The organism is Paraburkholderia sp. D1E (genome assembly GCF_052682275.1).
On sequence record NZ_JBQYMB010000001.1, the window covers coordinates 5,215,914 to 5,668,668 of the forward strand.

Annotated in this window: 415 protein-coding genes, 11 tRNA genes, 1 other RNA gene, 2 pseudogenes and 1 riboswitch (1 of these 430 running past the window's edge); of the genes and pseudogenes, 237 read left to right on the forward strand and 192 right to left on the reverse strand. The window is 61.6% G+C overall.

Annotated elements, in window-relative coordinates; all coding sequences use genetic code 11:
* Positions 1–1,040, reverse strand: partial view of a D-alanyl-D-alanine carboxypeptidase/D-alanyl-D-alanine endopeptidase gene (gene dacB, locus ACUN0E_RS23425; protein ID WP_445568082.1) — the 5' portion only. 622 nt of this gene lie to the left of the window's left edge; the window shows 1,040 of its 1,662 coding nt (coding positions 1–1,040); the start codon lies at positions 1,038–1,040; the stop codon falls past the left edge of the window.
* A gap of 215 nt (positions 1,041–1,255) precedes the next feature.
* On the opposite strand from dacB, the gene ACUN0E_RS23430 reads away from it, so the two are divergent.
* From ACUN0E_RS23430 to ACUN0E_RS23455, 6 genes are all read left to right on the forward strand, one after another.
* A complete protein-coding gene (locus ACUN0E_RS23430; protein WP_408234892.1) occupies positions 1,256–1,918 on the forward strand; it encodes a response regulator in 663 nt (220 codons plus the stop codon).
* Between the two features lie 4 nt (positions 1,919–1,922).
* Positions 1,923–3,224, forward strand: coding sequence for an ATP-binding protein (locus tag ACUN0E_RS23435; protein WP_408234895.1), 1,302 nt, complete (start codon positions 1,923–1,925; stop codon positions 3,222–3,224).
* Positions 3,225–3,394: 170 nt separating this feature from the next.
* Complete coding sequence (locus ACUN0E_RS23440) at positions 3,395–4,912, forward strand: DegQ family serine endoprotease (protein WP_445568083.1); 1,518 nt, start codon at positions 3,395–3,397, stop codon at positions 4,910–4,912.
* A gap of 320 nt (positions 4,913–5,232) precedes the next feature.
* Entirely contained in the window at positions 5,233–5,727 is a 495-nt protein-coding gene (locus tag ACUN0E_RS23445) for a carboxypeptidase regulatory-like domain-containing protein (protein ID WP_408234900.1), read from the forward strand.
* A 152-nt stretch (positions 5,728–5,879) separates the two neighbouring features.
* Positions 5,880–6,278 (forward strand): DUF427 domain-containing protein, encoded by a 399-nt coding sequence (locus ACUN0E_RS23450; RefSeq protein WP_408234903.1) that lies wholly within the window; start codon positions 5,880–5,882, stop codon positions 6,276–6,278.
* A 33-nt stretch (positions 6,279–6,311) separates the two neighbouring features.
* The gene (locus tag ACUN0E_RS23455) at positions 6,312–7,073 is read left to right on the forward strand and encodes a CoxG family protein (RefSeq protein WP_408337393.1); all 762 of its coding nucleotides are present in this window, start codon (positions 6,312–6,314) and stop codon (positions 7,071–7,073) included.
* 140 nt (positions 7,074–7,213) lie between these two features.
* Here the strand turns inward: ACUN0E_RS23455 and ACUN0E_RS23460 are convergent, their stop codons facing one another.
* Positions 7,214–8,209: a helix-turn-helix domain-containing protein gene (locus ACUN0E_RS23460; RefSeq protein ID WP_445568084.1), complete on the reverse strand. Its 996-nt coding sequence runs from the start codon at positions 8,207–8,209 to the stop codon at positions 7,214–7,216.
* A 181-nt stretch (positions 8,210–8,390) separates the two neighbouring features.
* Between ACUN0E_RS23460 and ACUN0E_RS23465 the strand changes: the two genes are divergently transcribed.
* Positions 8,391–9,023, forward strand: a complete 633-nt coding sequence (locus ACUN0E_RS23465; RefSeq protein WP_445568085.1) for a cysteine hydrolase family protein — start codon at positions 8,391–8,393, stop codon at positions 9,021–9,023.
* Positions 9,024–9,027: 4 nt separating this feature from the next.
* Here ACUN0E_RS23465 and ACUN0E_RS23470 read toward each other — a convergent pair whose 3' ends face one another.
* The gene (locus ACUN0E_RS23470) at positions 9,028–9,705 is read right to left on the reverse strand and encodes a TetR family transcriptional regulator (protein ID WP_445568086.1); all 678 of its coding nucleotides are present in this window, start codon (positions 9,703–9,705) and stop codon (positions 9,028–9,030) included.
* A 429-nt stretch (positions 9,706–10,134) separates the two neighbouring features.
* Between ACUN0E_RS23470 and ACUN0E_RS23475 the strand changes: the two genes are divergently transcribed.
* Genes ACUN0E_RS23475 through ACUN0E_RS23485 form a run of 3 tightly spaced genes read left to right on the forward strand, consistent with a single transcriptional unit; the run spans position 10,135 to position 16,144 of the window.
* The gene (locus ACUN0E_RS23475; RefSeq protein ID WP_408234916.1) at positions 10,135–11,367 is read left to right on the forward strand and encodes an efflux RND transporter periplasmic adaptor subunit; all 1,233 of its coding nucleotides are present in this window, start codon (positions 10,135–10,137) and stop codon (positions 11,365–11,367) included.
* Positions 11,368–11,385: 18 nt separating this feature from the next.
* Positions 11,386–14,595 carry an efflux RND transporter permease subunit gene (locus ACUN0E_RS23480; protein WP_408234919.1) on the forward strand — a complete coding sequence of 1,070 codons (3,210 nt, stop codon included), beginning with the start codon at positions 11,386–11,388 and terminating at the stop codon, positions 14,593–14,595.
* Position 14,596: 1 nt separating this feature from the next.
* A complete protein-coding gene (locus ACUN0E_RS23485; RefSeq protein ID WP_445568087.1) occupies positions 14,597–16,144 on the forward strand; it encodes an efflux transporter outer membrane subunit in 1,548 nt (515 codons plus the stop codon).
* A 282-nt stretch (positions 16,145–16,426) separates the two neighbouring features.
* On the opposite strand, the gene ACUN0E_RS23490 is transcribed toward ACUN0E_RS23485, so the two are convergent.
* The gene (locus tag ACUN0E_RS23490) at positions 16,427–17,836 is read right to left on the reverse strand and encodes a nucleobase:cation symporter-2 family protein (protein WP_445568088.1); all 1,410 of its coding nucleotides are present in this window, start codon (positions 17,834–17,836) and stop codon (positions 16,427–16,429) included.
* A 1-nt stretch (position 17,837) separates the two neighbouring features.
* Here ACUN0E_RS23490 and ACUN0E_RS23495 point away from each other — a divergent pair, with 1 nt between their 5' ends.
* The 4 genes from ACUN0E_RS23495 (at position 17,838) to fghA (ending at position 22,038) form a co-directional block, all read left to right on the forward strand.
* Entirely contained in the window at positions 17,838–18,047 is a 210-nt protein-coding gene (locus ACUN0E_RS23495; RefSeq protein ID WP_445568089.1) for a prephenate dehydrogenase, read from the forward strand.
* 214 nt (positions 18,048–18,261) lie between these two features.
* A complete protein-coding gene (locus tag ACUN0E_RS23500; protein WP_445568090.1) occupies positions 18,262–19,794 on the forward strand; it encodes a xylulokinase in 1,533 nt (510 codons plus the stop codon).
* A 227-nt stretch (positions 19,795–20,021) separates the two neighbouring features.
* Positions 20,022–21,128, forward strand: coding sequence for an S-(hydroxymethyl)glutathione dehydrogenase/class III alcohol dehydrogenase (locus ACUN0E_RS23505; RefSeq protein WP_054034374.1), 1,107 nt, complete (start codon positions 20,022–20,024; stop codon positions 21,126–21,128).
* Positions 21,129–21,186: 58 nt separating this feature from the next.
* Entirely contained in the window at positions 21,187–22,038 is an 852-nt protein-coding gene (fghA, locus tag ACUN0E_RS23510; RefSeq protein ID WP_445568091.1) for an S-formylglutathione hydrolase, read from the forward strand.
* 44 nt (positions 22,039–22,082) lie between these two features.
* On the opposite strand, the gene ACUN0E_RS23515 is transcribed toward fghA, so the two are convergent.
* The 4 genes from ACUN0E_RS23515 to ACUN0E_RS23530 all read right to left on the reverse strand — a co-directional run bounded on the left by ACUN0E_RS23515 (position 22,083) and on the right by ACUN0E_RS23530 (position 25,362).
* The gene (locus ACUN0E_RS23515) at positions 22,083–22,865 is read right to left on the reverse strand and encodes a metal ABC transporter permease (protein ID WP_408206710.1); all 783 of its coding nucleotides are present in this window, start codon (positions 22,863–22,865) and stop codon (positions 22,083–22,085) included.
* On the reverse strand, positions 22,858–23,835 hold the full coding sequence (locus ACUN0E_RS23520) for an ABC transporter ATP-binding protein (RefSeq protein ID WP_445568092.1): 978 nt from the start codon (positions 23,833–23,835) through the stop codon (positions 22,858–22,860). The genes ACUN0E_RS23515 and ACUN0E_RS23520 overlap by 8 nt, the downstream gene beginning before the upstream one ends.
* Positions 23,832–24,806 (reverse strand): metal ABC transporter solute-binding protein, encoded by a 975-nt coding sequence (locus ACUN0E_RS23525; RefSeq protein ID WP_445568093.1) that lies wholly within the window; start codon positions 24,804–24,806, stop codon positions 23,832–23,834. The genes ACUN0E_RS23520 and ACUN0E_RS23525 overlap by 4 nt, the downstream gene beginning before the upstream one ends.
* Positions 24,807–24,882: 76 nt before the next feature.
* Complete coding sequence (locus ACUN0E_RS23530; protein WP_408520762.1) at positions 24,883–25,362, reverse strand: Fur family transcriptional regulator; 480 nt, start codon at positions 25,360–25,362, stop codon at positions 24,883–24,885.
* Between the two features lie 333 nt (positions 25,363–25,695).
* Here ACUN0E_RS23530 and ACUN0E_RS23535 point away from each other — a divergent pair, with 333 nt between their 5' ends.
* From ACUN0E_RS23535 to ACUN0E_RS23560, 6 genes are all read left to right on the forward strand, one after another.
* Positions 25,696–26,478 carry an L-iditol 2-dehydrogenase gene (locus tag ACUN0E_RS23535; RefSeq protein ID WP_445568094.1) on the forward strand — a complete coding sequence of 261 codons (783 nt, stop codon included), beginning with the start codon at positions 25,696–25,698 and terminating at the stop codon, positions 26,476–26,478.
* A 97-nt stretch (positions 26,479–26,575) separates the two neighbouring features.
* The gene (locus ACUN0E_RS23540; protein ID WP_445568095.1) at positions 26,576–27,898 is read left to right on the forward strand and encodes an ABC transporter substrate-binding protein; all 1,323 of its coding nucleotides are present in this window, start codon (positions 26,576–26,578) and stop codon (positions 27,896–27,898) included.
* A 197-nt stretch (positions 27,899–28,095) separates the two neighbouring features.
* On the forward strand, positions 28,096–29,031 hold the full coding sequence (locus ACUN0E_RS23545; RefSeq protein WP_408392123.1) for a carbohydrate ABC transporter permease: 936 nt from the start codon (positions 28,096–28,098) through the stop codon (positions 29,029–29,031).
* Positions 29,032–29,069: 38 nt separating this feature from the next.
* Positions 29,070–29,903: a carbohydrate ABC transporter permease gene (locus ACUN0E_RS23550; protein WP_408235188.1), complete on the forward strand. Its 834-nt coding sequence runs from the start codon at positions 29,070–29,072 to the stop codon at positions 29,901–29,903.
* Positions 29,900–30,601, forward strand: coding sequence for an HAD family hydrolase (locus ACUN0E_RS23555; protein ID WP_445568096.1), 702 nt, complete (start codon positions 29,900–29,902; stop codon positions 30,599–30,601). Before ACUN0E_RS23550 ends, ACUN0E_RS23555 begins: the two co-directional genes overlap by 4 nt.
* A gap of 165 nt (positions 30,602–30,766) precedes the next feature.
* A complete protein-coding gene (locus ACUN0E_RS23560; protein ID WP_408234957.1) occupies positions 30,767–31,876 on the forward strand; it encodes an ABC transporter ATP-binding protein in 1,110 nt (369 codons plus the stop codon).
* 38 nt (positions 31,877–31,914) lie between these two features.
* Here the strand turns inward: ACUN0E_RS23560 and ACUN0E_RS23565 are convergent, their stop codons facing one another.
* The 3 genes from ACUN0E_RS23565 to dalD form a co-directional block, all read right to left on the reverse strand.
* A complete protein-coding gene (locus ACUN0E_RS23565) occupies positions 31,915–32,862 on the reverse strand; it encodes a sugar-binding transcriptional regulator (RefSeq protein ID WP_408234960.1) in 948 nt (315 codons plus the stop codon).
* Between the two features lie 78 nt (positions 32,863–32,940).
* Positions 32,941–34,422 carry a xylulokinase gene (gene xylB / locus ACUN0E_RS23570; protein ID WP_445568097.1) on the reverse strand — a complete coding sequence of 494 codons (1,482 nt, stop codon included), beginning with the start codon at positions 34,420–34,422 and terminating at the stop codon, positions 32,941–32,943.
* 196 nt (positions 34,423–34,618) lie between these two features.
* Positions 34,619–36,031 (reverse strand): D-arabinitol 4-dehydrogenase, encoded by a 1,413-nt coding sequence (dalD, locus tag ACUN0E_RS23575; protein WP_408392121.1) that lies wholly within the window; start codon positions 36,029–36,031, stop codon positions 34,619–34,621.
* A 387-nt stretch (positions 36,032–36,418) separates the two neighbouring features.
* Here dalD and ACUN0E_RS23580 point away from each other — a divergent pair, with 387 nt between their 5' ends.
* The 7 genes from ACUN0E_RS23580 (at position 36,419) to ACUN0E_RS23610 (ending at position 44,523) form a co-directional block, all read left to right on the forward strand.
* Positions 36,419–37,399: an AraC family transcriptional regulator gene (locus tag ACUN0E_RS23580; RefSeq protein ID WP_445568098.1), complete on the forward strand. Its 981-nt coding sequence runs from the start codon at positions 36,419–36,421 to the stop codon at positions 37,397–37,399.
* Between the two features lie 123 nt (positions 37,400–37,522).
* Positions 37,523–38,476: an ABC transporter substrate-binding protein gene (locus ACUN0E_RS23585; RefSeq protein ID WP_408234972.1), complete on the forward strand. Its 954-nt coding sequence runs from the start codon at positions 37,523–37,525 to the stop codon at positions 38,474–38,476.
* Between the two features lie 64 nt (positions 38,477–38,540).
* On the forward strand, positions 38,541–40,061 hold the full coding sequence (locus ACUN0E_RS23590; protein ID WP_445568099.1) for a sugar ABC transporter ATP-binding protein: 1,521 nt from the start codon (positions 38,541–38,543) through the stop codon (positions 40,059–40,061).
* Positions 40,048–41,055: an ABC transporter permease gene (locus ACUN0E_RS23595; RefSeq protein WP_408234977.1), complete on the forward strand. Its 1,008-nt coding sequence runs from the start codon at positions 40,048–40,050 to the stop codon at positions 41,053–41,055. The genes ACUN0E_RS23590 and ACUN0E_RS23595 overlap by 14 nt, the downstream gene beginning before the upstream one ends.
* Positions 41,056–41,089: 34 nt before the next feature.
* Complete coding sequence (locus tag ACUN0E_RS23600) at positions 41,090–42,193, forward strand: alcohol dehydrogenase catalytic domain-containing protein (RefSeq protein ID WP_445568100.1); 1,104 nt, start codon at positions 41,090–41,092, stop codon at positions 42,191–42,193.
* A gap of 51 nt (positions 42,194–42,244) precedes the next feature.
* On the forward strand, positions 42,245–43,789 hold the full coding sequence (locus ACUN0E_RS23605; protein WP_445568101.1) for an FGGY-family carbohydrate kinase: 1,545 nt from the start codon (positions 42,245–42,247) through the stop codon (positions 43,787–43,789).
* Positions 43,786–44,523 (forward strand): SDR family oxidoreductase, encoded by a 738-nt coding sequence (locus ACUN0E_RS23610; protein ID WP_445570508.1) that lies wholly within the window; start codon positions 43,786–43,788, stop codon positions 44,521–44,523. Before ACUN0E_RS23605 ends, ACUN0E_RS23610 begins: the two co-directional genes overlap by 4 nt.
* Before the next feature lie 159 nt (positions 44,524–44,682).
* Here ACUN0E_RS23610 and ACUN0E_RS23615 read toward each other — a convergent pair whose 3' ends face one another.
* The 4 genes from ACUN0E_RS23615 to kynB form a co-directional block, all read right to left on the reverse strand.
* Positions 44,683–45,162, reverse strand: coding sequence for a hypothetical protein (locus tag ACUN0E_RS23615; RefSeq protein ID WP_445568102.1), 480 nt, complete (start codon positions 45,160–45,162; stop codon positions 44,683–44,685).
* Positions 45,163–45,556: 394 nt separating this feature from the next.
* Positions 45,557–46,507, reverse strand: a complete 951-nt coding sequence (gene kynA, locus ACUN0E_RS23620) for a tryptophan 2,3-dioxygenase (protein WP_445568103.1) — start codon at positions 46,505–46,507, stop codon at positions 45,557–45,559.
* 10 nt (positions 46,508–46,517) lie between these two features.
* Positions 46,518–47,768: a kynureninase gene (kynU, locus tag ACUN0E_RS23625; RefSeq protein ID WP_445568104.1), complete on the reverse strand. Its 1,251-nt coding sequence runs from the start codon at positions 47,766–47,768 to the stop codon at positions 46,518–46,520.
* 77 nt (positions 47,769–47,845) lie between these two features.
* Entirely contained in the window at positions 47,846–48,484 is a 639-nt protein-coding gene (gene kynB, locus ACUN0E_RS23630; RefSeq protein ID WP_445568105.1) for an arylformamidase, read from the reverse strand.
* A gap of 130 nt (positions 48,485–48,614) precedes the next feature.
* On the opposite strand from kynB, the gene ACUN0E_RS23635 reads away from it, so the two are divergent.
* On the forward strand, positions 48,615–49,124 hold the full coding sequence (locus tag ACUN0E_RS23635) for an Lrp/AsnC family transcriptional regulator (protein WP_408206662.1): 510 nt from the start codon (positions 48,615–48,617) through the stop codon (positions 49,122–49,124).
* 76 nt (positions 49,125–49,200) lie between these two features.
* Here the strand turns inward: ACUN0E_RS23635 and ACUN0E_RS23640 are convergent, their stop codons facing one another.
* Positions 49,201–49,710, reverse strand: coding sequence for a flavin reductase family protein (locus ACUN0E_RS23640; RefSeq protein WP_445568106.1), 510 nt, complete (start codon positions 49,708–49,710; stop codon positions 49,201–49,203).
* A gap of 256 nt (positions 49,711–49,966) precedes the next feature.
* Here ACUN0E_RS23640 and msrA point away from each other — a divergent pair, with 256 nt between their 5' ends.
* Complete coding sequence (gene msrA / locus ACUN0E_RS23645) at positions 49,967–50,515, forward strand: peptide-methionine (S)-S-oxide reductase MsrA (RefSeq protein ID WP_445568107.1); 549 nt, start codon at positions 49,967–49,969, stop codon at positions 50,513–50,515.
* Here the strand turns inward: msrA and ACUN0E_RS23650 are convergent.
* The 3 genes from ACUN0E_RS23650 to pdxH all read right to left on the reverse strand — a co-directional run bounded on the left by ACUN0E_RS23650 (position 50,502) and on the right by pdxH (position 53,988).
* A complete protein-coding gene (locus tag ACUN0E_RS23650; RefSeq protein WP_445568108.1) occupies positions 50,502–51,881 on the reverse strand; it encodes a DUF72 domain-containing protein in 1,380 nt (459 codons plus the stop codon). The two genes, msrA and ACUN0E_RS23650, sit on opposite strands and share 14 nt — an antisense overlap.
* A gap of 103 nt (positions 51,882–51,984) precedes the next feature.
* Positions 51,985–53,199 (reverse strand): class I SAM-dependent methyltransferase, encoded by a 1,215-nt coding sequence (locus ACUN0E_RS23655; RefSeq protein WP_445568109.1) that lies wholly within the window; start codon positions 53,197–53,199, stop codon positions 51,985–51,987.
* A gap of 144 nt (positions 53,200–53,343) precedes the next feature.
* Positions 53,344–53,988 carry a pyridoxamine 5'-phosphate oxidase gene (gene pdxH / locus ACUN0E_RS23660; protein WP_408235013.1) on the reverse strand — a complete coding sequence of 215 codons (645 nt, stop codon included), beginning with the start codon at positions 53,986–53,988 and terminating at the stop codon, positions 53,344–53,346.
* A 232-nt stretch (positions 53,989–54,220) separates the two neighbouring features.
* On the opposite strand from pdxH, the gene tcdA reads away from it, so the two are divergent.
* The gene (gene tcdA, locus ACUN0E_RS23665) at positions 54,221–55,078 is read left to right on the forward strand and encodes a tRNA cyclic N6-threonylcarbamoyladenosine(37) synthase TcdA (protein WP_445568110.1); all 858 of its coding nucleotides are present in this window, start codon (positions 54,221–54,223) and stop codon (positions 55,076–55,078) included.
* Positions 55,079–55,205: 127 nt separating this feature from the next.
* Here the strand turns inward: tcdA and trxA are convergent, their stop codons facing one another.
* Complete coding sequence (gene trxA / locus ACUN0E_RS23670; protein WP_408235019.1) at positions 55,206–56,054, reverse strand: thioredoxin; 849 nt, start codon at positions 56,052–56,054, stop codon at positions 55,206–55,208.
* Positions 56,055–56,151: 97 nt separating this feature from the next.
* On the reverse strand, positions 56,152–57,027 hold the full coding sequence (locus ACUN0E_RS23675; protein WP_408337445.1) for a pirin family protein: 876 nt from the start codon (positions 57,025–57,027) through the stop codon (positions 56,152–56,154).
* A gap of 177 nt (positions 57,028–57,204) precedes the next feature.
* Between ACUN0E_RS23675 and ACUN0E_RS23680 the strand changes: the two genes are divergently transcribed.
* Complete coding sequence (locus ACUN0E_RS23680; RefSeq protein WP_445568111.1) at positions 57,205–58,086, forward strand: EamA family transporter; 882 nt, start codon at positions 57,205–57,207, stop codon at positions 58,084–58,086.
* A gap of 162 nt (positions 58,087–58,248) precedes the next feature.
* Here ACUN0E_RS23680 and ACUN0E_RS23685 read toward each other — a convergent pair whose 3' ends face one another.
* Positions 58,249–59,826, reverse strand: coding sequence for an N-acetylmuramoyl-L-alanine amidase (locus tag ACUN0E_RS23685; protein ID WP_408235028.1), 1,578 nt, complete (start codon positions 59,824–59,826; stop codon positions 58,249–58,251).
* Complete coding sequence (gene tsaE, locus ACUN0E_RS23690) at positions 59,808–60,404, reverse strand: tRNA (adenosine(37)-N6)-threonylcarbamoyltransferase complex ATPase subunit type 1 TsaE (RefSeq protein WP_445568112.1); 597 nt, start codon at positions 60,402–60,404, stop codon at positions 59,808–59,810. The genes ACUN0E_RS23685 and tsaE overlap by 19 nt, the downstream gene beginning before the upstream one ends.
* 17 nt (positions 60,405–60,421) lie before the next feature.
* Between tsaE and queG the strand changes: the two genes are divergently transcribed.
* The 3 genes from queG (at position 60,422) to xerD (ending at position 63,209) form a co-directional block, all read left to right on the forward strand.
* The gene (gene queG / locus ACUN0E_RS23695) at positions 60,422–61,663 is read left to right on the forward strand and encodes a tRNA epoxyqueuosine(34) reductase QueG (protein WP_445568113.1); all 1,242 of its coding nucleotides are present in this window, start codon (positions 60,422–60,424) and stop codon (positions 61,661–61,663) included.
* A 143-nt stretch (positions 61,664–61,806) separates the two neighbouring features.
* Positions 61,807–62,277, forward strand: a complete 471-nt coding sequence (locus ACUN0E_RS23700) for a methylated-DNA--[protein]-cysteine S-methyltransferase (RefSeq protein ID WP_445568114.1) — start codon at positions 61,807–61,809, stop codon at positions 62,275–62,277.
* Positions 62,274–63,209 (forward strand): site-specific tyrosine recombinase XerD, encoded by a 936-nt coding sequence (xerD, locus tag ACUN0E_RS23705; protein ID WP_445568115.1) that lies wholly within the window; start codon positions 62,274–62,276, stop codon positions 63,207–63,209. The genes ACUN0E_RS23700 and xerD overlap by 4 nt, the downstream gene beginning before the upstream one ends.
* A 97-nt stretch (positions 63,210–63,306) precedes the next feature.
* Here xerD and ACUN0E_RS23710 read toward each other — a convergent pair whose 3' ends face one another.
* The gene (locus ACUN0E_RS23710; RefSeq protein WP_445568116.1) at positions 63,307–64,869 is read right to left on the reverse strand and encodes a class I adenylate-forming enzyme family protein; all 1,563 of its coding nucleotides are present in this window, start codon (positions 64,867–64,869) and stop codon (positions 63,307–63,309) included.
* A 344-nt stretch (positions 64,870–65,213) separates the two neighbouring features.
* Here ACUN0E_RS23710 and ybaK point away from each other — a divergent pair, with 344 nt between their 5' ends.
* Both ybaK and plsY read left to right on the forward strand, forming a co-directional pair.
* Entirely contained in the window at positions 65,214–65,705 is a 492-nt protein-coding gene (ybaK, locus tag ACUN0E_RS23715; RefSeq protein ID WP_408520751.1) for a Cys-tRNA(Pro) deacylase, read from the forward strand.
* A gap of 125 nt (positions 65,706–65,830) precedes the next feature.
* The gene (gene plsY, locus ACUN0E_RS23720) at positions 65,831–66,475 is read left to right on the forward strand and encodes a glycerol-3-phosphate 1-O-acyltransferase PlsY (protein ID WP_445568117.1); all 645 of its coding nucleotides are present in this window, start codon (positions 65,831–65,833) and stop codon (positions 66,473–66,475) included.
* Positions 66,476–66,735: 260 nt separating this feature from the next.
* On the opposite strand, the gene ACUN0E_RS23725 is transcribed toward plsY, so the two are convergent.
* Complete coding sequence (locus ACUN0E_RS23725; protein ID WP_054034313.1) at positions 66,736–67,221, reverse strand: YajQ family cyclic di-GMP-binding protein; 486 nt, start codon at positions 67,219–67,221, stop codon at positions 66,736–66,738.
* A 185-nt stretch (positions 67,222–67,406) separates the two neighbouring features.
* Between ACUN0E_RS23725 and murB the strand changes: the two genes are divergently transcribed.
* Positions 67,407–68,447 carry a UDP-N-acetylmuramate dehydrogenase gene (gene murB, locus ACUN0E_RS23730; protein WP_445568118.1) on the forward strand — a complete coding sequence of 347 codons (1,041 nt, stop codon included), beginning with the start codon at positions 67,407–67,409 and terminating at the stop codon, positions 68,445–68,447.
* A gap of 243 nt (positions 68,448–68,690) precedes the next feature.
* Here murB and ACUN0E_RS23735 read toward each other — a convergent pair whose 3' ends face one another.
* Together ACUN0E_RS23735 and argF are read right to left on the reverse strand one after the other, a co-directional pair.
* Positions 68,691–69,917, reverse strand: a complete 1,227-nt coding sequence (locus tag ACUN0E_RS23735) for an argininosuccinate synthase (RefSeq protein WP_408235055.1) — start codon at positions 69,915–69,917, stop codon at positions 68,691–68,693.
* 236 nt (positions 69,918–70,153) lie between these two features.
* The gene (argF, locus tag ACUN0E_RS23740) at positions 70,154–71,083 is read right to left on the reverse strand and encodes an ornithine carbamoyltransferase (RefSeq protein WP_325045554.1); all 930 of its coding nucleotides are present in this window, start codon (positions 71,081–71,083) and stop codon (positions 70,154–70,156) included.
* Positions 71,084–71,530: 447 nt separating this feature from the next.
* Here argF and ACUN0E_RS23745 point away from each other — a divergent pair, with 447 nt between their 5' ends.
* On the forward strand, positions 71,531–71,878 hold the full coding sequence (locus ACUN0E_RS23745; protein WP_408235057.1) for a DUF3579 domain-containing protein: 348 nt from the start codon (positions 71,531–71,533) through the stop codon (positions 71,876–71,878).
* Between the two features lie 238 nt (positions 71,879–72,116).
* On the opposite strand, the gene rpsT is transcribed toward ACUN0E_RS23745, so the two are convergent.
* Positions 72,117–72,395, reverse strand: coding sequence for a 30S ribosomal protein S20 (rpsT, locus tag ACUN0E_RS23750; protein ID WP_074282377.1), 279 nt, complete (start codon positions 72,393–72,395; stop codon positions 72,117–72,119).
* A 521-nt stretch (positions 72,396–72,916) separates the two neighbouring features.
* On the opposite strand from rpsT, the gene murJ reads away from it, so the two are divergent.
* Positions 72,917–74,467: a murein biosynthesis integral membrane protein MurJ gene (gene murJ, locus ACUN0E_RS23755; RefSeq protein ID WP_445568119.1), complete on the forward strand. Its 1,551-nt coding sequence runs from the start codon at positions 72,917–72,919 to the stop codon at positions 74,465–74,467.
* 5 nt (positions 74,468–74,472) lie between these two features.
* Positions 74,473–75,315 carry a SirB1 family protein gene (locus ACUN0E_RS23760; protein WP_445568120.1) on the forward strand — a complete coding sequence of 281 codons (843 nt, stop codon included), beginning with the start codon at positions 74,473–74,475 and terminating at the stop codon, positions 75,313–75,315.
* Between the two features lie 180 nt (positions 75,316–75,495).
* Here the strand turns inward: ACUN0E_RS23760 and ACUN0E_RS23765 are convergent, their stop codons facing one another.
* The 5 genes from ACUN0E_RS23765 to lpxK all read right to left on the reverse strand — a co-directional run bounded on the left by ACUN0E_RS23765 (position 75,496) and on the right by lpxK (position 79,577).
* On the reverse strand, positions 75,496–76,254 hold the full coding sequence (locus ACUN0E_RS23765; protein ID WP_445568121.1) for a 3-hydroxyacyl-CoA dehydrogenase: 759 nt from the start codon (positions 76,252–76,254) through the stop codon (positions 75,496–75,498).
* A 281-nt stretch (positions 76,255–76,535) separates the two neighbouring features.
* Entirely contained in the window at positions 76,536–77,201 is a 666-nt protein-coding gene (gene adk / locus ACUN0E_RS23770) for an adenylate kinase (RefSeq protein ID WP_408235069.1), read from the reverse strand.
* A 214-nt stretch (positions 77,202–77,415) separates the two neighbouring features.
* Positions 77,416–78,216 (reverse strand): 3-deoxy-manno-octulosonate cytidylyltransferase, encoded by an 801-nt coding sequence (gene kdsB / locus ACUN0E_RS23775; RefSeq protein ID WP_445568122.1) that lies wholly within the window; start codon positions 78,214–78,216, stop codon positions 77,416–77,418.
* A 160-nt stretch (positions 78,217–78,376) separates the two neighbouring features.
* Positions 78,377–78,580, reverse strand: a complete 204-nt coding sequence (locus ACUN0E_RS23780) for a Trm112 family protein (protein WP_006050060.1) — start codon at positions 78,578–78,580, stop codon at positions 78,377–78,379.
* Positions 78,561–79,577 carry a tetraacyldisaccharide 4'-kinase gene (lpxK, locus tag ACUN0E_RS23785; protein WP_445568123.1) on the reverse strand — a complete coding sequence of 339 codons (1,017 nt, stop codon included), beginning with the start codon at positions 79,575–79,577 and terminating at the stop codon, positions 78,561–78,563. Before lpxK ends, ACUN0E_RS23780 begins: the two co-directional genes overlap by 20 nt.
* Positions 79,578–80,144: 567 nt before the next feature.
* Here lpxK and xseA point away from each other — a divergent pair.
* Both xseA and sodB read left to right on the forward strand, forming a co-directional pair.
* A complete protein-coding gene (xseA, locus tag ACUN0E_RS23790; protein ID WP_445568124.1) occupies positions 80,145–81,524 on the forward strand; it encodes an exodeoxyribonuclease VII large subunit in 1,380 nt (459 codons plus the stop codon).
* 219 nt (positions 81,525–81,743) lie between these two features.
* The gene (sodB, locus tag ACUN0E_RS23795) at positions 81,744–82,322 is read left to right on the forward strand and encodes a superoxide dismutase [Fe] (RefSeq protein WP_445568125.1); all 579 of its coding nucleotides are present in this window, start codon (positions 81,744–81,746) and stop codon (positions 82,320–82,322) included.
* Between the two features lie 519 nt (positions 82,323–82,841).
* On the opposite strand, the gene ACUN0E_RS23800 is transcribed toward sodB, so the two are convergent.
* Together ACUN0E_RS23800 and ACUN0E_RS23805 are read right to left on the reverse strand one after the other, a co-directional pair.
* Positions 82,842–83,285 (reverse strand): DUF3761 domain-containing protein, encoded by a 444-nt coding sequence (locus tag ACUN0E_RS23800; RefSeq protein WP_445568126.1) that lies wholly within the window; start codon positions 83,283–83,285, stop codon positions 82,842–82,844.
* A 102-nt stretch (positions 83,286–83,387) separates the two neighbouring features.
* The gene (locus tag ACUN0E_RS23805; protein ID WP_445568127.1) at positions 83,388–83,510 is read right to left on the reverse strand and encodes a hypothetical protein; all 123 of its coding nucleotides are present in this window, start codon (positions 83,508–83,510) and stop codon (positions 83,388–83,390) included.
* A gap of 162 nt (positions 83,511–83,672) precedes the next feature.
* Between ACUN0E_RS23805 and tetH the strand changes: the two genes are divergently transcribed.
* The 7 genes from tetH to ACUN0E_RS23840 all read left to right on the forward strand — a co-directional run bounded on the left by tetH (position 83,673) and on the right by ACUN0E_RS23840 (position 93,754).
* Positions 83,673–84,464: a thiosulfate dehydrogenase gene (tetH, locus tag ACUN0E_RS23810; protein ID WP_445568128.1), complete on the forward strand. Its 792-nt coding sequence runs from the start codon at positions 83,673–83,675 to the stop codon at positions 84,462–84,464.
* 9 nt (positions 84,465–84,473) lie between these two features.
* Positions 84,474–85,514 carry a substrate-binding domain-containing protein gene (locus tag ACUN0E_RS23815; protein WP_445568129.1) on the forward strand — a complete coding sequence of 347 codons (1,041 nt, stop codon included), beginning with the start codon at positions 84,474–84,476 and terminating at the stop codon, positions 85,512–85,514.
* A gap of 92 nt (positions 85,515–85,606) precedes the next feature.
* The gene (locus ACUN0E_RS23820) at positions 85,607–86,317 is read left to right on the forward strand and encodes a c-type cytochrome (RefSeq protein WP_445568130.1); all 711 of its coding nucleotides are present in this window, start codon (positions 85,607–85,609) and stop codon (positions 86,315–86,317) included.
* Positions 86,314–87,249 (forward strand): c-type cytochrome, encoded by a 936-nt coding sequence (locus ACUN0E_RS23825; RefSeq protein WP_445568131.1) that lies wholly within the window; start codon positions 86,314–86,316, stop codon positions 87,247–87,249. The genes ACUN0E_RS23820 and ACUN0E_RS23825 overlap by 4 nt, the downstream gene beginning before the upstream one ends.
* Positions 87,250–87,878: 629 nt before the next feature.
* Complete coding sequence (locus tag ACUN0E_RS23830; protein ID WP_445568132.1) at positions 87,879–90,338, forward strand: tetratricopeptide repeat protein; 2,460 nt, start codon at positions 87,879–87,881, stop codon at positions 90,336–90,338.
* A 796-nt stretch (positions 90,339–91,134) separates the two neighbouring features.
* Positions 91,135–91,713, forward strand: a complete 579-nt coding sequence (locus ACUN0E_RS23835) for a glycine zipper family protein (RefSeq protein ID WP_445568133.1) — start codon at positions 91,135–91,137, stop codon at positions 91,711–91,713.
* 292 nt (positions 91,714–92,005) lie between these two features.
* Complete coding sequence (locus ACUN0E_RS23840; protein WP_445568134.1) at positions 92,006–93,754, forward strand: pyrrolo-quinoline quinone; 1,749 nt, start codon at positions 92,006–92,008, stop codon at positions 93,752–93,754.
* Between the two features lie 260 nt (positions 93,755–94,014).
* Here the strand turns inward: ACUN0E_RS23840 and ACUN0E_RS23845 are convergent, their stop codons facing one another.
* On the reverse strand, positions 94,015–95,445 hold the full coding sequence (locus ACUN0E_RS23845; protein WP_445568135.1) for an NYN domain-containing protein: 1,431 nt from the start codon (positions 95,443–95,445) through the stop codon (positions 94,015–94,017).
* 149 nt (positions 95,446–95,594) lie between these two features.
* Positions 95,595–96,242: an ATP-dependent Clp endopeptidase proteolytic subunit ClpP gene (gene clpP / locus ACUN0E_RS23850; protein WP_408235104.1), complete on the reverse strand. Its 648-nt coding sequence runs from the start codon at positions 96,240–96,242 to the stop codon at positions 95,595–95,597.
* Positions 96,243–96,421: 179 nt separating this feature from the next.
* On the opposite strand from clpP, the gene ACUN0E_RS23855 reads away from it, so the two are divergent.
* Both ACUN0E_RS23855 and ACUN0E_RS23860 read left to right on the forward strand, forming a co-directional pair.
* The gene (locus ACUN0E_RS23855; protein WP_445568136.1) at positions 96,422–96,643 is read left to right on the forward strand and encodes a hypothetical protein; all 222 of its coding nucleotides are present in this window, start codon (positions 96,422–96,424) and stop codon (positions 96,641–96,643) included.
* On the forward strand, positions 96,640–97,626 hold the full coding sequence (locus ACUN0E_RS23860) for a sigma-70 family RNA polymerase sigma factor (protein WP_445568137.1): 987 nt from the start codon (positions 96,640–96,642) through the stop codon (positions 97,624–97,626). Before ACUN0E_RS23855 ends, ACUN0E_RS23860 begins: the two co-directional genes overlap by 4 nt.
* Here ACUN0E_RS23860 and ACUN0E_RS23865 read toward each other — a convergent pair.
* From ACUN0E_RS23865 to ACUN0E_RS23875, 3 genes are all read right to left on the reverse strand, one after another.
* Positions 97,582–98,856 (reverse strand): EAL domain-containing protein, encoded by a 1,275-nt coding sequence (locus ACUN0E_RS23865; RefSeq protein WP_408337561.1) that lies wholly within the window; start codon positions 98,854–98,856, stop codon positions 97,582–97,584. The two genes, ACUN0E_RS23860 and ACUN0E_RS23865, sit on opposite strands and share 45 nt — an antisense overlap.
* Positions 98,857–99,087: 231 nt before the next feature.
* Positions 99,088–100,551, reverse strand: coding sequence for a multidrug transporter subunit MdtD (mdtD, locus tag ACUN0E_RS23870; RefSeq protein ID WP_408235113.1), 1,464 nt, complete (start codon positions 100,549–100,551; stop codon positions 99,088–99,090).
* 95 nt (positions 100,552–100,646) lie between these two features.
* Positions 100,647–102,074 (reverse strand): aminotransferase-like domain-containing protein, encoded by a 1,428-nt coding sequence (locus ACUN0E_RS23875; protein ID WP_445568138.1) that lies wholly within the window; start codon positions 102,072–102,074, stop codon positions 100,647–100,649.
* A gap of 204 nt (positions 102,075–102,278) precedes the next feature.
* On the opposite strand from ACUN0E_RS23875, the gene ACUN0E_RS23880 reads away from it, so the two are divergent.
* Positions 102,279–102,584, forward strand: coding sequence for a DUF2917 domain-containing protein (locus tag ACUN0E_RS23880; protein WP_408484041.1), 306 nt, complete (start codon positions 102,279–102,281; stop codon positions 102,582–102,584).
* A 14-nt stretch (positions 102,585–102,598) separates the two neighbouring features.
* Here ACUN0E_RS23880 and ACUN0E_RS23885 read toward each other — a convergent pair whose 3' ends face one another.
* Complete coding sequence (locus tag ACUN0E_RS23885) at positions 102,599–103,837, reverse strand: citrate/2-methylcitrate synthase (RefSeq protein ID WP_445568139.1); 1,239 nt, start codon at positions 103,835–103,837, stop codon at positions 102,599–102,601.
* Positions 103,838–103,962: 125 nt separating this feature from the next.
* Here ACUN0E_RS23885 and ACUN0E_RS23890 point away from each other — a divergent pair, with 125 nt between their 5' ends.
* Positions 103,963–105,354 carry a CoA transferase gene (locus tag ACUN0E_RS23890; RefSeq protein WP_445570509.1) on the forward strand — a complete coding sequence of 464 codons (1,392 nt, stop codon included), beginning with the start codon at positions 103,963–103,965 and terminating at the stop codon, positions 105,352–105,354.
* A gap of 97 nt (positions 105,355–105,451) precedes the next feature.
* Here ACUN0E_RS23890 and ACUN0E_RS23895 read toward each other — a convergent pair whose 3' ends face one another.
* On the reverse strand, positions 105,452–106,198 hold the full coding sequence (locus ACUN0E_RS23895) for a GntR family transcriptional regulator (protein WP_445568140.1): 747 nt from the start codon (positions 106,196–106,198) through the stop codon (positions 105,452–105,454).
* Between the two features lie 200 nt (positions 106,199–106,398).
* Between ACUN0E_RS23895 and ACUN0E_RS23900 the strand changes: the two genes are divergently transcribed.
* Positions 106,399–107,244 carry an aldo/keto reductase gene (locus tag ACUN0E_RS23900; protein ID WP_445568141.1) on the forward strand — a complete coding sequence of 282 codons (846 nt, stop codon included), beginning with the start codon at positions 106,399–106,401 and terminating at the stop codon, positions 107,242–107,244.
* Between the two features lie 82 nt (positions 107,245–107,326).
* Here ACUN0E_RS23900 and ACUN0E_RS23905 read toward each other — a convergent pair whose 3' ends face one another.
* From ACUN0E_RS23905 to ACUN0E_RS23960, 12 genes are all read right to left on the reverse strand, one after another.
* On the reverse strand, positions 107,327–107,809 hold the full coding sequence (locus ACUN0E_RS23905) for a hypothetical protein (RefSeq protein WP_408235129.1): 483 nt from the start codon (positions 107,807–107,809) through the stop codon (positions 107,327–107,329).
* A 295-nt stretch (positions 107,810–108,104) separates the two neighbouring features.
* A complete protein-coding gene (locus tag ACUN0E_RS23910) occupies positions 108,105–108,899 on the reverse strand; it encodes a hypothetical protein (RefSeq protein ID WP_445568142.1) in 795 nt (264 codons plus the stop codon).
* Between the two features lie 605 nt (positions 108,900–109,504).
* Positions 109,505–111,676, reverse strand: a complete 2,172-nt coding sequence (locus ACUN0E_RS23915; RefSeq protein ID WP_445568143.1) for an ABC transporter ATP-binding protein — start codon at positions 111,674–111,676, stop codon at positions 109,505–109,507.
* Complete coding sequence (locus ACUN0E_RS23920) at positions 111,673–112,551, reverse strand: ABC transporter permease (protein WP_408235138.1); 879 nt, start codon at positions 112,549–112,551, stop codon at positions 111,673–111,675. The genes ACUN0E_RS23915 and ACUN0E_RS23920 overlap by 4 nt, the downstream gene beginning before the upstream one ends.
* Positions 112,548–113,558 carry an ABC transporter permease gene (locus ACUN0E_RS23925; RefSeq protein ID WP_325043472.1) on the reverse strand — a complete coding sequence of 337 codons (1,011 nt, stop codon included), beginning with the start codon at positions 113,556–113,558 and terminating at the stop codon, positions 112,548–112,550. Before ACUN0E_RS23925 ends, ACUN0E_RS23920 begins: the two co-directional genes overlap by 4 nt.
* 90 nt (positions 113,559–113,648) lie before the next feature.
* Positions 113,649–115,319, reverse strand: a complete 1,671-nt coding sequence (locus ACUN0E_RS23930) for an ABC transporter substrate-binding protein (RefSeq protein ID WP_445568144.1) — start codon at positions 115,317–115,319, stop codon at positions 113,649–113,651.
* 327 nt (positions 115,320–115,646) lie between these two features.
* Positions 115,647–116,666, reverse strand: coding sequence for a HoxN/HupN/NixA family nickel/cobalt transporter (locus tag ACUN0E_RS23935; protein ID WP_445568145.1), 1,020 nt, complete (start codon positions 116,664–116,666; stop codon positions 115,647–115,649).
* Between the two features lie 18 nt (positions 116,667–116,684).
* A complete protein-coding gene (locus tag ACUN0E_RS23940; protein ID WP_408235147.1) occupies positions 116,685–117,200 on the reverse strand; it encodes a cupin domain-containing protein in 516 nt (171 codons plus the stop codon).
* Between the two features lie 207 nt (positions 117,201–117,407).
* Positions 117,408–119,513 (reverse strand): elongation factor G, encoded by a 2,106-nt coding sequence (gene fusA / locus ACUN0E_RS23945; RefSeq protein WP_445568146.1) that lies wholly within the window; start codon positions 119,511–119,513, stop codon positions 117,408–117,410.
* Positions 119,514–119,816: 303 nt separating this feature from the next.
* Positions 119,817–120,323 carry a DUF192 domain-containing protein gene (locus ACUN0E_RS23950; RefSeq protein ID WP_408337504.1) on the reverse strand — a complete coding sequence of 169 codons (507 nt, stop codon included), beginning with the start codon at positions 120,321–120,323 and terminating at the stop codon, positions 119,817–119,819.
* Positions 120,324–120,468: 145 nt separating this feature from the next.
* A complete protein-coding gene (locus ACUN0E_RS23955; protein WP_445568147.1) occupies positions 120,469–120,663 on the reverse strand; it encodes a hypothetical protein in 195 nt (64 codons plus the stop codon).
* 451 nt (positions 120,664–121,114) lie between these two features.
* Complete coding sequence (locus ACUN0E_RS23960; RefSeq protein WP_445568148.1) at positions 121,115–121,684, reverse strand: pseudouridine synthase; 570 nt, start codon at positions 121,682–121,684, stop codon at positions 121,115–121,117.
* A gap of 337 nt (positions 121,685–122,021) precedes the next feature.
* On the opposite strand from ACUN0E_RS23960, the gene icd reads away from it, so the two are divergent.
* Positions 122,022–123,278: an NADP-dependent isocitrate dehydrogenase gene (gene icd, locus ACUN0E_RS23965; RefSeq protein ID WP_408235161.1), complete on the forward strand. Its 1,257-nt coding sequence runs from the start codon at positions 122,022–122,024 to the stop codon at positions 123,276–123,278.
* 280 nt (positions 123,279–123,558) lie between these two features.
* Here icd and ACUN0E_RS23970 read toward each other — a convergent pair whose 3' ends face one another.
* Positions 123,559–123,765 (reverse strand): cold-shock protein, encoded by a 207-nt coding sequence (locus tag ACUN0E_RS23970; RefSeq protein ID WP_007180614.1) that lies wholly within the window; start codon positions 123,763–123,765, stop codon positions 123,559–123,561.
* Between the two features lie 553 nt (positions 123,766–124,318).
* Between ACUN0E_RS23970 and clpS the strand changes: the two genes are divergently transcribed.
* Both clpS and clpA read left to right on the forward strand, forming a co-directional pair.
* A complete protein-coding gene (gene clpS / locus ACUN0E_RS23975) occupies positions 124,319–124,633 on the forward strand; it encodes an ATP-dependent Clp protease adapter ClpS (protein WP_006050100.1) in 315 nt (104 codons plus the stop codon).
* Positions 124,630–126,927 (forward strand): ATP-dependent Clp protease ATP-binding subunit ClpA, encoded by a 2,298-nt coding sequence (gene clpA / locus ACUN0E_RS23980; protein WP_120289911.1) that lies wholly within the window; start codon positions 124,630–124,632, stop codon positions 126,925–126,927. The genes clpS and clpA overlap by 4 nt, the downstream gene beginning before the upstream one ends.
* A gap of 128 nt (positions 126,928–127,055) precedes the next feature.
* Here the strand turns inward: clpA and dut are convergent, their stop codons facing one another.
* The 6 genes from dut to ACUN0E_RS24010 form a co-directional block, all read right to left on the reverse strand.
* Positions 127,056–127,502, reverse strand: a complete 447-nt coding sequence (gene dut / locus ACUN0E_RS23985) for a dUTP diphosphatase (RefSeq protein ID WP_445568149.1) — start codon at positions 127,500–127,502, stop codon at positions 127,056–127,058.
* A 14-nt stretch (positions 127,503–127,516) separates the two neighbouring features.
* Positions 127,517–128,536, reverse strand: coding sequence for an LLM class flavin-dependent oxidoreductase (locus ACUN0E_RS23990; RefSeq protein ID WP_445568150.1), 1,020 nt, complete (start codon positions 128,534–128,536; stop codon positions 127,517–127,519).
* Positions 128,537–128,617: 81 nt separating this feature from the next.
* On the reverse strand, positions 128,618–129,832 hold the full coding sequence (coaBC, locus tag ACUN0E_RS23995) for a bifunctional phosphopantothenoylcysteine decarboxylase/phosphopantothenate--cysteine ligase CoaBC (protein WP_445568151.1): 1,215 nt from the start codon (positions 129,830–129,832) through the stop codon (positions 128,618–128,620).
* Between the two features lie 158 nt (positions 129,833–129,990).
* Positions 129,991–130,497: a signal peptidase II gene (gene lspA / locus ACUN0E_RS24000; RefSeq protein ID WP_408235173.1), complete on the reverse strand. Its 507-nt coding sequence runs from the start codon at positions 130,495–130,497 to the stop codon at positions 129,991–129,993.
* Positions 130,497–133,334 carry an isoleucine--tRNA ligase gene (gene ileS, locus ACUN0E_RS24005; protein ID WP_445568152.1) on the reverse strand — a complete coding sequence of 946 codons (2,838 nt, stop codon included), beginning with the start codon at positions 133,332–133,334 and terminating at the stop codon, positions 130,497–130,499. Before ileS ends, lspA begins: the two co-directional genes overlap by 1 nt.
* 169 nt (positions 133,335–133,503) lie before the next feature.
* Positions 133,504–134,499, reverse strand: a complete 996-nt coding sequence (locus ACUN0E_RS24010) for a bifunctional riboflavin kinase/FAD synthetase (RefSeq protein WP_445568153.1) — start codon at positions 134,497–134,499, stop codon at positions 133,504–133,506.
* A 118-nt stretch (positions 134,500–134,617) separates the two neighbouring features.
* Between ACUN0E_RS24010 and purN the strand changes: the two genes are divergently transcribed.
* The 6 genes from purN to nadC all read left to right on the forward strand — a co-directional run bounded on the left by purN (position 134,618) and on the right by nadC (position 141,536).
* Positions 134,618–135,271 carry a phosphoribosylglycinamide formyltransferase gene (gene purN / locus ACUN0E_RS24015; protein ID WP_408337514.1) on the forward strand — a complete coding sequence of 218 codons (654 nt, stop codon included), beginning with the start codon at positions 134,618–134,620 and terminating at the stop codon, positions 135,269–135,271.
* A complete protein-coding gene (locus ACUN0E_RS24020) occupies positions 135,268–136,527 on the forward strand; it encodes an RsmB/NOP family class I SAM-dependent RNA methyltransferase (RefSeq protein ID WP_408337516.1) in 1,260 nt (419 codons plus the stop codon). Before purN ends, ACUN0E_RS24020 begins: the two co-directional genes overlap by 4 nt.
* Before the next feature lie 71 nt (positions 136,528–136,598).
* Entirely contained in the window at positions 136,599–137,954 is a 1,356-nt protein-coding gene (locus tag ACUN0E_RS24025) for a mechanosensitive ion channel family protein (RefSeq protein ID WP_445568154.1), read from the forward strand.
* A 203-nt stretch (positions 137,955–138,157) separates the two neighbouring features.
* On the forward strand, positions 138,158–139,354 hold the full coding sequence (locus tag ACUN0E_RS24030) for a DesA family fatty acid desaturase (protein WP_445568155.1): 1,197 nt from the start codon (positions 138,158–138,160) through the stop codon (positions 139,352–139,354).
* 143 nt (positions 139,355–139,497) lie between these two features.
* The gene (nadA, locus tag ACUN0E_RS24035) at positions 139,498–140,637 is read left to right on the forward strand and encodes a quinolinate synthase NadA (RefSeq protein WP_445568156.1); all 1,140 of its coding nucleotides are present in this window, start codon (positions 139,498–139,500) and stop codon (positions 140,635–140,637) included.
* Positions 140,637–141,536 carry a carboxylating nicotinate-nucleotide diphosphorylase gene (gene nadC, locus ACUN0E_RS24040; RefSeq protein ID WP_408520467.1) on the forward strand — a complete coding sequence of 300 codons (900 nt, stop codon included), beginning with the start codon at positions 140,637–140,639 and terminating at the stop codon, positions 141,534–141,536. Before nadA ends, nadC begins: the two co-directional genes overlap by 1 nt.
* A gap of 91 nt (positions 141,537–141,627) precedes the next feature.
* On the opposite strand, the gene nadB is transcribed toward nadC, so the two are convergent.
* The 4 genes from nadB to radC all read right to left on the reverse strand — a co-directional run bounded on the left by nadB (position 141,628) and on the right by radC (position 144,980).
* On the reverse strand, positions 141,628–143,226 hold the full coding sequence (gene nadB / locus ACUN0E_RS24045; RefSeq protein ID WP_408222632.1) for an L-aspartate oxidase: 1,599 nt from the start codon (positions 143,224–143,226) through the stop codon (positions 141,628–141,630).
* A gap of 236 nt (positions 143,227–143,462) precedes the next feature.
* On the reverse strand, positions 143,463–143,630 hold the full coding sequence (gene rpmG, locus ACUN0E_RS24050) for a 50S ribosomal protein L33 (RefSeq protein ID WP_006050116.1): 168 nt from the start codon (positions 143,628–143,630) through the stop codon (positions 143,463–143,465).
* A gap of 10 nt (positions 143,631–143,640) precedes the next feature.
* Complete coding sequence (gene rpmB / locus ACUN0E_RS24055; protein WP_007180631.1) at positions 143,641–143,874, reverse strand: 50S ribosomal protein L28; 234 nt, start codon at positions 143,872–143,874, stop codon at positions 143,641–143,643.
* A 239-nt stretch (positions 143,875–144,113) separates the two neighbouring features.
* Positions 144,114–144,980: a RadC family protein gene (gene radC / locus ACUN0E_RS24060; RefSeq protein WP_445568157.1), complete on the reverse strand. Its 867-nt coding sequence runs from the start codon at positions 144,978–144,980 to the stop codon at positions 144,114–144,116.
* Positions 144,981–145,181: 201 nt separating this feature from the next.
* Here radC and ACUN0E_RS24065 point away from each other — a divergent pair, with 201 nt between their 5' ends.
* From ACUN0E_RS24065 to ACUN0E_RS24095, 7 genes are all read left to right on the forward strand, one after another.
* Positions 145,182–145,637 (forward strand): FKBP-type peptidyl-prolyl cis-trans isomerase, encoded by a 456-nt coding sequence (locus tag ACUN0E_RS24065; RefSeq protein WP_445568158.1) that lies wholly within the window; start codon positions 145,182–145,184, stop codon positions 145,635–145,637.
* A 2-nt stretch (positions 145,638–145,639) separates the two neighbouring features.
* A complete protein-coding gene (gene ispH, locus ACUN0E_RS24070; RefSeq protein WP_408222626.1) occupies positions 145,640–146,599 on the forward strand; it encodes a 4-hydroxy-3-methylbut-2-enyl diphosphate reductase in 960 nt (319 codons plus the stop codon).
* A gap of 541 nt (positions 146,600–147,140) precedes the next feature.
* Positions 147,141–148,340: a branched-chain amino acid ABC transporter substrate-binding protein gene (locus tag ACUN0E_RS24075; protein WP_445568159.1), complete on the forward strand. Its 1,200-nt coding sequence runs from the start codon at positions 147,141–147,143 to the stop codon at positions 148,338–148,340.
* A gap of 230 nt (positions 148,341–148,570) precedes the next feature.
* On the forward strand, positions 148,571–149,521 hold the full coding sequence (locus ACUN0E_RS24080; protein ID WP_074282431.1) for a branched-chain amino acid ABC transporter permease: 951 nt from the start codon (positions 148,571–148,573) through the stop codon (positions 149,519–149,521).
* 19 nt (positions 149,522–149,540) lie between these two features.
* Complete coding sequence (locus ACUN0E_RS24085; RefSeq protein WP_445568160.1) at positions 149,541–150,710, forward strand: ABC transporter permease subunit; 1,170 nt, start codon at positions 149,541–149,543, stop codon at positions 150,708–150,710.
* 20 nt (positions 150,711–150,730) lie between these two features.
* Positions 150,731–151,531 (forward strand): ABC transporter ATP-binding protein, encoded by an 801-nt coding sequence (locus ACUN0E_RS24090; protein WP_408192355.1) that lies wholly within the window; start codon positions 150,731–150,733, stop codon positions 151,529–151,531.
* Positions 151,531–152,247 carry an ABC transporter ATP-binding protein gene (locus tag ACUN0E_RS24095; RefSeq protein WP_408511062.1) on the forward strand — a complete coding sequence of 239 codons (717 nt, stop codon included), beginning with the start codon at positions 151,531–151,533 and terminating at the stop codon, positions 152,245–152,247. The genes ACUN0E_RS24090 and ACUN0E_RS24095 overlap by 1 nt, the downstream gene beginning before the upstream one ends.
* A gap of 138 nt (positions 152,248–152,385) precedes the next feature.
* Here ACUN0E_RS24095 and ACUN0E_RS24100 read toward each other — a convergent pair whose 3' ends face one another.
* From ACUN0E_RS24100 to ACUN0E_RS24110, 3 genes are all read right to left on the reverse strand, one after another.
* On the reverse strand, positions 152,386–152,853 hold the full coding sequence (locus ACUN0E_RS24100) for a GNAT family acetyltransferase (protein WP_445568161.1): 468 nt from the start codon (positions 152,851–152,853) through the stop codon (positions 152,386–152,388).
* An 18-nt stretch (positions 152,854–152,871) separates the two neighbouring features.
* Positions 152,872–154,056 (reverse strand): acetylornithine transaminase, encoded by a 1,185-nt coding sequence (locus ACUN0E_RS24105; RefSeq protein ID WP_408222615.1) that lies wholly within the window; start codon positions 154,054–154,056, stop codon positions 152,872–152,874.
* A 352-nt stretch (positions 154,057–154,408) separates the two neighbouring features.
* On the reverse strand, positions 154,409–155,440 hold the full coding sequence (locus ACUN0E_RS24110) for a CDP-6-deoxy-delta-3,4-glucoseen reductase (RefSeq protein WP_408394332.1): 1,032 nt from the start codon (positions 155,438–155,440) through the stop codon (positions 154,409–154,411).
* Between the two features lie 94 nt (positions 155,441–155,534).
* Between ACUN0E_RS24110 and ACUN0E_RS24115 the strand changes: the two genes are divergently transcribed.
* Positions 155,535–156,572 carry an SDR family NAD(P)-dependent oxidoreductase gene (locus ACUN0E_RS24115; protein WP_445568162.1) on the forward strand — a complete coding sequence of 346 codons (1,038 nt, stop codon included), beginning with the start codon at positions 155,535–155,537 and terminating at the stop codon, positions 156,570–156,572.
* Here the strand turns inward: ACUN0E_RS24115 and ACUN0E_RS24120 are convergent.
* Together ACUN0E_RS24120 and ACUN0E_RS24125 are read right to left on the reverse strand one after the other, a co-directional pair.
* A complete protein-coding gene (locus ACUN0E_RS24120; RefSeq protein WP_408206516.1) occupies positions 156,569–156,757 on the reverse strand; it encodes a hypothetical protein in 189 nt (62 codons plus the stop codon). The two genes, ACUN0E_RS24115 and ACUN0E_RS24120, sit on opposite strands and share 4 nt — an antisense overlap.
* A gap of 168 nt (positions 156,758–156,925) precedes the next feature.
* Positions 156,926–157,636 (reverse strand): pseudouridine synthase, encoded by a 711-nt coding sequence (locus ACUN0E_RS24125; protein ID WP_445568163.1) that lies wholly within the window; start codon positions 157,634–157,636, stop codon positions 156,926–156,928.
* Between the two features lie 94 nt (positions 157,637–157,730).
* Here ACUN0E_RS24125 and ACUN0E_RS24130 point away from each other — a divergent pair, with 94 nt between their 5' ends.
* From ACUN0E_RS24130 to poxB, 10 genes are all read left to right on the forward strand, one after another.
* Complete coding sequence (locus tag ACUN0E_RS24130) at positions 157,731–158,990, forward strand: MFS transporter (protein ID WP_445568164.1); 1,260 nt, start codon at positions 157,731–157,733, stop codon at positions 158,988–158,990.
* Between the two features lie 163 nt (positions 158,991–159,153).
* Complete coding sequence (locus ACUN0E_RS24135) at positions 159,154–160,131, forward strand: MurR/RpiR family transcriptional regulator (RefSeq protein ID WP_408394329.1); 978 nt, start codon at positions 159,154–159,156, stop codon at positions 160,129–160,131.
* A complete protein-coding gene (locus ACUN0E_RS24140) occupies positions 160,128–161,108 on the forward strand; it encodes an isoaspartyl peptidase/L-asparaginase family protein (protein ID WP_445568165.1) in 981 nt (326 codons plus the stop codon). The genes ACUN0E_RS24135 and ACUN0E_RS24140 overlap by 4 nt, the downstream gene beginning before the upstream one ends.
* 87 nt (positions 161,109–161,195) lie before the next feature.
* Positions 161,196–163,118 carry a dipeptide ABC transporter ATP-binding protein gene (locus tag ACUN0E_RS24145; RefSeq protein WP_445568166.1) on the forward strand — a complete coding sequence of 641 codons (1,923 nt, stop codon included), beginning with the start codon at positions 161,196–161,198 and terminating at the stop codon, positions 163,116–163,118.
* Positions 163,119–163,234: 116 nt separating this feature from the next.
* Entirely contained in the window at positions 163,235–164,797 is a 1,563-nt protein-coding gene (gsiB, locus tag ACUN0E_RS24150) for a glutathione ABC transporter substrate-binding protein GsiB (protein WP_445568167.1), read from the forward strand.
* Positions 164,798–164,898: 101 nt separating this feature from the next.
* Positions 164,899–165,819 carry a glutathione ABC transporter permease GsiC gene (gene gsiC / locus ACUN0E_RS24155; protein WP_445568168.1) on the forward strand — a complete coding sequence of 307 codons (921 nt, stop codon included), beginning with the start codon at positions 164,899–164,901 and terminating at the stop codon, positions 165,817–165,819.
* 7 nt (positions 165,820–165,826) lie between these two features.
* Positions 165,827–166,732 carry a glutathione ABC transporter permease GsiD gene (gsiD, locus tag ACUN0E_RS24160; RefSeq protein WP_445568169.1) on the forward strand — a complete coding sequence of 302 codons (906 nt, stop codon included), beginning with the start codon at positions 165,827–165,829 and terminating at the stop codon, positions 166,730–166,732.
* Complete coding sequence (locus ACUN0E_RS24165; protein WP_445568170.1) at positions 166,729–167,790, forward strand: DmpA family aminopeptidase; 1,062 nt, start codon at positions 166,729–166,731, stop codon at positions 167,788–167,790. The genes gsiD and ACUN0E_RS24165 overlap by 4 nt, the downstream gene beginning before the upstream one ends.
* A 9-nt stretch (positions 167,791–167,799) precedes the next feature.
* Positions 167,800–168,633, forward strand: coding sequence for a M55 family metallopeptidase (locus ACUN0E_RS24170; RefSeq protein ID WP_445568171.1), 834 nt, complete (start codon positions 167,800–167,802; stop codon positions 168,631–168,633).
* Positions 168,634–168,786: 153 nt separating this feature from the next.
* On the forward strand, positions 168,787–170,511 hold the full coding sequence (gene poxB, locus ACUN0E_RS24175; RefSeq protein WP_408222589.1) for a ubiquinone-dependent pyruvate dehydrogenase: 1,725 nt from the start codon (positions 168,787–168,789) through the stop codon (positions 170,509–170,511).
* A 156-nt stretch (positions 170,512–170,667) separates the two neighbouring features.
* Here the strand turns inward: poxB and ACUN0E_RS24180 are convergent, their stop codons facing one another.
* Positions 170,668–171,615, reverse strand: a complete 948-nt coding sequence (locus ACUN0E_RS24180) for an alpha/beta fold hydrolase (protein ID WP_445568172.1) — start codon at positions 171,613–171,615, stop codon at positions 170,668–170,670.
* Positions 171,616–171,829: 214 nt separating this feature from the next.
* On the opposite strand from ACUN0E_RS24180, the gene ACUN0E_RS24185 reads away from it, so the two are divergent.
* Positions 171,830–173,215 (forward strand): amino acid permease, encoded by a 1,386-nt coding sequence (locus ACUN0E_RS24185; RefSeq protein WP_408222585.1) that lies wholly within the window; start codon positions 171,830–171,832, stop codon positions 173,213–173,215.
* A 144-nt stretch (positions 173,216–173,359) separates the two neighbouring features.
* On the opposite strand, the gene ACUN0E_RS24190 is transcribed toward ACUN0E_RS24185, so the two are convergent.
* Positions 173,360–173,444, reverse strand: a tRNA-Leu gene (locus ACUN0E_RS24190).
* A 106-nt stretch (positions 173,445–173,550) separates the two neighbouring features.
* Entirely contained in the window at positions 173,551–174,936 is a 1,386-nt protein-coding gene (gene hemN / locus ACUN0E_RS24195; RefSeq protein ID WP_445568173.1) for an oxygen-independent coproporphyrinogen III oxidase, read from the reverse strand.
* Positions 174,937–175,122: 186 nt separating this feature from the next.
* Here hemN and ACUN0E_RS24200 point away from each other — a divergent pair, with 186 nt between their 5' ends.
* The 3 genes from ACUN0E_RS24200 to ACUN0E_RS24210 all read left to right on the forward strand — a co-directional run bounded on the left by ACUN0E_RS24200 (position 175,123) and on the right by ACUN0E_RS24210 (position 177,094).
* A complete protein-coding gene (locus ACUN0E_RS24200; protein ID WP_408394146.1) occupies positions 175,123–175,488 on the forward strand; it encodes a YkgJ family cysteine cluster protein in 366 nt (121 codons plus the stop codon).
* Between the two features lie 94 nt (positions 175,489–175,582).
* Positions 175,583–176,176 (forward strand): DUF1439 domain-containing protein, encoded by a 594-nt coding sequence (locus tag ACUN0E_RS24205; protein ID WP_445568174.1) that lies wholly within the window; start codon positions 175,583–175,585, stop codon positions 176,174–176,176.
* Between the two features lie 81 nt (positions 176,177–176,257).
* Positions 176,258–177,094 carry an undecaprenyl-diphosphate phosphatase gene (locus tag ACUN0E_RS24210; protein WP_445568175.1) on the forward strand — a complete coding sequence of 279 codons (837 nt, stop codon included), beginning with the start codon at positions 176,258–176,260 and terminating at the stop codon, positions 177,092–177,094.
* Positions 177,095–177,179: 85 nt separating this feature from the next.
* Here the strand turns inward: ACUN0E_RS24210 and trmB are convergent, their stop codons facing one another.
* Entirely contained in the window at positions 177,180–177,968 is a 789-nt protein-coding gene (gene trmB, locus ACUN0E_RS24215) for a tRNA (guanosine(46)-N7)-methyltransferase TrmB (RefSeq protein ID WP_408394148.1), read from the reverse strand.
* A 384-nt stretch (positions 177,969–178,352) separates the two neighbouring features.
* Here trmB and ACUN0E_RS24220 point away from each other — a divergent pair, with 384 nt between their 5' ends.
* Complete coding sequence (locus ACUN0E_RS24220) at positions 178,353–178,736, forward strand: hypothetical protein (protein WP_408394150.1); 384 nt, start codon at positions 178,353–178,355, stop codon at positions 178,734–178,736.
* 320 nt (positions 178,737–179,056) lie between these two features.
* On the opposite strand, the gene ACUN0E_RS24225 is transcribed toward ACUN0E_RS24220, so the two are convergent.
* Positions 179,057–179,130: transfer RNA gene (locus ACUN0E_RS24225), tRNA-Gly, on the reverse strand.
* Positions 179,131–179,599: 469 nt separating this feature from the next.
* Between ACUN0E_RS24225 and ACUN0E_RS24230 the strand changes: the two genes are divergently transcribed.
* The 5 genes from ACUN0E_RS24230 to ACUN0E_RS24250 all read left to right on the forward strand — a co-directional run bounded on the left by ACUN0E_RS24230 (position 179,600) and on the right by ACUN0E_RS24250 (position 182,989).
* The gene (locus tag ACUN0E_RS24230; RefSeq protein WP_445568176.1) at positions 179,600–180,400 is read left to right on the forward strand and encodes a hypothetical protein; all 801 of its coding nucleotides are present in this window, start codon (positions 179,600–179,602) and stop codon (positions 180,398–180,400) included.
* A gap of 28 nt (positions 180,401–180,428) precedes the next feature.
* Positions 180,429–181,196, forward strand: coding sequence for a hypothetical protein (locus ACUN0E_RS24235; RefSeq protein ID WP_445568177.1), 768 nt, complete (start codon positions 180,429–180,431; stop codon positions 181,194–181,196).
* 238 nt (positions 181,197–181,434) lie between these two features.
* Positions 181,435–182,241 carry a DUF3800 domain-containing protein gene (locus tag ACUN0E_RS24240; protein ID WP_445568178.1) on the forward strand — a complete coding sequence of 269 codons (807 nt, stop codon included), beginning with the start codon at positions 181,435–181,437 and terminating at the stop codon, positions 182,239–182,241.
* A 251-nt stretch (positions 182,242–182,492) separates the two neighbouring features.
* Positions 182,493–182,717, forward strand: a complete 225-nt coding sequence (locus tag ACUN0E_RS24245) for a hypothetical protein (RefSeq protein ID WP_445568179.1) — start codon at positions 182,493–182,495, stop codon at positions 182,715–182,717.
* Positions 182,714–182,989: a hypothetical protein gene (locus tag ACUN0E_RS24250; RefSeq protein ID WP_445568180.1), complete on the forward strand. Its 276-nt coding sequence runs from the start codon at positions 182,714–182,716 to the stop codon at positions 182,987–182,989. Before ACUN0E_RS24245 ends, ACUN0E_RS24250 begins: the two co-directional genes overlap by 4 nt.
* A gap of 32 nt (positions 182,990–183,021) precedes the next feature.
* On the opposite strand, the gene ACUN0E_RS24255 is transcribed toward ACUN0E_RS24250, so the two are convergent.
* Positions 183,022–183,360 carry a helix-turn-helix domain-containing protein gene (locus ACUN0E_RS24255; RefSeq protein ID WP_445568181.1) on the reverse strand — a complete coding sequence of 113 codons (339 nt, stop codon included), beginning with the start codon at positions 183,358–183,360 and terminating at the stop codon, positions 183,022–183,024.
* A 305-nt stretch (positions 183,361–183,665) separates the two neighbouring features.
* Here ACUN0E_RS24255 and ACUN0E_RS24260 point away from each other — a divergent pair, with 305 nt between their 5' ends.
* The 6 genes from ACUN0E_RS24260 to ACUN0E_RS24285 all read left to right on the forward strand — a co-directional run bounded on the left by ACUN0E_RS24260 (position 183,666) and on the right by ACUN0E_RS24285 (position 186,430).
* On the forward strand, positions 183,666–184,145 hold the full coding sequence (locus ACUN0E_RS24260) for a hypothetical protein (RefSeq protein WP_445568182.1): 480 nt from the start codon (positions 183,666–183,668) through the stop codon (positions 184,143–184,145).
* A 28-nt stretch (positions 184,146–184,173) separates the two neighbouring features.
* Positions 184,174–184,698, forward strand: a complete 525-nt coding sequence (locus tag ACUN0E_RS24265) for a hypothetical protein (RefSeq protein WP_445568183.1) — start codon at positions 184,174–184,176, stop codon at positions 184,696–184,698.
* A 54-nt stretch (positions 184,699–184,752) separates the two neighbouring features.
* A complete protein-coding gene (locus ACUN0E_RS24270; RefSeq protein WP_445568184.1) occupies positions 184,753–185,118 on the forward strand; it encodes a hypothetical protein in 366 nt (121 codons plus the stop codon).
* 73 nt (positions 185,119–185,191) lie between these two features.
* On the forward strand, positions 185,192–185,449 hold the full coding sequence (locus tag ACUN0E_RS24275) for a hypothetical protein (RefSeq protein ID WP_445568185.1): 258 nt from the start codon (positions 185,192–185,194) through the stop codon (positions 185,447–185,449).
* A gap of 89 nt (positions 185,450–185,538) precedes the next feature.
* Positions 185,539–186,039, forward strand: coding sequence for a hypothetical protein (locus ACUN0E_RS24280; protein WP_445568186.1), 501 nt, complete (start codon positions 185,539–185,541; stop codon positions 186,037–186,039).
* A gap of 64 nt (positions 186,040–186,103) precedes the next feature.
* Positions 186,104–186,430: a hypothetical protein gene (locus ACUN0E_RS24285; RefSeq protein WP_445568187.1), complete on the forward strand. Its 327-nt coding sequence runs from the start codon at positions 186,104–186,106 to the stop codon at positions 186,428–186,430.
* 150 nt (positions 186,431–186,580) lie between these two features.
* On the opposite strand, the gene ACUN0E_RS24290 is transcribed toward ACUN0E_RS24285, so the two are convergent.
* From ACUN0E_RS24290 to ACUN0E_RS24310, 5 genes are all read right to left on the reverse strand, one after another.
* Positions 186,581–187,729, reverse strand: a complete 1,149-nt coding sequence (locus ACUN0E_RS24290; RefSeq protein WP_445568188.1) for a tyrosine-type recombinase/integrase — start codon at positions 187,727–187,729, stop codon at positions 186,581–186,583.
* Positions 187,730–188,769: 1,040 nt separating this feature from the next.
* Positions 188,770–190,284, reverse strand: coding sequence for a plasmid replication protein, CyRepA1 family (locus ACUN0E_RS24295; RefSeq protein WP_445568189.1), 1,515 nt, complete (start codon positions 190,282–190,284; stop codon positions 188,770–188,772).
* A gap of 82 nt (positions 190,285–190,366) precedes the next feature.
* Complete coding sequence (locus ACUN0E_RS24300) at positions 190,367–191,890, reverse strand: signal recognition particle (RefSeq protein WP_445568190.1); 1,524 nt, start codon at positions 191,888–191,890, stop codon at positions 190,367–190,369.
* Between the two features lie 92 nt (positions 191,891–191,982).
* On the reverse strand, positions 191,983–192,459 hold the full coding sequence (locus tag ACUN0E_RS24305; RefSeq protein ID WP_445568191.1) for a hypothetical protein: 477 nt from the start codon (positions 192,457–192,459) through the stop codon (positions 191,983–191,985).
* A gap of 49 nt (positions 192,460–192,508) precedes the next feature.
* Positions 192,509–192,766 (reverse strand): hypothetical protein, encoded by a 258-nt coding sequence (locus tag ACUN0E_RS24310; protein WP_445568192.1) that lies wholly within the window; start codon positions 192,764–192,766, stop codon positions 192,509–192,511.
* 412 nt (positions 192,767–193,178) lie between these two features.
* On the opposite strand from ACUN0E_RS24310, the gene ACUN0E_RS24315 reads away from it, so the two are divergent.
* On the forward strand, positions 193,179–193,481 hold the full coding sequence (locus tag ACUN0E_RS24315; protein WP_445570510.1) for a hypothetical protein: 303 nt from the start codon (positions 193,179–193,181) through the stop codon (positions 193,479–193,481).
* Positions 193,482–193,918: 437 nt separating this feature from the next.
* Here the strand turns inward: ACUN0E_RS24315 and ACUN0E_RS24320 are convergent, their stop codons facing one another.
* Positions 193,919–194,638: a DUF5343 domain-containing protein gene (locus tag ACUN0E_RS24320; RefSeq protein ID WP_445568193.1), complete on the reverse strand. Its 720-nt coding sequence runs from the start codon at positions 194,636–194,638 to the stop codon at positions 193,919–193,921.
* Positions 194,639–194,732: 94 nt separating this feature from the next.
* Here ACUN0E_RS24320 and ACUN0E_RS24325 point away from each other — a divergent pair, with 94 nt between their 5' ends.
* Positions 194,733–194,924, forward strand: a complete 192-nt coding sequence (locus tag ACUN0E_RS24325) for a hypothetical protein (protein WP_445568194.1) — start codon at positions 194,733–194,735, stop codon at positions 194,922–194,924.
* 502 nt (positions 194,925–195,426) lie between these two features.
* On the opposite strand, the gene ACUN0E_RS24330 is transcribed toward ACUN0E_RS24325, so the two are convergent.
* From ACUN0E_RS24330 to ACUN0E_RS24345, 4 genes are all read right to left on the reverse strand, one after another.
* Positions 195,427–195,933, reverse strand: a complete 507-nt coding sequence (locus ACUN0E_RS24330; protein WP_445568195.1) for a hypothetical protein — start codon at positions 195,931–195,933, stop codon at positions 195,427–195,429.
* Between the two features lie 133 nt (positions 195,934–196,066).
* The gene (locus tag ACUN0E_RS24335) at positions 196,067–196,630 is read right to left on the reverse strand and encodes a YggT family protein (protein ID WP_408222555.1); all 564 of its coding nucleotides are present in this window, start codon (positions 196,628–196,630) and stop codon (positions 196,067–196,069) included.
* 218 nt (positions 196,631–196,848) lie between these two features.
* Complete coding sequence (locus ACUN0E_RS24340; RefSeq protein ID WP_408333726.1) at positions 196,849–197,169, reverse strand: EthD family reductase; 321 nt, start codon at positions 197,167–197,169, stop codon at positions 196,849–196,851.
* Between the two features lie 77 nt (positions 197,170–197,246).
* Positions 197,247–198,185: a Rossmann-like and DUF2520 domain-containing protein gene (locus ACUN0E_RS24345; RefSeq protein WP_445568196.1), complete on the reverse strand. Its 939-nt coding sequence runs from the start codon at positions 198,183–198,185 to the stop codon at positions 197,247–197,249.
* A 765-nt stretch (positions 198,186–198,950) separates the two neighbouring features.
* On the opposite strand from ACUN0E_RS24345, the gene ACUN0E_RS24350 reads away from it, so the two are divergent.
* Both ACUN0E_RS24350 and ACUN0E_RS24355 read left to right on the forward strand, forming a co-directional pair.
* Positions 198,951–199,265: a hypothetical protein gene (locus tag ACUN0E_RS24350; protein ID WP_408222549.1), complete on the forward strand. Its 315-nt coding sequence runs from the start codon at positions 198,951–198,953 to the stop codon at positions 199,263–199,265.
* Between the two features lie 147 nt (positions 199,266–199,412).
* A complete protein-coding gene (locus tag ACUN0E_RS24355; RefSeq protein ID WP_445568197.1) occupies positions 199,413–200,378 on the forward strand; it encodes a threo-3-hydroxy-L-aspartate ammonia-lyase in 966 nt (321 codons plus the stop codon).
* A 78-nt stretch (positions 200,379–200,456) separates the two neighbouring features.
* On the opposite strand, the gene ACUN0E_RS24360 is transcribed toward ACUN0E_RS24355, so the two are convergent.
* Positions 200,457–201,137: a LysE family translocator gene (locus ACUN0E_RS24360; RefSeq protein WP_408222545.1), complete on the reverse strand. Its 681-nt coding sequence runs from the start codon at positions 201,135–201,137 to the stop codon at positions 200,457–200,459.
* A 126-nt stretch (positions 201,138–201,263) separates the two neighbouring features.
* Positions 201,264–202,832: a UbiD family decarboxylase gene (locus ACUN0E_RS24365; RefSeq protein ID WP_408333735.1), complete on the reverse strand. Its 1,569-nt coding sequence runs from the start codon at positions 202,830–202,832 to the stop codon at positions 201,264–201,266.
* A 606-nt stretch (positions 202,833–203,438) separates the two neighbouring features.
* Here ACUN0E_RS24365 and ACUN0E_RS24370 point away from each other — a divergent pair.
* Positions 203,439–204,623 (forward strand): transglycosylase SLT domain-containing protein, encoded by a 1,185-nt coding sequence (locus tag ACUN0E_RS24370; RefSeq protein ID WP_445568198.1) that lies wholly within the window; start codon positions 203,439–203,441, stop codon positions 204,621–204,623.
* A gap of 208 nt (positions 204,624–204,831) precedes the next feature.
* On the opposite strand, the gene ACUN0E_RS24375 is transcribed toward ACUN0E_RS24370, so the two are convergent.
* The 4 genes from ACUN0E_RS24375 to ribBA all read right to left on the reverse strand — a co-directional run bounded on the left by ACUN0E_RS24375 (position 204,832) and on the right by ribBA (position 208,280).
* Positions 204,832–206,028, reverse strand: coding sequence for a pyridoxal phosphate-dependent aminotransferase (locus ACUN0E_RS24375; RefSeq protein ID WP_445568199.1), 1,197 nt, complete (start codon positions 206,026–206,028; stop codon positions 204,832–204,834).
* A gap of 127 nt (positions 206,029–206,155) precedes the next feature.
* Positions 206,156–206,590 carry a transcription antitermination factor NusB gene (nusB, locus tag ACUN0E_RS24380; protein ID WP_408333744.1) on the reverse strand — a complete coding sequence of 145 codons (435 nt, stop codon included), beginning with the start codon at positions 206,588–206,590 and terminating at the stop codon, positions 206,156–206,158.
* Positions 206,587–207,093 carry a 6,7-dimethyl-8-ribityllumazine synthase gene (gene ribH / locus ACUN0E_RS24385; protein ID WP_006050161.1) on the reverse strand — a complete coding sequence of 169 codons (507 nt, stop codon included), beginning with the start codon at positions 207,091–207,093 and terminating at the stop codon, positions 206,587–206,589. The genes nusB and ribH overlap by 4 nt, the downstream gene beginning before the upstream one ends.
* A gap of 50 nt (positions 207,094–207,143) precedes the next feature.
* Complete coding sequence (ribBA, locus tag ACUN0E_RS24390; RefSeq protein ID WP_408333747.1) at positions 207,144–208,280, reverse strand: bifunctional 3,4-dihydroxy-2-butanone-4-phosphate synthase/GTP cyclohydrolase II; 1,137 nt, start codon at positions 208,278–208,280, stop codon at positions 207,144–207,146.
* 207 nt (positions 208,281–208,487) lie between these two features.
* Between ribBA and ilvD the strand changes: the two genes are divergently transcribed.
* On the forward strand, positions 208,488–210,350 hold the full coding sequence (gene ilvD / locus ACUN0E_RS24395; RefSeq protein ID WP_445568200.1) for a dihydroxy-acid dehydratase: 1,863 nt from the start codon (positions 208,488–208,490) through the stop codon (positions 210,348–210,350).
* Positions 210,351–210,594: 244 nt separating this feature from the next.
* On the opposite strand, the gene ACUN0E_RS24400 is transcribed toward ilvD, so the two are convergent.
* From ACUN0E_RS24400 to ACUN0E_RS24425, 6 genes are all read right to left on the reverse strand, one after another.
* The gene (locus ACUN0E_RS24400) at positions 210,595–211,230 is read right to left on the reverse strand and encodes a riboflavin synthase (protein ID WP_445568201.1); all 636 of its coding nucleotides are present in this window, start codon (positions 211,228–211,230) and stop codon (positions 210,595–210,597) included.
* Between the two features lie 15 nt (positions 211,231–211,245).
* Positions 211,246–212,415 carry a bifunctional diaminohydroxyphosphoribosylaminopyrimidine deaminase/5-amino-6-(5-phosphoribosylamino)uracil reductase RibD gene (gene ribD, locus ACUN0E_RS24405; protein ID WP_445568202.1) on the reverse strand — a complete coding sequence of 390 codons (1,170 nt, stop codon included), beginning with the start codon at positions 212,413–212,415 and terminating at the stop codon, positions 211,246–211,248.
* 60 nt (positions 212,416–212,475) lie between these two features.
* Positions 212,476–213,759 (reverse strand): glutamate-1-semialdehyde 2,1-aminomutase, encoded by a 1,284-nt coding sequence (hemL, locus tag ACUN0E_RS24410; protein WP_445568203.1) that lies wholly within the window; start codon positions 213,757–213,759, stop codon positions 212,476–212,478.
* A 227-nt stretch (positions 213,760–213,986) separates the two neighbouring features.
* Positions 213,987–215,159 (reverse strand): transposase, encoded by a 1,173-nt coding sequence (locus ACUN0E_RS24415; RefSeq protein ID WP_445568204.1) that lies wholly within the window; start codon positions 215,157–215,159, stop codon positions 213,987–213,989.
* Between the two features lie 209 nt (positions 215,160–215,368).
* Positions 215,369–216,787, reverse strand: a complete 1,419-nt coding sequence (tnpC, locus tag ACUN0E_RS24420) for an IS66 family transposase (protein WP_445565280.1) — start codon at positions 216,785–216,787, stop codon at positions 215,369–215,371.
* A gap of 244 nt (positions 216,788–217,031) precedes the next feature.
* Entirely contained in the window at positions 217,032–217,628 is a 597-nt protein-coding gene (locus ACUN0E_RS24425) for a hypothetical protein (RefSeq protein WP_445568205.1), read from the reverse strand.
* 248 nt (positions 217,629–217,876) lie between these two features.
* Between ACUN0E_RS24425 and ACUN0E_RS24430 the strand changes: the two genes are divergently transcribed.
* The 3 genes from ACUN0E_RS24430 to ACUN0E_RS24440 all read left to right on the forward strand — a co-directional run bounded on the left by ACUN0E_RS24430 (position 217,877) and on the right by ACUN0E_RS24440 (position 220,007).
* Positions 217,877–219,097 carry a Bcr/CflA family multidrug efflux MFS transporter gene (locus tag ACUN0E_RS24430; protein WP_408333765.1) on the forward strand — a complete coding sequence of 407 codons (1,221 nt, stop codon included), beginning with the start codon at positions 217,877–217,879 and terminating at the stop codon, positions 219,095–219,097.
* A 201-nt stretch (positions 219,098–219,298) separates the two neighbouring features.
* The gene (locus ACUN0E_RS24435; protein ID WP_054037416.1) at positions 219,299–219,529 is read left to right on the forward strand and encodes a hypothetical protein; all 231 of its coding nucleotides are present in this window, start codon (positions 219,299–219,301) and stop codon (positions 219,527–219,529) included.
* A gap of 73 nt (positions 219,530–219,602) precedes the next feature.
* Positions 219,603–220,007, forward strand: coding sequence for a RidA family protein (locus tag ACUN0E_RS24440; protein ID WP_445568206.1), 405 nt, complete (start codon positions 219,603–219,605; stop codon positions 220,005–220,007).
* Between the two features lie 27 nt (positions 220,008–220,034).
* Here ACUN0E_RS24440 and ACUN0E_RS24445 read toward each other — a convergent pair whose 3' ends face one another.
* From ACUN0E_RS24445 to rph, 6 genes are all read right to left on the reverse strand, one after another.
* Positions 220,035–220,493, reverse strand: a complete 459-nt coding sequence (locus tag ACUN0E_RS24445; RefSeq protein ID WP_445568207.1) for a hypothetical protein — start codon at positions 220,491–220,493, stop codon at positions 220,035–220,037.
* 145 nt (positions 220,494–220,638) lie between these two features.
* Positions 220,639–220,812: a hypothetical protein gene (locus tag ACUN0E_RS24450; RefSeq protein ID WP_445568208.1), complete on the reverse strand. Its 174-nt coding sequence runs from the start codon at positions 220,810–220,812 to the stop codon at positions 220,639–220,641.
* 204 nt (positions 220,813–221,016) lie between these two features.
* Positions 221,017–221,106: transfer RNA gene (locus tag ACUN0E_RS24455), tRNA-Ser, on the reverse strand.
* A 55-nt stretch (positions 221,107–221,161) separates the two neighbouring features.
* A complete protein-coding gene (gene hemW / locus ACUN0E_RS24460) occupies positions 221,162–222,391 on the reverse strand; it encodes a radical SAM family heme chaperone HemW (RefSeq protein ID WP_445568209.1) in 1,230 nt (409 codons plus the stop codon).
* Positions 222,388–223,035, reverse strand: coding sequence for an RdgB/HAM1 family non-canonical purine NTP pyrophosphatase (rdgB, locus tag ACUN0E_RS24465; RefSeq protein WP_445568210.1), 648 nt, complete (start codon positions 223,033–223,035; stop codon positions 222,388–222,390). The genes hemW and rdgB overlap by 4 nt, the downstream gene beginning before the upstream one ends.
* Entirely contained in the window at positions 223,028–223,768 is a 741-nt protein-coding gene (gene rph, locus ACUN0E_RS24470) for a ribonuclease PH (RefSeq protein ID WP_408508570.1), read from the reverse strand. The genes rdgB and rph overlap by 8 nt, the downstream gene beginning before the upstream one ends.
* 269 nt (positions 223,769–224,037) lie before the next feature.
* Between rph and ACUN0E_RS24475 the strand changes: the two genes are divergently transcribed.
* The 5 genes from ACUN0E_RS24475 to ACUN0E_RS24495 all read left to right on the forward strand — a co-directional run bounded on the left by ACUN0E_RS24475 (position 224,038) and on the right by ACUN0E_RS24495 (position 229,006).
* Positions 224,038–224,961, forward strand: coding sequence for a YicC/YloC family endoribonuclease (locus tag ACUN0E_RS24475; protein WP_445568211.1), 924 nt, complete (start codon positions 224,038–224,040; stop codon positions 224,959–224,961).
* 18 nt (positions 224,962–224,979) lie between these two features.
* A complete protein-coding gene (gene gmk, locus ACUN0E_RS24480; RefSeq protein ID WP_408206404.1) occupies positions 224,980–225,660 on the forward strand; it encodes a guanylate kinase in 681 nt (226 codons plus the stop codon).
* Positions 225,661–225,720: 60 nt separating this feature from the next.
* Positions 225,721–225,924, forward strand: coding sequence for a DNA-directed RNA polymerase subunit omega (gene rpoZ, locus ACUN0E_RS24485; protein WP_073427086.1), 204 nt, complete (start codon positions 225,721–225,723; stop codon positions 225,922–225,924).
* A gap of 107 nt (positions 225,925–226,031) precedes the next feature.
* On the forward strand, positions 226,032–228,386 hold the full coding sequence (locus ACUN0E_RS24490; RefSeq protein ID WP_445568212.1) for a RelA/SpoT family protein: 2,355 nt from the start codon (positions 226,032–226,034) through the stop codon (positions 228,384–228,386).
* A gap of 131 nt (positions 228,387–228,517) precedes the next feature.
* Positions 228,518–229,006 carry a phage protein NinX family protein gene (locus ACUN0E_RS24495; RefSeq protein ID WP_445568213.1) on the forward strand — a complete coding sequence of 163 codons (489 nt, stop codon included), beginning with the start codon at positions 228,518–228,520 and terminating at the stop codon, positions 229,004–229,006.
* 110 nt (positions 229,007–229,116) lie between these two features.
* On the opposite strand, the gene ACUN0E_RS24500 is transcribed toward ACUN0E_RS24495, so the two are convergent.
* Together ACUN0E_RS24500 and ACUN0E_RS24505 are read right to left on the reverse strand one after the other, a co-directional pair.
* A tRNA-Arg gene (locus tag ACUN0E_RS24500) sits at positions 229,117–229,193 on the reverse strand.
* Between the two features lie 79 nt (positions 229,194–229,272).
* Positions 229,273–229,349 (reverse strand) — tRNA-Arg (locus tag ACUN0E_RS24505).
* A gap of 120 nt (positions 229,350–229,469) precedes the next feature.
* Here ACUN0E_RS24505 and greB point away from each other — a divergent pair.
* Positions 229,470–230,039: a transcription elongation factor GreB gene (gene greB / locus ACUN0E_RS24510; RefSeq protein WP_445568214.1), complete on the forward strand. Its 570-nt coding sequence runs from the start codon at positions 229,470–229,472 to the stop codon at positions 230,037–230,039.
* Between the two features lie 163 nt (positions 230,040–230,202).
* Here the strand turns inward: greB and ACUN0E_RS24515 are convergent, their stop codons facing one another.
* Complete coding sequence (locus ACUN0E_RS24515) at positions 230,203–231,348, reverse strand: porin (protein WP_408222496.1); 1,146 nt, start codon at positions 231,346–231,348, stop codon at positions 230,203–230,205.
* A gap of 532 nt (positions 231,349–231,880) precedes the next feature.
* Complete coding sequence (locus ACUN0E_RS24520; RefSeq protein ID WP_445568215.1) at positions 231,881–232,132, reverse strand: hypothetical protein; 252 nt, start codon at positions 232,130–232,132, stop codon at positions 231,881–231,883.
* Positions 232,133–232,570: 438 nt separating this feature from the next.
* Here ACUN0E_RS24520 and ACUN0E_RS24525 point away from each other — a divergent pair, with 438 nt between their 5' ends.
* Both ACUN0E_RS24525 and ACUN0E_RS24530 read left to right on the forward strand, forming a co-directional pair.
* Positions 232,571–232,774 (forward strand): cold-shock protein, encoded by a 204-nt coding sequence (locus tag ACUN0E_RS24525; RefSeq protein WP_054037310.1) that lies wholly within the window; start codon positions 232,571–232,573, stop codon positions 232,772–232,774.
* A 351-nt stretch (positions 232,775–233,125) separates the two neighbouring features.
* Positions 233,126–234,280 (forward strand): exonuclease domain-containing protein, encoded by a 1,155-nt coding sequence (locus tag ACUN0E_RS24530; RefSeq protein ID WP_408222492.1) that lies wholly within the window; start codon positions 233,126–233,128, stop codon positions 234,278–234,280.
* Positions 234,281–234,391: 111 nt separating this feature from the next.
* Here ACUN0E_RS24530 and ACUN0E_RS24535 read toward each other — a convergent pair whose 3' ends face one another.
* The 3 genes from ACUN0E_RS24535 to ACUN0E_RS24545 form a co-directional block, all read right to left on the reverse strand.
* On the reverse strand, positions 234,392–234,988 hold the full coding sequence (locus ACUN0E_RS24535; RefSeq protein WP_445568216.1) for a chorismate mutase: 597 nt from the start codon (positions 234,986–234,988) through the stop codon (positions 234,392–234,394).
* A 288-nt stretch (positions 234,989–235,276) separates the two neighbouring features.
* A complete protein-coding gene (locus tag ACUN0E_RS24540) occupies positions 235,277–235,426 on the reverse strand; it encodes a hypothetical protein (RefSeq protein WP_028200145.1) in 150 nt (49 codons plus the stop codon).
* Between the two features lie 506 nt (positions 235,427–235,932).
* The gene (locus tag ACUN0E_RS24545; protein WP_445568217.1) at positions 235,933–237,048 is read right to left on the reverse strand and encodes an aldo/keto reductase; all 1,116 of its coding nucleotides are present in this window, start codon (positions 237,046–237,048) and stop codon (positions 235,933–235,935) included.
* 212 nt (positions 237,049–237,260) lie between these two features.
* Between ACUN0E_RS24545 and ACUN0E_RS24550 the strand changes: the two genes are divergently transcribed.
* Positions 237,261–238,085, forward strand: a complete 825-nt coding sequence (locus tag ACUN0E_RS24550) for a LysR substrate-binding domain-containing protein (protein ID WP_445568218.1) — start codon at positions 237,261–237,263, stop codon at positions 238,083–238,085.
* Positions 238,086–238,395: 310 nt separating this feature from the next.
* Positions 238,396–238,596 (forward strand): hypothetical protein, encoded by a 201-nt coding sequence (locus ACUN0E_RS24555; RefSeq protein WP_408222482.1) that lies wholly within the window; start codon positions 238,396–238,398, stop codon positions 238,594–238,596.
* Between the two features lie 187 nt (positions 238,597–238,783).
* On the opposite strand, the gene ACUN0E_RS24560 is transcribed toward ACUN0E_RS24555, so the two are convergent.
* The 5 genes from ACUN0E_RS24560 to pepN all read right to left on the reverse strand — a co-directional run bounded on the left by ACUN0E_RS24560 (position 238,784) and on the right by pepN (position 243,710).
* Positions 238,784–238,859: transfer RNA gene (locus tag ACUN0E_RS24560), tRNA-Thr, on the reverse strand.
* A gap of 55 nt (positions 238,860–238,914) precedes the next feature.
* Positions 238,915–239,931, reverse strand: coding sequence for a class 1 fructose-bisphosphatase (locus tag ACUN0E_RS24565; RefSeq protein ID WP_445568219.1), 1,017 nt, complete (start codon positions 239,929–239,931; stop codon positions 238,915–238,917).
* 120 nt (positions 239,932–240,051) lie between these two features.
* On the reverse strand, positions 240,052–240,507 hold the full coding sequence (locus ACUN0E_RS24570; protein WP_445570511.1) for a HigA family addiction module antitoxin: 456 nt from the start codon (positions 240,505–240,507) through the stop codon (positions 240,052–240,054).
* A gap of 16 nt (positions 240,508–240,523) precedes the next feature.
* Positions 240,524–240,805 carry a type II toxin-antitoxin system RelE/ParE family toxin gene (locus ACUN0E_RS24575; RefSeq protein WP_445568220.1) on the reverse strand — a complete coding sequence of 94 codons (282 nt, stop codon included), beginning with the start codon at positions 240,803–240,805 and terminating at the stop codon, positions 240,524–240,526.
* Positions 240,806–241,013: 208 nt separating this feature from the next.
* Positions 241,014–243,710 (reverse strand): aminopeptidase N, encoded by a 2,697-nt coding sequence (pepN, locus tag ACUN0E_RS24580; protein WP_445568221.1) that lies wholly within the window; start codon positions 243,708–243,710, stop codon positions 241,014–241,016.
* A 216-nt stretch (positions 243,711–243,926) separates the two neighbouring features.
* Between pepN and ACUN0E_RS24585 the strand changes: the two genes are divergently transcribed.
* Positions 243,927–244,634 carry a DUF4136 domain-containing protein gene (locus tag ACUN0E_RS24585; protein WP_408508575.1) on the forward strand — a complete coding sequence of 236 codons (708 nt, stop codon included), beginning with the start codon at positions 243,927–243,929 and terminating at the stop codon, positions 244,632–244,634.
* A gap of 125 nt (positions 244,635–244,759) precedes the next feature.
* On the opposite strand, the gene ACUN0E_RS24590 is transcribed toward ACUN0E_RS24585, so the two are convergent.
* The gene (locus tag ACUN0E_RS24590; RefSeq protein ID WP_445568222.1) at positions 244,760–245,332 is read right to left on the reverse strand and encodes a TMEM165/GDT1 family protein; all 573 of its coding nucleotides are present in this window, start codon (positions 245,330–245,332) and stop codon (positions 244,760–244,762) included.
* Positions 245,333–245,343: 11 nt separating this feature from the next.
* Positions 245,344–245,561, reverse strand: a riboswitch (yybP-ykoY riboswitch).
* A gap of 593 nt (positions 245,562–246,154) precedes the next feature.
* Here ACUN0E_RS24590 and ACUN0E_RS24595 point away from each other — a divergent pair.
* Genes ACUN0E_RS24595 through ACUN0E_RS24680 form a run of 18 tightly spaced genes read left to right on the forward strand, consistent with a single transcriptional unit; the run spans position 246,155 to position 263,293 of the window.
* Positions 246,155–246,898: a beta-ketoacyl synthase chain length factor gene (locus ACUN0E_RS24595; RefSeq protein WP_445568223.1), complete on the forward strand. Its 744-nt coding sequence runs from the start codon at positions 246,155–246,157 to the stop codon at positions 246,896–246,898.
* Positions 246,882–247,676, forward strand: a complete 795-nt coding sequence (locus ACUN0E_RS24600; protein WP_445568224.1) for a lysophospholipid acyltransferase family protein — start codon at positions 246,882–246,884, stop codon at positions 247,674–247,676. The genes ACUN0E_RS24595 and ACUN0E_RS24600 overlap by 17 nt, the downstream gene beginning before the upstream one ends.
* Positions 247,651–247,950, forward strand: a complete 300-nt coding sequence (locus tag ACUN0E_RS24605) for a phosphopantetheine-binding protein (protein ID WP_408222468.1) — start codon at positions 247,651–247,653, stop codon at positions 247,948–247,950. Before ACUN0E_RS24600 ends, ACUN0E_RS24605 begins: the two co-directional genes overlap by 26 nt.
* Positions 247,951–247,952: 2 nt before the next feature.
* A complete protein-coding gene (locus tag ACUN0E_RS24610; RefSeq protein ID WP_020069032.1) occupies positions 247,953–248,204 on the forward strand; it encodes an acyl carrier protein in 252 nt (83 codons plus the stop codon).
* On the forward strand, positions 248,204–248,866 hold the full coding sequence (locus ACUN0E_RS24615) for a hypothetical protein (RefSeq protein ID WP_445568225.1): 663 nt from the start codon (positions 248,204–248,206) through the stop codon (positions 248,864–248,866). Before ACUN0E_RS24610 ends, ACUN0E_RS24615 begins: the two co-directional genes overlap by 1 nt.
* A complete protein-coding gene (locus ACUN0E_RS24620) occupies positions 248,863–250,569 on the forward strand; it encodes an AMP-binding protein (protein ID WP_445568226.1) in 1,707 nt (568 codons plus the stop codon). The genes ACUN0E_RS24615 and ACUN0E_RS24620 overlap by 4 nt, the downstream gene beginning before the upstream one ends.
* Positions 250,569–252,338, forward strand: coding sequence for a glycosyltransferase family 2 protein (locus ACUN0E_RS24625; RefSeq protein ID WP_445570512.1), 1,770 nt, complete (start codon positions 250,569–250,571; stop codon positions 252,336–252,338). Before ACUN0E_RS24620 ends, ACUN0E_RS24625 begins: the two co-directional genes overlap by 1 nt.
* Positions 252,325–253,932, forward strand: a complete 1,608-nt coding sequence (locus tag ACUN0E_RS24630; protein WP_445568227.1) for an HAL/PAL/TAL family ammonia-lyase — start codon at positions 252,325–252,327, stop codon at positions 253,930–253,932. Before ACUN0E_RS24625 ends, ACUN0E_RS24630 begins: the two co-directional genes overlap by 14 nt.
* The gene (locus ACUN0E_RS24635) at positions 253,929–254,360 is read left to right on the forward strand and encodes an acyl-CoA thioesterase (RefSeq protein ID WP_445568228.1); all 432 of its coding nucleotides are present in this window, start codon (positions 253,929–253,931) and stop codon (positions 254,358–254,360) included. The genes ACUN0E_RS24630 and ACUN0E_RS24635 overlap by 4 nt, the downstream gene beginning before the upstream one ends.
* Positions 254,348–255,034 carry a LolA family protein gene (locus ACUN0E_RS24640; protein ID WP_445568229.1) on the forward strand — a complete coding sequence of 229 codons (687 nt, stop codon included), beginning with the start codon at positions 254,348–254,350 and terminating at the stop codon, positions 255,032–255,034. The genes ACUN0E_RS24635 and ACUN0E_RS24640 overlap by 13 nt, the downstream gene beginning before the upstream one ends.
* Entirely contained in the window at positions 255,034–257,487 is a 2,454-nt protein-coding gene (locus ACUN0E_RS24645; protein WP_445568230.1) for an MMPL family transporter, read from the forward strand. The genes ACUN0E_RS24640 and ACUN0E_RS24645 overlap by 1 nt, the downstream gene beginning before the upstream one ends.
* Positions 257,484–258,668: a beta-ketoacyl-[acyl-carrier-protein] synthase family protein gene (locus tag ACUN0E_RS24650; protein ID WP_445568231.1), complete on the forward strand. Its 1,185-nt coding sequence runs from the start codon at positions 257,484–257,486 to the stop codon at positions 258,666–258,668. Before ACUN0E_RS24645 ends, ACUN0E_RS24650 begins: the two co-directional genes overlap by 4 nt.
* A gap of 8 nt (positions 258,669–258,676) precedes the next feature.
* Positions 258,677–259,162 carry a hotdog family protein gene (locus tag ACUN0E_RS24655; protein ID WP_445568232.1) on the forward strand — a complete coding sequence of 162 codons (486 nt, stop codon included), beginning with the start codon at positions 258,677–258,679 and terminating at the stop codon, positions 259,160–259,162.
* Positions 259,159–259,884: a 3-ketoacyl-ACP reductase FabG2 gene (locus ACUN0E_RS24660; protein WP_408222452.1), complete on the forward strand. Its 726-nt coding sequence runs from the start codon at positions 259,159–259,161 to the stop codon at positions 259,882–259,884. Before ACUN0E_RS24655 ends, ACUN0E_RS24660 begins: the two co-directional genes overlap by 4 nt.
* Positions 259,884–261,110: a beta-ketoacyl-ACP synthase gene (locus tag ACUN0E_RS24665; protein ID WP_445568233.1), complete on the forward strand. Its 1,227-nt coding sequence runs from the start codon at positions 259,884–259,886 to the stop codon at positions 261,108–261,110. Before ACUN0E_RS24660 ends, ACUN0E_RS24665 begins: the two co-directional genes overlap by 1 nt.
* Positions 261,107–262,336: a beta-ketoacyl-[acyl-carrier-protein] synthase family protein gene (locus ACUN0E_RS24670; protein WP_445568234.1), complete on the forward strand. Its 1,230-nt coding sequence runs from the start codon at positions 261,107–261,109 to the stop codon at positions 262,334–262,336. The genes ACUN0E_RS24665 and ACUN0E_RS24670 overlap by 4 nt, the downstream gene beginning before the upstream one ends.
* 37 nt (positions 262,337–262,373) lie before the next feature.
* Positions 262,374–262,796 (forward strand): signal peptidase, encoded by a 423-nt coding sequence (locus tag ACUN0E_RS24675; protein WP_445568235.1) that lies wholly within the window; start codon positions 262,374–262,376, stop codon positions 262,794–262,796.
* Between the two features lie 53 nt (positions 262,797–262,849).
* A complete protein-coding gene (locus ACUN0E_RS24680) occupies positions 262,850–263,293 on the forward strand; it encodes an excinuclease ABC subunit A (RefSeq protein ID WP_445568236.1) in 444 nt (147 codons plus the stop codon).
* 63 nt (positions 263,294–263,356) lie between these two features.
* On the opposite strand, the gene ACUN0E_RS24685 is transcribed toward ACUN0E_RS24680, so the two are convergent.
* Positions 263,357–264,085, reverse strand: coding sequence for a class I SAM-dependent methyltransferase (locus ACUN0E_RS24685; protein WP_408222442.1), 729 nt, complete (start codon positions 264,083–264,085; stop codon positions 263,357–263,359).
* Between the two features lie 106 nt (positions 264,086–264,191).
* Here ACUN0E_RS24685 and ACUN0E_RS24690 point away from each other — a divergent pair, with 106 nt between their 5' ends.
* Positions 264,192–265,445: an NAD(P)/FAD-dependent oxidoreductase gene (locus ACUN0E_RS24690; protein WP_445568237.1), complete on the forward strand. Its 1,254-nt coding sequence runs from the start codon at positions 264,192–264,194 to the stop codon at positions 265,443–265,445.
* 105 nt (positions 265,446–265,550) lie between these two features.
* Here the strand turns inward: ACUN0E_RS24690 and guaD are convergent, their stop codons facing one another.
* The 10 genes from guaD to ACUN0E_RS24740 all read right to left on the reverse strand — a co-directional run bounded on the left by guaD (position 265,551) and on the right by ACUN0E_RS24740 (position 278,767).
* Entirely contained in the window at positions 265,551–266,915 is a 1,365-nt protein-coding gene (gene guaD / locus ACUN0E_RS24695) for a guanine deaminase (RefSeq protein ID WP_408222438.1), read from the reverse strand.
* 105 nt (positions 266,916–267,020) lie between these two features.
* Positions 267,021–268,073, reverse strand: coding sequence for an adenosine deaminase (locus ACUN0E_RS24700; RefSeq protein ID WP_445568238.1), 1,053 nt, complete (start codon positions 268,071–268,073; stop codon positions 267,021–267,023).
* Positions 268,074–268,169: 96 nt separating this feature from the next.
* A complete protein-coding gene (gene xdhC / locus ACUN0E_RS24705; protein ID WP_445568239.1) occupies positions 268,170–269,183 on the reverse strand; it encodes a xanthine dehydrogenase accessory protein XdhC in 1,014 nt (337 codons plus the stop codon).
* A 97-nt stretch (positions 269,184–269,280) separates the two neighbouring features.
* Positions 269,281–271,716: a xanthine dehydrogenase molybdopterin binding subunit gene (gene xdhB, locus ACUN0E_RS24710; protein WP_445568240.1), complete on the reverse strand. Its 2,436-nt coding sequence runs from the start codon at positions 271,714–271,716 to the stop codon at positions 269,281–269,283.
* On the reverse strand, positions 271,716–273,263 hold the full coding sequence (gene xdhA / locus ACUN0E_RS24715) for a xanthine dehydrogenase small subunit (RefSeq protein WP_445568241.1): 1,548 nt from the start codon (positions 273,261–273,263) through the stop codon (positions 271,716–271,718). The genes xdhB and xdhA overlap by 1 nt, the downstream gene beginning before the upstream one ends.
* A gap of 495 nt (positions 273,264–273,758) precedes the next feature.
* On the reverse strand, positions 273,759–274,268 hold the full coding sequence (locus tag ACUN0E_RS24720) for a disulfide bond formation protein B (protein WP_153134790.1): 510 nt from the start codon (positions 274,266–274,268) through the stop codon (positions 273,759–273,761).
* Positions 274,269–274,389: 121 nt separating this feature from the next.
* The gene (locus ACUN0E_RS24725) at positions 274,390–275,769 is read right to left on the reverse strand and encodes an amidase (protein WP_445570513.1); all 1,380 of its coding nucleotides are present in this window, start codon (positions 275,767–275,769) and stop codon (positions 274,390–274,392) included.
* Positions 275,770–275,894: 125 nt separating this feature from the next.
* Entirely contained in the window at positions 275,895–276,575 is a 681-nt protein-coding gene (locus ACUN0E_RS24730) for a GntR family transcriptional regulator (RefSeq protein WP_445568242.1), read from the reverse strand.
* Between the two features lie 142 nt (positions 276,576–276,717).
* Positions 276,718–278,070, reverse strand: a complete 1,353-nt coding sequence (locus ACUN0E_RS24735) for an MFS transporter (protein WP_445568243.1) — start codon at positions 278,068–278,070, stop codon at positions 276,718–276,720.
* A gap of 7 nt (positions 278,071–278,077) precedes the next feature.
* On the reverse strand, positions 278,078–278,767 hold the full coding sequence (locus ACUN0E_RS24740) for a DUF2848 domain-containing protein (protein WP_408222424.1): 690 nt from the start codon (positions 278,765–278,767) through the stop codon (positions 278,078–278,080).
* Positions 278,768–278,976: 209 nt separating this feature from the next.
* Here ACUN0E_RS24740 and ACUN0E_RS24745 point away from each other — a divergent pair, with 209 nt between their 5' ends.
* The 3 genes from ACUN0E_RS24745 to ACUN0E_RS24755 all read left to right on the forward strand — a co-directional run bounded on the left by ACUN0E_RS24745 (position 278,977) and on the right by ACUN0E_RS24755 (position 283,514).
* On the forward strand, positions 278,977–280,734 hold the full coding sequence (locus ACUN0E_RS24745) for a cation:proton antiporter (protein WP_408388542.1): 1,758 nt from the start codon (positions 278,977–278,979) through the stop codon (positions 280,732–280,734).
* Positions 280,735–280,862: 128 nt separating this feature from the next.
* Positions 280,863–282,386 (forward strand): gamma-glutamyl-gamma-aminobutyrate hydrolase family protein, encoded by a 1,524-nt coding sequence (locus tag ACUN0E_RS24750; RefSeq protein WP_445568244.1) that lies wholly within the window; start codon positions 280,863–280,865, stop codon positions 282,384–282,386.
* Positions 282,387–282,797: 411 nt separating this feature from the next.
* Positions 282,798–283,514, forward strand: coding sequence for a DUF2968 domain-containing protein (locus tag ACUN0E_RS24755; RefSeq protein ID WP_408333857.1), 717 nt, complete (start codon positions 282,798–282,800; stop codon positions 283,512–283,514).
* Positions 283,515–283,587: 73 nt separating this feature from the next.
* On the opposite strand, the gene ACUN0E_RS24760 is transcribed toward ACUN0E_RS24755, so the two are convergent.
* Positions 283,588–284,769 (reverse strand): hypothetical protein, encoded by a 1,182-nt coding sequence (locus ACUN0E_RS24760; RefSeq protein ID WP_445568245.1) that lies wholly within the window; start codon positions 284,767–284,769, stop codon positions 283,588–283,590.
* A 279-nt stretch (positions 284,770–285,048) separates the two neighbouring features.
* On the reverse strand, positions 285,049–285,573 hold the full coding sequence (locus tag ACUN0E_RS24765; RefSeq protein WP_408222414.1) for a GNAT family N-acetyltransferase: 525 nt from the start codon (positions 285,571–285,573) through the stop codon (positions 285,049–285,051).
* 307 nt (positions 285,574–285,880) lie between these two features.
* Between ACUN0E_RS24765 and ACUN0E_RS24770 the strand changes: the two genes are divergently transcribed.
* The gene (locus ACUN0E_RS24770; protein ID WP_445568246.1) at positions 285,881–287,182 is read left to right on the forward strand and encodes an MFS transporter; all 1,302 of its coding nucleotides are present in this window, start codon (positions 285,881–285,883) and stop codon (positions 287,180–287,182) included.
* Between the two features lie 123 nt (positions 287,183–287,305).
* Here the strand turns inward: ACUN0E_RS24770 and ACUN0E_RS24775 are convergent, their stop codons facing one another.
* Positions 287,306–289,153 carry a tetratricopeptide repeat protein gene (locus tag ACUN0E_RS24775; protein WP_445568247.1) on the reverse strand — a complete coding sequence of 616 codons (1,848 nt, stop codon included), beginning with the start codon at positions 289,151–289,153 and terminating at the stop codon, positions 287,306–287,308.
* Between the two features lie 139 nt (positions 289,154–289,292).
* On the opposite strand from ACUN0E_RS24775, the gene ACUN0E_RS24780 reads away from it, so the two are divergent.
* The 3 genes from ACUN0E_RS24780 (at position 289,293) to ACUN0E_RS24790 (ending at position 292,731) form a co-directional block, all read left to right on the forward strand.
* The gene (locus ACUN0E_RS24780) at positions 289,293–289,640 is read left to right on the forward strand and encodes an ArsR/SmtB family transcription factor (RefSeq protein ID WP_445568248.1); all 348 of its coding nucleotides are present in this window, start codon (positions 289,293–289,295) and stop codon (positions 289,638–289,640) included.
* Positions 289,637–290,938 (forward strand): cation diffusion facilitator family transporter, encoded by a 1,302-nt coding sequence (locus ACUN0E_RS24785; protein ID WP_445568249.1) that lies wholly within the window; start codon positions 289,637–289,639, stop codon positions 290,936–290,938. The genes ACUN0E_RS24780 and ACUN0E_RS24785 overlap by 4 nt, the downstream gene beginning before the upstream one ends.
* A gap of 68 nt (positions 290,939–291,006) precedes the next feature.
* On the forward strand, positions 291,007–292,731 hold the full coding sequence (locus ACUN0E_RS24790; protein WP_445568250.1) for an FAD-dependent monooxygenase: 1,725 nt from the start codon (positions 291,007–291,009) through the stop codon (positions 292,729–292,731).
* A gap of 109 nt (positions 292,732–292,840) precedes the next feature.
* On the opposite strand, the gene ACUN0E_RS24795 is transcribed toward ACUN0E_RS24790, so the two are convergent.
* Genes ACUN0E_RS24795 through ACUN0E_RS24810 form a run of 4 tightly spaced genes read right to left on the reverse strand, consistent with a single transcriptional unit; the run spans position 292,841 to position 298,120 of the window.
* Positions 292,841–293,092, reverse strand: a complete 252-nt coding sequence (locus tag ACUN0E_RS24795; protein ID WP_408222403.1) for a formate dehydrogenase subunit delta — start codon at positions 293,090–293,092, stop codon at positions 292,841–292,843.
* 8 nt (positions 293,093–293,100) lie between these two features.
* The gene (fdhF, locus tag ACUN0E_RS24800; protein WP_445568251.1) at positions 293,101–296,052 is read right to left on the reverse strand and encodes a formate dehydrogenase subunit alpha; all 2,952 of its coding nucleotides are present in this window, start codon (positions 296,050–296,052) and stop codon (positions 293,101–293,103) included.
* A gap of 14 nt (positions 296,053–296,066) precedes the next feature.
* Positions 296,067–297,638 (reverse strand): formate dehydrogenase beta subunit, encoded by a 1,572-nt coding sequence (locus ACUN0E_RS24805; protein ID WP_445568252.1) that lies wholly within the window; start codon positions 297,636–297,638, stop codon positions 296,067–296,069.
* Entirely contained in the window at positions 297,635–298,120 is a 486-nt protein-coding gene (locus ACUN0E_RS24810) for an NAD(P)H-dependent oxidoreductase subunit E (protein ID WP_445568253.1), read from the reverse strand. Before ACUN0E_RS24810 ends, ACUN0E_RS24805 begins: the two co-directional genes overlap by 4 nt.
* 133 nt (positions 298,121–298,253) lie before the next feature.
* Here ACUN0E_RS24810 and ACUN0E_RS24815 point away from each other — a divergent pair, with 133 nt between their 5' ends.
* Both ACUN0E_RS24815 and ACUN0E_RS24820 read left to right on the forward strand, forming a co-directional pair.
* Complete coding sequence (locus ACUN0E_RS24815; protein ID WP_408222395.1) at positions 298,254–299,333, forward strand: substrate-binding domain-containing protein; 1,080 nt, start codon at positions 298,254–298,256, stop codon at positions 299,331–299,333.
* A 109-nt stretch (positions 299,334–299,442) separates the two neighbouring features.
* A complete protein-coding gene (locus ACUN0E_RS24820) occupies positions 299,443–299,709 on the forward strand; it encodes a hypothetical protein (RefSeq protein ID WP_408222393.1) in 267 nt (88 codons plus the stop codon).
* Between the two features lie 128 nt (positions 299,710–299,837).
* Here the strand turns inward: ACUN0E_RS24820 and ACUN0E_RS24825 are convergent, their stop codons facing one another.
* The 5 genes from ACUN0E_RS24825 to ompA form a co-directional block, all read right to left on the reverse strand.
* Positions 299,838–300,206, reverse strand: a complete 369-nt coding sequence (locus ACUN0E_RS24825) for a COG4315 family predicted lipoprotein (protein WP_445568254.1) — start codon at positions 300,204–300,206, stop codon at positions 299,838–299,840.
* A gap of 246 nt (positions 300,207–300,452) precedes the next feature.
* Positions 300,453–300,822, reverse strand: a transfer-messenger RNA (tmRNA) gene (ssrA, locus tag ACUN0E_RS24830).
* A 174-nt stretch (positions 300,823–300,996) separates the two neighbouring features.
* Positions 300,997–301,710, reverse strand: coding sequence for a phosphoglycolate phosphatase (gene gph / locus ACUN0E_RS24835; protein WP_445568255.1), 714 nt, complete (start codon positions 301,708–301,710; stop codon positions 300,997–300,999).
* A 32-nt stretch (positions 301,711–301,742) separates the two neighbouring features.
* Positions 301,743–302,441, reverse strand: coding sequence for a bifunctional 2-polyprenyl-6-hydroxyphenol methylase/3-demethylubiquinol 3-O-methyltransferase UbiG (gene ubiG, locus ACUN0E_RS24840; protein WP_408222375.1), 699 nt, complete (start codon positions 302,439–302,441; stop codon positions 301,743–301,745).
* 221 nt (positions 302,442–302,662) lie between these two features.
* The gene (gene ompA / locus ACUN0E_RS24845; RefSeq protein ID WP_028200089.1) at positions 302,663–303,310 is read right to left on the reverse strand and encodes an outer membrane protein OmpA; all 648 of its coding nucleotides are present in this window, start codon (positions 303,308–303,310) and stop codon (positions 302,663–302,665) included.
* 487 nt (positions 303,311–303,797) lie between these two features.
* Between ompA and gyrA the strand changes: the two genes are divergently transcribed.
* From gyrA to cysM, 17 genes are all read left to right on the forward strand, one after another.
* Positions 303,798–306,434, forward strand: a complete 2,637-nt coding sequence (gyrA, locus tag ACUN0E_RS24850) for a DNA gyrase subunit A (protein WP_445568256.1) — start codon at positions 303,798–303,800, stop codon at positions 306,432–306,434.
* 121 nt (positions 306,435–306,555) lie between these two features.
* Complete coding sequence (locus ACUN0E_RS24855; protein WP_054037403.1) at positions 306,556–307,158, forward strand: DUF2059 domain-containing protein; 603 nt, start codon at positions 306,556–306,558, stop codon at positions 307,156–307,158.
* Between the two features lie 324 nt (positions 307,159–307,482).
* Positions 307,483–308,565 (forward strand): 3-phosphoserine/phosphohydroxythreonine transaminase, encoded by a 1,083-nt coding sequence (serC, locus tag ACUN0E_RS24860; protein ID WP_445568257.1) that lies wholly within the window; start codon positions 307,483–307,485, stop codon positions 308,563–308,565.
* A 78-nt stretch (positions 308,566–308,643) separates the two neighbouring features.
* On the forward strand, positions 308,644–309,726 hold the full coding sequence (pheA, locus tag ACUN0E_RS24865; protein WP_408222371.1) for a prephenate dehydratase: 1,083 nt from the start codon (positions 308,644–308,646) through the stop codon (positions 309,724–309,726).
* Between the two features lie 81 nt (positions 309,727–309,807).
* Positions 309,808–310,920: a histidinol-phosphate transaminase gene (gene hisC / locus ACUN0E_RS24870; protein WP_445568258.1), complete on the forward strand. Its 1,113-nt coding sequence runs from the start codon at positions 309,808–309,810 to the stop codon at positions 310,918–310,920.
* Positions 310,921–310,971: 51 nt separating this feature from the next.
* Positions 310,972–311,913 (forward strand): prephenate dehydrogenase, encoded by a 942-nt coding sequence (locus tag ACUN0E_RS24875; protein WP_445568259.1) that lies wholly within the window; start codon positions 310,972–310,974, stop codon positions 311,911–311,913.
* Positions 311,914–311,931: 18 nt separating this feature from the next.
* Complete coding sequence (aroA, locus tag ACUN0E_RS24880; protein WP_445568260.1) at positions 311,932–313,236, forward strand: 3-phosphoshikimate 1-carboxyvinyltransferase; 1,305 nt, start codon at positions 311,932–311,934, stop codon at positions 313,234–313,236.
* Positions 313,237–313,271: 35 nt separating this feature from the next.
* Positions 313,272–313,958 carry a (d)CMP kinase gene (cmk, locus tag ACUN0E_RS24885; protein WP_445568261.1) on the forward strand — a complete coding sequence of 229 codons (687 nt, stop codon included), beginning with the start codon at positions 313,272–313,274 and terminating at the stop codon, positions 313,956–313,958.
* A gap of 166 nt (positions 313,959–314,124) precedes the next feature.
* The gene (gene rpsA, locus ACUN0E_RS24890) at positions 314,125–315,858 is read left to right on the forward strand and encodes a 30S ribosomal protein S1 (RefSeq protein WP_408222361.1); all 1,734 of its coding nucleotides are present in this window, start codon (positions 314,125–314,127) and stop codon (positions 315,856–315,858) included.
* A gap of 128 nt (positions 315,859–315,986) precedes the next feature.
* The gene (locus ACUN0E_RS24895) at positions 315,987–316,313 is read left to right on the forward strand and encodes an integration host factor subunit beta (protein WP_028200079.1); all 327 of its coding nucleotides are present in this window, start codon (positions 315,987–315,989) and stop codon (positions 316,311–316,313) included.
* A gap of 378 nt (positions 316,314–316,691) precedes the next feature.
* The gene (locus tag ACUN0E_RS24900) at positions 316,692–316,985 is read left to right on the forward strand and encodes a LapA family protein (RefSeq protein ID WP_074282569.1); all 294 of its coding nucleotides are present in this window, start codon (positions 316,692–316,694) and stop codon (positions 316,983–316,985) included.
* Positions 316,986–317,054: 69 nt separating this feature from the next.
* Positions 317,055–318,230, forward strand: coding sequence for a lipopolysaccharide assembly protein LapB (gene lapB / locus ACUN0E_RS24905; RefSeq protein WP_445568262.1), 1,176 nt, complete (start codon positions 317,055–317,057; stop codon positions 318,228–318,230).
* A gap of 126 nt (positions 318,231–318,356) precedes the next feature.
* Positions 318,357–319,772, forward strand: a complete 1,416-nt coding sequence (locus tag ACUN0E_RS24910; protein WP_445568263.1) for a UDP-glucose dehydrogenase family protein — start codon at positions 318,357–318,359, stop codon at positions 319,770–319,772.
* Entirely contained in the window at positions 319,726–320,733 is a 1,008-nt protein-coding gene (gene rfaE1, locus ACUN0E_RS24915) for a D-glycero-beta-D-manno-heptose-7-phosphate kinase (protein WP_445568264.1), read from the forward strand. Before ACUN0E_RS24910 ends, rfaE1 begins: the two co-directional genes overlap by 47 nt.
* A gap of 98 nt (positions 320,734–320,831) precedes the next feature.
* On the forward strand, positions 320,832–321,824 hold the full coding sequence (gene rfaD / locus ACUN0E_RS24920) for an ADP-glyceromanno-heptose 6-epimerase (protein WP_445568265.1): 993 nt from the start codon (positions 320,832–320,834) through the stop codon (positions 321,822–321,824).
* Between the two features lie 77 nt (positions 321,825–321,901).
* Positions 321,902–322,282 (forward strand): ComEA family DNA-binding protein, encoded by a 381-nt coding sequence (locus tag ACUN0E_RS24925; RefSeq protein WP_445568266.1) that lies wholly within the window; start codon positions 321,902–321,904, stop codon positions 322,280–322,282.
* Between the two features lie 285 nt (positions 322,283–322,567).
* On the forward strand, positions 322,568–323,470 hold the full coding sequence (gene cysM, locus ACUN0E_RS24930) for a cysteine synthase CysM (RefSeq protein ID WP_074282574.1): 903 nt from the start codon (positions 322,568–322,570) through the stop codon (positions 323,468–323,470).
* Between the two features lie 131 nt (positions 323,471–323,601).
* On the opposite strand, the gene mltB is transcribed toward cysM, so the two are convergent.
* On the reverse strand, positions 323,602–324,789 hold the full coding sequence (gene mltB / locus ACUN0E_RS24935; RefSeq protein ID WP_408222347.1) for a lytic murein transglycosylase B: 1,188 nt from the start codon (positions 324,787–324,789) through the stop codon (positions 323,602–323,604).
* Between the two features lie 244 nt (positions 324,790–325,033).
* Here mltB and ACUN0E_RS24940 point away from each other — a divergent pair, with 244 nt between their 5' ends.
* Together ACUN0E_RS24940 and ACUN0E_RS24945 are read left to right on the forward strand one after the other, a co-directional pair.
* The gene (locus ACUN0E_RS24940) at positions 325,034–325,957 is read left to right on the forward strand and encodes a histone deacetylase family protein (RefSeq protein WP_408222345.1); all 924 of its coding nucleotides are present in this window, start codon (positions 325,034–325,036) and stop codon (positions 325,955–325,957) included.
* Positions 325,958–326,020: 63 nt separating this feature from the next.
* Positions 326,021–326,821: an enoyl-CoA hydratase gene (locus tag ACUN0E_RS24945; RefSeq protein WP_445568267.1), complete on the forward strand. Its 801-nt coding sequence runs from the start codon at positions 326,021–326,023 to the stop codon at positions 326,819–326,821.
* 148 nt (positions 326,822–326,969) lie between these two features.
* On the opposite strand, the gene ACUN0E_RS24950 is transcribed toward ACUN0E_RS24945, so the two are convergent.
* Entirely contained in the window at positions 326,970–327,896 is a 927-nt protein-coding gene (locus ACUN0E_RS24950; RefSeq protein ID WP_445568268.1) for an alpha/beta hydrolase, read from the reverse strand.
* A gap of 251 nt (positions 327,897–328,147) precedes the next feature.
* Here ACUN0E_RS24950 and ACUN0E_RS24955 point away from each other — a divergent pair, with 251 nt between their 5' ends.
* The 6 genes from ACUN0E_RS24955 to ACUN0E_RS24980 all read left to right on the forward strand — a co-directional run bounded on the left by ACUN0E_RS24955 (position 328,148) and on the right by ACUN0E_RS24980 (position 334,506).
* Positions 328,148–329,182 carry a methionine ABC transporter ATP-binding protein gene (locus tag ACUN0E_RS24955; protein ID WP_408520573.1) on the forward strand — a complete coding sequence of 345 codons (1,035 nt, stop codon included), beginning with the start codon at positions 328,148–328,150 and terminating at the stop codon, positions 329,180–329,182.
* Positions 329,172–329,825, forward strand: coding sequence for a methionine ABC transporter permease (locus ACUN0E_RS24960; RefSeq protein WP_054037200.1), 654 nt, complete (start codon positions 329,172–329,174; stop codon positions 329,823–329,825). The genes ACUN0E_RS24955 and ACUN0E_RS24960 overlap by 11 nt, the downstream gene beginning before the upstream one ends.
* A 26-nt stretch (positions 329,826–329,851) precedes the next feature.
* A complete protein-coding gene (locus ACUN0E_RS24965; protein ID WP_445568269.1) occupies positions 329,852–330,652 on the forward strand; it encodes a MetQ/NlpA family ABC transporter substrate-binding protein in 801 nt (266 codons plus the stop codon).
* 261 nt (positions 330,653–330,913) lie between these two features.
* On the forward strand, positions 330,914–331,663 hold the full coding sequence (locus ACUN0E_RS24970) for an electron transfer flavoprotein subunit beta/FixA family protein (RefSeq protein WP_445568270.1): 750 nt from the start codon (positions 330,914–330,916) through the stop codon (positions 331,661–331,663).
* Positions 331,664–331,676: 13 nt separating this feature from the next.
* On the forward strand, positions 331,677–332,612 hold the full coding sequence (locus ACUN0E_RS24975; protein WP_408333906.1) for an electron transfer flavoprotein subunit alpha/FixB family protein: 936 nt from the start codon (positions 331,677–331,679) through the stop codon (positions 332,610–332,612).
* A 103-nt stretch (positions 332,613–332,715) separates the two neighbouring features.
* The gene (locus ACUN0E_RS24980) at positions 332,716–334,506 is read left to right on the forward strand and encodes an acyl-CoA dehydrogenase (protein ID WP_445568271.1); all 1,791 of its coding nucleotides are present in this window, start codon (positions 332,716–332,718) and stop codon (positions 334,504–334,506) included.
* Between the two features lie 169 nt (positions 334,507–334,675).
* Here the strand turns inward: ACUN0E_RS24980 and ACUN0E_RS24985 are convergent, their stop codons facing one another.
* Complete coding sequence (locus ACUN0E_RS24985; protein WP_445568272.1) at positions 334,676–335,962, reverse strand: D-amino acid dehydrogenase; 1,287 nt, start codon at positions 335,960–335,962, stop codon at positions 334,676–334,678.
* 169 nt (positions 335,963–336,131) lie between these two features.
* Between ACUN0E_RS24985 and ACUN0E_RS24990 the strand changes: the two genes are divergently transcribed.
* A complete protein-coding gene (locus ACUN0E_RS24990) occupies positions 336,132–336,620 on the forward strand; it encodes an Lrp/AsnC ligand binding domain-containing protein (RefSeq protein WP_035547518.1) in 489 nt (162 codons plus the stop codon).
* A 98-nt stretch (positions 336,621–336,718) separates the two neighbouring features.
* Positions 336,719–337,864 (forward strand): PA0069 family radical SAM protein, encoded by a 1,146-nt coding sequence (locus tag ACUN0E_RS24995; protein ID WP_445568273.1) that lies wholly within the window; start codon positions 336,719–336,721, stop codon positions 337,862–337,864.
* Between the two features lie 16 nt (positions 337,865–337,880).
* On the opposite strand, the gene ACUN0E_RS25000 is transcribed toward ACUN0E_RS24995, so the two are convergent.
* Both ACUN0E_RS25000 and ACUN0E_RS25005 read right to left on the reverse strand, forming a co-directional pair.
* Positions 337,881–338,348: an NINE protein gene (locus tag ACUN0E_RS25000; RefSeq protein WP_408195319.1), complete on the reverse strand. Its 468-nt coding sequence runs from the start codon at positions 338,346–338,348 to the stop codon at positions 337,881–337,883.
* 192 nt (positions 338,349–338,540) lie between these two features.
* Complete coding sequence (locus ACUN0E_RS25005) at positions 338,541–339,671, reverse strand: PQQ-dependent sugar dehydrogenase (protein ID WP_445570514.1); 1,131 nt, start codon at positions 339,669–339,671, stop codon at positions 338,541–338,543.
* Between the two features lie 244 nt (positions 339,672–339,915).
* On the opposite strand from ACUN0E_RS25005, the gene rpsP reads away from it, so the two are divergent.
* The 6 genes from rpsP to ACUN0E_RS25035 all read left to right on the forward strand — a co-directional run bounded on the left by rpsP (position 339,916) and on the right by ACUN0E_RS25035 (position 344,223).
* On the forward strand, positions 339,916–340,170 hold the full coding sequence (rpsP, locus tag ACUN0E_RS25010; protein ID WP_006050280.1) for a 30S ribosomal protein S16: 255 nt from the start codon (positions 339,916–339,918) through the stop codon (positions 340,168–340,170).
* A gap of 117 nt (positions 340,171–340,287) precedes the next feature.
* Complete coding sequence (gene rimM / locus ACUN0E_RS25015) at positions 340,288–341,022, forward strand: ribosome maturation factor RimM (RefSeq protein ID WP_445568274.1); 735 nt, start codon at positions 340,288–340,290, stop codon at positions 341,020–341,022.
* A gap of 24 nt (positions 341,023–341,046) precedes the next feature.
* Entirely contained in the window at positions 341,047–341,814 is a 768-nt protein-coding gene (gene trmD, locus ACUN0E_RS25020; protein WP_408222323.1) for a tRNA (guanosine(37)-N1)-methyltransferase TrmD, read from the forward strand.
* A 155-nt stretch (positions 341,815–341,969) separates the two neighbouring features.
* A complete protein-coding gene (gene rplS, locus ACUN0E_RS25025) occupies positions 341,970–342,359 on the forward strand; it encodes a 50S ribosomal protein L19 (protein WP_012433948.1) in 390 nt (129 codons plus the stop codon).
* A gap of 93 nt (positions 342,360–342,452) precedes the next feature.
* Complete coding sequence (locus ACUN0E_RS25030) at positions 342,453–343,169, forward strand: CoA pyrophosphatase (RefSeq protein WP_445568275.1); 717 nt, start codon at positions 342,453–342,455, stop codon at positions 343,167–343,169.
* Positions 343,170–343,284: 115 nt separating this feature from the next.
* On the forward strand, positions 343,285–344,223 hold the full coding sequence (locus ACUN0E_RS25035) for a CobD/CbiB family protein (protein WP_325045466.1): 939 nt from the start codon (positions 343,285–343,287) through the stop codon (positions 344,221–344,223).
* A gap of 163 nt (positions 344,224–344,386) precedes the next feature.
* Here the strand turns inward: ACUN0E_RS25035 and ACUN0E_RS25040 are convergent, their stop codons facing one another.
* From ACUN0E_RS25040 to ACUN0E_RS25050, 3 genes are read right to left on the reverse strand one after another with little or no spacing between them, the layout of a single operon-like run.
* The gene (locus ACUN0E_RS25040) at positions 344,387–344,707 is read right to left on the reverse strand and encodes a putative signal transducing protein (RefSeq protein ID WP_408222318.1); all 321 of its coding nucleotides are present in this window, start codon (positions 344,705–344,707) and stop codon (positions 344,387–344,389) included.
* A gap of 30 nt (positions 344,708–344,737) precedes the next feature.
* Positions 344,738–345,679, reverse strand: coding sequence for a ribosome small subunit-dependent GTPase A (gene rsgA / locus ACUN0E_RS25045; protein WP_445568276.1), 942 nt, complete (start codon positions 345,677–345,679; stop codon positions 344,738–344,740).
* On the reverse strand, positions 345,676–346,935 hold the full coding sequence (locus tag ACUN0E_RS25050; RefSeq protein WP_408222314.1) for a M48 family metallopeptidase: 1,260 nt from the start codon (positions 346,933–346,935) through the stop codon (positions 345,676–345,678). The genes rsgA and ACUN0E_RS25050 overlap by 4 nt, the downstream gene beginning before the upstream one ends.
* A 167-nt stretch (positions 346,936–347,102) precedes the next feature.
* Between ACUN0E_RS25050 and orn the strand changes: the two genes are divergently transcribed.
* A complete protein-coding gene (orn, locus tag ACUN0E_RS25055) occupies positions 347,103–347,720 on the forward strand; it encodes an oligoribonuclease (protein ID WP_445568277.1) in 618 nt (205 codons plus the stop codon).
* Between the two features lie 22 nt (positions 347,721–347,742).
* Here orn and mog read toward each other — a convergent pair whose 3' ends face one another.
* Both mog and yjgA read right to left on the reverse strand, forming a co-directional pair.
* Entirely contained in the window at positions 347,743–348,387 is a 645-nt protein-coding gene (gene mog / locus ACUN0E_RS25060) for a molybdopterin adenylyltransferase (RefSeq protein WP_445568278.1), read from the reverse strand.
* Positions 348,368–348,979 (reverse strand): ribosome biogenesis factor YjgA, encoded by a 612-nt coding sequence (gene yjgA / locus ACUN0E_RS25065; RefSeq protein ID WP_445568279.1) that lies wholly within the window; start codon positions 348,977–348,979, stop codon positions 348,368–348,370. The genes mog and yjgA overlap by 20 nt, the downstream gene beginning before the upstream one ends.
* A gap of 303 nt (positions 348,980–349,282) precedes the next feature.
* On the opposite strand from yjgA, the gene pmbA reads away from it, so the two are divergent.
* The gene (gene pmbA, locus ACUN0E_RS25070; protein WP_445568280.1) at positions 349,283–350,653 is read left to right on the forward strand and encodes a metalloprotease PmbA; all 1,371 of its coding nucleotides are present in this window, start codon (positions 349,283–349,285) and stop codon (positions 350,651–350,653) included.
* A 166-nt stretch (positions 350,654–350,819) separates the two neighbouring features.
* Here the strand turns inward: pmbA and ACUN0E_RS25075 are convergent, their stop codons facing one another.
* From ACUN0E_RS25075 to ACUN0E_RS25115, 9 genes are all read right to left on the reverse strand, one after another.
* Positions 350,820–351,320 carry a dihydrofolate reductase gene (locus ACUN0E_RS25075; RefSeq protein ID WP_325044882.1) on the reverse strand — a complete coding sequence of 167 codons (501 nt, stop codon included), beginning with the start codon at positions 351,318–351,320 and terminating at the stop codon, positions 350,820–350,822.
* A gap of 303 nt (positions 351,321–351,623) precedes the next feature.
* Positions 351,624–353,180, reverse strand: a complete 1,557-nt coding sequence (locus ACUN0E_RS25080) for a sigma 54-interacting transcriptional regulator (RefSeq protein ID WP_445568281.1) — start codon at positions 353,178–353,180, stop codon at positions 351,624–351,626.
* 24 nt (positions 353,181–353,204) lie between these two features.
* On the reverse strand, positions 353,205–354,641 hold the full coding sequence (locus ACUN0E_RS25085; RefSeq protein WP_445568282.1) for a hypothetical protein: 1,437 nt from the start codon (positions 354,639–354,641) through the stop codon (positions 353,205–353,207).
* Between the two features lie 104 nt (positions 354,642–354,745).
* A complete protein-coding gene (locus ACUN0E_RS25090; protein ID WP_445568283.1) occupies positions 354,746–355,546 on the reverse strand; it encodes a peptidase C39 in 801 nt (266 codons plus the stop codon).
* 7 nt (positions 355,547–355,553) lie between these two features.
* Entirely contained in the window at positions 355,554–356,264 is a 711-nt protein-coding gene (locus ACUN0E_RS25095; protein ID WP_408388610.1) for a C39 family peptidase, read from the reverse strand.
* Positions 356,265–356,354: 90 nt separating this feature from the next.
* The gene (locus ACUN0E_RS25100; RefSeq protein WP_408222295.1) at positions 356,355–357,746 is read right to left on the reverse strand and encodes a hypothetical protein; all 1,392 of its coding nucleotides are present in this window, start codon (positions 357,744–357,746) and stop codon (positions 356,355–356,357) included.
* A gap of 26 nt (positions 357,747–357,772) precedes the next feature.
* Complete coding sequence (locus ACUN0E_RS25105) at positions 357,773–358,399, reverse strand: hypothetical protein (RefSeq protein ID WP_445568284.1); 627 nt, start codon at positions 358,397–358,399, stop codon at positions 357,773–357,775.
* A complete protein-coding gene (locus ACUN0E_RS25110; RefSeq protein WP_408388612.1) occupies positions 358,396–358,923 on the reverse strand; it encodes a hypothetical protein in 528 nt (175 codons plus the stop codon). The genes ACUN0E_RS25105 and ACUN0E_RS25110 overlap by 4 nt, the downstream gene beginning before the upstream one ends.
* 84 nt (positions 358,924–359,007) lie before the next feature.
* Complete coding sequence (locus ACUN0E_RS25115; RefSeq protein ID WP_445568285.1) at positions 359,008–359,493, reverse strand: hypothetical protein; 486 nt, start codon at positions 359,491–359,493, stop codon at positions 359,008–359,010.
* A 536-nt stretch (positions 359,494–360,029) separates the two neighbouring features.
* On the opposite strand from ACUN0E_RS25115, the gene ACUN0E_RS25120 reads away from it, so the two are divergent.
* Together ACUN0E_RS25120 and ACUN0E_RS25125 are read left to right on the forward strand one after the other, a co-directional pair.
* Positions 360,030–361,424, forward strand: coding sequence for a sigma-54 dependent transcriptional regulator (locus ACUN0E_RS25120; protein ID WP_408206190.1), 1,395 nt, complete (start codon positions 360,030–360,032; stop codon positions 361,422–361,424).
* A gap of 139 nt (positions 361,425–361,563) precedes the next feature.
* Complete coding sequence (locus ACUN0E_RS25125; RefSeq protein ID WP_408222290.1) at positions 361,564–362,535, forward strand: thymidylate synthase; 972 nt, start codon at positions 361,564–361,566, stop codon at positions 362,533–362,535.
* 114 nt (positions 362,536–362,649) lie between these two features.
* Here ACUN0E_RS25125 and ACUN0E_RS25130 read toward each other — a convergent pair whose 3' ends face one another.
* Together ACUN0E_RS25130 and ACUN0E_RS25135 are read right to left on the reverse strand one after the other, a co-directional pair.
* Positions 362,650–365,121: a DUF6600 domain-containing protein gene (locus ACUN0E_RS25130; protein ID WP_445568286.1), complete on the reverse strand. Its 2,472-nt coding sequence runs from the start codon at positions 365,119–365,121 to the stop codon at positions 362,650–362,652.
* Between the two features lie 183 nt (positions 365,122–365,304).
* Positions 365,305–366,018, reverse strand: coding sequence for an ArsR/SmtB family transcription factor (locus tag ACUN0E_RS25135; protein ID WP_408222286.1), 714 nt, complete (start codon positions 366,016–366,018; stop codon positions 365,305–365,307).
* A 316-nt stretch (positions 366,019–366,334) separates the two neighbouring features.
* On the opposite strand from ACUN0E_RS25135, the gene ACUN0E_RS25140 reads away from it, so the two are divergent.
* The 4 genes from ACUN0E_RS25140 (at position 366,335) to ACUN0E_RS25155 (ending at position 369,733) form a co-directional block, all read left to right on the forward strand.
* Positions 366,335–366,478: a hypothetical protein gene (locus ACUN0E_RS25140; protein WP_408222284.1), complete on the forward strand. Its 144-nt coding sequence runs from the start codon at positions 366,335–366,337 to the stop codon at positions 366,476–366,478.
* A gap of 137 nt (positions 366,479–366,615) precedes the next feature.
* A complete protein-coding gene (locus ACUN0E_RS25145; RefSeq protein WP_445568287.1) occupies positions 366,616–367,926 on the forward strand; it encodes an MFS transporter in 1,311 nt (436 codons plus the stop codon).
* The gene (locus tag ACUN0E_RS25150) at positions 367,926–369,092 is read left to right on the forward strand and encodes a GlxA family transcriptional regulator (protein ID WP_445568288.1); all 1,167 of its coding nucleotides are present in this window, start codon (positions 367,926–367,928) and stop codon (positions 369,090–369,092) included. The genes ACUN0E_RS25145 and ACUN0E_RS25150 overlap by 1 nt, the downstream gene beginning before the upstream one ends.
* A 134-nt stretch (positions 369,093–369,226) precedes the next feature.
* Entirely contained in the window at positions 369,227–369,733 is a 507-nt protein-coding gene (locus tag ACUN0E_RS25155) for an acyl-CoA thioesterase (RefSeq protein WP_408222278.1), read from the forward strand.
* A 33-nt stretch (positions 369,734–369,766) separates the two neighbouring features.
* On the opposite strand, the gene fumC is transcribed toward ACUN0E_RS25155, so the two are convergent.
* The 5 genes from fumC to ACUN0E_RS25180 all read right to left on the reverse strand — a co-directional run bounded on the left by fumC (position 369,767) and on the right by ACUN0E_RS25180 (position 376,402).
* The gene (gene fumC / locus ACUN0E_RS25160; protein ID WP_445568289.1) at positions 369,767–371,167 is read right to left on the reverse strand and encodes a class II fumarate hydratase; all 1,401 of its coding nucleotides are present in this window, start codon (positions 371,165–371,167) and stop codon (positions 369,767–369,769) included.
* Positions 371,168–371,183: 16 nt separating this feature from the next.
* On the reverse strand, positions 371,184–372,791 hold the full coding sequence (locus tag ACUN0E_RS25165; RefSeq protein ID WP_445568290.1) for a phospholipase D family protein: 1,608 nt from the start codon (positions 372,789–372,791) through the stop codon (positions 371,184–371,186).
* Between the two features lie 423 nt (positions 372,792–373,214).
* On the reverse strand, positions 373,215–374,174 hold the full coding sequence (panS, locus tag ACUN0E_RS25170) for a ketopantoate/pantoate/pantothenate transporter PanS (protein WP_445568291.1): 960 nt from the start codon (positions 374,172–374,174) through the stop codon (positions 373,215–373,217).
* A 281-nt stretch (positions 374,175–374,455) separates the two neighbouring features.
* A complete protein-coding gene (locus ACUN0E_RS25175) occupies positions 374,456–375,868 on the reverse strand; it encodes an MATE family efflux transporter (RefSeq protein ID WP_445568292.1) in 1,413 nt (470 codons plus the stop codon).
* A 315-nt stretch (positions 375,869–376,183) separates the two neighbouring features.
* Complete coding sequence (locus ACUN0E_RS25180; protein WP_011489423.1) at positions 376,184–376,402, reverse strand: RNA-binding S4 domain-containing protein; 219 nt, start codon at positions 376,400–376,402, stop codon at positions 376,184–376,186.
* 295 nt (positions 376,403–376,697) lie between these two features.
* On the opposite strand from ACUN0E_RS25180, the gene ACUN0E_RS25185 reads away from it, so the two are divergent.
* From ACUN0E_RS25185 to ACUN0E_RS25195, 3 genes are all read left to right on the forward strand, one after another.
* Complete coding sequence (locus ACUN0E_RS25185) at positions 376,698–377,144, forward strand: hypothetical protein (RefSeq protein WP_445568293.1); 447 nt, start codon at positions 376,698–376,700, stop codon at positions 377,142–377,144.
* A 197-nt stretch (positions 377,145–377,341) separates the two neighbouring features.
* Positions 377,342–377,605 carry a hypothetical protein gene (locus ACUN0E_RS25190; RefSeq protein ID WP_445568294.1) on the forward strand — a complete coding sequence of 88 codons (264 nt, stop codon included), beginning with the start codon at positions 377,342–377,344 and terminating at the stop codon, positions 377,603–377,605.
* Between the two features lie 264 nt (positions 377,606–377,869).
* Complete coding sequence (locus tag ACUN0E_RS25195) at positions 377,870–380,071, forward strand: ATP-dependent helicase (RefSeq protein WP_445568295.1); 2,202 nt, start codon at positions 377,870–377,872, stop codon at positions 380,069–380,071.
* A gap of 110 nt (positions 380,072–380,181) precedes the next feature.
* Here ACUN0E_RS25195 and ACUN0E_RS25200 read toward each other — a convergent pair whose 3' ends face one another.
* The 5 genes and pseudogenes from ACUN0E_RS25200 to ACUN0E_RS25220 all read right to left on the reverse strand — a co-directional run bounded on the left by ACUN0E_RS25200 (position 380,182) and on the right by ACUN0E_RS25220 (position 384,055).
* Positions 380,182–380,961, reverse strand: coding sequence for a DUF4088 family protein (locus ACUN0E_RS25200; RefSeq protein WP_408222262.1), 780 nt, complete (start codon positions 380,959–380,961; stop codon positions 380,182–380,184).
* 364 nt (positions 380,962–381,325) lie between these two features.
* A complete protein-coding gene (locus tag ACUN0E_RS25205; protein ID WP_445568296.1) occupies positions 381,326–381,649 on the reverse strand; it encodes an AzlD domain-containing protein in 324 nt (107 codons plus the stop codon).
* Between the two features lie 80 nt (positions 381,650–381,729).
* Positions 381,730–382,485: pseudogene (locus tag ACUN0E_RS25210) on the reverse strand (AzlC family ABC transporter permease); the annotation flags it as partial.
* A 234-nt stretch (positions 382,486–382,719) separates the two neighbouring features.
* Positions 382,720–383,547, reverse strand: coding sequence for an AraC family transcriptional regulator (locus tag ACUN0E_RS25215; RefSeq protein ID WP_445568297.1), 828 nt, complete (start codon positions 383,545–383,547; stop codon positions 382,720–382,722).
* A 127-nt stretch (positions 383,548–383,674) separates the two neighbouring features.
* Positions 383,675–384,055 (reverse strand): CreA family protein, encoded by a 381-nt coding sequence (locus ACUN0E_RS25220; RefSeq protein WP_445568298.1) that lies wholly within the window; start codon positions 384,053–384,055, stop codon positions 383,675–383,677.
* A 23-nt stretch (positions 384,056–384,078) separates the two neighbouring features.
* Between ACUN0E_RS25220 and ACUN0E_RS25225 the strand changes: the two genes are divergently transcribed.
* From ACUN0E_RS25225 to ACUN0E_RS25240, 4 genes are read left to right on the forward strand one after another with little or no spacing between them, the layout of a single operon-like run.
* Positions 384,079–385,530: a site-specific integrase gene (locus ACUN0E_RS25225; protein ID WP_445568299.1), complete on the forward strand. Its 1,452-nt coding sequence runs from the start codon at positions 384,079–384,081 to the stop codon at positions 385,528–385,530.
* Positions 385,527–387,392, forward strand: coding sequence for a hypothetical protein (locus tag ACUN0E_RS25230; RefSeq protein WP_445568300.1), 1,866 nt, complete (start codon positions 385,527–385,529; stop codon positions 387,390–387,392). The genes ACUN0E_RS25225 and ACUN0E_RS25230 overlap by 4 nt, the downstream gene beginning before the upstream one ends.
* On the forward strand, positions 387,389–389,281 hold the full coding sequence (locus ACUN0E_RS25235) for a hypothetical protein (RefSeq protein WP_445568301.1): 1,893 nt from the start codon (positions 387,389–387,391) through the stop codon (positions 389,279–389,281). Before ACUN0E_RS25230 ends, ACUN0E_RS25235 begins: the two co-directional genes overlap by 4 nt.
* 1 nt (position 389,282) lies before the next feature.
* Positions 389,283–389,657 (forward strand): hypothetical protein, encoded by a 375-nt coding sequence (locus ACUN0E_RS25240; RefSeq protein WP_445568302.1) that lies wholly within the window; start codon positions 389,283–389,285, stop codon positions 389,655–389,657.
* 309 nt (positions 389,658–389,966) lie between these two features.
* Here ACUN0E_RS25240 and ACUN0E_RS25245 read toward each other — a convergent pair.
* The 4 genes and pseudogenes from ACUN0E_RS25245 to fdxA form a co-directional block, all read right to left on the reverse strand.
* Positions 389,967–390,119: pseudogene (locus ACUN0E_RS25245) on the reverse strand (CreA family protein); the annotation flags it as partial.
* Between the two features lie 256 nt (positions 390,120–390,375).
* Positions 390,376–390,451: transfer RNA gene (locus ACUN0E_RS25250), tRNA-Asn, on the reverse strand.
* Positions 390,452–390,513: 62 nt separating this feature from the next.
* Positions 390,514–390,589: transfer RNA gene (locus ACUN0E_RS25255), tRNA-Asn, on the reverse strand.
* A gap of 117 nt (positions 390,590–390,706) precedes the next feature.
* Entirely contained in the window at positions 390,707–391,030 is a 324-nt protein-coding gene (gene fdxA, locus ACUN0E_RS25260) for a ferredoxin FdxA (RefSeq protein WP_325047648.1), read from the reverse strand.
* Positions 391,031–391,311: 281 nt separating this feature from the next.
* Between fdxA and pncB the strand changes: the two genes are divergently transcribed.
* From pncB to ACUN0E_RS25285, 5 genes are all read left to right on the forward strand, one after another.
* Positions 391,312–392,508: a nicotinate phosphoribosyltransferase gene (gene pncB, locus ACUN0E_RS25265; RefSeq protein WP_408222252.1), complete on the forward strand. Its 1,197-nt coding sequence runs from the start codon at positions 391,312–391,314 to the stop codon at positions 392,506–392,508.
* 170 nt (positions 392,509–392,678) lie between these two features.
* A complete protein-coding gene (locus ACUN0E_RS25270) occupies positions 392,679–393,341 on the forward strand; it encodes a LutC/YkgG family protein (protein ID WP_445568303.1) in 663 nt (220 codons plus the stop codon).
* Positions 393,342–393,408: 67 nt separating this feature from the next.
* Positions 393,409–394,836: a sodium:proton antiporter gene (locus tag ACUN0E_RS25275; RefSeq protein ID WP_408222248.1), complete on the forward strand. Its 1,428-nt coding sequence runs from the start codon at positions 393,409–393,411 to the stop codon at positions 394,834–394,836.
* Between the two features lie 65 nt (positions 394,837–394,901).
* A complete protein-coding gene (locus ACUN0E_RS25280; protein WP_445568304.1) occupies positions 394,902–395,891 on the forward strand; it encodes a 2-hydroxyacid dehydrogenase in 990 nt (329 codons plus the stop codon).
* Entirely contained in the window at positions 395,888–397,336 is a 1,449-nt protein-coding gene (locus ACUN0E_RS25285; protein ID WP_445568305.1) for a DNA recombination protein RmuC, read from the forward strand. Before ACUN0E_RS25280 ends, ACUN0E_RS25285 begins: the two co-directional genes overlap by 4 nt.
* Before the next feature lie 27 nt (positions 397,337–397,363).
* On the opposite strand, the gene ACUN0E_RS25290 is transcribed toward ACUN0E_RS25285, so the two are convergent.
* The 6 genes from ACUN0E_RS25290 to ACUN0E_RS25315 form a co-directional block, all read right to left on the reverse strand.
* The gene (locus ACUN0E_RS25290) at positions 397,364–397,852 is read right to left on the reverse strand and encodes a GNAT family N-acetyltransferase (RefSeq protein WP_445568306.1); all 489 of its coding nucleotides are present in this window, start codon (positions 397,850–397,852) and stop codon (positions 397,364–397,366) included.
* Complete coding sequence (locus ACUN0E_RS25295; RefSeq protein WP_064268466.1) at positions 397,852–398,127, reverse strand: hypothetical protein; 276 nt, start codon at positions 398,125–398,127, stop codon at positions 397,852–397,854. The genes ACUN0E_RS25290 and ACUN0E_RS25295 overlap by 1 nt, the downstream gene beginning before the upstream one ends.
* A 65-nt stretch (positions 398,128–398,192) precedes the next feature.
* Positions 398,193–399,494: a molybdopterin molybdotransferase MoeA gene (moeA, locus tag ACUN0E_RS25300; protein WP_445568307.1), complete on the reverse strand. Its 1,302-nt coding sequence runs from the start codon at positions 399,492–399,494 to the stop codon at positions 398,193–398,195.
* A 74-nt stretch (positions 399,495–399,568) separates the two neighbouring features.
* Positions 399,569–400,183 carry a molybdenum cofactor guanylyltransferase MobA gene (gene mobA / locus ACUN0E_RS25305; protein WP_445568308.1) on the reverse strand — a complete coding sequence of 205 codons (615 nt, stop codon included), beginning with the start codon at positions 400,181–400,183 and terminating at the stop codon, positions 399,569–399,571.
* A 13-nt stretch (positions 400,184–400,196) separates the two neighbouring features.
* Positions 400,197–401,306, reverse strand: a complete 1,110-nt coding sequence (moaA, locus tag ACUN0E_RS25310; protein WP_408222236.1) for a GTP 3',8-cyclase MoaA — start codon at positions 401,304–401,306, stop codon at positions 400,197–400,199.
* Positions 401,307–401,536: 230 nt separating this feature from the next.
* Complete coding sequence (locus ACUN0E_RS25315; protein ID WP_445568309.1) at positions 401,537–404,785, reverse strand: Rne/Rng family ribonuclease; 3,249 nt, start codon at positions 404,783–404,785, stop codon at positions 401,537–401,539.
* Between the two features lie 731 nt (positions 404,786–405,516).
* On the opposite strand from ACUN0E_RS25315, the gene ACUN0E_RS25320 reads away from it, so the two are divergent.
* Genes ACUN0E_RS25320 through ACUN0E_RS25335 form a run of 4 tightly spaced genes read left to right on the forward strand, consistent with a single transcriptional unit; the run spans position 405,517 to position 408,642 of the window.
* The gene (locus tag ACUN0E_RS25320) at positions 405,517–406,551 is read left to right on the forward strand and encodes an RluA family pseudouridine synthase (protein WP_445570515.1); all 1,035 of its coding nucleotides are present in this window, start codon (positions 405,517–405,519) and stop codon (positions 406,549–406,551) included.
* Positions 406,544–407,203 carry an HAD-IIIA family hydrolase gene (locus ACUN0E_RS25325; protein ID WP_408333976.1) on the forward strand — a complete coding sequence of 220 codons (660 nt, stop codon included), beginning with the start codon at positions 406,544–406,546 and terminating at the stop codon, positions 407,201–407,203. Before ACUN0E_RS25320 ends, ACUN0E_RS25325 begins: the two co-directional genes overlap by 8 nt.
* Positions 407,200–407,604: a Rieske (2Fe-2S) protein gene (locus tag ACUN0E_RS25330; RefSeq protein ID WP_408222230.1), complete on the forward strand. Its 405-nt coding sequence runs from the start codon at positions 407,200–407,202 to the stop codon at positions 407,602–407,604. Before ACUN0E_RS25325 ends, ACUN0E_RS25330 begins: the two co-directional genes overlap by 4 nt.
* Before the next feature lie 33 nt (positions 407,605–407,637).
* Positions 407,638–408,642 carry a S49 family peptidase gene (locus ACUN0E_RS25335; RefSeq protein WP_408222228.1) on the forward strand — a complete coding sequence of 335 codons (1,005 nt, stop codon included), beginning with the start codon at positions 407,638–407,640 and terminating at the stop codon, positions 408,640–408,642.
* Between the two features lie 118 nt (positions 408,643–408,760).
* Here ACUN0E_RS25335 and ACUN0E_RS25340 read toward each other — a convergent pair whose 3' ends face one another.
* Positions 408,761–409,480 (reverse strand): SAM-dependent methyltransferase, encoded by a 720-nt coding sequence (locus ACUN0E_RS25340; protein WP_445568310.1) that lies wholly within the window; start codon positions 409,478–409,480, stop codon positions 408,761–408,763.
* Positions 409,477–410,094, reverse strand: a complete 618-nt coding sequence (locus tag ACUN0E_RS25345; protein WP_445568311.1) for a Maf-like protein — start codon at positions 410,092–410,094, stop codon at positions 409,477–409,479. The genes ACUN0E_RS25340 and ACUN0E_RS25345 overlap by 4 nt, the downstream gene beginning before the upstream one ends.
* A 211-nt stretch (positions 410,095–410,305) precedes the next feature.
* Here ACUN0E_RS25345 and ACUN0E_RS25350 point away from each other — a divergent pair, with 211 nt between their 5' ends.
* The 22 genes from ACUN0E_RS25350 to nagZ all read left to right on the forward strand — a co-directional run bounded on the left by ACUN0E_RS25350 (position 410,306) and on the right by nagZ (position 430,639).
* The gene (locus tag ACUN0E_RS25350; protein ID WP_445568312.1) at positions 410,306–410,950 is read left to right on the forward strand and encodes a DUF177 domain-containing protein; all 645 of its coding nucleotides are present in this window, start codon (positions 410,306–410,308) and stop codon (positions 410,948–410,950) included.
* Positions 410,951–411,051: 101 nt separating this feature from the next.
* Complete coding sequence (gene rpmF / locus ACUN0E_RS25355; RefSeq protein WP_006051932.1) at positions 411,052–411,231, forward strand: 50S ribosomal protein L32; 180 nt, start codon at positions 411,052–411,054, stop codon at positions 411,229–411,231.
* Between the two features lie 172 nt (positions 411,232–411,403).
* The gene (plsX, locus tag ACUN0E_RS25360) at positions 411,404–412,510 is read left to right on the forward strand and encodes a phosphate acyltransferase PlsX (RefSeq protein ID WP_445568313.1); all 1,107 of its coding nucleotides are present in this window, start codon (positions 411,404–411,406) and stop codon (positions 412,508–412,510) included.
* Positions 412,510–413,499 carry a beta-ketoacyl-ACP synthase III gene (locus ACUN0E_RS25365; protein WP_445568314.1) on the forward strand — a complete coding sequence of 330 codons (990 nt, stop codon included), beginning with the start codon at positions 412,510–412,512 and terminating at the stop codon, positions 413,497–413,499. Before plsX ends, ACUN0E_RS25365 begins: the two co-directional genes overlap by 1 nt.
* Before the next feature lie 115 nt (positions 413,500–413,614).
* Entirely contained in the window at positions 413,615–414,550 is a 936-nt protein-coding gene (gene fabD / locus ACUN0E_RS25370; protein WP_408508621.1) for an ACP S-malonyltransferase, read from the forward strand.
* A gap of 72 nt (positions 414,551–414,622) precedes the next feature.
* Positions 414,623–415,372 (forward strand): 3-oxoacyl-ACP reductase FabG, encoded by a 750-nt coding sequence (gene fabG / locus ACUN0E_RS25375; RefSeq protein ID WP_408222214.1) that lies wholly within the window; start codon positions 414,623–414,625, stop codon positions 415,370–415,372.
* Between the two features lie 151 nt (positions 415,373–415,523).
* Positions 415,524–415,763: an acyl carrier protein gene (gene acpP / locus ACUN0E_RS25380; RefSeq protein ID WP_004197638.1), complete on the forward strand. Its 240-nt coding sequence runs from the start codon at positions 415,524–415,526 to the stop codon at positions 415,761–415,763.
* 327 nt (positions 415,764–416,090) lie between these two features.
* Positions 416,091–417,329, forward strand: a complete 1,239-nt coding sequence (fabF, locus tag ACUN0E_RS25385) for a beta-ketoacyl-ACP synthase II (protein ID WP_408222212.1) — start codon at positions 416,091–416,093, stop codon at positions 417,327–417,329.
* A gap of 69 nt (positions 417,330–417,398) precedes the next feature.
* Entirely contained in the window at positions 417,399–417,830 is a 432-nt protein-coding gene (locus ACUN0E_RS25390) for a protein YgfX (RefSeq protein WP_445568315.1), read from the forward strand.
* 101 nt (positions 417,831–417,931) lie between these two features.
* The gene (gene rpoE, locus ACUN0E_RS25395; protein WP_408205998.1) at positions 417,932–418,531 is read left to right on the forward strand and encodes an RNA polymerase sigma factor RpoE; all 600 of its coding nucleotides are present in this window, start codon (positions 417,932–417,934) and stop codon (positions 418,529–418,531) included.
* 82 nt (positions 418,532–418,613) lie between these two features.
* A complete protein-coding gene (locus ACUN0E_RS25400; RefSeq protein ID WP_408333988.1) occupies positions 418,614–419,240 on the forward strand; it encodes a sigma-E factor negative regulatory protein in 627 nt (208 codons plus the stop codon).
* Between the two features lie 4 nt (positions 419,241–419,244).
* Complete coding sequence (locus ACUN0E_RS25405; protein ID WP_408222206.1) at positions 419,245–420,288, forward strand: MucB/RseB C-terminal domain-containing protein; 1,044 nt, start codon at positions 419,245–419,247, stop codon at positions 420,286–420,288.
* Positions 420,289–420,325: 37 nt separating this feature from the next.
* On the forward strand, positions 420,326–421,849 hold the full coding sequence (locus ACUN0E_RS25410) for a DegQ family serine endoprotease (RefSeq protein ID WP_445568316.1): 1,524 nt from the start codon (positions 420,326–420,328) through the stop codon (positions 421,847–421,849).
* Positions 421,846–422,136, forward strand: coding sequence for a glutaredoxin family protein (locus tag ACUN0E_RS25415; protein ID WP_445568317.1), 291 nt, complete (start codon positions 421,846–421,848; stop codon positions 422,134–422,136). The genes ACUN0E_RS25410 and ACUN0E_RS25415 overlap by 4 nt, the downstream gene beginning before the upstream one ends.
* Positions 422,137–422,328: 192 nt before the next feature.
* The gene (lepA, locus tag ACUN0E_RS25420) at positions 422,329–424,122 is read left to right on the forward strand and encodes a translation elongation factor 4 (protein ID WP_408222202.1); all 1,794 of its coding nucleotides are present in this window, start codon (positions 422,329–422,331) and stop codon (positions 424,120–424,122) included.
* An 18-nt stretch (positions 424,123–424,140) separates the two neighbouring features.
* Positions 424,141–425,034: a signal peptidase I gene (gene lepB, locus ACUN0E_RS25425; RefSeq protein ID WP_408222200.1), complete on the forward strand. Its 894-nt coding sequence runs from the start codon at positions 424,141–424,143 to the stop codon at positions 425,032–425,034.
* A gap of 174 nt (positions 425,035–425,208) precedes the next feature.
* The gene (rnc, locus tag ACUN0E_RS25430; RefSeq protein ID WP_445568318.1) at positions 425,209–426,459 is read left to right on the forward strand and encodes a ribonuclease III; all 1,251 of its coding nucleotides are present in this window, start codon (positions 425,209–425,211) and stop codon (positions 426,457–426,459) included.
* Positions 426,460–426,514: 55 nt separating this feature from the next.
* Positions 426,515–427,414 carry a GTPase Era gene (gene era, locus ACUN0E_RS25435; RefSeq protein WP_408334003.1) on the forward strand — a complete coding sequence of 300 codons (900 nt, stop codon included), beginning with the start codon at positions 426,515–426,517 and terminating at the stop codon, positions 427,412–427,414.
* A complete protein-coding gene (gene recO / locus ACUN0E_RS25440) occupies positions 427,401–428,321 on the forward strand; it encodes a DNA repair protein RecO (protein ID WP_445568319.1) in 921 nt (306 codons plus the stop codon). The genes era and recO overlap by 14 nt, the downstream gene beginning before the upstream one ends.
* Positions 428,318–429,082, forward strand: a complete 765-nt coding sequence (gene pdxJ, locus ACUN0E_RS25445) for a pyridoxine 5'-phosphate synthase (RefSeq protein WP_445568320.1) — start codon at positions 428,318–428,320, stop codon at positions 429,080–429,082. The genes recO and pdxJ overlap by 4 nt, the downstream gene beginning before the upstream one ends.
* 15 nt (positions 429,083–429,097) lie before the next feature.
* Positions 429,098–429,541, forward strand: a complete 444-nt coding sequence (gene acpS / locus ACUN0E_RS25450) for a holo-ACP synthase (RefSeq protein WP_445568321.1) — start codon at positions 429,098–429,100, stop codon at positions 429,539–429,541.
* Between the two features lie 69 nt (positions 429,542–429,610).
* On the forward strand, positions 429,611–430,639 hold the full coding sequence (gene nagZ, locus ACUN0E_RS25455) for a beta-N-acetylhexosaminidase (RefSeq protein ID WP_408334009.1): 1,029 nt from the start codon (positions 429,611–429,613) through the stop codon (positions 430,637–430,639).
* A gap of 118 nt (positions 430,640–430,757) precedes the next feature.
* On the opposite strand, the gene ACUN0E_RS25460 is transcribed toward nagZ, so the two are convergent.
* From ACUN0E_RS25460 to earP, 4 genes are all read right to left on the reverse strand, one after another.
* Positions 430,758–432,140 carry a sigma-54-dependent transcriptional regulator gene (locus ACUN0E_RS25460; RefSeq protein ID WP_445568322.1) on the reverse strand — a complete coding sequence of 461 codons (1,383 nt, stop codon included), beginning with the start codon at positions 432,138–432,140 and terminating at the stop codon, positions 430,758–430,760.
* A 279-nt stretch (positions 432,141–432,419) separates the two neighbouring features.
* Complete coding sequence (locus tag ACUN0E_RS25465) at positions 432,420–432,626, reverse strand: CsbD family protein (RefSeq protein ID WP_408222184.1); 207 nt, start codon at positions 432,624–432,626, stop codon at positions 432,420–432,422.
* A gap of 283 nt (positions 432,627–432,909) precedes the next feature.
* A complete protein-coding gene (gene efp / locus ACUN0E_RS25470) occupies positions 432,910–433,467 on the reverse strand; it encodes an elongation factor P (protein ID WP_408222182.1) in 558 nt (185 codons plus the stop codon).
* Between the two features lie 477 nt (positions 433,468–433,944).
* Positions 433,945–435,138 carry an elongation factor P maturation arginine rhamnosyltransferase EarP gene (gene earP, locus ACUN0E_RS25475; protein ID WP_408388645.1) on the reverse strand — a complete coding sequence of 398 codons (1,194 nt, stop codon included), beginning with the start codon at positions 435,136–435,138 and terminating at the stop codon, positions 433,945–433,947.
* 258 nt (positions 435,139–435,396) lie between these two features.
* On the opposite strand from earP, the gene uvrC reads away from it, so the two are divergent.
* The 5 genes from uvrC to ACUN0E_RS25500 all read left to right on the forward strand — a co-directional run bounded on the left by uvrC (position 435,397) and on the right by ACUN0E_RS25500 (position 438,993).
* Positions 435,397–437,595, forward strand: coding sequence for an excinuclease ABC subunit UvrC (uvrC, locus tag ACUN0E_RS25480; protein ID WP_445568323.1), 2,199 nt, complete (start codon positions 435,397–435,399; stop codon positions 437,593–437,595).
* Positions 437,596–437,783: 188 nt separating this feature from the next.
* Positions 437,784–438,377, forward strand: a complete 594-nt coding sequence (pgsA, locus tag ACUN0E_RS25485) for a CDP-diacylglycerol--glycerol-3-phosphate 3-phosphatidyltransferase (protein ID WP_325046140.1) — start codon at positions 437,784–437,786, stop codon at positions 438,375–438,377.
* Between the two features lie 224 nt (positions 438,378–438,601).
* Positions 438,602–438,677, forward strand: a tRNA-Gly gene (locus ACUN0E_RS25490).
* Between the two features lie 62 nt (positions 438,678–438,739).
* Positions 438,740–438,815, forward strand: a tRNA-Gly gene (locus ACUN0E_RS25495).
* Positions 438,816–438,919: 104 nt separating this feature from the next.
* Positions 438,920–438,993 (forward strand) — tRNA-Cys (locus tag ACUN0E_RS25500).
* Positions 438,994–439,167: 174 nt separating this feature from the next.
* On the opposite strand, the gene ACUN0E_RS25505 is transcribed toward ACUN0E_RS25500, so the two are convergent.
* Positions 439,168–440,043, reverse strand: coding sequence for a hypothetical protein (locus ACUN0E_RS25505; RefSeq protein WP_445568324.1), 876 nt, complete (start codon positions 440,041–440,043; stop codon positions 439,168–439,170).
* 320 nt (positions 440,044–440,363) lie between these two features.
* On the opposite strand from ACUN0E_RS25505, the gene ACUN0E_RS25510 reads away from it, so the two are divergent.
* The 4 genes from ACUN0E_RS25510 to ACUN0E_RS25525 all read left to right on the forward strand — a co-directional run bounded on the left by ACUN0E_RS25510 (position 440,364) and on the right by ACUN0E_RS25525 (position 443,072).
* On the forward strand, positions 440,364–441,176 hold the full coding sequence (locus ACUN0E_RS25510) for a hypothetical protein (RefSeq protein WP_445568325.1): 813 nt from the start codon (positions 440,364–440,366) through the stop codon (positions 441,174–441,176).
* Between the two features lie 103 nt (positions 441,177–441,279).
* A complete protein-coding gene (locus tag ACUN0E_RS25515; RefSeq protein ID WP_445568326.1) occupies positions 441,280–441,684 on the forward strand; it encodes a hypothetical protein in 405 nt (134 codons plus the stop codon).
* Between the two features lie 48 nt (positions 441,685–441,732).
* Positions 441,733–442,491: a TraB/GumN family protein gene (locus ACUN0E_RS25520; RefSeq protein WP_408391085.1), complete on the forward strand. Its 759-nt coding sequence runs from the start codon at positions 441,733–441,735 to the stop codon at positions 442,489–442,491.
* A 74-nt stretch (positions 442,492–442,565) separates the two neighbouring features.
* Positions 442,566–443,072, forward strand: coding sequence for a GNAT family N-acetyltransferase (locus ACUN0E_RS25525; RefSeq protein WP_445568327.1), 507 nt, complete (start codon positions 442,566–442,568; stop codon positions 443,070–443,072).
* Between the two features lie 75 nt (positions 443,073–443,147).
* On the opposite strand, the gene ACUN0E_RS25530 is transcribed toward ACUN0E_RS25525, so the two are convergent.
* From ACUN0E_RS25530 to ACUN0E_RS25540, 3 genes are read right to left on the reverse strand one after another with little or no spacing between them, the layout of a single operon-like run.
* Positions 443,148–444,032: a cytochrome c oxidase assembly protein gene (locus tag ACUN0E_RS25530; protein ID WP_408391091.1), complete on the reverse strand. Its 885-nt coding sequence runs from the start codon at positions 444,030–444,032 to the stop codon at positions 443,148–443,150.
* Positions 444,033–444,041: 9 nt separating this feature from the next.
* Positions 444,042–444,503 carry a copper chaperone PCu(A)C gene (locus ACUN0E_RS25535; RefSeq protein WP_445568328.1) on the reverse strand — a complete coding sequence of 154 codons (462 nt, stop codon included), beginning with the start codon at positions 444,501–444,503 and terminating at the stop codon, positions 444,042–444,044.
* 18 nt (positions 444,504–444,521) lie between these two features.
* A complete protein-coding gene (locus ACUN0E_RS25540) occupies positions 444,522–445,091 on the reverse strand; it encodes an SCO family protein (RefSeq protein WP_445570516.1) in 570 nt (189 codons plus the stop codon).
* Between the two features lie 480 nt (positions 445,092–445,571).
* Here ACUN0E_RS25540 and otsB point away from each other — a divergent pair, with 480 nt between their 5' ends.
* A complete protein-coding gene (gene otsB / locus ACUN0E_RS25545; RefSeq protein WP_445568329.1) occupies positions 445,572–446,321 on the forward strand; it encodes a trehalose-phosphatase in 750 nt (249 codons plus the stop codon).
* A gap of 55 nt (positions 446,322–446,376) precedes the next feature.
* Entirely contained in the window at positions 446,377–447,837 is a 1,461-nt protein-coding gene (gene otsA / locus ACUN0E_RS25550) for an alpha,alpha-trehalose-phosphate synthase (UDP-forming) (RefSeq protein WP_445568330.1), read from the forward strand.
* 100 nt (positions 447,838–447,937) lie between these two features.
* On the opposite strand, the gene ACUN0E_RS25555 is transcribed toward otsA, so the two are convergent.
* The gene (locus ACUN0E_RS25555) at positions 447,938–449,773 is read right to left on the reverse strand and encodes an ABC transporter ATP-binding protein (protein WP_445568331.1); all 1,836 of its coding nucleotides are present in this window, start codon (positions 449,771–449,773) and stop codon (positions 447,938–447,940) included.
* Positions 449,774–450,465: 692 nt separating this feature from the next.
* On the opposite strand from ACUN0E_RS25555, the gene ACUN0E_RS25560 reads away from it, so the two are divergent.
* Together ACUN0E_RS25560 and ACUN0E_RS25565 are read left to right on the forward strand one after the other, a co-directional pair.
* On the forward strand, positions 450,466–451,530 hold the full coding sequence (locus ACUN0E_RS25560) for a glycosyltransferase family 4 protein (RefSeq protein ID WP_408205950.1): 1,065 nt from the start codon (positions 450,466–450,468) through the stop codon (positions 451,528–451,530).
* Between the two features lie 273 nt (positions 451,531–451,803).
* Positions 451,804–452,661, forward strand: coding sequence for a hypothetical protein (locus ACUN0E_RS25565; RefSeq protein WP_408334027.1), 858 nt, complete (start codon positions 451,804–451,806; stop codon positions 452,659–452,661).
* The last annotated feature ends 94 nt before the right edge of the window (positions 452,662–452,755 follow it).

A 452,755-nucleotide genomic window follows, 5' to 3' on the forward strand; every position in this document is an offset into this window, starting at 1 on the left:
GCGACGAGGCGCGCGCCGACCGGCACCGCGCCTTCGCGGGTTGTACCGCTGAAGGTGCCTCCGGTTTGCTGCCACAGCGCGAGGAAACCGCCCGCGAAGAACGCGGAGTGATCGAGCACCGCCACGTTGATCGTGCGCGGGCCGCAGCGCACGGAGTAGTCGCCAGTGAACGACGCTACCACGGTGCCATTGGGTTGCTGCGTCACGGTAGGCGAGACGGAGGCTGCGTCGCCGCGGCAGGGGCCATTGACCGCGCGCATCTGATTGTCGATCTGCAACTGCGAGAGCGCGGGCAGCACGTCGATTGCGACGCTGCCGTCCGGTGAAGGCGTCAGCGTGAATGACAGCGATTTGAAGGCGTACAGCAGCGGATCGGGGCCGACGTTGTAAGGCGCGGTGGCGTCGTCGTCGAACGGCGGCAGATCGCGCGTGGAGGCGTCGAAATAGCGCTTGTCGAGCACCAGTGCGCCGTCGACGCCGTTGATGCCCGCCTTGTGGATCTTCTGCACGAGGTCGATCAGTTCCTCGGGCACGAGTTTCGGATCGCCCGTGCCTTGAATGTAGAGATTGCCGTGCAGCACGCCGTTAGCGTCGAGCGTGCCGTCCGCGTAGGCGCTCGTACGCCAGCGATAGTCCGGGCCGAGGATCGAGAGGCCGGAGTATGTGGTGACGAGCTTCATCGTCGAGGCGGGCATCATCGGTTTGCCGGCGTTCAGTGCGACGATTGGCGTGCGATCGCCGACTTTTTCGACTACCACGCTGATCGACGACAAGGGTACGTGTGCGCGCTGCAGGCCGACCATCACCGGTTGCGGCAACACGGTGGTGACGTTGACGCTCGGATGTTTGGCCTTGACGCGAGCCTGCGCGGTGAGCGGCAGCGATACGCCGCAGCCGAGCGCGGCGCAGGCAAGCAGCAACGCCGCCGCGCGCGGCGCGAACCGGCGCGGCATGGAGTCGGCGGAAGCAGAGGAGAGTGGACGCAACGCCACACGGCGTGCGGGAGATAACAGAAAAGCGGGCAAAAAAGCGTGCGTCATGGACAGGCGAAGAAGCAGGATTTCGGGGCGCAGTGGCGCGCGGCAATCCAAAGTGTGTCGGAGCATCGCTTGATGCGCGGAAAACCGCTGCGCGACGCAAAGCGCTCATTGTAGAGACATGCCGCCAGGCTGCGGTGAAAAAGCGTCGTGCGGCGCGCATGTCGGGCCGGGCGCTAGAATGCGGCATCATCAAATGTTTCGGGACCGTACCAACCATGCGCATATTGCTAGTCGAAGACGACCGGATGATCGCCGAAGGCGTGCGCAAGGCACTACGCGGCGAGGGCTTCGCGGTCGACTGGGTGGAAGACGGCGAAGCGGCGCTCAGCGCGGCGACCAGCCAACCTTACGATCTGGTGTTGCTCGATCTCGGCCTGCCCAAACGCGACGGGCTCGAGGTGCTGCGCACGCTGCGCGCCAAAGGCCAGGCCACGCCGGTGCTGATCCTCACCGCGCGCGATGCGGTCGCCGATCGCGTCAAAGGTCTCGACGCCGGCGCTGACGATTACCTCGTCAAACCTTTCGATCTCGACGAACTCGGCGCCCGCATGCGCGCGCTGATTCGCCGCCAATCCGGCCGCAGCGATTCGACGATTCGCCACGGCAACCTGACGCTCGATCCGGCCTCGCACCAGGTCACGCTCGACGGTGCACCGGTCGCGTTGTCGGCGCGTGAATTTGCCCTGCTCGAAGCGTTGATCGCACGGCCCGGCGCGGTGCTGTCGAAGAGCCAGCTCGAAGAAAAAATGTACGGCTGGGGCGAGGAGATCGGCAGCAATACCGTCGAGGTCTACATTCACGCGCTGCGCAAGAAGCTCGGCGCGGACCTGATCCGCAACGTGCGCGGTCTTGGCTACATGATCGCCAAGGACGCCTGAGCCGATGCGTTCGATTCGCCGTCAATTGTTGTTCTGGCTGCTGGCGCTGGTGTTGCTCGGTGTCGGCATTGCGGGTTGGCTGATCTACCGGCAAGCGCTTGCCGAAGCCAACGAACTGTTCGATTACCAGCTGGAGCAGATCGCCGCGGCGCTGCCGGCGGAACCGTTCTCGCAAGTGCTTGGCTCGCGCGACACCGGCGACGAAGGCATCGTGCTGCAGATCTGGAATCGCAACGGCGTGTTGATGTACTACTCGCGTCCGCGTGCGCCGCTCGCGCCGCGCGCCGAACTTGGCTTTTCGACCGAGCATACGGATCGCGGCGATTGGCGTGTGTACGGCGCGATCGTCGGCGATAACGTCGTGCAGCTGGCGCAGCCGGTTTCGGTGCGCAACCGGCTCGCGGCGAACGTTGCCTTGCGAACCCTGTGGCCGCTGATCGTGCTGCTGCCACTACTGGGCGTGGCGGTATGGGTGGTTGTCGGGCGCGGACTGCGGCCGTTGCGGCGCGTGACCAGCGCCCTCGACGCGCGTCATCCCGAGGCGCTCGACCCATTGCCCGATCAGCGTCTGCCGCTCGAAGTCCAGCCGCTCGTGCGCGCGTTGAACGGGCTGCTTGAACGGCTCGCCACGGCGCTGGATATTCAGAAAGCATTTGTCGCCGATGCCGCACACGAATTGCGCACGCCGCTCGCCGCCGTGCAGATTCAATCGCAACTCGTGGCCCGCGCGAAAGACGACGCCGCGCGCAGCGAAGCGCTTGCCGATCTGCAAGCGGGCGTCACGCGCGCCACACGTCTCGCTGAACAATTGCTGGCGCTTGCGCGTTCGGAGCCGGACGGTCTCGCTGCCACCAACGCGATCGATCTGCATGCGTTGCTGCAGGACTGTGTCGTGGCATACGCGCCGCTTGCGCAGAATCGCGGCGTCGATCTCGGTATCGAGACGAGCGAACCCGCTACGGTGACTGGCGACGCCGACGCGCTGCGCGTCATGTTCAACAACCTCGTTGATAACGCAACCAAATACACGCCGCGAGGCGGCCGCGTCGACGTTAGTCTGCATGTCGACGAAGGGCATCCGGTGGTGCGGATTGCCGACAGCGGACCGGGCATCGAACCGGCCGAACGCGACCGTGTGTTCGATCGCTTCTACCGGGCCGGCGCCAGCGCGAACCGCGCTCGTACTGACGTGGCGGGCAGCGGTCTCGGGCTCGCGATCGTGCGCCGCATCGCTACGCAACACCATGCGGCGGTGAGACTCGACGAATCTCCAACGGGTGGTTTGCAGGTCGAAGTGCGCTTCTGAGAATGTGAGGCTTTCTGTTCGTAAAGTGGCTCGAACGTGGCTTAAGCGAGGCTGAAACAAGCCTCAAAAGCCGGCTGGAAGCGATCTGACGCTGCTTAAGACTCTTTTAAGCGATGCCACGTACGCTTCATCTCATTCCAAAGCCTCTTTCTCCCAGTCAGGAGTACACGATGAACGCGAAAACCTTGTCCCGCAGCGCTGTAGCAGTGGCTGTCGCCGTTGCGCTCTCCGCCGGCTATGTGGCGGGGCATCGCGACGTGCCCGCGCCGCAGGTAATCACGCCGGCGCAGGCCGCGATGATGCCTGCCGAAGCCGCGGCGAAAACCGGCATCCCCGATTTCTCGGGTCTGGTCGAGACCTATGGCCCGGCTGTCGTCAACATCAGCGCGAAGCATGTGGTCAAGCAGACGGCATTGCGTAGCAACGGCGGTAATGGCGGCAACGGTGGCAACCAGTTGCCGATCGATCCGAGCGATCCCTTCTATCAGTTCTACAAGCACTTCTTCGGCGGCATGCCGGGCATGCAAGGCGGCGACGGCGGCGATGCCCCCGATCAGCCGAGCGCGAGTCTGGGTTCGGGATTTATCGTCAGCAGTGACGGCTATATTCTGACGAATGCCCATGTGGTGGATGGCGCGAACGTCGTCACCGTGAAGCTCACCGACAAACGTGAATTCAAGGCGAAAGTGATCGGCGCCGACAAGCAATCCGACGTCGCCGTGCTGAAGATCGACGCGAGCAATCTGCCGATCGTGAAGATCGGCGATCCGCGTCAGAGCAAGGTCGGCCAGTGGGTGGTCGCGATCGGCTCGCCTTACGGCTTCGACAACACGGTGACCTCGGGCATCATCAGCGCGAAATCGCGTTCGCTGCCGAACGAAAACTACACGCCGTTCATCCAGACCGACGTACCAGTGAACCCGGGTAACTCGGGCGGCCCGCTGTTCAATCTGCAGGGCGAAGTGATCGGCATCAACTCGATGATCTATTCGCAGACCGGCGGCTTCCAGGGTCTTTCGTTCGCTATCCCGATCAATGAAGCGATCAAGGTCAAGGACGACATCGTCAAGACCGGCCACGTGAGCCGCGGACGTCTCGGCGTCGCGGTGCAGGGCATGAACCAGACGCTTGCTGATTCGTTCGGTATGCAGAAGCCGCAAGGCGCGCTCGTCAGCTCGGTCGATCCGGGCGGTCCGGCCGCCAAGGGCGGCCTGCAACCGGGCGACGTGATTCTGTCGGTGAATGGTGAGCCAGTCAGCGATTCATCGGATCTGCCGTCGCAAGTCGCAGGTCTGGCGCCGGGCAGTTCGGCCACCGTGCAGGTGTGGCGCGATAAGGCCACCAAGGACCTGAAGGTAACGATCGGCTCGTTGTCGGACGCGAAGGTGGCTTCGGATATGGCCGATCAGCCGACCCAGTTGCAAGGCCGTCTCGGTGTGGCGGTGCGGCCGCTGACGCCGGAAGAAAAGAGCGGCGCGTCGGTGTCGCACGGTCTGCTGGTGCAGCAATCGGGCGGTGCGGCTGAAAACGCCGGCATCCAGCCGGGTGACGTGATTCTGGCGGTCAACGGCCGGCCGGTCACGAGCGTCGATCAGTTGAAGCAGATGATCGCCGGAGCGGGCAACAGCATCGCGTTGCTGATCCAGCGCGACAACGCGCAGATCTTCGTGCCGGTCGATCTCGGCTGAAGTTAGGCATTAGGCGGATCGGTTAGCAGGTCGGCTGATTGATGGCGTAGATGATCGTTTGGCCGGCACTTTGACTGATACGCTGGCCGATCCGCCCGGAAATTGATGTAACGCTTGCCGGTCCTTGCACTTACTGCCGAAGGACCGGTATTCGTCACCCGCATCAAACTCGTGAAGAAGGGCGCTCTGCGCCGCATGGCGTGGCGCAGCAGCGGTTTCCAGACGACGCGAACTGACGCTTGGCACGCAGGTTGCGTCTGCCTTGATCCGGACCCTCTGAGGGACGCCGGACGACAAGGACCTTAAGAAGGAGCGAACCGATGAAAACCCAACGCAATCAGCGAAGGATCGTAGCCGCCGCCGTATGTGCAGCGCTCACGCTCGGTCTGGCGGGCGGCGCTTATGCGCAGGCGAGTGACGTAACGGGTGGCACCACCACCGACGAAAGCAGCGCGGGCAACGCCAACGGTGGCGGCCTGCCGCAAATTCAGCATCAGGGCGACGTCTCGTTCGTGTCGGGCGGCGTCGGTCTCGACGAATCGAAAGCACTGCAGCACGCACAAAGCCAGTGGCCGTTGTCGCTGCGCTTCACCGGTCCCGGCTCTGATTTTCTCGCCGACGTCCACGTGCGAGTGGTCGACGCGCACAACGGCGAGGTGCTGAGCGCCACGTCACGCGGACCGTATATGCTGGCCAGGCTGCGCCCGGGCCGCTACACCGTGCATGCGCGATATAAGGATAACGACCAGACCAAGTCGGTGACGATTCCGGCCAAGGGCACCGCCAAGGCGGCGTTCTACTGGAATACGCAATAAGCGGCTCACCTCCCTGAACGGCGCCGGGCGAGACGCCTGGGCGGCATTCAGGAAGGTCGCGCAATTGGCTGAAGTTTGGCCGATAATGAAGCCACGGGCGCCCCCCGTGGCTTTTTTGTTTGCACGACCGCACACCAATACGGAGCCGAGACATGAGCGATGCCTTGACACCCCACGGAAGCCCCGGCGCCGGCGCGAGCACGGGCGGGCACACCATCGTCATTAGCGGCAATAACCACCGGGTGCGGGTGATTCACGGCGGCGTGACAATGGCCGACACCCAGGCCGGCTTGACGCTCACCGAAACCGGCCTGCCGGACGTGTTTTATTTCCCGCGCGGCGATGTGAACATGGCGCGCCTTGAACGCTCAACACACACTTCGCACTGCCCGTTCAAGGGCGATGCTTCGTATTACCATCTGCGCACCGAAGGCGGCCTGATCGAAAACGCCGTGTGGAGCTACGAGACGCCGCTCGAGGCGGCGATAAGAATAAAAGGATATCTCGCGTTTTACGCATCGCGCGTCGACCGTATCGATCAGACGTCCTGACCGGCTGTCGCGCGTTCATCGGGGGAGGCTGCCATGGAAGTGAACGACGCGTTACGGATTCCGCTTACGCCGTCCGACGTTTGGGACGCGTTGCAGGACCTCGCCTTGTTGCGTGCCAGCCTCGACAACTGCGAATCGTTCACGCGGCTTGGCCACGGCGAATATGCGCTCACCATGACCGTGCCGCTCGGGCCGTTGCGCGCGCGTTACGAAGCGCGGGCCCACGTAGCCGGTCAGGATTCCGGACCGGCGGACGCGCAGCGCCGCACCATCAACTTCAAGGCGCGAGCCGAGGGTATCGGCGCGTTACGCGGACAGATCGAAGTGCGGTTGCGCGCGGACGATGGCGCGCATGGCATCGGCAGGGAGCGGGGCACGCGGATCGATTACACGATCTGGGCGACCTCGTCCGGGCCGCTCGCCGAACTGCCCACGCGCCAGCTAGAAAACGCGCTGCATCAACTGGCCGACGATTTTTTCGACGAGTTCGGTGCGGTCGTTCGCGCCAAACATGGGCAAGGGCCGAACCGGGCACGTGGATCAGGGGCGCGTCGGCAGCACGTGTTTCTGCGCCCGATCACGCTAAGTGGCATCGCTCGACGCAACCGTACCGAACATGCCAATGCGCTGACCGGGCGGGCGGCGAGCGCGGCGCATGGGGCATCCCACGGTGTGTCGCATGAGGTCTCGCATCGCGACTCGGGTCCGCATGCGGTCCCGAATTGGGCGTGGGCAGTGATGATTTTTCTGGTGGCGTTGCTGTTGTATGTGGCGCGCTGGATTAGCGAACAGTGACGGCCTGGCTTGGCCCACCGCTGTCGCGCCGGCGCGACTACGAAATCCTGGTGGGTGGCTACGAAACGCCGTCGGCCATACGGCGTTTGCGGCCCCTGAACGCTTTAGCCGCTTTTGCCGGTCCTACCCACCGACCGCGCTCACACGCCGCGAAACTCCCGTCTCCATGCAGACGGCGAGGTGCGGAACGCCTCCGCGAAATGTTGCCGTAGCGAGGCGGTCGAGCCGAAGCCCGCAATCCCCGCGATCGCTTCCACGGACTCATCCGTGCTTTCCAGCAACTGCTGCGCGCGGGCGAGCCGCTGTGCCAGCAGCCATGCGCCGACGGTTGCGCCAGTGGCCAGCCGGAAACGCCGGGTAAAAGTGCGGCGGCTCATCAAGGCGCGTTCGGCAAGGGTGTCGAGCGTATGCGGCGCATCCAGATTTCCCCTGACCCAATCGAGCAGGCAGGACAGGCGGTCGCCGCGCACGTTCGGCGCCACCGGCTGCTGAATGAATTGCGCCTGGCCGCCTTGCCGATGCGGCGGCACGACCAGCCGGCGCGCGACATAGTTCGCGGCCTGCGCGCCGCACATTTTGCGCAGCACGTGCAGGCAGCAGTCGAGGCCGGCGGCGGTGCCGGCTGAAGTCACCACGTTGCCGTCGTCGACATAGAGCACGTCGGGATCGAGCCGCACGCACGGATAGCGGCGTGCGAAGTCGTCCGCCCACGCCCAATGGGTGGAGGCCGGCCGGTCGTCGAGGATGCCGGCGGCCGCCAGCACGAACGCGCCCAGACACAGCCCGACCAGTTGCGCGCCGCGTGCGTGGGCGGCGCGCAATGCCTCGAGCAGTGCGGCGGGTGGTGTTTCGTTCGGATCACGCCAGCTCGGCACAATGATCGTATCCGCGTCGGCGAGCGCTTCGAGCCCATGCGTGACGGCGATCGAGAAACCGGCCGTGGTGGTCAGCACGCCAGCTTCAGCCGCACAGACGCGAAAGTCGAAATCAGGCAGGCCATTGCCGCTGCGCTCTTCGCCGAATACCACGCACGGCACCGAAAGATGGAACGGGCTGATGCGATCGAAAGCGACTACCGCGACGACGTGACGGGGTGCATCGTCGCGCGCCGCACTGGGGGAGGTGGGTGTAGCCATCAGTCGCAGCCGCCCTATGAAATTCAACGATGATCCAACGATGGCCCGATTCTAGCGAATCTTGTCATTCGGGTCACTATCGGGGAAGCGGCGGGTGACGAACAATGCAGTCATCGCCGCTGCCTGTGCAGCGCCCGCCCCGGGCCACGCAGCGCGAGCCTTATCTGACAGGAGTCTTGCCATGACCGCACCCCGCCGCGCGCTGATCGTCATCGATGTGCAGAACGAATACGTCACCGGCGATCTGCCGATCGAATACCCGGATGTGCAAACCTCGCTGGCGAACGTCGGCCGCGCGATGGACGCGGCGCGCGCTGCCGGCGTGCCGGTGGTGGTGGTGCAACATTTCTCGTCGGCCGGCTCGCCGGTGTTCGCGCGCGGCAGCGAAGGCGCCGAACTGCATCCGGTGGTGGGTGAGCGGGCACGCGATCACTATATTGAGAAGTCGCTGGCGAGCGCCTTTTCCGGCACTGATCTCGCCGACTGGCTGGCCGCGCAGCAGGTCGACACGCTGACGGTCGTCGGTTACATGACGCACAATTGCGACGCGTCGACGATCAACCACGCATGGCATGCAGGGTTTGCCGTCGAATTTCTGCACGACGCAACCGGTTCGCTGCCCTATGAGAACAGCGCGGGCTTTGCGAGTGCGCAGGAGATTCACCGGGTCTTCAGTGTGGTCTTACAGTCGAACTTCGCGGCGGTGGCGAGTACGGAGCAGTGGATTGCCACAGTGCAGGGTGGGGCGCCGCTCGAACGCGGCAATATCTACACGTCGAATCAGACGGCGCGGGCGCGCCGGGTCGCGGCGTAAGTATCTAGCTAGTCTGACCGGGTAACCGGGCGGCTGGCGCCGTCCGATTCCCGGTGCGCAACGCCGGACTCAGCAGCAGCGCATCGAACATCCCGGCGACCATCTGCTCCCCGTGCTTGCCGAAATCGGTCGCATCCGGCAGGAACAGCATGTCGCGCAGCGAGCCACTGACGAACGCGTGCACCATCGCGGCTGCCGTCTTCGTGTCGAGATCGGCGGGCAGTTGGCCTTTGGAGATCGCGTTGCGCAGACCGCCTTCGATCTTCTTCAGCCCTTCGCGCATATTGGTCTGATAGCGGATCATCACCGGTCCCATCTCTTCGACCAGTTCGCACTTCAGAAACAGGATGTCGAACACCCGCCGGCGGCGCGGGTCGTTGGCGGTGTCGCGCAGGCAGACCGTGCAGATTTCCGTCAAACGACCGAGCGGGTCGGGTTCATTGGGGTCTTGCGAAGCGGCCTTGAGTTCGTCCAGCGGAAGCAGCACGCGGTCGAACATTTCGGTAAACAGATCGCTTTTGTGCGCGAAGTGCCAATAGATCGCGCCACGTGTGACACCGGCTGCCTGCGCGATGTCGGCGAGCGACGTGCGCGATACACCCTTCTCGAAGAAAACCCGTTCGGCCGCGTCGAGAATACTATTGCGCGTCTCCTGCGCTTCTTCTTTGGTTCTTCTGACCATATCGGTGTGACCTGCCTGATTGTGGGGTTTTCCCGGGCGTTTTTCAGGACGCTCGATGACAATCTGTCTACTGTTAAGCAATTTGCGAAGCGATCTTTGCAGGCCCCCTGCCTGCAAAGATGTAAACGCACTTTTACATGCATTCGTGGATGTATATATAATAGCATCCCACGATCGGATAGCCCAAGCCGTGACGACCGGTTAATATCCGTCACTGTTGCCTTTCAAAACGCTCTTGCGCCGTGCCCGGATGGGCGGCGCCGTGCGGCATTTCCCCGGTATGGCGCATTTCACTCAGGATGCCCCTGCAGGTGCGGTTTGCATCCACGGGCTTCCGGTCAGGCGTCGCAAGACGCATGTGTGCGCTGTCGTCCCCGGGGTAGGGATGCGCGCACTTTTTCATTCTCAGTCTTTGACAGAGGTCGCTCCATGCGCGTCGAACGGGTTCCATTCCGCTTAATCAGTGCCGCGACGGCTGCCGTATTGCTGGCAGCGTGCGGACCAAAACAATCTGCCCCGCCGCAACAAACGCCCGAAGTTGGCGTCGTCACCGTCCAGCCGACGGCGGTGCCCGTCGTCACCGAATTGCCGGGCCGCACCAGTGCCTTCCTCGTCGCGCAAGTGCGTGCACGGGTCGACGGTATCGTGCTGCGCCGCGAATTCACGGAAGGTGGAGAGGTCAAGGCAGGTCAGCGTCTGTACAAGATCGATCCGGCGCCCTATATCGCGACGTTGAACAACGCGAAGGCAACGCTGGCGAAGGCTCAGGCCAATCTCGTGTCGACCACCGCGCAGGCCAACCGCTACAAGGTGCTGGTTGCCGCCAACGCGGTCAGCAAGCAGGACTACGACAACGCGGTCGCCGCAGAAGGCCAGGCCGCGGCTGACGTGGCCGCCGGCAAGGCAGCGGTCGACACGGCGCAGATCAACCTCGGCTACACAGACGTAACCTCACCGGTAACCGGCCAGGTCGGCGTGTCGCAAGTCACGCCGGGCGCGTATGTGCAGGCGAGCGCGGCCACGCTGCTGGCAACGGTCCAGCAACTCGATCCGGTCTACGTGGATCTGACGCAGTCCAGCCTCGACGGTCTGAAGTTGCGCCGCGAAGTGCAGGAGGGGCGCCTGAAGACGAGCGGCCCGGACGCCGCCAAGGTCTCGCTGATTCTCGAAGACGGCCGTACCTATTCGGAAAAGGGCAAGCTGCAGTTCACCGACGTGACGGTCGACCAGAGCACCGGTTCGGTTACGGTTCGCGCGATCTTCAAGAACGCGGACAAGGTGTTGCTGCCGGGTATGTTCGTGCGCGCCAGGATCGAAGAAGGTGTCAACGACAATGCGATCGTCGTGCCGCAAGTCGGTATCACGCATGACCAGAAGGGTCAGCCGACCGCGCTTGTCGTCGACGACAAGAACAAGGTCGAATTGCGTCAGCTCGTCACTTTGGGCACGTACGGTTCGAACTGGGTGGTGGAAAGCGGCCTGAAGGCCGGCGACCGCGTGATTGTCCAGGGCACCGACAAGGCGCATCCGGGGCAGGAGGTCAAGGCCGTTGCCGCGCAACTTCCCACCACACCCGCTTCCGACGCATCCGCTCAGGGTGCGCCGGCCGCCAGCGGTGCTACGCAGACGGCGCAACCCGCTTCTGCTGCATCGGGCGCGTAATAACAGGGAGCCCGCCTCATGGCAAAGTTCTTTATTGATCGCCCGATTTTTGCATGGGTGATCGCCATTATTCTGATGCTCGCGGGTATCGCGTCGGTCTTTACATTGCCGATCGCGCAATACCCGACCATCGCACCGCCGGCTGTGCAGATCAGTGCAACGTACCCGGGTGCATCGGCGAAGACGGTGGAAAACACCGTCACGCAGGTGATCGAGCAGCAGATGAGTGGTCTCGACCACTTGCTGTATCTGTCGTCCACTTCGGACGACTCGGGTACGGCAACGATCACGCTGACGTTCGCAGCCGGCACCAATCCTGACATCGCGCAGGTGCAGGTGCAGAACAAGCTGCAGCTCGCCACGCCGCTGTTGCCGCAAGCTGTGCAGCAGTTGGGTACCAAGGTCACGAAGTCGAGCAGCAGCTTCTTGCTGGTGATGGCATTCGTGTCCGAAGACGGCAGCATGAACAAGTACGACCTCGCGAACTACGTCGCGTCGAACATTGAAGATCCGGTCAGCCGGATCGACGGTGTGGGTACGGTGACGCTGTTCGGCTCGCAGTACGCAATGCGGATCTGGCTGGATGCGAACAAGCTGACCAACTTCGGCCTCACGCCGGTGGATGTGCAGACCGCGCTGACCAACCAGAACGTGCAGGTCGCGGGCGGTTCGCTCGGCGGTACGCCGTCGGTGCCGGGGCAGGTGCTGCAGGCAACCATTACGGAAGCCACGCTGCTGAATACGCCTGAACAGTTCGGCAACGTGCTGCTGAAGGTCAATCCGGACGGCTCGCAAGTCCGCATCAAGGACGTGGCGCGCATCGAGCTCGGTGGCGAAAACTACAACTTCGACACCAAGTACAACGGTCAGCCGACAGCGGGCTTCGGTATTCAGCTCGCTACCGGCGCGAACGCGCTGGCTACGGCCAAGGCAGTGCGTGCGAAGGTCGCCGAACTGTCGAAGTACTTCCCGCACGGTCTGGTCGTGCAATATCCGTACGACACCACGCCGTTCGTGCGCCTGTCGATCGAAGAAGTGGTCAAGACGCTGCTCGAAGGTATCGTGCTGGTGTTCCTGGTCATGTACCTGTTCCTGCAGAACCTGCGCGCCACGCTGATCCCGACGATCGCCGTGCCGGTGGTGCTGTTGGGCACGTTCGCCGTGATGGGGCTGGTGGGCTTCTCGATCAATACGCTGTCCATGTTCGGGCTCGTGCTGGCGATCGGCTTGCTGGTGGACGATGCGATCGTGGTGGTTGAAAACGTCGAGCGGGTGATGCAGGAGGAGGGCTTGTCACCTCGCGACGCCACCGTCAAGGCGATGGAGCAGGTTACCGGCGCGCTGGTCGGCGTGGCGCTCGTGCTGTCGGCGGTGTTCGTGCCGGTGGCGTTCTCGGGCGGCTCGGTCGGGGCCATTTACCGGCAGTTCTCGCTGACGATCGTGGCGGCGATGGTGCTGTCCGTGCTGGTCGCATTGATTCTGACGCCGGCGCTGTGCGCGACGATCCTCAAGCCGATCGAAAAGGGTCACGCGGAAAAAACCACCGGTTTCTTCGGCTGGTTCAACCGTACGTTCAACAAGAGCCGCGACAAATATCACACGGGCGTTCACCACGTGATCAAGCGCTCGGGCCGTTGGCTGATCATCTACATGGTGGTGATCTTCGCGGTCGGCCTGCTGTTCGTGAAGTTGCCGAAGTCGTTCCTGCCTGACGAAGACCAGGGCACGATGTTCGTGCTGGTGCAAACGCCGTCCGGCTCGACGCAGGAAACCACGGCGCGCGCGCTGAAGGACGTCTCCGACTATCTGCTCAACGGCGAGAAGAGCATCGTCGAATCGACCTTCACCGTGAACGGCTTCAGCTTCGCCGGCCGCGGTCAGAACGCGGGTCTCGTGTTCGTGCGGATGAAGGACTATTCGGTGCGTCAGCATTCGGATCAGAAGGTGCAGGCGCTGGTTGGCCGTCTCTTCATGCATTTCTCGAGCTACAAGAATGCGCTGGTGTATCCGGTGAATCCGCCGTCGATTCCTGAACTCGGCACGGCTGCCGGCTTCGACTTCGAACTGCAGGATCGTGCCGGTATCGGCCACGAGAAGCTGATGCAAGCTCGTAACATGCTGCTGGGCATGGCCTCGAAAGATCCGACGCTGGCTCAGGTGCGTCCGAACGGCCTGAACGATACGCCGCAGTTCAAGGTGGATATCGACCACGAGAAGGCTTCCGCGCTCGGCGTGTCGCTGTCGGCGATCGACCAGACGTTCTCGATCGCATGGGCGTCGCAGTACGTGAACAACTTCCTCGATACCGATGGCCGGATCAAGAAGGTGTATCTGCAAGGCGACGCACCGTTCCGGATGAACCCGGAAGACCTGAACGCCTGGTACGTGCGCAATTCGGCTGGCACCATGGTGCCGTTCTCATCGTTCGCAAACGGCACGTGGACCTACGGTTCGCCGAAGCTCGAGCGCTACAACGGTATCTCGGCGGTGGAAATCCAGGGCGCGGCGGCACCGGGCAAGTCGACCGGTCAGGCCATGACGGCCATGGAAGCACTCGTGGCGAAGCTGCCTCCGGGTATCGGCTACGAATGGACAGGCTTGTCGTTGCAGGAACGCCAGTCCGGTTCACAGGCGCCGATTCTGTACGGCATCTCGATCCTCGTTGTGTTCCTCTGTCTCGCGGCGCTGTATGAAAGCTGGTCGATTCCGTTCTCGGTGATCATGGTGGTGCCGCTCGGCGTGGTCGGTGCACTGCTGGCCGCTACGCTGCGCGGACTCGAGAACGACGTGTTCTTCCAGGTGGGGCTGTTGACCACGGTGGGGCTGTCGGCGAAGAACGCGATTCTGATCGTGGAATTCGCCCGCGACCTGCAGGTGGGTCAAGGAATGGGGCCGGTCGAGGCCGCGCTTGAAGCAGCGCGTCTGCGATTGCGTCCGATTCTGATGACCTCGCTCGCGTTCATTCTCGGCGTGATGCCGCTTGCGATCAGTAACGGCGCGGGTTCGGCCAGCCAGCACGCAATCGGTACCGGCGTGATCGGCGGGATGTTGACGGCGACCTTCCTCGCGATTTTCATGATCCCGATGTTCTTCGTCGTGATTCGCGCGAAGTTCGGCGGCGAGAAGGAAGATCCGGATGAGGCGCTCGCACACTACAACCAGCACCATCCGCATGACGGCCAAGGTGGCGGGTCGACTGATGAAGGCTCGGGCAAGGACGGACATTGAGATGCAAAAACACTCTTTGATTGCAGTGGCGGTTGCGCTGTTCGCCGCCGGTTGCACGATGGCGCCGAAGTACCACCGCCCGGCTGAACCCGTGACGGGCACTTTCCCGGCCGGCGGCGTGTATGACACGCAGCCGGGGGCGACCCAGCCGGGCGTGGGGCAAACGGGCACGTCGATTTCGGCGCGCAGTGCCAGCGGCCAGGCTGCGGCCGATATCGGCTGGCGTGACTTCTTCGTCGATCCGCGCATGCAGCGGTTGATCGAGATCGCGCTGAAGAACAACCGCGATCTGCGCGTGTCGGTGCTGAACATGCAGGCGTCGGCGGCGCAGTACCGCATCGTTCGTGCGGGGCTGTTCCCGACGCTCGACGCCGCGGCTTCGCAAAGCAAATCGCGTACACCGAAAGAACTGGTTATCAACAACCAGACAATCTCGAACACGTACTCGGTCGGTCTGAACGCTTCCTGGGAAATCGACTTCTTCGGGCGGATTCAAAGCCTGAAGGATCAGGCGTTGGCGCAGTACCTGGCCACCGCTCAGGCACGCAAGGCGGCGGAAATCTCGCTGGTCTCGCAAGTCGCGGATCAGTACCTGACGGTGCTCGAGCTCGACGATCTGCTGACGGTGACGCAGAACACGCTGAAGACGTCACAGGAGTCGTATCGGATCGCCAAGCTGCAATTCGATAACGGGACGGGTTCGGAACTCGATTTGCGGCAATCGCAAACCGTGGTCGAGCAGGCCAACGCGAACCTGCAGGCGCAGGCACGTCTGCGCGCCCAGGGTGAGAATGCGCTGGTGCTGTTGCTCGGCGAGCCCTTGCCTGCCGATTTGCCGCCGGGTCTGACGTTGAACGACCAGAATCTCCTCACGGATATTCCGGCCGGTTTGCCGTCCGATCTGCTGACGCGTCGCCCGGACATCATGGAGGCCGAAGAGAACTTGCTGGCGGCCAACGCGAACATCGGTGCGGCACGTGCGGCGTTCTTCCCGAAGGTCTCGCTGACCGGCAGCTTTGGCACGTTGAGCCCGTCGCTCGGTGGCCTGTTCAAGCCAGGTTCGGCGGCGTGGAGCTTTGCGCCGTCGATCACGCTGCCAATCTTCGAAGGCGGGCAGAACCTTGCCAACCTCGATCTCGCCAATATCCAGAAGAAAGTCCAGATCGCGACGTATGAAAAGGCGATCCAGACGGCCTTCCGCGAAGTGGCGGACGGACTCGCAGCACGCGGCACGTACGATCAGCAGATCCAGGCGCTGGAGCGCAATACGTTTGCAGAACAGCGTCGACTGGATCTGTCGAACTTGCGTTATACGAACGGCGTCGACAGCTATCTGTCGGTGTTGACTGCGCAGACCGATCTGTACTCGTCGCAGCAGTCGTTGATTACCGCGCGCATGCAGCGTCTCCAGAACCTGGTCGATTTGTACCAGGCACTGGGCGGCGGCTGGATCCAACGGGCTGGCGAGCAGCCGCGTCCGGCGGATGCGCCGGTCGACTACGGCGCGGCAAGTGCGCCGGTGGCGGCTTCGGCAGCGACGGCGGGCTAAGCCTGGAGCAGGCGCGCGGCGGGTCTCGGTTTTAGGCCAGCCGCGCTGCTTGACTGGGTTGACTGGGTTGACTGGGTTGACTGGGTTGACTGGGTTGACTGGGTTGACTGGGTTGACTGGGAATAAAAAACGCCACGGCAAGCCGTGGCGTTTTTTTGTGCAGAGAGTGCGTGACTTCAGGTGCCTCACTCACTTCAGGCACCCCCCCCAGCATCTGAGCAGGCACCTCAAGCACCTCCAGCACCGCAGTCGCGCGGCACTGGTTCTCCTCAAGTCAGACGTTCAGTGCAGATCCACCGCACGCAGCATCTCGTCGCGCGGCGGTTCATTCCCGCCGCGTCCGTCGAAATCATGTCCGGCTTTGCGAATTTCGCACTGCGCCTTTTTCTCGCTCTTCACACCGTTGAAGATCAGGTTCAGCACGACCGCCGATACCGACGCCAGCAAGATCCCGCTATGCAGCAGCGGCGAGAGCGCCGGCGGCAGCTTCGAGAAAAATTGCGGCGACACCACCGGCACCAAACCCATGCCGATACTCACCGCGACGATGAACAGGTTGTGGTGGTTCTTCACGAAGTCGACCTTGGCCAGCACTTTGATGCCGTTTGCCGCAACCATGCCGAACATCACGATGCCCGCACCGCCGAGCACGAAAGCCGGCACCGAGGCAACCACTTGTGCCATCTTCGGGAACAGGCCCAGCAGCACCAGGATCACGCCGCCCATCGCGCAGACAAAGCGGCTCTTCACACCCGTCACGCCGATCAGGCCGACGTTCTGCGAGAACGAGGTATGCGGAAACGAGTTGAAGATGCCACCGATCAGCGTGCCCAGACCGTCGACGCGCAAGCCGCGCACCAGCGTTTTCTGATCCACCGGACGATCCACCATGTCACCGACCGCGAGGAACATGCCGGTCGATTCGATGAAGGTGACGAACATCACGGTGACCATTGTCGCGATCGCGAGCGGATCGAAATGCGGCAGGCCGAAGTGGAACGGCATCACGATGCCGACCCACGGTGCGTGCGTGACGCCGTCCATGTTCACGCGGCCGAGTGCCAGCGCGATGATGAAGCCCGCAACGATGCCGAGCAGCACCGAGATATTGGCGAGGAAGCCCTTGGCGAATTTGTTGATCAGCAGGATCAGCATCAACACAAGGAGCGACAGGCCGAGATAGACCGGATTGCCGTAATCAGGATTGCCCACGCCGCCGGCCGCCCAGTTGATACCCACTTCCATCAGTGAGAGGCCGATCACCGAGATCACCACGCCGATCACCACCGGTGGGAAAAAGCGCAGCAGCTTTCCGACCGCCGGCGCGAGAAGGATGCCGATGACACCGGCCGCGATCGTCGAGCCGAAGATGTCGAGAATGCCGAGCGAAGGATTCGTGCCGATCGCGACCATCGGACCGACAGCCGCGAACGTGCAGCCCATGATGACCGGCAGACGGATGCCGAAGATCCACAGACCGAGAGTCTGAATCAGCGTGGCGATGCCGCAGGAAAACAGATCGGCGCTGATCAGGAACGCGATCTGGTCTTTCGGCAACTTCAGCGCCGCACCGATGATCAGCGGCACCGCAACTGCGCCTGCGTACATCACCAAAACGTGCTGAATGCCGAGCGTAAGCAACTGGCCCGCGGGCAGTCGCTCGTCGCACGGGTGAACCGTGTTCGATTGCATTTTGTCTCTCTCCACCATCTCGTTTTGGGATGGCTCCAAGGTATGCGGAACGAAAAGCTGCAACAAGACCACTGGGGCCTATTCCGGCATTCCCGGTGACGATATGCATGAAGCCCATTTGAAAGCCAAAAGAAATGCGCGTACGGCGCAAAACGGCCGTAAGCCCCATGCAGCAGCGATGGCAGCGCTGATGCCGCTCGCGCCCGTCTGAACGAGATATGTGTGAGAATCAATGAGGTGTATCTCGCTCGACGCATAGTGCTGTTTTGATGTGGCTCGCGGCGGGGCGGGGTTAACCCGCGATTCCGGGTTTTCCGCGTACATTCGGGCGCGTTTCAGAAGCCGCGTAGCGGTGACGGAAAATACGTCGTTCCAGGCACCTTTCGCGTGCTTGTCCCCAAGCTCAAATTGACGTTCTATCGCCCATGAGTTTTCTTGGCATCGACCTCGGCACCGGTTCCCTCAAAGTAGCAATCGTCGACGAAAGCGGCCGTGAGCAGGCAGCGGCGAGTGTCGCGTATGCACTCGAAACGCCGCATCCGGGATGGGCGGAAATCTCGGTGCAAACCTGGTGGCGCGCGCTATACGAAGCGGCGGCGCGTTTGCCTGAAGATTTGCGCCTTGAGGTGCGGGCAATCGGCTTCTCCGGACAGATGCACGGTGTCGTGCTGATCGACGCCAATGGCGAAGCTGTGCGCCCCGCAATGCTCTGGCCCGACACGCGCGCGTTGGGCCTGCTCGATCAGTGGCCCGAGCCGCAGCCGAATCCTGTTGCACCCGGCATGGCGGGTCCTTTGCTGCGTTGGATCGTGCAGAACGAACCGCAGTCCGCGCGCAAGACGCGTTGGGCGCTGCAACCGAAAGATTGGCTGCGTGTCGCGCTGGGCGGTGCGGTCGCAACCGATCCTTCCGACGCTTGCGCGACGGCGCTCGCCGATCCGGCTGGTGTGTGGGATCGGGAACTGCTTGAACGGCTCGAATTGCGGCATGAGTGGTTTGCGCCGCTTGCACCTTCCTATGCGGCGGGCGGTGCGTTGTCGCAGAAAGCTGCGCAGGAGCTGGGTCTGCGAGCCGGCATCGTGCTCGCGATTGGCGGCGCCGATACGCCATGTGCCGCGCTCGGCAGTGGTCTCGCCAGCGACGGCGACGCGTTGCTTACCACCGGCACCGGTGGGCAAATCGTCGTACTCGCCGAACACGCACCGCAAGCCGTGAAAGGCTTGCATCGCTATCGAGCTGCGAGTGACCACTGGTATCGGATGGCGGCGATGCAAAACGTCGGCGTCGCGCTCGAACGCGTGCGCGGCTGGCTCTCGTATGAATGGGCCGATGCCTATCGTGAAGCGTTCGGTGATGCGTCCGGCGGTGCGTCGAGCAGCGTTGCGTTCGGCAATACATCCGGCGGTGCCTCAGGCAACGCATCGGGTGAGGCCCTTGGTGACGCAACAGACGCTACCCCAATCGCCGCGCCAGGCCTCACCTTCCTGCCATACCTCACCGGCGAGCGCACGCCGTGGCTTAACCCATCCGCACGCGGCGGCTGGCTTGGCCTTGCATTCGACCACACGCGTGGCACGATGATGCGCGCCGCATTTGAAGGCGTCGCGTTCTCGCTGCGCGCCGGGCTCGACGCGATCCGTGCGAGTGGCGCCACGGTAACGACATTGAAACTCGCAGGCGGTGGTTCAGTCGATGCACGCTGGCGGCAGTTGCTTGCCGATGCGCTGAACGTCGAGCTCCATGCCGTGGATTGTCCGAACGCGGCGCCGCGTGGCGCGGCCATTCTCGGCGGATTGGCGAGCGGGCATTGGCACGCGAGCGATCTCGCCGCGCTTGCGCCGGGCGCGACACGTGTTGCCGGGCCACAAGGCGATGCGGCGCTTGCCGAACGTTACGCGCGCTTTCTCGATCTGTATGGCCGCGTCGAATCATGGTTCGGCGAACCCCCACAACGGTAACCGAAGCGATGTCAGCTACAGACAATGCTGCGACGTACTTTGCAATACCATTACGGCTTTCGCGCGCTAAGTTATGGGCCGGCACGCGATGTCGGACGAGAGCAACATCGTCCGTTCACAGCCTGGCAAACGAATTAACTGCAGTAACCGAACCGCGACACCGGCACGCCGCGCGATATCTCACTGCGACGCGCCAGAGCATTCATAGACTCACAGGAGCATTCACGATGAAAACCAAAGCAGCAATCGCCTGGAAAGCCGGCGCCCCGTTGACGATCGAAGAAGTGGATCTGGAAGGCCCGCGCGCCGGTGAAGTCCTGATCGAAGTGAAGGCGACGGGCATTTGCCACACCGATTACTACACGCTCTCGGGCGCCGATCCGGAAGGCATCTTCCCGGCGATTCTCGGCCACGAAGGCGCGGGCGTGATCGTCGATGTGGGTCCGGGCGTGGGCACGCTAAAGAAGGGCGACCACGTCATTCCGCTCTACACGCCGGAATGCCGCCAGTGCAAATTCTGTCTGTCGCGCAAGACCAATCTTTGTCAGGCGATTCGTTCGACGCAAGGCCGCGGCCTGATGCCCGATGCAACGTCGCGCTTCTCGCTGGACGGCAAGCCGCTGTTTCACTACATGGGCACGTCCACGTTTTCGAACTACATCGTCGTGCCGGAAATCGCGGTCGCGAAGGTGCGTGAAGACGCACCGTTCGACAAGATCTGCTACATCGGTTGCGGCGTGACGACGGGCGTGGGCGCTGTCGTGTATTCGGCGAAGGTCGAAGCGGGTGCGAACGTGGTGGTGTTCGGTCTCGGCGGCATTGGTCTGAACGTGATCCAGGGCGCGAAGATGGTCGGCGCGGACAAGATTATCGGCGTCGATATCAACCCGGGCCGCGTGGAGCTGGCGAAGAAGTTCGGCATGACCCACTTCATCAACCCGAACGAAGTCGAGAACGTGGTCGATCACATCGTGCAACTCACCGATGGCGGCGCGGACTACTCGTTCGAATGTATCGGCAACACCAAGGTGATGCGTCAGGCACTGGAGTGTACGCATAAGGGCTGGGGCCAGTCGTTCATCATCGGTGTGGCGGCAGCGGGCGAGGAGATCAGCACGCGGCCGTTCCAGCTGGTGACGGGCCGAGAGTGGAAGGGCTCGGCATTCGGCGGCGCGCGCGGTCGCACGGACGTGCCGAAGATCGTCGACTGGTACATGGAAGGCAAGATCAATATCGACGACCTGATCACGCACCGTCTGCCGCTCGAACGCATCAACGAAGGCTTCGATCTGATGAAGAAGGGCGAGTCGATCCGCTCGGTCGTGCTGTACTAACGCGGCACCGATACGTCACCGATACGTCAGTGGCCCAGCACAGAAAGGAGCATTGCGAATGCTTGAACTATTGTCGTCGCATGCCTGCCATGGCGGCGAGCAGCGGATCTACCGGCACGACTCGCAGACTGTCGGTCTGCCGATGCGCTTCTCAGTGTATCTGCCGCCGCAGGCCTTGCAGGCCAGTGCGAATGTGCCCGCGCTGTTCTACCTCGCGGGTCTGACTTGCACGGAAGAAACCTTTCCGGTCAAGGCGGGCGCGCAGCGCTTTGCGGCACAGCACGGCATCGCGCTGATCGCGCCGGATACCAGTCCGCGCGGCGCGGGCGTGCCGGGTGAAAGCGCGGCGTGGGATTTCGGCGTGGGTGCGGGCTTTTACGTCGACGCGACACAGCAGCCGTGGGCGAAGCAGTATCGGATGTACTCGTACGTGCGCGACGAACTGCGCGAAACGGTACTCGCGAATCTGCCAGTGGACGGCGCGCGTCTTGGCATCTTCGGGCATTCGATGGGTGGTCACGGCGCGTTGATGCTGGCGCTGCGCAACCCGGAGATCTATCGGTCGGTGTCGGCGTTCGCGCCGATCGCCGCGCCTTCACAGTGCCCGTGGGGCGTGAAGGCGTTCAGCGGCTATCTGGGCGAAGACCGCGAAGCGTGGAAGCAGTATGACTCGAGCGAACTGGTCGCTCACGTGTCGCGCAAGTTCACGCAAGGGATTCTGGTCGATCAGGGGCTGGCGGATCAGTTCCTCGCCGAGCAACTGAACCCGGATGTGTTCGAAGCTGCCTGCAAGGCTGCGGGGCAGCCGCTAACGCTGCGCCGTCACGCGGGCTACGACCACGGCTATTACTTCATCTCGACTTTCATCGAGGACCATCTCGCGCATCACGCGAAGGTGCTGTTTGGTTGAAGTCTTGCAGGAGGAGGGCGGCGGCATGCAACTGTGTTGCCGCCTCAATGCCGCCTCAACAAACTCCCGCCATACACAACAGCCGACAGCACGGTGATCCAGAAGCTCGTTGGCCAGTCGGTATAGAACGCCAGGGTCAATCCCAGCCACGCCTGCACCAGCGCGAACACGGCGGCGAGTACGAGACCGGTGGAAAGCCGCGTCGTCACGTTTTGCGCGGCGGCAGCCGGTCCGACCATGAGCGTGAACACCAGCAGTACGCCGACGATCTGTGTGCATGCCGCCACGGCCAGTGCGGCGATCGCCAGAAACAGTACCGACACCAGACGCAGCGACACGCCCTTGGCTTCAGCTAATTCCGGCTGTAGCGAAGCAAACAGCAACGGCCGCATGATCGCCGCGAGCGCCAGCAAACTGACGACACCCAACGCCGCCAGCACGCCGAGCGTCGACGCATTCACGCCGAGCACGTTGCCGAACAGCAGCGCGGTGACCTGGGTCGCGTACGCCGTGAAGAAGTGCAGGAACAGCAAGCCGAAGCCGAGCGACAGCGACAGGATCACGCCGATCGCTACATCGCGTCCGGCGAGCCGCTCGCCCAGCGCGCCCATGCCGACCCCTGCCGCGAGCGTGAAGCCGATCATCCCCCAGATCGGCGAGATGCCGATCAGGACCGCGCCGGTCGCACCGGTGAAGCCCACGTGCGAGAGCGCGTGGCCCGCGAAGGTCTGCCCACGCATCACCAGAAAATATCCCACTATCCCTGCCAGCACCGCGACGATCCCCGACGCCGCGAACGCGTTCACCATGAAATCGTATTCAAACATCGTGCGTGTGTCCGTCGCGTGAGTCGTGCTGGTGTGAGTGGCCGTGTGCACCATCGTGGTCGTGCGAATGCCCGTGAGAGTGCGAGTGGCTATGGCCGCCGTTCTCGTCGTGCTCGTGCTCGTGATCGTGTTTTTCGACTTCGACGTCGCCCGACATCACGAAGATGCGGCCGTTCACGCGCATCACGTCGATCGGCGAACCATAGAGACGCGACAGCACCGGCCTTGTAATGACTTCATCGACGGTGCCGAGCGCGGCGACGCCGCTGCCGAGATACAGCACGCGGTCGAGCGAGTTCAAAAGCGGGTTCAGTTCATGCGCCGAGAACAGCACAGCAATGCCGAGTTCCTGCTGCACGCGCCGCACCAGTTCGACGACGCTCTTCTGATGATGTGGATCGAGGCTGATCAGCGGTTCATCAAGTAGCAGTAGCTTGGGATTGCCGAGCAGGCATTGCGCGAGCAGCAGGCGCTGACGCTCGCCGCCCGACAGTTCCGATAACGGCCGCTCGGCCAGCTTGCGGCCGCCCACCAGATCCAGCACCCGCTCGACATCCGCGCGGGTCTTGCTGTCCGCATGGGGCAGGCCCCAGCGGTGTCCGTCGGCAGCCATGGCGACGAAGTCGCGGCCGCGCACGCGGCGTCCTGCCAGCGCACTGCGCGTCTGCGGCATATAGCCGATCGACGCGTTGCCGCGCTCGACCGGCTGCCCCAGCACGCGAATCGCGCCGCTCGCCGCCGGCACGAGACCGAGCACGGCGCGCATCAACGTCGTCTTGCCCGCGCCGTTCGGCCCGAGCACGCCGATGAATTCGCCCTGGTTCACCACAAACCCGGTGTCGCGCAGAATCGAGCGGCCGCCGAGTTCGAGCGTCACGTGCTCGAGTTCGAGCACGGGCGTGTTGGCGCGTGCGCTGGTTAATGCGCTTGTAGATGCATTAGCTGGCGTGCTGCGGCCAGTCTCGGTCATTGGGGTTTTCCTTTGGCGGTTGAAGCCGCCGCATCCGCTGCGCTAGTATCGCCCGCAGCCAGCGCCGTGCCCAGCGCGTCGAGCTGCGTCAGCATCCACGTCTGATAGGTCTTGCCGGCCGGTTCGGTTTCGGTGACGCTCATGGTCGGCACCTTCGATTGCTGCGCGAGCTTCAACATGCGTTTGGTCAGGGCCTCGGTTGCCTGGCTGTTATAAATCAGAACGCGCACGCGCTTTTCGCGCAGATCGCGTTCGAACGCGGCGATATCGGCCGCGCTTGCTTCAGTGTCGTTCATCGTCGCCAGCTGGAAGCGCAGATTGCGCATCGAGAGGCCTACTGCGTCCGACATATAGCCGAACACCGGCTCGGTCGCCGTCACGGGCACGCCGGCGTAGCGGCTATGCAGACCGGCGACTTTGGCGTCGATGGGTTTCAGCGAATCGAGAAACTTCGCGAGGTTCGCATCGTACGCCGACTTGTGCGCCGGGTCAGCCGCGACGAGCGCCGCGCTCACCGCGCGCGCCACTTTCGGCATGGTCGCGGGGTCGTACCACAGGTGCGGATTATCGCCGCCCTTCTTGCCGACGAGATCCGCGGCGACGATCGTGGTGCGCTTCGCACTCTTGGAGGCGCCCAGCAATTTTGCCATCCACGGATCGTAGTCGGCGCCGTTGTAGACCACAAGGCTCGCATGCTGCAAGGCGCGCGCCGTCTTCGGGCTGGCTTCGAACAGATGCGGATCCTGATCCGGATTGCTGAGGATGCTTGTTACGTCGACGCGGTCGCCGCCTAGTTGCTGCACGACGTCGCCGTAAAAGTTTTCCGCTGCCACCACCGGGATTTTCGCATCCGCGGCGAAGGCGCTATGACTGAGCGAGAAAGCAGCAGCGGCAACCGCGCCCATGGCCAGGTATTTCGACAGCTTCAGCGCATGGCGCGCCCCGTTCAACATCGAGCCGAATTTCTTCATCGTTGTTTCCTGCTGCGTGAGAGTTGAAAGAAACACAAACGTCAGGCATGCCCGGTTTTCGCGGTCACGCCGGTTTTCATGCCGATGCACCTGTGGACCGCGCCGCGCGGGCGCAGCGGGCGCACAGTCCGCTTAATTCGACTACCTGGCGGTGCACCTCGAAGCCGTGCGCCGGCGCGCTATGCGACAACTGCTGGGCAAGATCGCCGCCGGGAATCTCGACGGTCGCCCCGCACCCGTCGCACATCAGAAACTGGCCGCTGTGCGGCAGGCCGACTTCGCAGCAGGCCACGAACGCGTTCTTCGATTCGATCCGATGGACGAAGCCGTGCGCGAGCAGAAAGTCCAGCGCGCGGTAGACGGTCGTGGGCGGCACGCGGCCACGCTGCGGCTCAAGTGCGTCCAGTAGTTCATAGGCGCCAATCGGCCGGTCGCTGGCGACGATCGCCGCATACACCTGACGCCGTAGCGGCGTGAGCGCAAGCCCATGCAGGGCGGCGTGCGCTTCGGCATGGGCGACGCGTACGGCATGGTGTTCTGCAATCGATGTAGCCATCAGCGGACCCCTCTGACGAACCTGTAAAGCTTCGAAGTGAAGCGAGGTCGCAATGATATAACGTATCTCTAATTCTTGTCAGCGACTTGAGCAGAAAGCTGATTGGCGGCTTTCGATTTCCCGGAATAGTGTCGATCGGGACGAGGAAAGCGTGTAGGCCGGGTACGCGCCGGGCGCGCCCTTGTCCTGCCGCGCTGCACCATCGAAATCTGTTCGAGCGCCTTGACATGACCCGGTCCGTATCCGATCATTCGATCACTAACAGAGCAATTGTTCGCGCAACGAGCGTTCGCTCACTGCGCCACAAGAAGCGAAACGAACCGGAGACAGGCAGTGGCGGCACGATTGCAAGACAAGGTGGCCATTCTGACGGGTGCGGCAAGCGGAATCGGTGAAGCCGTGGCTCGGCGCTATCTGGACGAAGGCGCGCGTTGCGTGCTGGTCGATGTGAAGCCGGCGGACAGTTTCGGCGACGCGCTGCGCGCTGCTCACGGCGACCGCGTGCTGACCGTCAGTGCCGACGTGACGCGCCGCGAGGACATCGAACGCATCCTCGCGCGCACGCTGGCGCGCTTCGGCCAGGTCGATATCCTGTTCAACAACGCGGCGCTCTTCGATATGCGCCCGATCCTCGATGAATCCTGGGACGTGTTCGACCGCCTCTTCGCGGTCAACGTGAAGGGCATGTTCTTCCTGATGCAGACCGTCGCCCAGAAAATGGTCGAGCAGGGCCGCGGCGGCAAGATCATCAATATGTCGTCGCAAGCAGGGCGGCGCGGCGAGGCGCTGGTGTCGCACTACTGCGCGACCAAAGCCGCCGTACTCAGCTATACGCAGTCCGCGGCACTCGCTCTCGCGCCGCACAAGATCAATGTGAACGGTATTGCGCCGGGTGTCGTCGATACGCCGATGTGGAACGAGGTCGACGCGCTCTTCGCCCGCTATGAAAACCGGCCGCTCGGCGAGAAGAAACGCCTGGTCGGTGAAGCGGTGCCGCTCGGCCGTATGGGTGTGCCGGACGATCTGACCGGCGCCGCCCTGTTTCTCGCGTCGGCGGATGCCGACTACATCACCGCGCAAACGCTGAACGTCGACGGCGGCAACTGGATGAGCTGAGCGAATCGCAGAGTGGATGAGTCGGACCCGTTTCACCCAGCGTCATTTTCGTAGAACAAACGCAGCATCACATAACGTACGAGAAAGGAGACAACACATGAAACCAGCTACAAAATCCGCGCTGAAGGCGGTCAGTGCCGGCGCTATCGCATGCTTCGCGTTGCACGCTCAGGCGGCCACGGTGACCATCGCGACGTTGAACAATCCGGACATGATCGAGTTGAAGAAACTCTCGCCCGCTTTCGAGCAGGCGAATCCGGATATCAAGCTCAACTGGGTGATTCTCGAAGAAAACGTGCTGCGTCAGCGCGCCACCACCGACATCACGACCGGCAGCGGCCAGTTCGACGTGATGACGATCGGCGCGTACGAAACGCCACAATGGGGCAAGCGCGGCTGGCTTACGCCGCTCACCGGCCTGCCTGCTGATTACGATCTGAACGACGTCGTGAAGACGGCCCGCGACGGCCTCTCGAGCGGCGGCCAGTTGTACGCGCTGCCGTTCTACGTCGAAAGCTCCATGACGTATTACCGCAAGGATCTGTTCGCGGCCAAGGGCCTGAAGATGCCCGATCAACCGACCTACGATCAGATCGCGCAATTCGCCGACAAGCTCACGGACAAAGCCAACGGCATGTACGGCATCTGCCTGCGCGGCAAGGCCGGCTGGGGTGAAAACATGGCATACGCGACGACGGTGGTGAACACCTTCGGCGGCCGCTGGTTCGACGAAAAGTGGCAAGCGCAACTGACCTCGCCGGAATGGAAGAAGGCCATCACGTTCTATGTCGATCTGTTGAAGAAAGACGGCCCACCGGGAGCGAGCTCGAACGGCTTCAACGAAAACCTGACGCTGATGTCTTCGGGCAAGTGCGCGATGTGGATCGATGCAACGGTGGCCGCCGGCATGCTCTACAACAAGCAGCAGTCGCAGATCGCCGACAAGGTGGGTTTTGCGGCGGCGCCGATCGCCGTCACGCCGAAGGGTTCGCATTGGCTGTGGGCGTGGGCGCTGGCCATTCCGAAGTCGTCAAAGCAGGCTGACTCGGCGAAGAAGTTCATCGCGTGGGCCACGTCGAAGCAATACATCGAACTGGTCGCGAAGGACGAGGGCTGGGCCTCGGTGCCGCCGGGAACGCGTCATTCGACTTACGCGCGCCCTGAGTACAAGCAGGCCGCACCGTTCGGCGACTTCGTGCTGAAAGCAATCGAAACGGCGGATCCGGATCACCCGACGCTCAAGCCGGTGCCGTACACCGGTGTGCAGTTCGTTGGCATCCCTGAGTTCCAGTCGTTCGGCACCGTGGTCGGTCAGAGCATCTCCGGCGCGGTTGCCGGTCAGATGACGGTCGATCAGGCGCTGGCAGCCGGGCAGGCAACGGCGAACCGCGCCGTGCAACAGGCCGGTTACCAGAAATAAGCTGGCTTGCAAGCACCGTAACGTAACGTGAAACGCGCCGGCTGACGCCCGTCAGCCGGCTCACGCAGCACAGCGGGCCGTCCTCGTCATTCATTTGGCACTTACGCGCCGCGACATCGCAGGCGTCGCGGTGAGTGATGCGGCTAAGGCGGTGTCTTCGCCGGACAGCCCGCGCATTACCGAACAGGTGGTCAACCATGCGTCCTCTGCGCCTACCTCTCATGCATGCCCATCCCCAGACAGAAAAAGAACGCGAAGTCCGCAAAGCCAATTCCGCCCGCTGGCTGGTATCGCCCTCGGTCGCGGTACTCGTACTGTGGATGGCTATTCCGCTGGCGATGACGATCTGGTTTTCGTTCTCGCGCTACAACCTGCTGAATCCGGATCTCAAAGGCTTCGCCGGATTCGACAACTACAAATATCTCGCTACCGACCCGTCGTTCGGACCGTCGATCGGGCACACGCTCGAACTGATCGTCTCGGTGCTGGTGATCACGGTGGTCGGCGGCGTGCTGATGGCGATTCTGTTCGATCGTAAGTTCTACGGTCAGGGCATCGCGCGGCTGCTGGCGATCGCGCCGTTCTTCGTGATGCCGACGGTCAGCGCGCTGATCTGGAAGAACATGATCCTGCACCCGGTGTATGGCCTGATCGCACAGGGCATGCGCGCAATCGGCATGCAGCCGATCGACTGGTTCGCCGACTATCCGCTGACGGCGGTGATCATGATCGTCGCGTGGCAGTGGTTGCCGTTCGCGTTCCTGATTCTGTTCACCGCGATCCAGTCGCTCGATCAGGAGCAGAAGGAAGCGGCGCGCATCGACGGTGCGGGTCCGTTCTCGATGTTCTTCTACATCACGCTGCCTCACCTGAAACGGGCAATTGCAGTGGTGGTGATGATGGAGACGATTTTCCTGCTGTCGATCTTCGCCGAAATCTATACGACCACGGGCGGCGGTCCGGGAACCGCGACCACCAATCTGTCGTACCTGATCTATTCGCTGGGTCTGCAACAGTTCGACGTCGGTCTCGCTTCGGCAGGCGGCATTCTGGCTGTGGTGCTGGCCAACATCGTGTCGTTCTTCCTGGTGCGGATGCTCGCGAAGAACCTGAAAGGGGAGTACGAAAAATGAGCCACGTTGCCTCTACACCGGCGTCGAGCACGACGCCCATGACTGTGCCGGCCAAGTCGCCGTTCGCCGCAATTCGCCGCGGCATTCCCGGCGTGATTGCCTGGCTGGTCGCGCTGCTGCTGTTCTTCCCGATCTTCTGGATGACGATCACCGCGTTCAAGACGGAGCAGCAGGCGTATTCGTCGTCGCTGTTCTTCATCCCGACTCTCGATAGTTTTCGCGAGGTATTCGCGCGCAGCAATTACTTTTCGTTCGCGTTGAATTCGGTGCTGATTTCGGTCGGCGTCACGGTGCTGTGTCTGATTCTCGCCGTGCCCGCCGCCTACGCGATGGCATTCTTTCCGACGCACCGCACGCAGAAGGTGCTGCTGTGGATGCTGTCGACCAAGATGATGCCGTCGGTCGGCGTGCTGGTGCCGATCTATCTGTTGTGGAAAAACACCGGCTTGCTCGATACGGTGTCGGGTCTGGTGATCGTCTACACGCTGATCAATTTACCGATTGCCGTGTGGATGTCGTTCACGTACTTCGCTGAAATTCCGCGCGACATTCTCGAAGCAGGACGGATCGACGGCGCTGCGACGTGGCAGGAAATCGTCTACCTGCTGATGCCGATGTCGTTGCCGGGGCTTGCCTCCACCTCGCTGCTGCTAGTGATCCTGTCCTGGAACGAAGCGTTCTGGAGCATCAACCTGTCGAGTTCGAACGCCGCACCGCTGACCGTGTTCATCGCGTCGTATTCGAGTCCTGAAGGTCTGTTCTGGGCGAAGCTCTCCGCTGCATCGCTGCTTGCGGTCGCACCGATCCTGATCGTCGGCTGGTTGTCGCAGAAGCAACTGGTGCGCGGCCTTACCTTCGGGGCGGTCAAATGACGGCAGGCACGGCGATAGGCAGCTTCGCGCTGATCTGTGATTGCGACGGCGTGCTGATCGACAGCGAAGCCGTGGCGGCGCGCATGCTGGTGCACGAACTCGAAGCGCGCTGGCCCGATACCGATGTCGAACCGGTGGTGCTGCCGCTGCTCGGCCTGCGCATCGAAAAAGTGTTGCAAGGCACGGCGACGCAACTCGGCAAGCGCCTCAGCGTCGCGGATATCGAGGCGATCCGCCAAGCGGTGGAAGCGGCGGCGATGCAGGCGCCGGCAGTCGTTGGAATCGAGGCCGCGCTCGCGCAGGTGCCGCTCACCAAAGCATGCGCGAGCAACAGTTTTCGGCCGTATGTGGAGAGCGTGCTGGCGCGCACGGGCCTCGTGAAGTTCTTCGGCGACCGGCTCTTTTGCGCCGATGCGGTGCCGAATCCGAAGCCCGCGCCCGATGTCTATCTTGCTGCCGCGCAAGGTCTTGGCCTCGCGCCGTCCGCCTGCCTCGTCGTGGAAGACAGCGTGACGGGCGTGACGGCGGCAACCGCGGCGGGCATGACGGTGCTGGGCTTTATCGGCGGCGGTCATGCGAGTGACGCGCAGATCGACGCATTGCATGCAGCGGGCGCACGTCATGTTTTCGACGACATGCTGCAGTTGCCGGAACTGGTCGCGCAATGGACGCTGAGCGCGACGGCAGCGGCGCCGTAAGCGCCGTAGGTCAAATCAATGAACAACGAATGAGCTGGATCGGAATCGCACATAGAGAAGCGAATCAACGCAGCTGCTGAAGAAACGGAAGCAACGGATCGAACCTGAGCAACCGGCGCAGCTGAAGCACCGTTAGCAACGCACAGCAATACACGGAGACACATCATGGCAAGCGTAACTCTGCGCAACATCAGAAAAGCCTACGACGACAACGAAGTGATGCGCGACATCAACCTCGACATCCTGGACGGCGAATTCGTCGTGTTCGTGGGCCCGAGCGGTTGCGGTAAATCGACGCTGATGCGGATGATCGCCGGCCTCGAAGACATCAGCGGCGGCGACCTCACCATCGACGGCACGCGTGTGAACGACGTGCCGCCCGCCAAGCGCGGCATCGCGATGGTGTTTCAGTCGTACGCGCTGTATCCGCACATGACGCTATACGACAACATGGCGTTCGGCCTGAAACTCGCCGGCACCAAGAAGCCGGAGATCGACGCCGCCGTGCGTAATGCGGCGAAGATTCTGCACATCGACCATCTGCTCGATCGCAAGCCGAAGCAGCTTTCGGGCGGTCAGCGCCAGCGCGTTGCAATCGGCCGCGCGATCACGCGCAAACCGAAAGTGTTCCTGTTCGACGAACCGTTGTCGAATCTCGACGCCGCGCTGCGTGTCAAGATGCGCCTCGAATTCGCGCGTCTGCATGACGAATTGAAGACCACCATGATCTACGTGACGCACGATCAGGTCGAAGCCATGACGCTGGCCGACAAGATCGTCGTGCTGTCGGCGGGCAATGTGGAGCAGGTCGGCAGCCCGACCATGCTGTATCACGCGCCGGCCAATCGCTTCGTCGCCGGCTTCATTGGTTCGCCGAAAATGAATTTCATGGAAGGGATCGTGCAATCGGTGACGCACGACGGCGTCACGGTGCGCTACGAAACCGGCGAGACGCAGCGTGTCGCAGTCGAGCCGGGCACGGTGAAGCAGGGTGATAAGGTCACCGTCGGTATTCGTCCGGAGCATCTGCATGTAGGCACGACAGACGACGGCATCTCGGCGCGCACCATGGCGCTCGAATCGCTCGGCGATGCAGCGTATCTGTATGCAGAATCCGGCGTTTCACCGGATGGCCTGATCGCGCGAATTCCACCGCTCGAACGGCACGCCAAGGGCGAGATGCAAAAACTTGGCGCCACACCGGATCACTGCCATTTGTTCGACAGCGAAGGGAAAGCGTTCCAGCGTAAGATCGTCGAAGTGCTGGCCGCGTGAGTCAGTGATGGGGAAGGCGGCGGGCGCGCCGCTTTCCTTCAGGCTTCCAGCGCCGCCCGCGCACACAACTCGTCAGTCACCAGTCCCGACAGCCAGCCGCCTTTGAGCACCGCGATCAGCGCTTCGCGCTTGCGCGCGCCGCCGGCAAACCCGATGGTGGGCCGCTGCGGCGGGGCGTCGAGTGCGATGCTGGTGACACGCCGGCCAGTCGGCGATTCAACGTGCGCGCCGGCTGAATCGATCGGCAGGCCGAGCATTTCCGCCACCGCACCGTTCTGCACCAACTCCTTCACTTCCGCGGAGGTGATAAAGCCGTCTTCATGCAGCGGACAGTGCGGCCCGATATTGCCGATGCCGACGAACGCGACATCCGCCTTGGCCGACAGCGATTCGACGATTCGGTACAGCCGGTGATTGCACCACTGCGCGCGCTCGGCCTCGCTATCGGCGAGCAGCGGCGCAGGCAGCAGAAAATACTTGCCGCCGGTCTTCTCGGAAATGTGCAGCGCGACGTCATAGCGGTTCGAGGAGCCGTCCTGGGCGATCGCCCCGACCATCGATACCAATCGGTGCTGCGGACGCTCCAGCTGGGCGATCTGATCGACCGCGGCCTTCAGCGTACGGCCGCTGCTCACGGCGACCACCATCGGTTTTTCTTCGCTGAGATAGCGTTCCATGACCTGCGCGCCGGCCACCGCCAGCTTGCGGTCGACTTCCTCCGGCGTATCGCTGTCGATCGGTACGACTTCGCACATGCTCAGGCCGTAGCGCTTCGAGAGTTGATCGGCGAGGGCAAGACAATCGGCCAGTTTGTGATCGACGCGCACGCGGATCAGATTCTTCTCGACAGCGAAGGCGACCAGGCGCTGCGCGACCGGGCGTGACACCTGCAGTTTCTCGGCGATTTCGTTCTGGGTATTGCCGGCGACGTAATAAAGCCACGCGGCGCGGGTAGCAAGATCTAATTTTTCTGTGGACTTGGGCACGGTGACGGTTCGCTTGAGGTGCGCCGATGATAGCAGCCGGTCTCCGCCTCTCAGCGGGAACCGGCTGCGGCTTGCCGGTTAGGCGAGCGGTTGCCGCGCGGGGTCAAACAGCGGCCGCACGTGGCGGTAGAGCGCGCGATAGGCTTCGAGCCGGTTGCGCAGTTCGGCGTGTCGTTGCGGGTTCGGCGTGAACTCCTTTTCGATCGGCGGCTTGGTCAGCACCTTGGCCGGTTCGCCGCCCGCGGCCAGCCAGCCGAGGCGTGCCGCGCCGAGCGCCGCGCCGGTTTCTCCGCCGCCGTGCTTGCGGGTCGCGGTGTCGAGCGCATCGGCAAGCAGTTGTGCCCAGTAGTCGCTGCGAGCGCCGCCGCCGAGCAGGGAAAGCGCCTTCGCTTCGGTGCCGGCCGCGCGCAATGCGTCGAGGCCGTCAGTGAGTGCGAGCGTCACGCCTTCGAGTACCGAGTAGCCGAGCAACGCGCGATCGGTTGCGTGATTCATGCCGAAGAACACGCCTTGCGCATACGGATCGTTGTGCGGCGTGCGCTCACCCGACAGATAGGGCAGAAAGAGCGGGGCGGTGTTCAACGCGTCCGCTGGCAGCGCCTCGATTTCGGCGAGCAGGGTTGGTTCGTCGGTTGAGGTGAGTTTGCAGACCCAGCGCAAGCAACTTGCCGCCGAGAGCACCACGCTCATCTGATGCCAGCGATCTGGAATCGCGTGACAGAACGCGTGCACCGCAGAAGCCGGATTCGGCCGGAAGCTGTCGCCGACCACGCACAACACACCGGACGTGCCGAGCGAGACGAAGCCGTCGCCCGGTTGCGTCGCGCCGATGCCGATCGCACTCGTGGCGTTGTCGCCGCCACCGGCCGCGACGATCACGGCGTCGCTCAAACCGAACTCGCGCGCCACCTCGGGAAGCAGGGTGCCGGATGGCTCGCTGCCTTCGCACAAGGCTGGCATCTGCGCGCGCGTCATGTTGCAGGCGGCGAGCAGCGAATCGGACCAGTCGCGTTTGGCGACGTCGAGCCACAGCGTGCCCGCTGCATCCGACGGATCGGATACCTTGCCGCCGGTCAGTTGCAGGCGTAGATAGTCCTTCGGCAGCAGCACGCAGGCAGTCCGCGCGAAGATGTCCGGTTCGTGACGCGCGACCCACAGCAGCTTCGGCGCGGTGAAACCGGGCATCGCGAGATTACCGGCCACGGTGTGCAACTCCGGCGCGCGCTCGGTCAGCTCCGCGCATTCCTTGTCGCTGCGCATGTCGTTCCACAGGATCGCAGGACGCAATACGCGGTCCTGCGCATCCAGCAGCACGGCGCCGTGCATCTGCCCCGAGAGGCCGATGCCGCGAATCTGCGCGAACTCGTCGGGATGTCTGGTGCGCAACGCGGCCAACGCCGTGCGCGTGCCGGCCCACCAGTCTTCGGGATTCTGTTCGGCCCAGCGCTGATGCGGGCGCGAAACGGTAAAGGGCGAGCCTGCGGTGCCGATCACGCGTCCATCGGACGCAAGCAGCAGGACTTTCACTTCGGACGTGCCGAGGTCGATGCCGAGATACATGGGCGCGAAACCTTCGTCGGTAGGGATGCGCTACTTTAGCCGCATAGGGCAAGCGGTGCCATGCGCATTAAGCCTGGCACCGGCGTGCTTCGATGCCGCGCGGTGCCAGGCGCTGAGCGACGCGATGCGCGTTGCTGCCGGCGTGCGCGTGCACCACATTGCGGCGACGCTGGGCGCCGTCGCAAGGGTTCGCGGATCAAGCCGCGCCGCGTTTGGCCAGCCACACGTCGACGCGCGCCAACGCGCCTGCCAACGCCGATTCCAACTCCGGTGTCTGCGCCATGCTGCCCCACAGCAGCCGGTCAGCGGCGAACGCCTTCAACGGATCGGGCGCGCTAAAGAAACCGCGCGCGACGCGCTCGTCCATCACGCCATCCTGATACGCATACGGCAGCTTGCCCGCGTTCCAGCGTTCGAGGAAGCGAAAGAACAGCGCCGGCAACATCGCCGTCGCCGCTGGCGTGGCGCCGCGCTCGAAGCATTCGGCGAGCGTCGGCGCGATAAAACCGGGCAGCTTCGAAAAACCATCGGCGGCAACGCGCTGGTTGGTGTCCTGGATATAAGGATTGCCGAAGCGGTCGAGCACGACATCGCGATAGCGTTCGAGATCGAGCGGGCTCGGCGTAAGGCAGGGGATCACGTCTTCGGTCACGTAATCGAAGGCGAATTTATGGATGTCCGGGTCGAGCGTGCCTTCGTGGATGTAGTTCAGTCCGACCAGCGTGCCCGCCCACGCAATGCAGCTATGCGGTGCGTTGAGAATGCGGATCTTCGCTTCCTCGTAAGGCAGCACCGAGTCGACCAGTTCAGCGCCGACCTTTTCCCACGCCGGGCGTCCCGCGATGAAACGGTCTTCGATCACCCATTGAATGAAGGCTTCGCCCATCACCGGGCAGGCATCGTCGACGCCGGTGGCGGCTTTCACGCGTTCGCGCACATCGGGCGTGGGACGTGGCGTGATGCGGTCAACCATTGAACTTGGACACGCGGTGTTGTCGTCGAACCATTGCGCCAGTTCGTCCGCGCCGCGTCGTTCGAGAAACTCGCTCATACCCGCATGAAAACGCTCGCCGTTGCTGCGCAGGTTATCGCAAGTCTGGAGCGTGACCGGGCCGGCGCCGCGCTTCATGCGCGCGTCGAGAATCGCCGCGAGCGCGCCGTAAATGGTGGTGTGGCCGCCTTTCAGGTCAATCGCGAGATCGGCATTTTCGGTATCGAGTTCGTCCTGTTCGTCGAGGTAATAGCCACCTTCGGTGACGGTAAACGCAATGATCTTGCAGGCCGGATCGGCGCCCGCTTCGATCAGCGTATCGAGACTCTCGGTCCACGGCACCACGCGCTCGATCGAACGGATCGTCTCGTACGCGCGCTCGCCCTGCGGCGTGACGGTTTCGAGTGTATAGACGCCGTTTTGCGCGGCGAGCGCTTCGAGCACCGCATTCATGTCGCTGCGAATATTGCCGACCGTCAGCGACCAGTGCGGCTCGCCCGCCACTTTCGCCTCGTTCAACCGATGGAGATACCAGGCCTGATGCGCGCGATGAAACGATCCTGCGCCGATGTGCAGGATCACGTGTGCGGCCGCGCCGCTGCCTTGCCCGCTGTTCATGTGCGTCTCCTGAATGTCTTCGATCGCACGGCTTGAAGCGTGCGTTTTTTCTCGAGGGTGGAGCATTTGCTCTGTCTGTGAGCGAATGATCGTACCCGGCGAATCGAATGTCAAGGCGACGTAAGCGGCTTTTCGTGGCGCAGCGCGGCGTGGCGGGACTTTCGGCGCGACTCGCGAGGCGTCCGCGCGTTATGGGACGTGTCTCGCGGTGCGTATTGCATTGCATCAAATTTGACTTTCACCGCGCCAGGACTAACCCGAATGCAAAAAAGTATCGGTCCACGGTTTCATTTCGAGTGGTGGATAAGGCTTTTGAGGGCTACTTTTCGCTATACAAGATGAAGCTCAGCGGCACTTGCGACACGCCGCTTCATGGAGGCAGACGCGATGCAACCCGATCTGGAACTCGTCGCCGTACGGCGCGACGAATCGTTCAAAGTGTGGTCGCACGGCTATCCGTATCGCACGGTGCGCTGGCATTTTCATCCGGAATACGAAATCCATCTGATCGTGGCGACGACCGGCAAGATGTTCGTCGGCGACCATATCAGCGGTTTTGTGCCCGGCAACCTCGTGTTGATGGGGCCGAATCTGCCGCATAACTGGGTCAGCGACGTGCCGGAAGGCGAGACGATTGCGCAGCGCAATCTGGTTGTTCAGTTCGGGCAGGAGTTCGTGTCGAGTTGCATGGGCAGCTTCCCGGAGTGGCGTCAGGTCGAAGCGCTGCTCGCCGACTCGCGCCGCGGCGTGTCGTTCGGCGCGCAGACAAGTGCGGCGATCCAGCCGCTGTTCCTCGAATTGCTGGCCGCGCGCGGACTGCGCCGACTCGTGCTGTTCATGTCGATGCTCGAAATCCTGATGGATGCCGAGGATCGCGAGACGCTTGCGAGTCCCGCCTATCAGGCAGACCCGACCGGGTTTGCGTCGACTCGCATCAATCACGCGCTGTCGTATATCGGCAAGAACCTGTCCAACGATCTGCGCGAATCGGATCTGGCGCAACTCGCCGGGCAAAGCGTCAGTGCGTTCTCGCGCTACTTCCGCCGCCATACGGGGCTGCCATTCGTGCAGTACGTGAACCGTATGCGCATCAACCTCGCGTGCCAGTTGCTCACGGACGAGGAACTGAGTGTCACCGATATCTGCTTCAAGGCGGGCTTTAACAACCTGTCGAATTTCAACCGGCAGTTCCTTGCGGTGAAGGGGATGGCGCCTTCGAAATTTCGCCACTACCAGCAACTGAACGACGCGAGCCGCGACGCCTCTGAAGAAGCGGCCGCGCGCGGCGCAGGCATCGACGATGCACCCGCTATCGTGCTTGCGCCAGGTTTGCCACGCACCGCCGCCGCTGCCTATCCACCGACGTAGTCCTCGTCAAGCTTTAAGCCGAAGCGTTTCACTTCACCCGCGTTTCAACACCTATCGCGCTGTCCCCGGACAGCGTGAGGGACGTGCTCATCTCATCGAATAGTTTTAATAACGGAGACAACCATGACGCAATCCACTTCAAAGCAGACATCGTTGAAGACCTTCGCGCGCAGTACGGCAGCGCTCGCGATGTTCGCGTTCGGCCTGTCGTTCGTCACGGCGCCGGCTGCACAAGCCGCACCGCTGAAGATCGGCATGACGTTTCAGGAACTGAATAACCCGTACTTCGTGACGATGCAAAAAGCGCTGAACGATGCGGCGGCGTCGATCGGTGCCACCGTGGTCGTCACCGACGCGCATCACGACGTCAGCAAGCAGGTCAGTGACGTCGAGGACATGCTGCAAAAGAAGATCGACATCCTGCTCGTGAATCCGACCGATTCGACCGGCATTCAATCGGCGGTGACGTCGGCTAAAAAGGCGGGCGTCGTGGTGGTTGCGGTCGATGCGAATGCGAATGGTCCGGTCGATTCGTTCGTCGGCTCGAAGAATTTCGATGCGGGACAGATGGCGTGTGAGTATCTGGCGAAGTCGCTTGGCGGCAGTGGAGAAGTGGCGATTCTCGACGGCATTCCGGTCGTGCCGATTCTCGAACGTGTGCGCGGCTGCAAGGCAGCGCTTGCGAAAGTACCGGGCATCAAACTCGTGGATACACAGAACGGTAAGCAGGAACGCGCGACTGCGTTGTCCGTCACCGAAAACATGATTCAGGCGCATCCTAATCTCAAAGGTGTGTTCAGCGTGAACGACGGCGGTTCGATGGGTGCGCTCTCGGCGATCGAATCATCGGGTAAGGACATCAAGCTGACCAGCGTCGACGGTGCGCCGGAAGCGATTGCCGCGATCCAGAAACCGAATTCGAAGTTCATCGAAACATCCGCGCAATTCCCGGCCGACCAGGTGCGTATCGCGCTCGGCATTGCACTCGCGAAGAAGTGGGGCGCCAATGTGCCGAAAACGATTCCGGTCGACGTGAAGATGATCGACAAGAGCAATGCCAAGGGTTTCAGCTGGTAAGTCGAATGCTCGCCGCCGTCGCTGGGTTCGATAAGCGCGGCGGCGAGCAGCAGAGGAGGACCCGATGGACACGATACTCAAGCTCGACAACATCACCAAAAGCTTTCCAGGCGTAAAGGCGCTGCAAGGCATTCACCTGGAAATTTCGCGTGGCGAGATTCACGCGTTGCTCGGCGAAAATGGTGCCGGCAAATCGACATTGATGAAAATCCTGTGCGGCATCTATCAGCCCGACGAAGGCACGATCACGATCGCGGGCGAAGCGCGCCACTTCACGAACTATCACGACGCGGTTGCCGCGGGCGTCGGCATTGTGTTTCAGGAGTTCAGCCTGATTCCGTATCTGAACGCGGTGGAGAACATGTTTCTCGGCCGCGAGTTGAAGAACGGTTTCGGTCTGCTCGAACGCGGCAAGATGCGGCGCGCGGCAGCCGCGATTTTTCAGCGCCTGGGCGTGACGATCGACTTATCGGTGCCGATTCGTGAACTGTCGATCGCGCAGCAGCAGTTTGTTGAAATTGGCAAGACGTTGTCGTTGGAGGCACGCATTCTGATTCTGGATGAACCGACCGCGACGCTAACCCCGGCCGAAGCTGAACATCTGTTCGCGATCATGCGTGATCTGAAGACGCAGGGCGTGGCGATGATCTTCATCTCGCACCACCTCGAAGAGATTTTCGAAGTGTGTGATCGCATTACCGTGTTGCGCGACGGTCAGTACGTCGGCATGACCGAGGTTGCGGAATCCGATGTGAGCCATCTCGTGGAAATGATGGTGGGGCGCCGCATCGAGAACAGCTTTCCGCCAAAGCCGCCGCTGCGCGCCGATGCGAAGATCGTGCTCGCGGTCGACAAACTGCAGTTGCTCAAAGACAGCCCGATGCTGAGGTTCACGCTGCGCGAGGGCGAGATTCTCGGCTTTGCGGGACTGGTCGGTTCGGGGCGCACGGAAACCGCGCTGGCCGTGATCGGCGCGGACCCAGCTTACGTGAAGGAAATCCGCATCAACGGCACAGCCGCAAAACTATCCGATCCTGCCGATGCGTTGCGCGCCGGTGTCGGTATTCTGCCGGAGAGCCGCAAGACCGAAGGTCTGATTACCGATTTCTCGATCAAACAGAATATCTCGATCAACAACCTCGGCAAATACCGCTCACTGCGTTTCTTCATCGATCAGCGCAGCGAAGCGCGTGCCACCGCCGACATCATGAAGCGCGTCGGCGTTAAAGCGCCGACGATGCATACCGAAGTCGCGACACTCTCAGGTGGCAATCAGCAAAAAGTGGTGATCGCCCGCTGGCTGAATCACCACACCAACATTCTCATCTTCGACGAACCGACGCGCGGCATCGACGTCGGCGCCAAAGCCGAAATCTATCTGCTGATGCGCGAACTCACCGCGCGCGGCTACTCGATCATCATGATTTCGTCCGAACTCCCGGAGATTGTCGGCATGTGTGACCGCGTCGCCGTGTTCAGGCAGGGCCGCATCGAAGCGATGCTCGAAGGCGACGGGATCGACTCGAACGCCGTGATGACCTATGCAACAGCCGGCACCCGTGGAGCACCCCATGAACACGCCTAATCCTTCTTCATCGCCGAAAACCTCGACCGTCAGTAGTGATACGCCCGGTGCACCGGTGCGCTATACGTGGGCCGCGTTGAAACGCTCGACGCTCTTCTATCCGTTCATCGGCTTGCTGGTGGTGTGCATCGTGATGGTGTTCGCGAGCGACAGTTTTCTCTCCGCTGCGAACATCGAAAACGTGCTGCGCCAGGTGTCGATCAACGCGATCATCGCCGTGGGGATGACGTGCGTGATTCTGACCGGTGGCATTGATCTGTCGGTGGGCTCCGTGATGGCTTTGGCGGGTACGCTCGCCGCGGGCTTGATGGTGGCCGGGATGAACGCAGTCGCTGCATTGGCGGTCGGCATCGCAGTCGGATTGGGCTTTGGCGCCGCGAACGGGTTCTTCGTTGCATTCGCCGGTATGCCGCCGATCATCGTCACGCTCGCCACCATGGGTATCGCGCGCGGCCTCGCGCTGATCTACACCGGCGGCTATCCGATCGACGGCCTGCCTGACTGGGTCAGCTTCTTCGGCAGCGGCAAGATATTTGGCATCCAGGCGCCGGTTGTGATCATGGTGGTGATCTATGCGCTTGCCTGGGTGTTGCTTGAACGCATGCCATTCGGCCGCTACGTGTATGCGATTGGCGGCAACGAGCAGGCGACGCGCTTATCCGGCGTACGTGTGGCTCGCGTGAAGCTGATCGTCTACTCGATTGCCGGTTTGACCTCCGCTTTCGCCGCCATTGTGTTGACCGCGCGTTTGATGAGTGGCCAGCCGAATGCGGGTGTTGGCTTTGAACTCGACGCCATCGCCGCCGTGGTGATGGGTGGCACCTCGATCTCCGGCGGACGCGGCTCGATCATCGGCACTCTGATCGGCGCGTTGCTACTCGGCGTACTGAACAACGGCCTGAACATGGTCGGCGTGAATCCGTATGTGCAGAACGTGATCAAGGGCGGAATTATTTTGCTGGCGATCTACATCAGCCGCGACCGTAGAAAGTAACTTTTAACCGACCTCTTTTAAGCAGGACCATGTAATGACTCAGTCCACTGAATCCACCCAATCCGGTAAGCAGGAAATGACGGCGATTGTTTGCCACGCACCGAAAGACTATCGCGTCGAACAGGTGTCGAAGCCGAAGGCGCGTGCGCATGAACTGGTGATCCGCATCGCCGCGTGTGGCATCTGCGCGAGCGACTGCAAGTGTCATTCGGGCGCGAAGATGTTCTGGGGCGGCCCAAGCCCCTGGGTCAAAGCGCCGGTGATTCCGGGCCACGAGTTTTTTGGTTTCGTCGAAGAAATCGGTGAGGGCGCCGCCGATCACTTCGACGTGAAGATGGGCGACCGCGTGATCGCCGAACAGATCGTGCCGTGCGGTAAGTGCCGTTACTGCAAATCCGGCCAGTACTGGATGTGCGAAGTGCACAATATCTTTGGCTTCCAGCGCGAAGTCGCCGACGGCGGCATGGCCGAGTACATGCGCATTCCGCCGACGGCGATCGTCCACAAGATTCCCGACGGCATCTCACTCGAAGATGCGGCTATCATCGAACCGCTGGCGTGTGCGATCCACACGGTGAATCGCGGCGAGTTGCAACTCGATGACGTGGTGGTGATCGCAGGTGCGGGTCCGCTTGGTTTGATGATGACGCAAATCGCCCATCTCAAGACGCCAAAGAAGTTGGTCGTGATCGATCTGGTTGAAGAGCGCCTGACACTCGCACGTGAATACGGCGCGGACGTGACGATCAATCCGAAGCAGGAGGATGCGCTGGCGATCATTCATTCGCTGACCGACGGCTATGGTTGCGACGTCTACATCGAAACGACCGGCGCGCCGATCGGCGTTAATCAGGGCATGGACCTGATTCGCAAGCTTGGGCGTTTCGTCGAGTTTTCGGTGTTCGGTGCGGATACGACGCTGGACTGGTCGGTGATCGGCGATCGCAAGGAGCTCGATGTACGCGGCGCGCATCTCGGCCCATACTGTTATCCGATTGCGATCGACTTGCTGGCGCGTGGACTCGTTACGTCGAGGGGCATTGTCACGCACGGCTTTTCGTTGGAAGAATGGGACGAGGCGATCAAGGTCGCTAACTCGCTCGATTCGATCAAGGTGTTATTGAAGCCGCGCGCCTGAGGATCTAGCGCAGCGCGTGTCAAGGACGAGCGGCACACAAACGGAGACTGTATGGATTACGTCATCGGCGTCGATATCGGTACGCAGAGCACCAAGGCGCTGCTGGTCGATCAGCACGGCGCGATCGTCGCGCAGCATGCGTCGAGCTATCAGCCGGATACGCCTAAGCCGCTATGGGCAGAACAATGGCCTGCGGTGTGGTTGAAGGCCGTGGTGGAATGCATCGCGGCGTGCGTCGGCAAGGCGAAGGAGGCGGGCGTCGCAGCGAAGTCGATCAAGGCGTTGTGCGTGAGCAGTCTGTATGGCGGTTCGGGGATTCCCGTCGATAGCGATATGCGGCCGCTCTATCCGTGTCTGATCTGGATGGACCGGCGCGCGACCGGCCAGGTCGAGTGGGTGCGTGAAAACATCGACCTCGAGCGACTGTATGCCATCACGGGCAATGGCGTGGACAGCTACTACGGTTACACGAAGATGCTGTGGCTGCGTGACCATGAGCCGGATGTGTGGGCGCATACGCGTTACTTTCTGCCGCCGAATGCCTATGTGATTTATATGCTGACTGGCGAGGTCGCCGTCGATCATAGTTCGGCGGGCAATATCGGCGGTATTTACGACATCGCCAAACGCGACTGGTCGGATGAAGCACTCGACATGCTGGGCATTCCCGCGACGATGATGCCGGAGCGGTTAGTGGAGTCGTCCGAAGTGGTGGGCGGGTTGTTATCGCAGTGGACCGAACAGCTTGGATTGGAGGCGGGCACGGCAATCGTCGCGGGTGGCGTGGATGCGGCGGTGGCGACGTTTGCCGCAGGCGTCACGCGCGCCGGGCAACATGTTGCGATGATCGGCACGAGTATGTGCTGGGGGTATATCAACCAGACTGTCGACGCGCGGCATGGGTTGATCAGCATGCCGCATGTGTTCAACGGTCAGCGCGATATTTACGTATTTGGCGGTGCGATTACGGCGGGTGCTTCGGTGACGTGGTATCGCGAGCAATTTTGTCATGCGGAGACTGAGGCCGCACGCGCGATGCCGAATGGGGATCCGCATCGGTTGCTGGAAGAGAGCGCTTCACAGATTCCGGCGGGTTCGGACGGTGTGATGTTCTTGCCGTATTTGATGGGCGAACGCAGCCCTGTGTGGGATGCCAAGGCGAGTGGTGCGTTTGTTGGTTTGAGCCTGTTTCACACGCGGGCGCACTTGTATCGGGCGGTGTTGGAGGGTGTGTCGTTCGCGTTGAAACACAACATCGAAGCGGGACGTAAAGGCGCGCAATCGTTGGATGACAAGCTGATTGTGGTGGGCGGGGCGGCGCATTCGGATTTGTGGATGCAGATCATCGCGGACATTACCGGCTATCCGGTCTATACGATCGAGCAGGAAGTGGAGGCCGCGATGGGGGCCGCCCTGTTGGCCGGTGTTGGCGTCGGTCTCGTATCGCGCGAAGAAGCGCAGGGCGGATGGGTGACGTTGATCGAACGAGCGGAGCCGAACGCGCAACGAATGGCGTTGTACGAACAGCGATTTGGTATTTATACGGATTTGTATCCGGCGTTGAAGCCGGTCATGCATCGATTGCAGACATCATGAATGTTACTTTTGATTTTTCTGGTAAGTCGATTCTGGTTACGGGAGCGTCGAGCGGAATTGGACGGGCTACGGTTGAAGCGTTGTGCGCGTCCGGTGCGAATGTGGTCGCGGCGGCGCGCAATGTGAATGAGCTCGCGCGATTGGCTGAGGAAACGGGATGCGAACCGTTGACGCTCGACGTAAGCGACGAAGCCGGTATCGATGATGCATTGGGTTCACTCGATGCGTTCGATGGGCTCGTGAACTGCGCAGGGATTGCTTTGCTTGAGCGGGCGGTGGATACGACGGGTGCCAGCTTCGATCGCGTGATGGGGGTGAATGCGCGTGGGGCGGTGCTGGTTGCCAAGCACGTGGCTCGCGGGATGATCGATACTAAGCGTGCCGGCAGTATCGTGAATGTTTCCAGTCAGGCTGCGCTTGTGGCGCTGGATGACCATTTGAGCTATTCGGCTTCCAAAGCGGCGCTTGATGCTATTACGCGTGCTTTGTGTATCGAACTGGGACCCTACGGCATTCGGGTGAATAGCGTGAATCCGACGGTGACTTTGACGCCGATGGCCGTGCAGGCGTGGAGTGATCCTGCGAAACGCGATCCCGCTTTGAAGGCGATTCCTTTGCGGCGGTTCGCGGAGTCCGCGGAGATCGCCGCGCCGATTATGTTTTTGTTAAGCGATGCGGCTTCGATGATTAGTGGGGTTTGTTTGCCGATTGATGGGGGTTATACGGCGAGGTAACTGGTTTGTCTGCTACGGATTCGTATCGGCACGCCCACGGTGTAACGGGAATCCTACCTGGGACGTCACTCGCACGACCGTCAGGCCGCGAATGAAGTTCTACGGCCCGCACGATCGCGCCTTTTCTTCTTGCGGCGACGTGGTGGTCGCTACTTCACTTTAGTGCTTCACTGTTGCCTGCCGCGCATCAACCCGCGCATGCGTGGCAGTCTTTACGCGCTCCTGCTTACGCGTCACAGTTTCGTCCGGCGCAGCTTCGGCTGCCGTTTCCCCTGCATCGCGTCCCACCGCCGCGGCATCTGAAAGAAGTTTCGTCGCAAGCTTGGCGGTGATGCGACTGTGAGCAACCCCCTTCGCATCGAGCGCGATCACCTGGTACAGGTCACGGTCGCATTCAACTTCCTGCTGATATTGCTCGACGGTATAGAGCAAGTGTTCCAGCAGGTTGCGCTCACGGCGTCTTTCCTCGACCGTCGTAGCAGGGCATCGCATGATGCTCGCCGCGAGATCAATCAGTGTTCGAAGCTGCCGGATTTGCCGATCGCATGCTCCAAACGCCGACAGTGCAAGTTTTTCATACTGGAGCGCATCAACAGGCGGGCGTGATGCAGGTTGAGTTTTCTTCGTGGTTTTGGCCATGTGCGATTTCCGGTGCGTTCGTGAATCGCCCGACACTCGCGAACTAATCGTTGGGGTGAGCGGGCACGTAGCGAGTTTGAGAGACCGGCGGTAGTTCAAACCGGTGGACCTTTCGGTCCCCTCACTGCGACCCGCCCATTGAATAGACGTGCAGAAGCAAGTGCACGACCTACGAATGTAGGTTATGCGAACTACCGTTCGGGCTCTCACACCCGGCCGTCTTTCCAACGGCACATAGAAATCTACCCCAACCGTTTTTTAAGACGATCAACGACACAGGCTAAACGCGCGAGTTATGACCAATCTTTACATTCGAACCGACGCGTCTCCGGATCGCCGCGTGTTTTGTGAACGTTGCCAATACATTGCGAATTGGCAAACACGCAAACACGCTTTAAAGCATCGTCCTCACATGCCAAAGCTCCGGAAACAGAACCACATCCAGCATCTTTCGCAGATAAGGCGCGCCACTCGTGCCGCCCGTGCCTTGCTTAAAGCCGATGATCCGCTCAACCGTCGTCACATGCCTGAACCGCCACTGTCGAAACGCATCCTCGAGGTCGACAAGTTCCTCCGCCATCTCATACAACTCCCAATGCTGCGACGGATTCCGATAGACCTCCAGCCAGGCCGCCTCAACAGAAGCATCATGCGTAGTCGGCTGCGTCCAGTCCCGATCCAACCTCGACGGTGAAATCTCAAACCCACGCCGCGACAGCAGCCGAACCACCTCGTCGTAAAACGAAGGCGCTTCCAGCGAAGCCGTCACCTCAGCAAGAACATCCGGCCGATGCGCATGCGGTTTCAGCATCTGTTCATTTTTATTCCCAAGCAGAAACTCAATCTGCCGATACTGATAAGACTGGAACCCGGAAGAGCTACCCAGATAAGGCCGCATCGCCGTGTACTCCGACGGCGTCATCGTCGCGAGAACGCTCCATGCCTGCACAAGCTGCTCCATGATCCGCGACACGCGAGCAAGCATCTTGAACGCCGGCGGCAACTCATCGCGATGTACCGCCTTCAACGCCGCGCGCAACTCATACAGCGCGAGCTTCATCCACAACTCGCTCGTCTGATGCTGGATGATGAACAGCATCTCGTTGTGATCCGGCGATAACGGATGCTGCGCATCCAGTACCGTCCCCAACGACAGATAATCGCCGTAACTCATCGACTCCGAAAAATCGAGTTGTGCGTCATGCCAGCCATCGCCGGAATCGGAAGGTACTGAGGCAGCGGAGGCAACGAGCGCCGCCTGAGCAACCCCACTACCATGCCCAAACGGACATCCTTGCGCCGGTTTCTCTTCCGGCAATCCCGGCGTTTGCATGTGATCGGTCATCGCGCGCTCCTTAGGTCACAGCGCCGCGAGCGGCAAATTCAGGTGCTCGCCAGGTCTCTTGCGCAAGCACATCACGCAGCGTCTCCACCGCATCCCACACATCGACAAAGCGCGTGTACAGCGGCGTAAAACCAAACCGCAGCACATGAGGCTCGCGATAATCTCCGATCACGCCACGCGCGATCAACGCCTGCATCACTTCATAGCCGTGCGGATGCTCGAAGCTCGCATGCGAACCTCGCTGCGCATGCTCACGCGGCGTCACGAGCTTCAAAGGAAATTCGCCGCAACGCGCTTCGACCAGTTCGATAAACAGATCGGTCAGCGCGAGCGACTTCGCGCGAATCGTCTGCATATCTGTTTGCAGGAACACATCGAGCCCGCATTCGACCAGCGACATCGACACCATCGGCTGGGTGCCGCACAGGAAGCGCCCGATACCGTCATCGGGTTGATATGCCGGGTCCATCTTGAACGGCGCGCGATGTCCCCACCAACCGGACAGCGGCTGCGCGAAATCGTTTTGATGACGCTTGGGCACCCACACGAATGCCGGCGAGCCCGGGCCGCCGTTCAGATACTTATACGTGCACCCTACTGCATAGTCCGCGCCGACGCCATTCAGGTCGACCGGCACCGCGCCTGCCGAATGTGCGAGGTCCCACAGCGCAAGAGCGCCCTTGTCGTGGATCAGTTTGGTCAGCGCGGCCATGTCGTGCATGTAGCCGGTGCGATAGTTCACGTGCGTGATCATGGCGATCGCGGTGTCGTCGCCGATCGCGGCAGGCAGCTCGGACGGATCGTCGACGAGGCGCAATTCATACCCGCGGTCGAGTTGTTCGATCAGCCCTTGTGCGATGTACAGATCGGTCGGGAAATTCGAGCGCTCAGAAACGATCACGCGACGCTTCGGATCGCGTGCGTTCGCCAAGCGCACGGCAGCCGACAAAAGCTTGAACAGGTTGATCGAAATCGTATCGGTGACGACGACTTCGTTTTCGGCCGCACCGATTAGCGGCGCGAGCTTGTTGCCAAGGCGGCGCGGTAATTCGAACCAGCCAGCGGTGTTCCAGCTGCGAATCAGGCCTTCACCCCACTCGGCGCCGATCACGGTCTGCGCGCGCTGCGCGGCGGCGGCCGGCGGCACGCCGAGCGAGTTGCCGTCGAGATAGATGGTCGTCGACGATAGCGCGAACTGGTCGCGCAGCGTTGCGAGCGGGTCGGCGCTATCGAGCGCCAGGGCTTCGTCACGAGTGTTCATGGTGGTCCAGTCAGTCAGATCAAGGAGTTCGGTGAATACGATGAATGCGGTTGTTCAGCCTTGCAGGGCATCGGTAATCAGCGAGATTCGGGCAACGCACGCAACACGGCGCGCACAGGGCTCGCATCGAGCGTAGTCAGCTTGAGCGGCAGCGCGATCAGTTCGTAGTCGCCGGGTGCGACGGCGTCCAGCACGATGCCTTCGAGAATCGCCATGCGGTGCGCGCGAATCCGATGGTGCGCGTCCATCGTCTTCGATTCCTGCGGATCGAGCGACGGCGTATCGATCCCGATCAGCTTCACACCTTTCGCCGCCAGCAGATCGATTGTTTCGGGCGCGACCGCGCAGAATGCGCTGTCCCAAGCCGTCGTCGGCGCGATTTTGTAAGTGCGTAGTAAGACTCGCGGCGGCAGGTCGTCGAGTGAGCCGCTCAGGTGTTGTGGCGTGACAACAGGCGAAGCGCCGATGCAATGAATCACACGGCAGCGTCCAAGGTACGCATCGAGCGGAACTTGCCCGATCGCCGCGCCTTCTGCGTCGTAGTGAAGCGGGGCGTCGGTGTGGGCGCCGGTGTGCGGCGACAAGGTCAGTCGCGCGACGTTGACGGGCGAGCCCGCCTCCATGCGCCATACGCGTTCGATGCCGACCGGCGTATCGCCGGGCCAGACGGGCGTCGCGGTATCGACGGCGGGGGTGATGTCCCAGAGTGTGTCCATGTCTCCATCGGCGGATTGTGTCTATCCAGGAATGATAGGTGGCTTGCCGCGAAATGTGATTGCGAAAAAATCTCCTTCTACGCCCTGTCTTGGAACATAATTTGAGACAAATGGGAAAGGGAGACCGAATATGAACGCGATCTCGCTCGACGCCACCGATTGCCGTATCTTGACGGTGCTTCAGCAAGAAGGACGGATCAGCAATCTTGACCTCGCGGAGCGTATTTCGCTCTCGCCATCGGCCTGTCTACGACGCCTGCGCCTGCTCGAAGAGCAGGGCGTCATCGAACATTACCGCGCGTGTCTGAATCGCGAAGTGCTGGGTTTCGAACTGGAAGCGTTTGTGCAGGTGTCGATGCGCAACGACCAGGAGAACTGGCACGAGCGTTTTGCAGAGGCGGTGCGGGATTGGCCGGAAGTGGTCGGCGCGTTTGTCGTGACCGGCGAGACCCACTATCTGTTGCGGGTGCTCGCGCACAATCTCAAACACTATTCGGATTTCGTGCTGCAACGTCTTTATAAAGCGCCGGGCGTGATGGATATTCGTTCGAATATCGTGCTTCAGACGCTGAAGGAAGATTCGGGCGTGCCGGTGTCGCTCGTGCCGAAAACCAGCGGACACAGCGCGTCGCATAGCTGAGTGCGAGCGGCCGGTCAGCTTGCGTCAGCATGTACCGCTTGTTTGCGGCCGCTGTTAATACGCAGCGGCGCCGCGTTCAGAGCGGCTTGAGTCCGTGAAACTGGCCGTTCTGGAAGACCAGCGGCGCAATTTTCGCAGCATTCTCGTGGACGCCGCAGCGCTCCACTTCGCCGACGAAAATCACGTGATCGCCTTCTTCGTAACGGCTGCGGTTATGGCATTCGAACCAGGCGAGCGCGCCGTCGAGCACCGGCATGCCGGTGTCGCCTTCGGCATGCGAAACACCTTCGAAACGATCACCCTTCACCGTGGCGAAGCGTTTGCACAGATCGAGCTGCGACGCAGCCAGCACATTGACCACGTAGTGACTGTTCGCCCGGAACACCGGCATCGACGCCGAGCGCGTCGCGAGGCTCCATAGCACCAGCGGCGGATTGAGCGAAACCGAATTGAACGAGCTGGCCGTGATGCCGATCAATTGGCCGGACGCTGCGCGCGTTGTAATGACGGTGACGCCGGTGGCGAATTGGCTGAGCGCCTGTTTAAAGGCGGGCTGGTCGAAATTGGGTGGGCTGGCGCGCTTCATTGGGCGGAAGCCCTGGTGCCAGGCCGGGTGAAGCCCGGGCTGAACCCATCGCGCGTGCGGCCGGAAACAAATGATTCAAAAGTCATAGTGAAAATCGTCGATTTGTCCCAATTTTAACTGTAATCGCGGTGGACTGGCCGCGCCGCCTGCCGGTAAATGGAAAAACCGCTAAGCTGGAACGTCTCGACGCGGGCATGAGCGTTGCGGTTAAGCGAGGCAGGCATCAGCCGACTATGGGAATCAAGGAGCAAGCAGCATGAGTCAGACAGGCGAAGTCGCTACCCTCGGTGGCGGGTGTTTCTGGTGTCTCGAAGCGGTGTATCTGGGCGTCGAAGGCGTGAACGCGGTGGAGTCGGGTTATGCGGGCGGCCAGACCCAGCGGCCGACCTATGAACAGGTGTGCGACGGGGTGACGGGCCACGCGGAAGTCGTGAACGTCGACTTCGATCCGGCGAAGATCAGCTATCGCGAGATTCTCGATATTTTTTTCGCGATCCACGATCCGACCCAGTTGAACCGGCAGGGCAACGACGTCGGCACGCAATACCGCTCGGTGATCTTTACCCATTCCGACGCGCAGCGCGAAACGGCACAGCAGGCGATCAGTGAGATCGGCGAACAGGCTATCTACGACGGCCAGATCGTCACCCAGGTGCTGCCGCTCGACGGCAACTACTGGCCGGCCGAAGCGTATCACCAGAACTATTTCGCGCAGCACCCGAATCAGGGGTACTGCTCGTTCGTGGTGGCGCCGAAGGTCGCGAAGTTTCGTCAGAAGTTCGCTCATCGGATCAAGGCGAGCTGAGTGGTTCCTCCGGCTTTTCGGGCTCGTCCGCGTCTGGATGCTCGGGCTCGTGAGCGAGGCGCGCATACGCTTCGATGATCGCCCGCGCCAGTTCCACGCAGCTTAACGGTGCCGACCCTTCCGCCTTGTTGTTGATCGCGATCACCACCGGCTGGCCGGCCAGCGCATAGCGTGCGGCCAGCTCGGCGAGCGAGGCGCGGGTCGCCGGATCCCGATCGACCAATTGGTTGAACGGTTCGTACTTGGCCTTCGCCTGCTCGTATTTGAAGCCGCCGTGCAAGCTCCAGCGCACGATCAGCGGGCCGGCTGGCTCGCCGTCCAGCAGCGCGAGCGCCGCCGCCTGACGCAGCGGATCCGGCATCCGTGCATGAATCCCCACGCAATACCGCACCCCCGCTGCTTTTAGCGTGCGGATGAACCGCGGCGTGAGCAAACTGGCGTCGCGGATTTCAATCGCGTAGCACGTGCCTTCAGGTAGCTTCGGCAATGCTGTCAGGAACTCGGCGAGGCGCTCGATGAATGCCGCCGGTTGCGCGAGCATCTGGTCGGGCAACGGCGAGAGCTGGAACACCAGTGCACCGGCCTTGGTGCCGAGGCCTTCGAGACACGGCGTGACAAACTCGTCGATCGCCATTTGCGCGTTCAGAAAGCAGGGGTTCAGCGAGACCGGTTCGCCGCGTTCGGCGCGCACGGTGGCGTCGGTGATCGTCATCGGCGCTTTCACGATGAAGCGGAAGTGCTCCGGCACCTGCTGCGCGTAGCGCAAGTATTCGGTGACGGTGAGCGCCTGGTAAAACGACCGGTCGATGCTGACTGTCTTTAACAGCGGATGCGCGCCATAAGCCGTCAGACCTTCGCGCGAGAGTTTGCTGTTGCTGTAGTCGTCGCCGTAGACGATGCCGTTCCAGCCCGGGAACGACCATGTCGACGTACCGAGATGGACCTGCGACGGCAGTTCGGCGGCGAGCGCCAGGAGTTCAGGAGAGGATGGAGCGGCGAGCACGTCGCGGGTACGGCGTTTCTTCGGCGAATGAGGGGCAGCCACCGGCGCGGCGTCGGAGTCAGGATCGGCTGCGCCTGAAGGCACCTCTTCCTCGTCCTGCCAAAGTGAGGTGGCGCTGCTTGCCTGCGCGCGCGGCTGACGTCGCAGCTCAGGCTGCGCCGTGGCGGCTACTGCTGCCGCAGCTGCGGCAGCAGGTAAGAAGTCGGCTTCGGCAGGCGCGGGGCGCGGCTTGCCGCCAGCATCGGGCCTGGCCTGCGTCTGCTCCACCGGCATCCCGAACAGATCGAACTGCTCGGTGTCAGCCTGTGCGTCTTGCTCGCCGCTCACCGGCTGTTCAACTTCGCTTGTCCCGCTTTGGTCCATCGATCTTCGACCTGCTGTTTAAGGTTTGCGCCGCGTCGGGCCGCCCGTGCAATGCACGCAGCCCCGGAACGCAGCGACGGCACGTCGCCGCGGCGCAACCGTATCACAACGATTTGTCGTACATATAGCGGCGCGACCACGGCAGGGTCTTCGCGCTGCGACCGGCCTTGCGGCAGACCACCTGGAAGATCGAGACGTCGTCGGTTTCGAACGCGTACGCGCAGCCGGCAAGATACACCCGCCAGATGCGGAATTTCTCGTCGTCGACCAGCATGCGGGCTTCGTCCGCATGCGTCTCGAAGTTTTCCGCCCAGATGTCCAGCGTGTGCGCATAGTGACGGCGCAGGCTTTCGACGTCAACCGCTTCGAGCCCGCCGCGCTGCATTGCTTCGAGCGCGAGGCTGATGTGCGGCAGTTCGCCGTCGGGAAATACATAGCGGTCGATGAATTCGCCACCGCCCAGCGCGGTTTCGCCGCTATCCGAATCGCTCGAGGTGATGCCATGATTCATGGCGACGCCGTCGTCGACGAGCAGATCGTGGATCTTCTGGAAGTAACCCGGCAGATTCTTGCGGCCGACGTGCTCGAACATGCCGACGCTGGTGATGCGGTCGAACTGTCCGTCGATGTCGCGATAATCCTGCAGACGAATCTCGATCTGGTTTTCCAGGCCTGCGGCTTTCACGCGTGCGGTAGCGAGATCGAACTGGTTCTGCGAGAGCGTCACGCCGACGCACTGGGCGCCGAATTTCTGCGCTGCACGCAGGACGAGCGCACCCCAGCCACAGCCGATATCGAGCAGGCGTTGCCCCGGTTCCAACTGGATCTTGGTGAGGATGTGGTCGATCTTCTTGATCTGCGCGGTGGCGAGATCTTCATCGCCATTCTCGAAGTACGCACACGAGTACACCATGTTCTCGTCGAGCCACAGCTTGTAGAACTCGTTCGAGACGTCGTAGTGGTACTGAATGGCTTTTTTGTCCGACGACTTCGAGTGATGGAAGTAGCGGCGGACGCGCGCCAGCTTGCTCGCGCTCGTGACGGTATTGCGCGCCAGCTGATAGCCAATGTTGATGATGTCCGACAGCTTGCCTTCGATGTCGATCTTGCCCTTCACATACGCCTCGCCCAGATTGTCGAGGCTCGGTTCGAGCAGGTACGGCAGCGCGGTGGCGCTTTTGACGTGTAGCGTGACCCGAGGCGCGGCGAACTGCCCGAAGTCATGTTGCTGGCCGTCCCACAGCACAAGGCGTGCTGGCAGGTTAGCCTTGGTTTTTACTTCTTCCACCCACTGCGCCAGCTTCTTCTCCCAGAACATGTGATTTCTCCGTGTCCGTTGAATTAAAGCAAAGCCTGTGCGGATCGCTGCTCACTGCGGCGCAACTCCTATGCCATGGAGCGCAATCCGGCCGCCGCGCGCTGCTGCGTTGGCAACGCGCGTACGTGTTGTATTCCAATTCATTCAAGGCGATAGGCGGGAGATTTGCCAGTCGCTGCGTTCGCTTGAACGCGTGTAGAGCAGACGGTCGTGCAAGCGCGACGGCCGGCCCTGCCAGAATTCGATTGCTTCGGGTACCAAACGATATCCGCCCCAGTGCGGTGGGCGCGGCGGTTGGTCGCCATATTGCAGGCTGATCTCGCGTTCGCGTGTTTCGAGCTGCGAACGGCTTTCAATTACCTGACTTTGATTGGATGCCCACGCACCGATGCGCGAACCGAGCGGCCGCGAGGCGAAATACGTATCGCTTTCTGCCGCGCTGGTTTTGACAATGCTGCCCTCGACGCGCACCTGGCGTTCGAGTTCGATCCAGTAGAACAGCAGGCTCGCGTAGGGATTGGCGGTAAGTTCGCGGCCCTTGCGGCTTTCGTAATTGGTGAAGAACACAAAGCCACGCTCGTCGACGCCTTTGATCAGCACGATGCGCGCCGATGGCCGGCCGCGCGAGTCGACTGTGGCCAGCGTCATGGTATTCGGCTCGGGCAGTTGGGCGTCTACCGCTTGTTGAAACCACGAATCGAATTGACGAAACGGGTTGCGGTTGACATCGGCAACGTCCAAAGAACCCAGCGAATAGTTTTTTCGAAGTTCGGCGAGTGAGGAGGTCATGTTCTTATGCGAACGCTACAGTACAACCAGTATAGCCAGGGCGTGAATTTTTTGCGCGCAACCAGGTCAAGGCCCACCGCGCTGTGTGGACATCCACGCCCCCCGTTTGCGGCCATTCGCGCCTGAATGGGCGCGTCCATGTGGATCGTCGTGATCAGGCAAAATACGGGCTGCGAACGCCTGAGCGTTTTTATCACTTTCTGTTTTGCCTGTTTTGAACGAGCCTTCCACCATGTCCAGCACCACCGCGCATTCCGATCTTACTACCAGCCTCGACGGGCGGGAAACCGCCGACCGCGCGCGGCGCTTCGGCGGCGTTGCCCGCCTGTACGGCGCGCCGGCGCTTGCTGCGTTCGAAGGGGCCCACGTTGCCGTGATCGGCATCGGCGGGGTCGGCTCATGGGTGGCGGAGGCGTTGGCGCGCAGCGCCGTCGGCACGCTGACCTTGATCGATCTGGACAATGTCGCCGAGAGCAACACTAACCGCCAGATCCACGCGCTGGACGGTAACTACGGGAAACCGAAGGTCGAGGCGATGGCCGAACGCATCGCGGCAATCAATCCGTTCTGCGACGTGCGGCTGATTGAAGACTTCGTCGAGCCGGACAATTTCGCGGCGACGCTCGGCGGCGGTTTCGACTACGTGATCGATGCGATCGACAGCGTACGCACCAAGACCGCGTTGATCGCATGGTGCGTCGAGAAGAAGCAGCCGTTGATAACGGTGGGAGGCGCGGGCGGCCAACTGGACCCGACGCGCATTCGGATCGACGATCTCGCGTTGACGATTCAAGACCCGTTGCTGTCGAAAGTGCGCGGACAGTTGCGCAAACAGCACGGCTTTCCGCGTGGCCCGAAGGCGAAGTTCAAGGTGAGCGCGGTGTATTCAGACGAGCCGTTGATCTACCCTGAGGCCGCCGTGTGCGATATCGACGAGGAAGCGGAGCATGTCACGACGTCCCCGGGTCATACGGGACCGGTGGGTTTGAACTGTGCGGGATTTGGATCGAGCGTGTGTGTGACCGCGAGTTTCGGTTTTGCTGCGGCCGCGCATGTATTGCGGGCGTTGGCGAAGCAGGCGGCGAATTGAGGCGGTAGGGTGTTACAGCCTCGCCGCGCTCGAACGGCAGGATGTTGATTCAGTCAGGCGCCCGATGCAGTTTATGCCGCACGGTGTTCAGGCGCGGCTCCCTCGCCGCACCCGAACACAGTACAGATCAGAACAACAACGCGCTCAGCTTGCGTCGCCATTTCGACACCAGCTCTGGCTGATGCGCCGCGAGATCGAACACCGACAGCATGGTTTTACGGCCTATGTCGTCGCGGAACGCGCGGTCGCGTTGCACGATAGCCAGCAGGTGCTCGAGCGCACCCTCGTATTTGAGGCGGGCAATCAGCGCGCTAGCCAGGTCGAAGCGCGCTTCGAGATCGTCCGGGTTAGCGGCGACTTTGGCGTCAAGTGCGTCCGTGGGCGGCAGATCCGCGGCCGCCTCCACAGCGTCGAGTCGCGTCTTGAGCGCATTAAAGCGGGCGTCGATCCCTTGCGTGGTTTTCGGCGACAACAGGTCGACTTCATTGCGCGCTTCGTCGATACGGTTATCCTCGAGCAGCATCTCGATGAGATCCATGCGCGCTTCGTCGAAGCCAGGATCGTGGGCGAGCGCGGCTTGCAGTGCGTTGTAAGCATCTTCGCGACGGCCTTCGGTCAACGCGGTTTGCGCTTCAAGACGTGCCGCCTCCGCGCCTTGCGGCACGAGGCGCTCAATAAACTCGCGCAACTGGCCTTCCGGCAGCACGCCGACGAATTGATCGACCGGCTGGCCTTCGGCAAACGCCATGACGTGCGGAATGCTGCGCACCTGGAAGTGCGCGGCCAGTTCCTGGTTCTCGTCGACGTTCACCTTCACCAGTTTCCATTTGCCGGCGGCTTCGGCTTCGAGCTTTTCCAGCATCGGGCCGAGCGTCTTGCAGGGACCGCACCACGGCGCCCAGAAATCGACCAGCACAGGGGCCAGTGTCGACGCCGCGATGACGTCCTGTTCGAAAGTGGCCAGCGTGGTGTCCATTGCATCCTCTTCGATAAATCGGTTTGTTGGCTAAGTGGGGCCGAGCGCGGCGAATTCAATGCGTCGCGCGCTCACTTCTGCTTGCACTGATTCGCGCTTAATTTCTTGTCGGCAGCGGAATCCATTCGGTTTCTCCCGGTACTTTGCCCATCTCCTGATGGGTCCACGCCTGCTTCGCGGTTTCGATCTTCTCGCGCGAGCTGGCGACGAAGTTCCATTCGATAAAGCGCTCGCCATCCAGCTTTTCACCGCCGAGCAGCATGACGCGCGCGCCGTGGGTGCTGGCCAGCGTGACGGTTTCATCGAGCGCGAGCACGGCCATCTGACCCACTTCGAGCGGTGCGCCGTCGATCTCCAGATCGCCGTCCACCAGATAGACGCCGCGTTCCTCGTGCTCCGGTTCGAGCGCGAATGCGCCGCCCGGGGCGAACTCCGCAGCTACGTACAGCGTGCCGGAAAAGGTTGCGACCGGCGAGGTTTCGCCGAACGCCGTGCCGGCAATCACGCGCAGCGTGACGCCGTTGCGCTCGACCACTGGCAGCGTGTCGGCCGCGTGATGCGAGAAGGACGGTTCGATGTCTTCGTCTTCGAGCGGTAGCGCGACCCAGGTCTGGATGCCGTGCATGGTCAGGCCACTCGCACGATCTTCGGCCGGCGTGCGCTCGGAATGGACGATGCCGCGGCCCGCCGTCATCCAGTTGACGTCGCCCGGGACGATCTTCTGCTCGGAGCCGAGGCTGTCGCGATGCATGATCGAGCCTTCGAACAGATACGTGACGGTGGCAAGGCCGATATGCGGGTGCGGACGCACGTCGAGCCCGACGCCGGGTTCGAGCGTGGCGGGGCCCATGTGGTCGAAGAAGATGAATGGGCCGATCAGGCGTGCCGCCATGGCCGGCAGTACACGCCGCACGGTGAGACTGCCGACATCGCGCAGATGCGGTTTGAGAACTGCTTTGATCGAGGAGGACATGGGCAGGCTCGGCTGGAAGGGGGAGTCGGATTTTGCTTAATGGACGATTCTACTGCGGGGGGCGGAATCACGACGGTTTGCGCCGTCTTGCCGCTCCGGGATTCCGTAATGCGCGCCATCCCCTGGCGCTGCAAGCTCCGCTAAACTGCCGGATCGAACAATCAAATGGAGACTGGGATGTCGCCCAGGGACTTACTGCTCGCGCTGGTCGTCGTGGTTGCGTGGGGCGTCAATTTCGTCGTGATCAAGGTGGGCCTGCATGGCGTGCCGCCCATGCTGCTCGGCGCGCTGCGTTTCACCCTCGCTGCGGTGCCGGCAGTGTTTTTCGTCAAGCGGCCGAAAATGCCGTGGCGCTGGCTATTCGCTTACGGCGCGACGATTTCGTTCGGGCAGTTCGCTTTCCTGTTCTCGGCGATGTATGTGGGCATGCCGGCGGGGCTTGCTTCGCTCGTATTGCAGGCGCAGGCGTTCTTCACGCTGATTTTCGCGGCGCTGTTTCTGCATGAGCGCTTTCGCGTGCCGAATGTCGTCGGTTTGCTGATCGCGGCGGGCGGTCTCGCGGTAATCGGCATGCAAGGCGGCCACGCCATGACGCTCGCCGGTTTCGTCCTCACGCTGTGCGCCGCGTGTTCGTGGGCGCTCGGCAACATCGTCACGAAGAAGGTCGGCAAGGTCGATCTGGTCGGGCTGGTGGTATGGGGCAGCCTGATTCCACCGGTGCCGTTTTTCGCGCTGTCGTATGCGTTTGAGGGGCCGCAGCGAATCGTCGCGGCGCTGTCCGGGATCAGCGCGATGTCGATTTTTGCCATCGTCTATCTCGCGTTTATCGCGACGCTGATTGGCTATGGTCTGTGGAGCCGGCTCCTGTCGCGCTATCCGGCGAGCCAGGTGGCACCGTTCTCGCTGCTGGTGCCGATCGTCGGGCTGGCCTCGGCGTCCCTGTTTCTCGACGAGCAGTTGTCGGCGGCGCAGATCGCGGGCGCCTTGCTGGTGATGGCGGGGCTGACGGTGAATGTGTTCGGCGGTTGGGTCATGCAGCGGTTTTCACCGGCGCGTTGAATGCCGCCGCCTGGGCGTGAAGCAGAAAAACCGCAGAAAAAACGGCCACGTTGAACTGCACCCAAAGCTTAGATCGGTGTCCAACTTTTGAAGTGCAGTTCAACGTGGCCGTTTTTGCATCGCCTGCATGACAGAGCGTGACGTGGGCCATGCAGGCCGGCCTCAGGTCATGCGGTTTTTCGCCAACGGCGGATTCGCCGCGAAATAGCGCTTGATCCCGCTCATGATCGCGTCGGCCATCTTCTCCCGATACGCGTCGTCGTTCAGTTGGCGCTCCTCGTCCGGGTTACTGATGAAGGCGGTCTCCACGAGGATCGACGGAATGTCCGGCGCCTTCAGCACAGCAAATCCGGCCTGTTCGACCGAGCCCTTATGCAGCTTGTTGATGCCGCCGATCTCCTTCAGCACGAAATTGCCGTAGCGCATCGAATCGCGGATCTGCGCGGTGGTTGACATATCGAACAGCGCGCGGTTGACGGTGGCATCGGCGGACTTGATGTTGATCCCGCCAATCTGATCTGATGAGTTTTCTTTGTTTGCCATCCAGCGCGCCGCTGCGCTCGACGCGCCGTGCTCCGACAAGGCAAACACTGACGAGCCCTTCGCCTCGGGCGTGGTGAACGCGTCCGCATGGATCGAGACGAACAGGTCCGCGCCCACGCGCCGCGCCTTCTGCACGCGCACGTTAAGCGGCACGAAAAAGTCGGCGTCGCGCGTCATCATGGCGCGCATGTTCGGCTGCGCGTCGATCTTCACGCGCAGCTTCTTCGCGATGTCGAGTGCGACGTGCTTCTCATACGTGCCCCCGCCGCCGATCGCGCCTGGGTCTTCGCCGCCGTGACCCGGATCGATCGCGACGGTCAACAGACGTACCGTGTTGCTCCTGCCGGTTTTCGGGTTGGTGAACGCGTAGCTATCGTCGCTGTCATCGCCACCGAGGTTGCTGTTGCTGCTTCCTTTGTTGCGGGCGATTGCGGTGGGCGGCGTGGTCGGCGCAAGCGGTACCGCCGGTGTTGCGGGCTTGCCGAGGATGGGCGGCGCAGGTGTCGGCGTGGTATGCACCGGCGGACGCGGCACGCTCGGCGCGGTCCCGCCGCTGCCGTTCTGCGCATAGCGCTCGAAGAAGGCTTCGCTGTTGTCGGCGGTGGGCGGCGTGGTGCCCGGGCCGCTTAGCGTGGCGGGCGGTGCGCTGTTTTCCTCCAGCGTTTGCTGTTTGCGCTCGGTCTGCGCGAGCAGATCCATCAGTGGGTCGGGCGCGACAGCGGGGTACAGGTCGAACACCAGCCGGTACTTGTACGCGCCGACCGGTGGCAGCGTGAACACCTGCGGCTTCACTGAGCCCTTCAGATCGAACACCATTCGCACGACGTGCGGCTGATATTGCCCGACGCGCACCGACTGAATCTGCGGGTCGTTCGGCGTAATCTTCGACACCAGATCCTTCAGCGCCTGGTCCAGATCGAGGCCGCTCAGATCGACCACCAGCCGGTCGGGACCCTGCAGCAACTGCTGCGTGTTCTGCAAAGGCTGATCCGACTCGATCGTCACGCGCGTGTAATCGCGCGCCGGCCAGACCCGCACGCCCAACACCGAGCTCGCCCACGCGAGACGCGGAGCGACAAGGCCGAGCACCAGCGTGGATGCGCCCGCGCGCAGAATCTGCCGGCGCCGCCAGTTATGCGTTGCGGTAGCCGCCGATTCGATCGAGCGGAACGGTTTGATCAACATCTTTCGAGACATGCCTTTCCTGATTCGCTGTATGCCCGTGCAACGAGTACCCGGCCGTCACCCGTGCTGTCCAGATCGAGCGAGAAGACAAGATCCGGCACGCCAAGGAGACGCCCCGCGCGCTGCGGCCATTCGACGAGGCAGATGGCGCCGCTGTCGAAGTACTCGCGAAAGCCCGCGTCGGCCCATTCGGCCGGGTCGGTGAATCTATACAGATCGAAGTGATAGAGCGCGAGTTCCCCAGCGGGCCGCTCGAGCACGTAGGGTTCGACGAGTGTGTAAGTGGGACTGCGCACGCGGCCAGTGTGGCCGAGGCCGCGCAAGGTCGCGCGCACGAGCGTGGTTTTGCCGGCGCCGAGGTCGCCGACGAGTTGTACTTGCAGTCCGTGGAATACCTGGTCACCCGTGGCGCCCGGCGCGCGTTGCTGCGCTTTTTGCAGCGGGTTTTGCGGCAACTCGCGCACGCTTTCGATCGCCCGCGCGAAGCGCTCCCCGAATGCATGGGTGGCGGCCTCGTCCGCGAGCGCAAAGGAGCGTTCGAGCAGGATATCGGCGGGCGGTTGGATCGCGAGATCGGGGTTGACAGGCATTCTCGTAAAATGGCGTGATGAACCGAAGTCCGGAGTCCCCTGTTTCCTGCCCGCCTGCGTCTGACGACGATGTGCGTGCCGAGCGTCATTTCGATGAAGCGGCGCTGAATGCGCTCGCGCTCAACATCAAAACGTGGGGCCATGAACTGGGTTTCGGGGCGATCGGTATCAGCGACACCGATCTCTCCGCTGCCGAAGCGCCGCTTGCTGCATGGCTGGACGCGGGTTGCCACGGCGAGATGGATTATATGGCGAAACACGGCATGAAACGCGCGCGTCCCGCCGAGCTTGTGGCCGGCACGCGACGTGTGATTACCGCGCGCATCGCCTATTTGCCCACTCAGACATTGAGTGGAAAGGCGCACGAAAGCGCTTTGCAGGGCGCGTCGCTCGAACCGCAAGACTGGCGAGCAGCCGAGCATGCACGGCTCGCGGACCCGTCGGCGGCGGTGGTGTCGATCTATGCGCGGGGCCGCGATTATCACAAGGTGATGCGTAACCGTCTGCAACATCTGGCCGAGAAAATCGAGGCGGAGATCGGCGCGTTTGGCTACCGCGTATTTACCGATTCGGCGCCGGTGCTTGAAGTAGAACTTGCCCAGAAGGCCGGGATCGGCTGGCGTGGCAAGCACACGTTGTTGCTGCAGCGCGATGCCGGTTCGCTGTTTTTCCTCGGCGAAATTTACGTTGATGTGCCCTTGCCCACCGATGCCGAGACGTCGCCCGACAACGCGCCCGAAACGCCGGGCTCGCATTGCGGCAGTTGCACGCGTTGCATCGGCGCATGTCCGACGGGTGCGATCGTGGCGCCCTATAAGGTCGATGCACGCCTCTGTATTTCATATCTGACAATCGAGTTGAAGGGCAATATTCCCCTGGAAATGCGGCCGCTGATCGGTAATCGTGTGTATGGCTGCGACGATTGCCAGCTCGTTTGCCCCTGGAACAAGTTCGCGCAGGCCGCGCCGGTCGCCGATTTCGATGTGCGGCACGGGCTCGATCGCGCGACGCTGGTCGAACTGTTTGCATGGTCCGCCGACGAGTTCGATACGCGCATGCAGGGGAGTGCGATTCGCCGCATCGGCTATGAGAGCTGGCTGCGCAATCTGGCGGTCGGGATGGGTAATGCGCTGCGTGCGTCTTCGGAAAGTTTGAGCGCTGATGCGCGCGAGGCGATTGTTCGCGCGCTGAAATTACGGACCGAAGACCCTTCGGCGGTGGTGCGCGAGCATGTGGAATGGGCGTTGGAAGCGGCGTAAAGTAGCGGCAATCGGGCGGGATCGTTGCCAGGAGTCAGTCACGGGTGATGGTGAGTAGTGCGTTTGCAAGCTGTCTGCGCGCCTGTTCAAATGCGCCGCCGTGCAATCTGCAAGATACGCTGCCAATCACGGAGCAAACAACCATGTTCAACGCAGTGATCGATGCACCGTTCGGCAAGGTCGGCATTCGCCTCGAAGGCGAGGCCGTGCGCGAGATTGTCTATCTTCCAGCGTCGACGCAGAACATCGCACCGGACACGCACCTGGCAAAGCAGGCCGTGGAGCAGATCGAGCGTTATTTCGAGCGGGCCTCCGCAAAGTTCGAATTGCCGCTGGCAGCGGTTGGCACCACGTTTCAGCAGCGCGTCTGGCAAGCGATCAGCGATATTCCGCCCGGCGTCGTGCTGACTTATGGACAATTGGCAAGGCAACTTGGCAGCGCTCCGCATGCGGTCGGTCAGGCATGCGGCGCCAATTACTTTCCGATCGTGATTCCGTGTCATCGGGTGGTGAGTTCGAGCGGCATCGGCGGATTTGCGCATCACGCCGGAGACGGTTTCTTTCGCAACGTCAAGCGCTGGCTTCTGGCGCATGAAGGCATTCCCTACGCATGAGCGACACCGTGACTGAAGACGCACCGGCCGCGTCACCTTTGTTTGTGGCGAGCTCGGCCTCGATCGATGCGTTCTGCGACGCGTTGTGGCTCGAGCACGGTTTATCGCGCAACACGCTCGATGCGTACCGGCGCGATCTGCGGCTGTTCTGCGAATGGCTCGCGCAAAGCCGCAACACGTCGCTCGACATCGCCAGCGAGGCCGATCTCAACGCCTATAGCGCGGCGCGTCAGAAAGACAAATCCACCTCAGCGAACCGGCGGCTCTCGGTGTTTCGCCGCTACTATGGCTGGGCGGTGCGCGAACATCGCGCGAAGGTCGATCCGACGGTGCGCATCCGTTCTGCGAAGCAACCGCCGCGTTTTCCGTCGACACTTACCGAAGCGCAAGTCGAAGCATTGCTCGGTGCGCCGGATATCGACACGCCCTTGGGCCTGCGCGACCGCACCATGCTGGAGTTGATGTACGCGAGCGGTTTGCGTGTCACCGAACTCGTCACGCTGAAGACGGTGGAAGTGAGTCTGAACGACGGCGTAGTGCGGGTGATGGGCAAGGGCTCGAAAGAGCGCCTGATTCCGTTCGGCGAAGAGGCGCATGGCTGGATCGAACGCTATCTGCGCGAAGCGCGTCCGGCTTTACTCGGGGCGCGGGCGACGGATGCGCTGTTCGTCACGAGCCGCGCGGAGGGCATGACCCGCCAGCAGTTCTGGAACATCATCAAGCGTCACGCGGCAGCGGCCAATGTGCACGCGCCACTCTCGCCGCACACGCTACGGCACGCGTTCGCGACGCACCTGCTGAACCATGGCGCCGATTTGCGCGTCGTGCAATTGCTGCTCGGTCATACGGATATCTCGACCACGCAGATCTATACACACGTGGCCCGCGAGCGGTTGAAGTCGTTGCATGCGCAGCATCATCCGCGGGGGTGAGGGGCGTCTGCACGGGCCGTCAGGCGTGTGGTTGTGCTTGCGCTTGTCGTAGCTCGTGTACGGCCTGACCGGAGCCGAAGCCATTGCGGCCGCTGCTTTACATGAACTCGCGTAACCGGTGCTTCAGAATCTTGCCAGTCGACGCAGCCGGCAGAGCGGCGAGCACTTTCACTTCGGCAGGGCGCTTGTATGGCGCGAGACGCTCGCCGCACCACGCGATCAGTTCTGCCGGCGACACCTTCGCGCCCGCGATCAATTCGACGAACGCGACCACTTCCTCGTTACCCTCCACTGCGCGCCCAATCACCGCGGATTGCACCACCTGCGGATGCGCGTTCAACACATGCTCGACTTCCGCCGGATACACGTTGAAGCCCGAGCGGATGATCAACTCCTTGCTGCGCCCGACGATATGCAACGCACCGTCTGCGTCCTGCCGTGCGAGATCGCCGGTCTTGAGCCAGCCGTCTTCGGTAACGACGGCGCGGGTCTGCTCCGGGTTGCGGTAGTAACCGAGCATCACGTTCGGGCCACGTACCCATAGTTCGCCGATTTCGCCCGGCGCGGCGTCCACGCCATCGAGTCCGACGAAGCGCACGTCGACGCCAGGAATGACCTCGCCAACCGAGCAATCGCTGCGCGGCGCATCGAGCATGGTGTGGGAGACGGTTGGGCTGCTCTCGGTCATGCCGTAGCCGTTGTGCAGCGGGAGGCCGTAGACGCTTTCGACGCGCGCCTTGAGCGCGGCGTCGAGTGGTGAGCCGCCCGAATAGGCAAAGCGCAGGTGCGGCGCGGACCACGTGTGACCGTGCGTTTGCACATGTTCGAGCAATTTGGCATGCATGGCCGGAACGCCCTGGAAGATCGACACGCGCTCGTCGGCGAGCGCGCGCCGCACCGCTTCGGGCACGAAGCGTGGCGCTAGGCGCAAGGTCGCGCCGGCGTGCAGGCTGCCGAGACAAACCGATGCAAAGCCGTACACGTGCGAGATCGGCAGAACGGCGTACACGACATCGTCCGGACCGACTTTGCGCAAGTGGCTCGACACGGCCGCGATGAAGAGCAGGTTGCGGTGCGACAGCATCACGCCCTTCGGCGCACCTGTAGTTCCCGTGGTATAGATCAGCGCGGCGCATTGACGATGATTATCGGCTTCGACCGGTTCGGCTTTTGCGCCGGTGTCGATCGTATACGACCAGGCGCCGATATCCGGCGTGATGGCGGGCGCTGTGACAGCTTGATGGCGCTGCGCATGCTGTTGGGCATCCGCGGAGCTTTCGGCCGCATGGGCGACCACGCGAGGCTGCGCGTGTGCTCGGATCGCGTCGAGTTCGGCGGCTGACAGACGCGCGTTCGACACCAGCGCCCACGCGTCGAGTTTCGCGGTCGCGAACAGCAGCACGATCTGCACGATGCTGTTCTCGGCCACGATCATGACGCGATCGCCGCCACGTACGCCCCATTCGCGCAACAGCGCGGCGGTGGCATCGACGGCTTCCAGAAGTTGCGCATTGGTGAGGCGGCGCGCATCCTCGATCAAGGCGACGTGCCGCGGGTCGCGCGCGGCCGCGAGCACCGGAATGTCGGCAATACGCGCGGGCAGGGCGGCCAGCAGCGCGGGAATGTCGATCGTGGAACGGGTGGATGAATCGAGGCTCAACGCTGTCTCCTGTGTCGACCAGAGTTGACGCTTTAGCGTCTTACTCGGGTCCCATGCAAGGCGGTCGACCAGAGTTGACGCTTTAGCGTCTTACTCGGGTCCCATGCAAGGCGGTCGACCAGAGTTGACGCTTTAGCGTCTTACTCGGGTCCCATGCAAGGCGGTCGACCAGAGTTGGTGCTTTAGCGTCTTCTGGTCCCATGCCACATGGTTGCTAAACGTATTTAGTGCCCGGCATACTATGCGCCGGAAGATTTACGAACGATCGTGCCACAATCGCCGGGCCCGCACAATTGGCCGTTCGGCAAATAGCCGTTGTGCAAACTCGCCATTACAATGCGCCGATGAGCAAATCCAGACACGTCTCCGAAACGCCCGCGACGCAGTTTCTGCGCCGTCACGGTGTCACTTTCGGCGAACATCCCTACGATTATGTCGAGCACGGCGGCACTGAAGAATCGGCGCGCCAGCTCGGTGTGGACGAACATCATGTCGTGAAGACTTTGGTGATGGAAGACGAGCACGCCAAGCCGCTGATCGTGCTGATGCACGGAGACCGCACCGTCAGCACCAAGAATCTGGCGCGGCAGATCGGTGCGAAACGTGTGGAGCCGTGCAAGCCCGAGGTGGCGAACCGGCATTCGGGCTATCTGATCGGTGGTACGTCGCCGTTCGGTACGCGCAAGCAGATGCCGGTGTACGTCGAGTCGAGCATCCTCGAGATGGACAAGATCTGGCTGAACGGCGGCCGGCGCGGTTTTCTGGTTAGCATCGAGCCCGCGGCATTGACCCGCTTGCTGGCGGCGAAGCCGGTTCAGTGCGCGAGCGTCGATTGACGTCTGCCTGAATGTTTTTCGTGCCGGTGGGTTCGGTAGAATGTGCGCCGCCTGGTTGCCTGTTGCGTTCCCTGTTGCGGTTGGGGTGTCGAGTTTCAGACCGCGGATCCTTATAAGAGTCCCAGATGCAAAACCTGATCGTTGCTGTCGTTGCCTACCTGATCGGCTCGGTGTCGTTTGCCGTGATCGTGAGCGCCGCGATGGGGCTGGACGACCCGCGCTCCTATGGCTCGGGCAACCCGGGCGCGACCAACGTGCTGCGCAGCGGCAGCAAGAAGGCCGCGATACTGACCCTGATCGGCGACGCCCTCAAAGGATGGTTGCCGGTGTGGTTCGTGGTGCACTTCGGCGCGCGTTACGGCCTCGACGATGCGTCGGTGGCGATTGCGTCCGTCGCCGTCTTTCTCGGCCACCTTTATCCGGTTTTCTTCCGCTTCAAGGGCGGCAAGGGCGTGGCGACCGCGGCGGGCGTGCTGATTGCGATCAACCCGATCCTCGGCATCGCCACCTTGCTGACGTGGCTGATCGTGGCGTTCTTCACGCGCTATTCTTCGCTGGCGGCGTTGGCTGCGGCGGTGTTCGCACCGATCTTCGACGGCTTTCTTTTCGGGCCGCACATCATCGCGCTGGCAATTGTCGTGATGAGTTCGCTGCTGGTATGGCGCCACCGCGCCAACATCGCGAAACTGATGCGCGGCCAGGAAAGCCGCATTGGCGACAAGAAGAAGACCGACGCAGCGGCCGGTGCGGCGGGCGGTAACGAACCTTGAGCGCGGGAGAAGGGCGCCCGGCTGGGTGTTAACCGGCTTGCTTCAGGGCGTTCACGGAGTGTGCGCGGAAGGCGCACGGCTTGTGTGCTAGTCGTTCGACACACGCCGGGCGTTGGGTCTCAACGCAGGGAATTGGCGGGTGTCGAGCCTCCAAGTGACCCGTTGTCGAACGTTCAGCATGGGTCCAGCGCCGAAACAGCCGCAACGTACGCCCCGTCGCCGAGCGTCAACAGGCCTCCGGCGCCGAGTGTAGTGCGCGTTCAGTCGCGGAAGTTGTTGAAGTCGAGCGGGGTATCGGTCACGTCCTTGCGCAGCATTGCGATCACACTTTGCAGATCGTCGCGCTTACCGCCGGTGATGCGCACCGCGTCGCCCTGAATGCTTGCCTGGACCTTGATCTTGCTGTCCTTCACGAGGCGCACGATTTTCTTCGACAGATCGCCGGACACGCCTTTCTTGATTTTGATGATCTGCTTGACCTTGTCGCCGCCGATCTTCTCGATCTTGCCGTAGTCGAGAAAGCGCACGTCCACATTGCGCTTGGCCATTTTCGACAGCAACACGTCTTTTACCTGGCCGAGCTTGAAATCGTCGTCGGCGTAGGCCGTGATTTCGCTTTCTTTGTGCTCGACGCGCGCGTCCGACCCTTTGAAGTCGAAGCGGGTTGAAATTTCCTTGTTGGACTGCTCGATCGCGTTCTTGACTTCGATCATGTCCGCTTCGCAGACGACGTCAAACGATGGCATTGTTTTCTCCCAATAGTGCTGCGGTGCGTGGCGCGGCCGGTCGGCTGCTCACGAGGCACTCGCTATAATCACGAACCGGTTGTCATTTTACCGACGCCACTCCCTTTTGCCTAAGGCCGTCGCGCATTGTCGCGCGGCCGGAGGCCAGATGTCGTTTCGTTCGTCGTTCCATTCTTCTCATTCTGATGTCCCAATCCGACTCCGCCGCGTTCATTGCCGGCTATCCGCTAAAAGCGCATAACACCTTCGGTTTCGATGTTCGTGCGCAGTTTGCGTGCCGGATCGAGCACGAAGCGCAATTGATGGCTGCCGTGCGCGATCCGCGTGCCGCCGGCTTGCCGCGGCTGGTGCTGGGCGGCGGCAGCAATGTCGTGCTCACGGGAGATTTCGCCGGACTGGTGCTGCTGGTGGTTCTGCGAGGCCGCCGCGTTGTGCGCGAGGACGACGACGCATGGTACGTCGAGGTGGCAGCCGGTGAGCCGTGGCATGACTTTGTCGCATGGACCTTGTCGCAAGGGTTGCCTGGCTTGGAGAACCTCGCGCTGATTCCGGGCACGGTGGGGGCGGCGCCGATTCAGAATATCGGCGCGTACGGGCTGGAAATGTGCGAGCGGTTTGCGTCGCTGCGGGCGGTTGAGCTGGAAACGGGGGCCGTCGTCGAACTCGATGCCGACGCTTGCCGATTCGGCTACCGCGACAGTTTTTTCAAGCGGGAAGGGCGTGACCGTTTTGTGATTACCTCGGTCACTTTCCGTTTGCCGAAGGTCTGGCAGCCGCGGGCCGCGTATGCGGATCTTGCACGTGAGTTGGCCGCGGGTGGGCACGCCGATGCGCCGCCGAGCGCTCAGGCGATTTTCGACGCTGTAGTGGCGGTGCGCCGCGCCAAGCTGCCTGATCCGCTGCAGATCGGTAACGCCGGGAGTTTCTTCAAGAATCCGGTTGTGGAGGCAACGCAGTTTGAGGCGTTGAAGGTTAAGGAGCCTGAGCTTGTGTCTTACCTTCAACCGGACGGCAGGGTGAAGCTCGCGGCGGGCTGGCTGATCGATCGATGCGGCTGGAAGGGCCGTGCAATGGGCGCAGCGGCCGTGCATGAACGGCAGGCGCTGGTGCTGGTCAATCTCGGTGGGGCGAGCGGTGCCGAGGTGTTGGCGCTCGCGAAAGCCGTCCAGCGGGATGTGCTGGCGCGATTTGGTGTGGAGCTGGAAGCGGAGCCGGTTTGCCTGTGATTGCGGCAGGGAGTGGAGCGAGTCGCGTTTAGGTTGTCGGCTGTCGTAGTAGCGGTTAAGCGCAAGAGGTGACGCGGCTTGGAGCCGGTTCGCCGTCAATCTGTGCACAAAGACGCTGCAATGAAAAAGGCGCCGGGAGTTTCCTCCCGGCGCCTTTTTCGCATCTGCGTTTCAGTTCTGGCTGCACCTCTCAGCGCTTAACTTCGCTTACGCGAAGGTTAGCCTTCACCGAAACGCGCGTCCTCAGCTACGCTGACGACGCGCGTTTTCAGCAATCCGCATACGCAGCGCGTTCAGCTTGATGAACCCGCCGGCGTCGGCCTGATTGTAGGCGCCGCCGTCGTCGTCGAATGTGGCGATCGTCTTGTCGAACAACGTTTCCTTCGAATCGCGTGCAACAACCGACACACCGCCCTTGTACAGCTTCACGCGCACCCAGCCGTTGACCTTCTCTTGCGTATGGTCGATCAACACCTGGATTGCGCGGCGCTCCGGGCTCCACCAGTAGCCGTTATAAATCAGCGACGCGTAACGAGCCATCAGGTCGTCTTTCAGGTGGGCCACTTCGCGGTCGAGCGTAATTGACTCGATGCCGCGGTGTGCCTTCAGCATGATCGTGCCGCCCGGCGTTTCATAGCAGCCGCGCGACTTCATGCCGACGTAACGGTTTTCGACCAGATCCAGACGGCCGATGCCGTGCTTGCCGCCCAAACGGTTCAACTCGGTCAGCATTTCAGCCGCCGACAGACGCTTGCCATTGATCGCGACCGGATCGCCGTGTTCGTACTCGATGTCGAGGTATTCGGCCTGGTCCGGCGCCTGTTCCGGCGACACCGTCCAACGCCACATATCGGCTTCGGCTTCGGCTTTCGGGTCTTCCAGGTGACGGCCTTCGAACGAGATGTGCAGCAGGTTCGCGTCCATCGAATATGGCGCGCCGCCTTGCTTGTGCTTCATTTCGATCGGGATGCCGGCCTTTTCAGCGTACGTGAGCAGCTTTTCGCGCGACAGCAGATCCCATTCACGCCACGGCGCGATCACCTTGATGCCCGGTTCAAGCGCGTAGTAACCGAGTTCGAAACGAACCTGGTCGTTGCCCTTGCCGGTTGCTCCGTGCGAGACCGCTTGCGCGCCAGTTGCGCGGGCGATTTCGATCTGACGCTTGGCGATCAGCGGACGCGCGATCGACGTGCCCAGCAGGTATTCGCCCTCATAGACCGTGTTGGCGCGGAACATCGGGAACACGTAGTCGCGCACAAATTCTTCGCGCAGATCTTCGATGAAGATGTTGTCCTGCTTGATGCCGAGTTGCAGGGCTTTCTTGCGCGCCGGTTCCAGCTCTTCGCCCTGGCCGATGTCGGCCGTAAACGTGACGACTTCGGCGTCGTAGTTGTCCTGCAACCACTTCAGGATGACGGAGGTGTCGAGGCCGCCCGAATAGGCGAGCACGACTTTCTTGATATCGCTCATGGTGAACTCGTAGCTGGAAAAAGCTGGAAAACAAGGCGCACCGGCGGTTCCGGAGCGCGGAAAACCACTATTTTGACACTAAACCACCGCTAGCCCGCGTTTTTGGGGCAGTGCGATGGGTGAGCCGGGCCCCTTGCAACCGTGGACACCGGCTCGATGCGTGGCGCTAAACGTGGATGCCTTGCCTCGTATTCAAGGCCCCGTCGCGCTTCACGCAGGTGCTGCGTGCGGCTCGCCTAGTGATTCAGCTTGCCGAGCAGCAGATATTCCATCAACGCCTTTTGCACGTGGAGGCGATTTTCCGCTTCGTCCCACACGACGCTTTGCGGGCCGTCGATCACTTCCGCGCTGACTTCCTCGCCGCGATGGGCAGGCAGGCAGTGCATGAACAATGCATCAGAATTGGCGCGCGCCATCATGTCGGTGTCTACGCACCAGTCTGCGAAAGCTTTCTTGCGTGCTTCGTTTTCAGCTTCGAAGCCCATGCTGGTCCACACGTCCGTGGTGACCAGATCGGCGCCTGTGCAGGCTTCGTTCGGATCGTCGAATTCCTGATAGAACGGTGCGCTTTCAGCCGCGACCATGGCGCGGTCGAGCTTGTAGCCCGGCGGCGTGGACAGGCGCAGTTTGAAGCCGAGAATCTGGGCGGCTTCGATCCACGTGTACAGCATGTTGTTCGCGTCACCGACCCACGCGACCGTCTTGTCGCGAATCGGACCGCGATGCTCGAAGTAGGTGAAGATATCCGCCAGCACCTGGCACGGGTGATATTCGTTGGTCAGCCCGTTGATCACCGGCACGCGCGAATTCTCGGCGAAGCGCTGGAGTATGTCCTGGCCGAACGTGCGGATCATGATGATGTCGACCATGCGCGAGATCACTTGCGCTGCGTCTTCGATCGGTTCGCCGCGGCCGAGTTGCGTGTCGCGCGTGCTCATGAAAACGGCATGACCACCCAACTGGAAGATGCCGGCTTCGAACGACAGGCGCGTGCGCGTCGAGTTTTTCTCGAAGATCATGGCCAGCGTGCGGTCGTGCAGCGGGTGGTAGGTCTCGTAGTTCTTGAATTTGCGCTTCAGAATGCGCGCGCGTTCCAGCACGTACTCGTAGTCTTCCAGCGAGAAATCCTTGAACTGCAGGTAGTGGCGAATTTTCTTGGCGGTCATGAAACATCATGAAACAAATACGGCGGTCTCACCCGGCAGGATTGCCGGACGGCGCCGCCGTCGTTTGTGGTAACTCTATGCAGCATAAAGGATTTCGCCCCGTTTGACGAGTCGCCCAAAAGGTTGGGCAGGCTGTCTGAAAGGCTCGCGCAGCCTTTGGAGGGAGTTTGTGTGCGCTGCGGAAAAAGGTCCGCTGCGCTATAATCTAGCGGTTATCCCTAAGCCCAGCAGGCCGGTATTGAGCTTGCGGGACACGGCTCGCGCGGTTCGGAAAAGTTTCCTCGCGGTGCGCCGTCATGACGAGCGCCGAAGCGGCTTGTCCGGCCCTTCGTGGTTTCTGGCGGCGCAGTTCGCCATTCAGCGTGTACAACGTGTTCAGGCATCCCAAAACCGCTTTGCGGTCAGCTTTGCCGTCCTCCCGCTGGGCAGTCACACAGGTATTCCTACATGGCCGAAGCAGCTCCAACCGAATATTTCATTCAGGGCATCACGTCGACCGGGAAAAAATTTCGGCCGAGCGATTGGTCGGAGCGGCTCGCGGGTGTGATGTCATGTTTCGGTCCCAGTCCGGGTGGCAGGGGGCCGAATGCTTACCTGCAATACTCGTTGTACGTCCGGCCCACCATGATCGGCGACCTCAAATGCGTGATTCTCGATTCGCGCTTGCGCGATATCGAGCCGATGGCGTTCGATTTCGTCCTGAACTTCGCGAAAGACAATGATCTCGTCGTGACAGAGGCGTGCGAGTTGCAACTTGAGCACGCCGCGCCGCAAGAGAAAAGACACGTGATCTAGCGCGAGCCTGCCCGATCGGCAAAAGCAAAAACCCGCTTTAGCGGGTTTTTTTGTGCCTGAAGCAGCGGCTTCAAGGCGAGTGGCTTCCGTGCGGTGGCTTCATGTGCAGCCAACTGACCCTCGAATAGGCGTGGATCAGCGTCCGGTTCGGTCGATGCAAAGCAAAAAAGCCCGCCGAAGCGAGCCTTTCTGTTGCAGCGGAAACAGGAGGTAGCCCACCGAAGCGGGCTGACCGAATTTACTGCGCTGCGGGCGCTTGCAGACCCTTGAGGGCTGCAGCGAGACGGCTCTTGTTGCGAGCTGCCTTGTTCTTGTGAACGATTTTCTTGTCGGCGATGATGTCGATGGTCTTCGACGATGCCTGGAAGATTTCAACGGCCTTAGCCTTGTCGCCGGCTTCGATTGCCTTGCGAACAGCCTTGATAGCCGTGCGGAACTTCGAGCGCAGTGCCGAGTTATGCGAGTTTGCCTTGGCGGCCTGGCGGGCGCGCTTGCGTGCTTGTGCGGTGTTAGCCATGACGGTTCCTTATCCTGTTCCTGTTTCCAGTACCTGACCTTCAAGTGGTAGGTGCTGCTTTTAGATCGAACTCCTGGAAGCGATTGCCCAAGAGTGCAAAAAGTGTCGAAATAATCGATCGAGCTACGCGAAGGCGGGCTGCGTTCCGGTGTATTTCGAGGTCCGCTGGCGCCTCAATACAGCTTGAGTGCCGGATGAGATTGCGTGCCTGAACCCCGTCCGAAAATTGAGCGAGCTTCGAAACCGGCGATTATAGCAACAAAATCAGGCACGTGGCAACGGGGAATCGCCAATTCCGGTGTGCCGGGCTGCCGCGCATGGCCCCGATTCTGTAAGCCTGAACGCACGGGCATTGGGCGGGCAACCGGCGAGCGGGCGGTGAGCCCGGCGCGCAACGCCTACGGCAAGCAACAAAAAACGGCCCGATCAGCTTATCCAAACGAACGTCTGCGTCACAAATCGGTCCGATTCGCGTTCCGGCTCGTCGTCCGCACCTGCGGCACCCGTATAATAAACGCCCCATGAATCTATTCCGAGCCCTGCTGACGGTCAGCGGCTTCACGCTGCTGTCGCGCGTGACCGGACTGGCCCGCGAAACGCTGATCGCCCGAGCGTTCGGTGCCAGTCAATATACTGACGCGTTTTACGTCGCCTTCCGCATTCCGAACCTGCTACGCCGCATTTCCGCCGAGGGTGCGTTCTCGCAGGCCTTCGTGCCGATTCTCGCCGAGTTCAAGAACCAGCAAGGACATGACGCCACCAAGGCGCTCGTCGACGCGACGTCGACCGTGCTTGCCTGGGCGCTCGCGATTCTCTCGCTGATCGGCGTGGTGGGGGCGTCGGGCGTGGTGTTCATCGTCGCGTCAGGGCTTGCGCATGAAGGCCAGGCGTATGCGCTTGCGGTCACGATGACGCGCATCATGTTCCCGTACATCATTTTCATCTCGCTGACGTCGCTGGCGTCGGGCGTGCTGAATACGTATAAGAACTTTTCGCTGCCTGCGTTCGCCCCGGTTCTTCTGAACGTCGCGTTCATCTTCGCGGCGGTGTTCGTCGCGCCGCGCCTGCAAACGCCGGTTTATGCGCTTGCGTGGGCGGTAATCGCCGGCGGCGTGCTGCAATTCATCGTGCAATTGCCCGGTCTGAAGAAGATCGACATGCTGCCGCGCATCGGCCTGAATCCGCTGAAGGCGCTCGCGCACCGCGGCGTGAAGCGGGTGCTGTCGAAGATGGTGCCGGCCATGTTCGCCGTCTCGGTTGCGCAGATCAGCCTGATCATCAACACCAATATTGCGTCGCGCATTGGTCCGGGTGCTGTCTCCTGGATCAACTACGCCGACCGGCTGATGGAGTTCCCGACCGCGCTGCTCGGCGTCGCGCTCGGCACGATTTTGCTGCCGAGTCTGTCGAAGGCGCACGTGGACGCCGATCCGCACGAGTATTCGTCGCTGCTCGACTGGGGGCTGCGCGTCACCTTCCTGCTGGCCGCGCCGAGCGCCGTTGCGCTGTTTTTCTTCGCCCAGCCGCTCACCGCGACGCTGTTCCACTACGGCAAGTTCGACGGCAACTCGGTGGTGATGGTCGCCCGCGCGCTGTCGGCTTACGGCATCGGCCTGATCGGCCTGATTCTCATCAAGATTCTTGCGCCCGGTTTTTACGCCAAGCAGGACATCAAGACGCCGGTGAAGATCGGCGTAGGCGTGCTGATCGTCACACAGTTGAGCAACTATCTGTTCGTGCCGATTTTCGCGCATGCGGGCCTCACGCTGAGCGTCGGGCTCGGCGCTTGCGTCAACGCACTGTTCCTGTTCCTCGGTTTGCGCAAGCGCGGCATCTATACGCCGTCGAACGGTTGGCTCAAATTCTTCGTGCAGTTGCTTGGCGCCTGTCTGGTGCTGGCCGGCACGATGCATTGGCTCGCGATCAGCTTCGACTGGATCGGCATGCATAGTCGGCCGGTGGACCGCATCATGTTGCTGGGGGCGTGCCTCGTTCTGTTCGCCGCGCTATATTTCGGTATGCTTTGGCTGATGGGCTTCAAGTACGCGTATTTCAAAAGGCGAGTGAAGTGATCACGATGACGCGAGTTCTCGACTATTTCAGCACGCTGGTTGCCGAAGATGACAGCCTGCCGCTGACCGAGGCGGCGCTCTCGCTCGCGCAGGACGCTTATCCCGATCTCGATCTGCAAGGCACACTGGCCGAGATTGACGAGTTGGTCGTGCGTTTGCAGCGCCGCATGCCGGACGATGCCGACATCAGGCAGAAGGTCGGCATTCTGAATCGGTTCTTCTTCCGCGAGCTGGGTTTCGCCGGCAACCTCAACGATTATTACGATCCCGACAACAGCCATCTGAATGCGGTGCTTAAGCGCCGCCGCGGCATTCCGATTTCGCTGGCGGTGCTGTATCTGGAGATGGCTGAGCAGATCGGCATTCCGGCGCGCGGCGTGTCGTTTCCGGGCCACTTCCTGTTGCGCGTGACAACGCCGGATGGCGACGTGATGCTCGATCCGACCAGCGGGCATTCGCTGTCCGAATCGCAGATGGTGGACATGCTGGAGCCTTATGTGGCGTCGGCGGGCGAGTCGGTGAGCAGGGCGCTGCGCATGTTGCTGCAACCGGCCACGCGCCGCGAAATCATCGCTCGTATGTTGCGCAATCTGAAGTCCACTTATCTTCAGACGGAACGCTGGCAGCGTCTGTTGGCGGTGCAGCAGCGTCTTGTGATCCTGTTGCCGGAAAGTATCGAGGAAGTGCGCGATCGCGGTTTCGCCTATGCGCGGCTCGACTATCTGCGCCCGGCGCTCGAGGATCTCGAACGATATCTCGGAGACCGGCCGGATGCGGAAGACGCAACGGTGGTGGAATCGCAGTTGCATGAACTGCGTCAACGGACCCAGTACGACGACCGCGACTAAAAGCGCTTTGTCTGCCAGCGTATCGGGCCCCTAGCGCCAGCAGCGACGGCAAGCAATTAACGGCTGCGTCCAGCTGCGGTTGATGAGCAAAAACCGGTCAAAACAGAACGCCTGCACGTGACTCACGCGCAGGCGTTTTTCATTGGCGCAGCCGCATAGAGCGGCACGCCGGATACCTCGTTACTTCGGCTGCATCCGGATTGCGCCGTCCAGACGAATCACTTCGCCGTTAAGCATCGGATTGTCGAAGATCTGCTTGGCCAGCATCGCGTACTCCGCTGGTTTGCCGAGACGCGGCGGGAACGGCACCATCGCGCCGAGCGCGTCCTGCACTTCCTGCGGCATGCCCAGCAGCATCGGCGTTTCGAAGATGCCCGGTGCAATCGTCATGACCCGGATCGCATTGCGCGACAGATCGCGTGCGATCGGCAGCGTCATGCCGACCACGCCGCTCTTGGACGCCGCGTAGGCTGCCTGACCGATTTGCCCGTCAAACGCAGCCACGGATGCCGTGTTGATGATCACGCCACGCTCGCCATTCGCATTCGGTTCGTTCTTCGACATGGCTGCGGCGGCGAGCCGGATCATGTTGAAGGTGCCGATCAGATTGATGGAGATGGTGCGCGCAAACGACTCGAGCGGATGCGGCCCGTCTTTGCCGACTGTCTTGATGGCGGGCGCCACGCCGGCACAATTGACGAGGCCGCGCAGCGTGCCGAGCTTCGTGGCGGCTTCGACTGCGTGCGTGGCGTCGTCTTCACGGCTCACGTCGCACTTGACGAATATGCCGCCGAGTTCCTTCGCGAGCGCCTCACCGGCATCCTGATTCAGATCGGCGAGCACCACCTTGCCGCCGTTCTCGACGAAAAGGCGCGCTGTGGCCGCGCCGAGGCCCGATGCACCGCCGGTGATCAGGAATACGTTGTCGCGAATTTCCATGTCATCTCCTTTGCTTCAGTTCAGTAATGTCTCGATCGAATATCTTTTCGATGATCGATTGTAACGGCTATGCTGCAATGCGGAAAGCGCAGTGAGGCATCGGTCACCCGGGGCCTCTGCCGAAGCCCTATAACCTCTAGCGCCCCAAATTGCTACGGATGGCTAATTAATGCCGGCGTGGCGGACAACGGGGATCGTGAGAGAGCGCCCGCCACGCGGCGCGCAATAAAAAAACCCGCCGGCATGGGCGGGTTTTTCAAACGACAACCGGAGATGCGAGATTACTTCAACGCATCAAACGCGCGGTTGCGAATTTCGTCGACCGTGCCGAGGCCCGAAATGCGGCGATATTGCGGCGCATTCAGCGGGGTCGACGGGTCGCCGTTTTGCGCCCAGTTGTTGTAGTACTCGATCAGCGGCTTGGTTTGCGCAACGTACACGTCGAGGCGCTTCTTGACCGTTTCTTCCTTGTCGTCGTCGCGCTGGATCAGCGGTTCGCCCGTCACGTCGTCCACACCTTCAACCTTCGGCGGGTTGAACTTGACGTGGTACGTACGGCCCGACGCGGCGTGCGAGCGGCGGCCGCTCATGCGCACGATGATCTCGTCGAACGGCACGTCGATTTCCAGCACGTAATCGATCGCGACGCCCGCCTGCTTCATGGCTTCAGCTTGCGGAATGGTGCGCGGAAAACCGTCGAACAGATAACCGTTCGCGCAATCCGGCTGCTGCAGGCGTTCCTTCACCAGGTTGATGATCAGCTCGTCCGTGACCAGTTCACCGGCGTCCATGAAGCGCTTGGCTTCAAGGCCGAGCGGCGTGCCTGCCTTAACGGCCGCGCGCAGCATGTCACCGGTGGAAATTTGCGGAATGCCGAACTTTTCCTTGATGAAGGTGGCTTGAGTGCCCTTACCCGCGCCGGGCGCACCCAAAAGGATCAAACGCATGTGATATCTCCAGATCTATGTGAATTCTTTGGTGACGCTGCAGCCATCCCACGATTCGTCGAGGGACCCGCGTCGGCTGCCGTTTCGGGCCTCGCGCTGCACGTCGAAAACGACGGCGCTGCAAGGCCAGCAACGGCGCGACCGGGCAATCCCTGACTCTCGCGTTTAACGGGAGGCGCGCACAACCGTCCGATTATGCCATGGGTTTTTACGCTCAAGCCCCGAATAAAGCCTGTACGCGCGCGAGATCAGCGGGTGTGTCGACGCCGGGTAGCGGCGCATTCTGAGTGACGAGCACCGCGATCCGCTCGCCGTGCCACATCGCGCGCAGTTGTTCGAGCGCTTCGACCTGCTCGATCGGCGAGATCGCGAGGCTCGGGTACGTGCGCAGGAATTGGGCGCGATACGCGTACAGGCCGATATGCCGATGGACGACTGCGGGAGCCGGCGGCGCCGGCATCGACGCCACGTCCGGCCAATGCGGCTGATAGGCGTCGCGTGCCCACGGGATCGGCGCGCGCGAGAAGTACAGCGCGACGCCGCGCGCGTCGAGCACGACCTTGACGACGTTCGGATTGAAAATTTCCGCGGGGTCGGTGATCGGATGGGCAGCGGTGGCGATCGCGCAACCGTTATTCGCCGCCAGGTGCGACGCCACGCCGCATACGAGCGCCGGGTCGATCAGCGGCTCGTCGCCCTGAACGTTCACCACGATCGTCTCGTCGCTCCAGCCGAACTGCGCCGCCACTTCCGCGAGACGGTCGGTGCCCGACGGATGATCGGCGCGCGTCAGCACGGCTTCGAAGCCGTGCTCGCGGGCCACATCCAGCACGGCTTGCGCGTCGGAGGCGATGAGCACCTGTTGCGCGCCTGATTCGCGTGCGCGTTCGGCGACCCGCACCACCATCGGCTTGCCGCCGATGTCGGCGAGCGGTTTGTTGGGCAGACGCGTCGAAGCAAGCCGGGCCGGCACGACTGCGATGAACGGGAGAGGGGTGGCGTTAGCGTTGGTCATCGGGAGGACGAGCGGCGATGAAACCGGAAGAAAGCGCTCGCAAGTACACCGCGGGCGCTGACGGGAAAGACGGCCAATGCGGATGGCAAGGGCGGATCAGATACGCGGGGCGCGCCGGATGGTCCTGACCTGCACTCGCCCTGCGTCGGGCAAATCAGACTCAGGCAACGGAGCCCGGATTCAGATCGACCGGGGTGCCTTCCACGGTCTGCCGTGCTTCGTCGACCAGCATCACGGGAATGCCGTCGCGGATCGGATAGGCAAGCTTGTCAGCGTTGCAGATCAGTTCCTGCGCAGAACGGTCGTAGCTGAGCGGGCCCTTGCAGATCGGGCAGACGAGAATTTCAAGCAGGCGAGCGTCCACGGACTTTCTCCACAACTAATGCAATGAGGCGATGATCGAGCGCGGCTTCGACAGGGACAACCCAGATGCGCGCGTCGCGCCAGGACCCCAATTTTACCGCATCCTTTTCGGTTATCAGGATGGCGTCCGCGTCGACGTCCGTAAAAGGATTGCGCTCGAACGCGTAGTGATCCGGCAAGGCTCGGGTGGCGGGCGTGAGACCGGCCGCGCGCAACGTCGCGAAAAAGCGTTCCGGCGCGCCGATGCCGGCCGCGGCCAGCACGCGATCGCCGCTGAATTGCGCGAGCGGCCGGCGCAGACCAGGGTTGTCGAGATGCCAGGCGTCGGCGGGCGCGAGTTGCAGCGCGAACGTGTTCGGCCACGCGGGCAGGCTGCGGGAATAGGGATCGTTGATCAGCGTCGCGTCGCGATGGCGCGACAGCGGTTCGCGCAGCGGACCGGCCGGCAGCAGAAAACCATTGCCGCCGAGCCGGTGATCGAAGACCACCAGTTCGGCGTCGCGGGCGAGGCGGTAGTGCTGCAAGCCGTCGTCGCTGACGATCACGTCGACTTCGCGATGCGCGGCGCACAGCGCCTGCGCCGCCGCGACGCGATCCGGGCAGACCCACACCGGTGCGCCGGTGCGGCGCGCGATCAGCAGTGGTTCGTCGCCGCCGACACCTGCTGCCGACGTCGCGAGGACCGGTGTCGGTCCCTTGACGCGCGCGCCATAACCACGCGACACCACGCCGGGCTTAAAGCCGGCGGCGCGCAAGGCTTCGACCAGTGCGATGACGGTCGGCGTTTTGCCAGTGCCGCCGACGGTCACGTTGCCGACCACCACAACCGGCACGCCGACGCGTACGGATTTCAGCCAGCCGAACGAAAAAGCGGCGCGACGCGCGGCGGCGATCGCGCCGAACACGCACGCGAAGGGCGTTAGCGCCCACGCAAACGGGCCACGCTGTTGCCACTCCCGTGCAAGGCGCGCTTCGATACGGTTGTTCAGGTTGCTCATCGGCAGGCCGCAAAGACGAGCGAAAGGGGCCGGGACGGCGGCATGGAAGCGCCAGGTGCAATACGCGGGGCAAACGTCAACGCGGTTCTCCGGGCAATCGAAAAGTGAAGCGAAAAGGTAAAGCGACGGCTGCATCCGATGCGTTCGCGCAGTGTGCCGTCAGTGTGCCGCAATGGCGAGCGCTGCGGGGCATTCGGCATGCCGTCGAACCCGCCACTCTAGCCTGCGCGCGTCCCGCCCGGCAAGTCGCGCGCCTCGCCCGGCACCGCGAGACGGCGCTTCGAGCGGGTCCGTCAGCCTGTGGATAACTTTGTGGAGAACCTGCCAGTCGATGGGCTGAGAGGGCCGCGCTGAGCGCTCCGTATCGGCAATCGTTCTCTTTAACGAGATATAAACGCTATATAAATCAAACACATGATTCGAATTCGTGCGGCCTGGCGGGGTGGTCTGGCGGTATTTGTCCAGCCGGTCCCGACATGTGGACACTTTTAACAATTCATCTGCGCCGCTGGACGCCGATGGCCACTCGGTCTATCGTCTGTCCGGCCAGTCACCGATATTCCTCGCATGAATTCCGAAAGCCCTTTTTCCTCGTCGGCTACGCCCGGCGGTGAAGTTGTCGTCCCCGTTTCCGCGCTCAACCGTGCAATTGGCACGATGCTTGAGCGCTCGTTTCCGCTCGTCTGGGTGTCCGGGGAAGTGTCGAACTTCACGCGTGCCGCGAGCGGCCATTGGTATTTCTCGATCAAGGACGCTCAGGCGCAGATGCGCTGCGTGATGTTCCGCGGTCGCGCGCAGTACGCCGAGTTCACGCCGCGCGAAGGCGATCGTATCGAAGTGCGCGCGCTGGTGACAATGTACGAGCCGCGCGGCGAGCTCCAATTGAATGTAGAAGCGGTGCGCCGCACGGGGCAGGGGCGTCTTTACGAAGCCTTTCTCCGGCTGAAGGCGCAACTCGAGGCCGAGGGCCTCTTTGCTGCCGAACGCAAGCGTGCTTTGCCTGCACACCCGCGCGCGATCGGCATCGTGACATCGCTACAGGCCGCCGCATTGCGCGACGTCCTGACCACCCTGTCGCGTCGCGCGCCGCATATTCCGGTGATCGTCTATCCGGCACCGGTGCAGGGCGTGGGCGTCAGCGCGAAGCTGGCCGCGATGGTCGATGCAGCCAACGCGCGGCGCGAAGTCGATGTACTGATCGTATGCCGCGGCGGCGGCTCGATTGAGGACCTGTGGGCGTTCAACGAAGAAGTGCTGGCGCGCGCGATTGCCGAAAGCGCCATACCGGTGGTGAGCGGCGTGGGTCACGAAACCGATTTCACGATCGCCGATTTTGCCGCCGACGTGCGCGCACCGACGCCCACCGGCGCCGCCGAACTCGTGAGCCCGCAGCGCGTGCTGTTGCTGCGTGAGCTCGATCATCGGCATGCGACGCTCGCACGCGGTTTCGGCCGCATGATGGAGCGGCGCGCCCAACAACTCGACTGGCTTGCGCGCCGGCTGGTGTCGCCGGCTGAGCGGCTCGCGCGGCAGCGCACGCATCTGCAGCAATTGAGCGTGCGGCTGGCGTCGGCGGGTGCGCGACCCGTGCGTGATGCCCGAGCGCGGTTTTCTCTGCTGGAGATGCGCTGGCAGCGCTGGCGCCCTGATCTCGCCGCGCATCAGACGAAGCTCGGCAATCTTTCGCAGCGTCTGGACGCTGCATTGTTACGCCAGCATGAACGTCAGTCCGCGCGTATCGGCACGCTCGCCGCTCGGCTCGAGGTGTTGAGTCCACAGCGCACCCTGGAACGTGGTTATGCTGCCGTGCTCGATGCACAGAGCGGCCGCGCGGTGCGTGCGCCGTCGTCGCTGAAACCGGGGCGGCGCCTCACGGTGCATCTCGCCGAAGGGGCGGCGGACATTGCCCTCGCCGACGTGCAACCGCGCCTGACCGACGGTTTCTGACACTTCGCCGACAGCACGCAAAGGCGTATTTTTGACCTTCGCAGGGGGCAGGCACAGCGCATGCGGATGCACTAAATGCGCTATGTGTGCGGCATGTTTGCCGATGCCGGACATAAAGTCCGTTGGTTTGCGGGGTTATTCCAACTCGCCTACAATCGAGTGCTCAAAAGCGTTATCCGCAGACTCCCCCACAACAGATACAGACACAAGGAAAGCACCATGGAACATACGCTCCCGCCGCTGCCGTTCGCGAAAAACGCGCTCGCGCCGAACATGTCGGAAGAGACGCTTGAGTATCACTACGGCAAGCACCATCAGACCTATGTGACCAACCTGAACAATCTGATCAAGGGCACGGAGTTCGAGAATCTGTCGCTCGAAGAGATCGTCAAGAAGGCATCGGGCGGTGTTTTCAATAACGCTGCTCAAGTGTGGAACCACACGTTCTTCTGGAACAGCCTGTCGCCGCAAGGTGGCGGTGCACCGACCGGAGCACTGGCTGACGCGATCAACGCCAAGTGGGGTTCGTTCGACAAGTTCAAGGAAGAATTCGCCAAGACCGCAATCGGCACGTTCGGCTCGGGTTGGGCATGGCTGGTGAAGAAGGCCGACGGTTCGCTCGACCTGGTCTCGACGAGCAACGCTGCTACGCCGCTGACCACGGACGCGAAGGCGTTGCTGACGATCGACGTGTGGGAACACGCGTACTACATCGACTACCGTAATGCGCGTCCGAAGTTCGTTGAAGCGTACTGGAACATCGCCAACTGGGATTTCGCGTCGAAGAACTTCGCGTGAGATTGCAGGTCCAGCGACAATAAAGTTTGGAAACGGCAAAGAGGTTTGGAAGGCGGGCAGGGTGCCGCACAATAAATTTTTGAAACCGTAGCCGATAAGAAAGCCCTCCATGTGAGGGCTTTTTTGTGCCCGCCTTTCGTTTCAGCGCAACTGTTTCTCGCGGACATGATCGGTTCAAGCCAGACGTTTAGCTCTGGCGCCGAGCGACCTTAGCCTCTTAGCCTTATTGTGAGCGCCGACGCTATCCCGTTGCGCGCACCACATGCGGCTATTAGCGTTTCGGCGAGTTAGCGACGGCATCGGTGGCCATTCCTTTCGGTCGCCAGGCATGAAGCGCGACTTCAAAGGGGCATACGCCACTTTCTACAAGTCGTCCTGAGGATCCGTCAAGCCAATGTTATCAACCAGCAGTGCGATGAAAAGGACGATCGTGGACGGCAGGAAGGAGAATGCGTGTATGGGTGTAAACGCGCACGTCCGCGTGCAAACCCCGGACGTGCGCCCTTGCCTTGACGATATTTACTGGCAGGCTTTCCCGTGATCGGCGTGGAAACCCTTTGCCTTTGCATCTGCCTCAGTCATGTATGTACCGTTCTTCGTCTTGCCGTAGTACTTGTCTGTCGGGCAATGGTAGACCTTGGTGCTCGTGTTAACCCAGACTTGCCCGGGTCCGCCGCCGGCTGCCGCCGGTTTTGCGCTGCTCGCGGCGGCCGGAGCGACGGCAGGTGCCGCAGCAGGGGCCGCGGCGGGAGCGCTGGCGCTAGCGGCCCCCGCTGCGCCGTACCAGGTCTTGACACCCTTATGACCCGCGCAGGCGCCCTTTTTTGAAGCGCCCGAATAGGACGTACCGTCCTTGCAGAGGGCTGTTGATCCGGCCGGCGCGCTGGCCGGGACCTGCGCATAGCCAGCAGTCGCAACGAGCAATCCGGTCGCCACTGCCATGGAAAGAAACGGTATTTTCATCGCTGATCCTGTAGGTGTGAGACGAGGAGGTGTCAATCAGTGTCGCGCGCCCGCACGGCACTAATTGATATAACGCAACGTCCGCGCGTTCCGCTGACAGGGTTAGGTGCGCAGTATTGTCAATCTTCGCAAAATCAAACCGGCAGTCGAGATGGCCTTGCTGGTCGCACGCGGCAATTCGATCTGCGGCAAGTCGGCGATCGCCGCCGTCGTCGCCTGAATCATCGGCCACGCCAATACATCAGATCTGAATTCGCGATTTCTGTTATCGAACGGTTGTCCTTAGACTGGGCAAACGTTAATAAGACATGCCGCGTCGATTGAATCAATCGTGCGCTCGCATTTTCACGACCTTGGCAGTTCGAATAACAACAAGGAGATACAGGCATGACTAACCAGAATGCGCGCCGCAGTGCATTAAAGACGTTTGGCCTCGCTGCGGGTACGGCGCTTCTGAGCGCCACCGGGCAGTCGCAAGCGATGGCGGCCGACGCGGCATCATTACTGCCCGGAGGGGCAAGCAATCTGGCCGAATTGACCCAACGATTGGCCGCCGCCCCAAGGCGGCGTGACTTCAAAACGGTACCCATGATTCTCGAGCGCCCTGACCAATGGGATCATGAAGCGCTGTCTACCGTGATCGGGTATCGAGGCAGTCCGAAACAGGTTTGGGACAACACCGAACTTGGCGGACCGTGGCTGAACTTGATGCGCAATGCTTTGAATGCGCAGATCTGGTCGTTCAAACATCCGGATTTCCTCGTGGTGTCGGCAACGCATGGATCGGCCCATTTGTCCTTGTTCGACCAGGTCGCTTGGGACAAGTACGGTCTCGCGAAAATGAGCGGCAACAAGTTGGCGGCCAATACGTTGCTCGACAGCAAACCGGCAGAGGCGATGGGTAACGGCGATCATGAAAGCGCCGAAGGCGCTTTTTCGTCGCACGACAACAGCATTCCGGCGTTGCTGAAAAGAGGCGTCGTTTTTCTGTCGTGTCACAACGCCATTTGGGAACTGGCGGAGAAACTGATCGCCGCCAACGCAAATCCGGACAAGTTGCCGCTGGATGCGCTTGCTGCCGATCTGACGAACCATGTCATTCCGAGTGCGATTGTCACGCCCGGTGTGGTTGCCACGTTGGTCGAACTTCAACAGGCCGGCTTTCACTACGCCAGTTAAGGATCAATCATGGCACTCACTCGCGCTCTTAACCCATTGCATGAGCCTCGACGACTCTTGCGGTTAGCACTTGCCGTCTCACTGTGTTGTGCTGCTGGAATCGCGTGTGCGTCGCCCGCATCGACGGAGGCCGGCGTTTTTCCGCCGTGGCAGCATGGAGAAAATAACGACGCGCCTGATCGGGGACTCGCATTCACCGTCCCGCAGGTCGACGTGCTGGCCGATTTTCACGGCAACCTGTCTTCGCCCAGGCTTGTGCTGTTCGTAGGGGGTAACTATTTCTTCGCGATGGCGCCGCTTGTTGCGCAGTTCGAGAAAGACAACCCCGAGTATTGCGGGCGGATTTTTTGGGAGACTATTCCACCAGGTTTGCTGGTCAAGCAGATGAAGGCCGGCGGCACGATCACGGTCGGCAATATGACCTGGACGGTCAAACCTGATGCCTATTTCGCCGGCCTGGCGAAGGTCAAGGAGCTTATCGCGGACGGCACGCTAACAGGTCCCGCCGTGCCCTACGTGACGAATCAATTGACAATCATGGTTCGTCGCGACAACCCCCAGCACGTCATGTCGCTCAAAGATCTCGCGAGACCCGAGTTGCGGCTCGCGATGCCCAATCCGGCATTTGAAGGTGTGACACGACAGATCAAGACATCGCTGGTGAAAGCGGGTGGCGACGCACTCGCCAAGGCCGTCTACGAGGATAAGGTGCAAGCCGGATCGACAGAGCTGACCCAGATACATCACCGGCAAACCGCGCTTTTTCTGATGCAGAATCGCGCCGATGCCGGCGTGGTCTGGAAATCCGAAGCCTTGTTCCAGGAGCAGATCGGGCATCCTCTTGCTCACGTCGACATTCCCGCCGATGAAAACACGACCGCGATCTACGCCGGCGCGCTGGTCAACGGCGCGGCGCATCCGCAAGCGGCTCGCAAATGGCTCGCTTTCATTCGTTCGTCCGCCGCGTTTCAGATATTCCAGCGATACGGCTTTGGCAAGTACGAATCGGCGCCGGCTTCGACTTCGACTTCGACTTCGATCATTCAGTGATGAGCCGTTGCGATTCGACGGGAACAGGCGAACGCTAGCTGGATACCAATACGAGGTGGGCTACCACTCGCGATAATTTTGAAGGAGACGATGTGGACTATTCGGTCATGACAGTGCGGCGCAGATACCTGACCATGTATCTGGCCATAGCGAGCACGTTGCTGGCGATGTCCGGTGCTCGCGCGGATGATCTGTCCGCTGGACAAACCATCGCGATGCAGGGCACGGCGAAGGGTGCCGCCGCGTGCATCAGCTGTCATGGCGCGAAGGGCGAAGGCAACGCTGCGGCCGGCTTTCCGCGTCTTGCCGGCGTTAGCGCACCCTATCTGTCGGCCCAATTGATGGCGTTCGCGGACGGGACGCGCCAGAACCCGATCATGCAACCGTTGGCGAAACTGTTGTCGGCGAGCGAGCGCCATGACGTTGCGCAGTACTTTGCCGGGCTGCAGTCGCCTACCGGCATAAACGCGAGTGACAACGAGTCCGTCAAGCCGTCGGACGTCGGTGCATGGATCGCTACGCGCGGACGCTGGAACGAGGGGCTGCCTGCCTGTGTGCAATGCCACGGGCCGGGCGGAATCGGAGTGGGCGCGACGTTTCCACCATTGGCCGGCCAGCCGGCGTCATACATTGCGAGCCAGTTGCACAACTGGAAGAGCGGCACCCGGCCGCCCGGACCTATGGCGTTGATGCCGGCCGTCGCGAGCAAGCTTTCCGACACGGAGATCACGGCCGTTGCTGCCTATTACGGTGGTGGTGGAGCGCCGGCCGAAGGGACCTCTGTGAATGGGAGCAAGCAATGATCGATCGAACCTGGTTGTCTCGCGGTGTGCTCGTCAGCGTGTTGAATGTGGTTGCCGGTTCGTGCCTGGCTGCTAACGGCGACTTGCCAGCGTTGCCCGCTTCTTCTGCACAAGCCCCTGCGTCGTCGCCGGTAAAGCCATTTGCGCCACCAGCAGAATTGAGCATGCCGACGGACGGTTTCGGCAAATCGGTCAAGCTGGGTGAGCAAATCTTTACGCATACCAAAACGTTCGCCGGGAAGTACGTGGGTAACACCCTGAACTGTGCCAGTTGCCATCTCGATGCAGGTCGCAAGGCGGATTCGAGTCCGCTGTGGGGTGCGTATCCTTTGTATCCGGCCTATCGGAGCAAGAACGGACATGTGAACTCATTCGCCGAGCGGCTCCAGGGATGCTTCATGTACAGCATGAACGGCAAGGCGCCGCCGCTTGGCGACCCGGTGCTCGTGGCATTGGAGTCCTACGCTTACTGGCTCGCGAAAGGGGCGCCGATCGGCGAAAAGCTGCCGGGACAAGGCTATCCGAAACTTCCGGCGCCCGCGCAAAAGGCGGACTACGCGAGGGGGAGCGCCGTCTACACACAGCATTGTGCTTTATGTCACGGAGCCGATGGGCAGGGACAGTCGAGTGGGGGGCAAGCCGTCTTCCCGCCGCTGTGGGGGGCTCATTCGTTCAATTGGGGCGCCGGAATGGGCGACATTCAGAACGCAGCCGGCTTCATCAAGGCGAATATGCCGCTGGGCGTGGCAGGAACGTTGACGGACCAGCAAGCGTGGGACGTCGCGACGTTTATGGACAGCCATGAGCGTCCGCAGGATCCTCGCTTTCTGGGTTCAGTTGACGCTACGCGAGCGAAGTTCCATGACTCGCCGCACTCGATGTACGGTCAAACCGTGAATGGACAGGTTTTGGGCGCGCCCGTATCCCAATGAGGTAGTGCGTTTCCACAAGCATTACCTCGTGTGTGCGCACCTGTGAGTAACGCGTCCCGCAAAGCAAAGCGTCAATTGAGGAGGCTACGACGTCACGCTGACGAAAGCTGAAGAGGGAGTGCGCTCCGCTCCTGCCGGAGGGAGCGACGCGGCGTCTCATTTGCGCGTCAAATATTTTGGCATCCACGTCTGTTATTACTTACGGGTTACTAAATATTTCTTTCAAATAGAAGGCTTCGTCGGCGTTCCGCATTCCGGGTGCCGCCTTGTCGAAAGCTGGCAGGTTGGTCATCGAAAGACTCATCATCCCCACCCCCATCATCTGAGCGCGGCGCACACCCTACTGGCTATGCGCAGGGCGCTTGCCATGCTCGCTTACAGCCTCGCACCTGCAAAGTCTCCACGATGTTCGCTGCCTGACCGGAAGCGGCGTAACCTCATTGCTACAAGTTTCACCCGGTGAGAACTGGTAAACATCGGTAAGTACTGGCTCGCTATTGTTCAATAGTGTCCGTTCCTCTTCGCGCAGTCGACGGCACGCCTTGCGAATGACATCGCATTGACGTGACGCGGACCGCGGTCCGGGTGGAAGCGACATCGATGAAATAGCAGGCCACCGGCGGGGCACGATGGAAACCATCCAGATTCTGGAGCGCGCGACGGCACATCACCTCGCGGGCGAGTTCGGCCATGCGCGCGAGTTGTACGAACGTGCGCTCGCGATCGCCCCCGACGACGCCAACGTGATGTTTCGTCTCGGCGTGCTCGACATGCAAAGTGGTGCGTTCAATGCCGCACTCGACTGGCTCGATCGTGCACTGGCTCGCGCTCCCGATTGCGCGCGATATCACTTCGTTCGCGGACAGGTGCTTGCCGCTGCTCAGCGTTTCACCGATGCGATTGACGCCTACCGGCGTGCTCTGGCACTCGAAGCCGGGTCTGCCGACGTGCTGTTTGCACTGGCGTCAGCGTTGCAATCGGCCGCCGAATACCCTGCGGCAATCGACGCCTATACCTCAGTGCTGGCGCTCGAACCGGCCCATGCCGACGCGCTCAACAACCTGGGCAACTGTCACCGTCAGCAGGGCGGCATGGATGCCGCTGAAGCCACCTATCGGCGCGCGATCGCGGTGCGACCCAACGACGCCAACGCACTCACGAATCTCGGCACGCTCCTCGAGACAGCCGGCCGTCTGGACGAAGCCATAGTGCTGCTCGAGGCGGCGGTGCGCGTGGCGCCCAATTCGCCCTGTGGCCTGGTGAATCTCGGCGTTGCGCTAAATCAGCGCGGCGAGTTCGCCCAAGCCGCCGCGTTGCTGACGCGCGCCCTTGAGTTCGATCCCGTGTTTCCCGAAGCAGCGTATAACCTCGCCAACGCGCTGCATGCGCTCGGCAGGCGGCGCGAAGCGGTGAGCCACTATCAGCGGGCGATCGAACAGGCGCCGGCACACGCCGACGCTTACAACAACCTGGGTATCGTCTATCAGGAATCGGGATCGCGCGAGGACGCTGCGCAGGCGTTTAGCGCTGCGATCCGTCTGCGCCCCGGTTTCGTTGCCGCGCTCAACAATGCGGCCACGCTGTTGCGCACGCTCGGCCGCCTGGCCGACGCTGAATCCCGTTTGCGCGAAGCGCTTGCCGCCGATCCACATCACTCGGTCACGCACAACAATCTCGGCAACGTGCTGAAGGACCAGGGGTGCCTCGAAGACGGCATCGATTGCTATCGCCGGGCGCTCACGTGCGATCCCTACAACGTCGTCGCGCACAGCAACCTGGTATACGCATTGAGCTTCCAGGCAGAGCATCCGCAGCCGCAACTGGACGAATGCCGTCGATGGTCGGTGCGGCACGAGGCGCCATATCGCGGCACGCATCGGCCGCATCCGAACGATGCGACACCATCGCGCCGCTTGCGCATTGGATACGTGTCGCCGGACTTCCGCGAACATTGTCAGACGCTGTTCACGCTTCCGCTGCTGTCGCACCATGACCACGAACAGTTCGAAGTCTTCTGCTATGCGAGCGTCGTCCGGCCGGACGGCCTGACGCAGCGCGTGGCCACTCATGCCGACGTATGGCGCGATGTGCGCGAACTCACGGACGAGCGGCTCGCACAGATGATCCGTAACGACCGGATCGACATTCTGATCGACCTGACCATGCACATGGCGGATGGCCGTCCGTTGCTGTTTGCGCGCAAACCCGCGCCGGTGCAGATTGCATGGCTTGCCTATCCGGGGACGACCGGCATTGATGCGATCGACTACCGGCTGACTGACCCATGGCTCGACCCGACCGGCAGCGATGCCTGGTATAGCGAAAGTTCCGTCCGTCTGCCTGACTCTTTCTGGTGCTATGACCCGTTGAGCGATACGCCGGCGGTCAACGCGTTGCCTGCGCTATCGAACGGATATCCGACCTTCGGCTGTCTGAACAACCCGTGCAAGCTGAGCGACGCTACGTTCAGAATGTGGGGCGGCGTGATGCGCGAGGTGAAGGATGCCCGCCTGCTGCTGATGGCGCCGGACGGTCCGGCCCGCGCGCGCCTGCTCGATCGCCTCGGACAACAGGGTATTAGTGCCGGGCGGGTCTCGTTCGCGTCGTTCCGGCCACGCTCGGAATACCTGCGCACGTATCACCAGATCGACGTTGGACTCGACACGTTTCCGTACAACGGCCATACGACGAGTCTCGATTCGAATTGGATGGGGGTGCCGGTCGTCACGCGCGTTGGCGACACAGTGGTGGGACGAGCGGGGCTGAGCCAGTCGGCAAACCTGGGTCTGCGTGAACTGGTGGCCGATAGCGACGCGCAGTTTGTCGAGACCGCTGTCCAACTGGCACGCGATCTGCCGCGCCTCAATGAGATGCGCGGGGGCCTGCGCGCACGCCTCGCGGCCTCACCGCTGATGGACGGCGCGCGCTTCGCGCGTCATGTCGAAGCCGCCTACCGCGACGTCTGGCTGCAGTGGTGCGAGCGGGCGCAACATGGCGCGCCTGCCGGATGCGACAGCGCGGCGGCGGCCGGGTCCGGCTATGAGCCACGACCGATGGCGCGCACCGTGGTGCCGACCCTCCGTCATTGAGCGCGGCGGATTCAACCGGTCAATGCAACACCCAACGTTTCTGCCAGTTTTTCAGCAGGGTTCATAAATTGCAAGGTCTGTCGGGGCCGGTCGTGAGTGCAAGCTTTGTCACAGTTGGTAACTGCGGCGAGGTCAGCGGACCGTTGCGCCGCGCCGGCTCGGACCTTGCGCGCGTTCGATCAAGGCTGCGCTGAAGTGGCCCCCGTCGTATCGGAGTCCCCCGACGTCTGTCGATGCCGATGGCCGCGCCCACCGCCCGCGGGCGCAACCGAACTCGCCGGTGCGGGTGGTGGCGGGTGATTGATGTATTGGAAATTTTGCGCAATCGAGGCGCTCGGAAATGTCGTTGTCGAGGGCTCGATCACGGTGCTCGGGAATGCCGTATTCGATTGCGCGAAAACGGGCGATATGCAGCCGACAGAAGCCGCCACTGCGAAAACAAATCGATTCATCGAGTGATCCTCTGTTGCATTAATGAGTGCCCCATGAGCCATGGGTGAGCGCACGTCCAGCGGAGCCGCGGTATGACGGGGGCGCTTCAGCAACCCGTTCGCGTGGCTCTGGAGGCAGTCAGTTTAGGCCGCGAGGCGTGAAATCAGATTGCCGCTTCGCTTACAAGCGTTACCCCGTATAACGCGTGGAGCGGCTGATCAGGTCTCCATTTCTGTACAACGCGGGACAGCGCGCAAGCCATTGCGCAGATGTAAGCGAAAAACTTTCTGTAACGATCCTGTAACCAGGGACGGTGCCGTTTGGCCTAACGTTTGAATTCCAATGTCTCTAGAAACGTACCAACATGATCTCCAGCACCAAGTCGATAAGCCTCGCCATACCGACCGCCGTTGTCGCGCTTGCGCTTGGCGGTTGTGCGGTGATGCCGCCGAGCGGTCCGAGTGTGGTTGCGCTGCCGCGCAGTGGCGAACCGCTTGGGCAGTTCCAGCAGGACGACTACGCATGCCGCGACTACGCTAACCGCTCGACGGATCCGAATGGGGCCGCGCAGGCTGCGACCACAAACAGCGTGAACAGCGCGGCGTTGGGCACGCTCGGCGGCGCTGCTGTCGGCGCACTGATCGGTGCGGCGGCGGGTAATGCCGGCGCGGGCGCGGCGATCGGCGCGGGCAGCGGGCTGTTGATCGGCGGCGCGAACGGCGCGAATGGCGCGCAGTATTCCGCCGCAGGTCTGCAAGCGCGTTACGACGCCTCTTACGCGCAGTGCATGACTTCGAAAGGCAATACGATTTCGCAGCCGCCGCAGCCCACCTACTATGCGCCACAGCCGGCTTACTACGCACCGCAGCCGTACTACTATGCGCCGCCGCCACGGTATGTCGCGCCGCCCCCGGTGATGTACGCGCCTTACCCGTATTACTGAGCTTGATCGGCCGCCTCGCTTGGCTGAAACGAAGCGTTTGCGCCTGGCGCCAGGCAAGCTTGTTGCTGTAAAGCTTTTGTCATATCTGGCGGAAAGGTACGACACGATGGCGGCAAGCTGCCCGCCAAAGGGCGTACGTTCGGATCGAGGGCCAGAGACGCCGCTTGTCTGGCGGTTCAGCACAGCCCACCAAGTCCACTCCGTTCCTGCCGGCACGCGCCGTTTCTGACTCCGCCGTGCGACGTAGCCCGATGTACGGAGTTGGGTCCGACATCGTGCGAACGAGGCGACTATGCAGCGACCGCAAACCGGTACGTTCAATCCGAGCGTGTGGTCCCGTGTGTGCGCGTGGCTGGCGATTACATTCGTCGTCGCCAGTTTTCTTTCTTGCGGCGGCGGCTCGGGTGGTGGATCGGGTACCGCCTCGGGTTCAGCGGCCGGCGGCGGCACTACCAGCGGTGGTGGCAGCGGCACGAGTGGTACCGGCTCGACCGGCGGCTCAGTGGGTGCAGGCAGCACGTCTACGGGAACTACAGCCTTCGCCACCGACGTGCTGATGCATCACAACGATCTCGCCCGCACGGGCCAGATGCTTGCCGAGACGACGCTGACGCTCGCGAACGTTAATTCGGCCAGCTTCGGCAAAGTTGCGTTTCTCGCCGCGGACGGCAAGGTGGATGCGCAGCCTCTGTTCGTGACCAGTCTGCCAATCGGCGGCACGTCGCATGATGTGGTCTACGTCGCGACTGAACACGACAGCGTGTACGCCTATGACGCCACGACCTTCGCCCAGTTGTGGAAGGTCTCGTTGATCGGCAGCGGCGAAACATCCAGCGACGACTTTAGTTGTCCGGACTTCACGCCGGAAATCGGCATTACGTCGACGCCGGTCATTGACCGCAATCGTGGCACGAACGGCGTCCTGTACGCCGTGGCGATGACCAAAGACAGTAGCGGCACCTATCATCACCGTCTGCATGCGCTCGATCTGACTACCGGCGCGGAAGTGCTGGGCGGTCCGACCGAGATCGCGGCGACCTACCCGGGCAACGGTGCCGGCAGCGTCAACGGCGTGATTACCTTTAATCCTTCGTTGCATACGGAGCGCGCGGCGCTCACGCTGGTCGGCGGCAACATCTATATGGGCTGGACCGCGCATTGCATGGCGGGCGCGTACACCGGCTGGCTGATGGCCTATAGCGCCGACACGCTCAAGCAGACCAGCGCGCTCAACATCACGCCAAACGGCAGCCAGGGTTCGATCTGGATGGCGGGCTCGGGAATGGCGTCGGACGGCACCTCGATTTACGTCGTGGACGGCAATGGCACGTTTGGCACCACGCTGAATGCGCAGGGCTTTCCGGTTGACGGTGACTTCGGCAATTCGTTGATGAAACTGTCGTCAGGAACCCTGCAGGTCACCGATTACTTTGCCATGGATAACGTCGTAGCCGAGGCAAACGCCGACAACGATTTCGGCTCGGGCGGCGTGATGCTGTTGCCGGATCAGACGACCACGGGCGGCGTCGTCAAACATCTGGCGGTAGCGGCGGGCAAGGACAACAACATCTATGTCGTTGATCGCGACTCGATGGGCAAATTCAGTCCGACAGCAAACAACATCTGGCAGGAGCTGAGCGGTACGCTCGCGGGTGGCATCTGGGGTTCACCGGCTTACTACAACGGTGTGGTGTATTACGGTGGCTGGAACGATAACCTGAAGGCGCTGCCGGTCTCGGGTGCGTTTCTCGCGACCACCGCTTCGTCGAAGAGTCCAACCATGTTTGCCTATCCCGGTGCGACGCCGGCCGTGTCGGCGAACGGCACGGGCAATGGCATCGTCTGGGTGGCGGAAAACGGCACAACGGGTGCCCTGCATGCGTATGACGCAAGCAATCTTGCGAGCGAGCTGTACAACAGCAATCAGGCCGGGACGCGCGATCAATGGGGCGCGGGCAACAAGTTCATCACGCCGATGATCGCGCGCGGCAAAGTGTATGTGGGTGCGACTAATGGGGTGGCGGTGTTTGGCTTGCTGTGAGTGCGGCAGTGGCAGTTTTAGACGCAGCCCATAGACAACCGTCATGGGATGAAGTGAGTTGATATTGCGCGGTCGTGGAGCCGGCGCTGTTGAACTGTGGGACGGGCTGTTGCCGTTGCGGTTTCAGTTCGATCGAAGCGCCGCGAATTGCAAATGGAAAAGCCCCTGTTCATGACGAGCAGGGGCTTTTTGTTTGCAGCGGCGGAGCTTGTGTTGCGGCACCCACATTGCTTCAGTCCGCGTCACGCAATATGGGACGCTTACTCCGCGTCGCTCGTAGCGGCTGTCTTTCGCGGGCGGCGACTGCGAGGGGCCGTTTTGCGCGCTGCCTTTTTGGCGGCCACGGGCGCTTTTTCTTCGGCGGCGGACGCTGCCGATGCTTCAGCAGGTGCCGGGATCTCCGGTACCTCATCGGTCTTTCGCGGCGTTGCCTTCTTCGTTTTCTTCGCAGCTGTCTTGCGCGGTGCGCGCTCCTTGCGGCGCTTAGGTTGAGCGCCGCTCGCTTCCTGGGCTTCTTCGCCGGCTGCCGCGACAGGTTCGTCCGCAAAGGCCGCCGGTTCTGCCCAAGCCGCTTCGGGCGGTTCGAAAACGAATTCGCGGGCCGATGACGGATGCGTGTGCACGGCCTCTGCTTGAGCCTGCGCGAGGCCGCCGTGTTCGACTGCCGCGCGTTCCTCGTGCGCGGCTTCCTGCTGGCCACGACCGGGCTTGCGATTGCCACGGCCTCGGCGTCGCGACTCCTGCTTGCCACCCGACCCGGCGACCACTGTTTCGGTCACCTGTGCCTCAACTATCTGTTCTGCCGACTCGCCAGATTCGGCTGGCTCATTCACGTTTTCGGCACCCACATTCGCGGTTGTCCCCCGATAGACGTATGCGCCTGACTTCTCGTCGCGGCCGAATTCAAGCAGCCCACGCGCCTGGGCTTCTTCCAGCAGATTGCCGAATGCGCGAAAGCCGTAGTACGTTTCGTTGAAATCCGGCTTGCGGCGCTTGATTGCGTTCTTCAGCACCGACGCCCAGATCTTGCCGCTGTCGCCACGTTCGGACGCGAGTGCGTCGAACGTTTGCACCGCGATTTCGACCGCTTTGGTACGGCGTTTTTCTAGGTCTTCCTTATTGCGCGACTTTTCTTCGTCGGGCGCACGTTTGGCCGTCTGCTGCGTAGCCTGTTGCGGGCGCGACGACTCGCGTTTGGCTACCGTGCGCTGACTTTCGCGCACGAGGTCGTCGTAAAAGAAGAATTCGTCGCAGTTTGCGATCAGCAGATCGGAGGTGGATTGCTGCACGCCGACGCCAATCACCTGCTTGTTGTTCTCGCGCAGCTTCGACACCAGCGGCGAAAAGTCGGAGTCTCCACTGATGATGACGAAGGTATTGACATGCGATTTCGTGTAGCAGAGGTCGAGCGCGTCGACCACGAGCCGGATGTCGGCCGAATTCTTGCCTGATTGACGCACGTGGGGAATCTCGATCAACTCGAAATTCGCCTCGTGCATCGGGCCTTTGAAACTCTTGTAGCGGTCCCAGTCGCAATACGCCTTCTTCACGACAATGCTGCCCTTGAGCAGCAGACGTTCGAGCACCAGCTTGATGTCGAACTTGTCGTACTTCGCGTCGCGCACACCGAGCGCAACGTTTTCGAAGTCGCAGAATAGCGCCATGCTGACGGTTTCGTTGGATGACGCCATGAATATCTCCATTGAAGCGATCGTCAAATTCGACGAATCGCGACCATGATAGCGATTCCTACGGAGGCGATCAGCTTTTGTGTTCCTGGCGCACCGATACGGCGGGTAAAAAGCCGCCCGGCATGTGTGAGCAGGGCGGCCTTTCCGCGCTACATGTCATGGTGACGAGCCGGGTCGCCTAGCGCCGCGCGTGTTTCCAGCACCTCGTCGATGAGGCCGTACGCCTTTGCGCCGTGGGCCGACATGAAGTTGTCGCGGTCGGTGTCGCGTACGACCTCCTCGATACTGCGCCCGGTGCGCTCGGCCATCATCGCGTTGAGGCGTTCGCGCAGGTAGAGCACCTCTCGTGCCTGGATTTCGACGTCGGCCGCCGTGCCCTGGCTGCCGCCCGACGGCTGGTGAATCATGATGCGCGCGTTCGGCAGCGCGTACCGTTTGCCGCGCTGGCCGGCGGTCAGCAAGAATGTCCCCATGCTGGCGGCAAAGCCGGTGCACAAGGTCGATACCTCGGGCTTGATGAACTGCATCGTGTCGTAGATGGCGAGACCGTCGTACACCGAGCCGCCCGGCGAATTGATGTAAAAAGAAATATCCTTGTCGGGATTCTCGGATTCCAGAAACAGCAATTGGGCGACGATCAGACTGGCTGACTGTTCGTTTACCGGGCCGACCAGGAAAACGATCCGCTCGCGTAGCAGGCGTGAATAAATGTCGTAAGCGCGCTCGCCGCGGCCTGACTGTTCGATCACGGTGGGTACAAGGCCCAGGCCGACGACGGAGGGATAGCTGGAATGCATGGTTGCCTCGTTTTATGCGGTGCATTGCCGGTAGCCGGTAGCGGTGACCGATTCGAACAACCGCGCACCTGTTGCGCGGGCTGTTGTCCGTATGACGGAAGGGCGGGCGGTGGTGTGACAGGAATATTTCTTCGTCGGGCTGTCACATCGGCGGGGACCTGGACGTCAAGCTGAAAAGGATGCAGATTGCAGCGCGCGCCCGGACAATGTCGCAGGCAGCAGGCAGCAGGCAGCAGGCAGCAGGCAGCAGGCAGCAGGCAGCAGGCAGCAGGCAGCAGGCAGCAGGCAGCAGGCAGCAGGCAGCAGGCAGCAGGCAGCAGGCAGCAGGCAGCAAACCACGCATCAGGCCCGCAAGGCGCCGCGCGCATTTCATTACGCACGATCTGGAGGTCTACGCATGACGGAACAAGGAATCGACAAGGCAGCCAGTTTCGAGGCCGTGCGTGCCCGCCTGTTCGCGCTGGCGTACCGGATGCTCGGCAGCCGCGCCGAAGCGGAAGACGTGGTGCAGGACGTCTGGCTTAAATGGCATCTCGCCGATACACAAGAAGTGCAGACGCCGGCGGCCTGGCTCACCACGATCACCACGCGCGCGGCGATCGACCGGCTGCGTCACGTGCAGCGCGAGCGCGCGTCACAGGCCGCCGGCTGGTTGCCGGAGCCCTGGCTAGACGAGGTGGCGCCATCGGCGGAAGAACTGGCCTTGCGCGCGGCGGAGATGTCCTACGGTGTGATGCTCCTGCTCGAGCGTCTGAAGCCGGATGAGCGGGCGGCATTCGTGCTGCATGAAGCTTTCGATTGCGACTATGCGGAGATTGCGAAAATCCTCGACCGTACGCCGGCCAGTTGCCGGCAGATCGTCCATCGGGCCAAGGCGCGTTTGCAGCGCGCGGGTGCGCCGCTGGAACGGCCCGATCCCGCCGCCCATGCACGGATCGTCGAGCGGTTGCGCACAGCGCTGGAGGCGCAGGACCGGCTTGGTTTGTTGCGTCTCTTTAGCGACGCGCCCGAAGTTGTCAGCGACGTCGTCAGCGACGCGCCGGTGTGCACGCAGGAACTGGCGCCAGTGGCCTGGATGGAGACGGTGACCGCGCTCGCGCATCAGGCGAGCCATGCAGAGGTGGTGTCGGTCGAAGGCGCAATGTGCATTGCGTTGCTGTTCGACGGCGAGGTTGTGGGGGTAATCGACGTGTCCACGCACAGTCTTGCGGGCGGTTCGATGAAGATCGTCGCGTTGCGCGCCGTCACCAGCGCGGCGCGTTTGCAGGCAGCCAACCGCTTGCTGGGTCGCGCGGCCGTCATGAAGCTGCTCGCGCGGATCCAGCAGAACACCATTGCCTCAATTACGATGCGCAGCGACTTCCCAGTTGATGTCGACGCATAGCACCTGCGTGCCGTGCGGCGTATGCGCGGCGATCGAGGCGGTCACGCACAGGTGCGCTTCGTTGATCGACAGGTAGGGTGGCGTGAGGTGCACCTGGCCGGGCACGCGCATTGCCTGAATGAAGTACGGCCGGCGTTCCCAGCTCGCACCTTCGGAATGCAGCAGCGGCCGGAAGCGCTTGGCGCGTTGCGAAGCACGCCCCGCCGGCAGTACGTTGTCGCCGATTTGCCGGCCCGAACCGTCGAGCACGAAGCAGCGGGCCGTTTCGCCGAGCATGAGCAGCGACGCAGTCGCCTGGGTCACCGATTCCCCGGCCACGAGTTGGGCAGCCGCCGTTTCCAGTGCTGTGACATAAGGGGCGAGCCGCGCGGACTGTGCGCGTTCGCGCGTAGCAACCCGTTCGCGTAGCGCGGCGGAGAGCGAGTCCATCAAGCCGGCCGCCGCTTGCGGTTTCACCGGCTCGACGCTCGGGCCCGCGAAGAACGCGCCCTGCACGAAGTCGACGTTACATTCGAGCGCGATCAGCGCATCTCGCTCGGTGCTCAGGCCGCCCATCAGCACCAGTTGGCCGGATTCGTGCAGCAGCGAGACGAGGCCCGGCAACACGCGTTCGATATGCGAGTGTTCGCTCGCTTGCGCGAGGATGCAGCGGTCGAGCGTGACGATGTCCGGGCGCAGATTCCACACGCGGTCGATGTTCGAATGCTTCGCGCCGAAACCGTCCAGCGCGATCAGGAAACCGGATTTGCGCAACGCGTCGATGATATCGGCGAAGCGCGTGGTTTCACCGCCTGCCTGTTCGGACACTTCCAGCACCACCCGTTGCGGCGGCAGGCCCAGCGCCTTGAGGCCGGCGAGCAGTGCGTCGCCGTAACTGGTGTCCATCAGCGCTGCCGGGTGCAGGCTCAGGAAAAGCCATTCGTCGTGGCTGTCGAACGCATTGAAATTGCCCAGATGCAGCGATTCGGCGAGCCGCCCGAGTTCCAGCAGGTCGCCGCGCCGCGCCGCCTGCGTAAAAACCTCGTGCGACGGCACTTGCAGCGCATGTTCGTCGTGTGCGCGCAATGAAGCGTGATAACCGATCGCGCGCCGGTGCGACACCGAGAAAACCGGCTGGAACACGCTGAAAACGGTGTAGCCGCCGTACAGAACGGTGCGCCGGGACCCTTCGTCGCCGGCCATTGGGCGCGGCGGCTGGAAGCCGGGAGGATCGAGTTCGATCATGCTCATCATGTCAGTCGTGTGGAAGTGGCGGCGCGCCTGCATGCTCGGCACGAGTTCGCACGCGCAAATTGCGAGTTTACAGGATAGTCGAGCAAGAACTATGCGCGCGCGGAAACACACTGTACGCGCACAGTTACCACGGTCAGTACGGCGATTGTGCGCCAGCGCGGTCGCGAAAGCGATGGTTCGCACTTCTGTGGTGCGGCCCGCGCCCCGTTGCGGGTCGGAGCCGGAAACTCAGGTCCGCTCCGAAGGGTCGGTCTTTTTTGAGGGTGTGCGGATGTCCGGCGACAGTTGCGCGAAAATCCACGACGAGCCTGCGGTGATGATGCCGACACACAGGAACGTCGCATGGAACGCGGGCAGCGAGTTGGCGGCCGTCACGCGCGGCAGGAGGCCGGTAAAAGTCGCGAGCAATGCACCGGCCACCGTCACGCCGAGACTCATCGACAGCATCTGCACGAGCGAGAACAGGCTGTTGCCGCTGCTCGCGCCGCCGGTGCCGAGGTCCTTGAGCGTTAGCGTGTTCATCGCGGTGAACTGCACCGAGTTGACGCCGCCGAAGAACGCCAGTTGCACGAGCCTCAGCCACAGTGGCTGGCCGGCGGTGGTGAGCGCGAAGCTCGCCATGGTTAGCCCCACCAGCACTGTGTTGACGATCAGCACTTGCCGGTAGCTGTACTTGACGATCAGCGTCGTGACGAGGCGCTTGGCGGCCATGCCCGCGGCCGCTACCGGCAGCATCATCATGCCGGCTTCGAAGGCGCTATAGCCGAGACTCACCTGCAATAGCAGAGGGATCAGATACGGCATCGCGCCGCTGCCGATCCGCGCGAACAGATTGCCGAGCAGACCGACGCTGAAAGTGTGGATCTTGAACAGGTCGAGCGGGAAGATCGGCGCAGGCTCGCGTACGGCATGCAGGCCATAGGCAACGAAGCAGGCGAGACTCAGGATCAGCAGCACCAGCACCGTGGCGTGCTGAATACCAAACTCGGTGCGGCCGTCGAGCGCGAATGAAATCGCCACCATGCCGAAAATCAGCAGCAGATAGCCTTTCAGATCGAACTTGCCGGTGTGCTCGTTGCGGCTATCCGGCATGAAGATGAACGTGGCGATGCAACCCACAATCCCCACCGGCACATTGATCAGAAAGATCCAGTGCCACGATGCGATTTTCACGAGCCAGCCGCCGAGCGTCGGGCCGATCAGCGGCCCGATCAGCCCCGGGATCGCCACGAACGACAAGGCGGCCAAATAGCGTTCCGCCGGGAAGGTGCGCAGCACCGCGAGCCGTCCGACTGGCAGTAGCATCGCCCCGCCAATACCTTGCACGATGCGGTAGATCACCAGCTGATTCAGGGTATGCGCGTTGGCGCACAACAGCGAGCCGACCGCGAACACGAGGATTGCGCTGAAAAACACGCGCCGTGTGCCGAGTTTGTCGGCGAGCCAGCCGGATACCGGGATCATCACCGCCATCGTTAGCGAGTACGCGATCACCACCGACTGCATGCGCAACGGCAACTCGCCAAGGCTCGTTGCCATCGCGGGGAGCGCGGTGTTGACGATGGTCGAGTCGAGCGTCTGCATGAAGAAGCCGGTGGCGACGAGCCACAGCATCACGGTGAGTGAACGGGGCGAACGGGGCGAGGGGGCCGAAATGGCGGCGGAGGCGGGCAGGGGCGGGGGCGTGGACATAAGGGCGGCTGGGCGCGCAGGGACGGGCTGGGACTCGCTATTCTAGGGAAAAGCGTGGCCCGGCGCAGTAGATAAGCGCCAGGCGCGACGACAAGTCAAGCCGCTTTGGCCGAAGCAGGCAACGCCACGGCAGCGTGAAAAAATGCCTGCGCGCGCGGCTCGTTGCCGAACGCCGCGTGAATCCTGATCCACGGGCTGACTGCCGTGTTCGGCCGGAAATAGCTGCCGGGAACGACCGTCACGCCGAGCTGTGCGGCGCATGCTACGAACCGTTCGGAGTTGTCGACATGCGGTACACGTGCCCAGACGAACTTGCCGCCGACGGGTTTTTCGAACAGCTCCCAGCCGGCGTCTTCGAGTGTCTGGATGGTCGAGCCGAGTGCGTCGCGCATGCGGCGGCGCAGCCGCTCGAGGTATTTGCGGTACGCACCGCGTTCCAGCAGCGACACGGCGACCGCCTCGGCAAAACGCGAACCGCCGATGCTCGTCAGCATCTTGATGTCGACCAGATCCTTGATGATCGCGTGGCTGGCCACCACGCAGCCGATGCGCAGCGACGACGACAGCGTCTTCGACAGGCCGCCCACGTAGATCACGTGTTCGAGCTGGTCGAGGGTCGCGAGCCGGTCGGTGACGTCACTCTGGAAGTCGGCGTAGATGTCGTCTTCGATGATCTTGAAGCCGTGTTCGCGCGCCAGTTGCAGCAGCCGGAACGCTACCGGCGGTGCGACCGTGGTGCCGGTCGGATTGTGGAACACCGTGTTGATGAACATCAGTTTCGGCCGGTGCAGTTGCAACTGCGCCTGCAACACATCGAGATCGGGACCGTTGCGGGTGCGCGGAATGCCGATCAGCTTCACGCCGTGCAGCTTCAGCAGACCGTACAGGTTGTAGTAGCCGGGGTCCTCGACGAACATCGTGTCGCCGGCTTTGAGCATGTAACGCATCAACAGATCGAGCGCCTGGCTTGCGCCGTTGGTGATCAGAATCTGTGAGGCGTCCGCCTGAATGCCCAACTGGCCGATACGGCTTTGCAGATGTTCGCGCAAGGTCAGATTGCCGAGCGGGGTCGCGTAATCGACCATGCTTGCGGTGTCGGTGCGCGACACGTGGCGGATCGCCTGCGCGAGACTATCCATGTCGCGCCACGCGTCGGGAATGAAGCCGCTGCAGAGCTTGAGCGTCTCGCCCGGGTGGTTGAACTGCTGCAGAAGGTGTCCCGATTCGTCCTCGGCGCGGCGCGGGTCCGAGGTGCCCTGGCACTGCGTGCTGGCCGGCTGACGGTCGGCGACATAGAAGCCCGAGCCGTGGCGCGAGTCGACATAGCCGAGCGACACCAGGCGGTCGTAAGCCTCGATCACGGGGAAACGGCTTACGTCATAGTCGGCAGCGAATTGACGGATCGACGGCAGCTTTGCGCCGGGGTGAACCGTGCGTGACCGAATCCAGGCGGTGACGCTTGTGACGATCTGCTCGGTAAGCGGTACGCCGCTATCCCGATCGAGTTGAATTTCGAGTTTCATGCGTTTCTTTCCTCCAACGGAGACCCGGCGCGCAGAACCGCCTCGACGGTGCGCACTGCACGCTCTCCTGAAGCGTGTTTACCCCAACTGTCCGTTTTTTCGACTGAACAGTTCCGATGGAAGTGTTCGGAACTGTGCATGGGTATTCGATCATCACACGTCAATAATCGATACAACAGGAAAGTTCTTCGAAGGAGAGAAGCGATGCGTGAAGTCCGTATTTTCGAAATGGAACATGACGAGCCCGCGGCGGCCTGGCGTGTCGCGCGTCCGTCGGTCTTCAAGGTGATTTCGGGCGAGATCTGGCTGACCGTTGAAGGCGACAACGCGGATCACTGGCTGGCAACGGGGCAATCGACCGAGTTGCCACGCGGTACGGTGGCGTGGGTCAGTGCAGGGAAGGCCGGTGCGCGTTTCGCGCTGGCTAGCGGGTCAGAACGCGCGGCAACCCGGCCACTGCGCAGCTTGCCAATGTTGAACTGGCTGCCGCGCTGGTTGGGCGTGGCGTAACCCGCGCCTCAACCTCAACCTGGCGCCTCGTACTCCCCGATATAGCGCGCGCGTGGCCGTATCAACCGGCCGTCGCGCGTCTGTTCCATTGCATGGGCGATCCAGCCGGCCACCCGGCCGACCGCGAACAGCGTGAATGCGGCGCCGGCCGGTAGCCCGAGTACCCGTTCGATCGCAGCGAGCGCAAAATCGACGGTCGGTTCCGCGCCGGTCGTGTCGCGCACCGTGCGCGCGAGCGCTTGCACTTCGCCTAGCGGCGAGCGGGCCGGCGCGCAGTCGTCGAGCATCTCAAGCAACAGACGTGCGCGCGGGTCGCCTTCCGGATAGAGCTGATGGCCGAAGCCCGACAGCACGGGCCCATGTGCGCCGTGTTCATGACGCGCGAGCCGGTTCGCCAGATAGCGATCGAGATCGGCGGCGCGCGACGCTTCATCAAGGAGCGCGGTGATCCGCACCGTCTCGCCACCGTGTCGCGGCCCGGCCAACGCGGCCAAACCACCCGCCACTGCGCCGAACAGATGCGTCCCCGTTGACGTGATACAGCGAACCGTGAAGGTCGACGCATTCAGTTCATGATCCGCGCATGCCACCAGCGCCGCGCGCAGCAGCCCTGCCTGCTGACGGCTACGCACATTCCACGCTGAAGCCAACTGCTTGTGCAGTGGTTCGTTCGACGGCGCCGCCGAGATCATTGCGGCGGCCAACAGCCGCATGACCGCGCAGGCGGTATCGAGTTGCGCATCGCGGCCGAGCGCCCAGACCCGCGGCATTTGCGCCGCGGCGGCCGGCAGCAGCACGAGCGCACGGTCGAGCGGCGTGCTGTCGCTCCAGAGCTTGAGCCAGGCTGCCCATTGAGCGGTGGCGAACGGGACCGCCGGTGCATCGGCGATACGCCTCGCGCTGCATTCCCACAACAACGCCGCGACATCTTCCAGTGATGCTGTGCGCGCCAGTTCCATGGCGTCATGCCCGCGATATAGCAAGCGGCCATCGGCCACCAGCGTGATCGACGATTCGAGCACCGGCACGCCCCAGTCCAGCACCTTCTGCGCGACCTTGCCGGCGCGCTTGCCGTCTTCCTTGCGCCGCGCGAGCCGCCGCACTTCGCCGGCGTCGTAGAGGCGATGCTTGCCTTGCGCGTCCGGCGACGAGGTCAGCATGCCGCGGCTGACATATGCATACAGTGTGGGGAGGCTGATGCCGAGCGCGGCAGCAGCTTCGGCAGCGGTCAGGGAATGGGAGGAGGGCGGCATGGAAACGCGTGGAAACCGAAGAAATCAATATATATTGATTATCATAATCAAGATTGATTCCGGCAGGGCGAAATTTTAGACTCGGTTCACTTTCTTCCCGTTCCGAGATGAACGACATGAACCCCATGACGCCTGAACTCGCTCTCAAACATATCTGGATAATCGCGGAATGCGACCCGACTGCGCTGAGGTCCGTTTCGCTTGCGGGCACCGATCCGGGCTTGCCGTCGGTCTACCGGGTCGGCGCGTTGGCCTCGGCGACCATCGCCGCGACCGGCCTCGCGGCTGCCGAATATCATCGCTTGCGCACGGGGCGTCGACAACACGTCACGGTGGAGATGCGGCGTGCGCTGGCCTCATTTCGCAGCGAGCGCTATCTGCGTATCGACGAGGGTCCGCCGCCCGCCTTGCGCGATCCGGTGATGGGTTTCTACGCCACGCGCGATGACCGCTGGATTCAACTGCACACGAACTTTCCGCATCATCTCGAAGGCGTGCTGAAGGTGCTCGGCTGCGCGAACGATCGCGCGGCGGTGGCTGAAGCGATTCGCGGCTGGGATGGCGGCACGCTGGACCAGACGCTCGCCGACGCCGGCTTGTGCGCTGCCTTGATTCGTACGCCCGACGAGTGGGCCGCGCTCGATCAGGCGAAAGCGATTGCGGGGCTGCCGTTGTTCGAGATCGAGCGCATCGGCGACGCGCCGGTCGAGCCACCACGGCGTGGCGGCGCGGAGCGGCCGCTGGCGGGCGTGCGGGTGCTGGATTTGTCGCGCATCATTGCCGGGCCGGTGGCGGGCCGCGCGCTCGCACAGCATGGCGCCGAAGTGTTGATGGTCAACGGTCCGCATTTGCCGAATATTCCACCGCTGGTGATCGACAACGGGCGCGGCAAGCGTTCGGCGGTTGTTGATCTGCGCGATGCCGCTGGGCGGGAAACCTTACGCGGTCTCGCCGGTGGCGCAGATGTGTTTTTGCAGGCGTATCGGCCGGGGGCTCTGACGGCGCGTGGGTTTGGTCCCCAGGAACTGGCGCAGGTGCGGCCGGGGATCGTCTATGTCTCGGTTTGCGCTTATGGGCACACGGGACCTTGGGCCGGGCGGCGCGGCTTCGATAGTCTGGTGCAGTCTGCGAGTGGGATCGCTTTTACCGAGCGCGAGGCAGCGGGATGGGACGAGCCGAAGCATTTACCCTGTCAGGCGTTGGATCATGCTACGGGGTATCTGGCCGCTTTCGGCGCGATGGCCGCATTGGCGCGGCGAGCCACCGAAGGTGGCAGCTGGCACGTGAGGGTGTCGCTTGCGCAGACCGGACGGTGGTTGCAGTCGTTTGGATTGCTTCCCGACGGCTGGAAGGCAGCCGATGTTTCCATCGACGACGTGCGGGACTGTCTTACGACCGTTCAATCCGAGTTCGGGCGTGTTCTGGGGGTTCTGCCGGCCGAGCGTCTGGATGAGACGCCTGCCTGTTTTGAGTTGCCGCCGGCCCGGATCGGGGCGCACGAGGCGAAATGGGAGTGAAGACTGTTTGCCCGTCCTGTGCCTGGTTGCTTGCGTACGGCGCCGGGTCGCGGGTACAGATGCCGGCGCGGCGAAAAAGCGCCGCGCGGGTAGAAAACTATTTCCTCAACTCCGCCACAAAATCATAGTAATCGTTCCGGCAGTAGGTATCGGTCAGCTCGATCGCCCGCTGATCCGCTGTATAGCCGACGCGAGTGATCAGCAACAGCGCGTCGTTCGGGGCAATGCTCATCTGCTGCGCAATCTCTTCATTCGCGTTCACTGCGCGAAAATGCTGCAGCGCGCGGACAATCGTCAGCCCGCGATTTTCCAGGTACGTGTACAACGAATCGCCAATTGCCTGGGGATCGGGAATCACCGCAGCCGGGAAGGTGGAATTCTCCACGGCCATCACGATGCCGTCGGCGAGACGCAAGCGGCGCAGCCGGGTCACGGCCGCCGCAGGCGACAAGCCCAGTTGAATCACCTCATCGCGGTTAGCCGGCGAAATTTCCCGCGACAGCCACTTCGAACTCGGCGTAAAACCGCGCCGCCGCAGCATTTCGCTGAAGCTCGACAGACGCGACAGCGGATCTTCATAGCGCGGCGTGATGAAGCTGCCCGCGCCTTGGGTGCGGCGGATTAATCCCTGTTCGACCAGTAGGGCAATGGCTTTGCGCGAGGTGATCCGCGATACGCCGAGCGCTTCGGACAGCACGCGCTCGGAGGGCAGCGCCTCGCCCGCGTTCCAACGGTTTTCGTGAATCGCAGTGCCGAGCTTGCGAGCGAGTTGCAGGTATAGCGGCGTGTCGTTTTCCGGGTCCGGGCGCAGGTCGCGCCAGCGGTCTTCCGAGGCAGAGGTCATGGGGCTCACGCAAGAAGGGCAAGCGGCAATTCTAAGACATCGGCGCGCTCCGTTATAGCGGGCTTTTGCCTGGTGGCCGATCCGATGCCCGTGCAACCGCTAAACTCGTCCCTATGATTTCCGTAGCCTGCGCCGCCGCATCGACCTATACGCATGGTCAGACGCGCATTTCAATCTGTTAGCCACTTCGAGGACCAAGCATGACGACCGATATCGCAAGCGTGAGCCTGCCCGACGGCGAGCGCATTCCGAAACTGGGGCAGGGCACCTGGGAGATGGGAGAACAGCCCGCGCGCCGCGCCTCGGAAATCGCCGCACTGCGTTGCGGCATCGAACTGGGCATGACGCTGATCGATACGGCGGAAATGTACGGCGACGGTGCTACCGAATCGCTCGTGGGTGAAGCGCTGGCGGGGCTGCGCGATCAGGTCTTTCTCGTCAGCAAGGTCTATCCGCATAACGCCAGCCGGCGCGGTGTGATCGCGGCCTGCGAACAGAGCCTGAAGCGCCTGAAGACGGATCGGCTCGATCTGTATCTGCTGCACTGGCGCGGTTCGGTGCCGCTCGCGGAAACCGTCGAGGCGTTCGAGGTGTTGCGCAGCGCGGGCAAAGTTCGCCACTGGGGTGTCAGCAACTTCGATACCGACGATATGGACGAGCTCGTCGCCACGCCGGGTGGCGAGGCATGCGCAACCAATCAGATTCTCTACAACGTCGCACGCCGTGGAGCGGAATTCGACCTGCTGCCATGGCTCGCCGCGCGCAAAATGCCGGCGATGGCATATAGCCCGGTCGATCACGCGCGCCTGCCGAAGCGCTCACCGCTCGATGACATCGCCGACACACGTGGTGTTTCGGTGTTTCAGGTGGCGTTAGCGTGGGTGTTGCAAAAGCCCGGTGTGTTCGCGATTCCGAAAGCGGGCCGCGTCGAGCATGCGCGCGACAACCATCGGGCGTTGCAACTGGAACTCGGCGCTCATGAACTCGCTGCCATCGACACTTATTTCAAACCGCCGCGCAGCAAGCGGCCACTCGAAATGCTGTAAACGGAGTGGTGGCCGCCTGCGAATGGCAGCCGGCCTTGCAGTCGGTGCGCTTACGCCGCTGTGGCTCGCTGCGCCGGCGTTATTAATTGCAACTGTGGTGCATGTGCACGGAACCCAGAACGGCGACTTCAGCGGGCGTGTGCTTGAGCGAATCTTCGTTGACCTGAGCCGCGTCGGCGACGAACTCGTCGACGATCGACGACACCTGCGTATTGCGCAAACACAGCGAGACCCGCTGCGTTTCGTTGGGCGGCAGCGACGCGCGCTGACCGAGGAACAGTACACCGTACTGATAGCCGTGGATGATGCCGCGGATCGCGCCGACGCATTGACCCTGCGCGACGTTGTCATTTTTCTGTTTGCAGGTTTGCGCGAGTGAATAGGCAGAGAAGGTGGGATCGACCGGCGGAGCGGCTTGCGACAGGGTCTGTTGCTCCTGCTGGGCCGATGTAGCCGGCGTTTGCGCCGGGGTTTGCGCATGAGCGAGCGATGCGAGGCCCAGAGCGGTGACCATGAGCAGACCAGCGGCCGTGCGCGCCATGGCGTGGGGGACGTTTCGTTGCATGTTGTGATGCCCTCATATCGAACGTTGATATCTGATATGAGGCGATCGCTTCGGTTTGGTTCCGGTCACGCGCGACGCATTCGATTGTTCTGGTTTTAAACGTGTGCAAGAGCCGCTTGTCAGCGGTTCGCGGCGGTGCCTGCCGTTTTGCCGGACCGCCTGCGGTGCTGACTACACCGGCCGGCTTCGGGCGGTGACGCTCGACCGGGGGATCGAGACATCACCGCCGATGCCGGCGGACTGCGAACGGGATACAGAAGTATGTCGTTAGCGACGGGTAGGGCGCGGGGGCCCCCTACCCGAGAAGCAGGCGACTGCTAGTGCCCATTCCCTCCGCCATTGCCACTACCGTTACCGCCGCTACCCTTGCCTCCGTGACCGCCGCCGAAGCCTCCGCCAAAGCCGCCGCCGAACCCGCCACCGAAGCCTCCGCCAAAACCACCACCAAAACCACCGCCGCTACCAGGACCGCCTCCTTTTCCACCGCCGGGGCCGCCGCTGGAGCCACCACCGCAACCGCAGCCGCTGCTACCGCTGCTACCGCTGCTACCGCTGCTACCGCTGCTACCGCTGCTGCCGCTGCTGCCGCTGCTGCCGCTACTACCGCTGCTGCCGCTGCTACCACTGCTACCGCTACTACCGCTACTACCGCTACTACCGCTACTACCGCTACTACCGCTACTACCGCTACTACCGCTACTACCGCTACTACCGCTACTACCACTGCTCCCACTGCTCCCACTGCTCCCACTGCTCCCACTGCTCCCACTGCTCCCACTGCTCCCGCTACTACCACTGCTTCCACCGCCGCTGCTACCGCCACCATTGCCGTTACCGCCGCCGTTGCCGTTGCCCGAGCCGGCAGCTCCGCCGGCACCATTGCCGCTCGAACCTCCGCCACTGCTGCCCGCGCCGGAGGCACCGCTGCCACCGCCATGCCGTGCGCACCCCCCGACAGTGCTGGTGGTGCAATCGTGCGGCTGGAACACCAGGGCTGCGTCGTCGGCAATGGACGGTTCGCCCGGCGCCGTGCCTGTGGCCGCCGCACCTGCCGCCGAACCGTCGTCCTGCGCGACTTGCGTCGCGCCATGCGTGCCGCTCGCGGGCAATGGCGCATCGGCAAGCACGATCCACCTGGGGATTACATCGGTTGAAGCCGGGTACGCGACCTGGGTCACCAGCAAAATCACGCCTGCCACGACTGCCGTATTCCGTATAACCCCGAAGTAGTACTGATTGAATCTTCTGGTTTTCATCACGTCTCTCCCGAGGGAACGCCGACACCTCGCCGTTGCCATCTCTCACGCTGATTCGCTAGCGGCGGGCCTGTCTGAACGCGGGCCTCGTCGCCCCCCCGAGTCTGTTTTGCGGATGCAAGTCAACCACCATCCCTGTCTTCCCGGTTCCGAGCCGGTGCGCTGACAAACGCTACGTGCGCTTCAGCAGATACCGTCCGGCGCGCGTCGTCACGTATCGCTTCTTGCTACGGCGATGCGCACAAGCGGCGCTTCCGATTCTCTTTCCCGATCTCGTTGGCTCGGAGTGTCTGGACAGTACTTAGCGATATCCATGCCATTGCCCGCAAAGCCTTGCGGCGACAGGTGTCGAATCGGGGTGTGCGATGCCCGGGAGGCAAAAATGCACAAAAACGTTTCGGCGATGAAACGCGTGGCCGGAGCGCCGCGTTATTGCGCGTTATTCGTTACGCGCGGCGTTTTCTGGCGCGTTTTCCGAGCCGCTGCCGGAGGCCTGGCCGCCGTTGTCGTGCGAGGCGGCTTGCAGCACGCGCAGTTCGTCGACGGGAATATGGCAGCGGATGCGATGCGCGGACAGTTGGGCAGGATCGCCGCCGCCGGCTTCGAGGAAGGGCGGGTCCTGCTGCTCGCAGATCGCGCCGACCTTGCGCGGGCAGCGCGTATGGAACACGCAACCGGACGGCGGCGATGCCGCGCTCGGCAGATCGCCGGATAGCCGTATGCGGGTTTTGCTGTCGTGGGCATCGAGCGTCGGCACCGCAGACAGAAGTGCTTCGGTGTAAGGATGGTGCGGTCCGCCGAAGACGGCGGCTGCCGGCCCGATCTCCAGCAGGCGGCCGAGGTACAGCACGGCGATGCGGTCCGACAGATAGCGCACTACGTGCAGATCGTGCGAGATAAACACGTAGCTCACGCCGCGCTCGCGTTGCAGATCCGCGAGCAGGTTGAGAATCGCCGCCTGCACGGAAACGTCGAGCGCGGACGTGGGCTCGTCGCAGACCACCACGCGTGGCTCACCGGCAAACGCGCGCGCGATCGCCACGCGCTGCTTGAGTCCACCGGACAACTGACGCGTGCGCGATCCGAGATAGCGTTCGGGCAGGCGCACCGCCGCCGTCAAGGCGGCGAGCCGTTCGTCGATCGCGGCGCCACGCAGCGCGGTGAGGCGCGACAACGCACGGCCGATCAGCCGCTTCACCGAATGCGCACGATTGAGCGCTGAGTCCGGATTCTGGAACACGATCTGCAGTGACTTGACCTGTTCGTCGTTGCGTCGCGTGACGCGTGCGGCGAGTGGTGTGCCGTCGAGTTCGAGCACACTGCCCGCGTCCGGTGTGAGCAGGCCGAGCATCAGTTTCGCGAGCGTCGTCTTGCCGCTGCCGGATTCGCCGACAAGGCCGAGCGTTTCGCCGCTCGCGAGATCGATCGAGACGTTGTCGACTGCGCGAAGCGAGGCGCCGGATACGTGGAATGTCTTCGAGAGTTTTTCCGCGCGCAGCACGAGAGCAGCGCGCTCGCCGTCACGCGGCACATCGCCATGCCGGGGCAATATTTCTGCGGCCGCATGCGGCAGTTCGATGGCGCGTTCGTGATAATGGCAGCGCGACATCTGATCGCCATGCGCGGCGCTCACGCGATACGGCGGCGGTGCTTCACGGTGGCAGCGGTCGTCGGCGAGGCGGCAACGGTCCGCGTAAATACAGCCTTGTGTGACCGAACCGGGCAAAGGCAGATGGCCCGCAATGGTATCGAGCCGCTCGGTGTCCTTGCTGCGCCCCGCGCTCGGCAGGCAGCGCAGCAGTCCAACCGTATAGGGATGACGCGGCCGCGCGAACACGTCCTGGGTTGCGCCTTCCTCGACCAGCTTGCCTGCATACAGCACGCCAACGCGCTCGCACATGCGCCCGATCACCGCGAGGTTGTGGCTGATGAACAGCACGGCCGTGCCGAGTTCTTCGCGTAGTTGCGCCACCAGATCGAGCACTTCGGCTTCGACGGTGGCGTCGAGCCCGGTGGTCGGTTCGTCGAGAATCAGCAAGGCCGGATTCGAGGCGAGGGCCATCGCGATCACAACTCGCTGCTGCATGCCGCCCGACAACTGATGTGGATAGCTGTCCATCACGCGTTCGGGTGCGGCGATGCGTACACGCTGCAGCATCTCGACCGTGCGCTGCGCCGCTTCGTCACGCGAGACGCCGGCCGCTTCGAATGCTTCCGTGACTTGCCGCGCGATCGTCAGCGATGGATTCAACGCTCGCCCGGGGTCCTGATAGACCATCGAAATCGCGTTCGCGCGCATCGTGCGCAACGCGTCGGCGTCGAGCTTCTGCACGTCCTGGCCGGCGATGATGATCTTGCCCGCCTTCACCTTGCCGTTGCGCGGCAGATAGCGCAACGCCGCCATCGCGACCGTCGATTTACCGCAGCCCGATTCACCGACGAGGCCATATGCTTCGCCACGCCGCACGCGAAACGATACGTCCTGCAGCACTTCGCGATCGCGTCCGCGCATCCGGTACGTGACCGTCAGGCCCACGACAGTCAGCGCATCCGTGCGGTCGCTCTTCGACACGTCGAAGGCGGGGAACGAGGCGGGCGGCGGGCCGTTCATCGGTCGAGCACTCCTTGCACGCTGTCGGCGATCAGATTCACACCGACCACGAGCGAGGCGATGGCGCCGGCTGCGAACACGACAGTCCACCATGCACCGCCCGCCATCAGCGTGTACGACTCGGAGAGCGCGAGCCCCCAGTCGGCGGAAGGTGGCTGAATGCCGAAGCCGAGAAACGACAGCGTCGCAACCGCGAAAATCGCATACCCGAGCCGCACGGTCGCCTCGACGATGATTGGCGGCAGCACGTTTGGCAAAATCTCCGCGAACATGATGTACGGTGCGCGTTCGCCGCGCAGTTGCGCCGCGGCGACGTAGTCCAGATGCCGTTCGGCGAACACGGCGGCCCGTACCGTACGTGCAGTGATCGGCGTGAAGGTGATGCCGATCACGAGGATCACGGTGAAGTTCGATGCACCGACCGCGGCCAGTGCGAGCAACGCGACGATCACGAGCGGCAGCGCGAGCACGGCATCGATCGCGCGGCCCACTACGTTGTCGACCCAGCCTTCGAAGTAGCCGACGATCAGTCCCAGCGCCGTGCCCGCGAGCGTGCCGAGCAGGGTCGCCAATGGCGCGATGGTCAGAATGTCGCGCGCGCCGACGATTACCCGCGAAAACACGTCACGGCCGAGCTGATCGGTGCCGAACCAGTGGGTGCTGTCGGGCGGCATGAGCGAGTTGAGCGGGTCGGATGCGTACGGGTCGATCCGCACGATCCATTGCCCGGCGATCGCGCAGACAATCCACCATCCAACGATCAGCACGCCCACCACAAACGTGGGCGAGCGCAGCAGCACGCGCAACTGATCGAAGCGCGGTTCAGTCGCCGGGCGTGGCGCAGGCGGCGCGGCCGGCGGAACGATGGTGCTCATTCGGCGCTCCTCACCCGCAGCCGCGGATTGAGCAGGACATGCAGCGCATCGGCGACGAGATTGGCGACGGTGTAGACCACGCCGATCGTTAGCACGCCCGCTTCGAGCATCGGAAAATCCTTGGCCTTGGCGGCGTTGTAGATCAACGAGCCGATACCTTGATAGTGGAACAGTGTCTCGACCACCACGAGACCGCCGATCATATAGCCGAGCTGCGTCGCGGCGACGGTGATAGTTGGCAGCAGCGCATTGCGCAATACGTGCCGCCAGATCACGGTACGGCGCGGCAAGCCTTTGAGGATCGCAGTGCGGGTGTAGTCCGCATCGAGCGCTTCGACGGTGCCCGCGCGCGCCATCCGCGCGATGTAGCCGAAAAACACCAGCACCAGCGGTAGCACCGGCAGAATCAGATGGCGTAATTGTTCGAGTGCGCTTGCTTCGGGTGGATACGACGCTTCGATCGGCAGCCACCTGAGCCACACGCCGAACACCAGAATCAGCACGATCGACGAGACGAACTCCGGCACCACGGTCGCCGACAAACCGGCGATGCTGATAGTGCGATCGAGCCAGCGTCCCGCGTGCATGGCCGACCACACGCCACCCGCAATGCCGAGCGGCACGACGACGATAAATGCGAGCAGGCCGAGCTTGGCCGAATGCGCCAGAGCGTCGGCGATAAACGGCCCGACCGGTTCGCGGTACGCATAGGAGAGCCCCATATCGCCGCGCACGAAATGCGAAATCCACTCGACGTATTGCGTCATGAGCGGCCGGTCCGCGCCGAGTTGATGATTAAGCGCTGCGACCGCACGCGCATCGGCGAGCGGCCCGAGTACCGCGCGGCCGATATCGCCAGGTAGCAACTGGCCGCCCGCGAACACGATCACCGACAGTAGCCACAGCGTAATCAACGACAAACCGACCCGCGTCGCCAGAAAACGCACGACGCGGCCCGCGTTGCCGCTTGAGACCGGCGAAGCGGAAGGGGTCACCGTAGTCGACATCGTGATCTCCTGCCGAAGAAGCGCCGCGCGCTCATACGTTCAACGGCTTTCGCGTTCACAGCTTTTGTGTTCACGGCCTTTGCGTTCAAATTACGCGCTCAACACCGCGCGGTCGAAATAGAGTTGTGCGAGCGCGGTGAAGCGCACGCCGTTCACACCCTTGCGCATGGCGATCAGTTGATCGTAAAAGAACGGGATGATCACCGGTGTCTCGTCGAGCAGTAACGTCTGGATTTGCCCGGAGATTTTCCGCTGCGTGCCCAGATCGATCGCCGCGACGAACTGCGCGACCAGTTGATCGTATTGCGGGTTCCTGAAGTGGGCGGCATTCCATGTGCCGGTGCTGGTGAGCGGCGCGTTCAGAAACACGTTCGGTACGCCGCGATGGCCGTAATCGGTGATGCCGAGCGGCGAGTCGAGCCAATCCGACTTGCCCGGCGTGCCCGCACCGTAGTACAGCGATTGGCTTTCCACTTTCAGATTGATGCGCACGCCGATCGCCTTCGCCGCGTTCTGAACGACCACCGCGAGATCGGGAATCTCCATGTACTTCTCGGTGGTCAGCGTGACGTCGAAACCGTTCGGCACGCCTGCTTGCGCAAGCAGTTGCTTCGCTTTCGCGACGTCGATCTTTCGTTGCGCGACGCCTGCATCGGAGGACGGAAACACGGGGGCGAACGGACTGTCGTTACCGAGCTGCGCGCGGCCTTTGAACAGGCCACGCACGAGTATGTCGCGATCGAGCGACAACGCCAGCGCCTGACGCACGCGCTTGTCCTTGAACAGCGGGTTGTCATTGCGCATATGAATCTGGCGATGCGCGCTCGACTTCACGCCGACTGCCTTGTAGTCCGGATTGTTCAGAATACCGGCGCCGCCCTGCACAGTGAAGGTCCCCATCACGTCAGCCTGATGGCCCTGCAGCGCGAGCAATTGCGCCTGTTCATCGGCGTAGAACGAGAATTGTACGCGTTGCGGTAACGCTTTGTCGCCCCAGTAATCGGGATTACGCACGAACGATGCGCCGACCTTCGCCTGATACTTTTCGAGCTTGAACGGACCGGTACCGATAAAGCTCTTTTCATAACCACCCGCATAGTTCGCGGGCAGGATCACGGCGTTGTAATTGTCCGAGGAAACGTAGTACGGGAAGTTGCCGTTCGGTGCATCGAGATGGAAGGCGACCGTGTGCTCGTCGACCACCTTCGCAGCGCCTTTCGACAGGACGCCCTTGAGCACCGAGAGCGCTGCCGAACCGCTTGCCGGATCGGCGAGACGATCGAAGGTGGCGACGACGTCTTTGGCGGTGAACGCCTGGCCGTCGTGGAACTTGACGTTCGGGCGCAGCTTGAAGGTCCACACGTCGCCCTTGTCGTTCGGCTTCCACGACAAGGCGAGCGCCGGCTTCAATACGAGCTTTTCGCCGTCGTCGTCGATCAGGAATTCGCCGGTCTGGTTCAGCAGCGCGAGACTTGCGGCATCGGTCACGGTGAGCGGGTCGACTGCGCCGGCCGGCGTCAGATGGGCCACGCGGATCGTCTGGTTAGACGGACTCGGCGCGCCTTGCGCACGTGCCTGCGGCGTATTCAGAACGCCGCCGCCAGCCAGCGACAAACCGATTACGCTCGCGTAGCGCAGCAGATCGCGGCGCGTGATGCGGCCGGCGATGAATTCGTCGATAGCGTGGTTGCCGTAGGCGTCGGCGGTGCGGCGGGCTAGGTCGAGTTCGAGTTCGAGAAATCGGTCCGCGGGAGTCTTCATCTATGGAGTGTCCAGTCCGTTCTGCTGTCGGTTCTGAAGGGCCGCGCCGGATGCTCGCGACAGGGCGACTTATGGCAATGACGACAAGCTGCAGGGCGCTGCAGTGACGAAAAGCGGTTTCAGTGTAAGCGATTGCCCGCCGGTTCGGAGCGCCTGGTGCGCGCTCCGGTTCCCGTTTCGCGGATAAAAGGACCGGGGTGTGTCGTCACGACAACGCCCGCTGGGGCTGTCTCGCATGGCCACGCGAAAGCGCAGGATGCGGCAGCGCGGAAACCGCCGCTGCCGCTGTGGAAGCCTTACCGATCCTCCGTAAAAGGCAAGGCGGATTTACCGCGCAATGGTGCCCGGACGGCGCCAGCGATGGAACAACACCGAGCCGATCCAGCACGCCATGAACATTGCGACGATGCCGTAACCCAGTACGCCGAAGCGCTCGTTGAGGCTCGCCACGGCGTCCCATATGCCGCCGTTCAGACCGAGTTTGTCCGATAGCAGTCCCAACGCTTCGATGCCGCCAATCACGATCGCGACCATCGCCGAGACGAACGTGATGCTCGCGTTGTAGTAGAGCTTGCGCTTCGGATCGTCCATGGCCCAGCCGTAGGCGTGGACCATCAGCACGTTGTCGGTGGAGTCGACCAGCGTCATGCCGGCGGTGAAAAGCGCGGGGAACACGAGGATCGAAAACAGCGGCAGACCTTTGCCGGCTTCGGACGCGGCAATTGCCAGCAGGCCGATCTCGGTCGCGGTGTCGAAGCCGAGGCCGAACAGCACGCCGACCGGGTACATGTGCCAGCTTTTCGTCACGAGCCGGAACATCGGCCGTAGTGCGCGCGACAGCAGGCCGCCGGGCGCAATGCTCGCCGCCGCTTCAGCAGCGAGTTCGCCGCCACGTTGAACGTGGCGATAGCGGCGCCAGACGTCGCGCAGAATCACGAGATTCACGCACGCCAGCACTAGCAGAAACACCGCCGACACGACCGTGCCGATCGTGCCGCCTACCGCCTTGAAGGTTTCGAAGCGGCCGTGCAGCGAATGCGCAGTCCACGCAATGCCGATGGTTGCCAGGATTACGATCGTCGAATGGCCCAGCGAAAACGACAGGCCCACGCCGAGCGGCCGCTTGCCCGTCTGCATCAGCTTGCGCGTGACGGCGTCGATCGCGGCGATGTGGTCCGCATCCACTGCGTGGCGCAGGCCGAAGCCATACGCGAGCAGCGCGGTGCCGAGCAGCAGCGGATAGTGGCGAAACGCGACCAGCGCCCACGCCCATGTGCCGAGATTTGCGGCGATCAGTACGGCATACAGCGTGATGAGGCGAGGGCGTAGCGAAGCGGTCGGCGTCATGAGTTGGGTGAAAGAGATTTAGTGATCGTGCGGATGCTTGTGAATCGGATCGACCCAGAAAACAGTTTCCGGTGCTTCCACCGCGTCGATGTTCAGATTCACCACCACCGCTTCATTGTCGCTGCGCACCAGTACGCATTCGAGCGGATCATCGGTACTCGCATTGATTTCCTGATGTGGCACATAGGGCGGCACGAAGATGAAGTCGCCCGGCCCGGCCTCGGCAGTGAACTCGAGATGCTCGCCCCAACGCATGCGCGCCTGGCCGCGCACCACGTAGATCACGCTCTCGAGCGCGCCGTGATGATGCGCGCCGGTCTTTGCATTCGGATGGATCGTCACGGTGCCGGCCCAGATCTTCTGTGCGCCGACGCGCGCCGCGTTGATCGCCGCCGCGCGATTCATGCCGGGCGTTTGCGCGGTATTGCTGTCGAGCTGGTCGCCCTTGATGACCTTGACGCCGTGCTCGCGCCAGTCGACCGGCGCGGACGGCTGTTCATCCTTGTAGTGCGGGTGTTCGTGATCGTGGCTCATGGTGTGTCTCCTCGGGGGCGACCGTCCGGTTGCTGGACGCAGCGCCATCTGGCATTTTTGCACGTTCAAAAACGTGCGTGTTGCCTGCCGGCGCGGGCGGCGTCGCGAACGAAAAAAAGCCCGTCCACAGGGACGGGCTTGTTACTGTTTGCCTTCATTGCAGCCTGGGTTGCAGCGCAGCGCATGGCGTGTTGCAACCCTTGGCGCTTACTTCTGCTTCGCGTTGATCACGGCTTCCGCGACGTTGTTCGGCGTTTCAGCGTAGTGCTTGAACTCCATCGTGTACGTCGCGCGGCCTTGCGTGGCTGAGCGCAGCGATGTCGAGTAACCGAACATCTCGGCGAGCGGCACTTCGGCGCGCACCAGCTTGCCGCCGCCGCCGGCGATGTCTTCCATGCCTTGCACCATCCCGCGCCGGCTTGACAGGTCGCCCATCACGTTGCCCATGAAGTCTTCCGGCGTTTCCACTTCGACGGCCATCATCGGTTCGAGCAGCACAGGTTTCGCTTTGCGCATCGCGTCCTTGAACGCCATCGAACCGGCCATGCGGAACGCGTTTTCGTTCGAGTCGACGTCGTGGTACGAACCGAAGGTCAGCGTGACTTTCACGTCGACCACCGGATAACCCGCCAGCACACCGGCCTTCAGCGTTTCCTGAATGCCCTTGTCGACCGCCGGAATGTACTCACGTGGAATCACGCCGCCCTTGATCGCGTCGACGAATTCGTAGCCCTTGCCTTGCGCCGACGGTTCGAGCGTGATCACCGCATGGCCGTACTGGCCGCGGCCGCCCGACTGCTTGACGAACTTGCCTTCGACGTCTTCGACCTTGTTGCGCACCGTTTCGCGGTAAGCCACCTGCGGCTTGCCGACGGTCGCCTCGACGCCGAACTCGCGCCTCATCCGGTCGACCAGAATTTCCAGGTGCAACTCGCCCATGCCGGAGATGATGGTCTGGCCGGATTCTTCATCCGTCTGCACGCGGAACGACGGGTCTTCCTGCGCCAGACGATTGAGCGCAATGCCCATCTTTTCCTGGTCGACCTTGGTCTTCGGTTCGACGGCCTGCGAAATCACCGGCTCCGGGAAGATCATCTTTTCAAGAATGATCACATGCTGCGGATCGCACAGCGTGTCGCCCGTGGTCGCTTCTTTCAGGCCGACTGCCGCGGCAATGTCGCCACAGTAGACTTCCTTGATTTCCTTGCGCTCGTTCGCATGCATCTGCAGGATCCGGCCAAGGCGTTCCTTCTTTTCCTTGGTGGCGTTGTAGACGGTGTCGCCCGAATTCACCACGCCTGAATACACGCGGAAGAAGATCAGCTGGCCGACAAACGGGTCGGTCATGATCTTGAAGGCGAGGGCGGAGAACGGATCGTCGTCTTTCGGATGACGCTCGATTTCGCGGTCGTACTCGTCGTGACCGCTGATCGCGGGAATGTCGAGCGGCGACGGCAGATAGTCGATGACGGCGTCGAGCATGGCCTGCACGCCCTTGTTCTTGAACGCGCTGCCGCACAGCATGGGCACGATCTCGTTCTTGATCGTGCGCACGCGGATGCCGTGCTTGATTTCCTCTTCGGTCAGCGTCTCGCCGCCCAGGTACTTGTCGAGCAGTTCCTCGCTCGCTTCAGCGGCGGCTTCGACCATCTTGTCGTGCCATTCCTTCGCGGTAGCCACGAGCTCGGCCGGGATATCCCTGTATTCGAATTTGATCCCCTGGTTTTCTTCGTCCCAATAGATCGCCTTCATCTTGACGAGATCGACCACGCCCTGGAAATGATCTTCCGCACCGACGGGAATCTGGATCGGTACGGCGACACCCTTCAGGCGATCGGCAATCTGCCGCTGCACGCGGAAGAAATCCGCGCCCACACGGTCCATCTTGTTGACGAACGCAATGCGGGGCACCTTGTACTTGTTTGCCTGACGCCACACGGTTTCGGACTGCGGCTGCACGCCGCCGACCGAGTCGTACACCATGCACGCGCCGTCGAGCACGCGCATCGAGCGCTCCACTTCAATCGTGAAGTCGACGTGACCCGGGGTGTCGATGATGTTGATCCGGTGTTCCGGATAGTTGCCGGCCATGCCCTTCCAGAAGGCGGTGGTGGCCGCCGACGTGATGGTGATGCCGCGCTCCTGCTCCTGTTCCATCCAGTCCATCGTCGCAGCACCGTCGTGAACCTCGCCGATCTTGTGGGTCACGCCTGTGTAGAACAGAATGCGTTCAGTGGTGGTGGTTTTGCCGGCGTCGATGTGAGCGCTAATGCCGATATTCCGGTAGCGCTCGATGGGAGTCTTGCGGGGCACGTGAACCTCCTTGGAATGGCGCGCCTGAAACGCTCGCCGGGCGGCAGTCTGTACTACCCGGGGAGCCTTTTTGCTGCTTTGCTAAGAATACTAGGATAGCGCGTCGGCCCGTCTTTTGCAGGAATCTTGCCAGCCGCGCGTGAAGGCCTGCTGATATGGGCTCACGGGGTGGCGTGGGCCTGCGCCACGCAGTGCCGGCCTTGCTCTGAACGCAAAAAAGCCGGTGCTTCGTGGAAGGTACCGGCTTTTTTTGAAAAGCGGCCGCTGATGAAGCGGCAGGGTATCGCCGTGGTCGGCGCGCTGTTATTGCGCGGCCGGCAGGCCCTGGATTTTCATCCCCGGTTTGATGCCTTTCGACGAGAACCAGCCCTTACTCATTTCCAACGCATACACGCCGTTGTTTTTCGGGCAGTGATTGTTGGTTGTCTCGGCCTGCATTTCGTCGATGTCGGTGACCGTGCCGTCGGCGCGCATGAAAGCGATCGACAGCGGGATCAACGTGTTCTTCATCCAGAAGCAATGCACTGCGGTTTCATTGAAGACGAACAGCATGCCTTCATTCGGCGCGAGGGTTGTACGATACATCAAACCTTGTTCACGGTCCGCGTCGTTGGCGGCGACGGCCGCGTCGATCACGAACATGCCCGCGGTCAGCTTCGCGCGCGGAAAGTCGCCAGGCTGCTTCGCGCCGGCCGGCATGTCTTGCGCATGAGCGGGGGCAGCGGTACTCGCGACGAACGACATCGCGGCGAGCGGCAGTGCAACGGCAACAGCGAAACGCGCAATCAACGAGCGCATGGGAAATCGCACGGCATGACTCCTTGCTGGAAATTAACCCGCGAATGTTACGCGAGCGCGTCAAAAACAAAAAGGCAGATCGCCTTTCGGTGATCTGCCTTTCAACGCCGTAAGAACGGCAATGAAGCGTGTTCTTGACTGCGTTTTTACAACGAACTTACTCCGAAGCTGCCGAAGCTGCAGCAGCAGTTGCTGCCTTCTTGTGCGACTTCTTGTGAGCCTTCTTCGTGACTTTCTTTGCCGACGAAGCAGCTGCTGCCGGAGCTGCCGATGCTGCCACCGGTGCCGAAGCTTGTGCGAATGCTGCCGTTGCGAAGAGGCCAGCGACCAGAGCGGCGATCAGTTTGTTCATTTTGAAATCCTCAGCTTGAGTTGATTAACCAAATGACCCGGTTATATGTAGAGTCATGTCGGTAAACGTGCCATCCACCTTTCGGTTGACAGCGCATCGAACAAATTTTTCGACGCGTCTGCTTAGCGCTCAGACTCCCTGTACTCACCGCGAACGGCTTGTGCAAAGGCCCTTAAGGCTGAATGCCGGATAGCTTCGGGCGGCATCTGCGTCGAATAACGCGTGAGCTCGCGCACCGGTTGACGTGTTTTTTGTGGAAAATTTATATGCCGACGTGCTGAAGCAAATGAATGACTGCGCAGCGAATACGAATGCAATTGTTTCACGCGTTTTTCATGTTGGTTTCACGCGCTATTTTGTTTGCGGATACAACGAGTTAGCTTTTTCGCTGCGGGTCGAAATACCGATTCGATGCGAGACCGGTGCAGACGTGGTGCGCGTGTAAACGCGTTCAGACGATGCCTTCCCATGGCGCCTTCAGTGGCAATTCAATGCTCTCTCCCGGTTGAAGTCCGAGCGAAAAAATATCAAGGGCGCCGACCCCGGCGCGCACGAGGCGCAACGTCGGAAAACCGACCGCAGCGGTCATGCGCCGTACCTGACGGTTCTTGCCCTCGGTGATCGACAATTCGATCCATGTGGTCGGAATCGCGGCGCGATAGCGGATCGGCGGCGTGCGGGCCCATAGCGAGTCGGCCGGCTCGACGTATTCAGCGCGGCAGGGCCGCGTCACGTAGTCGCCGAGATCGACGCCGCGCGCGAGCCTCTTCAAAGTGGCATCATCGACCGTGCCTTCCACTTGCGCCCAATACCGTTTGACCAGTTTGTGACGCGGCTCGGCGATGCGCGCTTGCAGCGCACCGTCGTCGGTGAGAAGCAGCAGCCCCTCGCTATCGGAATCGAGCCGGCCCGCCGGATAGACGCCGGGTACTTTTACCCAGTCGGCCAGCGATGCCCGCGTTTCGTGCGGCGAAAACTGGCAGATAGTGCCAAACGGCTTATTCAGGGCGAGGAGTCGCATAGGAGGATCAATGATGGTCGGGCAACGCCGGCGCGCGGGGGCATGCCACGCAGGCCGGGAGAGGCGCTGGCCCGATAGTAAATGGCGGAATAATAATGCATAATAAGTCGCTACTAGTCTTGTGTCTTATATAAGACATAAGACTAAGCAGATTGCCGGTTCTGATTTTCGACGATGTTGGAAAACCCCGAGCCACTATGGGCTCGTTGCTGCGTCGGCGTGGGCTAGAATAGGCGACCAGGCCGCTCGCGGGCGTCCGGCATTGCGCGTAGCGAGGAGCACCCAGTTTCCGCAGTCTCCCATCAGCTTTCAGCACAGCCTTCACTGGAGTCCGATCATGCCGTATCAGCACATCAAGGTCCCGACCGGCGGTGACAAGATCACTGTCAACGCAGATTTCTCGCTCAATATTTCCGACCAGCCCATCATTCCGTATATCGAAGGCGACGGAACGGGCCTCGACATCACGCCGGTGATGTTGAAAGTGGTGGATGCCGCAGTAGAAAAAGCCTATGCAGGCAAGAAGAAAATCCACTGGATGGAAATCTACGCCGGCGAGAAGTCGACCAAGGTGTACGGCCCGGACGTGTGGCTGCCGGAAGAAACGCTGCAGGTGCTGAAGGAATACGTCGTCTCGATCAAAGGTCCGCTCACCACGCCGGTCGGCGGCGGTATCCGTTCGCTGAACGTCGCGCTGCGTCAGGAACTCGATCTGTATGTTTGCCTGCGCCCGGTGCAGTACTTCAAAGGCGTGCCTTCGCCGGTGCGCGAACCTGAGAAGACCAATATGGTGATCTTCCGTGAGAACTCGGAAGACATCTATGCCGGTATCGAATGGCCCGCCGAGTCGGAACAGGCCAGGAAGGTCATCAAGTTCCTGCGGGAAGAAATGGGTGTGAAGAAGATCCGCTTTCCGGAAACCTCGGGGATCGGTATCAAGCCGGTGTCGCGCGAAGGTACGGAGCGTCTGGTGCGCAAGGCGATCCAGTATGCGCTCGACAACGATCGCCGCTCGGTCACACTCGTGCACAAGGGCAACATCATGAAGTTCACGGAAGGCGCATTCCGTGACTACGGTTATGCACTGGCGCAAAAGGAATTCGCCGCGGAGCTGATCGACGGCGGTCCGTGGATGAAGATCAAGAACCCGAAAACGGGTGGCGACATCGTGCTGAAAGACGTGATTGCTGATGCATTTCTCCAGCAGATCCTGCTGCGTCCGGCGGAATACGATGTGATCGCCACGCTGAATCTGAACGGCGACTATGTATCGGACGCGCTGGCCGCACAAGTCGGCGGTATCGGGATCGCGCCGGGCGCGAACATGTCGGATTCGGTCGCCATGTTCGAAGCCACGCACGGCACTGCGCCGAAGTACGCCGGCAAAGACTACGTGAATCCGGGTTCGGAAATTCTCTCGGCCGAGATGATGCTGCGTCACATGGGTTGGACTGAAGCGGCCGATCTGATCATCAAGTCGATGGAAAAGTCGATTTTGCAAAAACGGGTCACGTATGATTTCGCGCGCTTGATGGAAGGCGCGACGCAGGTGTCGTGTTCGGGCTTTGGCCAGGTGTTGATTGAGAATATGTAAGCGATTCGCGCTGGGTTCTCCAGCTCGAATTCAGAACCCCGGCACCGTGAGGTGGCCGGGGTTTTTTGTTCTGGAGCATCCAGGCCGCATACGCGCCGGCAAAGGGGAAGCCGGAAGCTTACGGAAAACCGGTGGAATTTCCGATAATTGGGACAAGGTCCGCCTGCCGATCGAGATCGAGATCGAGATCGCGGCCGCGGTCACCTGACACTAGAAGGAGACGCCCAAAAAAAGAAACCCGGCACGAAGCCGGGTTTCAAAGGACGGGTAACGAACAGTTTCAGGCAGGTGCCTGGATGTTCGATGCCTGTTTGCCTTTCGGGCCTTGCACGACCTCGAAGGTTACTTTTTGACCTTCCTTGAGGGTTTTGAACCCATTCATCTGGATGGCCGAGAAGTGTGCAAACAGATCCTCACCCCCTTCGTCAGGCGTGATGAATCCGAAACCTTTTGCGTCATTGAACCATTTGACCGTACCAGTTGCCATTCCAACTTCCCCTGTAACTCATGTCACTACCACGAGCCCTCGAAAAGCTCGACGACCGCGATGCAGTCGCCCCCTCCTCACAAGCTCACCATCGGCATTTTTTCGAATTATGGCTCAGTGAAAAAAGTGCCAGCTTGATTGTTGAGGCTCTTTATTCGAGTGTCAAGAAAATTTTGAGACGCCGTTGTCGCGTTGCAAACAGGCGTTTTCCAGGGTTTTTCCCGCTTTTATTTTGTTATGTGCGGTTGCGCAAGCGTGCTGTCTTGAAAAGTCGCATAATCGACTCACATGCTGTTCTGCGGGTTGCGCACCGTCCGCTGGCCGGGGCGGGTGCCTTCAGCCAGCACTGGCAGGTTGTGCGATACTCGATCCGACTGCGGCGCAGCACGGCTGCGACGCATCACAGGATAGGGGCCGGCTCCGCAATCGGCTCGTCGAATGACGCAACGCCGTTGGGGGTAATTACCCATCAGGCGTAGCGAACGGGCTCACCGGCCGGTTGGCCGGGTTTTGACAGGATTGCGGGCCTGTCCTAGTTGTTTAGAATGGGTGTATGGCGATTATCCCGGACAAGCAGGACGGCACCGTACTGGAGCGGCAGGAAAAGAAGCTGAAGCCGCCTTCCATGTACAAGGTGGTGCTGCTGAATGACGACTTCACGCCAATGGAATTTGTCGTGATGATCGTGCAGGAATATTTCAATAAAGATCGTGAAACCGCAACACAGGTCATGTTGAAGGTGCATCGCGAGGGCAGGGGAGTTTGTGGGGTCTATACGCGGGACATCGCGTCGACCAAAGTCGAGCAAGTTGTTACCCACGCACGGCAGGCCGGGCATCCGCTGCAGTGTGTGATGGAGGAAGCATGATTGCCCAGGAACTGGAAGTCAGCCTGCACATGGCGTTCATGGAAGCGCGCCAGGCGCGGCACGAGTTCATAACGGTCGAACATCTTTTGCTGGCACTGTTGGACAATCCAACGGCGGCGGAAGTGTTGCGTGCATGCGCGGCCAATATCGAGGATCTGCGCCAGAACCTGCGCAACTTCATTCATGACAATACGCCTACCGTGCCTGGCACGGACGACGTCGACACGCAGCCCACGCTGGGTTTTCAGCGTGTGATCCAGCGTGCGATCATGCATGTGCAGTCCACCTCGAATGGCAAGAAGGAAGTGACCGGCGCGAATGTGCTGGTTGCGATCTTCGGCGAGAAGGATTCGCACGCGGTGTACTACCTGCAGCAGCAGGGCGTGACGCGTCTGGATGTGGTGAATTTCATCTCGCATGGCATCGCCAAGACCAGCAGTACCGACGCCGCGAAAGCGAGCGACGCGAATGCCGAGTCCGACGAAGCCGCCGCGCAGAAAGAAACGCCGCTCGCCCAGTTCACGCAGAACCTGAACCAGATGGCGAAAGACGGCCGCATCGATCCGCTGATCGGGCGCGAGTCGGAAGTCGAGCGCGTGGTGCAGGTGCTGTGCCGTCGGCGCAAAAACAATCCGCTACTGGTCGGTGAGGCCGGTGTCGGCAAGACGGCCATCGCCGAAGGGCTCGCCTGGCGCATTACGCGCGGCGAAGTGCCGGATATTCTGGCCGATGCGCAGGTGTATTCGCTCGACATGGGCGCGCTGCTCGCCGGCACCAAATATCGCGGCGACTTTGAACAACGCCTGAAGACGGTCCTCAAGGAATTGAAGGAACGTCCGCACGCAATCCTGTTCATCGACGAAATTCATACGCTGATCGGTGCGGGTGCTGCGTCGGGCGGCACGCTCGATGCCTCGAATCTGCTGAAGCCGGCGTTGTCGTCGGGCACGCTCAAGTGCATCGGCGCGACCACGTTCACCGAATATCGCGGCATCTTCGAAAAAGACGCGGCTTTGTCGCGCCGTTTCCAGAAGGTCGACGTGACCGAGCCGACCGTCGAACAGACGGTGGCGATTCTGCGTGGTCTGAAGTCGCGCTTCGAAGAGCATCACGGCGTGAAGTATTCGTCGGGTGCGCTGTCGGCCGCGGCTGAACTGTCGGCACGCTTTATCACGGATCGTCATTTGCCGGACAAGGCGATCGACGTAATCGACGAAGCAGGCGCGGCGCAACGTATCCTGCCGAAGTCGAAGCAGAAGAAGACCATCGGCAAGAACGAGATCGAAGAAATTATCTCGAAGATTGCCCGTGTCCCGCCGCAAAGCGTGTCGCAAGACGATCGCAGCAAGCTGCAAACGCTGGATCGCGATCTGAAGAGCGTGGTGTTCGGGCAAGATCCGGCCATCGACGCGCTGTCAGCCGCGATCAAGATGGCGCGCGCGGGCCTCGGCAAGCTGGACAAGCCGATCGGCGCGTTCCTGTTCTCCGGCCCGACTGGTGTCGGCAAGACGGAAGTGGCGAAGCAACTGGCGTTCACGCTGGGGATCGAGTTGATCCGCTTCGACATGTCGGAGTACATGGAGCGTCATGCGGTCAGCCGTTTAATCGGCGCGCCGCCGGGCTATGTCGGTTTCGATCAGGGCGGTCTGTTGACCGAAGCCGTCACGAAGAAGCCGCATTGCGTGCTGCTGCTCGACGAAATCGAGAAGGCGCATCCGGACATCTACAACGTGCTGCTGCAGGTAATGGATCACGGCACGCTGACGGACAACAACGGCCGCAAGGCGGATTTCCGCAACGTCATCATCATCATGACGACGAACGCGGGCGCCGAAGCAATGGGCAAGTCGGTGATCGGCTTCACGAATCGTCGGGAAACCGGCGACGAAATGGTCGACATCAAGCGTATGTTCACGCCGGAGTTCCGTAACCGTCTGGACGCGACGATCAGCTTCCGCTCGCTCGATGAAGAAATCATCATGCGTGTGGTCGACAAGTTCCTGATGCAACTGGAAGATCAGTTGCACGAGAAGAAGGTCGATGCGCTCTTTACCGACGCGCTGCGTGCTCACCTCGCCAAGCACGGTTTCGATCCGTTGATGGGCGCGCGGCCGATGCAACGTCTGATTCAGGACACGATTCGTCGTGCACTGGCTGACGAGTTGCTGTTCGGCAAGTTGATGAATGGCGGTCGCGTGACGGTCGACGTGGATGCAGAAGACAAGGTGCAGCTGACCTTCGACGAGCATCCGGCGCCGCGTAATCCGAATCCGGAAGCGGTTGAGGTGGAGTAAGTCAGTCGAGTAAGTCTTGGTCGTACCTCTGAAAGCAGAACGGCGCGGGTTGAACCCCGCGCCGTTCTGCTTTTTGCGTTTTCGATTGCGTTACTTTGCGGTCCATGCCGCAGAGTGATACGGCATCCTTAGTGCTTGCCCGTACTGCCGAAACCGCCGGCGCCACGCTCGCTTTCCGCGAAATCATCCACGATATTGAACTCGGCCTGCACCACCGGCACGATCACCAACTGCGCAAGGCGTTCCATGGGATTCAGGACGAATGTGGTCTCGCCACGATTCCACGTCGAGATCATCAGCTGACCTTGATAATCCGAATCGATCAGGCCGACCAGGTTGCCCAGCACGATGCCGTGCTTATGGCCCAGACCCGAACGCGGCAGAATCAATGCCGCGTAACCCGGATCGCCGACGTGAATCGCGAGGCCCGTCGGCACCAGTGCCGTCTCACCGGGTTTCAGCGTCAACGGTTCGTCGAGGCAGGCGCGCAGGTCAAGGCCCGCGCTGCCGGTGGTTGCGTAGGCCGGGAGTTGGTCGCGCATGCGCGTATCGAGAATCTTCAGTTCGAGTTTCATGCAGGTTCGAAGGTTTAAGGAGTGGAGGTTGGGCGTCCGAGTTGGAACGCGTTGGCGAGAAGTTCGTAGGAGCGTAGCCGGGCGCGGTAGCTGCCCGCGACGGTGAGCACGATCAGTTCGTCGGCCTGGAACTGCGCCTGCAAGTCTTGCATGCGTTCGGTGACGGTTTCCGGCGTGCCGATGATGCTGCGCGGTTTCTCGCGGTCGATCACCAGGCGCTCGCGCTCGCCATATTCCTGCGCGATGCCCTGTTCAATTGTCGGAATCGGTTCATTCAGGCCATAAGCCATTTGCACGCGGCGCAAATCGACGGCTTTCTCCAGGTCGGCTGCTTCCTGCTCGGTGTCCGCGCAGATTACGAATACTGCGGCGGCCAGATAAGGCTGCTGGGCTTCCTGACTGGCTTTGAAGCGCTCGCGGTAAGCGAGCGCCACTTGCTGCCCGAAATGTGCGTTGATGAAGTGCGCGAATGCGAAGCGGATACCGAGTTGAGCCGCCAGCAAGCCGCCGAATTCGCTCGAACCGAGCATCCAGAGTTGTGGGCGCGTGCCGACCTGCGGTTGTAGAAGCACGCCACGCGCGAGATGACCTTCGGGCAGCGTGCCGTGCATCAGGCCGACCAGATCCGCGACCTGCTGCGGGAAAATGTCGCCGCGATTGTAGGCGCCGGCGGCCACCGCTTGGGCCGTTTGCATGTCGCCGCCCGGCGCGCGTCCCACGCCGAGATCGATGCGATTCGGGAACAGCGCCTCGAGCATCATGAATTGCTCGGCGACTTTGAACGGGCTGTAGTATGGCAACATCACGCCGCCGGAGCCGAGGCGAATACGTTTGGTTACGCTGCCGAGGCGCGCCAGCATCACCTCAGGGCAGGGATTCGACACGCCGCGCAAGCCGTGATGCTCGGCGCACCAATAGCGCGTGTAGCCGAGATCGTCGGCAAGCTGCGCGAGTTCGACGGTGGCCGCGATTGCGTCCGCCACTGAGTGCCCGCCGATCACGGGCGTTTGATCGAGCACGGAAAGTAGCGTCATGTCAGTACTGCTCCAGATACAGATAATTCGGTGCGCTAGAGGCGCTTGCGGCGAGCGCAGCACGCGCCGCCGGGCGCGGCTTTAGCGGATCAGACTTGTGTCGGGCAGACGCCTGGCAATCTCAACGATCAAGGCGCGCGCGAGCGTCTGCTTGTCTGCGCGCGGCAGTTTTGTCACACCGCCTGCTTCGAACAGGATCACCTCGTTGTCGTCGAGACCGAAAGTGAGTGGGCCGAGATTGCCGATCAGCAGCGGCACCTTTTTGCGCACGCGTTTTTCTTCGCCGTGCACTTCAAGGTCGCCGCTTTCCGCTGCAAAGCCGACCGCAAAAGGCGGATGCGGCAGCTTGGCGACGGATGCGAGGATGTCCGGATTCTCGACGAATGTGAAGGTGGGCAGTGCGTGGTCGGCGGCCTTCTTGATTTTGTGATCACTGGCGTGATCGACGCGCCAGTCGGCCACCGCAGCCACGCCGATGAAGATGTCGGCGTCGGCGACCGAGCGCATCACCGCGTCGTGCATCTGCTGCGCGGTTTGCACATCTTCGCGGAACACGCCCCACGGCGTTTCCAGTGCGACCGGGCCAGCCACCAGATGCACCTCGGCCCCCGCTTGTTGCGCGGCGCGTGCCAACGCAAAGCCCATCTTGCCACTCGAACGATTGGTGATGCCGCGCACCGGATCGAGCGGCTCGAAGGTCGGGCCGGCGGTCAGCAACACGCGACGACCGGACAGGATCTTGGGTGAGAAGAATGACGCAATCGCCTCAAACGTGGCGGCTGCTTCCAACATGCGCCCGTCGCCGGTTTCGCCGCACGCCTGCGGACCCGAATCGGGGCCGAGCACTTCAATGCCGTCCGCGCGCAGTTGCGTGACGTTGCGTTGGGTGGCCGGGTTTTGCCACATCTGCCGGTTCATCGCCGGCACGACGAGCAGAGGACAGTCGCGCGCGACACATAGGGTCGAGAGCAGATCGTCGGCCATGCCGTGCGCGAGTTTAGCGAGGAAGTCGGTGGAGGCGGGCGCAATAACGATCGCGTCGGCTTCACGCGACAAATCGATGTGCGCCATGTTGTTCGGCACGCGACCGTCCCACTGGCTCGTGTAGACGGGGCGGCCGGATAACGCCTGCATCGTGATGGGGGTGATGAACTGCGTGGCCGCTTCGGTCATCACGACCTGCACGCTCGCGCCGGCCTTGGTCAGCAGACGCGTGAGTTCGGCGATCTTGTAGCAGGCAATGCCGCCCGTCATGCCGAGGACGAGGTGTTTTCCTGCGAGTTCTGCGGTTGCCAACGAAAGCCTCCGACAAAGCGTGGTGGCGGCCCGCAGTGCGGGTGTCGCACCGTTAGCCGCCTACGAATCGGCCGTAAGCGCGGACCTGAGCGCAAACATCAAACATCAGCCCGGACGCAACGCGTACATAAAGCGCGGCGCCAGCAGCCTGAGTGGCGTTAGCGCGAGCCACGCACGCGCCGCAACTCGTCGAGCACGAGCAGGATCGCGCCGATCGTGATCGCGCTGTCGGCGAGATTGAACGCCGGCCAGTGCCACGTGCGCACGTGAAAATCGAGAAAGTCGATCACATGGCCGTACGCGAGCCGGTCGATCACATTGCCGAGCGCGCCGCCGAGAATCAGCGAGAGCGCCGTGCAGAACATCTTCTGTCCGCCGTGACGCTTGAGCAGGTAGCAGATCACGAGCGCTGCGACCACGCCGAGCGCGGTGAACGCCCAGCGCTGCCAGCCGCCCGCCATCGCGAGGAAGCTGAAGGCGGCGCCACGGTTGTACACGAGGATCAGGTTAAAAAACGGCGTGACCTCATGCGGAACACCGTAGGCGAACACCTTCTGCACCGCGATCTTCGTCAACTGATCGAACAGGATCACGATCAGCGCGACGCCAAGCCAGGGTGCCAGCGAACTGTTTCCGGACGACGTTTTCGACATGGTTCTTGCCATTATGCCGCGCTCCTCGTTTCGCCGTTGCCGAACAGGTTACTGAAGCAGCGGCCGCACAGGTTGGGGTGCTCGGCGTTTGCGCCGACGTCCGCGCGGTAGTGCCAGCAGCGTTCGCACTTCAGATATTTCGAGGCGATCACTTCGACGCCTTCTTCCGCTTCGCTCTCGACCTTCACAACGCTTGCCGCCGACGTGATCAGCACGAACTTCAGGTCGTCGGCAAGGCTGGCGAGCGCGTCGTAACGCGCACCGCTCGCGCGGACTTCGACTTCGGCCTGCAGCGACGAACCGATCAGGTTCGCCACACGTGCTTCTTCCAGCGCCTTGGTCACGTCGCTACGCGCGGCGCGCAGCAGCGTCCATTTGTCGAGCAGGGCACCGGCTTGCGGCACTGCCGGGAACGCGTGATAGGTCTCGGTGAAGATCGTTTCGCTGTTCGGCGAGAAGATCTTCCACGCTTCTTCGGCCGTGAACGACAGGAAAGGCGCGATCAGGCGCAGCAGACCGTGGGCGATGTGATACAGCGCGGTCTGGGCCGAACGGCGTGCGACGGAGTCAACGGCCGTGGTGTACAGACGGTCTTTCAGCACGTCCAGATAGAAGCCGCCCAGGTCTTCCGAGCAGAACGTCTGCAGTTTCGCGACCACCGGGTGGAACTCGTACTTGTCGTAGTGCGAGAGGATGTCGTTTTGCAGATTCGCCGACAGCGCCACCGCGTAACGATCGATCTCGAGCCAGTCTTCGACCGGACGCGCGTGTTGCGCGAAGTCGAAGTCCGACAGGTTCGCGAGCAGGAAGCGCAGCGTGTTGCGGATGCGGCGATAGCCTTCCGTCACGCGCTTCAGGATTTCCTCCGAGATCGCCAGTTCGCCCGAGTAATCGGTCGACGCGATCCACAGACGGATGATTTCCGCGCCGAGCCGGTTCGCCACTTCATGCGGGTCGATACCGTTGCCGAGCGACTTGCTCATCTTGCGGCCTTCGCCGTCGACGGTGAAGCCGTGCGTGAGCAACGCGTTGTAGGGCGGGCGGCCGTCTAGCATCGAAGCCGTCAGCAGCGACGAGTGGAACCAGCCGCGGTGCTGGTCCGAGCCTTCCAGATACAGGTCGGCCGGGAACTGCAGTTCGTCTTTATGCGAGCCGCGCAGCACGTGCCAATGCGTCGTGCCCGAATCGAACCAGACGTCGAGCGTGTCGCGGTTCTTCTCGTACATGTTGGCGTCGTCGCCGAGCAGTTCGCGCGGGTCGAGCGTTTGCCACGCTTCGATGCCGGCCTTCTCGACGCGTTGCGCGACTTCTTCGAGCAGTTCTAGTGTGCGCGGGTGCAGTTCGCCGGTTTCCTTATGCACGAAGAACGCCATCGGCACGCCCCATTGACGTTGACGCGACAGCGTCCAGTCCGGGCGATTCGCGATCATGCTGAACAGACGCTGCTTGCCCCACGACGGATAGAAAGCGGTGTTCTCGATGCCTTCGAGCGCGGTTTCGCGCAGGGTCTTGTCGGTGTCGTTCGGCTTCACGTCCATGCCGGCGAACCACTGCGAGGTTGCACGGTAGATGATCGGCGTCTTGTGGCGCCAGCAGTGCATGTAGCTGTGCTTGTACTTCTCGGTGCGTAACAGTGAGCCCGCTGCTTGCAGGGCCTCGATGATCTGCGGATTGGCCGCCCAGATCGACAGGCCGCCGAACAGCGCGAGCGATTCGATGTAACGGCCGTCGCCCATCACCGGGTTGATGATGTCCGAATCCGACATGCCGTGCGCCTTGCACGACACGAAGTCTTCCACGCCGTAGGCCGGCGACGAGTGGACCACACCCGTACCCGATTCGGTTGTCACATAGTCGCCGAGATAAACCGGCGCCGTGCGCTTGTAGCTCGGATGAGCAGAGGCGAGCGGATGGTTAAAGCGCAGGTTGACGAGCTTCGCGCCCGGCGCGGTCGCGACGATCGTCCCTTCCAGTTCGTACTGTTTCAGGCATGCTTCAACGCGTTCTTCAGCGAGGATCAGCAAGCCGCGCGGCGTGTCGACCAATGCGTAGACGATTTCCGGGTGGAGGTTCAGCGCCTGGTTGGCGGGGATGGTCCACGGCGTGGTGGTCCAGATGACAATGCCGCCTTCATTGCGCGGCAGTGCGTTCAAGCCGAAGGCCTGCGCGGTCTTTTCCGGCTCGGCGAAGCTGAACAGCACGTCGATGGTCGGATCGGTCTTGTCCGCGTATTCGACTTCCGCTTCGGCCAAGGCCGAACCGCAGTCGAAACACCAGTTGACCGGCTTCAGGCCGCGGAATACGTAGCCCTTTTCCATGATCTTCGCGAGCGCACGGATTTCGCCGGCCTCGTTCGTGAAGTTCATCGTCTTGTACGGATTGTCCCAGTCGCCGAGCACGCCGAGACGCCGGAAGCCGACCTTCTGCTTCTCGATCTGTTCGGTCGCGTAAGCACGCGCCTTCTGCATCACTTCAGCGGCCGGCAGCGACTTGCCGAACTGCTTTTCGATCTGGATTTCGATCGGCATGCCGTGGCAATCCCAGCCCGGCACGTAGACCGCGTCGAAGCCCGCCAGATTGCGCGCCTTGACGATCATGTCCTTGAGGATCTTGTTCACCGCGTGGCCGAGGTGGATGTCGCCGTTCGCATACGGCGGGCCGTCGTGCAGGATGAACTTTTTACGGCCTTTGCTGGCGGCGCGGATCGTTTCGTAGACCTTCCGTTCCTGCCATTCCTTGACCCATTGCGGCTCGCGCTTGGGCAGGTCGCCACGCATCGGGAACGGCGTGTCGAGCAGGTTGACGGGGTAGCGTGACTGCGGTTTCGAATCGGCTTTCTTGTTGCTCATGATGAGGTCGCGGTGAATTCTTTCTAAGCGCAGCGAGGCTGCGGTATGCGCATGAAGCGCAGGGCGTTGGGCGCGCCCGGCAGGCATGTCGCGTGATCCACGGACGCCCTTCGATGCGCGCAGCAGTGGATACATGCAGCGCTTGGCGCGCTCGCATGTACCGCGGCGGCTATCTAATTCGGTCGGTGGCCGAGGTGGCGAAACCGGTGGAGCGGCTGCCCGGCGTGCCGGCGCCGACGGCCGCGAACCACGCGCGGGCATTGGCGACGTCGCGCGCGATGGCGGCGGTCAGCGTTTCGAGGTCGACGTATTTTTCCTCGTCGCGCAGCTTTTTCAGGAATTCGACGCGCACGAGTTTGCCATACGCATCGCCGTGCCAGTCGAGCAGATGCACCTCGAGCAGCACGCGGCCAGAATCGTCGACGGTGGGACGCAGGCCGAGGCTGGCGACGCCCGGCAACGGTTCGTCCGCCACGCCATGCACGCGCACCACGAAAATACCGGCGAGCGCCGGGCGCTTGTGCGCGATCGTCAAATTGAGCGTGGGGAAACCGAGATCGCGGCCGAGCTTCATGCCATGCACGACATGGCCGCTAATCAGGTAGTCGCGGCCCAGCGCGGCGCGCGCCGAATCGAGATCGCCCGCCACTAGCGCCGCGCGTACGCCTGAACTGGAAATGCGCGCGCCGGACGGATCGGCCACGGTTGCCATCTGCTCCACTTCGAAACCGTGCTGCTGCCCCGCGGTCTTGAGCGACGCGAAATCGCCCGCGCGCTTCGCGCCGTACCGGAAGTCGTCGCCGATCATCACCCAGCGAGCATGCAGCCCGTTGACGATGATCCGTTCGACAAACGTATCCGGCGACTGGCTGGCGAAGGTGTGATTGAAATGCTCGACCACGACCCGGTCGACACCGTTGGTGCGCAGCGCCTCGAGCTTGTCGCGCAACATTGCGATTCGCGGCGGCGCGCCAGCCGGGTTGAAGAACTCGCGCGGGTGCGGTTCGAAGGTCATCACGCAAACGGGCAGGCCGCGTGCATCGGCCGCGGCCCGGACGTGGGCGAGCAAAGCCTGATGGCCGCGGTGGACACCGTCGAAGTTGCCGATGGTCAGTGCGCAGGGCGCACGGCTTTCAGCATTGGGAAGACCGCGGAAGACTCTCACGATAACGGGTTTGAGGTAGGGCGGGCGAGATGCCGCAAAGCAAACGATTATAAACGCTCAGCGCATGAGACGGCGGCGCGTCGCCGTTTCAGTGTCCCCCGAATGATAAAATCCGCGGATGAAAAAACTCGTCATCCTGATTTCCGGACGGGGAAGCAACATGGAAGCTATCATTCGCGCCTGCGCGGACGAAGGCTGGGCGGCGCAAGTCGCCGCTGTGATTGCCAACCGTCCTGACGCCGCGGGCCTCGCGTTCGCAGCGTCGCACGGCATTGCCACGGCGGTGGTCGACCACCGCCAGTTTCCGGATCGCGACAGCTTTGACGCCGCGCTGGCGAAGGAAATCGACGGCTTCGCGCCCGATCTGGTCGCGCTTGCCGGCTTCATGCGGGTGCTCACGGCTGGTTTCGTCGATCACTACGCCGGGCGCATGCTGAACGTGCATCCGTCGCTGCTGCCGAGCTTTCCGGGCCTGAAAACCCATCAACAGGCACTTGACGCAGGCGTGCGGCTGCACGGCGCGTCGGTGCATTTTGTCACGTCGCAGCTGGATCACGGGCCGATCGTCGCGCAGGCGGCCGTCCCCGTTGAGGCTGGCGACACCCCCGCCACGCTCGCCGAACGCGTGCTGGCAACCGAACACATTATTTATCCACGCGCGGTGCGCTGGTTCGTCGAAGGGCGTCTTGCCCTCGACGGCTTGCGTGTCACGCTTACGCCGCCGGAGCCGCAATGGCTCTTTGCCGGTCACACCGCCGGAGAGGGCGCATGAGATTACATGGTTTTTTGATTGGACAAACTGAGACTTTGCTGGCTGAAGTCCTGAAACTGAGCGGCCCGGCCGACGCCACGACGAGCCGCTTTTTCCGCGCGCATCCGAAGCTCGGGCATGGCGAGCGCGGCGTGATCGCCGAGGCGGTCTTCGCGGTGCTGCGCCGCCGGATGGAATTCGCCCATCTGGCCGAAGGCGGCGCGGGCAGTCCGGCCCGTCGCATGGCCTTGCTGGGACTGATGCAGACGGCGGGGCGTACGGCGCTCAAGCCGTTCGTGTCGGACACCGAGTCGCACTGGCTGGAACACGTCGCGAAGATCGACCCGGAAAGCCTGCCGCTGCGGATTCGCCTGAATCTGCCCGACTGGATCTATCAGGCGCTTTCCAAGCGCTTTGAACCCGCAGAACTGGCGCAACTGGCCGCCGCGCTGAACTACCCGGCGCCGCTGGACCTGCGCGCGAACCCGATCAAGGCAAGCCGCGACGAGGTACTGAACGCGCTGTCGAAGGCCGGTATCGAAGGGGGCGCGACGCCGTTCGCACCGTTCGGCGTGCGGGTGGTCGGCAAGCCGCCGCTCACCAAGCTGGACGCGTTCCAGCACGGCTGGGTCGAAGTTCAGGACGAAGGCAGCCAGTTGCTGTGCTCGCTGGTCGCGCCCAAGCGTGGCGAAATGATCGTGGACTTCTGCGCGGGCGCGGGCGGCAAAACGCTGGCGCTTGGTGCGGCGATGCGCTCCACCGGGCGTCTGTACGCATTCGACGTCTCCGAGCGCCGTCTGGCCAAGCTCAAGCCGCGCCTTGCGCGCAGCGGCCTGTCGAACGTGAATCCGGTGCTGATCGACAGCGAGCACGATGCGAAGATCAAGCGTCTGGCCGGCAAAATCGACCGCGTGCTGGTCGATGCGCCGTGCAGCGGCTTGGGTACGCTGCGCCGTAACCCGGACCTGAAGTGGCGCCAGTCGCCGGAATCGGTCGCTGAACTGGCGCCGAAGCAGGCGTCGATTCTGGCCAGCGCCTCGCGTCTGGTGAAGAAGGGTGGCCGTCTCATCTACGCAACCTGCTCGATTCTCGAAGAGGAAAACGAAACCGTCGTGCAGCAGTTCCTCGCCGACCATCCGGACTTCGCCCTGGTGCCGGCGCGCGACGTGCTCGCCGAGCAGCGTATCGATCTGGAAATGGGCGATTACCTGTCGCTGTGGCCGCACCTTCACGCTACTGACGGTTTCTTCGCAGCGGTGCTGGAACGCCAGAGCTAAACGCAACAGGCTATCTGCCGGCGCGTCGGGTTCTTTCCTGAACCCGACGCGCCGGCGATTTCGGCGACATCATGCAAAACCGCATTTTTCCTCACATGTTCGGCGACCTCGGGCGCGACTTCGGCCAGCCGGTCATGCTGTGGCAGGTCGGCGTGCTGCTTGGGACGCTCGCCGTCGCGTGGCTGCTCGCGCGTCTCTTGCGCCGGACGCTTGATCTGCGGCGCCAGACGCGTTATCAGACCCTGCGCTTCGGCGCGGAAAGCCTGAACCGCGCGTTCTTTCCCCTGATCGGCGCGGCGCTCGTCTGGCTGGCACAGGCTATCACTGGTCAGTTCATGCACACCGCGCTGCTCAATCTGGCGCTGGTGCCGCTGTTCGGTATTGGCCTGATTTACATCGTGTTTTTCTTCGCGCGGCGGGTCTTCAGTCAAGACGGCGCGAACCATCCGTGGCTGTTCCTGGTCGAGAAAATCGTCTCACTGATCGTCTGGATCGGCATGGTGCTCACCGTGATGGGCATTCAGGACGATGTCATCGACTGGATGGGCAGCGTGCGCTTCAGGGTCGCAAACGCGCACATGACGCTGCTCTCACTCACCACGGGCCTCCTATGGGTGTGCGTAACGATGATCGTCGCGATGTGGCTCGGCGCGACATTCGAAGACCGCCTGATGCGCTCGAAGACGCTCGACGCCAACCTCAAAGTGGTGGTGGCGCGTGTCGGCCGTGCGGCGTTCGTGCTGGCGGCGGTGCTGATCAGCCTGTCGCTGGTCGGCATCGACATCACGGTGCTGGGCGTGTTCGGCGGCGCGTTGGGTGTGGGGCTCGGGTTCGGCTTGCAGAAGATCGCCAGCAACTACGTCTCGGGTTTCATCATCCTGATCGACCGCTCGCTGCGCATCGGCGACACGATCAACGTCAGCGGCTTACAGGGCATGGTCACGCAGATCCGTACGCGTTATACGGTGGTGCGCGGACTGGACGGCATCGAAACGCTGATTCCGAACGAAAAGCTGATTACGGACGTGGTGCAGAACCAGTCCTCGTATCTGACGCGCGGCTACGCCAAAGTGGCCGTGCAGGTCGCCTATACCTCGGACGTCGAGCAGGCGATGGCGCTGCTCGCCCAAGCCGCGCAAGATGTCGCGCGAGTACTGCAGGAACCAGCTCCCACGCCCTATCTCGCGAGCTTCGGTGCCGATGGCATCAATCTCGAACTGGGCTTCTGGATCGAAGACGCAGCGACAGGTACCTCAAGTGTGCGATCGGCCGTCAATCGCAACATCTGGCGTCTGTTCTCCGAGCACGGCATCTCGATTCCTTTCGCGCAACGCGAAGTGCGGATCGTCGGCAATGTGGGCGACGCGATGCCGCAGGCGGTAACAATGACCGCTTCCGCGGCAAATCAGGCCGACAGCGCCCGCTGACAGGCACTTCGAACCCGCCGGCCGGTCTAAAAATCACCGCCGGTGCGTTCCATCCTGTTGATGTCACACAAAAAATCCCTATTTGTTACAAACACTTGGAACGCTTCAAGTAGAATGTCGTCCAATCCCGCTGTATGCTTTCACTTTCTTGACACGCGCATTTTGCGTGTGTCTGGCGTCTCTTGTTCCACAGGTAAATTGCCTTGTTGAATTCCTTGCTTGATTTCCTTGCCCACGGCTTGCTCCACTTCTCGTGGTGGCAACTTGTGCTGTACACCCTGGTCGCGACGCACATCACGATCATTGGCGTGACGGTCTATCTGCATCGCTGCCAGGCGCACCGCGCACTGGAGCTGCATCCGGTCGTCAGTCATTTTTTCCGCTTCTGGCTGTGGATGACCACCGGCATGCTGACCGGCCAATGGGCCGCGATTCACCGTAAGCACCACGCCAAGTGCGAGACCGAAGAAGATCCGCACAGCCCGCAAACGCGCGGCATCTGGAAGGTGGTGCTCGAAGGCGCGGAACTGTACCGTTCCGAAGCCAAGAACGAAGAAACGATGCGCAAGTTCAGTCACGGCACGCCGAATGACTGGATGGAACGCAACGTCTACACCAAGTACCCGATCCTCGGCGTGAGCCTGATGATGGTGCTGAACGTCGCGCTGTTCGGCGTCGTCGGTCTGACCATCTGGGCCGTGCAGATGGTGTGGATTCCGTTCTGGGCGGCCGGCGTGGTGAACGGTCTCGCGCACTGGTGGGGCTACCGCAACTTCAACTCGTCGGATGCCAGCACCAATATCTTCCCGTGGGGCATCATCATCGGCGGTGAAGAGCTGCATAACAATCACCACACGTATGCGACGTCGGCCAAGCTGTCGAACAAGTGGTACGAGTTCGACATTGGCTGGATGTACATCCGCATCATGTCGGCGTTCCGTCTGGCCAAGGTGAAGAAGATCGCGCCTACGCCGCGTTTGACCTCCGGCAAGCTGGTCCTCGATCAGGACACGCTGCAAGCCGTGCTGGCGAACCGCTACGAAGTGATGGCGCGTTACGGCAAGGCACTCAAGCGCGCTTACCGCCAGGAGCTTGCGCATCTGAAGGAAGTCGGCGCGCGCGAGAAGTATCAGGTGATGCGCGGTGCGCGTAGCTGGTTCCACAAGGAAGAAGCGGGTCTCGACGAGCCGCAGAAGCGCCAGTTGCCGCAGATCTTCGCGAATAGCCAGAAGCTCAAGACTTACATCGACATGCGCAATGAACTGGCGGCGATGTGGGAGCGCTCGAATGCGTCGCGCGATCAATTGTTGATTCAGCTGCAAGACTGGTGTCATCGCGCTGAGCAGAGTGGTATTAAAGCACTGCAAGAATTCGCGTTGCGTCTGCGTCGTTATGCTTGACCGTATGCCTGAGCGCGAAATCCTTTAAAATTTCGTTACGTCACAAAACCCCGCGTTGGCGGGGTTTTGCTTTTTGGGCGGCGGATATGTCAACGACACGCGATTGACGCTCCGCGGCGGGCAGAGCGAAGGCAGAGGAGATCATGGATCAGCAGGCGATCAGGACCGTCGAATACGACCGGCCACAGGCGCAGGGCACGACCTGCGGGATCGGGCAGGCGTGGGCGAAGGTGCCCGACATGCCGTCGGCGGAACAGAAGGTGGCGCTGAAGGAGCGCATCCGCGCATTGCTTAAGCGCGAGAAAGCGGTGCTCGTCGCGCATTACTACGTCGACGCGGAATTGCAGGAGCTCGCCGACGAAACCGGCGGCTGCGTGGCCGACTCGCTGGAGATGGCGCGGTTTGGCCGCGATCACGAGGCACAAACGCTGGTGGTGGCGGGCGTGCGCTTCATGGGCGAGACCGCGAAGATACTCAGCCCGGACAAGCGCATTCTGATGCCCGATCTCGACGCGACCTGTTCGCTCGACCTGGGCTGTCCTGTCAATGAATTCTCGGCTTTCTGTGACGCACACCCGGATCGCACGGTGGTTGTGTACGCGAACACCAGCGCGGCCGTCAAGGCTCGTGCGGACTGGATGGTGACGTCGTCGATCGGGCTGGAAATCGTTGCCGATCTGCACTCACGCGGCGAAAAGATCATCTGGGCGCCGGATCGGCACCTCGGCAGCTACATCCAGAGCAAGACCGGCGCGGACATGCTGCTGTGGCAGGGCTCGTGTCTCGTGCACGACGAATTCAAGGGCATTGAACTCGATCTGCTGCGCGCTGAATATCCGGGCGCGAAAGTGCTGGTGCATCCGGAGTCGCCGGCTAACGTAGTCGCGCAAGCGGACGTGGTGGGTTCGACAACCCAGTTGATCGACGCTGCGCAAAAGCTCGACGCGACGCATTTCATCGTGGCGACCGATCTCGGCATTCTGCACAAGATGCAGCTCGCCGCGCCCGGCAAGACGCTGATCGCCGCGCCGACGGCTGGCAACAGCGCGACCTGCAAGAGCTGCGCGCATTGCCCGTGGATGGCGATGAACGGCCTCGCCAATCTGGCCGAGGTGCTCGACCGCGGCCACAACGAAATCTTCGTCGACCGAGCGATCGGCGAGCGGGCGCGTTTGCCGATCGACCGGATGCTCGACTTCGCGGCGCGGCACAAGAAGCGGGTGCAAGCCAGCGGTGATCTCGCGCGCGACGCGCAACTGTATTCGAACGTGGGAGCAGCGTAATGGGAGCGGTGGAACGCAATCAAATCGAGGCGGTCTCGCCGCTGTTCGCGGAGATTCATGCGCAGTACGGCGCCGCATTCGATGCTGCGTTGGCGCGTAACGTGGCCGACGCGCTGGCCGAAGATATTGGCGCAGGCGACCAGACTGGCCGCCTTGTCCCCGCAGACGACATGCGCGATGCACGCATCATCGTGCGCGAAGATGCCGTGCTGTGCGGCGTGCCCTGGTTCAACGCGGTGATGCGCCAGGTCGATCCACGTATCGACGTGCAGTGGCGTTATCGCGAGGGCGATCGGATGACAGCGGATACGCCGGTCTGCGAGCTGCGCGGTCCTGTGCGTGCGCTGTTGACTGCTGAACGCAATGCGCTGAATTTCCTGCAACTGCTCTCGGGCGTGGCAAGCGCAACGCGCCGCTATGTCGACGCAATTGCCCACACGCAAACGCGTATCCTCGATACGCGTAAGACCTTGCCGGGTTTGCGGCTCGCGCAGAAATACGCAGTGCGCGTCGGCGGCGGGGCGAATCAGCGACTCGCTTTGTACGACGGCATTCTGATCAAGGAAAACCACATCGCTGCAGCGGGCGGCGTTGGCGCGGCAATGGACGCGGCGCTCGGGCTGAACGCGGGCGTGTCGATCCAGATCGAAGTCGAAACGCTGGCGCAATTGGAAACCGCATTGGCACACCGCGCGCAGTCCATTCTGCTGGATAACTTTTCGTTTGATGCGATGCGCGAGGCCGTGCGTATCACGGCAGGGCGGGCAGTGCTGGAGGTGTCCGGCGGCGTGAACTTCGAGACGGTGCGGACTATCGCGGAAACGGGCGTCGATCGGGTGTCGATCGGTGCGCTGACCAAAGATGTTCGGGCAGCGGATTACTCGATGCGGATCGTCTGAGTCGCGCGCGTCTAGGCTTAAGCTTTCGCAATCAGTGAAAAGGCCATCGCCGGATAACCGGCGATGGCCTTTTCATTTCAGTTTCTGGAAATCACACGTTGCGGTTACGCACATGCTCCGGCGACAGCACCGAGGGCAGTGCTTTAGGCAACGTGGCCGGCCAATCGCGGCTGAAGTGCAGGCCCCGGCTTTCACGCCGTGAGCGAGCGCCTTCGACGATCAGCGACGCCACGTCGACCAGATTGCGCAGCTCGAGCAAATCGCGGCTCACCTTGAAATTCGCGTAATACTCGTGAATCTCGTCGCGGAGCAGGGCAAGCCGATGCTTGGCTCGTGCGAGCCGCTTGTCCGTACGCACGATGCCGACGTAGTTCCACATCAAGCGGCGCAGTTCATCCCAGTTGTGCGCGACCACCACTTCTTCGTCCGGATCGGACACACGGCTTTCGTCCCAGTCCGGCAGTGGTGCATGGACAACGGCGCTGAAGCCTTCTTGCTCGATGGCCTGCGCAGCGGAGCGTCCGATCACGAGACACTCGAGCAAGGAGTTGCTGGCAAGCCGGTTCGCGCCGTGCAGGCCTGTGCATGAGGTCTCACCAACCGCATAGAGACCAGCGAGATCGGTCCGGCCGGCCAGATCGGTTACGACGCCGCCGCACGTGTAGTGCGCGGCAGGCACAACCGGGATCGGCTCTTTGGTGATGTCAATGCCGAATTCGAGGCAGCGGGCCAGAATTGTCGGGAAGTGTTCGCGAAGGAATTCAGGCGGCTGATGGCTGATGTCGAGATATACACAATCGATGCCGCGTTTCTTGATCTCGAAGTCGATGGCGCGCGCGACGATGTCGCGTGGCGCGAGTTCGGCGCGTTCGTCATGGTTCGGCATGAAGCGCGTGCCGTCCGGCAGCTTCAGGATGCCGCCTTCGCCGCGTACTGCTTCTGAGATCAGGAACGACTTCGCATACGGATGGAACAGACAGGTCGGATGGAACTGGATGAATTCCATGTTCGAGACGCGACAGCCCGCGCGCCAGGCCATGGCGATGCCGTCACCGGTCGCGGTGTCGGGATTGGTGGTGTACAGGTAGACCTTGCCGGCGCCGCCGGTGGCGAGCACGGTATGCGGCGCTTCGATTGTCACAGTGCGGCCGCTTTGCAGATCGAGTGCATATAAACCGTGGCAGCGACGGCCTGGCAGACCGAGACGGTCGGACGTGATCAGATCGATCGCGTAGTGGTCTTCGAGCAGGGTGATGTTCGGGTGACGGCGTACGCGTTCGCTGAGCGTGGCGACCACTGCATGGCCCGTGGCATCCGCAGCATGAATGATCCTTCGATGGCTATGGCCGCCTTCGCGTGTCAGATGAAAGCCGAGTTCGGCAGCGTCGTCTTTGGTGAACGGCACGCCTTGCTCAATCAGCCATTCGATCGCGGCGCGCCCATGCTCGACGATAAAGCGTGTCGCTGCCTCATCGCACAGGCCGCCGCCGGCGATCAAGGTGTCGCGCACGTGGTTTTCGATGCTGTCCGCTGAATCCAGTACGGCCGCGATCCCGCCTTGCGCCCAATCGCTCGCGCCCTCGGTCATCGATCGCTTGGCGACCACCGCAACCCGCCGGGTCTCCGCGAGATTGAGCGCGACGCTCAAACCTGCCAGACCGCTACCGACAATCGCCACATCGAATTCCATCGCCTGCATCTCCGTCTTTCGTTTTGCCGTGACGGCATGCTGTGTGCATGCCGCTAAAACGAGAAAGGATACGCGTCGCGACGAATGAGGGAAAGCTGGCCGAATGGGATAAGACTGATCTGATGGGCAAAGGACAGCCAGCCAGCGCGAAATGGCTCGCAGAAAACAAAAAAGCCCCACATGAATGCGGGGCTTTTTTGCAAATCGTTTTGCCTTGGTCAGGCAGGAGCCAAGATTTACTTAATCTTGGTTTCCTTGTAGTCAACGTGCTTGCGGACGACCGGATCAAATTTCTTGATCAGCATCTTTTCCGGCATGTTGCGTTTGTTCTTCGTCGTCGTGTAGAAGTGACCCGTACCTGCGGTCGATTCCAACTTGATCTTGTCGCGTGCGCCTTTCGCCATGATTTACTCCTTAGGCTTCACCGCGTGCGCGCAAATCTGCGAGCACCGCGTCGATACCGTTCTTGTCGATCAGGCGCAGGCCGGCGTTCGAAACGCGCAGACGCACCCAACGGTTTTCGCTTTCCACCCAAATACGGCGGTTTTGCAGGTTCGGCAGGAACCGGCGCTTGGTTTTGTTGTTCGCGTGGGAAACGTTGTTGCCGCTCATCGGCGCTTTCCCAGTTACTTGGCATACGCGTGCCATGAGAGCACTCCTAATACGCTAATTCTGAGTTCGAACGCCGTGAAAGTTTCCCGAAAAGAGCCGCGCTTAAGTTTCTGGAACTTCAGGCGCTTTTCCTTTCCGGAACGCCTTGGTGGCTTCGGAACAGGGGGTTGGAAATAGGCAAACCGGAATTATAGCGGAAAAAAAGCCGCAAAATCAAACCTTATTTGCGATGCCGAAGACGGCGCAACGTTGCCGCGACCCTGGTTCATGCCCTGTCACGGCCAGCCGGCACGGGCAAACGAGTACGTGTGATCTGCGCCAATCACCAAGTGATCGATCAGTTGCACGTCGATCAGCGCCAGGGCGTCGCGCAGCGTATGTGTTAGCCGGCAGTCGCTTGCGCTTGGCTGAACGGCGCCGGAAGGGTGATTATGCGCGACGATCAGGCTGGCGGCATTCAGACTCAGCGCCCGCCGCACGATCTCGCGAGGATACACCGCCATGCGTGTTAGCGTGCCGCGTGCGCTTTCCTCAACGCGGATCAACCGATGCCGGGCGTCGAGAAAGAGCGACACAAAAACCTCTTGCGTCTTACCGCCTATGCGCAGGCGCAGATAGTCTTGCACGGCTTCAGGCGAATTCATCAGCGAACGGCCCCGCATTCTATCGACCAGCGAGCGCCGCGCCATCTCCATGATGGCGAGCAGCTGCGCCTTTTTAGCGGGGCCGATGCCGCGCAGGCCGTCGAAGTCCGAATAGGTTGCGTCGAGCATCGCCCGCATCGAGCCGAACCGCTCGAGCAGAGTGCGCGCGACATTGAACACATCGTGACCGGGCAGGCCCGAGCCGAGTACCAGCACGATCATTTCGGTATCCGACAGCACGCCGGGTCCTTCCTCGATCAGGCGTTCGCGCGGCATGTCGTTTTTATGCCATTTGCCTCGTACGAGCGGTCGAGTTGCAGATGCGCCGGCGTTCGCGGTGGCGTCGACGGTGCTGACGCTATTACCGGCCAGGGGATCGCCAGCTACGACGCCAGCGTGCGGCAACGTCAGGGCGGGTGCTGGAGCGGCGGGTGCCGCAGGCCCTGGCAAGGCCGTTTCGAGTGTTGCTTTGTCTACTGTGCAGGCATAGTCGGCCATGTGGATATGGGTCCTCCAGTTCGGGTTTGGGGCAGCGCGCGGTGCGTGGCCGTGCCGCGATGCGCGCGACGGACCCAAGCCGCCGCCCGCTATGTGGCTTACAATAGACACTTTGCGCACGGCACCCCGACGGGTTTGCCACACGCGTCGACTGCGCCCGCGGCGCACGCGTGCAGCGCGCTTCGACTGAGCGAGCATTGCATGAGCATCATCGACATTTCCGAAGTGAAGCCCGGTTCACACGTCACGCTTCATTACCGGCTTTCCCTTGCCGATGGCGCTGAAGTCATCAACACGTTTACCGACAGGCCGGCCACGCTGCTGCTCGGCGCGGGCCAACTGGCGCCGCCGCTGGAAGACATTCTGCTGGGTTTGAAGGTGGGCCACCATTCGACCTTTCAGCTAACGCCGGGTCAGGCGTTCGGTCCGCGCAATCCGGAGTTGATCCAGCGGGTCTCGCTGGCCACGCTGCTCGAAAACAGCATGATTGGCGAGGACTTTTCGCCGGGTGACCTGGTCGAATTCAACGCGCCGGGTGGTGGCCGCTACGCTGGCGTCCTGAAGGAGGTCGGCGAAACGTCGGCATTGTTCGATTTCAACCATCCGCTTGCCGGCCAGGCGCTGGCGTTTGAAGTGAAAATCATCGGGATTCTGTAAACATGAGCATCACGGATACGACTCTTGCCGAAGCCGAGATCCTGCTGGCGCAGCCGCGTGGGTTCTGTGCCGGCGTCGATCGGGCCATCGAAATCGTGGAGCGGGCCATCAAGCTGCACGGCTCGCCGATCTATGTGCGCCACGAAATCGTCCATAACGCCTATGTCGTCGAGGATTTGCGCAAAAAAGGCGCAATTTTCATCGAACAGCTGGAAGAAGTGCCGGCCGGCAATACGGTCATTTTCAGCGCGCATGGCGTGTCGAAAGCGGTGCGCTCGGAAGCCGAGTCGCGTGGCCTGCGGGTGTACGACGCCACCTGTCCGCTCGTCACCAAGGTCCATATCGAAGTCGCGAAGATGCGCCAGGATGGCTTCGACATCGTGATGATCGGGCACAAGGGGCACCCTGAAGTCGAGGGTACGATGGGGCAGGCGGGCGAAGGCATGCATCTGGTGGAAGACATCAAAGACGTGCAGGCCCTGCAGCTGGCCGATCCCGACCGGATCGCGTTCGTTACGCAAACCACCCTGTCGGTCGACGACGCAGCCGAGATCATCGGCGCCCTGAAGGCGAAATATCCAGCGATCCGCGAGCCGAAGAAGCAGGACATCTGCTACGCCACGCAAAATCGCCAGGACGCGGTCAAGTTCATGACGCCCCAATGCGACGTCGTGATTGTGGTCGGCAGCCCGAATAGCTCGAACTCGAACCGGCTGCGCGAGCTGGCCGAAAAGCTCGGTGTGCCTTCCTATATGGTGGACTCGCCGGATCAGATCGATCCGGTCTGGGTCGAAGGCAAGCGCCGGATCGGTGTGACGGCTGGCGCCTCGGCACCGGAAGCGCTCGCGCAAGCGGTGATCGGACGGTTGCGTGAGCTCGGTGTGCGCAATGTGCGTGCGCTTGAAGGCATCGAGGAAAACATCGCGTTTCCGCTGCCGCGCGGGTTGGGTCTGCCTGCCTGACAATCCGCCGACGTTTTGAAAGAAAAGCGCGCCTAAGGGCGCGCTTTTTTTGTGTCCGCAGATCCGTGAGTGCTTCACTAATAAAGTGCCAGATCACTGGGAAAGATGCTTTTTAGTGCTCTCCCATACAAATTCATTTGAATTGTGATTGGTCTTTTAATCAAATTTCTGATGATATGTCCCCGTTTAAAACATGACAAACGCGTTGCGTCGATTTTTGACGCACTAAAATAGTGCGCGCTCTCTGATATCAATAGAAACGTAATACTTAACGCGAAGCACGGTGCAATCAGGGATCGGGCCATATCGCTGCAACACTTGATGCCATTGGGTGCGGCGCTGGTGCAACTGATGCACGAAAAATAGTCGCAACCGGGTTGCGCCTCTTGTCGAATTTCTCTCTCAAAATAAGGTTGCAATGCAGGAAAACCCCAGCGTTTCAACAATATTGCGCGTCGCATAATTGGAGTTACAATGCGCGCGTTCTCAAGGCCTCCGGGTCCCGAACAATGGATTTTGCAAGGCGCAGGAGACCTACTTAATGCGAGTCAAATTTGCTTACGCCGTGTCCATCGTGGCCGCGGTTGCGATGTTGACCGCGTGCGGCAAAAAACCGGAAGGCGAGGCGGGAGCAGGTGCATCGGCTGCCGCAGCGGTGGCAGCACCGGCAAGCGAGGCGACTATCGTGAAGATCGGCCATGCGGCCCCTTTGACGGGCAGCATTGCGCATCTTGGTAAAGACAATGAAAACGGCGCACGTCTGGCGGTCGAGGAGATCAACGCACAGGGTTTGACGATCGACGGCCACAAGATCCAGTTGGAGCTCGACGCGCAGGATGATGCCGCGGACCCGAAAACGGGAACGGCGGTCGCAGAGAAATTCGTCGACGATCATGTCGTTGCCGTAATCGGGCACCTGAATTCGGGCGTCTCGATTCCGGCCTCGAAGATCTATAGCGATGCCGGGATCGTGGAGATCTCACCGTCGTCGACGAATCCGGGGTACACACAGCAAGGTTTCAAGACGACTTATCGGGTGGTCGCGACCGATGCCGAGCAGGGCCCGGCGCTTGCCAATTACGCGACAAAGGTGCTTGGCGCGAAACGCATCGCAATCGTTGACGACTCGACCGTCTACGGCAAGGGACTCGCCGACGAGTTTGCGAAAGCAGCACAGGCGAGCGGGGCGAAGATCGTCGCGCGCGAAGCCACGAATGACAGGGCTACGGAGTTTCAGGCCGTCCTTAGAAAGATCAAAAGTGTTCAACCGGACGTCATCATGTTCGGCGGAATGGACGCGACGGGCGGGCCGTTTACCAAACAGGCGGCGGCGCTCGGTATCAGGGCAAAAATCCTTGGCGGCGACGGTGTGTGTACCGACAAGGTGGGTGAGCTGGCGGGAACCGCCGTGCAAAACCTGGTCTGTTCGGAGGCGGGACTCGCGCTTTCGAAAATGGACAAGGGAGCGGACTTCGAAAAGAAGTACGTCGACCGCTTCCACACACCGGTGCAGATTTACGCACCGTTCACGTATGACGCTGTGTACGTGATTGTCGATGCAATGAAGCGCGCTAATTCGATCGAGGCGCCCAAGGTGCTGGCTGCGATGCCGTCCACCGATTACAACGGGGTAATCGGCCACATCGCGTTCGACGACAAGGGTGATTTGAAAGAGGGCGCCATTACGCTTTACGACTTCAAGGACGGCAAAAAAGCGGTCCTCGACGTCGTGAAGATGTGATGACGGGACGTTTAGCCTGACGGCACCGAAACCACCCAACGGTGCCGTTTTTGCATCCGCCATCGGTAAGTTCGCGGCTGCATCACAGTCGTAAGACGAACCGGGCAGCGGATAACCCTTACCGGTCTTTTACATCAGTACCCGCAGTGCCGTTGAGATTGGCGTACCGCATCACCGCCCACCGGCTGATGAAGAACGCGAATCCAGTCGCACGGGCTAAGGAGCATTAAATGGATATCTTCATCCAGCAGGTCCTCAACGGGCTGGTGCTTGGCAGCGTTTACGCCATCATCGCACTGGGCTATACGATGGTTTACGGCATTCTGGGCATCATCAACTTCGCGCACGGCGATGTGTTGATGGTGGGCGCGATGGTTGCGCTCTCAGCCATAGGCGTGCTTCAGAACCACTTCCCCGGCCTCGGCAATGTGCCGACGCTCATCATCGCGTTGATCATCGCGGCAGTGGTTTGCTCGCTGGTCGGCTACACGATCGAGCGCGTGGCCTACCGGCCGTTGCGTAAAGCGCCGCGTCTCGCTCCGCTGATCACCGCGATCGGCGTGTCGATCCTGCTGCAAACCCTCGCGATGATGATCTGGTCGCGCAATCCGCTGCCGTTCCCGCAGCTGTTGCCCACTGACCCGATCAACGTGATCAAGGCCACCGACACGACGCCCGGCGCCGTGATCTCGATGACCGAAATCGTGATCATCGTGGTGGCGTTCCTCGTGATGGGCGGTCTGCTGCTGCTGGTTCACAAGACCAAGCTGGGCCGTGCGATGCGTGCGATTGCCGAAAACCCGGGCGTCGCGAGCCTGATGGGCGTGAACCCGAATTTCGTGATTTCGGCGACCTTCATGATCGGCTCGGCGCTTGCCGCTCTGGCCGGCGTGATGATCGCGTCCGAATACGGCAACGCACACTTCTATATGGGCTTCATCCCAGGTCTGAAGGCCTTTACCGCGGCGGTGCTAGGTGGGATCGGCAATCTCGGCGGGGCGATGGTGGGCGGCGTGCTGCTCGGTCTGATCGAACAGTTGGGGGCGGGCTATATCGGCAACCTCACGGGCGGTGTGTTCGGCAGTAACTATCAGGACGTGTTCGCGTTCATCGTGCTGATCATCGTGCTGGTGTTCCGTCCGTCGGGTCTGCTCGGCGAACGTGTTGCGGATCGCGCCTGATCCCTGGGAGAAAGCAAACATGACCTCAATTCAACCGATCGAGCCGTCCACGACGCTCATCCCTGAAAAGAACCTGACGAAGACGCTGACGGTCGGCATCATCACCGCGATCTTCGTGATTGCGGCGCCAATGATCATCGGCGCGGCCGGCGGCAACTACTGGGTCCGCGTGCTCGACTTCGCGATGCTGTACGTGATGCTCGCGCTGGGCCTGAACGTGGTGGTCGGCTTCGCCGGCCTGCTGGACCTGGGCTACATCGCGTTCTATGCAATCGGCGCTTACGTCGCGGCTCTCCTGAGTTCGCCGCACCTGACCTCGCAGTTCGAGTGGATTGCACATCTGTTCCCGGGCGGCCTGCATGCGCCGATCTGGATCATCGTGCCGATCGCGATGGCGCTCGCCGCGACCTTCGGGATCCTGCTCGGTGCGCCGACCCTGCGTCTGCGTGGCGACTACCTCGCGATCGTGACCCTGGGCTTCGGGGAAATCGTGCGGATCTTCATGAATAACCTCGACCGTCCGGTGAATATCACCAACGGGCCGAAGGGGATCACGGGGATCGATCCAGTGTCGGTGGGTGGCTTCAGCCTCGCGCAGACGCATTCGCTGTTCGGCATGCAGTTCCCGTCGGTGTACTTGTACTACTACCTGTTCGTGCTGTGTTCGCTGCTGGTGATCTGGGTCTGTACGCGTTTGCAGCACTCGCGTATCGGCCGTGCATGGGCCGCGATCCGCGAAGACGAAATCGCCGCCAAGGCGATGGGCATCAACACCCGTAACGTGAAGCTGCTGGCCTTCGCGATGGGTGCGTCGTTCGGCGGGTTGTCGGGTGCGATGTTCGGCTCGTTCCAGGGCTTCGTGTCGCCGGAGTCGTTCACGTTCTGGGAGTCGGTCGTGGTGCTGGCGTGCGTGGTGCTCGGCGGCATGGGCCACATCCCGGGTGTGATTCTCGGTGCGGTGCTGCTTTCGGTGTTCCCGGAATTCCTGCGTTCGACGATGGGTCCGCTGCAGAACGCGATCTTCGGCCACGAAATCGTCGATACGGAAGTGATCCGTCAGTTGCTGTACGGCCTCGCGATGGTCGTGATCATGCTGTACCGCTCGGAAGGCCTATGGCCGGCGCCGAAGCACGAAGACAAGATTGCGAAACTGGCGAAGCGCGCTGGCAAGAAGCCGGTGCGCGCCTGAGGCCCGCAGGGAGAAATCATATGAGCGATAACGTAAACAACAGCGTGGGCAGCGACCAGATCCGCCTGTCGGTGAAAGGCGTGAACAAGCGCTTCGGCGGCCTGCAGGCATTGTCCGACGTCGGTCTGCAGATCAAGTCGGGCCAGATTTATGGCCTGATCGGTCCGAACGGCGCCGGCAAAACGACCTTCTTCAACGTGATCACGGGTCTGTACACGCCGGATTCGGGCGAGTTCAAGCTCGACAACGTGGAATACACGCCTACGGCCGTCTACCAGGTGGCGAAGGCGGGGATTGCGCGTACGTTCCAGAACATCCGTCTGTTCGGTGGCATGACCGCGTTGGAAAACGTGATGGTCGGCCGGCACGTGCGCACGAAGCACGGTCTGATCGGCGCAGTGTTCCAGACGCCGGCTGAGCGAAAGGAAGAGCGCGAGATCAAGGAGCGTGCAATCGAACTGCTGGAGTACGTCGGCATTGCGCAGTACGCGGACTACACGTCGCGCAATCTGTCGTACGGTCACCAGCGTCGTCTGGAAATCGCCCGCGCACTGGCAACGGATCCGAAGCTGCTCGCACTGGATGAACCGGCTGCCGGCATGAACGCAACGGAAAAGGTCGAGCTGACCAAGCTGCTCGACAAGATCCGCAGCGACGGCAAGACGATCCTGCTGATCGAGCACGACGTGAAACTGGTGATGGGCCTGTGCAACCAGATGACAGTGCTCGATTACGGCAAGGTGATTGCCCAGGGGCTGCCGCATGACGTGCAGAGGGACCCGAAGGTGATCGAAGCTTATCTGGGTGCGGGGGTCCACTAATGGCTACGGCAATGTTGAAAATCAAGGGCCTGCAGGTCAATTACGGCGGCATCCAGGCAGTCAAGGGCATCGACCTCGAAGTTGCGCAGGGCGAGCTGGTCACGCTGATCGGCGCGAACGGTGCGGGCAAGACCACGACGATGAAGGCGATCACGGGGCTGAAGCCGTATTCGGCGGGTGACATCGAGTACATGGGCCAGTCGATCAAGGGCATCCCGGCGCACGAACTGCTCAAGCGCGGTCTGGCGATGGTGCCGGAAGGCCGGGGCATTTTCTCGCGCATGTCGATCGTCGAGAACATGCAGATGGGCGCTTATCTGCGTACCGACACGGACGGCATCAAGGCGGACGTCGATCGCATGTTCGGCTTCTTCCCGCGCCTGAAGGAACGGGCTACGCAGTATGCGGGCACGCTCTCGGGCGGCGAACAGCAGATGCTGGCTATGGCGCGCGCGATCATCAGCAAGCCGAAGCTGTTGTTGCTCGACGAGCCGTCGATGGGTCTGTCGCCGATCATGGTCGAGAAGATCTTCGAAGTGGTGCGGGCGATCTCGGCTGAAGGCATGACCGTGCTGCTGGTCGAGCAGAACGCGCGTCTCGCGTTGCAGGCGGCGAACCGCGGCTATGTGATGGACTCGGGTCTGGTGACGATGTCCGGCGACGCGAAGCAGATGCTGGATGATCCGAAGGTGCGCGCGGCTTATCTGGGTGAATGAGTTGGGTGAATAAGCTGGGTAAATAAGCAGGGCGAATGAATGATGGGTGAATAACCCGGACCAGGTTTGCCTTAGCCGTAAAAAAGGCCGCATGCTTTCAGACATGCGGCCTTTTTCTATTCAAGCGCTTGCCTGCCCCTAAGCCGCCGGTGCTTCCGCGAGCTCTCCCAGGCGCTTGCCGAGACTGATCACCGCATCCGCGCGATAACCGAGCGCCTCATAGAACGCGCGCACGTCGGCCTTCGCGGACAGCACCTGCAAATTCAGCTTCGGGCAGCCGCGTTCGGTCAACGCGTTTTCGACGTGCGCGACCAGACGCGCGCCGATGCCGTGACGACGCAACGATTCAGCCACCGCGAGCGAATACAGCCAGCCTCGGTGCCCGTCGTAGCCACCCATCACCGTGCCGACGATACGTTCGTCGAGCACTGCGACAAAGAACAGTTCCGGTTGTGTCGCCAGCTTGTTCGCGATCGACAGATGCGGGTTGCGCTGCGGCCTTGTCACGTCCCGGTACTCCGGAAACGCTTCCTGCCATAGCGCGACCACGGCATCGGTGTCACGCGTGTCGAAGCAGCGGATCGATAGCGTTGTGGTCGTCGTCATACGCGCTTTCCTGGGTGATTACAGCGTGTCGAGAATCGAACGCAGCATCGCCATCATCTGGTCGATTTCTTCGTTCGTGACGTTCAGCGCCGGCATGAAGCGCAGCAGATTCGGACGCGCTGCGTTCAGCAGCAGGCCGTCGGGCTGCATCACGCGCGCCTTCTCGACGATCTGGTTGCCGATGTCCTTACCGAGCAGCAGGGCGCGCAGCAGACCTTCACCGCGTTCGCCTTCGAAGCCGCGCTCTTCCGACAGTTCGAGCAGCTTGGCGCGCAGATATTCGCCACGCGCGCGCACACCTTCGAGGAAGCCCGGCGCGGTCAGTTGCGAAATCACCGAGTAGCCGACCGCGGTCATCAGCGGATTGCCGTTGTACGTCCCACCCTGGTCGCCCGGTTCGAAGATGGCGATTTCAGCTTTTGCGAGCAGCGCCGCGAGCGGCACGCCGCCGCCGATGCCCTTGCCGAGCGTCATGATGTCTGGCTCGATGCCCGACAGTTCGTACGCGAACAGGGTGCCGGCACGGCCGCAGCCGCTTTGCACTTCGTCGACGATCAGGAGCAGGTTGTGCTGTTTGGTTAGCGCGCGCAGTTGCTGCATGAACTCGCGTGTGGCGGGAATCACGCCGCCTTCGCCCTGAATCGGCTCCAGCATCACTGCAACGGTCTTCGCGTTGATCAGTTTTTCAACCGACGCGATGTCGTTCAGATCCGCTTTCGGGAAGCCCGGCACTTGCGGAGCGTAGATCGTGTCCCAGCCCGGCTTGCCGCTTGCGGACATGGTCGCGAGTGTGCGGCCGTGGAAGCTGTGATCGAACGTGATGATTTCGAACGCGCCGTCCTTGAACTTCTTGCCCCACTTGCGCGCGAGCTTGATCGCGCCTTCGTTGGCTTCGGCACCGCTGTTCGCGAAGAACACCTTGTCGAAACAGCTGTGTTGCGTCAGCAGCCCGGCGAGTTGTGCCATCGGGCCGTTGTAGAAGGCCGGCGACGGATTGAGCAGCAGTTGCGCCTGCTTGTTCAGTGCTTCGATCATGCCGTCGTTGCAATGGCCGAGGCTGTTGACTGCCCAGCCCTGAATGAAGTCCAGATATCGCTTGCCGTTATTGTCGTAGAGCCACGAGCCCTTGCCGTGCGTGAAAACGATTTCGGGCCGGTTCGTGATGTACATCAGCGACTCGATCGGGTACTCATTGAAATTCATAACGGCAGACTCCAGACAGCGGGTGAGGGGTTAATGAGCGGTTGGGGGAACGCAAAAAAAGCAAACAAAAAAGCCACGGCATGCCGTGGCTTTCATGATTCGAACTGCTTGCGCCTTTGTGCGGCGCGAATCCGTGACGAAGCCAGCGGCGTCCCTAGGGGAGCGGCGAGCGGCGACGTCGAAGTTCGGACTGGATGCGGTTCATGCGCCAAAGAATACGACAAGGAAAGCGCTGGTGTAAACCATGAATTTGCACAAATTGGCGTCAAGCAGGATTTTTGCGCATCGGCCTCAATGCTGACATGTTGTTCACGAACGGCCCGGTCGCGTTTCGATCAGGCCGTTCACTCATTCAAACCGCGTTCGCCAGATCCGCCGCGCTCGTGAAGGAATCCGCGTAGAACTCGTCTTCCGGCAGACTGTGGTGCTGGGTGAAATCGCGCTGCGCCGACTCGACCATCACCGGCGCGCCGCACGCGTACACCTGGTACGGCGACAGATCCGGCAGATCCTCGATCACCGCGCGATGCACGAAGCCGACGCGGCCCGTCCATGCATCGCTCGCGTCCGGTTCCGACAGCACCGGCACGAACTTGAAGTTCGGGATCTCGCGAGCCCATTGCTCGGCGAGATCGAGCAGGTACAGGTCCTTCTTGCGGCGTGCGCCCCAGTAAAGCGTCATGGGCCGGTTGAGATTCTTGAACACCGCGTGCTCGACGATCGCCTTCAGCGGCGCGAAGCCGGTGCCCGAGGCCAGCAGCACGATCGGCTTGTCCGAATCTTCGCGCAGGAAGAACGTGCCGAGCGGCGCTTCGAAGCGCAGGATGTCGCGCTCTTTAATAGTGTTGAAGACGTGATCGGTGAAAGCGCCACCGGGCATGTGACGGATATGCAATTCGATCGGACCTTCCGCGTGCGGCGCGTTCGCCATCGAATAGCTGCGGCGCTTGCCATCCTTCAGAATGAATTCGAGGTATTGGCCGGCCAGATATTGCAGACGTTCATTTGCGGGGAGTTGCAATTTCAGCACGACGACGTCGTCGGCCTTGCGCTCGATTGCGTTCACGCGGCACGGCAGCTTCTTGACCTGCACGTCGCCCACGCCGGCCACTTCGCGGATATCCACTTCGAGATCGGAGCATGCCGTCGCGCAGCAGAAGAGCGCCATGCCGCGCGTCTTTTCGTCGTTCGACAAGGCCGATGACGAGTGCTGACGCTGTTCGATCTGACCGCTGACCACGGTGCCCTTGCAGGAGCCGCAGGCGCCGTTCTTGCAGCCATACGGCAGGCCGATGCCTTGCCGCAGGGCCGCGATCAGGACCGGTTCGTCCTGTTCTACCTGAAACTGCCGGCCGCTTTGCCGGAGCGTGACGTTAAATGCCATAGAGTGTTCGAAATCGAAGAGTCGGTAATCGTTATCGGACCCGCTGTACAACTGTGCGGTACCTGCCGCGCTTGACGGCTACAATGCGTCCACCATGAAAGCGACACGAAATTTACGCCGGCCGCGCGTGTTAATCGTAGGCTGCGGCGATGTCGGCATGCGCTGCGTGCCCTTGTTGCGGCCGCGCGCGCATGTCTTCGCGCTCACCAGCCACGCCGGGCGCAGCGCCGAATTGCGCGCCGCTGGCGTCACGCCGCTGGTCGGCGACCTCGACGCGCGCCGCAGCCTGAAACGGCTTGCGGGTCTCGCGCCGACGGTACTGCATCTCGCGCCGCCGCAAAAGACCGGCGATGACGACCGCCGCACCCGTGCCTTGCTTGCTACGCTGAGCGCGCGCCGCGATCGCGCGCTGCGTGCCGCGCGCGGCGCGGTGGCGCCGGTCGGGCGGCTGCGCCGCGGGTTGCGCAACATGAGTGCCTCGTGGGCGGAATCTGAAGCAGCCAATATTGTACCCGACAGGGTGCGTTGGACCGCCGCTCCGCACGCGCCTGTGAGGCTTGTGTATGCGAGCACGACAGGCGTCTACGGCGATTGCGGCGGCGCGTGGATCGACGAAACGCGCGCGTCGCAGCCGGCCAATGCGCGTGCCAAACGCCGCGTGTCGGCCGAGCGGCAATTGCGGCGCGCCACTGCGAGAGGCGTGATCGCCGCGAGCATCGCGCGGATTCCGGGCATCTACGCGCGCAACCGTCTGCCGCTCGCGCGACTGGAAAAGCGCACTCCGGCCTTGATCGACGCTGACGACGTCTACACCAACCATATTCACGCCGACGACCTCGCCGCGATCCTGGTGCGTCTCGCCACGCGCGGGCGCCCGGGGCGCGCGATTCACGCGTCCGACGATACGTCGCTGAAAATGGGCGAGTACTTCGATGTGGTGGCCGATGCGTTCGGCCTCGAGCGCGCGCCGCGCATCACGCGCGCGGCGGCGGAGCAGCAGATCGAGCCGACCCTGCTGTCCTTCATGCGTGAATCGAGGCGGCTCGTCAATCGACGCCTCAAGGAAGAGTTGCGCGTGAGCTTGCGGTATCCGAGCGTTGAGGATTTCCTGCGCGCAGCTTCACAGCCTTAGGTTAGTGCCGGCAACGCCTCCAGCAACAGGAAGCACAGCATTGCGCCAATCAGTGCACCGATCAGGTTCGGATGATATTTGTGCCGCAGCCGCATTGTGACCAGCAGTCCGCCGACCAGAACCAGCCCGAGACACGTGAAAGCAATCATCGTGGACGAGATTTCAATAGTGTCGTGGATGACCATGGCGCCCCTCCTTGAACCCTTTGTAGTCTTTGTTTAAACGAGTATAGGGCGAGTTGTAAGGAAGAGCATGCTGCGATGCAGCGTGTAATCGGGCGTCCCGCAGCGCCTATGTGAGGCCGCGCACACGATTCTCCTGACGCATCAAGGCTTTAAAAGGGACCTACCGGTTTACCCGCTCAGTAAAGATCCGAGGTCGGTTTCGCCGAGCCATTGCCACGCACCTTCTGCGAGCGTCGCGGGCAATGCGAGCCCGCCAATGCGCTCGCGATGCAGCGCTTCGCAACGGTTGCCAGCCGCCGCGATCATTCGCTTGACCTGGTGATACTTGCCCTCCATCACGGTGAGGGCAAGCGAGTGCTCGCCGCGCGCCCGGGCGTCGACGGCGGCGATCGGTTTGGGCTCGCCGTGCAGCAAGACACCGTCGCGTAAGGCACTCAATTGGACGTCGTCGATGGGATGGCGCGTGGTCGCGACGTAAAGCTTCGGTACTTTGCGTTTCGGCGACGTGAACATGTGAACGAACTTGCCGTCGTCGGAGAGCAGCAGGAGGCCGGTCGTGTCCTGATCGAGACGGCCCACACATTGCACGCCACGTTCGGCGAACTGCGGCGGCAGCAGGCTGAACACGCTCAGATGATGCTGCGGGTCGCGCGAACATTCGTAGCCGGCGGGCTTGTTCAGGAGCAGATAGGCGTGCTCGCGATACGGCCAGACGACCTCGTCCACGCTGAAGCAGAACGTGCTGTCATCGGTTGGGAAATCGGCGTCGGCATTGGCGCAGACCGAGCCGCCGATGCTCACGCGGCCGTCGCGAATCAGCGACCGGCATTGGCGGCGCGAGCCGAAACCTTGAGTGAAGAGGATGCTTTCGAGATTCATGGCGAGCGAAGAATAACACCGCAAGAAGCGGAGCGCCGCGCGGCGTCATAGCGACCACGATGGTCTTCCCACATCCCGTCGCAGGAGTTGATCGATGCACGCCACGTCCTCTTCCCTGTCTTCATCCGCGATCCGTCTGCCGCCCGCGTTCCAGCGGCTCGCATGGTCGAATCTGGTCGCACAATCCGCTGAGCAGGCCAGCCTGGCCGCTGCGCCGCTCGTCGCCGTGTTCGCGCTCGGCGCCGGCGCGCGCGAGACGGGCCTGCTGCAAACCGCGCAGACGCTGCCGTTTCTCCTGCTGTCGATTCCACTCGGTGTATGGGCTGACCGCCGCTCGCGCCGCACGTTGATGACGCTTGCCGAAAGCGTGCGCGTGGTCGCGATGCTATGCGTGCTGCTGCTGGTGATGACGCATTCGCTGAGCTTGTCGCTGCTCGCCGCACTCGGCTTCATTGCCGCAACCGGCACGGTGGCTTACAACGTTGCCGCGCCTTCGCTGGTGCCGTCGATCGTGCCGCGCGAGGCGTACGCCCAGGCCAACGGCCGGCTCGAACTGGCGCGCAGCGTCGCGTATTCGGCGGGGCCGGCGCTCGGTGGCGTGCTGGTCGGCTGGATCGGCGCGGGATGGGCGTATGGCTGCGCGGCCGGGCTATCCGCACTGGCCGTCGCGTTGCTGGCGGGGCTGCGCGAACCGCCGCGAGCGGCCGCTTCCCAGCGGCACTTCCTGCTGGAACTGCGTGACGGTGCGCGCTTCGTGCTGCGCGACGCGCTGCTGCGTCCGATGCTCGCCACCGCGATCTTCTTCAACCTCGGTTTCTTCGTGCTGCAAGCGGTGTATGTGCCGTACGCCGTCCATCGTTTGGGACTGAGCGCGTCGATGGTCGGCGTGACGCTCGGCGCTTATGGCGTCGGCATGGTGTGCGGCGCGCTCGCCGCACCGGCTATCGCGCGGCGCCTCGCGTTCGGACGCGTGCTGATCATCGGGCCGACATGCGGTCTGCTTGCCTCGCTCGTGATGGTCGCGACGATCCTCGTGCCGTCGTTCTGGCTGGCGATGCTCAGCTTCTTTCTGCTCGGCGCCGGACCGATTTTGTGGGTGGTGGGTTCGACCACGCTGCGCCAGGCGATTACGCCCGAACGGATGATGGGCCGCGTCTCGGCGCTCAACAGCACGACGACCTATGGGGCGCGGCCGCTGGGCGCGTTGCTCGGTGCGGCGATCAGCGCGCGCTGGGGGATGGACGCGTGTCTGGTCGCGGCTGCCGCGGCTTTTCTTGTGCAGGCGCTGATCATTGTCACGTCGCCGGCGGCACGGCTTGCGCACATTCCCGCGGGGGCCGCGATCGCGCAATGAAAACTGGTTTTCATCGGATGGCTATGGGGCGCGCCGCCGCACCGCCGGTCATCCGTGAAAACCCTCGAAAATGAAAATGAATTTTTTTTGATGGGATTTCTATGTAAATATACTTTCATTCATTTTGATTACAGTCGCCGCGCCACCGCGCCGGCTCGCTCGCATGATCCATCACTCGTCCGTTGCTTCGAACCCCGCCGAGCAGGCTATCGCCGCGCGCATCGCCGTAGCAATGCCAACCCTCACGCCGATCCATCGGCGCATGGGTGAATACGTGCTGGCGAATCTGTTCCGCGCGGCGACCATGCGGATCGACGAGCTGGCGAGCGTGGTTGGGGCGTCGGTGGCGACAGCGAATCGCTTTGCCCGCGCGCTTGGCTTCGACGGTTATCCGCAGTTTCGTGAAGCGCTCGTGCGCGGCTTCGAAGCGACGCTCGCGCCGGTTGAGCGGCTGCGAAGCGCGCAGGAGTCGCTCGCCTCCGGTGACGCGCTGCTCGATGCGCTGCTCGAACAGGCGGCGGCCAATCTCCATTCCACACGCACCGCGATCGACAGCGCTGCAGCCGAAGCAGCCGTTGAAGCGATCATCGCTGCGCGCCGCGTGTTCGTGCTCGGCTATGGGGCCAGCGCGTTTCTCGCCGGTTTGATGGAACACGGCTTGATGCCGTATCACGACAACGTGCAGTCGCTCGCGCTGATCGGCGGACCTTCGCATGCCGCGCGGCGTCTGTTCACCGCGGACGACGGCGATCTGGTGATCGGCATCGCGTTTCCGCGTTATGTCGAAGACACCATCGAACTCTCCCGGCGTGCGGCAGGACGCGGCGCGCGCGTGCTTGCGCTAACCGACAGTCCGCGCTCGCCGCTCGCACAATTCGCCGATCTCGCGCTCTATATCCGCTCGGAACGGCGGCTTGCGGCCAATGCCGATTCCGCCGTGCTGGCCGTGATCGAAGCCCTCTGCGACGCGGTCGCGTATCGCGCCCAACGCTCGGTCAAGGCCGCCGCCGGCGTCAGCGAATTTGTCTTGCCCTGGCTTACCGACCCACAAGCCGACCCACAAGCCGCACCGTCCAGCACTGCTGAGCAGTCCGCGCGCGCTTCTACTCGCACCACCCGCACTACGAAAGCCAAAAAATGAACACCAACGCAGTCATTGCCATTCACGGCGGGGCAGGTACGATCCTGCGCGCGTCGATGTCGGCCAGCGCCGAAGCCGACTATCACGCAGCCTTGCACGCCGTGCTGAGCGCGGGCCAGCGCGTCCTCACCGACGGCGGCAGCGCCCTCGATGCTGTCAGCGAAGCCGTGCGTCTGCTCGAAGACTGCCCCCTCTTCAACGCGGGCCGTGGCGCGGTCTACACCGCGGCCGGCACGCATGAACTCGACGCGGCCATTATGGACGGCAGTTCGCTCGACGCCGGTGCGATCTGCTGCGTGACGCGCATACGCAATCCGATTCTGGCGGCGCGCCGCGTACTCGAACGTAGCGAACACGTGCTGTTTACGGGCGAAGGCGCGGAAGCCTTCGCGGCCGCACAGGGACTCGAATTCGTCGAGCCGGAGTATTTCCATACCGAAGCGCGTCATCGCCAATGGCAACTCGCGCGTGGTCAGCAGCGCGCGATGCTCGATCACGATGGCGCGACGCTGGCCTCAGAAAATGATGACCCCACCCCGCATGAGCCGATCGATCCGAATCGTAAGTTCGGCACCGTGGGCGCGGTCGCGCTCGATCAGCATGGCCACGTGGCCGCTGCGACTTCGACGGGCGGCGTCACCAACAAGCAGGTCGGCCGGGTTGGCGATACGCCGCTGATAGGCGCCGGCTGCTATGCAGACGATGCAACTTGCGCGGTCTCGACCACGGGCTCCGGCGAGATGTTCATGCGCATGGTCGCTGCGTACGACGTCGCGGCGCAGATGGCCTACCGCAACGTCTCACTCGAGGAAGCGGCGCACGACGTGGTGATGAACCGTTTGCCGAAGATCGATGGACGCGGCGGACTGATCGCCGTCGATGCGCGTGGCAACGTCACGCTGCCGTTCAACACCGAGGGCATGTATCGCGGATTTGCGCGGGTCGGCGAGGCGCCGGTGACGGCGATTTATCGCTAATGCTTTCTCGCTGCGCTGTCGCTTGAACTGCCGCTTGAATTTTCGTTTGAATCACCGTTAGCTGCGTCCGAATCCAAAGGAACCATCGTGCCGACTTCATCGCACACCGCTCGCCCGCTTACCGAAACTTTGCCGCCGCAACGCGTGCTTGCGGTCGACGATCTGTCGGTTGCATTTCGCAGTGGCGACAAGACTTTCAACGCAGTGCGCAATCTCTCGTTGACGGTCGAGCGTGGCGAGACGCTGGCGATCGTCGGTGAATCGGGTTCGGGCAAATCGGTGACATCGCTTGCCTTGATGCGGCTGATCGAGCATGGCGGTGGGCGCCTTGCCGGTGGCAGCATCGCATTCCGGCGCCGCGACGGCAGCGTGATCGACCTCGCGAAAGCGTCGTCCGGCACGATGCGTTCGATTCGTGGCGCCGACATCGCGATGATTTTCCAGGAGCCGATGACTTCGCTCAATCCGGTGTTCACGGTTGGCGACCAGATCAGCGAGGCGATTGCCTTGCATCAGGGAAAGAGTCGTTCGGCCGCGCACGCCGAAACGCTGCGTCTGCTCGAACTCGTGCGCATTCCGGAAGCGCGCCGGGTGGCGGCTCGTTTTCCGCATCAGCTATCGGGCGGCATGCGTCAGCGCGTGATGATCGCAATGGCGCTGTCGTGCAAGCCCGCGCTGTTGATCGCCGACGAACCGACCACCGCGCTCGACGTAACGATTCAGGCGCAGATCCTGCAATTGATTCGCGGCCTGCAGGACGAGATGAACATGGGCGTGATCTTCATCACGCACGACATGGGGGTGGTGGCCGAAGTGGCCGATCGCGTGCTGGTGATGTATCGCGGCGAGAAAGTGGAAGAGGGTCCGTCGGATACGCTGTTTGCCGCGCCTTCGCATCCCTATACGAAGGCCTTGCTCGCTGCGGTTCCGCGCCTCGGCGCAATGCAGGGCACCGATCAGCCCGCCAAGTTTCCGATTCTGACCGTCGAGCAGGCAGCGCTCACCGGCGTCGACGAACCCGTTCGTCCCGCAGCCGCTGTCGCGCACGAAAGCCAACCCGTGATCCATGACAGCACGCCGCCGATTCTGCGCGTGCGTGATCTGATCACGCGCTTTCCGGTCAAGAGCGGTGTGTTCGGACGCTTGACCGGTCGCGTGCATGCGGTCGAGAAAGTCAGCTTTGATTTGCGGCCGGGTGAAACGCTGGCGCTGGTCGGCGAGTCGGGTTGCGGTAAATCGACAACGGGTCGTTCGTTGCTGCGTCTGGTGGAAAGCCAGAGCGGTTCGATCGAATTCGACGGCAAGGAAATCAGCGCGCTCACCGGCCCGGCGTTGCAAGCGCTGCGCCGCGATATCCAGTTCATTTTCCAGGACCCGTTCGCTTCGCTGAATCCACGCTTGACGGTCGGCTTCTCGATTATGGAGCCGCTGCTCGTGCATGGCGTCGCTCAAGGCGCGGAGGCCCAGGCACGGGTTGCGTGGCTGCTCGAAAAAGTCGGCTTGCCGCCCGAAGCCGCGCGCCGCTATCCGCACGAATTTTCGGGCGGCCAACGGCAACGCATCGCGATCGCGCGCGCGCTCGCACTGAATCCGAAAGTCGTGATCGCGGACGAATCCGTCTCCGCGCTGGACGTCTCCGTGCAGGCGCAAATCGTTAACCTGATGCTCGATCTGCAACGCGAACTGGGTGTCGCGTATCTGTTCATTTCGCACGATATGGCGGTGGTGGAGCGCGTCAGCCATCGCGTGGCGGTGATGTATCTCGGTCAGATCGTCGAGATCGGTCCGCGCCGCGCGGTGTTCGAAGCGCCGCAGCATCCGTATACGAAGAAACTCATGGGCGCGGTGCCGGTTGCCGATCCGGCGCGCCGTCACGCGAAACGCATGCTCGCCGCCGATGAGATTCCGAGCCCGATCCGCGCGCTGAACGACGAACCGGTCGTGGCGCCGCTGGTTGCAGTTGGACCGGACCATTTCGTGGCCCAGCATCGAGTCGGCGGGGCTTACTAGAACCAGACGTGAACACAAGCCCGAACGTAGAACTGAACAAAGCACCGAACCTGAATTAAAGAACTTTCTCTCGCAGCACATAACCCTGTTTCAATTCGCAGCCTGGAGCCAACCTCATGAACCTGCTGGTCCCGTCTTCTCCGTTTCGTTTGCGCGCGCTGGTCAGCGGCGGCGCGATGGTGTTCGCGATGCTCGCGGGCAATGTGGCGCACGCTGATACGACGGCCGTGATGGCCGTTGCATCAACCTTCACGACGCTCGATCCGTACGATGCTAACGACACGCTGTCGCAAGCCGTTGCCAAGTCGTTCTATCAAGGCCTGTTCGGTTTCGACAAGGACATGAAGCTGGTCAATGTGCTGGCCGATAGCTACGAAGCGAGTCCGGATGCGAAGGTTTACACGTTCAAGCTGCGTCACGGCGTGAAGTTTCAGGACGGCACTGATTTCAACGCCGCTGCGGTCAAAGCGAACTTCGACCGCGTGACCGATCCGGCGAACAAGCTCAAGCGCTACAACATGTTCAACCGTATCGAGAAGACCGAAGTGGTCGATCCGTACACTGTGAAGATCACCCTGAAGACGCCGTTTTCGGCGTTCGTCAACGTGTTGGCGCATCCGTCGGCGGTCATGATTTCTCCCGATGCGCTGAAGAAGTACGGTAAGGACATCGCGTTTCATCCGGTCGGCACAGGCCCGTTCGAACTGGTGAAGTGGGACCCGGCAGGCGACCTGACGGTGAAGAAGTTCGCTGGCTACTGGAAGAAAGGCTATCCGAAGGTCGATGCAATCGACTGGAAGCCGGTGGTCGACAACAACACGCGCGCTGCGTTGATGCGCACCGGGGAAGCGGACTTCGCGTTCCAGGTGCCGTTCGAACAGGCGGCGCAATTGCAGTCGAGCCCGAAGGTCGATCTGATCGCATCGCCGTCGATCATCCAGCGCTATATCAGCCTGAACGTCAACCAGAAGCCGTTCGACAACCCGAAGGTGCGTGAAGCGCTGAACTATGCGGTCAACAAGGACGCGCTGACGAAGGTCGCGTTCGCCGGTTACGCGACGCCGGCTGATGGTGTGGTGCCGCAAGGTGTCGACTACGCCGTGAAGCTCGGCCCCTGGCCGTACGATCCAGCCAAGGCGCGCGAGCTGCTGAAGGAAGCCGGTTATCCGAACGGTTTCGAAACGACACTGTGGTCCGGGTATAACTACTCGACCGCACAGAAGGTGATTCAGTTCGTGCAGCAGCAACTGGCGCAAGTCGGCATCAAGGCGCAGGTCGAAGCACTCGAAGCGGGTCAACGCGTCGCAAAGGTGGAAAGCGCGCAGGACCCGGCGACCGCACCGGTGCGGATGTACTACATCGGCTGGTCGTCGTCGACGGGTGAAGCGGACTGGGCGATTTCGCCGCTGCTCGCGTCGTCCTCGTTCCCGCCGAAGATGGTCAACACCGCGTATTACAAGAACGATACCGTTGACAGCGATCTGAAGCAGGCGCTCGAAACCACCGACCGCACGAAGAAGGCCGCGCTCTACACTGACGCGCAAAAACGCATCTGGGCCGACGCACCGTGGATCTTCCTCGTCAAGGAAAAGGTTGTGTACGCGCGCAGCAAGCGTTTGTCGGGCGCGTATGTGGCGCCGGACGGCTCGTTCAATTTCGACGAGATCGCGATCAAGTGATGAGCTGACCGTTCGGCGCGGCGTGTCCCCAACGAGCACGCCGGCCGGGTGGCTGCTTTCTAACGATTCTTCGTTGCCCGCATTATTGCCGGATTGGTTTCATGCTGAACTTCCTCGTCAAACGTATCTTTGGCCTGCTGCCGACGCTCTTCATCGTCGCCGTGCTGGTTTTTCTGTTCGTGCATCTGTTGCCCGGTGATCCGGCGCGCCTCGCTGCCGGTCCCGAAGCGGATGAAGCGACGGTTGCGCTGGTGCGTGCCGACCTCGGTCTTGATAAGCCGATGCCGCAGCAATTCGTCAACTTTTTCGTGAAGATCGCACATGGCGACTTCGGCACGTCCACGCGCAGCAAGCGACCGGTCAGCCAGGAGATCGGTGAGCGCTTCATGCCGACCCTGCTGCTCACGCTCACCAGCATGGTGTGGGCGGTGGTGCTTGGCATGGGCATCGGCATCGTCTCGGCAGTGTGGCGAAATCGTTGGCCGGACCGGCTCGGCATGACGCTGGCGGTGTCGGGCATTTCGTTTCCTGCCTTCGCCCTCGGCATGCTGCTGATGGAAGTCTTTTCGGTGAAACTCGGCTGGCTGCCAATCGTCGGCGACGGTTCATGGAAGAGCTACGTGCTGCCCTCGCTCACACTCGGCGCGGCAGTGGCGGCGGTCATGGCGCGCTTCACGCGTGCTTCGTTCGTCGAAGTGATGAACGAAGACTTCGTGCGAACTGCCCGCGCGAAAGGTGTGCCCGAGTGGCTCGTGATCGTCAAACACTGCCTGCGCAATGCGATGATTCCCGTCATCACGATGATGGGGCTGCAATTCGGTTTTCTGTTGGGCGGTTCGATTGTGGTCGAAGTGGTGTTCAACTGGCCGGGCCTCGGACGCCTGCTGGTGGACTCCGTTACGATGCGTGACTATCCGGTGATTCAGGCGGAAGTGCTGTTGTTCTCGCTGGAATTCATCATCATCAATCTGGTTGTGGACGTGCTGTACGCCGTCATCAATCCGACCATCCGTTTCAAGTGAGGCCCGCATGAGCATCTCAGCCACCGAGGCGAATGCGGCCAAGGCCGCCCTCGTAGAAAACACGATCCGCACACCGTGGAGCGAATTCTGGCGCAAATTCCGTAAGCAGCATGTGGCGCTTGCCGCCGGCATTTTCGTGCTGCTGTTGATCCTGGTTGCGATTCTCGCACCGCATATCGTGCCGTACGACCCGGAGAATTTCTTCGACTACGACGCGTTGAACGCTGGGCCCTCGGTCGCGCACTGGTTTGGTGTCGATTCGCTGGGCCGTGATATTTTCAGCCGCATTCTGGCGGGTTCGCGTATTTCGCTCGAGGCCGGTTTTCTGTCGGTGGCGATCGGCGCGGTAATCGGCACGTTCTTCGGTTTGCTGGCCGGTTACTACGAAGGCTGGTGGGATCGCATTACGATGCGCGTCGCCGATGTGCTGTTCGCGTTTCCGGGCATTCTGCTGGCGATCGGGGTGGTTGCGATTCTCGGCAACGGCATGATCAATGTGATCTGCGCGGTGGCGATTTTCAGCATTCCGGCGTTTGCACGGCTCGTGCGCGGGAATACGCTGATGCTCAAGCAACTCACCTATATCGAAGCGGCGCGCAGCATCGGCGCATCGGACTGGACCATCATCGTGCGGCATATTCTGCCGGGGACGATTTCGTCGATCGTCGTGTACTTCACGATGCGAATCGGTACCTCGATCATCACGGCGGCGAGCCTGTCGTTTCTCGGACTCGGCGCGCAACCGCCGACGCCTGAGTGGGGCGCGATGCTCAACGAAGCGCGTGCCGATATGGTCACCGCGCCGCATATTGCGCTGTTTCCGAGTCTGGCGATTTTCCTCACCGTGCTGGCATTCAATCTGCTCGGCGACGGTTTGCGCGATGCGCTCGATCCGAAGCTCGACCGGTCATGAGTTTTGCTGAAACCGCAGTTGAAAGCACACCGCATATCGGTGTGTTGCCGAGCGGCCCGCGTGGGACGATTGCCGACGTAGAAGGCGTGACGGTGGGACATTGCACACTGGATGAAGGTGCCGTGCAAACCGGCGTGACCGTGATTCATCCGCACCGTGGCGATCCGTTTCTGAACAAGGTGCCTGCGGCTGCTTCGGTGATCAACGGGTTTGGTAAAAGCATCGGACTCGTCCAGGTCGAAGAACTCGGCGTGCTGGAGACGCCGATTGCGTTGACCAATACGTTTGGCGTCGCCGCCGTTGCACAAGCGCAGATTCGCGCAGCAATTCACGCCAATCCGCAAATCGGGCGCGAATGGTCGACGGTCAATCCGCTGGTGTTCGAATGTAACGACGGATACCTGAACGATATTCAGGCGTTGGCGGTAAGCGAACAGCATTTCACTGTTGCATGTGAAGCAGCAGGCGTTGACGTCGCAAGCGGTTCGGTTGGTGCAGGCCGTGGCATGTCGTGCTTCGATCTGAAAGGCGGCATTGGCAATGCTTCACGCGTGGTCGACGTAGCAGGGCAGCGCTATACGGTTGGCGCGCTTGTGTTGGCGAACTTCGGCCGCCTGCCGATGCTGACGATCGACGGCACGCCGCTTGGCCGCGTGTTGGCCGAACGCGCAGCCAAATCTGCCGCACAACCCGAGCAAGGCTCGATCATCATGATCGTCGCCACCGACGCGCCGCTCGATGCACGCCAGCTCAAGCGGCTGTCATTGCGCGCCGCGGCCGGTCTCGCACGAACCGGTTCGGTGTACGGCCACGGCAGCGGCGACATCGCGTTGGCGTTTTCCACGGCCTACACCGTGCCTCAGGAATCCGATTTTGTCGCGCTACCGCCAGTGCTCGCCGACGCACGCCTCGATCCGCTGTTCCGTGCCTGCGCGGACAGTGTCGAGCAGGCAATCCTCGATGCACTATGGCGCGCGACTTCCGTCACAGGCCGCGACAGCCATCAACGTCTATCGCTGCGCGACACCGCACCCGACCTGGCTCAACTTCTCAAGTAACCATCCCTGATGAAAGTCCTGATTTCTGCCGACATCGAAGGCGTCGCCGGCGTGTTTCATTCCGAGCAAACACGCGCGGGCAACGGTGAATACGAAGCCGCACGCCGCTGGATGACACTCGAAGCCAATGCCGCAATTGAAGGCGCGTTCGCAGGCGGCGCGACGCATGTGTGGATCAATGATTCGCATGGCGGCTTCCGCAATCTCCTGCCCGATCTGCTCGACGCACGCGCCCAGGTGATACTCGGCAAACCGCGTACGCTCGGCATGATGGCCGGCCTCGAATACGGCGCGGCACTGGTCTTCATGATCGGCTATCACGCGAGGTCGCAAACGCGCGGCATTCTCTCGCATACGATCAACAGCTTCGCGTTTGCGCGCGTCTCGCTGAATGGCGTCGAAGTGGGCGAGGCAGGATTGTATGGAGCGCTGGCTGAAGAATATGGCGCACAGGTAGCGCTTTTATCCGGCGACGATGTATTCGCGGAAGAAACCGCACCGCGTTTTCCCGGCGCACGTTTTGTCGTCACCAAGAGCGCGACAGGGCATGCGAGCGGTGTCACGCAAACGCCGGCAAGCGCTCGTGATGCAATTGAAAGTGCCGCGCGCGAAGTGGTGCGGCACTACATCGACAAGGGTCACGCACCGCAAGCCACGCGCGCGGCCGCGAAACCCGTCGACTGCGAGTTGCGTGTGCAAACTACCGCGCTTGCCGATCTGTTCTGCCAATGGCCGACGCTCACACGCATCGATGCCGTCACGTTGCGTTTTAGTGCCGAATCGGCGGAACATGCGGTGCGCATGCTGAACTGTCTCTCGGCGATGTCGTTCATGCTGCGCTGAGCTGGGTGACGAGGCACGAGTGCCCTGCAAACGCGGCGGTTCCCCATGCTTACGTTTCGATAAAAAGCTGCCCGCGCGGTGACACGTTTTGCGAGGAAGCGGTACTCTCTGGCATTCCAGAGGTGCCGTCTTTCTCACTTAGCGGAGTACAGCATGGGTAAGCAGACTATCGCGGATTATCTGGCCAGAACACTGGCGGCAGCAGACGTCGAACGGATTTGGGGCGTGACGGGCGACAGCCTGAACGGCCTGTCGGATAGCTTGCAACGGCTCGGTTCGATTCGCTGGATGCATACGCGCCATGAAGAGGTCGCGGCCTTTGCCGCCGGCGCCGATGCGGCGGCCACCGGCAAGCTCGCCGTCTGCGCGGGCAGTTGCGGTCCCGGCAACCTGCATCTGATCAACGGCCTGTACGACTGTCATCGTAATCATCAACCCGTGCTCGCGATCGCCGCGCACATTCCGTCATCGGAAATCGGCCTCGGTTATTTCCAGGAAACCCATCCCCAGGAGTTGTTCAAGGAGTGCAGCCACTACGTCGAGCTGGTGACGAACCCGTCGCAGTTTCCGCGCGTGCTGGCTCGCGCCATGCGCACGGCGATCGAAGAGCGCGGCGTCGCGGTAATCGTGCTGCCGGGCGACGTCGCGCTCGGCGAGGCACCCGACGAAACGCCGGCGTGGGCAGGTACGCTTGAACGCTCGACGGTGGTGCCCTCCGGCGCGGATCTCGACCGGCTCGCCGATATGCTGAATCAGGCCGGCGGCGTGACGCTGCTGTGCGGCAGCGGCTGCGCGGACGCGCACGACGAAGTGGTGGCCTTCGCCGATCAACTCGGCGCGCCCACCGTGCATGCATTGCGCGGCAAGCAATACGTGGAGTGGGACAATCCGTTCGACGTCGGCATGACCGGCCTGATCGGTTTCAGCTCCGGCTATCACGCGATGATGTCATGCGACACGCTCGTGATGCTCGGTACCGATTTCCCGTATCGCAACTTTTATCCGACGCACGGGAATGTGGTGCAGATCGATCGCCGCGGCTCCGCGCTCGGCAAGCGGGCGCCGTTGAAACTGGGCCTCGTCGGCGATGTCAAGGCGACCTTGCAGGCGCTGTTGCCGTTGATCAAACGCAAGACCGATCGGCGCTTCCTCGAAAACGCGCGCAAGCACTATGCGGACACGCGCAAAGACCTCGACGATCTCGCCCGGCCATCCGATCCGGGCCGGGCGATTCATCCGCAATATCTGACCAGCATCATCGACAAGGTGGCGAACGAAGACGCCGTATTCTCTGCCGATGTCGGCACGCCGACCCTCTGGGCCGCGCGTTATCTGACGATGAACGGCAAGCGCAGTTTGCATGGCTCGTTCAATCACGGCTCGATGGCTAATGCAATGCCGCAGGCGCTGGGCGCGCAAGCGGCGGAGCCGGGCCGCCAGGTGATTTCACTATCGGGCGACGGCGGGCTGTCGATGCTGCTCGGTGATCTGCTCACCGCACGCCAACTGAATCTGCCGATCAAGGTGGTCGTGTTCAACAACAGCACGCTCGGCTTCGTCGCGATGGAGATGAAGGCGGGCGGCTACCTCGAAAGCGGCACCGATCTCGCCGCGACCGACTTCGCGGCGATTGCGCGCGGCGCGGGGATCTATGGCGCGAGGGTCGAATTGTCGGAGAACATCGAGCCCGTGTTGCGCGAGGCATTCGCACATCCTGGACCCGCGGTGATCGATGTGGTGACGGCGAAGCACGAACTCGCGTTGCCGCCGAAGATTCAGTGGGCCCAGGCGAAGGGGTTCAGTTTGTATATGCTGCGGGCGGTGTTGAATGGCCGCGGTGATGAGGTGGTCGAATTGGCGAATACGAATCTGCGCTGAGGAGGGGGCGAGTCGCAGCGCGTTAGTGCTTTAAATCCGCCTTGGTGTTTGAGGGTGCTTGCGTGAACCTGATTGCGCTTAAGCGCCAAAGCGTTTGCTTGCAGCAGCGTATGCGCGAGTCGTCTCGTCGCGCATACGTATCAAGCCCGCTGCTGCTTACTGTTGCCGGCTCAACTCCCGCGCTGCACGATCGATCACATCCGCAACAGCACCCGCGTGCGACACCGGCACGAGATGGCTCGATGCGATCGGCACGATCTTTGCCCCCATCCGCTCGGCCATGAATTTTTCGACGGCGGGCGACACCGCGCGATCCCTGGTGGTCAGCACGTACCACGATGGTTTTTCTTTCCACGCCACCTGACTGACCGTTTCGCTGAATGCCTTTGCGGCGATCGGCTGTTGCGCGGCGGAGAGCACGCGCGTCAGATTCTCTGGCACGTCGGCGGCGAAATCGGCGTGATACTTGCTGCGGTCGAGCCACAGGAAACCCGTCGAGTCCGCAGTGATGCCTTCACCCGCGGGCATCGGCGCCGCGCGTTTCATCAGGTCCATCGTCGACTCATGCAGGTCCGGCGCGATTGCCGCCACGTAGACGAGGCCCGCGACGTTCGGCGCGTTCGCGCCGGCTTCGGTGATCACGACACCACCCCATGAATGCCCCACCAAAATGGTCGGCCCATCCTGGCGTGCGAGAACGCGACGGGTGGCGGCGACATCGTCGGCAAGCGACGTGAGCGGATTCTGCACCGAACTCACGTGATAGCCCTTCTGCTGCAACTTCGCGACGACACCGTTCCAGCTCGACCCGTCGACGAAAGCGCCATGAACCAGCACGACGTTGCGTACGGGGCCGGTCATCGGCGCTGCGGATGGTGTGGCGGCACTCGCTCCTGGGGCTGCGGACGTGGGGGCTGTGGCGGCAGGAGTCGCGGGTGCTGCGGGCGGCGGCGCTGGCGCTTCGGGCGCGCTCGATTCCATGCCCGGCATGTCGGCTGGTTCGGCGGCGGGTTCTGCCGTGGGCGCCGCGGTTTGCGCGAGGGCACCCGCGCCAGCGAAGCAGAGACACAAAGCAGCGGCGCAAAGCAGACGTTTGAGCGACATGTTGAATCTCCGAAGGCTGAAACCTCGACTAGGGCAACATACAGAAGCCCCACGCCAGTGACAATCACTATCCTCGCTATTAAGTGCGGCGCAGAACCAAGCGCGGGTTGCTCCCAGTATTTAGGTAATATCGGCCGCGGTAAAATTTCAGGTTCTGCCGGGGCGGACCATAAGTCTGATCGGGTGATCGATATCCATACACTGGGGCGCAATTTTGAATAGTGCACAGCAGCAAGACGGCCTGAAGCGCGGGCTTAAGAATCGCCACATCCAGCTGATCGCGTTGGGCGGGGCGATCGGCACCGGCTTGTTTCTCGGCTCCGCCAGCGTGTTAAAGGCAGCCGGGCCGTCGATGATTCTCGGCTACGCGATCGGCGGCATCATCGCCTTCATGATCATGCGGCAGCTTGGCGAAATGGTCGCGCAGGAACCGGTCGCCGGTTCGTTCAGCCACTTCGCGTACAAATATTGGGGCGACTTTCCCGGCTTTCTGTCCGGCTGGAACTACTGGGTGCTGTATGTGCTCGTGAGCATGGCCGAGTTGACCGCGGTCGGCACCTACGTGCATTACTGGTGGCCTGGGGTGCCCACGTGGGTATCGGCGCTGGTGTGCTTCGCCGTCATCAATGCGATCAATCTCGCCAACGTCAAGGCGTATGGCGAAACCGAATTCTGGTTTGCGATCATCAAGGTCGTGGCGGTGATCGGCATGATCCTGTTCGGGGGTTATCTGCTGATCAGCGGCCATGGTGGGCCGCAAGCCTCGATCACCAATCTCTGGGCCGACGGCGGGTTTTTCCCGCACGGTTTTCATGGTTTGTTCATGATGCTCGCGGTCATCATGTTTTCGTTCGGCGGCCTCGAACTGATCGGCATTACGGCTGCTGAAGCGGACGACCCGCAGAAGAGCATTCCGAAGGCCGTGAATCAGGTGATCTACCGGATTCTGATTTTCTACATCTGCTCACTGGCGGTGCTGCTCTCGTTGTATCCGTGGAATCAGGTCGCGGCCGGCGGCAGTCCGTTCGTGATGATCTTCTCGCAGATCGGCTCGACGCTGACCGCGAACATCCTCAACGTGGTGGTGCTGACCGCGGCGCTGTCGGTCTACAACAGCGGCGTATATGCGAATAGCCGCATGCTCTACGGTCTCGCGGAGCAAGGCAACGCACCGCGCGCACTGATGAAGGTGGACCGGCGTGGCGTGCCGTATATGGCGATCGGTTTGTCGGCGCTCGCCACGTTCACCTGCGTGATCGTCAACTATCTGATTCCGGCCGAAGCGCTTGGTTTGCTGATGGCGCTGGTGGTGGCCGCGCTGGTGTTGAACTGGGCACTGATCAGCCTGACGCATCTGAAGTCGCGCAAGGCGATGGTGGCGGCGGGCGAAACGCTCGTGTTCAAGTCGTTCTGGTTCCCGGTCAGCAACTGGATCTGCCTCGCCTTCATGGCGCTGATTCTCGTGATTCTGGCGATGACGCCGGGCTTGTCGGTGTCGGTGTGGCTCGTGCCGGCGTGGCTGGTCGTGATGTGGGCCGGCTACGTGTTCAAACGCCGGCGGGCAGCGATGCATGGCGGCGCGCGCGTGGCAGGGCAATAAGGCAGAGATTGGGCGCCGGCGCCATGAGCGTCGGATCGCCTAATTTCGAGAAGAGCTTCAATCTGCGGCGGAACGCAAAAAGCCCCGCTCAGCTTTGCTGGGCGGGGCTTTTTGATTTTATACGGTACTGCCTGAATCTTTTTTTGGTGCCCAGGGCCGGAATCGAACCGGCACGCCTTGCGGCGGGGGATTTTGAGTCCCCTGCGTCTACCAATTTCACCACCTGGGCAGGTCTTCTAGCGCACGCGCCAGAGGAGGCCGCGCGGCGAAGACGCAGATTATGGCGGAAAATTCGACGGCGGGCAAGCCGGTTGCCTTCTTCGTATGCTCAACCATCAAACCGTGCGTGAAAACCGTTCAAGCGTCTGCTGGCCGAGATAGCGGTCGAACACCATCGCGATATTACGCACGAGCATGCGCCCGGCCATCTGCACTTCGAGCTTGCTGCCGCTCACCGACACCAGCCCGTCCTGCTCGAAGCCGCGCAAACGCTCCAATTCCGGCTCGAACGTATCGGCGAAGCGGATGCCATATGCGGCTTCAAATTCATCGAAGCGCAGTTCCAGATTGCACATTAGCTGCGTGATCACATCGCGACGCAGACGGTCGTCCGCGGTGAGGCGCACGCCGCGCGTGATCGCGAGCTTGTTCGCATCGATTGCCGTGGCATAACCGGGCAGATCCTTGACGTTCTGCGCGTACACGTCGCCGACTTTGCCGATCGACGACGCGCCGAAGCCGATCAGATCGCATTCCGCACGCGTGCTATACCCCTGAAAATTGCGATGCAACGTGCGCTGCGCTTGCGCGCGCGCGAGTTCGTCGGTGGGCAGCGCGAAGTGATCCATGCCGATGTAAACATAGCCCGCGCCTGTGAGCCGCTCGACTACCCGTTGCAGGATCGCGAGGCGTACGGCGGGCGAAGGCAGCGCGGCCTCGTCCATCTGCCGTTGCATCTTGAAGAGCTGCGGCATATGCGCATACGCGAACACCGAAAGGCGATCGGGCGCGAGTTCGATCATCGTGTCGAGCGTGCGGCTGAAGCTGTCGACTGTTTGATGCGGCAGCCCGTAAATCAGATCGACGCCGATCGAGTGGAACCCCGTGTCACGCGCGGCCTGCATCATCGACGCGGTCATTTCGAGCGGCTGAATGCGATTGATAGCCTGCTGCACCACCGGATCGAAATCCTGCACGCCGAGACTAAGCCGGTTGAAGCCGAGCGTACGTAAATGCGCAATGATCTCGGGCGACGCTTCGCGTGGATCGACTTCGATCGAATATTCGCCTTCGGTATCGGGCAGCAACGTGAAGTGCTCGCGCGCCGAGGCCATCAGTTCCGCCATTTCATCGTGCGACAGGAACGTGGGTGTGCCGCCGCCCCAATGCAATTGGGACACAGGGCGTCGCGTGTCGAAACATGCTGCCTGCAAAGCCATTTCGTGCTTCAGGAGCTCGACATAGGGACGCGCGTGAGCGCGGTTTTTCGTGGCGACCTTATTGCAACCGCAGTAGAAGCACACGGTGTCGCAAAATGGGATGTGGAAGTACAGCGAGAGATCGGTGGCGGAAGCGCCTGGATCTGCGGCGGCGCGCAAATAGTCGGCGGGATCGAACTCGTCGTGGAACTGCAGGGCGGTCGGATAGGACGTATACCGTGGACCGTTCGCGTTGTATTTCGCGAGAAGGTCAGGGCGGAATAGCGTGTTGGCGGTGGTCATGAGGGGCTCAAGTTTGACGGCCGCCGCGGAAGAGGCAAGAGCTGGCGGCGGTTCGCACCACCGGATCGAACAGCGCAGACGCCTCTTGAGCGTGGCCTTTCGTATCTATCAAGTTTATGTGAGCGGCCCTCTTCCGGATTGTGTAAAAAGGTCGCACGGGATGCGGTGGCACAATGCGGGTCTGGTATGGCGTTGTGTGTTGTCGAGTTCAGGAAAAATGTCGTGAGTGATGTGCCGAATAGCGTTGTGAAGCGCGAGTCCCCGTTCCATGTAGCCGGTCACGCGTGCCGCCCCGATTGCGGCGCGTGCTGTATTGCGCCGTCGATTTCGAGCCCGATCCCAGGCATGCCGAATGGCAAGCCCGCGGGCGTGCGCTGCGTGCAACTCGGCGACGATTTGCGCTGCGCGATCTTCGGTCAGCCGGAGCGGCCGGCGTGCTGTTCCGGACTGCAACCGCAGATGGAAATGTGCGGCACGAGCCGCAGCGAAGCGCTCGCGTGGCTCATGCAGCTTGAAACGCAGACTCAACCACAGCCGACGGTGCGCCGATAGCGCGCGTGAGCGAACCGCCACGTCATCCATTGATCCGAATCAGAGCGACCAAACGCAACCGCATGCTCGAGAAGGCTTCCACAGGAGATTTCGCATGACTCGACCCGCTGCGCCGACCCGGCGCCGCTTCCTGCTTGCAGCGCTGGCAAGCTGCACCGCGCTTGGCATCACCGTGTCGCTGGTGGCCTGCGCGACGCCGACCTTTCCATTCATCCCCTCGCACTACACGTTCTCGCAGCAGCAGGTGCAGGACGCGGTGCAGCGCAAATTCCCGTATCAGCGGACGGTTTCGCAAGTGTTCGACGTCGCGCTGACCAATCCGGTGATCGGCTTTCTCCCGGACGCGAACCGCGTCTCGGTGAAGCTCGACGCGCGGCTCGTGAGCCCGTTCATGCCGCAACCGGTCGACGGTGTATTCACCCTGTCGAGCGAACTGGCCTACGACGCCGCCAGCAAGTCGGTCGTGCTGAAGTCGCCGAACGTCGACAACGTCAGCGTGAGCGGGCAGGCTCAGGCCTACACGCAGCAGATCAATGCCGCGGCGGCCGTGCTCGCCACGCAGTTGCTGACCAACTATCCGATCTACACCTTCAAGCCCGAACAGCTGCAATTTGCCGGCGTGAATTACGAACCCGGTACAATCACCATCCTTACAAACGGCATACGCGTGCAAATCGTCGAGAAATGACGCTGCGCGCGGCCGGCAGGGCCGTGCGCATATCGTGCTGACCCTGTTCGTTCCGACTATCTACAGCGATGAGGGTCACGGATGGACTGGCTATTGGCTTGCAAGGCGCTGATTCTGGGCGTCGTCGAAGGGTTGACGGAATTTTTGCCGGTGTCGAGCACCGGCCATCTGATCGTTGTGGGCAGCCTGCTCAATTTCACGGATGAACACGCGAAAACCTTCGATGTCGTGATCCAGCTCGGCGCGATTCTGGCCGTGTGCTGGGAGTTTCGCCGCCGCATCGGCAGCGTGGTGGTCGGCTTGCCCAGCCGGCCCGACGCAAGGCGTTTCACGCTGAATGTGATCATCGCGACGATTCCGGCGGTCGTGTTCGGCTTGCTGTTCGAGAAGGCCATCAAGGCGGCGCTGTTTTCACCGGTGCCGGTCGCGTTCGCGCTGGTGGCGGGCGGGGTGGTAATCCTGTGGGCGGAAGCGCGTCAGCGCGCGCGAGGCGACGTGGCGGCGCGCGTTCAGAACGTCGATGATCTGAGCCCGCTGGATGCGTTGAAAGTTGGCCTCGCTCAATGTTTCGCGCTGATCCCTGGCATGTCGCGCTCCGGTTCGACGATTATCGGCGGCATGCTGTTCGGCCTCGAACGGCGCGTCGCCACGGAGTTCTCTTTTTTCCTCGCGATTCCGATCATCTTCGGCGCGACGGCTTACGAGCTCTATAAAGACTGGCACCTGCTGTCCGCCGACGCGCTTGGCAGTTTCGCGCTCGGTTTTGTGGCGGCCTTCATCAGCGCTTTCGCCTGCGTGCGCTGGCTGCTGCGCTATATCGCGGCGCACGATTTCACCGTGTTCGCGTGGTACCGGATCGGCTTCGGTCTGTTGATCCTGCTGGTCGGCTACAGCGGCGCGTTGAGCTGGGCGGATTGAGTCTCCGCTTATCTGTCGAGTCATGAAAAAAGGTCCGCGTTTGCGGACCTTTTTGCTTGCTGCGAGTGAGTTGTGGCGCGCGGTCTTACGTTGCGACGCGCTTCCTGAACACCAGGTCCCACACGCCATGCCCAAGCTTTAGGCCGCGGCGTTCGAACTTCGTCACTGGACGATATTCCGGACGCGGGGCGTAACCGTCGGCGGTATTCTCCAGCGCGGGATCGGCGCCGAGCACTTCGAGCATCTGCTCGGCGTAGTTCTGCCAGTCGGTCGCGCAGTGCAGATACGCGCCCGGCTTCAGACGCGAAACCAGCAACGCGACGAACTTCGGCTGGATCAGCCGGCGCTTGTGGTGGCGCGCCTTGTGCCACGGGTCCGGAAAGAAGATATGAACGCCGTCGAGGCTGTCCGGCGCGATCATCTGTTCGAGTACTTCGACCGCGTCGTGCTGAATGATGCGGATGTTCGACAACTCCTGCTCGCCCATCAGCTTCAGTAGCGCGCCGACGCCAGGCTCGTGAACTTCGACGCCGAGGAAGTCGTCCTCGGGGCGGTGCGAGGCGATCTCCGCGGTGGTCGCGCCCATCCCGAAGCCGATTTCCAGCACACGCGGCGCTGTGCGGCCGAACACGCTATTCCAGTCGGGTTGCTGCGGCGCAAACGGCACGACGAAACGCGGACCGAGATCGTCCATCGCGCGGCGCTGGCCGGTCGACACGCGGCCCGCACGCGTGACAAAACTGCGGATGCGGCGTCGATGCAAAGCTTCTTCTTGCGGGGCGTCGGAGCCGGTGTCGGCTGGTTGGCCTTCGGTTTCGATGGAAGCCGGCGGGAGTTCGTCCGGCAGGCCGGCGTCGTTTGGATCGTGGATCATTGTCGATACTGCTACAAGGGTGAGGGCCTGGCGGCTTGCATGGGGTGTTGCGAGGCGCCGTTTGTGCTTGCGTGGCATGAGCCGCTGCTCGCCGGCGCGGTTCGCTCGAATCGCTATGCCCGGCCGTTGCCACTACAAAAAAGCCGCCTTCAAGGGAGGCGGCTCGTGCTGGATTCTGCTGACGGTTCAGCAGGAAGGTGGAGCGGGCATTGCAAGTGCGCGTAAGGTAGCACACCCGAAAAGGGTGCGTCCAGACGATGGTCGGCGTACAGAGGGCCTGACATTGGCCAAAGATTACGTTTTCATAACCGTGACAGCCATTCGTATGATTTAATCGCGTTGTAAGCCATCCCGTTGCAACGATTATCTAAACGAAAATCCATTATGGGCAAACACGCACACAATCATCGTCAGGCTAAACCTGCCAAAACCGCTTGGGTCGCTGTCGATCCAACTGCGGTTCCGATTACTTCTCAGAATGCACTTCGTAAAGCCATGGCTATTGAAGGCGTGGCGCTCACGCAATTCAACGATTTACTGTGGTTAATGGCGCAGGAGTCTGGTGGCATGGTGGACACGCGCAACGGGAAGTTGTGCGCACGCGGGATGTACCAACTGTTACGACCTCAGTATGACTTGAATCCGAATGGCGAAAAGTCGTTCGGTAATGCAGTCGAGGAATGTCAGGGCGGGATTCGCTATATTCTCGGGCGGTATCACACCGCTGCATCAGCGCGCCTGGTGTGGGAAGCAAACCACTGGTGTTGAGAATTGAACAAGCTTCTATTGATGGGCTTCGTTTCGGCCATGTGCTGGACGGGTGCAGCGCAAGCCGCCGATGCTGGATGAAGACGACTTCGAGCTGGTCAAGGCGGTCGAGAAGGCTGTGAAGAACTAGCGGCAATCAGCGCAATGGTGTGTTGAACACCGCGCGGGCTTATCACGCCTTTGTGCGACTTTCTGGATCTTCCTGGATGACAGGCGGGAGAGTATGTAGCTGGGGGGATGCGTGCAAAACGCGGCAGACTCAGATCCTTTCGCAAACCCGCCTGACGCCCGGTCAATCGCCAGGCTGGCTAAAAAGAATCTGGAGCGGGCGATGGGAATCGAACCCACGGCTCTAGCTTGGGAAGCTAGGGTATTACCATTATACGACGCCCGCAGAGCCCGCAATTTTACAGGGGTTTGAGGGATTTGGGGAGGCGGGATCGTGTGAAGTGGGGTGAAAAGTGTATCCACTTCGGAAATTCTTGCTGGCATCGCTGAGCGGAACCGATGACAGAGCTTTTGATTGGCCCGCTAAGGGGAGATTCTATCTGTGCGCTTGGACCGTCCCGGCGCGGTTGCACACTCGCGCCTGATTAGGAGGGCTGGGTGCGCGGCAGTCTGCTCCAGGCCTCGTAGCAAACTCCGCAAGGCCTGGAGCCTTTGGCGGAATCTTTCTTGATGAACATTTGCACTGGGAGCAAGCTGCTATACTGAGTTCAAAATATCCGGCTTTTGCCGAGTGAACTAGAAGAAACAAGACCACCGGGATTATGGCTAAAAATAGAATATCGGTCCATTTCGACGGGCCAATCACCAAGAACCACTCCGTTCAATTGCGCGCCTTCAGCAAGACGCTTAGTCACATGCAGACCGCAATCGATAGGGCATATCTTGACGTGAAGTACGGAAACATCTGGAAGAATGCTCGGCTACGTGACGAGGATTACGCACCGACAGAATTCATGATGGACCAGACTCGCGAAGGCGGATTTATCGCCGACTTATTGAGCAGTGACGCCGGAAGCGACGAGATTGTTAAGCGAATTCAAACCGCCGTCGAGCCTGCCTACGAGCGAGCAAAAACTAGTGCTCCCGTCGAAGGTGAAAAGCTAGTAGATCAAGCCGAACATCGACGGAAGCTCTATGTGGCGGGAGCGCAGGAAGCTACACCGTATGCGCAATTTGTCGATAATCCTGACTCAAGGCAGACCCGAGCCTACGGCGATAGGTCAATTGTTAAGGAGTTTGATCAAATTGCTTCCGCTATCCGGGCGCGCGACAACGACGGAAGCTACGTCGAGATTGACTTGCATGCTAATCACAAGTCAGCCAGCTTCGTTTTTGATGATCATATTTCCACGGCGTTTCACGGCGTAGTGTCTACCCGGACGCTTGGAGATCCTGTTGAAATCCCCGTCACTCTACGCGGACTAGACTCAGGTAATGGCGGAGTATCAAAAGCAGTAGCGTTCAATTTGATATCAAGAAAAGAGTTCAATCTTCATATACATACCGACAGGGGTTTCTCGAGCCTGAGGGCGTATTTAAGAAAGCGCAGTCCTCCCCAATTTTCTATTATTGCATGCCCCGTTTTGGAATATGGGGCATTCGATCCACACGCCGGCGACATGTACTTCATTTCTATTTTGAAGGATGGTTCGTAAAAGATACTTCTTCGTTTGAGGTGCCGCAATGCAGTTACCTGACGCCGCGATAGGTTCAATTATTGCAGCAGCTATCGCCGGGCTGGTGGTTTTTATTTCGACTGTACTCACGAAAGAGCAAAAGACGTCCGAATTTCGTCAATCCTGGATCGATGAATTGCGGAAGGATATCTCGCAGTACATTTCCGGCGCGACGGAGATTGTGGCGTTGTACACGGCGAAAACCAATGATAAAGCTGCACAAGCGAAGTTCTTGGATGAAAATTTCAAACTTGTTCACGAGCTTCAGGCAATTGAACATCGAATCGTTCTCAGGCTGAATCCGAAGGAGCATGCAACGCTGATTGCTCAAATTACCGGATTCAGGCAAAGCATGCTTGATGCGTACTCGGTTGCGAGTGCGAGTGCCAGCGTGGATGCGAACTTAACTCGACAAACTGAGGAGCAACGTCTCACAAAGGAGCTGTTGGATTCCGCAAAGTTCGTCCTAAAAAGTGAATGGAAGAGAGTCAAAAGAGGCGAACCTGCTTTTCGGATCGTTAAGTGGACTGCGTTGGCAGCCATCATAATTCTGGCTTATTTATTCCTTCGGTCGGACCGAAGTCCTCTAAAACAACCGCAAACGACAGAGCAAAGGACCGGATCGGAAAACGACCGAACTTCGCAGATCGTCATAGAGAACCAGTTGGAGTGTCCTTCCTTTAGCACGGCCACCAATGTGGGCAGAGTTGCCAGTGCTGTCAAATCGCGCAAACGTCTTTCTGCAGCCCCACCTAATTGTCAGCCGGGAAAGTGATTCTGAAGGATTATGTCTCAAGTTGTCTCAAACGCCGCTGTGAGCAGGCGCGTTTTGCTCGCAGTAGTGCCTCGGCTGATCAAGGGTCACTACGGCTGGCTGCATCGTGTCGAATTCGTCGAGCAAGCCGGAAGAATCAGGATGCAAGGTCGGCCTGCGGAAATCAACAGAGTGCGCCAATTCCGTGCTATAAGCGTGCGGAAAGTCGACAAAAGTATAAGAGACGAAGGGCCGAGCTATGTATCTATTGTATTGCGATGAGACTAACTTTCAGAAGCTTTCAGGCGACTTCTTCGTCTATGGTGGGATCGTTATCGATGGCGCGAAGGCAGGGTTGCTTGCTGACGCACTTTCGAAGATTCGACAGTCCTATGGCGTGCCGAACGAATTCTTGGTCAAGTTCAACCCGGGACCTCAGCATTTGTCCCATGCGGATTTTATCGGTTTGAAACAGGCTTATATCGCTGCCGCTGTCGAGCACAACGTCTTGTTGCTCGTAAATCTTTTGCTTCACGACATCGCAACATCATCTGACCATGCGCGACGATTCGGGATCAATACGCTCTGCTATCACTTCGATTGCTACCTGCACCGGCCAAAAGCTCCCGGACTTGTGTTGATTGATCGCTTCAACGACAAGAACCTAGACGATCAATTAAAGGAGAAGGCGGCCATTGGTTTAACCGGACCCATCGCCTATTCGGGCGAAAAAAAACTCAAGTACATAGTGGGCTATCACCTCTCGGCCATCGGACAGTCGCACTTCTGTAGCCTAGTAGATGTCGTAATTGGATCGCTTCGGTTCGCCATTAACGCCTTCACGCAGGGCAAGGCAGAGCAAATGAACTCGGCCGGCGTGATTTTGAATCAGCTATCTCCCTTATTTTTCCGCGAAGGCGAACCGCCTGGCAATACGAACGCAGTCGACCTGATCAGCTTCTGGTTCAGTCCGGCGAAGGTGAGTGCGGGCAAGTACCGTGAAAAATACTTAGCCTTGCAGGAATTCTTGCAGGCTCAAGGCATCGAGATTGAGCAGAACTTGTAGGTTAAATAAAGGCGTCCCCCACGCTTTGTAATCTAGGCGCCATGGCCTTGTGACTCACAGCTTTCTCCCAAGGAACATCACGCCGTGGCAAGGCGGCAGCAACATTGCGTAAGGCCAAGGATGTTCGACGTTGAATGTCTGCAATGGGGCGGATCAAACATCGCTTGCGGGTGGGCGCGACGACTAGTCCGCCGAAGCGAATAGCTACCCACTCGTTGCCCAAAGCGCGGTATCGCCTGGATAGTCGTTGGATGAACGATACTCCATGCCAAGGCGATTTCCTGCCCCTTACTACCGGTCAGATTCACGATCTGGCCGCTGCCCTTCGCGACGTTTTCGGAAGCAACCTTTCTCGCGAACAGTTTAACGACAAGCTGCTGATGTTTCTTGAAGATGTTCCAGGATATGAATCTGGCGGGGCATCGTCGGCGCTGATCGAGTCGGCATGGGCCGTGTATGGCGGGGCCGAAGAATGACGCCACCACTATTCCATATCGGCGAAGTTGTTGCGACGCGCGGCGTCTTCGCGCATCTTGAACATCACCACATCACGGCCTTTTCATATCTGAGGCGTCACGCCTGCGGAGACTGGGGAATGGTGCCGCCCGAGGATGCAGCGGCGAACCGGTTTGCGGTCGAGCATGGTGCGCGCATCCTGTCGAGCTACGACATTGCGGGCAAACGTGTCTGGATCATCACCGAAGCAGATCGCAGCACGACGACACTGCTGTTTCCGGGCGAGTATTGATCGGCAGGATGGCGTCGGGCAAGCGTTGAAGGCTATTTGCGCCGATGACCCTTGCCCGCGTGCTTCGCCTTGAGCATATCGGTGAACTGCTGCACGAAATCTACGACGAGCGCGCGTTCGTCCGCATCCAAGCCGCTCAGTGCGTTTGCCACATTAGCCAGTTGATCGTTAGGCCGCTTTGACCCGCGCTGCAATAGCTGATCTACCGAGCATTCCAATGCGTCGCTCAGTTGCTGGAGGCGGAGCAGCGTTGGGACCCGGGTTCCGCGTTCCCAGCGGCTGACTGCTTCCTGTTCAAGGTCAATCATTTCTGCCAGCTGTGCTTGGGTCAAACCCTTTGCCCGCCGCAGATCGGCAATGGACTCGCCCACTCGGACCGCAAGTTGTGCGTTCTGGGTGTCTTTGGTGGGCTGATTTGAGCGGATAGGCATAGGACAGAATGGTGGTCTCTATGCCAAACTTGATGAACACCCCAAATGGAATGTATATTCCTAATGGGGCGAATTTTTGTGCTTTAACAGCAGATACTTGCATTCGGCGGTGCAGTTCGGCGGCGTCGGGGTGCCGAGCTGGGTCCGTCAAACGGACCAGCGCAATCAAAAGCAGCAACGAACTCAAAAACACGAATATTCACCGGCTTAATGCCGTTGACGGAAGAACGAACGGGGCCAAACAGATGACCAAGCTGGGTATCAGTCTCACGAGAGCAGGGCGAGTTGCCGCAGCTGCCATTGCAGCAATCACATTGACAGCAGGCTCCTGCCGGGCCGACGAACTGGGCCCGAGCTGCAAGCAGTTTCTTCATCTGAAGATGCAGTGTCTTGGCGCGAAAGCGAACACGATCGAATCGAACGGAAACGCGCAGAAAGCTCGTGAAATTCGACGCAGCATTCCGTTCGAAATGCATCAAGCAATCTATCTCCTGGCGAAGAATCTGGGGTTCATGGATGCCAGTCGTGTTGAGCAATACTGTGCTGAAGACGCCTGGTATATCCAGAACGCTGACAGTCCAAAAAATAATCGTCCGGAAACGAGCGTGCGACTATGCAGCGTTACAACGAGTTGGCCGGAAAATTACAAAATCACACCGGATAGCGACTCGAAGGTCGAGGCACGCATTCAAGAGATAGAAGCCGAGATCGGCATTTCAAAATAACAGGCCAAAGCATTTTGTCGGGGTTTCAATGAATAAAACAGGAATGGCCTTCTGTAAGCTCGGCTTGGGAATTCTCGTCATGACCGTTTCTTGTGTCGGCTTGGCAAAAACTCCTATCGACCAGACGCTCGATTTTCTGGTCGGGCCGAAGATGGGCGGGTCGCGAACCTTCAAGTGTAGGGAAGCGGTCAAGGAGAAAGTCACTGACGAGCATGCCTATTACGAATTTGGCGACGACGGATCGTACTCCAGGTTGAGTTCACATCCAGACCCTCGAACTAAATTTCTACAGCCACTGGATGTGAGGGGCATATTCAGGTTGAAAATTTCGAATGGGTTGTTGATAGTCACCTTCACAGATGAGTTTGTGGGTGAGGTGTATCTGAAGGATCAGAAACCTTACGATGCCGTCCTGATTGGAACCGACAACAACGACACGATGGCAATGATGATGGATCGACCCGTGCCAGAGAGACCCGACATCCGGGAGCGTCTGCGTCTTGTGTGCATTGGAGATAAACCAACGGGCCGTGGACCTCAGAGAAGCTATTAGAAATCGATCAGCAGGTCAGCAACATCAATCGGGGCATCGCCAATGAAACACGTCATGTTTTCTGCCATCGCCGTAGGAGTTTGCGCGATCACTGCCGCCAATGCGACGACGATCCCTACGTCGTTTCAGGGCAACTGGGCATCCAACTGCAAGGCAACAAAAAATCCGCAAGACACTGAGGCCGCCATGTCCCTCGTGCGTATCGACGCGGTCAGCGTTTCTTACGGCGAAGCGCAATGCACGCTGGTCAAGACATCGTCTAACAACGCGTCGCAAATTGAAGGGACCTTCGATTGTATCGGAGACGGTGTGGGCGGAAAGGAAGTGTTGATCCTACAGCAGGAAGGCGGGAAGCTGCGGCTGATCGACAGGGCCGGGAACGTGTGGCAAAGCACAGACATGCTCGCTCGCTGCAAATGACACGTTGCGCCCGAACCGTGCACTGGACAAGCAGTTAGAGCCTGTATACCCGACATCTGGAATCAATCAAAATATGTTCGATATCGTATCGTTTCTGGCAGCGTTGGCGTTTGCTGCTTACGCGAAGAATAAGGGCCGAACCTACATGTGGGGCGTCCTTCCTTTCCTGATCGTGCTGGTCATGCAAATATATTCGGCGGTCAGCGGCGGCGGTCCAGTTGAACCGATGAGGACTATCTATGCCTTCGCGATCACCGGTTTCCTGTATTTCATTGCCGGACAGGCGACGATAGCAGCAGATCGGGAAGAAAAGAGCAAGAACGTCAAATAACGGCACGGCGAGAAGTGGACACCGGTATCTGTCGATCACGTTGTTGACACTTTTCCAAAACCAAAAAAACATTCAGGAAAACGTTTTAAATGCTGACCGATTGCCCACACTGCTACAAGAAAATGCATGATGAGGCGGATTACTGCCCTCATTGCAGGCAGTATGTCCCGAACGCCTCCGAAATGTCGAGCAGCAGCATGGATGTGGAGGGCATTCTCAAATATCTGCTAATCGCAGCAGCGATTTTCTTTGGGTTGGGGACGGCGCTAGACTACCTGTCGTGGTGGAGTGAGTGGGAGTTTGTCCCCTGCATAGCGGTTTCGCTTGGGCTTGCATTTGGAGTGATGTGGATATTGAACGCGCCGGAACGAGCATCGGCTCGAAGACAGGCCAAATTCGATCGCGAAGATGCCCCTTTGCGGCCACTCAGGAAACAACACTTTCAGCACAAATGCAATCACCCGATGAATGATCCGGAGTGGGATGAGCTATGTGAGGAGCGGAGAGAGAAATTGATCGCACAGTGGAAAATGGAGTTGGAAGAAATTGAGAGGAAAATTGATCAGTACCCTCGACCTTCCTTGTACTAGTCGAAACAGGCGTGCTCGGGCCGAATGAAAGAATCGCTGTGGTCAGACCTTGACGAAAAATACTATGAGATTCGAGACATGTTTTGAAGGCAAATCGTGGCCGAAAGTGAAGGAGCAGATCGGCGTCATGTCGGTCGATACGCTCAATCGTAACTGGCAGCTTGTTCACGAAGAGGATGGTTATCTAATTGCCATGGCGGAGAACGGCAGGGACGCATTGCTCGGGCGCATGGGCAAGCGTGACGATGGCAAGTTCTGTATCGAAATCGCTGTGCGTGTGTCCATCAAAAATAATATGCTTGGCCGTTACGAGTTCTGGCACGTCGATTTGAGTGATCGGCAACGTTATGCTCAGAGACTCAACGATGCGATCAGGCAGCATCTCGCTTGATTTCGGATAGAGGGTAGTCCCCCCATCCGAAACAATACCTGAATGCTCGCAGGCTCGATCGCACTGCGCCGTCCCGGTTATGTACGCCTTATATAAGACATGGAAAGTGGACTATTTTCTGATCGGTCGAAGCAGCCAAGACCCCTGCGTTTATGCGGGGTCCAGCAGCAACGAGTCGATGACTTTTACGGCCTTGCGACTCGCATCATTCGGGCTCAAGTGAGCATATCGTTGGGTCATCTTCGGGTCGCTATGGCCGAGCAACACCGACACTTCATACAGGCTGACGCCCGCCTTGACCAGCTTGCTCGCGAACGTATGTCGAAATGTGTGCAGAGTAACGCGTCCACCGCGCTCCTTGACCGCCGAAGGATCATTTAGCCCAGCGCGCTCGATCGCTTTCTTGATTGACTTCGTGCTGTAGCCGCGTTCGTTACCTGTGCGGTCCTCAAACACGTACCGTTGACCCGGCCTGCGTTCATCCCACCGGCGACGAAGAATTGCTTCGAGTCGGGAGGTCATGTACAGCACGTCCTCGTTTCTTACCTTGCTCCGGTACAGGTTGATTGTGCTGGCTTCGAGGCTGATCGCCGACCACGGAATGTTTGCGACCTCGGAATAGCGACACCCCGTGTCTAGCAGGAAAACGGTGATGTCATAATTGTCCTGCACATTCCGCGTCATTTCGGGTGTTCGCGTCTCTAACGGCTTTAAACCGTTTCTAAGCCGCTCCGGATCGAGTTCGAGCAATAACGCCGACTCTTCGCTGGAATCCAGATATCGAAGCCTATAAGAAGTCTTAAGCGCGGGAAACACGATTTCGCGATTCACTTTGAAGCCGAGCTTCGTCATCTCGTTGATGGTCGCGCGCAGCAAACCAATCTCGTGTTTGATCGTCGCAGGCTTGTCGCCTTCGGCCTTGCGTTTCGCAAGGAGGACTTCGAAATCGCGCGTTGTCAGTTCATGCAGCAGCATATCGGGCGAAAATCCATAGCAGGGCAGCTTTGCCTTCGTCTTCGAATGAAGCTTGTACCCCATCGCTTTCCGGATACCCGACCACATGCCGCTGTAGTAAGCGGTGCCCTTGCGGGATTCAACGTACTGCTCAAGCGCATCCTTGATTGTGATTTCGGGCGAGTCGCCCAGATACCGCTCGCTGTGCGCGCGGTTGCGGAATTCGCGTTCGACCTGAGCGGCCTTCGTCTTGTTCGGCGTGCCTGTCGAACCGAAGAATTTCTTGCCCTGAATCTGGAACTGGTAGTACCAGTTTTTGCTGTTGTTTCGACGGATTAGTGTCATGGGCGTTGCTCCTTACGGAATGTAATTGATGAGCAACACCATCCAGGCTGACACGGAGTATGACAACAGCTTTCGCCCATGCCAGAGCGAAAGAAGTTCGCCAAGGAACGGGGCGGGGGCGCGGGTTAGGAAATGCAGTCGCCCGTTACAGCGTGATATCTGTAACCGAGAAATCCAATCCGGAAACAGTGTCTCGACCGGAGTCGCAGTTCTGGCATAGTCCATGAGAAATTGCATCCCAGCGAGATATGGGTACACCACAGCCTGCGCATGGTGCTTCCTGCTGTGAAATAAGCCAAGAGACAGTGTTACAGGTATGGCACCGGAAACCGAGGGTGCAACTGAATTCTTCAAAAACATATCCGGTTCCCGGCTGGTCCGGATGCAGTGGACAGAGAACGCGATTGTCCTCACAATAGAATTTGCCCAGATCTTTTTGATTTCCTTCGTCGTCCGTGAATAAAGTGCCATCGGGGACGTATCTCACGCCGGGAAGGTCGGGTGGGAATTGAAATTCCGGCAGTAAGCAGGCAAAGAGCCGACGATTGATTGGAGCGCGTTTTTCGGATGTGTGCGTGTTGTTAGGCATCGTTGATTTCCTAAAAGAATCGACGGCTTCACATACAGATGTGGGGGAACCGTCGATCATTACGTTAAAAGGACGTATCTGATCGAGGGGACCCCATCGCACTTTAAGATCAAGTTGGCATCACAGCAAGCGTGATTGCCAGGTCAGTCGCACTACCGCTGACCGCATGTAGAATGGAGTAGGGCACGGATTGAATCAGTGCTCTTGGGTGTTCATTCCTCGTTAATGAAGAAATATTAAGGATTGTTGATCAAATATTCAAGTAGAAATTGAATCTATAGTAAACGCATGGCTACATAGAATTCGTGTGGATAGAAGCAAAAACCACGAATACGACAAGTAACCGTATATCTGTTTTTTTAAAATTGAAAAGATGCGCACTTGTCGGATCGTGTCGTTCAGACTGCACGGGAGAATGATCCCGTGCAGTCCAGTCGCTACTTTTGTCCCATCATTCCTCGAAAGCGGGTTCGGTCAGATAGACCATTTTTCCATCCGCGTTCAGGACGTATGGCGTTCCAATATATGAGTAAATATGCGGGCGATTCCGCGTCTTGAGCCGATACTTCGCGAAGCCCATCGTGCGATCGAGGAGCGCCGGGTCGAGGCGATAGAAGTTGGTACGCTTGCCGCCAGCATCACTCTTGCCGTCTGTCACGGTGTCGAGGCCGACCAGATCGAGAAAGTCTTTGAACTGGGCGAGCGGTTTGTCCTCAACGTCCCTGCGCAAAGCCATGTCGAACAGGTGGGCGATTTGAGCCCTGTAGTTCAGGCAGCAATCAACGAAGCTCCGCATGTTGTCCTTATGCAGGCGGTGGGAAGTATCGAACACCCGTTTCCCATCGTAGATGCCCGACGCCATCAGTACCTCCTTCAAGGTCAATTGACGCTTGGCCGCCATGTCCTTATCGAGTGCGTGGACCTTCGTGGTCCCGTATGTCCGGACGAGCGCGACAGTCTCGGGTTCCAGCAATTCACACATGGCTGTGACTTGGGCGCGATAGCGTCCGCGGTTGTCAATCAATACGAGTTCTGGCGTGATGTCCTGACCATAAAATTTCTCGATCGCGTAACGGTCGCGGCGCAGTTGTTCGTCGGAAGTCAACATCATCGCGTCGTTCAGCGTCTTGTATTCTTCCTCGGTGAGCGGCTCGGCATTGCAAACTTCCGTAGCATGCATTTCTTCGAGCCGCTTCCGCGCTTCCGCCGCTTGCATGCCAACATTTGAGCATGATTCACCGGACGAGCCGCGACCGGGTTTCGGTGGAGCAACATGCTTGATCTCCCACCCGTTACGTTCCTTGAGCTTGATGAAGTTGCCGCGCAGATCGTTCTTCGACGCATTTTGCATGGAGACGGCGTGGGCGTAGACGTGCAGGAGGGGATCGTCGTCGTCGATAACCGGCATTCCATGAGGACCGTATCCCCGGATGGCCGCTGGCAGTTCATCGAGATCAACGATGACCCGTTTGATGGCCGATGGTTCGGTTTCATATTGCAGGCTTGATTCGGCGACCCACGCTTTAACGTGCTTGGGATGCCGCACGCGACAGAGCTGCTGATCCATATCGAAATGCGTGTTGATTTTGTCAGAAAAAAACCCCCACACGCAATCAATCCATTGCTCTTCATCATCAAAGGTGATGTCGATACCCGTACCGAGCGAAGGCGATGCAACGAGAACATCGTAATCGCGGATGCGCTCGACGATATTGTTAATGAAATCCTTGATTTCAGGGTCTTGGGAGTTGGCCGATGTGATGCACATAACGCGCAATCCAGTCCCCACGCGAATCATCTCTGCGAAGTTTTCGGCATCCTTCTTCGAGTTGCAAACCACAGAATGCCTTCCGCCCTCTTGCATCGTATCCAGCATATCCTTCGCCAGATGGTTCTTGGACTGATAGAGATCAATGCTGCGACCGGATTCGGAATAATTGTTGACGAAAAAAAAGTAGTTATCCATATTAAGATAAATTGTTTGCGTGTTGATCTGGGCGCATGTTCGCGCCCATGAATGGAAATGATTAGTCGTGAAGCTCGGCTTCTTACCGCTGGTAACCCTTGATACCTACTCCGTCACGGCAGCACCTGATCGCCTCGAATGACAGCCGGCCGAGATCGGCGTCGCACACAATGACGGTCGTAGCCTCACGTACGTAAAAGCTCAGCGTGTGAAATACCGACTCACGTTTGCCGTCCAACGTCGAGGACAAAAAGTGCGAGAAAAGCTGTTCCGACTCGTCAATGATGACGTGATCGAACGAGTGAACGCCCGGTTTCAGCCGCCTGCGCAAGCTGTCGAGGCAAACGGCATAGGCCAGGTACCGATCGCCTCCGATTTCCCGGTCATACTTGTCCAGATAGCAGAACATACCGAGACGGTTTGCGCTGGCAGACGCAAGTGCGATCCGGTGAGAAACAAGCAGAACCGATTCGCCGGTATCAATACAATGCTGGACGAACGGCTGCAGGAGTTTGGTTTTCCCACTGCCTTTTGGGCTTTTGATGAAGTTCACGCCGGGGCGGAAGGGAATCAGCGCCGGCGAAAGGTACCGAGCATTCAGTTCTTCGACGACGACGTTATGTGTCGCATCCGACAGCTTGCCTGCAAAGAGTGCCTGGTCGAATTGCTCGAAGTCATGCTCCTTCAGGTCGTTACGCCGCATGGTCTCCGGCCAGAATGTTTGCTGGCATTTGCTGCAATGGACACCCCGGATACCCTGAGCTGACATCGTAACGAAAGCGCTTGGATTGCGGTCGGAGTGGTGCGGGCAGTGCACAGGCGTTCCGCTTGCGAGGATAGAGAGGGCCGCCTGTTTCCCGTCGCGGGTGCGCAGCAAATGGTCTTCGGCAACGTGCAAGGACGAACGTACGTAGTTGTTCGCATTGTGGTTGCCGCCGTCCTTCCCGTCATCGCCGCCTTGAGTCGCCCCGAGCTTCTTGAAATACTCGATTTGCTCGATGGTCAACGTCTTGTCGATGATATGGGGCTCGCATCCCTCATTGCCGTAGTATGCGCGGCATGGATCGACGCAGGACTCATCCGCACCGAACACGCGGACAAGACCGCGAAGAATCTTCCGCATCTCGTCGGCGTCGGTGATCGTGTATGGCGTGCGGAACATAAGCCGCCAGCGTTGGTGCTCTGGCGAGGAACTATAGGTTTGGTAGATCATGAGCCCGTGATTTGACACGAGATCATGATTCAGCAACGAGTCGAATGTCCAGCCCTCATCCAGATCGGCACCGATAACATCGGTGCAGTTGAAGTTTGCTGCATTCCGACGATTGATGTGTTGTGCGCACCAGCTGAAGCCCTGAGAAACGGCGGACGCGATTTCACTGAGCGTGAGAGTGACGTTCTCGAATTCTGTAGCGAGGAGTTTGAAATCATCCGTGTCCGGACGAGCCTTGTTCTTGACTTTCCGGTTGACGGCGATTTTCATTGCCTTCGATGACGGAGACGAGGGGAGCGAAACAAGCGATTCGCTGGCGTCATTCGTGAGCGAAGTCTGGCTTGCAGTTTCCGAAGAATAGCCCGAATGTTTTTCAATGGAGTCGATATTCATAATTTAGGAATACATATTAATTCACCGAGAGCGCCCAGTAGACGACTGCTATCTCCCGGCTCAGTTCAGATGACTATCTCGTGGTGGCTAAATCACAGGCCCAGATGTTTGCGAATGTCCTCGTAATATTCGCCGATGTTTGAGAACCTCGGATTGTTGGATGGGGCCAACGACATGAGGTAATAGATGTGTTTGCACATAGGGCAAAGGATGCCCTCTGCAAAGCCGCCTTCGCGACCCACTGTATAGCCTACGCGGTGACGAGCGCGCTTATGGATGATGGGGCAGAGCGTCAGAACTCCCGCAGGCAGCGTGTTGACACGACGATGGCCGAGCTTCGCTCCGTCCCGCGTTGCGGTGTGAATATACGCGTCGGGATGGAGCGTGAAAGATGCGCTATAGCCGGGGGGAATTTCCGGAAGTTTGGCTTTCCTGCGCTTGGGATGCGATGCGCGTTCAAGATGAACGGCATCCATAGCGAAGATGTATTCGGGGGATTCTGGGCGAGTCGCCGGATAGAGACGGCTGCCCTGATTTTGGGTAGCCGTTGCTGAGGTGCTTTGATGCATCGTGATCTCCTGTAAACGCAAAAGTTAAAAAACTTGCTATACAGGACGATCAGAGTTTGGTTCTGGCCTGTATAGCTTTGAACCAAACTTTTATAAGGACTCGATAGCGCGAGTTCTTATAAAAGCCTAGTCCAAGGTTATACAGGCCAAGCAATCGATCGAAATCGACGACCGTAGTGGTTGCTACTACGATCCAACTACCCGGCTCGAATTCTTTCAGGTAGTTGTACTTCGCCTCAATCTCCGCTTTCGCGAAATCTGAGCTTGCTTCCTTGATTGAGTCTGCTGCCTCAACGAGACGAATCATTTCATAAGTCAGGGTCGAGTGTCAAACCGCGGTCAGGCGTGGCCCTGAGTTTGCGATGCGCCTAAACAACAACACAAACTGTTTGTGTTCGACTTTTCGCTGCTTCATTCGTGGCGACAAGCGACAACTGTTGAGATTGTTTTTTTGAAGATTGAAAAAGAGCGGACTTGTCGGATCGAACAACGAGTCGGTCCCACGGCAGAATCTAGTTAAGCTGATGATCTGGGTCGAAAATTCCTCGTAGATCAATGGGGTAGAGAGTAGGTGCGTGAGGGTGACGTGAAAACTGTCACTGTTGCTCGCTGAATTTCGAAGTGGTCGCCGTCGTGCTGGTCGTGGTCGCTCGCTTGCTGTTGCCTTGAAGGTCGATCTGCTGGACCCTGGACGCACTTTCAACGAATGGAGTGCGATCATGGTCGATCAGAAGCAAGGTGTGGCGAGCAAAGACGAGAAAGCAGGTAAGCCTGTTGTCACGGATGTGAAGGCAAATTCCGCTACTGCGACGGCGAACGATACCGCAGCGAAGGCGGCCCCAGCTACGCCGACCAAGATGGAACTGGCAACTGAAATTTACAAGCGGATGCGGACTGTGAAGGATGTTACGCGGAAAGACATCATCGAGAAGTTCATCGCCGAGGTGAAGCTGACGAAGGCTGGCGCGAGCACGTACTATCAGATGATCAAGGACAAGCACGAACCGATGGGCAAGAAGTGACATACGGCTGTTGGAAATGAAAAAACGGCCGGGCTAGTGAAACCCCGGACCGTTTCTTTTCGATCAGTCGAAGTTAAAACTCAACTGACCAGGCGCAGACCGCCAGTGCGAGCACACACTTTCTAGGTTGCCGAAGCGAACCCGAGTGTAGTTACGCACAAAAACAGTCTTTGCCCGCGCAATGATTCGACGCGGCATGCTGCCTCCTACGAGATAGGAGGTTAAAAGCGATTCTTGCCCGCAGCACTCCCGTGACGTACACTACCGGGGTTATCTGACCGATAACTGTGGGTGACAGAGGCACGCCTTAACGCGCTGTCTTCTAGCTCACCTCCGCCTCCAACGTTTGAATCTCCTGGCCGAGATTCGGATTGTTGGGGGCGTTGTTTTTTTCGGCCCTGTTACAGTGAGTTAGGTAACGGGGCCGAATCATCTTCTCACGATGCGTTCCCCTTGAATCCCTTCCAGCGCTTGATGTAGACGGAAATCATGTTTTGCAGCATCTCCCAGTCGTCTGCATCAAGGCTGTTGGGCACGATGACTTTGACACTGCGCTTGCCGGGCAGAGGTATCTCGAATCGTTCGACGTCTGCGCCATCATCTTCATCGCCGGTTTTGCTGTCTGACTCCCGACTCGTCTCCTCGACACCCTTCGCTGTCTTCTTGGCCGTGCCGCCATTCTTGGGCGGCGGCGGGGGCGGAGCTTTGACGTGTGGCGAAACAGGAATTCCATATTCCTTCGCCGCAGCCAAGAAAAAAGCGATGGTCTTCGTCAATGTGCTTCCGCTGTTGCCCAGATTACGGAATTTCTGAGTCATCTCCCCCGAACTGGCGTGGTGCAAGTCAAACTCGGGATCGTTGAAAAGAAATGCGTAAGACTCTCGAACGATCGCTTCCAAAAGCGGCTTCCGCGCGTCGTCCGTAGCTAGTACTAGCGGCTTGAATTGCTCTTTTGGTTTTCCAACCTCATCAATAAGACCGAGGAAGCGGAGGGCGGCGAGCATCCCTGATTGCTGGGAGCCCGAGGCCTTGGGCATCAGAGTCTTGTCAATACGAGTCGGAACGGTCCCTGCATCGCGCAGCGAGTTCAGAAAGACCGTGAAGGACAGGTGGGAGATGACTGGTGGCGTTAGAACTTTTTCGCTGGTACTAGCCATGGTGCGTCCGTAGACTTTGGGTAATGTCTGGAATGTACGCTCAATTTGTCCTGATCGGTAGTCCTTTCGGATGAAATTTTATAAGTAGCCATAGATGGCTACTTATATTCATGCACGCGTAGCGGATGGAATCAGAGGTCGCCAAGAGAAAATCAGAGATCTTGTTACTGATTTGTTGTGTAAGTTATTGAATATAAACAAGAAAATTATTGAAAATTTCATCTGGATGATTTTCGGATTGTTCTCTGATATCGGGTTGGACGGCTGGCGTGGTCGAGATGCGTGAATTTTCTAGGTTCGTGTTACTGCTAGGACGAAGCTATTCGGAGGATGAGGGTGTGGAGTTGTGCCACCTGCGCGTGGGACGCAAGGCTATTCCGGCTCGTTCACTTGGCAACCGGGAGAAAGGACGCGGCGACGGTTCTGACAGCCGGCACGGCGGGGTCCGTGGTAGAAAACGGGCGGGTGCGTCCAATCCGTTGCCGCGTCTGCTGTTAGAGGCCTCGCGGACCGTGACTTCGCGCTTGAGCTTGAGCGGGATTAGTAGCCCGAGCCGCGTAGCCGTACTTCGACTTTAATCTGCGCGGCGGTCAAGAAGCTGAGGTTTAACTCGAAGCATCTCGACGTGGCATCGTGAGGACAAGCTAAGCGTCCTTGATTCGGACAAGCATGAGCTGCGGGACCAAAAGTTACGTAAGGCTTTCGCCGGAGGCTCCTTTCGGAAGCCTCCAAGTTCCGTGGTCCGCAATGGGATGGACTGTTCGTCGGCGGTCCATGCACTACCGACTTTATGCGGAATCGTCCTTCCTTTGCTGAAGAACCTTGATTGCTCTCTTGGACAGCTTTTCGATTTCCTTTACGGCCTCTGTTCTGGTTGCTTCGTCGCCGGCTCGGGCTACATCCTTGGAGCGATGGGTGATCGTCTTCAGCATGCCTTGGAGAGTTTTATTCTCGTCAAGGTAGTCTCGGACATCACGTGCGTTTGCGCCATGCTTACCAACTAGTTCGCCGATGATGTCGATGGCTTTCCAATTTTTAAAGATAAGGCCATCAATCACCTGCTGTTGTTCTTTTGTAAGGGCCATGCCTGTTCCTTTTCCTTTTTTGACGAAATTGATCGCCTTATTGTACTCAGAATCGTTATGTTTTTCTGGGCAATGGCATGTCAGCAGTTTCTTGAAATCGGAGCCGGGATGAAAACTGGCATCGCTGTGAACAGCGCGTGAACCGTGGTTGTTCGTAGATTCGGGGGAAACCCTAGCGTGAGAACGCGCGTAGATAGCGGGTTTGCTCAAGCCGTTGCAGCTTGGGAAGCTAGGGTATTACCATTATACGACGCCCGCAGAGCGCACGATTCTACTCGGGAAGGGGCGGTTAGCGCAAATCGCACTGCCGCCACCCTCACTCACAAGGTGCACGGAGCGTCGTTCAGATCACGAAGTAGGTCAATTGAACGGCCGCACGTGTCACCACCATCAGCAGCACCTGCACGATCACGAACAGCAGAATCGGCGAGAGGTCGATGCCGCCGAGTTGCGGTACTACGCGGCGCAGTGGATTCAGGAACGGCGCAGTCAGCTGATACAGGATCGGCATGGCCGCCGAGCGCGGATTGAGCCATGACAGCAATGCCATCAGGATCGTCATCCAGATGATCAGATTCAGCGCCCACTTGATGAGCGTCAGCACCGCGACGATCAGCAGGGTCGGCGCGAGCGTGAGCGGATCGGCGCCCGTGAGCACCACCATCAGCACCACATAAATGATTGCCGCAAGCAGCGCCGCGACCAGGCTTGCCCAATCGATGTTGCGCGTGCTGTGCAGGATGTGCCGCAACGGCAGCACGATCCAGTTAGTGGCTTGCAGCACGGCGTTCGTGACGGGGTTGTACGGCGGCATGCGCACGACCTGCAGCCATGCGCGCAGCAGCAACGCGGCGCCGAACAGCGTAAAAACGGTATTGAGCAGAAAACGGGCGATATCGCCAAACATCTCGTGTCCTTATCCTTCGGATGACGGCCGTCGATCGGCCGCGGGGTGCCGGCGCTGATCGATCGGTGCACCGGCGGGTTCATTTGGATTGCCCGCGCCATTTCCGCAGGAGGCGCGTTACGCGTCACAAATGGGGACGCAGTGGATCAATTTCCAGATGTTCGAGTCAGGCTAATTGGCGAACTGCATGCTGCCAAGCAGCACCCGGCCACGGGACGTCACACAGAAATCTTGATTTCGCTGATCAGAATCGTACCGTTGCCGCCGTCGGTGTAATTCGGAATGTCCGCAAGCAGGCGCTCCGAGGCCGACTTGAAGACCTTATAGAAGTCGTCTGCGCTATCGAACAGGAAGTGCCCCGCGGCGACGTACGGCGGCGGCGTTCCCGGAGGCCCGGCGTTGATGCCGACGTCGACCGACCAGCCTTTCAGCGACGGCCCGAACAGCTTCGCCGCAAGCGGCATGTGCGTGACGCAGTAGTAGTCCACGTCAAAGTGGCCGTTTTCCCGGTACGGATAGAGGATGCTGACCTTGATCATTGTGCGTTCTCGTCTGTTGGTCCCTAAGCGCGGCGCTGGCGGATTGCGCGCGGCGCCGGACGTCACATTATCACGGCTTACTTGACGCTTGCACCTGCTGCGGCCTGATTCAGCGACCGGTTGAGCGATTCTTCCACCGCCTCGGCAATCGCCTCGATCGCGGCGGGCGGTTTGGCGCGGCGTTCGGCCAGCCCAACCGCGCGCCGCGACAGCAAACCGTACAGCGCGGCATGATCGCCGCCGAGGCCTTCCAGCAACGCCAACTGCTTCTCCACGACGCCCGTATCGCCACGCGACACCGGGCCGGCGAGTGCGTTGGGCAGGCCCTTGTCGCGGGCGGTTTCGATGGTGCCGGAGAGCATCGGCAGCAGCGCGCGCAGCGCATCGTCCTCAGCAAAGCCCAAAGTGCGCCACAAGGCTACGCATTCGGCGAGGCTGCACAGTGCGAAGCTGGCGGCGTAATGCGCGGCGGCGTGATACAGCATGCGGCCGCCCGCTGGAATCGACAGCGGGTGGCAGCGCAAGGCAACAGCCAGCGCCGTCAACACGTCCTTGAGCGCGCCATCCGCCTCGATCGTCACCGAGCAACCGGCGATCCGTTCGACGTCGGCGAGATCGCCGCTAAAGAGGTAAAGTGGGTGAAAGCCGCCGATCGAGGCGCCCTGGTCGCGCGCCGGGGCCAGCAGATCGACCGGCGAGGCGCCGCTGCAATGCACGAGTGCTTTGCCTTGTGGGCCGCTCGCTGAGCCCGCCGTGTATCGCAGTGTGTGCGCTGTCGTACCGATGCTGTCATCAGGAACGGCTAAAAAGACCATATCGGCGGCGTCGACGACCTGTTGTGGGTCGTTGAATGCCGCGCAATGCTCGATTTGACTGGCGAGCCGGCTGGCCGAGGCCGCCGTGCGGCTCGCCACCGCCGTGACCGGATAGCCGGCGCGTGAAAAGCTCAGCGCGAGACACCGCGCGAGCCGCCCCGCACCGATGAAGCCGAGGCGCGGCAGGGAGGGCTGGGACATGGTTGCGTGCTCCAGACGGGACACTTGAACAGGAAACAGAAGTATCGCATCCGCCCGGCAGTGGCGCGTCTCGGCACCGGCATTCCTCTGATCAGTTCGCGCACGATATGGCGCGTCCAGTCGGTTATCCGGTCGCGCGCGCCCCGCGGGTCCGAAAACTGCTCACAATTTCTCTAGGGGTCGGTTTGGCAGTTGCTGTTCTGGGTTTTTCGTCTCGCAGTCAGATTCGGGAGGTAACGATGAATATTTTTTCTTACCGAAAGCACTTGCGGTTCTTGACTCATTCACAGCGCCGTCGCTGGTGGGAGCAGAAGAAGCGTTTGAAGCCACGCGTGCGCATCAGCGGCGCGTATGTCCCGCCCAACGTCTCCAGAGAATTCGCCTACGTGAAGGTAGGCTGAAAATACCGTCTGCTCGCGAGTAAGAGATGCCCGGCGTGATTGCGCCGGGCATTTTTCTTTTAGGCCGTCAGGATTGAAGCTAATTTGTAATCAAAGATTACTGACAAGTGAGTGCCTGAAGCCGCAAGACCTGCAAAGCAGTGGATTCGCTTCCCCTTGATCGCTGGCAAACCCTTAGTTCTCAGCCCGTCGCGCGGTATATCCGGCTGGCGTCGCGTGGACATAAATTCGGACCTATTGCCGCCAATTGCAATTTGCAACAAATGCGAACATCTATGCACAGGCTTTTTCGATACATTGATTTCATAGCATGCAAGGCATGCCAAAGTCGGCGACCTTAGTGGGCCGCGCCAGGAGAATAAAAGTGAAAAAGATCGTTCCGTTTGTCGTTGCCGCCGCACTCGGCGTGGGGTTCGCTACTGCTGCACAGGCGCACGTTTCCGTCGGTATCGGAATTGGCATTCCAATCGCGCCGGCGTATCCGGTTTATGCTCCACCGCCGCCGGTCTATTACGCACCGCCGCCTCCGCCAGTGGTGTACGCGCCGGGCTATTACGCGCCGCCGGCAGTCGTGGTGGGTGGGTATTACGGTGGCTATGGCCGTCCTTATTATCATCACGGCTACTACCGCGGTGGTTATTACGGCCACGGCTATGGCCACGGTTACTACCGCCGCTAATCGCGAGAAAAGCGCGGACAGTTGTTGACGGCGTAACGCCGGCTTGATCGCCGGGTTACGCCGTTTGTATTTGTGCTGCGACGTACCAAAGCACTGGCGAAGCTGGGAGAATGGCTGTTTCGCCACCGCTTTTGGAGAGTTTCGCCGATGCAAGCGCTTCCCGCTCCCACTTTCAACGACGTACTCGACGCCGCTGCACGTCTTGAAGGCGTCGCCCACCGTACCCCCGTTCTAACCTCGAGCACGTTCAACGAGCGCACGGGTGCGTCGGTGTTCTTCAAGTGCGAAAATTTTCAGCGCATGGGCGCATTCAAGTTTCGCGGCGCCTATAACGCGATTGCGCATTTCGACGCGGAGCAACGCAAAGCGGGTGTGCTGACGTACTCGTCGGGTAACCATGCGCAAGCGATTGCACTGTCGGCGCGCCTTGCAGGCATTCACGCGACGATCATCATGCCGCATGACGCGCCCGCCGCCAAAGTTGCGGCGACCAAGGGCTATGGCGGCGAAGTGATCAGCTATGACCGCTATACCGAGAATCGCGAAGAGATCGGCCGGCGGCTCGCTGAAGAGCGCGGCATGACGCTGATTCCGCCGTACGACCATCCGCACGTGATCGCGGGGCAGGGCACAGCGGTCAAGGAATTGATAGAAGAAACCGGGCCGCTCGACATGCTGTTCGTTTGCCTTGGCGGCGGTGGACTGATCGGTGGCAGTGCATTGTCGGCGGCGGCATTGAGTCCGGCGTGTATCGTGATCGGCATCGAACCTGAAGCGGGCAACGATGGCCAGCAATCGCTCGCGCGCGGCGAGATCGTGCATATCGACGCGCCGCGAACGATTGCCGATGGCGCCGCATCCACGCATCTCGGCGATTACACGTTCGCGATCATTCAGAAGCTGGTCGCGCGGATCGAAACGGTGAGCGACGAGCAGTTGGTCGAGACCATGCGTTTCTTCGCGCAGCGCATGAAAATCGTGGTCGAACCGACGGGTTGCCTCGCCGCGGCTGCCGTGCTCAACGGCATCGTGCCGGTGAAGGGCAAGCGTGTGGGCGTGGTGGTGAGTGGCGGCAACGTCGATCTGGCGAAGCTGGCGCAGTATCTCGCCTGATTGGCTCAGGTTGCACCGCGTGCGCTGCGCACGTTGAAATCGATGGAAAACGGCTCGCCAAGGCGAGCCGTTTCTTTTTTAGCTAGCAACCTGTTGTGCGGTCTGCACGATCAGATCGCGATACCCGTTCACGATCACGCTATACGAGAAGTATGCGAACAGCAGTGCCGATAACACATGGCACGCGCGCAGCAAACCGGTGCCGGCGCGTTTGCGCCCGTGGCTGCCGAGTCCGCAGATAAAGATTGTCCAGCACAAGCCACCCAGGAAGAAGCCGCCGAGGAATACCGGCGCAGTCGTCACACTGGTCGCACCCGCTTTCGCGATTAGCGCGCCGCCCACGGCGGCGAACCACAGAATCGCCGAAGGCGATGACATCGCCAGCAACGCGCCGCGCAAGAAACCGCGCCACGGGGAAAGATGTGGCGCTTTGGCATCGGCTTCTCCGGCAACGGCAGGTGCCGACGCCGGGAACATCGCTTCACGCGCCATCTTCCACGTGAGAAACAGCAGGATCGCCGCGCCGCCGATCCACACCACCCAGCGCACCGATTCGAACTGCAGCAGTGCAGCCATTCCCGCGAGCGCGAGCGCCGCGTAAACCAGATCGCCGAAGCAGGAACCCAGACCCAACCAGAAGCCTGGTTTGAAGCCGTGCGACAGCGTCAGCGAAATCATCGCGACGTTGACAAGGCCGATGTCCAGACACAACGACAACGATAGAAAAAATCCATCCGACATCATTGAAAAGGCATGCATCCGCGCAACTGCTCCATCAGTTTTGTTATTCAGACTTGTTCGAGCGCGCGCGATCCGGCGAGTGACTGGATCGCTTCGATACCGACAGAATCCTAAATATTCAACAGGGTGATTCGAGGGCTGTTTTTACAGTCCCAAGTCATTCCACAAGGCGTCGATCCGCTGTTTGACCGCTTTGTCCATCTCGATCGGGCGGCCCCATTCGCGATCGGTTTCGCCTGGCCATTTGTTGGTCGCGTCGAGTCCCATCTTCGATCCGAGACCCGCCACCGGCGAAGCGAAATCCAGGTAGTCGATCGGCGTGCGATCGACCAGCACCGTGTCGCGCGCAGGGTCGATACGCGTGGTAATGGCCCAGATCACTTCCTTCCAGTCGCGGATATTCACGTCCTCGTCGACCACGACGATGAACTTCGTATACATGAATTGCCGCAGGAAACTCCACACGCCGAACATCACGCGCTTGGCGTGACCCGGGTAGCTCTTCTTCATCTGCACGATCGCCATCCGGTAGCTGCATCCTTCAGGCGGCAGATAGAAGTCGGTGATCTCGGTGAACTGCTTCTGCAACAGCGGCACGAACACTTCGTTGAGCGCGACGCCGAGCACGGCGGGTTCATCGGGCGGTTTGCCGGTGTAGGTGGAGTGATAGATCGCGTCGCGCCGCATCGTGATGCGTTCGACCGTGAAGACGGGAAACCACTCCTGCTCGTTGTAGTAACCAGTGTGGTCGCCATAGGGGCCTTCGAGCGCGTGTTCATAACCAGCGGACGCGCCTTTCGTCGGACGCGGCGGTGCGCCCGCGGGAGCAGGCGAGGGCGCGCCTTCCTGCGGATAGATGAAGCCTTCCAGCACGATCTCCGCACGCGCGGGCACCTGCAAGCCGTCGACGCCCGGCGTGATGCACTTCGCAAGTTCAGTGCGACCGCCGCGCAGCAGCCCGGCGAACTGGTATTCGGAGAGCGTGTCGGGCACCGGCGTGACCGCACCGAGGATGGTTGCCGGATCGGCGCCCAGCACGACAGCCACGGGATACGGTTTGCCAGGATTCTGCAGTGCGAACTCGCGGAAATCGAGTGCGCCACCGCGATGCGCGAGCCATCGCATGATCAGTTTGTTACGTCCGATCAGTTGCTGGCGATATATGCCTAAATTTTGTCGGCTCTTATTCGGACCTTTTGTGACGGTCAGGCCCCATGTAATCAGTGGTCCTGCATCGCCCGGCCAGCAGGTCTGAATCGGCAGCTTTCCGAGGTCGACATCGTTGCCTTCCCAGACGATTTCCTGGCAGGGTGGCGCGCTCACCGTTTTGGGCGCCATGTCCCACACCGCCTTCGCGAGCGAGAACAGTTTGCCCGCGTCCTTGAGCCCCTTGGGCGGTTCTGGTTCCTTCAATGCGGAGAGCAGACGGCCGACGTCACGCAGCGACTCCAGCGCTGCGCCATCGCCTTCACCGGCCTGCGCGTCGATACCCATGCCGAGTGCAACACGGCGCGGTGTGCCGAACAGGTTGCCGAGGACCGGAAACGCGTGCTGCTGCTGGCTCTCAAACAATAACGCCGGCCCGCCGGCGCGCAGCACGCGGTCACACAGTTCGGTCATTTCCAGGATTGGCGAGACGTTTTGCGAGATACGGCGCAGTTCACCGATCGATTCGAGACGGCCGACGAAATCGCGCAGGTCTTTGTATTTCATCTGGTGCGGTAGAGTGCCGCGCAAGCGGCAAAAAAGGGAGGGCGCCGCAGGTTTCGCGGTGCCAAAACGATTGTCGATTTTACCTGTGTTGGCAGGCGGACGTAGATTGGCCGGACGGCCTGCATCCGAAGGAGTATTTGAGATAGCTCAAGAGGCGCGCACCGCGCGGTTTTGAACGGACTGAACACTGTTCATTATTACAATTAGTTATACATTTGCCTGTCTATAGTGTTGACGATCTATAAAACCCTGCATAGAATCCGTCCACATTGGTTGCAGGGCGTGAACCTTTTTACCACTGCCCCCGGTCCCATCTGACGCAACGCGTCACCGTTTACCGCCCCCCTGCACGGTATTTGACGGTCTTACAGAAGTCCTCGCCAGCGCCAACTGACGCTGGTTTTTCGCGTGGGAGCCTCCGCCCGCATGTTTTTTGGCATGCCGCGGGCCGCTTTCGAGATGGCTCCCCACAAACGGTATTTGCCGTTTTCCCGACGTCGCTGCTGCCCTTACCAGACAGAGCGCGCGATGTCTTGACTCTGCGAACGTGTGTTACCGCCTGTTCAACTGGCGGAGTTCGCGGATCATGCAACATGGGAGATCTGAATGAACGCCTGGTTAACGTGGCGTCCCGATGAGCGTATCGCGCAAGTTGTGCGTGGTGCGTTGCGTCGCGGGACGCGAATGAGTCATCACCTGTTCAGCATCGTCGGCGGAATCGCTGTCGTGCTGGCAATCACGCTGTGGCTGATGCCGGCCTTGCGCGGCACCCTTGCCGCCAAGCTCATGCCGGTCATTTCGGCCGCTGTGCAAGCCGGCCCTGCCCGTCTGCTGCAGGGCAACCCGCTGCCGGCTTTCGGACCGCCTGGCGCGTCCTCTGACGACTCGCTATCCGCGAATTCGACCAGTAGCGACGCCGCTAGCGGCACGAACAACGGCAACAATGAGGTCACCGTCAGCAACACCAGCTACGACGGCGCTTTCGACGGCACCGGCACGTCCGGTATGGGTGTGGCGGCGCTGAACGGCCTCGACCCGCGCACTATGCAAAGCGTTTCCGCGCTTGCGCGACTTATCCCGGCGCAGCGCGTCTCGGCCGACGCACGCGACGATCGTGTGCTGGTCTCGACCCGCGAGCAGGATCTGGTCGCGTCGTACCTGGCGCGGCGCTATCGCGTCGCTCAGGAGCCCGTTGGCGAGCTCGTAAAGGCAGCGTTCGACACCGGCCGCGAAGTCGGTCTCGACCCGTTGCTTCTGTTGTCCGTAATGGCAATCGAATCGGGCTTCAACCCGTACGCCGAGAGTGGTGTGGGCGCGCAGGGCCTGATGCAGGTGATGTCCAAGGTTCACTCGGACAAATTCCAGTATTTCGGCGGTCAGAGCGCGGCGCTCGAGCCGGTTGCGAACATCAAGGTGGGTGCGCTGGTGCTGAAGGATTGCATCGCGCGCGGTGGTTCGCTGCCAGGCGGTTTGCGTCTTTATGTCGGCTCGACCTCGCCGGACGACGGCGGCTACGGCGCCAAGGTAATGGCCGAGCGCGGCCGCCTGCGCGATGTGGCGCGTGGCCGCAAGGTGCCGATCAATGCACCGCAGGCTCCGGTTCTGACGGCGTCGAACACGGCTACGGCTACCGCGGCATCGGCTAACGGCAAGCGCGTGCAGATGACGCTCGATGCCGGTCATCCGCTGAGCGCGGCAACGCCGGTGAAGACGCCGGTGTCCTCCGAGCAGGACGACGCCAGTTCCAACGCGCCCAAGCATGTGGCATCGGCTTCGGAGTTGGGCGCCTGAGATTATTGGCTGCGTAACCCCGTTGGCGTGACGCGAGAGCGGCCGCAACAAAAAAGGACACCCGAGGGGTGTCCTTTTTTATATGGCTGGCGCTTGCGATGGTGGCGCGCGAGGCTGCGGGGCGTGTGTCTGGGGATTGCACCCCGCCGGGCCAAGTTAGGCCCCCTTTGGAGGCAACTCAAGCCGCAAGCGCTTAAGGTCTGTTCGGTCAGTGCCGGCCGAAGAACTTCGCCAGCCGCTCGACCGCTTCTTCCAGCTTCGGCAGGGCGGTTGCATACGACAGCCTGATGTAATCCTTCGGTGCGTGCGTGCCGAAGTCCATGCCCGGTACCAACACCACGCCCGCGTCGTGCAGCATCGCTTTGGTGAGCGCCGCGCTGTCTCCGGCTGCCCGATGCGCGACCGTCCGGCAATCGGCGTACACATAGAACGCGCCGTCAGGCATTACCGGCACCGAGAAGCCCAGCGATTCGAGCGCCGGCGCAATGAAGTCGCGGCGGCGCTTGAATTCGAGGCGGCGCGCTTCATAGATCGCAATCGTGTCCGGTTCGAAACAGGCTAGCGCCGCATGCTGCGCGAGCGCCGACGCGCAGATGAACAGGTTCTGGGCGAGTTTTTCGAACGCGCCGACCATGCCGGGCGGCACCACCAGCCAGCCCAAACGCCAGCCGGTCATGTTGAAGTACTTCGAGAAGCTGTTGACGGTGATGACGTCGTCGCCGAACGATAACGCCGAGACAGGCTTGGCGTCGTAGCTCAGCCCCTGGTAGATCTCGTCGACGATCGTAAAGCCGCCACGCGCCCGCACGGTCTTGACGATGCGTTCGAGCTCAGCCGGTTCGATCGACGTGCCGGTCGGGTTCGACGGCGACGCCAGTAGCACGCCGCGCGTGCGTTCGTTCCACAGGCGCTCGACGTCGTCGGCGGTCAGTTGAAAGCGCTCGGCCGGCCCGCTTGGCACCAGCACCGGCTTGCCTTCCGCCGCGATCACGAAGTGGCGGTTGCACGGATAGCACGGGTCGGGCATCAGCACTTCATCGTCGCGATCGACCAGCGCGGCGCAAGCCAGCAGCAACGCGGCAGAAGCGCCAGCGGTGACGACGATCCGCGCCGGATCGACGCTGACGCCGTAGGCTTCGGCGTAATGCGCCGAGATCGCCTCGCGCAGTGCGTGCAGGCCAAGCGCATTGGTGTATTGCGTGACGCCGCGGCGCAGGGCGCTCGCGGCCGCTTCGATGACCGGCTCGGGCGCGGTGAAATCGGGTTCGCCGATTCCCATGTGGATGATGTCGCGCCCATCGCGCTCAAGCAGCGCGGCTTCCTTGGCCAGTTCCATCACATAAAAAGGCTGGATGGCGTCGACGCGGGCAGCAAGCCGCACCAAGGGTTCGGTCACGGAGTTCATACGATCAAATTCAGTTCATAAGCAAAAGCGGGACGGCGCCTCGCGCGTGAGTTCCGCGCGTGAGTTCATGTGCGAGGCGGGTCAACCTCTAGCGTAAGGCGCATGACGTATGTCACGCGCCTTACGCTCAATGCTTGCGAGCCGCCTGCGTTTCGGCAGCGCGCAGTTGCGCCGACAGCTTGTCCAGCACGCCGTTCACGTACTTGTAGCCGTCTGCACCGCCAAAGGTCTTGGCGAGTTCGACTGCTTCGTTGATGACCACGCGATAGGGGATATCGACGTGGTTCTTCAGTTCGAACGCGGCGACCAGCAGAACAGCGCGTTCGACCGGCGAAAGCTGGTCGATCGGGCGATCGAGGCACGGTGCGATATCCGCGGAGAGTGCTTCCGAATCGCGGATCACGCCGTTCAGAATGGCGTCCAGGTGTTCGTGGTCAGCCTTGTCGAAGCCCTGTGCGCCGCGCAGCTGCGCGTCGATTTCACCGCTGGGCGAGCCCGACAGTAGCCACTGGTAAAGCCCCTGCGTGGCCAGTTCGCGGGAGCGTCGGCGTGCGCTCTTCATGCTTCTTCCTCTTCTTCGTCTTCTTCTTCGTCGTCACCGCCGAGTTGTTCAAGCGCGACGGCGAGATTTGCCATTTCGACGGCCACGCGCGCCGCGTCACGTCCCTTCTCGGTCATGCGCGCGACAGCTTGCTCGTCGTTTTCGGTGGTCAGCACGGCATTCGCGACCGGAATGCCGAAGTCGAGGCCGATACGCGTGATGCCCGCGCCGCTTTCGTTCGATACCAGTTCGAAATGGTACGTTTCGCCGCGAATCACCGCGCCCAGCGCAATCAGTGCGTCGAATTGGGCGCTTTCGGCGAGCTTTTGCAGTGCCAGCGGGATTTCCAGCGCGCCTGGCACGGTGACCAGCAGCACGTCTTCGCCGGTGACGCCGAGGCGTTCGAGTTCTTCGATGCACGAATCCGCGAGACCGTTGCAGACGGGTTCGTTAAAACGCGCCTGGACGATGCCGATACGCAGTCCGTCGCCGTCGAGATTCGGTTGGTATTGTCCGATTTCCATGTGAATTCCGTAGTGTTTTGAGTTGGCGCTTAAGCGCGTGAATGGTCGGATCAGCCTTGTTGCGGAGCCTGTGCGGTGCTGCCCGGCATGGGTACGAAGCCGGTGACTTCGAGGCCGTAGCCCGACATGCTACCCAGCTTGCGCGGATTCGACAGCACCTGCATCTTCCCGACACCGAGCTCGCGAAGAATCTGCGCGCCGATACCGTAGGTCTTGAAGTCGACCGGCCGGCGTTTGAGCGCTTCAGCCTTTTCTTTCGAGTCGAACGCCTTGAAAACGTCGACCAGATGCTCCTTCGAATCGCCGCAGTTCAGCATCACGATCACACCGACGTCGCGCTGGGCGATCTCTTTCATGGCTGCATCTAGCGTCCATGAGTGAGTCGACTTGCCGACTTCGAGCAGATCCAGCATCGACAGCGGCTCGTGCACGCGTACCAGCGTCTCGTGCTCCGGGTTCGGTGTGCCGCGCACCAGCGCGATATGCGGCTGGCCGCTCGGCTGGTCGAGATACATCACCGCGCGAAACGCGCCGTGCGCGGTTTGCATGGTGCGCTCGCAAATACGCTCGACGATCGATTCGGTGCGGCTGCGATAGTGAATCAGATCCGCGATCGTGCCGATTTTCAGATCGTGCTCTTTGGCGAACTCCATCAGGTCCGGCAGGCGCGCCATTGTGCCGTCGTCTTTGATGACTTCGCAGATCACCGCAGCCGGCGTAAGGCCTGCCAGCGCCGTGAAATCGCAGCCGGCCTCGGTGTGGCCGGCGCGCACCAGCACGCCGCCGGGTTGCGCCATGATCGGGAACACGTGGCCCGGCTGCACGATGTGCTCGGCCTTCGCGTCTGGCGCGACCGCCGCGGCGATCGTGCGGGCGCGGTCGGCCGCCGAGATACCCGTGGTCACGCCTTCAGCCGCTTCGATGCTGACCGTGAACGCCGTGCCGTACTGTGTGCCGTTGCGGTAGGTCATCAGCGGCAGGTTCAGCAGCTTGCAGCGTTCCTGTGTGAGCGTCAGGCAGATCAGGCCGCGGCCGTAGCGCGCCATGAAGTTGATCGCTTCCGGCGTGACGAATTCGGCGGCGATCACGAGGTCGCCCTCGTTTTCGCGGTCTTCTTCGTCGACGAGGATCACCATCCGGCCTGATTTCAGTTCGGCGATGATCTCTTGAGTGGAGGCGAGCGTCATGTTGGCGGAGTTTTTCGAAGAAAGCGCGTATTTTACGCCACGCGGGCCCCCAAGTCGCCTGGACCGGGTGGCATAGGCCGTTTGGCCAGGCCGTTGGGCTGTCTGGCGGCGCTTTGACAGGGCGGCGTTGCTATAATTCGTCGCGCCCGCGAAGGCCGCTTCCAGAATCCAGAAAACCAATCCCCGCTAATCCGTTCGAGAAAGATCATGCCGCACTATCGCTCACGCACATCGACTCATGGCCGCAATATGGCCGGCGCCCGCGCCTTGTGGCGCGCCACCGGAATGAAAGATGACGATTTCGGCAAGCCGATTATCGCCGTGGTGAATTCGTTCACCCAGTTCGTGCCGGGTCATGTGCATTTGCGCGATCTGGGCGCGCTGGTCGCGAAGGAAATCGAAGCGGCCGGCGGTGTGGCCAAGGAATTCAACACTATCGCCGTGGACGACGGCATCGCCATGGGTCACGGCGGCATGCTGTATTCGCTGCCTTCGCGTGAGCTGATCGCCGACTCGGTGGAATACATGGTCAACGCGCACTGCGCAGATGCCATGGTCTGCATCTCCAATTGCGACAAGATCACCCCGGGCATGCTGATGGCCGCCATGCGCCTGAACATCCCCGTCGTGTTCGTTTCCGGCGGTCCGATGGAAGCGGGCAAGGTCAAGTCGCCGACAGACGGCCAGGTGATCGCCAAGATCGACCTGATCGACGCGATGATCAAGGCGGGCGACTCCCGGGTCAGCGATGCGGAAGTGGCGGAAATCGAGCGCAGCGCCTGCCCGACATGCGGTTCCTGCTCGGGCATGTTCACCGCGAACTCGATGAATTGCCTGACCGAGGCAATCGGTCTGGCGTTGCCCGGCAACGGCACGATTGTCGCCACGCATGCATGGCGCAAGGGCCTGTTCGAACAGGCCGGCCGTCTGGTGGTGGACCTGTGCCGCCGCTACTATCAGGAAGAAGACGCCTCGGTTCTGCCGCGGAATATCGCCAGCAAACAGGCATTCGAGAACGCCATGGCGCTCGACGTGGCCATGGGCGGTTCGACCAATACCGTGTTGCACCTGCTGGCAGCCGCGCAGGAAGGCGGCGTCGATTTCACGATGTCCGACATCGATCGCATCTCGCGCAAAGTGCCGTGCCTGTGCAAAGTGGCGCCCGCAACCGACAAATACCATATCGAAGACGTGCACCGTGCCGGCGGCATCCCCGGCATTCTCGGTGAACTCGCGCGTGCGGAACTGCTGGATCTGTCGTGCGGCAACGTGCATAGCGGCACGCTGGGCAATGCGATCGCCAGGTGGGACGTCGCTGGCGGTGCGGGCGAAGACGCGCAGAAACTCTTCCGTGCGGCTCCGGGCGGCATTCCGACCACCGTCGCATTCAGCCAGGAAGCCACCTTCACGTCGCTGGATACCGACCGCAAGACCGGCTGTATCCGCAGCAGGCAGAACGCGTATTCGAAAGACGGCGGCCTCGCCGTGCTTTACGGCAACCTCGCGGAGAAGGGCTGCATCGTCAAGACCGCGGGTGTCGACGAATCGCAGTGGGTCTTCTCCGGGCGCGCGCGCGTGTTCGAGAGCCAGGACGATGCTGTCGACGCCATTCTGGGCGACAAAGTCGTGGCGGGCGATGTGGTCGTGATCCGTTACGAAGGGCCGAAGGGCGGCCCCGGCATGCAGGAAATGCTTTACCCCACGTCGTATCTGAAATCCAAGGGCCTGGGTAAGAACTGCGCGCTGTTTACCGATGGCCGCTTCTCGGGCGGGTCGTCGGGCCTCGTGATCGGACATGCTTCGCCGGAAGCGGCCGAAGGCGGCACGATTGGTCTGGTGGAAGAAGGCGATGTAATCGAGATCGACATTCCTAATCGCAAGATGCACCTGGCGGTGTCGGACGAGGAGCTGGCGCGCCGTCGCGAAGCCATGGAAGCACGCGGCGACAAGGCATGGATGCCGGTGAATCGCGAGCGCGTGGTGTCGCAGGCGTTGCAGGCCTATGCGGCGCTGGCGACCTCCGCTGACCGTGGCGCCGTGCGGGATCTCTCGCAATTGAAACGCAAGTGAGAGGTAGTTGAAGCGTAACCGACCGGCTCGTTGACGCAGGGGCCGTGAGGCGCCGGGCGGCGTCCGCAATGGACGCCGCCGGTACGTTACTCAACAGTCGGGATGTTCGCCAGCGGATCGGCCTCGGCGTTCAAGCTGTGACGGCGACGAGTTAGCGGCTGCGTCCAGCTACGGTTGATGAGCAAAAAACCGCTTCCGGCCAATCCCGCTGGACTGCGATGCCGGGCACGGCCCGTCAAATCGATTACTTCAACGGCTGCTGGCCGTCATGCGATGCCGAGAGCATCCGCTCCACATACCGCGCAATCAGATCGATCTCCAGATTTACCTGCGAGCCCTCGCGCAAATTCTTCAGCGACGTCACCTGCACCGTGTGCGGAATCAGGTTGATCGAAAACTCACAGCCGTCGTCGCGATCTTTAACCGAGTTGACGGTCAAGCTCACGCCGTTGACCGTGATCGAGCCTTTGTAAGCCAGATAGCGGCCAATTTCGCGCGGCGCCAGCACGCGCAGTTCGTGTGACTCGCCGACCGGCGCGAAATGCGTGACGGTGCCGAGTCCGTCCACGTGGCCCGAAACGATATGGCCGCCAAGCCGGTCATGCGCGCGCAGCGCTTTCTCCAGGTTGACTTCGCCCGGTTCGCCGAGACCGACTGTGCAGTTCAGACTTTCGCGCGACACATCCACTTCGAACGAATGCGCGGCTTTTTCCACCACCGTCATGCAGGCGCCCTGGATCGTGATGCTGTCGCCGAGCTGGACGTCTTCGAGATCGAGGCCGCCAGCTTCGACGTTCAGACGCACGCCCGCGTCGCCGTCCGTGCCGAGGGGCTTGACTGATTCGATGCGGCCCACCGCCGCGACGATTCCTGTAAACATCGTGCTAATCCTTGATCAATTCGAAGTTGGTTGGGGAGCGGGCTCGGTTCCGGCTTCGGGTGCCGGATGCGGCACGGAGCGGGGCACAAAGCGCGCGAGAATTCGCAGATCGTCGCCGATCCGGTCGACTGTATGGAAATTCAGTTGCGTGCGGCCGTCGAGCGTTTCCGGCGCGCTCAGATTGAACATGCTCATCGAGTCCATGCCGAGCAGGCTAGGCGCGAGATAGATCAGCAGTTCGTCGACGCAGCCTTCGCGCAGCAGCGAGCCGTTCAGCTTGTAGCCCGCCTCGACGTGCAGTTCGTTGACGTTACGCTCGCCGAGTATTTTCAGCATGGCGGGCAGGTCGACCTTGCCCGCCGCGTTCGCCAGTTGCACGATCTCCGCGCCGCGATCACGCAGTACGCTGGCTCGCTCGGCATGACGCTCATCGAGATTGCCGCAGAAAATCAGTGTGGGTGCGCCGGCCAGAATCTGCGCTTCGGGCGGCACGTCGAGCTGGCTGTCGATCAGCACACGTTGCGGCTGGCGCGGTGTGTCGACAGCACGCACGGTCATGCGCGGATCGTCTTCCCTGACGGTGCCGATGCCCGTCAGAATCGCTGATGCGCGGGCACGCCACGCATGACCATCGGCGCGCGCCGCTTCGCCGGTAATCCATTGACTGACGCCCGACGGCAAGCCGGTGCGGCCGTCCAGCGAGGCCGCCACTTTCATGCGGACCCACGGGCGGCCGCGTGTCATGCGCGACACGAAGCCGATGTTCAGTTCGTGTGCTTCGTTGGCGAGTAGCCCGCAACGCACTTCAATGCCGGCGTCGCGCAACATCGTGAGGCCGCGCCCGGAGACTTGTGGATTGGGGTCTTCCATCGCCGCGACCACGCGATCGACCTGTGCTTCGATCAGCGCATTCGCGCACGGCGGCGTGCGGCCGAAATGGCTGCACGGTTCGAGCGTCACGTAGGCGGTGGCGCCGCGCAGATCATGGCCGCGTGACCGCGCGTCCTTCAACGCCCGGACTTCGGCATGATCCTGGCCGGCCGGTTGAGTGAAGCCTTCGCCGATCACCTCGCCGTTCTTGACGAGCACGCAACCGACGCGCGGATTCGGGTCGGTCGTGTACATGCCGCGTTTGGCCAACGCGAGCGCGCGCTCCATATGGACGAAGTCGGTTTGCGAAAACATCGGGATCCGGTCGGGTACGGTGGCTAGGCTGGTGTCGGCGGGGTCGGTGTCTCGCCGGTTTCAGGCCGCGAGCGAGGCAAACGCGCCGCGCGCTGCGTCGATCGTCGCGTCGATGATCGCGTCGTCGTGCACGATCGAAACGAAGCCCGCTTCATACGCCGACGGCGCGAAGTACACGCCCGCGTCGAGCATCTTGTGGAAGAACGCATTGAAGCGCGGCACGTCGTTCTTCGTGACTTCGGCGAAACTGGTCGGAACTGACTCGGTGAAGTACAGGCCGAACATGCCGCCGAGCGAATCGGCCGCGAACGGCACCTTCGCTTCACGCGCGACATTCGCGAGACCTTGCGCGAGACGCGTGGTGCGAGCGGTGAGTGTGTCGTAGAAGCCCGGCGCCTGGATCAGTTGCAGCGTCTTCAGGCCCGCGGCGACCGCGATCGGATTGCCCGACAGCGTGCCAGCCTGGTAGACGCCGCCAAGCGGCGCGAGGTGAGCCATGATGTCGCGCCGGCCGCCGAACGCTGCCGCCGGCATGCCGCCGCCGATCACCTTGCCCAGACACGTCAGATCCGGCGTGATGCCGTAGACCTCTTGCGCGCCACCCAGCGCGACGCGGAAACCGCACATCACTTCGTCGAAAATCAGGACCGAGCCGTACTCTGTGCACAGGCGCCGCAAGGCTTGCAAGAATTCGGGCGTGGCGCGCACGAGGTTCATGTTGCCCGCCACCGGCTCGACGATCACCGAGGCGATCTCGTTGCCGAACGCCTTGAACGCTTCTTCGAGTTCCGCGACGTTGTTGTACTCGAGCACCGTGGTGTGCTTGGCGATATCGACCGGCACACCCGCCGAAGTCGGATTGCCGAACGTGAGCAGGCCCGAGCCCGCTTTGACCAGCAGGCTGTCCGCGTGGCCGTGATAGCAGCCTTCGAACTTGACGATGCGGCTGCGGTTCGTGAAGCCGCGCGCGAGACGCAGCGCGCTCATGGTCGCTTCGGTGCCGCTCGATACCATGCGGACCTGTTCGATCGACGGCACCAGTTTGCAGATTTCTTCGGCGATTTCCACTTCCGCTTCGGTCGGCGCGCCGAACGAGAAGCCGTTGGCCAGCACGCGCTGGACCGCTTCCAGCACTTCCGGGTGGACGTGGCCGAGGATCATCGGGCCCCACGAGCCGATGTAGTCGGTATAGCGCTGACCGTCTGCGTCCCAGAAGTAGGGGCCTTGCGCGCGCTCGATGAAGCGCGGCGTGCCGCCTACCGAACGGAATGCGCGGACCGGCGAGTTCACGCCGCCGGGGATGGTGCGCTGCGCGCGCTCGAAGAGAGTCTGGTTTTTAGACATGGTGATGGCTGGAATTTGGGTTGCGCAGCGGCGCGGGTGCTGGTTTTTGCGCTCGGCGCGGCGCTGAGGGTTTGATGGGGAAATTGTACCGGAGTCAGCGGGAAGAGGTTTCGGGCTTGCCCATGCTGGGGCGGGGTGCTGTTTTCTGTGCCTTTTCTTGATTTCTTTGTGGTCTATTAGCGTTCGCCCCTGTGCGGGGCAATGCTCTCAACTTAAGCCCCATTTCATCAAGCAAGCTTGTACGCGAGATGGTGATGGGGCTTGGCTTTTCGGGGCGGTCGAGGGTAAGAGCGGGCGGGCTGGATCCGACACCGGGCCTGGTGGATGGCCGGCATGACTTTGGGCAGCAGGTTCAGGCAGTGTTCAATCCGTAGCAGGCACGCGCCGAGGATCGGCTTGAGGGCACCCAGCGCATAAACACGATCAGGACGGCTGGCAGGCTCATCATCATGATGCGCATCGTCCAGATCGCTGAGCAGTGTGCACAGGTTGTCGGCGACGGTTTTTGCGCCGAAGTCCTGCTGCAGCGCCAGGTAGTCCAGCCCCGTGACGGCCTCCAGCCGCAGCCGGTGCTTGAGCCGTTTGAACGCTTCCCCGATGCGCCAGCGCTGATGATAGAGCGCCCCGAAGGTGGCAGCCGGATAGCGCTGGCGATCAAGCAGCGAGGTCATCAGCACACGCACACGTCCGCCAGGGGTGACATCACGGATCAGGCGCACCGTGGTGGGCGTGCGCACCAGTTCATAGTCAAGGGCGTCCTGTTCATTGGGCGCGGCCAGTGTCACGATGCGCTCAGCCTCGCCACTGCGCGCAAAGGCGGTGACGCACGTCCAGGCGCATGCATCCACGCGCAGACAGAACGGGATCTCGCGCTGCGCCAGCGCGGCCACCATCATGTTGCCGAGATAGCCGCGATCAAGCAGTAGCAGATCGGTGTGCGGCTGCAGCACATCCAGCGCTTCGAACAGCATCTGCCGCTCGGAGCCGTCGGCCGGATGAAGCGCGGCGTGCAGGGTCAGTTCGGGCCCCGGCAGGAACAGTGCAAATGCGTAGTGGTCGGCGCGCAGATCATGGCCTTCGCGCGTGCCTACCCGCAGACGGCTACCGTCGGCGGCGAGCAGCCTCAGGCCATTCCAGCGCATCGAATCAATGTAGGGTTGGGCCAGTTCAACCAGGCGCGCGCGGGCCAGTTCGAACAGCTCGGCCGACAGGCCGCGGCGCGCCTTGCTGAAGGCCTGTGCACTCACCGCGCGGGCGCGCACCGCCTGCCCGTGCAGCGCGCCAAACAGCCCGTCGAGCTCGGCCTGCACGCTCGTGCGCATGCCCGACATCAGCAACGCGGCCATGCGTGGCAGCGTCAGGATGCGATTGCGGGTAAAGGCAGTGGGAGAAAGACGCACGCGCTCAGCGAGTGCCGGATCGAACAGGAAATCGGAGAACTCAGCCAGGAGTTGGGAGGACGCTGGTATTTGAGTTCATATCGTTTATTTATCAATCAGTTATGCGATGAAGTTTACAGGGCAAACGCCCCGTATACAAGCCATTTTGGGCTTAAGTTGAGAGCATTGCTGTGCGGGGCGGCACCTACTTTTCTTTGCATGCCGCGTAACTATTCAGCGGCCGGCAGGGGCGAAACGACCAAACCGGCAAAGCTCAAGGCCAGCGCATCGATCAGCGAGCGGTTCTGCTTACGCAAAGTGGCGAGATAGGAGCGGATTGTGCAGAACGCCTCCATGCCGCAGACAGAGCGGAAACACCCTGATATTTTCTGCTTGAGTTTGGGCATGCGGATATCGCGCTCGGCCAGATTGTTGTCGAACGGCACACGGTGATCTGCAATAAAACGCCATACCTGGCGCGTCTGTGTGTGCAGGCGGCGCAGCAGATTGTAGGCAAAGCTCTGCCTGATCTTGCCGCGCCGCTCCTTGCGCCTGGACTCGCGCGCCTGCTGGGGATTAAGCCTGTCTCCCAGAGCAATCAGCGCCCGACTTCGCCTGGCGTAATAGCGCTGGCGCGATCGACTCAGTGCCGTGTTGCCGCAGGCCAGACTGAGCTCACTCTCGCGTTTGGCCTGACACAGCAGATCAATCATCTGCTGGGCCCACGCCTGCCCGGTGGACTCCAGCACAAACACCAACTCGCGCAGATGGTGGGCATTGCATAGCGCATGGTCGCAGTCATAGTAGGCATACGGTCGCCAGCCGTCATGTACCGCGATGCCCGTGAAGCCAGGCAGAATGCCGAAACTGTCGAGTGCCTCGCGACCGCGCTTGTGGTGCGCACCGTACCAGCTCAGCGTGCGCGTTGACGCGGTATGCAGCCAGTGGGGCGTACGTCCCACGCGCATGCTGCTCTCATCGAAATGCACGACCGGCTGCTTATGCAGTGCCTGGCTGATCTGTTCAACTGCGGGCGCCAGCAGATGTGCTGCCTGATCAATGCTGTGCTGCACGGTGCCGGTACTCACACGCAGACCGAACAGATCCGTCAGCGCCTGAGCGGTGCGTCCCACTGGCAGTTGCTGGTACTGCGTCAGATAGACTGCCGCGGCGCGCACCTGGGCACCGTACTGCACCGCCTGGCTTACGCCTTCGGGAAACACGCCCGAATGACGTTTGCCGCAGCGACACTGTGCGATCTGCACGCGATGTTCGGTCACCTCAAAACGCGTGGGCGGCAAATCGATCACCTGACGTCCTTCAGTCACCACGGTGATCCGTGTGGAATCAAGCCGTGCCCCGCATGCATCGCACACCCGCGCCACCGGGTGAATCTCAATGTGATCGGGTTGCGCCACGCGTTTTAGCGTCTTGCCTTTATGACCGGGCTGCGCTCCCGGGCGTGCACCGCTTACGCCGCGCAACGACTTCGGTTTGCGCTTCGGGCCGTCGCTTGATGGTGGCTTGCTGGAGTTATGACTGTCCTTCTCAAGCTTCGCCTCAAGCTCGTTCAGACGCCTCACAAGATCGACGATCAGTGCGTCCTTCTGTTCAGGCGTCAGATCCTTGATGTCGGGCATCTTCGTCATGTCCTTCACTATGCATGGCCTGGTTCCAGTTTACAACCGCTGAATAGTTACCATGCCGCAAAGAAAAGATAGGCAAAAGAAAGCGGCTCAAACCGCTAACTCTTAAGCGGGTCCCCCGCGCAGCCACGGTAGTGGTGCATCTGGAATCTGTGTTTTCGCACACTCCGCCCTGGTGACAAGGGCGTCATACTTCCAGCGGCGCTACGCGCGCTGCGGCGGTATTTCATCAACCCCCGGCCGGCGCTTAGACCTTGTGCGCGTCTTTTGCTGCTGGTTTCTTCGTCGCAGGCTTCGTCCTCGTCCTCGTGTGACCTTCTGCCGCGGTTTTTTCCGCTGCCGCCTTGTGGGCCGTTACCTTGCTGGAGCGAATGGGGCCTCTGGGGGCGTCAAGCTTCGGTGGCTTGCGCTTGCCGGTGAGCTCTGCCCAGCGCTTTTCGAGCGCGCCTTCGGCGATTGGCTTGATCACGGTGCCCGAGCTCTGGGCGTCCCATGTCTGCACCGAAAACGGATGCGTGCGCAACGCTTCGCGCGGAATCACGACGCTCTCGTGCGCGTCGACCACCCAGTCGTACACGAAGTCGATGCACAACCGGTAACCGCGTTTCGTCGCGGGATCCGGGACCTCGTACGGCGCGCGCGTCACGTAGCCGGAGCCGAAAATGCCCTTCGGCTCCTGTGCCACACGGTGCAGAAAGACGCGGTCGCCCGGCAGGATGCTGCGGGAAAATCCGCAACCCCAGACGTCAGCCACCGCTACGCTTGCGGCGACCCGCTTCGCTACGTCCGGCAACTCGGGCCACGGCCATTTCTTGGGGCTCCAGATCAACAGGAAGGCAGTCATGGCAGGGTCGGGCAGGGCAGTGTGGAAGGGCGCAGCGGACAGGTTGGTGTCACGCCAGGAAGCGTTCTCGCGGCAGCTTAACCGATCGGCGGCGCGCTTGTCGCGGCGCCTCAGTGATCCGCGGCTACGCATGCCTGGACGCAACCGATGGTTTAACCGTCGCGTACAATTGGGGCCGTCATTTGCTGCTTTCCCCGTTTCACCGCGTTTCGCTGCCGATGACGGCGCGGCGCTTCATCTGGATTCCCATGTCTCACGTCACCAGAAGCCGGCCCGATGGCCGGCTGATTCTGTTGCTCGGTGCGCTTGCCGCATGCGGGCCGATTTCCATCGATATGTATCTGCCGAGCCTGCCGACGATCGCGCAGGCATTCGCCATCAGCACCGGCGCCGCGCAAACCACGCTTACGAGCTTCATGTTCGGCTTTTCGATCGGCATGCTGCTCTATGGTCCGCTGTCGGATACCTATGGCCGCCGCCCTGTGTTGCTCGGCGGCATCATCATGTACGCGCTGGCCAGCGTGGCATGTGCGCTGTCGTTTTCGATCGGCTCGCTGGTGACGTTTCGTTTCGTGCAGGCGCTCGGTGCGGGCGCGGCCTCGGTGCTGGCGCGCGCGATTGCCCGCGACGCGCACGGGCCGACCGATGCCGCGCGCGTGCTGTCGATGCTCGCCATCGTCACGTCGATCGGGCCGTTGCTCGCGCCGCTAATCGGCGGCCAGTTGCTGTTGCTTGGCGGCTGGCGCGTCGTTTTTATTGTGCTGACGCTATTCGGTACAGTGTGCGCGGTGACCGCGTTCCTCAAGGTGCCGGAAACGTGGCCGCGTGAAAAACGTGCGCATTCGGCGCTGCTGAAATCGTTCGGTGCCTATGGCAAGTTGTTGCGCGATCCGGTCGCGTGGGGGCACATGCTGTGCGGCGGCATGGCGTTCGCGTCGATGTTCGCGTACATCACCGCGACGCCGTTCGTGTACATCGAATATTTCCATGTATCGGCACAGCATTACGGCTTTCTGTTCGCGCTGAATATCGTCGGCATCATGTTCGGTAACTTCATGAATACCCGGCTCGTCGGACGGCTCGGTTCGCTGCCGATCATTTCGTTTGCCGCGACCGTGAGTTGCATCGCGTCCTTGTTCGTCTGTCTCGTTTCGCTTACGGGGTGGGGCGGGTTGTGGTCGATCGTCTTCGGATTGTTCTTCGTGGTCGGAGTCGTGGGGTTGTTGTCCGCTAACTGCACGACCGATCTGATGCATCGCTATCCGATGAATGCCGGCGCTGCGGCTGCCGTGTTCGGCGCTGTGCAGCTTGCGCTCGGCGCGCTGTCGAGTCTCGCGGTTGGGCTCTGGCAGGATGGCTCGCCCAAGGGCATGGGCGTCGTCGTGGGTGTCGCGGGCATGCTGTGCTATGTCGGCCGGATTCTGGTTGTCAAATGGCATGGAATGAAGGTGCCCGTCGCGGCCGCTTGAAGCTGCGCGAGGCGTATTTGCCGCTGAATGGTGCATACAGTGCGGTTGGTTGCCAGGCGTGGAGCGCGCGGCACACCCGCTTGCATGCTTCGCGCTAACTAACTCACGCGACTACGGAAAACACCAGGTGTTGCGTGCGCGCGACCGTGCGTTTCAATTTGCATTGCTATGATGGAGTCACTGTTCCTCGGAGCGGCAATCATGGCGATCAGAGATTTGATGAACGGCGAGCGGCAACATGCAGCTTTCGCCGAAGCGCAGAAGCTGGCAGACAGCGGCGCCTATCACGATTACACAGACATTGAATACGTCTTGCGCTTTGATTACGGTTTGTCTGATGTATCGGCGCTGCTCGACAGCCAGTTGATGCATCGCGACCTGAATCGCCGTTGCGCCGACGCGCGCGAGAAGCTGGACGCGCTTAGCGTGTGATGCGTCTCACGCGTACGGCACCATGCGCGTCATTACCCGCCGCGTAGGCGCCATCCCCTTTGGAGTTTCACTCATGGCTGTTAGTCAGCACGACCCGCGTCTGCCGCACATGGACAATCCAGCTGCATTGGCAAAGCCGGGCGGCCACTACAGTCACGTCGCGATTGCGAATGGTTTTGTTTTCGTCTCGGGACAGTTGCCGATCAACGCGCAGGGCGAGAAGCTCGCTGAAGCCTCGTTCGAGGTCCAGGCAGAACAGGTGCTGGCCAACCTGCAGGCTGCGCTCGAAGGCGTTGGCAGCAGCATTGCGCAACTGGTGCAGGTGCGCGTCTATATCGCCGATGTCGAACATTGGGCGAGCTTCAACCAGATCTACGCGGGTTGGGCAGGCGAAGCGCGGCCGGCGCGGGCCGTCGTGCCGGTTCCACATCTGCATTACGGCTTGAAGGTCGAGGTCGAGGCGACCGCGCTGATTTAAGTCGTGGCGGTGTCGAGGCGTTTCGACTCAGTGAATGATGAGCCCGTTGAACTGGGCATTGCCCACCCCGGACGCGATATTCACACCGACGTTGCCGCTCGCCGCCGTCAGCGAGCCGGCACCGAGTTTGGCGGAGGCGCTGCCCGTCACTTGCGCGGCGGTATGCACATTCTGTTGCGAGACGATCGCGGCTTGCGATGTGGTGACGAGGGCGATCTGGTTGGCCTGCGCATTCAGGGCACCGGCTGAGAGATTCACGCCGATGTTGCCGCTTGCGCCGCTGAGCGCATTTGCTCCTACGATAGCGGCGGACGCACCAGCTTTTGCGCTGCCGCCGACGTCCTGCAGATTGGACAACCGGGCTGAGCCGAACACTGCCGCGCTGTCGTCGTCGGACAGCGCCGTTGCCGTGCCTGCAAGAGCGGACGACACGCCCGTGCTCGCGGCAACCCAAATCAGTGCAACGGCTAAAGTGCGGAATTTCATGAGCAACTCCCTGGCGTGCTGAAGGCACAGATAGTCTTGATATCGACCATGGGAGCGAGATGTTGAGGGAGGGGTTCCCCTTAATGCGGGTGGTGCCGAGATATTGACTGATACAAACTTGGCCAAGGGCGAGCTTGGCCCGAAATTACCACCTGCCGCGGCCGCCGTAATAACCGCCCACGCCAACACCCACGCTGACGCTCGGGGCGGCGTAGTAGCCGGGGGCATATCCGTATGCCGGTGCGTAGCCATAGGGCGGCGCGACGATACATCCGGAAAGACCCGCTGCGAAACCTATCGTTAACAGTAATTTGAGCATGGTTCCTCCCTCTTCACGAGTTGGAGGAGCCGGAAGCCGTATTCGTTCGGCCTGCCTTGTGACGGCAAATTACGAAGCCTCGGTTTAATCGGGCTTTATTTACAGTTGCTTACCCGTTCGACACTTTGGGCATTCGCCGATTGGCGGGTTCTTTGATGGCCAGAAATGAAAAACGGGCCGAGAGGCCCGTTTTCATTGATTGTCTGGCGGAGGCGGTGAGATTCGAACTCACGGAAGGATCACTCCTTCGCCGGTTTTCAAGACCGGTGCCTTAAACCGCTCGGCCACACCTCCAAGCCCTAAATTGTAACCTGAAAAATCCTTGTTGCGGCGCTCAGCGGGTCTGTAATCACTGCGGATCTTTCAGAAACAGCGCCTGCAGATCATTCAGGAAGGCCTGGCCAAGTGGCGTCGGCGCGATCTTTTCGTGGTCGCGCGTAATCAGCTTGCGCCGTTCCGCCTCCTGCAAAGCCGGCTCGATGGAGGTCATCGACATCCCCGTGCGCTCGATGAATCGGTGCACTGGAAACCCTTCCACCAGCCGCAGTGCGTTCAGCATGAACTCGAACGGCAGATCGCGCGTCCCGACCTCATTCTCTTCCTGCACTGCCGTGCCGGCCAATGCCTGCTCGATGAAGGTGGTCGGGTGCTTGTAGCGCACCTGACGCAGCACGCGGTTCGGAAACGACAGTTTGGTATGCGCGCCCGCGCCGATGCCGAGATAGTCGCCGAAGCGCCAGTAGTTCAGATTGTGCTTGCTCTGCCGATGCGGCTGCGCATACGCGGACACCTCGTAGCGTTCATAGCCGGCGGCCGTGGTGCGTTCGTGAATCCAGTCCTGCATGTCGGCCGAAGCATCGTCGTCGGGGAGCGCAGGCGGGAATTTCGCAAACAGCGTGTTCGGTTCGAGTGTGAGGTGGTATAGCGACAAATGCGGCGGCGCGAACGACAACGCCGTTTCCACGTCAGCCTGACATTGCGCGAGCGTCTGCTGAGGCAGCGCGAACATCAGATCGAGGTTGAAGTTGTCGAAGGTGGTCGCGGCCACTTCGACCGCGTGGCGTGCTTGTGCCGAGTCGTGAATCCGGCCGAGCGCCTTCAGATGCGCTTCATTGAAACTCTGGATACCCACCGACAGGCGATTCACGCCGCTTGCACGAAACTGCGCGAACTTGTCGGCTTCGAAGGTGCCCGGGTTGGCTTCGAGCGTGATTTCCGCGTCGGCGTCGAGCGGCAGCAGCGCGCGCACGTCGGACAACATGCGGTCTAGCCCCGCCGCCGACAGCAAGCTGGGTGTGCCACCGCCGATGAACACCGTGTGCACCTGGCGGCCCCACACGAGCGGCAGCGCTAATTCGAGGTCAGCGCGCAGCGCGTCGAGATATTCGGTCTCCGGGAACGTATCGCCTTTCCATTCATGCGAGTTGAAGTCGCAGTACGGGCACTTGCGCACGCACCACGGAAAGTGCACATACAACGCCAACGGCGGCAACGACGTCAGGCGAATGCTGCCTGGCGACGTAAATGCCTTGATGACGCCGTTGCCGATATCGGCGGGCGCCGGTTTGATCGGAATCACGCTTCCTCCGTCAAGCGCGCGAGCAGTTGGCGCAAAGCAATCGCGCGGTGGCTGCTGGCGTTCTTCACCGCCGGTTCGAGTTCCGCGGCACTTGCATTCAGCGAGGGCAGGAAGAAGTACGGGTCATAGCCGAAGCCGTGCTCGCCGCGTGGTGCATCCAGCATTTCGCCGTGCCAGCGACCTTCAGCGATCAGCGGTTCGGGATCGTCCGCATGACGCACGAGCGCCAGCACGCAGTAGTAATACGCGTGACGATCGGTTTCACCCTGCAAGGCTGAAACGAGCTGTGCATTGTTCGCCGCGTCGCTCCTTTCACCCCCTGCACGCTGCGCGTAGCGCGCCGAATAAACGCCCGGCGCGCCGCGCAGAACACGCACGCACAGACCGGAATCGTCGGCGAGCACGGGCAGGCCAGTGAGCTTCGCCGCGTGACGTGCCTTGGTCAGCGCGTTTTCGACGAAGGTGGGATACGGCTCTTCCGCCTCCGGCACGTTGAGCTCGCCCTGCGGAATCAGGTCGATGCCGGCCGCGCCGAGCAGTGCGGCGAACTCGCGCAGTTTGCCCGCGTTGTTCGACGCCAGCACGACTTTCTTCAACGGCGAACCGGACGCCGCAGCGCCGTTGCCCTGGCGAATCTCACTCACTCTTTTGCTCCAACGCTTCTTTCTGCTTCGCGATCAGCGTGTTGATGCCGTCGCTCGCCAGATCGAGCAGCGAATTCATTTCATCGCGCGAGAAAGGCACGCCTTCGGCCGTGCCCTGAATTTCGACGAAACCGCCCGCGCCCGTCATCACCACGTTCATGTCGGTGTCGCATTGCGAATCTTCGTCGTAGTCGAGATCCAGCACCGGAAGGCCGTTGTACACGCCGACCGAAATCGCCGCTACGTAGTCGCTGATCGGCGAGGTTTCGATGCGGCCCGTAGCCAGCAGTTTGGCTACCGCGTCATGGGCGGCCACGAACGCGCCGGTGATGCTGGCCGTGCGCGTACCGCCGTCGGCCTGGATCACGTCGCAATCGATATGCAGCGTGCGCGCGCCGAGTTTCTCGAGATCGAACACCGAGCGCAGTGCGCGGCCGATCAGACGCTGGATTTCCTGAGTGCGGCCGGTTTGCTTGCCGCGCGCGGCTTCGCGGTCGCTGCGGGTATGCGTGGCGCGCGGCAGCATGCCGTATTCGGCGGTCAGCCAGCCCTGGCCGCGGTCGCGCAGGAACGACGGCACGCTTTCGGCGATGCTCGCCGTGCAGATGACCTTGGTGTCGCCGAATTCGACCAGCACCGAGCCCTCCGCATGCTTGGTGTAGTGGCGCGTGATGCGCACGTCGCGCAGCTGATTGGCCTGGCGGCCGCTGGGGCGTTGGGTGTTGTTGGTCATGTTGGGATCGGTCTGGAAGAAAAGCAGGAGGGAAAGCGCAATTTTACCGCCGATCGCGTTGGGCGCGGGACAGCCTGTCCGTCGGACGGCTGCCCGCATGTGGCGGGGCTCTGCGCGGGATAGCACTTCGCGGGTGGCGGCGCCCGTGCAAAGCGGTCCCGTCGGTAAAAATGGGATAATGCGGATTCTCCGCCCCGCGTCTCGTACACGCCGGGCGATTCAACTCTCCGGCCATCGTCAAACGCATGGCCACAATCGCGAGAAATACGATGATCTACAGCATGACTGGCTATGCGAGCGCCACGCGCGAACTCGTCGCGGCCTCGGGCACAGGTGGCGTCAGCGTATCGGTCGAACTGCGCACGGTGAACTCGCGCTTTCTCGATCTGAATTTCCGGATGCCGGAAGACGTGCGCGTTTGCGAGCCGACCCTGCGCGAAATGCTGATGAACAAGCTCTCGCGCGGCAAGGTCGACATTCGTATCAATCTGCAACGCAGTGAGCAGTCGGCTAACGCGGGCTCGGTCAATCGTGATGCGCTTGCGCAACTGGCCCTGCTCGAACGCACCGTACTCTCGACGTTCCCGGAAGCCGGGCGCCTGCGTACCGGCGAAATTCTGCGCTGGCCGGGCGTGCTGGCCGAAACCGGCGTGGCGCCGGACGTGCTGCGCGACGCGGTGCTCGCGTGCGGCAAGCAGGCGATTGTCGATCTGATCGACGTGCGCGCCCGCGAAGGTGCGCAACTGGCAACGATGCTGCTCGCCAACGTCACCGAGATGGAAGCGATTGTCACGAAGATCACGCCGCTCGTGCCGGAACTGATCGCGAAGCATCAGCAGAAGATCGTCGAACGTTTGCAGGAAGCGCTCGGCATCGCAGCGCCGGATACGGCAGCGACGATCGTCTCGCGCGAAGAAATCAACGAACGGATTCGCCAGGAAGTGACGATGTACGGCATCCGCATCGACATCGCCGAAGAACTGACGCGCCTCACGGCTCACCTGAACGAAACGCGTCATGTGATCGAGAAGGGCGGCAAGGTCGGCAAGCGGCTCGACTTCATGATGCAGGAACTGAATCGCGAAGCGAACACGCTCGGCTCGAAGGCCGCCGCAAAGGAACTGGCCGATTCGTCGATGACCCTGAAGCTGCTCATCGAGCAGATGCGCGAGCAAGTACAGAATCTGGAGTAAGGCAGGAGCCTCGATAACATGACCGACCACACACGCGAAACCAGCGCACCGCGCAACCCCTACGCCGGTGCTTATCCCGGCAACCTGTTCATGGTGGTCGCGCCTTCGGGCGCGGGCAAGTCGACGCTCGTGAATGCGCTGCTCGCCGGCGACGACGCGATCCGCCTGTCGATTTCGTACACGACGCGCCCGCCGCGTCCGAAGGAGCAGGACGGCGAGCACTATCACTTCACGACGGTCGACGATTTCCTGACGCGTCACGCGGCTGGCGAGTTTCTGGAAAGCGCGGAAGTGCACGGCAACTATTATTCGACTTCGCGCGTGTGGATCGAGGAGCAGATGAAGAGCGGGCACGACGTGCTGCTTGAAATCGACTGGCAGGGCGCGCAACAGGTGAAGAAACAGTTTCATAACGCGGTTGAGATTTTCATCTTGCCGCCGTCTCTGGATGCGCTCGAAGAGCGTTTGAAAAAGCGCGGCCAGGACGAACCGAACGTGATTACACGCCGTCTGCTGGCCGCCGGCAGCGAGATGGCGCACGCGGCCGAAGCGGAGTACGTCGTGATTAACGACAACTTCGAACGCGCGCTCGGTGAACTGCGGTGCCTCGTGGCCGCGACGCGTTCGCGCTTCGCCTCGCAATACGCGCGCCACACGCAGCTTTTCGTGCAGCTCGGCATTCACCTGCCACACGCGTGAGCGCGGCGGTGTGTCGAGCACATAAGGTAGAATAAGCAACATACTGAGAAGGAATCCAACATGGCCCGCATTACCGTCGAAGACTGTCTCAAACAGATCCCGAACCGTTTCGAACTCGCGCTTGCCGCAACCTATCGCGCGCGTCAGCTCGCGCAAGGCCACACGCCGAAGATCGAAAGCCGCGACAAGCCCACGGTTGTCGCGTTGCGTGAAATCGCAGCTGGCATGGTTGGCGTCGAAATGTTGAAGAAGGTGCCTGTTTAAGGCCAGTGCTCGGTTTTCGATTGCCCGCATTTGCCACACGTATTTGCCACATGTAATTGCATCAACGTGCAGACCGGTGTCCAACCCTAACCGCTACGGAGGCGAAATTGAGTGCTACCCCGCCCACCGCCACGGAAGTGGAACACGACACTGACTCGCCCTCGTCTGCACGGAAGTACATCGACGCGGTCCTCGAACAGTCGTTTCGCCATCTCTTCGGGCCGACCGTCACGCCGGAGCAACCGCGCCGGCATGACGTCGTTTCGATCGCCAAGCTGACATCCGTTCTGGCCGGCTATTTGCAGCCGGAAGAGATCAAGGACATCAAGGCGGCGTTCCATTTCAGCGACGAAGCCCACCTCGGCCAGTATCGCCAGAGCGGCGAGCCCTACATCACGCATCCTGTCGCCGTCGCCGAAATCTGCGCCGGCTGGAATCTCGACGCCCAGGCGATGATGGCGGCGCTGCTGCATGACGTGATGGAAGACCAGGGGGTGACCAAGGCCGAACTCGCCGAGCGATTCGGCGCCAAGGTCGCGGAACTGGTCGACGGGTTGTCGAAGCTGGACAAGATGGAGTTTCGCAATCGCGAAGAGGCGCAAGCGGAAAACTTCCGCAAGATGCTGCTCGCCATGGCGCGCGACGTCCGTGTGATTCTGGTGAAGCTCGCCGACCGGCTGCACAACATGCGCACGCTGGGTGCGGTGCCGCATGAGAAGCGCCGTCGCGTGGCGCGCGAAACGCTGGACATCTACGCACCGATCGCGCACCGGCTCGGCCTGAACAATACCTATCGCGAACTGCAGGACCTGAGCTTCGCGAACTTCAACCCGCATCGCTACGCCACGCTCGAAAAAGCCGTCAAGGCCGCGCGCGGCAACCGGCGTGAAGTGGTCGGCAAGATTCTGGAGTCGGTGCAGCGCGCGATTGTCGACGCGAAGCTCGACGCCGAAGTCACCGGCCGTGAGAAAACCATCTTCAGTATCTACAAGAAGATGCGCGACAAGCAGTTGTCGTTCTCGCAGGTGCTGGATGTGTACGGGTTCCGCGTGGTGGTCGAGAGCGCGCTGGAGTGCTACACCTGCATCGGCGCGCTGCACGCGCTCTACAAGCCGGTGCCGGGCAAGTTCAAGGATTACATCGCGATCCCGAAGGTCAACGGCTATCAGTCGCTGCACACCACGCTGGTCGGCCCGTTCGGCGCGCCGATCGAGTTCCAGGTGCGCACGCGCAAGATGCACGAGATCGCTGAGGCGGGCGTGGCCGCGCACTGGCTGTACAAGAACGGCGGCGCCGATCTGAACGACGTGCAGAAGCGTGCGCATCAGTGGCTGAAGTCGCTGCTCGACATTCAGAGCGAAGCGGGCGATTCGAGCGAATTCCTGGAACACGTCAAGATCGATCTGTTCCCGGATGCGGTCTACGTGTTCACGCCGAAGTCGAGGATCATGGCGTTGCCGCGCGGCGCCACTGCACTCGACTTCGCCTATTCGATCCACAGCGACCTGGGCAACCAGTGTGTCGCGGTGAAGATCAACAACGAACTGCTGCCGCTGCGCACCGAGTTGAAGAGCGGCGATATCGTCGAAGTGATCACGGCGCCGTATTCGAAGCCGAATCCGGCCTGGCTCGGTTTCGTGCGTACCGGCAAGGCACGTTCGGCGATCCGCCATTATCTGAAGACGATGCGTTTGAACGAGTCCGTTCAGCTCGGCGAGCGCCTGGTCGACCAGGCGCTGAAGGGCTACGGGCTGGCGCTGTCGGACGTGACGCCGGAAGCCTGGGAAAAGCTCGTGCAGTGGACCGGCAACAAGAGCGGTCAGGAAATCTTCGCGGATATCGGGCTGGGCCGGCGCGTCGCGGCGGTCATGGCCAAGCGTATCGAAGTGCTGATGAGCGGGCGCGATGCCGACGACGATGGCTCGCGTGACGGCACAACGTCGCATGCGCCGCCAGTCGTCATCACTGGCACCGAAGGGATGTCGGTTCAGTTGTCCGCCTGCTGCCGTCCGATTCCTGGCGACGACATCATGGGCTACATCGGTATCGGCCTCGGCATGGCAATCCACACCACGGATTGCCGCGTCGCACAGCGTATCCACCGGCGCGATCCGGGGCGCTGGATCGATGTGGCGTGGGCGCCGCAGCCGGGACGTCTGTTCGACGTCGCAGTGAAGGTGCTGGTCAAGAACACCAAGGGTGTATTCGCCCGCGTGGCTGCCGACATTACATCGGCGGATGCGAACATCGTCCACATTGCGATGGACGAAGATCTCTCGCAGGAATCCACGGTGCTGCGCTTCGTGATCCAGGTGAGCGATCGTGTTCATCTCGCCAATGTCATGCGCCGCGTGCGTACGAATCCGGACGTGATGCGTATTGCGCGCGAGCGGCCGAGCGAGGAAGGGCATCACCGTCACGACGGCGGGATGCGGATCGACCGCGAGCGGGCGGACTACTGATCTGACGGCTGGCTGAAGTCTGTTCGACCGAGGGCGTCTGGTCGCCTTTGGCGGTCTTCGGGCGGCACTCGTTGGAATCTGAACGCACCCGCCTGCCAGCGAGTCTCACCTGAACTTCAGGGAGAACGCTTATGAACGTAGCTGATCTCACCGGCGTGGCGCTCGACTATTGGGTAGCCCGCAGCCTGCACGACTTCGTGCGCGAAATCCACTTTACCGACAGCGGCGAAACCGTCTCGATCCGCGGCAGTGACCGTGGTCGCCCGTGGGACGGCCGTTTTACGCCGTCCACGTCATGGGAAGCGGCCGCCGCGGTGCTGGAGCGTGCGCAACGCTTGGAGGTGCGTGAGCGGACCGATCGTGGTGCGGCACATTGCATCGCAGAATTCGAAGGCGGCCATCGAACCGTGGAAGGGCGAGGAGACTCGTTGCGAACCGCACTGCTGCGGGCGTTCGTCGAAAGTCGCTTCGGCGATAACGTGGGCGATGTGCTACGCGAGGCGCAGGCGGTGACTGGCGAGCGAGCGGAGCCGATCGGCGAAGAGTCGGTGGAAGGTTCGTTCGAGGATGTACCGAGTCCCGACGGGCAAATCGGTGATATTCAGTCGGCGCCGCGATAGTTGCGGTGATGCCTTCGGGCTGAGGGCTTGGCTTGGAGGGGTAGTCGCCGTGAAGCAAAACGGCGACGTAAAAAACAAAGGGCCTTCCGATCGGAAGGCCCCTTTATAGATGGTGCGGCTGGCAGGATTCGAACCCACGACCCCTTGGTTCGTAGCCAAGTACTCTATCCATCTGAGCTACAGCCGCACGCTAAACTTGTGACGCTAAATTCAATGAAACCGGGGTAAAACATAAGGCCTCCCCGGAGGGAGGCCACTTGAATAAGTGGTGCGGCTGGCAGGATTTGAACCCACGACCCCTTGGTTCGTAGCCAAGTACTCTATCCAACTGAGCTACAGCCGCACGCAGAAACGAGATTATAGCAAAGGTTTCAAAAAAGGGAAGCGTGTAACTGCGATTTGTCCCATTGCTCCGATCGTGTACCCTTGATAGGCAGTCGCTTGCTGCAGTTACCGGACCATCATGAACAAGGCCTTTGTCAAAGAGTCGAGTGAAGAGAATGACGACGATCTCGACGTCGCCCAACCCGAAATCCCACCGGGTACAAAAAACTACATCACGCCCGCCGGTTACCGGCGTATGCGCGATGAACTGCTGCGTCTGATCGATGTCGATCGGCCGGAGGTTGTCAGACTGGTGTCGTGGGCGGCCTCGAACGGCGACCGCTCGGAAAACGGTGATTACATCTATGGCAAACGCCGTCTGCGAGAAATCGACCGGCGGATCCGCTTTCTGACCAAGCGCCTCGACATCGCCGAAGTGGTCGACAGCAGCAAACAGGAAAACGTCGACCAGGTTTTCTTCGGCGCGGCCGTCGAATACGCAACGGAGGACGGCGAGGTGCATATCGTGACGATTGTCGGTGTCGATGAGGTCGATCTGGATGTCGGCCACGTGAGCTGGATCTCGCCGATTGCGCGGGCGCTGCTCAAAGCGAAAATCGGCGATACGGTGACGTTGCACACACCGGCCGGTCCACAGTCGATCGATCTACTGGACGTCAAGTATCCGCTGCCTGACACCGGCGGCTAGGCCAATGCATTGGCGTGTCGGGTGAGGCGGGCGAGGGCGCTCGTTCAGGCCGTTTCGACACAATCGCCGGCGCCTGCATTGCAACAGGCACGCGTGCTTTCGGTGAGGCATAAAAAAGGCGCCGCGAACGGCGCCTTCGATACTGCAGGTATTGCCAGCTGCTTTAGAAGCGGTGACGCAGACCTGCGGTCACAGCGATTTGCTTGTTGTTGTTCGAAGCGCCCAGACCGTTGATGTCGGCATCGACGATGGCGTTTTCGTTGACTTGCTGGTATTCGCCTTGCAGGTACACATCCGTACGCTTGGACAGCGCGTACGCCGTTTGCAAGTTGAACTGGTTCCAATGCGGACGCGTCCCGGCCAGGCTTGCGCGAGTGTACGTGTACGAACCGGCGATGCTCACTGCCGGCGTCAGAGCGTAGCGAGCGTTAGCTTCGATGTTCTGGAAGTGAGCGCTGCCGCCGCCGAATGCGATACCGCCCGTTTGACCCGACGCGCCCGCGCCGATGCCGGCCAGACCCGAGAGATTTGTTTGGGTGTACACGAGGCCGACGGTAGCCGGGCCGAACGCATAATTAGCACCTGCGCCCCACGTTTGCTGACGAGCAGCAAAGAATGTGTTGTCGCTCGACACGGCACCGCCCGAATTGAACGCCGCAGCCGCGCCTGTTGCGCCGTTGCTGTTCAGTTGCAGGTAGGCAGCGCCGAGGTTCAGGCCGCCCCAGTTGTACGATGCGCCCGCGCTGTAAGCACGATTGTTGGCGAAGCCGTCAGCCTGGTTTGAGAAGCCGTACATGCCGCCGAACTTGAAGCCACCGTAGTTCACGCTCTGGTACTTGACCGAGTTATTGACGCGGAACGAGTTGTTCAGGTTGTCGTTATCGAACGGGTGCGCGAACTGCGTGCCGCCGTATTGCGTGCCGGTTAGTGCCAGCGGACCCACGTAGTCGACCACGCTGTCGTATTGACGGCCGAGGGTCACGGCGCCGAACTGGTCGCTCGTCAGACCGACGAACGCTTGGCGGCCGAATTCACGGCCACCTTGCTTCAGCGTGCCGTCGTTGATGCCGAAGCCGTTTTCCAACGTGAAGATAGCCTTGAGGCCGCCACCGAGGTCCTCAGAACCACGCAAGCCCCAACGGCTGCCGTTCACCGAACCGCTCGTTTCTTGCCAGTTGCTGTGGCCATGCTGGTTATTCGTATAGGTGATGCCGGCGTCGATCAAGCCATACAGCGTGACGCTGCTCTGGGCATGTGCTGCCGTTGCAAAAACGCCCGTGAGGGCCGCGACCATGAGTGTCTTTTTCATCTTGTAACTCCGAGAGCGAGAATGGGCATTGAACCCAGGCTTAAGGAGACCTTCACGCGGGCGCTGCGAGAGGCGAAATCCGCATGAGAAGCGTGCTGTACTCCAGGCACGCCGGTTTCCGATTACGTCGAGTGTAGAGAGACGCTCGCAAAGTGGATGTTCCGAATTGCGCAATAAAGTATTACTGGATTTGAAACGATAGGCGAATGCCGTTTAAGCCTTGCTGATAAAGGCTCGTGGCGTTATTGCGAGGGAGTGGGAGAGGCGAGTCAATCGAATCGCGTTGTTCATTTGCTACAGTAATCGAGGCAAAAAAACAACACGATAAATCGTAACAAAGGATTGTTGTTGTAATGGAAATAGATGATTGTTGATTGTGCGAATAATCGATATCGTCTCAGCAGTTATACTGAAATCTCTGCTTTCCGAAGCAGACTTTTTCGTTGACGAAAAAGATCTCCAAACCTTTGTCGGCGCGACTTTCCAGTCGCGCTTTTTTTTTGCCTGACGATTGCGGATTCGCGAACGTCAGTTAGTGCGCCGGCGCAACGTCGTCCACTTCGCCCCAATCGGTCGCCACCGAGACGCTCCAGTCTTCCATCACGTAGCGGCGCGCGTCCATGGGGGACGAGAGCAGATTTTGCCAGTGATCCCCGTGCCACATAGGATCGAATTCGAAGACCGAAGGTGACGCGTCGGCTGGCGTGGATTGAACGGGAGCCGTCTTTTTTGCGTGCGACTGGGTGAGCCAGACGATGACGCGGCGGAATTCATTGAACAGCATTGCAATCTCCTGACGCTATTACTTCTTGCTACCGATTTCCATCATGCTGCGATAGATGCGGCGCAACAACTCGGACAAACACTTACTAAAAACATTTCTTGTTACATATTCTGGCCGCGTGCTGAAATTTTTGCCGATACCGATCAAGTTTTAGATTTCTAACGAGTAATTTTGACTTGAAATTATATTCAGTTTTCACTGAATATGGCGTCACGATTTCGATTCGTTTGGCATCGACTTATCGCGCTGCATACTAAGCGAATATGAAAAATTCGCTTGACGTCGATTCTTCGTTCCCCGTATAACGGCAAGGCTGAATTTCAAATGCCGGATCTGATGCGTAGGGCATTTAAAAATGCTCGATCGCGGCTAAAATGGCCATGAAACACAGCTTGAGGGCAATGCCCGATTTTGATAAATCATCGAGGAAACTGGAATATGGAAACTGGTATCGTCAAATGGTTCAACGATGCTAAGGGCTTTGGCTTCATTACATCCGATTCGGGTGGCGAAGACCTGTTCGCGCACTTTTCGGAGATCCGCACCGAAGGGTTCAAGTCGCTGAAGGAAAGCCAGCGCGTCTCGTTCGAGGTCAAGGCCGGCCCGAAGGGCAAGCAGGCGGCGAACATCCAGCCGTTGTAAGTCGCACGGCGCTGCGCTGCGTGTGCCGCTGGGCAATCTGATCGTCACAAAGCCTTCGCCAGATGCGAAGGCTTTTTTATTGCCATTCGTTATTGACGCTGTGCCTGACGTTATTAACTACCTGGTTCGGATTAGTTAAGGGAAAGGGTGGAAGACAAAACAGTGAAGTTGGAATTTCAAATCGGTGTCGTAAAAACATAATAATTCGCGGTTTTACGGGCGGCTCATGGGGCGTGCGGGGATTCACTTTTCGTGTCGCCTGGCGACAAAGGCAAAGCAATGCTGGCTGGGTGCGCAGCGGCTAACTGGTGCATACTTGCCGCAAAGCCACGCGTCCAAAGTATCCCTTTCATGTCTGAACAGTTTTTGCCGGAACCGGCCCTAGATGTGCCGATCGTCTTCGTCGACCTTGAAACCACCGGCGGCTCGACCAGTGAGCATCGCATCACCGAAGTCGGTGTGGTTGAAATAGGACCTGCCGGCGTGTCGCGCTGGAGTAGCCTGGTCGACCCTCAGCAATCGATTCCTTCATTCATTCAGCAACTCACCGGTATTACGAACGCGATGGTGCGGGGCGCACCAACGTTCGATGCCATCGCGCCTGCGTTATTCGAACGTCTGAAGGGCAAGCTGTTCGTCGCGCACAACGCCAGTTTCGACCGCGGCTTTCTGCGCGGGGAGTTTCGCCGGGCCGGAATCGCGTTCGATCCAGATGTGCTGTGCACCGTGCGCCTGTCGCGTGCATTGTTTCCCGCGGAGAAGCGCCACGGGCTCGACGCGTTGGTCGAACGTCATGGTCTTGTCCCGTCCGATCGTCACCGCGCGCTCGCCGATGCCGATCTGATCTGGCAGTTCTGGCAACGTCTGCATGGCGGTCTCGTGCCGCCGGACGTGTTGCAGGCGCAAATTGAGCGCACCACCCGGCGCTACCGGCTTGCGGGCGACATCACCGAAGATCTGCTCGATACCGCGCCGGCCGGATGCGGCGTCTATGCGTTCTACGGAGAAGGCGATTTGCCGTTGTATGTCGGGCGAAGCGTACGTGTGCGGCAGCGCTTGCGTTCCCATTTGACTGGTGAGCGGCGTTCGTCGAAGGATATGCGGCTCGCGCAGCAAGTGCGGCGTGTCGAGTGGCGCGCGACTGGCGGCGAGCTGGGCGCCATGCTCGCGGAGGCGCAGTGGATCGCGACGCTGCGCCCCGGCCATAACCGGGTGCCGCGCGTCACGAAGAGCGATCCCGTGGATGCACCCTGGCCGTTCGAAGGTCCGATCGTATTTGAGGAGCGCGAAGAAGCGTCGCACGCGCGCGCTTTTCATGTTGTCGACCGGTGGCGTTACCTCGGGCTCGCGCCTTCGCTCGCGCAGGCAGCGGCGCTGCATGCTTCGAGTGTGGCCGGGCCATTCGAGCTGTCGACGTATCGTCTTCTGCAGAGCCATCTTGCGCGCGGCTTGCGTGTGATGCCACTCAGCGTCTCGAACGGCACGCCTGCGCCAAGCCTGGCTTAATTAAGGGGTTTTACCCGGCCAGCGGCCGGCTGCTTGGGACGGGTTCAATCCGGGCCTGAGCACGGCAGACTGATGGGTGTTCCAAGCCGTCGATTCGATCGCACAGACCGATCAACCCGTTGCGCCGACTCCACCCGCTTCGCAAACGTGACCGAGAGCGCGTGTCAAGGCGCCCGAGCGGGTCGAGTCGTAGCGCGTCAGCGATTTCCAGTTAGCCAGCGATTGCGCCACGCGCGACGGACAATCCTGCGCCGTGCGCAGCGGTTGTACGCGCGCGAGTCCGGCGACAAGCGACTGCGTCAGCCTGTCCAACTGCGGCCTCGTGCTGGTGGCCAGGTCGGGCGCAGGGCCTTCGGGCGGCCGCGTGCTGCGCCAAGTGGCAAATAGCGCGTTTTGCACGTCCTTGCTGGCGTCGATCTGATCCTGGAAGAAGGCGTGCGCAAACGCCGGATCGACGTTCGCGGCGACTGCGCGCTTTTCGACATCGGCGAGCAACGCGTTCTCGCGCGGCGTATCCGTGATCGCCTGATGGTTTGCCCACTTCCAGCGTGCAACGGGCTCCGCGAGGGCGAGGCGCTGCGAGGCCAGTGCTATCAGACTGGTCAGCGCGGTGTCGTCGCCGTCCGCGACGGCCGGGGCGGGCGCGAGCGCAAGTGCGGTGAACAACGCGAGCGCGCACAACGTTCCAAAGCGATACGAGCGATTCATGGAAGGCGGGAGTGGCCGGTAGGCCGCGGAAGAAAAACCAGAAGAATAGACGATGCGTGGCTCAAGCGGGCGCGTTGAGCGATCGGAAAACAAACTACCAGGGGATATTTAAAGACGCCCGTCGGAGACGCGCGCTATCAATGCGCCGGGCTGCGTAAGCCAGGCGCCGCGATCAGGCCGGCGTAACCCGCGCCGCGAAATCGGCAAAAGACAATCGTAGGGGCGCGTGAGAACATGCGCCGCGCGCCGGACGCGCGGACGCTGATGCTGCATCGCGCCACTGCACAATTACTTCGAGTCGCACGACTTGCGTTGTTCGTCGAAAAATGCGCGAACATGCTCAGGCAGTTCGGCACCCAGAAACTCGACGCCAGCGGGTTCCGGATCCGGACTAAAAACTTTATCCGGGGTCGGAATCTTCGGTGGTTTGGCATCCATGATCTCTCTCCTTTACAAACCGATTATCTGCCTCGGTCCCCGTTTTACACCAGTGTCTGATGCGGCTCACATGTTGTTTGTTGCTTTAACGGTACAGGCCGACATGGGAACAGAATGTTTGAATAGAATTTACCGGTTGACTGTGCACAACTGAATTCGCCGTAGCCAATCGAAACAGTCCCATATCCCCGCCGTTCCCTTCTCAGCCTTACCCCGCATACCTCAGCGGATTATCTCCGTTGCATCACGGTACCGCCTGTTCATTGGTGTTGATATGAACAAATCACTGCGATTTTTTGTGCACTGCCGCATCGGCAGGATTTTCTCTGCGTTAGGCCGAACGTTCGTTAATTACCGATTGGTTTAGCACGTTCATTCAGCCCCCTAATTATTTGTAAACGAACGATTGCGCCACTTCGTTGACGAACGAGAATACTTTTCGACATATTTTTCGCAAGTAAAACGCGCCGCGCTCTGGACGAAGCGCGGCGCTCGCGGGGGGATTTTTACGCGTTTGGCGCCGGAATTCTCACGGGTAGGGAGTAGGCCGCGGGTTTGTTGGCGACTTCGACTTGTCCGTGAATCCGCGCCTGATGGCCGTCAGCAAACATGTAATACGGGAACGGGCGGGCAGGTTCCGAGGCGGCGTCGAGCCGTGCGATCAACTCCGGCGCGGGCGTGAAATCGAGCGAGCCGAGTGACTCCTGCAACTGCGCTGGCCGGGTTGCGCCGACAATGATGCTCGACACGCCGCGCTTCTGATGCAACCAGTTCAGTGCGACTTGCGCCATCGGCCGCCCTGCCAGATTTGCAACGGCCTCCAGTTCCGCGACGATGCGAAAATTGCGCTCGGTCAGCTTGTCGAATCCCGGCGGCGGCGCACTGGCCATGCTCGCGAGGCGCCCGTCGCCGGAGGCATGGCTTGCCGCCGCGCCTTGCGAAGGACGGTATTTGCCCGACAGCATCCCCATACCCAGCGGACTCCAGGGTACGAGCCCCATGCCCAGATTGGCGGCGAGATCGGCGAACTCGTTTTCGGCGTTGCGCTCGATCATCGAGTATTCGAGCTGCATCGCCGCGACCGGTTCGAAGCCGCGCCAGTCGGCAAGTGTCTGCGCGCGCCCGGCGAACCACGCGGGCGTATCCGACAGGCCGACGTAGCGGATCTTGCCCGCGCGTACCGCGTCGTCCATCGCGCGCATCACTTCGTCTACGGGCGTGACGCGATCCCACGTGTGCAGGTAATAGAGGTCGATGTAGTCGGTGCCCAGACGCTTGAGCGAGCCGTCGAGCGCACGCAGCAAATTCTTGCGATGGTTGCCGCCCGCGTTCGGATTGCCGGTCTCGGCGTTGTAGCCGTATTTGGTGGCGATCACGACCCGGTCGCGTAGACCGCGCGCCGCAACGAATTTGCCGAGCCATTTTTCGCTGGTGCCTTCGGTGTACAGGTCGGCGGTATCGATGAAGTTGCCGCCGGTCTCCACATACAAGTCGAACAGACGTTGCGCTGATTGTTCGTCGGCACCCCAGCCCCATTCGGTACCGAAGGTCATCGTGCCGAGTGCGATCGGGCTCACGCGAAGGCCTGAGCGGCCGAGCAGGTTGTAGCGGTCCATCGTCATATCAGTCTCCTGGCGTGTCAGGCGGGAAGAATTGAATCGATGGAGCTATCGTGCGCCGATTTTTTACTTGGGAAAATGCCGTCCGTCTGCAAGGATTGTGAAGTGTGACTTAATAATGGAGGTCGCGATGGACCCAGCCCAGTTGCCGGCGTTGATGGCGTTCGCGTGCGTGGCGCGCCACGGCAGCTTCACACACGCGGCCGCTGAAAACGGTGTGTCGGCAGGCACTCTCGCAAAGCATCCGTTTGCTCGAGACGCAACTGAACGTGCGCCTGTTCAACCGGACCACCCGGCGTGTCGCTCTAACAGAGGCTGGCGCGCAGTTTCTCGCGCGCGTGCTGCCTGCGCTGGGTGATCTGGAGGCGGCCTTCGAGGCACTCGATGAAACCCGCGATCAGCCCGCCGGCACGCTGCGCATCAATTTGCCGAGGGTCGCGAGCGAGTTGCTGGTGCTGCCGCATCTAGTCGAGTTCACGCGCCGCTATCCGCAGATCCGTCTCGACCTGACACTCGACGATGGTTTCGCCGATATGGTCGGCGAAGGTTTCGACGCGGGTATCCGGCTCGGCGAACGGGTAGCGCAAGACATGGTGGCGGTACCGCTGGGTGGAGATATCCGCATTGTCGTAGCCGGCTCGCCAGCATACTTCGAACGCTATCCAGCGCCGGTGACGCCTGCCGATCTCGCAGCTCACGATTGCCTGCATTACCGCTTCTCAACGAGCGGTGGCATCTATCGATGGGAGTTCGCACCGCCCGACGATCCGTCGCGCGTGTTTGAAGTCGAGACACGTGGGAGTCTCGTCACCAACGATCTGCACACGATGGTGCGGGCGGCGGAGCAGGGCGTGGGTCTCCTGCATGTGATCGACGATTACGTCGACGAACAACTCGAAGACGGCCGGTTGGTGCGTGTGCTGGACACGTGGTGCCCGAGCTTTCCTGGTTTTTATCTGTACACGACGAGCCGTGCGCAGATGCCGTTCAAGTTGCGCGCGCTGATCGATTTCCTGAAGGAAAAGCGTGAAGTCCGGTAGACCTCGCGCGTTGCTTCGGCTTCATGCTGCGAGCCGTTGCCTCAGATAGGTCGTTGAGCGGCTCTCGTTGGTGCGCGCATCTTCAGTCGGCGGACCGCTCGCCACAGCAGAGCGATTGCGGATGGCGTCCATGTTGACGAACCGTATGCTCATCCTCACGCCAAAACATCGTCACCTGATGCCAGGTCGGTCAACGCGCGAGCCGCCGCCTATCATTGAAGAAGCTATCTGCGGCGCACGGTGCGGTGGATAACGGACGCGCCAGGTCTGCCGCGGAAGATGGCTGTCTTAGCCCTTCTGAGAGTTCGCCATGGAAAACGCTGTCTATTGGAAAGGACGCCAGGTCGGAATCGAGTGTGCCGGCAGGATATTGTGGTTTGCGTCAGCACCGCAGGAAGCGATGTTGGCGTATGGCATGAAGCCGCCTGAGAACGTGATCGCTGAAGACGCTGTGGTTGTGCGCAATCTAGGCGTGACCGCGCGATCCGATCGATTGGATTTTGGCGATTGAGAGGGGGCAGCCGTGGTGGGTTAGTGCGGGCAGAGTTGGCGTTGAAGTAACGGCAGTCGGCGTTGACCGGGACGGAGGTAGTTGCGCCTCCGAGGATTTCAGAAAACAGGCGCAAGGATTAGCAGAAGGCAGGTAACAGAAAGCAAAAAGCCCAGTCGCGATGACTGGGCTAAGTGCTTGAATCTTGTGGTGCCGGAAAGAGGAATCGAACCCCCGACCTTCGCATTACGAATGCGCTGCTCTACCGTCTGAGCTATTCCGGCATCAGGAGAAACGAGATTATAGGGACTTTTTTAGGAACTTGGCAAGCCCTGGCGATTACTTTTTTGTTTCGAGATGGTAGCGGGTGACGCGGTCGACTTCGTTCTTCGAACCGAGGAATACCGCCACGCGCTCGTGCAGGCTCTTCGGCTGGATGTCCAGAATACGCTTCTCGCCGTTGGTCGCGGCGCCGCCCGCCTGCTCGACGATGAACGCCATCGGGTTCGCCTCGTACATCAGGCGGAGCTTGCCTGGCTTATCCGGCGTGCGCTTGTCCGCCGGATACATGAAGATGCCGCCGCGGTTCAAAATGCGGTGCACGTCGGCCACCATTGACGCGATCCAGCGCATGTTGAAGTCGCTCTGGCGCGAACCGTCGTTGCCGGCCTTCAACTCGCCGATGTATTTCTCGACCGGCGGATACCAGTGCCGCTCGTTCGAAGCGTTGATCGCGTATTCACGCGTTTCAACCGGAATGCGCATATCACTTTGCGTGAGCACCCACGAACCCAGTTCGCGGTCGAGCGTGAAGCAATTCACGCCGTTGCCGGTGGTCAGCACCAGTACGGTTTGCGGGCCGTACACCGCATAACCTGCCGCAACCTGCTGCGTGCCGGATTGCAGGAACGACTGTTCGGTGGGCTGCTGGCCGTCCGGGCAGCGCAGCACCGAGAAGATCGTGCCGATCGACACATTGACGTCGATGTTCGAGGAGCCGTCGAGCGGATCGAACACCAGCAGGTATTCGCCCTTCGGGTAATTGGCCGGGATCGGGAAGAACTGTTCCATTTCCTCGGACGCCATGCCCGCCAGGTTGCCACCCCATTCATTTGCTTCGAGGAGGATTTCGTTCGACAGGATGTCGAGCTTCTTCTGCACTTCACCCTGGACATTCTCGCTGCCCGCCGTGCCGAGCGCGTCGCCCAGCGCGCCCTTGCTGACGTGGTAGCTGATCGCCTTGCACGCGCGCGCGACAACTTCGATCAAAAGGCGCAGGTCGGCCGGCAGGTTGTTGGTTTCGCGCTGCTGCTCGATCAGGTACTTCGTGAGAGTGGTACGACGTTGCAAAGCCATTGCTGTACTCCGGGGGCTTGAGGAATATCTCGATTTTAACCGCTCGCTGTGTCGGTTCCGTGCTTTTGAGGTGCAAGGGCGTGCGTTCGTCTTGCTGAACGCTGTAAAGACCCATGAAATTCAGGCTTTGCGGCGAGCCTTAATAGCAGTGACGGTGCCGGCGAGGCGGGCGGCAAGCGCTGCGGCACGGGCGTGTTCGGCTGAGACTTTCGGCATTTTTCGCCGGTTCGCCTTGGGCATCGGCTCAATTTCGCGTTCGATCTGCTCGCCGGCTGCCGCGGTGGCGACGCGTAGGTCGTAGGCGATCTGCAAATTCAGCCAGAACGGCGCGCTCGCGCCAAAGTAGCGTGCGAGCCGCAGCGCGGTGTCGGCCGAGATGGCGCGCTTGCCACGCACGATGTCGTTGATGCGCGGCGCCGGCACGCGCAGCGCAAGTGCGAGCGCATTGACGGACATGCCGAGCGGTTCGAGGAACTCGGAACGCAGAATCTCGCCCGGATGGATATCCGGAATGCTTTCGCCCGTGCCGATGTCCGCGAAATCGATGCTGTCCAGATCGGAGCGTTTGATGACCATGCCGGTCTCCCAATAATCAGTGATAGTCGACAATTTCGACATTCAGCGCTTCTCCGTCGACAAAATGAAAACAGATGCGCCACTGGGCGTTGATTCGAATGCTCCACTGCCCGCTGCGCTGACCTTGCAAGGCTTCGAGCCGGTTACCAGGCGGCGCATGCAGGTTGCGGATAGATCCGGCGGCATCGATCATTAACAGCTTGCGGCGTGCGAGCGCCTGCATGTGAAGCGGTAGCGAATGCACGAACTTGCCCTGAAAGATTGCCGCTGTAGCCTTGTCGCCGAATGTCGTGATCATGGGATCATATAACGCGTTGCGTTAAACGTAAACCGTTAAATGAGTACGTTTACTTTCACCCTGTCGAGCCGATACGAACAGTCGTCCAGTCGGCTAACGTTGACGTCCGCGCGTCGCCTCATGACGAAATTGATGGCGAAATTCGGGACGAAAAAAAGCCGGCAACACGTGCCGGCTTTTCGATGCGCGAAGCGCTTTCAGATGAGCATCACGCCAACGCTTTTTCCACGATCTCGCGCACGTCGCGCGATTTCACCTGCGACGCCACTTTCTCCAGCGCCGCGCGCATGCCGTCACGCAGCGTCGGCGTAAAGCGGCGCCACAGTTCCAGCGAGCGGGCGAGGCGAGCGGCCACTTGCGGATTGATGGCGTCGAGCGCGATGACCTGATCAGCCCAGAACGCGTAGCCCGAGCCGTCTTCGGCGTGGAACTGCGCAGGGTTCGCCGCACAGAAACTGAAAATCAGCGAGCGCGCGCGGTTCGGGTTTTTCAGGTTGAATGCCGGATGCGCCATCAGCCTGCGCACGATTTCAATCACCGGACGCTGTGCGCTGCCGCGTTGCGTGGCTTGTAAGGCAAACCATTTGTCGATCACGAGCGGTTCCTTTTCGAAGCGCCGGTAGAAGTCGTCCAGCGCCTGCTGCGCCTCCACGCTGCCGCCCTTCGCCGCCGATGCATTGAGCAAGGCCGAGAGCGCCGCCGAGCGGTCGGTCATGTTGTTGGCGGAGTCGTATTGCGCGGACGCGAGGCGCACGGTTTCAGCCGGATCGTCCAGTTCCGCGAGATACGACAACGCCAGGTTTTTCAACGCACGATGACCGGATGCCTCCGGCGTCGCCTCATAGGCACCTGGCGTGCGGTGCTTTTCGTACACGGCGAGCCAGTCTTTTCTGAGCGCATTCGCGAGGCGTTTGCGCACGAACTGCCGCGCGGCGTGTACGGCAGCCGGATTCGATTCGGCCATCTGTTCAGCCAGATAAGCTTCTGACGGCAGCATCAACGCCAGCTCGCGGAAAGCGGGCGAGAGCGTTTCGTCGGTCAGCACGCGGGCGAACGCCGCGACCACCGAGTCGTCGAGTTGTAGCGGCACGCCCGTGGCGGCGCGCCCGGCGAGTGTCAGCAGCTCGCGCGTGGCGAGCCGCTGACCGGCTTCCCAGCGGTTGAACGGGTCGCTGTCGTGCGCGAGCAGGAACGCGAGCTGGTCGACCGGGTAGTCGTATTCGACGATCACCGGTGCGGAGAAATTGCGCAGCAGTGAGGGCAGCGGTTCCTGCGCGACGTTGACGAACGTGAAGGTCTGTTCGGCCTGCGTGAATTCCAGCACGCGCGTGGTGGAGTCCGCAGCCTTGGTTTCGCCTTCCAGTTGCAGCGGCAGATCGCCGCCATCCTTGCCGATCAGACCGATCGCGAACGGAATCAGCAGCGGGCCCTTTTGCGTTTCGCGCGCGGCGGATACGCCTTCACCATAACCTTGCGTGAGCGTCACGCTGTAGCGTTGCTGCGCGGCGTCGTACTTCGTGCGTACCGAGACGCGCGGCGTGCCGGCCTGGCTATACCAGCGCTCGAATTGCGCGAGATCGCGGCCGTTCGCATCAGCGAGCGCATGACGGAAGTCGTCGCAGGTCACGGCTTGACCGTCGTGCCGCTTGAAGTACAGGTCCATGCCCTTGCGGAAGCCGTCACGGCCGAACAGCGTCTGATACATCCGCACGACTTCAGAGCCTTTCTCGTAGACCGTCATCGTGTAGAAGTTGTTGATCTCGACATAGCTTTCCGGGCGCACCGGGTGTGCCATCGGACCCACGTCTTCGGCGAACTGCATCTGGCGCAGCACGCGCACGTCTTCGATACGTTTGGTGGCGCGTGCGGCTTCGTCCGTCGCGCCGCCGGCCATGTCGGCCGAGAACTCCTGATCGCGGAACACCGTCAGGCCTTCCTTCAGGCTCAGCTGGAACCAGTCGCGGCACGTTACGCGATTGCCGGTCCAGTTGTGGAAGTACTCGTGGCCGACCACCGCCTCGATGTTCGCGAAGTCGGTGTCCGTTGCCGTTTCGGGGTTCGCCAGCACGTACTTCGTGTTGAAGATGTTGAGCCCCTTGTTCTCCATTGCGCCCATGTTGAAGTCGCTCACGGCGACGATCATGAAACGGTCCAGATCCAGTTCCAGCCCGAAGCGTTCCTCGTCCCAGCGGATCGAATGCTTCAGCGAATCCATCGCATGCTGCGTCTTGTCGAGATCGTGCGGTTCGACCCACACCTGCAGCAGCTTTTCCTTGCCCGAGCCGCTTTTTACGCGTTCTTCGAGTGCGACCAGCTTGCCCGCGACCAGCGCGAACAGATAGCTCGGCTTCCTGAACGGATCTTCCCAACGGGCGAAATGGCGGCCGTCCGGCAGATCGCCTTCTTCGAGCAGATTGCCGTTCGACAGCAGCACCGGGTAGTCGGCCTTGCTGGCGCGCAACGTGACCGTGAAGGTCGCCATTACGTCGGGACGGTCGAGGAAATAGGTGATGCGGCGAAAGCCTTCCGCCTCGCACTGCGTGAAGAAGTTGCCGCCCGACACATACAGGCCCGACAGCGTGGTATTTTCCGCCGGATTGCAGATACTGGTAAGCGTGAGCTCGAAGTTATCCGGCACGTTGTCGAGCGTGAGGCCGTGCTCGTGCGCATGCGCGTTGGCGAATGGGGCGCCGTCGATCGTGGCGCCGACGAACTCGAGTTGTTCGCCCATCAGTTCGAAATTCGAAGCTCGGGATGCGTCCGGGTTGCGGCGCACACGCATCGTGTTCCTGACGACGGTGCGTTCGGGGATCAGATCGAACTCCAGTGCGACGGTGTCGATCAGGAAGGCGGGCGGCGCGTAATCGGCGCGGCGGATCACATTGGGCGTTGCGGTATCGGCCATGGCGTTCTGTAGTGATGGGACTCGAGCCGTCACACGTGCTTATGGCGCGCGAGCCGGGCTTGTCGAGCCATTGTACAAAGGCTCGGCGGATCGTGCGGAGCGAACTTTTTACCGAGTCGCCAGGTCAGCGTATTATCGGGCGCGCCACGCGCAGCAAAGCATGCGCGCAAACCAACCCGGTCAAGACTGGCGATAACAGGCAACCCGAGGTAGACCATGAAATTCGATCGATGGACCCGCCGCGCCACACTGCTGCTGGCCACGCTGACGGTGCTGCTGTCCGGCTGCACGACCTACGTGACCACTCAGGTCACGGCGTTTTCCGACTGGAGCGGCAATGACGCCACCCGTACGTATGCCTTTACGCGGGCAGCGGATCAGCAGAACAATCTCGAACTCACCACGTACGAGCGCCTGGTCGGCAACGAACTTGCCACGCACGCGTTCCGTCAGGTCGACACTTCCCAGGCGCGTTATCTGGTCGGACTGTCTTACGGGATTCGCTCGGACATGGTGACAGTCGCGCAGCCGGTGTATTACAACCCCTGGCCGGCGCCGTACTGGGGCCGGTCGTTCGATCCGTGGGGGCCGTGGGGTGCATGGGGTCCGTATCCGACTGCGTACGTGAATCAGAGCTACCCGATTTTCACGCACCTGCTCGGCGTGCGAATCACCGAGCGTGCTAGCGGCAAAGAGGTCTATAACGTGACGGCGCGCAACTCGGGTGGCGAGTCGTCGCTGGTGAGGGCTATGCCGTATCTGGCGCGCAGCGCGCTGGCCGATTTTCCGCTCGGCAACGGCGTGGTCCATACGGTGAAGATCCCTGTCGACAAGAACGGCGGAGCGTCGAACGAAGTCGCTACGACGGGCGCCGCGCCCGCGGCCGCACCGGCGGCAGCGTCGAGTGCGAAGGCCGTGCAGTAAACGCGAGCGGCGCGATCAACGTCATCCGCTGCGACGCAACAAAAAACGGCCCGGCAGGTCATCCCTGCCGGGCCGTTTTCATTCGCGCACAACGTGTGACGTGAGCGCTGCGTGAGTGATCTCGCTTAAACCCCGACGCCGAACAACGCCATCGTCCCCAGAATCACGAACATCACCGCGGCGATGGCGTGCACAGTTTGGGTCGGAAGCCGATGGGCGAAGCGGTCGCCGAGCAGGATCGCGGGCACGTTGGCGATCATCATGCCGAGCGTCGTGCCGGCCACCACGCCGAAGAAATCGTGAAAGCGCGCGGCGAGCGCCACGGTCGCAATCTGCGTCTTGTCGCCCATTTCGGCCAGGAAGAACGTCACGACGGTCGCGCCGAATACGCCGAAATGTGTGCGGCTGGTGTTAGCTTCTTCATCGTCGAGTTTGTCCGGTACGAGAATCCACAAGCCCATCGCAATGAACGACGCGGCGAGGGCCCACCGCATGATGGTCGGCGTGAGCAGCGTGCCGAGCCACGCGCCGAGTGCGCCGGCGCAGGCGTGATTGACGAGCGTAGCGGTCAGCACGCCCAGAATGATCGGCATCGGTTTGCGATAGCGGGCCGCGAGGACGAGCGAGAGCAGTTGCGTCTTGTCGCCGATCTCGGCGAGCGTGACCGCTCCGGTCGAAATGAGAAAAGCGTGATCCACGGTGTGTTGGTTCCCCGGGCCGAGATAAGAACGAGCGACGACCCACGACACCGCCGGGCCCTATTTCGGCGTGTGTGGATCATCAGTCTCGCCAGGCCAAAGGCTGCGGCTGCCATGGCCGTAAAGGCCAAGTTTGTTGACAGGCGCCCCCGCGAACCGCACGTTCGACGCACCCGTATGACAGCGGTGCGGACATGCCGCGGGGCGGCTACTCCCCAATGAGGGACGGAGTATAGCAGGCGTGGCCGCGCGCCACCGCTACCCGTCAAAAATCGCGTTGCGGTAAGCGACCGTAAGTTGCGCGTGAGATTTGAACGACGCGCGGCGAATCACTCAGCAGATAGCGCCCGGCATATTGAAGTGTTCCGAAACGAAACACTTATTTCGAAAGTTAAATGAAAGTATTGGTGCGTGTTGGGGGAAGTCATTAACGTCCAGTCGGGCTGCGAAGCTCGCCGCAAGTGGCTTTGCGGGTCGATCACGCGCTGCGCAAGGGCCGCTGGGCCTGCATTTCGGTGTTGTCCAGTCAGCCGTCGTACGAGCGATACGGATACAGATGGATACGTCTTTTGTGGCTGATTTAATCCACAATCTTCAGTATGATTCCGGCGACCATAGGGAGCCTGAGACAATCCATCAGACCAATTGGCAAAGGCGCCTAAATAATCGGGGCCAAGTGCCGTTAAATCGCTGAACCCTATAAGAAGATTGGATTGACCCCCCGGCTGGAGACTGCTGTTCCGCGCGGCGCGTATGCTCTGACGGGTAGGTATTCCGTCAGGCGCTCTCAGCCTCTCCTCGCTTCTACGCGCGAACACCGATATGCCCGATCTGCACTGGACCATTCCGGTCGCTCGCTGGTCTAGCTGGCCTGCTGCCGCAACTGCTGCACCCGATATCGGCTTCATCGAGCCGATCGTACGGCGTCGCCTGAGCACTTTGTCCAGAGTCGCCCTGAAGGTCGCGCATGATTGCGTGGCGCAAGACGAGGTGCGGGTCGTGTTTGCTTCACGCCACGGCGAATTGCGGCGCACTACGGACATTTTGCGCACCATCAGCGCGGGTGAACCGGTCTCGCCGACCGCCTTCAGCCTGTCGGTACTGAACGCAATGACGGGTGTGTTCGGCATCGCGCGCGGCGACCGTTCCGCTGCCAGCGCGATCTCGGCCGGCGCTGAGACGCTTGGCTATGCGCTGCTGGAAGCGTATGCGCAATACGGCACACAGCCCGGCTCGCCAGTGCTGCTGGTGTACGCTGATGAACCGGCCGATGCGGCGTATGGCACGATTGAAGACGAAGTGCAGGGTGGCGCGATCGCGATCCTGCTGAACGGTGAGGCGACTGCGGGGCAACTGGTTTGCACGTTGTCCGGCGCAGGTGAGCCGGAGGCCGCAGAGGCCGCGCAGGGAGCAAGCCACACGGGCGAGGAAAGCGAGTCAGGCACGGAGGAAAGTTTCGCGAGCCAGAGCCAGGCACTGCTGCATTGTCTGGAAACGGGCCAGCCCGCCGTCTGGCAAAGCGCCGGCGCCGCATGGCATTGGAGGTTGCATGAACGCGCGATTTAATTACCTCTGGCGATTCTGCGCGACGGGCATGGCCTTCGTGGTGTTCGGCATCTGCGGTGTGCTGTTTTCGGTGCTGGTGTTCCCGTTTGCCTGGCTGTGGCCGCATCCGGCGTCGCGTCAGCGTGTGGTGACGACCGTGATTCACTGGTTCTTCCGCGCGCTGGTCGCAGTGTTGCGGCGCATCGGCGTAATGGAACTCGAAGTGTCGGGCGCGCAGGTATTGCGCGCCGGTGGCCCGGCGATCGTGGTTGCCAATCACCCGACGTACCTGGACGTGATGGTGCTGTTGTCGCTCACGCCGCGTGCCTGTTGCGTGGTGAAAAACGCGCACTGGGGCAACCCGTGTTTCTGGGGAATCGTGCGCTCGGCGGAATACGTGAGTAATGCCGATCCCTCGGAGCTCGTCGAAGCCGGCGCGCGGCAGCTCGCAGCAGGCTACACAATGATTATTTTCCCCGAAGGTACGCGCAGCCCGGCACCGAACCGCTTGCACGCCTTTTCACGCGGTTTCGCGCATATGGCGTTGAAGGTCGGCGCGCCGATCGTGCCGGTGTTGATGGATTGCGATCCGCCGGCGTTCACCAAGCAGATGCGCTGGTACGACGTGCCGACGCGCGCTTTCCGGATACGCGTGAACGTGCTCGAGCCGCTTGGCGTCGAGCAACTCGCGGACCACGCCGTTACACCGTCTCTCGCGGCGCGCAGCGTGACTAGCGCCATCGAAGCACACATTACTCAGCACCTGTTCGATTATGGATTCTTTAAAACTGGAAATTAAACAGCTTCTGATCGAAGCCCTCGATCTGGAAGACCTGAGTCCGGCCGATATCGACGACGACGCACCGTTGTTCGATACCGACGGCATCGGCCTCGACTCGATCGATGCGCTCGAGATCGGCATCGTGCTGCGCAAACAATACCAACTGACCATTGCAGCGAACGACGAACGCACCCGCGAACATTTCCGCTCAATCAGCACGCTGGCCGCACTGGTCGCGAGTCAACGCGAAACGGCGCATGCTGTGAACGAAACCACAAAAAAAGGGGATTAATCGTGTCCGAGGCAGAGATTCTTGAGCGCATACGCGCCATCTTCAAAGAGAACTTCGCGATCGAGCCGGAGCGCGTGACACCCGACGCGCATCTCTTCGAAGACCTCGATCTCGACAGCATCGACGCCGTCGACCTCGCGATCAAGCTGCAGGAAATGACCGGCCGCCGCATCAAGCCGGAAGAATTCAAGTCGGTGCGCACGGTCGGTGACGTGATCGGTGCGGTCGAATCCCTGCTGGCGGCACAAGGCTGATGCCATTCGTGCGCTCGCGAATGCAAGCGGCGGCGAGCCCACCCGCCGGGGCATCGTCCGGCAGTGAGCGCCATTGGGCCAAAACGGTGGTGCAGGTCCTGCTAAAACTCGCGTATCCCGCGTTGATTCTGTGTGCCTGGCGCTGGGACACACCGCGCTACGTCGGCTGCATGCTGTTTGCGATTCTGTGGTTGCAGCGCTGGGCCGGCAGCGGTCCGGTCGCGACCTCGCTGCGCCGGCTCTCCTCGCTCGACTGGACCGTGGTCGGCTTGCTGAGCTGCGCCTCGGCGGCGATCGTGTTCACCAACAGCGAACTGCTGTTGCGCCTCTATCCGTCACTCGTCAATCTGGGCCTGTTGATTGCATTCGGCGCGACGCTCGTGCGCGGGCCGTCGATGATCGAAAAATTCGCCCGGCTGGGCAATCCGAATCTGCCGCCGGGCGCCGTGCGCCATACGTGGCGCGTGACCCAGGTGTGGTGCGTATTCTTCGCGCTGAACGGCGCGTTCTCCGCGTATACGGCGCTGTACTGGAGCCGTGCAAGCTGGTCGCTCTATAACGGCGCGATCGCCTACGGATTGATCGGCGTGCTGCTGGTCGCCGAGGTGATCTGGCGTTATCTGGTGGTGTTGCCGCGAGCCGCGCGTTCGGAGGCGGCATGATCGCGCTGCATGATCTGCTGTCGGCGGACCATGAGGCTTCCGTCGTGAATGCGCCGGTATGTCGTGATGGCGCGACGGTGCTCGATCACACTGCATTTCGCGCGCGTGTCTCGACGCTGGTCTCACTGGTGCAAACGCAAGCCGCGCGACGCTACGCGTTGTGTATCGACGATCCGTTCGATTTCGCCTGCGCGCTGTTTGCGTTGTTCGCGTGCGGCAAGGAGCCGGTGATTCCGGCCAATGCGACACCGGGTTATCTCGCCGATCTTGCCGACGCGTACGACGCCGTGCTGACCGACGCCGACCTGCAGCCTGTTGCGCGAGACGCCGACGCCGATTTCACACACGCGCGAGACACCTCATACACGATCGATCCGCAAGCCCCGTTGACGCTCTACACGTCGGGCAGCAGCGGCACCCCCAAGCCGATCCGCAAAACCCTCGCGCAATTCAACGCCGAAGTGCACACGCTCGAAAGGCAGTGGGGCGCGCTGGTCGGCGATGCGACGATGCTCGCGAGCGTGCCGCATCATCACATCTACGGTCTGCTGTTTCGCGTGTTGTGGCCGCTCGCCGCGGGCCGCGCATTCGACCGGGCGATCAGCATCGAGCCTTTGCATTTGCAAACGCAGATCGAGCAATGCGGCGCGACGGTGGTCGTCTCGACGCCCGCGCAATTGTCGCGTTGGCCCGCGTTGCCGGGTTTCGCCGCGTTGACGCCGGCGCCGCGCGCATTCTTTTCTTCAGGCGGCCCGCTCGCCCTGGAAGCCGCGCGGGAATATGCCGCCGCTTATGGTGCCGCGCCGCTCGAAATCTACGGCAGTACGGAAACCGGCGGCATCGCGTGGCGTCGCCAGGACCAGACCGATGCGTGGCAACCGGTGGGCGGTATCGAAGTACGCCGCGACGAAGCGGGCGCACTGAACGTTCGCTCGCCGCATCTCGATCACACCGGCTGGCATCGAACCGACGACAAAATCACTTTCGACGCCGATGGCCGCTTTCGCCTGCAAGGCCGCCTTGATCGCGTGCTCAAGCTGGACGGCAAGCGCGTGTCGCTGCCGGAGCTCGAAGCGCGTCTTGCGTTGCATCCGTATGTCGCGCAAGCGGCGATCGTGCCGCTGGAAGGCGCGTCGCGTGAGCGCGTCGGCGCCGTGGTGGCGCTGACCGAAGCAGGCAGTGAGGCATTGCGTGAGGCAGGCCGCGTGCATCTCGCGCAAACCCTGCGCCGCCATCTCGCTGCGTATTTCGATGCAGTGGTGCTACCGCGTCATTGGCGTTTTCGCCTCACATTGCCGTTCGACGCGCGCGGCAAACTGCCGGTGGCTGCCGTGGCGGCGGCTTTCGAGCCGCGCGCGGACGGCGTGGAAGTGCTCGCCGAAACGCGCAATGCCGACACGCTGCACTACGAACTGCGCGTGCCGCCGACGCTCGCGCATTTCGCCGGCCATTTTCCCGGTCTGCCGATTCTGCCGGGCGTCATCCAGGTGCACTGGGCAATGCGTCTGGCCGCCGAACACGTGCCGGCCGTGCGCGCGCTGGCATCGATCGACCGGCTCAAGTTCATGGCGCCGGTGTCGCCCGGCGCAGTGCTGAATCTCACGCTCGCCCACGACGCCTCGCGTAGGCGAGTGCAGTTCGCGTACCGGCTGAACGGGCGTGAATGCGCATCCGGCGTGATCGTGTATCGGGAGCCTGCATGATGAGCGTCGTCCCGTGCATCGTCATTCCGATATACAACCACAAGGACGCGATCGGCGCGACCGTCGCCCATCTCGTGGTGCACGGCTTGCCGATCTTTATCGTCGACGACGGCAGCGATGAGGCGACCCAGCAGGTGCTCGCTGCGCTGGCGCAACGGTACGTGGGTCAGCTCGAACTGCTGCATTTGCCGGTCAACGGCGGCAAGGGCGCGGCCGTGATGGCGGGCCTGCGCGCCGCACGCGCTGCGGGGTACACGCACGCAGTGCAGATCGATGCGGATGGCCAGCACGACGCGGCGGACGTGCCGCGTTTCATCGAGGCCGCGCAAGCCGAACCGGGCGCGGTGATCCTCGGCCGCCCGGTCTACGACGAGAGCGTGCCGAAATCGCGCCTCTATGGCCGTTACCTGACGCACGTGTGGGTATGGATCGAAACGCTTTCGCTGACGATTCGCGATTCGATGTGCGGCTTCCGTCTCTATCCGCTTGCGCTGGCTTGCGAGCTGATCGACAGCGTGCAACTGCCGACACGCATGGACTTCGACATCGAAATTCTCGTGCGTCTCTACTGGCGTCGCGCCGCGTTCCGCTCGATTCCGACGCGCGTGACCTATGCAAGCGATGGCGTGTCGCATTTCGACGTGCTGTGGGACAACGTGCGCATCAGCCGCAGCCATACGCGGCTCGTGTTCGGCATGCTGTGGCGTCTGCCGATGCTGCTCGCGCATAAAGTGATGCCACGCCGCCCGGCCGCCGCAAGTCAGCCAGGGAAGCAGGGCGCACAGGATGAACCGGGCAGGCAGGCGGAACAAAGCGTACAGCGCCCGCAGGACTGGTGGCGGATCGCCGAACGCGGCAGCCATCTGGGCATGTCGTTGCTCGCGCTCAGTTGCAAGCTGTTCGGCCGCCGTTTCACCGCGCTCTGGCTGCATCCGATCGTCGCGTATTTTCTGCTGACGGGCCGCGCTGCGCGCGAGGCGTCGAGCAACTACTTCACGCATCTCGGGGAAGCCGCACCGCACGGCGATACGCCGCGTCCGGGTTGGCTATCCGCCTATCGTCACATGCTGGCGTTCGCGCAATCGGGCTTCGACAAGCTCGCGGCATGGTCGGGCCGCGTCAATAATGCCGACGTCAAATTCGAAGATCCTTCGGCATTCGAAGCGTTGGTGGCGAGCGGCAAAGGTGCGCTCGTGATCGGCGCGCATCTCGGCAATCTGGAAATGACCCGCGCGCTCGCCGCGCAAGGCGGCTACGCGAAAGTCACCGCGGTGGTCTACACCGATCACGCCAGGCGCTTCAATAACGTGCTGGCTTCGGCCAATAGCCAGTTCGCGCGGCATCTGCTCGAAGTCAGCGACTTCGGACCTGAGACCGCGATGATGATGCAGGAGCGTGTCGATGCGGGCGAACTGCTGGTGATCGTCGGCGACCGCGTACCGGCACACGAAGCGGGCCGTACGACGGAAGCCCAATTTCTCGGTTCGACTGCGCCGTTCGCACAAGGCCCTTACGTGCTCGCTCATGCGTTGGGCTGCCCGGTCTATCTGTTCTTCTGCCTGAAAGAGCACGACGGTTATCGTCTCTATTTCGAGCCCTTTGCCGATCGCATCGAATTGCCGCGCCGTGAGCGCGCGCAGCATCTTGCCGCCTGGGCGCAGCGTTATGCGGCGCGGCTCGAACACTATTGCCGCAAGGCACCTTATCAATGGTTCAATTTCTTCGATTTCTGGGCCAGCCCCAAGCGAGGCGCAAATGGCCGAACATGATCTGATCGAAACGCCGAACCTCAGTGCAAAAGAGAACACCGGCGCAAACGCCGCGGCGGTGACGGTTGGCGGCCGCAGGCTGACGATCGAAGAGGTCGTCGCGATCGCGCATCACCGCGCGCCGGTTGCGTTGAGCGCCGATCCGGCGTGGCGCGCGCGCATCCAGCGCGGCGCGGATTTTCTGCGCCGGCATCTGGCGGCGGGTGCGACTGTGTACGGTGTCAACACCGGCTATGGAGACGCGTGCGTGGTCGACGTGCCTCCGGAACTCGTCGAAGCCTTGCCATTGCAACTGACGCGTTACCACGGCTGCGGCATGGGCCAGCATCTCGACGACGCACAAACACTCGCGGTGATCGCCGCGCGACTCAACTCGCTGGCCTATGGTTTTTCCGGCGTGCGCCCCGTGTTGCTCGAACGTCTTGCCGACCTGATCAATCATCGCGTGTTGCCGCGCATTCCGTCGGAAGGCTCGGTCGGTGCAAGCGGCGATCTAACGCCGCTCTCGTACGTGGCCGCCGCGCTTGCCGGCGAACGCGATGTGATGTTCGGTGGCGCCCTGCGCAACGTACGCGAGGTCTGGACGGAACTCGGTCATGCGCCATTGACACTCGCACCCAAAGAAGGCCTCGCGTTGATGAACGGTACCGCGGTGATGACCGGCCTCGCCTGTCTCGCGTTTGCGCGTGCCGATCATCTCACGCGCCTCACCGCGCGTCTCACGGCGCTCTCTACCGTGGCACTCGACGGCCGCGCTGCGCACTTCGACGCAATGCTATTCGAAGTGAAACCGCACGCAGGCCAGGCAGAAGCGGCAGCGTGGATTCGCGACGACCTGACCGGGCGCGAGGATACGCCGGGGCATCGTCTGCAAGACCGCTATTCGATTCGTTGTGCGCCGCATGTAATCGGCGTTGCGCGCGATGCCTTGTCGTGGGTGCGCCGCGATGTCGAGAACGAACTGAACAGCGCGAACGACAACCCGTTGATCGATCCCGACAACGAGCGCGTGCTGCACGGCGGCAACTTCTACGGCGGCCATATTGCGTTCGCGATGGACTCGCTGAAGGTCGCGGTCGCCAATCTTGCGGATCTGATGGACCGGCAGCTCGCGCTTCTAGTCGACGTGAATTTCAACAATGGCCTGCCGCGCAATCTGTCGGGCGCCGCGCCCGCGCGTGCCGCGATCAATCACGGTTTCAAGGCCGTGCAGATTTCATCATCCGCATGGACGGCCGAAGCGTTGAAGAACACGATGCCCGCGAGCGTCTTCTCACGTTCGACCGAGGCGCACAATCAGGACAAAGTCAGCATGGGCACGATTGCCGCGCGCGACTGTTTGCGCGTGCTGGAGTTGACCGAACAGGTCGCCGCCGCGCATACGCTGGCGACGGTGCAGGCCGCGCATTTGCGCCTGAAGATCGACAGCGCCACGCCGGTCCCCGCGCCGCTGCAAGCCTTCATCGACAGCGTGAGCGCACAGTCGCCGTTCGTCGACGAAGACCGTGCTCTGGAAAGCGACCTGCGTGCGCTGACCGCGCGCATCGCCGCGTGCAATTTGCTGGACGACTATCGCGGAGGCTCGAACGCATGACCGGCTCCCCTAAAGTGCTGACGGCCAGCGCGACGGTCGAAGTGCCGTTTCACGACGTCGACGCGATGAACGTGTGCTGGCATGGCAACTATCTGAAGTACTTCGAGATCGGCCGCGCGGCGCTCTTGCGCACCTTCGATTACGACTACCGCGAGATGCAGGCTTCGGGTTACCTGTGGCCGATCGTCGAGGCGCATCTGAAGTATGTGCGTCCGGCTACCTACGGTCAGGCGCTCGAAGTGCGCGCGCAACTGCTCGAACACGAAAATCGCCTGAAAATAGGCTATGAAATTGTCGATTGCGCAACTGGCACGCGGTTGACGAAGGGCTACACGATCCAGGTCGCCGTCGATGCCGCGACCCAGGAATTGCAGTTCGTGTCTCCGCCGGTCGTATTCGAAAAGCTGGAGCGCGTATGGGGACGATGAACTTGCGCGGTGTGGCAGCGAGCGCGTTGCTCGCACTAGGTACGGTAAGCGTTATAAGCGCATTGAGCCTATCAGGTGTGGCAGCGTCTGCGGCAGAAGCCGCGCAGTCCACCGATAACCCGGCACTCGTCTCGCAGATCGCCTCGCACCTCGCACAAGCCAAGGGCGTCCGCGCGCAATTCACGCAAACGCAAACGCTCGCCGCGATGAAGCAGCCGCTCGTCAGCACGGGTTCGCTGTTGTTCTTCCGCGATCGTGGCGTGATCTGGCAGATCGACACGCCGTATAAAGCCACCTACGTCATCACGGATGCGGGCGTCACCGAAGTCAACGCAAACGGCCAGCGCGTGACAGCTCACAGTGCCCAGGGCACACGCGGCGTCGCGCAGGTCTCGAAGATGATGCGCGCGATGCTCGGCGGCGATCTGTCGGCGCTGTACTCGCAATTCGACGTCGCGGCCGAAGGCAGTGTCGCGCAGTGGCGTATGCAACTCACGCCGAACCAGCCACAGATCGCCCAGTCGATCAAAGGTTTGCAGATGAATGGCGGCGACTACCTGCAAAGCTTGCGCATCACGCTCGCGAACGGCGACGTCACGAAGCTCGACTTTGCGAAAAGCGCGGCCGTGACCGAACCGACGCCGGCTGAACGCAGCTTGCTCGGAGCGCCGTAATGCAGGTGCTGCAACAGCGGTCCGCGAAGCAGGCGTGGGGTATGCGCGTCGCGTGGCTGCTGCTCGCGCTCGCCGCGGCGCTGTATTGCGGCTGGCGTTTCGCGGGACCGTCGCCGCTGCAAACCAATCTGCTGGCTTTGCTCCCCGCCACCGAAGCGGATCCGGTCGCCGAAAAGGCGGTCGATACGCTGGCGAGCGCGCTTGGCGACCGCACCGTTTTTCTGGTCACGAGCAACGATGATGCGCACGCCAGGGCGGCAGCGAAACAACTCGGCGCGTCATTGCAGAAGAGTGGGGCGTTCGGCTCAGTGACGGCGGAATTGCCGCCGTTCGATCTGTCGCAGATTGCGGCGCTGTACATGCCGTATCGCTTCGGTTTGCTGGCGCCTGCTGACCGCGCGACTCTCTCGCAGAGCACTGCTTCAAGCGCGGTGTTGCACGACGCCCCCGGCCCCGAAGGAAATGCCCTTGGGGGACTGCATGATGCGCTCGCGCAGCGCATCTACAGCCCGTTACGCGGCGGCCTGACCACGCCACTCGCCGACGATCCGTTCGGCTGGCTCGAACACTGGCTTGGTGGCCTGCCGCTCGCCACGTCGAATCTCGAACTCAAAGACAACATGCTGGTGTCGCATCGTGGTACTGCGACTAGCGTGCTGATCGTCGCCACGCTGCCGGGCTCGGCCTACGAATCGAAAACCCAGCACGCCGTGCTTGCCGCGCTCGCACAAGGCGAAAGCGCGTTGAAGCAGGCGTTCCCCGATGTGTCGGTGGCGAGAACCGGCGCGGTGTTCTACGCGGAATCGGCTCGCAGTGCGTCGGAGCATGAGGTGCACCTGATCGGCGTCGCGTCGCTGTGCGGGATTGCGTTGCTGATGATGTGGGTGTTCCGCTCGCCGCGTCTGTTGCTGCTCGGTTTCGTTTCGACGGCGCTGGGCATCGTCTGCGCGCTCGCGGTGACCATGCTGGTGTTCGGCCAATTGCATCTGTTGACGCTGGTGTTCGGCGCGAGCCTGATCGGCGAAGCGGTCGATTATTCGATCCAGTATTTCGTGGTGTATCTCGGCGCGGGCAGCGATTGGGATTCGCGCCGTGGAGCGCGTGCGGTACGTCCTGCCTTGACGGTTGCGCTTGCCACCAGCCTGCTCGGCTACGCGATCCTCACCTGGGTACCGTTCCCCGCACTCAAGCAGATTGCGTGTTTCGCGATAGCCGGCATTACGACGGCGTTTGCCTCCGTGCTCTGGTTGTTGCCGGCATTGCTCACGCGCGCGCCGAAGCGCAGCCCACAGCGCGTATTCGCCGGGGCGGCGCGTGTGCTGACCGTCTGGCATCGCACGATCGGCGGCAAGCGCGCATGGTTCGTCGCGGCGCTGTTACTGATCGTGGCGATTCCCGGTTGGCTGCGTCTGACGAGCGACGACGATATCCATCTGCTGATCCAGCGTGATCCTTCACTGGTCGCGCAGGAAGACAAGGTGCGCGCGGCCGTTGGCGTGGATAACAGCGCGCAGTTTTTTGTGGTGCGCGGCGAGGCGCCGGAGATCGTTTTGCAGCGCGCGGAAGCATTGGGCGCGAAACTGGATGGCGTGAACGGCACGGCGAACAAGGTCGGCAGCTATCAATCGGTGGCGCAATTCGTGCCGTCCGCGAAACAGCAGAACGAAGATCGTGCATTGCTTGCACAGCACGTGTTCAGCGATCCCGCGGCCTTGCGCGCCACGCTGCTGCAGGCGGGCTTTAAGGACGAAGTCGCCGATGCCTGGCTTGCTGCGTACGCGAAACCGCAGCCGCCGATCACGGTCGACACGTGGCTCGCCGCTCCGTGGTCGCAACCATACAAACATCTGTGGCTGGGTGTTGTCGATTCGGCGACCCAAGCCTATGCCGCGGTCGTCATCCCGCAGGGCGTCACGCCACAGAACGAGCCCACGCTGATCGCCACCGCGCAGGCGGTGTCCGGCGTCGTCTTTGTCGACAAGGCGGCGAGCGTCTCGAAGCTGTTCGGTGCGTATCGCGTGGATAGCGGCTGGTGGCTCGGCGGTGCGCTGGCGCTCGTGTTCGTCCTGCTGATGCTGCGGTACGGTGTGCGTGGCGGCATCGCCGTGACGCTGCCGGTGCTGCTCGCGGTCGGCGTCACGCTTGCTGTGTTCGGCTACGTTCACGTGCCGCTCAATCTTTTCAACTGGCTCGCGCTAATGCTGGTGCTCGGCGTTGGCGCAAACTATGCGGTATTTCTGCGCGAAGGCTGCTTGCGTGCGGACGCCGATCTCGGCGCGGTATGGACCGGTGTGCTGCTGTCGGCGGCGACCACGCTGCTGTCGTTCGGCATGCTTGGCACGAGCGCAATGCCTGCGCTAAAGAGTTTCGGCGCCACGCTCGCGCTCGGCATTGCCGTGTCGGTGCTGCTCGCGCCGATCGGCATGCCATCGGAATCAAGGAGGGCCGCATGAAGGCGCCATCAGTTTATTTGCACGCGCTCGGCATGATCAATGCGCTCGGCGGCGACCTCGATGCCATCGTCCCGGCGCTTGCCGCCGGTCACGCCCCCGGTATGGCGAACGCGCACACGGGTATTGGCGAGGCGTTTGTGGGCAGTGTGCTCGCGCCGCTGGATCTGGCGCCGGCCGCCGCGCTTGCGCGTTACGACTGCCGGAATAACCGCTTGCTGCTGGCCGCGCTGGCGCAGATCGCACCCGTGGTCGAAGCGGCGCGCGAGCGTTACGGCGCGCATCGGATTGGCGTGGTGCTCGGCACCAGTACGTCGGGAATCGAAGCGGCCGAAGCCGCGTTCGTCTATCAGGCGCAAGCGGGCGACCTGCCCGCCAACTTTAACTATCGGCAAATGGAGATCGGCACCGTCGCGCCGTTTGCCGCCGCCGCGCTCGGCCTGCAGGGCCCGGCGTTCACGATCTCGACTGCTTGCACCTCGAGCGCGAAGGCTTTTGCGTCGGCCCGCCGGTTGCTGCAATTGCGACTGTGCGATGCGGTGGTGGTGGGTGGCGTCGATTCGCTGTGCGAGTTGACGGTGCAGGGTTTCGCATCGCTCGAATCGACCAGCGGCGTGCGGTCCAATCCAATGAGCCGCAATCGTTGCGGGATCAATGTCGGTGAAGGTGCGGCCGTGTTCCTGATGAGCCGCGATGAAGCGGCGGTGAGACTCGCGGGTGTCGGCGAATCGAGCGACGCGCATCATATTTCCTCGCCTGATCCGCTCGGTGTGGGCGGCGAACTTGCGCTGGACGCGGCCTTGGCCGATGCGGGGATCGGGTCTGAGGCGATCGGCTACGTGAATCTGCACGCCACCGCCACGCGCAAGAACGACGAGATGGAAGCGAAGCTGATGGCGCGCGTATTCCCCGAAGGCGTGGCGACGAGCGGCACCAAGCCGCTGACCGGGCACCAGCTTGGCGCTGCGGGCGCCACCGAACTTTCCTTCGCCTGGCTGACACTGGCGCGCGAAAACGTGCCGCTGCCGCGTCATCTGTGGGACGGCGAGGCCGATCCCGCGTTGCCGGTACTCGACCTGGTCGAAAGCGAACGCTTTCTGCCACGCGGCGCCGGGCCGCAGTACGTGATGAGCAACTCGTTTGCGTTCGGCGGCAGCAATGTCAGCCTGATCCTCGGACGGTGACGCGCGTGATGACCCAGACGCTCTCCACTCAGGCCCTCGCCCTGCAACCGATCGAAGCGATCATCCCGCATCGTGGCACGATGCTGCTGATCGATGCCGTGAACACCTTTAGCGAAGACGCACTGAGCGCGCGAGCAACCGTACACGCCGACGCATGGTATGCCGATGCCGACGGCGCGATGCCCGCATGGATCGGCATCGAGTTGATGGCACAGGCCATCGCCGCGCATGTCGCGCTACTGGCCATGCGCGGTGGCGGTAGGGCGCGCCCCGGTGTGCTGCTCGGCTCGCGCAGCTACAAAGCTTTGCAACCGTCGTTCGCAAGCGGCGCCCAGTTGCTGATCCACGCAACGGAATTACTGCGCAGCGAAGAAGGCCACGGCGCCTACGAATGCACGATTCATCACGGCGATGTGTGCTGCGCCGAGGCGGTCATCAAGGTCTTTCAGCCGCGTGATTTTCAGTCATTCATTGAAGGGAGTTTCAGTTCATGAGCCGGCGTGTTCTCGTTACCGGCGCAAGCCGCGGCATCGGCCGCGCGATTGCGTACAAGTTGGCTGCCGATGGCTTCGCGGTGTCCGTGCATTGCCGCACGGGCCGCACCGAAGCCGAAGCAGTCGCAACGGGCATCGCCGCGCAAGGTGGCATGGCGCGCGTGCTGCAGTTCGACGTGCGTGAGCGCGCCGTGTGCCGCCAGGTGCTCGAGGCGGATGTCGCCGCGAACGGTCCGTACTACGGCATTGTGTGCAGTGCGGGCGTGACCCGCGACGCCGCGTTCCCCGCCCTTACCGAAGAAGACTGGGACATCGTGATCGAAACCGGTCTGGACTCGTTCTACAACGTCGTCCATCCGTTGACCATGCCGATGGTGCGTGCGCGCAAAGGCGGGCGCATCGTCACGATCGCGTCGGTCTCCGGCGTGATCGGCAATCGTGGCCAGGTCAACTACAGCGCGGCGAAGGCCGGCCTGATCGGCGCGACCAAGGCGCTCGCCGTGGAACTGGCGACGCGCAACATCACCGTCAATTGCGTGGCGCCGGGTTTGATCGAAACCGGCATGCTCGACGACATGCCGCTCGAGCAGGTATTGAAGACGGTGCCGATGAACCGCGTCGGCCAGCCTGCCGAAGTGGCGTCCGTGGTCAGCTTCCTGATGTCGGATGCGGCTTCGTACGTCACACGTCAGGTGATTGGCGTCAATGGTGGGATGGTGTGATGAAACGCGTTGTCATTACCGGCATGGGGGGCGTCACGGCGTTCGGCGATAGCTGGGACGTGATCGAAACGCGCCTGAAGAGCGGCGTGAACGCGGTGCGCCGGATGCCCGAGTGGGATTACTTCGAGTCGCTGCATACGCGGCTCGCATGTCCGTTGCCAGGCTTCACGATGCCCGCGCATTATCCGCGCAAGAAAACCCGTTCGATGGGGCCGGTGTCGATGTATTCGGTACGCGCAAGCGAACTGGCGCTCGCCGACGCGGGCCTCGCCGACGACTTGACCATCAAGGACGGCCGCATGGGCGTCGCCTATGGTTCCTCGTCGGGCTCGGTACAACCGATTCGCGCGTTCGGCACGATGCTCGAAACCGGCTCGATGAGCGACGTCACGTCGAACAGCTACGTGCAGATGATGCCGCACACCACGGCCGTCAATGTCAGCCTGTTCTGGGACCTGAAAGGACGGATTATCCCGACCTCGTGTGCGTGTGCATCGGGCAGTCAGGCGATCGGCTACGCGTATGAAGCGATCCAGGCCGGCAAGCAGACGCTGATGCTGGCAGGCGGCGCGGAAGAAATGTCGGGTCCCGCGGTCGCCGTGTTCGACACGCTGTACGCGACCAGCACGCGCAACGACGAGCCGCATCTGACGCCCCGTCCTTTCGATGCCGCGCGCGACGGCCTTGTGGTCGGCGAAGGCGCGGCCACACTGGTGCTCGAAGAATATGAACATGCCGTGGCGCGCGGTGCGCGGATCCATGCGGAGATCGTCGGTTTCGGCTGTAACTCGGACGGCGCGCACATGACGCAGCCGACCGCCGAAACGATGGCGTTTGCCATGCGGCTCGCGCTGAAGGATGCGCAACTGCAGCCTGAAACGATCGCCTATGTTAACGCGCACGGCACTTCCACGGACCGTGGCGACATTGCCGAAAGCCATGCGACTGCGCAGACCTTCGGCGCGCGCATGCCGATCAGTTCGCTCAAGAGCTATGTCGGCCATACGCTCGGCGCGTGCGGTGCGCTGGAAGCGTGGTGGACCATCGAGATGATGAAGCGCAACTGGTACGCGCCGACCTTGAATCTGGAGAACGTCGATCCGGCCTGCGCGCCGCTCGATTACATCGTCGGCACGGGCCGTGAGATCGACGCCGAATATGTGATGAGCAACAACTTTGCATTCGGCGGCATCAACACGTCGCTGATTTTCAGGCGCGTTCGATGAGCTTCGCGCTGCAGCGCGTGGTCGTCACCGGCATGGGGCTCGTGTCGTGCCTCGGCAATACGCTCGACGAAGTGTCCGCCGCGCTGCGCGCGGGCCGCTCGCGCATCGAGCGGATCGACGCGTGGCGTGAGCGTGGTTTCGGTTCGCAGGTGGCCGGCGTGGCGTCGGTTGCGCAGGAGCCGCCGTTCGAGCGCAAGCTCGAGCGCTTCATGGGCGATACCGCGCGCTTTGCGTGCCACGCCGCGCGTAAAGCAATCGACGATGCCGGGCTCAATCCCACCGCGTTGCGCTCGCCGCGCGCTGGCACGGTGATCGGCTCGGGCGTCGGCACGCTGTCGAGTTACGACGCGGCCGTGGCGGTTGCAAATGCCAGGGGCGTCGACAAAGTGCCGCCATATACGGTTCCGCAAGCAATGAGCAGTACCGCGTCCGCCAATGTCGCGCAGGTGTTCGGACTTGAAGGCGTGAGCTACTCGCCGTCGTCGGCATGTACGACGTCGGCGCTTGCCATCGGGCAGGCGATGCAACTGATTCAGACCGGCCGCCAGCAGGTCGTGCTCGCCGGTGGCAGCGAGTCGCTACACGACAACGTGACACTGATGTTCGACTCGATGGGCGCGCTGTCGCGCAACTTTAACGACACGCCACAGCACGCTTCGCGTCCCTACGATATGGCGCGCGACGGCTTCGTGATTGCCTCGGGCGGCGGTGTGCTGGTGCTCGAATCGCTCGATCACGCGTTGGCGCGCGGCGCCCGCATTTACGCGGAACTGACCGGCTTCGGCGACTGCACGGACAGTGCGGGTATGGTCACGCCGAGCGCGGCCGGCATCGCGCGAGCGATGCGCGGCGCGCTGGGCGACGCGGGCAGGCGTCCGGACTACATCAACACGCACGCACCGTCGACGCCGCTTGGCGATGTCGAGGAGTTGCGCGCATTGAGCGACGTATTCGGCGGTAAAGTACCCGCGTTCTCGTCGACTAAAGGCATGACCGGGCATCCGCTCGGGGCATGCGGCGCGCATGAGGCGATCTACATGTTGCTGATGATGCGCGACGGTTTCATCGCGGGTACGGCGGGCATCGAGACGCCGGAGCCGGGCGTCGACAAAATGCCGCTCGTGCGCACGACGCGTGACGCAAGCATCCGCACGGCAATGTCGATTTCATTCGGGTTCGGCGGCAGTTGCGCCAGCCTGATATTCGAAGGGTGGCAGGGCGGTTGAGCCGGCCGCGATTGTTAACGAAACGAGGGCGATAAAAATGAAAAAATGTTTTGTACTGGGCGCGCTGGCAGTGGTCGTGCTGACGCAGGCTGGGTGCGCCACGGACGTGAAGTCGCTGCCGCTCGCCGCCGCCGGCGGCCAGTCGCGTGGGGGCGTGCCGGTGTATTTCGGCCAGCAGAGCCACCCTGCGGTGAAGAGTCAATTGGGCGGCGTCTCCTATTCCGTGCGGATCGCGCGCAAGGTGCTGAGCCCCGACGACGCATGTCATGAGGCTCTCGCCGAAGCGGTGGAGAAGTTGCGCGCGGCAGCCCGCGAACGCAATGCCAACGCCGTGATCGATGTATCGACGCGCTTTCATAGCACCGAGACCAACTCGTCGACAGACTTCACGTGCGGTGTGAGTCCCAGTGCTGCCGCAATTGCGGTGAGCGGGCAACTCGTTGTGCTGGACGCGAACTAGGTTGAATTGAACATAGAACTCACTAGAGCAACAAAAACCACCAAGGAGTCTCAATGAAACGCAATGTGCTGTTTGCCGCGCTGCTCGCTTCGCTCGCCATGCTGAGCGCTACGCAGGCTTTTGCCCGCGACACGGTTGCCAACTATCCGGTCACGCCGGCGCTGCAGAGCGAACCGGGCAAGGTTGGTGACGACATCGCGCTGTATTTCGCGGGTCAACCGCATCCGTCTGTCACGAAGACGATGGGTGAATTCGCGACCAACAAGAAGACCAACGCTTTCGGCAAGAGCGATCTGGACGCGTGCCAGCACGTGTTCCTTTCGGCCGTGATCGAATTGCAGGAGCGCGCGCGCAAGGAAGGCGGCAATGCGGTGATCAACATCAAGAGCAACTACAAGAACGAAGTGCGCGAGAGCGCGACGGAGTTCACGTGTGGTGCGGGTGCGGTGATCGCGGGCGTGGCGTTAAAGGGTGATGTCGTGACGCTGCGCAAGTAGTCACACAGATAAGCGCGCTGTGATGCGTGTCAGGGCGGTAGCATGCCACTACCCTGACGAGTTTCAATCTGCCTTGAGCGCCGCGACATTGACCAGCGTTTCACGACGCTTGCCAGGTTGCGGACGGTACAGGCCGAGACGTTCGAGCAGGCCGAAGTCTTTCGCGCGGCTCCACCAGAGGTACGGCAGCGAAACGTTGCGCTGCTCGAAGCGGAAACCGCCGCGGCGGATCATGTCGAGGTAGCCGTCGGCGCTTTTCTGCACGTGCATTGGATGGCGGAACAGCAAGCGGATCACCCACGATTTGATGTACGCGTCGGTGGATTCGGCGAACAGCAGGATGCCGCCTGGTTTGAGCACGCGGCGGAATTCGGCAAGCGCGCGGTCCTGCTCGACGAGATGGTGGAAGGTTTGATGGCAGAACACGATGTCGGCGCTGGCATCGGGCAACGGTAATTTCGCGCAGTCGCCGTGCAGCAGTTCGATATCGGCGAGCTTGTCGCGGCAGGCGTTGGCGGCATTGGCCGCGAGCGCCAGCGACGGTTCGTGAAAATCGATACCGACAATGCGGCGCGGCTTGAACGCGTCGGCGAGCAGGCGAAACGAAATGCCTTGCCCACAGCCGACGTCGACGATCACCGGCGCAGCGGGCAAGGGCGCGTCGATCAGGCGTTTGAGGTCGTTGATCGCGACCCTCAGAACATGATGTTCCCACGTATAGGTACGCAGGAACCAGATCCCGAAGGCCGTTTCCGGCACGAAAGGCACACTGGACGTTTCGGATGACAACACGCTGGGCTCCCAGACGAAATATTGTTCTTGCCGTGACGCGTAATTGTAACGAAAAGTAAGGATGCAGCGTAACGCTGTTAAGAGCAAGCAAACGATTGAGGCAACCTTGAGTACACATTCGTCAAAGCGCGTAAACGTCGACGTGGCGATCATCGGTGCGGGTCCGGCGGGCGCGGTTGCGGCGGCGCTGTTGCGTCGGGCGGGCCGCTCGGTGCTGGTGCTGGAGCGCCAGCATTTTCCGCGCTTCTCGATCGGCGAAAGTCTGCTGCCGCAAAGCATGGCGTACCTCGAAGAGGCCGGCATGCTGCAGGCGGTGGTCGAAGCGGGTTTCCAGTACAAGAACGGCGCGCATTTCGTTTACCGTGGCCAGTCGTCGGCGTTCGACTTTCGCGACAAACATTCACCGGGTTGGGGCACCACGTACCAGGTTGAGCGTGCGGTATTCGACGATATTCTGATTCGCTGCGCGGCAGAGCAGGGCGCCGACGTGCGTTTCGGCCACACAGTCCGCGCAATGCAAACCGGTGAAAACGGCAACAAGCCGGTGCTCGACGTAATCGACGATGCGGACAACGGGTATGAAGTCGAAGCGCGCTTCGTGTTCGACGCGAGCGGCTTTGGCCGCGTGCTGCCGCGCTTGCTGAACCTGGAAGCGCCCACGCGCATGCCGACCCGTGCCGCGATCTTCACGCATGTGCAGGACGGCATTCCGGCCGGTGCGACCGACCGCAACAAGATCTGCGTGGCGACGCACCCGGAGCGCCGCGACGTGTGGTTCTGGATGATTCCGCTGGCGGGCGGCCGCTCGTCGGTGGGTTGCGTCGCCGAGGCCAGTTTTCTCGATGTGCCGGAAGCCGGGCGCGACGCGAAACTCCGTGCGTTGATCCAGCAGGAGCCGACACTCGGGCCGTTGATCGGTAACGCGCCGTTCCTGATGCCGGCGCGTCATATCGGCGGCTACGCGGCGAACGTCGAGCGTTTGCACGGACCGGGCTACGCGTTGCTCGGCAATGCGGGCGAATTTCTCGATCCGGTGTTCTCGTCCGGCGTGACGATTGCGCTGCGTTCCGCGCATCTCGCGGTGCACACGTTGAACCGGCAACTGGATGGCGAGCCGATCGACTGGTCGGCCGATTACGACGTGCCGTTGCGTAAGGGGATCGATACGTTCCGTGCTTTCGTCGAGCGCTGGTACACGGGCGAGCTGCAGGACATCATTTTCTACCCGGACCAGACGCCGTTGATTCGCCGCATGATCAGCGCGGTGCTGGCGGGTTACGCGTGGGATGAATCGAATCCCTATGTCGCCGATCCGGTGCGGCGGCTGAATGCGCTGCACGACGTGTGCACTTACCTTTGATCGGGCTGCACGGCATGAGCAAATGAAAACGGCGCTTCTTGAAAGAAGCGCCGTTTTCTATTCAACCGCCTGAATCACCAATCAGGAGTCGGATCGGAAATCCAGTCAAGCCGCGATCTTCGCGACGCGCGACGCATGTTGACGCACGTCGTCGCGACGATGCACGCGCTTGCCCGCCGCATACGTTTCGTAGATCGCGCGGTCGTCGCCGAGCAGCGCGAACGCGAACAGCAGTTCTTCGAGCGATTCGGTGCGCGCGGTACGGCGCGCGAGAAGCGGTGTGGCTTGCGGATCGAGCACGACGAAGTCGGCTTCCGACTTCGGCTTCAACGTGCCCACCTTGTCGGCCAGATCGAGTGCTTCGGCTGCGCCTGCGGTGGCCAGATAGAACATCCGCGTGGCCGTCAGATGATGGCCGGTCAGACGCGCGACCTTGTGCGCTTCGTTCATGGTTTGCAGCATTGAGAATGACGTGCCGCCGCCGACGTCCGTTGCCAGCGCGATCGGCATGCCTGCTTCGTCGGCCTTGTCGAAGTCGAACAGGCCGCTCCCGAGGAACAGGTTCGAAGTCGGGCAGTGCGAGGCGACCGTGCCGGTTTGCGCCATGCGCTTGCGGTCTTCCTCGTCGAGGTAGATGCAATGGCCGTACACCGCACGGCGGCGCAGCAGACCGTAGTGATCGTAGATGTCCAGATAGCTGCGGTGGCCCGGGAACAGATCGGCGACCCATTTCACTTCGTCGGTATTCTCGGCGACGTGGCTCTGGATGAAGATGTCCGGATGCTTGCCCGCCAGCACGCCGCACGCTTCGAGTTGCGCTTCGGTCGAAGTCGGTGCGAAACGCGGCGTGAGCGCGTACATCTGGCGGCCACGGTTGTGCCAGCGGCCGATCAGCTCGGCGCTGTCGTCATAGCCCGATTGCGCGGTGTCGCGCAGGAACTCGGGGCAATTGCGGTCCATCAGCACCTTGCCGGCCACCATGCGCAGATTGCGTGCTTCGCTTTCGGTGAAGAGCGCGTCGGCCGATTCCTTGTGGACCGTGCAATACACGAGCGCCGTGGTCGTACCGCAAGCCAGCAGTTCCTCGACGAAGAAGCTCGCCGTATCGCGCGCATACGCCGGATCGGTGAAGCGGCGCTCGGTCGGGAACGTGTACGTGTCGAGCCACGGCAAGAGCCCCGGCGCCGGCGACGCGATCATGTCGGTTTGCGGATAGTGAATGTGCGTATCGATGAAACCCGGCACGATCAGCTTGTCGCGCATCTCCTGCACCTGGGTGCCCGGCGCGAGTTGCGACGCGAGCGCGGCATAGGCGCCCGCTGCGACGACATGGCCGTCTTCGACGATCAGCAAACCGTCCTCGTTAAAGACAGCCGCGTTGGGCGATTGCGCAGGATCGCCGTTGAAGGTCAGCAGTTGTGCGCGGAATGCTGATTGGGCGGGTTTGGCTGATTGTGCCGAGTGAGTCATGAAAAACCGTCTCCGTATTTGTGAGGAGCTAAACAGCGCGGACGGCGACTTGATTCTGGCTCTGAAACAAACCCATGCCGCCGTCGGCTGTCATTCGTTGGCCCGTCAATGCGGGCCGCTTGGGTGCCAGTACGCGTCGAGCTTTGCGATCAGTTCGCTGCGTTGCCCGGGCGTGACGAACGACGCTTCGAAGCTGTTGCGGATGATCGTGTAGACCTCGGCATCGTTGAGCTTCAACGCGTCGATGGTGGCGAAATAGTTGGCGTTCACGTAGCCGCCGAAATAAGCCGGATCGTCGGAATTTACCGTGACGGCGACGCCGCGATCGAGCAGGTCCTTCAGTGTGTGCTTGGTCAGGTCGTCGAACACGCAGAGCTTGAGATTCGACAGCGGGCACACGGTCAGCGCGACGCGCGAATCGGCGAGTCGCGTGACAAGCGCCGGATCTTCGATGCTGCGCACGCCGTGGTCGACGCGGTCCACTTTCAGCAGATCGAGCGCTTCGTAGATATACGACGGCGGGCCTTCTTCACCCGCATGCGCGACCAGTTTCAGACCGAGCGCGCGTGCCTGGGCGAATACGCGTTCGAACTTCGAAGGCGGATGGCCACGTTCCGACGAATCGAGACCCACGCCGATCAGGCGATGCTTGTACTGCTCGAACAGCGGCCGTGCTTCTTCGAACGTGGCGAGCGCGTCTTCTTCCGATAGATGGCGCAGGAAACACAGAATCAGCTTGCTCGTCATGCCGCGCTGTTCCGCATCGGCCAACGCGCGATCAATGCCGGCAACGACAGTTGCGATCGGCACGCCACGTTCAGTGTGCGTCTGCGGATCGAAGAAGATTTCGCTGTGGATCACGTTGTCGGCGAGGCAGCGTTCGACGTACGCCGTCGTCATATCGTAGAAGTCCTGCTCGTGCAGCAGCACACTTGCGCCGGCGTAGTAGATGTCGAGGAACGATTGCAGGTCGGTGAATGCGTACGCGGCGCGCAAGGCTTCGATCGAGTCGTAGGCAAGTTTCACGCCGTTGCGCTCGGCGAGCGCGAAGATCAACTCGGGTTCGAGCGAACCTTCAATATGGATGTGCAACTCGGCCTTCGGTGCACGAGCGGCTTTCTCAATGAGTGCCGTGGGGGTAGCGGTCGTTGTATTCATGGTCGGTCAGAAGTTCGTTGGAGTCGTTTCGCGCCGGATGCCGGCTGCAGGACAGGACGCAATCGCTGTGGGGCGGCAGGTCGATTGTGCGGCAAATCAGACCGTCTGCGCCGCATGCGCGCCCGCATTCGCCTCCACTGCCTGCAACACCTGGGCGGCCGCCGAGATCGCAATGATCTCCGGCGACTTGTCGACGATACCGTCGACACCAAGCGGACACTTCATCCGCGCAATCTGCGACGGATCGATGCCATGCGCGGCCAGCCGATGTTCGAACTGCTTGCGCTTGCTATGCGAGCCGATCATGCCGAAGAACGCGAAATCGCCGCGCCGCAGAATGCGCTCGGCCAACTCGAGATCGAGCGCGTGGTTATGCGTCATCACGATGAAGTACGTGTGCGGCGCGGCCTGGTCGATGGCTTCATCAGGCGCGTCGTTCGGATCGATCTTCACGTTCGGTGCATGCAAGGTTTCCGCGGGTGGAAACTGCGCGTCGCGCTCGTCGACCCAGCGCACGGTGCAAGGCAGCGTGGCGAGCACGCGAACCAGCGCGGCGCCCACGTGACCGGCGCCGAACAGCACGACCTGGAAATCGCCTGGCGCGATGGTTTCGGTGAGCAGCGCGCCGCTGTCGTCGAAACCGGCGCCGTCCCACAGCAGGCAGTCGGAGGCATCCACACCCGGTTCAGGGTCGGACAGCATCACCGCATCCGGTGCGGGGCCGAATGATACGCTACGTACCGTCGAAAGACCCGCGGCCACGCGTTTCGCGAGCGACGTGATCCAGCCGAGGTCGCCGATGTCGAGGCGCTCAAAGGCGAGAATCACGGCGCCGCCGCAGCATTGACCGAGACTGGGGCCAAGCGCGAAGCGTTCGAGGCGGCGCATATGCGGTGAGCGCATGCCGTCGCGCAGCACCTGGCGTGCGGTCTCGATGGCTTTCCATTCGAGGTGTCCGCCACCGATCGTGTGCTTGGCCGAATCGCGTGTGACGATCATCTTGGTGCCGGCTTCACGGGGCGCCGAACCTTCGACGCGCGCGACCGTCACCAGCACGGCGGCGTCGCCGTGCGCGAGCAGTTGTTGCAGGTCAGGTAGCCAGGCTTGCATCCGGCGTTTCTCCATACGTGGCCGCGCGGGGTATCCGTGCGGCCGGTTGAGCGTGGCGCGGCGCGTTCGTGTCGCGCCGGGCCTTGCGTGAAGTTGCTTAAATGATAGGGGTTGCGGTTGTGATCGTTATGGCCGCTTCCGTCGATTGTCCGGCTGAGTGTTCCGTTGTCGTCACGGGCGATTGCAGCGCGTCCAGCGCATCGAGAATCGCCTCGGGCGTCGCCGGCGCGCGCAACTGTGGCGCATTTTCCGCGTCCGGCACCGCAGCCGCGATCGCATCGCGAATCGCGAGGAACACCGAGAACGGCAGCAGCAGCGGAGGCTCGCCCACGGCCTTCGAATGAAACACGGTCGGCTCGGCGTTCTGATTCTGATATAGCTGCACGTTGAACGCCGCGGGGGTATCGCTGACGGCGGGAATCTTGTACGTCGACGGCGCGTGCGTCATCAGGCGGCCATCGCGGTTCCACCACAATTCTTCCGTGGTGAGCCAACCCATGCCCTGGATAAAGCCGCCTTCCACCTGGCCGATATCGATCGCCGGATTGATCGACTGGCCGGCGTCGTGCAACACGTCCGCGCGCACCAGTTTCCATTCGCCCGTCAGCGTGTCGATCACCACTTCCGACACCGCCGCGCCGTACGCAAAGTAGTAAAACGGATGACCGGTCAGCGTTTTCGCATCCCAGTGCACTTTCGGCGTCGTATAGAAACCGTCCGACCACAACTGCACGCGCGCCAGATACGCTGCGGCGACCAATTGCTCGAACGGCATTGCACCGCCGTTCACCGACACTTCACTGTTGGCGAATTCCACCGCGTCGGCGGTACCGCCAAGTTGCTTCGCGGCGAGTTTGGCGAGCCTTGCGCGAATGGTCCTGGCAGCGGCTTCGGCGGCTTTGCCGTTCAGGTCGCTGCCGGTGGAGGCGGCGGTCGCCGAGGTGTTGGCGATCTTCGACGTATCGGTTGCTGTCACGCGCACGCGCGATAGCGGTAAGCCGAGCTGGTTCGCGACGACTTGCGCGACCTTCGTATTGAGCCCCTGGCCCATTTCGGTGCCGCCGTGATTGACGAGTACCGAACCGTCTTTGTACACGTGCACCAGTGCGCCAGCCTGATTCAGAAACGGCACGTTGAACGAGATGCCGAACTTCACCGGCGAGAACGCGAGGCCGCGTTTGAGCACCGGACTTTTCGCATTGAAGGCGGCGATTGCTTCGCGGCGCGCGCGGTACTCGCTGGTTTCAAGCAATTCGTCGGTGAGCGGCGCGATGATGTTGTCTTCGACGCGTTGTCCGTACGGCGTCGTGTCGCGCTCGCCGATACCGTAGTAGTTGGCGAGCCGCACATCGAGCGGATCGCACTTCAATTGACGGGCGATGCTGTCGAGCATCACTTCCATCACCAGCGCGCCTTGCGGGCCGCCGAAGCCGCGGAATGCGGTGTTCGATTGCGTATTCGTCTTGCAGCACAGCGCGACGATGTCGACGTCGGACAGGTAGTACGCGTTGTCGAAGTGACAGACGGCACGGGTCGCGACCGCACCGGACAAGTCAGCGGAATAGCCGGCCCTCAAGGCGATTTCAACGCGCGCGCCGAGGATTCGGCCGCTATCGTCAAAGCCCGCTTCGTACTCGTAGACCGCGTCGTGCCGCTTGCCAGTGATCATGAAATCGTCGTCACGGTCGGCACGCAGTTTGACCGGGCGGCGCAGCAGCTTCGCCGCCAACGATGCCACGCACGCGAACACCGCCGATTGCGATTCCTTGCCGCCGAAGCCGCCACCCATGCGCCGGCATTCGCACACGACGTTGTGCGCCGGCCAGCCGAGCATATGCGCGACGACCTGCTGCATTTCGCTCGGATGCTGTGTCGAACTGTAGACGAGCATGCCGTCCATTTCCTTCGGCACGGCGTACGCGATCTGGCCTTCGAGATAAAACTGTTCCTGGCCGCCCACTTCGAACGTGCCGCTGATTTTGTGCGGTGCGGCTGCGATCTTCGCGTCGGGCTCGCCACGTTTCAGATGCAGCGGCGGCAGGACGAACTGCTTATTGGCTTTCGCTTCAGCGGGTGTGAGGATGACCTCGAGCGGTTCATATCGCACAACGTCATCGCTTTTCGCCAGCGCAGCGGCGCGGCGGGCGAGCTCATGACTTTCGGCGATTACCGCGAAAACCGGTTGGCCGAGATACAGCACTTCGTCTATGGCGAGAATCGGATCGTCGTGCAGCACCGGGCCGCAATTGTTCTCACCCGGGATGTCTTCAGCGGTCAATACGGCGATCACGCCAGGTGCTTTCCTTACCGCGTCCAGGTCGAGCGACACGATCCGCGCGTGTGCGTGCCGCGAGAGTCCAAGCGCTGCGTGCAGCGTGCCTTGCAATTCGGGGATGTCGTCGGTGTAGGTGGCTTCACCGCTCACATGCAGCGCGGCCGATTCGTGCGGCAAGGAGACGCCGATCGCCGTCTCGCTCTCCTGAGCGGCGGCGTGCTTTGCAGCATGTTCGACGAAAGCATCGGTCCGGTTCATCACGACGACTCCTTCGCAACGACCACGTCCGGCGCGTCGGCTTCGTACGCGAACGCATTCACGTCGAAAAGGGCGAGCGGCGCGTCATCGCGCGTTTCGAGATGGAAGCGCCACAGCAGATTGCGCGCCACCTTCAGTCGATAGGCGCTCGAGGCGCGCATGTCGGTGAGCGGCTGGTAATCGGCGACGAGTGCGTTCATGGCCTGCCGCGCGGTGCTTTCGTCCCATATTGCGCCGTTTAGCGCAGCTTCGGTTTGGGCGGCGCGTTTAGGCGTCGCGGCCATACCGCCGAACGCGATGCGGGCCTCCCTGATCGCGCCGTTTTCGCCGATGTGCAGCGCGAACGCGGCGCAAACCGCGGAGATGTCCTGATCGTAGCGCTTCGATACTTTGTACGTGCGGAAACGCAGATCGCGCGCCGGACGTGGCACGCGCAGCGCCGCGACGAATTCACCGGTCGCGAGCGCGGTCTTCTGGTAGCCGAGATAGAAGGCGTCGAGCGCAAGCGCGCGGGTTTTGGTGTCGTGGCGCAGCACGACTTCAGCGCCAAGTGCGAGCAGCGCCGGCATCGAATCGCCAATCGGCGAGCCGTTCGCGACGTTGCCGCCGAGCGTGCCGGCGTTGCGGATCGGCAGCGACGCGAAGCGCGTCCACAGTTCGGCCAGTTCGGGATAGTCGGCGGCGAGTGTCGCGTAGGCATCTTCGAGCGTGACGGCGGCGCCGATCGTCAGCGTTTGCGCATCGCGTTCGATCGTCTTCAATTCGGCGACGTTGCCGATGTACAGGATGTCGCCGAGGTCGCGGAACTGCTTGGTGACCCATAGCCCGACGTCGGTGCTGCCGGCCAGCAGGCGCGCTTGAGGATGCTCCGCGCGCAGTTTGGCGAACGCAGCGAGCGTGACCGGCGCATGGAAGGTGGGCGAGCCGAATTCGGCTCCGCGCGTATCGGGCGCGCTGTATTCGAAGGTGTCGCGGCGCTGGATCTCGCGCAGCTTGCCGGCGACCGCCTTGCGGTCCAGCGTCACACGCGGGTATTGCGGGTAGTCGAACATCTTCTGCGATGCGTCGACGATTGGCCGGTAGCCGGTGCAGCGGCATAGGTTACCGGACAGCGCGGCATTGATTTCATCGCGGGTGGGCAGGCCGGCGGCGGCCGGCTGGTTTTCGTACAACGCCCACATCGACATCACAAAGCCGGGCGTGCAGAAACCGCACTGCGAGCCGTGGCAATCGACCATGGCCTGTTGTACGGGGTGCAGGGCGCCGTCGGCGGCGCGCAGGTCTTCGACGGTGAAGAGGGCTTTGCCGTCCAGCGTCGGCAGGAACTGAATACAGGCGTTGACCGCTTTCAACGCGACGCCGCCTTGCGCATCCAGTTCGCCGATGACCACGGTGCAGGCGCCGCAGTCGCCTTCCGCGCAGCCTTCCTTGGTGCCCGTGCAATGCAAATCTTCGCGCAGGTGCTGAAGCACGGTGCGCGACGCCGGGATGCCCGCGACCTCACGGACGGACCCCTGGTGATAAAAGCGGATGGTTTGCGTTGTCATGGCGAATTCGAAAGACAGTGCGGACCGGGCGCGCGTTACGCATGGGGTCGCGCCAAAGCCGGCCTCGCGCACGTAGATCGCCATCCAGGTCCGAGGTTAGCACTCCCTCGTCTCGAAAATATTTCCCAACTCGCATGAAGCTTATTCGGAAGCGGTCATGAGATAAGTACGATTCGCGCCAAGGCGGGAAGTTGCGTGAGGCGGGGCGGATTGGGGAAAACGAGGCGGGGCGGGGGACTTGGCGGGCCCGTGGGCGCTACTTGCGGTGCACAAGGCGTCGCAAGAGGGGCGCGCCTATGACTCGGTATTGACGCACGCCATTAGCGTGTTCCTGTCGCAAAAACGATGCGCAGCGCTTGCTGGCAGGCCACCTGAGGGTTGGCACAGTCGAATCCGTGGGGCCGGCGCCGATGCGAAAACGCCGGCCTTCGAGCCGCCGTGACAGACGGTGCAAAGGCCGGCGCGAGACCAGTTACCTTAATTGGAACAGTTCGATCAGGCGAACCGGCGGCGATTCTTAGCCAGGCTCAGCGCCAGCGGCACGAAAGCCACCACGAAAGCGACCAGCGACCAGGTGGGCAGCGAGAGGCCCAGAATCGGCGGATAGGCCGTTTCGCAGAGGCCGGCGACCTTGAAGACACCGGGCAGCCAGTGCGCGGGCGGCAAGCTGTCGACCACCGGCTGCAACGCGTCGAAACCGCAACTGAAGCCCGGATTCGCCTGGACATACACGTGCCGTGCGGCCGTTACGATGCCGCCCAGTGCCGACAGGGCCGCCAGCACTTCCAGCAGACGCACGCCGCGCCAACTGTTGAAGCGCGCGCCGAGGAACGCAAAAATCGCGATCAGCAGGAAGAAATAGCGCTGGATGATGCACAGCGGACACGGGTCTTCGTGTAGCCCGTATTGCAGATACAGCGCGCCGGCGACGAGGCCGACGCAGATCAGGCCAAGCAGAACCAGCAGGGAGCGCTCGCGGCGCAGCATCGCATTGTCGTTATTCATGGATCGTGTGGCTGTCTGGAAACGGAAGGGGCGGGTGCCCGCGATTCTAGCGCGAACCCCCGCCCTGGCGCTTATCGCGCTTTTAAGTCGCAATCCCGCTCAGTGTCTGCTCGGGTCCCGATCAGCGAATTGCTTTGAGCACCGCTTCGGCGCCGCGGCCGATTGCCAGCAGGGCGTCGTCGGCGTGGGGGGCGCCTGCCAGCATCAGGCCGACCGGCGCGTCGCCACGTAGATGGCAGGGCAGCGACAGTGCGCAGGTGTCGAGGAAGTTGAACGCGCTCGGATTGCGCAGGATCAACGCGTTGGTGCGGCCAAATGCGTCGTCGTCGTGGATCAGATCGGCCACGCGCGGCGGCACCACCGGCACGGTGGGCGCGATAACCGCGTCGAAACGCTGCCACAGCGTGCGCGCGGCTTCGTCGAGCATGGCCTGGCGTTCGGCAAGCAGGTCTAGATAGTCGGCGGCGCTGGCGGGTTGGCCCTTCAGGATGCGTACCAGCACGCGCGGATCGTACTGCTCGCGGTGCTTCTCCAGCAGCGGACGGTGCCATGCATACGCTTCGATCGGCGAAAAGCCGAAGCGGTTGATCTCGTGCAGACGGTCGAGCGGCGCGAAGCGCACTTCGGTGACGATCGCGCCGGCCGCTTCCAGATGCTTGAGCGCCGTGTCGATCGCGGCGGCGACTGCCGGTTCGACGCCGTCGGTAACGAAATTAGTCAATACGCCCAGGCGCACGCCTTCGAGCGGCCGGGCCGCCGGGATGCGCGGCTCGAGCCCGGCCAGCATCCGGTCGACCAGCGCGCAGCACGCCACCGAGACGCCGATTGGTCCGAACGAGTCGAGCGTCGGCGAGAGCGGCACGCCGCCTTGCTTCGGGATGCGGTCGGCGGTCGGCTTGAAGCCGGTCAGGCCGCACAGCGCCGCCGGGATGCGGATCGAGCCGCCGGTGTCGGTGCCGAGCGCGATGGCCGCCATGCCGTCCGCGACCGACGCCGCCGCGCCCGACGACGAACCGCCCGAAATCCGCTCGTCGCCCTTCACGCCGCGCTGATACGGCGATAGCGGATGCCCGAAGTGCGGGTTCAGGCCGAGCCCGGAAAACGCGAACTCGCTCATATTGGTGCGCCCGACGATGACCGCGCCCGCCCGTTTCAGACGCGCGACCGCGACCGCGTCCGCTTTGGCGGCGGGCGCGTCGGCCAGCACCACGGAGCCGGCACGCGTCGTCTGACCTTCGATATCGAACAGATCTTTGACCGACACCGGAATCCCGGCGAGCGGCGAGAGGACGGTGCCGGCGGCGCGCAGGCGGTCGTGCGCATCGGCGGCGGCGCGGGCGCTGTCGGCGTCGACGTGCATGAAGGCGACCGCGCCCTGACCGGCCGGATCGGCGATCCGTTCGAGCGCGGTTTCAACGAGCGCGCGACTCGTGGTGCGGCCGGCGGCGAGGTCGGCGGCAAGCTGGGCTAGCGGCGGGAAGGGCGTGAATTCAGTGGCCATGGTGTCGGGAAGCATCCGGTTGAACTGCGTGAAGCCGGTTGGGGTCGCGGTTGGGGTCGCCGCGGTTGATGTCGATTAATTCGTTCAATTAATGCGTTCAATTAGCGGCATCCGATCAGCTTCGATCAGATGCGATTGAAGAGCGTCGCGCGGAACGCTTCGATATGCTTTTGCACCGATTGCCGGGCGCCTTCGGCATCGCGTTCGCGCAGCAGGCGAAACAGTTCCAGATGTTCTTCGTGGACGTCTTCGAGATGATGCGGCTCAGACAGCGAAATGAACCAGAAACGCAGCGAGCGTTCATGCAATCCGCGCAGGATGTCGGCCAGCACCGGGTTGCGTGACGCGGCCGAAATCGCCAGATGAAATTCGCGGTCGATATCCATCATGCCTTCGATATCGTGCGCGGCGACGCAAATTTCCGAGCGGTCGAGCAAGGCCTGCATCGCATCGAAATCGTGTTGCTGCGCGTGGCGCGCAGCCAGTTCGACGCAGTAGCTTTCATTGACGACCCGCACGTCGATGATCGCGAGCACATCGTCGAGCGAAACCGGACGGACCATGATGCCCTTTCTCGGCATGATGGTGAGCATGCCTTCGTGCACCAGCCGGTGCAGCGCCTGATGAACCGGGGTTCTGCCGATGCCGGTCAGCACCATCAACTCCGCTTCGTTGAGCACCTCGCTCGGCCGCAAGCGCATCGTGATGATTTCGCGCTTGACGAAGGCATAGGCCTGCTCGGCGAGACTTGCCGTGGCGGTCTCGCGGGGGGCACTGGAACGGCGGGCAGTCTGCAAAAGCGTCATGTGAAGAGGGCGGCGGGCGATGTCGTCCGCATTGTAGAGCAAGGTTTTACGAGGACGGCGCCTGGTGAGCGCTTGCTCACCGGTGCCGTCTGCGCATGACGCGCCGTCCTCGTGTCACAGCCATCGCGGCAATCATCGCGTATCAGGCGCTGCTCGGCGTCACCGCCGCGGCATGCTGCACCTTGACGCGCGGCATCATCAGCGTGACCAGGCCGCCGACGATCAACGCTCCCGCGATCAGCACCAACCCGAAGGTCACGCTATGCGTCGCATCCTTGACGATGCCGAGCACATACGGGCTCACATAGCCGGCCAGATTCGCAATCGAGTTGATCACGGCGATGCCGGCAACCGCCGCGGTGCCTTGCAGGAACGTGGTGGACATCGACCAGAAGATGCCGAAGCCCGCCAGAATGCCGATATACGCAATCGACAGACCGGTGACGGCGAGCGGAATCGAATTGGTCACCGAGGCGCTGCCGAGCAGGCCCGCCGCGCCGATGAAGCAGCACACGGCGTAGTGCCAGCGCCGTTCGCCCGTAATATCCGACGAGCGGCCGATCAGGATCATGCCGATGCCCGCTGCGAGATAAGGAATCGCGGTGACGAAGCCGTTCGTGACGAGATTCGTGACGCCGAGGTCCTTGACGATCTGCGGCAACCAGAACGAGAAGCCCGCATTGCCGGTGACGAGGCAGAAGTAGATCAGCGTCAGCAGCCAGAAGCGGCTCGAGCGCAACGCCACTCCCAGGCTATGCTCGGCGCCGGCCGCCGCAGCGGCAGTGTTTTCGCGCGAGAGGCGGCTGAGGATCACACGCTTTTCGTCGTCGGTGAGCCAGGCGGCTTCGGCGGGCGTGTTGCGCAACACGGCGAGCGCCCAGAAGCCGGCGAGGATCGACGGAATGCCTTCGATCAGGAACATCCACTGCCAGCCGCGCAAGCCGTGCGCTTCATGCAGCGCCGACATCAGAAAACCCGACAACGGCGCGCCGATAATGCCTGCCACCGGAATCGCCGCCATGAACACGGCGACCATCCGCGCGCGCCGGTCGGACGGAAACCAGAAGGTCAGATACAACACCACGCCCGGCACCAGACCGGCCTCGGCGACGCCGAGGAAAAAGCGCAGCACGTAGAACATCGTTTCCGAGTGCACGAACATCATGAGACACGACAGCAGGCCCCACAGCATCGTGATGCGGGCGATAGTGGCGCGCGCGCCGAACTTCTTCAGCAGCAGATTGCTCGGCACTTCGAACACGAAATAGCCGAAGAAAAAGATTCCCGCGCCGAGTCCGTACGCCGCATTCGAAAGGCCGAGGTCGCCGGTGAACTGCAGCTTCGCGTAACCGATGTTGACGCGGTCCAGGTACGACAACACGTAGACGAGAAACAGGAACGGCATGATGCGCCAGGTGATCTTGCGCAGGGCAGCGGCTTCGAGCCACGCGTCGGAAGACGCGTCAGCGTTGGCGGATAGCGGAGGGGAACTCATGGGTGCCTCATTCGACGATAGGTAACGCGTGCACGCGGTAGGCATGGCGCAGCGTGCGGTTCAGGATGGGGTCGTGCAGTTCGAGTTCCAGCGCGTCGCCGTCGGCCATTCCGACGATACCGCCTTGTACGGCCAGCGTGCCGCAGAACATCGCGGCGCCTTCTGCCACGGGCGCGCGTTCCAGCAGATCGGCGGCCGGCAGCAGTGAAGCGACGCTGCCTTGCTGATAGACGCGCCGCTCGCCGTTGTTTGTCACAGCGAATGCGCGCAGTTCAAGCTGGTCCCAGTGGCCGGCCACGTCGTCGAAACGCCAGGCGTCGCGTGCGACCGGCTTCGGGCAGACCTGTTTCGATACGGTGACGCCGTAGGCCTCGACTTCGCGGTCAGTATGGTCGGAGCCGACGGTGACGAGCAGCCCCGTCTTCGAGCGCACCAGCACGCATTCGGCTTCACCGCTGGACTTCACGCCGACTACGTCGATCTGCCCGGCCTGCGTCAGCAGCTCGGCACCGAGGCGGTAGAAGCAGGGCGTGGTGGACGGCCGCTTCACGCCTAGTTCGGCCAGTTCGGCGATGTGATGCTCGATCGCCGCCTGGTCACGCCCGGCCCAGCCGGCGATCGTCAGACGATTCACTTCGACGATATCGGCGTGGCTGTTGCCGGAACGATCTACAACATTGAAGGACACCTGCTGCATCACTCGACTCCCAAGAAAATATGCGACAAATATTATTGTGATATTTCACAGATGTCCAGCGCGTCAAAAAAGTTTCGGATGGAGCGGCCTGCTGTGCGCCTTGTGACCCGGCCAATCCCAAGCCCTTTCGACGTTTGCGCGATTCGGTGCGTCGCGCGGGTGCGTTACACTGCGTTTTTGAGACATTACTTTTTGTAAGGGACGCATCCATGCATCATGGCATCGGCTTCATTCAGGATCTGGCGGTCGTGATGGCGCTCGCCGGCGTCGTCACCGTGCTGTTCCATCGCCTGAAGCAGCCGGTGGTGCTGGGTTATATCGCCGCGGGCGTGATCATTGGGCCGTACACGCCGCCGTTCCAGTTGATTCACGACGAGCAGACCATCCAGACGCTCGGTGAACTCGGTGTGGTGTTCCTGATGTTTTCGCTCGGGCTCGAATTCAGCTTGCGCAAGCTTTTCAAGGTCGGCGCGACGGCGATCGTCGCGGCGCTTTCCGAAATCGTGCTGATGCTGTGGATCGGTTACGAGATTGGCAGCGCGTTCGGTTGGAGTTCGATGGACTCGTTGTTCCTCGGCGCGATTCTGGCGATCTCGTCGACCACCATCATCGTCAAGGCGCTCTCCGAGTTGGGTCTGAAGCGCGAGAGCTTCGCGCAACTGGTGTTCGGGATTCTGATCGTCGAGGACATTCTCGCCATTGCGATGCTGGTGCTGCTCTCAGGCATTGCGCAGACGGGGCAGTTGAGCGCGGGTGTCGCCGTTGTGACGCTCGGCAAGCTGCTGCTCTTCATGACGGTGTCGCTGGTGGTCGGCATTCTGGTTGTGCCGCGCGCGTTGAACTACGTGGCACGCGCGAAAAGCGACGAAATGCTGCTAGTGTCGGTGCTTGGCTTCTGTTTCGGCTTCTGTCTGCTGGTGGTGAAGCTCGATTACAGCATTGCGCTCGGCGCGTTCCTGATCGGCGCGATCATGGCCGAGTCACGCCATCTGCATCGGATCGAGCACCTGATCGCGCCGTTGCGCGACGCCTTTTCCGCGATCTTCTTCGTGACAATTGGCCTGATGCTGAACCCGGCCGTGCTTGTCGACTACGCATGGCCGATCGCGGTGATTACGGTGGCCGTGATTGTGGGCAAGATCGTTTCCTGCGGGCTGGGTACGTTTCTCGCCGGCAAGGACGGTCGTACGGCGATGCGGGTCGGCATGACCGTCTCGCAGATTGGTGAGTTCTCGTTCATCATCGCCTCGCTCGGTCTGACCTTGAAGGTCACGAGCGCGTTTCTGTATCCGATCGCGGTGGCCGTCTCCGCCTTGACCACGCTTTTCACGCCTTACCTGATTCGCGCCGCCGATCCATTGACGCAGCGCCTCGGCCAGGCGATGCCGCGCACGCTGGCTAACGGGTTCAGCATGTACGGGCAATGGCTGCGCAGTTTGAGCACGGGAACCGGTGAGCCGACGCTGTTCAGCATGACGCGGCGGATCGTTTTGCAGATCGCCATCAATCTTGCTTTGGTCGCGGCGATCTTCCTGACCGTGTCGTATAGCGCGCCTTACACCAGCACCTTGCTCGCACACTGGATGAATTCCGAGCCGATGCAGCGCGTAGTGCTGTGGAGTATCGCGCTGGTGCTGTCGATGCCGTTCCTGGTGGCGGTTTATCGCAAGACCAAGTCGCTCGCGCTGTTGCTCGCCGAGGTGAGCGTGCAGCCGGCGACGGCGGGGCGCTTAACCAGCGCGATCCGTTACGCGATCTCCGACCTGGTGCCGGTGGTTTCGATGGTCGGCGTGTTCTTGCTGGTCGCCGCGCTCTCCGGCGGCATCTTGCCGCCTACGGGCCTCCTGACCGTGGTGCTGGTTTGCGCCGCGTTGCTGCTGGCGCTGGTCTGGCGCTGGTGCGTGAAAATCCACGCGGCGATGCAGATCGCCCTGCGCGAAACTTTCGAGGAACAGCCGGATCCGTAAGTCAGACGGGCCTGCGCCCTAACCCGCAACAATGTGAGCAATTGTGTGCGGGTTTGCGGGGCTTGCCGCGCTAGCGGATAATCAGGGCATATTCATTCGTTCGCGTGGAAGGCGCCTGTCTGACTGTCATGAGCGAAAATAAACCTGAAAACGCCGGCAAGCCCGGCAGCCCGTCGTCGCCTTCGGCGACGCCAACGCCCTCAACGTCCTCAACGACGTCCGGCGCAGCCCCTGGCGCGTCGAAGTCCGACGCCACGCCACCTGAGCCGACGGCTTCGCTACCGCACTCTCACGAAGACTCCGTCCAGTCCCCGATCAGGGAGACGGTGACGCCGCCTGCGGCTTCGACTGCCTCGCCGGCTGCCGAGGAGGCCGCCGTGAGGTCGTCGACCGACAACCCCGGGAGTGCGTCTACCGTCACCCCCGCCGATCCGCAAACGGCGCGTCAACGCGACGCAGCCGAAGCACGCAGTTCGGCGGCTGCGTCAACCGCGCAGCAGGAGGCCGCAGTCCGCGAGCACGCGGCACGCAAGGCGGGATCTGCCGTCAGGAGTCCAGCTTCACGTCCGGCTACGCTCGAAAGCAGCGAACCGCTCGCTGACGAATTGAGCACAGCGGCTGACGAAGCGGCGCTAACGGAAAAGGCGGAAAAAGCGGAACAGCCGGAAGCCGCCGCCGGCCGCCCGGCCGGTTCACCGCCGCCGGGTTTCGGCGCCGCGCCTGATTTCAGTGCATCGAACCCGCCGCCGCCGAACGCGCTGCCGCCGTCGCCGCCACGTTATCTGAAACAAAGCGATTCGGCATGGACCGTGTTCGGCCGCATCATCGCGGCGCGCGCGCGTCAGTTGTTCGATCGCGCCGGTCAGCGGATCACGCAGCGTACGTTGCGCATCGGCGTGTCGGCGCGCATCTTCCACCCGGAGCCGGGCGCGAAGGGCCTACGGGGCAAGACACTGCAATACCTCGAGGAATCGATCGCGCACTGGGTGATGTCGCGCGACGTGCTGGTGTTCATGATTCCGACGGTTGGCCATCAGGGCATGCTGCATCCGAGCAATATCCGTTTGCGCGACTATGCGAAGCATCTCGACGGTCTGCTGCTGCAAGGCGGCGCGGACGTCTCGCCGCAGTCGTACGCGGAACAGGCGACGAGCCCCGAGTGGCCGGGCGACCGCGTGCGTGACATGTACGAACTCGAACTGCTGCATGAGTTCATCGAGTCGGGCAAACCGGTGCTCGGCGTGTGCCGCGGCTGCCAGTTGATCAACGTGGCGTTCGGCGGCACCCTGTACCAGGACATCGCCACCGATGTGCCGACTGCCGGTGCGCACGTCAACGAGAACTACGATCAGCATCGGCACAGCATTCATTTCCCGGACGGCTCGACGCTGGCCAATATGTTTCCGGGCCGCCGCGAAGCGATCGTCAACTCGATTCACCATCAGGCGGTCAAGACGATCGGCCGCGATTTGAATATCGAGGCGGTGTCGGCGTCGGACGGCATCATTGAGGCTGTCCGCTACCGGCGTGCGCCGTTCGTGATGGGCGTGCAGTGGCATCCGGAGTTTCATCGCGCGGGCGGTCCGGAGTTGCTCGATTGCACGCCGTTGCTCGATACGTTCCTGCGGGTGGCGCGCGAAACGCGGTTCTGAGGCCGCGTCTTTAAGCCGGGCTTTCGAGTCCGATTTTTTACGGGTGCATGCTGTTGTGCATGGGTTCGCGCAACGCTCAAGCCGGCGCGCTTTGGGGGGATGTTTTCTCTCGCGCCGGTTTTCCACTTGTGTTCGCTCCGCTATGGTCCTATCTCCATATCTCCGCTCTGCTTGATGTTGGATTCATGTGAATGCCATGCAGATTGGGAAACGTCCGCATGAGTCAAATTGTTGCGTTTTTGTCTTATCTGAAATCTTTTATTTCTCGACTGGCGCGTCCATCCAGCCAAATCGTTCGTTATCGATTTATCTCAATTTAAAGTCCGTCTGTGCGACATCTGAATGCTTCGCTTAACGGCTAATCCGCGCGATAATCTGCGGCTGTTTTGGATTTGCATGGAGCATGCACGTATGAAGTACCCCTTAATTGTACGGCGCGCCATGCTGCTCGCGGCCTCGTGTGCGCTGTTGCAGCATGGTGGCTTCGTGCTGGCAGCGCAAGGCGACGAGGCCGCACCGCTGGTCGGCACACGGCCGGCCATGAACACGCTAACGCCGCAACCGGTCGCCGCCGCACTGCGCAGCGCGGCATCAAACACGCCGGTTACCGCCGGTGAGGCACAAGGTAACGTCGCCGAACTGATGCAGATGATTCACGACGCCAGGCTGAGCGAATTGCGCACCACGTATAACGGCAGTTACGGCGCGAGTCTGTTCTTCTATCCGCAGGAGATGACGTACTACGTCGCGCTCTTTCAGGACAAGCATTTCTGGCGCGTAATCAAGTCGGAGGATGTCGGCCGGGCGGAAGCAGTTTATGCCGGCTTCGTCCAGCAGACGGCGCAACTGGCGGACGTCGAGATTCGCCGCACGCAGTTGCAGGCGCAGAAGGCGTATATCGAAGACATCATCGCGTTGTCGGAAGATCGCGCGAAACGCTTGCAGGCCGATCTCGACGTTGCGCGTACGCAGCAGGCCAAGGTCAACGACTACCAGCGGCAGACGCAAGGCGAGGCGGTTGCGCTGCACGCGGAAAAGGAAAAGGCGCAGGCGCAGTTGCGTCAGGTGCAGGGCGAAGTGATGCAGTTGCAGCGGCAAACCGAGTTTGGATTGCCAACGCAGAAGTAGGCGCGTGAGCATAAAAAACCCGGCCATTCATGGCCGGGTTTTTTTATGACTTGATTTTGCGACAACGAGGCGCTTACTTCGCGAACTGATCGGGAACCTCGGTTACGCGGCGTTGCGACATGTGGTCGATCCATTCTGTGCCACCCATGCCAGGTGAATTAAGCGACGAAGCAGGGCGCGACGGCGGCGCAATATTGCGCAGGTGTGTGCCGGCTGACGTGATTATCGACGCGTATTCGTCGGTGCCGAGCTGCGACGGCGCGATTGGCGAGTAAGGACCCGCCGACGATGGCTTCGGTGACGTTCGTTGTGCGGTCGCCGGCACTGCAATCTGCGGCACTTCGTAGTTCGTTGGCGACATGTTTGGCGGCCGCGTCGCGATGGTGGTCTGCGAACTGCGGTCGCTTCTTTCGTACAGGCTCGCGGGGCCTTTGCGTTGCTTATCCTGGCGGCGCGATACATTGGTGCCGATTGCAGCACGTGCCGGCCTTGCCTTGACTGGAGTGACGATTTCCGTGGCGGGGCTTGCCGTGATATCGCGTAACGGAACCGTGGCTGGTGCGTTCGGCAAAATTTCAGGCGATGCGGGTACAGATGCGCGTGCGGATCCAGGCGCGCCTGCCGCATGCACGGGCGACGACGCGGCGCTCGGCGTAAGTCCCGCTGCACGGTTGTTAGCGGTTGGGTGTGGATTGACGGTGGCATCAGGCGAGAGGCGATTCGCCAACTGCGCCTCCTGGCGGAGTGGGATCTGGCCCGCTGGCTTGACATCGCTAACTGAGTGACGCTGCGCCAGATGACCAGATGCAATCCAGGCAAGCATCGCGGCGCCACCGAGTGCACAGGCGCCGCCCGCCAGCGCGCCCCAATGTATTGACCCGCCGCGCGGCGATGCCGGAGCGGCCGGCATGCTAACCGGCGAGAAAGGCGCGGTTTCTGCGGGCGCTCGCAAAGATTCGTCGACCGGTGCGTCGAACACGGTTGTCGAGGTAGCCGGCGGGATGAAACCTGTGGACGCTGCGGGCGGCTTGCGCAACGATTCCCACTGGCAGAGCGCGCGGATGGTTTCCGCGTTGAGACAAAAGGTACGCAACACGGCCGCATAGAGCGCCTTGAGTTCCGCCCGCAAGCTAGGTCCAGGCGGCAGCAGCGCCCAATCGCGGCCGAATGGCGCGGGCAGCAGGCGACAGAGCGGCGACAGGCTCGGCAACGCCATGGAGCCTTCGATGAGGGTGAGGGGAATAGTGGTTGACATCGGTTTCTTCGCAGCGCCTCGTAAAGGGGCCGCGGACTGGCGGCTCAGGGGGCTCTGGCTTCTGGGCGAGGCGTGTGAAACGCGGTCGCAACGCCGTGTGAAAACGGCGTACTCAGGTCGAGCACGCCGCCGCATAAGCGGTCACTGTGAAGCCATCGGGGTGCTGAAGATGATGCCTGGAAGTGGCTGAACTAACGATCGGATTGTTCCGAAAAAGAAGCGCCGTTCCGTCCTGAGTCGGATCCGCTTTGGACGGCGATCAAACCAGGCATGCCTGGTTCATCGATCCAGCCGGTACACATAGCGCAATGCAGTAATATCCACGCCGCCCATATGATCCGGTTCTGCGCCGACGAACCGCCAGCCTTGTCTTTCATAAAAGCCGATCGCCGGTGTGTTGCCTTCGAGCACGTAAAGGTACAACTGCGTCTCTCCTTGCGCGCGAGCCCAGTCTTCGGCTGCACGCATCAACAGCTTGCCTGCGCCAATGCCCTGGTGCGCAGGCAGCGCGTGCAGGTTGTCGAGCAGCACGCCCCACGCGGACTCCGGTTGCCGTTCGACACAGACGAAACCGACCGGCTCGCCCGCGAGCTCGGCGATCAGGATGATGCGGCGCTCGCCGCCGGGTGCGCACAGGCGTGCTTCCCAATAGGCGGCGCGCTCCCGCGTCACTTCGCCGTCGAGGAATGCGTCGGGCAACAGGCCGCGATAGGTAGCCTGCCAGCTGGTGCTATGGATCGAGGCGATCAGCGCTGCATCCGCAAGGGTCGCAGGGCGCAGCGAAAGTGCTCGGGAGGTTTGCATCGGGATGGTGTTCAACGGGAATTGCCTGTCTGCGAAAAGTTTACCGCAAGGGTGAACCGGCGTTGTCTGTAATGAAACTGTATGGAATACGCGACAGTGCCATGAACGGTAACATTACGTGTTGCGGGCTCCGGGTGTTTCACAACGTTTACCCTGATACCGTCTAAATGCGTTCAGCATGAAAATGCAGCGCCCCCGGCGCGTTCCAAATTAACCTGCCTGTGGCATCCGCTTGCCGAACGCAGTGGATCGTTTCAACTGCCTGAGCGCCGCCTGTCTGCGTGGCGACGGGCTTACAGAGAATGTCATGTCTACTGCGTCACACGCCGCTTCCTCATCCCAGGAATCCAAGGTCAAGACAGTTTTCCGCGTCGTCAGCGGCAACTTTCTTGAGATGTACGACTTCATGGTCTACGGCTATTACGCGTCCGCGATTGCCAAGACCTATTTCCCGAGTGGCAACGAATTCGCCTCGCTGATGCTGTCGCTGTCGGTATTCGGCGCGGGCTTCCTGATGCGGCCGCTTGGCGCAATCGTGCTGGGTGCCTACATCGACCATCACGGCCGGCGCAAAGGCCTGATCCTTACGCTTGGGCTGATGGCGCTCGGCACGCTCACGGTCGCCGCGATTCCCGGCTACGCGACCATCGGTGTGCTGGCCCCGGCGCTCGTGCTGTTTGGCCGGCTGCTGCAAGGCTTCTCCGCAGGGGTCGAACTGGGCGGCGTGTCGGTCTACCTGTCGGAGATCGCAACCAAGGGCAACAAGGGCTTCTATTGCGCGTGGCAGTCGGGTAGCCAGCAGGTTGCGGTGGTGTTCGCCGCGCTGATCGGCGTGTTCCTGAACAAGTTGTTGCCGGCCGACCAGATGACGGCCTGGGGTTGGCGCGTGCCGTTCCTGATCGGCTGCCTGATCGTGCCGTTCCTGTTCATGATTCGCCGTTCGTTGCAGGAAACCGAGGAATTCAAGGCGCGCAAGCATCATCCGAGCATGGGCGAGATCATGAAGACGATGGCCGCGAACTGGGGCATCGTGCTGGGCGGTATGGGCATGGTCATCATGACCACCGTGTCGTTCTACATGATCACGGCCTACACGCCGACCTTCGGCAAGGAAGTGCTGAAGCTCTCGTCGATCGATACGCTCGTCGTCACCGTCTGTATCGGTCTGTCGAACCTGGTCTGGCTGCCGCTCGCGGGCGCATTGTCGGACCGCATCGGCCGCCGTCCGGTATTGCTGGCCTTCACGATCCTGACGATCGTCACCGCGTACCCGGCATTGCAATGGCTGGTCGCCGAGCCGTCGTTCGTTCGCCTGCTGGTGGTCGAGCTGTGGTTGTCGTTCCTGTACGGCAGCTACAACGGTGCGATGGTAGTGGCGTTGACCGAAGTGATGCCGGTCGAGGTTCGGACCGCGGGTTTCTCGCTGGCCTACAGCCTTGCTACGACGATCGGCGGCTTCACGCCGGCCATCTCCACGCTGCTGATTCACACCACGGGTAACAAGGCCGCGCCGGGCCTGTTCCTGGGCGCGGCGGCGATCTGCGGGTTGGTCGCGACGCTGATGTTGTATCGCACGCCGGAGTCGCGCAATCAGTATCGAACGGCTTAAGGGTAAGGTTTACCGCTCGTCCGGATAAACCATCCGGACAAACAAAAAACCCCGCGTTCTCACGAGCGCGGGGTTTTTTGTTGGACGTTGCATCGGCAATGGATTTCGCTGGGCCTGGCCCAGTTAGCCGCGGCGCAATTCGTTCGCCACCGCCTCCACCACATCGCCCCACGCGCCGGGTTGCAGCTGGCGCAGCAGCGTTACGCCCGGATACCACGGACTGCGCGTCTCGCCGACGAACCAGCGCCAATCCGCAGCGAACGGCAGCATCAGCCACAGCGGCTTTTTCAGTGCGCCGGTGAGGTGAGCGATCGACGTATCGATCGACACAACCGCGTCGAGCCGCTCGATGATTGCCGCAGTATCCGCAAAATCGCCGATCCGTTTACCCATGCGATGAATCGACGCCGCGTGTGGATGCGCGTCGAGCGCCGCATGTTCCTCGGCGCTCAGTTCAGGTTGCAACACGATCCAGTCGATCCCTTCAAGCGCGAACAGCGGAGCGAGCGCGGCGAGCGGCATCGAACGGGTTTCGTTCTGCTGGATACGTCCTGACCACGCAATGCCGATCTTGCGCTTCGCGTGACCGCCGAGCGAACCGCGCCATTTGCGGCCGTAAGCCGGCGGCGCGCTGAGGTAGGGCGTGCGGGCGGGAATCGTATCGTAGGTTGTGCCGAGCGCGAGCGGCAAACTCAGCAGCGGGCATTGCAGATCCGCCGCTGGACGCGGTGCGCCCTGGGCGATCAGCGTCACACGCCAGGCTTGCGCGGCCGGTGCAAGCAGCGGCAGCAGTTGCGGCTGCACTTCAAGTACCACGCGCGCCGCACGCTGCGCGGCCATTGGCACGAAGCGCACAAATTGCAACGTATCGCCGAAACCCTGCTCGGCATGGACAAGGAGCGTGCGTTGTTCGATTGGCTCGCCGTGCCAGCGCGGCAATGTCTGGATGACCGGCTGCGCGGTGATCTGCAGTCGCCATTCGTATTCCGGCAGCCCACGCGTGAAATCGCGCAACGCAAGCCATGCAAGCGCGCGGTTCATGTGCGCGGACGCGAGATCGGGGCGCAAGCGCAACGCCTGATCGAATGCCCGCACGGCGGCGGCGTGCGCGTTCAGCGCCTGGTGTGCCGTGCCGAGACTCAGCCAGGCGAGCGCGAATTGCGGATCGAGGCCGACCGCCCGCTCGAGATACGGCAGCGCTTGCGCATGGCGTCCCAGCGCCGCGAGCGCGTTGCCGAGCCCGAAAATGGTGGGCGGCAGGTTCGGCTGCAAGGCGAACGCCGCCTGGAAAGAGGCGACCGCTTCTTCGTGGCGGTCAGTGGCGTCGAACGTGTTGGCGAGGTTGAAGTGCGCGGCGACGAAACGTGGTTCGGCGGCCAGCGCCGCCTGAAAGCACGGAATCGCCTCGTCCGCGCGGTCAAGTGCGTTCAGCGACATGCCCATGTTGTTGAGCGCGCCCGCATGACCGGGGCGTAATTCGAGCGCGCGCTGGAACGACGTGATCGCATCCGTATGACGGCCGAGCGCATGCAATGCGTTGCCGAGATTGTTGTGCGACGAGGCGTCGTTCGGTTGCAGGCGCAACGATTTCTCGAACGCGTCGGCGGCGTCTTCGTGGCGGCCGACCGATGCGTACGCATTGCCCAGGTTGTAGTGCGCCATCGGGAAGGACGGCGCAAGCGTAAGCGCATTGCGGAACTGTTCGATGGCGTCGTCGATCTTGCCCAGCGCCTTCAGTGCGTTGCCGAGGTTCAGTTGCAGCGCGGCGTCTTCCGGGCGCAGGTTCACTGCGCGCCGCACAAGCTCGGCGGCTTCGGCGTGCTGGCCCTGCTGGTGGCGCAGGACGCCCAGCAGGTGCAATGCGTCGACGTGCACGGGATTGCCGTCGAGTGTCGCGCGGTAGCCGCGTTCGGCGTCGTCGAGACGGCCGTCACGATGCGCCGCGAAAGCGCGGTCAAATACTTGTTGCATGACGGAGGGAAGGCATTTCGGGTGGGGCGGACGCCGCATTTTCCCACACTCGCCGGGTCGCCCTCAGATTTGACCTGTTGTTTCAATATCTATAACATGTGAACACTTGTTCACATGTGTGCTGATGATGCCGCTTGCCATGGATTCCACGATATCGCCTGTCAGTTTTGAGGACCGCCCGGTGGAGGCGATCGTGCCGCTGGCCGACCTGTTTCGCCTGCTTGGCGATCCAACGCGCTTGCGCATCGTGCTCGCGTGCGTTGACGAACGCCGTGCGGTCGGTGCGATTGCGGAGGGGCTGGGCTTGTCGTCGTCGCTGGTGAGCCACCATCTGCGGCTGTTGCGCGCGGCGCGGATCGTGCGCGCGGAGCGGCAGGGCAAGCAGGTGTTCTATCTTGCCGCCGATCGTCACATCAGCGCGATGCTGGCCGGTATGCTCGAGCATGTGGCCGAGCCGGCCGGCGAATTTCCTCTGGACCCGTCATGAAGAAACCCACTACGCCGAACCGGCCCGCTGAAGAACGCGAGGACGACCACGCGCCAGTCTGGCTCGATGGGGAATTCGACGGGACCGACGGCGAAGATGCGCAGGCCGAGGGGAAAGAGCGCGGTGCTGATGGTCAAGTCGGGCATCGCCATGACGTGGCTCGTCCCGATGCTGGCGATGCGTATGAGAGCAGTGCGGGGGAACACGGAGCGCTCGGGCGAGATTCACACGATGACGATGCGGACCACGGCCACGAGCATGGTCACGGCCACGACCATGATCACAGCCGCGGCGTCGGCGGCCACAAAGGCCATAGCCATGGCGACCACGATCACAGTAGCCACGACCAACACGACCACGATCACGATAGCCACGCCAGCCACAACCACAGCCACGCCGGCCATCACCATGCCCATGCACCCGTTGCAGGCCATGGCCGCGCCTTCGCACTCGCCGTCGCACTGAATGTAGCGATCGTGCTGGTTCAAGCCGTCTACGGCGTGATCGCGCATTCGACCGCGCTGCTCGCCGACGCGGGCCACAATCTCTCCGATGTGCTCGGCTTGCTGCTCGCCTGGGGCGCAACCTGGCTCGCCACGCGCCGTCCGTCGGCACGCTATACATTTGGCTATGGCAGTTCGTCGATCCTGGCGTCGCTCGCCAACGCCGGGTTGTTGCTCTTCGCATGCGGCGTGATCGTTGCCGAGGCAATCGGACGCCTGATGAGCCCGGCACCGGTTGCGGGACTCGTGGTGTTCGTCGTCGCGACGGTCGGCGTGGTCGTGAACGGCTTCTCGGCGTGGCTCTTCATGCGCGGCCAGAAGGAAGACCTGAACATACGCGGCGCATTCCTGCATATGGCCGCGGACGCCGGCATCTCGGCCGCGGTCGCGATCAGCGGTCTCGTGATTCTCTATACCAACTGGACGTGGCTCGACCCGGTGATGAGCCTGCTGGTGGTCGCGGTGGTGGTGGCCGGCACGTGGGGCCTGCTGCGCGATTCGGTGCGCATGGCGCTCGACGCCGTGCCGCCCGGCGTCGACCTGCAGCATATCCGCGACTATCTCGCCGGACAGCCCGGCGTCACCGACGTGCACGACCTGCACGTCTGGGCGCTGTCGACTACCGGCAATGCGCTCAGCGCGCATCTGGTGATGCCGGCAGGCCATCCCGGTGACGAGTCGATCGACGGCATCGTCATCACACTGCGCGAACGTTTTTCGATGCAGCACGCCACACTGCAAGTCGACCTCGGTACCACGGTGCATCAATGCGCGCTGGATCATCCGCACGATTGATGCGGCGCACCGTTGAGCGGACTATCGGCGGCGTACACTAGAACGTACTGTGGTCTCCGGAGTTCCGCATGGACGCTGCCGCACACGGTGCGTCGCCGGTGCTGATCGTTGGGGCGGGGCCGACCGGGCTCGCCGCGGCAATGAGTCTGGCGCGTGCCCACATCCCCGTGCGTCTGATCGACAAAGCGCTGCAACCGAACCCGTATTCGCGGGCCATCGGCATTCAGGCGCGCACGCTCGAACTGTTTGAACAACATCGGCTGATCGAGCCGTTTCTCGAACTCGGTCATCGCGCGCGCATCGCCAATCTTTTTTCCAATGGCATGCGTCTCGCACGCCTCGATTTCGATCCGCTGCATACGCGCTATCCGTATCTGCTGTTTCTCGATCAATCCGTGACCGAACGTCTGCTGACGGAACATCTCGCGACGCTCGGCGTGACGGTCGAACGCGGCGTTGAGCTGGCGATGTTCTCGCAGGGCTCCGCCAGTATTCAGGCGACGTTGCGTCGCGCGGATGGCCATACGGAGACCCTGCGCCCGTCGTACATGATCGCCGCTGACGGTGCGCATAGCACGATCCGTCACCGGCTCGGTTTGAACTTTGTGGGCAACACTTTCGAGCAGACGTTCCTGCTTGCCGATCTGCGTGCCGAAACCGATTGGCCCGAAGATGAATTCCATATTTTCGCTTCAGGCGAGGGTCTCGTCGCGCTGTTTCCGATGGGCCATGGCCGCCATCGTCTGATTGCGGATCATCCCGTCGCACCGACCACGGTTCCGGAGCCGGCCACGCCGGCAGTGCTCGGTGAACCGTCGCTCAACCAGGTTTCGCCGCCGTCGCTGGACGAATGCAAGGCACTGATTGCCCAGCGTGTGCGGGAACGCGTTGAGGTGTCGGACCTGGCATGGTCGTCGTATTTTCATCTGAACAGCAGAATGGTGGAGAGACTGCGTGTCGGCCGCATCTTCCTCGCGGGCGACGCCGCTCACGTCCACAGTCCTGCCGGCGCACAAGGGATGAACACGGGTATTCAGGAAGCGTTCAATCTCGGCTGGAAGCTCGCACGCGTTTTGAACGGCGCGGCGCCTGACCGCCTGCTCGATACGTACCACCAGGAACGGCATCCGATCGAGCGCGACGTGCTGCGGCAAACCGGCTTCATCACGCATATGGCCGAGGCCGATCATGGACCGCTGAAGCTGCTGCGCGAGCGCGTGATGCCGGTGCTGGCCGCGCTCGGTCCGTTGCGCGATGCGGCGCGGATGACCATCAGCGAGTTGTCGATCCAGTATCGACGCAGTCCGCTGACGTTCGAGCGCGTTCTCGACGGTGGCCCGCGTGCCGGCGAGCGGGCGCCGGATGCGCTGGTGCATGTGCTGGATGGGCCACTTGGCCGCGCGCCGGGCGTCGGTTGTATTTTCGATCTGCACGATCCGGCGTTCTTCTCATTGTTCCTGCTGGTCCAGCCGCTGCCGGTCGACGAAACGCCGCTCGATCCTGCTGCGAAGCATGCGCTGCCGCCGGACCCGGAGCTGGAACGCCTGGCTGCGGAAGTCGAGAAGTTGCTGCCGGGTGCGGTGCGCATCTGGCGAGTGACCGATACGAGCGGCGAGGGCGCCCCGGCGCTGTCCGAATCGTATGGACGCACACGGCCGTCGTTCTATCTGGTGCGGCCGGACGGCTACATCAGCGCGCGCGGGCGCACTGGCTCCGATCTGCACGGCTTGCTGCGGCATTGCGAAGCGTGGTTCGCGGTGGGTGGGGTGATACCGGAGCAGGCGGCCCTGTGAGGCTGCTAACTGAAATGGCCGTCCGGGGTGGACCGTGAGGCGATCGTGTAAAGGCGGCCCGTGGCATGGGCCGCCTTGCGCACAGCAGATGCTGGGTGAACCGCGCCGTCTATACCGTAGAAAGTGCAGCCGGCGTGAGCCCGTCACGATGCTTGACGAGCGCTTCCCTGACAATGCTCGACATCTCGATGCCGCTCGCATCCGGCTCATCGAGCGCAGCCAGCAAAGCGCGTCGCATACGCGGCTCCCAGAAGCGGCGGATATGATCGGCGATGCCGGCGAGCGCTTCTTCGCGGTCCGGCATCGAATCGAAAAAGTCGCCGATCCGGTTCGCCATGTCGATCAGATTCTGATTGTCCATGGTTCGCCTCACTTACCCGACGTTGAGTTGGTCAACTCGCGATGCTTCAGCAGATCGAGCTGTTCCGTGTTGAAGCGCGAATAGTCCTTCTGCCATTGCGACGGTTGTTCGACCGGCATCACCTGCACCGCGGTCACCTTGTACTCAGGACAGTTGGTGGCCCAGTCCGAGCTATCGGTGGTGATCACGTTCGCACCCGATTCGGGGAAGTGGAATGTCGTATAGACGACGCCCGGTTGCATCCGCTCGGTCACTTTCGCGCGCAACACGGTTTGTCCCGCGCGCGATTCGATGCCGACCCAGTCGTCGGTCTTGATGCCGCGTTCCTCCGCATCGTGCGGATGCAGTTCCAGCCGGTCTTCGTCATGCCAGCGGGAATTCTCGGTGCGGCGCGTTTGCGCGCCGACGTTGTACTGCGACAGGATGCGGCCGGTCGTGAGCAGCAGCGGGAACTTACGCGTGACTTTTTCAGGCGTCGCGATGAACTTCGTAATCACGAACTTGCCCTTGCCGCGCACGAAGGCGTCGATGTGCATGGTCGGTGTACCGTCGGGTGCATTCTCGTTGCACGGCCACTGGATGCTGCCGAGCTCGTCGATCTTCTTGTACGACACGCCGTGGAAAGTCGGCGTGAGCCGCGCGATCTCGTCCATGATCTGCGACGGGTGGGTGTAGTCCATCTCGTAGCCAAGCGCGCGCGAGAGCAGGATCGTGGCTTCCCAGTCGGCATAGCCGGCGAGCGGAGGCATCACTTTGCGCACGCGCGAGATGCGGCGTTCGGCGTTCGTGAAGGTGCCGTCCTTCTCAAGGAACGTTGAGCCCGGCAACAACACGTGCGCGTACTTGGCCGTCTCGTTCAGGAAAATGTCCTGTACGACGATACATTCCATTGCGGATAGCGCCGCCGCCACATGATGCGTGTTGGGATCGGACTGCACGATGTCTTCGCCCTGGCAGTACAGGCCCATGAAGGTGCCGTGTACCGCGGCATCGAACATGTTCGGAATCCGCAGCCCCGGTTCGGGCTGCAACGTGACGTTCCATGCTTCTTCGAACAATGCGCGCGTGATCGAATCGCTGATATGACGATAACCCGGCAACTCGTGCGGGAACGAGCCCATGTCGCACGAACCCTGTACGTTGTTCTGGCCGCGCAGCGGATTCACGCCGACCCCTTCGCGGCCAATGTTGCCAGTCGCCATCGCCAGATTCGCGATGCCCATCACCATTGTCGAACCTTGCGCGTGTTCGGTGACGCCGAGGCCGTAGTAGATCGCGGCGTTGCCGCCCGTGGCGTAGACGCGTGCGGCCTCGCGAATGGATGCAGCGGGCACGCCGCTGAGTTCTTCCGTTGCTTCCGGCGCATTCTCGGGCAGGGCCACGAACGCACGCCATTGCTCGAACGCGCGGGTATCGCAGCGCTCGGCGATGAACGCTTCGTTCAGCAGCCCCTCGGTCACGATCACATGCGCGAGCGCATTGACCACCGCGACGTTGGTGCCCGGACGCAATTGCAAGTGATGCGACGCCTTCACGTGCGGCGTATCGACGATATCGATGCGGCGCGGATCGACGACGATCAGCTTCGCGCCTTCGCGGATGCGGCGCTTCATGCGTGAGCCGAACACCGGGTGGCCGTCGGTCGGATTCGCGCCGATCACCATGATCACGTCGGCCTTATCGACCGAGGCGAAGGTCTGTGTGCCAGCTGATTCGCCGAGTGTGGTCTTCAGGCCATAGCCGGTCGGCGAGTGGCACACGCGCGCGCAGGTGTCGACATTGTTGTTGCCGAACGCGGCGCGCACGAGCTTCTGTACGAGATACGTTTCCTCGTTCGTGCAACGCGACGACGTAATGCCGCCGATCGAATCGCGGCCGTGCTTCGCCTGAATGCGGCGGAATTCCGATGCCGCGTAACTGATTGCTTCTTCCCAGCTGACTTCGCGCCACGGATCGGTGATCTTCGCGCGGATCATCGGTTTGGTGATGCGGTCCTTGTGCGTCGCATAGCCCCATGCGAAGCGGCCCTTCACGCACGCGTGGCCTTCGTTCGCCTGGCCGTTCTTGTGCGGCACCATCCGTACGACCTGGTTGCCCTTCATCTCGGCCTTGAGTGAGCAGCCGACGCCGCAATACGCGCAGGTGGTCACGACCGAATGTTCGGCCTGGCCGAGCATGATGACGGTCTTTTCCTGCAAGGTCGCGGTCGGGCACGCGGCGACGCACGCGCCGCATGACACGCATTCCGATTCCATGAACGGCTGGTTTTCGCTTGCAGCGACGCGCGATTCGAAACCGCGTCCGGCGATCGTCAGCGCAAAGGTGCCTTGCGTTTCTTCGCACGCGCGTACGCAGCGATTGCAGACGATGCACTTCGACGGGTCGTACGTGAAGTACGGATTCGATTCGTCTTTCTTGTCCTTCAAGTGGTTTGCGCCATCGAAGCCGTAGCGTACTTCGCGCAAGCCGGTAACGCCCGCCATGTCCTGCAACTCGCAGTCGCCGTTGGCGGGGCAGGTCAGGCAGTCGAGCGGGTGATCGGAGATGTACAGCTCCATCACGTTACGGCGCAGCGATTGCAGACGATCGGTTTGCGTGCGGACCTTCATGCCGGCTTCGACGGGTGTCGTGCACGAAGCGGGGTAGCCGCGCTTGCCTTCGATCTCGACCAGACACAAACGGCACGAGCCGAACGGTTCGAGCGAATCGGTCGCGCAGAGCTTCGGCACATTGACGCCGGCTTCGACGGCGGCGCGCATCACGGAAGTGCCGGCCGGAACCGTCACCGCCTGGCCGTCGATTTCCAGCGTGATGTCGACGTCGGCATGACGCGCGGGTGTGCCGTAGTCGGTATCGTCAAAGAACGAACGGGGCGCAGGTTGTTGCGCTTGCGCTTGTGATTTGCACGCGCAATTGCCAGAGCCGCAGCCCCCGGCGGGGGAGTTGAGCATGTCGGACATGTGAGGCTCCTGGGTCAGGCCGCAGCCGCTTTGGGCGCGTGGTCGTGCACGTTATCGAGACCGAAGTCTTCGGGAAAATGGTCGAGCGCGGACAGTACCGGGAACGGCGTCATGCCGCCCATCGCGCAGAGCGAGCCGGACACCATCGTGTCGCACAGATCGCGCAGCAACTGTACTTGCCGCGTGGACGTATCGCCGTTGCGGATCCGTCCGATCACTTCGACGCCGCGCGTCGAGCCGATCCGGCACGGCGTGCATTTGCCGCACGATTCGAGCGCGCAGAAGTGCATCGCGTACTGCGCGAGTTCGGCGAGATTCGAGGTGTCGTCATGCACGACGATGCCGCCGTGGCCGACCACCGCGCCGACGGCCGCGTACGCTTCATAGTCCATGGGGATGTCCCACTGGCTTTCCGGCAGATAGGTGCCGAGCGGGCCGCCGACCTGCACTGCGCGCGCCGGGCGTCCGCTTGCCGTGCCGCCGCCGTAGTCGTAAAGCAGTTCACGCAGCGTGACGCCGAATGCCAGTTCGACCAGGCCGCCTTGCTTCACATTGCCGGCGAGCTGGAACGGCAGCGTGCCGCGCGAACGGCCCATGCCGAAGTCTTTATAGAAAGCAGCACCGCGCGCGAAGATGATGGGCACCGTCGCGAGCGTGATGACGTTGTTGATCACGGTCGGCTGGCCGTAGAGGCCGACCAGCGCCGGCACGGGCGGTTTTGCGCGCACGATGCCGCGTTTGCCTTCGAGCGATTCGAGCAGCGCGGTTTCCTCGCCGCAGACATAAGCGCCTGCGCCTTTCGCCACAAACAGCTCGAAGCGATGCGCCGCCGAGCCGAGCACGCTGTCACCGAGCCAGCCGGCGGTGCGCGCCCTGGCGATCGCAGCTTCGAGCGTTGCGATCGAGTGCGGATATTCGCTGCGCACGTAGATATAGCCGACCGTCGCGCCGGTCACGACGCCCGCAATGATCATCCCTTCGATCAGCACGTACGGATCGCTTTCCATGACGAGGCGGTCGGAGAAGGTGCCGGAGTCGCCTTCGTCCGCATTGCAGACGATATATTTCTGCGCCGCCTGGGCGCCGCGTACCGTGCGCCATTTGATGCCGGCGGGGAAGGCCGCGCCGCCGCGGCCGCGCAGGCCAGATTCGATCAGCGCTTCACAGGCGGCGTCGCCGTCTGTCTGCAACGCCTGCTTGAGACCTTCGAGGCCGCCGTGGGTAACGTAATCGTCGACAGAAAGCGGATCGGTGATGCCAATGCGCGCGAAGGTCAGGCGCTGCTGCTGCTTCAGATACGGTATTTCATCGACCACACCGACACGCTGCGCGTGCTCGCCGCCGGTGATAAAGCCGGCGTCGAATAGTGCTGCAACGTCGCTCTCTTCGACATTCGCATAGCCGACGCGGCCTTCGGCCGTCGCTACTTCGACGAGCGGTTCCAGCCACAGCAAACCGCGCGAACCGTTGCGGACCAGTTCGATTTCAATGCCGCGGCGTGTGGCTTCAGCTTCGATCGCTTGAGCCAGTGCATCCGCGCCAAGCGCCAATGCCGACGAATCACAGGGAACGTAGATGCGCGTCATGCCGTGACCTCCACGCATGTGCTGGCGGCTGCGAACAACGCGTCGAACTTTTGCGGCGAGACCTTGGCGTGCAAGGTGCCGTTGACCATCATCGCCGGTGACAGGGCGCATTGGCCGAGGCAATACACCGATTCCAGCTCGACCGTCGCGCCATGCCGATGCTCCGCATCAAAACGGCAGCCGGTGCGCGCCTCGATATGCTGCGCGAGCGCCTCAGTGCCCATGCTGCGGCATGCCTCGGCACGGCAAAGTTGCACCGTAACGGGCGCCGCGGGCTGCGTGCGGAAGTGGTGATAGTAGGTGATGACGCCGTGCACTTCCGCGCGCGACAGGTTCATGGCGCGCGCGAGAGGCGCAACCGTGTCGGGCGGTACGTAGCCGAGTTCGTCCTGAATCGCATGCAGTACCGCTAGCAGCGACATGCCCGGCTGCGCGTGACGCTGCACGAGCTGATCCGGTGCGGCGGCGATGGAATCGTCCAAGTGGGGCTCCTCCAAAGTCATATATGCACTTGTCATTCATAATGCGTGCATTTATGCTTCGTATATTCGATATGGGATAGCCGAACAATAGGCGGGTGATACGCCTCGTGCAATAGGAAATCATTGAACATATATGATCAGAATCGAGTGTCAGGCGCAGCTGGTTGTGAAGGGCCCGGATGGCCGCGAGGCAAGCCTGTCGGACGTGGTGCCGCTGCTCGCGCTGGTGGACGAATCCGGCAGCATCGCGCAGGCGGCGACGCTTAAGGGTTTGTCCTACCGTCATGCGTGGGGTTTGTTGCGCAGCATTGAGGAGCGTTTGGGTGGCGCGCTGATCGCGAAGGAGCGTGGGCGCGGCTCGGTGCTGTCCGAACTCGGTCAAGCCGTCTTGCGCGCGCAGCGTTTGTGCGGTGAGCGGCTCGACGGCAATATGCAGGCGCTCGCGAGCGAAGTCGCAAGCGACCTGAACCGCTGGCTCGCGCCACCCGCCGACGACGTGCGGATCTACGCGTCGCACGGTTACGCCGTGGCGGCGTTGGTGACGGCGCTGGTCGCGCACGATCAACCGGTCGACATCAAATACCGCGACAGCGCGGACGCTGTTAGCGCGCTCGCCCGTGGCGAATGTGATCTGGCCGGCTTCCACTTACCGCTAGGCGAGTTTCGCGCGGCGTGCGCCGATACGTATCGGCGCTGGCTCGATCCGCAGCGTCATGTGCTCGTGCACCTGACGAGGCGTAAGCAGGGTCTCTTTCTCGGCAAGGGCAATCCAAAAGGAATCGACGGCTTGAGCGACCTTGCGCGCGACGACATTCGCTTCGTCAATCGTCAGCCTGGTTCCGGCACGCGCATGCTGCTCGATCTCGCGCTACGAAAAGTCGGAGTCGATCCGGATCGGGTCAACGGTTATGCGTCGACGGAACTCACGCATTCGGCGATTGCGGCGTTCGTGGCGAGTGGCATGGCGGATGTGGGTTTCGGCGTGGAGCCGGCGGCGCATCACTTCGGGCTCGACTTCATACCGATCGTCGAGGAGGACTATTACTTCGCCTGCGACCGTGCCCGGTTGGAGCGCACGCCGCTTGCAATGGTGATCGGCTTGCTGCGCGGCGCGGCGTTCCGGCACAACGTCGATCAGCTCGAAGGTTACGATCCGCGCGATTGCGGCAAGCTGCTCGATCTCGACGTGGGGCTTGGCTTAAGCACGGTGTAAGCGACTGTAAACAAAATGATGCCGTTGCCGCTGCGCGGGGCGTTTGTTTGGGATAATCTCTAACCTTCCGCTTACGCCTTAACCGCGCGCCGTGCCGCGCTGAATCGATATGAAAGCTCTTCTTCACGCATGTGCTGCGGCAGCGACGGCCGGTGTGCTTCTCGCCACCGCTTCGGTTGCCTTCGCACAGAATTCGCCGGGTGTGCCGGGCGGTATCCTGCAAGATCAGTTCCGTCTTGCCGAACATCCCCAGATGCCGTTTGCGGCGTCAGCGCCCTCGGACAAATACCAGTCCAACAAAAAGTCAGCCATGCGCAAGCGCGGCGACAACGGCGATCCGAACGGTTGTAATCTGCAATGTCCTAAAGACGAATAAGCGCGAGTCAGCGCTTTCGTGTTCGTTTGTGAAACGCCGGCATGCTGCCGGCGTTTTTCGTTTGGGCGTTTGCTTGTGCTTTTTTATCGAGCTTGTCGGCTTTGGCCTCGTCGCTCAGCGGCTATCGGTCATGGCTTCGCCGTGTGCCACATATCCTTGAAGCCGTCTCCCTTCATTTCTCCCGCCTGCTTGTCTGCTGCGTAGCGATACAGCGGATGGCCTTTGTATGCCCATTGCTGTTTGCCGCCCGCGGAAGGGATCAGCGTCCATTCGCCTGACGGCTTGTCCGATGAGCTTGCCATGGCCGCCGGCCAGTTGCTCATGCAACCGCCGGTGCAGGCGCTCGCACCGGGCGTGGTGTCTTTGTCGAAGGTATAGAGCGTCATGCCGTCCGCGCTGACGAAGCGTCCGTCGACGATCTTTGGGGCTTCGGCAAAGGCAGTCTGTTGTAGTGCGAGGAGAGTCAGCGTGAAGAGGCAGAAGAGAGTCTTGCGCATGATGTCGGCCCCTGATTTTGGTGTTGGTCTCGCGCGGGACGCGGCATGCGGGTGCGCGCGGGGAATGAACGCTTGAACGGACGCGTTTATTCCGCTTGTCTTCGCGCGGCATTGATACCCGTCAGCAAAAAAGCCCGCTCGATGAGCGGGCCTTCTGTTGTCTGAGTAGCCAACAAAAAACCCGCAAGCAGCAGGCCGCTTACGGGTTTTCAGTGAGTCTTGATGGTGCAGCTTGAAACGGTGTTCTGGTGGAGGCGGCGGGAATCGAACCCGCGTCCAGAAGCACTCTACGACTAGTTCTACATACTTAGTTCTGTCATTTGATTTAACCACCATGACGCGGACGAACACGCTGCATGACGGCGATTCACTAGGTTTTCGACCTTGGCGTCGTGACGCCGCCAAGACTTAACTGACGTATATGACCTCTGTCGGTATTGCTACCGGTCTTGCGACTCTAGCCCGTCAGTGAACTAGGCAGAGGACGGCGGCCCTTAGGCTGCCAGTGCGAACGTTTCGTCGTTTGCAGTTACGTTTTTCCCATTGATTAACGAGGTGACGGGTCCTCGGTATGCCCTAGCCGCTTCGCGACCCCTGTCGAAACCAGGTCGCCCCCGCGGTTTGTTGGCCCAAACGTCTGGGCCAGCGTAGATTTTACAATAGTTTGACGGCCGCGTCCTGGCTGATTGCCTTGTTGCCGTGCCGGCTTCCTGCCGGGGCACGGTGGAGTGCCAGGACGGCGCATGTGTTGCTTGCGCCGCGTTTGCCGTGTTCACTGCACTGTATGTGTTCAGCCGATATCGCGCAGCAGCTTCTGCAATTCAGCGGGCGACTGCACGACATGCTGCGCGTGCCATTGCGCCGGTGGAATGTCGTTGCCGCAGTAGCCGTAGGCGGCCGCTATGGTCTTCATGCCGGCCGCGAAACCCGCTTGCACGTCACGCAGGTCGTCGCCGACGTAGACGATACGCTCCGGCAACACATCCAGCTCGCGCGCGGCATGCAACAAGGGGGCCGGGTGCGGCTTTGAATGGGGGGTCGTGTCGCCGCTCACCACGCAGCCCGCGCGCTCTTCGAGGCCGAGTTGTGCGATCAGCGGCTCGGTGAGCCTTGCCACCTTGTTCGTTACGATGCCCCAGCGCACGCCCCTTGCGTCGAGATCGTCGAGCAATTCGGCGATGCCGGGAAACAGCGTGGTCTCGATGCACAAGTCTGCTTCGTAGTTGGCGAGAAACTCCTCGCGCATCGACGCGAACTCGTGGTGCTCAGGGCCGATACGGAAGGCCCCGCCGATCAGCCCGCGCGCGCCCGCGGACGCGAGCGGCCGCAGGTCTTCGAGCGGCACCATATCGAGGCTGCGATCATGACGCATTTTGTTGACGGCGGCCGCCAGGTCGGGCGCGGTGTCAGCCAGCGTGCCGTCGAGGTCGAACAGGACAGCCTGGCAAAGACCAAGTGCGTCGTCAGTGTCTTCGCGCTGCGGCAGGGGCGTGGGATCGCTCATTGATTGATTGGGTCCGGGCAGGTCGGGGCGGATCAGACGTCGCGGCGGCAGGCGAGCATGTAGTTCACGCTCGTGTCGGCGGACAGCGCGAAATGCTTGCTGAGCGGGTTATAAACGATGCCTTTGATGTCGACTGTATGCAGATCGGCGGTGCGCACGAAGCCCGCCAATTCCGACGGACGGATGAAGCGTGCGTAGTCGTGCGTACCTTTGGGCAGCATCCGCGCTATATATTCCGCGCCGATCACCGCGAACAGATACGACTTCACGTTGCGGTTCAGTGTGGAGAAAAACACCCAGCCACCCGGTTTCACCAGTGTCTTGCAGGCCGCGACAATGGCGGCCGGTTCGGGCACGTGCTCGAGCATTTCCATGCAGGTGACGACGTCGTAAGTACCCGGTTCGCGGGCGGCGAGCGCCTCAGCAGCGATTTCTTCGTAATTAACGGTTACGCCACTTTCAAGGCTGTGAAGATCGGCCACTCCGAGCGCCTGGCTCGACAGATCGATTCCCTTCACGTGCGCGCCCAATCCTGCCATCGATTCCGACAGAATGCCGCCGCCGCAGCCGATATCCAGTACGGTTTTGCCGGCGAGATGCGCGTGCGCGTCGATCCAGCTCAGGCGGATCGGATTGAGTTCATGCAGCGGTTTGAATTCGGCATTCGGGTCCCACCAACGATGCGCAAGGTCGCTGAATTTCTGTAGTTCGTGGGGATCGGCGTTGGTCATAGCGGAAGCTGCCTCGATGAGAGCGTTGAGCGGGCGCTCGAGGATAAACCCTGAGTATATAGGCCGAGAGACAGAGCGGCAAAATGCCGCACAACGGCTGGCTAGTCCTGGTCTGCCAAGCGGGCGGGTGATGCTCGGAGGAGAAAGCGAGCCGCATCCGCCGCGTTGGCATAAAAAAAGCCCCGCCGAAGCGGGGCTTTGATACTGCGGTAATTTGTAGCTTACTGCTTCGAAGTACCGACAACTTCGACTTCCACGCGGCGATCCGGTGCGAGGCAGGCGATGAGTTGCTTGTGGTTCTTCTGGTTGCAACCGGTCGTGACCGGGTTGCGCTTGCCCTTGCCTTCCGTATAGATACGGTTGGATTCGATGCCCTTGCTGACGAGGTATGCCTTCACAGCTTGAGCACGGCGCAGCGACAGACGGTCGTTGTACTTGTCCGAACCGATACGGTCCGTGTAACCCGTTGCGACGACGACTTCGAGGTTCAGCGCGCCGATCTTCGATGCCAGATCGTCCAGCTTTTCCTTGCCAGCCGGCTTCAGGATAGCCTTGTCGAAGTCGAACAGAGCATCAGCTTGATACGTAATCTTTTGGCTCGTGATAGCCGGTGCAGGTGCGACCGGAGCCGGCGGGGTCGGAGCCTGGGCAACCAGGGCGCCATCGCACTTAGCGTTGGCCGTTGCCGGCGTCCAGAATGCATCGCGCCAGCAAAGCTCGTTCGTGCCGTTCATCCACACGTATTCGCCGGTACCATTCACCCAGTTGTCGTTCGTGGCTTGTCGCGACGCCGGCACCGACTGCGCCATGGCGGATGCAGCCATAACTGCGGTAGCTGCAATGAACGCGAGCTTTGAAAGTTTATTCATATTTCTCCTCTCGAAATTGAGATTACCGCAGGTTTACTGCGAGCCTGTTGACGAAGACAAGTCATACATTGCTCGAAGTATAACATCGGTGTAGAACAAAAAACGTGCTGTGTAGACTTCGAGCAGTGTCTAACTCTTTGTGCGTTGGCATTTTGCCATATCGTTCCCTTCCAACGATAAAAAAATCTGCCCCCGATCAAATCGCCCTCCAATTGTGGTGCATGCGCAACAGAAGCAATCCGCTGAAGGCACCGCCAGTCATGGCTGAGCGGCGGATTGCCTCACGCACAAATCGAGCCTGCTCCGGTTCGGTGGTGGGGCATTCAGGCGCCGCTCCCGTGCGCCAGCTAATAGGTATACGTACCCCCGCCGGGGACGGATGCGCGGCATGTTAGAATCGCGTGATGCGTTGCGCCTGCAATGCTTACGCGAAGGCGCGGCTAGTGAGGTTATCGCCGTCGCCTTGGCACGTAAAAGATACGGATAAATGGATCAATTCGCCAAAGAGACTCTGCCAATCTCCCTAGAGGAGGAAATGCGCCGTTCGTATCTCGATTACGCGATGAGCGTGATCGTGGGGCGTGCGCTTCCCGATGTTCGCGATGGCCTGAAGCCGGTGCACCGGCGCGTGCTGTACGCGATGCACGAACTGAACAACGACTGGAACCGGGCTTACAAGAAGTCGGCGCGTATTGTCGGCGACGTCATCGGTAAATATCACCCGCACGGCGACACGGCTGTCTACGACACCATCGTCCGGATGGCGCAGAATTTCTCGCTCCGCTATATGCTGGTGGACGGTCAGGGCAACTTCGGTTCGGTCGACGGCGACAACGCCGCGGCGATGCGGTACACCGAAATCCGCATGGCAAAGATCGGCCACGAACTGCTGGCCGACATCGACAAGGAAACGGTCGACTTCACGCCGAACTACGACGGCAGCGAAAACGAGCCGGCCATCCTGCCGGCGCGTATTCCCAATCTGCTGATCAATGGCTCGTCCGGTATTGCGGTCGGCATGGCGACCAACATCCCGCCGCACAACCTGAATGAGGTTGTCGACGCATGTCAGCACCTGCTGAAAAATCCGGAAGCCACGATCGACGAACTGATCGAGATCATTCCGGCACCTGATTTCCCGACCGCCGGCATCATCTACGGCGTGGCTGGCGTGCGCGACGGCTATCGCACGGGCCGCGGCCGCGTGTTGATGCGCGCACTTACGCACTTCGAGGAAATCGACCGCGGTCAGCGCATGTCGATCATCGTCGACGAATTGCCGTACCAGGTGAACAAGCGTTCGCTTCTGGAGCGCATCGCCGAACTGGTCAACGAGAAGAAGCTCGAAGGCATCTCCGACATCCGCGACGAATCCGACAAGAGCGGCATGCGCGTCGTGATCGAGCTGAAGCGCGGCGAAGTGCCGGAAGTGGTTCTCAATAATCTGTACAAGGCGACCCAGCTTCAGGACACCTTCGGCATGAACATGGTCGCGCTGGTCGACGGCCAGCCGAAGCTGCTGAACCTGAAGGAAATGCTGTCGTGCTTCCTGTCGCATCGCCGGGAAGTGCTGACGCGGCGCACGGTATACGAACTGCGTAAGGCACGTGAACGCGGTCACGTGCTCGAAGGGCTGGCAGTCGCGCTCGCCAACATCGACGAATTCATCGCGCTCATCAAGGCCGCGCCCACGCCGCCGATCGCCAAGCAGGAATTGATGGCGCGTCCGTGGGATTCGTCGCTGGTACGCGAAATGTTGTCGCGCGCCGAGACGGAAAACGCGTCGGCCGGTGGTCGTGAGGCTTATCGCCCGGAGGGTTTGAACCCGTCCTTCGGCATGCAGCCCGACGGCCTTTACCGCTTGTCCGACACCCAGGCTCAGGAAATCTTGCAGATGCGCCTGCAACGCCTGACGGGTCTGGAGCAGGACAAGATCATCGGCGAGTACCGCGAAGTGATGGCGCAAATCGCCGACCTGCTGGACATTCTGGCTCGCCCGGAACGCATTACGGCGATCATCGTCGACGAACTGACGTCGATCAAAGCCGAATTCGGCGACGCACGCCGCTCGAAGATCGAGCTGAATGCAACCGAGCTGAACACCGAAGACCTGATCACGCCGCAAGAGATGGTCGTGACCATGTCGCACGCCGGCTATGTGAAATCGCAGCCGCTGTCCGAATATAGTGCGCAGAAGCGGGGTGGTCGCGGCAAACAGGCCACGGCGATGAAAGAAGACGACTGGATCGACACGCTGTTCATCGCGAACACGCACGATCACATTCTGTGCTTCTCGAATCGTGGTCGCGTCTACAGCGTGAAGGTCTACGAAGTGCCGCAAGGCTCGCGGAACTCACGCGGCCGTCCGATCATCAATATTTTCCCGCTTCAGGACGGCGAGAAGATTACGGTTGTCTTGCCGGTAAAGGAATTCTCGGCTGACAAATTCGTCTTTATGGGCACCGCGTTAGGAACTGTAAAAAAGACGCCGTTAGAAGCCTTTGGCCGCGTGTTGCGCAAGGGTATTATTGCGGTCGGTCTGGATGACGGCGACTACCTGATCGGCGCCGCCATTACGGACGGCCAGCATGACGTAATGCTGTTCTCGGATTCCGGCAAGGCAGTGCGTTTCGACGAAAACGACGTCCGTCCGATGGGCCGTGAGGCGCGTGGTGTGCGCGGCATGCAGCTTGAAGACGGTCAGAGTGTGATCGCGTTGCTGGTGGCTGGCGACGAACAGCAGTCGGTGCTGACCGCAACCGAAAACGGCTACGGCAAGCGCACGCCCATCACCGAGTACACGCGTCACGGGCGCGGTACGAAGGGAATGATCGCGATCCAGACGTCGGAACGGAACGGCAAGGTCGTCGCCGCCACGCTGGTGGATCAGGAAGCGCAGATCATGTTGATCACCAATACGGGCGTACTGATTCGTACGCGCGTATCGGAAATTCGAGAAATGGGACGCGCAACCCAAGGTGTTACACTCATCAGCCTTGACGAAGGGACCAAGCTTTCAGGTCTGCAACAGGTTGCTGAGGCGGAAGCGGATGTAGATGTGGAAGGCGACACCGAAGGTCCTGCCGAAGGCGACAACGGTGGTGAAGACGGTGGTGCGGCCTGATTCGCGTCGGCAGTTCAGTCTCAGTTATTGGTTGAAAGCTGCGCAGGGAACAATGGCGTGTCGGGCCGATACGCATCCCGCGCTGCTCGCAGTTCAAGTTAATTTCTCTTAGGGAGTAATGATGCAAAAACGATTCAAACAACTGATGTTGCTGGCTGCTCTCGTGCCGACCTTCGCCATGGCTCAAGCACTTCAGAGCCCGGCCCCGGCGGCTCCGGCTGCTGCCGCTGCACCGGTTGATCCGGCCAAGCAGGCTGCAATCAAGGACCTGCTGGACGCAATCGATGCACAGAAGCTCGTCGGCGCAATTGGCAACAGCGCCCAGATGCAAGCCAAGCAACTGGTCCCGGCTATCCTGTCGGACGCCCTGAGCGAAAACAAGACGATGACGGACAAGCAGAAGCAGGCTTCCGTCCCGACGCTGCAAAAGAATGCAGTGCCGAAGCTGGTTGACGGCGCAGGCCAGGTGTTTGCAACGGATTCCTTCCGTCAAGACGCCATGCAAGCTCAGTACGACGCTTACGCGAAGTACTACAGCACGTCGGAAATCAAGGATCTGACCGCGTTCTACAAGAGCCCGACCGGCCGCAAGTTCATCCAGGTCCAGGACCAGGTTGGCCGCGACGTTGTGAACGGCTTGATGCAAAAGTACATGCCGCAATCGATCAAGGCAACGCGTGACCAGGCTGACAAGGAAGTCGCTTCGGTTAAGCCGGCTAAGTAAGCCAGCTAGTTAAGCCAAAAGGTCGAAAGGCTGCGCTGACATCGCGCTAGCCGCCGCTCGGCAAGCTATACGGCGTGCCGGGTTTGGCGGGTTTGGCGGGTTGGGGGCGACAATGCGATAATGGCCGTTTGCGCACACGCGCAGACGGCCATTTTCTTTTTGGGCGCGAAATTGTTGTCAAACGCGCGTCGTTAAACTCGCGTTGTCGAGTGCGCGTCGTTAACTTTGCAGCGGCTGCCGTTGCGGCAGTTGCCTTGCGACTGCAAACTTCGCCGATTTTTGCGCGATCTGTTCGTTTTTCGCGCCAGCTTCCAGGATCTCACGATGCGCGTTTTTAATTTCTCCGCCGGCCCCGCTGCCATGCCCGAAGAAGTGCTGCGTCAGGCAGCCGACGAGATGCTCGATTGGCAGGGCAGTGGCATGAGCGTGATGGAAATGAGCCATCGCGGTAAAGAATTCATGTCGATCCACGAGGAAGCGCTCGTCGATCTGCGCGAGCTGCTCGAGGTGCCCGCCAGCCACCGCATCCTGTTTCTGCAAGGCGGTGGCCTGGGCGAAAACGCAATTGTGCCGATGAATCTGATGGGCGCGAAACCGCGCGCGGATTTCGTCGTGACCGGTTCGTGGTCGCAGAAGTCGCTCAAGGAAGCACAAAAATACGGCACCGTGCATCTGGCGGCGAGCGGCCAGACGGCAGAGGGTTTCACCCGTGCACCGGCGCGCTCCGAATGGCAACTGTCTGACGATCCGGCTTACGTGCATCTGTGCACCAACGAGACCATTCACGGCGTCGAGACGTTCGAGATTCCCGATCTCGGCGATATTCCGCTGGTGGCGGACGCTTCGTCGCACATCCTGTCGCGCCCGATGGACATCGCCAAATACGGCGTGTTGTTCGGTGGCGCGCAGAAGAACATCGGCATGGCGGGCGTGACGGTTGTGATCGTGCGCGAAGACATGCTGGATCGCGCGCAGTTGATCTGCCCGTCGGCGTTCGAATGGAAAACCGTCGCCGAGAACAATTCGATGTACAACACGCCGCCCACGTATGCGATTTACGTCGCCGGGCTGGTGTTCAAGTGGTTGAAGAAGCAGGGCGGTCTTGCTGCGATGGAAGCGCGTAACCTCGAAAAATCGAAGCTGTTGTACGACGCGATCGATTCGAGCAGCTTCTATCTGAACAAGGTCGAGCATGGCTCGCGCTCGCGGATGAACGTACCGTTTTTCCTCACCGACGAGTCGCGCAACGATGATTTCCTGGCCGGCGCGAAAGCCCGGGGAATGGTGCAGCTAAAGGGCCACAAGTCCGTCGGCGGCATGCGGGCGTCGATTTATAACGCCGTCCCGCTCGAAGGCGTTAAAGCGCTTGTCGAATACATGAAGGAATTCGAACAGCGCAACGCCTGATCGTCTTAGGAATTCAGGCGCGCGCATCCTTTCCAGCACGCATTTGTGCAGCAGCTACCGGCAGGGCCGTTTTCACGCATGGACGACGAACTCAATACCCGACTCAAACCCCTTCGCGAACGCATCGACGCGCTCGACGCGCAGTTGATCGCGCTTCTCAATCAGCGTGCCGCGGTGGCGCTCGAAGTGGGTGAAGTCAAGAAGCATTTCAACGCGCCGGTGTTCCGCCCGGAACGCGAGCAGCAGGTGATCGCGCGCTTGCAGGATATGAGCGATGGCCCATTGGCCAGCGAACATATCAGTGCGATCTGGCGCGAGATCATGGCCGCGAGCCGCGCGCTCGAAAAGACCATCAAAGCCGCGTATCTCGGCCCGGTCGGCACGTATAGCGAACAGGCCATGCACGAGTACTTCGGTCAGTCGATCGAAGGTCTGCCGTGCCCGTCGATCGACGAAGTATTTCGCTCGGTCGAAGCAGGCGCAGCTGAATTCGGCGTTGTGCCGGTTGAGAATTCGACCGAAGGCGCGGTGTCGCGCACGCTCGATCTGCTGCTGCAAACCCAGCTCACGATCGGCGGCGAACTGGCCTTGCCGATTCACCACAATCTCCTGACGCTGAACGGCGGCCTCACCGGCGTGAAGCGGGTGTGCGCGCACGCGCAGGCGCTAGCTCAGTGCCAGCGCTGGCTCGCGACGAACGCGCCGCATCTCGAGCGCCAGGCAGTGTCGAGCAATGCCGAAGCTGCGCGCATGGCGGCGGAAGATCCGACTGTCGCAGCGATCGCCGGCGATCGCGCGGCGACCCACTACGGTCTCCAGGTTGCCTATGCCCTGATCCAGGACGACCCGCATAACCGCACGCGTTTCGTGATGATCGGCAAGGAGCGCACCGGCGTTAGCGGGCACGACCAGACGTCGTTGATCGTTTCGGTGGCGAACGAGCCGGGTGCCGTGTTCAAACTGTTGGAGCCGCTGGCGCGCCACAGTGTATCGATGACCCGTTTCGAATCGCGTCCGGCGCGCGTTGGCACGTGGGAGTACTACTTCTACATCGACGTCGAAGGTCATCGCGACGAGCCGGCGGTCGCCGCCGCGCTCACCGAACTCGGCCAGAAGGCCGCGTTCCTGAAGATACTCGGCTCGTATCCGCGCGCCCGCTGATGTCGGCTGAGGCGCGCGCACGTAGCGCGGGCGCGCCTGCCGCAGGTTCACTCACTACTAATTAGTCGTTCGGAGATTTTCATGACAACGTCCTTCGGTCCTTCCTATGTGCGCGCGATTGCGCCTTACATCGCCGGCAAACCGATTTCGGAAGTGGCCCGCGAATTCGGCCTCGACGAAGCGACGATCGTGAAGCTCGCCTCGAACGAAAATCCGCTCGGCATGCCGGAATCGGCGCAACGCGCCATGGCGCAAGCGGCTAGCGAACTCGGCCGCTATCCGGACGCGAATGCATTCGAACTGAAGGCGGCGTTGAGCGAGCGTTACGGCGTGCCGGCCGATTGGGTGACGCTTGGCAACGGCAGCAACGACATCCTCGAAATTGCCGCGCACGCGTTAGTCGAAAGGGGCCAGTCGATCGTTTACGCCCAGTATTCGTTCGCGGTCTACGCGCTCGCCACGCAAGGCGTGGGTGCGCGTGCGGTCGTCGTACCCGCCGTCAAATACGGCCACGATCTCGACGCGATGCTTGCCGCGATCACGGACGACACCCGGCTGATCTTTGTCGCGAACCCGAACAACCCGACCGGTACCTTTATCGAAGGCGCGAAGATCGAGGCGTTTCTCGACAAGGTGCCGCGCAACGTGGTCGTCGTGCTGGACGAGGCGTACACGGAATATCTGCCGGAAGAAAAGCGTTACGACTCGATCGCATGGGTGCGCCGTTATCCGAATCTGCTGGTGTCGCGCACGTTCTCGAAGGCGTTTGGACTCGCCGGCTTGCGTGTCGGCTTCGCAATCGCCCAGCCCGAGTTGACCGATCTGCTGAATCGTCTGCGTCAGCCGTTCAACGTGAACACGCTGGCGCAAGCCGCGGCGATCGCGGCGCTGAACGACACGGCGTTTCTGGAAAAGAGCGCGGCCTTGAATGCGCAAGGCTATCGCCGCCTGACCGAAGCGTTCGACAAACTCGGCCTCGAATTTGTGCCGTCGGACGGCAACTTCGTACTGGTGCGCGTCGGCAATGACGATGCAGCCGGCAACCGCGTCAACCTCGAGTTGCTCAAGCAGGGCGTGATTGTTCGCCCGGTTGGCAACTACGGTTTGCCGCAATGGCTGCGCATCACGATCGGTCTGCCGGAAGAAAACGAAGCGTTTCTCGCGGCGCTCGAAAAAACGCTCGCCACCGCGTAAGCGGATGACCTTGACCCGCGCGCCTCACTTCATGAATGGCGCGCTTTTTTTGTGATCGACGTGGCTGCGTTCTCTTTTAATAAGCTGGTGATTTTCGGTGTCGGCCTGATCGGCGGATCGCTCGCGCGCGCATTGCGCGAGCGGGGCGAGGCGGCAGGCGCGCGAACGGTGATTGGTGTTGGGCGATCGTCCGCGTCGACGGCGCGCGCGTTGGAATTGGGTGTGATCGACGCAGTCGCGGCGTTGAACGACGACGTCGCATTGCGTGACGCGTTGTCCGGCGCCGATTTCGTGCTGCTTGCCGCACCCGTCGCGCAGACGCAACCGCTGCTCGAACGCATTGCGCCGTTTCTCGACGCAAGCACGATCGTCACCGATGCCGGCAGCACCAAGTCCGACGTGGTTGCCGCGGCACGCGCGGCGCTCGGCGCGCGTGCCGCCCAGTTCGTGCCGGGGCATCCGATTGCTGGCCGTGAGGCGAGCGGCCCGGATGCGGCGTTGCCCGACCTGTACGTGAACCGCAACGTCGTGTTGTGTCCGCTGCCGGAAAACGCGCCGGAAGCGGTCGAGCGCGTTGCTGCGATGTGGCGCGCTACTGGCGCCTGTGTGCGAGACATGACGCCCGAGCAGCATGACCGCGTGCTTGCGTCGGTCAGCCATTTGCCGCACGTTTTGTCTTTCGCGCTAGTCGAGCAGATTCTCAATTCGCCCGACGCCGCGCTGAAATTCTCATTCGCCGCCGGTGGTTTCCGTGACTTCACGCGCATCGCTGCGTCGAGCCCGGAGATGTGGCGCGACGTGTGCGTGGCGAATCGGGTTGCGTTGCTTGCCGAACTGGATGCGTACACGGCCGTGCTCGCGCGTTTGCGCGCGGCGATCGACGCCGCCGACGGCGCCGCGCTCGAAGCCGTGTTCGCGCGCTCGCGCGTCGCGCGCAGCGAATGGCAGGAACAGCGCACTGCCGGGGCCGCGCTCGGCGACGCCTCGAAATAACCGGAACTGGACTCAATCATGGAATTCCTCGATCTCGGACCATTTTCTCGTGCGTCCGGCACGGTTCGTTTGCCGGGTTCGAAAAGCATTTCGAATCGTGTGCTGCTGCTCGCGGCGCTCGCCGAAGGCGAAACGACGATCACGAACCTGCTCGACTCCGACGACACCCGCGTGATGCTCGACGCGCTCGAAAAGCTCGGCGTGCGCCTGAAGCGCGAGGGCGACACTTGTGTCGTGACCGGTACGCGCGGCGCGTTTACAGCGCGCAAAGCCGATCTGTTCCTCGGCAATGCCGGCACGGCGGTGCGCCCGCTGACCGCGGCGCTCGCGGTGAATGGCGGCGACTATCGTATTCACGGTGTGCCCCGCATGCACGAACGGCCGATCGGCGATCTGGTCGATGGCTTGCGGCAGATCGGCGCGAAGATCGACTACGAAGAGAATGACGGCTATCCGCCGCTGCGGATTCGCCCGGCGCAGATTCTGGCCGACGCGCCGATTCGCGTGCGCGGCGACGTGTCGAGCCAGTTCCTGACTTCGCTGCTGATGACGCTGCCGCTGCTGCGCACCGAAAGCGGTGTGACGACCGTGCAGGTGGACGGCGAGCTGATCTCGAAGCCCTACATCGAGATCACGATCAAGCTGATGGAGCGTTTTGGCATCAAGGTCGAGCGCCATGAATGGCATCGGTTCATTGTGCCGGCGGGGCAGCGCTATCAATCGCCGGGCACCATCATGGTGGAAGGCGACGCATCGTCGGCGTCGTATTTCCTGGCGGCGGGTGCGCTCGGCGGCGGGCCATTGCGGGTGGAGGGCGTCGGCCGGTCCAGCATCCAGGGCGACGTCGGCTTTGCCGATGCGCTCATCAAGATGGGCGCAAACCTGCAGATGGGCGAAGACTGGATCGAAGTGCGCGGTGTCGGCAACGACAACGGCAAGCTCGATCCGATCGACATGGACTTCAACCTGATTCCCGACGCCGCGATGACGATCGCCGTCGCCGCGCTGTTCGCGGACGGCACGACCACGCTGCGCAACATTGCCAGTTGGCGCGTCAAGGAAACCGACCGTATTGCGGCGATGGCTACCGAACTGCGCAAGGTCGGTGCGACGGTGCAGGAGGGCGAGGATTTTCTCGTCGTCACACCGCCTGAAAAACTGATTCCGAACGCCTCGATCGACACCTACGACGATCACCGCATGGCGATGTGCTTCTCGCTCGTGAGCCTGGGCGGCGTGCCGATCCGGATCAACGACCCCAAGTGCGTCGGCAAGACATTCCCCGATTATTTCGAGCGCTTCACGGCGCTCGCTCAACCCTGATTCGCCCCCGAATCGACTGACGTGCGACTTTTTCGATGAAACCGACCCGTCCCTTTCACCAGACGCCCGTCATTACGATCGACGGACCGAGTGCCTCCGGCAAAGGCACCGTAGCCGCGCTGGTTGCCGCGAGCCTCGGCTTCCACCTGCTGGATAGTGGAGCGCTCTACCGGCTCGCCGCGCTGGCCAGCATCCGCTATAAGGTCGACGCGGACGATGCAGACGCGCTTGTAAAGCTGATCGACGATCTGCACATCACTTTTCGCGAGGGGATGGCGCAGCTCGACGGTGCCGACGTATCCGCCGACATTCGCGCGGAAGAAGTCGGTAGCCGCGCCTCGGCGATCGCCGTGCATGTGCCCGTGCGAACCGCGCTGGTGGCCCGTCAGCGGGCTTTTCGCAAGGAACCGGGGCTGGTCGCCGACGGCCGCGACATGGGCACGGTAATCTTTCAGGATGCCGTGCTGAAGGTGTTCATGACCGCCAGCGTCGAGGCCCGTGCGGCGCGCCGGCATAAGCAATTGATCCAAAAAGGATTTTCTGCTAATATAGATGACTTGCTCCGGGATTTGCGTGAGCGCGACGAGCGTGACAGTCAGCGCGCGGCCGCGCCGCTCAAGCCCGCAGCGGATGCAAAGCTGCTTGATACCTCGGCATTGTCCATCGACCAGGCGGTCGAACAGGTGGTGCAGTGGTATGAAGCATGGGTCCCGCATGCTTGAAGTTTTGATTGAAATTTGAGCTGTGGGCGCAGTAGAGAGAAGTACCGTTGTCACAGTAGGTGCTCCGCGTGTGTCGTGGAGCGTGTTTTAACCCCTTAACCCCGCGTGGCATTCGCATTCTTGCCGAAGTTGCTGACCGTCCGGCCAGCCGGGCACCGCGAGAACCATGCAAAATTTGATTTTTATGTCCGACCTGCAAACTTCCAACCCGAATACCGAATCTTTTGCGGCTCTGTTCGAAGAGTCGCTGACCAAGCAAGACATGCGCGCCGGCGAAGTGATTTCCGCCGAAGTCGTGCGTGTTGACCACAACTTCGTGGTCGTCAACGCTGGTCTCAAGTCCGAAGCCTACATCCCGCTCGAAGAGTTCCTGAACGACGCGGGCGAGGTAGAAGTGCAGGCGGGCGACTTCGTTTCCGTCGCGATCGACGCGCTGGAAAACGGCTATGGCGACACGATCCTGTCGCGCGACAAGGCGAAGCGTCTGGCTTCGTGGCTGTCGCTGGAAAAGGCTCTCGACAACAACGAACTCGTGACCGGCACGATCACGGGTAAGGTCAAGGGCGGCATGACCGTCATGGTCAACGGCATCCGCGCGTTCCTGCCGGGTTCGCTGGTTGACACGCGTCCGGTCAAGGACACGACCCCGTACGAAGGCAAGACGCTGGAATTCCGCGTCATCAAGCTCGACCGCAAGCGTAACAACGTCGTGCTGTCGCGCCGTGCTGTGATCGAAGCCACCCAGGGCGAAGAGCGCGCAAAGCTGCTCGAAACGCTGAAGGAAGGCGCGATCGTGGAAGGCGTGGTGAAGAACATCACCGATTACGGCGCATTCGTGGACCTCGGCGGTATCGACGGCCTGCTGCACATCACCGACATCGCATGGCGTCGTGTGCGTCACCCGAGCGAAGTTCTGTCGGTTGGCCAGGAAGTTACCGCGAAGATCCTCAAGTTCGATCAAGAGAAGAACCGCGTTTCGCTGGGTATCAAGCAACTGGGCGACGATCCGTGGGAAGGCATCTCGCGCCGTTACCCGTCGGGCACGCGTCTGTTCGGTAAGGTCACCAACATCACCGACTACGGCGCATTCGTCGAAGTGGAATCGGGCATCGAAGGCCTGGTTCACGTGTCGGAAATGGACTGGACGAACAAGAACGTTGCACCGTCGAAGGTTGTTCAGCTGGGCGACGAAGTCGAAGTCATGGTTCTCGAAATCGACGAAGACCGCCGCCGTATCAGCCTCGGCATGAAGCAATGCAAGCCGAACCCGTGGGACGACTTCAGCCGCAACTTCAAGAAGGGCGACAAGCTGCAAGGCGCAATCAAGTCGATCACCGACTTCGGCGTCTTCATCGGTCTGCCGGGCGGCATCGACGGTCTGGTTCACCTGTCGGACCTGTCGTGGAGCGAAACGGGCGAAGAAGCAGTTCGCAAGTACAAGAAGGGCGACGAAGTGGAAGCGATTGTTCTCGGCATCGACGTCGAGAAGGAACGCATTTCGCTGGGTATCAAGCAGCTCGAAGGCGACCCGTTCAGCAACTTCGTTGCAATGAACGACAAGGGTTCGATCGTCGACGGCGTGGTCAAGACGGTAGATGCGAAGGGTGCTGTGGTTCAGTTGTCGGCGGAAGTCGAAGGCTACCTGCGCGCTTCGGAGTTGTCGCAAGACCGCGTGGAAGATGCACGCAACGTCCTGAAGGACGGCGACAAGGTCAATGCGATGATCATCAACATCGACCGCAAGTCGCGTGGCATCAACCTGTCGATCAAGGCCAAGGATTCGGCTGAGCAACAGGAAGCGATCCGCGGCCTGGCTTCGTCGGATTCGAACTCGGCTGCTACCGGCACGACGAACCTCGGCGCGCTGCTGAAGGCCAAGCTCGACGGCCAGAACCAGTAATTGAGGAACGCCCCCAAATCTGGCGCTTTGCGCCAGATCTCCCGTAAGGGGGAACCCCCCAAGGGGACTTCCTTCGGGGCGCAAAATATGGGGGCGGCCCGGCGTTTTCTTGAGAGGTCTGCTGCAGTATGACCAAATCGGAATTGGTCGCCCAGCTGGCTACGCGATTCCCGCAGCTTGTACTTAAAGATGCGGATTTTGCGGTGAAGACGATGCTTGATGCGATGTCGGAGGCGCTTGCCAACGGCCATCGCATCGAAATTCGCGGCTTCGGCAGCTTCGGCCTTAATCGTCGTCCGTCCCGCGTAGGGCGTAATCCGAAGTCGGGCGAGAAGGTGCTGGTACCTGAGAAGTACGTACCGCATTTCAAGCCTGGCAAGGAATTGCGCGAGCGGGTAGATCGGCGTTCGGGCGAGCCGCTGAAGGCCGATGAGCCGGATGACGACGACCTGTAAATGCTTCGCTGTGCTGTTCGCGGCATGGCATTGGTAGCGTTAGCGGCCAAAGCCAGACGGCAAAAGACCAGAAAAAGCGCCTTCGGGCGCTTTTTTTCGTCCGTAATCTTCGTTTATAGTCGTTGTCACCCGTGCTTTTCACCTGCAGGCACGACGCGGCAGCCTGGCCATGCGGCTGGCGCGTCCCCAAAATTCAACATACCTGCTCACACACCCTCTTGCGGCAAGATAAACCTCACGTCAGTCCTCTATCAGCCAGTTCCTGCCCAGCCGCGAGGGCTTCAATTACAATACGGGTCACTTCGGCGCGGGCAACACCGTGGCGCGACGCGTCATCAAGCCGGCGTCACCCCGCAACTGCCGTCAAGAGACCTATTCATGAAATTTATCGTCTGGCTGATCCGTGTGCTGGTGTTCGTGCTCCTGCTGGTGCTCGCGCTTTCCAATACACAACCCGCTACGCTGAATTTCCTCGCTGGCTACGCGTGGTCGGCGCCTTTGATTCTGATCGGCCTTGCGTTCTTCGTGGTGGGGCTGCTGGCCGGACTGGTGTCGTCGATGCCGGCCATGGTGCGCCTGCGCATGGAGAATGGCCGGCTCAAGCGCGAGCTGCGTGTGGCGCGTGAAGCTCCGGTGGTGGTCGAACAGCCGCCTATGCCGCCGCTGATCTAAGTTGTCTTCTGCCATGCTTCTGAAGCGTGGCTTTCCGTTTCCGCTGTTCCGTACATTTGCATTGATCGCATGGATCTAGACTTCTGGTGGCTGCTTGTCATACCCGTCGCATTTGCGTTCGGCTGGATGGCCGCGCGCTACGACCTCAAGACGCTGCTGTCCGAAAGCGCCAACCTGCCGAGGTCGTACTTCCGCGGCCTGAATTTCCTGCTCAACGAGCAGCCGGACCAGGCGATCGATGCGTTTATCGAAGTCGTCAAACTCGACCCGGAAACGATCGAGTTGCATTTCGCGCTGGGCAATCTGTTCCGCCGCCGTGGTGAGACCGACCGCGCGATTCGCGTGCATCAGAACCTGCTGAGCCGCACCGATCTGCCCGTCACCGAGCGCGATCACGCGCTGTACGAGCTGGGCCAGGACTTCCTGAAGGCCGGTTTGCTCGATCGTGCCGAAGAGACCTTCCGTTCGCTCGAAACCGGCAATTACGCGCTGGGCGCGCAGCGTGCGCTGCTGACCATCTACCAGATCGAGAAAGACTGGGTTAAATCGATCGATACCGCGCGCCACCTGGAAACCATGGGCGCCGAGTCGCTCGACAAGGAAATCGCGCAGTTCCATTGCGAACTCGCGCAGGAAGCGCTCCAGCAGAAAAATGCGGATGAGGCGCGCCGTCAGCTAGGCTTTGCGTTGAAGGCGAACCTGACCAACGTGCGCGCCACGATCCTGTTCGGCGACGTTGATGCGACAGCCGATGCGCAAGAGGCGGCTATCGTCCAGTGGCGGCGCGTCGAGGAACAGAATCCCGCCTATTTGCCGCTCGTCGCGGAAAAGCTGATGAAGGCCTATGAGGCGCTTGGCCGTCCGCAGGATGGCGCCGATCTGCTCACCACGTGGGTGGACCGCTATCCGTCGAACGATCTGCTCGACGTGACCTATCAGCACATTGCGGCGGTACGTGGGCCCGATGCCGCGCATGCGCTGGCGCGCTCGCAGATGCAGAAGTCGCCGAATCTGGCGGGCATGACGCGTCTTCTGGAAGCCCAGGAAGCCGTCGCGGAAGAGCCGCGGCGCAGCGAGCTTGAATTGATGCGTACGCTGATTCGCCAGCGCACCAAAAATCTGCCACGGTATACGTGCCAGAATTGTGGTTTCAGGGCACGGCTGTTCTACTGGCAGTGCCCGGGTTGCAGCGGTTGGGAAACCTATGCGCCGCGTCGCGTCGAACCGATTACGGCGTCGAACTGATAGCGAATGCAATCGTATAGCCGCGCCGCAACGACGGCGGCCCGTTGGGCAAATTAAGCCGGACGGGATCATGACGGCCTTGTTCACTACGAGAAACCCTCACCGGAACCCTCTACCGGAAAGCGTATGAAAATCACCATTATCGGCACGGGTTATGTTGGCCTTGTCACCGGCGCGTGCCTCGCCGAAATCGGCCACGACGTCTTCTGTCTCGACGTCGATCCGCGCAAGATTGAAATCCTCAACAACGGTGGCGTGCCAATCCACGAGCCGGGGTTGCTGGAGATCATCGCTCGCACGCGCAAGGCGCGCCGCATCACGTTTTCGACGGATATCGAAGCGAGCGTGGCGCACGGTGAGGTGCAGTTCATCGCCGTTGGCACGCCGCCCGACGAAGACGGCTCGGCCGATCTGCAATATGTGCTCGAAGCGGCGCGCAACATCGGCCGCACAATGAATGGCTTCAAGGTGATCGTCGACAAATCGACGGTGCCGGTCGGCACCGCGCAACGCGTACGCGCCGTGGTCGAAGAGGAGCTGGCCAAACGCGGGCTCGCCCATAGCGAGCAGCACCGTTTCTCGGTGGTGTCCAACCCGGAGTTTCTGAAGGAAGGCGCGGCGGTCGACGACTTCATGCGCCCCGATCGCATCGTGCTCGGCAGCGACGAAGACGAAGCCGGGATGCGCGCGCGCGAACTGATGAAGCGTCTGTACGCACCGTTCAACCGCAATCACGACCGCACGCTGTACATGGACGTGCGCTCGGCTGAATTCACGAAATACGCAGCCAATGCGATGCTTGCCACGCGCATCTCGTTCATGAACGAGATGTCGAATCTGGCGGATCGGGTCGGCGCGGATATCGAAGCGGTGCGCCGCGGCATCGGCTCGGACCCGCGCATCGGCTATCATTTCCTGTATGCCGGTTGCGGCTACGGTGGCTCGTGCTTCCCGAAAGACGTGCAGGCGCTGATTCGCACCGCCAGCGAAAGCGGCCACAATCTGCGCATTCTCGAAGCGGTCGAGGAAGTGAATTACAAGCAGAAAGACGTGCTGGTGCAAAAAATCACGGGCAAGCTCGGTGAAGACCTGAGCGGCCGCACGTTCGCCGTGTGGGGCCTCGCGTTCAAGCCGAATACCGACGACATGCGCGAGGCGCCGAGCCGTCGCGTGATCGCTGAATTGCTGGCGCGTGGCGCTCAGGTTCGTGCGTACGATCCGGTCGCGGTGGCCGAAGCGCGCCGCGTGTTCGCCATGGATCTGCACGATGCGCCGGAGCAGCAGGCGCGTCTCACGTTCACAAGCACCCAGGACGAAACGCTTACCGGCGCCGACGCGCTGGTGGTCGTCACCGAATGGAAGGAATTCAAGAGCCCGGATTTCGTGCACCTGAAATCAGTGCTGAAGTCACCGCTGATTTTCGACGGCCGCAATCTGTACGAACCGGACGCGATGACCGAGCTCGGCATCGACTATCACTCGATCGGACGACCTTATGCCCAGTCCTCTGAATTTTCGGCCGGTGACGCCAGCAATGCCTGAGGCTGCCCAGTCCACGCCCGTGGCGGGCCTTACCGTGGTGCCGCGAGAACGCCTCGGCGCGGCGCGCGTGCTGGTGGTCGGCGATGTGATGCTCGATCGCTACTGGTTCGGCGACGTGAACCGTATTTCGCCGGAAGCGCCGGTGCCGGTCGTGCACGTGCAGCGCCAGGAAGACCGCCTCGGCGGCGCCGCGAACGTCGCGCGTAATGCGGTCGCGCTCGGTGCGCAAGCGGGTTTGCTGTGCGTGGTCGGTCATGACGAGCCTGGCGAGCGCATCGTGCAACTGCTCGGCGAAAGCGGTGTAGTGCCGCATCTGGAACGCGATCCGGATTTGCTCACCACCATCAAACTGCGCGTGCTGTCGCGTCAGCAGCAATTGCTGCGCGTCGATTTCGAAAACTCGCCGGCCCACGAAGTGCTGCTCGCGGGCCTCGCGCGTTTCGACGATCTGCTGCCGTCACATGACGTGATCCTGATGTCGGATTACGCGAAGGGCGGGCTCACGCACGTCACGCAGATGATTGCAAAGGCGCATGCGGCAGGCAAACCGGTGCTGGTCGATCCCAAGGGTGACGACTGGGAGCGCTATCGCGGCGCCACGCTGATCACGCCGAATCGCGCCGAGTTGCGCGAGGTGGTCGGCCAGTGGAAATCCGAAGAAGATCTGATCGCGCGCGTGACTAAACTTCGCGCTGATCTCGAGTTCAAGGCGCTGCTGCTGACGCGTTCGGAAGAGGGCATGACGCTCTTCTCCGACGACGGTATCCTGTACGCATCGGCCGTTGCGCGCGAAGTGTATGATGTGTCGGGCGCGGGCGACACCGTGATCGCTACGCTCGCCGCCATGCTCGGCGCGGGTCTTACGCTGGTCGAGGCGGTCGGGCTCGCAAATCGCGCGGCCGGCATCGTGGTCGGCAAGCTCGGCACCGCCACAGTCAACTACGACGAACTTTTTCATTGATGCGAGCCGCCGGGTTCCTTGCTTTGCACGCTTCAGTTGCAGCGGCGCAAAAGAGGAATCCGCGAGGCATCAACTGAACTCTTTACCGCAGGATCATCATGACCCTCATCGTCACCGGCGCGGCCGGCTTTATTGGCAGCAATCTCGTGAAGGCGCTCAACGAGCGCGGTGAGCAACGCATCATCGCCGTCGACAATCTCACGCGCGCGGACAAGTTCAAGAACCTGGTCGATTGTGAGATCGACGATTATCTCGACAAGACCGAATTTGTCGAGCGCTTCAAGCGCGGCGACTTCGGCAAAGTGCGTGCGATTTTCCACGAAGGCGCCTGCTCGGACACGATGGAAACCGACGGCCGCTACATGATGGAGAACAACTTCCGCTATAGCCGCGACGTGCTCGACGTCTGCCTCGCGCAGAGCATCCAGTTTTTGTACGCGTCTTCGGCGGCCACGTATGGCGGCTCGAGCCGCTTCGTCGAGGAGCGGGAAGTCGAGCAACCGCTGAACGTGTACGGCTATTCGAAGTTCCTGTTCGATCAGGTGATTCGCCGCGTGCTGCCCACCGCAAAAAGCCAGATTGCCGGTTTCCGTTATTTCAACGTGTACGGTCCGCGTGAGACGCACAAGGCGCGCATGGCGTCGGTGGCGTTTCATAACTTCAACCAGTTCCGGGCGGAAGGCAAGGTCAAGCTGTTCGGTGAATACAACGGCTATGCCGCAGGCGAGCAGACCCGTGATTTCGTCTCCGTTGAAGACGTGGTCAAGGTGAACCTGTTCTTCTTCGACAATCCGGACAAGTCGGGCATCTTCAACCTGGGCAGTGGCCGTGCGCAGCCGTTCAACGACATCGCGAGCACGGTGGTCAACACGCTGCGTGCGTTGAACAACGAGTCGCCGTTGTCGCTCGCGGACCAGGTGCAGCGCGGGCTGATCGAATACATTCCGTTCCCCGACGCATTGCGTGGCAAGTACCAATGCTTCACGCAAGCTGACTTGACGAAGCTGCGTGCCACCGGTTACGACGCGCCGTTCCTGAGCGTGCAGGAAGGTGTCGATCGCTACGTACGTTGGCTATTCGGCCAGGTGTAAATCTTTCGGAACCCTCTTTAAACTGGAATCTCCCGGTTGGTGATGGTCGCCAACCGGTTGTACGAGGGAGATTCCATATGTTTCGAAAAATTCTGGTTACCGCGGCCATGCTCGCCGCTTTCGGCCACGCGTATGCGGCGGTCGACGTCAACACGGCTAACGAAGATGCGCTGCGCGGCATCAAGGGCATCGGTCCTGCCAAAGCGAAAGCCATTCTCGAAGAGCGTACAGCGCATGGTCCGTTCAAGGACCCGGCCGATCTCGGCAAGCGCGTCAAAGGCATGGGCGGGCATACCGTCGAGCGCCTGCAGGCGGAGGGTCTCGCTGTCGGTCCGGCTGGCGCGGCTGCTAACACGCAGGCTGCGGCGTCTGCACAGACCAAGGGCGAGGCCACTGCGGCCAACTCAACCAACGCAGCTACCCCAAAGAGCAACGCCACTGTGGCGGTGAAGAAATAGCCTGACGCGGGCCGTGCGCGCGAGGCGGGTTACCTCTGCGCGCCGAGTCCCGCGCCTGGTCTGTTACCGTCGTTCCCCTTCATGGTCGGAGTGGGTAAGAACACTCCTTCAGCTGTCATGCAGATGACTGGCTCCCGCGGTTCTCAGCCGCGGGCTTTTTGCGTTGGAGGCAAAGCAATCTGCGTCTGCATCCATGCGGGCAGAAGGGCCGCACGGCAGCCGCGCGCACGGTGGTTTAGAATCGGTAGATTGAAGACTCCGCGCATCGACAGCCCCAGAACCGATATGGCTTACAAAACGATTGAAGACACGATCGGCAATACGCCGCTCGTGCAACTCGTCCGGCTCCCTGACGACGAGATCCGCAACCGCAATAACGTGATCCTTGCCAAGCTCGAGGGCAACAATCCAGCGGGTTCGGTGAAGGACCGTCCGGCGCTGTCGATGATCAAGAAGGCGGAAGCGCGTGGGCGCATCAAGCCGGGCGACACGCTGATCGAATCGACCAGCGGCAATACCGGCATCGCCCTGGCGATGGCTGCGGCGATCCGCGGCTACAAGATGGTGCTGATCATGCCGGAAGACCTGTCGGTGGAGCGCCGTCAGAGCATGGCCGCGTACGGCGCGCAGATTGTGCTGACGCCGGTGACGGGCGGCATGGAGTACGCGCGCGATCTGGCCGAACAGATGCAGCGCGAAGGCAAGGGCATCATCCTCGACCAGTTCGCGAACCCGGACAATCCGGCCTCGCACGTCGAAGGCACCGGTCCGGAAATCTGGCGTGACACCGAAGGGCGTATCACGCACTTCGTCTCGTCGATGGGCACGACCGGCACGATCATGGGCGTGTCCACCTATCTGAAGGAACAGAATCCGGCGATCGAGATCATCGGTGCACAGCCGGAAGAGGGTTCGCGTATTCCGGGCATCCGCAAGTGGCCGGAGGCTTATCTGCCGAAGATTTTTGATCGTAGCCGCGTGGACCGCGTCGAGAACGTGAGCCAGGCCGCAGCCGAAGCGATGGCGCGGCGCATGGCCTCGGTCGAAGGGATCTTCGCCGGCATCTCGTCGGGCGGGGCCTGTGAGGTGGCGCTGCGCGTCGCGCGTCAGGTCGAGAACGCGACGATCGTGTTTATCGTCTGCGATCGGGGTGACCGGTATCTGTCCACGGGTGTGTTCCCGGCTTGATGGCGCTTCGGCGCATTGAGTGGCCCTCAATCTGAGTTGGCCAATAAAAAAGCGCCGGTTTAACCGGCGCTTTTTTGTGTCGCGTGCTACCCGTTCGTGATGCCGCGAGTGTCTGACAACCGCGGCCCGGCCTATTGCGAGGCCGCGCTCGGCGCCGCCGCATTGCTGCTGGCATTCGCCGCGTCGCTCGCTTCCATCTGCGCTTTGATCCGCTGGCCCAATTGATAAACCGCGAGTGCGTAGAAGAAGCTGCGGTTATAGCGCGTCAGCACGTAGAAATTCTTCAAGCCCAGCATGTACTCGGTACCACGCCCTGGGGACGGCAGATCGACTACCGTCACCGGCGTGCCGGCTTCCGACGCGATGTCGATTCCCGGCTCGTTCAGCAGCAGTCCGGCGCGAAGCAATTGGTCCAGCGGCCAATGCGGCTCCGGCTTACCGTCTGCGGCCGCTTGCGCTACGCCCAGGCTGCCGGCGTCCGTGCCGATCTTCCACACCACCGGCCGGCCATTTTCCCAACCGTTCTGGCGCAGATAATTCGCTACGCTGCCGATCGCGTCCGCCTGGCTCGTGCGCAGATCGATCTGCTTGTTGCCGTCATAGCTCACCGCGTATTGCACGATGCTGCTCGGCAGGAACTGTGGAATCCCGATTGCACCGGTGTAGGAGCCGAGCACGGTGGTCGGATCGATTTGCGAATCGCGCGTCCACACCAGGTAGTCTTCGAGATTCTTGCGGAAGGTCGCCTGGCGATCCGCGCGATTGGCGGTATTCGGATAGTCGAAGCTGAGCGTGGTCAGCGCGTCGAGCACGCGGAAGTTGCCCATGAAGCGCCCGTAAATCGTCTCCACGCCGATGATGCCGACGATCACTTCGGGCGGCACGCCGAACTCTTCGTAGGCGCGTTGCAGCGTGGCCTGGTTAGCGCGCCAGAAGCGCACGCCGGCGTTGATGCGCACCTGGTCGAGAAAGCGCGACTGATACACGCGCCAGTTCTTGATCGACGGCGAGGGTGACGGCGTGACGAGCTTGACCGCCGTGGCCGAATAGCTCACGCGTGCAAACAGGGCGTGCAGTGCGGCTTCATCGAAGTCGTAGCGCGCCGACATGTCGCTGATGAACGCGTCGACATTTGGGTTATTCGCGTAGCGCTGCGGAATGATCTCTTCTTCGAAGGTTTGCCCTTGCGGCACCGCCGGTTGGGGTTGGCTTTGCGCGAGCAGCAGCGGTGGCTGCTTACCGGCGCTTTGCGCCATCGCCGGACTGGTTGCCATGAACATGCACGATGCGACGGACAGTGCGGCGGCCACGGTCTTCATGCGTAGCCGGTTTCGTGCAGACAGAGCAAGCTTGACGGTCATAGTGAGCTAGGGGCGCAGTGCGAAAGAGACAGGGGGAAAACCGATCGGGGCAGTATACCCGACGCTTTCTGCAAAACTGTGCCCACGGCGTCACAGTCGCATCGTGTGGTAACTTGGCAAATGTTGGCGCGCCCCGTGCGCGCGCCCCTGGACGGAGACACGCCGCGCGCGCTTAGAAAGCGCCGCGCCGCAGACGAGAATCATGGCAACAGGCTTTTATTCCCACGCCGATTGTTTGCTGCACGATATGGGGCAATGGCATCCCGAATGCCCGGCGCGCCTGCAGGCAATCGAAGATCAACTGATCGCGAGCCGCATCGACTCGCTGATCGAGCGCGAGTCGCCGCCGCTCGCCGATGACGCCGCGCTGTTGCGCGTGCATACGCAAGCCCACGTTGATTACATCCGCAGCCGTTCGCCCGCGGAGGGTCTCGCCGAAATCGACCCCGACACGTCGATGAACCCGCACACCTTGCAGGCCGCGTTGCGCGCGGCCGGTGCCGCGGTGGCCGCGACCGACGCCGTGATCGAAGGCCGCTACGACAACGCGTTCTGCAGCGTTCGCCCGCCTGGCCACCATGCGGAGCCGGCGCGTGCGATGGGCTTCTGCTTCTTCAATAACGTCGCGATCGCTGCGCGCCATGCGCTCGATGCGCACGGCATGCAGCGCGTGGCGATCGTCGACTTCGACGTTCATCACGGCAACGGCACGGAAGCGGCCTTTTCGGGTGATTCTCGTGTGCTGATGTGCAGCATCTTCCAGCATCCGTTCTATCCGTTTACCGGCGCCGACAATCAGGCGCCCAACATGTGCAACGTGCCGATGCCGGCGCGCTCGAAAGGCATGGCGGTACGCGAGGTGGTCGATATGCTGTGGCTGCCGCGGTTGCATGAATTCAAGCCGGAGATGATCTTCATCTCGGCTGGCTTCGATGCGCATCGCGAGGACGATCTTGGCAACATGGGTCTCGTCGAAGACGACTACGCATGGATCACCGACCAGGTAGGCGAGATCGCGAAGCGCTATGCGCGCGGACGGATCGTCAGCTGTCTCGAAGGCGGGTACAACCTGTCGGCGCTTGGGCGCAGCGTGGTCGCGCACGTGCGCGCGCTGGCCGGGATCTGAGCTGCCCCGCCACAAGCACTGCGCGGACATTGCGAACCGCATGAAATCAACGAGGACCGAGCCATGAATGCCGATGTGCGCAGCGCTTCACTGGTCGAGATCGACCACGACGCCTATGGTGTGCCGGGCGTCGTCCGATTGACGATGAACCGCCCAGATGCCTTCAACGCTCTCTCTGAAGCCCTGATCGACGAGTTGCAGTCGGCGCTGATGGAGCTGGTGGAGTCCGATGCACGGGTGGTGGTAATCGCGGGTGCTGGCCGTGCGTTCTGTGCAGGACACGATCTGAAGGAAATGCGTGCGGCGCCGTCGCTGGCTTACTACCAGGCGTTGTTCGCGCGCTGCACGAAATTGATGTTGACGATCCAGCGTTTGCCGCAACCAGTGATCGCGCGTGTGCACGGCATCGCCACGGCGGCCGGTTGTCAGCTGGTCGCGATGTGCGATCTGGCGGTTGCAGCCGACACCGCGCGCTTTGCCGTTTCGGGCGTCAACCTGGGGCTCTTCTGCGCAACGCCTTCGGTGCCGCTGTCGCGCAATCTGTCGCGTAAGGCTGCGCTCGAAATGTTGCTGACCGGCGATTTTATCGACGCCGCGCAAGCGAGGCAGCAAGGCCTCGTGAATCGCATCGCTCCGGCAGACGCGCTCGACGCAGAGGTCGCACGGCTCGCGAAAACTATCTGTGCGAAGCCCGTCGAAGCCGTGAGTGCCGGCAAAGGGCTTTTCTATCGGCAGTTGGAAATGGGCATCGAAGCGGCCTACCAGCTAGCCGGCCAGACCATGGCCTGCAACATGATGGACGCCTCCGCGCTCGAAGGCGTGCAGGCCTTCATCGACAAACGACCGCCGGACTGGAAGCGTTAGCCGGACCAGGCCGTTCCTGGCAGGGCCCGCCCCCGCACCTACTCGTCTGACCGCCTGAGCTTCTAAATGCCCTCCGATGCTGAAACTTGGGGCGTCCGCGCGTCGATTCACTCAACCCGTTTGTCTATGTCGAAACGTCGTCTGCCGCTCAGGCTTTGGGCAGCCGCTTCCCGATCCAATCGATCAGCGCGCCGATCACCCGATCTCGATCGAGGTCGTTCATCGTCTCGTGATAGCTGTCTTCGTGCATCGTGAGCGTCTTGTCCGGCGAGCCCGCGTGCGTGCCGAAGTCGCGGCTGCCTTCGGGTTCAGTGAGCTTGTCGGCCGTGCCGTGATACACCAGCAGCGGCACACGCAAACCCGCACGGCCGCGTTCGATGCGCGCCATTGCCAACAACAACTCCGCACCCGTGCGCGCCGGAATCGCGCCGTGATGTACCAGCGGATCGTTGCGATTGGCGTTCACCACGGGCTGAAGCCGCGACAGCAAAGCCGCATCGATTTTCATCGCCGGGAAGGTCGGCCAGATTCGGCTGATCACCTGACTCACCTTAAGCATCCAGCGCGGCACATCGCGGCCGGGCGCGAGCGCGGGGCTAGACAGGATCAGACCGCTTAGCCGGCGCCCGCTCGCCTCCAGCCGTTCGATTGCGTAGAGCGCCGCGACCGCGCCTCCCATGCTGTGGCCCATCAGAAAGAGCGGTGCACAACTGGTTGCCGCGTCATCGAGCAAGGCCTGGACGTCGAGCAGGTAGTCGTCGAAGCGCTCCACCCACACGCGTTGGCCGGGCGCATGCCCGTGTCCGCGCAAATCGATGGCAACGAGTTCAATGCCGGCCGGGGTCAGCCGATCCGCCAGCGCCGCGTAACGCCCGGCGTGCTCCGCGAGCCCGTGCACCAGCGCGACCGTGCCGCGCAATGGCGCTGTGGCGGGCCAGCGATACAGCGGCAGTTCGATGCCGTCGCTCGTCGTGACCGTCGAGCGCAGCGCGGCGCCGCCTTTGGGGGCGTCCGCAGGGGCGTCCGCAGGCGCACCCGCAACGGAACGTACATTGCCTGATCGAGTTGTTTCCATAGCGGCCGTTTGTCCTGAGCGTGTCCTGATTCTGGTTCGCCCGATCATAGTCGCAGCGGGCGCGCAGGCGTGAGCCTCTCGCGCCGGGCGCACCTCTAATGCTTTGTGGTTATGAAAAGATCGTAATTGATTATTAAAGGGAATGACGGTGCTGCGGTAGAATTGCGGGCTCAAATCCCAATAAAAGCAACGGCGGCCGCTTGTCGGGAGCGCATAACGCTCGTTGGCAAACTCCGCCGTTTCGTTTTTCCATGATCGAAATACGCAATATCTCTCAGCGCTTTGCAGGACCCCGGGGCTGGGTCGAGGCGCTGCACAACGTCAATCTGTCGATTCCAGCGGGTGAGGTGTTCGGCATCATTGGCCGCAGCGGCGCGGGCAAGAGTACGCTCGTGCGCACCGTCAACCTGCTGACACGCCCGAGCGAAGGCAACATTGTCGTCAACGGCCGCGATCTGACAACGCTGCCCGCCGCGCAATTGCGCGAGGCGCGTCGCGAAATCGGCATGATCTTCCAGCACTTCAACCTGCTGTCGTCGCGCACGGTGTACGAGAACGTGGCGTTGCCGCTCGAGCTCGCCGGCATGAAGCGCGACGAGATCGAGGCGAACGTGCTGCCGTTGCTCGAACTGGTCGGCCTGTCGGCGCAGAAGGATCGTTATCCGGCACAGATCAGCGGCGGGCAGAAGCAACGCGTCGGTATCGCGCGTGCGCTGGCGAGCAAACCCAAAGTGCTGCTCTCCGACGAAGCGACTTCGGCGCTCGATCCCGAGACCACGCGCTCGATTCTCGACCTCCTCAAGCGCATCAATCGCGAACTGAACCTGACGATCGTGCTCATCACGCACCAGATGGACGTGATCAAGCAGGTCTGCGACCGTGTCGCGGTGCTGGATGCGGGCCGCGTGGTTGAAGAGGGCAAGGTCATCGACGTGTTCCTGCAACCGCATCATGAAGTGACGCGTGCGCTGATCGGCGACGTGATCGCTCAGGAACTGCCGCCCGCCATGAAAGCGCGCGTGGCCGAACGCCTGAAGACGGGTAGCGGCCACTTGCTGCGCCTGGCGTTCACCGGCTCGGGTGTCGATCAGCCGATCCTGTCGGAAACGATTCGTCGCTACGAACTCGACTTCAACATCCTGCACGGCCAGATCGACGAGATCCAGGGTCAGGCGTTCGGCTCGCTCGCGGTGCTCGTGGGCGGCGAATCGGTGAAGGTGGCGCAGGCGCTGACGTATCTGCGCGAACAGGGCGTGGTGGTCGAGGAGCTGTCGTATGTTGAGTGAAATGTTCGATATGTTCGTCCAGTCGTTCTGGGAAACGCTCGTGATGGTGGGCATCTCCGGGCTGGTCGGCGCGGCGGTCGGCTTGCCGCTCGGCGTGCTGTTGTATCTGACGGACCGTCAGGGCGTGTTGCAGAACATTGCCGTGAATCGTGTGATGGGTGTGATCGTCAACGCCGTGCGCTCGACGCCGTTCATCATCCTGCTGGTCGCGGTGATTCCGTTCACGCGCCTCGTGGTGGGTTCGTCGATCGGCACGGCTGCGGCCGTGGTGCCGCTGACGATCGCCGCAGCGCCGTTTATCGCGCGTCTGGTTGAGACAGCGTTGCGTGAAGTCGATCGCGGTCTGATCGAAGCGGCGCAGGCGATGGGCGCCACCACCAGCCAGATCGTCTTCAAGGTGCTGTTGCCGGAGTCGCTGCCGGGCGTGGTCGCCGGTTTGACGATTACCTTCGTGTCGCTGGTCGGCTATTCGGCGATGGCCGGTGCGATCGGTGGCGGCGGGCTCGGGGATCTGGGCATTCGTTACGGGTATCAGCGTTTCCTGCCGGAAGTGATGGTGACGGTCGTGGTCATTCTGATCGTCTTCGTGCAACTGGTGCAGTCGTTCGGGGATTGGCTCGTGCGTCGTTTGAGCCATAAATAAACAAGCGTCATCGCAAAAGGTCATTCATGCAACGTCGTTTCATTCTCAAGCTGGCCGCCACGCTCGGCGCCGCGTCGCTGTTCGCTGCCGCCACCGCGGCTCACGCCGAAGACACGATCAAGGTCGGTGTCACCGGCGGCCCGCACGCGCAGATCATGGAAGTCGTGAAGACGGTCGCGGCAAAGAACGGTCTGAACATCAAGATCGTCGAGTTCTCCGACTACGTGCAGCCGAACGCGGCGCTTGCCGGCGGTGACCTGGACGCGAACAGCTACCAGCATGACCCGTACTTGCAGGCGCAGGTGAAGGACCGCGGCTACAAACTGATCCGCATTGCCGATACCGTCACTTACCCGATGGGCATCTACTCAAAGAAAGTGAAGACGCTGGCTGAATTGCAGCCGGGCGCAAAGATCGCGGTACCGAACGATCCGACCAATGGCGGCCGGGCACTTCTGTTGCTGCAAAAGCAGGGTCTGCTGAAGCTGCGCGCGGACGCCGGCCTCAAGGCAACGCCGCTCGACATCGTCGACAACCCGAAGAAGCTGAAGATCGTCGAACTCGACGCCGCGCAAATCCCGCGCTCGCTGAATGACGTGGACGCCGCCGCGATCAATACGAACTTCGCGATGGAAGCCGGTCTGAAGCCGAAGCAGGACGCGATCGCCATCGAAGACCCGAAGGGTCCGTACGTGAACATCATCGCAATTCGCGAAGCTGACAGGAACAAGCCGTGGGTCGCCAAGCTGGTCGCGGCTTATCATTCGCCGGAAGTGAAGCAGTTCGTCGAGGGTAAGTTCGGCGGGGCGGTGACCACTGCCTGGTGATTTGACGGCTGGTTTTTCAACCGTTTTTCCCGATTGTTGGCATAGCAAGATACGACGGCAATGCAAAATTAGAGTCGTCCGTCTTAACCCGGGGTTGTCGCCCGGGTTTTTTCGAGATTAAAATAGAACGATCGTTCGATATTGCCGTCACGCCGCTGAGGAGCGATATCCTCCTGCTAAAGCACCCGCGACAAGGCTGTCATGAGGGCAGTCGCTATAATGTTCGTTGGGTTGACGTATTCGTAACTTTGGAGCGTGTGCATGAAAATCCTGGTGCCAGTGAAGAGAGTGGTCGATTACAACGTGAAAGTCCGGGTGAAGTCGGACGGCACGGGCGTCGACATCGCGAACGTGAAGATGTCGATGAATCCGTTCGACGAAATCGCGGTGGAAGAAGCGGTGCGTCTGCGCGAATCGGGCGTGGCGACCGAAGTGATCGCCGTGTCGGCCGGTGTGACGCAAGCGCAGGAAACGCTGCGCACGGCGCTCGCGATTGGTGCGGACCGCGCGATCCTGATCGAGTCGAATGAAGAACTGCAGCCGCTGGCGGTTGCCAAGCTGCTGAAGGCGCTGGTCGACAAGGAACAGCCTGGGCTGGTCATTCTGGGCAAACAGGCGATCGACGACGATTCGAACCAGACCGGCCAGATGCTGGCTGCGCTGGCTAACCTGCCGCAAGCCACGTTCGCGTCGAAGGTTGTCGTGGCCGACGGTAAAGCTACGGTTTCGCGCGAAGTGGACGGTGGTGCTGAAACGCTGTCGCTGAGCTTGCCGGCCGTGATCACGACCGATCTGCGCCTGAACGAGCCGCGCTATGTGACGCTGCCGAATATCATGAAGGCGAAGAAGAAGCCGCTGGAAATCGTCAAGCCGGAAGACCTGGGTGTCGACGTTACACCGCGTCTGAAGACGCTGAAGGTTGTCGAGCCGCCGAAGCGCTCCGCCGGTGTGAAGGTGCCGGATGTGAAGACGCTGGTCGAGAAGCTGAAGACCGAAGCCAAGGTGCTGTAAGGAGACGGACGAAATGACGAATCTGGTAATTGCAGAACACGATAACGCGTCGATCAAGGCCGCGACGCTCAATACGATTGCAGCCGCGCAGAAGATCGGTGGTGATATTCACGTGCTGGTGGCAGGTCACAACGCACAGGCCGCGGCTGATGCGGCAGCGAAGATCGCAGGCGTGAGCAAGGTGTTGCTGGCCGACGCGCCGCAGCTCGAGGCAGGGCTGGCCGAAAACGTCGAAGCGACGGTGCTGAACATCGCGAAGGACTATTCGCACATCCTCACGCCGGCGACGGCTTACGGCAAGAACATCGCACCGCGTATCGCCGCGAAGCTGGACGTCGCGCAGATCAGCGACATCACGGCAGTGGACAGCGCTGACACGTTCGAGCGTCCGATCTACGCGGGTAACGCAATCGCTACGGTGCAATCGGCTGACCCGATCAAGGTCATCACGGTCCGCACGACCGGCTTCGATCCAGTGGCGGCCGTTGGCGGCAGCGCAACGGTCGAGACGATCGAAGCGGCAGCCGACAGTGGCCTGCTGCAGTTCGTCAGCCGTGAAGTGACGAAGCTGGATCGTCCGGAACTGACGTCGGCGAAGATCATCGTCTCGGGCGGCCGTGGTCTCGGCAACGGCGAGAACTACACGAAGGTTCTCGAGCCGCTGGCCGACAAGCTGAACGCAGCGCTGGGCGCATCGCGCGCGGCTGTCGATGCGGGCTTCGTGCCGAACGACTATCAGGTCGGCCAGACCGGCAAGATCGTCGCGCCGCAACTGTATGTGGCGGTCGGAATCTCGGGTGCGATCCAGCATCTGGCCGGCATGAAAGACTCGAAGGTGATTGTCGCGATCAACAAGGACCCGGAAGCGCCGATTTTCAGCGTCGCCGATTATGGTCTGGTGGGCGACCTGTTCACGGTCGTGCCGGAACTCGTTAGCGAGCTCGGCTAAGCGCCGCAGCGCCGGTTAAAAGGCGTCTGGCAGCATACGAAAGGGCGCGGGACCTATCAAGTCCGGCGCCCTTTTTATATCGAAAGGCAGGAGGAGAACTGAAATGAGCTATACGGCGCCCATCAAGGACATGCTGTTCGTGATGAAAGAACTGGCCGGTCTCGAACACATCGCGACGCTGCCGGGCTTCGAAGACGCGAACCTCGAGACCGCGCAGGCAGTGCTCGAAGAGTCGGCGAAGCTGTGCGGCGAAGTGTTGGCGCCGTTGAACGTCGAAGGCGATCGCAATCCGAGCAGCTGGAAGGATGGCGTGGTCACCGCAACGCCGGGTTTCAAGGACGCATTCCGCCAGTTCGGCGAAGGCGGCTGGCAAGGCGTGCAACATCCGGTCGACTACGAAGGCCAGGGCCTGCCCAAGCTGATCGCGACACCGTGCGTCGAAATGCTCAACGCGTCGAACCTGTCGTTTGCGCTGTGCCCGCTGTTGACCGACGGTGCAATCGAAGCGTTGCTGACCGCCGGCACCGAAGCGCAAAAACAAACCTACGTGCCCAAGCTGATTTCCGGCGAGTGGACCGGCACGATGAACCTGACCGAGCCGCAGGCCGGCTCCGATCTCGCGATGGTGCGCTCGCGCGCCGAGCCGCAGGGCGATGGTTCGTTCAAGCTGTTTGGCACCAAGATTTTCATCACGTGGGGTGAGCACGACATGGCGAAGAACATCGCCCATCTCGTGCTGGCGCGCACGCCAGATGCACCGGAAGGCGTGAAAGGCATTTCGCTTTTCATCGTGCCGAAGTTTCTCGTCAACGAAGACGGCTCGCTCGGCGAACGTAACGACGTGCATTGCGTGTCGATCGAGCACAAGCTCGGCATCAAGGCGAGCCCAACCGCGGTGCTGCAATTCGGCGACCACGGCGGCGCGATCGGCCACCTGATCGGTGAAGAAAATCGCGGCCTCGAGTACATGTTCATCATGATGAACGCGGCGCGTTTCGCGGTGGGAATGCAGGGCGTCGGCGTGTCGGATCGCGCGTATCAGCAGGCTGTGGCGTATGCGAAGGATCGCGTGCAAAGCCGGCCTGTGGATGGTTCCGCGAAGCAGTCGGTGGCGATCATTCAGCACCCGGACGTGCGCCGCATGCTCGCGACGATGCGTGGCCTGACCGAAGCCTCGCGCGCATTGGCCTATGTCGCCGCGGCCCATTGCGATATCGCCCATCGTCATCCCGACGAAGCAAAACGTGCGGAGCATCAGGCGATCTATGAATACCTCGTACCGATCGTGAAGGGCTGGAGCACGGAGTTGTCGATCGACGTGACGAGCCTCGGCGTGCAGGTGCACGGCGGCATGGGCTTCATCGAAGAAACCGGCGCCGCGCAGTACTACCGCGACGCGCGCATCCTGCCGATCTACGAAGGCACGACCGCGATCCAGGCCAACGACCTGATCGGCCGCAAGACTGTGCGGGATGGCGGCAAGGTGGCGAAGTCGCTGCTGGCCGATGTGACGGAAACGATCGACGCGCTCGGCGTGCAACAGGGCGCTGCGTTCGACTCGATGAAGAAGTATCTGACGCAGGGTCATCGCTCGCTGAGTGCGGCGGTCGATTTCGTCGTCGCCAACACGAGGAGCGATCCGAACGCGGTGTTTGCCGGCAGCGTGCCGTATCTGAAGCTGGCGGGCGTTGTCCTGGGCGGCTGGCAGATGGCGCGTGCGTTGCTCGTGGCGGCTGAAAAGCGCGCCGAAGATCCCTCGTTCTATGGCGCGAAAATCGCGACCGCGCAGTTCTACGCGGAGCACGTGTTGCCGCTGGCGTCAGCGTTCGAAGCGTCGATCGTCAGCGCGAAGGGCGGGGAGAGTGTGCTGGCGTTGTCGGAAGATCAGTTCTGAGGCCGCGCTTCTCTCGAGCTGTGTAGCGAAAGCTCGTGGGTAAAAGCAAACGGCGCCCTGTGTTGGGGCGCCGTTTGCTTTTGTCAGGCCGGTTTCTTGGCGATAACAAAACCGGCTCAACCGCTCGCGAAGCGTTAATCGTTAAGCCTCAATTCCAAGCCTCTAAGCTTCATGCATAAGCCGGACGATGTGCACTGCCAGTCTCGCCGAGATAGCGATGCACCGACAGATCGTCCGCCTTGATCACCGGCTGCTTGCCCGACATCACGTCGGCCAGCAATTGCCCCGAGCCGCACGACATCGTCCAGCCCAGTGTGCCGTGCCCCGTGTTCAGGAACAGGTTCGATACTGGGGTGCGGCCGACGATCGGCGTGCCGTCCGGCGTCATCGGACGCAGACCGGTCCAGAACGTGGCTTTCGATGTATCGCCGCCGCCCGGGAACAGATCGTTCACGCACAGTTCCAGCGTCTCGCGGCGCGCCTCGCGCAACGATTTGTCGAAGCCGACGATCTCGGCCATGCCGCCGACGCGAATCCGGTCGTCGAAACGCGTGATCGCGATCTTGTACGTCTCGTCGAGCACGGTCGAAATCGGTGCGGACGCTTCGTTGACGATCGGCGCGGTGATCGAATATCCCTTGAGCGGGTAGACCGGAATCTTCACGAGGCCGGACAGGAATTTGGTCGAGTATGAACCGAGCGCTACGACAAACGAATCCGCGCGCACCAGTTCATCGCCGCATTGCACGCCGGCGATACGGTCGCCCGCCATGGCGAGCGCATCGATCGGGGTGTTGTAGCGGAACTTGACGCCCAGTTGTTCGGCCAGCGCGGCGAGGCGCGTGGTGAACATCTGGCAGTCGCCGGTTTCGTCGCCCGGCAGGCGCAGACCGCCCGTCAGCTTGTGCGAGACCGCGGCGAGTGCCGGTTCGGCTTGTGCGAGTTCGGCCGGCGACAGCAATTCATACGGCACGTTGGCTTCCTGCAGCACGGCGATGTCTTTCGCGGCGCCATCGAATTGTTGTTGCGTGCGGAATACCTGCAGCGTGCCGCCGGCGCGGCCTTCGTACTGGATGCCGGTTTCGGCGCGCAGCGCTTGCAGGCAATCACGGCTGTATTCGGCGAGGCGGACCATGCGCCCCTTGTTCACCGCATAACGCGACGACGTGCAGTTTTGCAGCATCTGCCACATCCATTGCAACTGGAATTGCGTGCCGTCGAGGCGGATCGCCAGCGGCGCATGTTTCTGGAACATCCACTTGACGGCCTTTAGCGGCACGCCCGGCGCCGCCCACGGCGACGCGTAGCCCGGCGAGATCTGACCGGCATTGGCAAAGCTGGTTTCGAGCGCCGGGCCGGCTTCGCGATCGATCACGGTCACTTCATGACCGGCGCGCGCCAGGTAATAAGCACTCGTCACTCCGACAACGCCACTGCCCAAAACGACGACTCGCATAGCTGCTCCAGGATATCCAATAAGAGTTCTGAGGGCGGCGCGCTCGTCGATTCGGTTGAATTCATTCGATTAACGAGGTGTAACGAGGATCGCCCAGTGTTAACCGCTATACTATTAACAGTCGGGTAGGTTTTGTTATTGTATTTTCAGGATTTTCAGCAAAAACACTATGCGTACACAGCGCCAGCCGGTCCGTTCCCTCGACAAACTCGATCACAAGATCCTGCGGCTCCTGCAGCAGGACGGCCGGATGGCGATGAAAGACCTTGCCGAACAGGTCGGACTGTCGGTCACGCCTTGCATCGAGCGCGTCAAACGAATGGAACGCGACGGCGTAATTACCGGCTATCACGCACGTGTGAACCCGGCTGAACTGGGCGCCGCGCTGCTGGTGTTCGTCGAGATCACGCTCGATCACAAAAGCGGCAACATGTTCGACCAGTTCCGCCGCGAGGTGCAGAAGATCCCCGAGGTGCTGGAGTGCCACCTCGTGTCGGGCGACTTCGACTATCTGATCAAGGCGCGCATCGGCGAAATGGCTGACTATCGCAAGCTGCTGGGGGACATCCTGCTGCAACTGCCCGGCGCGGTGCAATCGAAGAGCTACGTGGTGATGGAGGAGATCAAGGAAACGCTGACGATTGCGGTTGGCGATTAGCTCGTGCGGTAGCTGCATGGCTGGACTCGACAAACGGCGTAAACACTGTATATTTATACAGGTATTTTGCGCCGTTTTTGTTTTTGTGTGCTCCAGCCGTGACCAACTCCGACCCCCACTCCGCTCGCGAATTTCCGATCGCTCCGCCGGCGCCTCGCAAGGGGCGCGGTGCAGTGACGAACCTGCAAGGCCGTTACGAAGTCGACCAGCGCGAAGTGGTGGACGACGGCTGGCTTTCTTCGCCGGAAGAAGACGGCGGGCCGAAGGTCTTACGCACAGAGGTTTTCGAAGAGCGGGCCAAGACCATTCTCACGCGCAATGCGTCGCCGGATATCCCGTTTGGCGTGTCGCTGAACCCGTATCGGGGCTGCGAACATGGCTGTATCTACTGCTTTGCGCGGCCTACGCATAGTTATCTGGGGCTGTCGCCGGGGCTCGACTTCGAAAGCCGCATCTACGCGAAGATCAATGCGCCGGAATTGCTCGAGCGCGAGTTGTCGAAGAAGTCCTACGTGCCCGAACCGATCGCGCTGGGCGTCAATACGGACGCCTGGCAACCCGCCGAGCGCGATTTGCGGCTTACGCGGCGGGTGATCGAAGTGCTCAGCGAACGGGGGCATCCATTCGCGGCGATCACCAAATCGTCACTGATCGAGCGCGATCTCGATCTGCTCGCGCCCATGGCGGCGCGCGGGCAGTTCATGGCTGCCATTACCATCACCACGCTGGACGCGGATATCGCGCGCACGCTCGAACCACGCGCGGCCACGCCGTCGCGTCGACTGCGCACGATCCGTACGTTGAGCGAGGCGGGCATTCCTGTTGGCGTCAGCATCGCGCCAGTGATTCCGTTCGTCACCGAGCCGGACATGGAGCGCGTGCTGGAAGCCTGTGCGGAAGCCGGCGCATGCAATGCGAGCTATATCGTGCTGCGCTTGCCGTGGGAAGTTGCGCCGCTATTCAAGGATTGGCTCGCGGCGCATTTTCCTGATCGTGCTGACCGGGTGATGAGCCGCGTACGCGATATGCGAGGCGGGAAGGACTATGACTCGAACTTCTCCACTCGCATGAAGGGGGAGGGCTTGTGGGCGGATCTGCTAAAGCAGCGATTCCAGAAAGCCACGCGCCGTTTGGGACTGAACCGGCGCGATCGCGGGATTCTGGATATGTCACACTTTCGCCGGGGCGAGCCGCCGTGTGCCGAAGCGCCGGCGCGTGACAATCCTCAACTGAATCTTTTTTAGCGTAAAGCGCAGGCGGTTATTGCGACAGCGCTTTGGCGGCTTGCACCTGGCCTTCGAAGTAAGTCTGGAATGAGATCGCGAGACCCGTCATCAGCAGGAATGCGCCGATCAGCAAGGAAAAGATCACGATGAAAATGACGGTCCAGCCGGAGCGGCTTTTGCGTTGAGTTTGTGCGTTGAACTGCGCATCCCATTTTTCATCGGGACGCAGGCCGTAGACGATCGCAGCCAGAAAGGCGGAGAGCAGCGAAACGGCGCCGAAAAAAGCGAGCACCCAGCCGAGCATTGAAGCCCGCTCGCTCGCCACTACCAGCATGGCGCCCGGAATCCCGATCAGCGTGCCGAGCAGATGAGCCCAGCCGTAAATGTCGCGCATGCCGTACAGATAGAAGCGGTGAGCGCCAAGGCTGCCGAAGAAGAACGCCAGTGCGGCGGTAATCGTCTTGGATCTGAAATGTGAGGAAGTCGAAGCAAGAGTGGACATGTAGGCCAGAGCTGAGTGACAGGCGGTCGAAAGGAGCGGGGCGCCGGTGGGCGCGGATCGACGCGCATTCTACGCCACGCCGCGTGGCGCCGACCGCGCGGCGTGCGATCGCCTCGGCCGTGCGGGCCACTGAAGGCGTCGCGGGTTTGGCTGGGCGGGCCGGCGGAGCGCCCGGCTGCTCGACGGTTACGGCTAAGGCGCCGAGTAGGTCACACGGTAGACCGCCCCAGCATAGTCGTCGCTGATCAGGAGCGAACCGTCAGGCATCGGTTGGACGTCGGCTGGGCGGCCCCACACCGCTTCGCCCGGCTGGAGCCAGCCTTCGGCAAAGACTTCCTGATGCGCGTTGCTACCGTCCGGGTTGGTGATCACCCGCACGACCCGGTAGCCGACCTTCTTGCTGCGATTCCACGAGCCGTGTTCGGCGATAAAAATATTGTCTCGATACGCGGCCGGAAACATCGAGCCGCTGTAAAAGCGCATGCCGAGCGAAGCGACATGCGCACCGAGTTTGACAACCGGCGGCGTGAAAGCGCTGCACGGATGGTCTTTGCCGAATTCGGGGTCGGGTGTGTCGCCGCCATGGCAGTACGGAAAGCCGAAGTCCATGCCTGTGCGCGGCGCGCGATTGAGCTTGTCGTCGGGTACGTCGTCGCCCATCAGGTCGCGGCCGTTGTCGGTGAACCACAGTTCGTGCGCCACCGGATGCCACGCGAAGCCGACGGTGTTGCGGATGCCGCGCGCCACGACTTCGTAGTGGCTGCCGTCCGGGTCCATACGGCCGATCAGTCCGTAGCGGTCGCGGTCTTTCAGGCAGACGTTGCAGGGCGCGCCTTGTGGTACATACAGCTTGCCGTCCGGCCCGAAAGCGATGAATTTCCAGCCATGATGCGTTTCTGCCGGGAGTTTGTCGGTGACAACGACCGGCTTGGGCGGGTCGTTCAGATGGGCGTCGATCGCGTCGAAACGTAGAATTCTCGACACCGCGGACACATACAGCGCGCCATCCCGCCACGCCACGCCCGCTGGCGTTTCCAGTCCCGATGCGATCACGTGACGGGCCGCCACGCGCCCGTTCTGCAGTTCGAGCGCGTAGACGTGGCCGTCGAGGCTGCCTATATAAAGAATGTCCTTCGGCGAAAGCGCCATGGCCCGAGCGCTCGGCACCGCGTCCGACAACACTTCAATATGGAAGCCCGGCGGCAGCTTGATGCGCTCGACCGGCAGCGCGGCTAGCGCCGGCAGGGCCGTGGCGGCGAGCAATACCGCCGCGCCGGCTCGCCGTGCCTGAACGCGGGCGGCGCCCGAAAAGCCGGCAAGCAGCGAAGAACCGACAACTCGTTGAAAGACGGCGAACGAAGCGAAGAAAAACGCAGGCGGAGGCAGGAGTTTCACGGGCGTTCCATCAGGTAATTCGGGCGTTTCGGCGTGATCTGGAGGCCCTGCCTGCATAGCCGGCGCAACCCCGTCGCTCAGTTTATCCCGGTAAGTGTTTGTTATGGCGTCGGTTTCCCGCTATAATCGCGTGTTTCAGTCGTTCCGAACCCCGGTTTTCAAGGATTCTAGTATGGTCATCATCCGCTTGGCTCGTGGCGGCTCCAAGAAGCGCCCGTTCTACAACATCGTCGCAACCGATTCGCGTAACCGTCGTGACGGCCGCTTCATCGAACGCGTTGGTTTCTACAACCCGGTCGCTACGAAGGGTGAATCGCTGCGTATCGCTCAAGACCGCCTGACGTACTGGCAAGGCGTTGGCGCACAACTGTCGCCGACCGTCGAGCGTCTCGTGAAAGAAGCGCAAAAGGCGCAGCCGGCTGCTTAATGGTAGCTAGCATGCGTATCGTCGTCGGTTCGGCCGGCGGCTCGCGCAGCTTGCGTGAGCAGTCCGATGCGCGAGTTTTGCTGAAACAGACGTCGAAGTTGGCAGCGAGGTTCTCTTATGTCTGAGCGTGATTCCAGCAGTTCAGGTCGCGTGAAGGCAAAAGCGGCGGCCCCGCGCGCGAAGACGTCTGGTCAGGCGCCGTTCGGTGCATTCGTCCGCAAGCCGGTCGAAGGGGCCGAAGGCAAGGCGAAAGCCAAAGTTGCAAGCACCGGTTCCAGCGCAGAAGAAATGCGAGCGGAAACGGTGGAAAGCTGGCCGGCCGATGCGGTCGAGGTCGGTGCAATTGTCGACGCTTACGGCCTCAAAGGTTGGGTCAAGGTGGCCGCGCATGCGGACGCCGGGCACGGCGGAGACGCATTGCTAAGCGCGAAGCGCTGGTGGTTGCTGAAAGGCCAGGAGCGCAAGTCGGCGCCGTCATTACACGCAAAAACGCATAGCGACAGTGTCGTTGCCCATCTGGGCGGCGTAACTGACCGCGATGTGGCGCTGGCACTGCGCGGCACGCGTATTTATATCAGCCGCAGCGAGTTTCCGGCCCTCGAAGCCGATGAATTCTACTGGGTCGACCTGCTCGGCCTGGATGTGGTGAACGTTGCCGGAGTCAATCTCGGCAAGGTTGCAGACATGATCGACAACGGTGCGCACTCGGTGTTGCGCGTCGAATACCCGGATACCGACAAAAGCGGTAAGCCGGTCACCGGCGAGCGTTTGATCCCGTTCGTCGGCGTCTTTGTCAAAACGGTGGATCAGGCGGCGAAGCAGATCATCGTCGACTGGGAAGCCGATTACTAAATAACTCGCTGAATGGAGAGAGCGATGCAGTTCGATGTCGTGACGCTCTTTCCTGACATGTTTCGTGCGCTGACCGACTGGGGCATCACCAGCCGTGCGGCGAAGCAGGAGCGCTACGGGTTGCGCACGTGGAATCCACGCGATTTCACGACCGACAACTACCGCACAATCGACGATCGCCCGTACGGTGGCGGCCCCGGCATGGTGATGCTGGCCAAGCCCCTGGAAGACGCGATCGGCGCGGCGAAAGCTGCGCAGGCGGAGCAGGGCATTGGCGCGTCGCGCGTCGTGATGATGTCGCCGCAAGGTGCTACGCTGAATCACGACCGTGTCATGCAGTTTGCGGCCGAGCCCGGTCTGATTCTGTTGTGCGGGCGCTATGAAGCGATTGATCAGCGTTTGCTCGACCGTGTCGTCGACGAGGAAGTCAGTCTTGGCGACTTCGTGCTGTCCGGCGGGGAATTGCCGGCCATGGCGTTGATGGATGCCGTGGTGCGTCAGTTGCCGGGGGTGCTGAACGACTCGCAATCGGCGGTGCAAGATAGTTTCGTCGACGTGCTGCTGGATTGTCCGCATTACACGCGTCCGGAGGAATACGACGGCGTGCGTGTGCCTGATGTGCTGCTTGGCGGCCATCATGCGGAAATCGAAGCGTGGCGTCGGCGTGAAGCCTTGCGTAACACGTTGAACAAGCGGCCCGATCTGATTCAGAAGGCCAGAAAGAACAAGATGTTAAGCCGTGCCGACGAGGCATGGCTTACGAGTCTCGCGAAGGAAGTGTCGAAGGCGTAAAGCCTTGGGCTTTCGAGCGGACATAGGCGGTGCCGCACATGCGTGTACGGCGCCAGATGTGAACCCATCCTCTATCGGGGCCGTAGCCGCGCGCAATAGGCAAACCCTACGCGAGGCAGGTACGAACGCCGACAAGATGGACTTAGGAGTCAGTGATGAATCTGATTGCAATACTCGAGCAGGAAGAAATCGGCCGCGCTCTCGGCGAGAAGACCATCCCCGAATTCGCCCCCGGCGATACGGTGATCGTTAGCGTGAACGTGGTTGAAGGTACGCGTAAGCGTGTTCAGGCTTACGAAGGCGTCGTGATCGCCAAGCGTAACCGTGGTCTGAATTCGTCGTTCATCGTCCGCAAGATTTCGTCGGGCGAAGGCGTCGAGCGTACGTTCCAGACGTACTCGCCGCTGCTGGCAAGCATCGTCGTGAAGCGTCGTGGCGATGTGCGTCGTGCGAAGCTGTATTACCTGCGCGACCGTTCGGGCAAGTCGGCTCGGATCAAGGAAAAGCTGGTCGCGAAGAAAGACCGCGCTGCTCCGGAAGCGTAAAAGCTGTAAGAAAAAGCACCCCTCGCGGGTGCTTTTTTGTTTGCCAGGTCAAAATAGCGGAATGTCCCCAATCCGCTCATTCCGAGAAACCCGTTGATCCGCCCCGCCTTTGAGCCTGAAACTCTACCTGTCGAAGCGACGGGCGCCGATCTGCCACCGGTGGTTGCCGGGCGCCTGACGCCCGATGGTCTGCGCGCGCGTTTCGAGCAGCGTCTGAGTTGGACGCCTGAGCCGATTATCGAAGCCCCCTGGCGCGATCAGCACGTCGATCCGCGTGTTGCCGCTGTGCTGGTGCCACTGGTCGTGCGCGATAACGGCCTCACTGTGTTGCTGACCCAACGAGCCGACCATCTGAGCGACCACGCGGGCCAGGTGAGCTTTCCCGGCGGCCGTCACGAACCGTTCGACGCTGATGCGACCGCCACGGCCTTGCGCGAGGCACAGGAAGAAGTCGGTCTCGATCCATCACGCGTTGAAATTCTCGGTGCGTTGCCCGACTATCTGACGGGCACCGGGTTTCGTGTGACGCCCGTGATCGGTCTCGTACATCCGCCATTCACGTTGAAAGCCGATGCACTCGAAGTAGCCGACGTCTTCGAAGTGCCGCTCGCTTTTCTAATGAATCCCGCGCACCACGAGGAGCGCGTGTTTCGTTACGAAGGCGGCGAGCGTCGTTTCTTTGCCATGCCCTATCCGCGGGCTGCGTCGGCGGAAGCTGAAGATCGCGAGCGCCAGGTGGGCGGTCATTATTTCATCTGGGGCGCGACGGCGGCGATGCTGCGCAACTTCTATCGCTTTCTCGCGGCATGAGCCACGTCGGTTTGTGCAGTTGTCGAGTGTTTGTCAATGTCCGCGCTCAGTCGCATCCGACCCTGTGCTATCGTTATAAAACAATCGTAAAAACTCGAAAAGCACGGCGCATCGCATGACTTTTTTCTCTGTATTGCTGGCTCTGATTATTGAACAGGTGCGCGCGCTGTCGCTGAACAATCCAGTGGCGGCATTGCTTCAATACCATGCGGAGTCGGCGGCGCATGGATTCGATGCCGGCAAGCCCAAACACGGCGTGCTCGCGTGGCTCGTGGTGGTGGTGCCCTGGACGCTGGCCGTCGCGCTCGTCTACTACGTGCTGTATCACATTCACTTCGCGCTGGCCTTCCTGTGGAATGTCGCGGTGCTGTACTTCACGCTCGGCTTCCGGCAGTTCAGCCATTACTTCACCGACATCCACCTCGCGTTGAACAACGACGATGTGCCACGCGCGCGTGAAATCCTGAATGAATGGACCGGGCTCGACACGGTGGACATGCCCGTCAGCGAGATCGTGCGTCATACGCTGATTCACGCGGTGGTCGCCTCGCACCGGCACGTGTTCGGCGTGTTTTTCTGGTTCCTGATTCCGGTCGGGCCGGCCGGCGCGGTGCTGTATCGGATTGCCGAGTATCTGGCGCGCACGTGGGCGCGGCCGGTCGACGACCGCACCGCCGCGTTTTCGAGTTTTGCGCAGCGCGCCTTCTTCGTGATCGACTGGGTGCCGGCGCGGCTTACGTCGCTGGGCTTTGCGATCGTCGGTAATTTCGAAGACGCGATTTATGCGTGGCGCAACCACGCGCGTCAGTGGCCGGATGCGAACGACGGCGTGTTGCTGGCCGCGGGCAGTGGGGCGTTGGGTGCGCGTCTGAGTGGGCCGCTCGCTGAGCAGTCGAGCCTTGACGCGCTGGCTACCGGCGATGGCGGCCCGATGCAGGTCGGCGACGACTGCACGCCGCGCACGCTGCAATCGGCGGTGGGTCTCGTATGGCGCGCGGTGGTGCTGTGGATGATCCTGTTGTTGATGCTGACGATTGCGGTGTGGCTTGCTTGAATCAGTGCACGACTAACGCAACGCAAAAAAGCCGGGTAAGCAACCCGGTTTTTTTATTGATTACGCTGCGGCGACTTTAGCGCCTGGTATTTGAGGCTGAGCCGCCTCACCGTTTTCCCCTCGCGTCGGAACCGTTTCACCGTTCATCTAGGCCCCAACCGCTTCAGCCATCCAGCGGATCACGCGCCGTCCCGCACTGCCAGCACACCGTGAACTGCGCTTCGAGCGTCTCTCCGCACTGGCGGCATTGCCACGAAGGCGAGCCCGCAGCCGGTCCATGTGACGCCACGTCGATCAGGCGTCGCGCCATCGCCTCGTCGCGTTCGTCGACGAGCCACAGCTCCGGCGCGCACTGATCCGCCGGAATATCCCCAAGCGCTCCATTCAGATAACGGTTGTGCAACTCGCAAGCGATGCCCGCCGTCTCCAGCACATTGACCCAATGCTGTCCGATGATCAGATTCGGCGCGCGCATCAATTTCATCGTGAATCCATGGGTTGACAGCGACGCGCCTCAGCGCACGATCTGGCTGGCTTCGTGCACCAGTTGCGCGTACAGGGCGTGCCGTTCGCGCCGGATGTGACCATCGGCAACCGCTTCGAGAATCGCGCAGCCCGGCTCCTGCAGGTGATGGCAGTTGTAGAAGCGGCAGTTCGGCAGCAACGGCCGGAACTCGGGAAACGCGCGTTCGAGCCGGCCTTCGGTCAGATGATGCAAGCCGAATTCCTGAAAGCCTGGCGAATCGATCAACGCACCACCATCGCCACCGGGCAAAGGGTAGAGCCGCGTGAACGTGGTGGTATGCCGCCCGCTGTTCAGCGCGGTCGAGATCTCACGTGTGGCGACTTCGGCATTCGGAATCAGCAGATTCACCAACGTCGATTTGCCCATGCCCGACTGACCGAGCAGCAGCGTCGAGTGACCTTGCAGATGCTCGATCAAAGCGGCACGCGCGGCGTCAGGCTGCGTCTTGATCGACACTTCGACCACGGTGTAACCGAGTGCGCGATACGATTCCAGCCGCTTGCGGGCTCCCTCTAGCGCGCCGGTCACGTCGGTCTTGTTCAGCACGATCAGTGGCTTGAGTTCGTGTGCCTCGGCGGCAACCAGCGCGCGCCCAAGCAGATCCTCGCTGAAGTGCGGCTCGGTCGCGCGCACGACCAGCAACTGATCGAGGTTCGCGGCAAAGAGTTTCGACTTGTACTGGTCCGAGCGATACAGCAGATTGCGCCGCTCGCCGATCTCGACGATCACGCCCTGATCTGCCGAAGTCGGTTCGTAAATCACGCGATCGCCGACCGCTACTTCGCTGCGCTTGCCGCGCGGGAAGCACTGGAGCATCGGGCTGCCGTCTTCCGGTGCGACCATGTAGTGGCGCCCATGAGCGGCAATCACGAGCCCGCCTACGCGCGTGCTGGACGGCGCGCGCGGCGCTTTCGGGGAGCGGCCGCTCATGCGTGCCGCAGCAGGCGGTCGATCCGCTGCGACGCTGGCGGATGCGAGTAATAGAACGCGGTGTAGAGCGGATCGGGCGTCAAGGTCGACGCGTTGTCCTCATACAGCTTGACGAGCGCGTTGACGAGGTCTTGCGCATCGGTTTGTGTGGCGGCGAAGGCGTCAGCTTCGAATTCGTGCTTACGCGAGCTCAGGCTGCCGAGCGGCGTAACAAAGAACAGGAACACCGGCAGCGCGAGGAAGAACAGCACCAGCGCGAGACCGCTATTGCCGCCGATCAGCGACGGCCGCACCCCCAGTCCTTCATAAAACCACACGCATTGCGTCAGCCAGCCGAGCAGGGCGAGCATCGCGAGGCTGATCGCGAACGTGACGATCATCCGCTTGATCACGTGACGGCGCTTGAAATGGCCGAGTTCGTGCGCGAGCACCGCTTCGATCTCGTTGCCTGACAGGCGTGCGAGCAGCGTGTCGAAGAACACGATCCGCTTGGCCGCGCCGAAGCCTGTGAAATACGCATTGCCGTGTGCCGAACGACGGCTGCCGTCCATCACGAACAGGCCCTTGGCGGCGAAGCCGCAGCGCTGCATCAGCGCTTCGATGCGGCTTTTCAGCGCGTCGTCCTTGAGCGGCTCGAATTTGTTGAAGAGCGGCGCGATAAACGACGGATACAGGACCAGTACGAGCATCTGGAACGCGACCCACACGATCCATGTCCACAGCCACCACAGGCTGCCTGCCTGGTTCATCAGCCACAGCACGACAAACAGCAGCGGCAGGCCGAACGCGGCGCCGAGCAGGACGCCTTTGAGACGGTCGAGGAAGAAAATACCCTTGCTCATCCGGTTGAAGCCGAAGCGTTGCTCAACCACGAATTGCCGGTAGTACTCGAACGGCAGGTCGATCACGCTGGTGATCGCGATCACCGCGGCGACCAGCGCGATCTGGCCGGCGTAGCCGCGGCCCAGCCAGTCGGAAATCGCCAGATCGAGTGCCTGGACGCCGCCGAGCAGCGTCAGCCCGATCAGCACAGCCGCACCGACGACGATCTCGATCATTGTCAGCCGGGTGCGTTCGACGGTGTAGTCCGCGGCACGCTGGTGTGCGGTGAGCGCGATGGTGCCGGCGAACTGGCTCGGCACCTGCTCGCGATGGCCGGCGACGAAGCGGATCTGCCGCGACGCGAGCCACAGTTTGGTGCTGACCATCGCCACGACGGCGACGACGAACAGAACAGTGAAGTACAGGGTAGGCATCCGGGGATTCCGTGGTATCTATGCGAGAATTATATGTTTCTTCCCGCCTGGCGGCGGGGCGATAAGTCCAAACCGGCCCAAACCGGCTCAAACCAATCTCATACGAACAATTGCTGCGGCAAGCGTGCTTTCAGTAAGCCGTCTGCCCGGCCATCAGGGTTGCCTTCATGACTGACATCCTCTCATCCACCGAACAGCCGCCGCTCGTGCGCAGCGACATGAATCTCGTCTGGCTGGACATGGAAATGACCGGGCTCGAGCCGGACACCGACCGCATCATCGAAATCGCAGTGGTGGTGACGAATTCCACGCTCGACAGGCTGGTCGAAGGGCCGGTGCTGGCGATTCATCAGAGCGACGAGACGCTCGCCAAAATGGATCAGTGGAACCAGAACACGCATGGCCGCTCGGGCCTGATCGACCGCGTGAAGGCGTCGACGGTGAACGAAGCCGACGCCACCGAACAGATTCGCAACTTTCTCAGCGCTTATGTGCCACCTGGCAAATCGCCGATGTGCGGCAACTCGATCTGCCAGGATCGCCGCTTCATGGCGCGCTGGATGCCGGATCTGGAGCGCTTCTTCCATTACCGCAATCTCGACGTCAGCACGCTGAAGGAACTGTGCCGCCGCTGGCAGCCGGTGATCTACAAGGGTTTTCAGAAACGCGCGATGCACACGGCGCTGGCCGACATCCATGAATCGATCGATGAGCTGAAGTACTACCGCGAGCACTTCCTGATTCCGGCGGCCTCGCAGGTGCCGCAAGCGCCCGCCGCGGAATAACCCACTGGCTGCCGTTCCAGCCTTAATCCGGCCGAGGCGCGCGCACCGCGTTCTTCGGCCGGAATGTCTTCACCACGTCGGCGTTGGTTTCAATATACGGGCCGCCGATCAGGTCGATGCAATAGGGCACGGCGGCGAAAATTCCCGGCACCTTCACTGCGCCTGCTGTTTCGGCGTCACGCAAGCCTTCCAGCGTTTCCTTGATCGACTTCGGCTGACCCGGCAGGTTGATGATCAGCGCGGCATGTCCGGCCGTTTCGCGGATGACGGCCACCTGGCGCGACAGAATCGCCGTCGGCACGAAATTCAGGCTGATCTGCCGCATCTGCTCGCCGAAACCCGGCATTTCCTTCGTGGCCACCGCCAAAGTCGCTTCCGGTGTCACATCGCGGCGTGACGGACCAGTGCCGCCGGTGGTCAGCACCAGATCGCAACCGACCTCGTCGACCAGTTCGATCAGCGTGGCGGAAATAGTGAGCGCTTCGTCCTGAATCAGCCGGGTGACCACCTGAAACGGCGAGGTTAGCGCGAGGCCGAGCCATTCCTGCAGCGCCGGTATGCCTTTGTCCTCATATACGCCGGTGGACGCGCGGTCGCTGATCGACACGAGGCCGATCACGATTTCGTCGGGATGCTGACGCGGCGGCTTAGGCGTCGCGGTCGTCATCGTCGTCTTCCAGGGCGTCTTGCGCGTCGGAATCAGTATCGGCAGACGGGCCGTCGGCATTTTTGACCCACTGGAACAATTCGCGGAAATAGCGCGGCGGCTTGTTTTGCTGCGCTTCTTTGCGGGCGTTGCGGATCAGCGTGCGGCCCTGCTGCGGGTCGGCATTCGGGTGCTGGCGGATGAATTCGGTCAGCGCGGCGTCGTCGGCCAGCAGTTTTTCGCGGGTGCGCTCAATCCAGTGCAGCTTGGCCGTTTCTGCCTTATTGACGCCGTTATAGGTGTCGAGCGCGGTGCGCAGCGCGGCGGTTTCCTCGTCCAGCAGCGAGCGCATTACGCGCCCGACGTACTGTACCTGGCGGCGCTTGCCTTCGTGATCGGTGATGCGGCGCGCTTCGCGCACGGCGTCGTCGAGCTTTTCGGGCATTGGCATGCGCTTGAGCGCGTCTTTGGGCAGCGCGATCAGCGCCGAGCCCAGCTCCTGCAGCTCGTGCATGTCGCGCTTGAGCTGGGACTTGCTGGGACGGTCGTAGCCGTTCTCGTCGACTTCCGGTTCGGCGGACTCGATGGGTTGAATGCGGGTTTTGCGTGTCATACCGATATTGTAGCGTGCCGCGCCCTCTGAACCCGCCGTGCTGCTGTGCATAAGGCCTTGCATCCGGGTTTTTGCAAACGCCGCGAGGCTGGCCAAGCCGGGAGAAAGCCGGGGCAACCTCAAGACAGCGCCAGGGCAGCGCCGAGGCAAAGCCACGCTCAGCGAATGCCAGGTACAGCTTCGCGTACCTTGCTATGATCGCGGGATGCGTAACCACGCACATGCGCACGCAAATGTACCCGCACGTGCGTGGCATGGGCGAACACACAGGGCCGCTCGGCCCCGAACAGGACGGCAACGACAATGGCAGCAGACATGGACGTCAAGCAGCGCTTTTTTCCGCATACCCAGGATGAACTGAAGGAAATCGCCTCGGACATCCTTCGTCACGCGAAGTCGCTCGGCGGTACGGACGCGGCGACCGAGATTTCCGAAGGCGACGGCCTGTCCGTCTCCGTGCGGCGCGGCGAAGTCGAGACGATTGAACACAACCGCGACAAGATGGTCGGCGTGACGGTGTTCATCGGCAACAAGCGCGGCAACGCGAGCACCTCGGACTTTTCGTCGCAGGCTTTGAAGGACACGGTGGCGGCGGCGTACAACATCGCCCGCTTCACCGCTGAAGACGATTGCGCGGGCCTCGCCGAAGCAGACTTGCTCGAAACCGCACCGCGCGATCTCGATCTGTATCACCCGTGGAATCTGTCGGCCGACGAAGCGGTGGAAATCGCCCGCCGCTCGGAAGACGCCGCGTTCGCGACCGATCCGCAGATCAAGAATTCGGAAGGCGCAAGCGTCTCGGCCCAGCACTCGCAGTTCGTGCTGGCTACTTCGCGCGGTTTCCTCGCCGGCTATCCGTACTCGCGTCATTACATCGCATGCGCGCCGATTGCCGGCAGCGCGCGCAATATGCAGCGCGACGACTGGTACACGTCAACCCGTAGCGCGGGCGACCTTGCCGATCCGGAGGCGGTGGGCCGTTACGCGGCGCAACGGGCGCTGTCGCGCATCGGCGCGCGCGGGCTCGACACGCGCAAGGTGCCGGTGCTGTTCGAAGCGCCGCTCGCCGCCGGCATTCTCGGTGCGTTCGTTCAGGCAACGAGCGGCGGCGCGCTGTACCGCAAGACCTCGTTCCTCGTCGACAGCCTCGGCAAGCCGGTGTTTGCGCCGCACGTCCAGGTGGTCGAGGATCCGCACGTCGCGCGTGCGATGGGCAGCGCGCCGTTCGACGAAGAAGGTGTGCGTACCAAACAGCGCTCGGTGGTGAAGGACGGCGTGGTGGAAGGCTACTTCCTGTCCACCTACTCGGCGCGCAAGCTCGGCATGCAGACAACCGGTAACGCGGGCGGCTCGCACAATCTGTCGCTGCGCAGCTCGAAGGCGCGTCCGGAAGACGACTTCGAAGAAATGCTGAAGAAGCTCGGCACGGGCTTGCTGCTGACCGAACTGATGGGGCAGGGCGTGAACTACGTGACGGGCGATTATTCGCGCGGCGCGTCGGGCTTCTGGGTCGAGAACGGCAAGATCCAGTATCCGGTCGAGGAAATCACCGTCGCCAGCACCTTGCAGGAGATGTTCCGCCATATCGTCGCGATCGGTGCGGATACGATCACGCGCGGCACCAAGGAAACGGGCTCGGTGCTGATCGAAAGGATGACCATTGCGGGCCAGTAAGCGGTTCGATTAAAGCGGCCGCAGACCGGCGCAGTCCGGTCGCGCAAGAAGGCCGAATGAAAAACGCCACGCAAGCCATTGCGTGGCGTTTTTTTTATGCGTGCGTTGTGGCGGGTGGCAAATGCAGAATGCCTTCAGCCTGATGCGCCAGGCTCAGCGCAAACCCTCAAGCACCCTTACGCTTATAAGTCACGAACGCATAATCGAAATCATTCGGCGCGTCCGCGCGATGCGTTTCGTGCGCGACTTCTTCCCACTCGCTTTCATCGAGTTCAGGAAACGTGGCGTCGCCTTCAAAGTCGGCGGAAATCTCGGTGACGATCAGCTTGTCCGCCTGACGCAAACCTTCCGCATACAACTGCGCGCCGCCGATCAGAAACGCTTCCGGCGCCTGGTCCTGGGCGGCGAGCTTGAGCGCGTCCTCGAGGGTGGTGGCCGCGTCGCAGCCCTGAAAGCGCCGTGCGGCATCCCGTGTCACGACAATGTTGCGGCGTCCCGGCAACGGCCGGCCGATCGATTCATGCGTCTTGCGGCCCATGATGATGGGCGCGCCCATCGTGGTGCGCTTGAAGAACGCGAGGTCTTCGGGAAGTCGCCAGGGCAACTGGTTGTTGCGGCCGATCACGCCGTTATTGGCGCGAGCGACGATCAGAGTGAGCGTCGTCATCGAATGGAAAGGGGAACGTAACCAGGCTGATTCTACCTGAGGCACGAGACGGCACTGCTGTGTAAGCCGGCGCGTCGCCCGGACGGGCGGCTACGCTGGCGCCAGCCTGACCGGCTTACCTTTCCACTGTGGCGGGGCATTGATGCACTGGCCGGGCCGCCGGCGCTTCCACCGTGGCAGGCTGGAAAGCGCTTCCCGTGCAGTCGGTGTCTTACCCATGGCAGGCCATGCCGCACCCGGCCGGGCAAACAAATCCAGCCGGCGCTGCACGTTACCGGGCTGGCCGCTGTGCCTGGCGCCCCATCATTCGTGCGAAGGCTCGTCGACGGCGGTCGGTTCGAACGATGCCTTTTCGTCGGCCGCACTCAGCTCCCGCAGCCCGTGCTGGCCCATTAGCCTGTACAGCGTCACGCGCGAAATATTCAGGTCCACCGCCGCCTCGTTCAGCCGGTGACGATGCCGCAGCAGCGCCGCTTCGATCGCGCGCTTCTCGGCGGCTTCGCGCGCCTGCGAGAGGCTCATGGTCTGTTGCCCGGTGAACTGGGCGAGGTCGAGATCGTCGGCGGAAATCAGCTTGTTCTCGGCCATCACGATTGCGCGGCGCACCCGGTTGATCAGCTCGCGTACATTGCCGGGCCAGTTGTAGTTGTACAGCGCTTCGATCGCGGACGGCGTGAAGCCGCGGATATTGCGGGCGCTATCGATCTTGAACTTGTGCAGGATGTGATGCGCGAGGATTTCGATATCTTTGCCGCGCGCCCGCAACGGCGGTTCATCCACCCGCAGCACGCACAGGCGGTGAAACAGGTCGGCCCGGAACTGTCCTTCGCGCATCGCGCCTTCGAGGTCGATGTGGGTTGCCGAAATGATCCGCACGTCGATCGGAATCGATTCGCGACCGCCGAGGCGTTCGATCTTGCCTTCCTGCAAAAAGCGCAGCAGGCTCGCCTGACTTTCGAGTGGCAGATCGCCGATTTCGTCGAGCAGCAGCGTGCCGCCGTCGGCGGCTTCGACCCGGCCGATCTTGCGCTGATTCGCACCGGTGAACGCGCCACGCTCGTAGCCGAATAGTTCGGACTGCAACAGATGATGCGGAATCGCACCGCAATTGATCGCGACGAACGGCGCCTTGCGGCGCGGCGAGCGTTCGTGAATCGCGAGCGCGGTGAGTTCCTTGCCGGTGCCCGATTCGCCGGAGATGAACACGCTCGCATCGGTGTTCGCCACTTTGCGAATGGTGCGAAAGAGGTTCTGCATCGCCTCGCAGGTGCCGACCATTTCCTCGTCGCCGGTGTCGCTCAAAGGCGGGGCGAGTTCCGGCTCGCACAGCGTTACCATGCCGAAGGCGTGGCCGACCAGATAGTCGACCGTCGCGTTTGCCACCGGCATCTTCACGTAGTCGAAGCAGTAGTGGCGCACGAGGCGCCGCACCACCGGATCGCCGAGCCTTTCGTTGGTGGCGAGCGCGATCCAGCCGACCTGCTGCTGGCGCAAGCTCGCTTCGAGGCCGCCCAGATCGCGCGGTGGGAAGCTCGCCAGATCGACGATGCCGGCGCAGGCCACGTCGGGCTTCACGAGCTTGCCGAGTTCATGCGCCGAGCGCGCCACCGCGACACTCCAGCCCCGACTTTTAAGGTGCGCGACGAGCGTATCGTCCGGCGTGCGCGCCACGTACAGCACCGTGCGTTCGTGCGCATGGGTGGCCGGCGCGCCAATCGAAGCGACCGCTGCCACGGCGGGCCGGTTCGTCACGGCTTCGAGGGGGCGGCCCGCAGGTATCTCCTTCGGCAGCGCAAGCGTCATATGCGATCCCGCTCCCGCCACCGGAGTAACACTGGTCAGATGAGGTGATTCACGCACGTTCGACCTCGTTTTGTTGACACGTCAGAAGGTGTAGGGAAACCGCACGCCGACCACGAAATTCGGTGCATCCGGCGTCAAGCCGACGGAGACCGAGCCGTTGATGGTCAGGTGTTTGTTCACGACGTGGTTCAGGCCGAAATTCAGCGCCGCAGCCGTAGTTTCACTGCCCGGCACCTTGGAGTAGGAGCCGCCCGGCGCACGCGTTTTCGACTCGGGCTCGAGCGCCATTGTGTAGGAGATGCTGGCGGAGTCCTTGTCGGAGAACGCCAGCGCCACGCCACCGCCGAACTGCACGATGTCGCCGAGCTTGACTGTTGCCGGCTCGGTTTGCCCCTGCACAGACGAGATGTCCGCGAACGAACGCGCGATGTTGTAGGTGTACGAAAGACTGCCGAACAGCACCACCGGGTCATACGTCTTCAACAGCGAAACGCCCGCGGTGATGTTCCAGAAACCCGTGCCGGTGGGCAGCTTGCTGGGCGCCACCAGGTTGGTGTTGTCGTTGTCCACCTGCACCAGCTTTTCGCCGAACGGCGACGAGCCGGTCGGCGCTTTGATACGCAGACTGCCGACGATGTCCGGTAGACTATTGGTCTCTTTCAGGAACTGGTAGTAGATCCCGAAGTTGACGTCGCCGATATCGCTGCCGTTCACGGACGCATCGGACAGCGTGCTCGCCGCACCGCCGGCGCCGCCGACGATGAAGTTGCTATGCCGGTAGATGTACGGCACGTCGACGTCGATACTCATGCGGTCGGTCAAACCGTAGCGCGTATCGAGATCGGCCATCACCTGGTGCGACTTGGTCTCGCCCAGATTGATGTTGCCGAGGAAAATCGCGTCGAGCGCGAGGAACCCCGACAACTGCAACTGGCGGCGATCGTAGTAGGTATCGCTGATACCCCAGTCCAGCGTCAGCTTGTGGTCGAAGAGCGGCGCATGCTCGCGCTGAACGACGGCTTCTTCGGCTTGCGTGCGCACCGGTTCGGCGGCTTTCTGGGTCGTGCCGATCGCGCCGCTGCCGTCGGTGGCGGCAGGCAAACCGCCTGCGTTGCTGCCATCGGGCGGCGGCGGATTGACCGGCACGCCGGTCGCCGTGCCCGTGTTGCCGCCCGGCGCGGGAGTGCCGGGGTTGACCTGCGCGAGTGGCGGCAGTGGCATCGGCAGTCCGTCGGCGCCGGGCTGCTCGGCCACGGCTTCGCTACCTGCCGGCGCACCGTAGCCCGGCATGCCGCGGCCGCGCTCCGTCATTTCCAGATTGGTGACCTGTTGCTCGAGTGAATGAATCTGCCGCTGCTGCTCGTCGACCACCCGCATCAACGTGTTAAGACGGTCTTCGACCGATTGTCCGGCGAGCGCCTGCGCGCTCGCCCCTTGCGAAAGTGCGAATAGCATCACGGCGGCGGGAATGGCCGCCAGTGCCATGCGCGGCACCTTTGTCGATGAAAAATTGTTCATTTTGTGTTCCCCCGGTGTTCCGACGGCGCGCCGCCTGTCTCCTGGCGACGCGCTGTCGTATCAGTACTGCATGTGCCGCTATGGGCGGGTGGCGGCCCGCATGGTCATCTCCTGTTTTGCAGAGCTTGTAGTACGCCTAGCTGACGGATCATTGCGGCCGACATCTGCTGCGTCTGCAGATGCAACTGCAATGCGTTGGCGACTTGCTGGTTATTGCCTGCAATTTGCAGCAACTGGGCGATTTGCCCGTTGCCTGGCGTGATGGTCTGGGTAGCGAGCCCGGCCGGAGTCTGCAGCGCGACAGTGATGCCGTTGCTGCCGAACGAAATGCCGGCTTTGATTGAGCCGGTCGAATTGCTGGCCGCTGCTGACGGTGCATTGGCGGTACCCGCCAGCGTCACGGCACTATTATTGAAATCAATGATTGCGGAGTTCGAACCGGCATTTCGATCGCCCGCCACTTGCGTGATTTGTGAAACGCCGTTGACCGAAATGCTCTGCCCACCGTTTGCCTGCGCGTTGGGATTGGCGCCGGAATTGCCGGCTCCGCCGCCGGTCACGCTCGCAAGCGTGTTGACGGTTGTGCTCACCTGACCCACCGCGTTCTGCACGGCAGAGAGCGTGCCTTGGGCGAGGGCGGTCACGCCGTTGGGTAACTGCCATTGCGAAAGAACATTCAGAACGAAGCCTGAAATCATCGTGGCACCGGCATATTTGCCGGTCTGATTAGCGAGAACATCGTCGTCGACCATCTGCACCTTGATGGCGGCGGAGTCGATGTCGTGAGAAGCAAGAAACTCCGGCACCGGTGGCGAGCCGGCGCTTTCTGATGCAAAGACGTTGCTGGTCAGGCCGCACATCGTGGCGCAGATTGCGAGGCCTAACTGCGAAAGGTGGTGCTTCATGGTTGGGTCAGAACAGGTCTGCCTTGATCAAGCCGTACTCGACAAAGGGAGTCGCCGCAGTGCCGTTGGCTAGCGCGTTGGCGCGAAGCTTGAGCGCGAGCGACTCGTTGTCCTGCAATAGCGGTGAATCCTCCCTGAAGGGTTTGCCGAGAACCGCGAACACGAGGCCGTTCCAGGTCTTGGCGAAGTCTTCTTTGAGCACGATGCGATTGCCGAGCGCGGGGTCCGCAATGAAGATGCGGCCCTCCTGTGCATGCTTGACGATCACGAAGTGCTCATACCCGTCGATGTTCATCAGAACCATCACGGGAATCTGTAAGTGTTCAAGCGCGTCGGCGTTGACGCGGAAGCCGCGGCCACGCAGGCCGATGGTCTCGACGAACTTCTTCATGTCGAGCATTGAGAAGCCATTTTTGACAACGACTTCAGGCGTTGAGAAAACCATCATCCGGCGAATCAGTTCGGTCTCCGGAATGTCAATGCCGTAGCCGTACTTGAGGAGGGTAGCGAGCGCCGCCGCACCGCAGCTGTAATCGAACTGCTGGTTGACGATGTGGTTGTAACGGATGTCCCGCATCGAACGAACCGTCTTGGTCAACGGAACGCCCACGAAGGTGGACGTGTCGATGTGCGCCTGTGCGTAGCTGCTGACGCACAAAGTGCAACCTGCCAGCGCTACAACGAACTGTAGCGCCGGGAATCCCTTGAACCCGGACATGCTGGTCTCCTGCTTTTACACGCGCCGACCGCTCTCATGGCCGTCGGCGCGTGCCTCCCTTCTTTTAGGCTTCTTCTACCTGTTCGACACTTACTTGCCGCTGTTCAGCGCAGCGATCGCGAGACCGTTGTGCTGGAGGTTGCCCGCGCCACCTGCGATATTCACGCCGATGTTGCCGGACGCATTAGCAAGTGAGCCTGCACCCAACATCGCGGTACCCTGGAATTGACCCGTGACCGTCATGCCGGCGGTCTGCGAGTTGTCATCCGTGGCGATCATCGCGGTGGTTTGCGCATTGCCCGGTGTTGTCGTCGTCACTGCACCGGCGAGGCTGTTGTTTTGCACGTTGCCGATACCCGAGGCCACGTTCACCCCAACATTGCCCGTCACACCCGACAGCGAGCCATCCCCGATCGACGCATTCAGATTGAAGTTGTTGATCTTGGCCATGCCAGCCGAGGACTGGTTGTTGAAGATCTGCGCGTTGCCGAACACGTTGCCGATGTCGACCGAAGCGAGCGAGACATCGTTGCTTTGGGCGTTGCTGATGCCTTCCGCGATGTTGATGCCGAGGTTGCCCGATACGCCGTTAGCCGCATTGGCGCCCGTGGTTGCAGTCAGGGTGCCCGCAGCTTGCGTGTTGATGTGGTCGGTCACGTAACCCTTGGTCGTCACATCCGTCGTTGCGAGACTGGCGTCGATTCCCCAGGCTGCGCCATACGCATCGGTTGAGGAGGACTTGCTGTTCTGATAGCCGGACGATTGCTCGCCGACCGCTACGAAGCCTGAACCTTGATTGGCTTTGTAGCCCCAGACACTGCCTTGTCCGGAGGCTTGCGATGCTTCGAAGCCACCCGCTAAGCCCGACGTGTTGGCGTAGCTCGATTCGTTATATCCAGCCTGGAATCCACCGCTTGCATGGGCCGAGCCTTCGCCGAAGAACGGGGTGTTGAAGCCCTGATAGCTGTAGCTGCCGCCGATCGAACCGCCGGCTGCGATATGGCCGCCGGAATTCTGGCTGGTATGGGTGAAGCCGCCTTCAATGCCTGAAGCCTGCTGGCTGGTTTGATAGCCGCCGCCCGCCACCGAGCTGCTTTGATTGCCGTACGCATAGCCGGCCGATGCCTGATAGCCTTGCGAGCCAGACGACGACGACGAGTGGCTTTGCGATGTCACAGCGAAGGCGATACCGCCGCCCTTGATCGACGAAGAGTTGTTGTTGACGGTCGTCGTCACCTTGCCGGTCGTGTAGCTCTGCGCCTGCGGATTGAGCGTCGCATTCACAGTGACCGACTGGTTGTTGTTGATGACTGCGCCGGCCGTGCTGGACACGTGCACGCAACCAAACAGGCCCACCAGACCTTCGACGCCTACTGCTTCGCCGACTAGCGTGGCGTTGAACAGGTAGGCCTTTTGCGGTGCGGCGAACGCGCTGCTGGATGCGGCGACGAGGACGGCTGCAGCAATAAGAGTGCGCTTCATGATTCGCTCCGATACTTTAAGTGTGGTCAGTTAAAAAAAGTGCCCGCCGGGGGACGGAGCACAAAACTGTTTGCCGTGGCATTACCGGCGCCGGCTGTCTGGTTGATCTGCACGATCCCGCTGACGTTCTTGAAGGCATCGCTGGAAATGTTTGCCTCGCGTACGCTATGAACCCCGATGGATTGACCCAGACCTCCGTTTTTCGGGGCCGTCGCGGATAGCTCCCCATCCGAGACGGTCTCGACTCCGAGTGCAGCAGTACCCAACTGGGTGCTGTTGCGCTGCAGATTTCCTACTCCGGCGGACTGGTTCACCAGCACTGCACCGGATGCATTCGAAAAAGCATTGGCTTCGATCGAGGCCCGCGCATTCGTGACCTTCGCGGCCGCCGTCGCGCTTTGCACGCTGGCGTTGTCGTTGCCGACTACGCCGCCGTTCGAAACCGTGACCTGATTGAGTTGCGCGTTATTGATGCCGGCCGTTTCATTGACCGTGAACGCGCCGGTGACGCCGGCGCCGGCGCCGTTGCCGATCGTTGCGTCGGCGCCGACTTTCGGCACTGCTTGCGCGTGAGCATGGCTCGCCACGAGGACCGAGCTGCTCATGCAGACAAACAGCGCCACATACAGTGGCCGGACTTTGAGCGCGCTCATTTCAGACCCCCGAGCGAGCCGGAGAGGGCGCTCGACAGCGGCGCCAGCGCGCCCGTCACCGACGAGGTGATGGTTCCGCCAATGCCCGGGCCCGGCATGCCGATGCCGCCGGCGTTCAGCGCGATGTTGTTGCCGGTCGTTTTGCCGCTCAGGATTTGCGTAACCGCCTGCATGCCGGTGCCGCCGAGCACGCCGCCGTCGGCGACACCGCTCGACCCGTGCGCATTCGTCAGATCGGTATCGCCGACAAGCTGGGCGATCGCCGGATTGAAGCTATTGGCCGGGAAAGTGGTGGCGCGCACCGCGACCGGGTCCTGATCCCGCGGCACCGGCACAAAGGCATCGCGTGGGGTGACCGTGCGTTCGACAATGATGTCGCCCGGATTGACGGTCTGTTGCGCGGTGGCGCTAACGCTGAAACACGTGACGAGCAAGGCGGCGATGGTTGCCAGCGCCGCCGGCAACGGGGTGGACGACGACGCCGGCGACCTGTGTGCGCGCGGCGTCCGGATTGAAGTGGTCATGTCTCGGTCCTTGCTCTTGTCCTGTTAGCGCGTGGTGTGTTGGGTACGCCACAGCCGCCGATTTGCATCGCTAATTTGTTCGCGCTACTTTCTTTGGTAACTGGCGACGTTGCCCTGTGCGCTGCGTGCGGCGTCGACCGGAATCGGTAACGGCGAGGGCGGGGCGATCTCATCCCAAAGCGTGACGTTGCTGCTGCCACCGTTGCCGCCCATCAGTTGCGGCGTCGCGGCCACCATCAACATCCCGACCGCGCCGCCGCGTTGACGCGACAGCATCTGGTCGTCGAGCGAAAAATAGTTCACGGATGCAGCATCGGCCGGAATGTTCAGTACGTCGCCGGCGAGCTGGCTTTCAGGGGCCGTCGTGTCCGGCGGGGCCACCACTGCGAGCGTCGTGCGCGTGAGGGTGGCGGAACCGGCATCGGCGGTTTCGGCCATCGCGGCTGATTGAGACAGTGCGGATTCCTGTGCATTGACGCCAGCGGACAGCACGCTCAAAGCCACTGCGGCGGCGCATAGTGCGGCGCAAGGTGCAATGCTGCTCAGGTCGATGCGGAAAGCGAGTCGCATGATGTGTCTCCTTGGTGCACAGCATTTAGCGAAACGTGTGCCATGAGTCGCAATCCATTGGTGCGTCTGGATGTGACCCGTATGCCTCGGAGTAACAACTGGGAAATCGGTCAAAAACGTTTCAGCGCTGAAACGGTAGGCAGAAAATACCTGTAATTCGTTAAATCTGAAGGTATGAACTACCTTGGGGTGAACGCCAGGAAAAGCGCTTCCACAATGGTTTTATTCATAAGCTGAATAAGTATTGATCGGCCGCTTGGCCTTGCTGGGAAAGGGGTCCCCGATTAAATTCGCATAATTGTTTTCCAACTGACGCGCGTATAGTAAGCTCTCGAAAACAGCTTCAGATTTAAAAAAGCCCGCTAACGGGCCGTCTCAAACACACACGCCGCTTTCTTGGGGATCAGCTGTCCGCACGGAATGGAATGGCCGTTCGGGTTTTGCTATTTCGCGAATCCCGAACGAGTCAGCGTGTCTGAACTCCGGTTCAGGTGCGTGCGTCATCCTTAACGTTCGTTGACGAGAGGATCTGAATAATGGAACCCGCAACGCGGCAACTGATTTACGTTTCACGTGATCCGAGCGCGGAGCTGAATACCCGCTTCCATCAGCGCGGCTGGCATGTCGAAGTCGTGGGGTCGGCGCGCGATGTGCGCCGTGCTGTTCGCGCCGGAATGGCGGCGGGCGGCTTGCTCGATCTGTCTAGCGATTTTCAGCCACACGAAATTGCCGCCTTCGAGTCCTGCCTGACCATGCCGAACGTCGGCTGGGTCGCAGCCACCACGCCCGGACAATTGCAGGACGCGGCGTTGCGCCGGCTCGTGCGGGACTATTGTTTCGACTATGTAACGGTGCCTTACTCGGGCGACAGGATCGTCGATTCGGTCGGTCATGCATACGGCATGATCTCGCTCGGTGAGCCGGCATCGAACGATGCATCGCAAGGCGCTGAAGGCGAAATGGTCGGCTCGTGCGACGCGATGCTCGCGCTGTTCCGTTCGATCCGTAAGGTGGCGATGACCGATGCGCCGGTGTTTATTTCAGGCGAATCGGGCACCGGCAAGGAATTGACCGCGGTCGCGATCCACGAACGCTCGGCGCGCCGCAATGCGCCTTTTGTGCCGATCAACTGCGGCGCGATTCCGCCACACCTGTTGCAATCCGAACTATTCGGCTATGAACGCGGGGCGTTCACCGGCGCGAATCAGCGCAAGATCGGCCGCGTGGAAGCGGCCAACGGCGGCACGCTGTTTCTCGATGAAATCGGCGATCTGCCGCTCGAAAGCCAGGCGAGCCTGCTGCGCTTCCTGCAGGAACGTAAAGTGGAGCGGCTGGGTGGCCACGGTTCGATCGACGTCGACGTGCGTATTATTTCGGCAACTCACGTGGATATGACGTCCGCGATGATCGAAGGGCGGTTCCGCTCTGATCTGTATCACCGCCTGTGCGTGCTGCAAATCGACGAACCGCCGTTGCGCGCACGTGGTAAGGATATCGAACTGCTTGCGCGGCACATGCTGGAACGTTTCAAGAAAGATGCAAGCCGCCGCTTGCGCGGCTTTGCGCCCGACGCCATCGCGGCGCTGCACAACTACGGCTGGCCGGGCAATGTGCGTGAGTTGATCAATCGCGTGCGGCGCGCCATCGTGATGTCGGAAGGGCGTGCGATTACGGCGCGCGACCTCGAACTGGCCGAGTATGTCGAAATCGTGCCGGTGTCGCTCGCGCAGGCGCGCGAAGCGGCCGAACGTCAGGCAATCGAGCTGGCCCTCCTGCGTCATCGCGGCCGTCTCGGCGACGCCGCGCAGGAACTCGGCATTTCACGCGTGACGTTGTACCGCCTGTTGTGCTCACACGGCATGCGCCATATGGAAGGCGAACCGCTGAGCGCACCGCATAGCGACTTGCCGGCTTCCGTGCCGCATCTCTGACACGCTTTCCTACCGATATTTTCTCTACCGCGTGCCTCGACCGGGCGCCGTCCGTCTGCGCTTGTTAAAATCGGGTTTTCCGCTCAATCTCCGTGGCGCCAGCTCCTGACCAGGAGCGCGCTTCGTCGAAGGAACCCGCATGAAACAATACCTCGACCTCGTCCGCACGATTCTCGACACCGGCACGTGGCAGGAGAACCGCACCGGCATCCGCACCATCAGCATGCCTGGCGCCATGTTGCGCTTCGACCTCCAGCAGGGCTTTCCCGCGGTCACTACGAAAAAACTGGCGTTCAAATCGGCGGTGGGTGAACTGGTCGGGTTTCTGCGCGCCTCGCGCAGTGCCGCGGACTTTCGCGATCTGGGCTGTAAGGTGTGGGACGCGAACGCTAACCAGAACCCGCAATGGCTTGCCAATCCGTATCGCCAGGGCACGGACGATCTCGGCGACGTATATGGCGTGCAGTGGCGCCAGTGGCCGGCCTACAAGGTGCTGGACGCCGGCGCGAGCGCGCAGCTCGCCGACGCCACAGCGCGTGGCTTCCAGGTGGTGACGGAATTCGAGGAGGACGGCAGCGCCAAGGTACTGCTGTACAAGGCGATCGATCAGTTGCGGCAGTGTCTCGACACGATCATGCAGAACCCCGCCGACCGGCGAATTTTGTTTCATGCCTGGAACCCCGCAGTGCTGGACCAGATCGCGCTGCCGGCTTGCCACCTGCTTTATCAGTTCCTGCCGAACGTCACGCGCCGTGAAATTTCGCTGTGTTTGTACATTCGCAGCAACGATGTCGGCCTCGGTACGCCGTTCAATCTGACCGAAGGTGCGGCCTTGCTGCATCTGGTTGGCCGTCTGACGGGTTATACGCCGCGCTGGTTCACCTACTTCATCGGCGACGCGCACATCTACGAGAACCAGCTCGATATGCTGCAACAACAGCTCACGCGCGAGCCGTACGAAAGCCCGGCCTTCGCGATCGCGGACCGTGTGCCGGACTATGCGAAAACCGGCGTATATGAGCCGGAATGGCTCGAGAAAATCGAGCCGTCGGACTTCTCGTTGACCGGCTACCGGCACCACGAGCCGCTGACGGCGCCGATGGCGGTCTGAGCGTCTGCTCGTAGCCTGCTCAAAGAAAAACCCCCGCGATGCGAATCGCGGGGGTTTTTTCTTGCTGACTTCCGGCCATCAGGTTGTCAGCGCATCTAGCTGCGCGCGTAATCTTTAGCCTTTGTGATGCTCGTCACGATTGCCGCCGCTCGAATGCTGCTCGGCGTGCTGCGGTTGCGGCTGGGGACGCGGCTGTTCCGCACGCTGCTGTTGCGGTTGCGGACGTGGTTGCTGCACCTGTTGCGGACGCGGCTCGGGACGTGGCTGCTGCGCCTGTTGCGGACGCGGCTCGGGACGCGGTTGCTGCGCCTGTTGTGGACGCGGCTCGGGACGTGGCTGCTGCACCTGCTGCGGACGCGGCTCAGGACGTGGCTGCTGTGCCTGTTGCGGCTGCGGACGATATTCCTGACGCGGTTGCTGCTGCGCCTGCTGCATCGGTTGCGGCCGGGGCTCTTGCGGCTGCGCGTGTGCTTCAGGCATGCGCTGCGGTTGCGCTTCCGGTTGACGCTGAGCCTGTTGCTGCTGCTCAGGACGCGCCCCCGGCTGGCGTGCCTGTTCCTGCGGGGCGCTACGTTGCTGCGGCTGTTGGGCCATCGGCGTGTGCGGCTGCGTCCATGCAGGCTCGTGCCGGCCTTCCGCGCCTGGTTGCTGACCCGCTTGCGCCGGCGCGCCGTGCTGCTGCGCATAAGCGTTCGGGTTGGCGCCGTTCGCTTGCGGCGGACGCGGTACGCCGTTGGACGGATGAGCTGCCTCGGCGGGTTGCTGGCGCAGGTTAGCCATTTGCGGCGGCATGCCCGCTCGCGCTTGCGGTTCGCCGCCACGCTGCGGTTGACCGTTCAGCGGCGCTTCGCCGGGCCGTTGGCCGGCCTGCTGCATGCCGTTAGGCATACCCGGCGCACCCGGCGCTGCACCCGGCGTCCGCCCGGCCATATGCGACTGTACGACCCGCACGTTCTGCGCCGGCATGCCCCCCGGACCGCCTGCCATGTGAGCCGGTACCGAGGTTCGCACGATCGGCTCGCCCGCGCCCGGCACCCGTCCGCCACTCTGCGCAAAGCGCTGCGCGAGGCTGTCGTGGTATGCGGCCGGCACGGCCGGACTGCGCGTGGCGACGACCGGACGCGCCATCACGCCGCTCGGCGGACGGTAGTTCGCGTTACGCAGGCCCGGTCCGAAGCTTTCCTTCACCGGCGCGATCCCCGGGCCGCCCGGATTGATCTGTGCATTGCGCCACTGTTGCGGATTGACCTTCTGCGCGAAGCGTGCGGTCGACTGGCCATGCACGAAAGCCGTTGCCGGCACCGCGGTCACGCCGCCCGGCCGATAGTTGATGTACGTGTTGTGAATGTTGGTCACATTCACATTTGTCACGTTGCGGTTGTAGTTGTTGACGACCGTCGTGTTATTGACGCGATTGTAGTAACCCGGGCTCCAGTGATCGTGATCACCCCAGTGCGGGTGCCACGGTTCGCCCGGGCCCAGCGGGAACCACGCGACACCGGCCGCAACCGCGCCGCCGATCGCCAGGCTCACCCCCCAGTCGACTCCGCCGCCACCGCCGCCCACGAAGGCGACGAGCGCCGGTGCGTAGACGGGCGGTTCGCTGACCACGACCGGTCCCGGTACCCACGCCCAGTCGTCGTCGACCTGGGCCCAGCGGCCATAGTGGTAAGGCGCGAAGCCCCACGGTTGGTCGTCGACCCAGGTCCAGCCCCACGGCGCTTGCCACACCCAGTGGCCGTCGTGATAAGGCGCCCAGCCGGCAGGGGTTGCACGCGGCACCCACACTTCACCGTACTGAGGGCTGCTGCGCCACGTACCGTTGGCGTCGAGATCCTGATAGCCGGGGATGTCGCGCGACACGTAGCGCGCCGACACCGAGCGGTCTTCCGCTGCGTCGCGGCTTGCCGCCCATTGATCGAAGCCGTCGAGGCCGGGCGCGCCGTTGTCGGCGACCTGTTGCAGGTTGGTGCCGGCAAAGCGGATCTGCTGGCCGGCGGCGACCGGCACCTGGCCACTGTCGCCATACACGGTCGCGCTGCCGCTGCGCACGGTGACGGTGGTGGTGGTGCCGTCCGGGGCGACGTCGACGCGATAGTCGCCGGGGCCGTTCAGGCCGAGCGCCAGATTCGGTGTGTCGATTTCATAGGAGGCGCCGGGCGCCAGTTCGCGCACTCGCGCCGACAACGTACCCTGCGCGACCTTGAGTTGCGCGCTGTTGTCATCGAGATTGAGCAGGTCGAGGCTGGTGGACTGGCCGAGGCGTACCGCGGTCGAGCCGATATGCAGTTCGGAGCGCGCGTTCTGATCGTTCCACAACTGATCGCCGGTGGTGAGCGGGCGATTGATCTGTGCGTACGACCAGTCGGTTGCGCCTGCCGGCTCGGTGGTCACGGCGCCAGCCGTATAGTTCAGACGCGCAACGCGCCCAGGCGGATCGGTGTTCTGGGAAGCCGCGCCCGGCGGCGCCTGTTCGGCTTCCTGCGCAAAGGTGGCTTGCGCCGCGAACAGGAATGCCGCGGCGGCGATGAGCGTGTAGCCGGTGATCCGGCGTTTCGAATGTTGGGGTGTGGTCACTGTTCTCATGATTTATCTCCGACGGACGCGGCATTGTGCCGTGTCCGTGAGAGCCACTCTACCCTCACGGTTTGTTTCAAGGCCCCCACTTTTGTAAGGCCCTCTGACGAGCGTGTAACAAAAGGTCTCGATAAGGCATTTCGTAAGTTGATTGTGAAAATTCTGTAATCGCATCAAGCGCTTAAGCGCGGCTCAGGCGGCGAGAAGCGCGTCGAAATGGCGGTGGCCTGCCGGTGTGATGCGCAAGATTCGCGGACGCTCGGTGCGCTCGACCCAACCATTAGCGGACCACGAATCGAGCAGCGCGGCACCGAGCGCGCCGCCCAGATGCGGACGCCGTTCGCTCCAGTCGGGACAGGTGCAGGCGAAGCGGCGCCGGCGGCTCTTCTGGGCGGACATGTCGATGCCCCAATCGGCGAAGCGGGCGGCGCCGTCGGCAGTCGCTTCGAGCGACGAGCCGTGCAGCGTCAGCAGGCCGCGCTCGACCAGCCGCTCGAACACTTGCACCGACAATTCGCCCGCCATATGGTCGTAGCAGGTGCGGGCGTAGCGCATGTCGACGGGCACGGTGCGCGCCGGACGCGGTACGGTCCGTTGCGGCGCGCTGACCTGCGCGACGTTGGCGAGCGCTTCGATGGACGCGGCGATATCCGGCGAGGCGATCCGGAAGTAGCGATGCCGGCCGCGCACTTCGAGCGCGAGCAGGCCGCCGTCGGTCAAACGCGCCAGATGGGCGCTGGCCGCCGACGGCGAGAGCCCGGCAATCATCGTTAGTTCACCGGCCGGGCGGGCGCTGCCGTCCATCAGCGCCCACAGCATCGCGGCGCGGCCGGGGTCGGAAAGCAGCGCACCGATACGGCTCAGGCCTGGGAAATGGTTGTGTTCGTCTGCGAGGTTGGCGGGCATCAGGCGTCTCCGGTTGGTGGCGCGGGCAGGGCGCCATGCAATCCACTGTATCTGGCTGTCGCATTCGATGTTTCAGCTTAGCGTGAATTGTCGAATGTAGTGGCTACGAAAACCCGGCGGCCAGGGCAGGCTGGTGCGTGCTTTGGTGCTTTGGTGCTTTGGTGCTTTGGTGCTTTGGTGCTTCGGGGGGGCGCTTCGGTGCCCGGATGCCCGGTGCCCCGGTGCCCCGGTGCTTCGGGACGCGTCGGCGTCGCTTTGGCGTCGCGCCGGGCCGCCAGGCTAGAATCGAAGCCTGTCTTTGCGGGAACACGCTCTCATGAAATTCTTTCTTGCCGCCACTGCCGCGGTTCTGCTGTTCAGTGCGTGCGCGCAGAGCGGTTCCGCTCCGGGCTCGGGTGCAGGCACGGGCAGCATCACGATGTACGGCACGATCGACGAGGGCATTACGGTTCGCAAGTAAGCCCGAAGCAGGCACGGCCGCTTTTTCGGATGGGTGAGCGTGGCGGGTGGCTGGAATTGATGCATCATTGTCATTCCTGCCATCACCGGCCATGTGACGATCTGGGCATCGTCACTTTCGCCGCCCGAGGCTTATCGATGCCGCCGTCCCCCGCTTCCTCTGCCTCTAGCGCTGGCCCCACAACTGCCTCCGTAGCTTCCTCCGGTGTGGCCTCTTTTGCCGCGAGTCAAACCGGCTCCGATGATTCCGATCCGCATGGCCGCCGCGCCGCGCGCGTGCTGGCGGTTTGCCAGGCGCTCTACACCTCATCTGTCTCGATTGATCTGACCTTGACCGGTCTGGTCGGCTACACGCTTGCCGACGACAAGGCGCTTGCGACGCTGCCGTTCTCGCTGATCACCGTCGCTGCTGCGCTGACTACCATCTTCGCGTCGTTCCTGATGGCGCGCATTGGCCGGCGCGCGGGTTTCGTGCTCGGCGCGGGTGTTGGTGCGCTGGGCGGGGCCATCTCGGTATGGGCAATCTTTCACCACAGCTTCTGGGCGTTCTGCGCCGGCACGGCGACGGTCGGCGTGTTTCAGGCGTTCGCGCAGTACTACCGCTTGGCGGCCGCCGATGCCGTGGGGATCGAGGGCAAAAGCCGCGCGATTTCGACGGTGCTTACCGGCGGCGTAGTGGCAGCCGTTTGCGGGCCGCTTCTCGCCGCGTGGAGCAAGGACTGGCTCGCGCCGGTCGCGTTTGCCGGCTCCTACGCGCTTGTCACCGGGTTCGGACTCGTATCGATTGTCATGCTGGCGCTGTTGTATCGCGACGCCGCGCCGTCCGTGCACGCGGCCGTGACTGACGGACCGGCCCGGCCGCTTGGCGAAATCGTTCGCCAGCCGATCTTTGCCGCGGCGCTCGCCAACAACGCGCTCGGCTACGCCGTGATGATGTTCGTGATGACAGCGACGCCCATCGCCGCGGTCGCGTGCGGCCATACGATTGGCGACGGCGCCGCGATCATTCAATGGCACCTGGTCGGCATGTTCGCGCCGTCGCTATTTTCCGCGCGGCTGATCAGGCGCTTCGGCGTGCTGCCGGTGATCGGTGTGGGGATCGCGCTGTCGGCGCTGTGCGGTGTGCTGGCGTTGCGCTCGACCGATCTGCCGCACTTCTATGCGGCGCTCGCCTGCCTGGGTGTCGGCTGGAATTTCATGTTCGTCGGCGGCTCGACGCTGCTCGCGCAATCGTACCGGCCGTCCGAGCGGGCCAAGACGCAGGCAACCAGCGAATTCACGACCTTTGCGTTTTCCGCGCTGGGCTCGCTGTTCGCCGGGCAATTGCTGGCGCGTTTCGGCTGGACGACGATCAATGCCGCGATCTTTCCGCCGCTCGGAATAGCGGCGTTGGCCACGCTTGGATATGCGTGGTGGAGCAAGCGGCAATCCGCGGAGGTGATGTCCTGATGGCTGCACGTCATATCGTTTTTGCGGTGGCGCCTGAGCTCGTGCTGCTCGATGCATGCGGGCCGCTCGAGGCCTTCTGGCGCGCTGAATTGACCATGGCGGCCGAGGTGGGCGCAGGGGGACGTTCTGCTGTTTCTGACTGTGCCGTCAACCCGGCCGGTGTCGGCCGGGTTGACGGCGTGGGCGGATCGGGTGGACCAGGCGGACCACCTGGCACAAACAGAAGAGCCCCAGAGCCGATCGCCTATCGCACAACCGTCGCGTCCATCGACGGTGGCGTATTGCAAACCTTCCCGGGTCTGCCGGTCGTGACCGAACGGCTCGATTCGCTCGACGACCAGCCGATCGACACGCTGATCGTCCCTGGCGTTCCGGTCGACGAACATTGCACGTTGCAGCCGGAACTCGTCGCGTGGATCAGGCGGCGTGCGCCACAGGCGCGGCGCGTGTGCTCGGTCTGCACGGGCGCTTTCTATCTGGCAGCGGCGGGCCTCCTCGACGGCCGCCGCGCGACTACCCATTGGCGGGACGCGCCGCATCTCGCACGCCGTTTCCCCAAGGTGCGGGTCGACGCCGATCCGATCTTCATCCGCGACGCGGGCCGGGATGAAAAGGATAGTGTCGTCTGGACATCGGCGGGCGTGACGGCGGGCATCGATCTGGCGCTGGCGCTGATCGAAGAAGATGTCGGTCACGCGGTCGCGATGCAGGCGGCGCGGCGGCTGGTCGTTTTCATGAAGCGGCCCGGCGGGCAATCGCAATTCAGCGCGGCGCTGGCAGCCCAGGCTTCGGCGGGTGGGCCGTTCGAGGCGCTGCATAGCTGGATGGCGGCTCATTTGCGCGACGACCTGTCGGTCGAACGGCTGGCTGACCGTGCGCAGATGAGTCCGCGGACTTTCGCACGACGCTACGTCGACGAAGTCGGCCGCACGCCCGCTAAAACGGTGTCGGCATTGCGTCTGGAGGCGGCCGCGCGGGTGCTGGCGGAGTCGCGCCGGCCACTCAAGCGGATTGCGCTCGATTGCGGCTTCGGTAGCGAGCAGAACTTGCGGCGCGCCTTTGTGCGCCGCTTCGGCGTGTTGCCGCTCGAGTATCGGGAGCGTTTTGAATCAGCAGTCGTGCCACGGCACGCGCCGGCCTCTGCGTCTGCGGAGGCGAGTTCATGAGCGAAAGCTGGTCGAAAGCATAGCGGGCATCCTGGCCGAAATTCGGCAAGATAACCCCACCCGACTCGCGACGGAGTCAATATTGCGCTCGTATAATCGCCTCCTTTAAATGCATCCGATTGACCGGAGTCAAGATGAGCACCCCTGCCTTAGCGCCGTTGGACCGTTCCGAAACCACTTTCCGTTTTCTCGCTGAGCCCAGCTCGGTCAACTTCGGCGGCAAGGTGCATGGGGGCGCGTTGATGAAGTGGATCGACGAGACCGCGTATGCGTGCTCGGCGGTGTGGTCCGGGCGCTATTGCGTGACGGTCAGCGTGGGCAATATCCGCTTCCGCCGGCCGATTCTGGTCGGCAACCTGGTCGAACTGCGCGCGCGAGTCGTGGCGACCGGCCGCACCAGCATGCACATCCATGTGTCGGTGCAGGCGGGCGATCCGAAGGGCGGCGAGCTGCTGCAAACCACCGATTGCCTCGTCGTGATGGTTGCCGTCAACGAGAACGGTCACCCGGTGCCGGTGCCGGCGTTCGTGCCGGAAACGGATGAGCAGAAGCGCCTTGCCAAGTACGCGATGGATGTGAAGGAAGCGCTCGACGCGATCGTCGAGTTGAAGCCGGACGAAGTGGCGCAGGGGAAGGTTTAAGCGGCGCCTGCTTTAGCGCCGCTCCATGCGGAATCACCCCGCCGAATGCCCGACCATATCCTTCGGCCGCACCCATTCGTCGAACTGCTGCTCGGTGACATAGCCGAGCGCCAGCGCCGACGCTTTCAGCGTGGTGCCTTCCTTGTGCGCTTTCTTCGCAATCTGCGCGGCCTTGTCGTAGCCGATGTGCGGATTGAGCGCCGTCACCAGCATCAGCGATTCGTTAAGCAAGGTATCGATGCGCTCGCTATTCGGCTCGATACCCACCGCACAGTTGTCGTTGAAACTGTGCGCGCCGTCGGCGAGCAGACGGATCGATTGCAGCACGTTGTGCGCAATCATCGGCCGGAACACGTTCAATTCGAAGTTGCCGCTCGCGCCGCCGATATTCACCGCGACGTCGTTGCCGAACACCTGTGAACATAGCATCGTCAAGGCTTCGGATTGCGTCGGATTGACCTTGCCCGGCATGATCGAGCTGCCCGGCTCGTTTTCGGGAATCGACAGTTCGCCGAGTCCGCAACGCGGACCGCTCGCAAGCCAGCGGATGTCGTTGGCGATCTTGTTCAGGCTCACCGCCACAGTCTTCAACGCGCCGTGCGCGAACACCAGCGCATCGGCTGCGGCCATCACTTCGAATTTGTTGGGCGCCGAGACGAACGGCAAGCCGGTCAGTTTGCCGATCGCCGCTGCGACCTTGCCGGCGAACTGCGGGTGCGCATTCAACCCGGTGCCGACCGCCGTCCCGCCCTGTGCGAGTTCGTACAGATGCGGCAGCGCCGATTCCACATGACGGATGCCGTGATCGAGTTGCGCGACGTAGCCTGAAAACTCCTGGCCAAGCGTAAGCGGCGTGGCATCCTGCAGGTGCGTACGGCCGATCTTGACGATGTCGGCGAAGGCTTTTGCCTTGCCGTCGAGCGTATCGCGCAGCGCCTTCAGCGCGGGCAGCAGATGCTTGACGATCCCATAGGCGGTGGCTACGTGCATCGCTGTCGGAAACACGTCGTTCGACGACTGGCCGCGATTCACGTCGTCGTTCGGATGCACTTTGCGCGCTTCGCCACGCTCGCCGCCAAGCAGCTCGCTCGCGCGATTCGCAATCACCTCGTTGAGGTTCATATTGGTCTGCGTGCCGGAGCCGGTTTGCCAGACCGCGAGCGGAAATTCCTCGGGGTGCTTGCCGTCGATGATCTCATCGGCCGCTTGCATGATCGCCTTCGCCTTGTTCTCGTCGAGCACGCCCAGACCCTGGTTGACCTCGGCGGCGGCGCGCTTGATGACGGCCAGCGCGGTGATCAGTTCGGGCGATTGTTTTTCAGACGAAATGCGGAAATTTTGCAGCGAGCGCTGGGTCTGCGCGCCCCACAAACGAGCGTTCGGCACGGCGATCTCGCCGAACGTGTCGCGCTCCATTCGTACGTCTTCAGTCATGGTTCAACTCCGCTTCTCAAAGTTCTGCGTTGACAGGCAATAAGGAGAATAGACCCGTTAGCGCATTCCGGTAAAAACCCGCTTGCGGATCGAAGATATAGGTGCGGCGCGTACCGTTTTCTACATCGGTCCAGACGAGCGGCGAGAGGGGCGCGCCGATCGAGCGCAGATACGCGAGTTGCGCCGGATCGGCGAGCGTGACCCGGTAGCTTGCTTCGGGCGCGATGGCGCGTTCGAAGATCTGCGCGACCTGTTCGGCGAGCGGCGGGCTATGAATGACCAGTGTCTGCTCGGTGTTCAGATTGGCCGAGCGCGGATCGAGATTCATCGAGCCGATCACCAGAATCTTGTGGTCGACAACATAGGTTTTCGCGTGCAGGCTGGCTCGCGAGCGAGATCCGGTGAGACCGACGCGCGACGTGCTCTGCTGCGGCTTGAATTCATACAGCTCCACACCCTGTTGCAGCAGCGGCACGCGGAATGGACTGTAGCCGGCTTGCACGGCCACCGCGTCGGTCGCGGCGAGCGAGTTGGTCAGCACGGCGATGCGTACCCCACGATGCGTCAGTTCGCCCGCTGCCTTGACACCGGACTCGTGTGGTACGAAGTAAGGCGAAATGATCAGAAAATCTTTCTGCGCGTCATGCATCAGCTCCGCCAATCGCTGCATCGGCGGACTGACGTAGTCCGCCGACGGATGGACGATTTTCTCTGGCAGGTCTGCCTTGAATTCGGCCGGCGCCCACGTCAGGCCGAGTTGATCCCTGGCAATCTGCAAGGCGAGCGGTGTCGCGTTCAGCGGTTTCGCGTTGTATGGGTCGGCGTTGGTGCGCCAGTGCTGGCGTAAATCGTCACGCGTCTGGTCGAGCACTTTCGCATCGAATTTCTGTTTGTTCAGTACCCGCAGCGGATAGGCGATGCTGCTGTTCCAGTAGTCGTCGAAACTGGCGGAGACATCGGCGACGACCGGACCGGCGGCCAGCACGTCGAGATCGCGGAACTGCAGCGTTTCGCTGGCGCTGAAATATTCGTCGCCGAGGTTGCGGCCGCCGACGATGGCCAACTGGTTATCGGTGATCATCGACTTGTTGTGCATGCGGCGCGTGAAATGGCCGATTTGCGTGAACACGTTCGTCGTGCGTTCGAACATGCCTTCCTGCGCGCTGCCGAACGGATTGAAGACGCGGATCTCGATGTTCTCGTGCGAGTTCAGACCCGCCATCACCTGGTCGATGTCCTTGAAGTTCAGATCGTCGACCAGCATGCGCACGCGCACGCCGTGATCGGCCGCGTAGAGCGCGGCGCCGAGCAGCAGCTTGCCGGTGGTGTCCTCGTTGGCGATGTAGTACTGCATGTCGAGGGTTTTCGTCGCGGCACGCGCGAGCGCAATGCGCATCTGCAAGGCGTCGGTGCCGCTCGACAGTACCCGGAAACCGGACTCGCTTGGATGCGCCGCTTCGGGCGGCGCCAGGGCCGTGCGAAGCGGCGTTATTTCAGTGGCGGGCAGTGCATGGGTGACCTGACGGTCGAACGCAGTGGCGGGAGGCCGGGTCGCGCAAGCGGTCAAAAATGCCGTTGCGCAGCACAGCAGGAAGAAATGTCTCGTCGTCTGCCAATTCCACAATCGCCTCAGCCACCCATCTCTCAAGGGGACTTCGTTCGGGGCGCGCGACTTGCTTGGGCACGGTGGGCTACCTTTAAGGCGGCCGGCTCTCTTCCGGGCGAGTGACGTCCTCCGAAGCGAGTTGAACGCGCATTTGCTGTGCAGTGCGGTCTGATTTTGATTTTGGTCTTGATGCCACGACACGCTGTATCTCCCTGTTTGCAAGCTTTTCATTGCGACAGCGCGTGTGGCGTGTTCACTCTGTCGAGAAATGCATTCTAAGGGGAATCAGGCGTGTGAGCTTTCGTTCTCGCGCATGACTATGGCGCGGTTTGATTGCCTGCACGACGCTTTCTGTCCGCACGCCTCAGGCGTGCAGACAGATGCCGCTCGTCAGGGCAGAAAGCCTTCGACCCGCGGCGCTTGACGACTACTCGATGATGATTATCCGCGTTCGGCGTTCAATACGCGCTCGCCATCCGGATGCGTGGACCCTTTCGCGGGACGTCCTGCCCAATAACCCGCGAGCAGCGAGCCGGACAGGTTATGCCACACCGAAAACAACGCGCCTGGCAACGCTGCAATCGGCGTGAAATACAGTTTGCCGAGCGTCGCTGCGAGGCCGGAGTTTTGCATGCCCACTTCGATAGCGAGCGTGCGGCAGACAGCTTCGTCGAAGCCGAGCAGACGACCGCCCCAGTAGCCGCCGAGCAGACCGATGCCGTTGTGCAGCACCACACCCAGCATCACCACGAGACCCACCGACGCGATGCTCTTCTGCGTGCCGCCCACCACCGCGCCGATGATCAGCAGAATCGCAACCATCGAGATCAGCGGCAAAATCGGCTCGACCTTGCGGACCGTCTTGTTGAACAAATGGTTGACGACCAGGCCGACCACGATCGGCAACGCGACGATTTGCAGGATGCTCATCAGCATGCCGTGCACGTCGACAACGATGGATGCGTCCACGTAAAGGCGCGTGAGCAGCGGTGTCGCGAACACGCCGACCAGCGTCGACAACGCGCTGATCGTCACTGACAGCGCTACGTCACCGCGCGCCAGATAGATCATGACGTTCGACGCCGTGCCGCTTGCCACGCTACCCACCAGCACCATGCCGGCCGTCAGATCCGGCGGCATGCGCAGCGCCTTGGCGATTGCCCACGCTGCCAGCGGCATCACGAGGTAATGCAGCACGATGCCGGCGATCACCGGCGCGGGTCGCGTGAAGACGCGCTGGAAATCGGCCGCCGATAGCGTGACGCCCATCGCCAGCATGATGATCGTCAGGAGGGTGGTGACGTGGGGCGCAATACCGGCGAACGAAACGGGCGAGAAGTACGCGGCAATCGAAACGAGCACGGCCCAGAGCGGAAATAAACGGGTGACGCGGGCAAGCATGACGGGTGGTCCTTGTTTATGTTTTATGGCGAGAATTGAAGGTCGGTCGAGCGGCATGGCGCGGTGAGCGATGCATACCCGGGGCGCCGCTCGCGAGGAGCGGCAGGCCCTGGCGGCGGGTGTTGGGCCGTGGGGCGGCGCGGGCCTTTGTGAGGTGCGCGAATCGGCTCACGCGGGTGCGCGCGATTTTTGCCAAAGCACACATTTTACCGTTCACGGCGCGTTTACCGGGGAACGTTGGTTGCGCGTGCAACCAACCAGTCATCTGTGCTTTGCCTGGCTCATGCCGACGGGGCAGGCGGCGCGCCGGGCGTGACCGGCACGCGCCGCAAGCTTAGTTTGTGAAAGCGCAGCGTCATCAACAGCGCGACGCTCGCGAGGCCGGCGGCGAGCCCCCACCACAAGCCGCGCGCGCCCAGTCCGAAATGAAATGCCAGCACATAACCGGTCGGAAAGCCGATGACCCAGTATCCGAAGGTTGCGGCAATCATCGGCACGCGCGTGTCTTTCAGGCCGCGCAGGCAGCCTGACGCTACCGTCTGCATGCCGTCGACGATCTGGAAGAGTGCGGCCACGCCGAGCAGCGAACTCGCCAACGTAACCGTGGCTGCGTTGACCGGGTCGTCGAGATGCAGGTACAGGCCGACGATCCAGTGCGGCGCCGCGATCAGCACGATGCCCGACAGCGTCATGAAGCCGACGCCGAGCGCCAGCGCGACGAAGCCCGCGTGGCGCGCGGCGAGCGGCTGGCCGGCGCCGGACCAGTAGCCGACTCGCACATTGGCCGCCTGGCCGATCGCGAGCGGCACCATGAAGGCCACCGAGGCGACGTTCAACGCGATCTGATGCGCGGCCAGTTGTGATTCGCCGAGCAGGCCGACCATCAGGCCGGTGGCGAGGAACAGGGTCGATTCGACGCCGTAGGTGATCGCGACCGGCCAGCCGATGCCGAACAACTCGCCCATCAACGGCACATTCGGCCGTGTCGCGACGACGAAATGTCTATAGCGTGGCCGCAGATGCAACAAGGCCATCAGGACGAGCGCGCTCAGCCAGACCGTGATCGAGGTGGCCGTCGCCGAACCGAGAAAGCCTAAGCGAGGCAGTCCGTATACGCCGTGAATCAGCCCGTAGTTGAGAAAACCGTTGACGAACACGCTAACGAGCGACACCCACAGGAGCCGCTTGGCCGCGCCGATGGCCGGCAGGAACGAGCGCATCAGGCCGACGCCGATCAGACTGCCGAGCGAGCCCCAGCGCAGCACTGCCGCGTATTCACCGACGTTGTGCGCAAGCAGCGCGGGTTCGCCGAAAGCCAGCAGGACCGGCGTGGCGAACGACAGCAGGAAGAACGCCGGCACCGACAGCAGCACCGACAACACGAAGCCGGTCCAGTAGATATGCGGCACCCGGCCTTCGTCCTGCGCGCCGCGCGCATGCGACACGCTCACGCTCACGGAGGTGAGCACGCCTTGCAGCAACGTGACCACAACGAAGAACAGGTTGGCGCCGAGGCCGCCGGCGGCGAGCGCGTCAGGGCCGAGCGAGCCGAGCAGGATCGTATCGGTGACGCCCATCGCCATTTGCGAAAGTTGCGCGATGGCGAGCGGCGCGGCGAGCCGGGCGGTGTCGGCGGCGTGGCGGGAAAGGGTCGGCGGCCGGGCGGCCACCCGGGTGAAGCCGGATTGAGTCATGGAGCGCTTGAAAGCGGAAGGGGTGACAGCGTGGCGGCGGGCGCAAGCCGGACGACTCGCGAGGCTTTCGCGCGGCCGGTGGTGGAATGCGGGGCGCGCCGGAAGCGTAGGGCGGCTGTCAGCCGATTGTTTGTCTGTCGAAACTGACAGCTTATTGCTTAGGCGCGGCGATGTCGATGGAGGAGGCACGATTTTGGTGCGTGCGGTCCTCCGAGTTTCCGGACTCAAAGTCTCGGATTACGAACCGTTGGCAGCCTGTCTTCGGCTCAATGTCTTTGGCCGCGAGTTTCCCGCGAATCGGGGTGAGGCCGCGCCTCAAGCCTCGTGCACCGCGATTCGCGTGTCGCCGAGCAACACAACCTGGCCCGCGCGAATTTTGCAGGTTTTACGCGTTTCGACCCGGCCGTCGACGGTCACTGCGCCGTCCGCGACCATCATTTTCGCCGAGCCGCCGCTGTCTGCCAGCCCCGTTATCTTCAGGAGATTGTGCAGTTCGACGTAGTCGCCGGTCAGTGTGAAATCGAGGTTGGGCATGGCGTTTGCACCTTGAAGCAAAGGGTTCGCATCATAAGCCAGAAGCTTGCCCCGAATGAAAGTCCCCGTGGCGCCGGGCTGCGATCAGGCGATTGCAAGCAGATGTTATGCAGTTGTCAGAAAGTGAAACGTTCCGTAACACTGGTCGTATATCACGAACTTCACTCGTAAAGTGCAGCTCTGTAGGAAAGCCTGCTGGATTTTTCGGCGGCGAATAGACCGGACGAGAGACGCATGACGCACGCCGCGCCGGATATGACGTCCGTGTCACAACAACTCTAGAGAGGATTTAGCCATGACCCAGATTCGTACACTCCTGATCGGTACCGCCCTGACTGCTTTTGCCGCTACCGCTGCTGTCGCGCAGACCGCGCAACCGGCCGCGGGTATGAACGGCCAGGCACAGGTCCAGACCCAAGGCGCCGATGTTGCGCCGGCCGCACAGGGTGTGCAGCCGGTGACGCCGGCACCGACGCGTCTGACGGCATCGGGCTCGACCGATCCGCTGGTCCAGAAACGCGACGCCAACGCGCAGGCTAATGCCGAATACAAGGCGTCTAAGAAGGCGTCCAAGGCGGAGTTGGCGCAACAGAAAAAGGCTGCCAAGTCGCAGTACAAGGAGCAGGTGCGTGATGCCAGGATCAACCAGAAGGCTGACAAGCAAACTGCTAACAACGAAATGAAGATGAACATGCAAGGCCAGGCAGCCGACCAGGACAACGGTGCCGACGTCAAGCACTAAGCCTGAGTTCTAACGCGCCGGGCGTGACGGTGGCGTTGGCCGCAGTCACGCCCCCCGCTAACCGGGTGTCGTGCAAAGGCGCAGCACCTGGCGCGGCCGGCTCCAGCCGGTCCGCTTTAATCAACTTTACTGCGGAGTGGACCAGGCGTCGTGCAGACTGCCTGATTTGTCCGCATGCCGTTGTACGGAGGTATCGCATGACCATCACCATGTCTATGAAGAACCGGATTTACGCCGCGCTCATTGCCGGTTGCCTGTCGTCGGTTGCATTCGCGCAGGCGAGCGACCCGGCCGCCGCGCCGGTGACTCACGCTGACAAGAAGGCGGCCAAGGAACAGTCGAAGGCTGACAAGAAGGCGTCGGTGGCGCAAGCCAAGGCCGACAAGAAGAAAACGGATGCCCAGGCCGATGCCGACAAGGCGAACGCCGACGCCAGTCTGAAGGACGCAAAGAAGCAGTAAAAAGGCGTCAATTAAAGCAGGGCGTCGCAGGCGCCTTGCTATGCCTCGTCGAAGAAAGTGGCCCGGTACGCGTGTGCGCCCGGGTCATTTTTTTGCGCTCGCTTTACGCCGCTGCTGTGGCGGTGCCCGATTGCCACGCCAGAAGGAAGGGCGCCTGACAGTGCCGCTCGACGCGCTCCACAAAGTGCGGCGCCGATGATTCTGCGGGGCCGTGGCGCCGGCAGTGGAAAGACGAAAAAAGGGTCGCTTGTCTCCGATACTTGTATGGATATACAGTATGCGTCGCCGCGTCAACTCCACCTCAGGCCCGAATCCACTGTGCTCTCCGTCGCTGAATCTCCGCCGCCGTCCGATTCCGGTACCGATAGCGCCGCCTGGCTGGCAAATCTCAACGACGCCCAGCGCGAAGCCGTCGAATACGGCGCCGACAATCCCAACGCGCCGTCGGGCGCGCTGCTGGTGATAGCGGGGGCCGGTTCCGGCAAGACCAACACGCTGGCGCACCGGGTTGCCAATCTGGTGGTGAAGGGCGCCGATCCGTGCCGCATCCTGCTGCTGACCTTTTCCCGCCGCGCCGCGCTCGAAATGACCCGCCGCGCCGCGCGCATCGCCGGTGCGGCGCTCGGGTCGCGGGCCGCGCTGGCGCAGGGGCTGACGTGGTCGGGCACCTTTCATAGTGTCGGCGCACGGCTGTTGCGCGAATACGCGGACCTGATCGGCCTCGCGCCCACCTTCACGATCAATGACCGTGAGGATTCCGCCGATCTGATGAATCTCGTGCGCCACGAGCTAGGCCTGTCGGCGAAAGAGCGGCGCTTTCCGGCCAAGAGCACCTGCTTTGCGATTTACTCTCGCGTGGTGAACACTGGTGCGTCGCTCGCCGATGTGCTCAACAGCGCGTTCCCCTGGTGCCGCGAGTGGAAAGCCGATCTGCGCATGCTGTTCGCCGCGTACGTCGAAGCCAAGCAGAAGCAGAGCGTGCTCGACTACGACGACCTGCTGCTCTACTGGTCGCACATGGCCGCCGAGCAGGCGATCGCGGCCGATCTGTCGGCGCGCTTCGATCACGTCATGGTCGACGAGTATCAGGACACCAACCGCTTGCAGGCGTCGATCCTGCTTGCGCTGAAACCCGATGGCCGTGGCCTGACCGTGGTCGGCGACGACGCCCAGTCGATCTATTCGTTTCGTGGCGCGACCGTGCGCAACATTCTCGACTTTCCGGCGCACTTCAACCCGCCGGCCAAACAGGTCACGCTCGAGCGCAATTACCGCTCCACCGGGTCGATTCTGGCGGCGTCGAATGCGGTAATCGAGCTTGCGAGTGAGCGCTACACGAAGAATCTGTGGACCGACAAGGCTTCGGCGCAACGCCCGCGCCTGGTGACGGTCGCCGATGAAGCGGATCAGGCGCGCTACATCGTCGAACAGGTGCTGGAGGCACGCGAGCAGGGCATGACGCTCAAGTCGCAGGCGGTGTTGTTTCGCGCCGCCCACCACAGCGCCGCGCTCGAGATTGAACTGACCCGGCGCAACATTCCGTTCGTGAAGTTCGGCGGCCTGAAGTTCCTCGACTCGGTGCACGTCAAGGATGTGCTCGCCGTGCTGCGCTGGGCGGAGAATCCTCGCGACCGTGTCGCTGGTTTTCGCGTCGTGCAGTTGCTGCCGGGCGTCGGTCCCGCCACCGCCGCGAAGGTGCTGGACGAGGTCGTGGCGCGGGCCGCCAGCAATCTGTCCGATATCACGCATAGCGCCGGGGGCGCGCTGGCCGCCTTTGTGCCGCCCGCTCGCGCGCAGGAAGACTGGCATCCGTTCGTCAAGCTGATGTCGAGCGTGTACGGGCGCCAGACGCCGTGGCCGGCCGAGTTCGAAATGGTGCGGCGCTGGTACGAGCCGCATCTCGAGCGCAATCATGAGGACGCGGCGATCCGTCATGCAGACGTGCTGCAGATGGAAAGCATCGCGGGCACCTATGCGTCGCGCGAACGCTTCCTCACCGAACTGACGCTCGATCCGCCCGACGCCACCAGCGACGAGTCGGGCGTGCCCCTGATCGACGAGGACTACCTGATCCTGTCCACGATTCATTCGGCGAAAGGGCAGGAGTGGCGCAATGTGTTCGTGCTGAATGGCGTCGACGGTTGCATTCCGTCCGACCTCGGCACCGGCAGCGAGGAGGAAATCGATGAGGAGCGGCGCCTGTTATACGTGGCGATGACACGCGCCAAGGAAGACTTGCATATCGTCGTGCCGCAGCGTTTTTACGTGCACAACCAGACCCATATGGGCGACCGTCACGTGTGGGCGTCGCGTACGCGGTTCATTCCGGCGCATCTGATGCCCTTGTTCGACGCCTACGCCTGGCCGCGCGTGCCGGTGCCGATCGCCCCGACTGCGGCGGGACTGGCCGCGGCGGCGCAGGCGAAGATAGAGATTGGGGCCAGGCTCAGGAAGATGTGGGATTGAAGCGGTGATGCGGGGTGGGGCGCGATCCAGCTCCCTTTGTGACCTCTTCTTCTGCGCTTCGATGACTATTGCGGCCACCCGCGGTTGCGGCTAGCCGCTGCCGACTGGTTTTAGCGCGACCGCCGTTGTTGTTGCTGTGATTGCTGTTGCGGTGCCGGACGCGGCGGCACAAAGAAATTGCGCAACCATGCGGCGCAACGTGAGAACACGTCATAGGGTTCTTCGATGAAAATCTCCGGCTTCAGCAAGCGCAGGTACTCCATGATCTGCTGCGCTTCCTGCTTCTGGAACGAGCCGTGCGAAATACCCAGGCGCAACAGGCCACGTAGTTCGCCGAGCTTTTCGCGCGCGGTGCTGCCCACGCCTGTTTCGCATGCCACTTTGGCTTCGTAGACGCGCTGGCGCAGTGATTCCACCAGCCGCCAGGCCGGTGTCTGCATGGTTTCTTCGAGCGCCTGAATGTCCTGCACCGCGCTCTTGATCTGCGCCGCGAGCGGATCGACTAGTACCGCATCGCCTTCCGCTTCCTTGACGATGGTCGCCGCCCAGTCGTGGCACTGCTTGGAGAGCTCTTCCGGCGTCCATTCCGAGCGGGCCGCAAAGCCGAAACCGAATTCTCCCGCCTGCCGCATCAGAATCGCGACGACGTCCGGGAATTCCTTGTCCAGCGTGCGTTTCGCCCACGCGTACTGGCCACCTTGCAACATCCGCCGAACCGCGTGTTCAGTCAGCGGCACCATACTGTCGAGCAGCTTGGCGCGCAGAAAATCCTCAAACGACGGCGTCGCGAACTGCGGATCGAGCTTCAGCGAAACCCGCAGAAAAGCGTCGAAGTCCTTGCGCAGCGTCGCAATGGTTTCGTCTTTGAGTGTGAGGGTGATTTGACCCATCTGTTATCCCGTTGGTCCTGCCGCGCGCCCTCGTCTGTCATCCGGACGCACCCGGACCCTGTGCGACGCAAGGCCAAATGCCGGCGCGGTTGATGCCTGTCTGTTGCCGCGTAGTCAGCGGGACGTATCCCGATTCGCGGACCTCGACTTCATATCGGCGGAATTAAGGGAAACTTAAGGGGCGGTGACCGATTGACGACCGGTTTAGAGGCCCGCTTCGGCGCCGCCCGGTTGAGCGCGACGCGCAAGCAACATGCTCGGCGCCGCTTGTGCGAGGCGGCGCCAGTGCGCAGGGCGTCGCGACACCGGCGTGACGGCCGCCAGAAATGCGGCCACCCCGCTGGGCGGATACCGGTCGTTTCGCTTATTTGAGCACGACGCCTTGCCATACAAAAAAGACCGTCAGGCCGACCGCGATGGTCAGAAGCGGCCGCCGTGTCAGTGTGCTGACCGCGATGGCCGCCAGCGCCCCGACCAGTTGCGGATTGCGCCAGGTCAATTCGGCACTGGTGCCGTGCGGCGATACCGCCATCGGCACGATGATCGCGGTCAGTACAGTGACGGGTACGAAGCCGAGCGCGGTGCGCACGAGCGGCGGAAACACCAGCCGGTCGCCGAGCACGAAGACGGCGGCGCGGATCACCCAGGTAATGACAGCCATGCCGAGGATCAGAACGACATAGTTCATCGTGACGCTTCCACAGTTTCCTGCACGGCGTCCTGCGAGACTTTCCGCGAGGCTTCCCTCGGGGGCTCCTGCGAGGTTGCGCGCGGCGTTTCGCGATTCCCCCGCGTACCTCGCCCAAATCGCGGAACCGACAGCAATACACCAATGGCGACGCCCGCAAACACGGCGCCGAGCAGGCCGAGCTTGTACGGCCACGCCTGCCAGAAGAAGGCCAGTGTGCCTGCGGTGACGGCCGCCGCGATATAGCGCAGCGCGACAAGCTGCGGGACGACGATCGCAATAAAGGTGGCGACCATCGCGAAATCAAGCCCGAGCGACTGCAGGCCCGGAAAGGCCGCGCCAAACAGCAGGCCCGCGACGGTCCAGATCTGCCAGTTCAGATACATGGCCAGACCTGCGCCGAAGAAATAATGCGGGCCGACCGTGCCGGGTTCTCGATGCCGGTAGTGTTCCCACGCTACCGCGAAGACTTCGTCGGTGAGCAGTGCGCCGAGCGCCCAGCGCCAACGTGCCGACAGATGCGCGACGTGTGGCGCGAGCGTTGCGCTGTACAGCACGTGACGCAGGTTGACGACGAGCGTGGTCGCCCAGATCACCGCAAAACTCGCGTGGCCGGCGATCAGGCCGAGCGCAATGAATTGTGCGGAACCGGCGAACACGACGAGCGACATCAGTTGCCCGTGCCATAGATGCAGCGGGCCGGATGCAACCAGGGTGCCGAAGATCACGCCGAAGGGCGCCGCGCCGACCATCATCGGGATGATGTCACGCGCACCAGCGGTCAATTCTTTTAAGTGGCCTGGGCTTGCGGGCTGGCCGGGGTTGGAATGGGTCAATCTTGCCTCCTTGATTCGGGAAGCATAGCGAGTGGCGGTGGGCGGGGCTTGTACGTTCTTGCGGTGGGTCGCGCGGACGGGGGGCGGGTAGACGCAGGTTGAGCAAACCTGGTTATAGCGCGCAAATAGGGTAGGCGGCTTCTGGGTGGCCTGGCTGCGCAGTCGATCGCGCGTCACTGGCGCAGAGGGTGAATAGTCGGCGGCAAGCGCTCTGCGGCGGTTGTGAGCGTTGCCTCAGCTGCCTTGCCAGCGTCCCGGCGGCACGCCGAACATGCGCCGGAAATGACGCGTGAAATGACTTTGGTCCGTGAAACCGCTGGCTGCGGCGACATCCGTCACGGAGACACCCGCACGCAACGGTGCAAGCGAGCGTTGCAGACGCACCTGGTTGCGCCACGCGTGCGGCGGCAGGCCGGTGGCCTGATTGAAAAGGCGGGCGGCGTGAAAGGGCGACAGGCCCGCTGCCCGGGCGACTTCGGCCAGCGTGACAGCTTCGGCGAGGTCGCCCGTCAAGCGCTCCTGCATTGTCGCGACGCGGGCGTCGTCGGCGGCGAGGCGCGACGCTTCCGGCTGCGTTTGCGAGTAGCGGACCAGCAAGGTGGACAGCGCGTCGAGCATCGCGGCCTCTGCGGCGAGCGGATCGTCGCCGGCCTCCAGCAGACAGTGCGCGCGCGCCAGTCGCCGCGCCAGATCGGGGTCGCGGATCACGCCGGGCGCGAAGCACGGCAACGCTTGCGGCTTGCCGGCGATCTCGCTGGCAAGCTCGTGGATGAACGCCACGGGCGCGTACATCACACGATACCGCCAGCCTGCTTCGACGGCCTTGGACCCCGTGTGCAACTCGCCTGGGTTGATGATCGGCACACTGCCTGCCTCGGCGACATAGTCCGCGCCGCGATACCGATAACCCTCAGCGCCCGCGACGATCACCGGAATCGTGTACGCGTCATGCCAATGCGGCGTGAACTCGTGATCGTGGTATTCGGCCGTGAGCAGGTCCGCGCCGGGCAAAAGCGGCGTGCGCCAGTAGCGGGCGGAATCCTGGAAGCGATGGGCGGGCATGGTTGAAGTCTGGCGTTTCGGCGGTCCGGCGAGGCGTGACCGGTCAGTGTAGCGCGCCGCGGCGGCTGCCGCTGCCGTTACTCATGGCCGGTGCTTCTTGCGCAGCGCGTTTGCCATCGAACGGCGATCACTTGACCGGAATCGTCGTGCCGGCCGGCATCGGCACGGCGCTCACGCTGTTTTTCGCGCTGCCGCTGACGACCCTGTCGCTGTATGTCATGTAGACCAGCGTGTTGCGCTTCGCGTCGACTACTCGCACCACATGCAGCGATTTGAAGATAAGCGACATGCTCACGGAGAACACGTCGGCCTGCTGTTTCACTGGCCCCGTGAAATGAATCGCGCCGACCTGACGGCAGGCAATCGACGCTTCGGTCGGATCTTCGGCGATGCCGAGCGTGCCCTTGACGCCGCCGGTGCGCGCCCGCGACACGTAGCAGGTCACGCCTTGGACACGAGCATCTTTTCTTCGATTGACAAAATTTGCGTCTTTTATTAAAATGGACACGCCTTAACAACCACATTTGAAAAATGGGCGAAGCCCGACGCATCACTCTGCCAAGCTTGAGCCTCTCTCTTGCCACGGAAACACCGGAGCGAGGTTCTGAACAGGTCACAGTCAATGGCAAGACGGAGACTGTTACGTATTATCGAAATCCTGTTCGACTTCCCGGCGAGAAGCGGAGGGATGGAGGCCCGAATTGGTCTCTCGGGATTTATCCAAGGTTTCCCATTGTTCTTAATTCGGACGGGAGTCCTTGGGCAGAAGCTAATGTTTATCTAATCGAGCAAGCTGAACTGTCGACAGAACCGAATACGCTGTCGCTCGGAACAAAAGCGGAGGACCTAGCCGCTTTCCGAAGATTTTGCGAAGAAGACGACCTTGATTGGCTATCGTTCGGTCCTCGAAAATTCAATCGACCGACCTATCTGTACTCGGCCGAATTAAAGCATCTTATCCGGAAGAAAAAAATCGCCGTTTCAATGGCGAAGCGACGGATGGCCACGGTCATCAGATTCTATAATTGGCTCATCGCCAGCAAAGTGCTTGTTGCTGAAAACCCGCCTTGGGTCGAGAGTGGGGTCGCCGTTGTGTTTAAGGACGATTTCGGCGCCGACCGTTCAAAAACGGTAACCACGACAGACGTGTCTATTAAGGTACCTAAAGCCAAGGACCCGTGGGAAGAGCTCATCGACGACGGGGGGAAACTTCGTCCTTTGCCCATGACGGAACAGAGAGCAATTCTTGAGTCGTTGACGGATTTAGGCAATACGGAGATAACTCTCATACATCTACTCGCGCTGCTTACTGGCGGACGGGAACAGACAGTTCTTACATTTCGGGTAAAACACGTAAAGACGCCCCCGCACGAAATCAACGGTAACGAAGTTCGTATTCTCTGCGGCCCCGGGACCGGAATTGATACTAAGAAGAATAAGGCGGGGACGTTGCACGTTCCTATGTATCTATATGAACGCCTGCACGTGTACGTTAACAGCCCTCGGGCTCAGGCTCGACGTATTAAGAATGGTCTCGATGACGACGAGCAGTACCTATTTCTGACTCAGCACGGGCTGCCTTTTTATGAATCTATCGAGGATAGGCACAAGCTTAGGTTGAAGGGCTTGCAGAAACGAGGAACAAAACTCGGCCAATCGCTTCGGGGTTACATTCGTCGACAGGTCATTCCTCTAGTCAGGAAGAAGTTGAATCGGCCACGCTATTCCTATCGCTTTCATGATTTGCGAGCCAGTTTCGGCATGAATTTCGTCGACTTCAATTCCGCCCGTATCAAAGCAGGCGGTGAAGGAAGAAATTTCCTCATGAAACAACTTGCCGGGCTGATGTGGCATTCCAGCGTCGACACGACAAATAAATATCTCGACTATCGTCAAATTTTGCAAATGGCGGAGGCCGCAGATAGCGGCTGGAGCGAATATTTACAAAAACTGGCAGAAGGCACTGTCGGAGGCCGGGTATGAAGCCAGGTAAGCTAATCATTGTAGAAGTGCCATTTTCTACCGACCTTGAAGTATCTAATCCAGAACGATTGGCGATGAAGTTTGAGGGTTCCGAGAGTCTCGGGCATATTTGGACTTTCGCCTATTTGAGGCGGGAAAAGAGAATCGGCAAGCCAGCTGATTGGCCAATAGACGAGGCAAGCTTCTTTCCACCTCGGGTGGCAGTAATTGCCAACCTAGCAAAGGTTCTAAGCCAAATTATGCGCGGTAAAGGTTGTAGCGCGATTAGCTTGTTCCACCAATATAGGACCTTGGTCAGTTTCATGGACTGGCTTGACGAGAGGAACAGAGGGGCTCTGGTATGGATTGAGCGCGACGTCAGTGAAGCAGCAGTTTTAGATTTCTGTCGCGAGCTGACTGTCGACGTCGCAAACGAAAAAATTTCCAGCAAAACAGCATCACTGAATCAGGCGAATTTGTTGGAAATCGCGCGGGAATATTACGACGATAGAATTTGTAGAACTTTCAGGCCAATTCGCCAGCAGAGGGGGACACCCACGCGTGCCCCGGATGAAGGCGCATTAAAATCGTTTAGAGCCTGTATGAGTGAAGTTTTCGATATCGCTAGTAAAACTGTCGTCTATTTTGAACCGTTTCCCGTGCGTTTTGCCATTTTTGATGGAGAAGAATCGAGGCAAATTTGGCATTTTCCTAATGGGAAAAGTGCTAGCACATTGTCCGGAGTCCGAGGCGGAGCTGCGTGGAACGCAAATACTGGTTCGCTTAGGACAGTCGAGGAGATTAAAAGTATATACGCGCCTAGCAGCAAAAATCCAAGTAGCGCAGCTCATAAAGCGCTTCGCGATGCTGAACGAATTCTAAATGAATCGAACACTAAGAAACATCACGCGGAGCGACTTAGCTTGGCGTCGTTTGGCTGTCTGGCGTTTGCAGCGCTGTTTGCACTCGAAACAGGTCTTAATCAGTCAGTCCTACAAGGACTCGACTTTTCTGAAACCTTGCGAGAAGACTTAAAAAATGGGGCGGTCACTCGGAAAAGTTTCCGAGCCATGAAATTTCGTGCGGGTGGGAAAGAAATCACCGCGTCGATATCTCTCAGATTCCTTCCCTATCTACAGCGATATTTCGACTTGCGCGATTATGTTATGCAAGAAAAGGGGTGCGCTAGTCTTTTTGTGTTTGTCGATTCGAACGGCGAGGGCGCACCGCTTCCAAACGGTTGGTTCAAAACGTTTCTTAAGCGAAGAGTGAAGCGCCTTGGGATTGTTCTGCCTAAAATGGGTCTGCGAAAAATACGTGCAGCCAAGCAAGATTATCTAATTCGACACGCCACCCCCGAGGTTGCCGCTGCCATTATGGGGCATTCGTTGCAAACAGCCCTGAGTTCGTATTCAAACGGCTCGGAGGCCAACCACGCGCTTGAGATGGGCCAGTATCTCGTCAGTTTGGAGGAAACGATTGTTCGTGCCTCTCAGGGTCTAGGCGATGCTCTGGAAAGCGGTGTCGGCAAATGTACAGATTATCTAAATCCCGTTCCCATCGCGACAGATACTCCTATAGTGCCGAAGTGCGACTCTAGTGAGGGTTGCCTATTTTGTGGGAAGTACCGAATACACGCTGATGAAATTGACGTTAGAAAGATAGTAAGTTGCCGGTACAGTCTGAACGTAACGTTTGGTACGAACGGAGGCGAAGACGTCATTATTAGGACTTTGCAGAGAATTGAAACATTGCTCGGGGAGCTTCGAGAAATAAACGCTGAGCTTGTCGAGCGAGTAACGCGCGAAGTAGACGAGGACGAAGCTTTAGACCCATTTTGGGCCGCAAAACTTGAACAACTAGCCGTTTTAGGTCTTCTATGAATATCTCCGCCCTTATAGTTCCAACCACGACACTAGAGGTTTCTCCGTCGTTTTGGCACCCCGATGCCGATACGCCGATAATGGCTGCCGAGGAATCCGTGAGGAGTCTGTTTGGCCACGGTGTGTGGAATTTATCGGCGCTGAGAGGTAACTCGAACTGGACGAAAACGGTGGATTTCTCCACGGTCACAAAACTCGGTGTCGCAGACCGTACTTCTTTGCTTCAATTAAAAACCCTTCTTTATCTCATGCTACATAAAGAGGGGGAAGAGCTGCCGGCAGAAAACACATTTAGAGGAAAATACTACGCAGCGAGAGCTTTTGCCATTGAGGCATCCACGGCCGGGCTCACCCTTTATGAGGCGATAAATGACGTTGAATTCGGGTTGATGTTCATCAAGAAAAAGCCTAGTTCAGCGGTCGAGTTTTATGGGATGTTGGCCAGTTTCGTTCATATTCCTGAAAAACTCGACGTCAGTATTCCTCTCAAGGCGCTGCACTCTACGATAGTTAAGGCAGATAGGCATCTCCGAGATACGGAGAAGCAAACGCCCGTTATCCCATCACGCATTTATTCTGGCATTCTCAGTGCATTGGCTGCGGAATTAGATATCGTCGAGTCTATCTTAGACGATTTAATAGCGTTTATAAAAACAGTCCACACGGGTGCCGGACAGATTGCACCTGAGGCAAGCGAGCGATTAAAAGTTTATGCGAGGCATTGCGGTCTATGGGAGGACTTAACGACGCCCACCCAACTGGCAGGAGCAATATCCAATGTGTACGCTGTGTGCGGCGCAAATATTCACGCTTATACCGGGATGCGCAGGTCAGAAGTAGAATTTTTACCCTTCAACTCGTTGTCGGTGTTTCGCCATGGCGGAAAGGACCATCACTGTGTTGTTGGTTTTACGACCAAGTTCAATAAAGGGAAGCGGAAAAGAGCGCAATGGATTACCAACGCGACAGGTGCGCGCGCCGTTCGCTGCGCGATGCGGCTTGCAAGAGAGTTACATTCAATCAATGGGAACGCAGACTCTCTTGATGAGAACGGCCTTGAGTTGTTGCTTTTTCCACGTCATGGATTCGGTAGTTACGGCGAATATAGCGCTCTTCAAAGTCAAGCTGCACCAAATCAGAAGAATAAGTTATTCGAAAGAATCTCGCCGTTAATCCAAGCGGCTGACATCGAGGAATTGGCGAAAATAGACGTGGACCGGAATTGGGATGGAGAGGAGGATTTCCGAGTTGGTCAGCGGTGGCCTCTTACTACACATCAGTTCCGACGGAGCCTAGCGATTTATGCTCATCGGTCAGGGCTCGTTACATTGCCAACCTTGAAGGCGCAGTTGCAACATCTGACGCAAGAAATGTCGATGTATTATTCAAAAGGCTCAATCTTCGCTAAGTCGATACTTTCCTCGAAATCGCACTTCGGCAACGAGTGGAACGCGGGGAAATCGCTGTCGGAATATTTGGGATATGCATTGAATGTCCTTATGAGTGACGAGCGTCTGTTTGGTGGCGCTGCCGCTTGGGCGAACAGCACGGCGGTTAAATTTTCCCCTGTATCGGTGTATTCGAGAGGCCACGCCATAAAAATGTTCGAGAAGGGCGAGATAGCTTACAGAGAGACAGTCTTGGGCGGTTGCACCAGCACAGAGTCATGTGATAGTCCGCCCATAAATCCGATTCCGTTGGAATGCCTTGAGAAAAATTGCCGTAACTTGGTTGCCAGCCCCCGAAAAATCAAAAAGGTTCTTGAATCTCAAGAAATCATCGTAGAGCGACTTCGAGAGCAAAGTCCGTTATCGGTCGAGCATCGAATTGAAACGAAGGGGTTGGAGATTCTACGCAACGTGCTGAACAAGATTGATGAGCGGGGTTAGCATGAGCGGGTCACTTGAGGATTATTTCGCTGCGCTTGAGCGTTTGAAGAAACGAAAGGAAAAAATAAACAACGATACAGTCTCGGTGGAGGCTGGCCGTAAGAAGGGTAGTATCAAGAAGTCGCGCCCTCAGTTCGCATCGTTGATTGCGGCAATTGATGAGGCCGCTCTCGGTGCTACTGCCGAGCGCAATGAGCCGAATCTGCGTCTGGAAAAGGTCCGAGATGAAAAGAAAGACCTTCAGCAACGACTCGATGACGCGTTAGAGCGCGAAATCTGTTTGCTTAAGGAAGTCTTCGATTTGAAGCAGGAGCTAGTTACTTTGCGGGGAGGCACCGTGCTGCCGATTCGAAAGAAGAGGCTCGAAAAGAACTAACTGGCCAGGCGGCTTCGTATTTAATGGGTGGATTCGGGTCAAGGGCGGGCGAAGCCCGGCGTAGCGAACCCTTGACGCGGATGCGCCCATGAGTACGCTCAAGGGCTAGGGCCGGACGGAGCTTGCGCAGCCCGGCCCGCGAGCCCGTCCGGCGGCGAGGACACGGCCTTGAAAGTGCCTAGAGAATGGACAGTGGCGAAGTTTTCCGTCCATTTTTTTGAGTCGAATGATGGACAATGCAACGTAGGCTATGTGCTTGATTTTTAACAATTCAGGTATGTCCATTACTTTAAAAGATGCTCATACGTTCACCAACGGATCGTCATAGGCTTCGACGACCACGCGGTCAGAGCCCGTGACGCGGAAATTGGTATTGACGCTGCCGACTTCCTCGCTGTGCGCCGAAGGCAGCAGCAGGGCGGTAGTGACTGCGAGCGTGATGCGCAACAAGGTCGATTTCATGAAATGGCCGTGAATAAGTGTTTGGATTGGGCGCGCGAAAGAGTTGCGCCGATAAAACACCATCGTATAACGACGTGTCCGCCAGAGGGCCAGTGCAAATGCCCCGGGTCATGCGCTACCTTCCGGTCGGAACAGGCGGTTGCCCCCGACTCAAACCACCTGATCCGGCGTCGAAACAGGCCAGGCCAAAACGCCAGGCCAAAACGCCAGGCCAAAACAAAAAGGCCCGCACGAATGCGGGCCTTCTAAATTTTTTTGGCTCCTCGACCTGGGCTCGAACCAGGGACCTACGGATTAACAGTCCGGCGCTCTACCAACTGAGCTATCGAGGAACAGCAGTACAACTTGATCTACATAAAAAAGCCCGTATTGGTTAACGGGCTTTTGAAATTCTTGGCTCCTCGACCTGGGCTCGAACCAGGGACCTACGGATTAACAGTCCGGCGCTCTACCAACTGAGCTATCGAGGAACAGAACAACAAACAGCAGAGAAGCGAAATTGTAGAAGCAGCTTAAGCCTCTGTCAATACCCTGTGTTCATCTCGATTAGCGCCGGATTCGGCAAGGCAGGTGACGGGCCGCTCCGCTCAGCGCGCGAGCAGAGCCAGCTTTTCCTTCACGTCCTTGAATTCGTCGGCTTCCGGCAGCGGCGCCTTGGTCTTGGTGATGCTCGGCCAGTTCTTCGCCAGATCGGCATTCAGCTCGGTGAAGTGCTGCTGGTCGCCCGGCACGTCTTCTTCGGCATAAATGGCATTCACCGGGCACTCGGCCACGCACACGGCGCAGTCGATGCATTCATCGGGGTCGATCGCGAGGAAGTTGGGACCTTCGCGAAAGCAGTCCACCGGGCACACATCGACGCAGTCGGTATAGCGGCACTTGATGCAGCTTTCGGTCACAACGTGAGTCATTCAGGCAGCTCCTGCATGCGGAATCAGGGGAGGCGAAAACGCCAAAAGCGGTATTGTAACGTAACGTCAAGAGGCGCATACGCCATCGGGCAATGCCTTTTATACGTTTTCGTGATTAGTTTATGGCGTCCGGCGAGAGCCGCCCGCCGGCGCGCTGAATCCGGGCGCATTCGGGTAACATGCATCAGGTCGGCGCGCACGGGGCGCGCCGCACGCGCATGGGTTGACGCGTTTGGTCGAGCCAAGCCTTCCGTTTTTCCTGCAGTCCAGTTCGCGCCATCATGATTATTACTTCGCTGCTCGACACCGATCTGTACAAGTTCACGATGATGCAAGTAGTGTTGCATCACTTTCCCGCGGCGAATGTCGAGTACCGGTTTCGCTGCCGCACGCCGAATGTCGACCTCGTGCCGTACATCAGCGAAATTCGCGATGAAGTGCGCAAGCTGTGTGATCTGCGCTTCACCGACGACGAGCTCGACTACCTGCGGCGCATGCGCTTCATCAAGGGCGACTTCATCGAGTTTCTCGCGCTGTTCCATCTGAACGAGAAATACATTTCGATCGAACCGTCACCGAAGGGTAACGGCGAAATCGATATCGAGATCAAGGGGCCGTGGCTGCATACGATCCTGTTCGAGATCCCGATGCTCGCGATCGTCAACGAGGTCTACTTCCGCAATACCCAGCAAAAGCCTGATTACAGCGAAGGGCGCGGCCGCCTCGTCGAGAAGATCAAGCTGCTGGGCGCGCGCCCGGAATTCGCCGACTGCAAGATCGCCGACTACGGCACGCGCCGCCGCTTCTCGAAGCAATGGCACGAAGAAGTGATCCTCAAGCTGAAAGACGGTCTTGGCGAGCAATTCGCCGGCACCAGCAACGTCTTTTACGCGATGAAGCACAGCCTCACGCCGCTTGGCACGATGGCGCATGAATACCTGCAGGCGTGTCAGGCGCTCGGTCCGCGGCTGCGCGATTCGCAGATTTTCGGTTTCGAAATGTGGGCGAAGGAGTATCGCGGCGACCTGGGTATTGCCCTGTCGGACGTGTACGGTATGGAGGCATTCCTGCGCGACTTCGATATGTACTTCTGCAAGCTGTTCGACGGTGCACGCCACGATTCCGGCGATCCGTTCGACTGGGGCGAGCGCCTGCTCAAGCACTACGAGGCGAACCGCTGCGACCCGCGTACCAAGATCCTCGTGTTTTCCGACGCGCTCGATATTCCGAAGGTGTTGCAACTGTACGAGCGTTTCCGCGGCCGCTGCAAGCTGGCATTCGGCGTAGGAACCAATCTGACCAACGACCTGGGCTACAACCCGTTGCAGATCGTCATCAAGATGGTTCGCTGCAACGGTCAGCCGGTGGCGAAGCTGTCGGATTCGCCGGGCAAGAACATGTGCGAAGACAAGGCCTATCTCGCGTATCTGCGTCAGGTGTTCGGCATTGCGCAGCCCGAGGAAAGCGCTGCGAAGTAATGTGGCGCTTGCGCGGCTCGTGTGCGATTCAAATGCCGGCACCTTACGGCAACAGCGCTCACCGCGTGGCCGATACAGCGCCCTAGGCTGTTCGGCCAGGGTGTTCGAGCCCAGGGTGGCCGGTATAATCCTCGTCACATCGTACGGCTGTCGACACGAGGATTTCGCATATGGACACATCGATTGCCCGCCGTAACATCCTGGCGCGCATCCGTGCGGCGCAGGGGCGCGAGCCTGAGCCGTCCGCTTCCGAGCGCGAGGCGGCTGCGGATTATCTGGCGCGCCATCCTCAAGGTCCGCGTCCGGAGATGCCGGCCGATCTGATCACGCGTTTCATCGAAGAAGCGCAGAAAATGGCAACCACGGTCGATACGGTCGAGGCACTGAGCGAGGTGCCTTCCGCCGCGCATCGCTACCTCACCGAACACGCTTTGCCGCTGCAGGCGATCGGGTGGCAAACCCTGCAAGATCTGCAATGGGCCGAAGCCGGGCTCAACGTTGAATTTCGCAAGCCTGAAGACGGCGACGTGGTCGGTCTCACCGGCTGCTTTTGCGCGACCGCGGAGACCGGCACGCTCGTTCTGCTGTCTGGGCCGGAAACTTATGCATCGGCAGGTTTGTTGCCGGAAACGCACATTGCGATCGTGCCGGCTTCGCGCATCGTCTCAGGACATGAAGAGGCGTTCGGGCTGATCCGCAGCGAACGCGGTGAACTTCCGCGTGCGGTCAATTTTGTCTCGGGGCCGTCGCGCACCGGGGATATCGAGCAGACTATTGTGCTGGGCGCACATGGGCCTTATCGGGTGCATGTGATCGTCGTACGTGGTGCCTGAGCGCGGCGAGCGTCGGTGCCTCTTCGCGGCGCGCACGGCCGCCTGCGATAACAAGGACTTCAAAAATATGAAACGACATGCCGTAGGGTCGAGCATGGTGCTGGCCGCTGCACTGACGCTGGCAGGGTGGCCTCAACTGGCGTCGGCGGCTACGCTCGACGGCGCGACTTTGTCGGCGCTTTGGGGCTTGCCGTTTGCGGGCGTGCTGTTGTCGATCGCGGTGTTTCCTTTGGTCGCGCCGGCATTCTGGCATCACCATTTCGGCAAGATCGCGGCAGCGTGGGCGCTCCTGTTCCTGGTGCCGTTTGCGCTTACCTTCGGCACGGGTGTCGCATTCGGTACGCTGGTACATGCGGTGCTCGAAGAATACATTCCGTTCATCGTGTTGCTGACGGCGCTCTATACGGTTGCGGGCGGCATCTGCGTGCGCGGCAATCTGCACGGCACGCCGCGCCTGAATACTGCGATTCTCGCACTGGGTACCTTATTGGCCAGCATCATGGGTACGACTGGCGCGGCGATGCTGCTGATCCGCCCATTGCTGCGCGCCAACGACAACCGCAAGCACGTCGTGCATGTGGTGGTGTTCTTCATCTTTCTGGTAGCGAACGCGGGTGGCTCGTTGTCGCCGCTCGGCGACCCGCCACTCTTTCTCGGTTTTCTCCAGGGCGTCAGTTTTTTCTGGACCACCACGCATCTGGCGTTGCCGATGCTGTTCGTCTGCGTCGTCCTGCTGGTCGCGTTCTATGCACTGGACTCATATTATTTTCATCGGCGTGAAGAAGAGCGCTCGCGCTTTCTCGATCCGACACCGGATTCGCCGCCGCTGGGCATCGAGGGCAAGATTAACTTCGTGCTTCTCGTTGCCGTGATTGCGCTGGTTTTGATGAGCGGACTATGGAAGTCGGACGTCGTATTCGATGTTTTCGGTACACACGTCGCGTTGCAGAATGCTGCGCGCGATATTGCGCTGATCGGCGTCACCTTGCTCTCTCTGGCGTTGACGCCGCGTGCGGCACGCGCGGGCAACGACTTCAACTGGGCGCCGATCGAAGAGGTCGCCAAACTGTTCGCCGGCATCTTCGTGACGATCGCGCCGGTCATCACGATCCTGCGTGCCGGCGAAGCGGGCGCGTTCGCCGGCATCGTCCATCTGGTCAATCCGGCCGGCCAGCCACACGACCTGATGTACTTCTGGGCGACCGGCCTGCTATCGTCGTTTCTCGACAATGCGCCGACCTATCTGGTGTTCTTCAACCTCGCCGGCGGCGACGCACAGACGCTGATGACCACCGGCGCCAGCACGCTTGCAGCGATCTCGGCCGGGGCGGTGTTCATGGGCGCCAATACGTATATCGGCAACGCGCCGAACTTCATGGTGAAAGCGATCGCGGAATCGCGCGGCATTCGCATGCCGAGCTTTTTCGCGTATCTGGGCTGGTCGATTGTCGTGCTGATTCCGTTGTTTCTCGTCACCGGCTGGCTGTTTTTCTGACGCCTGATTTGATGTTTTCTTGACGCCGAGGCAATTGAACTCGACGCGCTATTCGGAGAATTGCAATGCAGAAGATCCTCGTCGCCCGTCCGATCTTTCCCGATGTGATCGAACGGCTCAAACAGTATTTCGACGTCGACTGGCATCAGGGCGACGTATTGCCCGTCGCCGAATTGACGCGCCGTCTCGCGGATAAAGACGGCGCGTTGACTGCGGGCGATCCGGTCGGCGCGGCCGTGCTCGCAGCGGCGCCGCGCCTGCGCGTGGTGTCGAATATGGCCGTGGGCTACAACAACTTCGACATGGCCGCGTTCAACGCGGCGAACGTGCTCGGCACCAATACGCCGGACGTGCTGAACGAATCGACCGCTGACTTCGGCTGGGCGCTTATGATGGCTACGGCACGCCGCATCGCCGAATCGGAGCACTGGCTGCGCGCGGGCAAATGGCAGAAGTGGATCTATGACGGCTTTCTTGGCACCGACCTGTATGGCTCGACGCTTGGCGTGATCGGCATGGGCCGGATCGGGCAGGCGCTGGCGCGTCGCGCGAAGGGCTTCAACATGCAGGTGATCTATCACAACCGTTCGCGCGTCGCGCCGGAAATCGAGGCGGAGTTGAACGCGCAATACGTGTCGAAGCAGGAACTGCTGCAACGCGCCGATCACGTGGTGCTCGTTTTGCCGTACACGAAGGAAAATCATCACACGATCGGCGCGGCCGAACTCGCGCAAATGAAGCCGGGCGCAACGCTCACCAACATCGCACGCGGCGGCATCGTCGACGATGCGGCGCTGGTCGAAGCGCTACGCACGAAACAGATCGCCGCAGCGGGCCTGGATGTTTACGAAGGTGAGCCGAATCTGAATCCGGCTCTGCTGACCGTGCCGAATGTCGTGCTGACGCCGCATATCGCCAGCGCGACCGAAGCAACGCGCCGGGCCATGGCGAACCTCGCTGCGGACAATCTGATCGCAGCGCTGGGTCAAGGGCCACGCGCCGGGCGGCCACCGAATCCGATCAACCCCGAGGTCATCGGCAAGGCGCGTTCATGACAATGATTCTGGTGGCGGCCGTTGCCGTGCTGGCGGTCGCCTTGGTCATCGCGTTGGCTTTGCTGATGCGCGGCCGTAGCCGTGCTGACGAAAGCGGGCAGTTCGAGATTCTCAGCGAGCGTATCGACGCAGCGGCAGATGCGCAGTCGCATGCTTATGAGCGGCTCGAGCGGCAATTGCGCAATGACATCACCGAAACGGCGCGCGTGTCGCGTACCGAGCAGAGCAGTGGATTCGCGCACTTTCAGCAAACACTGGCATCGCAATTCAGCAGTATGACGACAGTGCAGGGCGGCAAGATCGACGGCTTCGCCCAGCAACTCGACGCGGTGCGTCACAGCCTGCAGCAGCAGGCGCAGCAGGCGCGCGATGAGCAAGCGCGCACGCTCAAGCAGTTCGGCGAAACGCTGACCTTGCAACTGGGCCAACTCACCGAGGCGAACGATCGCCGCTTCGCCGAAGTGCGTGCAACCATCGAACAGCGACTGAAAGACATCGAGGCGAACAACTCGGCCAAGCTCGAAGAGATGCGCCGCACCGTCGACGAAAAATTGCACGCCACGCTTGAACAACGGCTGGGCGAATCGTTCAAGCTGGTGTCCGACCGGCTGGAGCAGGTGCATCGCGGTCTCGGTGAGATGCAGACGCTGGCTGCGGGCGTCGGCGATCTGAAGAAGGTCCTGACTAATGTCAAAACGCGCGGCACGTGGGGTGAAGTGCAGCTCGAAGCGTTGCTCGAACAGTTGCTTACCGCGGATCAATACGCGAAGAACGTCGCGACCGTGCCGAAGAGCGCCGATCGCGTCGAATTCGCGATCAAACTGCCGGGCCGTGCGGAGGCGGGTGCTCCTGCCACGCCGGTCTGGTTACCCATCGACGCCAAGTTCCCGCGCGAAGACTACGAGCGGCTGATCGAGGCTCAGGAGCGTGCCGATCCCGTTGCGGTGGAGGAGGCGTCACGCGCGCTCGAAGCGCGGATACGCGCCGAGGCGCGCACGATTGCCGAGAAGTATGTGTCGCCGCCGCACACGACTGATTTCGCGCTGCTGTTCCTGCCGACCGAAGGCCTGTACGCGGAAGTTCTGCGTCGGCCGGGCCTGACAGATCTGCTGCAACGCGACTACCGCGTGACGATTGCCGGCCCGACCACGCTTACCGCCTTGCTTAATAGTTTGCAGATGGGATTCCGCACGCTTGCGATCGAAAAGCGGTCGAGCGAGGTATGGCAAGTGCTCGGCGCGGTTAAAACGGAGTTCGGCAAATTCGGCGACGTGCTGGCAAAGACCAAGGCGCAGCTTGAAACCGTCACGCGTTCGATCGAAGCCGCGGAAACACGCACTCGCGTCATGAACCGCAAGTTGCGTGACGTCGAGGCATTGCCTGGTGAAGAAGCGAGCGGGTTGCTCGGCGATGCGCTAACGGGCGTGGAGCCCGATGAGCAGTAGGGCCGGATATCGAGGGACGGCTCAAACTCAGAAAGCGGCTCCCGCGGCCAGTCGTTCAAGCGCTTCGCCCGTCAGGCGCACGACACGCCAATCCGGCATCACCGTCGCGCCCATCTTTTCGTAGAAGTTAATGGCCTGCTTGTTCCAGTCAAGCACGGTCCATTCAAAGCGTCCGCATTGCCGCTCGACTGCCAGTGCCGCCAGCCGGGCGATCAACGCTGTGCCTAGACCGCTGCCGCGTTGGCTCGGTTGCACATAGACATCTTCGAGATACAGCCCGCGCTTGCCGACGAAGCTCGAATAATTGTGGAAGAACAGCGCATAGCCGATGATGCGCCCTTCACTTTCCGCCACCAGCGCTTCGATCGAAGGCCGCGCGCCGAACAGGGCATCATGCAAGCCGTCTTCGGTCGCGACGAAGACGTGCGTGAGGCTTTCGAATTCGGCCAGCTCGTACGTTAAGGCGAAGATTGCGCCCGTATCCGCAGGCGTCGCAGCGCGGATCGTTGCGGTCATTACGCTTCTTCCGGCGCGTCGGTCAGGTGGATTTCGATACCGCCAAAGCGCGACGCGACCCAGTTGTATGCGTGGCATGCAATCCATAGCAGGATGAAGCCGAGAATCGCGTTCAGCAGCAGCGCGCTGAACACCGTGCTCAGTTCAACCGAGCCATAGCGGATGAACGCCACCAGTACGCCGAGCAGCACGATCGGCACCGAGAACGTCAGGTACACGAGGATAAGCGCTTTGGCCGTCTGTCCCGGTGCAATGAACGAGATCTGTTTTTTCATGTGAGTCAAACCCGTGTGTCGTAGTGGTAATGGGTAAAGCCGCAACGGAAGCGTTCAGCCAGGCGTCAGATGAGACCGTCGAACAGCATGATGTCGACGTGCTCGCCCTCGGCAATATCGGTTTCATCGTGCCCGAGAACGATGAAACAATTGGCTTCGCTCATCGAACTTAGCACGCCGGAACCTTGCGAGCCGGTTGGCGTGACATGCCATTGGCCGTGCGCATTCTGCTCGGCGACGCCACGTTGGTACTCGGTGCGCCCGGCGCGTTTGCGGATGATCTGGCGGCTGGCGGCGCGAAAGACCGGCAAAGCCTGCGGTGTTGCGCCGGACATCAGCAGCAGCGCCTCGCGCACGATCTGGTAGAACGTCACCATCACGGCCACGGGATTGCCCGGCAAGCCGAAGAATAGCGCGGGCAGCCCGAGACCCGAATGGTCGCCGGACCAGACCCGGCCAAAAGCGAGCGGCCGTCCTGGGCGCATCGCGAGATTCCAGAAAGCGACGTCGCCGAACGTCTGCAGCAATTGCTTGGTGAAATCCGCCTCGCCGACCGAGACCCCGCCTGACGTCAACACCACGTCGGCGCTGGCTGCGGCACTGCGCAACGCGGCTTCGAGCGCGGCGGGTTCGTCGCGCACCACACCGAGATCGAGCGTATCCATGTTCAGGCGCCGGAGCATCGCAAACAGCGTGTAGCGATTGCTGTCGTACACCGAACCTGGGTCGAGTGGCTCGCCGAGCGAGCGCAATTCGTCGCCAGTAGAGAAAAATGCGACGCGCAGACGCCGCCGCACGTTGACTTCGCCAATGCCGAGCGACGCCAGCAAACCGAGGTCTGACGCGCGCATGATGCGGCCGGCACGGAGCGCAGCATGGCCGCGTGCGAGGTCTTCGCCAGCCAGACGCCGGTTGGCGCCCGCCCGCACGGCGTTGGCCGCGAAGCGGATGGACACAGAATCGGCGCTGCTCTCGACAAGCTCCTGGGGCACGACGGTGTCGCAGTCAGTCGGCATGCAGGCGCCCGTCATGACGCGTACGCATTGCGTCGTGTCCACGCGGCCCGCAAACGGATGACCGGCCAGCGCTTTGCCGACGATCGTCAAATCGACCGCAGACTCATTCGTTGCCAACGCCGCGCGATTGAACGCGTAGCCGTCCATGGCCGAGTTGTCGTGCGAAGGGACGTCGATCGGCGAGACGATGTCGGCCGCCAGCACGCGGCCGAGCGCATCGCGCAAGGGCACGCGTTCGATCGCCGTGACGGGCGTTGCCCATTGGCGGACGATCGCCTGGGCGGCCGAAACAGGTAGCGCTTGAGGATCGTACTGCGCGACGCAGCGGGAAAATTCGTTAAGCGTGGTCATGAAGGGCTGGTCGTCGCGACCGGGGGCGGGCGCGGCTGCTGCCGTGCGGCCGGAGCGGGATTTCAACCGGGGCCTCAGCAACGCTCGAGGTCGGCGAGTTCTTGTAACGAATTGATATTGTAAAACGCGCGCTCGTCGGTAAAGGCGACTTCGACCGTCTTGTGGCGCGCGTACCACGCGCGGACCTTGCGCTCACCGGCTTCCAGAAAGGCCGCCAGGTCGTCTGCGAGACTCGTGCGGAGCAACGCGAACACAGGGTGGAGCGAGACGTGGCCTGCGGCGTCGGCGGTCGTGACGGTGGCGATGTCGGCCTGATTCGAACTGAGTGCCTGCGTGAGCAGGGCAGCGAGTTCGACGGGCAGTCCGGGTGTGTCGCAGGGCGCGCTCAGTACGTACGCGGTGCCGGCCGCGCGCAACCCGACGAGCAGGCCTGCCAGCGGGCCGGGAAAGCCGGGCAGGGTATCGGCAAGCACCCTGGCGCCGAACGGCGCGCCGAGTGCAGTGTAGACGTCTGGGTGACGATTCGCGCTGATCAGCAGGGCGCCGGTTTGCGGTGCGAGCCGCTTCAGCACGTGGGAGGCGAGCGGCTCGCCGTGCAGCGATTGCAGCCCCTTGTCGACGCCGCCCATACGCATGCCGCGGCCGCCCGCGAGGACCAGACCGGTGATGTGTTCGCGTGCGGGGTTCATGGGCTCGGCCACTTTAGCCGCCGATGTACGACATTTCCACGCGGCGGCCATTCTGCTCCCGCGGCGCGGCTGCGCTGCTGCCGCGCAATTGCGAATAGCGGTCGTTGCGGTTTTGCCAGATTTCGGCGACGGCGGTGGCGATATCGGCGTCGCTCGCGCCGTTGCGCAGCAACGCGCGCAGATCGTGTCCGGACGACGCGAACAGGCACAGGTACAGCTTGCCCTCGGTCGACAGGCGTGCACGCGTACAACTGCCGCAAAACGCGCGTGTCACGCTCGAAATCACGCCGATCTCGCCGCTGCCATCCGCGTAACCCCAGCGCTGGGCGGTTTCGGCTGCGCTGTGCGCTTCGAGCGGGACGAGCGGGAAATGCTCGGCGATGCGCGTCACGACGTCGGCGGAAGGCAGCACTTCGGTCATGTTCCAGCCGTTCGACGTGCCCACGTCCATGTACTCAATAAAGCGCAGCACCGTGCCCGTGTCTTTGAAATGACGCGCCATTGGCCCGATTTCGCTGTCGTTGGTGCCGCGCTTGACGACCATATTGACCTTCACCGGCGCGAGCCCCACCGCGTGCGCCGCGGCGATTCCGTCCAGCACGTCGGCGACGGCGAAGTCGGCGTCGTTCATGCGGCGAAACAGGGTGTCGTCGAGCGCGTCGAGACTTACCGTCACGCGGGTCAGGCCGGCGTCTTTCAGGCTGCGCGCTTTGCGCTCCAGCAGCGAGCCGTTGGTGGTTAGCGTCAGGTCGAGTGGGCGGCCTTCCGGTGTCGCGAGTCGCGCGAGCCGTTCGATCAGGAATTCCAGATTTTTGCGTAGTAGCGGCTCGCCACCCGTAAGACGGATTTTTTCGACGCCATGTGCGACGAAGAGCCGCGCAAGCCGTTCGATTTCTTCGAAGCTGAGCAGTGCGCTATGCGGCAAGAACGCGTATTCCTTGTCGAATACCGCGCGTGGCATGCAGTAGACGCAGCGAAAATTGCAGCGATCCGTCACCGAGATGCGCAGATCGCGCAGCGGGCGCACCAGCGTGTCGTGCAGCACGCCACTGGGCGCCTGCACGGGGCCGGAAATGACCGGCACTGCGCTGAGATCGGCAACAGGGATGATGCGTCGGGACATGAATTACTTCGCTTGATGCTGCGTTTTGGGCTGCTTAGGCGCCACGATTGGTGCTGCGACGGGAATCCAGATCTTCATTCTAGCGGAAATGCACCCGGCGGCTGCTGGCCCCCGCCGCTGTCGGGGTATACGGGGAGTGGCATAAAGCATTCGATCAGGCGGGCGTGGTGGCTTCCATAAAGCAAAAAGCCCGCCGGTGAGGGCGGGCTTTTTGCGAGGCGGCGGTTCGCTTACTGCGGGTGCTTACCGGTTTCCACCATTTGCATTGGCGCGGTTTCGACCGGCGCCAACGCTTTACGCTCGCGACCCACGCGAACCGGCTTGGCCGCTTGTGCAGCAGCGTCCTGTGCCGCCCGCAGCTTGTCGGCGTCCGTGTTCACCCAGACGAGGCCGGCTTGTTCCAGCACAGGCTTCAGGGCTTCGGCCGATACACCGCCGTTACGCGGTGCCTGCGATGCAGCTGCAACGGGCGTCGGCTCGACTACCGCCTCAACGGCCGGAGCGGCCGCTGCAACGACGGGTTGCGGTTCGACGATCTCGGCTTGCGGCGCCGGCTGGGCAGCCGGTGCTTCGACCACTGCAGCCGGGGCTGCGGTTTCTACCGGAGCCGGTACGGCTTGCGCTTCAACGATCTGAGCAACTGCCGGCGTTTCGACTCGGGCTTCAGCGGGGGCTTCAACCGGAGCTTCGACTGCGGCTGCTTCAGCGTGAGCGACTGGTTCGACGAGCGAAACGGTTTCGTTGGCTGATGCCGGCACAGCTTCGATCGGCGCGGCAGCGACATGCGCTACCGGCACTTCCACTGCCTGTTCGACCGCAACCGATGCCACCGGCGCTTCTGCAACCGGCACAACCGTTTCCGTCGTCACAGCCTTCTCGACGGCCAGAGCCGGCGTTTCGGTTGCAGCATGCAGTTCGCTGACCACAGCAGTTTGCGTCGCGACAGCTGCGACAACCACCTCTACCGGCTTAACGTCGTTCGTTTCGTTGACGTCGGCCTTGTGCTCAAACGGTTGATGCGCGGCGCGCACCGGTGCTTCGTCGGTCACATTGGCGTTGTCGCCTTCAGCTTCCGCGACGTCCGCAGCCAGGTTGCCGTTCACGTCCTCTTCACGCTCACGACGGCCACCACGACGGCCGCGACGGCGACGACGGCGCTCTTCACCTTCACGCGCAACCGCTTCCTGATCGACCGGCGCACCGTTTTCGCCCAGGGCGGTCTGGTTTTGCGCCAGCTCCTCCGCGGTTTGCGCGTCGTTCTGCGTCAGTGCATCTGCCGCTTCCGGCTGCTGCTTGCGGCGTTCGCCGCGTTCAGTGCGCTCGCCACGTTCACGGCGTTCGCCGCGTTCGGCGCGCGGTGCGCCCTCGACGGTTTCCGCACGGTCGCGGTCACGGTTTTCGCGACCTTCACGCGGCTCACGAGCCTCGCGGCCTTCGCGGGCCTCACGCGGTTCACGAGTGCCACGCGGCTCGCGCGATTCACGCGGCTCACGACCTTCGCGTGCTTCACGGCCTTCACGCGGTTCGCGTTCCTCGCGACGCTGCGACGGCTGCTGACCTTGAGCCTGACGGCCACCGGTCGTGCTTTCTGCACGGCCCGCTGCATCACGGCCGCCAGCACCGCCACGGCGATTGCGGTTGCGATCGCCGCCGCGTTCGCCGGTGCGCTCACCGCGCTCCGTGCGTTCGCCGCGTTGCGGACGCGTCTGCTTGTCGGTCGTAGTCGGTGCGGCAGGCGCCGGTGCGGCCGGCTGCACGCCGAACAGATTCTTCAACCAGCCGATAAAGCCGCCGCCGGCCGGTGTGACTGCCACCGGAGCCGGGGTTGCCGCCGGACGGACCGGCGCGCTCGGGGCCGGCTTCTCAGGCGTGATGCCCTTGACCGCGGCTTCCTGCTTCGGCTTCACTTCTTCGGCGCGCTTGCTGTAACCGGTTTCCGATTCCAGTTCGCGGGCTGCTTCTTCGGCCATCTTCCACGAAGCGCGCGGCTCGTCGAGGCGCGCATCGTCGTGACGCAGGCGCTCGAGCTTGTAGTGCGGCGTATCGAGGTGCTTGTTCGGGATCAGAACGACGTTGACCTTGAAACGCGATTCGATCTTGTTGATTTCCGCGCGCTTTTCGTTCAACAGGAAGGCGGTCACTTCGACCGGCACCTGGCAATGGATCGCCGCGGTGTTTTCCTTCATCGCTTCTTCCTGAATGATCCGCAGCACTTGCAGCGCGGACGATTCGGTATCGCGGATGTGGCCCGTGCCGTTACAGCGCGGGCACGTCACATGGCTGCCTTCCGACAAAGCCGGACGCAGACGTTGACGCGACAATTCCATCAGGCCGAAGCGCGAGATCTTGCCCATCTGGACGCGCGCACGGTCGTGCTTCAAGGCGTCTTTCAGGCGTTGCTCGACTTCACGCTGGCTCTTGGCCGATTCCATGTCGATGAAGTCGATCACGATCAGGCCGCCCAGGTCGCGCAGGCGCAACTGGCGGGCCACTTCGTCGGCGGCTTCGAGGTTGGTGCGTGCAGCCGTTTCCTCGATGTCGGCGCCCTTGGTGGCGCGCGCCGAGTTCACGTCGATCGCGACCAGGGCTTCCGTGTGATCGATCACGATGGCGCCGCCGGAGGGCAGCGGAACCGTGCGCGAGTACGCGGTTTCGATCTGGTGTTCGATCTGGAAGCGCGAGAACAGCGGCACGTCGTCGTGATACCGCTTCACCTTGCTGACATTGTCCGGCATCACGATGTCCATGAAGGCGCGAGCCTGGTCATGGATTTCGGTGGTGTCGATCAGGATTTCGCCGATATCCGGCTGGAAATAGTCACGAATCGCGCGGATCACCAGGCTGGATTCGAGATAAATCAGCATCGGCTGGCCGCTCGAACCGCTTTGCGACGCGGCTTCGATGGCGCGCCACAGTTGCATCAGGTAGTTCAGGTCCCACTGCAGCTCTTCGGCGCTGCGGCCAATACCGGCCGTGCGCGCGATGATGCTCATGCCTTCCGGCAATTGCAGCTGCGCCATGGTTTCGCGCAGTTCCTGACGGTCGTCGCCTTCGATCCGGCGCGATACACCACCGCCGCGCGGGTTGTTCGGCATCAAAACGAGATACCGGCCGGCGAGCGAGATGAAGGTGGTAAGGGCTGCGCCCTTGTTGCCGCGTTCTTCCTTTTCGACCTGAACGATCAGTTCCTGGCCTTCACGGAGGGCGTCCTGGATGCGCGCGGAGCGCATATCGACGCCGTCACGGAAATACTGGCGGGCGACTTCCTTGAACGGCAAAAAGCCGTGGCGGTCTTCGCCGTAGTTGACGAAGCATGCTTCGAGCGAGGGCTCGATGCGGGTGATGATGCCCTTGTAAATATTGCCTTTGCGCTGCTCGCGCCCGGCGGTTTCGATGTCGATATCGATGAGTTTTTGCCCATCGACGATGGCGACGCGCAGTTCTTCCTGCTGCGTCGCGTTGAACAACATTCGTTTCATTGAACGGCTCCAGGCGGCTTAGCTAGCCCTCAGCTGCGCGGTTGTCAGTCGCGAGAGCCAGGAGGGCAGCGGCATGCCGCGCCTTATTGTGTTTTCACAAGCACGCTGGAGCGGGAAAAATGGCGGGAGAATTGCCTGAGAGGGCCCGGCCCCATTGAAAATGGGCACGGTGCCGCAGGGCACATGCGAACACGGCTTCAAATAATGACCCGACACGCCGCGGGTTCTGCCAGCAGACCTTCATCAGCCTTTTGTCCACTCGCGCCGGTGCGCCAACTGGGCGCGTGACCGGAGGGTCGAAGGCTGCGGTCATGCCGCAACGGGAAGTTCGCGCAGTCGGCGCGTCTTTTCTCGCTGGGGGTGTCTCGCCTCATTTTGACGTCGCCATGTCTTGTACTTTCTACAAGACGCCTCGGGCGCACGCCGTATTTTCGCAACTCGCAGCTTCGTATAGCAGGGCGTCTGGCCGCGCGATACTGAAGCTGAAAGTTAAATTCTTTTTTACCAAAATTCCGTTACCGTCGAAGCTGACCTTGACCGAACGCGCCTGTGGGCGCCGTCCCTGCCGGGCACTGACCTCGTGCGTGCAACATGTTGCATCTCATTTTCAGGGTGAGCAACCAGACCCCGGCGCAAGTAAAATAACGGTTTATCGCTTGCGCCTGCGCAATCCGCCCGAATTCCGGACACTGCGCCGGCCGCCGCAGACTGCTGGGCAAATTATATTCATAATGAAAGAGTTAGGCAAAATATCCCAGAAATCGGTCGCAAGCGACCAGGTCTCGATGATCGAGATCGACGACAGTGCGGCCGGACAGCGCATTGACAACTTCCTTTTGCGCGTCTGCAAAGGCGTGCCCAAAAGCCATATCTACCGCATTCTGCGGAGCGGGGAGGTGCGCGTAAATAAGGGCCGGATAGACGCGCAGTACCGCCTCGAACTGGGCGACCTGGTGCGTGTGCCGCCCATTCGCGTCGCTCAACCGAACGAGGCGATCGCCCAGGCGCCGGTGCCGAGCGCTGATTTCAGAATTATTTTTGAAGACGAGCACATGCTCGTGATCGACAAACCGGCCGGTGTGGCGGTCCATGGTGGCAGCGGCGTCGCGTTCGGCGTGATCGAGCAGATGCGCGAAGCGCGGCCGCAGGCGAAATTCCTCGAATTGGTGCATCGGCTGGATCGCGAGACGTCCGGCATCCTGATGCTCGCCAAGAAACGCACCGCACTGGTCAATCTGCACGAGCAGATCCGCGAGAATAAGATGGATAAGCGCTACTATGCGTGCGTCCATGGCGAATGGGCGAGCGACTGGGGCCGCCGCCGCGCGGTCAAGGAGCCGCTGCATAAGTATTTGACCGCGGACGGCGAACGGCGTGTGCGTGTGCAGGCCGACGGCCTCGCGTCGCACACGGTCTTCAATCTGATCGACCGCTGGCCGGAATACGCGCTGCTCGAGGCGGAACTGAAGACCGGTCGCACGCATCAGATTCGCGTCCATCTGCAGCATCTGGAGCTGCCGATCGTCGGCGATACCAAATACGGCGATTTTGCGCTGAACAAGGCGCTGGCCCGCGCCAAAGCGAAGCCGGGCCTGAAGCGCATGTTCCTGCACGCTTACCGTCTTAAGCTGACGCATCCGGCAACTGGAGCGCCCGTGCAGTTCGAGGCGCCGCTCCCAGCCGAATGCCGCAGTTTCGTTGCGCAGCTCAATGAATTACGTGAATCACGAAGTGGGTCAAACCCGGAGACGACACCGCATGGCTAGAGAGCAATTTGATCTGATCGTCTTCGACTGGGACGGAACGCTGATGGATTCGACCGCGCACATCACGCGCAGTATCCAGGCAGCGTGCCGCGATCTCGGTCTGCCGGTTCCCGCCGACGAGGCCGCCAGTTACGTGATCGGCCTCGGCCTGCGCGACGCGCTGCAAATCGCCGCGCCCACGCTCGATCAGGCCGACTACCCGCGTCTGGCGGAGCGCTACCGCTTCCACTATCTCGTGAAGGATCAGACCACCGAACTGTTCACCGGCGTGCGCGAGATGTTGCAGGAATTGCGCGATCAAGGGTATTTGCTGGCGGTGGCGACCGGCAAGAGCCGCGTCGGGCTGAACCGCGCGCTCGATCAATCGCGGCTGACGAGTCTGTTCGATGGCACCCGCTGTGCGGACGAAACCTTCTCAAAGCCGCATCCGGCCATGCTGCACGAGCTGACGCGTGAACTGGGGCAGGCTCCGGCGCGCACGGTGATGGTCGGCGATACGACGCACGATCTGCAAATGGCGATCAACGCGGGCGTTGCGGGCATCGGTGTCACATACGGTGCGCATCCTGCCGGCTCGTTGACGGCTTTGTCGCCGAAATTCGTTGCGTCGAGCATCAGCGACCTGTCCGGCTGGCTGCGAGAGAACGCATGAGTACGGGTACGACCGAATCGGTGGCGCAGGCCGTTCGCATTTGCGCTTCGGAAGAACTGGTCGACGGCGGTGCGGGCGTGCGACGCGCGGCTACGCTCGGCGGCGGCGACGTCGTGGTTTTTTTTGTTCGCTATGATGGCCGTGCATACGGCTATTTGAATCGCTGCGCCCACGTGCCAATGGAGCTCGACTGGGCTGAAGGGCAGTTCTTCGAATCGTCCGGTTTATACTTGATGTGCGCTACACATGGTGCGATTTACGCGCCTGATACGGGCAAATGCGTCGGCGGTCCGTGCCGCGGCGGCCGGTTGCGTCCCGTCCAGACTGACGAGCGGGATACGCCCGAAGGCCGCGCCGTGTTCTGGCTGCCCGACGGCGAACTGCGCCCGGCCACGCCCTGATTTTTCTCCTCTTCGACCTTTCCACTGCACCGCATGTCCGATAATTTGACTCCTGAACCGAAGGAACCGTCCCTGACAGGCCGCCCCCGCACGCCTGCCGATGAGCCGGGCTGGGAGCGCGCCGCGCTCGAGCGCATTGCGCTTGCGGCAATCAATGAACAGCGCGCGGCACGGCGCTGGAAGATCTTTTTCCGCTTTGTGTTCCTGATCGTCGTGCTGGTGGCGATATGGGGCGCCTTCGATTTCTCCGGCGACAAGGTGTCGACCACGGGCCGGCATACGGCAATGGTGACGCTTGACGGCGAAATCTCTGCTGATACGAATGCGAACGCCGAAGATATCAATACTGCACTGGAAAGTGCATTCGACGATGCCGGTACGGCAGGCGTGATCCTGCGTTGTAACAGCCCGGGCGGCAGCCCGGTGCAGGCGGGCATCATCTATAACGAGATTCGCCGGCTGCGCGCCAAGTATCCGTCGATCCCCTTGTATGTCGTGGTCGGCGATATGTGTGCGTCAGGTGGCTATTACGCGGCCGCAGCAGCCGACAAGATTTACGTGGACAAGGCGAGCATCGTCGGTTCGATTGGCGTGCTGATGGACAGCTTCGGCTTTACTGGCTTGATGGACAAGCTGGGGATCCAGCGCCGTTTGCACACTTCGGGTGAGAACAAGGGCTTTTTCGACCCGTTTTCGCCGGAAACGCCGAAGATGGACGAACATGCGCAGGACATGCTCGACCAGATTCACACCCAGTTCATCGACGCCGTGCGTGAGGGCCGTGGTAAGCGCCTGCACGAAACGCCAGACATGTTCTCGGGCCTCTTCTGGACGGGTCAGAAGAGTGTCGAACTGGGGCTTGCAGACGGTTTCGGCGACGCGGACTACGTTGCGCGTGACCTCTTCAAGGCACCGGATATCGTCGACTACACGGTCAAGGAGAGCATTACGGACCGCGTGGCACGCAAGTTCGGCGCGGCGGTCGGCAGCGGCGCTGTTCATGCAATGGCGCTCGGCGGGAAGATGAGTTTGCGGTGATTCAATACGAAAAAAGCCCCGTGCGATCGAATGTTGATCGCGCGGGGCTTTTTTGTTTTTTGCCGTTAGTTAAACCGCGAGCGATCGGCAGGCTGATCGGTTTGAGCCGCAGCAGCGCTCAGACGGCGAGGATCAGGAAAATTGCCGGCCGCTTGTGGAGATCGATAGCCGGTTTCTTTTTCCAGTCGGCCACAGTGCGGCTGGCGATGGTTTCCGTTTCAAGCGTCAGATCGACGGCGACGCAGACCAGCGTGGACGGCGCGCACGTTGCCAGCAACGTGTCGAGCAGCGGCTTATTCCGATACGGTGTCTCGATAAAGATCTGCGTTTGCTTGCCTTTGCGGGACTGTTGCTCCAGGTCGCGCAGGCGCTTGGCCCGTTCGGTGGCGTCGACCGGCAGGTAGCCGTGGAACGCAAAGCTCTGACCATTCAGGCCGGAAGCCATCAACGCCAGCAGAATCGAACTCGGTCCGACAAACGGCACGACCTTCACGCCGCGCTCGTGCGCACGGCGCACCAGCAAGGCGCCCGGATCGGCGACCGCCGGGCAGCCGGCTTCGGATACCAGGCCCGCATCGGTGCCGGCCAAAAGCGGCGCGAGCAGTTTGTCGATCTCGCCAGCCGGCGTATTGACATTCAATTCGCGAATCTCGATTTCCTGGATAGGCTTTTCGGTACCGACCTTCTTCAGGAAAGCGCGCGTGGTTTTCGCGTTCTCGCCAATGTAGTAGTGCAATGACGCCGCGCGAGCGCGCACCGGCGCGGGCAGGACGGCGTCGAGTGCGTCGGCGTCGCCTTCGCCGAGCGTGTTCGGGATCAGATATAAGGTGCCGCTCATTGCGCCCCCAGAAGTGGGTAACCCACTGCGAGCAGCATGCGCGACAGTGTGATTAACGGCAGGCCGACCAGCGCGGTCGGGTCGTCCGAGTGAATGGCATCAAGCAATGCGATGCCGAGACCTTCGGATTTGGCGCTGCCCGCGACGTCGTAAGGCGTTTCGGCGCGCAGATAGGCGTCCAGCGCGGCGTCCGGCAAGTCGCGGAATTGTACGCGGGTGATTACGTCGACGGCTTGCGCCGCCCCCGAACGACTGTCGAACAGGCACAGCGCACTGTGGAACAGTACTTCGCGGCCGCGCATTGCCTGCAACTGGGCGAGCGCCTTGTTGTGCGTGCCGGGCTTGCCGATCTGCAGGCCGTCGTAGGTGGCGACCTGATCCGAGCCGATTACGAGTGCGGCTTCACCGGCGCCGAGTTTGTCTGCCACCGCGCGGGCTTTCGCCTCGGCGAGGCGCAGGGCGGTCACTTCGGGCGTTTCGCCGGTGAGCGGCGTCTCGTCGATTGCCGGCACGAGGACGTCGAACGGAATGCGCAGGCGCTCGAGCAGGTCGCGACGATACGGCGAACTCGACGCCAGAATCAGGCGTGGCGGGCGATTGAGGGAATCTGGCATGGTCAACCAACAGCTAGAGAGGCGGGCGTACGAGGTTGCGCGGATTTCGCGTATGTACGGGCTTAAGTGTTTGACTCGAAAAGACAAAACGGATATGATTTCGGGCTTTTCATCGGTATGCTATTGAGCGAGCGGGCCTTTTTCTGAAGTTCGCGGACTACTTTGCAACCGATTTACCCTCGGCGAAATCCTTGCCGACGCAGGAGCGCACATGACTCAACATCCTGGCAACCCTGCTGGTCTGCCCGACCCGCATGATCTCGATCTGTTCGAATTTGCGCGGAGTGGGCGTCAGGCCGCGGGTGTCGTGCGCGTCTCGCAACTGCCGCGCATGTTAAACGAAGTCCCGGCAGAAGCGCCAGATCGCGATACCGCGTTCACCTGGCAAGCCGAAGGGGCGACGCAACCGGAATTGCAGGACAACGGCACTGAGGGTCCGCAGCCTTATCTGAGGCTCGCCATTCACGGTGCTGCATGGCTCGAATGTCAGCGGTGCATGACGCCGTATCTGCAGGCGTTCAATGTCGATGCAACTTACCGGATCGTCAGCACTGAGGCGGAAGCCGAAGAGTTTCCGCTCGACGAGGATGAAGTCGAAGTGATCGTGGGCTCGCGCCAGTTCGATCTCATCGACTTGATCGAAGAAGAGTTGCTGCTTTCCTTGCCGCTCGTGCCCAAGCACGAGGTTTGTCCCAAAGTGCACGAGAGCCTCGTCTCCGGTGTGGCTGGAACAGAGGGCGAGGGCGACGAGGCTGCGCCGGACGAGGCTGGTAAGGGCGGTGAGCCCGAGCGGCCCAATCCGTTTGCGGCGCTCGAAAGTCTCAAGCGCGGTGAGCCGGGCGACAAGAAGCACTGAACAGTTGCATGGGAGCGCGAAGCGGGCGCATTGGCCATTCGGTCGATGGCGGACACCGGGTCGGGCTGTGTTAGAATTCGGAAAATTTTTAGGAGTTAGTCATGGCAGTTCAACAAAATAAGAAGTCGCCGTCGAAGCGCGGTATGCACCGTTCGCACGATTTCCTGACGGCAGCGCCGCTGGCCGTGGAACCGAGCACGGGCGAAGTGCATCTGCGTCACCACGTTAGCCCGAACGGCTACTATCGCGGCAAGAAAGTCGTCAAGACGAAGAACGACTAATCGTTCCACTGCGTTGCGCCCCTTGGCGTTTCGCGTGGCGATCGGCTCGCTTGACATTTTCCCGGCTCGGCAAAAAGGCGGCATTCAACTGCCGCTTTTTTGTGTCGATCGCAATTGGCGCTTTGGCGCATGCTGCGGTTCCATGCAGGGCGCCTGAAATTCGTCGCACTCCATGACAGTAAAGCTCACGATAGATTGCATGGGAGGCGACCACGGCCCGTCCGTGACCGTTCCCGCTGCCGTCAACTTCGTTCGTTCGCATCCCGACGCGCAGTTGCTGCTCGTCGGCATTGAAAGTGCGATTCGTGCGCAGCTGAAGAAGTTGAAGGCTCAGGACCTGCCGGCGCTGACCGTCGTACCTGCTTCCGAGATCGTCGCCATGGACGATTCGGTCGAAGTCGCGCTGCGCAAGAAAAAAGACTCATCCATGCGCGTGGCGTTGAATCGCGTCAAGGAATGCGAGGCGCAAGCCTGCATTTCCGCCGGCAACACCGGCGCGCTGATGGCGGTCTCGCGTTATGTGCTGAAGACGCTGCCGGGCATCGAACGCCCGGCGATCGCGTCCGCGCTACCCAATCCCACTGGCTACACGATGATGCTCGACCTGGGCGCCAACGTCGATTGCGAGCCGCAGCATCTGCTGCAGTTCGCGGAGATGGGGCACGCGCTCGTGTCCGCGCTCGAAGGCCGCGAGCGGCCCACCATTGGGCTGCTCAACATCGGCGAAGAAGTCATCAAGGGTAACGACACCATCAAGCGTGCCGGCGAACTGCTGCGCGCGAGTACACTTAACTTTCACGGCAACGTTGAAGGCAACGACATCTTCAAGGGCACGGTCGACGTGATCGTCTGTGACGGTTTTGTCGGCAATGTCGCGTTGAAAACGTCGGAAGGCCTCGCGCAGATGCTCTCCAACATCATCAAGGAAGAGTTCGGTCGTTCGTGGCTTACCAAGGTGATGGCGGTGCTCGCATTGCCAGTATTGATGCGCTTCAAGAAACGCGTCGATCATCGGCAATACAATGGGGCCGCATTGCTGGGCCTGCGCGGGTTGGTGATCAAAAGCCACGGCTCGGCGGATGCCTATGGGTTTGAGTGGGCTATCAAACGCGGGTATGATGCCGTCAAAAACGGCGTGCTGGAACGCCTTGCGCGGGCAATGGAAGAGAATGCGAGTTCTCTGGAACAGGCGGCGCGCGAGGCGAGCGGTGGGGGGCAGGCAAGCCCGATCGCAGGCCAGCCGGCCGAGCCCTACGCTGCGCAATCCTCGAAGGCATAATGGCTCAATCGACAATTTATTCCCGCGTGCTGGGCACCGGCAGCTACCTGCCGCCCGGGCGCGTCACCAATCAGGATCTGGCTGAACGTCTCGCCAGGCAGGGCGTCGAGACGAGCGACGAATGGATCGTCGCCCGCACCGGCATCCATGCGCGTCACTTCGCCGAACCCGATGTCGCCACCAGCGATCTGGCGCTGGCCGCCTCGCAGCGCGCGATTGAAGCGGCCGATATCGATCCGCAATCCATCGATCTGATCATCGTTGCAACCTCCACGCCTGACTTTGTGTTCCCGAGTACCGCGTGCCTGTTGCAGAACAAGCTCGGCATCAAGAACCACGGTGCGGCATTCGACGTGCAGGCCGTCTGTTCCGGCTTTGCCTATGCGGTTGCGATGGCGGACAGTCTGATTCGCGGCGGCCAGCATCGTACGGCGCTCGTGATCGGCGCAGAAACCTTCTCGCGCATTCTCGATTTCAAGGACCGTACCACCTGCGTACTGTTCGGTGATGGCGCGGGCGCGGTGATCCTGCAGGCGTCCGAAGAACCTGGCGTGTTGGCGAGCGCTTTGCACGCAGACGGCAGTCATTCGAACATTCTCTGCACGCCTGGCAATGTGAACGGTGGTGTGATCGAGGGCAGCGCATTCCTGCATATGGACGGGCAGGCTGTGTTCAAGCTCGCGGTCAATGTGCTCGAAAAAGTCGCGGTCGAGGCGCTTGCAAAAGCGAATCTGTCGGCCGACCAGATCGACTGGCTGATTCCGCATCAGGCCAATATCCGCATCATGCAAAGCACCTGCCGCAAGCTCGGCTTGCCGCAGGAACGCATGGTCGTCACGGTGGGCGAGCACGGCAACACGTCGGCTGCGTCCATTCCGCTCGCATTCGACGTCGCAGTGCGCGACGGCCGCATCAAGCGCGGCCAGAACGTGCTGATCGAAGGCGTCGGCGGCGGCTTCACGTGGGGCGCGTCGGTTATCCGCTACTGATAGATAGCGGCGACGTTATGGCGAGCGCTCTTCGTGGCGCTCGAATCCGCTTGAGCGCGCTCGCCATCAACCGGGCGCGCCACCCACATCTGACAACATCGATTTTGGGGACGATATGAAATTTGCATTCGTTTTTCCTGGGCAAGGTTCGCAGTCGGTCGGCATGCTCAATGCATTCGCCGATCACGCAATCGTGCGTGAGACGGTTCAGGAAGCGTCCGATGCGCTCAATCAGGACCTCGGCAAGCTGATCGCCGAAGGCCCCGTCGAAGATCTGAATCTCACCACCAATACCCAGCCGGTCATGCTGACCGCCGCGTATGCGATTTATCGCGCGTGGCAGCAGGCGGGCGGCCCGAAGCCGGCCATCGTCGCCGGTCATAGCCTCGGCGAATACACCGCGCTGGTCGCGGCGGGCGCGATCGCGTTTCGCGATGCCGTGCCGCTCGTGCGATTTCGCGCGCAAGCTATGCAAACGGCCGTGCCGGTAGGCGTTGGCGGTATGGCTGCGATCCTCGGCCTCGATGACGATACGGTGCGCGCGGTTTGTGCCGAAGCGTCGATCGCGGGCGTTGTCGAAGCAGTGAATTTCAACGCGCCCGCACAAGTTGTGATCGCCGGTCACAAGGCTGCCGTCGAAAAGGCCTGCGAAGTCGCGAAGGCGAAGGGCGCAAAGCGTGCGTTACCGTTGCCGGTGTCCGCGCCGTTCCACTCGTCGCTGCTCAAGCCTGCCTCGGATCAATTGCGCGAGTATCTGGCCAGCGTCGACGTGCAGGTACCGTCGATTCCGGTGATCAACAATGTTGACGTCGCGGTGGTCAACGAGCCGGCAAAGATCAAGGACGCGCTGGTGCGTCAGGCTGCAGGTCCGGTGCGTTGGGTCGAAAGCGTACAGGCGATAGCGGCGCAAGGCGTTACGCATGTGATCGAATGCGGTCCTGGCAAGGTCCTTGCGGGTTTGACGAAGCGCATCGACGGCAATCTGGTCGGCGTTTCAGTGTTCGATCCGGCTTCGCTCGAAGAAACGCTTAAGCTCGTGACGGCGGGCTGAACGCCGCGTCATCAGCGCCACGATCGGCATCAGGAATCAATCAGCCCTCCGAAAGGGCATCCGGACTGACAGATGGAAAAGACTCTCGACAAGCAAATCGCAATCGTAACGGGCGCGTCGCGCGGCATTGGCCGTGCAATCGCGATGGAACTGGCGCGCCAGGGCGCGACGGTGATCGGCACGGCGACCAGTGAAAGCGGCGCAGCCGCGATTACCGAAGCGTTTGCTGCAGCCGGCGTGAACGGCCGCGGCGCGGTGCTCAACGTGAACGACGCCGCCGCAGCCGAAACGCTGATCGACGGCACTGTGAAGGAATTCGGCGCGCTGCACGTGCTGGTGAACAATGCCGGCATTACGCAGGACCAACTCGCGATGCGCATGAAGGACGATGACTGGGACGCGGTGATCGACACAAATCTCAAGTCGGTCTTCCGTTTGTCGCGCGCGGTACTGCGTCCGATGATGAAGGCGAAGGGCGGTCGTATCATCAACATCACGTCGGTGGTCGGCTCGGCCGGCAACCCGGGGCAGGTCAACTATGCAGCCGCGAAAGCGGGCGTAGCAGGTATGACGCGTGCACTGGCGCGCGAGATTGGCAGCCGTGGCATCACCGTCAATTGCGTCGCGCCAGGCTTCATCGACACTGATATGACCAGGACGTTGCCGGAAGAGCAGCAAACCGCGCTGAAGACGCAAATTCCGCTCGGCCGCCTCGGCAGCCCGGACGATATCGCGCACGCTGTGGCGTTCCTCGCGTCGCCCCAGGCGGGGTATATCACTGGCACGACACTGCATGTGAACGGCGGAATGTACATGTCGTAACAAAATTCGGTTACTATCCGCGCCTTGATGCGTTTGCAAAAGCGTAAGGCGCATGCCTTGACAGGAACCCGATGCGCCTCTTTTTTGCCGGGTCAAACCTGATAAAATGCGCGCACCTGTATTTTTGAACTTCTTTTCCCTTGGAGGGGTAATGGACAATATCGAACAGCGCGTCAAGAAGATCGTCGCAGAACAACTGGGCGTTGCAGAAGCTGAAATCAAGAACGAAGCTTCGTTCGTGAACGACCTCGGCGCTGACTCGCTCGACACCGTTGAACTCGTGATGGCCCTCGAAGACGAATTCGGCATGGAAATTCCGGATGAAGAAGCCGAGAAGATCACCACCGTTCAGCAAGCGATCGACTACGCTCGCGCGAACGTCAAGGCCTAAGGTCATTCGCGCCTGCGTTTCTGCGTTGGCGGCGTATGACGCCCTGCCGTGTCGGTTTCCGACGCCAGCAGGGCTGGTGCTTTTTGCCGTGCAGGAGCCAGCGATGCTGACAGCGCAAGTTTCCGCGCGATTGCCGACTTTCAAGAAAACGCCGGGCCGCCCTGCGTTTTCCGCCCCGAAGGAAGTCCCCTTGGGGGATTGTCCCCCTCGGGGGAGCCTGGTGCGAAGCGCCAGGTGTGGGGGCGGCTAACAGCCACAGGGCACACAGGGCATGTTCCTGTGGCCGCTGTGGCTTTTGCTTTTGTCATCTATGAAAAAGGGGTTACCGTGAGCCGCCGTCGTGTTGTTGTTACAGGCCTGGGGCTGATTTCGCCTGTTGGCAATAATGTTGCCGACGGCTGGGCCAATCTGGTCGCCGGCAAGTCGGGTATTGCCAATATCACGAAGTTCGATGCGTCGAACTTCTCGACTCGTTTCGCCGGCGAGGTGAAGGGCTTCAATATCGAGGACTACATCCCCGGTAAGGAAGCGCGCCACATGGATACGTTCATCCATTACGGCGTCGCAGCCGGCATCCAGGCGATGCAGGATAGCGGTCTCGAAGTTACCGACGAGAATTCGGAGCGCATCGGCGTAGTGGTCGGTTCAGGCATCGGCGGCTTGCCGATGATTGAAAACACGCAGACCGAATTGCTGAATCGCGGCCCGCGCCGTATTTCGCCGTTCTTCGTGCCTGCTTCGATCATCAACATGATCTCGGGCCACCTGTCGATCAAATTCGGCATCAAGGGTCCGAATCTGGCGATCGTGACCGCATGTACCACGGGTCTGCACTGTATCGGCGAGGCTTCGCGCCTGATCGAATACGGTGACGCCGACGTGATGATCGCTGGCGGCGCCGAATCGACTGTGTCGCCGCTCGGTGTCGGCGGCTTTGCGGCGGCGCGTGCGCTGTCGCAACGCAACGACGATCCGGCAACGGCGAGCCGTCCGTGGGACAAGGATCGCGACGGTTTCGTGCTGGGCGAGGGTGCCGGCGTGATGGTGCTCGAAGAGTACGAACACGCGAAGGCGCGCGGCGCGAAGATTTACGCCGAAGTCAGCGGTTATGGGATGAGCGGCGACGCCTATCACATGACGGCACCGCTGGAAGATGGCGACGGTGCACGCCGCTGCATGCTGGCTGCCCTGAAGAACGCGGGTATCAACACGGATCAGGTGAATTACCTGAACGCGCATGGCACGTCCACGCCGCTCGGCGACCTGGCTGAAACCACCGGCATCAAGCGCGCTTTCGGCGACCACGCCAAAGACATGGTCGTGAATTCGACCAAGTCGATGACGGGCCATCTGTTGGGCGGCGCCGGCGGTCTGGAATCCGTGTTTACGGTGCTGGCCGTGCATCATCAGGTGTCGCCGCCGACGATCAACATCTTCAATCAGGATCCGGCCTGCGATCTCGATTATTGCGCCAACACTGCGCGGGAGATGAAGATCGACGTCGCGCTGAAGAACTCGTTCGGGTTCGGCGGCACGAATGGCACGCTGGTTTTCAAGCGCACCTGATTGCCTGATCGTTTGGTGACACACCAGTCGAAAACGCCGGTTTGTCCGGTGGTTTCCCTTGAATCGGCAATGCCCGACGGAGCGTCGCAACGGATTGCGTTGCGACGCTCCGTCGCCATGCGCGCCGCTTTAGGGGTGTTCGTCCTGATTGCGACGTTGGCCGCCTATATCTGCTTCGCGTCGCATCTAGGCACATGGCAGGCCGTTCCGTTGGCGCTTTCCGTGGTAGCGCTGCTGACACTCTGTGCGGTAAAACATGAGCGTGCGCAGCCTGTTGCGCTGAAAATCGGCCCGGACGGATTGTCTGCCTGGGATCGCGCCGGCAGTTTGCTCATGCAGGGCCGCATTGCTGGCTGCTCACAATGGAGTGGCCGCTTGCTCGTTCTGGCGCTGGTGCCGGACCAGGGGCGCTCCCGCACGCTACTTCTTGCCGCTGACGCGCTTCCGGCATCTGTCTTCCGGGGTCTGGCCGTGCTGGGCCGGCATGGCGCCGGTGCCTGACTGTAACGACTGTAACCGCTGTTACCTGAGTAACGTGCCGCGATGATGGGGACGCTACAATGGTCCCCCGCCATGCGCCCTATAGTTAACGGATTTATCAGGTGAGCGAAAAAGAAATTGATCAGTTGCTGGTCGAGCGCGTCCAGAAGGGCGACAAGGCCGCGTTCGAGCTTCTGGTCTCCAAATACCACCGTAAGATTCTCCGGCTGATCTCCCGCCTCGTGCGGGACCCGGCTGAAGTAGAAGACGTCGCCCAGGACGCCTTTATCAAGGCGTACCGGGCGTTGCCGCAGTTTCGCGGGGATTCGGCCTTTTATACGTGGTTGTACCGGATTGCGGTCAACACGGCAAAGAACTACCTTGCGACCCAAGGGCGGCGCGCACCGACTTCGACCGAAGCAGATGCTGAAGAAGCTGAAACTTTCTCGGACGCCGACCAACTAAGGGATATCAACACGCCTGAGTCGATGTTGATGAGCAAGCAGATCGCTGAGACGGTCAATGCTGCGATGGCGGTTTTACCGGAAGAGTTGCGCACCGCCATTACTCTTCGTGAAATTGAAGGTTTGAGCTACGAGGAAATCGCTGAGATGATGGGTTGCCCAATTGGCACAGTCAGATCACGAATTTTTCGCGCTCGCGAAGCCATTGCGGCAAAATTGCGTCCGTTGCTTGACACACCTGAAGGCAAGCGCTGGTAAACACCAGCCCGCCGGACGGGACGCGGGTGCAATATCTGGATTAGTGGTGTCACTACGGGGTATTTGTAAGATGGGGAGCATCATGGGGTCGGTCTCGATGCAATCGCAAGCCAGCTCGCGCGGCGAGCGTCTGTCCGCTTTTGTCGACGGTGAGCTGTTCGGCGAAGAGCATCTCAACACGTTTGTTTCCGGACTGGATGGCGAAGATCGTGCCGCCTGGTCGTGCTATCACCTGATCGGCGACGCGCTGCGCTCCGACGATCTGGCGGTTAGCCCAGCGGCGAGCAATGCGTTCCTGAGCGGTTTTGCCGCACGTCTCGGCAATGAGCCGCACCTGCTCGCGCCTGCCGCAATGCCGGTCGCGCGCCGCTTGCTGGCGCTGCGTCGCCGGGTTGTGCCGGCCTTTGCTGTCGCTGCCGCCGCTGCCACATTGACGTGGATCGTCGTGCCGCAACTGCAAGGCGTGCCGGGTGGCCCGGGCGTGACGCAAGTCGCGTCCATCCAGTCGCACGGCGATTCGCTGCAACGCGTGGCCATGGCCTCGATGCCTGCCGCCGCGGTCCAGCCGGTCGCGCAAGACGCCAACATCATTCGTGACGCAAGTCTCGATCAGTATCTGGAAGCTCACCAGCAATTCGCGCAACAACCGGTCATGCCGGGCTCGATGCCGCTGATTCGCGCTGCCGCAGTTTCTACGCAAGGCCAATAGTTTGATGCAGACTCCGCGGTTGAATAAAACGACTATCTGGGGGCGGCTGCCGGCATTTCTGTTCTGCGCAGCCGTATTGTTGTCCGCTACACCGCGGGTCTTTGCACAAACCGACGATCCACTCGTCGCCCGTCGCACGGCCGCGGAGCTGCTCGATCGAATCCATCAGGCCGCCCAGCAGCAGAACTATGAGGGCGCGTTCGTCTATCAGCGCGGCAATTTCGTTCAGACGTCGCAGATCGCGCACTACGCGACCCGCACGGACGGCGAATTCGAGCAGCTCGAAAGCCTCGACGGCAAGCCGCGCAAAATGCTCCGCCATAACGAAGATCTCTACACGTTCGTACCTGAACGGCATCTGTGCGTGGTTGAGAAGCGCCAGAACAAAGATTCGTTTCCTGCTCTGCTGGCTGTAAGCGGCGAGCAGGTGCTGTCTGTGTACGAGCCGAAGCTGCTCGGCGACGATCGCGTCGCGGGTATCGACAGTCAGGTGATCGAGCTCGACCCGAAAGACGCATATCGTTTTGCTTACAAGCTGTGGGCCGACAAGAAGACTGGTCTGCTGCTGCGTGCGCAGACGCTTGACCCGAACGGCCAGGTGCTTGAGCAGTTGTCGTTTTCGCAGATTCGCATCGGCGTGCCGGTCGACAAGACCGCCATCGTCAACGGTATTCGTAATCTGGCAGGTTGGACGGTGGTGCGTCCGCCGGTCGAGCCGGTCGATATGGCTGCGCAAGGCTGGCAGATCACGCCGACGGTGCCGGGCTTCCGCAAGATTCGCGAACTGCGCCGCCCAATGGCCGCGCGTGAGGCGAGCCAGCCGACCATTCCGGTCGATCAGGCCGTATTTTCCGACGGCCTCGCGGCCATTTCGGTGTTTGTCGAGCCGGTCGAGAACAATACTCGCAAGGAAGGCGCGGGTAGCAGCGGCGCCACCCACGTGCTGGTCAAGCGGCGCGGCGACTTCTGGATTACTCTGCTTGGTGAAGTGCCCCAGACCACATTGCAGCAATTTGCGTCTGCCATAGAATATAAAGCTCCGAAGTAATCCTCCGAATCACTCGAATCCCTCGGCTTGCTACGATATGACGACTTTCTCGGTGCGCAAATTCCTCGCGGCCGCGGTGGTAGCGGCGTGTTTGCCGCTCGTGCCGCACACGGCGTCGGCGGCTTCCGCAGCCAATCTGCCCGACTTCACTGACCTCGTCGACAAGGTTGGTCCGGCAGTCGTCAACATTCGCACGACCACGCGCGTGTCGAACAGCAGTGCCCGCGGCGGACTGCCGCCAGGCATGGACGACGGCGACATGTCGGAGTTTTTCCGCCGCTTCTTCGGCATCCCGTTGCCGCAGTCGCCGCAATCACCGGGTACGCCTGGTACGCCGCGCGGCGGCGATAACGGCGGAAGCGGTAGCGGCGGCAGCCAGGACTCACCGGATAACAGCGATCCCGAGCAGAACAGCGGCGTCGGCTCAGGCTTCATCCTGTCGGCAGACGGCTACGTGATGACCAACGCGCACGTCGTGGACGACGCGGACACCATTTACGTCACCCTCACCGATAAGCGCGAGTTCAAGGCCAAACTGATCGGTGTGGACGATCGGACCGATGTTGCCGTCGTGAAGATCAGTGCTGCCAATTTGCCGACCATTACGATTGGCGACTCGAACAAGGTGCGTGTGGGCGAGTGGGTGGTCGCGATCGGTTCGCCGTTCGGTCTCGAGAACACGGTGACGGCCGGCATCGTCAGCGCCAAGGGGCGCGACACGGGCGATTATCTGCCGTTCATCCAGACCGACGTGGCCGTCAATCCGGGCAATTCAGGCGGTCCGCTGATCAACATGCAGGGCGAAGTGATCGGCATCAATTCGCAGATTTACAGCCGTACTGGCGGTTTCATGGGCATCTCGTTCGCCATTCCGATCGACGAGGCGATGCGTGTGGCCGATCAGCTGAAAACCTCGGGTAAGGTAGTGCGCGGCCGGATCGCAGTGGCGATCGGCGAAGTGACGAAGGACGTAGCCGATTCGCTCGGTTTGCCGAAGGCGCAGGGTGCGCTCGTCAGCAGCGTCGAACCGGGCGGTCCAGCGGACAAGGCGGGCGTGCAGCCCGGCGACATCATCCTGAAGTTCAATGGTCATTCGGTCGACACGGCAACAGATTTGCCGCGCATGGTCGGCGATACGAAGCCGGGCACCAAGTCGACTATTACGATCTGGCGCAAGGGCCAGACGCGCGATCTGCCGGTCACGATTGCCGAGATGCAGCCGGACAAGACCGCCAAGGCGGATCAGAAGAAGCCGCCAGTGCCGAAGCAGCGCGCCACGAACGTGCTAGGTCTCGCCGTTAGCGATATTCCTTCTGACCAGCTGAAGGCGCTGAAACTGCACAACGGTGTGCAGATCGACGCAGTAGATGGCCCGGCTGTGCGCGTTGGGCTGCAAAAGGGCGACATCGTCCTGCGTGTGGGCGATACGGATATCACGAGCGCGAAGCAGTTCGACGACCTGAGCTCGCACCTCGACCCGCAGAAGATGGTGGCGCTGTTGGTTCGTCGCGGCGAGAACACGCAGTTCGTGCCGATTCGTCCGCGCAGCGCGCAGAAATGAAGAAAGTGGCGCCGCTCACGCTCTACGGGCGCGTGTGGTGCCACTTATGCGACGACATGCGTGCCGCGCTCGAGCCTTTGCTGGCCGAATTCGGCGCGCAAGTCGTCGTGATGGACATTGACACCGATCCATTGCTGGAAGCCCGTTACAACGAGCTAGTGCCGGTTCTGCTCTGCGACGGTGTCGAACTGTGTCACTATCACCTTGACGCGGCGCGGGTTCGCGCCGCGCTCGCCGCACGCTTTGTGGCGGCGCATTCGGGATCCACACATTCGGGATCCAATTAAGGGCCCAACCAGACGCAAACGTGCGTCGTTGACCCCCGGTTTCACGTCTCTCCTGAGCCGTCTTTTCCGCCCGAGCCTCGCAAGATGCGCCGGGCGATAGCCTTTTCGGCTAAAATAGATAGGTTTTTCACCTACTTACAAGGCGTGCTCCGCTATTGTCCGGGCGCGCCTTTTTCGCTTGATCGGTACTGAATGGATCATATTCGTAACTTTTCGATCATTGCGCACATCGACCATGGCAAGTCGACGCTCGCCGATCGCATCATCCAGATCTGCGGTGGCTTGTCCGACCGCGAGATGGAATCTCAAGTGCTCGACTCGATGGATCTCGAGCGCGAGCGGGGCATCACCATCAAGGCACAAACCGCCGCACTGACCTATAAGGCCCGTGATGGGCAGATCTACAACCTGAACATGATCGACACGCCGGGCCACGTCGACTTCTCGTACGAAGTCAGCCGCTCGCTGTCCGCGTGTGAAGGCGCGTTGCTGGTCGTCGACGCAAGCCAGGGCGTGGAAGCGCAAACCGTCGCCAACTGCTATACGGCGATTGAGCTTGGCGTCGACGTGATTCCGGTGCTCAACAAGATCGATTTGCCGGCCGCGAACCCCGAGAGCGCAATCGAAGAAATCGAAGACGTGATCGGTATCGACGCAACCGACGCTACGCGTTGCAGCGCGAAGACCGGCCTTGGCGTGGAGGACGTGATCGAAGCACTGATCGCCAAAGTGCCGCCGCCCAAGGGCGATCCGGAAGCACCGTTGCAGGCGCTGATCATCGACTCGTGGTTCGACAATTACGTCGGCGTCGTGATGCTGGTGCGTCTGATGAACGGCACGCTTCGTCCGAAAGACAAGATCCGCATGATGGCGACCGGCGCGCAGTACCCAGTTGAGCACATCGGCGTGTTTACGCCGAAGTCGAAGAATCTCGAATCGTTGTCGGCCGGGCAGGTGGGTTTCATCATCGCCGGCATCAAGGAATTGGCCGCAGCGAAGGTGGGCGACACCGTCACGCTGGTGAACCGTCCGGCTGCCGAGCCGCTGCCGGGCTTCAAGGAAGTGAAGCCGCAGGTGTTCGCCGGCCTCTATCCGGTTGAAGCCAACCAGTACGACGCGCTGCGTGATTCGCTGGAAAAGCTGAAGCTCAACGACGCCTCGCTGCAGTACGAGCCGGAAGTGTCGCAGGCGCTTGGCTTCGGTTTCCGTTGCGGCTTCCTCGGTCTGTTGCACATGGAGATCGTGCAGGAGCGTCTCGAGCGTGAGTTCGACATGGACCTGATCACCACGGCGCCGACCGTGGTGTACGAAGTCCTGCAGCGCGACGGCACGCTCCTCATGGTCGAAAATCCGGCCAAGATGCCGGAGCCGTCGAAGATTGAGGAAGTACGTGAGCCGATCGTCACGGTGAACCTGTACATGCCGCAAGAGTACGTCGGCGCGGTAATCACGCTGTGTACGAACAAGCGCGGCAACCAGATCAACATGCAGTATCGCGGCCGTCAGGTGCAGTTGACCTACGAAATCCCGATGGGCGAAGTCGTGCTCGATTTCTTCGACCGTCTGAAGTCGATCTCGCGCGGCTACGCGTCGATGGATTACGAATTCAAGGAATACCGCGCGGCAGACGTCGTGAAGGTCGACATGCTGATCAACGGCGACAAGGTGGATGCGTTGTCGGTGATCGTGCACCGTTCGCAAAGCCAGTATCGCGGCCGCGAAGTGGCGGCGAAGATGCGCGAACTGATTCCGCGCCAGATGTACGACGTCGCGATTCAGGCCACCATCGGCGCGAACATCATTGCGCGCGAAAACATTAAAGCGTTGCGTAAGAACGTGCTGGCAAAATGCTACGGCGGCGATATTTCCCGTAAGAAGAAACTGCTCGAGAAACAAAAGGCAGGCAAGAAGCGAATGAAGCAGGTGGGGTCGGTCGAGATTCCGCAAGAGGCTTTCCTCGCGATCCTGCGTGTCGAAGACAAATAAGACGAACAACGGAACTCTATGAATTTTGCGCTGATTCTTTTTGTGCTCGTCATTTTGACGGGCGTCGCATGGGTCGCAGACAAACTGATTTTCGTGCCGCAGCGGCGGCGCGCGGCGGATGCGGTGGTCGCCGAGTTCGACCGCCAGCAGGCACGCGTCGGCGAGCGTTTCGCCGACGAAAACGCGGCGCAAACACGTGCCCGTCTGCGTGACGACAAGCTGCGCCAACCGTGGTGGCTCGAGTACTCGGCGAGCTTCTTCCCGGTGATTCTGGTGGTGTTTGTGGTGCGCTCGTTTGTGGTCGAGCCGTTCAAGATTCCTTCGGGCTCGATGGTGCCGACGCTGCTGGTAGGCGACTTCATCCTCGTCAATAAATTCGACTACGGCATCCGTCTGCCGATCATCAACACGAAGCTCACTGAAGGCCGTCCGCTCGAGCGGGGCGACGTTGTGGTGTTCCGCTACCCGAAAGACGAATCCGTCGACTACATCAAGCGCGTGATTGGCCTGCCGGGCGACACCATTGCTTATCAGGACAAGCAACTGACGATCAACGGCAAGCCGGTACCGGAAACGGCGCTGCCTGACTACCTCGACGAAGAGCGCCTCGGCTACGCGAAGCAATTCGAAGAAGATCTTGATGGCCGCAAGAACGCGATTCTGAACAACCCGGCCGTGCCGCCGTTCATCGTTGGCGCGGAAGATTATCCGTATCGCGATAACTGCACGTACAACGCACGCGGCGTGATCTGCAAAGTGCCGCCGGGCAATTACTTCATGATGGGTGACAACCGCGATAACAGCGCTGATAGCCGCTATTGGGGTTTTGCGCCGGACAAGAATATCGTCGGTCGCGCGTTTTTCATCTGGATGAACTTCAGCAATCTGAAACGCATCGGCCCATTCCACTGAGCGCGCATGCATTGATTGCACGACACGCCGCGGCGATGGCCCCATCTGGGTCATTTCCGTCGCGGCGTGTTATCACGCTACTTTAAGAATCCGCGGTAACGTCGCTTCACTACGCTTTTTCCGCTGGCCGTCCCGCGTTTTCGCCGGGGCAGGCGCCCGCGTTATACTCTGCCCATGCCCCTATCTCCGTTGGAAAGCCGTCTGCGCTACGAATTTCGCAATGCGGAATTGTTGCGCCAGGCTTTAACGCACCGCAGCCATAGCTCCACGCATAACGAACGGCTCGAGTTCCTCGGCGACTCCGTTCTAAATTGCGCGGTGGCTGCGCTTTTGTTCCAACGTTTCGGCAAACTGGATGAAGGCGACCTGTCGCGCGTCCGCGCCAATCTGGTTAAACAGCAATCACTTTACGAAATCGCTCAGGCCCTGAATATTTCCGAAGGGCTGCGTCTCGGTGAGGGCGAACTGCGCAGCGGTGGCTTCCGCCGTCCGTCGATCCTGGCTGACACGCTCGAAGCCGTGCTGGGCGCGGTGTTCCTCGACGGTGGCTTCGATGCCGCCCAAACGGTGATCAAGCGCCTTTACGTGCCGATTCTCGATCACATCGACCCGCGCACGCTCGGCAAAGACGCCAAGACGCTGCTGCAGGAATATCTGCAGGGTCACAAAATCGCGTTGCCCACGTACACGGTCGTCGCAACTCATGGTGCGGCGCACAATCAGCAGTTTGAAGTCGAATGCACGGTGCCGAAGCTGGACGTCAAAGTGTCCGGTTCCGGCGCGAGCCGTCGGGCGGCCGAACAGGCCGCGGCCAAGAAGGCGCTCGACGAAGTGGTGGCCGCCGCGCCCGCGGTGGTCGCCAAGCCCAAGCGTTCTAAAGGTGCCCGCGCGGCGAAGAATGTCGAGCAGGAGATCGTGCCGGGTGTGACCGGCGTACAGGCTGCCCTTGATTTGCGCAGCCCGGATCGCAAAAGCGAGCGCGGAGCCCGCACCCCGCCGGTGGCGGAGCCCGCAGCCGAACGGCCGACCCTGACTGCGACGTCCGCGCCGCTGGCTGTGATTCGCGCCGCGCATGTGGAATACAGCGGACAGGACAAGTCAGAGCGCGCAGATAGGGCGGAAAGAGCCGACAAGGCAGCCTCCCACGCGAGCGACAAGTCTGCCGACAAAGCCGCGACAGACAAGCCGGCCGAAAAGTTGGACGCCAAATCCGCCGAAATCCGATCCGAAGGCGCCAGGCCTACGGACGTCATGGCCTCTGAAGCCAAGCCTGATGCCGCCGCTGTACGTGGCGCCGACAAACACCGCAGCCGTGAAGCCGTTCCCGGCGCCGCTGTGCCCACGCCTGGCGTGCCGGCACCTATCGAAGACGAACCCGGCGTAGTCGACGCGGTGCAAACCCGCGTCGCCGATGCGGGCCATTGATTGCCATCGGCGCGCCATTCCCCGCGCGTCGATCTGAACTTGCCGTAGCCCGAATATGAACGCTCCCACTCCCACTGGTTTTCGCTGCGGCATGGTCGCGATCGTCGGCCGCCCTAACGTCGGTAAGTCCACGCTGATGAACGCGCTGGTCGGCCAGAAAGTCAGTATCACGTCGCGCAAGGCGCAGACCACGCGCCACCGCATCACCGGCATCCATACGCTTGAAGACGCGCAGTACATCTTCGTCGACACGCCGGGTTTCCAGACCAAGCACAGCGGCGCGCTGAACCGTTCGCTCAACCGCGCGGTCACGTCCACGCTGAGTTCGGTCGACGCGATCCTGTTCGTGATCGAAGCCGGCCGCTTCGGCCCGGACGACCAGAAGGTGCTCGATCTGATCCCGCCGTCGGTGCCCACGCTGCTGATCGCGAACAAGCTCGATCGCGTGTCGGATAAGGATTCGCTGTTCCCGTTCATGCAGCAGGTGGCCGCGTTGCGCCAGTTCAACGAGATCGTGCCGCTGTCGGCGAAGAATCCGGACGACATCAAGCGTCTGATGGCGACGATCAAGCCGTTCCTGCCGGAAGGCACGCCGATCTACGGCGAAGACGACCTGACCGATCGTAGCGAGCGTTTTCTTGCCGCCGAAATCCTGCGCGAAAAAGTGTTCCGCTGGACGGGCGATGAACTGCCGTACACGAGCACCGTTCTGATCGACAAGTTCGAGACAGAAGGGCGTCTGCGCCGCATTTTTGCGACCATCCTGGTGGAACGCGATACGCAAAAGGCGATGATCATCGGCCAGAAGGGTGCCAAGCTGAAGCAGATCAGCACTGAAGCCCGCCTCGATATGGAAAAACTGTTCGACGGCCCGGTGTATCTGGAAACCTTCATCAAGGTGAAGAGCGGCTGGGCTGATAACGAGGCTGGACTCCGCGCGTATGGGTACGAATGACGCGTGGATGACGCTGAATTCCGACGCTGACCCGGACAACTCGGAGCCGGCAGCGCCGGCACGCGAGCCATCCAAACCCGCTCGCAGTACCAAAAAATCCTCATCGGGTGCCAAAAGCGCTCAGGCTGTTCAGGGCGCCGAAGGCGAGCCGCGCAAAGCGCCGGTACGCCGCGCGCCGCGTACCTCCGCTTCCGATTACCGGATCGCGGAGCAACCAGCTTTCGTCCTGCACAGCTATCCCTACCGTGAAACCAGTCTGATCATCGACGTGCTGTCGCGCGATCATGGCCGTCTCGCGCTCGTCGCGAAGGGCGCGAAGCGTCCGCATTCCGCTTTGCGCGGCGTGTTGCAGACCTTCCAACCGCTTGCGTTGTCATGGACCGGCAAATCCGAAGTGCGCACGCTGACCGGCGCCGAATGGGTCGGCGGCATGTTGCCTTTAGCTGGTGGCGCGCTGCTTTGCGGTTTCTATGTCAACGAATTGATGGTCAAATTCTGCGCGCGCGAAGATCCGCATCCGCAACTGTTCCATCACTACGTCGTTACGATGACGCGCCTCGCGCATGACGAACCGCCCGTGCAGGTGCTACGTTCGTTCGAGCGCGTGCTGCTGCGCGAAACCGGTTATGCGATGGCGCTCGATCGCACCGTTGCGCGCAAAGCGGTGCAGGCCGAAGGCCGCTACGTGTTCGATCCGGAGCGGGGCGTGCGCGAAGCCTCCGACGATCTGCCAGCGCTTTGGCCGGTAATCGCCGGACAGACCTTGCTCGATATGGAAAAGGACGATTACCATCGAGCGCAGACAGTGGCGCAAAGCAAAACGCTGATGCGCTTTCTGCTCAACACTTACCTTGGCGGCACGCCGCTCGCGACGCGCCAGATACTGATCGACTTGCAGAACTTATGAGCTTCTTTCTTACGTCGCCGAATGTGATTGACCTGGGCGTGAACATCGATCACGTCGCCACGCTGCGCAACGCGCGCGGCACCTCTTATCCCGATCCGATCCGCGCCGCGTTGATGGCCGAAGAGGCCGGCGCCGATGTGATCACGTTGCATCTGCGTGAAGACCGCCGCCATATCGTCGATGCCGACGTGCGCAAGCTGCGGCCGCTGTTGAAAACGCGCATGAATCTGGAATGCGCGGTCACGCAGGAGATGCTCGACATTGCGTGTGAAGTGCAGCCGCACGACGTTTGCCTCGTGCCGGAAAAGCGTCAGGAGCTGACGACCGAAGGCGGCCTCGACGTTGCCGGCCAGTTCGAAGCGGTGCGTGCCGCATGCAGGCAACTCGCCGCAGTGAACTCGCGCGTGTCGCTCTTCATCGATCCGGACGAAACGCAAATCCGAGCCGCGCACGAAGCGGGCGCACCGGTGATCGAACTGCACACCGGCCGCTATGCGGAAGCACACGATCCCGTCGAGCAGCAGCGCGAATATGAGCGCGTGGTGCGTGCCGTCGAGTTCGGCGCAACGCTTGGCATCAAGGTCAATGCGGGCCACGGCCTGCACTACACCAACGTTCAGCAGATCGCCGCGATCGAAGGTATCGTCGAACTGAATATCGGCCACGCGATCGTCGCGCATGCGATCTTCGCCGGCTGGGACAACGCGGTGCGCGAGATGAAGGCGATCATGGTCGCCGCCCGTCTCGGCGCAAGCGCTTAAGGCCGCGGCGGCGCCATGACGATCTACGGCATTGGCACGGATATCGTTCAGGTCAGCCGCGTGGCCGCGGTGATGACACGCACCAACGGCCGCTTCGCCGAGAAGGTGCTCGGCCCGGACGAGCTGCGCGTTTATCACGCGCGCCACGCGCGTTCGGCGGCGCGTGGACTCGCCTTTCTCGCCACACGGTTCTCGGCCAAAGAAGCATTCTCGAAAGCGATCGGCCTCGGCATGCGCTGGCCGATGACCTGGCGCGCGTTGCAAACGCTCAACAAACCAAGCGGCGAGCCGATGGTGGTTGCGTCGGGTGAACTGGCCGAATGGCTCGACGCGCGCGGCATCACGGCACGTGTGACGATCAGCGACGAACGCGATTATGCCGTGTCGTTCGTGATCGCCGAAACTGGGGATGGCTTGCGAGGATCGGACTCTCCCCACGCGCCGGCCAGCGACGAATAAAAATATCTTGAACGCGGCGCACGTCGGCCGAGTCTCTCTTTGCTCCAGGCTTTTTTCTAGCGGAATTCGATGAAAACCACTCCCGGACCGGTCATGCTCGACGTGGTCGGCACAACGCTGAACCACGACGACAAACGCCGCCTTGCCCATCCGATGACCGGCGGCGTGATTCTGTTCGCGCGCCATTACGAGAGCCGCGCGCAATTGATCGCGCTGACCGATTCGATCCGCGCGATTCGCGACGATCTGCTGATTGCCGTCGACCACGAAGGCGGCCGCGTGCAGCGTTTTCGCACTGACGGCTTCACGGTGCTGCCGGCGATGGGCAAGCTCGGCGCGCTGTGGGATAGCGACGTGCTGCACGCCACGAAGGTGACGACCGCGGTCGGCTATATCCTCGCGGCCGAATTGCGCGCGTGCGGTATCGATATGAGTTTTACGCCGGTGCTCGATCTGAATTACGGTCAGTCGCAGGTGATCGGCGATCGCTCGTTCCATCGCGATCCGCGCGTCGTGACCTTGCTGGCGAAGAGTCTCAACCACGGCCTCGCATTGGCCGGCATGAGCAATTGCGGCAAGCATTTCCCAGGGCACGGTTTCGCGCAGGCGGACTCCCACGTTGCGGTCCCGGTCGACGACCGCGCGCTCGACGAGATCCTGCGCGAGGACGTGGCGCCGTACGATTGGCTTGGCGTGTCGCTCGGGGCCGTGCTGCCCGCACATGTGGTTTATCCTCAGGTCGACTCGAAGCCGGCGGGTTTCTCGCGTGTCTGGCTGCAGGACATCCTGCGCAAAAAATTGCGTTTCGAAGGCGCTGTCTTCAGCGACGATCTCTCGATGGAAGCCGCGCGCCAGGGTGGCACGCTGACGGAAGGCGCGAGCGCCGCGCTGCAGGCCGGTTGCGACATGGTGCTGATCTGCAATCAGCCGGACGAAGCGGAGAAAGTGTTGGACGCACTGCGTTTCACGCCGTCCAAAGAATCGCAGCAGCGGCTTAAGCGCATGCGGCCGCGCGGCAAGGCGCTGAAGTGGAGCAAGCTCGTAGCCGAGCCGCAGTATCTGCAAGCGCAGGCCTTGTTGCGCAGCGCGTTTGCATGAGCGACCGGTAGGCAACTGGTCAGTAGCCAAAGCGTTTGCATCGAGCAAAAAAACGGCGCCTTTTTCAGGCGCCGTTTTCTATTCAAGCCTGGCCAGCCGCGAAGCCGGCCTCGGCCATTCAGTTCAACCGCATCCGTTGCAGCTTGTTGTACAGCGTCTTCGGACTGATGCCCAGCAGCGAGGCCGCGCGATGGCGCGTGCCGCCGACGGCATCGAGCGTCGCGCGAATCAGCATTTCCTCGACGTCCGCGAGCGGCGTGCCGACGGTGACCTGCACGCGGCTGCCGTTCAGATCGCGCCCGTTGACCGAGCCCGCTTCATCGGCACGCAACGATTCCAGCACGTCGCCTGACGCGTGATAGGCCCGGCGTACACGATCCTGCAACTCGCGCGCATTGCCCGGCCATTCGTACGAAAGGCACTCGCGCAGGAAATTCGGCCCGACGTGCTTGGTGACTTCCGCGGTGCCGCGCGCGATCGCTTCGTGATTCAGTTCGTCGACAACAGCTTGCGCAATCAGCGCCGGATCTTCGCCGCGCTCGCGCAACGGCGGCAACGTGACGGCGGCCGCTTCGAGACGCAGCGCGAGGTCTTCGTGCAAGCTGCCGTCGGCGACCGCCGCGCGTGGATTTTTCCGCGTCGAGGCGATCAGCCGGAAGTCGGTCACTACCTGATTCGTGCCACCAACCCGCATGAAGGTCTGCGAATCGAGCGCGCGCAGCAGCGCTTCCTGCTGGGCGCGCGGCAGTTCGGCGATTTCGTCGATGAACAGCGTGCCGCCGCTGACCTGCTCGAACAGGCCCGGTTCGCGTTGCTCGGCACCACCAAACGCGCCGCGCTCGTGGCCGAACAGCAGGCTGTCGAGCGAGCGATGCGCCGCGACGCTACCCGCCGTGCGGCAGTCGAACGTGACAAACGGCCCTTTGCGGCGCCGGCTCATGTCGTGCAGCGTGCGCGCGGCGAGTTGCTTGCCCGTGCCGGCTTCGCCGGAAATCAGCACGGCGGCTTCGGTCGGCGCGATATGTTCGATCGTGTCGTACACATGCTGGATCGCGCCGCTGCGACCCAGTAACGAGCCGAAACGACCGAGTTGACGTAGCGACGCGCGCAATGTCTGGACTTCTTCGGTCAGCTCGTAGGGACGCGGAATCCGGGCGAGCAGACTGCGCAGACGCGGGATGTTGACCGGTTTGAGCAGATAGTCCCAGATGCCGTGCCGCAGACCCTCGATCGCGCTCTCCACCGTCGCGTTGCCGGTCATCACAATCACGGGCAAGGCGCCGCCGGGCGGGTGCGCGGGCAGGTGCTGCAACACATCGAGCCCGCTGCCGTCCGGCAGATTCAAATCGACCAGCACGACGTCGGGGATGAAGCGCGTCAGTGCCGCCCGGGCCTCGGCGATAGTGGTCGCGGTGTCGACGGAGAAGCCGTCGGCAGCGAGGATGGCGGACAGGCCTGACAGGCTATTGGGATCGTCTTCAACAATCAGGGCATGTGGCATGGCGAGCGCTATTTTTTAGATGGACGGAATGCCCGGTATGCCGCGCCGATACGCTGGCGCGCGACACGGGCGCGGTGGCTGGCCGGTACTGCCGGTCGAATGCCATACCGCGCGGCCAGCGTTGGCCACGGCGGCAGGATAGCCGCGGGCCAATTGGCATGGACGCGGTACAAGGGGCGATTCGACTCACGTAGTTCTGGTCCTTTGCTTTCAGGGAATGCCCGCTCTGACGCGATGTAACGTGTGGGCAGGGCACTTGTATTTCCTTCATTCGACCGGTCAGAAATCCCGGTTGCTGTCGAAGAAACGTCTTACCTCCAGTTCCGCTTGCTCGCGGGTCTTACCGTATCGTTCCTGGATCAGCCCAGTCAATTTGTCGGCGCGGCCTTCTGCCTTGGTCAGCTCGTCGTCCGTCAATTCACCCCATGCTGTCTTGGCCTTGCCGATCATTTGCTTCCACTTGCCTTCAGCGATGTCGTTATTCATGCCGCATCTCCGGAGTTGAGGAAATAAAGCCTTACGGGCCCGTATCCCAGAGAAGCATGGACTGTGCCAAAGCTAATTACTTAAGCTTATCAATGGTTTGTTTGACGCAAGGCCGGAAGAAACGGGCAGCGGACAGGCATTTTTGAGAAAATCACCGGTAAAGTTTTCCTCAACCATACACGGCGGCGCAAAAAAGAAAAAGCGCCCAATGTGGGCGCTTTTTTTTTGCCATTTTTTCACTACGCCGGATTTGCTCCCGCGCAGGATTCGGGCAGCAGGCGCTTTAGGCGCGGCTGCGGTACTCGTGCGTACGCGTGTCGATTTCGATCTTGTCACCGATGGCGCAGAAGAGCGGCACTTGCAGTTCGAAGCCGGTGGTCAGCTTGGCGTTCTTCAACACCTTGCCCGACGACGTATCGCCCTTGACAGCCGGTTCCGTGTAGGTGATTTCGCGGACCAGCGTGGTCGGCAGTTCGACCGAGATGGCTTTCTCGTTGTAGAACACGACTTCGCAAGCCATGCCGTCTTCGAGGTAATGGAGGGCATCGCCCATCATTTCGCCTTCGACTTCGAACTGGTTGTAATCGGCGTCCATGAACACGTACATCGGGTCAGCGAAGTACGAGTACGTGACTTCCTTGCGCTCCAGCACGACGACGTCGAACTTGTCGTCTGCCTTGTACACGCTTTCCATGCCTGCGCCAGTCAGCAGGTTCTTGAACTTCATCTTGACGACGGCGGAGTTGCGGCCCGATTTGTTGTATTCGGCCTTTTGCACGACCATCGCGTCTGCGCCGATCATGACTACGTTGCCGGTGCGGAGTTCCTGTGCGGTCTTCATAAAACTGTCCTGTACGAAATAAGTAGCTTCAACTTTTGCTCAACGGCATACGGCGCAAGCGGCTTCGCTGCTCCTCGCACTCTGTACGGCGCGGCGCCGCTTGGGAGCGGCATCTGCCGGGAGCAGTGCGTGGCGCGTGGCCGGCTTGCCGCGGTGACTCGCGGCGAAGTTGCAAACCTGCAACTCCTGCAATCCGTTACCTGCTTTTTACCCTGTGCGGGCGTGTACACGAGTGGCACCGATCGACAGGATGCGCCCCTTTTTTGACATTTCCACCACTCACATCTGGAGACATACGGAGCGGGGAGCAGATCATGCATCTTTCGATGCCGGGTTCGCCAAGGCCAAGCAGACTGGCTGATGGGTGCGCCTCACGAGTTGTCTGACAAGTTTGCCAGGCGCATTTGCCGAATGAATTTCCCAGGGCAACTCGCTGCGATCGGGCCGCGCTTGCGTCGTCGGCCGTTGGATAACCGCTTATTTTAACTGACTTTTTGCGAACAAGGCCAGATTTCCGGCGAGGTCGCCCACCTTGGCCAGTTCGCCGGCCCATTCGGCCGCGCGTTGCTTCAGCGCTGCGCGGTGGCGCTGGAATTCAGCCCAGTCCGGCCGGCCCGCGCCGTTCCATGCGTGCCAGAAGCGTGCGAGGGCGTCCCGCGCATCGGCGGGCAGGGTGCGGCCATAGTGAGCGAGCGCTGCGTCGAGCTTTGGCAGATGGGCGTCGTCGGCTTGGGGGTAGATGTGCCAGACAAAGGGTTTGGCGGCCCATTGGGCGCGCACGAACGAATCTTCGCCACGCACGAAATTGATGTCGCTGGCCCACAGCAGCGTGTCGTAGCCGGGTTGCCCGGTAAAGGCGAGTGCGTGGACGCTGAGGCTGCCGCGCCCGGCGTGTGAACCGGCGGCAAACGAAGGCAGGTCGAAAAAGCGTGCCACCGCGCCCGAAATGCGGCCTTCCGGCACCAGCAGAACGACCGGCTCGGCGCTGTCCCGCCATTGCTCGAGCAGGCTGTCGACGGCGGGGTTTTCGTAGGCGAACAGAGAGACGACCGTAGCCGTGGCCGGTGGCGGCGCGCAGCCGGTGCTCTTCAGCCACCACGCTTCGCGCGCCGCTTGCGACGTCTCGAAAGCCGCGCGCGCGGCGTCGAGATGCCGTTCCTTCAGCACGCCGCCGGTGCCGGGGCCGAGTCCTGGGAAAAAGAAGGTCTTCGTCAGCGGATAGCGGGGATGCGGCGATGGCCGCAGATGGAAATCCGCGACCCAGTCTTCGGCGCTCAGATATTCGAGGTTGAACCAGACCGGCACGCGCTCGCGCCGCGCCATCGCGGCGACGTAAATCGGCGGCAACTCGCAGGCGAATGCCTCGATTACGACGTCAGCCACTTCAAGCGTGTCGCCCGCGTGGGCCGGTTCGTGCCAGTGTTCAATGACGATGCCGCCAACCGCCTGACGCGCGCGATCCAGCGCCAGCGACGGGCACAGCATCTGGAACGCATGCAGATCGTCGACGAACACACGCACCTGCCAGCCGTGTTCGCTCGCCAGTTGCTGCGCGAGACGCCAGCACACGCCGATATCGCCGAAATTGTCGATTACCGCGCAAAAGATATCGCAAGCGATTGCCGTGGGCGCGGCGGCAGGTTGTTCGGCAGGGGGCGTAGCGGAGGACATGGTGGCGTGAGTCGCAGAGTGGGACGGGTGGCGTGGTCGGGTTCTGCAGGGCCTTGCCGGCGGGCGATGCAATCAGGTTCAGCCGCCGGCTTACACCGGTGCATCACGCCGCTCGATGCAGCAGGGTTCGAACGCACGCGGAATGCTCTAAACTGGCGATTCTAAAGCACGCGTCCGCGGTTCCGCGCCTAAGTGGGCATTCAGCTCGCAGCACGCGGGCAGAAGCTTCGCGACACTGTCCCAGCCAACCGATTCTGCATGACCGAACCCGAAGCAACCGACGTTTTCGAGCCGAAAAAATTGCTCGCCCAATTGCCGCATCTGCCCGGCGTCTATCGCTATTACGATACGCAGGGCGCGGTGCTATACGTGGGCAAGGCGCGCGATCTCAAGAAGCGCGTCTCGAGTTATTTCACGAAGACCCAACTGTCGCCGCGCATCGCGATGATGGTGACGCGCATCGCGCGCGTCGAGACGACCGTCACGCGCTCGGAGGCCGAAGCGCTGCTGCTCGAAAATAATCTGATCAAGGCGCTGGCGCCGCGTTACAACATTCTGTTTCGCGACGACAAGTCGTATCCCTATCTCAAGCTGACCGGCCACAAGTTTCCGCGCATGGCGTATTACCGCGGCTCGGTGGATCGCAAGAATCAGTACTTCGGCCCGTTCCCGAGTGCGTGGGCGGTGCGCGAGAGCATCCAGATTCTGCAGCGCGTGTTTCAGTTGCGCACCTGCGAAGACTCGGTGTTCAACAATCGCACGCGGCCGTGTCTGCTGCATCAGATCGGCCGCTGTACGGCGCCGTGCGTCGCGGCAATCAGCGAAGAGGATTACGCGCGCGATGTCGCCAACGCGTCACGCTTTCTGCTCGGCCGGCAGGGCGAGGTGATGAAGGAGCTCGAGCAGAAAATGCATGCCTTCGCGAGTGAGCTGAAGTTCGAGCAGGCCGCGGCGGTGCGCAATCAGATGAGTTCGCTGTCGACCGTGCTGCATCAGCAGGCGATCGAAGTCGGCGGCGATAGCGACGTGGATATTCTCGCGGTCGTCGCGCTCGGCGGGCGCGTGTGCGTGAATCTCGCGATGGTGCGCGGTGGCCGGCATCTGGGCGACAAGGCTTATTTCCCTGCGCATGTGGAAAGCGCGTTGACGATCGGTGAGGGCGGCCTGGAAGAGGGCGGCGACGATGACCTGTTGATCGATGCTGCGACCGGCGGCGGTTCGGCATCTGACGAGGCCACAAGCGGGGCGAACGCATCGTCCGATGCAACTGACGCACTCGCGATCGCTCAGGAGATGCCGCTCGAAGAGGACGATGACGAGGCAGACGCGGCTGGCGAGACCGAAGCGGATGATGCAGCCGGGTCCGAACTCGAACCCTCGGCGCCGCGCAAGGGCCGTGCAATCGCCGGCGGCATCGAATCTGAAGTGCTGGAAGCGTTCATCGCGCAGCACTACATCGGCAATCGCGTCCCGCCGGTGCTCGTGGTCAGCCACGCGCCCTCCACACGCGAGCTGGTCGATGTGCTGATCGAGCAGGCCGGCCATAAAGTGACGGTGCTGCGCCAGCCGCAAGGCCAACGGCGCGCATGGCTCGCGATGGCCGAGCAGAACGCGCGGCTCGCGCTCGCACGGCTGCTCTCGGAACAGGGCTCGCAGCAGGCCCGCACGCGCGCGCTGACCGATACGCTCGGCATGGAGTGCGACGACTTCGCGCATCTACGTATCGAGTGCTTCGACATCAGCCACACGATGGGCGAGGCGACGCAGGCGTCGTGCGTGGTGTATCACCATCACAAGATGCAGTCGTCCGAATACCGCCGCTACAACATCACCGGCATCACCCCGGGCGACGACTACGCGGCAATGCGCCAGGTGCTCACGCGTCGCTACGAGAAGATGGTCGCGCAAGCAGCAGCGAACGCTGCGGACGAAGCCGCGGAATTGCAAACCGACGCGTCCGCGGACCCGTCGCTCGCAGCGGATGCCGCGGAGCCGGTGGCGGCCGGCGGCATTCTGCCGACCATCGTGTTGATCGACGGCGGCAAGGGCCAGGTCGAAATCGCGCGCCAGGTGTTCACCGAACTGGGTCTCGATACCGACATGCTGGTCGGTGTCGCGAAGGGCGAGGGGCGCAAGGTCGGCCTCGAGACCTTGATTTTCGCCGACGGCCGCGCGGCGCTCGAGCTCGGCAAGGAAAGCGCGGCGCTCATGCTGGTCGCGCAGATCCGTGACGAGGCACACCGTTTCGCCATCACCGGCATGCGGGCGAAGCGCGGCAAGACACGCCAGACCTCGCGGCTCGAAGAGCTTGAAGGGGTGGGCGCGAAGCGGCGCCAGCGGCTGTTGGCGCGCTTCGGCGGGCTGCGTGGAGTGGTCGCGGCCAGCGTCGAGGATCTGGCAAGTGTCGAAGGGATTTCGCAAGCGCTTGCCGAGCAGATCTACCGGCAGTTGCACTGATCCCGGTACGCCAGGCTGCCTGAGGAGCGGCAGGTGGCGGGCCAATAAGTGTCCGCGAGGGGCCCGACAGGCGGCTGATACGCGGTGCTTCGGTGACGCGTGTGCCAGGCCCCGTGCGCCGCTTTGCTTGTGGCAGGCCTTGTGACACGGCACAATTGCATCTCCCTTGCCAGACGCTGCGCCTGCCCATGCCGTTTAATTTTCCGATTTTCCTGACCTGGCTGCGGATCGTCCTGATTCCGCTCGTTGTCGGCGTGTTTTATTTGCCCGACATGATGATGAGCCCGGCACACCGCAATCTGGCGGCCGCGACGATTTTCATTCTGGCGGCGCTCACCGACTGGTTCGACGGCTTTCTGGCCCGAAAATGGAATCAGACCTCGGCGTTCGGCGCGTTTCTCGATCCGGTCGCCGACAAGCTGATGGTGACGGCTGCGTTGCTGGTGCTCGTGCAACTCGCGCGGATCGATTCGGCGATTGCGCTGGTGATCGTTGGACGCGAGATTGCAATCTCGGCGCTGCGTGAATGGATGGCGCAGATCGGCGCTTCGAAAAGTGTCGCCGTGAATTCGCTCGGCAAGTTCAAGACGGTGTGCCAGATGGTCGCGATTCCGATGCTGCTGTTCTACGGGCCGTTGCCGTTTGGCGGCGGAGTCTACGTTGATACGCGTGTGTGGGGCCTGTGGCTGATCTATCTGGCTGCGTTCCTCACGATCTGGTCGATGCTCTATTACATGAAACTCGCGTGGCCGCAGATCCGCGAGCGGGGCGGCGTTGCCTGACTGGAAAACGATCGAGGGACAGCGCTGGCGGCCGCGGCGTGTCCGAACGTCGCCGACGTATAAGTGAAATCTTTTCGGTTAAAGACATTCGCAAAAGGGGTTGACACGTTTCGGTCGATTCTCCATAATCTCGTTTCTCCGATGCACGCAGTTTGAGGCGACGGTGGCAGTAAGAGTGTAGTTGCGGTAATAAGGCAGCAGTTAGCAGGGCAAAGCAGCACAATGCGGGAGTAGCTCAGTTGGTAGAGCGCAACCTTGCCAAGGTTGAGGTCGCGAGTTCGAGCCTCGTCTCCCGCTCCAAATTTTGAAGCAACGCGTTGTTTGGCGAAGTAAAAGTGCAAGGCGTTGTGAAGTAGGGCAATGCGGGAGTAGCTCAGTTGGTAGAGCGCAACCTTGCCAAGGTTGAGGTCGCGAGTTCGAGCCTCGTCTCCCGCTCCATACATAAGGGGAAGCAACGCTTCCCTTTTTGTTTGGTGGGTCGGTCCTTACGGTTGCCCACCAGACAAATCTGAGAATCTGCAGCTAGGTTCCAGTCCGCTTGCGGCGCGATAGCAAAGCGGTTATGCAGCGGCCTGCAAAGCCGTTTAGGCCGGTTCGACTCCGGCTCGCGCCTCCAGTAGTTGATGTAAAGAAAAGCCCCGACTTGTCGGGGCTTTTCTTTTTTTCGGCCGCATCGAGGCTGAGAGCAACGCGAAGTGACGCGTTCCGGCCATACAGCTCTTGCTGTCATCCGCACGTTTGGCGCGGCGAGCAGGCAGTTGCGCCCGCTTGCTCATCACTTACCACCACTTCAAAAAACAATCGCCGACTTGATCGATTGCAGCGCCGCGCTGTTCAGGAGGTAGTAGCTGTCTTGCGGCGTTCCGCCGCCGAGCGGCGTGAGCTGTAACGTCGTGCCGTCCTTGATCAGGTAGCCCGCGTAAATTCCACCATTGTTCTGATAGTAGACGCGGTAGTCGGTCGTCGCCGCGCCCAGCGCCGTGTTGGCGACCCATGCTCGCATTCCGGCGAGCGTGACGATTTGTCCATCGCTAATCTGATAAGTCTTGCCGTCTGTTGTGCTCGTGTAGGGAAAGAAATTTTCCAGCGTCGAAATCGTGGCGGAGCACGGCGTCGGATTGCTCCCGGTCGTGGCGGGCGCGAGGCAGTCGTACGTGAAGGCCTCGTCGCCGACCGTGTGCCTGACGACTTTGATGTAGGCCGCGCCCGTTTGCCAACTGGCCTGCTGGTTGTACAGCGATTGCCCGTTCAACGTATTCGTGAGAACGCCAACGGCGCTGTTCGCGAAGAGCTCGGCGGGTGAGGCGGAAATCAGGGCGCTTAGCGGCACCACGGTGTAGCTGGTGCCAAGCAACGTGCGAAGCACTGTTTTACCGTCCGATGCCAGATAATCTATCTGGACATTCGCCCCTGAATAGCTGATCCGGGCTTGCGGCGGAGACGCGGAGGTATTGACGGTGCCGTTGACGAGTAAGCGTGTTGCCGCCATTGCCGGAACCTGCAGTGCGGACGACACAGAGGTGTACGTTTCGGTCATCAGCTGGGCCCCATTTGCGGGGCTTTGCGCGACGCTCGAGTCCTCGATGTAGAAGACACTGCTTGGGTTGACGGTCAGTGCGCCAGTCGACGATGTGCTAATCGACAGGCTGGCGCTCAGATAGTGCATACCGCCGTTCGCCGCGAGCGCGACACCTTCGTAGTTCTTTTGCGCGTCACTCAGATTCGAACTGCTTGCTGCCGACCCCGAACTACCCGACGAGCCTCCCCCGCATGCAGATAAAAGAAGGGCCGCTCCCGCAGCCAGAATTGATTGTCTATTTACTAATTGTCTTTTATATACTTTCATTTTTGATTTTTTGTCTTTCAATTTTATTCTAATGATTCTTTAAAAGCCCCGAATGAACCATTGATCGTTAGCAGTTCGATTCCGATCATGTAAAGTATCTCATCCTGCTTCGCATATTCGGAAATATCGTTAGATATACGATGCATGGGTTCTCGATTTTTCCAGGTCGAGAAAGCACGGGGCAGGGCAAACCCGCTGTTAATACAACACTTCGACCAATGAAAAAAATCATAACCGCTGCTGTGCTGTTTACTGTTGGGTTGCCACTGCTGGCGATCGCGCAATCGGCGCCACCGCCTGCCATTAAGGGTGGAGATTCGTGGACCTACGTGAACACCTTTGAGAAAGCGCCTTCAACGTGGCGTCAGTCGCACGACGAAGTGACGGTTTTGCGCGCAACGCCTTCCCACATCTACTACACATCGAAGCAGTCGGGATCGACTCAGGCGCCGAGTGAGGTGATCGCAGGCGCCGACTGGAGCCGCGAACGGAACGTGAATGGCGCCGAGGTTGTCGTCAATCGACCGTTCCTTTTCCCGCTATCGCCGGGCAAAACCTGGAACCTGGAATATACGGAACTGCATCCGAACAAGGCCTTCGCTTCGCAGAAGTGGAGCAGCCAGTATCGGGTGGTGGGCATTGAAACCGTCGAGGTGCCGGCGGGGAAATTCCAGGCGATTAAAGTCGAAGCGGAAGGCGAATGGGTTGCGCAGATCGAGCCGACCCAGATCATCACTCAAGCCGTGCAGACGCAGCAGGGCGATACCGCCATGGTGACTCACGCACAGAAAACAGGTCCCGCCCAGGTCACCGGACGCACCTATAAAGCGTTCTGGTATGTGCCTGAGATCGGCCGCTGGGTGAAGTCAGTGGAAGAATATTACGGCAGTAATGGCGTGCGAAACGAGCGCTATACAGGTGAACTGGAGTCGTTCAAAAGAAGCACGGAATGATTGGAATGCGTGCGATTAAACTGTCAGCTTTTGCAGCGTTAGAAAAAAGCCCCAAACAGCTGGGCTTTTTTCTAGTAGCTGTTTACTGTGAAACTGGCCAGGCATGCGTATTCCAAACCTTGAACGCCGCTCCTTCTACTTGCGCCTGATTTACGCGCTCTGCCTCTGCGGCGCCACCTGGACACATCTGCAAGTGGCGCTCGTCCACGGACTCTGGTGGGACTACGGCGGCGCGGCACCGCTGACGCGAGCCTACTGGACGTCACTGCTCTTCATTGATCCGCTAACGGTTCTGCTACTGCTGTTGAGTCCGCGAGCGGGACTGATCCTCTGCGTGGCGGTCATCGGGACAGACGTGGTGCACAATTCATGGTTCGCGCTACATCATCCGATCCGCATGGACCTGTACCTTTCGCAGATCGTCTTTCTGCTGTTCGTCGCGTTCACGGTGCGGACCGCCTGGCGAGGCACTACAAGCCGGTCCGCCGCGCTGCGCGCCGTCGATTGAATTTGCCCGATTGCCTCTTTGCGCAATTGCCCGTCCACACGAGGCTGCATGTACCTACAACTCACCGGCACGAACGTCCGTCTGCTCGGCTCGATGCATCTGTTTCCGGCGACGAGCCGCCGAACGCCGCCGTGGGTCGCCGAAGCGTACGACTGGGCCGAATCGCTGGTCTTCGAATCCGATCCACCGACGATCCTGCCGTTTCTGAAGACTCGCCCACCGGGTGGTGCCAACCCGTTGCAGCCCTTGCTCTCCGCCGATGCCTGGAATCAGCTACAAGCTGTGTGGCCTGCGGAGGGTCCGTTGGCTCCGCTCGCCGATCTGCGTCCGTGGGCCGCACTGATCGTCGCGCCGACGCTGTTTCAGCAGGTTGTTGAAGGCGTCGAGCCGCGCATGCTGCGCTCGGCGCTGACGCAAGCCAAACCGTACCAGTATCTCGAGACTGCGCAGGACGTGGCGGCGTCGCTCGAATCGATTCCGCTCGAAGCGGTCGGCACTGCGCTCGGCATGCTGATGTCCGATCTCGCCGAGCCGCAGCGTACGCTGGAGCGGATGCACGCCGCCTGGCTAAATGGCGATCTGCCGGCCGTGCACCAGATCGCCGTCGAGTCGCCGATGTTCAACCTGCCCGGCATCCGCCACGCCATTCTCGATGCCCGCAATCGCGCGTGGGCGGCGCGCGTGACGGCGTTGCTCGGGCGACCGGAGCGGACATTGGTGGTGGTCGGCGCGCTGCATTTGTGCGGGCCCGGGAACCTGATCGACTGTCTCGCACAGCCTGTCGAGCCGGTATTTGGCGCGCCATAGCCTAAGGCCGCCACGCGCGGCATAATTCCGCATTGCCGCCGCCCGTTAAGGCGCGCCTCTTTTGAAGACCTTCCATGACTGAACCGCAGCAAACCGCCGCCACGCGACTGGCGCAACTCGAATGGCGCTGGAAAGCGTTCGAAGACCTCACGACCGCCGAGGTCTATGCGATGCTGGCTGCTCGCAGCGCAGTGTTCGTCGTCGAGCAGAACTGCGTGTATGGCGATATCGACGGGCATGATTCAGATGCCTGGCACCTGTTCGCCTTTGGTCCCGGCGACGCATCCAGCAACAAGGGCTCACCGCTCGCGGGCTATCTGCGCGTGCTGTTGCCCGACGCCGACGACATCGATATCCGCATCGGCCGCGTACTGACAACGGCGGAATTCCGCGGCATTGGCCTCGGCAACGCGATGCTCGAGCGCTCGCTCACGCATATCCGCTCGCAGTGGCCCGGTACGCCGATTCGTTTGCATGCGCAGGCGCATTTGCAAGGTTTCTACGGCGCATTCGGCTTTACGCCGGTGTCGGAGATACACGAAGAGGACGGCATCCCACACGTATGGATGCGTTCGGCCTAAGCCAGGCTGCAACCCGGCTCGGCGCGTGCGCGCCGACCGGCTTCAAACGCCGCGACTTCAACCGATTCGAAATGTTCAGCGGTGGCTGCTCGCAGGCGCTGACGCGGTTTGCGCCAAGGCTTGCGTCGCCTTTACGCGCCGCTCGCCGCGCAGGCGTCCGCGTGCCGACAATCGCATCCAGTGACGCAACGCCACCAGTGAGCCGATCACGCTCATCATCGAACCTGGAATCCATAGCAACAGCCCGCCGATCTGTTGATCGCGCATCGGGCTCAGCCATGTGAAGGCGCGGCCGCAGATCGAGTAGATCGGATACAGTTCATGCGGCGTAAAGAAGATAAACGCGCCGAGCATGATCTGCGGCGGAATCGCGGCGATCACCACCAGTACGCGCTTGCCGGGTGACAAACGCGCCGGTGGCGCTGGTCGCGGATCGAGCACGAGCCACCAGAACAGCAGGCCGTCGATCACCATGCTCCAGTTCATCACGCGATAAAGCCGCCAGTCGAGCATCGCCACGAAATGGATCGGCGACATCAGCCAGAAGTAGATCAGTCCAACGAACAACGTGACGGCGACCACCGGGTGCATCACCACGTCGAGCAGCTTGCGTACCACCGGGGTCTCCAGCGCGGGCCTGACGAAACGCTGCCGCCAGCCGAAGGGAATGCCCGCGCGCAACGCGGCGCCCGGATAAGAGAGTGCGATAAAGAACGGCCCGAGGTGATGCAGCACCAGATGCTGCGCGCGATGCATGAAGAACTCATGCTCGAAGAAATAATCGAGCCGTGTATGCAGTGCGATATACAACGCGACTAGCCCGAACCAGAAGGAAATGCGCCGGGGAATCGACACCTTGGCCTTGTGCGCGCCGCGCACGAAAAGGATCGCCGGCACCAGCAAGGCGATCACGACGGTCGGCGAAAACTCCCAGGGATCGAGCCAGTAGAGCAGGTTCATCGCAGGGCGTTACTTGGTCTGGGCGGGTGACTTGACGGCGAACGGCGTATCGAGCGTTTCACCGTCGGAGAACTTCAGCGTGAGATGCACGGTGTCGCCCGGTGCGACTTTGTGCTTCGCGTCTTCGAGCATCACGTGATAGCCGCCTGGCGCAATCGCCACCTGGCCGTGCGCGGGCACCGTCAGCTTGTCGACCATCACCATCTTTTGCGTTGAACCGTTCGACACAGTTTGATGCAGCATTGCGTCGCCGTAGTCGTTGCTGGAAATATCGACGAGGTCGACTGGCTTGTCGCTCGTGTTCACCAGCGTTGCGTAGCCGGCGGCGGGCAGGTTGTTCGGCAACCAGCGCACCCATGCGTCCTTGACGCTGATCGCCTGAGCGCCGGCGGCGTTCGCGATCGAGGCAAAACCGAACGAGAGGGCGAGGGTGCAGCTCAGTGCGGCGAAAGTTTTGATCTTGATCGACATAAATGAACTCAGGAAAGGTCAGGAACGGTCATCAATGATACGGCGCAGGTCTTGTGCGATCGCATCCGGGGTATCGTGATCGGTGGCGAGCAGGCGCGCGTGGCCTTGCTGGTCGAACACGTAGACGGCCGAGCTATGGGTGACTTCGTAGTTGCCGTTGGGGTCGCGCTTTTCCATCTGATAGGCGACACGGTAACGCTTGGCGAGCGACTCGATCTGCCAGTCGGTGCCGGTCAGGCCTTCGGCGTGTTGTGAGTCGAAGGCGCCGACGTAGTCGTGCAAGGCTTTGGGCGTGTCGCGTGCCGGGTCGACAGTGATGAACAGGATGCGCACTTTTTGCGCATCTGGGCCGAGTTTGCCGAGTACCTGCATCAGGCGGCCCATCGTTTCGGGACAGACGTCCGGACAATGTGTGTAGCCAAAGTAGACGAGCGAGGTGCGGCCTTTAAACGAATCGCCAGTGACGGCGCGGCCGTCATCGCCGGTCAGCGTGAAATCGAGATCCGGCAAGTGGCCGGTCACGTTGGTCAACTGGAACGGTTCGGCGCGATGCGTGCAGCCGGCTAGCGCACCGAGCACGCCCACCATGACGGTCAGCGCGAGTAGGCGGCCGGGCCACGAGCGGCGTGGCGTGACGAGGTTCAACTGCTGATGGCGGGACGAGAGAATGGGGAACAAAGCAGGGTTCAATGACTCGATTGAATAGCGGCGCGTGACGCTGCCCGTGAATGGACGCGGCGTGGTTCGTGCAAAGCGCGCAGCCCGTCATAGTGTGCAAATAGGGTCGTCACTGCAATGGTCTGCGTGGCTGCGACTGTATCGCAAAATGTCCGGCGACGTCGTGCAGCGCCCGCGGGCGCGCGATTTGCGAGGCAATTTGACGCAGGCGGCTGAAAGCTCGCTGAAGTCAGATTGTTCTCTTTTTGAACGCAATTGTGAGCGGCATCGGCCGACCCGACCCGCCCGGTCAGGCTTGTGTCCAGGCTTACTTTCTCGAAAAATTGACGGATGCGCGGTAAGATGCGCACACTTTTCCGGCCGCAGAAGGCTGAAAGGCAAAATTAACCGATGCAAGCACTTCCGGCTGTTCTGTCTCCGAGCGAGACGGCATTTTTCTTCGACTTCGACGGTACGCTCGTCGAACTCGCGCCCACGCCGGACGGCGTGCTGGTGCAACCGCGCGTCATCGCGTTGCTGAGCGAGTTGCGCAGTCTCACGAACGGTGCGGTTGCGATCGTGTCAGGCCGCGGCATCGATAGCATCGACGGTTTTCTCGGCATGCCCGATCTGCCGATCGCCGGTCTGCACGGCGCCGAACGGCGCGACGCGAACGGCGACACGCAGCGCATCGGCTTTCACGACGAGCGCCTGTTGCGCATGGAGCAGGTGCTCGCGCAGGTCGTCAACGACCATCCCGGCATGCTGCTCGAAATCAAAGGCGCCGCGCTGGCCTTGCATTACCGCAACGCGCCCGACCGCGAGCCGGTGGCGCGCGAGGCAGCCGAGCGGCTGGTTGCCGATTACCCCGGCTCATATGTGTTGCAGCCGGGAAAGATGGTCTACGAAATCAAACCGAAGGACGTCGACAAGGGGCGCGCGATGCGCGCGTTCCTGGAAGAGCCGCCGTTCGTCGGCCGCAAGCCGGTGTTTGCCGGCGACGATCTGACCGACGAGAAAGGCTTTGCCGTCGTCAATGAGCGCGGCGGCCTGTCGATCAAGGTGGGCGCGGGCGATACGATGGCGCATACGCGCGTCGACTCGGTAACGGCGCTGCTCGACTGGCTGGAATCGATTGTCGCGGCCGCGCGCGGAACATGATGGTCAGGCCGTATCGTTCAACGTACATGACTTACTGCATCGGGAACCGCGCTTCATGAGCCGACTGATCATCGTATCGAACCGGGTCGCACCTATTTCGGAAGGCGGTCCGGCCGCGGGCGGTCTGGCGGTTGGCGTGTACGACGCGCTGAAGGAAACCGGCGGCATGTGGTTCGGCTGGAGCGGCGACGTGCTCAGCTCGGGTCAGCCGCAAATCAAGGTGGAAGAGCGCGGGCCGGTGACTTTCGCGACCATCGCGCTGATGCGCCGCGACTACGACCAGTACTACCGCGGTTTCTCGAACGCCACGCTATGGCCCGCGTTCCACTATCGCGCCGATCTGTTGCAGTACGACCGGCACGACTTCGAAGGCTATTGCCGGGTCAATGGGTGGCTCGCCCAGCAACTTGTCCCGCTATTGCGTGAAGACGACGTGATCTGGGTTCACGACTATCACCTGATCCCGTTCGCCCAGGCGTTACGCGCGGCCGGCGTGAAAAATCGCATCGGCTTCTTTCTGCATATTCCGTTTCCGGCTTCGCAGGTGTTGCTGGCGGTGCCGCCGCATCGTGAGCTGGTTGAAGCGCTGTGCTCGTTCGATCTGCTCGGTTTTCAGACCGCGCCGGATTTGCGGGCGTTCTGCGATTACATCGTCAACGAGGCGAACGGCACGGTCGACGTGTCGGGCAACGGCCCGCTGAGCGTTCATGTGTTCGGCCGCACCTTGCGCGCAGCGGCTTATCCGATTGGCGTCTATCCGGACGAAATCGCCGAGCTTGCGAAAGCGGGCGAGCGCGGCAAGCCGGTACGCACGATGAAGACGGCGCTGCATTCGCGCAAGCTGATCATGAGCGTCGACCGCCTCGATTATTCGAAGGGTCTGGTCGAACGTTTTCGTGCGTTCGAGCGCCTGCTGGAGCATTTCGCCGCGCAACGCAACAAGGTCTCGTTCCTGCAAATCGCACCGCCGACGCGCGCCGACCTGCACGCGTATCAGGACATCCGCCTGCAGCTCGAAGGGGAGTCGGGGCGCATCAACGGCCGCTTCGCCGAGTTGGACTGGACGCCGATCCTGTACATCCACAAGCAGTACGAGCGCTCGGTGCTCGCCGCGCTGTTTCGCACCGCGCATGTCGGCTACGTCACGCCATTGCGCGACGGCATGAACCTCGTCGCCAAGGAGTATGTGTCGGCGCAGGATCCGGACAATCCGGGCGTGCTCGTGCTGTCACGCTTTGCCGGCGCTGCGCAGGAACTGGACGGCGCGTTGATCGTGAATCCGGTGGATATCGACGGTATGGCCGAGGCGCTTGCCAGCGCGCTGGAGATGCCGCTTGCGGAGCGTCAGGCGCGTCATCGCGACATGATGGTGCAACTGCGCGAGAACAACGTCTCGGTGTGGCGCGATAACTTCATGCGCGATCTGCAGAGCGTGGATGGTGCGAGAAGCACCAGAACTGTGAAAGTGCGTGCTGGGTCGGGTAAGAAAGCCACGCGGGAAACCCTGGCCGGATAGGCGGCCTTCAGCCCGGTTACAACTGCCCGCGAAAACAGAAAAGCCGCTTTTGAGCGGCTTTTCTGTTTGTTGCTGACGGAGCAGGAGGGCGGCGCGTTGCTTAGACGACGTGCTGCTCGTCTACTTTCTTACCGCCGATGTGCAACGTCGTGCCCTTGCCGTACTGCTTCGAGAGCAGATCGCGATACAGGCCCGGCCGCTGGCGCAACTCTTCGGGACTGCCGTCGTCGATCACCTTGCCCTGGCTCATCACGATGATCCGGTCGAAGTTATTCAGCGTCGACAGCCGGTGCGCGATCGCAATCACCGTGCGACCCGCCATCAGCCGGTCGAGCGCCTTCTGGATCGCTTCTTCCGATGCGCTGTCGAGTGCCGAGGTGGCTTCGTCGAGCAGCAGGATCGGCGCGTTCTTCAGGATCGCTCGCGCAATCGCGATCCGCTGGCGCTGTCCGCCGGACAGTTTGACACCGCGGTCGCCGACGATGGTGTCGTACCCTTCCGGCATGGCTTCGATGAAGTCGCTGCAACGGGCTTCGCGCGCGGCGGTGAGCACTTCTTCCCGGCTTGCTTCAGGGCGGCCATAAGCGATGTTTTCGTACACCGTGCGATGGAACAGCGAGATATCCTGGGGCACCAGTGCAATGGTATGGCGTAGGCTGTCCTGGGTGATCGTGGCGATGTCCTGGCCGTCGATCTTGATTGCGCCGCCCTGCGTCTCGTAGAAACGCTGCAGCAGCGCCAGCACGGTGGATTTACCCGCGCCCGACTTGCCGATCAGGCCGACCCGCTGGCCCGGCTCGATATGCAGATCAAAGTGGTCGAGAATCGGCCGGCGGCGCGGATAGGCAAATGTCACGCTTTCGAAATCGACCCGGCCGCCTTGCGGCACGAGTTCGGTGGCGCCGTCGCGATCCGGCATGCCGTGCGGCTCGAGCAGGGTGCGAACGGCTTCCGCGAGCCGCGCGACGTGCTGCGTGACGTCGACCAGCGCCACGGCCAGATCGCGCGTGCCGTGCAGAATCGTGAAGCCGAGCGAGCTGACCAGCACGATATCGCCGGAGGTTGCCTTGCCTTGATCCCACAGCCACAGCGCCCAGCCCAGCAAGCCCGCCGACAGCAGCGCGGTAATCACGGCATGCAGCAGGCGCAGCTTTTCCAGATAAAGCAGGCTCTGCTGGCGCGCTTCCATTTCCGCTTTGACGGTCGCACCGAAACGCTGCTGTTCGCGAAACGTCATGCCGAACGCGCGCACGAGGCCCATGTTGCTGATCACGTCGACCAGTTCGCCGTCCACCGACGCGGCTTTCGTGGCGAAATGGTGATGCCGCGCCGAGCCACGCCCAGCGAGCTTGTAAAGCACGACCGACAGAATGGCCGAACATAGCATGAGGCCGCCTGCCATCAGCGGATTCACGGCGATGATCATGACAATTGCGCCGAGCACCGCGATACACGGCGGCAGCACGTTCCAGGCGGTGGTGTTTTCGGCGGTGTAGACCGCATTCGAAGTTGCCGTGATGCGGCTCGCCAGCATGCCCGGCTGTTTCTCCGAGTAGTAAGTAGGCGAGTGCCCGCTCAAATACTGGAACAGGTCGCGCCGCAAGTCGCCGGTGACAGCAACGAACGTATGCGCGGCAACCCAGCCGCCGACTCGCCACAGCATGTTGTCGGCGGCGATCAGGCCGACCAGGATCGCGAACGCGCCCCACAGTGGACCTGGGTGATGCCGGCCTTCGCCGAGCACGTCGATCAGATGCTTGATCGCGTATTGCGAAGCGAGCGCACAGCCCACGGCCGCAAATACGCTGCACAGGACGATCGCATGGGCGAGCGGATGGCGGCGGATAAAGCGGAAAAGAAACGCAAGTGGCCTATGCGCATAGCTCGCAAGCTTTGCGTTCTGGGCATTACGCTGGGCGATGGTTAAGTGTTCCAATTGATCGTGAGGTTTGGTGTGTTCAGGTTGTGCATGCAAGGCATGGGCCACAGCAAAAGCGTTCGCCGCGAAGCCGATGCTTCGCATTGTAAACATGCAAAAGCGATTGCGCCCTGTGTATCCGGGCAATGGCGCGACTGATTTCGCGATAGACGACCGCGACCTACTGTTGCTCGACCCGCCGATGGAGCGGTGGTTCACGCAGGTTGCGGAATATTTCGGGATATAATTACAAATTGCATTCAACTGCGGTGCGGCAATTCTTCAATGCCTGCCGGCAAAGTTGACACAGGAGCTTACAGTTGCCGCCTTCGGGTCAGCGTTACAAGTCAGTTGCTACTGTAGAACTGTCTTATAAAACAAGGGTTTGTAAAGTGTTTCACCTTTGTAACAACGTAAAGACTTTGAAATGTTGTGGTGCAGCGAGATGCCCGGCACCGATAATGCATGCTTTGTTGGCCCACCGAAATTTCTGACAGTTTGTCAACGTAGGTGCCATGTGTGCGTTTACCGGCACATGCGCAGACAGCGAACAGCTGAACTGGGCTCACTACCCAAGCGATCCATCGCAGGATTTCTCGAAAGAATCAGGCCCGCGCCGGCATATCCGGCCAGACTGCCCTGGCGAGCAAGCGAGTCGCTTTTACCAAACGCAGTATTTTTGCCTGATTTTTTACGAGGAGTTCTTCATTATGCGAATCGCTCAAATCGCTCCCTTGCACGAGGCGGTTCCTCCCAAGCTTTACGGTGGTACGGAACGCGTAGTGTCCAACTTGACCGAAGCGCTGGTTGAGCAGGGCCATGACGTTACGCTTTTCGCAAGCGGCGATTCGCAAACCTCGGCGAAACTCGAAGCCTTCTGGCCGCAGGCGCTGCGCCTCGACCCGACCATCCGCGACGTGATGGCGCCGCACATGCTGCTGCTCGAAGAAGTGCGCCGCCGCGCAGACGAATTCGACGTGCTGCATTTCCACATCGATTACTACCCGTTCTCGCTGTTCGCCCGCCAGCCGGTGCCGTTCCTGACCACGCTGCACGGCCGTCTCGATCTGCCGGAACTGCAACCGATCTTCAATACGTTCAGCGACGTGCCGGTGGTGTCGATTTCGGACAACCAGCGCATCCCGCTGCAACAGGCGAACTGGCTGCAAACCGTTTATCACGGTCTGCCGGAAAACGTGCTCACGCCGATCAAGGACGTCGAGCCGGGCTACCTCGCATTCCTCGGCCGCGTCTCGCCGGAGAAGGGTCTCGACCGCGCGATCCGCATCGCCGGCCAGGCAGGCATGAAGCTCAAGGTCGCCGCCAAGATCGACAAGGCCGATCGTGCCTATTACGAAGAAGTGATCAAGCCGCTGATGGCACTCCCGCACGTCGAATACATTGGCGAAATCGGCGAAGCCGAAAAGCGTGAATTTCTCGGCAACGCGCATGCACTGGTGTTCCCGATCGACTGGCCAGAGCCGTTCGGCCTGGTGATGATCGAAGCCATGGCGTGCGGTACGCCGGTCGTCGCGTTCAATCGCGGTTCGGTGCCGGAAGTGATCGAAAACGGCGTGTCGGGTTTCGTCGTGGAAGACGAAATCAGCGCGGTTGCCGCTGTGAAGCGTCTGCACACGCTGCCGCGCGCCAAGGTGCGTGCTGCGTTCGAATCGCGTTTCTCGTCGAAGGTAATGGCGCAGAACTACGTCGCCACCTACGAAGAGCTGCTGCGTCAGAAGCATCGCACGGTGCTGCGCGAAGTCAACGCCAGCTAATGTGCGGTAAGTAAAGGCAGTCGGACCGCCTTGCTGGAGCGCTTTCGGCGCCCCCAGCTCGGCGCCCCCAGCGATCAGAAGGTCCGGCTGCGCCCCAGGAACGCCCCGCGTGCATCTCGCCCACGGGGCGTTGTTGCGTGAGGGCCGCGTTTTGGCGCGTGAGTGGCAGAAAGTACGGTTTTGGGGCCGGCAGCATGAGCCTGTCTCCGTAATATCCCTATAATGGCCGTGCCGCAAATTTGGCTGCGGCGCCGCCGACGACAGGAGGATGCCTTGGCGAGAACGAAAGAGACGCGTGCGAACGCGGCGCCCGGCGCCGGAACGATTTTCGCGCTGCGCGCCATCGGTCTCGTGCTCCTCGCTCGTTGGCTTTTTTCGATGGCGCAGATGGACCTGGGCTCGTCGCTGTCGGCGATGGTGTCCTCGCCTTGGGCGTGCATCAACCTGGTGTTCCTGTTCCTGCTGATCTTCCTGCCGGGCGCGCGTGCCGTGGCTGAGCGTCCGCTGCATCCGTTGCCACAATGGTTGCGGCAAGCGCTGCGCGTGTTTGCTTTCCTCGGATTCCTGTTTGCGGTCTGGTCGGTCGGTGCGTTTGCGGCGAGCGCCGGCTGGCGGCGCGCTGCACAGGCGGTGGCGGCCACCAACGGCTGGCTGTTGGCGGCACCGGCGTTGTACGCGGCGGTCGTGTGGATTTGCCGGCCGCGCGCACTGTGGCGAACCAATATCGCCGCACGACGCTTTGCGATCGGCCGCTATGCGGTCGCGCTCGATCCGGCCACGCGCACAGTGGTCGTCTGGGCCGAGCGTCGCAAGGTGGGTCAGTACGACGCCCGCGAATTGTCCGTGCGATGGGCGACGGGTCAAGGCGGGAGCGCGAGGCCGACGCCTGCCCCTGCGGTGGCGTTCGGTGTTGCCGGCGAACCAGGTGGGCCTGCTGCGCCGCTCGGCTCGGCCGGCGGCGCGCCAGCGTTGGCGCGCAGTGGCTTTGGCCGCCGTCCCAAAATCGAATTGCTGTGGGATTCGCCGGCTGCAGCAGGCCACAATCGACAAACCGTGTTTCGCGCCGCACTGACTACCGAGGGCGATCGGGTCGCCGCACGTGCGCTCGACACATCGTTGCAGCAAGTCTGAATCTGCCGCATTGGTCAGTCGGCCGCACCCGGCGGCCGAAGCTGGCATCGTAAAGTAAGCTGTAGTCGATAATAATAATAATAAGAAGAAGAAG

Excerpts from the sequence above, each read along its gene's own strand:
- ACUN0E_RS23430 (WP_408234892.1), top strand. The coding sequence starts at position 1,256 with ATGCGCATATTGCTAGTCGAAGACGACCGGATGATCGCCGAAGGCGTG.
- ACUN0E_RS23435 (WP_408234895.1), top strand. The coding sequence starts at position 1,923 with ATGCGTTCGATTCGCCGTCAATTGTTGTTCTGGCTGCTGGCGCTGGTG.
- ACUN0E_RS23440 (WP_445568083.1), top strand. The coding sequence starts at position 3,395 with ATGAACGCGAAAACCTTGTCCCGCAGCGCTGTAGCAGTGGCTGTCGCC.
- ACUN0E_RS23445 (WP_408234900.1), top strand. The coding sequence starts at position 5,233 with ATGAAAACCCAACGCAATCAGCGAAGGATCGTAGCCGCCGCCGTATGT.
- ACUN0E_RS23450 (WP_408234903.1), top strand. The coding sequence starts at position 5,880 with ATGAGCGATGCCTTGACACCCCACGGAAGCCCCGGCGCCGGCGCGAGC.
- ACUN0E_RS23455 (WP_408337393.1), top strand. The coding sequence starts at position 6,312 with ATGGAAGTGAACGACGCGTTACGGATTCCGCTTACGCCGTCCGACGTT.
- ACUN0E_RS23460 (WP_445568084.1), bottom strand. The coding sequence starts at position 8,209 with ATGGCTACACCCACCTCCCCCAGTGCGGCGCGCGACGATGCACCCCGT.
- ACUN0E_RS23465 (WP_445568085.1), top strand. The coding sequence starts at position 8,391 with ATGACCGCACCCCGCCGCGCGCTGATCGTCATCGATGTGCAGAACGAA.
- ACUN0E_RS23470 (WP_445568086.1), bottom strand. The coding sequence starts at position 9,705 with ATGGTCAGAAGAACCAAAGAAGAAGCGCAGGAGACGCGCAATAGTATT.
- ACUN0E_RS23475 (WP_408234916.1), top strand. The coding sequence starts at position 10,135 with ATGCGCGTCGAACGGGTTCCATTCCGCTTAATCAGTGCCGCGACGGCT.
- ACUN0E_RS23480 (WP_408234919.1), top strand. The coding sequence starts at position 11,386 with ATGGCAAAGTTCTTTATTGATCGCCCGATTTTTGCATGGGTGATCGCC.
- ACUN0E_RS23485 (WP_445568087.1), top strand. The coding sequence starts at position 14,597 with ATGCAAAAACACTCTTTGATTGCAGTGGCGGTTGCGCTGTTCGCCGCC.
- ACUN0E_RS23490 (WP_445568088.1), bottom strand. The coding sequence starts at position 17,836 with ATGCAATCGAACACGGTTCACCCGTGCGACGAGCGACTGCCCGCGGGC.
- ACUN0E_RS23500 (WP_445568090.1), top strand. The coding sequence starts at position 18,262 with ATGAGTTTTCTTGGCATCGACCTCGGCACCGGTTCCCTCAAAGTAGCA.
- ACUN0E_RS23505 (WP_054034374.1), top strand. The coding sequence starts at position 20,022 with ATGAAAACCAAAGCAGCAATCGCCTGGAAAGCCGGCGCCCCGTTGACG.
- fghA (WP_445568091.1), top strand. The coding sequence starts at position 21,187 with ATGCTTGAACTATTGTCGTCGCATGCCTGCCATGGCGGCGAGCAGCGG.
- ACUN0E_RS23515 (WP_408206710.1), bottom strand. The coding sequence starts at position 22,865 with ATGTTTGAATACGATTTCATGGTGAACGCGTTCGCGGCGTCGGGGATC.
- ACUN0E_RS23520 (WP_445568092.1), bottom strand. The coding sequence starts at position 23,835 with ATGACCGAGACTGGCCGCAGCACGCCAGCTAATGCATCTACAAGCGCA.
- ACUN0E_RS23525 (WP_445568093.1), bottom strand. The coding sequence starts at position 24,806 with ATGAAGAAATTCGGCTCGATGTTGAACGGGGCGCGCCATGCGCTGAAG.
- ACUN0E_RS23530 (WP_408520762.1), bottom strand. The coding sequence starts at position 25,362 with ATGGCTACATCGATTGCAGAACACCATGCCGTACGCGTCGCCCATGCC.
- ACUN0E_RS23540 (WP_445568095.1), top strand. The coding sequence starts at position 26,576 with ATGAAACCAGCTACAAAATCCGCGCTGAAGGCGGTCAGTGCCGGCGCT.
- ACUN0E_RS23545 (WP_408392123.1), top strand. The coding sequence starts at position 28,096 with ATGCGTCCTCTGCGCCTACCTCTCATGCATGCCCATCCCCAGACAGAA.
- ACUN0E_RS23550 (WP_408235188.1), top strand. The coding sequence starts at position 29,070 with ATGACTGTGCCGGCCAAGTCGCCGTTCGCCGCAATTCGCCGCGGCATT.
- ACUN0E_RS23555 (WP_445568096.1), top strand. The coding sequence starts at position 29,900 with ATGACGGCAGGCACGGCGATAGGCAGCTTCGCGCTGATCTGTGATTGC.
- ACUN0E_RS23560 (WP_408234957.1), top strand. The coding sequence starts at position 30,767 with ATGGCAAGCGTAACTCTGCGCAACATCAGAAAAGCCTACGACGACAAC.
- xylB (WP_445568097.1), bottom strand. The coding sequence starts at position 34,422 with ATGTATCTCGGCATCGACCTCGGCACGTCCGAAGTGAAAGTCCTGCTG.
- dalD (WP_408392121.1), bottom strand. The coding sequence starts at position 36,031 with ATGAACAGCGGGCAAGGCAGCGGCGCGGCCGCACACGTGATCCTGCAC.
- ACUN0E_RS23580 (WP_445568098.1), top strand. The coding sequence starts at position 36,419 with ATGCAACCCGATCTGGAACTCGTCGCCGTACGGCGCGACGAATCGTTC.
- ACUN0E_RS23585 (WP_408234972.1), top strand. The coding sequence starts at position 37,523 with ATGACGCAATCCACTTCAAAGCAGACATCGTTGAAGACCTTCGCGCGC.
- ACUN0E_RS23590 (WP_445568099.1), top strand. The coding sequence starts at position 38,541 with ATGGACACGATACTCAAGCTCGACAACATCACCAAAAGCTTTCCAGGC.
- ACUN0E_RS23595 (WP_408234977.1), top strand. The coding sequence starts at position 40,048 with ATGAACACGCCTAATCCTTCTTCATCGCCGAAAACCTCGACCGTCAGT.
- ACUN0E_RS23600 (WP_445568100.1), top strand. The coding sequence starts at position 41,090 with ATGACTCAGTCCACTGAATCCACCCAATCCGGTAAGCAGGAAATGACG.
- ACUN0E_RS23605 (WP_445568101.1), top strand. The coding sequence starts at position 42,245 with ATGGATTACGTCATCGGCGTCGATATCGGTACGCAGAGCACCAAGGCG.
- ACUN0E_RS23610 (WP_445570508.1), top strand. The coding sequence starts at position 43,786 with ATGAATGTTACTTTTGATTTTTCTGGTAAGTCGATTCTGGTTACGGGA.
- ACUN0E_RS23615 (WP_445568102.1), bottom strand. The coding sequence starts at position 45,162 with ATGGCCAAAACCACGAAGAAAACTCAACCTGCATCACGCCCGCCTGTT.
- kynA (WP_445568103.1), bottom strand. The coding sequence starts at position 46,507 with ATGACCGATCACATGCAAACGCCGGGATTGCCGGAAGAGAAACCGGCG.
- kynU (WP_445568104.1), bottom strand. The coding sequence starts at position 47,768 with ATGAACACTCGTGACGAAGCCCTGGCGCTCGATAGCGCCGACCCGCTC.
- kynB (WP_445568105.1), bottom strand. The coding sequence starts at position 48,484 with ATGGACACACTCTGGGACATCACCCCCGCCGTCGATACCGCGACGCCC.
- ACUN0E_RS23635 (WP_408206662.1), top strand. The coding sequence starts at position 48,615 with ATGAACGCGATCTCGCTCGACGCCACCGATTGCCGTATCTTGACGGTG.
- ACUN0E_RS23640 (WP_445568106.1), bottom strand. The coding sequence starts at position 49,710 with ATGAAGCGCGCCAGCCCACCCAATTTCGACCAGCCCGCCTTTAAACAG.
- msrA (WP_445568107.1), top strand. The coding sequence starts at position 49,967 with ATGAGTCAGACAGGCGAAGTCGCTACCCTCGGTGGCGGGTGTTTCTGG.
- ACUN0E_RS23650 (WP_445568108.1), bottom strand. The coding sequence starts at position 51,881 with ATGGACCAAAGCGGGACAAGCGAAGTTGAACAGCCGGTGAGCGGCGAG.
- ACUN0E_RS23655 (WP_445568109.1), bottom strand. The coding sequence starts at position 53,199 with ATGTTCTGGGAGAAGAAGCTGGCGCAGTGGGTGGAAGAAGTAAAAACC.
- pdxH (WP_408235013.1), bottom strand. The coding sequence starts at position 53,988 with ATGACCTCCTCACTCGCCGAACTTCGAAAAAACTATTCGCTGGGTTCT.
- tcdA (WP_445568110.1), top strand. The coding sequence starts at position 54,221 with ATGTCCAGCACCACCGCGCATTCCGATCTTACTACCAGCCTCGACGGG.
- trxA (WP_408235019.1), bottom strand. The coding sequence starts at position 56,054 with ATGGACACCACGCTGGCCACTTTCGAACAGGACGTCATCGCGGCGTCG.
- ACUN0E_RS23675 (WP_408337445.1), bottom strand. The coding sequence starts at position 57,027 with ATGTCCTCCTCGATCAAAGCAGTTCTCAAACCGCATCTGCGCGATGTC.
- ACUN0E_RS23680 (WP_445568111.1), top strand. The coding sequence starts at position 57,205 with ATGTCGCCCAGGGACTTACTGCTCGCGCTGGTCGTCGTGGTTGCGTGG.
- ACUN0E_RS23685 (WP_408235028.1), bottom strand. The coding sequence starts at position 59,826 with ATGTCTCGAAAGATGTTGATCAAACCGTTCCGCTCGATCGAATCGGCG.
- tsaE (WP_445568112.1), bottom strand. The coding sequence starts at position 60,404 with ATGCCTGTCAACCCCGATCTCGCGATCCAACCGCCCGCCGATATCCTG.
- queG (WP_445568113.1), top strand. The coding sequence starts at position 60,422 with ATGAACCGAAGTCCGGAGTCCCCTGTTTCCTGCCCGCCTGCGTCTGAC.
- ACUN0E_RS23700 (WP_445568114.1), top strand. The coding sequence starts at position 61,807 with ATGTTCAACGCAGTGATCGATGCACCGTTCGGCAAGGTCGGCATTCGC.
- xerD (WP_445568115.1), top strand. The coding sequence starts at position 62,274 with ATGAGCGACACCGTGACTGAAGACGCACCGGCCGCGTCACCTTTGTTT.
- ybaK (WP_408520751.1), top strand. The coding sequence starts at position 65,214 with ATGAGCAAATCCAGACACGTCTCCGAAACGCCCGCGACGCAGTTTCTG.
- plsY (WP_445568117.1), top strand. The coding sequence starts at position 65,831 with ATGCAAAACCTGATCGTTGCTGTCGTTGCCTACCTGATCGGCTCGGTG.
- ACUN0E_RS23725 (WP_054034313.1), bottom strand. The coding sequence starts at position 67,221 with ATGCCATCGTTTGACGTCGTCTGCGAAGCGGACATGATCGAAGTCAAG.
- murB (WP_445568118.1), top strand. The coding sequence starts at position 67,407 with ATGTCCCAATCCGACTCCGCCGCGTTCATTGCCGGCTATCCGCTAAAA.
- ACUN0E_RS23735 (WP_408235055.1), bottom strand. The coding sequence starts at position 69,917 with ATGAGCGATATCAAGAAAGTCGTGCTCGCCTATTCGGGCGGCCTCGAC.
- argF (WP_325045554.1), bottom strand. The coding sequence starts at position 71,083 with ATGACCGCCAAGAAAATTCGCCACTACCTGCAGTTCAAGGATTTCTCG.
- ACUN0E_RS23745 (WP_408235057.1), top strand. The coding sequence starts at position 71,531 with ATGGCCGAAGCAGCTCCAACCGAATATTTCATTCAGGGCATCACGTCG.
- rpsT (WP_074282377.1), bottom strand. The coding sequence starts at position 72,395 with ATGGCTAACACCGCACAAGCACGCAAGCGCGCCCGCCAGGCCGCCAAG.
- murJ (WP_445568119.1), top strand. The coding sequence starts at position 72,917 with ATGAATCTATTCCGAGCCCTGCTGACGGTCAGCGGCTTCACGCTGCTG.
- ACUN0E_RS23760 (WP_445568120.1), top strand. The coding sequence starts at position 74,473 with ATGACGCGAGTTCTCGACTATTTCAGCACGCTGGTTGCCGAAGATGAC.
- ACUN0E_RS23765 (WP_445568121.1), bottom strand. The coding sequence starts at position 76,254 with ATGGAAATTCGCGACAACGTATTCCTGATCACCGGCGGTGCATCGGGC.
- adk (WP_408235069.1), bottom strand. The coding sequence starts at position 77,201 with ATGCGTTTGATCCTTTTGGGTGCGCCCGGCGCGGGTAAGGGCACTCAA.
- kdsB (WP_445568122.1), bottom strand. The coding sequence starts at position 78,216 with ATGACCAACGCTAACGCCACCCCTCTCCCGTTCATCGCAGTCGTGCCG.
- lpxK (WP_445568123.1), bottom strand. The coding sequence starts at position 79,577 with ATGAGCAACCTGAACAACCGTATCGAAGCGCGCCTTGCACGGGAGTGG.
- xseA (WP_445568124.1), top strand. The coding sequence starts at position 80,145 with ATGAATTCCGAAAGCCCTTTTTCCTCGTCGGCTACGCCCGGCGGTGAA.
- sodB (WP_445568125.1), top strand. The coding sequence starts at position 81,744 with ATGGAACATACGCTCCCGCCGCTGCCGTTCGCGAAAAACGCGCTCGCG.
- ACUN0E_RS23800 (WP_445568126.1), bottom strand. The coding sequence starts at position 83,285 with ATGAAAATACCGTTTCTTTCCATGGCAGTGGCGACCGGATTGCTCGTT.
- ACUN0E_RS23805 (WP_445568127.1), bottom strand. The coding sequence starts at position 83,510 with ATGATTCAGGCGACGACGGCGGCGATCGCCGACTTGCCGCAGATCGAA.
- tetH (WP_445568128.1), top strand. The coding sequence starts at position 83,673 with ATGACTAACCAGAATGCGCGCCGCAGTGCATTAAAGACGTTTGGCCTC.
- ACUN0E_RS23815 (WP_445568129.1), top strand. The coding sequence starts at position 84,474 with ATGGCACTCACTCGCGCTCTTAACCCATTGCATGAGCCTCGACGACTC.
- ACUN0E_RS23825 (WP_445568131.1), top strand. The coding sequence starts at position 86,314 with ATGATCGATCGAACCTGGTTGTCTCGCGGTGTGCTCGTCAGCGTGTTG.
- ACUN0E_RS23830 (WP_445568132.1), top strand. The coding sequence starts at position 87,879 with ATGGAAACCATCCAGATTCTGGAGCGCGCGACGGCACATCACCTCGCG.
- ACUN0E_RS23835 (WP_445568133.1), top strand. The coding sequence starts at position 91,135 with ATGATCTCCAGCACCAAGTCGATAAGCCTCGCCATACCGACCGCCGTT.
- ACUN0E_RS23840 (WP_445568134.1), top strand. The coding sequence starts at position 92,006 with ATGCAGCGACCGCAAACCGGTACGTTCAATCCGAGCGTGTGGTCCCGT.
- ACUN0E_RS23845 (WP_445568135.1), bottom strand. The coding sequence starts at position 95,445 with ATGGCGTCATCCAACGAAACCGTCAGCATGGCGCTATTCTGCGACTTC.
- clpP (WP_408235104.1), bottom strand. The coding sequence starts at position 96,242 with ATGCATTCCAGCTATCCCTCCGTCGTCGGCCTGGGCCTTGTACCCACC.
- ACUN0E_RS23855 (WP_445568136.1), top strand. The coding sequence starts at position 96,422 with ATGCAGATTGCAGCGCGCGCCCGGACAATGTCGCAGGCAGCAGGCAGC.
- ACUN0E_RS23860 (WP_445568137.1), top strand. The coding sequence starts at position 96,640 with ATGACGGAACAAGGAATCGACAAGGCAGCCAGTTTCGAGGCCGTGCGT.
- ACUN0E_RS23865 (WP_408337561.1), bottom strand. The coding sequence starts at position 98,856 with ATGAGCATGATCGAACTCGATCCTCCCGGCTTCCAGCCGCCGCGCCCA.
- mdtD (WP_408235113.1), bottom strand. The coding sequence starts at position 100,551 with ATGTCCACGCCCCCGCCCCTGCCCGCCTCCGCCGCCATTTCGGCCCCC.
- ACUN0E_RS23875 (WP_445568138.1), bottom strand. The coding sequence starts at position 102,074 with ATGAAACTCGAAATTCAACTCGATCGGGATAGCGGCGTACCGCTTACC.
- ACUN0E_RS23880 (WP_408484041.1), top strand. The coding sequence starts at position 102,279 with ATGCGTGAAGTCCGTATTTTCGAAATGGAACATGACGAGCCCGCGGCG.
- ACUN0E_RS23885 (WP_445568139.1), bottom strand. The coding sequence starts at position 103,837 with ATGCCGCCCTCCTCCCATTCCCTGACCGCTGCCGAAGCTGCTGCCGCG.
- ACUN0E_RS23890 (WP_445570509.1), top strand. The coding sequence starts at position 103,963 with ATGACGCCTGAACTCGCTCTCAAACATATCTGGATAATCGCGGAATGC.
- ACUN0E_RS23895 (WP_445568140.1), bottom strand. The coding sequence starts at position 106,198 with ATGACCTCTGCCTCGGAAGACCGCTGGCGCGACCTGCGCCCGGACCCG.
- ACUN0E_RS23900 (WP_445568141.1), top strand. The coding sequence starts at position 106,399 with ATGACGACCGATATCGCAAGCGTGAGCCTGCCCGACGGCGAGCGCATT.
- ACUN0E_RS23905 (WP_408235129.1), bottom strand. The coding sequence starts at position 107,809 with ATGCAACGAAACGTCCCCCACGCCATGGCGCGCACGGCCGCTGGTCTG.
- ACUN0E_RS23910 (WP_445568142.1), bottom strand. The coding sequence starts at position 108,899 with ATGGCGCGACGCAAGTCGCGCAGGACGACGGTTCGGCGGCAGGTGCGG.
- ACUN0E_RS23915 (WP_445568143.1), bottom strand. The coding sequence starts at position 111,676 with ATGAACGGCCCGCCGCCCGCCTCGTTCCCCGCCTTCGACGTGTCGAAG.
- ACUN0E_RS23920 (WP_408235138.1), bottom strand. The coding sequence starts at position 112,551 with ATGAGCACCATCGTTCCGCCGGCCGCGCCGCCTGCGCCACGCCCGGCG.
- ACUN0E_RS23925 (WP_325043472.1), bottom strand. The coding sequence starts at position 113,558 with ATGTCGACTACGGTGACCCCTTCCGCTTCGCCGGTCTCAAGCGGCAAC.
- ACUN0E_RS23930 (WP_445568144.1), bottom strand. The coding sequence starts at position 115,319 with ATGAAGACTCCCGCGGACCGATTTCTCGAACTCGAACTCGACCTAGCC.
- ACUN0E_RS23935 (WP_445568145.1), bottom strand. The coding sequence starts at position 116,666 with ATGACGCCGACCGCTTCGCTACGCCCTCGCCTCATCACGCTGTATGCC.
- ACUN0E_RS23940 (WP_408235147.1), bottom strand. The coding sequence starts at position 117,200 with ATGAGCCACGATCACGAACACCCGCACTACAAGGATGAACAGCCGTCC.
- ACUN0E_RS23955 (WP_445568147.1), bottom strand. The coding sequence starts at position 120,663 with ATGAACAAACTGATCGCCGCTCTGGTCGCTGGCCTCTTCGCAACGGCA.
- ACUN0E_RS23960 (WP_445568148.1), bottom strand. The coding sequence starts at position 121,684 with ATGCGACTCCTCGCCCTGAATAAGCCGTTTGGCACTATCTGCCAGTTT.
- icd (WP_408235161.1), top strand. The coding sequence starts at position 122,022 with ATGCCGTATCAGCACATCAAGGTCCCGACCGGCGGTGACAAGATCACT.
- ACUN0E_RS23970 (WP_007180614.1), bottom strand. The coding sequence starts at position 123,765 with ATGGCAACTGGTACGGTCAAATGGTTCAATGACGCAAAAGGTTTCGGA.
- clpS (WP_006050100.1), top strand. The coding sequence starts at position 124,319 with ATGGCGATTATCCCGGACAAGCAGGACGGCACCGTACTGGAGCGGCAG.
- clpA (WP_120289911.1), top strand. The coding sequence starts at position 124,630 with ATGATTGCCCAGGAACTGGAAGTCAGCCTGCACATGGCGTTCATGGAA.
- dut (WP_445568149.1), bottom strand. The coding sequence starts at position 127,502 with ATGAAACTCGAACTGAAGATTCTCGATACGCGCATGCGCGACCAACTC.
- ACUN0E_RS23990 (WP_445568150.1), bottom strand. The coding sequence starts at position 128,536 with ATGACGCTACTTTCCGTGCTCGATCAAACGCCCGTGATCGGCGGGCAC.
- lspA (WP_408235173.1), bottom strand. The coding sequence starts at position 130,497 with ATGGCAAGAACCATGTCGAAAACGTCGTCCGGAAACAGTTCGCTGGCA.
- ileS (WP_445568152.1), bottom strand. The coding sequence starts at position 133,334 with ATGAGCAACAAGAAAGCCGATTCGAAACCGCAGTCACGCTACCCCGTC.
- purN (WP_408337514.1), top strand. The coding sequence starts at position 134,618 with ATGAAAAAACTCGTCATCCTGATTTCCGGACGGGGAAGCAACATGGAA.
- ACUN0E_RS24020 (WP_408337516.1), top strand. The coding sequence starts at position 135,268 with ATGAGATTACATGGTTTTTTGATTGGACAAACTGAGACTTTGCTGGCT.
- ACUN0E_RS24025 (WP_445568154.1), top strand. The coding sequence starts at position 136,599 with ATGCAAAACCGCATTTTTCCTCACATGTTCGGCGACCTCGGGCGCGAC.
- nadA (WP_445568156.1), top strand. The coding sequence starts at position 139,498 with ATGGATCAGCAGGCGATCAGGACCGTCGAATACGACCGGCCACAGGCG.
- nadC (WP_408520467.1), top strand. The coding sequence starts at position 140,637 with ATGGGAGCGGTGGAACGCAATCAAATCGAGGCGGTCTCGCCGCTGTTC.
- nadB (WP_408222632.1), bottom strand. The coding sequence starts at position 143,226 with ATGGAATTCGATGTGGCGATTGTCGGTAGCGGTCTGGCAGGTTTGAGC.
- rpmG (WP_006050116.1), bottom strand. The coding sequence starts at position 143,630 with ATGGCGAAAGGCGCACGCGACAAGATCAAGTTGGAATCGACCGCAGGT.
- rpmB (WP_007180631.1), bottom strand. The coding sequence starts at position 143,874 with ATGGCACGCGTATGCCAAGTAACTGGGAAAGCGCCGATGAGCGGCAAC.
- radC (WP_445568157.1), bottom strand. The coding sequence starts at position 144,980 with ATGGCCGACTATGCCTGCACAGTAGACAAAGCAACACTCGAAACGGCC.
- ACUN0E_RS24065 (WP_445568158.1), top strand. The coding sequence starts at position 145,182 with ATGAGCATCATCGACATTTCCGAAGTGAAGCCCGGTTCACACGTCACG.
- ispH (WP_408222626.1), top strand. The coding sequence starts at position 145,640 with ATGAGCATCACGGATACGACTCTTGCCGAAGCCGAGATCCTGCTGGCG.
- ACUN0E_RS24075 (WP_445568159.1), top strand. The coding sequence starts at position 147,141 with ATGCGAGTCAAATTTGCTTACGCCGTGTCCATCGTGGCCGCGGTTGCG.
- ACUN0E_RS24080 (WP_074282431.1), top strand. The coding sequence starts at position 148,571 with ATGGATATCTTCATCCAGCAGGTCCTCAACGGGCTGGTGCTTGGCAGC.
- ACUN0E_RS24085 (WP_445568160.1), top strand. The coding sequence starts at position 149,541 with ATGACCTCAATTCAACCGATCGAGCCGTCCACGACGCTCATCCCTGAA.
- ACUN0E_RS24090 (WP_408192355.1), top strand. The coding sequence starts at position 150,731 with ATGAGCGATAACGTAAACAACAGCGTGGGCAGCGACCAGATCCGCCTG.
- ACUN0E_RS24095 (WP_408511062.1), top strand. The coding sequence starts at position 151,531 with ATGGCTACGGCAATGTTGAAAATCAAGGGCCTGCAGGTCAATTACGGC.
- ACUN0E_RS24100 (WP_445568161.1), bottom strand. The coding sequence starts at position 152,853 with ATGACGACGACCACAACGCTATCGATCCGCTGCTTCGACACGCGTGAC.
- ACUN0E_RS24105 (WP_408222615.1), bottom strand. The coding sequence starts at position 154,056 with ATGAATTTCAATGAGTACCCGATCGAGTCGCTGATGTACATCACGAAC.
- ACUN0E_RS24110 (WP_408394332.1), bottom strand. The coding sequence starts at position 155,440 with ATGGCATTTAACGTCACGCTCCGGCAAAGCGGCCGGCAGTTTCAGGTA.
- ACUN0E_RS24115 (WP_445568162.1), top strand. The coding sequence starts at position 155,535 with ATGAAAGCGACACGAAATTTACGCCGGCCGCGCGTGTTAATCGTAGGC.
- ACUN0E_RS24120 (WP_408206516.1), bottom strand. The coding sequence starts at position 156,757 with ATGGTCATCCACGACACTATTGAAATCTCGTCCACGATGATTGCTTTC.
- ACUN0E_RS24125 (WP_445568163.1), bottom strand. The coding sequence starts at position 157,636 with ATGAATCTCGAAAGCATCCTCTTCACTCAAGGTTTCGGCTCGCGCCGC.
- ACUN0E_RS24130 (WP_445568164.1), top strand. The coding sequence starts at position 157,731 with ATGCACGCCACGTCCTCTTCCCTGTCTTCATCCGCGATCCGTCTGCCG.
- ACUN0E_RS24135 (WP_408394329.1), top strand. The coding sequence starts at position 159,154 with ATGATCCATCACTCGTCCGTTGCTTCGAACCCCGCCGAGCAGGCTATC.
- ACUN0E_RS24140 (WP_445568165.1), top strand. The coding sequence starts at position 160,128 with ATGAACACCAACGCAGTCATTGCCATTCACGGCGGGGCAGGTACGATC.
- gsiB (WP_445568167.1), top strand. The coding sequence starts at position 163,235 with ATGAACCTGCTGGTCCCGTCTTCTCCGTTTCGTTTGCGCGCGCTGGTC.
- gsiC (WP_445568168.1), top strand. The coding sequence starts at position 164,899 with ATGCTGAACTTCCTCGTCAAACGTATCTTTGGCCTGCTGCCGACGCTC.
- gsiD (WP_445568169.1), top strand. The coding sequence starts at position 165,827 with ATGAGCATCTCAGCCACCGAGGCGAATGCGGCCAAGGCCGCCCTCGTA.
- ACUN0E_RS24165 (WP_445568170.1), top strand. The coding sequence starts at position 166,729 with ATGAGTTTTGCTGAAACCGCAGTTGAAAGCACACCGCATATCGGTGTG.
- ACUN0E_RS24170 (WP_445568171.1), top strand. The coding sequence starts at position 167,800 with ATGAAAGTCCTGATTTCTGCCGACATCGAAGGCGTCGCCGGCGTGTTT.
- poxB (WP_408222589.1), top strand. The coding sequence starts at position 168,787 with ATGGGTAAGCAGACTATCGCGGATTATCTGGCCAGAACACTGGCGGCA.
- ACUN0E_RS24180 (WP_445568172.1), bottom strand. The coding sequence starts at position 171,615 with ATGTCGCTCAAACGTCTGCTTTGCGCCGCTGCTTTGTGTCTCTGCTTC.
- hemN (WP_445568173.1), bottom strand. The coding sequence starts at position 174,936 with ATGACCACCGCCAACACGCTATTCCGCCCTGACCTTCTCGCGAAATAC.
- ACUN0E_RS24200 (WP_408394146.1), top strand. The coding sequence starts at position 175,123 with ATGGCGTTGTGTGTTGTCGAGTTCAGGAAAAATGTCGTGAGTGATGTG.
- ACUN0E_RS24205 (WP_445568174.1), top strand. The coding sequence starts at position 175,583 with ATGACTCGACCCGCTGCGCCGACCCGGCGCCGCTTCCTGCTTGCAGCG.
- ACUN0E_RS24210 (WP_445568175.1), top strand. The coding sequence starts at position 176,258 with ATGGACTGGCTATTGGCTTGCAAGGCGCTGATTCTGGGCGTCGTCGAA.
- trmB (WP_408394148.1), bottom strand. The coding sequence starts at position 177,968 with ATGATCCACGATCCAAACGACGCCGGCCTGCCGGACGAACTCCCGCCG.
- ACUN0E_RS24220 (WP_408394150.1), top strand. The coding sequence starts at position 178,353 with ATGGGCAAACACGCACACAATCATCGTCAGGCTAAACCTGCCAAAACC.
- ACUN0E_RS24230 (WP_445568176.1), top strand. The coding sequence starts at position 179,600 with ATGCAGACCGCAATCGATAGGGCATATCTTGACGTGAAGTACGGAAAC.
- ACUN0E_RS24235 (WP_445568177.1), top strand. The coding sequence starts at position 180,429 with ATGCAGTTACCTGACGCCGCGATAGGTTCAATTATTGCAGCAGCTATC.
- ACUN0E_RS24240 (WP_445568178.1), top strand. The coding sequence starts at position 181,435 with ATGTATCTATTGTATTGCGATGAGACTAACTTTCAGAAGCTTTCAGGC.
- ACUN0E_RS24245 (WP_445568179.1), top strand. The coding sequence starts at position 182,493 with ATGAACGATACTCCATGCCAAGGCGATTTCCTGCCCCTTACTACCGGT.
- ACUN0E_RS24250 (WP_445568180.1), top strand. The coding sequence starts at position 182,714 with ATGACGCCACCACTATTCCATATCGGCGAAGTTGTTGCGACGCGCGGC.
- ACUN0E_RS24260 (WP_445568182.1), top strand. The coding sequence starts at position 183,666 with ATGACCAAGCTGGGTATCAGTCTCACGAGAGCAGGGCGAGTTGCCGCA.
- ACUN0E_RS24265 (WP_445568183.1), top strand. The coding sequence starts at position 184,174 with ATGAATAAAACAGGAATGGCCTTCTGTAAGCTCGGCTTGGGAATTCTC.
- ACUN0E_RS24270 (WP_445568184.1), top strand. The coding sequence starts at position 184,753 with ATGTTTTCTGCCATCGCCGTAGGAGTTTGCGCGATCACTGCCGCCAAT.
- ACUN0E_RS24275 (WP_445568185.1), top strand. The coding sequence starts at position 185,192 with ATGTTCGATATCGTATCGTTTCTGGCAGCGTTGGCGTTTGCTGCTTAC.
- ACUN0E_RS24280 (WP_445568186.1), top strand. The coding sequence starts at position 185,539 with ATGCTGACCGATTGCCCACACTGCTACAAGAAAATGCATGATGAGGCG.
- ACUN0E_RS24285 (WP_445568187.1), top strand. The coding sequence starts at position 186,104 with ATGAGATTCGAGACATGTTTTGAAGGCAAATCGTGGCCGAAAGTGAAG.
- ACUN0E_RS24290 (WP_445568188.1), bottom strand. The coding sequence starts at position 187,729 with ATGACACTAATCCGTCGAAACAACAGCAAAAACTGGTACTACCAGTTC.
- ACUN0E_RS24295 (WP_445568189.1), bottom strand. The coding sequence starts at position 190,284 with ATGGATAACTACTTTTTTTTCGTCAACAATTATTCCGAATCCGGTCGC.
- ACUN0E_RS24300 (WP_445568190.1), bottom strand. The coding sequence starts at position 191,890 with ATGAATATCGACTCCATTGAAAAACATTCGGGCTATTCTTCGGAAACT.
- ACUN0E_RS24305 (WP_445568191.1), bottom strand. The coding sequence starts at position 192,459 with ATGCATCAAAGCACCTCAGCAACGGCTACCCAAAATCAGGGCAGCCGT.
- ACUN0E_RS24310 (WP_445568192.1), bottom strand. The coding sequence starts at position 192,766 with ATGATTCGTCTCGTTGAGGCAGCAGACTCAATCAAGGAAGCAAGCTCA.
- ACUN0E_RS24315 (WP_445570510.1), top strand. The coding sequence starts at position 193,179 with ATGGTCGATCAGAAGCAAGGTGTGGCGAGCAAAGACGAGAAAGCAGGT.
- ACUN0E_RS24320 (WP_445568193.1), bottom strand. The coding sequence starts at position 194,638 with ATGGCTAGTACCAGCGAAAAAGTTCTAACGCCACCAGTCATCTCCCAC.
- ACUN0E_RS24325 (WP_445568194.1), top strand. The coding sequence starts at position 194,733 with ATGGCTACTTATATTCATGCACGCGTAGCGGATGGAATCAGAGGTCGC.
- ACUN0E_RS24335 (WP_408222555.1), bottom strand. The coding sequence starts at position 196,630 with ATGTTTGGCGATATCGCCCGTTTTCTGCTCAATACCGTTTTTACGCTG.
- ACUN0E_RS24340 (WP_408333726.1), bottom strand. The coding sequence starts at position 197,169 with ATGATCAAGGTCAGCATCCTCTATCCGTACCGGGAAAACGGCCACTTT.
- ACUN0E_RS24345 (WP_445568196.1), bottom strand. The coding sequence starts at position 198,185 with ATGTCCCAGCCCTCCCTGCCGCGCCTCGGCTTCATCGGTGCGGGGCGG.
- ACUN0E_RS24355 (WP_445568197.1), top strand. The coding sequence starts at position 199,413 with ATGCAAGCGCTTCCCGCTCCCACTTTCAACGACGTACTCGACGCCGCT.
- ACUN0E_RS24360 (WP_408222545.1), bottom strand. The coding sequence starts at position 201,137 with ATGCATGCCTTTTCAATGATGTCGGATGGATTTTTTCTATCGTTGTCG.
- ACUN0E_RS24365 (WP_408333735.1), bottom strand. The coding sequence starts at position 202,832 with ATGAAATACAAAGACCTGCGCGATTTCGTCGGCCGTCTCGAATCGATC.
- ACUN0E_RS24370 (WP_445568198.1), top strand. The coding sequence starts at position 203,439 with ATGAACGCCTGGTTAACGTGGCGTCCCGATGAGCGTATCGCGCAAGTT.
- ACUN0E_RS24375 (WP_445568199.1), bottom strand. The coding sequence starts at position 206,028 with ATGAACTCCGTGACCGAACCCTTGGTGCGGCTTGCTGCCCGCGTCGAC.
- nusB (WP_408333744.1), bottom strand. The coding sequence starts at position 206,590 with ATGAAGAGCGCACGCCGACGCTCCCGCGAACTGGCCACGCAGGGGCTT.
- ribH (WP_006050161.1), bottom strand. The coding sequence starts at position 207,093 with ATGGAAATCGGACAATACCAACCGAATCTCGACGGCGACGGACTGCGT.
- ribBA (WP_408333747.1), bottom strand. The coding sequence starts at position 208,280 with ATGACGCTCGCCTCCACTCAAGAGATCATCGCCGAACTGAAATCAGGC.
- ilvD (WP_445568200.1), top strand. The coding sequence starts at position 208,488 with ATGCCGCACTATCGCTCACGCACATCGACTCATGGCCGCAATATGGCC.
- ACUN0E_RS24400 (WP_445568201.1), bottom strand. The coding sequence starts at position 211,230 with ATGTTTACAGGAATCGTCGCGGCGGTGGGCCGCATCGAATCAGTCAAG.
- ribD (WP_445568202.1), bottom strand. The coding sequence starts at position 212,415 with ATGTTTTCGCAAACCGACTTCGTCCATATGGAGCGCGCGCTCGCGTTG.
- hemL (WP_445568203.1), bottom strand. The coding sequence starts at position 213,759 with ATGTCTAAAAACCAGACTCTCTTCGAGCGCGCGCAGCGCACCATCCCC.
- tnpC (WP_445565280.1), bottom strand. The coding sequence starts at position 216,787 with ATGACGAAGATGCCCGACATCAAGGATCTGACGCCTGAACAGAAGGAC.
- ACUN0E_RS24425 (WP_445568205.1), bottom strand. The coding sequence starts at position 217,628 with ATGACTGCCTTCCTGTTGATCTGGAGCCCCAAGAAATGGCCGTGGCCC.
- ACUN0E_RS24430 (WP_408333765.1), top strand. The coding sequence starts at position 217,877 with ATGTCTCACGTCACCAGAAGCCGGCCCGATGGCCGGCTGATTCTGTTG.
- ACUN0E_RS24435 (WP_054037416.1), top strand. The coding sequence starts at position 219,299 with ATGGCGATCAGAGATTTGATGAACGGCGAGCGGCAACATGCAGCTTTC.
- ACUN0E_RS24440 (WP_445568206.1), top strand. The coding sequence starts at position 219,603 with ATGGCTGTTAGTCAGCACGACCCGCGTCTGCCGCACATGGACAATCCA.
- ACUN0E_RS24445 (WP_445568207.1), bottom strand. The coding sequence starts at position 220,493 with ATGAAATTCCGCACTTTAGCCGTTGCACTGATTTGGGTTGCCGCGAGC.
- ACUN0E_RS24450 (WP_445568208.1), bottom strand. The coding sequence starts at position 220,812 with ATGCTCAAATTACTGTTAACGATAGGTTTCGCAGCGGGTCTTTCCGGA.
- rph (WP_408508570.1), bottom strand. The coding sequence starts at position 223,768 with ATGACCAACAACACCCAACGCCCCAGCGGCCGCCAGGCCAATCAGCTG.
- ACUN0E_RS24475 (WP_445568211.1), top strand. The coding sequence starts at position 224,038 with ATGATCTACAGCATGACTGGCTATGCGAGCGCCACGCGCGAACTCGTC.
- gmk (WP_408206404.1), top strand. The coding sequence starts at position 224,980 with ATGACCGACCACACACGCGAAACCAGCGCACCGCGCAACCCCTACGCC.
- rpoZ (WP_073427086.1), top strand. The coding sequence starts at position 225,721 with ATGGCCCGCATTACCGTCGAAGACTGTCTCAAACAGATCCCGAACCGT.
- ACUN0E_RS24495 (WP_445568213.1), top strand. The coding sequence starts at position 228,518 with ATGAACGTAGCTGATCTCACCGGCGTGGCGCTCGACTATTGGGTAGCC.
- greB (WP_445568214.1), top strand. The coding sequence starts at position 229,470 with ATGAACAAGGCCTTTGTCAAAGAGTCGAGTGAAGAGAATGACGACGAT.
- ACUN0E_RS24515 (WP_408222496.1), bottom strand. The coding sequence starts at position 231,348 with ATGAAAAAGACACTCATGGTCGCGGCCCTCACGGGCGTTTTTGCAACG.
- ACUN0E_RS24520 (WP_445568215.1), bottom strand. The coding sequence starts at position 232,132 with ATGCTGTTCAATGAATTCCGCCGCGTCATCGTCTGGCTCACCCAGTCG.
- ACUN0E_RS24525 (WP_054037310.1), top strand. The coding sequence starts at position 232,571 with ATGGAAACTGGTATCGTCAAATGGTTCAACGATGCTAAGGGCTTTGGC.
- ACUN0E_RS24530 (WP_408222492.1), top strand. The coding sequence starts at position 233,126 with ATGTCTGAACAGTTTTTGCCGGAACCGGCCCTAGATGTGCCGATCGTC.
- ACUN0E_RS24535 (WP_445568216.1), bottom strand. The coding sequence starts at position 234,988 with ATGAATCGCTCGTATCGCTTTGGAACGTTGTGCGCGCTCGCGTTGTTC.
- ACUN0E_RS24540 (WP_028200145.1), bottom strand. The coding sequence starts at position 235,426 with ATGGATGCCAAACCACCGAAGATTCCGACCCCGGATAAAGTTTTTAGT.
- ACUN0E_RS24545 (WP_445568217.1), bottom strand. The coding sequence starts at position 237,048 with ATGACGATGGACCGCTACAACCTGCTCGGCCGCTCAGGCCTTCGCGTG.
- ACUN0E_RS24555 (WP_408222482.1), top strand. The coding sequence starts at position 238,396 with ATGGAAAACGCTGTCTATTGGAAAGGACGCCAGGTCGGAATCGAGTGT.
- ACUN0E_RS24565 (WP_445568219.1), bottom strand. The coding sequence starts at position 239,931 with ATGGCTTTGCAACGTCGTACCACTCTCACGAAGTACCTGATCGAGCAG.
- ACUN0E_RS24570 (WP_445570511.1), bottom strand. The coding sequence starts at position 240,507 with ATGGTCATCAAACGCTCCGATCTGGACAGCATCGATTTCGCGGACATC.
- ACUN0E_RS24575 (WP_445568220.1), bottom strand. The coding sequence starts at position 240,805 with ATGATCACGACATTCGGCGACAAGGCTACAGCGGCAATCTTTCAGGGC.
- pepN (WP_445568221.1), bottom strand. The coding sequence starts at position 243,710 with ATGGCCGATACCGCAACGCCCAATGTGATCCGCCGCGCCGATTACGCG.
- ACUN0E_RS24585 (WP_408508575.1), top strand. The coding sequence starts at position 243,927 with ATGAAATTCGATCGATGGACCCGCCGCGCCACACTGCTGCTGGCCACG.
- ACUN0E_RS24595 (WP_445568223.1), top strand. The coding sequence starts at position 246,155 with ATGCCCGATCTGCACTGGACCATTCCGGTCGCTCGCTGGTCTAGCTGG.
- ACUN0E_RS24600 (WP_445568224.1), top strand. The coding sequence starts at position 246,882 with ATGAACGCGCGATTTAATTACCTCTGGCGATTCTGCGCGACGGGCATG.
- ACUN0E_RS24605 (WP_408222468.1), top strand. The coding sequence starts at position 247,651 with ATGGATTCTTTAAAACTGGAAATTAAACAGCTTCTGATCGAAGCCCTC.
- ACUN0E_RS24615 (WP_445568225.1), top strand. The coding sequence starts at position 248,204 with ATGCCATTCGTGCGCTCGCGAATGCAAGCGGCGGCGAGCCCACCCGCC.
- ACUN0E_RS24620 (WP_445568226.1), top strand. The coding sequence starts at position 248,863 with ATGATCGCGCTGCATGATCTGCTGTCGGCGGACCATGAGGCTTCCGTC.
- ACUN0E_RS24625 (WP_445570512.1), top strand. The coding sequence starts at position 250,569 with ATGAGCGTCGTCCCGTGCATCGTCATTCCGATATACAACCACAAGGAC.
- ACUN0E_RS24630 (WP_445568227.1), top strand. The coding sequence starts at position 252,325 with ATGGCCGAACATGATCTGATCGAAACGCCGAACCTCAGTGCAAAAGAG.
- ACUN0E_RS24635 (WP_445568228.1), top strand. The coding sequence starts at position 253,929 with ATGACCGGCTCCCCTAAAGTGCTGACGGCCAGCGCGACGGTCGAAGTG.
- ACUN0E_RS24640 (WP_445568229.1), top strand. The coding sequence starts at position 254,348 with ATGGGGACGATGAACTTGCGCGGTGTGGCAGCGAGCGCGTTGCTCGCA.
- ACUN0E_RS24645 (WP_445568230.1), top strand. The coding sequence starts at position 255,034 with ATGCAGGTGCTGCAACAGCGGTCCGCGAAGCAGGCGTGGGGTATGCGC.
- ACUN0E_RS24650 (WP_445568231.1), top strand. The coding sequence starts at position 257,484 with ATGAAGGCGCCATCAGTTTATTTGCACGCGCTCGGCATGATCAATGCG.
- ACUN0E_RS24655 (WP_445568232.1), top strand. The coding sequence starts at position 258,677 with ATGACCCAGACGCTCTCCACTCAGGCCCTCGCCCTGCAACCGATCGAA.
- ACUN0E_RS24660 (WP_408222452.1), top strand. The coding sequence starts at position 259,159 with ATGAGCCGGCGTGTTCTCGTTACCGGCGCAAGCCGCGGCATCGGCCGC.
- ACUN0E_RS24665 (WP_445568233.1), top strand. The coding sequence starts at position 259,884 with ATGAAACGCGTTGTCATTACCGGCATGGGGGGCGTCACGGCGTTCGGC.
- ACUN0E_RS24670 (WP_445568234.1), top strand. The coding sequence starts at position 261,107 with ATGAGCTTCGCGCTGCAGCGCGTGGTCGTCACCGGCATGGGGCTCGTG.
- ACUN0E_RS24675 (WP_445568235.1), top strand. The coding sequence starts at position 262,374 with ATGAAAAAATGTTTTGTACTGGGCGCGCTGGCAGTGGTCGTGCTGACG.
- ACUN0E_RS24680 (WP_445568236.1), top strand. The coding sequence starts at position 262,850 with ATGAAACGCAATGTGCTGTTTGCCGCGCTGCTCGCTTCGCTCGCCATG.
- guaD (WP_408222438.1), bottom strand. The coding sequence starts at position 266,915 with ATGACTCACTCGGCACAATCAGCCAAACCCGCCCAATCAGCATTCCGC.
- ACUN0E_RS24700 (WP_445568238.1), bottom strand. The coding sequence starts at position 268,073 with ATGAATACAACGACCGCTACCCCCACGGCACTCATTGAGAAAGCCGCT.
- xdhC (WP_445568239.1), bottom strand. The coding sequence starts at position 269,183 with ATGCAAGCCTGGCTACCTGACCTGCAACAACTGCTCGCGCACGGCGAC.
- xdhB (WP_445568240.1), bottom strand. The coding sequence starts at position 271,716 with ATGAACCGGACCGATGCTTTCGTCGAACATGCTGCAAAGCACGCCGCC.
- xdhA (WP_445568241.1), bottom strand. The coding sequence starts at position 273,263 with ATGACAACGCAAACCATCCGCTTTTATCACCAGGGGTCCGTCCGTGAG.
- ACUN0E_RS24720 (WP_153134790.1), bottom strand. The coding sequence starts at position 274,268 with ATGAATAACGACAATGCGATGCTGCGCCGCGAGCGCTCCCTGCTGGTT.
- ACUN0E_RS24725 (WP_445570513.1), bottom strand. The coding sequence starts at position 275,769 with ATGGCCACTGAATTCACGCCCTTCCCGCCGCTAGCCCAGCTTGCCGCC.
- ACUN0E_RS24730 (WP_445568242.1), bottom strand. The coding sequence starts at position 276,575 with ATGACGCTTTTGCAGACTGCCCGCCGTTCCAGTGCCCCCCGCGAGACC.
- ACUN0E_RS24735 (WP_445568243.1), bottom strand. The coding sequence starts at position 278,070 with ATGAGTTCCCCTCCGCTATCCGCCAACGCTGACGCGTCTTCCGACGCG.
- ACUN0E_RS24740 (WP_408222424.1), bottom strand. The coding sequence starts at position 278,767 with ATGCAGCAGGTGTCCTTCAATGTTGTAGATCGTTCCGGCAACAGCCAC.
- ACUN0E_RS24745 (WP_408388542.1), top strand. The coding sequence starts at position 278,977 with ATGCATCATGGCATCGGCTTCATTCAGGATCTGGCGGTCGTGATGGCG.
- ACUN0E_RS24750 (WP_445568244.1), top strand. The coding sequence starts at position 280,863 with ATGAGCGAAAATAAACCTGAAAACGCCGGCAAGCCCGGCAGCCCGTCG.
- ACUN0E_RS24755 (WP_408333857.1), top strand. The coding sequence starts at position 282,798 with ATGAAGTACCCCTTAATTGTACGGCGCGCCATGCTGCTCGCGGCCTCG.
- ACUN0E_RS24760 (WP_445568245.1), bottom strand. The coding sequence starts at position 284,769 with ATGTCAACCACTATTCCCCTCACCCTCATCGAAGGCTCCATGGCGTTG.
- ACUN0E_RS24765 (WP_408222414.1), bottom strand. The coding sequence starts at position 285,573 with ATGCAAACCTCCCGAGCACTTTCGCTGCGCCCTGCGACCCTTGCGGAT.
- ACUN0E_RS24770 (WP_445568246.1), top strand. The coding sequence starts at position 285,881 with ATGTCTACTGCGTCACACGCCGCTTCCTCATCCCAGGAATCCAAGGTC.
- ACUN0E_RS24775 (WP_445568247.1), bottom strand. The coding sequence starts at position 289,153 with ATGCAACAAGTATTTGACCGCGCTTTCGCGGCGCATCGTGACGGCCGT.
- ACUN0E_RS24780 (WP_445568248.1), top strand. The coding sequence starts at position 289,293 with ATGGATTCCACGATATCGCCTGTCAGTTTTGAGGACCGCCCGGTGGAG.
- ACUN0E_RS24785 (WP_445568249.1), top strand. The coding sequence starts at position 289,637 with ATGAAGAAACCCACTACGCCGAACCGGCCCGCTGAAGAACGCGAGGAC.
- ACUN0E_RS24790 (WP_445568250.1), top strand. The coding sequence starts at position 291,007 with ATGGACGCTGCCGCACACGGTGCGTCGCCGGTGCTGATCGTTGGGGCG.
- ACUN0E_RS24795 (WP_408222403.1), bottom strand. The coding sequence starts at position 293,092 with ATGGACAATCAGAATCTGATCGACATGGCGAACCGGATCGGCGACTTT.
- fdhF (WP_445568251.1), bottom strand. The coding sequence starts at position 296,052 with ATGTCCGACATGCTCAACTCCCCCGCCGGGGGCTGCGGCTCTGGCAAT.
- ACUN0E_RS24805 (WP_445568252.1), bottom strand. The coding sequence starts at position 297,638 with ATGACGCGCATCTACGTTCCCTGTGATTCGTCGGCATTGGCGCTTGGC.
- ACUN0E_RS24815 (WP_408222395.1), top strand. The coding sequence starts at position 298,254 with ATGATCAGAATCGAGTGTCAGGCGCAGCTGGTTGTGAAGGGCCCGGAT.
- ACUN0E_RS24820 (WP_408222393.1), top strand. The coding sequence starts at position 299,443 with ATGAAAGCTCTTCTTCACGCATGTGCTGCGGCAGCGACGGCCGGTGTG.
- ACUN0E_RS24825 (WP_445568254.1), bottom strand. The coding sequence starts at position 300,206 with ATGCGCAAGACTCTCTTCTGCCTCTTCACGCTGACTCTCCTCGCACTA.
- gph (WP_445568255.1), bottom strand. The coding sequence starts at position 301,710 with ATGAGCGATCCCACGCCCCTGCCGCAGCGCGAAGACACTGACGACGCA.
- ubiG (WP_408222375.1), bottom strand. The coding sequence starts at position 302,441 with ATGACCAACGCCGATCCCCACGAACTACAGAAATTCAGCGACCTTGCG.
- ompA (WP_028200089.1), bottom strand. The coding sequence starts at position 303,310 with ATGAATAAACTTTCAAAGCTCGCGTTCATTGCAGCTACCGCAGTTATG.
- gyrA (WP_445568256.1), top strand. The coding sequence starts at position 303,798 with ATGGATCAATTCGCCAAAGAGACTCTGCCAATCTCCCTAGAGGAGGAA.
- ACUN0E_RS24855 (WP_054037403.1), top strand. The coding sequence starts at position 306,556 with ATGCAAAAACGATTCAAACAACTGATGTTGCTGGCTGCTCTCGTGCCG.
- serC (WP_445568257.1), top strand. The coding sequence starts at position 307,483 with ATGCGCGTTTTTAATTTCTCCGCCGGCCCCGCTGCCATGCCCGAAGAA.
- pheA (WP_408222371.1), top strand. The coding sequence starts at position 308,644 with ATGGACGACGAACTCAATACCCGACTCAAACCCCTTCGCGAACGCATC.
- hisC (WP_445568258.1), top strand. The coding sequence starts at position 309,808 with ATGACAACGTCCTTCGGTCCTTCCTATGTGCGCGCGATTGCGCCTTAC.
- aroA (WP_445568260.1), top strand. The coding sequence starts at position 311,932 with ATGGAATTCCTCGATCTCGGACCATTTTCTCGTGCGTCCGGCACGGTT.
- cmk (WP_445568261.1), top strand. The coding sequence starts at position 313,272 with ATGAAACCGACCCGTCCCTTTCACCAGACGCCCGTCATTACGATCGAC.
- rpsA (WP_408222361.1), top strand. The coding sequence starts at position 314,125 with ATGCAAAATTTGATTTTTATGTCCGACCTGCAAACTTCCAACCCGAAT.
- ACUN0E_RS24895 (WP_028200079.1), top strand. The coding sequence starts at position 315,987 with ATGACCAAATCGGAATTGGTCGCCCAGCTGGCTACGCGATTCCCGCAG.
- ACUN0E_RS24900 (WP_074282569.1), top strand. The coding sequence starts at position 316,692 with ATGAAATTTATCGTCTGGCTGATCCGTGTGCTGGTGTTCGTGCTCCTG.
- lapB (WP_445568262.1), top strand. The coding sequence starts at position 317,055 with ATGGATCTAGACTTCTGGTGGCTGCTTGTCATACCCGTCGCATTTGCG.
- ACUN0E_RS24910 (WP_445568263.1), top strand. The coding sequence starts at position 318,357 with ATGAAAATCACCATTATCGGCACGGGTTATGTTGGCCTTGTCACCGGC.
- rfaE1 (WP_445568264.1), top strand. The coding sequence starts at position 319,726 with ATGCCCAGTCCTCTGAATTTTCGGCCGGTGACGCCAGCAATGCCTGAG.
- rfaD (WP_445568265.1), top strand. The coding sequence starts at position 320,832 with ATGACCCTCATCGTCACCGGCGCGGCCGGCTTTATTGGCAGCAATCTC.
- ACUN0E_RS24925 (WP_445568266.1), top strand. The coding sequence starts at position 321,902 with ATGTTTCGAAAAATTCTGGTTACCGCGGCCATGCTCGCCGCTTTCGGC.
- cysM (WP_074282574.1), top strand. The coding sequence starts at position 322,568 with ATGGCTTACAAAACGATTGAAGACACGATCGGCAATACGCCGCTCGTG.
- mltB (WP_408222347.1), bottom strand. The coding sequence starts at position 324,789 with ATGAAGACCGTGGCCGCCGCACTGTCCGTCGCATCGTGCATGTTCATG.
- ACUN0E_RS24940 (WP_408222345.1), top strand. The coding sequence starts at position 325,034 with ATGGCAACAGGCTTTTATTCCCACGCCGATTGTTTGCTGCACGATATG.
- ACUN0E_RS24945 (WP_445568267.1), top strand. The coding sequence starts at position 326,021 with ATGAATGCCGATGTGCGCAGCGCTTCACTGGTCGAGATCGACCACGAC.
- ACUN0E_RS24950 (WP_445568268.1), bottom strand. The coding sequence starts at position 327,896 with ATGGAAACAACTCGATCAGGCAATGTACGTTCCGTTGCGGGTGCGCCT.
- ACUN0E_RS24955 (WP_408520573.1), top strand. The coding sequence starts at position 328,148 with ATGATCGAAATACGCAATATCTCTCAGCGCTTTGCAGGACCCCGGGGC.
- ACUN0E_RS24960 (WP_054037200.1), top strand. The coding sequence starts at position 329,172 with ATGTTGAGTGAAATGTTCGATATGTTCGTCCAGTCGTTCTGGGAAACG.
- ACUN0E_RS24965 (WP_445568269.1), top strand. The coding sequence starts at position 329,852 with ATGCAACGTCGTTTCATTCTCAAGCTGGCCGCCACGCTCGGCGCCGCG.
- ACUN0E_RS24970 (WP_445568270.1), top strand. The coding sequence starts at position 330,914 with ATGAAAATCCTGGTGCCAGTGAAGAGAGTGGTCGATTACAACGTGAAA.
- ACUN0E_RS24975 (WP_408333906.1), top strand. The coding sequence starts at position 331,677 with ATGACGAATCTGGTAATTGCAGAACACGATAACGCGTCGATCAAGGCC.
- ACUN0E_RS24980 (WP_445568271.1), top strand. The coding sequence starts at position 332,716 with ATGAGCTATACGGCGCCCATCAAGGACATGCTGTTCGTGATGAAAGAA.
- ACUN0E_RS24985 (WP_445568272.1), bottom strand. The coding sequence starts at position 335,962 with ATGCGAGTCGTCGTTTTGGGCAGTGGCGTTGTCGGAGTGACGAGTGCT.
- ACUN0E_RS24990 (WP_035547518.1), top strand. The coding sequence starts at position 336,132 with ATGCGTACACAGCGCCAGCCGGTCCGTTCCCTCGACAAACTCGATCAC.
- ACUN0E_RS25000 (WP_408195319.1), bottom strand. The coding sequence starts at position 338,348 with ATGTCCACTCTTGCTTCGACTTCCTCACATTTCAGATCCAAGACGATT.
- rpsP (WP_006050280.1), top strand. The coding sequence starts at position 339,916 with ATGGTCATCATCCGCTTGGCTCGTGGCGGCTCCAAGAAGCGCCCGTTC.
- rimM (WP_445568274.1), top strand. The coding sequence starts at position 340,288 with ATGTCTGAGCGTGATTCCAGCAGTTCAGGTCGCGTGAAGGCAAAAGCG.
- trmD (WP_408222323.1), top strand. The coding sequence starts at position 341,047 with ATGCAGTTCGATGTCGTGACGCTCTTTCCTGACATGTTTCGTGCGCTG.
- rplS (WP_012433948.1), top strand. The coding sequence starts at position 341,970 with ATGAATCTGATTGCAATACTCGAGCAGGAAGAAATCGGCCGCGCTCTC.
- ACUN0E_RS25035 (WP_325045466.1), top strand. The coding sequence starts at position 343,285 with ATGACTTTTTTCTCTGTATTGCTGGCTCTGATTATTGAACAGGTGCGC.
- ACUN0E_RS25040 (WP_408222318.1), bottom strand. The coding sequence starts at position 344,707 with ATGAAATTGATGCGCGCGCCGAATCTGATCATCGGACAGCATTGGGTC.
- rsgA (WP_445568276.1), bottom strand. The coding sequence starts at position 345,679 with ATGAGCGGCCGCTCCCCGAAAGCGCCGCGCGCGCCGTCCAGCACGCGC.
- ACUN0E_RS25050 (WP_408222314.1), bottom strand. The coding sequence starts at position 346,935 with ATGCCTACCCTGTACTTCACTGTTCTGTTCGTCGTCGCCGTCGTGGCG.
- orn (WP_445568277.1), top strand. The coding sequence starts at position 347,103 with ATGACTGACATCCTCTCATCCACCGAACAGCCGCCGCTCGTGCGCAGC.
- mog (WP_445568278.1), bottom strand. The coding sequence starts at position 348,387 with ATGACGACCGCGACGCCTAAGCCGCCGCGTCAGCATCCCGACGAAATC.
- yjgA (WP_445568279.1), bottom strand. The coding sequence starts at position 348,979 with ATGACACGCAAAACCCGCATTCAACCCATCGAGTCCGCCGAACCGGAA.
- pmbA (WP_445568280.1), top strand. The coding sequence starts at position 349,283 with ATGGCAGCAGACATGGACGTCAAGCAGCGCTTTTTTCCGCATACCCAG.
- ACUN0E_RS25075 (WP_325044882.1), bottom strand. The coding sequence starts at position 351,320 with ATGACGACGCTCACTCTGATCGTCGCTCGCGCCAATAACGGCGTGATC.
- ACUN0E_RS25085 (WP_445568282.1), bottom strand. The coding sequence starts at position 354,641 with ATGAACAATTTTTCATCGACAAAGGTGCCGCGCATGGCACTGGCGGCC.
- ACUN0E_RS25090 (WP_445568283.1), bottom strand. The coding sequence starts at position 355,546 with ATGAAGCACCACCTTTCGCAGTTAGGCCTCGCAATCTGCGCCACGATG.
- ACUN0E_RS25095 (WP_408388610.1), bottom strand. The coding sequence starts at position 356,264 with ATGTCCGGGTTCAAGGGATTCCCGGCGCTACAGTTCGTTGTAGCGCTG.
- ACUN0E_RS25100 (WP_408222295.1), bottom strand. The coding sequence starts at position 357,746 with ATGAAGCGCACTCTTATTGCTGCAGCCGTCCTCGTCGCCGCATCCAGC.
- ACUN0E_RS25105 (WP_445568284.1), bottom strand. The coding sequence starts at position 358,399 with ATGAGCGCGCTCAAAGTCCGGCCACTGTATGTGGCGCTGTTTGTCTGC.
- ACUN0E_RS25110 (WP_408388612.1), bottom strand. The coding sequence starts at position 358,923 with ATGACCACTTCAATCCGGACGCCGCGCGCACACAGGTCGCCGGCGTCG.
- ACUN0E_RS25115 (WP_445568285.1), bottom strand. The coding sequence starts at position 359,493 with ATGCGACTCGCTTTCCGCATCGACCTGAGCAGCATTGCACCTTGCGCC.
- ACUN0E_RS25120 (WP_408206190.1), top strand. The coding sequence starts at position 360,030 with ATGGAACCCGCAACGCGGCAACTGATTTACGTTTCACGTGATCCGAGC.
- ACUN0E_RS25125 (WP_408222290.1), top strand. The coding sequence starts at position 361,564 with ATGAAACAATACCTCGACCTCGTCCGCACGATTCTCGACACCGGCACG.
- ACUN0E_RS25130 (WP_445568286.1), bottom strand. The coding sequence starts at position 365,121 with ATGAGAACAGTGACCACACCCCAACATTCGAAACGCCGGATCACCGGC.
- ACUN0E_RS25135 (WP_408222286.1), bottom strand. The coding sequence starts at position 366,018 with ATGCCCGCCAACCTCGCAGACGAACACAACCATTTCCCAGGCCTGAGC.
- ACUN0E_RS25140 (WP_408222284.1), top strand. The coding sequence starts at position 366,335 with ATGAAATTCTTTCTTGCCGCCACTGCCGCGGTTCTGCTGTTCAGTGCG.
- ACUN0E_RS25145 (WP_445568287.1), top strand. The coding sequence starts at position 366,616 with ATGCCGCCGTCCCCCGCTTCCTCTGCCTCTAGCGCTGGCCCCACAACT.
- ACUN0E_RS25150 (WP_445568288.1), top strand. The coding sequence starts at position 367,926 with ATGGCTGCACGTCATATCGTTTTTGCGGTGGCGCCTGAGCTCGTGCTG.
- ACUN0E_RS25155 (WP_408222278.1), top strand. The coding sequence starts at position 369,227 with ATGAGCACCCCTGCCTTAGCGCCGTTGGACCGTTCCGAAACCACTTTC.
- fumC (WP_445568289.1), bottom strand. The coding sequence starts at position 371,167 with ATGACTGAAGACGTACGAATGGAGCGCGACACGTTCGGCGAGATCGCC.
- panS (WP_445568291.1), bottom strand. The coding sequence starts at position 374,174 with ATGCTTGCCCGCGTCACCCGTTTATTTCCGCTCTGGGCCGTGCTCGTT.
- ACUN0E_RS25175 (WP_445568292.1), bottom strand. The coding sequence starts at position 375,868 with ATGACTCAATCCGGCTTCACCCGGGTGGCCGCCCGGCCGCCGACCCTT.
- ACUN0E_RS25180 (WP_011489423.1), bottom strand. The coding sequence starts at position 376,402 with ATGCCCAACCTCGATTTCACACTGACCGGCGACTACGTCGAACTGCAC.
- ACUN0E_RS25185 (WP_445568293.1), top strand. The coding sequence starts at position 376,698 with ATGACCCAGATTCGTACACTCCTGATCGGTACCGCCCTGACTGCTTTT.
- ACUN0E_RS25190 (WP_445568294.1), top strand. The coding sequence starts at position 377,342 with ATGACCATCACCATGTCTATGAAGAACCGGATTTACGCCGCGCTCATT.
- ACUN0E_RS25195 (WP_445568295.1), top strand. The coding sequence starts at position 377,870 with ATGGATATACAGTATGCGTCGCCGCGTCAACTCCACCTCAGGCCCGAA.
- ACUN0E_RS25200 (WP_408222262.1), bottom strand. The coding sequence starts at position 380,961 with ATGGGTCAAATCACCCTCACACTCAAAGACGAAACCATTGCGACGCTG.
- ACUN0E_RS25205 (WP_445568296.1), bottom strand. The coding sequence starts at position 381,649 with ATGAACTATGTCGTTCTGATCCTCGGCATGGCTGTCATTACCTGGGTG.
- ACUN0E_RS25215 (WP_445568297.1), bottom strand. The coding sequence starts at position 383,547 with ATGCCCGCCCATCGCTTCCAGGATTCCGCCCGCTACTGGCGCACGCCG.
- ACUN0E_RS25225 (WP_445568299.1), top strand. The coding sequence starts at position 384,079 with ATGGGCGAAGCCCGACGCATCACTCTGCCAAGCTTGAGCCTCTCTCTT.
- ACUN0E_RS25230 (WP_445568300.1), top strand. The coding sequence starts at position 385,527 with ATGAAGCCAGGTAAGCTAATCATTGTAGAAGTGCCATTTTCTACCGAC.
- ACUN0E_RS25235 (WP_445568301.1), top strand. The coding sequence starts at position 387,389 with ATGAATATCTCCGCCCTTATAGTTCCAACCACGACACTAGAGGTTTCT.
- ACUN0E_RS25240 (WP_445568302.1), top strand. The coding sequence starts at position 389,283 with ATGAGCGGGTCACTTGAGGATTATTTCGCTGCGCTTGAGCGTTTGAAG.
- fdxA (WP_325047648.1), bottom strand. The coding sequence starts at position 391,030 with ATGACTCACGTTGTGACCGAAAGCTGCATCAAGTGCCGCTATACCGAC.
- pncB (WP_408222252.1), top strand. The coding sequence starts at position 391,312 with ATGATTATTACTTCGCTGCTCGACACCGATCTGTACAAGTTCACGATG.
- ACUN0E_RS25270 (WP_445568303.1), top strand. The coding sequence starts at position 392,679 with ATGGACACATCGATTGCCCGCCGTAACATCCTGGCGCGCATCCGTGCG.
- ACUN0E_RS25275 (WP_408222248.1), top strand. The coding sequence starts at position 393,409 with ATGAAACGACATGCCGTAGGGTCGAGCATGGTGCTGGCCGCTGCACTG.
- ACUN0E_RS25280 (WP_445568304.1), top strand. The coding sequence starts at position 394,902 with ATGCAGAAGATCCTCGTCGCCCGTCCGATCTTTCCCGATGTGATCGAA.
- ACUN0E_RS25285 (WP_445568305.1), top strand. The coding sequence starts at position 395,888 with ATGACAATGATTCTGGTGGCGGCCGTTGCCGTGCTGGCGGTCGCCTTG.
- ACUN0E_RS25290 (WP_445568306.1), bottom strand. The coding sequence starts at position 397,852 with ATGACCGCAACGATCCGCGCTGCGACGCCTGCGGATACGGGCGCAATC.
- ACUN0E_RS25295 (WP_064268466.1), bottom strand. The coding sequence starts at position 398,127 with ATGAAAAAACAGATCTCGTTCATTGCACCGGGACAGACGGCCAAAGCG.
- moeA (WP_445568307.1), bottom strand. The coding sequence starts at position 399,494 with ATGACCACGCTTAACGAATTTTCCCGCTGCGTCGCGCAGTACGATCCT.
- mobA (WP_445568308.1), bottom strand. The coding sequence starts at position 400,183 with ATGAACCCCGCACGCGAACACATCACCGGTCTGGTCCTCGCGGGCGGC.
- moaA (WP_408222236.1), bottom strand. The coding sequence starts at position 401,306 with ATGTCCCGACGCATCATCCCTGTTGCCGATCTCAGCGCAGTGCCGGTC.
- ACUN0E_RS25315 (WP_445568309.1), bottom strand. The coding sequence starts at position 404,785 with ATGAAACGAATGTTGTTCAACGCGACGCAGCAGGAAGAACTGCGCGTC.
- ACUN0E_RS25320 (WP_445570515.1), top strand. The coding sequence starts at position 405,517 with ATGAAAGAGTTAGGCAAAATATCCCAGAAATCGGTCGCAAGCGACCAG.
- ACUN0E_RS25325 (WP_408333976.1), top strand. The coding sequence starts at position 406,544 with ATGGCTAGAGAGCAATTTGATCTGATCGTCTTCGACTGGGACGGAACG.
- ACUN0E_RS25330 (WP_408222230.1), top strand. The coding sequence starts at position 407,200 with ATGAGTACGGGTACGACCGAATCGGTGGCGCAGGCCGTTCGCATTTGC.
- ACUN0E_RS25335 (WP_408222228.1), top strand. The coding sequence starts at position 407,638 with ATGTCCGATAATTTGACTCCTGAACCGAAGGAACCGTCCCTGACAGGC.
- ACUN0E_RS25340 (WP_445568310.1), bottom strand. The coding sequence starts at position 409,480 with ATGAGCGGCACCTTATATCTGATCCCGAACACGCTCGGCGAAGGCGAC.
- ACUN0E_RS25345 (WP_445568311.1), bottom strand. The coding sequence starts at position 410,094 with ATGCCAGATTCCCTCAATCGCCCGCCACGCCTGATTCTGGCGTCGAGT.
- ACUN0E_RS25350 (WP_445568312.1), top strand. The coding sequence starts at position 410,306 with ATGACTCAACATCCTGGCAACCCTGCTGGTCTGCCCGACCCGCATGAT.
- rpmF (WP_006051932.1), top strand. The coding sequence starts at position 411,052 with ATGGCAGTTCAACAAAATAAGAAGTCGCCGTCGAAGCGCGGTATGCAC.
- plsX (WP_445568313.1), top strand. The coding sequence starts at position 411,404 with ATGACAGTAAAGCTCACGATAGATTGCATGGGAGGCGACCACGGCCCG.
- ACUN0E_RS25365 (WP_445568314.1), top strand. The coding sequence starts at position 412,510 with ATGGCTCAATCGACAATTTATTCCCGCGTGCTGGGCACCGGCAGCTAC.
- fabD (WP_408508621.1), top strand. The coding sequence starts at position 413,615 with ATGAAATTTGCATTCGTTTTTCCTGGGCAAGGTTCGCAGTCGGTCGGC.
- fabG (WP_408222214.1), top strand. The coding sequence starts at position 414,623 with ATGGAAAAGACTCTCGACAAGCAAATCGCAATCGTAACGGGCGCGTCG.
- acpP (WP_004197638.1), top strand. The coding sequence starts at position 415,524 with ATGGACAATATCGAACAGCGCGTCAAGAAGATCGTCGCAGAACAACTG.
- ACUN0E_RS25390 (WP_445568315.1), top strand. The coding sequence starts at position 417,399 with ATGCCCGACGGAGCGTCGCAACGGATTGCGTTGCGACGCTCCGTCGCC.
- ACUN0E_RS25400 (WP_408333988.1), top strand. The coding sequence starts at position 418,614 with ATGGGGTCGGTCTCGATGCAATCGCAAGCCAGCTCGCGCGGCGAGCGT.
- ACUN0E_RS25405 (WP_408222206.1), top strand. The coding sequence starts at position 419,245 with ATGCAGACTCCGCGGTTGAATAAAACGACTATCTGGGGGCGGCTGCCG.
- ACUN0E_RS25410 (WP_445568316.1), top strand. The coding sequence starts at position 420,326 with ATGACGACTTTCTCGGTGCGCAAATTCCTCGCGGCCGCGGTGGTAGCG.
- ACUN0E_RS25415 (WP_445568317.1), top strand. The coding sequence starts at position 421,846 with ATGAAGAAAGTGGCGCCGCTCACGCTCTACGGGCGCGTGTGGTGCCAC.
- lepA (WP_408222202.1), top strand. The coding sequence starts at position 422,329 with ATGGATCATATTCGTAACTTTTCGATCATTGCGCACATCGACCATGGC.
- lepB (WP_408222200.1), top strand. The coding sequence starts at position 424,141 with ATGAATTTTGCGCTGATTCTTTTTGTGCTCGTCATTTTGACGGGCGTC.
- rnc (WP_445568318.1), top strand. The coding sequence starts at position 425,209 with ATGCCCCTATCTCCGTTGGAAAGCCGTCTGCGCTACGAATTTCGCAAT.
- era (WP_408334003.1), top strand. The coding sequence starts at position 426,515 with ATGAACGCTCCCACTCCCACTGGTTTTCGCTGCGGCATGGTCGCGATC.
- recO (WP_445568319.1), top strand. The coding sequence starts at position 427,401 with ATGGGTACGAATGACGCGTGGATGACGCTGAATTCCGACGCTGACCCG.
- pdxJ (WP_445568320.1), top strand. The coding sequence starts at position 428,318 with ATGAGCTTCTTTCTTACGTCGCCGAATGTGATTGACCTGGGCGTGAAC.
- acpS (WP_445568321.1), top strand. The coding sequence starts at position 429,098 with ATGACGATCTACGGCATTGGCACGGATATCGTTCAGGTCAGCCGCGTG.
- nagZ (WP_408334009.1), top strand. The coding sequence starts at position 429,611 with ATGAAAACCACTCCCGGACCGGTCATGCTCGACGTGGTCGGCACAACG.
- ACUN0E_RS25460 (WP_445568322.1), bottom strand. The coding sequence starts at position 432,140 with ATGCCACATGCCCTGATTGTTGAAGACGATCCCAATAGCCTGTCAGGC.
- ACUN0E_RS25465 (WP_408222184.1), bottom strand. The coding sequence starts at position 432,626 with ATGAATAACGACATCGCTGAAGGCAAGTGGAAGCAAATGATCGGCAAG.
- efp (WP_408222182.1), bottom strand. The coding sequence starts at position 433,467 with ATGAAGACCGCACAGGAACTCCGCACCGGCAACGTAGTCATGATCGGC.
- earP (WP_408388645.1), bottom strand. The coding sequence starts at position 435,138 with ATGTCCTCCGCTACGCCCCCTGCCGAACAACCTGCCGCCGCGCCCACG.
- uvrC (WP_445568323.1), top strand. The coding sequence starts at position 435,397 with ATGACCGAACCCGAAGCAACCGACGTTTTCGAGCCGAAAAAATTGCTC.
- pgsA (WP_325046140.1), top strand. The coding sequence starts at position 437,784 with ATGCCGTTTAATTTTCCGATTTTCCTGACCTGGCTGCGGATCGTCCTG.
- ACUN0E_RS25505 (WP_445568324.1), bottom strand. The coding sequence starts at position 440,043 with ATGCACTATCTGAGCGCCAGCCTGTCGATTAGCACATCGTCGACTGGC.
- ACUN0E_RS25510 (WP_445568325.1), top strand. The coding sequence starts at position 440,364 with ATGCATGGGTTCTCGATTTTTCCAGGTCGAGAAAGCACGGGGCAGGGC.
- ACUN0E_RS25515 (WP_445568326.1), top strand. The coding sequence starts at position 441,280 with ATGCGTATTCCAAACCTTGAACGCCGCTCCTTCTACTTGCGCCTGATT.
- ACUN0E_RS25520 (WP_408391085.1), top strand. The coding sequence starts at position 441,733 with ATGTACCTACAACTCACCGGCACGAACGTCCGTCTGCTCGGCTCGATG.
- ACUN0E_RS25525 (WP_445568327.1), top strand. The coding sequence starts at position 442,566 with ATGACTGAACCGCAGCAAACCGCCGCCACGCGACTGGCGCAACTCGAA.
- ACUN0E_RS25530 (WP_408391091.1), bottom strand. The coding sequence starts at position 444,032 with ATGAACCTGCTCTACTGGCTCGATCCCTGGGAGTTTTCGCCGACCGTC.
- ACUN0E_RS25535 (WP_445568328.1), bottom strand. The coding sequence starts at position 444,503 with ATGTCGATCAAGATCAAAACTTTCGCCGCACTGAGCTGCACCCTCGCC.
- ACUN0E_RS25540 (WP_445570516.1), bottom strand. The coding sequence starts at position 445,091 with ATGGTGGGCGTGCTCGGTGCGCTAGCCGGCTGCACGCATCGCGCCGAA.
- otsB (WP_445568329.1), top strand. The coding sequence starts at position 445,572 with ATGCAAGCACTTCCGGCTGTTCTGTCTCCGAGCGAGACGGCATTTTTC.
- otsA (WP_445568330.1), top strand. The coding sequence starts at position 446,377 with ATGAGCCGACTGATCATCGTATCGAACCGGGTCGCACCTATTTCGGAA.
- ACUN0E_RS25560 (WP_408205950.1), top strand. The coding sequence starts at position 450,466 with ATGCGAATCGCTCAAATCGCTCCCTTGCACGAGGCGGTTCCTCCCAAG.